We start from the raw sequence: 461,373 nt of genomic DNA, 5'->3' as shown, positions 1-461,373 counted from the left end.
AGGGCAGCTGGGTCAGTAAGCTTAGCTCGCAGCGATCTTTACCAAACTCATTAAGCCCAATATGCAATCCCTGCTGGTAGAGCTTGTCTAAATTTTTCATTTGGTTAGCGCTACAAAAGCGCAGCTCGGCTTCACTGAACAACAGGCAGAGTTTATCTTTATTCGTCAGTTGACCGACCCAATGACTAAGCCCCTCAAAGTGTTTATCATCCAGCAACAAACTTGAGCAATTGAGTAAACTCATAATGTCGCTCTGGTGTTGATTAAAGCCATATTTGAGCAGTTTGAGCTCTACCTTAGCGAGCTCGTAATTATCACTGGCAAAACGCTTAAGTTGTTCAAAACTGGTACTCCCGAGCACTGGGTGCTCGCCATAAGCATCGAGTAATTGCGCGTGAGGCTGCTGCTGGTCGAAGTTTACGATGTCGCTAGCACGAAAATGGGTGTGCAAATCCATTAGGTGATGACGTTGATGTGGCTCTTGCTGATCGTTGCCATAGCCTAGCAGCGGGTGATAAAACTCAAAGCGGCCTTTGCCAGTTTGTTTGGCATAATACATGGCGGCATCGGCATCACGAATGATTTCATCGGTATGGCTGTAGTCGCGTTTACTGTAAGTAATGCCAATACTGGCACCGCTTTGAATACAAATCCCTTGGTTGCAGAAGGGTTGCTGCATCACTGCAATAATGCGCTTGGCAACATCCTCGGCTTGTTGACGCTCGTTGAGTTGGGTGAGCAGAATAACAAATTCGTCGCCACCAAGGCGGGCGATCAAATCATGATCGCGAATACATTGTTTAAGCTTATCCGCCACTTCAATGAGGAATTGGTCGCCACACTGATGACCCAGCTTATCATTGATATCTTTAAACTTATCCAGGTCGATGAACAATACGGCAAAGTCTTTTTCAGGAAAGCGCTGATATTGCCCCAACGTGCGCTCAAGCTGAGATAAGAACAAACTGCGATTGGGTAACCCTGTTAGTGAATCATGATGAGCATCATGATAAAGCTGCTGCTCTATTTTACGGCGCTCGTCAATTTGTAGCTGTAAATGTAAGTTGGCTTGACGTAGCTCCCGCGTTTTTTCAGCCACACGTAACTCTAATTCTTGGTGGCTCTGTCGCAGCGCTTGCTGCGATAAATGGTTTTGCAGCACGTTGGCAATTTGGTTGGAGACGTAAGCGATGAGCTCAACATCCTCTTGCACGAAGTCGTACTTGTTGTTGTATGCCTGGCAAACAATGAGTCCAATCACTCCTTGCGCTGTTTTTAGGGGAGCTCCTAGCCAGCTAGTACAGCGACAGCTTGGGTCTAATTTACCTTGGCGCTCAATGATGCCCTCGGCAATCAACTGCTCGCTGCGAGCCCTATCTATTAATTGGCACTGCTTGGATGTTAGTACTAACTCACTAAAGCCTTTTGCAAAGGGTCGCGGACCAAAGTCTTCGCTGCACTCATCGACGGCGTAAGGGAAGGTAAGCCAATTATTGTCTTTATCATACAGCGCAATATAAAGGTTTTCCGCATAGGTGATGGACTTCATGATCTGGTGAACATGGTAGTAGACATCATCAATATTGATCGACTGGCTCGCCAGTTCCGATATTTGGAATAACGTTTGCTGTCGTTCTAAAGCTTTTTTACGTTGGCTAATTTCGTCATTAAGCGCTTGGTTGCTAAGCGTTAATGCTTGAGTACGTTGCTTTACTTGGCTTTCAAGTAATTCGCGCTTTTTCACCCGCTCAATGGCCGTTGCTAGATACAGCGCGATGACCTCAAATAGCTCAATTTGCTCTTGGCTATAGCCTTGTTTGGCATCATAGCTTTGCGACACCATGACACCAATCACATCGGTATCTTGATAAATAGGCACACCAAGCCAATGTTCGGCTTGCGCCCCTAAAATTTTGAACTTGCCTTGTTGCTGCGCTGCCGTCATGGTTTCACGAGTGAAGTAGGCGGTTGCCCGTGAACGAAATACGTAGCCAGTCACACCTTGCTCAAAATGCTGATCGGTGACTAAGGGAGTTTGTATTCCGTCTTTCTGATCAACGAAGTAGGAGAGCTCAAGTAGTCCTGTATCTGGGTTACGCAGGACCACATAAAAATTTTTACTCGGTACGTAATCGGCTAGCAGACGTTGAATTGCAGGGTAGAAAGAGCACAGCTCAGGAATGGTACTGGCTTGTTCTGACAGTAAAATAAGGGCATGTTGGAGGTGGTGTTGCTGCTTGTATTTTTGCAGCAACGCCTTCAGGCGTTTATTCTTTTTCTGGAGCTTATTGAGCTCCTGCGGGGACCACTCATCCACTGAACGTGCCATTTGTTATTTTTGTTTATTTATTAACCGCCAAATATTCCATCTTTTTTGGTTCAGGTCAAGGAGTATCGACCTCTATACTAGGAACGAAAAAGGGAGGCCATTGCCTCCCTTTTTTAACTTTTAACAAGTCGTTGTTACTGCTTAACCATAAAGTCGATAGCAGCTTGGATTTCCTCATCCGAACAATCCATACAAGTACCGCGCGGAGGCATTGCATTGAAACCATTAATCGCGTGATCAAGCAATGTATCCATGCCTTTTGCTAGGCGAGGTTCCCAGTCAGCTGCTGTTTTTGGAGCGCCGAGTGCACCTGAACCATGACATGCGAAACAGGCCGCTTGATATACTTGTTCACCACTGCGAGGGCCGCTTGGCGCCGCATCGGCAGCAGCAGTTTCACCGGCAAGGTAAACATCACCAACAGGTTGCAGGCGCTTTTTGATAGCTTCCTCGGTGAGTGAGTTGTCGTAAGGTTGCGCGTAAACAGCAGTGGATAACAGTAACAGTGCAGCTGATAGTTTCTTCATGTTTCTTTGCTCATTCGGGTGCTAACGGTCTATACGACCTGGTGACGAAATATCGGCAAATTATAACCGCAGCGAGCGATTTATAAAATGCCTAGATTTCATTAATGCGTTAAAAAGTAGCCATTTTATGCGCTAGCGCAAAATATTGTCGCCGTTGCACATCGCGTTAAACCCAGCTCAACAGCTTATTCACGGCTTTTTCGATACCGCTGGCTGCTTCTTTGACGGAGCCCGCAAGCATGTAGGCAGGCGTGGAAACAACCTTCGCTTTTTCATCAGCGACGATGTCATCAACGGCACAGTCCACATGCTCGGCGCCAAGTGCATTCATCGCTGAGGCAGTATCGTTGTCGTTACCTATGGTCGCTTTTGTGCCTTGTGGGTAGATGTGCGCAATCATTGCTGGCGCGATACACAAATAAGCCGCTGGCTTGCCTTGTTCGGCAAAGCTTTTACAGACCCGCTCTACCTCTGAATTTAATGAGCTATCGGCACCTTTTAGAGCGAAGTCGCATAAATTTTTTGCGGCGCCAAAGCCTCCGGGCAAAATAAGGGCGTCGTAGTCGCTAACATTAAGCTCTTTGAGATCAAGAATCTCCCCTCGGGCAATACGCGCCGCTTCTTCCAATACATTGCGTGTTTGCTGCTGCTCTTCCCCAGTTAAGTGATTAATCACATGGTGCTGGTCTATATTGGGGGCAAAACATTGATACTGCGCGCCCGCTTGCTCAAGATAAAGTAAAGTCAGTACTGATTCATGAATTTCGGCGCCATCAAAGACCCCACAGCCACTTAAAATTATCGCCACATTCGCCATTGTTTTGCTCCTTGATCAGATGAAAGATAATATTCTCTGCCCTAGTAAGGTAACGATCCTAGGTAGCTCCCGTCAACGCTGATTTATGCTCAGCTCTCATGCCACTAAGAGAAAAAAGTTATAAAGGATCACTAGGATCTTTGATCCTTTATGCTAGAATGCGTAGCTGGTTATCGAAAAGGACGTTGTACACGCATTCTTAGCGCCCCTTAGAAAGCCACTTTCCACATCGGATAAATAAAATAAAAAAGAAAACCGAATTACGCAGTCTTTTCTTTTTCTAACTAAAACAATGAGTTACAAACCTATCTGGATTCGAAAAATGGACCTGGAGGGTAAGTCATGATTTTTATCTACAAAGTTATCCACAGGTTTTTAGTTCATTACTTTTACTCTATTTACAGCGCTTAACAGCAATTGCAACTCGTTTTCTTAAGCGCCTTATGGCATCCTTGCGTTATTAAAAAACTGACATGTTTGAGTGTTGAAAAATGGCGCAGATCGCAGAAAATCCGCTTATCCTCGTTGATGGTTCCTCTTATTTATTCCGTGCATATCATGCGCCACCACACCTAACTAATTCTAAAGGGGAAGCTACGGGGGCTATTTATGGCGTAGTCAACATGCTGAAAAGCCTGGTCAAGCAGTATGACCCTACGCACATGGTGGTGATTTTTGATGCCAAAGGGAAAACCTTTCGCAACGATATGTACACTGAGTACAAGGCTAATCGCCCACCCATGCCGGATGACTTACGTACTCAGATAGAGCCGTTGCATAATATTATTCGTGCGATGGGTTTTCCTTTGATTAGTATTGAAGGTGTGGAAGCGGATGATGTGATTGGCACCTATGCACGTATTGCCAGTGAGCAGCAGCGTCACGTTTTGATATCCACAGGCGATAAAGATATGGCGCAGTTGGTCAACGAACACGTGACCTTGATTAATACCATGACGGGCAGTATTTCCGATCCCGATAGTGTAAAAGAAAAGTTCGGCGTGGGGCCCGATCGTATCATCGATTATTTAGCCTTGATGGGTGATAAAGTCGACAATATCCCAGGTGTAGAGGGATGTGGTCCTAAAACCGCAGTTAAGTGGCTCGAGAAGTACGGCTCTCTCGATGAAGTGATTGCCCATGCCGATGAGGTAAAGGGCAAAATAGGCGACAAATTGCGCAATGCCGTGGAGCACCTGCCACTGAGCTATGAATTAGCAACGATCAAGCTTGATGTTGAACTCGACAGCGATTTGGAGCAGCTAAAACTGCAGCAACCTGATACCGATGCCCTGATTGAGCTATATGGTGAGTGTGAATTCCGTCGTTGGTTGGCTGAAGTGCTGGATAAAGGCAGCAACACCGACACCCATCTTGATGCCCCCACCGATACTCAAGAAGTGCCAACCCGTGATGCTCATTACGAAACCATTTTAACCGAGCAGCAGCTGGATACTTGGGTGGATAAGCTTAATCAAGCTGAGCTCATTGCCTTTGATACCGAAACCACAAGCGTGAACTACATGGAAGCGCAGCTAGTCGGTATGAGCTTTGCTGTGACGGTTGGAGAAGCCGCTTATTTGCCGCTTACCCATGACTATCCTGGAGCACCGGAGCAACTGCCTCTTGACCTTGTATTGGCAAAAATTGGACCGATTTTGGCCGACGCTAACAAGGCGAAAGTAGGACAAAACCTTAAATACGATAAAAGTGTACTAGCCAATGCTGGTATCGAGTTTAATGGTATTGCCTTCGATACCATGCTCGAGTCTTATGTCTTTAATAGCGTTGGTACTCGCCATGACATGGATTCCCTCGCGCTGAAATACTTGGGCCATAAAACCATTAGCTTTGAGGATATTGCCGGCAAGGGTAAAAAGCAGCTGACCTTCAATCAGATTGAGTTAGAAAAGGCCGCTCCTTATGCTGCCGAAGATGCTGATATTACCCTGCGTTTGCACCAGCATTTGTGGCCAAAAGTTGAGGCGGATAGCAGTTTAAAAACCGTGTTTAGCGATATAGAACTGCCTTTAGTTAATGTGCTCTCTGATATTGAACGCACTGGCGTTGCCATTGATTCAACGATGCTAGCAAAGCACTCGCAGCGCCTTGGTGAGCGTTTGCAGGAGTTGGAAAAAGAAGCCTTCGACATAGCTGGCGAGGAGTTTAATCTAGGCTCGCCAAAACAGCTACAGGCGATTTTGTTTGAGAAGCTAGAACTGCCGGTGATCAAAAAGACTCCTAAGGGAGCTCCTTCAACCGCAGAAGAAGTCTTGCAAGAGTTGGCGCATGATTATCCGCTGCCTAAAGTCATTATTGAGCACCGAGGGCTGGCTAAACTGAAGTCAACTTACACCGACAAGCTACCGCTGATGGTGAACGAGAAAACTCAACGTGTGCACACCTCTTATCATCAAGCGGTGACCGCCACCGGACGTTTAAGCTCGACCGATCCTAACCTGCAGAATATTCCCATTCGTTCAGAAGAAGGTCGCCGCATCCGTGAGGCCTTTGTTGCCGCCTCTGGCTATAAAATTGTCGCTGCCGATTACAGTCAGATAGAGCTGCGCATCATGGCCCATCTTTCACAGGATAAGGGCCTGCTCAGCGCCTTCGCTGACGGCTTAGATGTGCACAGTGCCACTGCCAGCGAGGTTTTCTCTGTGCCATTGGAGGAAGTGACTAATGATATGCGCCGTAAAGCCAAAGCCGTTAACTTTGGTTTGATTTATGGTATGTCGGCATTTGGCCTCTCGCGGCAGCTCGATATTCCGCGCCATGAGGCCCAGCATTATATGGATAAATACTTTGAACGCTTCCCTGGCGTTTTAGAATATATGGAACGCACTCGCGAAGGAGCCGCAGATAAAGGCTATGTCGAAACGCTATTTGGTCGCCGTTTACATTTACCGGAGATCAATGCTCGCAATGGAGCACGGCGTAAGGCCGCAGAGCGGGCCGCAATTAATGCACCGATGCAGGGAACTGCTGCGGATATTATCAAAAAAGCGATGATCACCGTACACCAATGGGTGCAACAACAACCACAAGGCACGGTCAAACTATTGATGCAGGTACACGATGAGTTGGTGTTTGAAATTGCTGAGCAACATGTTGATGCCTACACCAAAGAAATCTGCAATCTTATGGCCAAAGCCGCTAGTTTAGATGTGCCGTTAATCGCCGAGGCGGATAGCGGAGATAATTGGCAGCAGGCACACTAGCATCAAGCAGCTTGAGTACTTTGTGCTCAAGCTGCACTTAGTTAAAACCCTGTAAAAGAGTATAAGAAATAGTTTTATTTGGTTTATATAGGATTAAATAAGCGCTGTTGCGCGCGCTTTGCGTTTATTTCTCGATATTGATTTGCTACAGTCCGCGCGTCCTCATCCTGTAGGACATCCTGTTGATGATGTGCCACTCGCTTTGCGATGGTACAGCGTATTGATAGCTTCTCCCCAGATTGCTATACCGGCTTACCGTTTTGGTAGGCCGGCTTTTTCTACTCCTTCTCTGTTATGTTTTTTATTCTCTTTCCTAGCATTTTGCTGGCTGATCCCTTACTCATTTTTTTAAGTATCCCTGAGTAGTTAGTTCACCTGTAGATACTTTATTGCTAGCATGGTGATAATCATTCTTATCGAAGGAAAGCGTAATGTTTAATAGTTTTGTTCGTTCTTTAATGTGTGGAGCGCTGCTTGTTGGCAGTACCAGTGCATTAGCTGCGTGGCAGGTAGATAATAATCACAGCCGCGTAAATTTTGTCTCAGTAAAGAATAACGCTATTGCGGAGAACCACTTCTTCAAAGACGTTTCAGGCAGCGTTGATGAGAGCGGCATGTTTAAGCTAGCGATCGATCTCAACAGTGTTGAGACGCAGATCCCGATTCGCAACGAGCGCATGCAGAAATTTCTTTTTAACACCGTCGAGTTTCCCGCGATGGAAGTTACTGCGAATGTCAGTGAATTAATCGCACAAGCGAAAGATACCGGCGTGGCTCAAGGAAATGTTCAAGCACAGCTCGCGTTACACGGTAAAACTAAAGCTCAGCAAATAGCTGTGAGCGTGGTGGCAAGTCGTGCCGGTGACCTGGTGGTTAGTTCTATGATGCCAGTATTAGTAAGTCCTGCTGACTTTGCGTTGCAATCGGGGATCGACAAGTTGAAGTCATTAGCCGGGTTAGACTCTATAACTCGCGCCGTTCCTGTCTCTTTTGTACTGACCTTAAATGAGCAGTAATGAGCAAGCGCTAGCGGCTCTGTCGCAGCAACTTGAGGGGCAAATTGCGCCTTTAGATCAATGGTCGCCGCAGCAATGCGGCACCATCGACATTCATATTACTGCAGATGGTCGTTGGTTCCATCACGGCACCGAAATTAAACGTGCTCGTTTAGTTAAGTTGTTTGCTTCGGTGTTGTGGCGTGAGCAAGGGCAGTACTATCTAAAAACCCCTGTTGAACAGATGGCTATCAGGGTGGACGATGCGCCGCTATTAGTTGTTGACTGGCGTCTAGCTACAGCGCAAAACGCAGCGCATCCAGCGGTTATTTGTATCGATAATATTGGCCGTGAATTTGTGCTCGGCGCACAGCATCCGCTGCTTATACATGCCGATCCGCAAGGGCAGAAGCTGCCTTATCTGCAGCTGCCTTATGGGGTGCAAGCGAAATTAGCGCGTACGGTGTATTATGCGTGGGCCGAGCAGCTCGCTCAGCCCCAGGGTGAGGAGTTTATAATCTATTCGGCAGGAGAGTCGTTTTCACTCGGCGGCTGAGTGACAACAGGCCCTAAAAACCACTCATCTAGCTGCTTTCTTAACTCATTCAAGCCGGTACCTTTAAGCGACGAGAATGCGTGTACAGTGATGTTGTCTGCTACCTCAGCAAGCTCGCGGCGCACCTTTAGCACCTCAGACTTACGTTTGCCTTGCTTGAACTTATCAGCCTTAGTCAGTAGCGCCAACACAGGAATGTCGCTGGAGCTGGCCCACTCGATAAGTTGACGGTCGAGATCTTTTAGGGGATGACGTATGTCCATCAACACTACTAAGCCTTTTAGACTCTCGCGCTTTTGTAAATACTCACCTAAAGAGCGTTGCCATTTTAGTTTCATCTCCATTGGCACTTTGGCAAAACCATATCCAGGTAAGTCAATTAGCCGCTGATCCTCTTGTAACGCAAAAGTATTGATCAATTGTGTGCGTCCAGGCGTTTTACTAGTACGAGCGAGTTTTTGTTCGGTCAGCGTATTTAGTGAACTGGATTTCCCGGCATTGGAGCGCCCTGCAAACGCGATCTCAATACCTGTATCCTCCGGTAATTTACTGATATCCGGGGCACTTGTTATAAACTTAGCTTGCGTATAATCAACGCGGGATTTGGCCACATGAACTCCTCAGTGAGGCACCAAAATTAGATTAACCGCTAGTTTATATCAGAAAGCGGCTAAGCTAAAGGTGCAAGCAATGGGTCAGGAAAGCTCGGCAAAACTATGCGCTGAGACAAATTTTCCTTAAAACCCCGCATTTTATAAGCTTAATGTGGGCAGAAAACGTGCCAGAGAAATTTTTATCGTGTAGAATAGAGCCATTGCATCGAAAAGATTGTAAACGAATACAGGGTCCGAAACAGAGAATTTACCATGAAGAAATTAGCACTATCCTTAACTATGTTAGTTGGTGTGTTGAGTGCAAACAACGCAGCAGCATTTGATGGCGACGCCAGCGCAGGTAAAGACAAATCGGCGACATGTGCTGCGTGTCATGGCGCTGATGGTAACGCGCCTGTCACCATGTACCCTAAGATCGCAGGTCAGCACGCTGAATATCTATATAAGCAGCTTAAAGAATTTAAATTAGGCATGACCTCTGGGGGCGAAGAAGGTCGCGCGGATCCAGTCATGGGTGGCATGGCAATGCCTTTGAGCGATCAAGATATGAAAGACTTGTCTGCTTATTTTGCCTCGCTCAATATGTCTGAGGGCACAACCCCTGAAGATGTTGTCGAGCAGGGCGAAATGCTTTACAAAGCAGGTGACGCTGAACGTGGGATTCCTGCTTGTGCTGCGTGCCATGGTCCTCGTGGTAACGGTACATCTTTAGCTGGATTCCCAAAAATCTCGTTCCAGCATGCGGAATACCTTAAGGCGCAGCTAGAGAAATTCCGTGATGGTGCACGTGCAAATGACCACAATGGCATGATGCGTGACATCGCTAAGAAATTGACCGATGAAGATATCGAGGTCTTATCAAAGTACCTAGGTGGTCTGCACTAATATTCAGCCTCGTCCAAATGGATGGGGTTTTGAAAAGTGACTAAGAAAGCAGCATTAGCTGCTTTTTTTGTGCATGTTAATTAAGTTGACGATATCTCCACCTGCTTGTGAGACATTGACCATATGTGAATGTAATCTATTGCTCATTTTAAATCACTAAATAAACCTTAACTTAATGAAATTAAAAAAATTACCTATTTTGGTACGGCAACAAAACTACAAAAAATAGTTAAACCAGTTGTAACTAAGTTATGAATCAGTAAATTAGTTGCTGTCGCAACAAACAATAACAACAGGGAAATTCGTAACGGAATCGCGGCAAGTTTGTGCGCTAGGGGAGCATCGAAAGATGCACAACCAAGGAAGAATAACAAAGAGTTAGGAAGACCGAGAAAAATAAAACACCACACGGAAGATAATAAAAACAATACGGAAAGTGATAACAAAAATAATAAAATAAGACTTAAAATCAAGTCGAAGGGAGAAGTGTCCAAATTCATTTTGGCGCTCGAGTTGCGAGGCGGTAGAGGTTAGCTCTACCGCCTTTTTATTTGTCCTGTTACAATAGTCGCTATGAAAGCGAATACCTGCCCGCTGTGTCAAAGCTCAAACCCAAATCACTACTACCGCGACAAAGTACGCGACTACTGGCAATGCCAGCGTTGTGCATTGGTGTTTGTGGCGGCGTGTCAATACGTAACGGCAGCACAAGAGAAGGCCATCTATGATCATCATGAGAATGACCTTGATGACCCAGGGTACCGTCGTTTCCTAAGCAGGGTCTTTAATCCGTTGCAGCAGCGTTTAGTTGCTCGAAGTAAAGGCTTAGATTTTGGCTGTGGGCCAGCGCCCTTACTCGCTGCTATGTTGCAAGAGCAAGAACATACAGTGGCATTGTATGATCTCTATTACTACCCTGATCAATGTGTACTTAATGATCGTTATGACTTTATATGCAGCACCGAAGTAATAGAGCATTTGGCCGAGCCTCATATTGTCCTTGGACAATGGTACGAATTATTACGCCCAGGGGGCACTTTAGCTTTGATGACCAAGTTAGTTATCAATGCTGAGCGTTTTGCCACCTGGCACTATAAAAATGATCCAACACACATTGCCTTTTATAGCAAAGCTACCTTTGCTTATATCGCCGAGCAGTTTGGATTTAATGTGGAATTTATTGCGGCTGATGTGATCTTCTTAACACGGCCGCGCGATAGAGATTAACTATGACGAGAAAGAAAAAGTCCCGCAAGGTCATCAACAACGGCACTGCGCGTTTAAGTAAAGATAAGCTCAGAGAGCTGCGAGCGATGAAAGAGCAGCGCAGCAAGAAAAAGAAAAAAGGTGCCGAGCCCGGTAACCGTAATTCACAACTTTTAAAAGTTGAGGGTAGCGAGAGCAGTGAGAGCGGCAAAACAGATAAGCGGGTGGGCAGCAAAAAGCCTGTGAGCTTAACACCACAGGCACCTAAACAGAGCAAGCCTGAGTCTAAACCTCGGCGCAATCTTCAACCACAAGCGACTCTGCGCCAAGCGCATGAGCCAGAACTGAGTCCGCAACAAGAGTTGGCACAGATTGAAGCGGATGAGCGCCTGCTAGCGCTTATTGAGCGTCACGATCAGGGCGAAGTTTTAACAGGCAAAGATGCAAAATATTTCAATGCCAAAGTCGCACGTCATGAGCAACTATGCGAGATATTGGGCATTGATGATGAAGACTATGCGGATGACGAAGATCTGCTTGATAGTTATATGAATGATTCTTTGGCGGATGAGTGGTTAGACGAAGAGGATAAAAAATGAATTCCATGTGGATCATTGCCATCGTAATTGGGGCGCTGATCATTGCTGGGTTGGCTTTTTACGCAGGGCGTTTGATTTGGCAAGTGAAGGAGCAAAATCAGGCGATTGCAGCTAAACGAGCAGAGCTCGCCGAAAAGCGCTTAGCCCGTAATGCAAAATTGAGTGATAGTATCCACCTGCTCGCGAAAGCGATGAAAGAAGGTCAATGTGAATACTCGGAAGGGTGTTTACGAGTGTGGGTGCTTATGAGCCAGTACAGCTTCGATCAAGAGCGCGACTTGCAGGCGCACTATCCGGGTGTCTATGCCATGTACGATGCGGTCAAGGACTTACCTACTCATGAGGCACGTAAAAAATATTCGAAGAAGGAAATCTTCAAGCAAGACAGTGCGCGTTGGCGTAAAGAAAAAGAGTTGGAAGCGGATATTCTTGAGGATGCAGAAAAAATCCTCACTGAATTTACAGCTGACCCCAACAGTAAGCATGTGTTTATGTAAGAAAAGCCGCTGTACAGCGGCTTTTTTATCACTTCTAGATTACTCGCGAAAAGCGTTGTTGGTTGAGTTTTTGTTGTAAGTATTGATCAAAACACATACAGATAATGCGAATGAAGAGAATGCCTTTTGCAGTTACGCGAATATGCTGCTCACTAACGCTAAGCATGTCATCATTAATAAACCCCTGTAACTGCGCTAGCTCGTTGGCAAAATGCGCTTTAAAGTTTATATCGTATTGATTTGAGAATGCGTCCATATCTAGCTCAAAGTGGCAAATAAGCTGCTTTATTATCGCCGCGCGAATCTGGTCTTCATCGTTGAGTGTCAGTGCTTTACAAGCACTCAGAGTATGATGTTCTAACGCTTGGTAATACAGCTTCAACTCTTTGTGGTTTTGAATAATGTGATTGCCCAGTTGCGAAATGGCGGACACGCCTAAACCCAGTAGGGGAAGGTCGCCGCCGAGAGTGTATCCTTGAAAGTTCCGGTGCAGATGACCTTGGCGCTGAGCGACAGCCAGTTCATCATCCGGCTTGGCAAAGTGGTCCATACCAATGAATTGGTATCCAGCCGCGAGCATGGCGGAGAGGGTTTCTTTAAACATCGTCAGCTTGGCTTGGGCGCTGGGCAAATCGGCGTCTTTAATTTTGCGCTGCGCGGCAAAACGCTCTGGCAGATGGGCATAATTAAATACCGAGACGCGATCCGGGCCAATATCAATCAGTCTGGCAATGGAGCGCGCAAAGGAAGCCGTTGATTGTTTCGGTAATCCGTAGATCATATCAACATTGACCGAGGTAAAGCCTACCGCTTGCGCGCGACGAACCAGTTGTTCTACATCCTGTGCGCACTGTGGTCGATTAACGGCGTTTTGTACCTCATCATTGAAGTCTTGAACACCAAAAGAAATACGATTAAAACCGAGCGCCTTAAGCTCATCAATGCGCTCTAGCGGTAAAGCGCGGGGATCAACTTCAATGCTGCGTTCACTGTCGCTGGCAATATTAAAGTGTTCATTAATGAGTGCCATTAAGCGGTGCATCTGTGCGCTATCTAAAAAAGTTGGCGTGCCGCCGCCCAAGTGCAGCTGTTTAACTTTTAAGTGGCGGCTATGCTCACTTAATAGCGCCATTTCCTGGCCTAGATAATCCAGGTATAAATCCGCTTTATGTTGGTGGCGGGTGACAATTTTATTGCAGCCGCAGTAATAGCAAAGTTGGTGACAGAAGGGGATATGAATATACAACGATAATTCATCGCCCTGACACTGATTTAGTGCGTTTATTAGCGTATTGCCATCAGCCCCATCAGTTAATTGTAAAGCCGTAGGATAAGAGGTATATCTCGGGCCAGAAACGTTGTATTTGTTTATTAGCTCATTGTGCCATTGTACTTGTGCTATCACGACGCTCTCTCACATAGGTGGAAGTGCGGCTAGTTTACTTAACGTGCACAGCGGTGCTTTGATCTACAGCAATTGAGCGTGAACTATTCCAAAGTCGGGGTATTGCGTGCCAGTTCAACCAGTAGAGCATGGGCACTATCGCCGGTCATTTCATACGGATTAAACTCACTTTTGCCGCTAAAGCGCATGGTGGTTTCGCGAATAATGCTTGAAGCGGGGATATAACCCATACTCCAACGGCCAAAATTACGTTCAGTGATCTCACCATAGCTCAGCAGCAGTATATCTTGATGCCGTGCATCGCTTAGTATGCGCTGGTACAAAGCATTCACTCTGGCTCTTGAGCCTTCTAAACACTGTAAAAAGTATTCATGGTTGAAACAGAGTAATCCTGATATATCGTTACTTCGGTTGTTGCTGCGCGAGTGCTCTAAAATTTGTGCCACATCGTCAGTGCTGAGAGAATCACTGACACGGGAAGCGTAAACTAAACGAACTAAAAACATAGCAAGTTGAATTCCTTGGTGTTGTACTGTGCAAAGTGTAGATGGCGCTGAGTTAATTTGGGAGAAAATATGACAAAAAAAATCGTGATTATTGGAGCCGGTTGGCTTGGTGAAGCGCTGGCACAGCGCTGTTTATCGTCAGGGTGGCAGGTACAAGCAACGCACCGTCGTCGTGGAGAGCAAAGTCACGAACGTCAATTTGTTATTAACGAGCGTGGTGAACTTGAGCATGACCTCGATTTAACCGATGCGTTTTGGCTATGTGCAATGACTCCGGGGAGTCGAAACCCCAATAGCAACTACCTACAAAGCCTCGAGGCGGCGCTGGCGCTCTATCAAACATTGCATGGCCGAGGGTTCGTATTGTGCTCAAGCTCGGGTATCTACCCTCAACAGAGTGGCGACTACAAAGAAAGCAGTGAATTGACGCTAGGCAGTGAACGTCAGCAGCGTTTGTTTGCTGCCGAACAGCGCGTGTTACAACAGGGGGGGCGGGCACTGCGTCTAGGAGGTCTTATAGGCCCGAAGCGGGAACCGGGGCGTTTTGTTAGTGGTAAAGCGCTATCATCACATGGCGATGACGTGGTGAACATGGTGCACCGTGACGATGTGATTGACGGCATTTTGCAGCTACTGTCGCACTATGAGCAAACGCAAAGCGTTTACAATTTGGTTCATCCTCAGCACCCTACGAAACAGCAATATTACCGTGATCACTGTCAGCGTTTGGGCAATGAGCCTCCGACCTTTACCAATCAGAGGCCCATTAAACGGCGTATCGATGGAAGCGCCATCGAACAACTAGGGTTTAGTTATCAGCAACCCATTTAAGCCGACGGCAACACCCCGTCAATCAGAGCACATAGTGCGCGCTCTTTGAGCAATTGATTAGCGCGCTCAATATCGGGGGCGAAATACCGGTCCTTGTCATAGTAAGCGACGTGCTCTCGCAAAGTGGCCTTGGCTTGCTCAACACTGGCGGCCGCTTTTAGCGGAGCGCGAAAATCAAGCCCTTGCGCACTAGCTAAATACTCTACTGCGAGTACACCGCGAGAATTCTCCGCCATATCTTGCAGTCGTCGCGCAGCAAAGGTGGCCATCGACACATGATCTTCTTGGTTGGCCGAGGTGGGTAGGCTATCGACCGATGCTGGGTGAGCTAAGGATTTATTCTCCGAGGCCAAAGCTGCTGCGGTGACTTGGGCTATCATAAAACCCGAATTTACGCCGCCGTTTTCCACCAAAAATGGCGGTAGTTTAGATAAGTTCGAATCTATAAGTAGGGCGATGCGGCGCTCAGACAGCGCGCTGATTTCGCTGATCGCTAAGGCGAGATTGTCCGCTGCCATGGCAATGGGCTCGGCATGAAAGTTGCCCCCGGAAATGATTTCACCTTGCTCAGCAAAGACCAGCGGGTTATCGGTGACGCCATTGGCCTCGACTAGAATGACTTCACTGGCTTGGCGAATTTGCGTTAAGCAGGCCCCTAGTACTTGTGGCTGGCAGCGTAAGCAGTAAGGGTCTTGCACTTTTTCACAGTCGATATGAGCGCGGCTAATGGCTGATTCTTTATCTAGCAGTTGCCGAAAAACTTGGGCGCTGTCGATTTGCCCTTGTTGGCCTCGGGCGAGGTGAATACGCTCGTCAAAAGGTGCCCGTGAGCCCATTGCCGCCTCAATGCTCATGGCGCCGATAACCGCACTTTGTGCCCATAAATCTTCGCCCTGAAATAGTCCCTCTAAGGCTAATGCCGTCGACGCTTGGGTGCCGTTGAGTAGTGCCAAGCCTTCTTTCGCGGCAAGGGTGATGGGGGTTAGGTTAGCTTTGGCGAAGGCTTGCGCTGCTGGCAAGATATCACCTTGATAGCGCACTTCTCCTTCTCCTAATAGCGGTAGGCACATATGTGCTAAGGGCGCTAAGTCTCCGGATGCGCCCACTGAGCCCTTAATGGGAATGCACGGGTAAATACCAGCATTAACTTGGGCAATTAAGAGATCGATAACACATTGCCGCACCCCGGAAAAACCGCGTGATAACGAGTTGATTTTCAACAACATCATTAAGCGAACTGTACTATCTTGCATCAACTCACCAATACCGGCGGCATGTGAGAGCACAATAGAGCGCTGCAGCAGCTCTAATTCCGGCTCAGCAATTTTGGTGTTCGCAAGTAAGCCAAAGCCAGTATTAATACCATAAACGGTTCGCTTATCCTTAATCACTTGTTGCACGCAGGCGGCGCTTGCGGCGATAGCGCTCAAAGCACTCTCGTCTAAGGTGATATTGATAGGTTGTTGCTGCGCTTGGCGCAAAGTGGCTAAATCGAGCTGACCAGGGTGCAGGTGAACATTAATCATGGCGTTGCTCCTTATTGACCATAGGTAAATCTAAGCCTTGCTCGGTAGCGCAGTCTATGGCGATATCGTAGCCGGCATCAGCATGGCGCATCACTCCGGTAGCGGGGTCGTTCCACAGCACTTTCCCCAGTTTGTCGTGTGCTTCATCGCTGCCATCGGCAACAATGACTACCCCAGCATGTTGGCTAAAGCCCATGCCTACGCCACCACCATGGTGTAGTGACACCCAAGTGGCGCCGCCAGCGGTGTTCAGTAACGCGTTTAATAACGGCCAATCCGATACCGCATCTGAGCCATCGCGCATTGCTTCTGTTTCTCGGTTAGGGCTTGCAACTGAGCCAGAATCAAGGTGATCGCGGCCAATGACAACCGGGGCTTTTAGTTCACCGTTTTTAACCATGGTGTTAAAGGCTTGCGCTAAGCGGGCGCGATCTTTGAGCCCTACCCAACAAATACGAGCCGGCAGACCTTGGAATTGAATGCGCTCTCGAGCCATATCAAGCCAATTATGCAGATGCGGGTCATCGGCAATAAGTTCTTTCACCTTGGCATCGGTTTTATAAATGTCTTCTGGATCGCCCGATAAAGCCACCCAGCGGAAGGGACCAATACCTTGGCAAAAGAGAGGGCGAATATAAGCAGGCACAAAACCAGGGAAATCGAAGGCGTTATTGACGCCCATATCTTGTGCCATTTGGCGAATATTGTTGCCATAATCTGTGGCAGCGGCGCCTGCGTGTTGCATAGCCAGCATGGCACGTACCTGCACCGCCATGGATTGCTTCGCTTCGCGTACCACCCGCTCTGGGTCTTGCTGGCGCAGCTCATGAGCTTGCTCCAGAGTCCATCCCTGTGGCAAATAGCCATTTAATGGATCATGAGCGGAGGTTTGGTCGGTGACCACATCGGGTGTAACTTGACGCTCAACCAGCTCGCTGTAAACATCGGCGGCGTTACCTAATAACCCCACTGAGATTGCTTCACCTTGAGCGCAGGCGCTGTTAATCATTGCTAAGGCTTCGTCTAAGCTACTGGCTTGTTTATCCAGGTAGCGGGTTTTTAGACGAAACTCAATTCGGCTTGGGTCACACTCAACGACTAAGGCACTAAAGCCTGCCATGGTTGCTGCTAACGGCTGGGCTCCGCCCATGCCTCCTAGGCCGCCGGTGAGGATCCAACGGCCCTTTGCTTGACCTTCAAAATGCTGTTTGGCCATTGCCACAAAGGTTTCATAGGTTCCTTGCACTATGCCCTGAGAGCCAATATAAATCCATGAGCCAGCAGTCATTTGTCCGTACATCATCAGACCTTGTTTATCGAGCTCGTTAAAGTGCTCCCAATTAGCCCAATGAGGCACCAAATTTGAATTCGCGATGAGCACTCGGGGAGCATTGCTGTGGGTTGTAAAAACGCCAACAGGCTTTCCTGATTGCACCAATAAGGTTTGGTCGTCCTCAAGGCGGTCTAGGGTGCGAATGATCTCATCAAAACAAGGCCAGTCACGAGCTGCGCGGCCTATCCCGCCGTACACAACCAGTGCTTCAGGGTGCTCGGCAACCTCTGGGTCGAGGTTATTCATTAGCATGCGTTTAGCAGCTTCAGTTTGCCAGCTTTTAGCGGCGATTTTATCACCGTGCGGGGCGCGAATAACGCGGCTATTATCTAATCTGTGTGTTGTCATAATGTCACCTGTTGATAGGTTGTATATACAATTGGTTTTTATAAAATTTTTTAACTGCGTTTAGTGAATGTTAAATGGCCACCCAAGCGATATTTGCTGCCCGGAGATACAAGCCTAGCGAAGCTAACAATGCCTCTTTGTGACCAGGTACGACGGATCACTTGTAAGCAAGGCTCTTCGTTATAGAGGTTTAACCACGTACACATTTGTTGGTTTGGAGTAATAGCCTCGACCGTATGTCGGGCCTCGGTCAGAGGGGCAACTTGAGACAAATACTCATGTGGCGTCAGGGTATGAAAATCCTGCTGTAGGTAGTTAGGTGCCAGCTCCGGGTTAACAAAGCGTTCTTCTACTTGCAGGGGCGCATCGTTTTCAAAGTGCACTAATACTGAGTGATACACCTGCTCGCCGGGCTCCACGCCTAGCGCAATAGCGATGGGGGCAACGGCATCAATGGACTCTAGGGTTACCGGCGCACAACTGTAACTGTGGTTACGTTCACGCACCTCATCGGCGATGTTACGGATCTCCAACAGTGATGACTGTGATTTAAAACTGGCAACGAAGCTCCCTAAGCCTTGAGTGCGAGTGAGTATGCCGGCATCGGTAAGCTCACTTAGAGCACGGCGTGCGGTCATGCGGCTGACTGCAAACTGCTGCGCAAGCTGGTTTTCTGATGGCACACGTTGGAACTCTTGCCATTGTCCGCTGCGGATCTGGGTTAAAATATGATCTTTAATTTGATGATACTTAGCTGACGACATGGGGGCTCCTAATCAATACCATCGCGGCACTTTGCACTGCCTTGGTTATTATGTAAACATGGCATAAATATCTTGTATATACAAGCTTAGCAAATTACTCATTAGGAGCACGTCTAATGCACGCGGATCACATTATAGTAGATGTAAATATCGCCACTATGGAGCCTCAAGGTGATGACCTTTATGGTGTTATCGAGCAAGGAGCCGTGGTCATGGGTGAGGGGGTTATTCAATGGCTTGGGCCGATGAGTGAGCTCCCAGAACTGGATTTATTAAGTATTCCTGTGACCTCGGCAAAAGGGGCGTGGGTGACTCCAGGGCTCATCGATTGCCATACTCACTTGGTGTTTGCCGGTAATCGTGCACGAGAATTTGAGCGCCGTTTACAAGGAGAAAGTTACCAAGCTATTGCTGAGCAAGGGGGAGGGATTGCGACCACCGTGAGCGCAACCCGCGCGGCAGAGCCGGAACAGTTGTACGTTAGCGCCAAACAGCGCCTTGATGCGCTCTACGCTGAAGGAGTGACCACAGTAGAGACAAAATCAGGGTATGGTTTAAACCTAGCTGCTGAGCTAAAACTGCTGGAGGTCGCCAAGTTACTTGATAGCCATCATCCAGTATCAATTCAGAGCACATTTTTAGGTGCCCATGCATTGCCGAAAGAGTATCAAGGTGACAGTGATGGTTATATCGACCTGGTATGTGAGCAGATGCTCCCTGAAGTGGCGGCCAAGAAACTGGCCAGTGCGGTAGATGTTTTTTGTGAGCATGTTGGTTTTTCCCATGCGCAAACGGAGCGGGTACTTAAGGCGGCGCAGGATTTAGGCTTCAAACTTAAGCTCCATGCCGAGCAGCTCTCTAATATGGGCGGTACTGCCTTGGCTGCGAAATATCAAGCGTTATCGAGTGACCATCTTGAATACCTTGACGAACAAGGGGTTAAGGCAATGGCACAAAGCGGTATGGTTGCGGTGTTGCTCCCGGGGGCGTTCTATTACCTTAGAGAGAGTCAGTATCCACCGATAGAGTTGTTGCACCGTTATAATGTGCCTATCGCGATTGCCACTGATTTTAATCCCGGCACATCCCCGTTGTGCTCATTGCAGCTAATGATGAATATGGCCTGTACTTTGTTTCGACTAACACCAGCGCAAGCATTACAAGGCGTGACATGTCATGCGGCACGAGCGTTAGGGCTTGCAGATAGAGGTACGCTTGCATCAGGGATGCGTGCCGATGTGGCGTTGTGGGACATTGAACACCCCGCACAATTAAGTTACGAATTTGGAACCAAGCCCTTGAAACAACTGTGGATTCAGGGAGTGTTAAGCAAAACTTTCTGATCATGGGCGGCTAAATTATAAGCGGCTATACTTGGCTTATTAACAAGCGTCAGCCGCGTCAACAATAACGATAATAATCATGATCACCAGCATTCATTTGAGCGCCTTTATTAGCGGACTGTTTATGATGGCGCTAATCGTCAGCGTAGTTCTCGTCAGTGAGCGCCGTGATGGCTTAAGTGCGATGTTCTACTCAATCGCTGGGCTGGCCTATATCAGTGGCTATTGGCAAGTCGCCAGCGTCATTTTGTTAGGCGCTTATGGCGTTCGTTGTTGGCTTGTATACCGGCATCAAAATAAACGATTACTGCTTGGCAAGGGTGGGTTAGTGCTATTGCAGAGCTTGCTGATAGCAACGCACCTCTCTTTTGAGCTGCACAGCGCTTGGTTATGCATCGTCCCTTTGTTGTTGCAGCTTAGCGCTTATATGGAGCTGAGCTTTAGTGAGCCGGAAGTTGCATCCAACCAACAAGCTAATACACTTGATAACCACTCTCTCCCTATTATTTCTTGGCCGCAAGCGTTAGCGCAATATCAAGATTGGAGCGCTAATAATCGCGCTGATATCGCCTTGATCTTAGTGCAAATAGAAGGCTATGAGCCTCTTAACCGTCAGCTCGGGCAAGAATTCGCTGAGCTATTATTGATGCAAGCTTTAACGCGGATGAATCAAGTCATCGACCACCCGCAAGTGTTAAATCTCAATGTGCCGCGACGACAAGTGCAACAGAGCGCGCAACTTTTCCAAGTTGCTCCGCTGTGTTACGGCACAGTGGTGGTCTTTGACCAAGAGCGACACGTACATGAGCAAGTTGCTCAGCAGCTAGCCGATGCCGCTCAGCGGCCGTTCAATTCTCAGCAAGGTATCGTCGAGCTAAAACCGCATATCGCTATCGTACAAGGGGCGAGTTCAGCATCAAGCCTTGATGACATGTTGCAGTGCGCGTTTAAAACGCGTGACTTTTATCCCGAGCAACGCATTAGTCATTACAGCGCTGAGCTAGAACAGCAGGTGCAAGCCCACGAAGTACAACTGAAAGAGTTAGAAAAGGTCGATTTTGAGCAAGACTTTGTGCTTTATTTTCAGCCTGTAATTGGATTGCCCAAACAAGAGCTCTTGTATGTAGAATTATTACTACGATGGCAGCACCCAGAAAAAGGGTTATTAAAAGCCGAAGAATTTATTGCTGATCTGCGCGCCGTCGGACGTGGTTATAAGTTGGCATTTCATGTGCTTGAGCGTGCAGCGGAAATGGCCTTGGCATTAAAAATGGACGGGCAGCCGACCCCGATAAGCATTAACTTGTATGGTGAAGAAGTCTTGCACGATGAGTTTGTTGATTTTGCTGAGCGTATGGTACGAGAGCATAATCTTGCTCATGGCGATTTAATTGTTGAATGTCCTCTGCCAGTGCTTATGTCGTTGGATAATCGCGCTTTATCATTGTTAACTCGGTTACACCAGGTGGGGGTTCACGTCTGTTTGGATGGCCTTGGCGAAACGCCGCTATTTTTAGCGAAATTGCCGAAGCTTAAGCTAAGTTACGTCAAAGTAGACCCCGCATTGACCGAAGATGTTGATTACACCAGCGCCAACAAAGCGCTACTCAATGGCCTTATTGACATGCATCGCCACCTAAAGGCGCAAGTGATTTGCCAAGGTATTGAAACCGAAGCCCAGCTTAGCTATATCAAAGAGTTCAATGTGCAAGGCGCGCAAGGGTTCATTTTTACCCAGCCTTTACCATTAGAAGGGTTATTAGGGTGGGGGCGACAGTGGCGTCACCAACAATCTTTCAGCTAGCGTTGGTATCTTGCACGTAAAAAAGCAATAACTAAGGCAGTGAGAATTTGCCCAGCGGCATTCGCACCAGCGTCATAACCATTAGGGTCTTGCTCTGGAGCCGCTTCGCACAAATGAATGTACGCCAGCGCCGAAGTGCGCGCAGCGCAAAAGACATATTGCTCAGCTTCGCTAAGGCTTACACCTCGGTGATTAAACGCACTGGCTGGCGCGCAGGTAATGGCATCGACATCCAACTCTATGGCCAGTGGGCTATTAAGAGTAAAGCTGTGTAGGGCGCTATTCACCGACTCTGCTATTGATGTGGTCGTGGCTACTTTAAGAGCATGATAACTGGTATAGCTGGCGTGATGTTCATGCAGTGCGGCTAATATATCTTGGTTATTTTTCTGTTCATCCAGAGCGATAACATGGTAGCCCTGTAAATATCCCCGGCGTGCAGCGTAGTGAAAACCATTGCCACTGTGGCGTCCCTCAAGTGCACGAAAATCACCGTGTGGGTCTAGATTGAGCGCATTGATGGCGCAGCCGAAATGCTTGCTGCTTGCGCTCAGTAACGGGTAACAATTATTGTGACCGCCACCTATCACTATCGGGGTTAGTCCGGCCGCTAGAATAGCTGCCACTACAGGCTCGACTAACTGATCTATATTCTCACACAAAGCCCGTAGGCGCACCGTGTCGTCTGGATTAAGATTGTCCAAAGCTTGGCTTTGCAGCTGCAGCGCTTGGCAGTCTATTTCTCCTAGCAGGAGAGTGTCTTGTACGGGGGTAAATTCATTGACAGGAAGGTTTAAAAACTTTGATAAAAAAGCGCGAAAACCTTGTTGAGCACCGCCTTTACCTAAGTTTGCCCGAGGGCCTATATCTTCTGGAATACCGAGAATAACGTAACGTATGCCAAAGGCATAAGCATCTTTGAGGGCTTGACTGAACTCCAAACGCGTATCGAGCAAGGCCATCGCCTGCCACACACGCTGTTCGCCGGAGCGAGCAGCCACTATGCCTTGTAAGCTCTGCTCATCATAAATAGTGACTGCATGGTTCATATAGTGGATTAATCCTCTAATACATCAAGCTCTTCGTCTTCGATGTACTCCAGCTCTAGCTCCTCGGCGGACAATATAATGCCGGTACTATCGGCATAAATATAATCATCTTCGTAGAAAGAGACCCCGGCAAAGTTAACTGGAATTCCTTCTTCACCCGGAGCGAGATTGTCTGCGCCCACAGGAATTGAGGCAATCGCTTGGATGCCTAGCTCCAGTTCTTCAAGCTCATCAACATGGCGTACCGCACCATATACGATGATCCCTTCCCAATTATTCTCGACGGCTAGTTCTGCAAGCTCTATGTCTACCAGCGCGCGGCGAGTAGAACCGCCACCATCAACAAGCAGCACACAGTCAGTACCATCTTGTTGCAGTACCTCACGCAGCAGTTGGCTACTCTCAAAACATTTCACCGTTCTTATACGGCCGCAAAATGCACTTTGACCACCAAAGTTAATAAACATGGGTTCAAGCACATCAACTACATCGGCAAAATGGTCGCAAAGTTCAGAAGTACTGTATTCCATTGGGCTCTCCTACGGGCACTTTTGCATCAAGTATACCTAGGTTATGGGGCTTAGCAAGCGAAGCGCAAGGTCATCGTGAGACGACATATTAGTGTCTAAAAAACGTCATGTAATTGTTATTTTCGCTCACTATAGTCAAAGTAAGTCAGCTAGTTAGGTGAAAGCGAATGATCTTATCGCACATAGATCGCATAGACAGGGCACTGTTTAAGGTGATATTTCGCCCGCGTTACCGACGCTGGTTACATCACTGCATTCGCATGACATCACGTTCAGGAGACGGCATTTTATATGGGGCCTTTGCTCTTTACCTAGTGGCATTTAGTACCGCGCAGCAACAGACGTTAGTGATGGTACTGCTGGTGGCTTACCTAATAGAGAGACCAGTGTACTACGCTACGAAAAACCTGTTTCAGCGTGTAAGGCCCTGTGATGGCGTGATAAGCCATGCGCATATTCGCCCAAGCGACAAATTTAGCTTGCCTTCAGGGCACAGCGCAGCAGCGTGGGTATTTGCTACTGTAGTCAGCCACTTCTATCCACCACTAGCTATATTTCTTTATACGTGGGCAAGCTTGGTAGCGTTATCGCGGGTGTTGCTCGGGGTGCATTATCCCCTTGATGTAGTCATCGGCTCGTTGATGGGTTACGGCTGTGCACTTTTAGCACTTATTATTACAGGGACTTTATGAGAATTCTTTATGGCGTTCAGGGCACAGGGAATGGCCACACCACACGCGCTCGGGTCATGGCCAAGGCATTTGCCAAGGCAGGTATTGAAGTGGATTACTTATTTTCTGGGCGTAGCAAAGCTGACTATTTTGATATGCAGGAGTTTGCCGACTTTCAGACGCGAACAGGGCTTACCTTTGTCACCGAGCGGGGGCGAGTCAATGGTTTTAAAACGGTTAAACAAGCGAAAATACGAGAATTTATCAGTGATATTCGTGAACTCAACTTACGCCATTATGATTTAATCTTTAATGACTTTGAGCCTGTTACCGCGTGGGCTGGGCGTCGGCAAAAAATTCCTGTCATTGGCATGAGCCATCAAGCTGCATTTTTATCACCTCACGTACCAGTGACTGGCGATAACCTCTTTACCAAAGCAATGATCCGCAACTTCGCTCCAGCGGATGTTTATCTCGGAGTGCATTGGCAGCCTTTTGACGACTCTATTATTCCCCCGTTTATTGAGCATGGCACAGCGGTTGATAGTGAGTATGTTGATAACAAGGTATTGGTGTACCTGCCTTTTGAGGAGCTGGAGGAGGTCATACATTATCTCAAAGATTTCCCTGGCAAAGAGTTTTACTGTTATCACCCACACGCGCAAGACCAGTCACTTGCTCATATTCATTTGCGCCGCCCGTCTCGGGCAAACTTCCTGCGTGATTTGGCAAGTGCGAGCGGAGTTATAGCCAATGCCGGTTTTGAACTTGCCAGTGAAGCGCTTACATTGGGTAAGAAGCTCTTGCTTAAACCTCTGAACGGTCAATTCGAGCAATACTCAAATGCGTTGACGTTGCAGCAAATGCAGCGGGCGCAAGTGATGCACTATCTTGACCAAGATGCGCTCGAAGATTGGGTCAATATTGCGACCCACTCTCGGATTAACTATCCTCAAGATCCTGCGCCTTTGGTCGATTGGTTAGTACAGGGGCAGTGGCATCAGCGTAAAGGCTTAAATGAGCAGTTGTGGCACAACGTGTTGTAATTTTTGTTGGTTCTGGTCGCTTGATTAAGATATAACTGCCTTGATTTTAAGAAAAATCGACAAATTTTTTGCGACATATCATATATGACGGCTAAAATTTGAAGATAATGGCGCTGCAGTTACTTAGAAGGTCAAAACCATGAACTTTATGAAAAAGCTCACGATTAAACGTCGTTTACAGTTAAATGGCGCAGTCGTAGCAACAGCTTTGCTGGTGTTATTCGCTGTAATTATCTATGAAGCCCGCATAATGGGGTTACTTAATTCCACACTGGAAAATGCTGAAGAGCTCAATGTTCATGAGCTTACCTTACGTAAGCATGAGAAAAACTTTCTATTTTACAAGCAAGAACAATCATTGGATGAGTTCGCCAGTGAATATCAAGCGCTTGAAGCGCGGATAGCAAAACTGCGCGAGCAGTTTGTGACCCTCGATGGTGATACTCAGCTGATTGATAATTTCGCCTCACAGGCGCAGCAGTATCGTGATGACTTTAACAACGTCGAGGCTTTACAGCGCGAAATCGGCTTGCACCCGAAAGATGCACTTTACGGCGCTCTACGCAGCGCCGTACATGAAGTCGAAACCCTTCTTAAAGAGCGACAAAACTTTGAAATGCTGGCGCTGATGTTACAACTTCGCCGGGCTGAAAAAGATTTTATGTTGCGCCTTGATGTGAAGTATCTAGGGAAGTTTGACACCCATTTCAGCGCGCTGAAAAACAAAGTGCAAAGCGCGGGGTTTGATGCGCCTTATCGCACCAAGTTAATCACCCTCCTTGATGACTATCGCAGTAAATTTAAAAGCTTGGTTGATGCGCAACAACGCTTGGGCGTTGATTTAGAGTCTGGCGCGCTGGGGCAATTACGCCAGTCTGTTGAGCAAAGTGACAAGTATGCTCGCCAAGTGCTGGGCGCCACGAAAGAGATGATAGAGCAAGAGATGCGAGTGACTCAGATCACCGCTCTGACAATTTTAGTGATTGCTGCAATCTTGGTGGCGGCGCTGCTGACAATGACCAGTCGCGCTATTATTCAGCCAATTGATAGAGCGGTCAGTGCTATTACCCGTATTCGTGAGACCAATGATTTAAGTATTCAAATTGACACCCATGGCAATGACGAAATTGCTACGCTGACCAGTAATATCAATAACCTCACCGCCGGTTTTAGAGGGCTGATTTTTGATGTGAATAACGCCCTAGCGACATTGAACGCCGCAACAGAAGACTTAGCTAGCACCACCGCATCAACCAGTACTGGCGTACAAGAGCAGTTGCAAGAAGCTGATATGGTGGCCACAGCGGCTACCGAGATGCAGGCAACCATTCATGACATCTCTGGCAACACAGAGGAAGCTGCGAAACGAGCGCAAACAACTAATGAAAGTGCTTCTCAAGGGCGTCAGGAAGTGGATGCCACCGTATCTCGTATTGCCCAGCTCTCTGACTCGCTTGGTAATGCCTCTGGGGTGGTTGGTGATTTAGAAAAAGATGCTGACACCATTGGTTCGGTACTGGATGTTATTCGCGGTATCGCTGAGCAAACCAACCTCTTAGCGTTGAACGCTGCCATAGAAGCTGCACGGGCAGGTGAGCAAGGCCGTGGCTTTGCGGTGGTTGCGGATGAAGTACGTTCATTGGCGCAACGCACACAAGACTCCACACAAGAGATAGAAAATATTATTTCCGGCCTGCAACAGCGGACCCAACAAGTTGTGAGTATTATGCAACAGTGTCGCGACCAAGGAGGTGAGAGTGCAGAGCAAGCTTCTCGTGCTGGCGACTTACTGAGCTCAATTACCCAAGAAATTGAAACCATAATGGAAATGAGTACGCAAATCGCGGTGGCCATTGAACAGCAATCACAGGTTGCCTCTGAAGTGAATCAAAACGTGGTGCGTATTCGTGATATTGCTGAGCAGGCCAGCGGCCATGCAAGTAATAATGCCCATACCAGTGAGGAAGTAGCAGAGCAGGCTCGGGTGTTGCACGATGCCGTGGCTAAATACAAGGTTTAGAAAAAGCCGAAGACAGTAACATAATAAAAGGGGGCGAGAGCCCCCTTTTCTTTACTCACCCACCCTAGGTGGTGATGGCAATGCACTTAGCTTAAGGCGTCACCTTAATCGCAATACTTGCATCACGCTGGGCATTCGCAGCTTTAAGTCGCGCCAAATAACTCTGCCAGAGATTATCTTTGTTGCTGGTCAGTTCGGCTAAGTAGCGAAAGCTGTATAAGCCACTGAGATGGCCATCATCAAAAATTAAGCGCACGGCATAGTGGCCAACAGGTTCGATTTTGTTGATACCAACGTCCCGTTTGTTGGTAACGAGGTTTGGCTCGCTTTGATGGTGGCCTTGTACTTCGGCAGAAGGGGAGTGTACACGCAGGAATTCAGCACTGAGCTCGGCGCTATCGCCATTGTCAAAGTGAATGTCTAAGGTTTTTGAACGCTGATGATAGTGTAAGGTTGTTATCAACATAAACCAGCCTCAGTAAAAAGGGCTTGGGTGGAGTTGCCCAAGCCCATGCCGTTATAAAATAAAGCGGCTTAGGTCTTCGTCTTGCACCAAGTTACCCAAGTGCTGATTGACGTACTCGCCGTCAATGGTAAGACGTGAGCCTGCCTTATCGGAAGCATCGAAGGATATTTCTTCCATCAATCGCTCCATGACTGTGTGTAGTCGACGAGCACCAATATTTTCTGTTTTTTCATTCACTTGCCATGCTGCTTGAGCAATGCTGTCAATGGCATCATCAGTGAACTCGATGGTGACTTCTTCGGTATTCATAAGCGCGATTTGTTGCTCCGTTAACGAAGCATGCGGCTCAGTCAAAATGCGCTTAAAGTCATCGGCGCTGAGGGCGTCCAACTCAACTCGGATCGGTAAACGGCCTTGTAGTTCAGGGATTAAATCTGAGGGTTTGGCCATTTGGAACGCGCCAGAAGCAATAAATAGAATATGGTCAGTTTTCACCATACCGTGCTTGGTGCTCACACTTGAACCTTCGATAAGCGGCAGCAGGTCACGTTGTACTCCTTCACGGCTTACATCTGGGCCATTTGCTTCACCGCGCTTACAAATTTTGTCTACTTCATCCAAAAACACAATACCGTGTTGCTCAACAGCTTCAATAGCGAGCTCTTTAACATCTTCGGGGTTAACCAGTTTGGCGGCTTCTTCCTCAACAAGTAGTTTAAAGGCTTCTTTAATCTTCAACTTGCGCTTTTTGGTTTTGCCGCCGGACATGTTTTGGAACATGCTCTGTAGCTGGTTGGTCATTTCTTCCATGCCGGGCGGTGACATGATTTCAACATTAGGCGCTTGCTCAGCAACATCGATTTCAATTTCTTTATCATCGAGCTGACCTTCACGTAATTTCTTACGGAAACTTTGGCGGGTACTGCTATTTTCACTCGGTTGTGACTCGCCCCAGGTGTCTTTAGCTGGTGGCAGTAATGCGTCTAAAATACGCTCTTCTGCAGCTTCCTCAGCACGGAAGTGGTGTTTCTTCGCCTGCTGCTCACGAACCATCTTAATGGCAATGTCGACGAGATCGCGGATAATAGTCTCTACTTCTTTGCCAACATAGCCAACTTCAGTGAACTTAGTCGCTTCTACTTTCAAAAAAGGAGCATTAGCAAGTTTGGCTAATCGGCGTGCTATTTCAGTTTTACCCACACCGGTTGGGCCGATCATAAGGATATTTTTCGGTGTTACTTCCGGGCGCAGGCTCTCGTCGAGCTGCATACGGCGCCAACGGTTACGCAGGGCGATAGCCACCGCTTTTTTAGCATTGCTCTGACCAATAATGTGTTGATCAAGCTCGTGAACGATTTCTCTGGGAGTCATAGCTGACATGGCAGCTCCTTTTACAATTCTTCGATAGTTTGGTGGTTGTTGGTAAATACGCAGATATCGCCAGCGATTTTTAAGCTGCGTTCAACGATTTCACGCGCACCAAGCTCGGTGTTTTCTAGTAATGCAATTGCGGCTGATTGGGCAAAGTTGCCGCCGCTACCAATCGCAATTAGGTCATGTTCAGGCTGTACCACATCGCCATTACCAGTAATAATCAGTGAGGTGGTTTCATCAGCAACAGCAAGAATGGCTTCGAGTCGCCTTAAGGCTCTGTCACTGCGCCAATCTTTGGCCATCTCTACAGCGGCTTTGGTTAAATGCCCTTGGTGCATCTCTAATTTACTTTCAAAACGCTCAAAAAGGGTAAACGCATCGGCTGTACCGCCTGCAAACCCGGCGATCACTTTACCGTTGAAAAGACGACGCACTTTACGCGCGTTGCCCTTCATTACCGTGTTGCCGAGCGAAACTTGGCCATCGCCGCCAATAACAACCTTGCCTTCACGGCGTACAGAAACGATTGTGGTCATGTGTGTCCTTATACCCAGTCTGGGTGTTTGTAACTGTCTAATAGCGAGGAAATATGGGCATGAAAAAGGGATTTCAAGGTAAACTTGCAATCCCTTTATGTGATTTGCTGTGCCTGCTTGGTTATTTACATGGCGATAACGGCTTTCGCTTTGGCTAATTCCACAACCAGATGCCACAGCCCATGATTTTTGCCTGACGCTTAAGCTTGTTCTTATCGCTCTCTGCGCCGCGCTTGGTCGGATAGGGGCCTAACCGTACTCTAAACCAGACGCCATTGCTGCCTTCAGTGCGCCTGATTTCTGATACTAGCCCGACAAAGGCTATTTTGGCCTTGAGCGTTTCCGCCTGTGCATAGGTTCTAAATGACCCGCATTGCATTTGATAAGGGCCTTTTTGCTCAATTTCTTTGACCTCAACCTCTATCTCGGCTTGCTTTATTTCGTTGATGAATTCGGGCGTTTGCGGTTTTTTAATTTCTGGCTTGGAGGCGCTTGGTTTCTGCTTAACTTGCTCAACAGCCTCAGGATCAGCATTGGTTTTTATATACCAGAGGCCGTAAGCGAACCCGGCGAGTAACAAAATGGCCAAAGCAATAAGCACAAGCGGCAGAGGCTTTTTTGCTGGGGCTTTTTTGCTCTTACCACGCTGAGGTCGTTTGCGATTTATATAGTCGTGCTGCGCCATAATTGTTTTTGTGTTCTCTTTACATCATGTCTATGGGATCAACGTCCAAATTCCAGCGTACTTTTTGCGCCAGCTTATTACTACCGAGGTAGTTCATTAGTTGCGCCAAAAAGCCGTGTAGCGCGCCTCTATCTTGCCCTTGAATATGCAATTGATAACGGTATTTGCCAGCGACTCGTTCGAGCGGTGCGGGAATCGGACCCAGCAATTGTATCTTAGGCACGGGGGCTGCGGGAACTAAATCCGATAAAAAGCGCAACAGTAGCGATAAATCATGCGCTTCCGCCCTTAGCAGGGCTAAGTGCGAAAACGGTGGCATTTCTGTTTCATGGCGCTCTTGCAAAGCATAACGGGCAAAGTGTTGGTAACCATTATTGACTAAATCTTGCAATAGTGGGTGCTCTGGGAAGTGAGTTTGCAGTAACACGGTGCCTGGTTCGCCACTGCGCCCTGCGCGTCCTGCTACTTGAGTCACTAGTTGTGCTAAGTGTTCGGTGGCACGGAAATCACATGAGTATAACCCGGCGTCGACATCAAGAATAATGACTAGGCTGACATCGGCAAAGTGGTGGCCTTTGGCTAGCATTTGTGTGCCCACCAATAGGCGCGCGCCGCCGCGATTGATGGCAGCCAGTTCTTCCTCCAAACTGCCTTTACGTCGTGTTGAATCTCGGTCGATACGGCTGATGGGTGTGTCGGGAAATTGCTCGCTTAGTGCTTCTTGCAATTGTTCGGTGCCCAGCCCCACCGGGTTTATTTGTGTGCTACCACAATCCGGGCATTGCATGGGCGGTGCACTTTGCTCGCCACAATGATGGCACACCAGACGACGCATGGCCTTGTGGTAGGTCGCGCTGGTGCTACAACGCGAGCAATCGCTGAGCCAGCCGCACTCATGGCAAATGAGCGAAGGGGAAAAGCCGCGACGATTCAAAAACACCATCACTTGCTTTTGTCTCGCCAGCTCACGCTTGATATAGGCAAGGGCGCTATGGCTGAGTCCAGCCTCAAGGTGTTGACCTTTAATGTCTATGAGTTCAAATTGATTGTCACTGCTGGTTTGTGCCCGTTGAGTGAGACTGAGCAATTGGTACTTATCGGACAACGCACGGTTGAGTGTTTCCAGGGCAGGGGTCGCGCTGCCTAGAACTAAGGGAATGTTTTGCTGTTGCGCACGATAAGCGGCCAAATCACGAGCGTGATAGCGTAGGGTGTCTTGCTGTTTGAATGAGGCGTCGTGCTCCTCATCGACAATAATCATGCCTAGGCGTAAAAACGGCATAAAAATCGCCGAACGTGTGCCGATCACTATGGCACAGCTACCTTTTTGGCAGAACCGCCAGGTTTGCAAACGTTCATTATCTGTCAACGCTGAGTGCCAAAGCATAATTGGCGTATTGGGGAAGCGGCGGCGAAAGCGGTTTACCGTCTGTGGTGTTAGGCCTATTTCAGGGACCAAAACTAAGGCTTGTTTGCCCTGTTGCAAAACCGCCTCTAAGCACTGCAGATACACCTCGGTTTTGCCGCTGCCTGTGACCCCCTCAAGTAAAAAAGCGGCAAAGCCAGGGGATTGGTTAATGGCAGTGCAGGCGATGGCTTGTTCGCTGTTTAACCTTGGTTTGTTGGCCACCTGCAATGGCTGCTCGCGCCATTGACTATCAAATTCAACTGCTTGGGTTATTAGTTCTTTATTAATGAGGGCATCAATGGTGGCTTTGGAGTAGCCCAGAGCTTTAATTTCCGTGGTGGGCGATTTCCCTGATTCAGCCAGCTGCTTAAGCAAGGCTTGTTGCTTTTTCGCCCGCAGTGTCGGCTGCTGTTGCCCTTGCTCGGTGAGTTGCAGGTAATTAATGCTGGTTTTATCAATATCCGCGCCTTCACGCAGCGCTTTTGGCAAAGCGGTAAAGACGGTTTCACCTAATGGATAATGATAATAGCGAGCAGTAAATTGCAATAATTGTAGGTGACTGTCATCAATAATGGCAGTGCTATCGAGCACGGCCTTAACGGCTTTGACTTTCTCTTCCGGCATCTCTGTGCTGGCTTTTACCTTTAATACCATACCGGTCAGGACACGCGAACCAAAAGGAACACTGACCCTCACCCCTACAGTCACGGCGCGAGAGCACAACTCGGTGGGCAATAAATAGTCGAAGCTACGGTGTAAGGGCACCTTAAGTGCTACTTCAACGTAGCACGGGGTCGCGTTGCTACTGTGGCTGTTGGAATCGCGAGATGATGGCAACAAAAATCAGGCCCCAAGAACTAGAATATAGCGCTAATGTACTAAATTCATGGCGCAGTGAATAGCCGCAATTAAAGCTTGAACATTAATCAGGAGTAAAATAAAATACGCGGCCTTAAGGGTGCTGAGCGGGTTATATCCATGCTTTGGCACATTGAAACTAACGCGTATGGTGCCAAACTTCGGGTTTGGAGAGCGATACGGCCTATTTAGAGGTAACCCCCATGAAAGAAGGTATCCACCCTAAGTACGAAGCAATCAACGCAACGTGCTCTTGTGGCAACAAATTCCAGACAAGCTCTACCCTGTGTAAAGACATTCACCTAGACGTATGTTCAGAGTGTCACCCTTTCTACACTGGTAAGCAAAAGATCCTTGATACAGGTGGTCGTGTAGATCGCTTCAATAAGCGCTTCGGTGCGCTTAGCAGCAAGAAGTAATCTTTGCTTGTCGAGAAAAGCACCTTCGGGTGCTTTTTTTGTGTCTATGATTTTAATCCATCCCCATTATTCATACTAGTCATTTCACCTTAAGCTCTAGCTCATTTAAAGTGACAAAAAAGCACAATAATGACGCTAAAGTTCACTAAAATTCACTTACTTTGTTATTAGCGAACAATAAGATTCGTTATCCGATCGGTATTCTTTTTAGTTATATTAAGTTATTCGGATATAGCATTATGCATGGCTTTAGGTGGTTTTTTATGCATGCATAAGTCCCTATAGTGCATGGAATATCAAAATTTACACATAAAGCTTTAGATAATGTGCATGAATTTGGGCTTAAAACCCTTTAATTTCGTACAACAGGATAGACCTGATATTGCTTGAATATATTTAGAAAAGCGGTATGGTTTGCCTTAACTAGCTGAACTCTCACATACATTTCTAGCAGGATACTCGTTCATGTCTGACTTTCGTGAAAAAGCCCTCGATTACCACGCTAACCCCGTTCCAGGAAAAATTAGCATTGAACTCACCAAAAGCGCCGAGACCGTTAACGATCTCGCTTTAGCCTACAGCCCAGGTGTTGCAGAGCCGGTGCGTGAAATCGCTGCCGATGCTAACAATGCTTATAAATACACGGCCAAAGGCAATATGGTTGCTGTGATCTCTAATGGCAGTGCCATTTTAGGGTTGGGTAACTTAGGGCCGTTAGCGTCTAAGCCGGTCATGGAAGGCAAGGCACTACTGTTTAAGCGTTTTGCTAATCTTGACTCCATCGATATCGAGGTGAAGCATCGCACCACGGAAGACTTTATTAACACTGTAGAAAATATTGCCGATACCTTTGGCGGTATTAACCTCGAAGATATTAAAGCTCCAGAGTGCTTCGAAATCGAGCAAGCGCTCATTGAACGCTGTAATGTGCCAGTATTTCATGATGATCAACACGGCACTGCTATCGTCACTGCCGCAGGCATGCTAAACGCTTTAGAAATTCAAGGTAAAGATATTCGTGATGCTCTGATCGTGTGTTTGGGGGCTGGCGCAGCGGCAGTTGCATGTATGGAGTTGCTTATTAAGTGTGGCGCTCAGCGCGAGCATATTTACATGCTTGACCGTAAAGGGGTGATCCACACGCGTCGTGATGACTTAAATGAATATAAGCAATTATTTGCTAACAACACCGATAAGCGTACCTTGCAAGACGTTATTGCTGATGCCGATGTGTTCGTTGGTGTTTCTGGCCCAGATTTGCTCGCAGCTGAAGACCTTAAATTGATGGCCGACAAGCCGGTCATTTTTGCCTGTTCTAACCCAGACCCAGAAATTAAGCCGGATGTGGCACACAGTGCGCGCAAAGACTTAATTATGGCCACTGGGCGCTCTGACTACCCGAACCAAGTGAATAACGTACTGTGTTTCCCATTTATTTTCCGTGGTGCACTGGACGTGCGTGCCACCGCTATCAATGATGAGATGAAAATTGCCGCTGTAGAGGCTATTCGCAGTATCGCCAAGGAGCCAGTACCTGAGTCAGTGTTAACGGCATCTGGAGTGAGCGAGTTAGAGTTTGGCGCGCAATACATTATTCCCAAGCCTATGGATCCACGATTATTGCCACGCGTAGCGAAAGCCGTGGCGCAGGCGGCTGTGGACTCAGGTGTTGCGCAAATTGATATGCCAGCGAATTATATGGCTGAGTAATCACTTTACTACTCAGCGCTAGAAAAAAGAAAACCCAAGCTCAATGCTTGGGTTTTTTTATGGCTTGCAAAGAGTAATAGCTTCACTAACGACTTTTCATACAGGCCAACTTGCGACATGTATGCATAACACTATGCTTACTCCAGCAAAGGGGCCTAATGCTCAGGGGTTAGTTAAACTTGCTTATCTTTGTTAGTCCTCTCCGATAACAGGCACTTCCACACCCATTTCTTCCATAATTTTTCTCACCTCTTCAGGTACCTTCTCCGGGTTGTCTTTACGGAGATCTTCGTCATTTGGCAGCGGCTGGCCAGTAAAGGCATGTAGAAATGCTTCACACAGCAACTCACTGTTGGTGGCATGACGAAGATTATTCACCTGGCGGCGAGTACGTTCATCGGTTAATACTTTTAAAACATTGAGCGGGATGGAAACGGTAATTTTCTTTACCTGTTGGGCTTTTTTTCCATGCTCCGCATAAGGGTGAATGTATTCACCATTCCACTTGGCCATAATTTGCGTCTTATTTTTGGTCACTTAGGCATCAATAAGGACGAAATTTTATCGCGTTGGTAAGGATAGTCAAATATTCATAAATTAGCTATTTAGACGTATAAATGTTTTGACTTCTAAATTGTGTTAATTTAACCTTTTGGACGTCTAAACATCCATTTTCTTGATTGGGGGCAAATATGTCACAACTAAAAAAAGACACCATCGCCGTGCGCCATGGTATTGATGCTGATAAGCACCATGGTGCGGTGGTGCCACCCATTCATTTATCGACCACCTATTCCTTTGCCGATTTTGATAGCAAACGCGAATATGATTATGGTCGTAGTGGTAATCCCAATCGGGATATTTTGGCGCAGACCTTAGCGCAACTAGAAGGGGGAGAGCACGGAATTATCACCGCGACAGGTATGGCCGCAGTGCATCTAGTGACGCAGCTACTGACACCCAATGACACCCTAGTGATCCCCCATGATTGTTATGGCGGCAGTTATCGCTTATTTACCTCTTTAGCCAAACGGGGGTTGCTCAAGGTTGAGGTTATCGATTTCACTCAATCAAACTGTTACCAACGCTTAGTGGCCGCCAAACCCAAACTGGTGTGGATTGAAACGCCCAGTAATCCCATTTTGCGACTCACGGATATCCGCGCAGTGTGCGATGCCGCGCAGAGCATCGGTGCGCTGGTTGCAGCCGACAACACGTTTTTATCTCCCGCCTTACAGAACCCATTGTTATTGGGTTGTGATGTGGTGGTGCACTCGACCACTAAATATATCAATGGTCACTCCGATGTGGTCGGTGGTGCGGTGATCACCAAAACCAAAGAGTTGGGTGAAGAGCTGGCATGGTGGGCTAATAATATTGGCATTACCGGCGCCGCTTTCGATAGCTATCTCACCCTGCGTGGTTTGCGTACCTTAAAAGTGCGCCTTAAGCAGCATGAAGAAAATGCCTTGGCGATTGCTCAATACCTTGAACAGCATCCTAGTGTGCAGTCTGTTTACTATCCAGGGTTGAGTTCGCACCCACAACACGACTTGGCGAAGGCGCAGCAACAGGGCTTTGGAGGTATGGTGAGCTTTGATATTAAAGGTCAGCTGCAAGACAGTGCAAAATTCCTCACCTCAGTACAGCAGTTTACCTTAGCGGAGTCGTTGGGCGGGGTGGAAAGCCTTATTTGTCACCCGGCGACCATGACTCACGCGGGCATGGATAAAGCCGCACGACTTGAGGCTGGGGTCGGCGACACGCTTATCCGGATTTCTGTAGGTATTGAAGATAAGCAAGATCTTATCGATGACTTAGAAGCCGCTTTTAACGCGTTAGCAAGCAAATAAGAGGATACTATGACTCAGGTTGTACATAAGTTTGGTGGTTCGAGTCTCAGCAACGCGGCGCGTTACCATGCGGTCGCCAATATTGTTATCGGCAACAGCCAACTCGGTGACGTGGTGGTGGTCTCTGCGGCGGGGAAAACCACGGATACGCTAGTGAAGTTGTGGCAGGCCTATCAACAGCACGATAGCCATGGCTATCATGATGTCTTGCAGTTGCTACGCACCCATCAGCATGAGCTTATTGATGAGCTATTAGCAGCGCACCAAGCCCACGCTCTGCAATCACAGCTTAATAGTGAGCTTCAGCGCATAGCTGAGCAATTGCAGACAAACACCTTAGATGAGGCGTCCTTATTAGCCCATGGTGAACTGTGGTCGGCCCGCTTGCTCGCGACCTATTTGCAGCAATTAGGCTATGCTGCGCAAGATCTTGATGCGCGGCAGCTACTGTGTGTGCACCAAGGGCAACTACTGCATTTGGACAATGAAAAGCTCTGCGAGCGCCATATTGCCGGGGATAAAATCAACGTTGTAACGGGGTTTATTGCCGCCGATAGCAACCAGCAAACAGTCACCTTGGGACGCAATGGCAGTGACTACAGCGCCACCTTATTGGCCCGTTATGTCAACGCCAAACAAGTTTGTATATGGACCGATACGCAGGGAGTTTTCAGCACCGACCCACGCAAAGTAGCCGATGCCTTAAAGTATCAAAAAATTTGTCGTAGCCAAGCCAACCGCCTGGCCCAGTTAGGTAATCCGGTATTGCATGCGAAAACGCTGTCGCCTTTGCAAGGTAGCGCCATCAAGCTATCGGTGCGCAGCTCCTATGACAGCGATGACAGTGGCACTGAGATTGTCCGCGAAGGTTACTGTAAGCATAAACGTTTTTTGACCACCATAGAGGGCGTTGACCTATATCGTGTGTCGAGCCTTAAAGTGGATGAACTGGCAACCTTAAGCCAGCTTATACAGCACACCATAGGCCACTTTCAGCAGCAGGGGGTAGACTTTTTGATTGTACCCAGCGCCCATAGCACTCTTATCTCCCGTGAGCTGGGAGAGCGTGGACAACTCGTTGAGTCAAACCTCAATGGGTGCGCCTTAGTCAGCCCAAACCAGTATACTCAGCAGGGCTACCAGGAAATGCTGGCATGCTTAGAGCAACTTAACTTAACTATCCGCTTTAGCCACTGTGATCAAGACTACGCCTTGGTACTGACCGATCAAATCATTGATGCCGATAGTTTAGGGAAGGTACATCGCACTTTAATTGGTGCACACCAGCAAATTGCCGTGATTGTCGCCGGCCTTGGAAATGTGGGCAGTGTGTTTTTACAACAGTTTACGCAGCAGTTAGCGCGTTTAGAGCAGCACTTTGAGGTAAAACTGGTTGGTCTACTGCGAAGTCGCAGCATGTTGTTTGACCCCTGTGGATTAGACCCGCAGAACTGGCAAGGTCAATGGTTAGAACAAGCGGTTCCCTACCAAAGCGAGCAGTTGTGCGAACGCCTCAATGAGCTTGATTACGAACACAAGGTGGTCATTGATATAACCGCCAGTGAGTCATTCAGTGGTTTATACCCTGATTTTGTGCGTGCTAACTGTCATTTGATCAGTGCCAACAAGTATGCCGGAACAGCGCCACATAGCTGGTATCAGTCGTTACGTAACGAGCTGGCAGAGCGCAATCTCAAATGGCGTTATAACACCAGTGTTGGCGCTGGGCTACCCATTAACTTTGCATTAGCCGATTTGCAGCGCAGTGGCGATGAGATCACCCGTATTCAAGGTGTGTTTTCTGGGACGCTATCATGGCTATGCAGTCACTATGATGGCAGCCAAGCTTTTTCTGAGCTGCTTTTTGCGGCGCAAAAGTTAGGCTTTACCGAGCCCGATCCGCGTGAAGATTTATCCGGCCGAGATGTACAACGTAAGCTGTTGATCCTCGCACGCGAGTTGGGTTTGCAGTTGGACATTGACGATATTGAGCTAAGCCCGCTGATGCCAGAGTCTTTAGCACAAGGGAGCTGGCAAGATTTTCTGGATAACATTGCCTTACTTGATGACTTTGTTGGCACCCACGCACAGCAGGCGCAAAAAGAGCAAAAGGTACTGAGGTACAACGCTGACTTACGCATTGTTGATGGCAAGGTAAAAGCCCAAGTGGGTCTTGTTGCAGTGGCACAATCCAACCCGTTAGCGGGATTAAGTCCCGGCGACAATATCTTTGTCATCAACAGTCGCTGGTATGCGCAGAATGCCTTGGTTATTCAAGGCCCTGGTGCAGGGAAAGAGGTCACCGCTGCAGGTGTCCACTCAGATCTCTACTGGCTTATTGAGAGTCTTAGTTAATGCGGTAACAGGGTAATAAAAAAGCCAAGCATTATTGCTTGGCTTTTTTATTTAGAAGAGTTCGTCTTCAGTGGGCAGCTCAGGTTCATCCTGCCCTTGAGTTTCGAAGATCACCGGCGGCGCTTTTTCCACATACTTAGTGGGGGCAGTCCCTTTTATAAAGTATTCAAAGCGGCTGGTGTGGTCGTTTTGATGACTTAATAATCCTGATTTTAGATCAATGCGTACTGATTCCAGTCCTTCGGGTGGCTCGATAGGGGCCGCAGGCTCATCTTCAAGGGCCACACGCATGTAATCAATCCAAGCCGGTTGCGCTGTTTTTGCACCAGATTCGGCACCAAAGGTTTGTCCTTTCCCTAAGTTGTTGTTGTAACTGGTACGTCCTAGCGGATTACCTGGGTTATCGAAGCCAACCCATACTGTGGTCATAACATTGGCGTTAAAGCCACTAAACCAGGTATCGACCGAGTTGTTGGTGGTGCCGGTTTTACCTGATAAATCACGGCGCTTTAACCGCGTCGCGCGCCAGCCAGTGCCATTCCAGCCGGTGCCATGCTTCCAGCTGCCACCGCCCCAAATTGCACTGGTCATCGCATCGGCAATTAAGAAGGCATTCTGTTTAGAAATAACCCGAGGTGCGCATTGCGGTAACTGGGTATCAGTAGTCTCTGTGCTGTCAGTGTCGTCGGGGGTACCCTCACTGGCGCCGCTGGGCTCAAGCATTGCCAACTCTGCAAACATTTCATTACTGCGCTTTTGCTCTTCAGAGCAGGCCTTATAGGGGCGAGCTTGCATTAGCACTTCGCCTTCGGCGCTTTGTATTTCGGTAATAAAGTAAGGCTCAACTAAATGCCCACCATTTGCGAAAGCGCTCATACCGCGAGCTAATTCTAAAGGTGTTAATGAAGCACTCCCCAGCGCCAGAGTTTCATTGCGCGGAATATCTTCATCATGAAAGCCAAACTTGAGTAAGTGTTCAGCGGCAGGGTCTACACCTACGCCGCGCAGCAACCTGACTGAAACCACGTTTTTTGACTGCGCTAAGGCACGTCTAACACGGATCGGGCCGACATATTTAGCTGGGCTGTTCTTGGGTCGCCAAGCAACACCTTGGCTTTTATCCCAGTGGTTTATCGGCGCATCGTTAATAATGGTTGCTAAGGAGTAACCGTGCTCTAACGCCGCTGAGTAAATGAAGGGCTTGATGTTAGAGCCAACTTGGCGCTTTGCCTGAACCGCTCGATTGTACTGGCTTTGTTCAAAGCTGTAGCCACCGACAATCGCCTTTATGCGGCCATCTTTAGGGTCAATAGAGACCAATGCACTGGATGCTTCGGGAACTTGTGCTAACAGCGGGTGGCCATCATTGTCGAAACGATACCAAATCTGTGCGCCTGCAGAGAGAATATCGGCCGCACTCTTCGGAGCGTAACTTTGACGAGACTGAGTAATAAATTTGCGCGCCCATTTTAATCCGTCCCACTCTATGGTGAACCGTTCACCTAATTCATTAAGTACTTCAACGGATTGTTCGTCCACACTCATCACCACTGCACCATGTAAGTCGGCGAGTGGGTTAAGGCCCTGTAAGTGGGCAATTAACTGTGGTTCGTCAAGAGGAGCTTCGGTTTCGTTATCCCATAGTACGGCCTCGGGGCCGCGATAACCATGGCGCATATCGTAAGCATATAGATTATCACGCAATGCTTGCTGAGCAGCTTGCTGCACTTTTGACTCTACCGAGGTGTAAACTCGCATACCTGAATTATAGGCTTGCTCCTCGCCATACTGAGCAACCAACTCGGCGCGCACCATCTCAGAAATATAAGGTGCATAAAGCTCTATCTCGGCGCCGTGGAAACGGGCGGTAATTGGTTTGTTAGTTGCCTCATCAAACTCAGCCTGAGTGATATAGCCCTCATCTAACATCCGGCCTAACACGACGTTACGACGATTTTTAGCACGCTCAGGGTTGCGGATAGGGTTAAGTGCAGAAGGCGCCTTAGGTAGGCCTGCAATCATAGCCATTTGCGCTAAATCAAGCTCTTGTAGAGGCTTTCCATAGTACACTTGTGCTGCAGCACCGATGCCAAAGGCACGATTACCAAGCTCAATTTTGTTGAGATAGAGCTCGAAGATTTCGTCTTTGGTTAATAATTGCTCAATATGCAATGCGATAAATATTTCTTTCACTTTTCGGATGTATGCTTTTTCCCGAGTAAGAAAGAAGTTTCGTGCCAGCTGCATGGTGATGGTACTTGCGCCTTGGCGCTTTTCACCGGTCGAGATAAGAACGATTGCACTACGGACAATACCGATAGGGTCGATACCGTAGTGATCGTAGAAACGATTATCTTCAGTGGCCAGGAATGCATTCAGCATAGGCTGAGGTACTTCGCTGATTTTTACGGGAATTCGCCGTTTTTCACCAAACTGGTTGATAAGTTTTCCATCTCGGGTAAATACTTGCATTGGAGTCTGCAATTTTACGTCCTTTAGCACCGCCACACTGGGGATGTCAGATCTGACGTAAAGGTACAGCCCAGCTAGTACGATGCAGCCCAAGAGGACACATATGCAAAGGATTTGTAAAAATTTTTTGAATATTTTCACGGATATTTCCCTGTTTGGACTCCCAATTGAGCGAAGAGATTGGTAGTATATCTTGATTGAATAGTGAATAAAATTTTTTCATCGATAATTTATAAGTCTATTATAATTATAAAAAAAGGTTTCACGTTGCTCTTATGTTAAATCGACTTCTTAAAAAGTCTGTGCCTGCTATGGTCGGTATAGATATTGGCTCGCACTCTGTAAAAGCGGTGTTATTAACACAGCATGAGCAGGGTTATCGCCTTGATGCTGTTGCTATAGAGCCCATGCCTAAAGGGGCTATGGCCGAGCGTAACATTCAAGACATTGAGGCGATTGGACGAGTTATTGCAAAACTTAGACGGCGCATTCCAAAGTCTGTTAGCCATGCCATTGTTGCAGTTTCTGGTCAAACAGTGATCACTAAGATGATCTACATGGATGTGTCTCTGAGTGACTCTGAACTAGAGTCACAAATCGAAATTGAGGCTGACAGCTTAATTCCTTATCCACTTGATGAAGTCAGTATCGACTTTGAAAAGTTGGAAATAAATGAAGCTGATCCATCCAAGGTTAATGTTTTACTCTCTGCTGCGCGCACCGAGAGTGTTGAAGCTCGTTCCGGCGCCGTTGAGGCCGGTGGCTTTGATACTAAGGTGGTTGATGTTGAAACGTACGCGTTATCACGCAGCTTGGATGTGAGCTATGCTGCACTGCCAGAAGATGCGAAAGATAAAGTTGTGGCGCTTGTGGATATCGGCGCGGTGATGACGCTAGTGAGTGTGGTGCAAAAGGGTGAAACCATCTACACCCGAGACCAAGTCTTCGGTGGCGAGCAGTACACTAACACTATTGTCTCCTACTACAATAAAAACTTTGACGAAGCTGAGCGCGCCAAGTGCACCAGCGATTTGCCGCCAAACTACACGTTTGAGGTACTTGCGCCGTTCCAGACCTCATTGCTACAGCAAGTGCGTCGGGCCGTGCAGATGTTCCTTACGACCAGCGGGAAAGACCAAGTGGATTACATTGTTCTCTCTGGTGGAACGGCAATGATCGAAGGATTAGATAGACTATTAATCGACGAGTTAGGGATCCACACTGTTGTCGTTGACCCATTTGCGAGCATGGAGATTGGTTCCAAAGTGGACCAAGAGCTAATGCAAAAGCATAAGGCACAGTTCGCTGTTGCTGCGGGTCTTGCATTGAGGAGTTTCTCAGCATGCCACATATAAATTTATTGCCCTGGCGTGAGGCCGCGCGTAAAGAAGCACAACAGCGTTTTGTAACTATTCTAGTTGTTGTCTTAGTCGCCGCTTTTGCGTCAATGTTTGCTTTAAGTTCATTCTACAGCGCACTCAAAGATGGGCAGAACGTTCGTAACAACTTCCTGAGCCGGGAAATTCAGATCTTAGATAGGCGCATCGCAGAAATTCGTGAGCTAGATAAGAAGAAAGAAAGCTTGCAACAGCGCATGCGTCTAATTGAAGAGCTGCAAAGTAACCGAAACCTCGGTACCCAAATAATGGATGAAGTGGCGAAAATTGTACCTTCAGGTGTTTACTTCACGACCTTAGAGCGTCGCGGCGATGCGATTCAAGTAACGGGTAAAAGTGAGTCAAACAACCGTTTATCGACTATGATCCGTCAGGTAGAGAGTTCATACCTGCTTGAAAATGCCTCATTGCAAGGCATTGTAGCCGGTGAAGAGCAGTCACGATTACTTAGCGATTTCAATATGCAATTCAATGTGAAGTCTTTCGATGAAATTGGCGAGGCACAAGAATGAGTATAGATCTTAAATCCCTCAACGATATCGATTGGAATGAGCTGGAACTCGATAATATCGGGGATTGGCCGGTAGCCGTAAAAGCAATTGTTTGTGTGATTGCTGCAGCATTGGTGTTGTTTTTCAGCTATAAACTATTGGTTGCTGACGAAATAACCTCTTACGAGCAAGCTCAGCAAAAAGAGTCTGAGTTACGCAGCACTTACCGTACTAAGTACGCCGTGGCAAGTAGATTAGAAATCTACAAGCAACAAATGCAGGAAATGGAAGAAAAGTTCTCGCAGTTGTTGAAGAAGCTACCAACGTCGAACGAAACCCCAGGGTTACTTGATGACCTTTCTTATGTAGGGACAACAAGTGGCCTGACCTTCGTAAAAATAGGTTGGCTTCCCGAGATTAAGAAAGAGTTCTACACCGAGCTTCCGATCAAAATCGAAGTAGAGGGAAGTTATCACGAGTTTGGCGAGTTTGTTGGCAAAGTGGCTCAGCTACCTCGTATTATCAGCTTGCACGACTTTGAAATTGAAGCGACGGGTGATGACCAGCTGGTATTCAGTGTGGTTGCTAAAACTTATCGCTATGAGGGGGCAGAATAATGAAAAAACTCCTCACAATTACCACCGTGGCGGTGTTATTGAGCGGTTGTTTTGATGATACAACCGAACAACGCGAATTTATTAACCGGGTAAAAGCCAGCACTCAACCTAATGTTGAGCCTATCCCCGAAGTCGCGCAGTTTGAACACTTTGCGTATGATGCTTCGAGCTTGCGTAGCCCGTTTGTGGCACCGCGCCCGGAAGTTATTCAAGATAAATTGATACAAGTGCAAAACTGTTTGCACCCCGATCCACAGCGTAAAAAGGAACCGCTGGAGCGTTATCCGTTGGATAACTTATCAATGAAGGGAACTTTAGGCTCAGGTGAGCAAACGTGGGCGTTAGTGAAAGCGTCGGATGCAACATTGCACCGTGTATCACGCGGCAACTATGTTGGCTTGTATCACGGTAAAGTGACACAAGTACGCAGTAACTATATAGAATTATTAGAGTTAATCCCTGATGGAGCAGGATGTTGGAAAGAACGCCTGACCAAGCTAGAGATGTTGGAGGCAGGCGATGATTCCAGTTCATAAAAATCAAGGTAAAAGCACAATGCAAAAACACGGATTCAATATGAATCGTATTTACTCTTTGGTACTCGCTTTTGCGACCCTATTTATGTCGAGTTTTGCGACCGCAGTACCGCTGTTGTACGACGTTCGCTATAACCCTTTGCTGGAAGGTGAAACTGAGATCGAGTTCGTTTTTGACGAAGAGATCTACATCGAACCGCAGATTCAGGTATTCAGTGAGCCAGCGCGAATTGAACTGTTTTTTGACGAAGCCGATTATGAACAGAGCCTTGAAGAGGTCTTAATCAATAAGGCGGGTGTTGAAAAAGTCACCAGTGAGTTCGTAAACGACGGCTTTAAAGTGACGGTTTATCTTGATCACTTAAAGATTTATCAAACCCGTATCGACAAAAACCTGTTCTACTTGCACGTTTCTGACAACCCTACGCAAGATGCTGCACAAACAATTGCAGAAGAAGATGAAGGCACAAGCTACATCAACCGTATCCAAGCGTTAGATTTTCGTCGTGGCGAAAAAGGCGAAGCTCGGGTGCTGGTATTCTTGCAAGAGAATATGGCGGCTATCGACGTAAGAGAGCAAGCGGGTAAGATTGTTGTTGAATTCCATAATACGGACATTATCGATGATCTGTTGTATCAACTCGATGTTATGGACTTTGGTACTGTCGTGAGCATGATTGAAACCTTCAAAGATGGTTCCAACAGTCGTATCGTTATCGATACCACAGATGCCTTTGATTACAACTATCAGCAGCTAGACAACATCTTTACTATCACTGTTGAAAAAGATGAGTCGAAGCGTAGCTTCTTGGGTAATGGTAAAGAATACCAAGGCCGCCCAATGTCTTTGAACTTCCAGGACATCTCAATTCGAGCAGTATTGCAAATTATCGCTGACTATAACGGCTTTAACCTTGTTGTTAGTGACTCAGTAGCAGGTAACATTACTCTTCGTTTAGATGGTGTACCTTGGGACCAAGCGTTAGACATTGTGCTGCGAGTTAAAGGCTTAGATAAGCGTATGGATGGTTCCATTTTAATGGTTGCACCGACCGAAGAACTTGCAGCACGAGAAGCAAAAGAGCTTAAGGCCAAACAGCAAGTTGAAGACTTGGAGCCGCTTTACAGTGAGTATATTCAGCTTAACTATGCTAAGGCGCAGACCTTTGCAGACCTACTGAAAACGGATGTAAACAGCATTATTTCTCAGCGTGGTAGTGTGTCTGTTGATGAACGTACCAATACGTTGCTTATCAAAGATACGGCGAAAAGTATTGAAAACGTGCGTCGTATGATTGAAAACCTCGATGTGCCAGTTAAGCAGGTTGTGATTGAGTCGCGCATGGTCACCGTTCGTGACAATGTTCAAGAAGACTTAGGTATTCGTTGGGGTTTCAGTGACCAGCAAGACAGTGACGGTATTTCTGGTAATCTTGATGGTGCCAATGCTATTGCTAACGGTCAGCGCCCAAGTATTGGCGACCGTTTAAATGTTAACTTGCCTATCGCTAACCCTGCGGGAAGCATTGGTATGCATGTAGCGAAGTTAGCAGATGGCACCTTGATCGACCTCGAGCTCACAGCGCTAGAGCAAGAGAACAAAGGTGAAATCATTGCTAGCCCGCGAATCACAACGGCTAACCAGAAAAAGGCACGAATTGAACAAGGTACCGAAATTCCTTATGTTCAGGCCGCCTCAAGTGGTGCCACTACCGTAACCTTCAAAAAAGCGGTGTTGAGCTTAGAAGTGACGCCTCATATCACGCCAGATAACAAAGTGATTCTCGATCTTGCTATTACCCAGGATACACGAGGCGACACTGTAGACACGCCAACTGGCCCTGCGACAGCAATCGATACACAACGTATTGAGACGCAGGTGTTAGTAGAAAATGGTCAAACAGTGGTGCTTGGTGGTATTTACCAGCAGCAAATTATTAACTCTGCTAGTAAAGTACCTTTGTTGGGTGACATTCCTTACCTAGGTTACTTATTCCGCTCAACCAGTGAGCGTAATGAGAAACGAGAGCTACTTATCTTTGTTACTCCGAAGATCATGGTAGAAGACTCGATTTAAGCACGAGTTAGATAGCAAAAAGCCACTTCGTTTGAAGTGGCTTTTTTGTGTGCGTTGATAACGAAAATGCGAGTTAAGTAACCCGATAATAGGCGCTCACGTTTTTACATGTATTCGAATACCTTAACGACGCGCTCCACGCCTGAAATATTGCGAGCGATATTGACCGCTTTGTTTGCTTCCACGTCTGCTACCAGCCCCATTAAAAAGACCTCACCGTTTTCCGTGACTACTTTAATATTGTTGCCACTGACATCCTCAGCTGCCAGCAACTGGGTTTTTACCTTAGATGTTAGCCAGGTATCGTGGCTTTGTGTGGTGATGCTGGTAGGAGAGCCAATACGTAATTGGTTATGAAGCTTTCGCGTGCCATCGATGCGCTCTGCTGCGCGTTGTACAGTGGTTTTATACTGTTCACTCGGCACTTGCCCTAGCAGTAATACAATACCGTTATAGCTGACGACAGACACGTTGGCATTGGCATTTTCGCCTAACGCCTCTTTAATCGCCATGGTGGTTTTTATTTCAATATTATTGTCATCTATCTGACTGCCTATAGTACGGCGGTCGTTGGCTGCTGTGACTGCGCCAGCGGTGCCGGCCACTACGGCTGCGGCGCAGCCTTGCAAGAGCACAGTACCAACTAAAATAGCTATAAGGTTCTTATTCATTAGCTTTCTTCCTGTGGGAATAAGGTCATATCAACAAGTTCTGTCAAACAGTGTATGTTGACCAAATGAGATTCCAAAATACGGCTTGGACGCTTAGCTGGTACGCGAATCTCGACGTCACTTGCACTGAGCAGTCCCGCCAGCTCGCCGCCATCATCGCCGACTAACACGATAACGGTCATGTCTTTAGTCAAAGCGGCTTCTACGGCGCTGACGACATTCTTTTCATTGCCATTAATAGCAATGGCAAGTAATAAATCCCCTTGCTCGCCGAGCGCCTTAATCTGCCTAGCAAAGATATCGCGGCTGGGTTGTGATGAGCCAGCCGGGCTTAAATTCAGTGCATGCGATGACAGCGATACCGCAGGTAAACACGGGCGCTCGGTCTCAAAATGGTTCACCAACAGAGCAGCAAAATGGTCGCTGAGCATATGGCAACTAGCAGCGCCACAACATAATAATTTGCGGCCGTTAATCAATGTCTGTGCAATACTCAACGAAGCGGTTTCAAGCACGCTAGGTAAAACTTCCCCTGCGGCAATTTGCGCCTGAATGCTTTCGGTAAAAAGTGCTTTAACTTGTTCCTGCATTTATAATACGTTCTTTATCCAGTGAAACTCTGGCTCTTTCTCACCTTGTATTGCGACAAAATCAGCACGCAATACGCAGCCTGCTAAGCCCTTTTGTTGCACATAGTGTGCAATGGTTCTTTGTAGTCGCTGTTGTTTGGTGTGGCTAAGCGCATGCAGAGCCCCGCCATAACTACTGTGGCGACGAAACTTTACTTCAACAAATACCCACACTTGACCTTCTTTCATTATCAGGTCCAGTTCGCCATAGCGACAATGGTAATTGCGCGCCACCGGCTTCAGCCCTTGCTGAGTTAGGTATTTCTGTGCCAGCAACTCAAAGTGCTGGCCTTTTTCTCGGCTATTGCGCCACGCTTTCGGGAGCCATGACATTACTCGATTCCTCAAATTGCTTCTTCATGAAAAGCGGTGTGGGATCGAGGTGCTCAAGACTCACTTTGTTAATGCTTCTTGACTGATAGCGTGCCCACGCTAGATGGCGAACAATCTCGCCGTTACTTATTACACTTAGCTCTCCAGTAAGACCGGTTTGGCTTTTTCCTGGCAGCATACTGAGCTGTCGCAATTGCGGGATCAGTGAAATCGCATCATAGCCCATGGCAAATAGACGCTGCTCAATGTCGGCAACGTCAGGCCAGAGGCTATCAAAGCGTTCTCTGAGCTGCCGAGTATTCAGGTTAGCTAACCCCTTTGTCGGTAGCATCCACGGTAACTCAGTGAAGTATAAGCCATTTAAATCACGTTTATCGGTGCTATCAATGCGCGTGCTGTGGCTTTTGGAGCTTGCATACAGGGGAATGCGCTCAACAAAGGTGCTCACGTTTACATCAAGATAGGGCTTTAATAGTCGAGTTTGCGTGGCATTAGCGAGTAGATAAACCACATCTATGTCGCGACGAGAACGGGTTTCACTCTTTACGTTGCGCTTAAAAATGCCCTCGATGGCGTCTATGCGTGCTTCGCTATCGTCGACTTCAAGTAACTCAGTGATGACTTTTTCCATTTCTTTATTGTCATCGAATAACCCCACAAGTGGTGGCTGCTCATTGTAACGTTGCCACTGACTGCTAAAGTGCTCACTCAATCTTTGTCCTGAGCGCTCATTTGGGGCCAAGATCAGCGGCTTTTCAAAGCCTTTAGCCATAAAGTGTGCTAAGGCCTGATCTAATTCGTGCTCCGGGGCTAGAGCAAAATAATAATGCTGTAAAGACTGGCGTTCGATGTCGCTGCGGTTCAGGTATATGCTGGGTATTCCCTCTAGCAAGTTGTGCTGTTCAAAGCGGTTAATGTTGCTTTTCAGTAATGGCCCTACGGCGAAATCGATTTGCTTGTCATTGAGCTGCTGCGTTAGTTGCTGATTTTCTAAATTTGCATCAATGAAATAAATGTCTTCGAATTGATAGTTATCTAGGGCCGCCAATACACCTGACTTCACGGCTTCACCTAGGCCCTTATTAGCGCCACTTAAAGGTAAAATAACGGCTAATTTAGTGGCGTTATAGGGCTCAACTTTCATCAGCTCAGCCACTTTTTCGTCTAGAGCAAAGCTCGCGGGGTGTCCTGGATAGCGGCGTTGCCAGTTATTGGAAGCTTGGTGTAACTCAACTGGAGAGCCCAAATAAAGTTGTTTTATTTTAGCAAGTTGTACCCAGCCTTTAGCGATAGCTGAGCCGGAGTCATACTTTGTTAGCTGTTGCGGGCTCAAAGATTGTAAAGACCGCCACAAAATGGGGTTTAACTGTGATGCTTCTATTTGATAGCGGTTTGCGGTTTCTGAAGCACGTAATAAAAATGGTGCGCTTTGTTGAGGCATTTGCATTCGCATGTAGGCGGTGCCTTGCACTAACTGATGCCAGTAGAAATGCTCTGGCGTTTGCAATTGCGATTGCACTGAGCGTGAGGTGTGCAAAGCACGTTGTGGTTCGCCCATTTGCGCTTGCGCGTAAGACTTTAATAACACCGCTTGAATTTGTTGCTCAGGGTGGCTGCGTAACAGGGTGTCGCTGGCTTGCAATAGTAGCGACCAATTTTGCTCATTAATAGCCTGATTTTGAGTGCGGTTAAGTAACTGTACGCGAGTGGCGCCTTCGCTATTTTGAGCTTGTTGGTATAACTGCTGTGCACTGAGTGTCTGAATCGGCTCAGGCTCACTCACGTTAGTTGTAAGATTTTCACTTTCTTGTGGCTTTTGTGTTGTGCTGCAGGCCGATAAGCCTGACAATAACAGCATAAAAGCAATCGATTTGAGTCGCACAGTCTTTGTATTCCAATTGGCCTTAGTGTGATTCGCTTATCTTACTGACTGATGCAGGAGAGCTCAATGTCCAATGCGGATATTTCAACCGACCCCCAAGACCAAGGTACCTTGTTTATTGTTGCCACACCCATTGGTAACTTGGATGACATCAGCCAGCGTGCTATCAAAACCCTAAGTGACGTCGACTTAATCGCTGCTGAAGACACGCGCCACACTGCCAAGCTGCTGTCGCACCTGGGACTCAGTAAGCGTACCTTTGCCTTGCATGATCATAATGAAAAACAAAAGGCACAGCAGGTACTCACTTGGCTACAACAAGGGCAAAACGTAGCGCTGGTGAGCGACGCCGGAACACCACTGATAAGCGATCCTGGTTATGCCTTAGTGAGTTTATGCCGTGAACAAGGGGCTCAAGTAACCCCAATTCCCGGCGCATGCGCAGCTATTGCGGCGCTGAGTTGCTCCGGATTACCCACCGATCAATTCCAATTTATTGGTTTTGCTCCAGCAAAATCCAAAGCCAGACAAAGCTTTTTCAGTGACGCGTATAACTCAGGCATGACCAGCATCATTTACGAAAGTACGCACCGTATTATGGCGAGCTTAGAGGATTTAAGTGCCGCGCTAGGAGAGCAAGCTCAAGTCGTGCTTGCTAAAGAGTTAACGAAAAGCTTCGAGACCTTCTTCAGTGGTACGGTCACTGAGTTACAACAGTTTTTACAGCAGGACCCTGCGCGACAAAAGGGTGAAATCGTGTTGATGCTGCCAGGGAAACCGAATAAGGCCAGCGCCGTAAGTGAAGAGGCACTGCGTTTGATTGCCTTACTGGAAGAGCACATGCCACTGAAGCAAGCTTGCGGTGTGGCTGCTGACTATCTCGGACAAAAGAAAAATGCACTGTATAAGGCCGTGATAGCGCAAAAGCAATAAAGTGCTGGGCAAATCACTTGGCATGCGTATAATGGCGCCCCTGAGTCAGCCGGATAATCGCTGCCTGTGACGAAAATGATCAGGGGGAGGAAAGTCCGGGCTCCACAGGGCAGGGTGCCAGCTAACGGCTGGGGGGCGTGAGCCTACGACAAGTGCAGCAGAGAGAAAACCGCCTAAGTCCTTCGGGACCGGTAAGGGTGAAAGGGTGCGGTAAGAGCGCACCGGGCCACTGGTAACAGTTGGTTGCAAGGTAAACTCCACCCGGAGCAAGACCAAATAGGGTTCCTTATGGTGTGGCCCACATCGGAACCGGGTAGGTTGCTTGAGCCATAGAGCAATTTATGGCCTAGACGAATGATTATCGATCTCCTTCGGGAGAGAACAGAACCCGGCTTATAGGCTGTCTCAGAAGCTTTAGTAACCGCTTGATTTGCTTATGTAGATCAAGCGGTTTTCTAAAATTCTTCTTCATCACATCGCAAATCCATGTACCCACTGGTACACGGTTTTCAACTTCAAAACGCTAATCACAGCGAAACATCTGCATCTCAAAAATATCCTAAGGTATTGATTTAGGTAGCTTTGCTTGCCTGATAGCATTCTCGCTAAGAGTTTGATTTTTCAAGCTTAACACTCGATTTCAACGGTACATGGTTTGGTACACGGCACTTGAAATCGGTATTTGTTAGTGGGGTGTATATGCGAGCTGTAGCTGGTTGCCAATATTTATATCGCCGTAAGGCTACGTACTACCTTAGGGTCAAAATACCTAAGCGCCTAGGCGTAAGGGAAATACGGCTGTGCCTTAGGACACATAAACTTGAGGTGGCCTTGGTATTGATGCAGCGCCTTAAGCCATTCATTTCACAGCTAAAGGGGCTTGTCATTCGGTCTAGGGCGTTAGACACTAGCTCTATAAGCCAGCAGCTCGACCAATTGAAAACCGCCATGCAAAAGCAGTTAACCATAGCCGATATAGACCCAATAATAGCCAAACTGGAACAAGGTTTCAGTGATGGTGGTCATGCCATTAATGCCTTAGGCGATAAATCGATACTGGAATTGGATGGTCGATTCAAGGAGTTGTTCGTTCATATGGCGGATACTGATTCCAATGAAGAGCGGGTTAATCGCTTCGCTGAGGTGCTGAAAGGCTTGTCGGACGACGAGAGATGGTCCTTCCTAGCATCCATGTCCTCGGTTATGAAGGTGTTCTCTGGGATGAAGGACAAACCGTCCGAAGGCGAGGGGATACCACAACAGGCCAATGAACTGTTGGCCGAACATGGTTTTGCCATTGAGCCAAATAGCCTACCTTACCGCGTACTTTTGAGTAAGCTTAAGGCCAGTAATGCCATACGGGATGAGTTATTGGCATCCATTTTCAATGAAGACTTCCTAGGAGAGCGAGAAGTCCAAGGCTTATTAACCAAAGCCCCCGAACCTATGGTGGTTGCGCCTATGGTTGAGGTGGATGATGAGCCAAAGGGCCCACTGTTTTCTGAAGTGTATGCCGAATTCCTTGAGTTTAAGATTAAGAAGGAAAAGCTGACCGAGAAAATACAGAAGGATTATGAACGATTCCACACGGTATGGCAGATATTGATGGATGACAGGCCTATCGAACAGTACAAGCCTAAGGATATAGGACGATTCATTGACAGGTGCTTTGAACTGCCCCGCATGAATATCGCGCCATACAATAAAATGAGCTGGCAAGAACGGGTGGAGTGTGAAGTGCCCGAGGATGATTTGATTTCGCCTAAGTCCGTCCAAGGCTATTACAAATGGACGCAGTCGGTGTTTGCATATGCCAAGAAAGACACGGTGGATCTTATTAGTGTATCACCTTGTTCCATCAAGCGAGACTTTACCACCAATATCCGAGGTGCCTTCTCTGATACAGAGCTAAAGCAGTTTTTAAATGCCGCTAAGGAAGAACGAAAAACATGGAAGAAGTGGATTATTCAGCTTGGCATATACACTGGGGCACGCCTCGGTGAGCTGGTTCAGTTAAGGAAGTCGGATATTCGGTATGATGAGGAAACCCAGCGCCATTACATACTGATCACCGATGAACATAAAGACCAGAAATTAAAGACGGATAATGCCAAACGTAAGATCCCGATGCATAACGAATTGATTACTAGTGGCTTTCTTGATTATGTAGCGACATGTGAGCAGGAGGTATTTGATGAGTTGGATAAGTCGGTAAGGGTAACAGGTTGGATGCCTAGGCTAATGGAATCCATCGGTGTGCCAACTTTCAATGAATTAGGCCATAAGCGATCATTCCACAGTTTCCGCCACACCTTTATTACCAAGCTGATGAATGACGGTGTGCCAGTTAACAACCTTCAACAGGTGGTGGGCCATGAAATCAGTTCCTTTGGTATCACCAGCAACTATACCCATAAGGCGACCAGTATTAAGAATTTGGTTGAGGTGGTGGATGCGTTTAGTATCGGGAGCTAGGAGGCGAAAATAAAAAGCCATTGTCGTAGTTGAGAATGGCTTCCCCTGAGACGTCTTTCAAGTTACTCCGATAGTCAGCAGAGAGAGAATAGCGGACGCTCACTATCTTGCTAGTCTTGGTAGTGCTTTTTTAATGCCAGTAAGAATGTTGTTCCAGCCAATACGTTCTTTCCAAAGCTTGCTACAACTATTACTCTGTAGCAGTCAATACGATTGGTTTTATATAACTCTAACGTATGCGTAGTTGCCACACCGTTGTCGTAATCTGTAATTTCAATAACTCTAAGAAGTTCAGGAATATGTTGAACTGATACATCACCACCTTCTCATTGTGCTGAGGCAGTATTTACTTTACTGTATGATTTAAGATAACTTTTTTAAGTCTTACTAGTTCGTCTATACATGCTTGGTCTCCTACGTTACAAGGTCTCGCTAATAAGTTTTAAACGCAAAGGAAATATTGGGCATTGAAAATATTTTATTCGTGGCAAAGTGATTTAGAATCGAAGCACAATAGAAACTTCATTAAGGACTGCCTTGAAAGAGCCGTAAAAAAGCTGAATAAAGAGTTGGAATTAGATGAAGCCGTTAGGTTAGATCAAGATACGAAGGGTGTTGCAGGCACACCTGATATTGCGAATACAATATTTGGAAAAATACAGGAGAGCGCTGTTTTTATAGGTGATGTTAGCTTTATAGCTGGTAACGAAGGCGAAAAGCTATGTTCAAACCCCAATGTTATGATTGAACTGGGGTATGCCTTAAGCAACTTAACTGATCTATGTGTTGTTAATGTCATGAATACGGCATATGGAAAGGCTGAAGGAAATCTTCCGTTCGATCTAAATCACAAGCGATGGCCTATTCAGTACGAATTGAACGCTGATAATTATGATAACAAAAGTGAAGTCAGGGAGTCTTTGGTTAACGATCTGTATCGTGCCATAAAGCCGATATTGGCAGTCAGAGAACAGGGTGTTCAGCTGGAACCACTGATTGAAAATCCATCATTAGAGAATATTAGGCACCATATTCTGGCCGCTCATTCAAAACATGATTGGCAGGCTCAATCAATAGGATTACGAACAACTGCTATATATTCAAGTAATGTGAATTTGCGCGTCGAAGTCAACTACACAGATGAGGGAACCCAGTGTGATGACTTCAAAGAGGACTGGGCAAATGTTTTCATAAAGCCTCAAGCTACTGGGTATTGGTGTGACATCTATTTTGGTCAAAGTCACATTGATCGAACTATTCTTGTTTCTGTTGATGAAGGACGAGCTTTACTCCCCTTGCCGAGAAAACTAAATGCAAGCGGGAAGTTACGTGTAGTTGATCCCTACGAGTATCGGATAGCTGAGCTGTTTGACTCTCAAGAAACGCTATACAGATATTTCTCCCAAGCGGGGTTAGGGATTGGTGAGTAAGCATTTAACAAACGCATTAATGAATGGACGTCTTAATCTTATGAGGTGTAGATGAGCGATATAATACTCCTATCAAGCAATGATTACAGAAATGATAGTGAGTTAAAGAGTTTATTAACAGTTCCATATTCTATGCTAGATGCTGCTCACCCTAGACTGACAAAAGAGCAGAGAAGGCGAGTCTTAAAAGAAAAGTACCATAAAAAATTGATTTCAGATGGGCTGGAAACCGGACTCTTAGAACTTAATCACAATGGGGAGTTAATCTATCGTTCAAAGCAGAGTGAGTCAGTTTTTAAAGGCTTTGTGTTTGAAGCCTTATTGGTAAGACTTTGTAATGACAATATGGAAACAATAGGTAAGGCCGCTTATCAGTGGTGTACGGAGAGGCAAAGAGTAAGAAGTGAGACGTTAAATAAAATCAAAGCCTTTGGGAGAGGGTTTATCACTACAAGGCAGAGCTTACCCCAATTATATAACATAACACATAAGTTTGATGTCCAATTCTATTATATGAATGAACAGCGCTCTGAGCCAGAAGTGGAAACTATTGTTAATACAAAAATTGAAGCAGGCATACAAGTCAAAGCAATTACATGTAATGAGCAAAGTGAAATTATAGATAAGATATTAAATAATACCTATGCTCATGTTTTGACTTGTTTGCGACATAACAATGGGGTTCATAGCTATAACGAATGCATGCGTTTGATTAGGGATATGTATTCAAGAGGCAAAATTGATCGTATGCAAAGAGTTTATCTGGAGAGTAGGATTTACTGTCCAGAACAGCTTTCTATTAGACAGTCGTGGATTGATGATTACAGTGAATATGTTTCTGATTGGTACCATGGCTATTCACAACCTGATGGCCCCATATCAGATGCTCAAGGTAGTGAAATTAAAGGATATAAAAACGAGAACTCTATTTTAGTTCCTGTTTAAGGTTGTATCGCCGCTTATAACAAGTTGCTGCACTCGGCTCGCTGCGCTCCCATTTTCCTGAGAGCAAAGCGTTCACCGTCCGCTCCAGCATAAAGCTGACATAGGCTTGCATTATTTGAACGAAAATAATACTGCAAATGGCGGTGCAAATACAGGCTGGTTCAACTATGTGCCATACTAGCTTATGCCCTAGGTTGCAGTGTCAATTTTCATTGGTGGTGCTCTTAGATGTGCCAAGGCCAAACGATAGGCCTTGGCTGGAGGAGGGTTAGGCTTTATTGATTGGCAGGCTGACGGATACCATTTCAATGGCCTTATCCAGTTCACCATTGGCGGTGGCATCGATCACGGTCTGAATCACCACCGGTAGGTGTTCTTTATCACCAACTTCAATCGCATGATTTCCCTTCGATAGCTCCAATGGTTTATTGGCGAATCTCACCTCCAGATAATACTTACCGCCTTTGGCATAGAACCAAGGGCTCACCTTCTTGGCGACTTTCACCTTTTCCTGTTGGCCTGTATCTTCATTCTTCTGCCACTTTTCCTTGTAACAGGTGTAGATTTCACCGTTAACCAGTGCCGTTGCCATTTCCAATTGGGTTTGAAGGCGGTTGATTAGCTTGTCACGACGCTTGGCCTCGGGTGTGGTGCTTTTCTCTGGGCGAGAAACGGCCTTGAGCGTACTCAATATTGATTTAGTCATGGTATTTACCTTTTGGTTGGTGGTTATTTTACAAAGCCAATTGGCCTTGTGGTTTGCTTGTGATTGGATTCAGTAATGAGAATGTCTAAGCAGTCTTGGGCGGATAGCTTAGTCGTCGAAAGTTGTTGTCTGCGTTTGATAATCGCAAAATCGCCGACAGCGATATTTTTAAGATTTGCGAGCTGCTGAAGCTGTGAATCTGTTATCTGAGAGCGTCCACACGCTTCTCTGAAGAGCCGTTTTAGCTGTTCTGATGTCAGATATTCAAATGCTAATTTAAAGTCAAAGCGACGCATTACAGCGCGATCGAGATGCTTATCAAAGTTCGTTGCAGCGAAGAGAGGTAACTCGAAGCAGTCGATTTGAGTCAGTAGCTCGTTAACTTGCTGTATTTCAAAATTTTGAGAAGCACCAGACCTATCGGCCAACAGGCTATCCACTTCATCAATAAATAGGGCTGCTCCTTGCTCTGTGGCATTGGCGAACAGGTTGGCTATGTTCTTCTCAGAACCGCCAACATACTTATCGAGGACGTCACTACAACGGATGGTGATAAGTTCTTGATTGGTTGTTTTGGCTAGGTGGTTGGCTAGAGCAGACTTGCCTGTACCACTTGGCCCTGTGAATAAGGCACGTACACCACTATGTTGTTTCATGGCGCGTTCAATATCCACCAAGGCTTTATTGCCTCCTTTGATATTTAGGTTATCGAGTGAAAACGCCATTTGTGGTTTGTAGGTGGCTGTAGTTGTTTTAAAGCCACAGGCTTGGTGGACTTCGGTAATTAGGCTGTCTACCAAGGCTTCAGCCTGCTTACCTTGGTGGCCTATGGTATGGCATACGAAGGCGGCATTGGCGATATTGGCTGGGGTAACATTGTCCTTGGTGGCAAGCTGTGCTTTGAATGGCTTACTTAACCTTAGGCCTTTGGTGGTTTTGGCGATAATGCCTTCCATCACTCGGTTGTCAGGCACGAAAACGTGTTTTACAAAATTGAACCGCCTAAGCACACTGGCAGGGATGTCTTCCACCGAATTGACCACCCAAATGCACGGCACCGTGTTGGCTTCGAGCATGGCATGTAGGTTATCTTTGCCGCCGGATGCTCGGTGGTTGAAGACCTGTTGGACAAGTATGTCCTCGGCCTCATCCAACATGAGTAGCGACTTCTCATCATGGCTGACGATACGTTGTATCAGTTGGTGGTGCTGAAGCCTAAGATTAGAGCTAAGTTTCTCTTGTTCATAATCGACTTCTCGCTGTTGGACGTTATCACCCAAGGCTTTAATGGCGATAAGCGAAGCGCCTAAGGTGTCAGCCAACAAGCGGCACAGGGTTGATTTGCCTGTGCCAGGTTCACCCCACAGAAGTAGGTTGACCCCTTGAATGGAGTGGTTTAACGCGATATCAAGGAAGGCGATTAAATCCTCTAACTCAAGGTGTTCAAAGTCACTTAAGCCTAAGGTTGATGGTGGTTGTATCTGTACCAATGGCTCAATTAACTCGGTGTAGCTTGTCACCTTTTCACCCACTAACTTTTCCACCAAGGCATGAGGGATACCCGATTGGTCTAGTTGAAGATACTGTGAACCTCGGACAAGGCCTGTTTCCACCAAGGCTAGGTTGATGTTAATCAGTGCCTCTTCAGTGATTCCAACCATATGAGAAAACATTGAGTTAATGTGTATATCCGAAGGCAAACAGCAATGTATCCATTCATAGAGGCCGCCGTTTACCTTTAGCACCGCCATGAGCTTAATCACTTTCCAGCTATTGGCTGGTAGTTGTAATCCGTGCTCAAAGACGCGGCAGTTGTGGCCTAGATCGCAACCCTTGGTGACAGTTAGCCGCTGCTGTAAGTGCTGGGTGAGGTTGTCGAAGTCCTCTGTTTGCCCCGTGAACTTAAAGGAGGTGCCACAGATACTTTTTATGGTGGCGCCTTTGACCGCTATTAAGTCAGTCGAGTCAATAAAGCCAGAAGTTATCGCCCGATATGTATAGCCTGTGGCGTAGGACTGATACATATTAGAGGGCAGCAGCTTATTATATGAGCGAGTCATGAAATCCCCATAAATCAATGCGTTGAAGTTGTTGCATAGATTTTACGGGGATTGTGTTTTGGCCTGTAGGGTGTACCTTGGCCGGAGGTAGGCGACGAAATTTCTTAGTTGAGATTATTCGTCGGGTTGATAGCTACAGATGATTTCGGCAAGCTCATCTTCTTCACAGTAGAAATAGGCCGTAGGCACGTTAAGCACTATCGCTATACTTTTTACCATACTAAAATCGGGCGCATGAACCCCTTTTTCATACTGGTTCATGCGGGCACTTGCCGAACCTTCATCAATACCAGCTTCGATACCTAGCTTCTCTTGAGTGTATTTTGCTTTCTCCCTTGCTTCCTTTAACCGCTTGGGGAACGGGCTTTTGGACATATTCAGTATCTCTTTGATTCTTTATAACTCATCTAAGAGATTCTTAGTTTTTCCATTGACTTATTTACTAAGGAGTACTTAGTATCTGTTTGAGCTAAGTATTCCTTAGTTAAAGCAACTGTTTATTAATTCCATTGAGGGAACCTAATATGAGCGCCAAATGGAAAGCCATCGCATTAGTTACTTTATCCACCACTGCACTTAGTGCCCAAGCCACAACAATTAACTGTAGTCACCTAGAAAAAAGCTCTTACATTGATCCAAAGGCATATCAACCTAATCGGATCAGAAGTCCATTCGGAAGTTGGTCGACAGGGTTGGTTGATGGAATTGAGAAAAGGTTTCAGGAGTGCCTGACCGAATACACGAAAAAGCACGGTGCTGAGGGCTTCAAAACACAAAAGCTGGTGAAACAACAAGCCTACTTTGAGACCGTTAAGGCAGAGATAAAGGCTAATATTCAAGTCCGCCAATTTGCCAATGAGTACAAGGGAAAAGGTGGCAAGTTGATGGATAATTTAGAGCGCACCTTGAACCAATATGGTATCCAGTATGATAGTGGTAATGGCTTTAGAAACAAAAAGCTACCAATCGAGCGTGACAGCATTTCTTCAATAGCCGCTACAGGGCTTGGCAACAAGCAACCTCAGGCGTTGACCGAGGGAGCAATTGAAGATATTCGTGAGCAAATATCACAACTGTCAGAGTGGGAAAAGGCAGTAACTCCCTTGACGCAATCGGGCAATGTGGACATGAAGGATATGCTGACTTACAGCGACAGGGAGCTGCTTCCTAAAACCTCAAACGTATCTCAGCAGTTTAACAGCTACTTAAAGGATACGCGTTACGAGCCTTATTTGGCTGTATTCAATCAATATGCAACAAAGCTGAACAAACAAATTAACCCCTTTATCGACCAACACGCCAAGGGCCAGCTTGATTTACAGACCATAATGCAATCACCGAACTGGCGCGCACAGCTCCCCAATGAATTCGAACTGGAATCGATCTTAGAAGCCTTAATGCGAAGTGGCGAGATGCTCGAAAATCGAGGGCTACCAGCTGAGAATATCAACCAGGTGAAGGCTATTTTAGCTGAAGCTCAGTCTACTAAAACCAAGTTCCTAGCTGCACATAAGTCTATTCAGCAAGCTGAAAAGGAAAACAACCGCCAGATAATGCGAGCTGAAGAACGAGCGAAGGAAAATAGCAGGCAATACGCTGTTGCAGCGCAATCGAGTGAAGCGGCCCAAAGCCTTCGAGACCTTGGATATCCTGATGCGATGTTCTCGTTTGGGCAGTATGGCAACCCGATAGACAGCACATATGCTGTAGTGCATTGCCTGTCTAGTCACTTTGGTGGGCATGAAGTCGAAAAAAATGGTAAGGCAATCGAGATATCGTTTGGCAAAAAAGGGCTGTTCAGCTTGGATACCCAGTATGTGTTGAGACTGAGCTTTGTAACCGCCTACGGAACTCAACAATATGTCATCGTTGATACGGCCGAGCCTAACAACCCTGCAACTCAAGATGGTATGAGCAAAATCATCGGCCTAGCCCAGAGAATAAAGAGCTGCGGCTCTTCATCAGGCATCAGCCTGATTAATTAAGATAAATTTTAAAGCGGGAAAGTGGATATATGAGTTCTTATATAACAGGAGTCGAACGTGGGTTATAAATCATCTTTAAGAACAGTCGAATTCGGGTTGATTGCTTTAGCTTTCGGTATTGGGTGCTTCTATATGGGCGGCGTATTTTTTATGAGCGACCCAACGCCTTTACCCAGTGTGATTAAGCGTTTCTTATCGCGTCATCAGGAATTCATAGAGACGGCTGAATTGCTCGTGATGATTACAGGAGACTTGATTGTGATTTTTGGGGCATTTCTGATCGACTTTGGATTTAAGTTCCTATTCTCTAAAAAATACAAAGAAGCGTTTATAAGCGTCTCTGGCACGGGGTTATCAATCCCAAATTTTCTTACAGGTGAGCAAGTCACCATTCCTAGTAGTGCAGTGATAGGGATAGACGAATTTAATAAGAACATTCACATTCGTTATTGGGCTGAAAAAGAAGAGTGTTCAATTGGCTTTCCTCTTTTTCTTCTGAAAGAGCCGGAAGGTTTTATTCGTGCATCCAAAGAGTTGAACTTAGAGCAGGCTAAGGCGGATAGGAAAACGGAGTCTCAAAATCAGGATTTGTACACAGTGGTATTTGGAAAAGACAATGCCGTTAAAGATCGCTTAGCAAGTCAGCTAACGCTTATCGCGAAGCTAGTTAAACGGCCATTGGATGTGATTCAACAAGAATACTCAGATGGGTCAGTGGTGATTCGAAAATCGCTTTCCAAAGAGAAATCAGTAAAGCTGAAAGCGGGACTCAAGAAGTATCAGATAGATGCAAGTATCGTTGCCGAAGGCCGTGACAGTCAGGAAGCTACGGAACCTGTAATAAAGCCTCGGCTGCTAACAGCCCCAAGTTTCCCTGTTGTTGTTACGCTTGGCATTATTCCTGGTGGCTTGGTGTTGTGGCTTTTAATCAATCGTTTTTTGCGCAGCCAACACGGGCGTAAAGCGGCCTTGCAGCCTATAGCACTGTTTGTTGCTGTTGTGGTGGAAATGCTGGTCTATGAAACAGTTGAAGGTGGTACAACCGATATAGTGATTGGTTTAATTATGTTGTCGTCTTTCATCTTTATTTCTTTCAGTGTAAAACGCACGCTCGAAAGTGAGTTTGGAAGAAAGCTAAGCACAATCAAGACAATTCTGTTTAGCTTAATTTACGTGAATTACAAAACGAACCAGTTTATTGCTGAAGAACAGGCGCGGAGCTAAGGCTGCTGAGCTTGCTGTAAGTAGGAAGTGTGAGCATTGGCGGCAAGTAAATCACTATATTTACCACCTATTCCGGCTTCTGGTATTAGGAACGGTGAAAAGGAAGAGTTGAGACTCTCAACTCTTCAATTTGCGCTAGTATGATGGGTAACTGGTAAATAACTCTAATACTTACATGTACATATGATTAAACCTCTCCTTGTACTTGCTTGTGTGTCTAACGCTTAGCTTCTTAAGGGGAACCATTGTAGAGATGCTACCTACCTGCTTTAACCACTCAGATTTGATGGCATTCATTTTAATTACCGGTACTAGGTATGGCTTAATTGCTTGCCTGATCTTCGCTCTTTCATATTTGTCATGCTTTCTTAAAAATGGTGTCAGCCCCATCGCTTGTATAGCCATTAATTCATAGCGCCCTAAACAACCATTGCGCTTAATTTTGCTTAAGCTGTATGACTTTATGCTATTAAACTTGTTCAAGTAGTCATGGTCGGAAATAAACTTATTCAGCGGTGTTTTTAGCTTACCAAGCCTTAATTCCGCTCTGGTAGATTCATCTGGTTGAAATTTAAAGCCAAAGTTCTTTTCCTTAGCCTTTCTATCGTATACGGCCAGTTCTTGCATCCTGTTTTTAGGCTGAAAATAGATAAGTTCAATATCGCCGTCACTGTTAAAATAGATGCCAGCCTTGCGTGAGAGAAGCTTATCAAACAGCAATTTAGACAGCGGTATATCACTACCCAATGCGATGTGTACATTTGTAACCGTAAGTTGGTCCCAGTAATAAAGATAAAGTTCTGGTGTCAGGATGTGCTCCAAAAAAAGCCTCGCACAGTACCATTGTGACTTGGAGTACTTGTGTCCTTTAAGTTCAATAGTTAGAAACCTTCGGCTTGAAGAGCTCGGGCTACATTTTACGACCAGATGCGGTGTTTCTATGTTACTACCTGAGTGGTTAAATTCTTCCTCAAACAACGGCAATCGAATAAAGCGCTCGTATCCGGCTTTTGGGTATAGTATTTGGGTCAGCTCAGCTGTTGTTTTATTCGCTATTCGGCAGGCCAAGTCTTCAATATTTAGCCTTATTAGTTCTTGATGCTCTTCATCTCTTACGTCCAGTGTTAACCGCATATAATCTACTTTGCATGATTTAATAAATGTGTTCATCGTAACGACCTCTTAAAAGTGGGGGGAGTAGGCGCATATGCGCCTTATTGGCTACTTGCTTTCAAGCTGCTTGATGGCTTTTCTTACTTCTCGAACAGCATCTTTACAGTCATGCTTTTTTAAGAGATCGCGGCATATCAACAACGTAGACTTTTTAGGAATTGCGTCAGAAATAGCTGAGCAGACACGTTTCGCAAAGTGTCGGTTTTCTTTGTTGTTGAGAGCTTCGTTGAACTGTTTCCGAAGTTTTAGCTGTTCCGAATTCAACGGGCATTTAGGCGTTTGTGTATTAGTGTTGGTTTGTTCATTATCCTCCTGTTCCTTTTGAGCTGAAAAATTCAGCTCCTTCAAGTACTTCTCAACCCGTTTACGAGTCAAATGGCTGCCTTTTAGTTCGGACACTTCCAGCTCAGACAGAGCGTGCTCGTATACAGTTTTGCGATCTTGCTCGGTCAGATTTTTCATAGGGAGTAAAGCGTACGTGCTGAACTTTCCAATATTTTCTTCACCACACATATCTACTGTAATAAGGGCTGTATGAAGATCATTATTGATACTGTCATAGCTCCGATTGAACTTTTCCTGATTAGCTTTGGCCCAATCCTTAAAGCTGTTATATTCCAGTTCCTTATATGCCTCTGCCTTCCAAAAATCATATACAGGTCTCTGGATTGCTTTTGTGGCATTTATTATTGCGAGTGAGAGTTTGGTAGCATGCTTTTGAGATGCTGATTTACGCTTTGATGGTGTTGTTTTCTTTTTGCAACTAGCCATGGTTTCGTTCCTATTTTTTAGGTTGATTTAATTTTCATAGTCATTATCAACCGAGTGTTTAGGAGCCTTATTCCTCGACTTTTTAATTAATTTAGATGGAGTCAAAAGTTGCTCTATACCAATACCTGTAAGGGTTGTAGAGTTTTCGCTTGTGTGAAATTAAAAGTAGGTTGAGGTCAGATGAATAAGTTGGCAACATTAAATGAACGAAACCCTTAGCTCATAAGGGGTGTGGCAAATAGTAAAATAATTAGGTTGGGGGAATGAAAATCCATGACGGATGTTATTGCGATAGGATCGGAGGCATTTCCATTAAAGCTTACTGCCCATGGTGGTAGTGAGTACTCAAAAAATAGCTTGATAAACTCAGGCGATTTCTCGACTCACAGGGCTAACTTGAATGAGAAACACATGAAATTGCCCCATGAGAAAGGAACATTCCTGAACTTTTACAAACTTAAGCAAGATGAGCCTTTATCGTTCGTTACAAACGTTATTTCGAATCCACACCTGAGTGTTTTAGAGATAAAGTTAGCCCTGTATTTGTATGACCTTTTCCAATTCGAAATGCCAGAGGGTGGGGTATTTCTTTTAGATAAGGGGTTGAATGCTGATAATGTTGGCAAGTTTGTTGGTACTGACGACTTCCTTTATCACAGCTTCCCCTCAGAATCTCAGCCAATGTTCGACCTAGGTGAGGCAGTTCACTTTCAAAATGTTATGAAGGACTTGCACTTAGAATATTCAGAAGCCGAAGTTCGACATGCAGTTTTGAATTTACATAATTTCTCATATATCACGGTAACAGAAATTGGATGGGGAAATATTCAGGCCAGAGCTGCCAGAAATATCACCAACCTCCCTAAAGAAAATAGGATTTACGGTCTAGTAATACAGCTTTTTCCAATGATGGATGAGAAGGATATTAGCAGTTATTGGAAACCGAAAGAGAGAGGTTAGGCTTGGTTCAATGCTTTATAAACAGTAGCCCTAGCACAGCCTAGGGCTTTTGCTATCTGCATCTTGTTCATCCCATCAGCGTACATCTGCCTGATGCGCTCGTGCAGTTCCTTGTTAATTCCTTTGCCTTTGTACTTACCGTTAGCTTTAGCAATAGCTATACCTTCACGTTGGCGCTCAAGTATCATAGACCGTTCGAATTGGTAGATTGCAGCTAGTAGTGTAACCATCAATTCTTGAACCGGATTGTTGGTGCCAGCAAAATCAAGGTGTTCTTTGTAGAATTTCAAACTAATACCTTGTTCGGTGAATAGACGGACTAACCTAAGTAGGTCTTCGGTATTACGTGCCATGCGGCTTATGTCATGGCAGTGAACTACATCACCCTCACGAGCATATTCAATTAACTGCTTGAGGGCTGGCCTGTTAGTGTCTTTGCCGCTGCACTTGTCAACGAAGGTCTTATCAAGCTTAATGTCGATTAATTGGCGAGCTGTGTTTTGATCAACTGAGCTCACACGAATGTATCCGATTTGTTTAGTCATAGTAGAAGTGCCTGTTTTAAGTCTATGACTTTAATGGTAACTGGCTACTATAGATTCCGAAATGGCTTAAAATAACCGCTCGTAGGCGAGAAACTGAACGGCTATTTTGAGTGTACTTAAAGTGGACGGTTATCTAGGAATTTCTCTTATATCTATAATTTATCAATTTGGACAAAAAACCTAAATATATAAATAGGTTATAGATTACGGCGCTATGAACATCAGGTGGAGTGCGGTACTCGTTACGCGTAAGGGCTAGCCAGCTTATAAGGATAAAGCTAGCTAGCAATCTGATTACTGCCTTACTTTTTCGGGTAAAAAGCTTTGGAATACAGGCTGAAATAGGATACGTGAAATCCTAGTCTTAAAGTCTAAGCCTTTTAATCACGTTTAGCTTATCGAAAATCATTTTTAACCCTTATTCGAGGTTTTTCGAACGCAAAGTATCTAACCAGAGCATTAATAAAAATCTTAGTTTTCCTTCGGCTATATGCACTTTGGCCATCGTATCTCTCAAATAATCTCTCAAGTCCGCGGGCCAGGACAATAACGACAAACTTAATTTCTAGGTAAGCCACGTAAACCATAACAGGGACAAAAAGAAAAATCATAATGAGTTCTTTCCAAGAAGCTTTACCGTAGAATTCAAAAACTGTTTCGAGGCTTGCCCCACCTTTTATAGATAGGGTTACTATGCCTGCACATAACATTAGAAACATCGCCAATACTCTGGGTTTCGATTCGTTTGAAAATATATGCTCAAGAATATCTTTCGCACTGAAGCTACTGAATCCTCTGTATTTTTCACGTAAAGATACTGAGCTTTCAATTTTTTCAGCCAATTCTAAATACTCGAATTGATTGTGTGGAAGATGCTTATGTAGCCACATTTTCTCCAGTTTCCACAGTTTATCTTCTTCGGTATCTAAAATGGATTGAGCTCGTTGGCGAGTCAAGCTGTCTTTTTTGAATGTCACCTTAAACCAGCTAAATGTCGTAATAGCCGCAATGGCTAAAAACACAATCATTCGAACAGATTTACTGGCATCGGGAAACCCAAAATATGCTTCTGGATTGGTAATCCCAACGAACCAAAAAATGGAGAAACAAGATAAAAGCATTGAAATCATAACAAACCATGTTAACCAAGATTTATATGAAAAGACCCCCCGGTATGATTCAAATGTTTTGTAATAGTCATTGATCGTTGTATGTACATTTCTCATCATCACTCACCTAAGATCTTGCTTACCATCGGTTTCATTTCCAGCCCAAACAACATGCCCATTTCGCAGAAAGAAATGACTTTTGCACCCCACTTGCCTCCATATAGAAGGCGTTAGTGTTGGATACTTTCCATTTTTATGAATCTGCCAAGCAGGTCTGTGGTTTGTAAGAAGGTTTAGATGGATTTTGCTTTCGCAGCCACACGGGCACAACATCACGGCATAGATGAAAAATTCATTTTCACCTATGACATATAACACTCGACTTCTGATAACATCTGGCTCTTCATTCGCATATTTAAAAGTGTATGCGCTGGAGAAAATAGCCCTGAAAAATTGGAAGAAGTCCCTAATTACCCGCTTCATTATGCAACCTCCTTGCTTACACTAAACTCCGGCATATCCAGAATAAGCGGCTTATCACCTAGACCCAATATTGTTTTTGCACCGGCCCCCTCACTAAATAGGTTTTCTGCTTTCGCTAGCCGAAAGTCATTTACCAGACAAAACTGCTGCTCTGCGAACTTTTCATTCGAATCATGTCTATAAACGTGAACTCGCGCCAAAAACTCTAACACAGCAAAGGAAGAGGTATATGTATTTACGGGAATGATGGCAGGACTGTTCTCTGGAACGCCTTTTATATACCCTTCACTTAACTTTTTCCTGTACTCGTTCGGTGAAATCCTTCTAAGTGCTTCCGATTCAAGAGTCTGAGGTAATACGGAGCGACGTGAGAGATGATCTGATAAACCAGGCTGAAAATAGCCTACTTTACCGCAGATATTAGTCACACCTCCTTCACCATCTGCGACGAGTGAAATTCCTATATCTATCATCGGAATCAAATAGTAGTTGCACACACGGTTTAATAAGCATCGAGCTTCAGCAGAATCAACGCATCCGAAAATAAAGTCACAGCTCGCTATACTCGTTACCACGTTGGGGTCAAAAATAGATAATGCATGAGCTGTTACAAATGTACCCAATCCCATTTCGACAACAGCCTTTTTGAGTACATCAACCTTGTAGCTCTTCTTGTCCGCGTCCTCTCGTTTAGCATTGGTAATTCTATTAAGATTTTTTTCCTCAACAACATCCGGGTCAACAAGTACTAACTCACCAACACCTAGCCGACTTAGTTGCTCTATAATTGGTGACCCAGTTCCTGAGGTGCCTATAACAGCAACTTTAAGTCTTTTAAGAGTATCTCGCGTCTGCCTCCCAAAGACTTGAATATTCCTTAACTCGAAATCCTCGGCTATCTTGAGGTCTTCGCCGTCCTTATACGAAATAGATAGCTCGTTTGAAATAAGAGATATTTTGGAAACAAACTCAAACTGACCGTTTTCGTCAACTACGCGTGCTATCACTTTATTTTTGGGCAACAATATAGCGCTGAGATTAGGTAGCCCGTTACCTAGCCAGTTATATATTGAAGGGAATAACTCGGCATCAGAAGTATCATCAAACTTCGAGAATTCATCATACCCCTCTGGATGACTGTGAACTTTAATAACCGCCCAGTTGTTATTCTCAGCTTCATTCAAAATATGCTGAAGGGCTGTTGTTTTCCATACAACCCTGTCTTTCTCTCTTAATACACAATCTTCGAAAGGTATAGGTATAACCTTATGAGCCAACAAAATAGTCCTTTTTGAAGTAACATGGCTCCCACAAAGAATGAATGCTACGGCTTCTTTCCCGTCGCCTGGAAAAAGGTGGTTGTTTAATTCTGCTAATGTAGGCGAAGAAATTTTTAATTCGACGTTCATGACCGCTCCCCTCATCGCTTACTAAATTCTTTAATGAACCAGCTATTCATATACGCAATATGCGTTTCTATAGAGTCAAGCCCAGGGCGCCATGGATTTGAGGCTGTTCTGTGCCTTGACCATCTCTGCCATGTTTTGCCATCAAAGTTATCTTGTGTTGTGCAATTGATTTGCTTACCGTCTAAACGCTGAAGGGTTGGATAGAAATACGCCATATCGATCTGTGTCATCGGGTAACTGGGAGGTATCTGAAAATATACGTCCGTTTTATCGACCGTATACCCTTCAACAATCGGGTAGTCATAGATAACAACTCGCTTGATGTTTCGCTCTATAACCGTTTCCCAGGAGAGGCCTAAAGAGTCCAAATACATGGTATCGTTTTCAGAGAGTTGAAACTGACGCCTCGTATTTTGTAATCCTTCAGTCTGTTCGCAGGGAATTGTCATAAACCGCTCAACACCAGGCGCAGTAAAGTCAACTTTGTCTTCTGGCTCAATCATCTCTGTACGCCCCCCTGCAAACTTTTGATAGAGGGCTCTCTCAGCTGTATTCGAATAGCCTGCAAGCGCAAGGATTTCTTTTCCAAAAAGCCGTGGGGCATCAACAACAAATTTGTCTTTGTCGACTTTGATCTTATATTTTTGTTTATGGCCTGGCCCGTGGGGATTACAAGCACAGTCTTCAAGATCAGGTGCCGACTCGTCGCTATCTAACTTTTCAACCGCCAGAAATGCAATTTCATGAGAAATAATAAGCTGTTCTTCATCATCCAGTAGATAATCAGGCATATTATCCAAAGCTAGGTATAGGGCAACATTGCCTAGTTGAGCATCCTCTTTTATCTGCTGACCAGACAACTTAGCTCTGTCTAAGCTCCCTCGTTCCTTTCCATTGATGCTAAATGAAATAGGCCTTAATAGTTTATGGTTTTCAGGAAGGTTTGAATTCCCAGAGACAAACTTTTCCGCTCCCTTTATTAATACCAAGTCACTTTTACTAACAGGTATATCGATTTCACCTTCTTGCTCAAGATAAAGTTGTTCACCTTCTACAACAGAAAGTAACTCATAAATTTTTACGCCTTTATATAGGCCAGCTTCTAGTCTTGTATTGCTCATAAAGATCACCATTCTATTTGTTTGTGCTAAAGAAATGGCAAATAAAAGGGAGTGCTATTGACTACCATTAACTAGGCGATACATACTATCGGTGCGAACGGGTATATATGTATACCTGGATAATGGGCAAGCAGATAGCTTGCCTTTTATTTACCCAAATTAAATCTGGTTAAATTTATTGAGTTTAACCAGGTGTTGCAATAATTGATCACACCTCTGGTTAAGTCAAGGGTTTTTAACCAGAGTTGATACTATTTTTTTATTGGGGAATAAACGAACTCAATGCCGCCCGATGCTGCTACTTTTTCTATACGTAGAATATAGCCATCTTGAGCTAGCTTTTTGAGCTTTGAGCTGGCATTAGGGACTGAGATATCGAAATGCATAGAGATATCAGAAGCAGTAGTTTCTTTTCTACCAAGAACATAACTCAAGATAGAAGCCATACTTGAAGTTAACTGAGGGCCTAATGCTTTATATTGATCACCGAACCAAACTGTTAACGGTTGTTTCTTAAACAATGCAGCATAATGCCAATTATCTAATAAATCACTATCTTCTGGATCAACACCGACTAGGTATACTCCTTTCTCGCCACTGAACTGGCGGGCGATAGAAACAACACTTTCTCTGGGGAAAGAGGCATCCGATCTTGTAATTCCATCCAAAGAAATTTCAACCAAATTCGACTCTGGGTGGCTTTGTATTAGTTCCAAGAGTTTCTGATATACTTCTTTACCCTCCCGATTTCCATGCACATCGGAACGAGCTGTCAGATCTCTAAGTTTTATAGGGAGTGTATTCTGGTTCATAGTGCGCTATTTAAGCAGAACATTTTGAATTAATCAAGCTCGAAGTCGAAACAAATGTGAGTTCCGGGAAGCTTAGGTAAGTTAGACACCTCTTTGGAAATCGAAATACTTCCACTTTCTAACCTCAGAGTTACGGACATAGACTCTTGTCTAATGTTTAAAGTTGCACCGTGTTCTCTCATTCCTTTACTACTTTTTAGTAAGCCTAACCCTCGACCATCATCCGGTGTCTGGTTTAACCTACTTAGCCCTCCATCCGAGAAAGCTTTAGCAATTAGCTCCGCATCTGAGTAATTTGAAACATCAAACCCCAAATCTTTGCTTTTCTCAAGAGCAGGCCTCAGTGTACTAGCAATCCCGAGCCCCGCATCAGATATTACAATTTGAATATGTGGTCTACTACTATTAGCACCGTATAATTGAAGCCCTGCAATACCATCTAGTTCAGAGCTGCTATGCTCGACAACATTATTACACAATTCAGAGAACACATTGTAGGCAGCGCCCTCAAACTCTTTTCTGGAAAGAGCAACAAATTTTGACGTTAATGCATCAGGAATCGACTCATCAAAGTCTTCAACATTTATGCTATCAAGCTCAAGTAAAGAAGCTGCATTTCCCCGACATACATCTGCCATAGACGTTTCCGGTTTCGTTGGTGTAACAGCGATTGATTTACGTAAATGAATAAAGAACCCAGCTCTGTCTAAGTAAGAAAAAGCTTTCCCTGTCTCGCAAAACCTTAACTCGACTAGCTTTCCTTCTAAAGCTAAGCAATTAGCCAAGTATAAAATGCGCGCCCCAGCATCTAGCATAACGGCACATTCTTCAGGGAAAACAATAAGTACACCTTTAATACTTTCCCGAAATGGACACCCACACTTTTCCAAGCTTTTTTCAAATGAATTAGCAGTTACCCAAGTATTGCGTAATTCAAGCACTACGTAGCTATGGTTTATAACGTGCCATCCAAATTTAGGGTCCTGAATGTATTTTTCTTCACCGTGAAGGTACTTATTTACTTTTGTTTTATCTAGCTCTAAGTCCTTGGCGATTCTTTTGGCCCTTCGCCCGGGATATTTCTTCAAATATTCATCTAAGACTTTTTCCAATTCTGTTTTCCTGAGCGATAATTATGCTTATAACAAGGTTTTTATTGGGGCTCTTGGAGCTAATTTCAACTCATCAAAATGGTGTATTTTGGTAGTTACAACTTTCACTTGAAGAATGACTCTACACTGAAGCACTTAGAGTGTATGGAAAACGTCTTCAAGTATCTCTAAACCGCTCTAAAGGACGAGCCCATGAGAAGTACATAGTTGCCTTACCGGTTGACTCAGAAATTTTAGTAACCGCTTGATCTTTCAAGCGGTTTGCTAAAATTCCAAACATCTTCATATAAATCCGTGTACCAAAGGTACATGGTTTGGTACACACCTAAAAAATTCCCAACCATCTGAAACCACATTGTTTTTAGTCTATCCAGATTGTCATTGGACGATTCAGTTAACTTATAGGCTGACTCAAACAATTCCATGCCCGCTTGAATCATCAAGCGTTTTTTGGAACCTTTCCTAAGTAATATTTAACTCTTTCAGCCATGTTGGCGGACAGAGGTACACCTTGTGGCGCGCAGGGTTCTTTATTAGCAACTAACTGATAGTGCTTTACCTGAAGCTGCCAATTGCATCAGAACTTGATGGTTTGCCCATACACAGGTATCTCTGCCTCTATCCCATGATCGCAGCGCAATTTTTCTTTAAGTGTGGCTAAGGCACCGGGCTCACCATGCACTAATGCGAGTTGTAATGGCAGCTGAAAATGTCCAATCCAATCACTCAATTCCTGTTGCCCTGCATGCGCGGAAAACCCACCTAAGGTTTCAACATTGGCTTTGACAGCGAATTGTTCACCGAACATCCTGATATGTTCTGCCCCTTCAACCAGCCTACGCCCCAAGGTGCCTTGGGCCTGATAGCCGACAAAAATAAGGGTGTTACGACTCTCCCAGATACGGTGCTTAAAGTGGTGAGTGATGCGCCCACCCGTGCACATACCGCTGCCAGCGATGATCAGTGCGCCATTGGTGATCTTGTTGATTGACATCGACTCTTCTGGCGACACCATAAGGTGCAACGTGCTGAGAAAGCGCTTGAGTAAGGTTTGTTCGCCGGTACATAGCGCTTTTACGCCCTCACAATCCAAGGTTGGCAGCCATTGGTCATAAATCTGAGTGACCTCTATGGCCATTGGACTGTCTAAAAATATGTGCCAATCGTCAAGCTCCCCAGCGAGCTGTAACTTACCCAAATAAAGTAATAGCTCTTGTGTTCGTCCTACGGCAAAGGCTGGGATCATGACATTACCGCCTTTAGTGTATGCGCGGTGCAAAATATCTTTAAACTGAGCTAAGGTATCGCCTTGAGTGCGGTGTTCACGGTCGCCATAGGTGCCTTCCATGACCACTAAGTCGGCCCGCGTCAAGCATGTAGGATCCTTCATCAACAAGGTATCTTTATTGCCTAGATCTCCAGAAAAAATTAAGGTTTTTTGACGGCTATGCTCATCAAATTTCAATTCTACAACCGCTGAGCCGAGTATGTGGCCTGCGTCGTAGAAACACACAGAGGCGTTGTCGGCTAATTTTCTCTGCTGTTGATAGGCAGTGGGTTTTAATAGAGCGAGCACATGCAGGACATCAGCTTTAGTGTATTGTGGCGTCAATTCACACTGACCTTTTCGTTTGAGCTTACGATTCTCGCGCATTAAGTCGTTCTCATACAGGCTAAGTGCATCAAACAACATAATTGGCAGCAACTGTGCGGTTGCCTCAGTGCAATAGATATCACCGTTAAAACCATCATGAACCAATAACGGCAAACGTCCACAATGATCTAAGTGGGCATGAGATAAAATAACTGCATCCAGGGAATAGGGATTGAAAGGAAATTGCTCACGTACCGCCTCCGTTTTTGCTTTCATTCCTTGGTGTAGGCCACAGTCTAGTAGTACCGCGCCAAGCGCTGGAGACGAAACCAAGTGACATGAGCCGGTCACTTCTTGTGCCGCACCGTAAAAGCTAATTTCAGCCATGCATATCCCCCCTCACACCCATGCTAGCGACAACCGTTATTACTGTACTATCAGTGTAGTGAGTAAAACTGACGAGGGTAAGAATTTATTCAAACCTCGCTTTAAGCTAGCGATGATTGGTCAATCGCCGTTGCAACACTTGAGCGAGGTCATTCAATCAGTATGCTAAAAATTAGCATCTAGCACGCTAATATTTCCGGTTACTCTATCCATAAACGCACACTACACTGAACCTATGTCGTTTCATAACGCGAGTTATCAGCGTAAGTCTAAAGGTGCACCATGAATGTTATTAAAGTACTCAATGCCCAGCCTGCTGAAGATGGGGCGGGCGTTAAGATCCGCCGCGTACCAGGTTTCGACGGTCGTTATCTAGATCCCTTTTTAATGCTTGATGAGCTTAAATCAGACCATAGTGACGATTACATGGCAGGGTTTCCCGCGCATCCCCATCGCGGCATTGAAACGTTTACTTATCTTATTAAAGGTGGTTTTGAACATCGCGATCATCTTGGCAACCGTAAAGCTGTTCGCGCCGGTGATGTGCAATGGATGAGTACAGGTAAAGGAGTCATCCATAGTGAAATGCCCCTAGCTGATAGTGAAGGCCTGCACGGTTTTCAGATTTGGCTCAATATGGATGCCAAAGACAAAATGAATGCGCCACAATATCAGGACTCAGCGCAAAGTGGCTTGCCGCAAATAAGTAGCCAAGGAGTGCATTTAAAAGCCTTGGCAGGAGCTTGGACTCTTAACGCTGAACAAGTGCAGTCACCTCTGAGCAACCTAGCTTGCAACGGCGCCATTGCTGATATCAACATCGAATCAAAGGCGCAACTAGAGATGCCGGCGATGGGCTGTGAGCGGGTGCTAGCCTATATACACACTGGTTCAATTACTGCTGCAGGGCAAAGGTATCAGGCGGGACAGTTGCTGGTGCTTGATGGCGACAGTGCCATCATTGCAACCACGGATAAACCCAGTGGGTTACTACTGCTGCGGGGCGAACCGTTGCACCAACCGATCGCACACATGGGTCCATTCGTTATGAATACACCAGCCCAGTTACAGGATGCTATCCGCGATTATCAAAACGGGCAATTCGGACAATTATCACAATAGGAGGCTACCTTTATGGGTTTACTCGTGAATGGAAAGTGGCAAGACAAGTGGTACGACACTGATAGTAGCAAAGGTGAATTTCAGCGAGAAAGTGCTCAGTTACGTAACTGGGTCACCGCTGATGGCAGTGCTGGACCAAGTGGCCGGGAAGGGTTTAAAGCGCAGAAGGGGCGTTATCATTTATATGTGAGTTTAGCCTGTCCATGGGCGCATCGAACGCTTATTTTCCGCACCTTAAAAGGCCTTGAAGACTATATTGATGTGTCGGTAGTGAGCCCAGATATGCTGTCGCAAGGATGGACTTTCGATCAAGCTAAGGGTAGCTCGGGTGATTCATTATTTGGCTACCACTATATGCATCAGTTGTACACGCGCAATAATCCTACATACAGCGGTCGTGTCACTGTTCCTGTGCTGTGGGATAAGCAACAAAACTGTATCGTGAGTAATGAATCAGCGGAAATTATCCGGATGTTTAATGAGGCCTTCAACCATCTGACTGGCAACACGCTGGACTTTTATCCTGAGCACTTACGCAAGGATATCGACGCGATTAACGAGCTGGTTTACCACGGTATCAATAACGGCGTATATCGAACGGGGTTTGCCACTACACAGCAAGCCTACGAACAGGCCTTTGATACGCTATTCAGCGCTCTGGAAAAAGTAGAAAGAAGACTGGCAGGTCAGCGTTATCTGGTGGGCAGCGAGCTCACTGAAGCAGATTGGCGGTTATTCACGACCTTGATACGGTTCGATGCCGTTTACTTTGGCCACTTTAAGTGTAATAAGCGCACCATAGAGAGCTATGATAATTTAGCGAATTATTTGCGTGACTTATACCAAATTAAGGGCGTGGCTGAAACACTCAACATGGCACACATTAAACGTCATTATTACTTTAGTCACACCATGATTAATCCTACTCAAGTAGTGCCTAAAGGGCCCGTTTTAGATTTTAGCCGCCCGCACAACCGTCGTTTTATGGGCTAAATTAAAAGCTGAGCCAGTCGCAACCATTTTAAAGAAGGGCGGCTGGTTAGCAGCTCTGTAAGACTGCCAGCAGAAAATGCCGTAGCCACACCTTTGGGGTGGCTCATCAACTTACCACCTTGGTAATGTAACTGCTGTTTGTCCAAAGCGATAAGCTGCTTACGAATCTGCCCTTGCTCGGCCAGTAAATCAGCATATTCAGTCTGTTTTTCCAGGATCAGACGGGTCAGCATCGGTTTGCTCCTGTGAAGATGAAGGTTTCTTGCTTACTGCGATGGTGCGTTCAAAACTCACTTGCGCCAAGGCAAGCTTCATTTGCCGGATTAGCCACCACAGCAGAAGTAGTTGCGCTGCTAATGAACCACAGATACTCAAAGCAATCGATTGAGTTAACCAGTACAGCACCGTGGCGGCGGCGCCTACAACGGTTAACCAAATTACCAATGCGGTCATAGCAATGGCGACAATCAAACCCAAAGTTAATAACAGCGCTTTGGCACTGATTTTAGCTTCAGTGGCAGCAAGCTCAAAGATGCACTGTATTTGTTCACCCCAGCGCTGCGCGTAATCTTGAAATAATTGAGCAACCCGCGTCAAAGACGCAGATTGCTCATCATGCTGCTCGTTCTCAGCAGCCGAGTCATGATGCTCTTCAGCCATGATTATTTACGGCGAATAAGAGCGGTAACGGCCATGCCTGCCGCGAATGCCAGTCCCGCACATAGCAATGGATTTTCTTGCGCAAAGCGGCGACTGCGACTCACAGAGCTTTTCAAACTCGCTTCTAGCGCTTCGCGTTTCTCGTGTAGAGTCTCGGCAGACTCACTGGCATGTTTGCGTACATAGTCTTCCGCCGTGGCCGCTTTCTGAGCCACTTGGTCTACCGCAGCGTGGGCGGCTTTAGAGGCGCTTTCAGTAGTTGGAGCTGTGGGTGTGTGAGCTGAATTGCTTTGCGTTTGTTCAGCAGTCTTAGTATTAGCATTTGCCATGGTGTATCTCCTTTGATCTGACAGTTCACTGTTTTTAACGCAACTCTCATTCCAAGTATTAGAAGTCAACAAAATCAGCAGCTTAATAACATACGCAGATAAAATTGAGAGGGTAAGACTAAATACTTACGCACTCAGGCAGTAAAATTTACAAAGCGAAGATCACGGTATCACATGGAATGAATAAAAAATGAACATTTATTCCCTAGGTAAAAGTATGATCCACATTTTCCCACCGAATTCATAGACTTCCTTAAAACCCGCATATTATCTAGCTTTGCAAGAGGTTGTTGGATTTTTCATTGCTTGACAAAAAGGCTTGTCAAGCCCTAGACTGTAGTTCAGTGGGAAAATGTGGGTTTTAGTGGATCAATGTGGATCTGCACTATTACCGAAAACCAAAACAGCAACACTTGGACGGCATTTTATTTATGTTTCGCGGCGCCAGCACACTCAGCCTTGATGACAAGGGCCGATTTGCGATACCAACAAAGTATCGAAATCAGCTGCTTGCGGATAATGGCGGCGAAATTATCTGTACTATCAATTTAAGTGATCCCTGTTTATTGCTGTATCCCCTGAGTGAATGGCAAGTCATCGAACAACGCTTAGCGAGTTTGTCGAACATTAAGCCCAGAGCGAAGCGTATGCAGCGCTTGCTGCTAGGGAACGCGATGGATTATCAAGTTGATAAAAATGGCCGTGTGCTATTAGCTCCTCATCTACGCGACTATGCGCAACTAGGTAAGAAAATCGTACTCGTGGGGCAACTGAATAAGTTTGAAATTTGGGATGAGGCGCGCTGGCAGCAGCAAATGCAAGATGACATTGCTATCGAACTAGGACAAGAATTTGAACAGGATGAAGATCTCGCTGATTTTTCATTCTAACTCTAAAAGGCGCGAACACACGCATGAGCGAAGACTTTCAACATATATCCGTGTTAATGACGGAGACAATAGAGGCTCTGGCCATTAAACCTGATGGTATTTATATCGACGGGACTTTTGGCCGTGGTGGGCACTCTGGCGAAATACTCGCTCGTCTTGGTGAGCAGGGGCGCTTGCAAGCCATCGATCAAGACCCGAGTGCTATCGCTGCGGCACAACGCTTTGCTAATGACTCGCGTTTTAATATTGCCCACAGTCGTTTCTCTCATCTTGATGAAGTCGCCGAAGCACAGGGACTTACCGGCAAGGTCGATGGTATTTTGCTCGACATTGGCGTGTCCTCACCTCAGCTAGATGATGCCGGACGTGGCTTTAGCTTTATGAAAGACGGCCCCTTAGATATGCGTATGGACCCCTCTCAAGGGCGAAGTGCTGCGCAGTGGCTGGCAGAAGCAGAGTTAGAGGACATGGTTTTCGTGTTTAAAAAGTACGGTGAGGAAAAGTTTGCTCGGCGTATCGCAACCAAAATAATCGAGACTCGCGCCCACACTGACATTAATTCAACCGCGCAATTAGCCAAGCTGATTGATGAGGCGGTGCCTGTTAAAGACAAACATAAGCACCCAGCAACGCGCACATTCCAAGCTATTCGCATTTATATCAATAGTGAGTTAGAGGAAATTCAGACGGCATTACAAGCTGCTCTGAAAGTATTGAAACCGGGTGGGCGATTAGTGGTGATTTCTTTCCACTCCTTAGAGGATCGCATTGTAAAACAGTTTATTAAAAAGCAGAGCAAGGGAGAGGCAATGCCTAGAGGTCTGCCGTTAACCGATGAGCAATTAAAACAACAGTTAACGCTCAAGGCAGTAGGCAAAGCCATTAAGCCGAGCGAGGAAGAAATCGCTCGCAACAGCCGTGCGCGCAGCTCCGTCCTTCGTGTAGCTGAGAGATTGGGATGAGCCAACAACAACTAAATCGCCATCCAAATCTCTTGTTAGAGATCTTGCGGGGACTATTTGACAATAAGATCACATTGGGGCTGCTTTTTCTTATTCTTATCAGTGCCTTGGCTATAGTACAAGTCACTCATTTGTCGCGAGCAAAATTGATCGCTCAAGACCGCTTATTACAAGAGCGGGACGAATTAGATTTGAACTGGCGTTACTTATTAGTTGAAGAAGAGTTTTATTCTCAACATGCCCGCATCGAGCAAATAGCGAAAGAGCAGTTGGATATGAAGCGCCCCACCAGTGAAGACGAGGAAGTGGTAATAGTCCCATGAGAGCTGCAAAGCGTAAAAACAATGGTAACAACCTTATCACCTGGCGGTTTATGCTGGTCTGCGGTGCTGTGCTTATGGTGTTTGTCACCTTAGTTGCACGTGCCGCTTATTTGCAAGTGATAGAGCCGGATAAAGCGCGTAGCGAGAACGCCAAACGCACCGTGCGAGTAGAGAAGCTTCAAGTGCAGCGCGGTATGATTTTTGACCGTCAAGGCAAAGAGTTGGCGGTCAGCGTACCTGTTGTGAGTGTTTACGCTGACCCTAAGGCGATTGATAAGTACCTGCGCAAGAAGGTAGTGAGTCATACCAAAAAGCAGGGCCAAGACCCGCAAGATGTCTTGGACAGACCCGTCCACTTAAAAGATTTAAAACAAGCCTTCTATAAACAAGATATGCGCTGGCGTGAACTGGCCGATGTATTGCGGTTAGGACGTGCCCATGTCGATAAGCGCCTTACCGGTGATAAAGACCGCCGCTTCGTCTATTTAAAACGCCAAGTAACCCCAGCGGTTGCCAATTATATTGATGAACTCAACCTGCCAGGCGTGCATCTGCTAGACGAGTCTAAACGTTATTATCCAGCGGGAGAGATCACCGCTCATGTATTGGGATTTACCAATATTGATGGTCATGGCATCGAAGGCATTGAAAAACTCTATGATGAAGCACTCACGGGCACTGAAGGACGACGTACTATTCGTAAGGATGCGCGTGGCCGCGAAGTGGCGGTGCTTGACGAACGTCAGCGCGTGGAGCCAGAAAATATCGAGCTATCCATCGACCAACGTATTCAAGTTATTGCATATAAGGCGTTGAAATCAGCCGTGCTCACCTATAAAGCAACATCAGGTTCGGCTATGGTGGTGGATGTAAAAACCGGCGAAATTCTAGCCATGGTTAACAGTCCCTCGTTCAACCCCAATAATTTAGAAGATGCAGCGCCACATAAGCGCCGCAACCGCGCTATTACCGATTTATTTGAGCCGGGTTCAACCATCAAACCTTTGTCAGTGTTAGCTGGTTTAGATTATGGAAATATTCAGGCGAACGACACCATAGACACTTACCCAGGGTGGATGCGTGTGGGTGGTAGTCTAGTGCAAGATACCCATAATCGGGGTGAAATGTCACTGCGAGAAATACTCAAAGTATCAAGCAATATGGGGGTGGCGAAGATCACCCAAGATCTCCCTAAAGACTATTTTGTCGGTTTATTTGAGCGTGTTGGTTTTGGCAGTGATACCGGCACTGGCATGGTGGGCGAAAGCAGTGGCTTATTCTACCCTAATCGCCGCTGGTCAGATTTCGAAATCGCGACCTTATCCTTTGGTTATGCCATTTCTGTTAGTACCGCGCAGCTCGCGCGCTTTTATGCCACCTTGGGTTCGGGCGGTATTTCTCGGCCACTGACGATTTTAAAACAACCACAACCTTTGCAAGGTGAACGCGTCTTTAAAGAAAAAGACGTGAATGCGGTAGTTGAGATGATGGAAAGCGTCTTTGAAAAAGGCGGCACGGCCTCGAAAGTGAAAGTGGATGGTTATCGTGTAGCGGCTAAAACAGGAACTTCTAAAAAAGCGGTTGCGGGTGGCTATGGCGATGAATACGTGGGATATTTTGCCGGCCTTGGTCCGGTCAGTGATCCGCGATTAGCGGTTGTGGTGATGGTTAACGAACCCGGCGGCGATGTTTATTATGGCGGTGCTACAGCCGGCCCTGTATTTGCTGAGATCATGTCCAATGCGCTGCGTATTTTGAATGTAGCACCTGATTTAGAGCCCGTCGCTAACCTTGCAGAAGAAGGAGGTGGAGATGCGTAATCTTCGCGAAGTACTCGCACCTTGGGGCATAGATACCGACATTGAGTTGGTCAATGAGTTACAGCTCGATAGCCGCCGCGTCAATCGCGGCGATGTCTTTGTAGCTATTAAAGGCCATCAACTGGATGGCGGACAATTTGCTAAACAAGCCATTGCCGCAGGAGCGAATGCGGTTATTGCCGACAGCCGCTGTCAACTTAACAGTGATGATGAGCGCATTATTGTCGTGGATGAGCTTAGTCTGCGTCTTTCGCAGTTGGCGGCGCAATTTTACGGCGAGCCAAGTAATGCCTTTGATCTGGTTGGCGTAACTGGCACCAATGGGAAATCGTCTACCACCTCATTTATCGCTACTTTAGCGCAGTACTGTGAGCGCAGCAGTGCCATAATCGGCACGTTGGGCTGGGGCGATGCCCAGCAGATGAATGCGCTGAGCAATACCACGCCGAGCAGTGTTGAGCTGCAACAGATTTTCGCCAAGTTAAAACAACAACAAAAACAGTTAGTGGCAATGGAAGTCTCTTCGCATGGCCTTATTCAAGGCCGTGTTGCCAATAGCCATTTTCGCGCCGCTGTATTTACCAACTTGTCTCGCGATCACTTAGATTACCACGGCGATATGCAGAGTTACGCTGATGCCAAGCTGATCCTCATGCGTGATTGTAATGCGAAAATGGTGGTGCTTAACCAAGACGATGCGGTTGCTCAGGGGTGGCTAGAAAAATATCCATTTGATGACTTGGTTGTATACGGCCGTAAAACCTTACCCCCTGAGCTCGGTCGCTATGTGTATTTTAGCGATATTCAGTTTTTACCTAGCGGTTTACGCGCGCAGATCAGCAGCAGTTGGGGAGAAGGGCAAATAGAGCTGCCACTGTTCGGTGAGTTTAACCTTTATAATGTGTGCGCCGCACTGGCAACATTGCTTGGCCTAGGTTATCCGCTGCCTGAGTTACTAGCTGGCTGTAAAACTTTGATGCCTATCGCTGGGCGTATGCAAGCGTATAGTGCACCGCAGCAGCCAACCTGTGTGGTGGATTATGCCCATACCCCAGATGCTTTAGAGCTCGCATTACAAGCCTTGCGTCAACACGCACCTGGTAAAGTGACCTGTGTGTTTGGTTGTGGCGGTGACCGCGATAAAGGTAAGCGGCCATTAATGGCCAAGGCGGCACAAAAGTATGCTGACCGTGTTGTGGTGACCAGCGATAATCCACGCAGCGAAGACCCACACACCATACTCGATGATATTAAAAGCGGTTTCAGTGCCAATATTGAAGCTCATTATGAAGTGGACAGAGCGAAAGCAATCGCCTTGGCGATTACACAAGCGGGCAGTGAGGACATTGTGCTCATCGCCGGCAAAGGCCATGAAGACTATCAAATCATTGGCGAGCAGACACTCGCGTTTTGCGACCGCACTGTGGTGCAGCAGTTATTGCATCAACAAGGAGGTAAATAATGATTGCCATGGATTTAAACTGGCTTAGCGACACCTTAGGATGTGCCTACCAGGGCGAGAATTGTGCTGTCGAAAATATTAATACTGATACGCGTAGCTTATGTGCAGGGGAAGTGTTTTTAGCACTTAAAGGGCCGAATTTTGACGGCCATCAGTTTATTGATGTGGCCGAGCAGCAAGGGACCGTTGCGCTCATTGTTGAACACCCAGTAGATAGTACCTTACCACAACTGATTGTGGCTGATACACGGTTAGCTTTAGGGCAAATCGGTGCTGCGGTAAAAGCCCAAGTCGCCCCTAAAACCATCGCTATCACAGGGAGCGTGGGTAAAACTACAGTGAAAGAAATGTGTGCGGCAATATTGGCACAAAAAGGGGAAGTGCTGGCGACAAAAGGCAACTTTAACAACGATATTGGTGTGCCATTAACCTTAATGCGTCTAGCGCCAAAACATCAGTACGCCGTTATTGAGTTGGGCGCGAATCACCTCGGCGAAATTGCCTACACCACATCATTAACTAAACCCGATGTGGCTGTAGTGTGTAATGTTGCTGAGGCACACCTTGAGGGCTTTGGCTCGTTACAAGGAGTGGCCACCGCGAAAGGCGAAATCTTTTCTGGTCTCGGCGAGCATGGTGTAGCAGTCATTAATGCTGATAGCGAATTTAAACAGCAGTGGCTAGACGATTTGGGCTCACGCAAAGTGAAGCAGTTTTCCATGAGTCAGCAACTGGATGTATGGGCAGAAGATATTCATCTTGATGCTTTAGCCCGGGCGTCATTTACGCTGTGTAACAACAAAGAGAAAGTCGCTGTTGAGCTTGCTATTCCCGGTAAACATAATGTCACCAATGTCTTGATTGCTGCAGCATTAACGACCAGTGTCGGCTGCTCCTTACAAGAGGTTGCCAGCGGTCTTAAGACCATGCATCAAGCCCATGGCCGCGTTAATCTGATTGAGGTATCAAGTCAGCTCACAGTCATTGATGATAGTTACAATGCCAACGTCAAATCGGTGCAAGCCGCGATTGACCTACTCGCTGACGTGCAAGGCCACCGTGTACTGGCTTTGGGTGATATGAATGAGCTCGGTGAAGATGCCCGTGATTATCATCAACAAGTGGGTGAGTATGCAAAACAACGCGGTATTGAAGCCGTTTATTCTCTGGGCGTATTGAGCCGTTACGCCAGTGATGTCTATGAACAAGCCGAACGCCACTTTTCTGGGCGTGATCAACTCCTTGAGCAAATGCTTAAAGACTTACGACAGACACAACAAAAAACAACGGTAGTCGTGAAAGGATCGCGCAGTTCACGCATGGAGCTTTTAGTGGAAGATTTAGTGGCGCATGGCAAGCAGTTAGCCAGCGAGGGAGAGAAGTAATGTTAGTGTGGCTGGCTGAATACCTGACCCAATTTTATAGTGGATTTAATGTCTTTTCATATTTGACGTTGCGAGCCATTTTAGGAATTTTAACGGCGTTGTTGATGTCGTTGTACTTTGGGCCGAAATTGATCGTGGCGCTCCAGCGTATGCAAATCGGTCAAACCGTGCGTGATGACGGACCACAATCTCATCTAAGTAAATCCGGCACACCCACCATGGGTGGACTACTCATTCTGGGCGCTATTTTTACCAGCACTTTGCTGTGGGCCGATTTAAGCAATAAATATGTGTGGGCAACGTTGTTTGTCATTGGCTCGTTGGGGATCGTTGGGTTTATTGATGATTACCGTAAAGTGATTCGCAAAGACCCTAAAGGGTTAATCGCTAAGTGGAAGTATTTTTGGCAATCAGTTATTGCCTTAGCCGTCGCGTTTGCGCTCTATGCCAGCTCTCAGCAAGCAGCGGAAACCGCGCTGATAGTGCCGTTTTTCAAAGAGGTGATGCCTCAGCTAGGACTGTTCTACATTGTAATGACCTACTTCGTTTTAGTCGGTACATCTAATGCGGTCAACCTTACCGATGGCCTTGATGGGTTAGCCATCGTACCGACTATTTTGGTCGCCTCAGCGTTGGCAATCATCGCTTATGTTACCGGTCATGCGAACTTTTCCAGCTACCTGCATATCCCTCATTTACCGCTGACCAGTGAGTTGGTGGTGGTGTGCACCGCCATTGTTGGTGCTGGGTTAGGCTTTTTATGGTTCAACACCTATCCAGCTCAAGTCTTTATGGGCGATGTTGGTTCCTTGGCGCTAGGCGGAGCACTGGGCATTATTGCCGTGTTGGTACGCCAAGAGTTGGTATTGGTAATTATGGGCGGGGTCTTTGTGATGGAGGCGTTGTCAGTGATCTTACAGGTGGGCTCCTACAAGCTGCGCGGTGAGCGTATTTTCCGTATGGCCCCCATTCATCACCACTATGAATTAAAAGGTTGGCCAGAACCGCGCGTCATCGTGCGCTTTTGGATAATTTCCATTGTATTAGTTTTGGCCGGTTTGGCGACATTGAAGATTAGGTAATGAGCTATTTAGACACGCTTAAAAATAAACGTATCGCGGTGCTCGGACTGGGTATATCTGGTCTGGGCACGGTGCGTTTTCTGCATGCTCATAATCTTCACCCTGTGCTTATTGATTCCCGTCAGCAGGTACCAACACAATTGTGGCTCGACTCTCACGTGCCGCACTTAGAACGTCGCTTTGGCGAGTTTGACAAAGCCGAACTGACGCAGTTTGATGTCATTATTATCGCCCCAGGCATCGCTCTCAGTACACCACAAGTGCGCCAAGCAATTGCCGAAGGTGTTGAAGTGATCGGCGATGTCGAGCTTTTTGCTCGTCTTAATAACAAACCTGTGCTTGCAGTGACAGGTTCAAATGGTAAGTCCACGGTGGTTTCGCTGTTAGCTAAAGTGCTCGAGTGCGGCGGCTTACAGGTGGGCTTAGGTGGCAACATTGGCACCGCAGTACTTGATTTGCTAGCGCAAGATATGGATGCGTATGTGTTAGAGCTGTCGAGCTTTCAGTTAGAGACAACAACCAGCTTAGCCGCGAAGTCAGCATGCATCTTGAATTTGTGTGAAGATCATCTTGACCGCTACGCAGGCATGGCTGATTACATCCGCGCCAAGCAGCGTATTTATCAAGATTGTCAGTTAGCTGTGTACAATCGTGGTGACACAGATACCTACCCAGAGCATGCATCACAACAGCTGAGCTTTGCGTTGCATGATGCTGACTACCATATCATGCAACATCAGGGCGAGAGCTATTTCGCATACCGTAACTCGCCTTTATTGCCTTGCCGTAAAACGGTGTTACCGGGCAGCCATAACCAACTCAATGTGCTTGCAGTGATGGCGTTGTGTCATGATTTTCACTTTGATATCGGTGTGTTTGAGCGTGCATTGTCAGAATTCAAAGGCTTAGACCACCGCTGTCAGTATGTTACTACCTTAAATGATGTGCGTTATTTCAACGACTCAAAAGCCACCAATGTCGGAGCTACATTGGCTGCAATTAAAGGCTTAGCCGCTGAGCCCGGGCGATTGATTTTACTTGCTGGTGGTGATGCCAAAGGCGCGGATCTGACACCACTGAGAGAAACTTTGGCCGAACAAGTCGCTGAACTCATCTGCTTCGGTAAAGACGGTGATGCCATTGCCGCGCTCAAACCAGGCAGTCATCGCGTTAGTGGCATGGGTGAAGCGGTGCAAAAGGCAAAAGCCTGCGCGCAGGCTGGCGATATTGTGTTGCTTGCACCGGCTTGCGCCAGTTTAGATATGTACAGCAATTACATGGCCCGGGGTAATGACTTTATTCAACAGGTGTTGGAGGGGTCATCATGAGTTGGGAAAAGATTAAAGACTTATTCCATCTAAAACCTTCAGGGCAACTTTATGATGTGCCACTTATCTACGCGTTGCTATGTCTCATTGGCGTAGGCTTTGTAATGGTGACCAGCGCCTCGATGCCGGAAGCGGAGCGCCTGTACGATAACCCTTACCATATCATGATCCGCCAAGCTGTGTTTGTGGCCTTAGGCTTTGTGCTATTTATTGTCGCCATTAGCGTAAAGATGCAATGGTGGAAAGTGGCCAACCCTTATTTGCTGCTGTTAGGTTTAGGTTTATTAGTACTGGTATTAATTGTCGGCAATGAAATCAATGGATCGAAGCGATGGATCCCCATGGGGCCGATTAATATCCAAGCTTCTGAAGTAGCGAAGTTATTCTTTTTTAGCTACTTAGCTGGCTACCTCGTGCGAAAACGCGACGAAGTACAGGAGAACTTAAAAGGCTTTGTTAAGCCCATTAGTGTGTTCATTGTCTACGCCGGATTGATTTTGTTGCAGCCGGATTTAGGCACCGTGGTGGTGATGTTTGTCACCACGGTCGGGCTACTTTTCCTTGCCGGCGCGAAACTATGGCAGTTTTTCGCGCTTATGCTCTCTGGCATAGGTTTAGTCATCGCTCTTATTGTTTTTGAGCCATACCGCTGGGCTCGTGTGGTGGGTTTCTTGGAGCCGTGGGAAGATCCCTTTGGCAAAGGTTATCAACTGGTTCAGTCGTTGATGGCCTATGGGCAGGGTGGATGGCTAGGCCAAGGGCTAGGCAACAGCGTGCAAAAACTGCAATACATGCCACACGCTCACAATGACTTTATATTCGCCGTGGTAGCGGAAGAATTAGGCTTTATAGGTGTATTAACCATTCTCGTACTGTTGGGAACCTTGGTATTTCGCGCTCTGCTTATCGGCCAGCGCGCCCTCAAAGCGAATAAGGAATACGAGGGTTATTTAGCTTTAGGAATTGGTATTTGGTTTGCTTTTCAAAGCATGGTGAACGTTGGTGCCAGCGCCGGAATTTTGCCAACCAAAGGCCTTACCTTACCCTTTATCTCGTACGGGGGGTCTAGTTTTTTAGTGATGGCCATTGCGGCGGGCGTGTTACTGCGAGTGGATTTTGAAACGAAAATGGCTACTAAGCAAGCAACACCGCGTGGTAATCGCCGAAGTGTCAGTGGCTCAACTTCAGCAGTTCAGGGGGCAGCATGAGTAAACGTATGGTAGTGGCTGCAGGTGGAACTGGTGGACATATCTTTCCGGGCATTGCCGTAGCCCAATACTTAATAGCGCGCGATTGGCAGGTATCTTGGGTCGGAACCGACGACCGCATGGAAGCCGAAGTAGTCCCTAAACACGGCATCGAGATTGATTTTATCGATGTTCAAGGCGTGCGTGGGAATGGCTTAATGCGACTGTTCAAAGCGCCACTGATGATTTTGAAAGCGTTTTTTAAAGCGCGTCATATTCTCAAGCAGCGTCGCCCTAATGTGGTGCTGACTATGGGCGGCTATGTAACTGGCCCCGTTGGTTTGGCGGCAAAAAGTTTAGGCATCCCTTTAATTATCCATGAGCAAAATGCGGTCGCTGGTATGAGCAATAAACTGCTCGCTAAAATTGCCACACAAACGCTTGGGGCCTTCCCCGGGGCTTTAGCCAATGATGATTTCAAAGTGCTGGGTAATCCGGTGCGCCAGTCATTGATGCATATTGAACCTAAGCAGGTTGGCTCACCAGTTAACATGTTAGTCGTGGGCGGCTCTTTGGGAGCGAAAGTGTTGAATGACGTGCTGCCTGGTGCTTTTGCTGAGCTTACCCAGAGTTATCCTCTTGCCGTGTGGCACCAAACCGGTAAGGCGCGCTCAGCGCATGTACAGCAGCAATATGATGAGCTAGGGCTTGAAGCGAAAGTAACTGAATTTATTGATGATATGGACGCAGCATTGGTATGGGCTGATGTGATTGTTTGTCGCGCTGGAGCGCTGACAGTCAGTGAAGTTGCAGCCGCTGGGCGGATGGCGCTGTTTGTGCCGTTTCCACATGCTGTGGATGACCATCAAACCGCCAATGCAGAGTATTTGGTGCAAGGTGAAGCAGCATTATGTATGCAACAGAGCGACTTTAATCACAGCTCTGTACAACAGCTGTTGATGCCATATTTGCAGCAACCAGAATTAATGACCGAGATGGGCAAGCGCGCGAAAGCGCTCGCCAAGCTCGATGCAACCGCACAGGTTGCCAAACAATGTGAGCAGTATAGTTAATGACACAGGCAATGAGCACAGCCCCAAAATTGGGCAAGCAACAAGATAACGGCCAACGACCAGCGATGCGCCGCGTTGAGACAATTCACTTTATTGGCATAGGCGGTGCTGGTATGGGCGGTATCGCCGAAGTGCTGGCTTACGAAGGATATCGTATTACCGGTTCGGATATAGCCCAAAGTGCAATGACTGAGCGGCTGATTAAAGTCGGCGCAGAAGTGTTTATTGGGCACGACCAAAACAATGTTAAAGATGCGTCGGTAGTGGTGGTTTCCAGTGCTATTGATGAGCAAAACCCTGAAATTATCGCTGCTCGAAGTGCCCGTATTCCGATTGTGCGTCGCGCTGAGATGCTCGCTGAGTTGATGCGTTTTCGCCATGGTATTGCCATTGCTGGTACTCATGGCAAAACTACCACGACGAGCTTAGTAGCCAGTATTTTTGCTGAGGCCAAGCTCGACCCCACCTTTATAATCGGCGGCTTACTCAATAGTGCCGGCAGTAACGCAAAGGTCGGTGACAGTCGTTATTTAATTGCCGAAGCCGATGAAAGTGACGCTTCATTTTTACACTTGCAGCCGATGGTATCGGTGATCACCAATGTGGAAGAAGATCACATGGATACCTATGATGGCAGCCTCGAAAAAATGAAAGACACCTATGTGGATTTCATACACAACTTGCCATTTTATGGTCTTGCCGTGGTGTGTATTGATTCTGAAGTCGCTAAAGAGCTGATTCCCCGCTTTTCTCGTCAGGTGACAACCTATGGCGAACACTGTGATGCTGACTATCGGCTCACTGACTTTAGCCAAAATGCCAGTACCTGCTCGTTCACGGTACTGTCAAAACAGGGTGAGCGTCTCGACGTGACCTTAAATATGCCCGGCAAACACAATGCCTTAAACGCCACCGCCGCGATTGCTGTAGCAAAGGATGAAGGCATTAGTGATAGCGCTATTCTCAGTGCGCTGCAGAAGTTTGAGGGCATCGGTCGTCGTTTCCAGCATTATGGTGAGTTCACTAACGAGCGTGGCAAAGTCATGCTTATTGACGATTATGGCCACCACCCGAGTGAAGTCGCAGCCACTATTAAAGCGGCGCGTGACGGCTGGTCGCAAAAACGCTTGGTGATGATTTACCAACCACACCGTTATAGCCGTACCCGCGATTTGTACGAAGATTTTGTTAAGGTATTGAGTGATGTCGATCAGCTGATTTTGCTCGATGTTTATGCTGCCGGTGAAGAGCCTATTGTGGGTGCTGATTCTAAGAGTTTGTGTCGCAGTTTGCGCCAGCGTGGTAAAGAGCCATTGCATGTGGCTGATCACAACGAGTTGGCCCGTGTTCTGGCGACCACCTTGGCTGATGATGACTTAGTGATCACTCAAGGAGCAGGCAATATTGGTCAGCTAGTGAAGAAGCTGGCGGCCACTGAGCTACAAATAAACCAACTTGAGCAGGTGTCGTCATGAGTCGAGATTTCGGTAAGGTAGCTGTTCTACTTGGGGGCTCGTCGGCTGAGCGCGAAGTATCGCTAAAATCAGGTAATGCAGTGCACAACGCGCTTGTCCAAGCGGGTGTTGATGCTCACCAGTTTGACCCCGCACATCAACCTCTACACGAACTCATGCAAGGCCAATTCGCACGGGTGTTTATTGCCCTGCATGGTCGCGGCGGGGAAGATGGCACCTTACAAGGCGCTCTGGAATTTATGGGCTTGCCTTACACCGGGTCGGGAGTATTGGGTTCTGCGTTGGCTATGGATAAGGTGCGCTGCAAACACTTATTCCAGGTAGCGGGACTGCGTACCTCTCCTTATGTTGTGGTCGATAAAAACAGTGCCTACGACAGCCAGGCGATAATGGCACAGCTTGGTCACGTGATGGTTAAGCCGTCTCATGAAGGGTCTAGTATTGGTATGGCTGAAGCGCATACCGCACAGCAGCTAAAGCAAGCATTGCAAGACGCTTTTCAGTTTGATGATCAAGTGCTGGTGGAGCAATGGTTAAGTGGCCGCGAATTTACTGTGTCGATTTTGGCTGATAAGGCCTTACCTGTGATTGAAATGCGCACTCCCAGTGGCTTTTACGACTACCAAGCCAAATATCAATCCAGCACCACTGAATACTTTTGCCCTGCTGATATCAGTGCTGAGCAAACAGCACAGTTACAAGAGATGGCGCTTCATGCATTTAATCTTGTTGGTGCCAAAGGATGGGGACGGGTTGATGCGATGCAAGGTGATGACGGCGAGTTTTATTTGCTAGAAGTGAATACCGTGCCAGGGATGACAGAGAAATCTCTAGTACCCATGGCGGCCAAAGCGCAAGGTATTGAATTTTCAGAGTTAGTACAACGCATTTTGGAGCAGACCCTGTAAATGAGTGAACTGAGAGAGAAGCTTACCAACTTAAAAGAGCGTACCAACTGGTCGCTACTCTTTGGTGTGAGTTTCTTTCTGTTGGTGCTATTTGTGGTGATTAAACTGACCTTTAATTTCTCCGATTGGTTGGTCCAAGATAAAGACGCGCGACTCAAGCAACTGCAGGTACTGGGTGAGCCACATTACACCGAAGAGCGAGATATTATTACCGCCATTAAGCAAGCCGATCTGGATAGCTTTTTTGAGCTTGATGTAAAGCATGTTCAGCAATTAGTGACTGAACTGCCCTGGGTAGCCAGCGCCTCGGTGCGCAAGCAATGGCCAGACACTTTGCAGGTGTATGTGGTTGAACATCATCCCGTTGCTTATTGGAACGATGACATGCTGCTCAATACTAAAGGGCAGGTTTTTTCTGCCCCCACCAACAAGGTGAATACTCAACTGCCTAGCCTATTTGGCCCCGAGGGCAGCGAAGGAGAGGCGTGGCAAACGTTTGTACGCTTTAAAGAGTTGTTTGCTGTCAATGGCCTTAACCTTACGAGCTTGGCGCTTTCGGAGCGCTTTGCCTGGCAATTATGGTTAGATAACGGCATTCGTTTGAACTTAGGGCGTGAAGAGAAAGCTAAGCGGGTGCAGCGATTTATTGATGTCTATCCACACTTGAAAAAACGTCAAGATGTGCGAGTAGATGTTGTCGATTTACGATATGATACCGGCCTTGCGGTGCAGTTTAAGCCGCTGGATGTAACGGAAGAAGAACAAAAGAGTAAGGCATGACCAAGTCAGTAGAACGTAACCTTGTGATCGGTTTAGATGTGGGCACTGCAAAAGTAGTTGCCACCGTCGGTGAGATCACCGATGACAATAAGCTCAGCATAGTCGGCGTCGGCCGCCAGGTTTCGCATGGCATGGATAAAGGGGGGGTGAACGATCTCAACCTTGTTTCCGAGTCTATTCGTCGTGCCATCGATGAAGCTGAGCTCATGGCTGATTGCCGTATCAGCTCAGTGTATTTAGGTATTTCTGGTAAGCATATTCAATGTCAGAATGAAACCGGTGTTGTGGCGATTAATAACACCGAGGTCACCGACGAGGACATCGATAACGTCATTCATATTGCCCGTTCAGTGCCTATTTCTGCGGAGCGCAAAATGTTGCATGCATTGCCGCAGGAATACAGCATTGATATGCAAGAAGGCATTAAAAACCCGTTAGGTATGAGCGGTGTGCGTATGGAAGCTAAGGCGCATATTATTACTTGCTCAAATGACATGGCCAAAAACATTGAGAAATGTGTTGAGCGCTGTGGCTTACAAGTCGATCAGCTTATCTTTAATGCCCTTGCATCATGCTACTCAGTACTCACTGATGATGAGAAAGAACTGGGTGTTGCGGTGTTAGATATCGGTGGTGGCACCATGGATATCACTATCTACATTAATGGCGCGCTACGCCACTCCGCAGTGATCCCTGTCGCTGGAAACCAGGTGACTGGTGATATCGCGAAAATTTTCCGTACGCCAATTTCGCATGCGGAAGCGATTAAAGTGCAACACGCCTGCGCAAGCAGCCAAATGGCCAGCAACGAAGAGCAAATCGAGGTACCTAGCGTAGGCGGTCGCCCAGCACGCATTATGTCGCGCCACACCTTATCAGAGGTAGTGGAGCCGCGTTTTAGAGAGTTATTTGAACTGGCGCTCGAAGAAATTCGGCGCTCAGGCTTAGAAGATCAAATTGCCGCAGGATTGGTTATTACCGGCGGTAGTTCGAAGATGGCCGGTGCCCTGGAAGTGGCTGAAGACATTTTCCAGATGCCGGTACGTATCGGCAGTCCGATAGGGATAAGCGGATTGACCGACTATGTAAACGATCCCTCATTTGCAACCGCTGTAGGTTTGTTACAATATGGTCGGACCATGCAGTCGATCAACGCAACAAAAGCGAAAGCAGACGAGGGTAACTGGTGGAACCGAATCACGAAGTGGTTCCAAGGCGAGTTTTAGTGCTCAAGTCGGAGAGTTAACATGTTTGATATGATGGAAGAACACAGCGAAGAAGCTGTTATCAAAGTAATAGGTGTCGGTGGCGGCGGTGGTAACGCCGTTGAACACATGGTGCAACAGCACATCGAAGGGGTAAAATTTATTACCGCGAACACCGATGCGCAAGCACTGCGTAAATCATCAGCTGACGTTACGGTTCAGCTAGGTACGCAGATCACCTCAGGTTTAGGTGCTGGTGCCAATCCAGATATTGGTAAGAAAAGCGCCGAAGAAGATGCAGAAACCATTAAAAGCGCACTAGAAGGCGCTGATATGGTATTTATCGCAGCCGGTATGGGCGGCGGTACGGGCACGGGTGCAGCCCCAGTGGTGGCGCGTTTAGCTAAAGAGCTCGGTATTCTAACTGTAGCTGTGGTTACCCGCCCGTTTGATTTTGAAGGCAAGAAGCGTGCAGCAGCAGCGGAACATGGCATCGGTGAATTGGCGGAAATTGTTGATTCATTGATTACTATTCCAAATAACAAACTGCTCAAAGTACTCGGTAAAGGCACAACCTTATTGGACGCTTTCGCTAAGGCAAATGACGTACTTTATGGTGCGGTACAAGGTATTGCCGAGCTGATCACCCGCGCTGGATTGATCAACGTCGACTTTGCTGACGTACGTACGGTGATGTCAGCCATGGGGACGGCGATGATGGGCTCAGCCTCAGCATCAGGTCCTGACCGAGCACAAGAAGCTGCCGAAGCGGCGATTTCAAGCCCGCTCCTTGAAGATGTGGATCTAACGGGTGCAAAAGGCATCTTGGTCAACATTACTGCCGGTATGGACTTATCAATCGAAGAATTCGAAATCGTTGGTAATCACGTTAAAGCCTTGGCATCTGAAAATGCCACCGTGGTGGTCGGTACCGCAATTGATATGGAAATGAGCGATGAACTGCGCGTAACCGTTGTTGCAACGGGTCTCGGTGGTGATCGTCGTCCACAGTTCGGTGTTGTCGACAATGGTTTCAAGCGAGCTTCAGGCTCAGATGTAACTTCTAGCACGAGCAACAACCAGAGCACGTCTATGTTTGTGCCAAGTTTTGCTTCGCAGGGAACTCAAAGCGCTAGCGAAGAGTCCAAGCCGGTAGAAGAGCAGCCTAAAGTCGATAATAGCAGTGCAAGCCCAGCGGCAACGCCGAGCCAAGAAAGCCACAAAGGCAGCGGCAATAGCGCTGGCAGCAAGAAACAAGAAGACGGTGGCGATTACTTCGACATCCCAGCGTTCTTGCGTAAGCAGGCTGATTAGTACAGAAAATAAACTGATTTGTTAACAGCAGCGATGTGTGGTAGAATCCGCCGTCTGACTTTAGTTTAAAGAGTGAGCGAAAGCCTATGATTAAACAGCGTACGATTGCAGAAGTAGTCAAAGCCACGGGTGTTGGGCTTCACAAAGGTGAGAAGGTTTCCTTAACTCTCCGACCTGCGAGCGCAAATACTGGGATAGTATTTCGTCGCGTGGACCTTGATCCGGTTGTGGATTTCGAGACAACCCCGGAAGCGGTGGGTGATACGCAATTATGTACCTGTTTGACAAACAAAGACGGCGTTCGTTTATCGACTACTGAACACCTTATCGCTGCGGTTGCGGCGTTAGGTATCGACAACTTAATTGTTGAGTTAGATAGTGCAGAGGTACCTATTATGGACGGCAGTGCGTTGCCGTTCATCTATCTACTACAAAAAGGCGGGTTAGCCGAGCAAAATGTTGCTAAGCGCTTTATTCGCGTGAAAGAAAAGGTACGCGTTGAAGAGGGCGACAAGTGGGCCGAGATTGAGCCTTATGATGGTTTCCATATCGACTTTGAAATTGCTTTCGACCACCCAGCTATCAATGAAAGCCGTCAGCGTATCGGTCTTGATATTACGGCGCAAAACTTCATTGAACAAATCAGCCGCGCGCGTACTTTCGGATTTATGAAAGACATCGAATACATGCATGCCAATAACCTAGCCCTTGGCGGTAGTATGGATAATGCGGTGGTATTGGATGATTTTAAAGTATTGAATCCGAATGGCTTGCGTTATGACGATGAGTTTGTAAAACATAAGATCCTCGATTGTGTGGGTGATATGTTTATGACTGGTCACAACATTCTCGGTAAGCTGAGAGCTTATAAATCAGGGCATGACCTGAATAATAAGTTACTGCGTAAGATTATGGCTACCGAGTCCGCATGGGAATGGGCAACATTCGAAGACACCGTATCGATGCCTGCTCCGGCACTTGAGCTGCAAACAGCTTAAAAAATACTGATAAAAAAATGACGCCGTTGAGCGTCATTTTTTTTGTCTGCCGTGTAGCGCCAAGCGCCGTAATTTCTCCTGTAACGAGGGAGGAGCATTCTCGGCCACATGTTCCAAATACTCAGCGCTTTGCTCGCTCATGGCCCGCTTCTTCGTCGCGGTTGCTTTGTTGCTGCCGGTCTGCGACTGAGGAGTTAAACGTCTCGCGGCATCGGGAGAGGTTTGAATTTTTACTTGGCAAAGTTGCGCCAAGCCTTGTTGGCGAAAGGCGGAAAGGATATCCATCTTTACGTAATTGAGTTTTAACGCAATGGTGGCACTTTGTGCTTCAATGATGAGCGCATCATCACGAATATTAGCAACACGACATTTCTTCGCTAGATTCTCACCGATCACTTCACGCAGCACGGTCTGTTGCTGGCTGAGCTGTTGGCTTTTAGCGCTATAGCCGGCAATACGTGACCCCATACGCGGGCTCAACTGGCCCAAAACTTCGTCAAGTTGTTTGGGTGCATACCTATCTTTCGCCATAAATCTAAGGTGCCTCTTGAATTCGCCTAAATCGTCACCACCTCTAGAGAATGCTTGAGCCCTGAGAATCACTTCTTTATTGCAAGCGGTGGGCAGCCAGTCATTCGGATGATTGCAAAGATCTCTATGAACGCTATGATAGGCCAGCGATAATACCAATGCCATTAATTTCTAATGCTGTAAACTACTGCGGCCAACAGGATAAATGGAATTGGTATTATTAGGTGCTGCAATTCATTGAGTTTGTTATGATGTCGCTCAAAAGTACACCGCTCAAGCAGTCACATTTTAGTTTGTCCACGCCAAGTGCTTCTAATGTCACGCTGGTGCTGTATAAATGGATGATATTAAGTAAGCAAGTGACTCGGGTTTGACCCAGAGCGCTTAATGCAGATGAGAATGTAACGGTTAAATCATGATCACTAAATTATTTACCAAGGTTTTTGGTAGCCGCAATGACCGCACAATAAAAAACCTACGCAAAACGGTCGCTTTAATAAATGCGTTAGAGAGCCAACTAGAGTCGCTCAGTGATGACGAGTTAAAGGCGAAAACCGCCGAGTTTCGCGAACGTTACGATAATGGCACCAGTCTAGATGACCTTCTTCCAGAAGCCTTTGCTGTTGTGCGTGAGGCTTCTAAGCGTGTTTATGGCATGCGCCACTTCGACGTGCAGCTAATTGGCGGCATGGTATTACACCAGGGCCGTATCGCAGAAATGCGTACCGGTGAAGGTAAAACCCTGACGGCAACGTTGCCAGCCTACTTAAATGGCTTGACCGGCAAAGGTGTGCACGTTATTACCGTGAATGATTACCTTGCTAAGCGAGACGCGGAAACCAACCGCCCGCTGTTCGAGTTTTTAGGTTTATCGGTTGGCTGTAACGTGCCTGGCATGATGCCGATGCAGAAAAAAGAAGCCTACAGTGCAGATATTACCTACGGTACTAACAATGAGTTTGGTTTCGACTATTTGCGCGACAACATGGCTTTCAGCATTGATGAGCGTGTGCAACGACCACTTAACTTCGCTGTTGTCGATGAAGTGGATTCAATCCTTATTGACGAGGCGCGTACCCCGCTGATTATTTCTGGCCCGGCAGAGGATAGCTCAGAGCTATATACGCAAATCAATAAGATTGTGCCTGAGCTCGAACTGCAAGAAAAAGAAGACGAAGAGGGTGTTGAAGGCGATGGTGATTTCACTATCGACGAAAAAGGCAAGCAAGTTCACTTGACCGAGCGCGGCCAAGTTAAAGTTGAAGAACTGCTAACGCAACGGGGTCTAATCGAAGAAGGTGACTCGTTGTACTCAGCTGGTAGCATCACCCTACTGAGCCATGTTTATGCGGCTCTTAGAGCTCATAAGCTGTATCAGAAAGATGTTGATTACGTGGTCAAAGACAATGAGGTTATTATTGTTGATGAACACACCGGTCGTACTATGGAAGGGCGTCGCTGGTCTGAGGGATTACACCAAGCGGTTGAGGCCAAAGAAGGGGTGAAAATCCAAAACGAGAACCAGACGCTGGCATCGATCACCTTTCAGAACTACTTCCGCATTTATGAAACCTTGGCCGGTATGACGGGTACCGCTGATACCGAAGCGTTCGAATTCCAACAAATTTATGGCCTAGATACGGTTGTTATCCCTACCAACAAACCGATGATCCGCGACGATCGTGCTGATTTGGTTTACCTGACGCAAGACGAAAAGTACGAAGCTATCTTAGCAGATATTAAAGACTGCCAAGAGCGCGGCCAACCGGTACTCGTGGGGACAATTTCAATTGAGAGTTCTGAGTATCTGTCGCAATATTTGCGTAAAGAGAAAATTCAGCACAATGTATTGAATGCCAAATTCCACGCTCAAGAAGCCGACATCGTTGCTGATGCAGGTCTGCCTGGCACAGTAACAATTGCGACTAACATGGCCGGTCGTGGTACCGATATCGTGCTCGGTGGTAACTGGCAAAGTGATATCGATAAGCTTGATAACCCAAGTGAAGAGCAAATCGCCGACATCAAGGCTAAGTGGCAAGAGCGCCATGATGCCGTTATCGCTGCCGGTGGCTTGCATATTATTGGTACTGAGCGCCATGAATCTCGCCGTATCGATAACCAGCTACGTGGTCGTTCTGGTCGTCAGGGGGATGCGGGTTCAAGCCGTTTCTACCTATCAATGGAAGATGCACTGATGCGTATCTTTGCCGGCGAACGCATGACTAACATGATGCGCAAGCTGGGTATGCAGCGTGGCGAAGCTATCGAGCATCCATGGGTTAACCGTGCTATTGAAAATGCGCAGCGTAAAGTTGAGGCCCGTAACTTTGATATTCGTAAGCAACTACTTGAGTACGATGATGTGGCTAATGACCAACGTCGCGTCGTTTACGCTCAGCGTAACGAGTTGCTTGAAGAAGGGGATATCTCTGAGACTATTACCGCTATCCGCCATGACGTGGTTAATGGTGTGATTGATCAATACATTCCGCCGCAATCATTGGCAGAAATGTGGGATGTGTCTGGTCTAGAAGAGCGTCTAAAAGCCGACTTCCTGCTCGAGTTACCTATTCAGCAGTGGCTGGCCGACGATAACAAGCTGTTTGAAGAAAAACTGCGTGATCGTATTGTTGATGAGGCGGCCAACGCTTATAAAGCGAAAGAAGAAATGGTCGGCGCACAAGTGCTTCGTCAATTTGAAAAAGCGGTTATGCTGCAAAGCCTGGATCAGCACTGGAAAGATCACCTTGCCGCGATGGACCACTTACGCCAAGGCATTCATTTACGTGGCTACGCGCAGAAGAATCCGAAGCAAGAATATAAGCGTGAATCGTTTGAGTTGTTCTCTGCTATGTTAGAGAACCTCAAGATTGATGTAGTTAATATTCTAAGCAAGGTACAAGTGCGTGCCGAAGAAGACGTAGAGAAAGTCGAAGAGCAGCACCGTAAATCGGAAGAGGTTCCTCGTCAGTATCAACATGCTGATGCTGAGCAAGTCGGTGGCGATGCGCCGCAGGCAGCTGTGGCTTCTCGTAGTGAGCCAAAGGTGGGCCGTAACTCTCCCTGTCCTTGTGGTTCAGGTAAAAAGTATAAGCAGTGCTGTGGCAAGTTAAGCTAATAGCACAGTTAAAATAATGGTTTAAAAAGCGGCATATTGCCGCTTTTTGTTTATGGAGTTGTACTATGAAGCAGGTTGACGTTGCCGTAGGTATTATTAAACGCGAATCGCAAACCTATATTTGTAAGCGCCCAGAAGATAAGCACCAGGGCGGGCTGTGGGAATTTCCTGGGGGCAAAATTGAAGCGGGTGAATCAGTTGCCCAAGCACTGAGCCGGGAACTGCACGAGGAAGTGGCAATCCGTGTGCATAGCACCGAAGAGTTTATGCGCATCGAGCATGACTACGGCGATAAGCATGTGTGTCTGCATATTCATATCGTCGCCGACTTCAGTGGCGAACCACATGGTGCCGAAGGGCAGCAAGGGGCTTGGGTGGATATCGCAGCCTTAAACGACTACGCCTTTCCTGAGGCGAATGTAGCGATTATCAACAAGCTACTGGAACAGTCATAAATTGTTACAAACTGCGCCTGTGTTTAGCAAATGTTCAGGTTAATATGGCGTAGTCGGAATAATAACTCTATTAATCTAATCGGGACAACAACATGTATAAAGTAACCTTAGTTGCTGCGGCTACGGCCTTAGCATTAGGTTTGACTGGTTGCAGTGAGCAGCCAACACAGTCAAGCAGTAACAATCAACAAGCAGAAACAGTTGCAAAACAAGAAACAAAAAAATCGCAGCAGCTGGGTTCAGGTATTGAGCTTGAAAATATCGATAGTAACGTGCGTGCACAAGATGACTTCTACTATCACGTTAACGGCAAGTGGCTTGAGCGCACCGAGATTCCCGGTGATAAATCTAACTACGGCTCATTCACCGCTTTATATGATCAGTCGCAAGCAGCGCTTAAAGAAGTGATTGAAGCAGCAGCTAAAAATAGCGACGCTAAAGCGGGCAGTGATGAGCAAAAGCTGGGCGCATTTTATACCAGCTACATGAATACTGATGCGCTTGAGGAAAAAGGCATTACGCCATTAAAGCCGTACTTAGAGAACATTGCCGCCGTGAGCGATAAGTCAGAGTTAGTATCGCTGATGGCCGACATCCGCATTCAAGGTGGTACCACGCCATTTGCTTGGTATGTTAACAATGATGCCAAAAACTCCAGCCAATATGCGCTTTATGTATCGCAATCAGGTCTGGGCCTGCCAGATCGTGATTATTACCTAAAAGATGAAGAAAAGTTCGCCACTATTCGTGATGAATATATTACTTACATCACTGATATGCTGACTAAAGCGGGTGTTGAAGATGCTCAGCAAGCGGCCCAGGACATCGTTGCATTAGAGAGTAAGCTTGCCAAAGCCCAGTGGAGCCGAGTGCAAAGCCGTGATGCGACCAAATCATATAATAAGATGACGGTAGCCGAGGCCAGTGAATTAACGGGTGAATTCGACTTTGCGCAGTTCTTAGCGCAATCGGATATCGACAGCAAAGAAGTGATCATTCGCCAACCGTCTTACTTTGAGGACTTTGGCAGCATCTTCGCAGAAACTGAGCTGGATACTTGGCAGGATTACCTGACTTTCCACTTCGTGAGCAACTATGCCGATGAGCTAAGTAAAGACTTTGTCGATCGTAAATTCGCTTTCTACAGCACCACATTACGCGGCGTAGAAGAGCAAAAACCGCGTTGGAAAAAGGCGGTGGACTCTGCCAATGCCGTGTTAGGCGAGATGCTCGGTAAGGTCTATGTCAAAGACAACTTCCCGCCAGAAGCGAAAGCGCGTATGGAGGAGCTGGTAGAGAACCTGATCAAAGGCTTTGACCAAGCGATTGACGGCCTAGAGTGGATGAGCGCTGAAACCAAAGTGGCCGCCAAAGAAAAACTAAATAAATTCACACCGAAAATCGGTTACCCAGATAAGTGGAAAGATTACTCGGCACTGGAAATTAAAGCAGATGACCTAGCGGGTAACTTTATTCGCTACAGCGAGTGGGCGTATAACGAAATGCGCGAGAAACTAGGTAAGCCGGTTGATCGTTCTGAGTGGCATATGACGCCACAGACCGTTAATGCCTATTACAACCCAGTGAATAACGAAATTGTGTTCCCAGCAGCTATTTTACAACCGCCATTTTTCAACCTAGAAGCGGATGACGCCGTCAACTACGGTGCGATTGGTGCGGTGATCGGCCACGAACTAGGCCATGGCTTTGATGACCAAGGTGCTAAGTATGATGGTGACGGAAACCTACGTAACTGGTGGAGTGAGCAGGACTTAGCGCAGTTTGAACAGCGCGGTAAGAAATTAGTGGAGCAGTTTAACGGCTTCGCTCCGTTTGAAGATGCCAGCGTCAACGGCGAGCTAACACTGGGCGAAAACATTGGTGACCTAGGCGGCCTAACCGTGGCCTACAAGGCTTATCAGCTGTCATTAAATGGCCAACCAGCGCCAGAGTTGGATGGTTTCACCGGTGAGCAGCGTTTCTTCATGGGCTGGGCACAAATTTGGCGTCGTAAGTATCGTGATGAAGAGCTACGCAACCGTTTGATGACTGACCCTCACGCCCCAAGTCACTACCGTGTGATTGGTGTATTGCCAAACATGCCTGAATTCTACGAGGCCTTTGACGTCAAAGAAGGGGATGAGATGTACATCAAACCCGAAGATCGCGTTAAGATTTGGTAATTTCCATTAATCGCTACAAGGCCCAGCAATTGCTGGGCTTTTTTATGTTGGCGACCGCAAAGACATTGCTTCACTGTCGATTTATCACTAAGTTAATTAGGCGACTAAAAAAACAACAGAGTAGAGTATGAAGCGAATAACATTAGGACTATGCGCAGCAGGGATTTCGCTCAGTGTATTATCTGGGGTGGCCCAGGCTTATGATCGTATTACCGGCCATAGCTTTGCCAGCCGTTCGGAAGTGATTGCAACGCAAGGAATGGCAGCAACTTCCCAACCGCTGGCGACACAGGTGGCCTTAGATATTCTCAAACAAGGCGGTAATGCTATTGATGCTGCGATTGCTGCCAATGCCACGCTTGGCCTAGTCGAGCCCACAGGGTGCGGAGTCGGCGGCGACTTATTTGCCATTGTGTATTCAGCTGAGGATGACAAACTTTATGGTTTGAATGCCTCAGGGCGATCGCCCCAAGGCTTGAGTTTCGATGAACTAAAGAAACTCACCGCTGAGGAAGGTAAAATCCCCAGCTATGGGCCTTTACCGGTTTCTGTGCCCGGTGCTGTCGATGGCTGGTTTGAGCTGCATAAAAAGTTTGGCTCGCTAAGCATGGCAAAAATTCTAAAGCCGAGCATTGAGTATGCAGAAAACGGCTTTCCGGTCAGTGAATTGATTGCCTATTACATGCAGCGCAGTGTGTCAGCGCGGGCTCAATATCCGGGTTTCCAAGAAGTCTTCATGGCTGATGGTGAAATGCCGAAAAAAGGCGAAATATTTAAAAACCCGGCATTGGCTAATACCTATAAACAGCTAGCCATGGGCGGGCGTGATGCGTTTTATAAGGGCAAAATTGCCAAAGAAATAGACCGTTACATGCAAGCCCACGGCGGCTATCTGCGCTATGAAGATTTAGCGAACCATACTAGCGAATGGGTCGAGCCGGTGGCCAGCACCTATCGTGGTCATACGTTGTGGGAATTGCCGCCGAATGGTCAGGGGATCGCGGCACAGCAAATCCTTAATATTCTTGAAGACTATGATATTTCCGCCATGGGCTTTGATAGTGCGCAGTATATTCATACTTTTGTTGAGGCGAAGAAGTTAGCCTTTGCCGATCGCGCTAAATATTATGCCGACCCTGCGTTTAATGACATTCCTGTGCAACGGCTGATCTCTAAAGACTATGCCGACGAGCGACGCAAGTTGATTGACCCCAATAAAGCGGCGAAGCGTGATCAAGCCGGACCGGTAGAAGGGGATACCATTTACCTCACGACCGCAGACAAAGACGGTAACATGGTGTCGCTCATTCAAAGTAATTATCGCGGTATGGGCTCAGGCATGACCCCCGAAAAGCTGGGCTTTGTACTGCAAAACCGAGGAGAGTTATTCTCGTTACAGCCCGGGCATTTTAATCAGTACCAACCCGGCAAGCGTCCGTTCCATACCATTATTCCTGCCTTTGTGACCAAAGATGGCGAACCGTACATGAGTTATGGGGTGATGGGAGGAGCAACACAGCCACAAATGCACGCGCAAATCCTCATCAATATGATTGATTTTGGTATGAACTTGCAAGAAGCGGGCGATGCGCCTCGGATCTTACATACAGGCTCCAGCCAGCCTACTGATGAAGTGATGACCGACGGCGGCTATGTATCACTCGAAACTGGCTTTAGTATGGAAACGCAGCGTCAGCTAATGAAAAAAGGTCATACCCTGCAAGGCGCGGTGGGGCCATTCGGAGGCTATCAAGCGATTATGCGTGACCCGGAAAACGGAGTTTATTACGGCGCCTCTGAAACCAGAAAAGACGGTCATGCGGCGGGCTATTAATACCCTAGCAGGCAGATTGTATTAATTGATAAAGGCGGCTTCGGCCGCCTTTGTGTTTTATCAGCGGATGTAAATAGTCGATAAATGATAGCGCTGTCATTATGAATTTTATATGATGGTCGATAATCAGCCAAAAAAACAATAACACCAACAAGGGAAGGAATGAGTCACCATGTTTAGAAAACGCCTTATCGCCGCCTTAATGCTCCCCATTGCGGCTCAGGCTCAGCTGAGCCAAGAGCAAGTTAACCAGTTTGCTGCGAATACCGAGTTTATGTTCGCGGTAGAAGACAACTTCCACAACAAAGACAGCAGCTTTCTTGGCAGCATTACCCTGACTAACCGCTCCGATGTGGCGCTGCCGGCAGGCCAGGGAGATTGGCAAATCTACTTGCATAACGTGCGCAAAATGAAGGAGCAAAGCGTTAAAGGGCTGCGTATTGAGCATGTTAATGGCGACTTACATCGATTAATCCCCACCAGTGACTTTGCCGGTTTAGCCAGTGGTGAAACCCTAGTAATCCCATTTGAAGCCAGTGTATGGATAGTCGCTTACAGTGACTTTATGCCCCGTGCCTTTGTTGTTGCTAAGGATACTAAGCCTGCCATTTTTGCTAATACCGACAGCGAGGACTTTAGTGACTTCGTTATCCCTTTTAGTGAGCCCAAGCAGCTCCGCCGTTACAACAACCCCGAAGATAAAACCATCTTGGTTGATGCAAAGGTGCGTTTTGAGCGTAACCAAGGTTTAACCAAGGTCGATGCTGAGCAAGCAGTTAAACGGATTATTCCTAGGCCACAAGAGGTGGATTATCATCGTGGCAGTGCGGTGTTAGACGAGAGCTGGAGTATCAGCTTTGCCGGGCAGTTAAGCTCAGAAGTTGCGCTCTTCACTGCGGATCTTAAAGCCAAATATGGCTTGAACCTCAGCGCTCAGGCCGATCACCTCAATACTGGCGAAGATAAAGTTATTAAGCTCAGCGTGGATGCTCAAGTAGGTGAGCCCGAAGGGTATTACTTGGAAATTGATGACGACATTATCCGCATCGTCGGCCACGATAATGCCGGTGCTTTTTATGGCATGCAGAGTTTGTTGGCGTTGTTACCAGCGACCGGTGCGGCAACACTACCTAACCTTGAAGTGCGCGATAACCCCCGTTATGGCTGGCGTGGCATGCACTACGACAATGGCCGTAATTATCACGGTAAGGCAGCGATGTTCAAGCTCGTAGAGCAAATGGCGCGCTATAAAATGAACCGCTTACACTGGCACTTTTCCGAAGATGAGGGATGGCGCTTAGAAATTCCTGGTTTACCCGAGCTTACTGAAATTGGCGCGTATCGTTGTTTCGACCTACAAGAAAATCGCTGTTTGCTTACGCAGTTGGGCACGGGGCCATTTAAGTCAGGTTCTGGCAATGGCTACTTAAGTCGCGCCGACTTTATCGAGCTATTGCAGTTTGCCAAAGCCCGCCATATTGAGATCATCCCAGAAATTGAGGGGCCCGGCCATGCTCGTGCCTCTATTAAAGCGATGGAAGCTCGTTATCGTCGTCTTAAGCAGCAGGCAGAGCAATATGCTCAAGGCTCTTTAACTAACCCACAACCCGATACTCAAGAATTTAGTCAGGTTGATTTAAGTGCCGCCACCCGCTATCTGCTCAGTGACCCAAAAGACACGTCCAGCTATATCACGGTGCAAAATTACACCGATAACTCAATGAATGTGTGCTTGGACTCAACCTATGCGTTTATGGATAAGGTCACTTATGAGTTACAGCAAATGTACCGTGAAGCGGGGACTAAACTTCGCTACTTGCACATCGGCGGTGATGAAGTTGGAGCTGGCTCTTGGATTGGCTCTCCCGCATGCCAAGCGCTATTTGCCGAAGCCAACAATGGGGTGGCCGGAGTGGCTGATTTAAAACCCTACTTTACTCAGCGGGTGGCGCAGTTGCTGCATAAGCGCGGCATTGCCCCTGGGGTGTGGGAAGACGGCATTATGTACGACAAGGTCAACCCGTTTAACCGCGATGAATACCCCAACGAGGTGTTCTTTACCAACGCCTGGGACAATATTTGGGAATGGGGCGTCGCCGATCGTGCCTATCGCTTGGCTAACGCCGGTTATCAAGTGATCCTCTCCCATGGCACACACTTATATTTTGACCACCCTTATGAAGCGCACCCACAAGAGCGCGGATATTACTGGGCAACGCGCTACACCGATACCGAGAAAGTGTTTGGTTATATGCCTGACGACCTTTATGCCAATGCTGATTATACCCGCGCCCGCGATAAAATAGATAACCTCGAAGCCTTGGTGGGACGACCAATGCCAGCCTTGGAAAAGCCAGAAAATGTGTTGGGAATGCAAGGGCAGGTATGGTCTGAAACGATTCGTACCGAAGAACAAGTCTTAGCTATGGTTTTCCCCCGTATGCTTGCGGTCGCTGAGCGTGCATGGCACAAAGCGAAGTGGGAAGGAGAGCAACCCGATTCTCGCGCACGCCAGCAGGATTGGCAGCGCTTTGCCAGTGCCTTAGCAATAAAGGAGCTGTACAAGCTCGATCGTGATGGCATTACCTTGCACTTACCGGTGCCTGGCGGTGTGATCGAGCAGGGTAAGTTGGTGGCTAATAGCGCCTATCCTGGGCTAAGTATCGAATACAGCCTAGATAACGGCAGTACTTGGCAGCCTTATAAGCAGTCGGTCACTGTCAGTGCGAACGCTGAGGTGTTACTGCGCTCACGGGTGAATAATCAAATCAGTCGCACCACTAGCGTGCGTTAATCACCGCATACATAAAAAGGCATGGCTGTGAGGCGATGCCTTTTTTGTATCTCTCCACTCATTGCATATAGACAGCGCAAAGCGCCGGTTAATAACCTTTGTAACCCGGCATAATTAAGCCAACTCTTTGTTATATGGCCCTTTATCAGGCTGATAAAATTCTTGCTGGTAAAATAAACGCTTTTGACGTACAGTTTATGGCAGCGCTGTCATTTTTGTGAACTAGGCGTTAGTTTTATCCTAACGTGCTGTGAAAAAAGCGCGGCTATAACAATAATATTTATATTCGGTGAGCTTGTGCGCTTACTTATATGCTGGCTTTGAAGTCAGCTTCCATCGAAACGGTAGAGATAACTATATGATCTGCTTAGTTTTGGTGTTATCTATATCGACAACGAGAAGAGTTTATGGAAGCAACAGTGTCAACAACTAAAAAGCAAAGCAACTTTGTGCCTATGGCCATTGTCGCAACCCTGTTTTTTATTCTAGGGTTCGCAACATGGCTCAATGGCTCATTGATGCCTTACCTCCAACAAATTTTGAAGCTGACGCCGTTTCAGGCCTCGCTTATTCTATTTTCTTTCTATATTGCGGTTACTTTTACGGCTGTGCCCTCAGCACTAGTGATTAAGAAAATCGGCTATAAAAATGGCATGGCACTGGGTATGGCAACTATGATGGTCGCGGGGTTCTTATACATTCCGGCCGCCAAAACCCAAGTGTTTGCATTGTTCTTATTTGCCCAATTGGTGATGGGGATAGGGCAAACCTTGCTGCAAACAGCCGTTAACCCTTATGTCGTGCGCATTGGCCCTGAAGAGTCAGCGGCAGCACGTGTAAGTATTATGGGCATTTTAAATAAAGGTGCAGGGGTGTTTGCGCCTATGGTGTTTACCGCACTGATTATTAGCAACTTTACCGGTTTAGTGGGCAAAGAGCTCAGCCAAGATGATATTGATGCCATGGCTAACAGCTTAGTATGGCCTTATGTGGGCATGGCACTGTTTATCGGTGCGTTGGCGTTAGCTGTTAAATATTCTCCGCTGCCTGAGTTGGTCGATGATGAAGAGCAAGCAGGTGGTAAGGGTCAGGTTAAAGCCGCATTAGCGCACCCGAACTTGGCTCTGGGCGTGATGGCCCTGTTCTTGTACGTCGCAGTTGAGGTGATCGCCGGTGATACTATTGGCTCTTATGCACTCGCTCTCGGCGTGGAAAACTACGGGGTCATGACCTCTTACACTATGGTGTGCATGGTGGCGGGTTATATTCTTGGGATTATTCTTATTCCGCGCGTTATTTCCCAGCAAGCCGCACTCAGTGGCTCAGCAATTCTCGGCTTTGCCTTGGTGATTGGTGTTACCACAGTGAGTCGCGACTCTACGGTGTTAGCGCAAGCATTGTTAGTGCCTTTTGGTGGGCCTGCACTACCAGACACGGTACTGATGCTCGCTTTGTGTGGTCTAGCTAACGCTGTGGTATGGCCAGCAATTTGGCCACTGGCATTATCGGGCTTAGGCAAACTGACTAGCGTCGGCTCAGGCCTATTAGTGATGGGGATTGCTGGTGGGGCGTTCGGCCCAGTGTTTTTGAGTTTAGCGACCGGTTCAACGATTTCCGCAGAAGGACAGCAAAATGCGTATTGGGTGATGTTACCTAGCTATGTATTCTTCCTGTTCTATGCCCTCAAAGGTCACAAGATGACCTCTTGGAAGTAACTAATTTCTATTCCATTAGAAATATTCCCGTGTGTGAATGCCAGCCATGTGCTGGCATTTTTTATATTGGTAGGCTCGGCGTTACAGTAGCAACGTTCTTAGCTGGCACAGCGACTTTACTTCATATGTTGGGGTCATATGCTCAGGGGCCTGTTTCTCATGGCGATTTAGCCAGCAAGTATCAATGCCCGCATTGATGCCGCCAACAATGTCCGATTCCAGTGTATCGCCAACCATCAGTATCTGCTCTTTTGGTGGGTGGCCCATTAGCGCGAAGGCATGGTCAAATACCGCCATATGAGGTTTGGCATAGCCGACTTGCTCAGAAATAACCAACCACTCAAAAGCGCCTTTTAAGCCGGTTTTTTCTAATCGTGCGCTTTGTAGTTCAGTAAAACCGTTGGTGATAATGCCCAGCTTCGCTTTACCTTGTAGCGCGTTAAGCAGCTCGATTGCACCGGGCAGGGGTTGGCAAATTTCTGCCATCGCTTCCATAAAGCGTAAGTTTAGCTCTCGAGCACTCACGCCTAGGCGCTCGGACCAGTGCTCGAAACGGCGTTCCTGTAACTGCTGCGCAGTGATGGTGTTGTCCTGATATGCCACCCATAATGGCCGATTTACGGCTTCGAAGGTGCGGTAATCAGCGTCAGCAAAGTCCACTTCATAGCGGGCAAACATGTGTGTTAAGCCCGCTTTAGCATCAAAGTGGAACAGGGTTTCATCGGCATCAAAAAGAATCCAAGGGTAGCGCATAATTAACGTGTACTCGCAAATAACTCACTGTGATTAAAAGGTGCCATTGCCAGTAACAAGGCCTGTTGGTAACTGCTTTGACGGGTGGCGTGGCCTTGGGTTAACAAGCCAATAGCACCGCCTTGCTGTTTAATATTCTTGGTTGCAAAAGCTTCATCCATCACATTGCCAAGCTCTTGGCCTTGCTCTAGTTTTTGGTATAAGTGCTTTGGCAGCGGCAAATTGCAGCTACGTCCGACACTGTGCTCGTCGCCATGAGCGATAACCACAAAGGCAAAAGTGGCCGCCCCGTAGTCGAACTGCGCGGCGCCGCCTTCCATAGCCATGTAATAATCACCTTGATAATGCGCTTGGCAATAACGAATGCGGTTGTGCGCACCAAGCAGGGTTTGCGCCTCACCTAAAGGTTGATCGGCAACTCCTGAGGGAGCGTCCACACCTTGGCAAATAATGTCTCTATCCGGGAAATAGGTGGCAAGGGCGGCTTTGGCGGCATTGATCTTTACTGGGTTTTTAGAGCCCACAATCAGCGTAATGGGTTTGTCGCTGTGGCATTCAAGCATGTGTCGTCCTTATTGTGCTGTTTGCCCAAAGTGTAGCATGCTCAATTGGCATTAAATATCAGTAGTGACTCTCCAGCTTCCAAACGGGCTTGATATTCATTTTGTTGCCACCCCAGAGTGGCTAATACTTGGCTTTCAATGCTGGACCAATTATTGATGCTACGAAAGCGTTTGTGGGTATGAGCAATGTTTTCTGCCACCTTTAAAATCGCGTAGTACAAGCGCTCTTCTTCACTGCTTTGGTGTTCATCTAAAAAGTCTAAATCATGATGGCGAAGCACGGTATTGCACAGCACTTTCGGTAAATGCCAAGAATGGGCCATGTAAAAACCAAGGATGGCGTGATTACAGGGATAGCGTTTATCTTCAAGCTGAGTCAACGATGCATGGACGTTGTCGTTGGCTTCGTTTAGTACGTTCACGTAATCAGGATAATTCATCGCCATCACGGGAATGCCGATATCATGAAATAACCCCAATGTTTGTAAATTATCAGCAGGCAAGCTTCGCGTTAAGCTTTGGCCGATGTAAACGCATAAGCGTGAGATCTCGGTTGAGGTATCCCAAAACCGCGCCAGGGAAATACAGCACCCTTGTTGCCGAAATACTTGTTTGAGCAAATAGCGCGAGACAATATGGCTAATAGTATTGAGGCCTAAGAGAATCACCGCGTAGTTAATATCGGTGATTTCCTTTTCTTTACCAAAATTGGGTGAATTTACCACGCGAAGCACGGTAGCTGACATCGCCACGTCGGTGGCAATAAGCTCACTAACAACATCAATACTGGGATCGTTGCGGTTTAACTCCGCTTGCAGCTGCTCTAATGCGGCGGGCTTAACAGGCAGCTTAAATCCAGCTTCTAGCTGTGACAGTAATGTTTCGTCAATACCTTGCATTGCCTCTCCCAAAGTTAGTTGGCGCGCATCAAAAAAAGGATGCACCCGTGCTGAGCCTCTAGGGTTTAGTTGTTATACACCAAGTACAGTCACTATCACGCCTAAGTTTAGCGTAAATTCACGGTCGTGACCCGAAAAGTCGTGCACTTGCAACGTGTTATCACCACAGTGGTGTAGGGAGTAGGGCAGTGAGCAAAGGAAGTGGTGCACTGCAGGGCAGCGCACCAAGAACATTCGATAAGGGTTTAGAACTGATAGCGCACTGAGGCTTTAAAGTTGCGTGGCGCGCCGTAGCGGTATTGATCGTAGAAACCTATTTGATTGTAGTAGCGTTTATCAAAGAGATTATCGAGGTTAATGCTGAGCGTAAGGTGCTCAGAAACAGCATAACGAGCCATGATATTGGCGATACCGTAGCCACCTTGACCTACTTCTACTGGGCCGGTCACTGGGTTGGAAACTTCATCAAAGGTTTCGCTTTGCCAGTTAATGCCACCACCGAGGGTTAAGCCAGCTAGGGCGCCAGAAAAATCATAGGTAGAAAAGACTTTAATCTGATCTTCTGGGTTGGTTGAGTTTAATATCTCGCCTTCTGGTGTTTCGCCCTCGGCATGAGTATAACCCAGATACACTTGCCAATTTTCGGTGATAGCACCGTTAAGTTCGAGCTCTACGCCTTTAGTGCGGGTGCCGTCAATGCCTTTATAAATACGCTGCGTGGTGCCTGGAATGGTCTCGCCAGTGTATTCACCAACATTATCTTGGTCGATTTGAAAGGCTGAAAAAGCAACATCGAGCTTGTCGTTAAACAAGGTGGCTTTAATACCCAACTCGAGGTTTTCTCCTTGCACTGGGTCGAGATATTGGCCTTGTTCGCCAATTAAGCTTTGTGGTGAGAAAATATCAGCGCTGTTGGCATAAACAACCCAGTTATCGGTGAGCGCGTAAGACAACCCTAAATAGTAAGTGAGTTCGTCGTTTAGTGAGTAATCATGCGCCCGGCCGAAATTATCGGTATCGGTTTGCCATTGATTTAAGCGCACACCGCTAATTACCGACAATGATGCCGTTGGTTTCAACTGTGCAGCCACATAGGCTGACTGTTGCTCGGTCTCACCATACGAGCCGTAAGCGGCGGTGTCAGCCCACTGCGGCGCAGGGAATGCATAATCATCTTGGCGAAAATCACCGACCTGGGTTGGAGCGTTGATTGCTGGGTAGTAAGGCGTGGCAAATTCTTGCTTTTGCTGATTCCAACCCACAAGCAGCTGATGCGATTGGCCTAGCCAGTCAAACTGGCCCAGTAGCTCGATATCGCCTGTGTGCTGCGTTCGTTCGGCGTCAATAAAGTTAACTGAGCCGGGGACCATGCCCTCATTGCTTTCCCGATCGGGGTTTCCGCGTACCCACCAGACATCGTACTCTAAGTCGTTATCGCCATATATATAGCTGGCTGAGAGTTGCCAATGTGAATTGAAGTGATGCTCAAACGTCACCACCGAATTAAGCGCTTGGGTTTTTGATGATGACCAAGGTTGTGCCGTTGAGGTGCCACGGTCGTACTGCGTGCGACTACCATCACTATAAAATATCGGCATCCCTCCAGACATGGTTCCTTCTGGGTCGGTGTATTGATAGTCCGCACTTACTCGTAATAAGCTAGCGCGACCAATATCGGTTTCAACTGCGCCGTATAAAGTGGTTTGGCTCTGTGCAAAGCGCGATTGGAAAGATTCACGGTCGCTGTAGGCAGCAACAACTCGACCACGAACTCCCCCTTGTTGGCTCAGTGCTCCAGAGGCATCAACGGTTGCTCGTTGATAGTCCCATGAGCCCAGTGAAGCAGAGACATTAACCTGAGCGACCTCGGTTGGGCGTTTGCGGATAAGGTTGATAGCTGCAGAAGGGTTACCGGCTCCTAACATTAATCCAGTGGCACCGCGTACCACATCAACGCGTTCATAAATTGCTGTATCGGTTAAGTTATCTCCGTAGTTGAAGCGGGTGTCGTAGGTGGTTGCAATACCATCGTATAAAATACTGTTGACGCCAATACCGCGCGCTCGAATGGAAAACTTGCCATTATCCGCCTCGCGAATACTGATCCCGGTGACAGCACCAATCGCCTCGACAGGGCTGGTCAGCTGTTGGTCTTGCATACGCTGCTGGTTAATAGCAATGGCAGATTGTGGGGTATCAAGGTGGTTCAAATCCAGCCCGGTGGCCGAATTTAAAGACTCAACGCGATAGTCTCTGTTATTGAGCTTTTGTCCGGTTACCGTGAGAACCTCGATATGACGGGTATCGTCTTTAGCGCTGGCTAAGGCGCAATTGATGGAGCTGAACGAAAGTAAAAGACTTAAAAAAGGTAGGGAAAATCTAAAAGAGCACATAAAATAAATCCGTTATTTTGATGAATAAAGAAGCGCTTACAGGATTGTGAAACTGCTAGACGCTTTGGAACTGAATTAGATACGCGAGCCATTATAAAGAAAGGTGAATAAATGTAAATCATTATCATTTAATGTTTTACCATGACGCCGGAGGATAAATGAAAGTATTTCTAAGTGTTAGTTGCGCCCTGTTGTGTGCTTTGTTGATGGTAACACCCCTGCAAGCCCAGCAGGTGCAGCAAGGAGCGATGAGCGGCGAGCAGTTGCTAAGCGATTACCCCGCTTTTCAACAGCATTACCAAGACTACCAACCCACAGAGCAAGACTTACAAGCAATGGCTAAGTTAGCTGGTAAGGAGTTAGTGGTGTTGTTAGGCACCTGGTGTCACGACAGTGAGCGGGAAGTCCCTAAACTGCTTAAATTGCTAAAGCACAGCGAAGTTGAGCTCGCCCAGGTGTCGTTCGTTGCCGTGGACTACCAAAAGCAGGATAAGGCGGGTGTGGCTCAACGTTTTAATCTTAAGTACACACCCACGTTTATTGTTCTAGATGAGGGGCAAGAAATTCACCGTGTGGTTGAAAAGCCCAAAAAATCGCTAGCAGCCGACCTTACGCGGTTTTAAGTCATTGCGCAGTGAGCTGCTGAGCAAGCTCACTAAGGCGCGAAAATGCCTGCTCTCGAGATTGCTGGTGGCGCTCATCAGCAAATTCTTGTCCTTGTATTTGCACATCAATAAAGCGCTCTACACCTAGATAATGCGCCACCGTTTTCAGATGCGGCACTAAGTGGTTCATGGCGGCTTTATGCTCACCAGACGCAAGGCCATACTCGCCACATGGCCGAGAGGCGTTTTGCGATTACAGCGAGTTTGCAACGTTTACCGGTTTACGGGAGATGGAGCTATTGCAATTGTCTTGGTCGCAGGTGTTTATGTAGGACAAGCTATACCTTCTGAAAGACACCAATAATGGTGAGACGTTGAATTCCCTATGACTACTAAACTAGTTGAAACCTTTGAACGCCGTAAAAAATACAAGGTATCGCCTCATGTGTTTGGTAAAGTAACGAGCAGAGGCTGGTTAACTGGACCTAAAAAACGCTTGCTAAACCACTTAACCGATCAAAGTGATGTAGCTGCTGGGTATACAATATTAACAGCTGAGGAGCTCAGGGAGCCGGCAGAAGATGTTGTAAATAGGAGACAAGTACTTTCAAACGGTTCGCCTGATTGTGACACGTATGATCTTATAGCAAACTTGAGAACTGCTATTAGCAAATTTGGAAAAGAGGGTAAATTAATGTTGTTGTCTGAACTTATTTAGGCGCTTTTCTAAGTGTTGTAACACCCAGAAAAGCATGGTCTCCGACCTTAGAAGCTAATCGTTGCATGCAGGCCCCAAATAACACCAACTGTTAAAATAAGTGTGAGGGCTGCCTTAAGAATTCTAATATATTGTTTTTTTCGGAAAACCTGATTCTCGATTATGTAGTTTCTTTCAACCCATGCAATTAGGCCTTCGGTATTCAATGTATTTTCTATTTCCCTATCTACAAGCTTTTTGTACAAGAAACTACCGCAAATTAGGGTTAAGATGACAGCGCTTAGTTGCGTTATTAGACCACCTGGAGCATCGATCTTGTTTGTATCTGAGTAGTTAATAAACCCTTTTACGATAACAAGCCATATGATGCTGATCAGAGAAAGTACCCAAGCGACATACACTCGATATTTAGAGCGTATGTCTCCTTCACTTCGGTCTTTTTTCTCTCGCTTTCCTGATTGGACGGAAAAAGAGCTAGATAAAGAATTTAAATACTCTTTCTCTCTTGTATATGTGCTTTCATCTATGTACCTAGCTGACTTTAGAGAAGCGCATAGCGAGTTCATATAGGAAATTATACCTTGCTCTTCGCCAAAAGCTTTTTGTCCACCGCTAGAGTATGTTCGCTTTATACTAGTTAGCTCTCGTTTAAGTTGACCAAGAAGTTTTAAGGCTACTTGCCGCTTGTGGCTTGAAGTTGAATTCCCAAGAGGAACGATAGTTGTTAATGAGTCCTCTTCTATGTAGTGGTGCTTGTGTGAATGAAGAGAGTACTTGATGTAATAAAACGCTTGTCTTAGAGTTAAGTACTTTTTTTCATCACTTAGTGTGGTAGAAGAATTGGTTAGTTTTAATTTGGTGAATCCATGGGGGTCGACTTGAAAGCATATTTCATAAAAGTGAGATGAAATATGTTTTTTGAAGTCACTTTCTAGTGAACTTTTTACGCCGAGGAAGTGGGTATTTAACTGCTGTTGTAGCTTTTCCCAAGCTTCGCTACTTAACTTACTATTTATCTTATCCTGAAAGGATTTGGCTTGATGAATGTGTTCAAACCAAGGTAATTCACTTTTGCCTTCACTGGTGAGTTCAGGCTCTTCAGACAATGGGTAAATAAACAACTTGCCACTAAGAATACGATTATCTAAATTTTCTGACTCATTAGTTTCCCCAACGACGACTATCCTGAACTCTCCGTCGAAGTCAGGGGTATTGGTATCTTTCCAGTCTAATTTGGATTGGAGAATTATCCTACGGGAATGGTGGTCATATTGTTTTCTATGGCCGAAGTTAACTCTGGTAGTTTTGTTGTCTCGTAATTTTTTTGTGGTGAAGCTACCTGAAATACCCGGAGCCATTAGTCCGTAATCTAAGTGGCCGTTAATACAGGGGATCCAGCCAATATGAGTGAACTCCATTCTTTTTTCTCCAAATACAAAAAAGCCCACTTTTAGTGAGCTTTCTAGTCAATTATTTTTACTTATTTTTATATGAGGCGCTTATACCATACGGCAGAAGGTTTCTGGTCAGCTACCAGTTCACCATTGCTTTTGTTCACGTACATGCCATGCGACAAAGTTGAACCAGAAGGGGTAACTCCGGCTTTGTCGAGCTTATCTTCAACTGCTTTCATTTTGTTTCTCTGGCGCTCATCTGCAACTATAGAAAAAACTTGGTTCAAAGTGAGTGTTAAACCAACCAGAGCAATCAGAATATAGAGAATATACATAGTTTATCCTTATCATTGTTCACTACTAAAATTAGTCGGAACTACTGACTAGAGCAATAAATGAACCAACAAAAGCCCACAAAAATCCACTTTCGCGCTCTAGGGAGCGTATGCTACCAGCATATTGAGTAAGAAATCAACATTGATGTTCTTTTTTTGAACTGTATACGATGTGGTTATGAAGGCAAAATTAAGGACAGTTTCGTTTATTGTTTTTTCGAATATAAGTTTAGGGAGCTCTGCGTTAAGTTGGTGGAAGGGCTCATATCTATTGGGGGGCAGCAAAGAATAATAATCAAAAGTACGATACTATCCATAGGGGGTTAGAGGTTTTTCGTTGCCTTTAGACGCTTAATCTCGAACTCACCAAGCAATTGCCTTCCCTTATCTGAGTCGCGGAATATAAGAATATCATCACGCTCGACTCTAATTCTGTAATCCAAGATTTTATTGCTCTTGATAACTCGTCCTCTGAAAGCTGCGAGCGGTAGCCGGATACCAATTCTTTCGCGTAGGTTATCAAGTTTAATTTTGTGTGATGGTTGCTTGCCGCAGCGTTTACGGCAGATTTCGTATAGGCGGCGCTCAAATGGTGTTTTCAATTGGAAGTAGGCATCATCAAGTGTTAGTACATCGTTACTATTGATGGATTCCATAATCCAGTCAGGTAAGGTTATTTGCCAATAACTAAGTCCGTCGCCTTCAATTAACCTAAAGTGGTCAATGAGGCCCATAGTTTCCAAAAAGCGCTTTCCATTGAATTTATGATCAGTGGTAATCTGTGTGCCAGCTAATCGATGAAGCGCTTTTTCAAGTTGCTTGTACTCTTTGCCAGATGTTCCACGCTTTGTTGCTTTGAGTAAGTCATAGCTATTGAAGCTGACAGTGTTGCTAACTGGTAAATCCGCATTTTTTGATGCCATGACATGGCTTAAGCAGAAAACCAGAATCTCTTTGTCTTTGATTGTTGCACGCCCCAATACGCTTGGGATAACTTTTATCTTTACTCCCTTGTACTCAAACTCCATTGCACCTTTTGATTTACCATCAAGTGCAAAAACAGGCCAAACCATAGAAAACATGTCTGATTTGAGGCTAACTCGTCCCATTGAACACTTCATACTACACATCGCCACAAAGTACTTTACTGGCGTGGTTGCGAGTCTAACCAGGTATGGAAGTCTTCAACGGGAAAAAGAAGGCGCCCACCGATTTTTATATGTGGAGGTAAAGGGTAATTCCCATGGCCTTGTTTATTCTTCGAGATCTGATTGAACAGAAACTGTTTGCTGATAAAAAGAAATTCAGCGATTTCTTCTGAACGATAAAAAAACTTATTCATGAAAAATGCCCTTGTTTAATAACCTTTGGCATTGAAGGTAAATGGTTAACTCCAAGCCTTTACTGTTAGCTCAAGGGAAGTGTAAATAGGTAGAGACCAAAAAATCTTTGAAAAACCCCGGTGACTTTAAAGGGGTTTTCGTTTCACAGTTTTGAGGGGGGTCATATTTAGCTATTTATAGCATACTGAATAGCTCGTTTATCATACCGGACTTGAATGATAATTATACTGCCTCCATATACTTAGAACACCCAACATTTTGGCTTATAAAAGGAATCAGCCTTATGGACTACCATTATTATCCTGTACTAAGAATTCAAAGAGGTGAGTGTGATGCCATCTCCAAGCTACCAATTGATGTAGCTGGGGGGGTCAATCCTATATGGGAAATTCCGCCAATTCCAAAGCTCTCGAGAAAAGATGGTGGGGGAGATAAATACTCAGTAGAAGAGCATATCCGACTTTGCTTGGAAAAGCTTATACCTGCAATGTCGGGAGATCGGGTCCTGAGGTTAGATGCCATCATGTTTGATCAGTATATCGTTACTGAAGATGGAGAAGAGCTACATTCTTTAGACTGTATCGCAGCACTTGCTAAAGAAGCTAACATAAACTTTGTACCGGTAGTCACCTTAGAGTCAAGCCGAGACTACATTGAGGCGGCGAACCGCCATTCAGGCCATGGTATTTGTTTAAGGCTAGATGTAAGCAACTTAAACTCAGATGCTATTGTTGAAGCATGTGAAGAGCTATATGAGTGTATTTCCACAGTGTTTGAGGATACAGATCTATTACTAGATATAAAAACTGTATCGTTCGAGAACAAAGGTGCATTGAAAGAGCGCTTGGTGTTGGCCCTTATGCAGTTGAATGGTCTAACGGCATGGAGATCTTTATCAATGGCTTCCACTTCTTATCTGGCTTCGATGTCGGGTATTGAAAAAGATAAAGTAATCACAAGGCCAATGCTTGAGTTTGAGCTATGGAAAGAACTCATGCGAATTGCAGGCTTACCACGGCTACCAGCGTATGGTGATTACGCACTTGCGCCGGCGGAGTTAGATTATTCAACGCCAGTAGAGTTTATGAATCCCGCAGCTACAATTCGATATTCAGATGAGAATCATTGGATCTTCGTAAAAGGTGAGCAAGTAAAAGGAAAAGGGGGGATTAAAGGACCTGGCTGGGGACAAACACAGCGCCTATGCCAAATTCTCGTGGAGAGCCCTTTTTATAAACAATATGGTCCAGAATTTAGCCCCGGAGATCGCTATATTGCAGATAGGGCGACAAATGACGTTCGTTGTGGTGCGGGCTTTACTTGGAAGGATGTGGGAATTAATCATCATGCTTCAGTGATCGCTAGGTATCTCTCCAATCTGAACGCGCTCTGAGAGTTGAACGAACAAAATCCTTAAGCTGGTCAAGAGGCATTTCTTTTGCCAGCTTTTCCCAAAGTACCCAGCGCGGCCTGGATTTAACTCCTTTGGTTATTCCACACATAGCCAAACCGTCCAATATTTCCTCATGCCAGAGAAGTTGTGATAAAGCCCATGGATCAACATATTTATTTGTTTTCTCTCTACGCGCAGTGCTGATATGTATTGCGCCTCGTTGACCTTGAGCAACTACTTTCACTCCCCACCAACTGGGAATTATTTCCATAGCTTCTTGGAGATGATTATCAGCAACGACAAGAGTCATTTTGTCCATGACTGAGGAAAAGTGCTCTACTTGTGCTGGTAACCTATTTAAATTGTCTTTCGCACTTTTTAGTTCAAAGCCATGTAGCACACCATTTACAACCGCGATATCTACTCGGGCACTGCCTTGACGTACGCCCAACTCATCAACAATTAAAGTTGTGCCATCATTGCGATACTTCTTAAGCAGTTTTTTATGAACGGCCTGTCGTACATCAATCTCATTCATAGGCGGGGTTGAAAAATAAAAAGGATGATATGTGGAATAACGATAATGTCAACTTAGTACCGAGTTTTGATCTTATCATCTATTCGTCCGTGTAGTTTTAACTCCATCGAGGTTGATGGAAAGAAATTTTAAAAGCATCAATAAGCTGATAATCAACCGTCCCATAATTTTTAGCTCCTTTGAATATTATGTGAAAGCTTTTTAAAAACAGGCTAGTAGTTATTTTCATTCTGGCAGCAAAGATTATTAGAATCTATGTCTGAAGCTGACCTTTCCCCTGAATTAGTACCATTCATTCGATGAGATAATTCATATTAAGCGGCCCGTTTAGCAAACTCAACTGGCGATAAATAATTCAGCGAACTGTGTGGTCGAACATGATTATAATGTTCTCGCCATAAATCAATTTCATACCTTGCTTCTTCCATCGTCCTGAACCAGTGCTGGTTTAAACACTCATTTCTGAATTTACCATTTAAGCTTTCAACAAAAGCGTTTTGAGTTGGCTTCCCGGGCTGGATAAAGCTGAGTTTTACTTTGGTTTCTTTTGACCAGAAGAACATGGCTTTACTCGTAAACTCTGTGCCGTTATCAAACACTATTGAATTGGGTGCTCCTCGTGCTTCTATCATCTCAGATAAAAATCGAGCAACTTGTTTGCCACTCATTGAAACACAGACAAGCTGCCCGACCATTTCTCGTGAATATCCATCAACCACATTCAGCGTTCTGAAGCGACGGCCATTGGCTAGCTGATCTGAAACAAAGTCCATAGACCAACGCTGGTTCGGCTTTGATGGTACTTCCAAAGGAAGTCTTGGCCGTTGTACTTTCTTCCGCTTTTTGGTGCGAACTTGGAGCCCTTCTTCCGTATAAATACGATATGTCTGCTTTTTATTGCTCACTAAGCCCTCAGCCTTTAAGAGGCCGTGAAGCATCAAATAACCATAGCGAGGGTATTCAGTAGCTAAGCGCTTTAATCGCTCTCTTATTGTGTTGTCTGCCTTCGCTCTTGGACAATATCGAAATGCGGTTCGGCTAACTCCTGATAGTTGGCATGCAGCCCGCTCACTGAGGTTAAATAGCTCGATGAGGTGGCTAGCGATCCGTTTCTTATCCGAAGGCTTCACCACTTTTTTGAGAGCACATCCTTCATACCTTCAACTTCAAGCATCTTTTCAGCCAACAAACGCTTGAGCTTATTGTTCTCTGATTCAAGCTCTTTTAAACGCTTGGCTTCATTTACTTCTAGGCCTGCATATTTACTGCGCCGGTTATAAAAAGTGCCTGTCGATATTCCCATCTCTCGGCAAATATCATCAACTTTAGCGCCAGCTTCATGTTGTTTGATTGCTCGAATAATTTGTTCTTAGGTGTAACGTTTTTTCATTTTGAGATCTCCATTGTCTCCAGTTTATTGGAAATCTCATCAAAGTCATGGTGTTAATTTTGGGGGAAAGGTCACAGACTCTGACTGTGTGTTTATCTTCAAAGGTGATGAGAAAATTCTTGAAGGAGGGTTAATTCGCTTTTCACACAGGTATTTAGCCGTTTACGATGGGAAAAGAGCACACTTAATTCCAAATGACGGTTTGCGCATTGTGAAACTCAGCCAAGAAAATAACTATACTGCAAAGTAGCACAGAGGTAGCACCGAAGGGATTCGGTTATCAGTTAATAACGTGGAAGAGTAGGAAAAATGGTGGCCCCACCTGGACTCGAACCAGGGACCTAACGATTATGAGTCGTGCGCTCTAACCAACTGAGCTATAGGGCCATTTCGTATTGTAAGTGCTCATTAAATTCATCCATGAAGCGGTATCCTGTCGGCTTCCTGCCTCCACCTCATCAATCTGCGAAGCGATGCTTCGGTCTTGATTCGCCCAACAGAGCTATAGGGCCATTTTGCGTGCCACTGATAAAGGTATCAGTATCCTGACAAGCGCCGAGCAGTATAAAAACTTTTGTGGGCCTTGTCACTAGCTGCAGGGTGATTATTTTGCCGCTCGAAATCAATCGCTTACTAATTAACCTAAGGATGTAGCTTGAGCTGTAACCTCGTAAACGACTTGCTCTGGACTTTTGAGATGATGGGTGAGTGCGCGCTACTTATAAAAAGCCGATTTAGGGTTTGCAGGCACAAAAAAAGCCGACGTAGGTCGGCTTTGGCTTTGCTTAACATTTAGCTCTATAGGCCAAGTTTCTTCTCTAAATAGTGGATATTAGTGCCACCATTTTTGAAGTTCTCGTCCGATAAAATCAGTTTATGAAGCTCGGTATTGGTTTTAATGCCGTCGATAACCAACTCGTTGAGTGCGTTGCGCGAGCGAGCAATGGCAACGTCACGGTTCTCACCGTAACAAATAAGCTTACCAATCATTGAGTCATAATGTGGCGGTACAGTGTAGTCCGCATAAATGTGGCTATCCCAGCGAATTCCCAAACCACCGGCTGGGTGGAAGCGGGTGATCTTACCCGGAGACGGGATAAAGGTTTTTGGGTCTTCCGCATTAATACGGCACTCAATTGCGTGACCACGGATTTGCACATCTTCCTGAGTAATTGATAATGGCTGACCAGCAGCAATTTTTAACTGCTCTTTGATTAGGTCAATACCTGTTACCATTTCTGTTACAGGATGCTCGACCTGAATACGGGTATTCATCTCGATAAAGTAGAACTCACCGTTTTCATATAGGAATTCGAAGGTGCCCGCGCCGCGATAACCAATTTCGATACACGCGCGAGTACAGCGATCGCCAATGTACTTACGCATTTCTGCGGTGATACCCGGTGCCGGTGCTTCTTCAACGACTTTTTGGTGGCGGCGTTGCATTGAGCAATCACGCTCACCTAGGTGAATTGCGTTGCCTTGGCCGTCTGCCAATACTTGCACTTCGATATGGCGTGGGTTTTCTAGGAACTTCTCCATATAAACCATGCCGTTACCAAAGAATTGCTTGGCTTCTTGCTGAGTAAGGGCGATGGAGTCGACCAGCTCTTTCTCGCTGCGTACTACGCGCATACCACGGCCACCGCCGCCGCCAGCGGCTTTGATGATCACTGGGTAACCGATGCGCTTAGCAATTTGCATATTACGTTCGGTGTCGTTAGTGAGCGGACCATCAGAACCGGGTACACAAGGAACGCCGGCTTTACGCATCGCTTCAATGGCCGATACTTTGTCACCCATAAGACGAATGGTGTCGCCTTTAGGACCAATAAATACAAAGCCACTTTGCTCAACTTGGTCGGCAAAATCAGCGTTTTCCGATAGGAAACCATAACCTGGGTGAATAGCGACTGCATCGGTGACTTCCGCCGCAGCAATAATGCGGGGGATATCTAAGTAGCTTTCGGTAGCAGGTGGCTTACCAATACAAATAGTTTCATCTGCAAGGAGCACGTGTTTCAGGTCACGGTCGGCGGTAGAATGCACGGCAACCGTTTTTATACCTAGCTCTTTACAGGCGCGCAGAACACGAAGTGCAATTTCACCTCGGTTTGCGATAACAACTTTATCTAACATAGTTAGTGCCTTGTTTGAGTTGCGCGATTATTCGATGATGAAAAGAGGTTGGTCGAACTCAACAGGCTCGCCATTCTCAACCAAGATTGCTTTAACCGTACCGGCTTTATCAGCTTCAATCTGGTTCATCATCTTCATCGCTTCAACGATGCACAAAGTGTCGCCTACGTTAACTTTACTACCTACCTCAACATAAGCAGCGGCTTCTGGTGAAGAGGCCGCGTAGAATGTACCAACCATAGGTGAAGTTACTTCATGGCCGCTAGGGCGAGCAGGTGCATCGCTTGCTGCTGGTGCGTCACTGGCTGGAGCAGCCGCTGGGGCTGCAGGAGCAGGAGCCGCTTGTGGCGCCAAGGCGTAATGCTGTGGCATCGCAGGAGCTTGGCTATGACGGTTAATACGTACCGACTCTTCACCTTCGGTGATCTCAAGCTCAGCAATGCCAGACTCTTCAACTAGTTCAATTAATTTCTTTATTTTGCGAATGTCCATGAAAAACCCGCCTGTTAGTTAGTTTTTAATTCGAATTCTGCAACCGGTTGACCGCTGCTTGAAGCGCGAAGTGGTAACCCATTGCACCAAAACCGCAGATAACCCCTTGTGCCACGTCAGAAAAGTAAGAGTGGTGACGGAAGGGTTCGCGTTGATGAATGTTGCTGAGGTGAACTTCAAAGAAGGGAATATCAACACTGAGTAGAGCATCACGCAGAGCCACACTGGTGTGGGTGAATGCGGCAGGGTTTATAATAATGCTATCAAATTGCTGCCACGCGTCGTGAATGTGCTCTATTAATGCTGCTTCGCTGTTACTTTGAAAGTGCGCCAGCTCAACATTTAAGGCCGCTGCTGCATCATTTAGTTCACCGGTGATCTGCGCCAGTGTTTTTACGCCATATTTATCCGGCTCACGCTTACCTAACATGTTTAGGTTAGGACCGTTAATAACTAAAATCTTAAACTTTGCAGCCATAATGCGACTAAAATCCTTTATCGTGTGAGTTTTAAGTGATTGTACAAATAATAGTATTTAACTTAAGGGCAAAAGTAGCAAATAGCAAACTTTTCTCACGTTTGCCGACTATTATAGAGAGTTCGACGTAAATAGCAGCAAAATACTGGTCTAATGACCTTGTTAACCAGGTTTGGCTAGGTGGGGTTTACTAGTGTGGGGAAAATGAGCAGGGTGATGAGGCTCACCCTGCATTAATCAGTAAAAAGGATTACTGTGCTGCGTCACGTACTGCTTGTAGGTGGGAAGCAAATTCATCTGCCCCCATAAAACCGGTGACTCTCAGCTCAGGTAATTCTTCGTTGCTGTTATCAAAAAACAAAATACTTGGTAGACCAAAAACGGTGTAGTGCTCCATTAATTCAATGGTGGTGTCATTACTTTCGGTGAGGTCGACCTGTACTAAGGTGAAATGCTCAAACTGCTGTTGCACGTTGTCTTTCGGGAATGTGTACTTCTCAAACTCTTTACATGCCACACACCACTCGGCATAGAGATCAACCATCACCAAGCCATCGGTTTGAGCAATCAAGGTTTCCAGTTCTGCTAAATTAGCTACATGTACAAATTCACCATGGTTTTCGTTAGAGGAAACTGTCGCAGCCGTGCTGTTACTCTGTGGCTTAGGCCAAATGTAGTTTTGTACCAGCATTAAGCCACCAACAAACAGCAGCATGGCAAAACCCCATAGAGTCGTTTTTCCTTTCCCTTGGTTTTGCCCGCTTTGCCAATAATGTAAGTAGATAGCGGTAGCAATTGCCAACAAGCCGGCCATTAGCAGGATCACCTCGAAAGGTAAAATACGCTCTAATAAGATAAGTGGCACAAACAACATTAAGAAGCCAAACAAGGTTTTTACTTGCTCCATCCAGCCACCGGCCTTGGGGAGTAATTTCCCGCCCGAGGTGCCTAATAGCAGCAGCGGTAGGCCCATACCTAGGCTTAAGGCATACAAGGTCAAGCCACCAACCACAAAATCGCCGCTTTGAGCCACATAAAGTAGCGCTGCAGAAAGTGGTGCAGTGGTGCACGGCGAGGCAATCAGACCGCTGAGCACGCCCATCAAGAATACGCCGGTGTAGTTTCCGCCTTTTTGCTTATTACTGACTTCTGTGAGGCGGCTCATCAAACTTTGAGGTAAACGAATCTCGTACAGCCCAAACATCGATAGCGCCAGCAATACAAACAGCAAACTAAAGCTGATTAAGACATAGGGGTGCTGTAAATAGCCTTGAATATGCCCGCCGAAATAGGCAACCACTAAACCTAGTAACGCGTAGGTCACGGCCATGCCCTGCACATAAACAAACGACAGGCTAAAGGCTTTTTTCGTAGAGAGGTTTTTCTGCCCAGCGATTAAGCTAGAAAGAATCGGGAACATGGGGAACACGCAAGGTGTAAACGCCAGGCCGATACCGACAACAAAAAAGAATACTAAATTAGTGACCAAGCTTTGGCTGGCTAAACGCTCAGTGAGTGATTGTTCACCCTCATCACTGGTGGCTTTGTTAACCGGGGCCTCGGTGGTTGGCGCAGCATTAGTCGCCGTGCTGGCAGCAAGGGCCGTAAGCGGAATTTCCACCACTTCAGGGGGGTAGCAAAGGCCTGCTTCGGCGCAGCCCTGATAGCGTACTTTGACACTGGCATTATCACCCACATCACTGAGTTTGGAAATAATACTCACACTATCAAAATAGACCTCAGTGCGACCGAAAAACTCGTCTTCAATCATGTCCCCTTGGGGAAGGTCACTGGGTGGAGTGATGGTGGCGCCCTTACCGACGAACTCTAACTTGTGTTTGTAGAGATAATAACCTGGCTCAATATCCCACCCTACAAATAAAGTGTCGCCTTGTTGGTCAAAGTCGAGCTTAAATGCCTGCTCAACGGGGAGAAAAGTGCTTTTAGAGGGCTCTAATAAGCTATTTAAAACGGAGTTGTTCGCCCAACTTAGCGAGCTAAACGCTAAGGTGAGCAAAAACAGCACATAACGCATTAATTTAATACCTCATCCATCCAATTAAAATACGCCAGGTTTCCGGTGGCCACATCAACAACCTGAATTTCAGGCACTTCATAACTATGTAGCTGTTTAATGGTTTGGATCACCTGGTTCATTTTCTCAGACTTGGTTTTAATTAGCAGTTTGGTCTCGTTTTCGCTGGCCACTTCTCCTTGCCACATGTAGATTGACTCTACTTCGGGAAGAATGTTGACACAGGCGGCGAGTTTTAACTGCACCAATTGTTCTGCCATCGCGCGTGCTTCTTGTTTATTTGCACAAGTTGTAAAGATAAGCCGGTAGTGAGTAGTCATACTGAACCTTTTTGTGAGTCCCGTTTCTAACCCCCATACTAGCTGATAGCAAGGGCAAAGCCCATAGAGCGACAACAGATGACTTGAAATCTGACCTTATCAACCTCAATTCTATTTCATCGACTTTTATGAGAGCCGTTATGTTCAGAGCACTTTTTTTACTATTTATCATTGTTCCAATCATCGAAATCGCGCTATTGATTCAATTAAGCGAGGTGATTGGCGGTGTTGCCACCATTGCCTTAATTATCGTTACCGCGATTTTGGGCGCTAAGCTGGTGAAGCAACAAGGCGTTGGCGCAATGCGTGAGGCGCAGGTGCAAATGGCACAAGGGCAAATGCCGGCAAAACAAATGTTTACTGGTATCTGTGTCATCATTGCTGGCGTTCTGTTGTTGACGCCCGGTATAGTGACCGACGTATTCGGCTTCTTATTACTGACGCCAGCAGTGCGCAATAAAATGGCCGCAACCTTTGCTTCTCAGGCGCAAGTGCGCATGAGCCAAGGTATGGGGCAAAGCACCTTCAGTGCTGAATTTCACAGCCATCAACAGCATCAACACAGTGAGCGTCGCGAAGAGCACACCACTATCGAAGGTGAATATGAACGAAAAGAGTAAAAAATTTTAATTTTTACTCTTGGGTTTTAAAACCTCGACCCCCATTAGATATGGCAACTAAATTTTAATGACTTTTCTGTAGTTGTTCAGAAACTGTTAGGAGAAACAAACAAATGAACATTCGTCCTTTACATGATCGCGTGATCGTTAAGCGTCTAGAAGAAGAAACCAAGTCTGCTGGCGGTATCGTGCTGACTGGTTCTGCGGCTGAAAAATCATCGCGAGGTGAAGTAGTGGCAGTAGGTAACGGCCGAGTATTGGATAGCGGCGAAGTACGCGCATTGGAAGTAAAAGCGGGCGACACTGTGTTGTTCGGCTCTTACGTTGAGAAGACTGAAAAAATCGACGGTCAAGAGTACCTAATTATGCGTGAAGACAACATCCTAGGTATCGTGAGCTAACTCACCCCTTGATGTTGACACACTTGGTTTAAACAGAATTTAGAGGAAAGAAACAATGGCAGCAAAAGAAGTACGTTTTGCAAATGACGCCCGCACTAAAATGCTTAAAGGCGTAAATGTATTAGCAGATGCAGTAAAAGTAACTTTAGGTCCTAAAGGCCGTAACGTTGTTCTAGATAAGTCTTTTGGCTCACCCACAATCACTAAAGATGGTGTTTCTGTAGCGAAAGAAATTGAGCTTGAAGACAAGTTCGAGAACATGGGCGCGCAGATGGTTAAAGAAGTAGCCTCAAAAGCGAATGACGCCGCCGGTGACGGTACCACTACTGCAACCGTACTAGCACAGTCAATTGTTAACGAAGGCCTTAAAGCTGTTGCTGCGGGTATGAACCCAATGGACCTTAAGCGCGGTATCGACAAAGCTGTTATCGCCGCAGTCGAAGAGCTGAAAAACCTTTCTGTGCCTTGTGCAGATAACAAAGCCATTGCTCAGGTGGGTACTATCTCAGCCAACTCTGACAAAGAAATTGGTGAAATCATTGCTGAAGCAATGGAAAAAGTAGGCCGTGAGTCTGGTGTTATCACTGTTGAAGAAGGTCAATCACTACAGAATGAGCTGGATGTTGTTGAAGGTATGCAGTTCGACCGTGGTTACCTTTCTCCTTACTTCATCAACAACTCAGAAAAAGGTGTTGTTGAACTAGATAACCCACACATCCTATTGGTTGACAAAAAAGTATCAAACATCCGTGAGCTTCTACCTACCCTAGAAGCGGTAGCGAAAACTAGCAAGCCATTGCTGATTGTTGCTGAAGACCTAGAAGGTGAGGCATTGGCAACACTGGTTGTTAACAACATGCGTGGCATCGTTAAAGTAGCGGCGGTTAAAGCGCCTGGTTTTGGTGACCGTCGTAAAGCGATGCTACAAGACATCGCCATCCTAACCGGTGGTACAGTGATTTCTGAAGAAATCGGTCTTGAGCTTGAAAAAGCGACACTAGAAGACTTAGGTACAGCGAAGCGCATAGTAATCACCAAAGATGACACCACCATTATTGATGGTGCTGGTGAGCAAGAAGCGATTGATGGCCGTGTGGGTCAAATCAAAGCGCAAATCGAAGAAGCGACGTCTGACTACGATAAAGAGAAACTACAAGAGCGCATGGCGAAACTAGCTGGCGGTGTTGCGGTAATCAAAGTCGGCGCTGCGACCGAAGTTGAAATGAAAGAGAAGAAAGACCGCGTAGAAGATGCGTTACACGCAACGCGTGCTGCGGTTGAAGAGGGTGTTGTACCTGGTGGTGGTGTAGCGCTGGTTCGTGTGGCAACTAAGATTGCTTCACTTACCGCTGACAACGAAGACCAAAATCATGGTATCAATGTAGCCCTACGCGCTATGGAAGCGCCACTTCGCCAAATCGTTTCTAACGCTGGTGATGAAGCATCAGTGGTTGTGAACGCAGTCAAAGGCGGCGAAGGTAACTATGGTTACAACGCGGCAACAGGCGAGTACAGCGACATGCTAGAGATGGGTATCCTTGACCCAACGAAAGTAACACGCTCTGCATTGCAGTTCGCAGCTTCGGTAGCCGGTCTCATGATCACCACAGAAGCGATGGTTGCTGAACTACCTAAAGAAGACGCACCAGCTGCACCAGATATGGGTGGCATGGGCGGAATGGGTGGCATGGGCGGCATGATGTAAGCCAGTCTGCCGGATTTTATTAATTTAAAATCAATTCGTTACATTTCGTCGTAGACGTTAATGTAGACAATAAAGAGGGTGCCTGTTGGAGACGACGGCATCCTTTTTTTATTAAAAGGAGTTCAAATGAGCTTTTCCGAGCGAAACGGTTTAACTAAAACCCAACTGGTCCAAAAGGAGTCCATAGACGAAAACCTTAGGGTAGACCTTTGGAATGCCATCTACCTGTCTTTTTGGGGGCAGTTTAGCTCTGGCAACTCCGTATCTGACTCTACAGGCCTTGCTAATGTTACCTTGTCTAACATGGATAAGTTGAGTCAAAAGGCCTTCGCTTTTTTCAAAATCCCAATTAACCAACGTCCTAACAATTGGACTAAGTGCCTAAATTTTATCGAAGCAGAATTTAATAAGCTCGACTGGAACCGGGTTTATGATTTTGTCGAACTTCTTTTGCCGTACCAGTTTAATGATGCAGATTCTTTCGCTGACCTAGTGAATAAAGCATTGGAAACAAATAACGCGGCATATCGAGTGATAGATGGGCGTGTTACCAGCGTAGTGTCCGAACACGAAATTCAAGAAGTGGAGAAAATACTTGGATCACATTCTCCGTTAGCCGGGGGGGCGCAAGAGCACATCAGAATGGCGTTAAAAAAGCTATCTGATAGGGAAGCGCCTGATTATCGAAACAGCATCAAGGAATCGATTTCAGCTGTTGAATCAATCGCCAAGAAGCTTGCTCCTGGCGAAAAAACTCTTGGTTCTGCTTTAAACACCATAGGAAGACGTGAGGGGCTGCATCCAGCTTTGAAAAATGGGTTTAGCAGTATTTACGGGTATACCAACGATGAGGCCGGGATAAGACATGCGCTTGAAGATTCATCTAATGTTGGCGAGGCTGAGGCGCGACTGATGTTCATAATGTGTGCGGCATTTTGTAACTATTTAATCTATACAGCTCCACCTGCAACAAGTTAGTAGGGACCCGCAACAAAAGAAAGGTCGTCGGTTTTCCCTTGCAGAAATGAAACGACGCGGCGCGAATTACCCTCGAGATACACTCCAGGAAGGACCCGCTTTACGGTCGCTACGTCGTTCTGTGCGGCTTTCTCAGTCGAGATACCATGTCATAAAGCGATTCCCTTCGGTCGTGCTTGTCGGCGGCGTGGTGAAGCGCTCTGTGACAGTTGGGGCATAGAGCTACCGCGTTATCGGTCGTGTCCGGCCCATTGTCTGCGAGACGCACGACATGATGCACTTCGAGATACGGCGAGCCGTCGTCTTTTACGAAAGGAGAGGAGCAGCCACAAGACTCGCACTCGTCGCCAGCTTCGTTAAGTACCCAGGCTACAACCGACGGGTCTCGTTTGTAGGACGTGGAGGTAGTCTCGCTTTTAGACGGGGTTTTGTTGCCAGAAGGAGGCGAGGGGGGCTGCTTCTTACGGAGCGCTTCTACCTGCGTATTGAACGTCGCAACGTCGGTTGGCGCGCTCTTCTCGACTTCTGCCAGTAAGAGTTCTATCTCCCTGGTTACGTTCGCTCCGACGTTTCTCGCGGGTCGCAACCCTTTGATCCACTCTCGACCTTGCTGAGCCAATACGTGTGAGATGTTCTGCATCCTGAATTCGAAAGACTTCTCGGTCCTGTCGAAACGCTCTGCAAGACGTCGATAGACCTCCTTCTTTATGAACGGTTCACCAGCGGTCTGCTTGTCTCTCATTTCGACGTACGCTTCGACGGACGCTTTCAACTCCTCCTGAGTCCAGTTATTAGTTGACGTTTCGAGCGTCGATGACCTTGAACCTGCTCGGACGAGGATGCATTCTCCAGTCTCGTCGTCGTACTTCTCAATTTGCCATTCGTTTGGATCTAACATTCGAGTCGCCGCTCTTGATTTCCCTTCGGCTCCGACATCACGACCTAAAATCATCGCCCTTATCGTCCATCCACCAAGGTTGGCCACTCTGAATGCGGAGTCCATGGCCATTGCACGACGTCTTCTATTGGAGTCTGGGTCGTTGGACGCGATACGACTCATATTGAGACGTTGCACCAATCGGCCATCTTCGACGTGGGTCTCGTCGAACCAAAGATTAACGAGGAGTAGCTTTTTCTCGAAGTCTCGATAACACCACTCATAGCAAAACTTCGGGTTACTCGCTGGGGTTTCGCAAGGTGACCCATCTGAGTTTGTTAGCCAACCGCTCGTATCTATGCCAACCTCGGCAACGAGATCAATTATCCGTGGTGACTCACTCGGGCGTATCGATTCCAAGTCCATTCTTGTTTTTGCTCCAATCGTTTTTGTTTATCGTACGACTAACCTCGCTCCATCTTCAACAATTCTTCGACAGTCTTAAACGAGCCGTACTCGCACCATTCGGTCACTTTGTTCAATGAGGCTTGCATCGCAAGTCGATCTGCGAGTTCGTTGCCCTCAGTTCCGTTATGAGCTGCGACATGCTTCACCTGAATTTTGCCTTCCATAGGTCTCGATAGGGCCAAGCACTCTCGCACCAAGTCGGCATTCTTGACGGGCTCCTTCTTAGACGTCAGCCACCCGTTTTTCTCCCAGCCAGAAGCCCACACGAATACAGCTTTAAGTGAGTAGTCGGAGTCACTTAGTATCTCTACGGGGAGATCCCTCTCGACGTACTCAATGGCAATTTTAAAGGCTTCACGGAGAGCGATTAGTTCGGCATTAAAAATCCTCTTCTTCTATAGGTGGCGTCCAGCTACTCTTGACGGTTATACCGAGGTCGTACAGTTTGTTGAGTCGTTTAACAGCAGCTCGGACTGCCTCTGGATTGTTCATTGCGTAGGGCTCTAGGTACTTGATGACTCGAGATTTAACTATTGTGTCGTCGTCCACCTCTGCAACGGCCTTGCGTGTATTGACGTAGGTAACACTGGGGTAGCCCTGGTCGTCAGTTGGAACTCGGCTTTTACCATCTGCGGTCTTATGTACCTTTTTCTTCTGAGCGACCCATTGCTCAATTTGTGTTTGAATATCGTCTGGGTCATACGGAGGTGCTATCCCAGCTTCTTCGATCAACGTTCTCGCAGCCCTGCGGATTTTATCGATTTGGCTTTCGGATAATGCTGTCTCCCGGACCATCTCTTTGATCGGCTTCCATTCTGCCTGTGGAGTATGAACCAGTGAAAAAAGTAGCCGTTGAGTTCTCTCACCTTTTTCAAGGCCAACTCCGTGCTTTGTGTTAACAGTGTGGCTTGCCCTGAGGTGGTGCAGAAGGTCTCCGTCTCGAACTAATACCGGAACTTTGCGAGCATTGGAATCGGGCTCATTAAACGGTGGTTCAAACCCCTCGTGCTCGAGGTAGGCCCTGTAGCGGTGGTGTCCATCAATGATGTAGTACAAGCCGTCGTCTTCAAAAACTTCAATCGGATCGAGCGTCGAGCCCGTGTCGAGAATCACTTTAAACTTTTCGACGCTATCCTCGAGGCTCTTCTCGACGACTTCGCGCTGCAAAGCTTTTATTGAACGTGGGGATCTAACTTGGAGTCTGGAGTCCTCTCGGAGCAGGCCGAGGGACACTTCTAACTGTTTGCTTCTCATTCCTTTTATTGCCCTAAAGATAGGTCGACACATATCCGTACGTCTCAGTGTTTGGGGCAAGGGGGGATCTCCCCAAAGCCTTGATTAAATTGGCTTATAGACCCTTCTGTGAGGCGTTCAAACGTGCAAAAAAGTACGTCTTTTGTCGACCATGATTTGCTTCGAATCGAAAAATGGGGTCTTAGATCAGGATCTCAACTCTTTGATTATTTTAAAAACGGACGTCTTACCAACTCCGCTTTGCCGTATTATTTCGGCTGGTTTCAATCCGCTTCGGTACAGGCGTCGGACTAGTTCCTTTTTCTCGTTGGCCAAAGGGGCTCCACCCTTGTAGACCCCCTTAGCCTTCGCCTTAGCGATTCCCTCAAGTTGACGCTCTTTACGGAGATTTGTCTCGAACTCGGCGAAAACCCCGAGCATATCGAGGAACGCTTTTCCCGCAGCGGTACTAGTGTCGATCGGCTGCTCTGTAGCTTCGAGATAAATGCCTCGGCCTTTAAGGTCGTGAACGATGTCTTGTAGGTCTTTCATCGAGCGAGCGAGTCTGTCGATTCGAGTAACAACCAACGTATCACCCTCTCGAAGTATCTCAAGAACCCGAGCGAGCTCATTGCGTCCATTTCTCGAAGTCCCCGAGACTAGCTCCTCATAAACACGATCGCATTTCGCCGCCTCGAGGGCTTCTCGTTGAACGCTGGTGGATTGGTCTAATGTGGATACTCGGGCATAGCCATATCGGTGAGAAGGCATTCGGACTCCTTAAAACAGTTCGCACAGGATCATAGAGGTTCGCATCCTATGATTAAGTTCATGGAGATACAACCCTGTACGAACACCATTTAAGTTCGCCTTAGCGGTTCGCCCAGCGTATACCTTATTGAACTCTTCGCAGGCGCACGTAAGACATTTCGTATAAGGATGGGTCGTTTTGTAAGACATGTCTTACACCAAGGATGAAATATAACGAATAATGGTGAATTCAACTGACAATCTATTGTTATTGACTTTTTTTTGAACTAACGTAGGATACGAGCGCCCAAAATAAGGGTGTGTTAAAACGGAGGGTTCCATGAAGTATGCATATAAGCAGCCTCGCGAAATACGAGAACTGGACGAAGAGCATATTAGAGCAGTCATGAAGGCTCTTGAAGGGATCTCAATTTCCGAGATACAAGAGATGTCGCGAGATACTTCTAAAAATAAGTCGTCGAAAAGCAAGCTTAACGGTTTGTATCGAGACGCTTTCATGAAGGTTTTGTCTTTAAGAGAAACTAAAATCGCATAAGGCTTCTCGCTGAGCAGTACAGGGATGAGATGAAGTCAGCTAAGAAAAACTGGGTTTTTGAGTGTCTTGTGGAGGGCGATAACGATTTGGTCGGCCTCGTCGCCTACGCGTTTTACAAAAAATCCAAACATGATCTTGCGACCCAACTCCGCAAAAATAATACTCCTGAAGAAGAAATACAAGAACAAGTCCAGAGTCACCACGATTCCGTTGTCCGCAGCCAACAGATTCTGGACGGCTTTAGAAACCAAGCCAAAACACTTCTTACAGTCGTACATAGTAACATCGCCAATGATGTAACAACACGATTGGAAAGAGAACACGCTCGAAAAGTCGATGAGCTGGAAAAGAAGAAGAAAAAGGCTTTCGATGATGCCGTTCGACAACTAAAAAATTCTGCCAAAACGTACGAACAAGCGTCATGGTGGAGGCGCTCCGCCAAATGGTTATGGAACGGCTTTTCGGGAGTATTCGCCGCCGTTATAACAACGGTTATCGTTGGGGGTATACTGTTCAGTATTGCGACAGAGGACGAAAAGAAGCAGATGACCGAAAAAACCGTTAAGAGCGTTGTAGAACAGTTAAGCGGCAACTAACTAATTTTCTACCACCGGATGAACTTAACCGCTTGCATATAAGCATCATAAAGCTGCTTGAGCTCATACCCCTTAGAATAATAACCATAAATCATCGTATTGCCCCGTTTGTGCCCAAGAATAGCCGCCGCTTTTAACTCATCGACTTCCGCTTGCTGCATAGCCGTCGCGAACATAACGCGAAAAGAATGAAAGCACTTTGCGCTATCAGTTGATATATGTTCCGTCTTAATTCGGGAGAACCAACGGCTAGCATCTTTGTCGTCGATACCAAATAAGCGTTCCTCGTGTGGTAACTTTTTTGAAAAAGCTTTTAGGCGTTTTCCGAGCTCATCAGTAAGAGGAACCAAACGAGTTGCCGCCGAGGTTTTTCCTTTATTGATAAAAATTGCGGTTATGCCTTCTTGTTGAATTACACGTTCCGGAGTAAGATTACATAATTCCGAAATACGACACCCAGTAAAAACTCCTAGCTCTAAAAGTAGGCGCATTTTTGGGTCATCGACTGCAATGTTGGTCCTTATCCATGCCATTTCTTCGATGGTGAACGGCTGATACTGGTTGTGACCTTCGGAACCCACAACCTTGTGACCGTCAAATGGACACTCACCTGAAACTTCCCCTAAACTTTTGCAATAGGTCCAAATAGAACGAAGTCGGCTTATATTACCGAGAATCGTAGTTTTAGCTTTGGTAGTCTGTAATACCTCGATAAAGTCGTGCACTTGACGGTTCGTAATATCGGCTATTTGAACATCAAACACGTTTAAATACGCAAGGAAATCGGAAACGGTCTTTTTCATTTTGGCTACCGTCTCTGGGGTCTTGGCCTTCTTAAATTTGCGATTCCAGACTTCGAGTCCTTCTTTTAGTGTTATTCCGTATTTGTGCCGCTGATCATGATAGCCATTAACCGTTGTGAACGCGTCGAGAGCCGCCACGTCACCTTTAGAGTGCATTTCTCTGGGGTCCAATGGTAGGTCCCATTCTTCGGGGTTACGCTCCTTATCCTCGGAGAACGTCTTAACGAGTTCTAGGAACCTGTGTCGGTCTGGATTGTAGGCGTTAAACTTTTGTTCCTCCAGCTTGCCGTTCAGTATATCGCGTTTAGCTCGAGCCTCGCGTATGTCACCTGTGTGTAAGCTCTCCGAAATCATAGTTTCACCGTTAAATCGCGCCATCAGGGCCCGGGGAACACGCCTTTGATACCACCAAATGTTCCCTCTTAGCTTTAAGTATTGGTTCTCTCGCTTCGCCATGTAGTCCGTCATGTAGCCAACAATGTAGACAATAATATTACCACCAGGCCACATTTAGCGGCAATCCTGGACGCGACTGCATTTTGGGTCGGCATGATGTAATCATCCCTCAAGCTATCTCACTTTATAAAACCCAGCTTCGGCTGGGTTTTTTTATGGCTGCTGAATTTCATCCCAAACTAGGCCCTGACAGCAATATTCTTCTGACGTACTGAGAGAAAGCTGAAGGCGGCAACAATTATTGGCTTAGTAACTCCTATTGTTTGGGCGCTCAAGGAGTAGCGAACGTTAGACTCAAGCAATAAACAGTCGCTGCTGCTAAATGAGATATTCGACGAGGCAAACTGTAAAACTCAGAGGGGTTAGTTGCTGGGCGTTGACTCGATTGGGTACACAGGCTACAAATAGTTATTAATGATTACTAATTGTTACGAACTTGGCGGTGTTTTAGTAATCAAACAACACAACAAGCGGTCTATAATAGATAGACGTACGCAATTGGAGAGTATGATGAAATCACTGAGCTACAGTTTGGCAATCGCGGCATTAGTTACATCCCTTAGTAGCTATGCTGGCGAAGCAAAAATCAAATGGCATGACTTAGACGATTACACCGATGCGCGTCCAGCTAATGAAGTAAAAGGACCGTTTCATAAGCGACTGGTTAAAAACTTTAATAAGCACTTTAATAGAGAAGCAGAAAATCTGCCTGAAGGGTATGTGTTTAACGCTGAGATCACCAACCTCGATTTGGCCGGCGATGTGCGCTTTGGGATGAATGAGATCCGCGTGATTAAACCTATTTACATGCCTAAGATTAACTTTACTTACTCGGTCACCGATGCCGAGGGTAAGGTGGTCAGTGAAGGGGAAGCGGACTTAAAAGACATGCAGTTTATGGATCGCATTCGCTCACCTCGAGCCAACGAAGCCAACTATTATGATTTTCGCTTGATAAGCTCGTGGTTTGAGAAAACCTTGTTGCCTGAGCTGGGTATCGAGCCGAAGAAAGCCTATCGCTAACGACTAGCACTATTCAATTAAGGCAAAGTTAGGCGCCCAATGGGCGCTTTTTCTTTTTGATCTTAACTTGATCTTTTTTATTTCAGAATGTACATTCTTAAAAACGCTAAGCAGAGAACAACCTATGGCACGAACCAGAGAATTTGATGTAAGTGAAGCCCTGCGCAAAGCAACGATTATGTTTTGGCGCCAAGGTTACCGCGATACATCAATGGAGCAGTTGGTTAAAGCAACAGGTGTGAGTAGGTATGGTTTTTACCAAGAGTTTGGTAACAAGAAAGAACTGTTCAAACGGTGTTTGCAAGAGTATTCCCTCAGCAAAATTAGCCCAGGGCTGAAGCGTATAGCGCAAAGTGATGGTGAGCTTGAAGACCTACGCTGTTTTTTCTCCATGTACAGCGAGAACATTGCTGAGCATGGCGCTAATGGCTGTCTTATTTGCAATACAGCTACCGAGATTGGTGAAACAGATATGGATGTGAACAGCATTGTGCGTGATATTTATGCCAAGCTGACCGCACAGTTTCAGCATTTTATTGAGCGAGCTCAAGCACGTAGCGAGGTACGCCAGGAGCTCAGTGCATTTGATTTAAGCGTGTGCTTACTCGGTGTGTTGCAAGGCGTAGCAGTGATGGCTCGCAGTGATTTTCATCGTGACACATTACGGCAATATTTGACGACTATATTCGACATGATGGCTGAACCTGAATAAGGTACTGTGCTATTATGAAAATAAAGAGCCTCACTTGAGGCGTTATTTTTTACTATTATCAGAATGTGTGTTCTGTTATAAGGAGTGATAATGAACCACTTTATTAGCAACTTAGCCCTGCGGTGGGGGCAGTGCGTGACACGCTACCCTTGGCTATTGCTTATTGTCAGTGTGCTGATTTGCATCGCACTGGCAATAGGGGCTAAAGGGCTCACTTTCTCGAACGACTACCGGGCATTTTTCAGCCCCGAGAACCCAGAGCTCGTTGCCTTTGAGAACTTCCAAGACAAATACAGTAAAAATGACAACATTCTGATCGTCGTGCACGACGAGCAAAGCCAAGGGTTAACGCCTAATCATGCGAAGGTGGTGGAGCAGCTCACCGAACAGGCGTGGAAAACCCCTTTTGCGAGTCGTGTCGACTCTATCACTAATTTCCAACATACCTATGCTGAGCAAGACGACCTTATCGTCGCCGATCTGATCAAAAATGCCGAGCAATTATCTTGGCCAGCATTGCAAGAAAAAGCACGCATAGCCCTTGATGAACCGCTACTGGCCAACCGCTTAATTGCCAACAATGGCCGCACCTCGGGTATTAATATTACCGTGCAATATCCAGGGAAGTCTTTGGCGGAAGTGCCAAAAGCGGTGAATTATGTGCGCGATTTAGTGGCGCAAATGAAGCAGCAGCACCCTGAGCTTACCTTTGCTATTAGTGGCATCTCTATGCTCAACAACGCCTTTAGTGAAGCTGGGCAAACCGATGCGCAAACCCTCACGCCGATTATGTACCTAGTGCTCATAGTGGTGATGTATATGAGCCTGCGCAGTATTCCCGGTACCATTGCTGCGGTGGGTGTAGTGATCCTTGCCAGCGCTGCGGCCATGGGCCTAACTGGCTATATCGGTATAGAGCTTACGCCTATCTCCATCACCGCACCGACCATTATTCTCACCTTGGCCATTGCCGATAGCATCCATGTGCTGTTGTCTTACGCTAGCGCGCGAAGAGAGGGCATGGACAAGCTCGCTGCAATTAAAGAGAGCTTACGGGTCAATTTTGTTGCCGTGTCCATTACCAGTATCACCACCATCGTTGGTTTTTTAACCTTAAATATGTCTGATGCGCCGCCATTTGCTGATTTAGGGAATATCACCGCCATGGGTATCGCCGCTGCTTGGTTGCTGTCACTGGTATTCCTGCCTTGTTTACTGGCTATTTTGCCGGATAAGAAAACCTATAAGAAAAAGCGCAACGGGCTGAATGTGTGGTTAGGGCGCTTTGGTAATCAGGTCGCGAAAAAGTATCGAATGATTATTGCTGCGACAGTGCTACTGAGCATTGGCTGTGGCTTGGCTATTCCGCAAATTGAGCTCAATGACGAGTTCGTAAACTACTTTGATCAGCGCGTTGAGTTTCGTCGCGACACCGACTTCACCATGGAGCACTTAACAGGCATTTATGTAGTGGAGTTTGACATTCAAAGTGGTGAAAGTGGCGGCGTCAGTAAACCCGAGTATCAGCAGGGACTGGCAGAGTTCACCACATGGTTACGTCAACAGCCAGAAGTAGTCCATGTGTATAGCTACACCGACATCATTAAACGCTTAAATAAGAATATGCATCAGGATAACGAGGCGCTGTATCGCTTGCCTGATAATCGTCAGTTGGCGGCGCAGTATCTGTTGCTGTACGAGATGTCACTGCCCTTTGGCCTCGATTTAACTGACCGCGTCAGTATGGATAAATCGGCTTCACGGTTAAGCCTGACGCTGGATAACCTGTCTACTGCAGAAATTCAGGCCTTTATTGAGCGCGCTGAAGGCTGGCTGCAAAGCAACACACCAGCGCCGATGCATGCCAAAGCCACTGGCGCTACGGTGATGTTTTCACATATTTTCCAACGTAACGCACAAAGCATGCTCAGTGGTAATGCCATTGCCATTATCGCGATTTGCCTGATTATGATCCTTACCTTACGTAGCCTTAAGTACGGCTTCTTAAGCTTGATCCCCAATACCATTCCGATGTTGTTCACCTTTGGTGTATGGGCACTGTTAGTGGGGCAAGTGGGGGTTGCGGCGGCCACAGTGACCTCCACTTCGTTAGGGATCATTGTCGATAACACCGTGCACTTCCTCAGCAAGTACCTAAGAGCTCGGCGAGAGCGCGGCCTCACACCGCAAGCGGCCATCGAATATGCGTTTACCACTGTCGGAGAGGCCATCTTCGTGACCACCTTAATTTTAGCGGGCGGCTTTATGGTGCTGGCTTACTCCACCTTTATGATCAACGCGCAAATGGGCATGTTAACGGCACTGGCCATTGTTATGGCGCTGATCATTGATTTCTTATTACTCCCGGCGCTGCTCATGCTTGTTGCACGCCCGTCTACCTCATCTCAACCGAGTCTTTCAGCTATTAAGGAGAACCCGCATGAAGCCATTAATTCCTAGTGCTTTTGCCGTGCTATCGGCAGTCACCTTTATCACGCCAGTTTGGGCTGCAACTGCTTCCAGCGATGCGCAACAACGAGGCTATGAAATCGCGGCACAAAGTGACCGCTCCGATCGCGGCTTTGGCGTCAGTCGCGTCGATGTCATGATGCACCTTGAAGACGCCAGCGGGCGTAAATCGAGCCGCAGCTTAAGCATGCTCACCAAAGAAGTGGCCGACGAAGATAAAGGCGATAAAAGCCTGATTGTCTTTAACTCCCCGGCCGATGTACAAGACACCAAGCTGTTATCGCATGCGCAAATACTGGAGCCAGACGATCAATGGCTTTATCTTCCAGCGCTAAAACGCGTAAAGCGCATTTCCTCGGCGAATAAATCGGGCCCCTTTGTGGGCAGTGAGTTTGCTTTTGAAGATTTTACCGCCCAAGAGCTCAATAAGTACGAATATCGCTATATTGATGAGCAGCAATGCGGTGAGTTCACCTGTGCGGTGGTCGACCGTATCCCCAAGTATGAAAATTCTGGCTATACCCGCCAGCGCGCCTTAATTGACTTAAGCCATTACCAGGTGCGCAAAATCGACTTTTATGACCGTAAAGAAGCCCATCTTAAAACCCTGACCTTGTCTGATTATCAGCACTATCAAGACAAATTCTGGCGACCACAAACTATGCATATGGAAAACCATCAAAGCGGTAAAAAAACCACCTTGGTGTTCTCTGATTACGATTTCTCTGTGCGCTTAAGTAATCGCGATTTTGTTAAATCGTCATTGAAGTAAGGATGTAGTGATGTTCAGGAAGTGGTGGCTATTGCTCTGTGTGTTTGCGCCTTGCGTGTATGGTCAATGGCAAATAACGCCTGCGGTAGAGCTCGGCGCCCGGCAATACAATGGCGATAGCGCTCGGGCTCAGCAAACGCATAACTTTGCTTGGGACCCAAGGCTATGGCTCGAGCTTGATTACCGCTCCCGCGCCTCGGGTATACAAGCGCATATAAAGCCGGTGGTGACTGTGGCCGCGACCAATAGCGCCCTGCCTGAATGGGATTTACAAGAGGCTTACCTACAGAAAACCTTCTATAACTGGCAGCTAAGCGCCGGTATGAACACGGTGTTTTGGGGCGTCGCCGAGTCTCGTCATTTGGTGGATATTGTTAATCAACGTATTCCTGCGCGTAACTTTGAAGGCGAAGAGAAGCTTGGTGAACTATTAGTGCAGGTTGACTACTTTACCGAAAACGGCACCTTATCGCTGTTATCTATGCCTTGGTTTCGCCCCCGCGATTATAGCCAACCCGATGAGCGCTTTTCATTGCCAGTGGCCATTAGCCAAGAGCGCTTTGTCGGTTTATCTGAGCACACTCGGGGATCACTGGCGCTACGTTATGCCACGGTGCTCGATGATTGGGATGTCGGTGCTTATTTCTTCCACGGTTTAGATAAAACCCCAGCCTTTGAAATCACCGAGCAAGGCCAAGGGCAAGCTATTTACAGCGCCTTGGAGCAATGGGGCCTTGATGCGCAATACACCAGTGAGCGCTGGCTCGGTAAGCTCGAAGCGGTGCACCGCAATCATGATTACGGTGGTAGTAGCTGGGCTTACACCCTAGGGGGGGAATATTACTTTTATGGGGTGGCGGGCAGCAGTAAAGATCTCAGTCTGTTGTTGGAGCTGCACCGCGACACCGACGCCGAGGCTCGGGAAAATCAAATATATCGTAATAGCAGCTTTGTAGGCTCTCGCCTCGCTTGGAACGACACCGATGCCACCACCTTGTTATTGGGAGCCCTTATCGATAATGGCGGCGATTCCATCGCCATTAAGGGTGAATTCGAAACCCGTATTCATAGTCAGTTGAGTCTTGATATTGAGGCCCGGATGTTTGTTGAACAACAGCCACAGCAGCCGCTTTACCTCTACCGAGATGATGACTTTATAGAAGTAAGATTGACCTATTACCTGTAAGGAGCATGTATGGTAAGTCAGTATAGTGATGTTGTGATCATCGGTGGTTCAATGGCTGGTGGTTGCTTAGCACGACAATTAAAACTAAAACACCCCGAGCTATCGGTCACCGTGTTAGAGCGCAAAAAGTCATTTAATTCTTGGGTCGGGGAATCAACCCTAGAATCGTTTTGGGATTACGCCGCCAGTGATCTGCAACTGGGCTTTTACTTAGACACCAACCATTTGTACAAACATGGTTTGCGATTTTTCTTCGACAGCGTCGACCGTGATCTCAATGTTGAGGAAATGAGTGAGCTCGGGCGCACCTGGTATCACGGTATTCCGGCGCACCAAATTGATCGCGCTAAGTTTGATAACGACCTAGTGCGCTTTAACCGAGATATTGGTGTGGACGTTTTACTGGGTGAGACGGTCAGCGATATCGAACTCGATGGCGAGCATGGTCACAGCGTGAAAACCGCAGACAAATCCTTTCGCTGTCGTTATTTAGTCGATGCCGCCGGGTTTGCTGCGCCGCTGGGTAAAAAGCTGGATTTAATCGAGTCGCAAGATCATCGCCATTCTGTGAGCTCAGCTTGGGCGCGCTTTAAGTTCACCACGCCACTCGATAGCCTGGGTAGTGAACAGTGGCGTGCACGTACCAACTTTACCACCCGCGCATTAGCGACCAACCACTTTATGTATAAAGGGTATTGGTTATGGCTCATTCCATTGGATGAGCACACTGTCAGTATCGGTGTAACCGCTAAAAACACCGACGTCAGCTTAAATGTGAAAACCAGTGACGACTTCGTGGAATTTTTACGCTCGCATAAATGTATGCAGGAAATTCTCGGTAGCCACTTCGAATTGCAGGATTACAAAGCCATGAAGCGGCTATCACGGCGGGCCAAGCAGTCGTTCTCAACCGATCGTTGGTTTCTCACCGGCATGTCATCGGCCTTTTTAGACCCCTTGTTGTCGCCGGGCTCGGCCTATTTAACCGATGCCAACCGTATGATTGGTGAACTTATAGAGGCGGATTTAGCTGGTAACGAGGCCATGTTTGCAGGCAAAACCAAGGCCTTCAATGCCTACCTCTTAGGCTGGTTTGAGAGCTTTATGCTGCACATTACCGGGAACTACCACGGCAGCTACGAGGTGCACCGCACGCATTTTGAAGCCTTATTAATGCATTGGTTCGGCTTTATTTTACCGTCGTCCATGGCACGCCAATTTGGCTATTGCCCGAGCATGAGTGAAATGAGCCAAGAGCAGTTGAATGAAAAAGCGCTGGCCATGGTGCAAGGGGCGGCGATTTCCCGCATTCATGAACTTAAAGATGAGTTTATCCAGCTGATCCAAGGCCAAGAGCATCGTCTTAATCGCGGTCACTTCTTTGATATTGAGCTCACCAAGTGCCGCATGAAACACGCTCATAGCCGGGGCGTCATGTTAGACGAGATGGCCATAGCCGAACTTGATAAGGCCTTATTGGAAGTCACTTATTTAGGGTTCTTACGCAGTCTGTGTGAAATTCAGCGTATGGACTTTGATGAAGAAAAAATGCCGCTAGTGGTCGAGGCAGCAATTAATGACAAGCTATCGCTTACCCACGCGATGGAATTATTTAAACACTGATACTGACAGAACAAAGAGCACAAAAATGGAAAATTTAGCAAACAACAACAGGGTTAATGCACATACGGCGGATGCCACTGCGCGGGCTATTTTAGAACTCATTTTTGCCCAGCGGCGGCTGCTACCGATTGAGCAAGAAGTGGCGTTTGACGAGCAAATAGCCGGTCATTATGAAAAGGTGTTGGACTTTGTTCATCGCCAGCAACCCATCAATATGGTGCTGCCAGCCTTTCCGGCAAAATCACCCAATCGCAACAAAACCTTGGGCTATCTGCCAGATAAAGGAGAGTTTTTTGCATTTGAGCGGCTGGTGCAATTATGTCAGCAAATTGAAGAGGTTTATGAGCCAGGTGCAAAAGTAACGATCTGCTCAGATGGGCGCGTTTTCGCCGATATTATCCATGTCAGCGACGCCCATGTCAGTGAGTATGTAAACGGCCTACGTCGTTTTGCCAATCAACATTATCCGGATTATTTCGACTTCTTTAACCTCGAAGATGTATATGACAAGGTCAATGACTTTGCGGTATTGCGTGAGGAGTTGATGATTGAATACGGTGAAACACTCAAATCTTTGCGTCAGCGCATTAAAACAGAGAAAGAAGCCAGCACCATGTACAAGGGCATTACCCGTTTCATGTTAGAAGATTTCTCGGGTATCGAAAAGTTTTCTCAACATAGCCGCACAGCGCTGCAAAAGGTTGCTAAAACCGCAGCTTACCGTGTTATTCAGCGCAGTAATGCGTGGGGGCGGTTGTTGAAACAGGAGTTGCCTCAGGCGCTGCGATTATCGATTCACCCGCAGTATTTGGTTTCTGAGAAAATCGGTATCTCACTGGTATCGCAAAACGACGTGTGGACCACGCCTTGGCACTCGGTACTCGTTAAAGACGGCGACGAGCATAGTTTGATGCCTCGGGAGCAAGCCGAGCAGCTGGGTTGTGTCTTAGTGTTCATTAATGGTCAAGCCAGCCACTATGAGCGTATGCATAGAGAGCCACAGTTATGATCAGCGAACAGGTCTCACCGGCGTGCTTTACGATTGACGCACGAGAAAGCGGTGCGAAGAAACTAGCACATTTAAACATTGCTGAACTTGAGCAAGTGATCTTGAACCAAGGTATGGTGCTGCTGCGTGGCTTTGACCCCAGCAGCGATGAGCAAATGGTGGCCTTTGCGAAAAAGCTGGGGCCGCTGCTGGCGTGGGATTTTGGTTATGTGTTGGACTTAAAAATAAACCAACAGCCGCAAAATCATATTTTTAGTCAAGGAAAGGTTGAGCTGCATTGGGATGGTGCCTTTGCAGGGGCGACGCCACGATTTAACTTCTTTCAGTGTCTACAAAGTAGTGCCATGAGTGGTGGCGGTGAAACCACCTTTGTGAATACCTGTCGGTTGCTTGAGAGCTGTTCATCCCAGCAGTTACAGCAGTATCAAGATAAGGTGATCCGCTATTTTGCTGAGAAAAAGGCGCATTATGGTGGGGCTATTGAGGAGCCATTGATTAGCCCGCATCCAACGACTAAACGTCAGCGAATGCGCTTTATTGAACCCTTTAATGAGGATAATATGGCCGTTAATCCAGTGGAGACCCAAGTGCAGGGCATGTCCTCGTCGCAAGGTGACGCTTTTTTGCGAGAGCTGATAGCTCACCTATATGACAGCGATAGCTTCTACGCCCATCAGTGGACACAAGGCGATTACTTGCTGGTGGATAACCATGCCATGTTGCATGGTCGCCACCGCTTTCAAGGTGAAGGGCTAACACGACACCTTAAGCGTGTTCATATTTTGTAACGAGCAACCAATAACGATGAAAAGAGCTTATCTTTACCCCACTTTACTGACGCTATTTTTTATAGCGTGGAGTTCAGCATTTGCGACGCAGTTTAGTGTCACTGATGTTGTGCATAACTGGGGAACATCGTTGACTATGGTATTAGGATCCTTTGTCGCAGGTGCGACGCCCTTAGGTGGCGGAGCTGTTGCTTTTCCGGTCTTCACTAAGTTATTCGGGTTTGAAGCACACAGCGCAAAGGTCTTCTCATTGGCGATTCAGTCTGTGGGAATGACCTTTGCCACCATTTTTTTTGTTTCTCGCGGGATCCGCATATATTGGTCACTGCTGGCGCGATTAATGCCCTTTGCTTTATTGGGTTTAGCGTGTGGGTTTTCATTATCGGTTGACGGTGAACCACTTAAGATCATCTTTAGTTTCTTGCTATTGGCTTGTAGTTACTTATTGATGCAGCGCTGTGATACCCGGTTGCTGCAGTGGCGAAACAGCTGGTCGCTGTACCTTATCGCTACACTGGGCGGGTTACTCTCGGCATATATTGGCGCCGGAGCCGATACCTTGCTGTTTTTCTACCTGGTATTGCGGCAAAAGTTCGACGCCAAAGCACTGATCCCAACCACAGTGTGTTTTATGGCGATACTTTCTGTGACTGGCAGTGTACTGCTCATTTTACAAGGGCAGCTAAACGGCGCCCATGTGGCCTTTGAACCGTGGTTTTTCGCAGCTCCCGTGGTCGCCATAGGCGCACCGCTAGGAGGGTATGTAATGAGTAAAATTAACGAAAAGTACGTATTACGCTTTATTTATGCGTTGATATTCATTGAAGTGTGCTCAACGGTGGTGATATTACAATTTTCGCTGGTATTGAAGGTGCTATTGGTGGCGGCAACGCTCGCGGTGGTTGTACTTGCATTGCGCCAACGCGGGGGCATACTCCGCGAGCGGTGGGTGAAGGCAAAAGGCGCTTAACGCGCCGCGAGCAATGTTTCGACCTCTCCAAGGCGGGTGATGATTTTATCCGGATTAGCATCGGCAATATCCAACCCGTGGTTGTAGCCATAATTAACGCAGATCACCGGGCAGCCGGCGTTTCTGGCGGTTGCCACATCATTTTTTGAATCTCCCACATACACGCCTTCGCTAATATCAAGACTGAGATTATTTAAGGCACTAAACAGCATGGCTGGGTCTGGCTTGCGCTGGGGCAGAGTGTCACCACAGACAATGGCATCAAAGTAATCGGCAATGCCCAATGCATTTACCAGAGCATGAGTGTGGCTTTCATTTTTATTAGTGACAAGTAATAACTTTAACCCTTGCTGCTGCAGTGCTTGCAGAGTCGCTTTGGCATCAACATATAAAGTCGAGGAATCGGTCACACATTGGTTGTAAGCCGCACTGACTTTAGCCGCCGCCGCGCTAACATCAATATGCGTGGCACCCACTTTTGCTAAGGCGCGCTCGGTGGCTTTATCAATACCGTTGCCTATCCAAGTTTGCACGTCGTCCACGGTGACTTGACCGACTTGGTAATGCTCCAGCGTGGTATTAATGGCGGCGCAGATATCGGCAGCGGTATTGACTAAAGTGCCGTCTAAATCAAAGCCAACCCAAGTCAGCGAGTGAGGTAATTGCATTTTAACATCCTTGTTTTAAACAGGACTTTACTGGTCTTTAAAAGTCGCCAGCAAAGTGAGTATATGTTGCAGTTTAACCACGGTTTGTTTCAACTTTTGTTCATCAAGTTGCTCGGTTTGGGAAAGAGCCTCGACATCGGCGGCCACGTCCAATACATAGGGTTTAAAGCGCTTTGCTTCAAAGTCGAATCCCGCGTCGCGATTGAACAGGGCTTGAAACTTACCATGGCCTTCTTTTTGTAGCTGATCCAGTTTTTGATCGGCGTCTAAGGCCTGACGATAGGCGAGTTTAAGGTTTTCGTTTAACTTTTCGATAATTGCGTGCATTTTTTTCTAAAGCTTTAGAGCAGATGGCCGATATGGTACGTGGATTCATTTAAAATGTCAGGTAAGCGTTATGAATATATCAGGAAGTTCACTTCCCGCCATGAGCACAGCCGATCAAGGCGCCGAGGTTTATAGCGCGGCCCTTGCTAAAAAACGACAGCAAGCCGATGGCCAGGCTGCATTGGCGTTGATTGAGTCAGCAGGTAATGTGACCAAAGCAGCGCAGAGCCCAGCCGCCTCGACTACGGCAACCTTGGGTAATAACATTAATATCCACGTGTAATAGCAAGGCAGCGCGTCGTAAATGAACCCCAAGCAACCCGCGTTAAGCGGGTTTTTTTTATGGCTCTAAATGCAGATCAATGGGGGTTTTACTGCGTTCGCCACCGACCTCACGCACCAACTTTGGCACTAAAAAGCCAGGTAGTTCGCTAAGTACTTCTGCCATGATAGTGCGGGCTTCATCATCGCTTACCTCAAAATGTGCGGCGCCTTGCACTTTGTCTAATTGATGCAGGTAGTAGGGGAGTATCCCGGCGGCAAATAAGCGCTCACTTAAGGCGATTTGCGCAGACGCATTGGCATTGACCTCTTTCAATAGCACCGCTTGATTCAACTGCGTTACTCCCGCTTGGGTCAGCTTTTTACAGGCGCGGCTAAAAACCTCATCGACCTCGTTTGCATGATTAATATGGTGCACAAAGACTATTTGTAAGGGCGATTGGGCAAAACGCTGACATAACTGCTCGGTAATGCGTGCCGGGATGGTCACTGGCAAGCGCGAGTGAATGCGTAAACGCTTAATGTTGGGGAGTTGCTCTAGCTTATCTAAAAACCATGCCAGTGCTTCGTCTTTTGCCATGAGCGGGTCGCCACCGCTGAGGATCACTTCATTGATCTCTGGATGATTACCAATGTAGGTTAGTTTATCGGCCAAAGCGGCTTTATTGAGTTGGTTATCTTGGTACGGGAAATGACGACGAAAACAATATCGGCAGTTGATTGCGCACGCGGTTTTAAACATCAACAAGACACGGGAGCGGTATTTGTGTAATAAACCCGGCTCGTTGTTATCTTGTTCTTGCAACGGGTCGACACTGTACTGCGAGTGTTGCTGAAACTCTTGTCGTCGTGGCAGCACTTGTAATAACAAGGGATCGCGGGCGTCACCCTTGGCCATTTTGGCGATAAAGGGGCGCGGTACTCGTAGATTAAATAAGCTTTTAGCCTCACTATCCGGTTGATACGCATCGGGGGGTAAATCCAACATACTCAGCAGTTCTTCGGGGCGAGTGACTACATCGGCTAATTCTTTTTGCCAGTTTTTATGCAAATTTACTTCGATTCTTTGTATCATTGACGGATTAATTACTCGAAAAACGGTTATTAGAGGACAAGATGGCGAATTATAGCACCAACGAATTCAAGGGTGGCCTAAAATTTATGTTGGATGGCGAGCCTTGCAGCATCCTAGAAAACGAAGTGGTTAAGCCGGGTAAAGGCCAGGCATTTAACCGCGTTCGTATCCGCAAACTGATCTCAGGTAAGGTATTAGAGAAAACCTTTAAGTCAGGCGAAAGTGTGGAAGCGGCTGATGTAATGGATACCGACCTAGCTTATCTATACACAGATGGCGAATTCTGGCACTTCATGAACAACGAAACCTTTGAGCAAATCGCTGCTGATGAAAAAGCTGTAGGCGACAACGTAAAATGGCTTGTAGAAAACGATGTGTGCACCATTACTTTATGGGACGGCAACCCGATTGCTGTAACGCCACCCAACTTCGTTGAACTTGAAGTAACTGAAACCGATCCAGGCCTAAAAGGCGACACCGCTGGTACTGGTGGCAAGCCTGCTACTTTAAGTACCGGTGCCGTGGTACGTGTTCCTTTGTTCATCCAAATTGGTGAAGTGATCAAGGTTGATACCCGCTCAGCTGAGTACGTGGGTCGCGTAAAATAAGCACCTTATACGTGTATATCCCAGCCCGGGCAGCCGCGCTGGGATTTTTTATGGGAGATTTTTGTGATGTGGCAGCCCAGTGCCGATATTCATACTTTGCAGCAGCGCGCTAAGCTCATTCAGCAGATTAGGCAGTTCTTTTATCAACGTGATGTGATGGAGGTGGATACTCCGTCACTAAGCAAGGCGTCAGTGACTGATGAACACTTACATAGCTTTGCCACACAGTTTGTGGGCCAAGGTTATGCCGAGGGCTTGCCACTGTATTTACAAACCTCTCCCGAATATGCGATGAAGCGCCTTCTTGCAGCAGGCAGTGGGGCTATTTTCCAAATCTGTAAAGCCTTTCGTAACGAGGAAAATGGTCGTCATCACAATCCCGAGTTCACTATGCTTGAGTGGTATCGTCCAGGCTTTGATGAGTTTGATCTTATGGCTGAGATTGACGAATTGATGCAACAGCTACTGGATTGTGAAAAAGCCCAATATATAAGCTATCAGCAGGTGTTTATACAGGTGCTGGGTGTGGATCCGTTAACGGCAAGTTTGCGTGAATTAAAGCAGCTTGCAAGCACTCATGGCTTTGCCGATATCGCCGCAAATGAAGAAGAGGCTGACACCTTATTACAGCTGCTATTTTGCATGGTGATAGAGCCAACGATTGGCCAGCAACAGCCGTGTTTTGTGTATCATTTTCCGGCCTCGCAAGCGGCACTAGCGCGTCTTCATGAGCAAGACCCGCGCGTTGCCGGGCGTTTTGAGCTGTATTACCAAGGGCAAGAGCTCGCTAATGGCTTTAATGAGCTGACCGACGCCAATGAACAGCGCCAGCGCTTTGCCAATGACAACAACAAACGTATTGCTAAAGGGCTTGAGCCCGTAGCCTTGGATGAAAACTTGTTAGCAGCATTGGATGCCGGCCTACCACAATGTGCCGGAGTCGCCCTCGGGGTGGATCGTCTCGTGATGATTGCCTGTGGCAAAAAGCATATTCGCGAAGTGCTTAGTTTCGACATCGAACGCGCCTAACCTCAAATTGTTGTAGGCGAGGCTTCAGCCGTGCAGAACAGATTTAGTGTAGGTAAGGCTTTTAGCCTTACAAAACAAGTTTCTCGTAGACAAGGCTTCAGCCTTGCAAAGCATGAGATTGGGCTAAAGCCCAACCTACAGATTCAGGGCAGGTGTGTTGTAGGCAAGGCTTTAGCCTTGCAAAGCTCGTGATTGGGCTAAAGCCCAACCTACAGGTTCAGGGTCGATGTGTTGTAGGCAAGGCTTCAGCCTTGCAAAGCACGCGATTGGGTTAAAGCCTAACCCACAATTTCAGGCAGGTGTGTTGTAGGCAAGGCTTTAGCCTTGCAAAGCTCGGGATTGGACCAAGCCCAACCCACAGGTTCCGCCAGATGTGTTGTAGGCAAGGCTTCAGCCTTGCAAAGCACGAGATTGGGCTAAAGCCCAACCTACAAAGTTTTACTGGTTTGTTGTAGGCAAGGCTTCAGCCTTGCAAAGCTCGTGATTGGGCTAAAGCCCAACCCACAGGTTCAGGGTCGGTGTGTTGTAGGCAAGGCTCTAGCCTTGCAAAGCTCGGGATTGGGCTAAAGCCCAACCCACAGGTTCAGGAAGATGTATTGTAGGCAAGGCTTTAGCCTTGCAACCTATAAATAAACCGAATTCCAGTACGGATATAATCGCACACTAGAGACAATCCCTTTTCGCAATGGGTTGGCAACGATGTACCTGGCTATGTGAATGCGCTGCTCATCCTCACGCAAAGCGTGGTCATAAAACCCGCTTTGCCAAACTTTACCGCGACGCTGTAATTGACGATTAACCATGGCTGCGGTGCAACCTTTTAGGTGCCGTATACAAGCGCTAAGATCGCTATGGTGCAGCAACACAAGCCCATGGAAGTGGTCTGGCATTAAGACCCAGGTTAACCATTGGCAGCCGCAAGCCTGCTCATTCGTTGTAATCGTGGTGCAAAATAGCTGTGCTAGTTTCGCAGAGGCAAAAAATGGTGTGCGTTTGTAACAACAAAAAGTAATAAAATACTCGCGGTGAATTTGCGAATAACGTCCTTTTAATAAATCACTATAAGGCATATTCAGCTCCTTTGAATATGGTGGACATTCAATTATAGCTCGAGAGTTACAAGGTTGCCTGTGTTGGGATGAAGGTGCTATTGGGCTAAAGCCCAACCTACAGGTTCAGGATCGGTGTGTTGTAGGCAAGGTTTCAGCCTTGCAAAGCTAAGGATTGGGCTAAAGCCCAACCTACAAGTTCAGGGTCGGTGTGTTGTAGGCAAGGCTCTAGCCTTGCAAAACGCGTGATTGGGCTAAAGCCCAACCTACAGTTTCAGGGTAGGTGTGTTGTAGGCAAGGCTTCAGCCTTGCAAAGCACGGGATTGGGCTAAAGCCCAACCCACAGGTTCAGAAAGATGTGTTGTAGGCAAGGCTTTAGCCTTGCAAGCTATTGGGCACAATATTGGCGTAATACGGAATAAAAACGGGCTGATAGCTGTTTGATTTAAATAAGGAATAAAAATAAGAAAGAGAAAAATGGGGCGACTGATGGGACTTGAACCCACGACAACCGGAATCACAATCCAGGGCTCTACCAACTGAGCTACAGCCGCCACAAAGGGGATACATCACCTCGTGATGTGTGGCGCGCATGATACATAGTTTCCGCCACCTTGTGAAGTGTAAATTTAAGATAATTATTCGTTCGCTGCAAATTTGTTCAGTGAACACAATGAAAGCCGCTTAACCACGGAGTATTACAGCACAAAAAGCATATGCTAGGCTTATTGTTGCTTGAGTTGCACTAATGTTCAGTTGGCGTTTAGGTTCGGCTTGAGAAAATAATAGATTAGGTACTTTACGGCGCATAGGTACAAAGCATAAAGTTGTAAGGTGTCATGGGCTATCAGCATATAATTAGGAGCGCTAATGGAAGCAATAACAAACTGGCTGTCGGAAAACTCCGGACTGCTCACTCACTACGCCATTCAATTTGTTTTGGCACTGATTGTCTTTTTGGTCGGTATGCGCCTTGCTAAGTGGTGTAGCAAGCTGACTGAAAAAGGTTTTGCCAAGCGTAAAGTAGACAAAGCGGTTGGCTCATTCTGTGGCAACATTATTTATGCCTTGGTGTTCATCGCCACTATTTTAATGGCGCTATCACAAGTCGGTGTTGAGACCACTTCCTTTATTGCTATTCTAGGTGCGGCGGGCTTGGCCGTAGGTCTGGCATTGCAAGGGTCGCTTTCTAATTTTGCCTCGGGTGTGCTGATCATTATTTTGCGTCCATTTAAATCAGGTGACTACATCGAAGCAGGCGGTAAAGCAGGAAGCGTTCGTAAAATTGAAATCTTCTCTACTGAGCTAAATACACCAGATAATAAAATTATCGTGATGCCTAATTCATCGATTATGTCTGGCGCCATCGTAAACTACTCACGTGAGAAAACGCGTCGTATCGACTTGGTTATTGGCGTGAGCTACGATGCCGACCTTAAAAAGACCAAAGAAGTTTTAAAATCAGTGCTTGATGCTGAATCAAGGCTGTTAAAAGAGCCAGCATACACGGTGGCCGTGAACGAACTGGCTGATTCAAGTGTGAACTTTGTGGTTCGCCCTTGGGTAAACACCGTTGACTATTGGCCAACGTATTTTGATTTGATGGAAAACATCAAAATTGCTTTAGATGACAACGACATCGGTATTCCATATCCTCAAATGGATGTGCATTTACATAAAACCAGCGAATAAACTAGGGGAACCGCGCTGACATGAAATTGAAGTATTTATCTGTTCTCGTTGCTGCAGGCGTAGCAACGAGCGCTGTGGCTAGCGAAAAAAAGACTTGGGAAGCCAACGCTGAGCTAGGTGCCATTATCACCAGTGGTAATACCGAAACAACTACATTCAAGGGCGCTTTAAACGTAAAGCACAACCTTGAAAACTGGAATAACGAGTACAAGCTCGACGGCATCTATAAAGAAGACGAAGTCGAGAAAGACAACGGTACTAAAGTAACTGAGCGCACTAACGAAAAGTATTTTGCATCGGCGCAGGGTAACTACAAGCTCAACGAGGAAAACGCGCACTTATTCGTGTATGGCTCCTATTTAAGTGACTACTTTGGCGCTTACCGCCAAGAAGCGGTGGTCTCTGGCGGTTACGGTTTGCGTTTGCTCGATACCGACACCATGGTGCTCAATGCGGAAATTGGTCCGGGTTATAAGTATTTCCAATACCCAGACGATAGCACTGAAGTAGGCGATGACGGTGAGTTACTGGCTGACGAGTGGGAAGGTGAAGTTATCGCCCTAGCAAAGGCTGATTACACCTGGCAAATCTCCGAGGGTGCCAAATTTACTCAGCTAGTTGCGATGGAATACGGTAGTACCAACACTAAAACCCGTTCAGAAACAGCGCTATTAACTAAAATTAATGGCTCTTTGCAAATGAAGGTGGGCTTTAACGTCACTCATAACTCCGATGTTGCGGATGACAAAGAAAACACTGACACCGAAACCGCGTTAACCTTGGTGTATAACTTTTAACAAATCAAGTAACGCGAGATAACAACGGAAGACCACCATCTTCCGTTTTTTTTCGCTCAAAATTCCGGTAATATGCCGCGGTTGTCTTCTATTTTTCTATTCTCGGGAAGGGATGTTGTGAAGTTCTTAAAACTTTTACTAATAACGCTTATATTAGCATCGTCGTCGTCATCGCTCGCGCAAACAGCGCAGCCTACTCAGGCGCAGATGGAACAATTCAAAAAGTTACCTAAAGCGCAACAAGAGGCGCTGGCAAAGAAGTACGGTGTTGACCTGAAAGCTTTGCAAAGCCAAAGTGGTGAAGAGGAAGGTAATAGCGAAGAGTTTCCCAGTGTATTTCCTCGAACGGATGAAGACAAAGATAAGAAAAACCGTTTCGGTGAAGAAGACGAAGAACTGACCGAAGAGGAAAAGTTCAAACCAAAAGAAGATGAATTGGAGCCATTTGGTTACGAACTTTTTGCTGGTGAACCCACCTCCTTTATGCCTTCAGAGAATGCATTAGTTCCAGACACTTATCTTGTTGGCCCAGGTGATACGTTCAATATTTCTTTTTACGGAAAAGAAAGCACTAACGAAGAAGTCACCGTCGACAGAGAGGGCCGCCTTACTATTCCTAAGCTTGCGCCTATTAGCGTGGCTGGTATGCAGTTTGTCGAAGTAAAAGAATTAGTAAAAACTAAAGTTGAGCAAGAAATCATTGGCGCGCAAGCGTTTGTGTCTATGGGGCGTTTACGCAGTATGCGTGTACTCGTGCTAGGCGAGGCACATAAGCCGGGTGCTTACACGGTGCCTTCACTGGCTTCTATTACTCACGCACTGTTTGTCAGTGGTGGAGTCACTGAAATTGGTTCTCTTCGTAACATTCAGCTAAAACGAGCAGGGAAAAAAGTGACCACGTTAGACCTATACGATTTACTGGTCAGTGGCGACAGTTCGAATGACGCCATATTAAAGCCCGGTGATGTTGTATTTATTCCTCCTGTGGGAAAACAGGTTGCTGTTAGTGGACAGGTGCGCCGTCCTGCCATTTTTGAACTGAAAGATGGGGAAACAGCACGAGACCTCATAACTATGGCTGGTGGTTTGAAGGCTGATGCATTCCCTAAAAAAACCTTAGTAGAACGTTTTAAAGGCAACAGCTTTAAAACGGTTATTCAATTAGATTTAAGTGAATCTACAAATGATTATCAGCCAAAAGATGGCGATAAAATTAAGGTTCCTGAATCAAGTAATGAGCTAGAAAATGCCGTTACGCTCATGGGGGCCGTAACTTACCCTGGCAACTATGCATGGAAAAAAGGCGACAAAGTTACCCGTTTAATTGGTTCTTTGAAATCAGATCTGCTGCCTATTGCTGATTACGAATACGGATTAATCGTACGTGAGAAAAATATCAAGGGTGACATTGCCATCCATCAATTCTCACCTGCAAAAGCGCTTGAATCAGATCAGCGCCACAATCTTGAACTTAAGCCTCGAGATGTAATCGTTATCTTCAGCCGCTATCAAACCAAAGAGGATGAAAAGCGCGTACTTTCCTCCATGGCTTTGACTAAAGAGCAGCTTGAATTACAAGATAAGATGGAGTTATGGCAAGAGTATGAGAATAAGCAGTTTTATGATTTCATCGGTTTAGGTAACACGCTCGACAAAGAGCTTGCAGCGGCGGTTGCAAAGCAAGAAGAAGACAAAATAGATAGCCTAACCGCACTACTTCAAGGGCAGCAAAAAGAGATTCCAGAAGAGGACTACTCGGTATTTAGTCGAGAGCTGCTGTTGCGACCGATTATTTTAAAACTGAATCAACAGGCTTCTTATAATGACCAAGTAGCCATGTTTGGCATCAATGGAGAAGTACACTTTCCTGGTGTGTATCCTCTGCCTGTCAATGCAACGATGAAAACAGCCATTGCGGCTGCAGGTGGGTTAAAAGAGTCTGCATATCTGCAGCGAGCAGAGATAACGCGATTTGTAAAAGGTGAACAGGCCACGGTTGAACATGTTGATGTGAGTTTGTATGCAGCGCTCAATGGCGAAGAAACTTACCAAATTAACAGTAAAGACTCAGTTAATATTTTTCCAACACCTAACTGGCAAGATGACATCAGCGTACGCTTAGTTGGTGAAGTTAAATTTCCGGGCGTTTACACTATTAAGCGCGGCGAAACCCTGAATGATGTGTTAGGTCGTGCTGGCGGTTTTACCGAACACGCATTTCCTGAGGGTGCTATCTTCACCCGAGAGGCAATCCGCCTTCAAGAGCAACAACAGTTACGTAAGCTCTCAGAAGACTTACGTCGTGAAATGGCTTCACGTAGCTTCCAGAGCTCAGTCACTGACACATCGTTAAGTTATGAAGATATGGATAATTTATTGAAAGATTTGTCTGATGTTGATGCCCTTGGCCGCTTAGTTATTGATTTGCAGGCTATTGCAGATAACCGCTCCACCTTAGAAATGCGTGATAAAGATACCTTGTATATTCCAAGTGAGCGCAACACAGTGAGTGTGATTGGTGAAGTAAATGTTTCAACTTCTCACCTTTATCAGCCTGATGTGAGCGTAGAAGATTACATTAAGCGTAGCGGTGGTTTAAAACAGCGTGCAGATGACGAGAGAATTTATATCATCAAAGCGAACGGCGCAGTAGAGGTTCCGGAGCAAAGTAGCTGGTTCGCTGCTAATCGTTCTACTCAGTTAGAGCCAGGTGATACTATTGTTGTGCCTCTTAATGCCGAATACATAGATACACTCACGTTGTGGAGCACTGCGACACAGATCTTGTATCAAGTAGGTGTAGCCGTAGCAGCAATTGGTGCGCTGTAATATTGGACGAGGCAATCACAATATGTGGTTGCCTCTTTGAGGTTTAAAATATGGCTAGTCGCTTAAAAAACCTTATAAAGCGAGTTATTAACGCGGTGCAAAGCTGCGTTATACCCCTTTGTGCTCAGTCCGCCACGCTTTCAGCACTTTACTATTTTATCTTCAATCGTGGCTTTCAGTATGAGCAACAGGCAGTTTTAAAAGGGCAACTTCTATATCATCAACAAAAAGGTATTTTGGGCCGCTCTAGCCCACTTTTGAGAAGAAATATTCACCGCCTTGAGAAAGGGCTAGTAATGCGCCCCCGCAAACCCGTGTTTGCACTTGATTACTTAGTGCAAACTTTGGATGCGTATATTCTCGCACTACAGACAGCAGAAATGGATGAGTCGGAAATGCAGTGGGCCGAAGCCATTCTAAAGGAGTACTTTAGCGCTACAGATTCAAACCACCCAGCTATCGCTACGCAGAAAAAGCGCTTTGAGCAAGGTTTTACCGTTTCTAAAGCTTGTTTAGAGAAAGTGCCCTATCAAAGTGAGCAGCGTAAGGCGCACCGTGTGAAGTATGAAGAACTATTGGCATTAACACAGTCTCGACGCTCTACCCGATGGTTTGAGCAAACTAAGGTCGATAGAGCTCTCATAGAGCAAGCTATGACTGTCGCTCTGCAGGCACCAAGCGCCTGTAATCGTCAACCGTTTGAGTTTTATGTTATTGAAAACGAGTCATTAAAGCGTAAAGTTGCACAACTGCCGGGTGGAACTGCTGGTTTCGCAGATAATATAGCTAATTTGATAGCTGTAGTAGGTGATCTTTCTTATTATCCTCTTGAGCGTGACAGACACGTTATTTACATAGATTCTGCCTTGGCAAGTATGCAATTTATGTTAGCTCTTGAAACTCTTGGGCTTGCGTCTTGTCCTATCAATTGGCCTGAATTACACAAACAGGATAAAAAGGTGTCGGCTTTACTTGGATTGCCGCAACATAAACGAGTCGTTATGTTTATTGCCTTTGGCTATGCACAGGCTAGCGGCATGATTCCCTACTCAGATAAAAAGTCAGCAGAGCATGTGATTACTTACTTGTGATGTTAATAAAAAGAGTAATAAGCAACGCACTTGTCCTATATCGACACAAAATTGGTCGCTTGATATACTGCAGCGATAATGTTTTTACGGAGTTTGTTATGAGAAAACAAAAGGGTTTCAGCTTAATGGAGCTGATGATTGTATTAATTATTTTGGGCCTTTTGGGTTCTTTGGTTGCGCCAAAACTTTTCTCAAAAGTAGGCTCGTCAAAACAAAAAACAGCTGTCGCTCAAATGCAGATGTTTGAAACCGCTATTGACACTTATCGCCTTGATGTGGGGCGCGTGCCGCAAAGCCTTCAAGAGTTAAGACAAAGTGATGTTCCAGGTTGGGATGGACCATATCTTCCTAAAGCCATCCCGCTCGACCCATGGGGTAAAGAGTACGTTTATAATACACCTGGTGAAAATGGTATGCCTTACAGCATTATGAGTTATGGTTTAGATGGTCAGCCTGGCGGCGAGGATGAAAACGCGGACGTAATCCACAAATGATTCATTTGAACAAGCTACTTGTTGAGCAGTTTAATGTCAGCCAAGCGGACCTAGACAAAGCACTATCATACCAGTCGCGCTACGATGGTCGTGTCGAAAAAATCTTGGTAAATATGGGATGTTTAACTGAGGAAGAGCTTGCGCCTTTATATAGCGAGTTACTGGGTTATCCACTTTTCGATGAAGCTCAATTCCCCCAATGGCAAGTATCTGAGTCAGTGCCTTTTAGAGTCAATCAAGAGCTTAAAGCTTTGGATTGTCTATTGGTATCGGCAACAGAGACACAGTGGCAAATAGCTTGTTTAGACCCTTTAGACTTATCTTTAGCTGAATACCTTAACAATCACCCAGTGGAATTATCGCTAAGTGTTGCCACAGAGGCTCAGTTACAAACGTTCTTTTATGAAATAGAGAGTCAAACAAGCGACAGTTTAGATGACGACGAGTTAACAGGCGATGAAGAAGCTCGTTTAAGAGAGCTCGCGTCAGAAGCGCCTACAGTTAACTTATTAAACTCCCTTATTACCAAAGCGCTGGCGCGAAACGCGTCAGATATGCACCTGGAGCCTCACAAAGGGCGTTTTAGAGTCCGTTATCGCATTGATGGTGTGCTGCATGAAGTTGATACGCTAGCGCCAAAAATGCAATTACCAATCACAACGCGATTGAAAATTTTATCGGGGATGGACATCGCTGAGAAACGACGTCCTCAAGACGGTAAAATAGAACTTCGGATTGCAAACCAAGAGCTTGATATCAGGGTGTCCGCCTTACCACTCAATGAGGGTGAAAGCATTGTACTTCGCTTTCTGCGCAAGGATTCAATCCGTTACGACATGTCTGTGTTGGGACTTTCTCAAGATACTCAGGGCTTTATTCAGCAAGACCTTGCCAAAACTACCGGGGTTATATTGCTTACAGGGCCGACTGGTTCGGGTAAAACAACAACGCTTTATACTTTTTTAAATGAGCTGAACAACGAGGATGTTAAAATCATCACTCTTGAAGACCCTGTGGAGTACCAACTCGAAGGCGTTAACCAAGTTCAAGTTAACCCTGAAATTGGTTTCGATTTTGCTGCTGGGTTGCGCTCAATCGTGCGTCAAGATCCTGATATTATTATGGTTGGTGAGATTCGTGATGCTGAAACTGCGAGAATTGCATTACAATCCGCTCTTACCGGGCATTTAGTGTTTAGTACAGTGCATACCAACGATGCTGCAAGTGCCTACACGCGATTACTTGATTTAGGAGTTGAAGAGTTCTTACTCAATGCTGCATTAGTATCCGTAGTAGCACAGCGCTTAGCGCGACGTTTGTGTTCGCATTGCGCTCAGCCGCATCAAGACCCCAAAGCATTACTAGATAAATACCCTTTAAAAGATATTGCTGAAAAAGCCGGTATTTCAGAGTTAAAATTGATGCAGGCAAATGGCTGTGACCACTGTAATGGGACCGGTTTTAAAGGGCGTATAGCGGTGAATGAATATTTACGCTGTGACGATACAATAAAAACAATTCCTAAAAATGACCAGTTTATTCAAAAGGCACAGCAGCATAATAGCGATCTTGCGCGGCGAAACCTATTTGAGGACGGTCTATTTAAAGTGATCAATGGGGTGACAACCATTGATGAAGTGTTACGAGTCGCCGGCTAATGGAGTTTGAATATCACGCCATAGATAGTCATGGTGCGCGGCATCAGGGCACTCTCTCAGCCGCTAACAAAAATGAGGCGCAAAAGCAGCTTGTGAGTCAAGGGCTCACTCCAATAAAGTTAACGCCTATATCTTCAGGTTTTGATTTCAAGCAGCTTTTCTCACAAAGAGTGAACTTAGATCAGCTTGAATTTTTTACCAGTGAGCTTGCGTTGTTGCTAGAAAGCGGAGTGCGTGTTGATAAAGGAATTGAGATAATTCGTCAATCAAACGCCCACCCCGCGTTGAGCAGACTTTTAAGTCAAATTGCATCAGACCTTAAACGGGGCGCCTCATTAAGCGAAGCTTTTGCAAAACATGAAGCTTTATTTGGCCCGCTGTACATCAGCTTGCTGAAAATTGGTGAAACCTCGGGAAATTTACCTGAGGTGCTAGCTAGGCTCTCTGCCGATCTTAAATTCCAAAAGGATCTGAAATCTCAGATCTCGCAAGCCCTTACGTACCCTTCAGTTATTTTCTTCGTTTGTGTTATGGCAGTGTATTTTGTACTGACATTTATCGTGCCCAAAATGTCGGGGATCTTCACCGACCTGAGTCAAGCGCCTTGGTACACGCAAATGATAATCAACGTTAGTAATACCTTTGTCGATTACCAGAACTTAATTGTATTAGGGGTTATTGCGCTAATAGTTTTTGGTGTTTATGCGTTTAAGCGCCCCGAGGTAAAAAACTGGGCTTATGTAAAAGCTTCCCGGTTGCCTGGAGTGGGGGGGGTCATCCTCACCGCAGAACGAATCCGGTTCGCGCAATCCATGGCAATGATGCTAGAGGCAGGGCTACAACTAGATACAACACTAGCGCTCACAGCCGACACCCTCAAGCATGAAGAGTTGCGCCGCGATGCGAAGCAAGCACTGAAGCAGCTAAAGTCGGGTAAACAACTTAGTCAAGTGTTAGGGCAAACACGCATCTTTCCTGATTTTTTCCTATCCATAATCAAGGTGGGTGAAGAAACAGGGCGGTTACCTCGAGTGTTTACAGAAGTAGCCACCCGTAGCAAGGCTGATCTAGAGCATGTTATAAAGCGCCTAACAACCATGCTGGAGCCGATAATGTTGATTTTTATGGGGGGCTTTGTGGGGGGCATAGTCATTACGATGCTAATGAGTATGGTGTCAATTAATGATGTACCGTTCTAAAGTAGTTGGCTTTTCCCTCATTGAACTTATGGTCGTCATGGCCATTATGGCAGTGGTTATGGGGCTCACAGGAGGTTTAGTTAGCAAAAGTATCGACCAGCAAGAGCGGCTAGTTGAGGTCGAAAAAGTTCGTCAAATATTTCGCAGGTTAGGTCAAAAGGCTTATTTTTCAGGGCAGCAAGCAAGTGTTCGCCTGCAAGAGAATAGCATGCGCATTAGTGGTCCTGTTCAGGAAGATATTCGATTTGAACATTTAACCTTTGTTGCGAATGATTATGTGGTGAACACAAATACGCACGTGCAACCTCAGCAGTTTGGTGTTATTCAAGGCGAACACATCAAACGTTATAATTTGTTATCTCTGTTTGAGCCATATAATGACAACAAGTAGAGGGTTTACATTAATCGAAGTGCTGATTGCTGCAATTATTTTATTTTCAGCGATAGCATTAACTGCTCAGGTATACTCAGCAAGTACCTTATCTGCTCAAAAAGCGGCACGGACAGCGGAAATATATCAGTTTGCTGGAGTGGCGGTGGATCAGGTTAAACAGCAACTTAGAATGAACCCTCAAGCGCAGAACGCAGCCAGCAATGTCTCGGGTGAACTCGAGATAGGAGGAGTTCGTTTCCTTTGGCGAGCTCAATTAGTTAACAAGCTAGCACCACAAAGAGACTATGATGAAGCTTTCGATCCTCCAGAGAGGTTTTGGTTGTATCAAGTTGATCTTGAGGCTGAGCAACGTGGTTCTATTGGACGTTTTCAAGTAGTCGTATGGTAAGAAATAATAACGCCGGTTTCTCACTAATAGAGCTGATGATCGCTACCACCTTGTTATCAGTGGTAATGTTTAGCGGTTACTTCGCTTACAGTATGTACACAGAGCGATGGCAAAAGCGCACTGATACTTTCTGGGAGCTAAGTCAAAATGCGATGGCAACAGATATGATAAATAGAGCTTTACATTCTACAGCACCATTTATCGTTGCTGAAAACGCAGATCCAACTAAACCCCTAATGTTGTTTCAAGGGACACAGTCTCAGCTTACTTTTGTTTCTAACAGCCCCATCGGAAGCAGCGGTATAGCGCTTATTAATCTTCGCTTTCATCCAGAGACTCAAGTACTAAGTTATCGCGAAATCCCTTTAGACAAAGACATCTACACGACTTGGCCTTTAAAGGGGGTGAGTTGGTCTCAGCCAATACAGCTATTAGTAGGGTTAGATAGCTTCCAAGTAGATTACTATGGCTTTGAGAATCTAGCGCAGATGATAGAGCATGACGATCCTTCAGAGCTCACCTCTGAACCCATAAAGCCACAATGGTACGATGCACATAATCCCTTGGAACGCAGGGTTTTGCCACAGACGGTCAGGTTAACCTGGGAGCAAGAAGGTCAGCGTACCCAGCTACATTTTGAACTGCCTCGCGACTCAAGTGCAAGGTTATTTGCTTATATGAGGGTGGGTGCTTAGCATGAAGCAGCAGGGGATCGCGTTAGTACAGGTATTGATAATAAGTATCGTGCTGGCAACACTAGCACTATTTATTCAAACCACAGTACAACAACAGGTAGCAAGTGCCGCTCAAGTAAAAAATGCATTTGCTTTGAAGTTAGAACTTGAGCAAGCGCAAACAGACTTATTTGTAACCCTTCTCACTGAAAATATGTACCGCACAGCGCAGAGTGACAACCCAATTGTGAAGCGTTGGAATTTTTATTCCGAGCCTTTTAAATTATCAGATAATGTCACTGTTTCCATTCAAGATAAAGCATCACTGATCAATCTAAATTTTACTCCAGATGGGTTGTTTTCGCGTGCGCTTGAGCGCCTTGGAGTATCAGAAATTAATCGACGAAAAATTCAAGACTCTCTAGAAGATTGGAAAGATGAAGACGACTTAAAGCGTCTATATGGGCAAGAGAAGTCAGATATATCACCACGTAAGTTTGGCGTTCCTAGAAATGCTTACTTACAATCCGAGCAGGAGCTGCGTTATGTCGCTGGGGCGAATGAGATTCCTCCTGAGATACTAGAGCGTTATTTCACCACCGAGCTGATCACGTACTTTAACCCACGTAATGCACCTGAGTATTTATTGCAAATATTTACAAATGATGACAAGCTAGCTCGCCGTATCGCTGCGGAGCGAAAATCTCGACCGCTAACAACGAGTGAGTTTACTAAAGTTTCAGGAATTAATACTTCCGAGTACATTAGTTTTGCCACCAGTGGTCGTCTAAGGATAGAATTGAAAGCGCAATCTCAGGGGATCTCGCTTACAAAAAAGTTTGATGTGCGCTTTCAGCCTCGGCACCCCTATCGTGCAGTAATCATAACCAATAGTAGATGGAATCAAGGGTGAAAGTAGCTCACTTATTACAGTCTTCTTTTATTAGTAACAAGCTGGCTAAGTTGCTGTGTTATTTCAGTGAGCAGCCATGCAGTTTAGACGGTACCTTTTCACCATTGAATGAGGTAAAGCCCGTTGTTATTCTTGCCAAAAAACACTATCGCATTACCGAGCACCAATACCCGGCAACCAGTTTAGAAGACGCCAAGTCAATTGTTAAACTTCACAAAGAGCAACTTAATGGGCCTGTACAGGTGTCACTTGTAAAAAGTGCCTCAATTGACGGTTACAAGGCGACAGTTGTGAGTATCAACCCGCAGGTCCTCCCCCTGTTGCAGCGAGCTAAAGTTCTCATTCCGGAAACAAGGTTACTAGAGCGAGCGTTACCTTCTCCAAGCCTATACACATTAGAGACCCCCGCAGGCGAGCTTTATGTCAGTAATACCGAAAGCTTCAATAGCTCCTATGCAAATACGCTGCTGCCCACTGCTGAGCGCTTTGCACTAAGTGTGGGTATGAACAGCAGTGTCGAAGCACAAACAACAAGCCAACAGCAATTTGCGCAGTTGTTAACCGATGCATTATCGCAGCTCACATTCGCGCAGCTTTATCGTGTTATGATTATTCAAACAGGTGACACTGCGAATAAAACGGTTTTGCATGCACTGTATCTTGGACCCTTGCTCTGTGTCACCTTGTATTTAGGCCTCACCGTGGGCTGGCAGCTAATACAAATACACCTACACGAAACATCAGCTCAGGATAACCAAGCTCAGGCGAATACGGTGCTGCAGCAAAAGCGTGAGTTAGACCGTTATAATAGTGATATAGCGTTATTCAATGAACATGTAGCAAAAGCGCCATTGGTGCACCCTTACTGGCGTATACTTGATACCGCAATTGAGCAAAAAATGGTTATTCGCTATTTGCGCAAACCGCAAAATGTCATTTATATCCAAGGCAGCGCGCCCAATGCCACGGCTGTGCTCAGTGCTATTACTGCGCACCCTCTGGTGCAAGCTGCAAGCTTTGACGGCTCGATTCGTAACACAGGTCAAGGCGATAACTTTACCTTAGCCGTTACGCCGAAAGCGGAGGCTGAGCTGTGAAAGCACAACTTAATCAATATAAGCATTACCTTATCGTTATTGCTGCGTTGCTTGTCGCTACGTATGTGAGTGACCCGTTATGGCAATATCATCAGCAGTTGGCGCAAGAAGCACAGCTATCTGAGCGCCGTGCAAATAAGATAGCTGCGCTGTTAGATAATAGAGAACAGCTAGAGCAGCAGCTTGAAAGTGCAAAAGCTGCTCGCCAGCAGTTACTCCCTTATGTATATCATGGTAAACCACTTAGCGAGGTTAAACTTGATGTGCAAAAAAGTGTGCAAGCCGTTTTAAAAGCGTCACAATGCACTTTGGAAACGCTCAACTGGGAAGAACCTAACGAAGTAACGCCAAGGTTAAAGCAGCTACGCTTTACGGTAAACCTCAAAGGCGCGCCCCTATGCTTAGTGGCTATGACTCGAGGAATTGAAACGTTAATGCCAATTGTCCGTTATCAAGGCTATAGCTATGGTGGTAATAACTGGCAAGGAAAGCCAAATGAACGGGTGAATTCAGAAGCACGGTTAAGTACTTGGTACTTTGAGGAGGCGCTATGAAGCTCCTCGCAGCTATATTAAGTGCGCTCAGTGTGGCTACATTGGCTATCCCTTATTGGTTTAACAGTAATGAAGAAAGCGCCAATGATAAAGACTTAATGAGTGCTTTAGCGCTTGTAAAGCCACATACACCAGCAAAGAGCAAGAACAACTTAGAGCAGCGCTGGTTGGCTAACCAGCAGCAAGTAGAGCAACAAAAGCAGCAACAACAGCGCCAAGAGCAGCAACAGCAAAAACAAAAAGAGCAGGCTCACAGTGTGCTTTTTGAAGGTAAAGCACTGCGGTTATTCGGCATATTCAAACAGGCCGAGGGTTACTTTGTGTTAATCAAAACATCCGAAGGTAACTTGGTCAAAGTGGGTAAAGAGCAAGATATTGAACCCGGTATTTGGCTCAAGGCCATTTCCCAGCGCAGCGTTACCCTGGCAAGTGAACAAAGTGAGAAAGAATTTGAATTATTTAAACGGCGTAGCAATGAGACATCGAATTAAGCCCTGTGCGCTGCTTATTACCAGCGCCTTATTTATCAATGGTTGTGCATCCTTGGTCAATCCCAATGCGGGCAATCAGCCAGATACCGTCAGTGTAGAGCGTTCTTATTTAGAACGAGAAAAGAGAGAAACGAGCTCCGATACAGTAGCTGCAGTTGAACAGGATGAAAGTAGCTCCGAGTTAGTGCGACTAAAAAACCTAAAGGATACAGAGCAGGCATTAAAGCTGGAGATCGACCTCTCAAAGCGCTTTGGCGAAAAAAAGCAATACCAGCTCTCGGTTAATGCCTTACCCTTAAACGAGTTTATCCACTATACTTTAGGAGATCTTTTAGGAATTTCTTACCTAGTCGAGCCCAGCATTAAGGCTAAAAACAACCCAGTTACTTTGGAGTTAAAGGAAGCAATTTCTGCACAGAGAGTGTTTCAGTTGACTCAAGAGGTATTAGCTCAAAATGGTGCTAGCTTATCTTTAAGTGATGACATTTTTTATATTTATCCGCAAAGTAAAAAGAATAAATCCGAGTATGCTTTTGGTTTTGGTAGAAGCGTAGAATCGGTACCTCAGGTCAGTAGTGAAATAATTCAATTAGTGCCGCTAGAGTATGGGGTTTCAAGTGGTCTTAATGTGACGTTAAGAAGTTTGCTTGATGCTAAGCTGCATGTTGATTCAACCCAGAATATGGTAATCGTTGAAGGTAAAAGAACAGAGGTCCAACGAGCTATCAACATTATCCAGATGGTTGACAGCAAAGCCTTATATGACAAAGCTATGGCGATGATGAGCTTTAAGTATATTGCTACTGAAACTTTTGTGGAAAAGGCTCAACAGCTTTTAGAGCAAGAGGGTTATAGTGCAAAAAGTGGTGGTACTAATGCGCCGGTAGTTAATTTTATACCGATCGAGCACTTAGGCAAGCTGGTTGTTTTTTCTAATTCTGATAAGTTGATAGATCGGCTGGAGTATTGGCAAAAGCAATTAGATAAACCGGCAACCGGCTCTGAACAAAGCTTTTATATTTATCATCCACGCTACGCGCGAGCTTCTGATCTCGGTCAGTCACTGGCTCCTCTGTTAAGTGGTCAAAGCTTTTTTGGTGACTCACAAAGTACCCGCGAACAAAGCGAACAGCCCAGCGCCGTTGCCAGCGATAATCAAAATCGCGGCCAACAAAAAGCAACACAAACCATTCAGGGCGATGGTATTCGCCTGGTGGTGGATGAACGTGCCAACGCCCTTATTTTTTACTCTACCGGGCAGTACTACCAAGAGCTGCAACCCATTATTAAGCAGCTCGATATCATGCCTAAACAAGTCATGATGGAAGTAGTGATTGCGGAAGTAAAACTTACAGGCAGTTATGCCAAAGGTGTGGAGTACGCCATTAAAAGCGGTGCCAGCACAAGTGATCGCCAAGAAACATTCAGCTTTGATAACGAGGGCGGCTTTAGCTACTCCATTGTTGGCTTACCAGGCAACATTAATATTAATTTAAACCAAACGGATGGCCTGGTGAATGTGTTATCACGGCCTACTTTACTTGTGCGCGACGGTGTTGCTGCCAATATTAGCGTAGGTGATGATATTCCGACTATAGGCAGTACCACCACCGACCCAATCAGCGGTGATAGACAAACCACTGAAATCCAGTACCGTAAAACCGGGGTGGACTTAACCGTAACGCCAACAATAAACGCACAGGGCACAGTCATTATGACCATTGCCCAAAACATCTCCAGTGTTAATGATGGCCAAGGCGCCGGCGGCAACCCGGCTATATTCGAGCGTACCTTAAGTACTGAGGTGGTCGCCGGGGATGGACAAACTGTGATGCTTGGGGGGCTTATTAGCGAAACCTCAACGAACGGTTCAAACTCGGTGCCGGGACTGGGAGATATTCCGGTACTAGGGCATCTATTTAGAAGCGACAGTGGCAGTAGCGATAAAACCGAGTTAGTGGTACTGGTTACACCTAAAATTGTAAAAGATTTGCAAGATTGGCAGCGGGTGAAACAAAGCTTTATTCAAGGCTTGGAAAATCTTAAGTTTTAGCTTGAATTTAGCCCAAGAACGGGCTAGTTTAGCGAAGCAGAAAGTAACAGAGGGTTGAGTTTGTAAATGCCTTTACAAACCACTGTTACTCCTTTGTGACTTTGAACTATTACAATAAAACTGTCATATTAAGGTTTTAAGGTGAGATGCATAGCATTTCTGCTTAATTAACAGTGAATAATAAGTTGGCTGAAATCGCGTAAAATCTCGGCAAGATTACAATGTTTGCCTTGACATAACCCGCACTTAGCCTTAAATTTGCAATGATTCGGCAAAACTCCAGCCGATAAAAGAAGTAAATCTTGGTATATTGATTCATTACAATGTGCCAGTTTCATGAAACTAGGAGAATGGAAATAATGAAACTATTCAAAAAAGCGCTAGTAGCTACAGCTATCGTGGGTGCATTTGGCGCTCAAGCTGCAACAGTTAGCCAAGTGGCTGGTTCTGAAATTGAACTATCAGCTGAAGGTATTGCAGCAGGTAACACAGCTGATAACAACACTTTGAAATTTAATGTTGTTGTAACAGAAAACCACCCTTCAACAGCTAAAATCACTTTGACTTTTGATGGCTCTGTAGATTTAGACGACCTAGCAGCAGCAGCTGGTGGTGCAGTTACTAATAATCCAGCAGACGGTGAAGGTGTTTCTGGTGACATTACATTTGGTTATGGTACAGGTGGTTTCACATTCGATAATGTACAAATCGATACCACAACCGAAGGCGAGCACACTATCTCTTTCGTTGTTGCCACTGGTAACCCACTAACTGCTGATTCGTCATTCACTATCGAGCTAGGCGGTAACAAAGTAGATCTATCAGGTGCATCTACTCTATCTTACCAATCAGAAACAGCAGCTGGCGACGAAATTGAAACTGGTACCGGTGTACTAGCAAAAGAAGTAAACCAGCTTTCTTTCGCTGTTAAAACAGAGCTTGATGCAGTAATCAACCGTACTGACAACACTGTTTACACTGATACTACAGAAACAGATAGCCTAGTAGTTACTGTAACAAATGACGAGTCGCTACTAGCTGCTCTAGCAGCACCAACCTACTCTCTAAAGCTAGAAGGTAACTTTGAAGGCGTAGTAGCTGCAGCCGGTGCTGGTGATGAAGCGGTAGTTGACACTGTTGGTGGTGCTGGTCAAACGATCGCAACTATCAATGGCGACGAAGATGAAATCACTATCCCACTTGCAAACACTGATGCAAACACTGATGGTACAGATTCAGATGTAACTGTTGCATTTGATCATGCTGGTACTGCTATCCCAGTAACTGGCGATGTTGATGTAACATTTAGTGTTTCTTCAGCTGACCTTTCTAGCGACCTTGTTTACTTAGGTGAAGGTGGTGAGTGGAAGCTTGATGCAACTGTTATCAACATTCCTTACTTCCCAGTTGGTTTTGAAGGTCTTGACACTTCAGTTCATTTTGCTAACGAGTCAAACAAAGCTGCTGACGTAATCATCACTGCAATCGATGATTCTGGTAACGAGTACACTTCTGAAGCATCTACTCTAGAGCTAGATGCTGGTACAGTTACTAAGTACCGTCAGGACCAGCTTCAGTCTTGGTTGAAAGACGAAGACGGTAACCCAGTAGCTGACAAAACTAAGCTAAGCGTTACTTTCAACATCGACGCTGATGACGGCGACGTAAATGCTTACGCATTCAGCAATGCGAAAGCAGCTGGCGCACGTCAGTCTCTAGTGACTTCACAGCAAAAAGGTAAGTAATTAGCTTTTGCTAATTGATACTTTTAAAAGCCCAGCATATGCTGGGCTTTTTTATGGCTGAAATTCAGGAGAGGTAATGCGATTAGCGTCAATGATTTTATGTGCCAGTGCACTGCTGGCAAGCAGCGAAGGCTTTGCAAGTAATAGTGAGCACTGCGCTATTACTATCGCCTTTAAAGGCCAAGCCCAAAGCCGCAGTCAGCAAGCTCAGTTAAGCCCTAAGGTGACATTGGAGCTCAAACAATGGGTGGATACTCACTCAGTTAAAGGAGTGAAAGTCGCCAGCAATGTGATCTGCCAACATTTAGATGGGCAAGCTTATACCGGCAGCCAGCAAGAGTGGCAAGCATTTATTGACCGGGGGATTAAAGGGTTACTAAAAGCAGGTTTTAAGGATATGCAGTTTACCCGGGTGGGCAGTGATGCTGAGCTCTATCAGGGACCACATAAAAGCTTAGAGTATATATATCGCGGCACTAAAGATGACAACCGCCAACATATTTACAACTTAGCCGTATTAAATAAAGCAACCAATGAATTGGTCACGCTATCGGTTAGCGGCAATGAAGCCGCTAATGAAAGCGTGTATCAAGAGTTTAAGCGTTTGGTTGACTCCTTCAGCTTTTAATTCGAAAAAGGCAGCCAAGCGCTGCCTTTAATCTTGACTACCGTTAAGTACCTCAAGAACTTGTCGCCACATAGCCTCGCTTTGCTGTTTATATTGCTCGGCATTGGCCGTTAACTGGGCTTGAGTGAGAGCGGGTGGGTGAGTTAACAGCCCAAGTTGTTGGCGAATGTAATCTGGTGTTTTATTGGGGGCTAATAAGTACTCGCTACAGCCATATTCAGCAAAAAGCTCTTGATACTTGTGACTCCACCCGGTTGCTAAGCAAGGGACTCCTTGGCTGAGTGCACTGACGCAACCGTGGAATCGGGAACAGATAACAGCGCGTGCATCGCCGATATGGCGCTTAACGGCTATGGCTGAGTTGGGAGTAATCACCTCGACGTTACCTATTTGCTTAGCCAGTTGCTGGCACAATGCTTTATCTTCACGGCCACTATGGTTAAGCACTGCCACCTCTTCACCCATGCCAACCAAGGCGCTACCAAGTTTGCTTAATAAGGGTTGATAGGTGGCTTGCCAACGTGTATCGCTATTTTTTTCACTGAGCATTTTACTATTCGGGATAATTAAGAACCGTCCCTTGGTGGTTGCTTCGCTTGTGTCAGCGGCGAGTAAATTAGTGAAATCAGGTGCGAGGAATAAGTGTTGGGCATCTTTTCCGACAAGCTGTTGCACATAACCAAGGGAAGTATGCTCGCGTGCGAAAATTAACCGGGCCTGGCTAAATGCTTGTTTAGCGGCATGCTGGTTTTTCTTACGAGTAAATGGCCCGAGGGATTGCGGCAAAAAAATATAGGGAATTCCACGGCGCTTAAGACGCGTGCATTCTTTAGCTGTTTGCGCTAATACGATATCATTGCCCTGATCGCCATAGCTAAGCCCAGATGCGTCGAGCACTGCATCAAGGTCGGCTTCATATACCGTGTTATGGTGTTGGCGTAAATAGTGCCGAACAACTGCTGGAATGAGTGAAGAGAGCGAGTTCAGATCGAACAGTCTCTTTCTTATATGTCGGCGCACAAGGTAGCCTTGTGCTTGTATTTGTTTAGCACTGGCGTTGTTTGATGGGGCGATGGCGATTTTTGCATTAGGTAGATGCTGTGCCAGCGTTTTTTTTACTGCAGCAAGCATCAACTCGGCGCCTTTGTTGGTGAATTGCACACCTTTTACTTCGATGATCATGTCATTAAGAATACGATTCGGTAGGTGAGTGCAGATTACTAGAGATAGGCAGCCCTAAGCAAGATTAGGGGCTTAGCTGAGTGAAATAATATGGATAATACTAATTGAGCCACTTCAGTGCGTTAAAAAATAGCTTAACACTCATATTCGACCGGTTCTTTTTGATGGCTTTAACGTTTACCAGCAATGTTGTCATCGCACGGATAGGGGGCGTTGAGTTATTTGGCCAATACAGCATGTTACTAGCTTATGTAACGCTGTTCTCGCCTTTATGTATCTTTGGTCTCAATAATATTGCTACCCATGCCTTTTTGAAATACCCGGCGCGCAGTCATCTTTATATGCGTGCCGCAATTCGCATACGCTTGTTTGGGGCGCTACTTTCTGTGCTGATAGGCACCGTGCTGAGTCTTTTTTTATTTCCTGAGTATTCACTCATAGTGATCGCCCTGTTGGCGGCGCAGGCCTTTACCTGCGCATATGTGATCGAATTTTATTTTATTGCTAAGGAGCAGGCAAAAGTTCCTGCAAGAACTCGGCTTGTGGTGCTCTCGCTGCTAAGCGCTGTGAAAATAGCGGCCGTTTTTATATTTGCAGATGTATGGTTACTGCTAGCTATTACCGCCGTAGAGTTTGTTGCGGTGGCCAGTGTTTTTTACTGGTTATACGCCAAAGAGCGAAAAGAGCATCGTTTAGTGCCTCGCGATCGCAAGGTGCCAAAAAAGCTCTATGTGGTTTTTCTGTCACGCTCAAAATGGTTACTACTTAGTGGCCTTGCAGCCATAATTTACCTAAAAATTGATCAAGTTATGCTAGGGCTGATGGGGGATGAAACCAGCGTTGCTTTGTATGCTGCTGCGATTAAGCTATCAGAGTTTTGGTTTGTATTGCCTGTTTTAGCTGTAAATGGTTTGTCCAGTTTGATTTTCAGGGCTAAAAAGCGCGGAGAAGAGCACTTTAATCAACTATTGCAGCGTATTTTAGGGCTCTTTTTTGTGTTGAGTGTCGCTATTGTACTAATAACCGTGATAAGCAGTGATTTATTAATTGAATTACTTTTTGGTGAGCAGTTTGCGCTTTCAGCGAGCATTTTACAAATCCATATTATCTCGGTATTTTTTGTCTTTATTAGGGCAGTCTTCTCAAAATGGCTTATTTACAAAAACTTGTTAGCCTTTAGCCTTGCAAGTCATTTGCTTGGCGCTGTTACCAATGTGCTGCTCAATCTCTATTTGATCCCCCACTATGGTGCGTTAGGAGCTGCTTGGGCAACCGTGTTAGCCTATGCTGTATCCGGTTACTTTGCGCTGTGGTTCTTTTCTGATACTCGACCTTTCGCCAAGCTTGCCTTTGTAAGTCTTATTGGTGCTCCTTCGAGCTTGAAAATGGTAATTAAGAAAAAGCATTTCAATGATTAAAAAATATTTAAAAAAAGCCCTTATAAAAGGCATTCACAGCTGTGGATATGATGCCCAGTTTCAGAAAATAGCGACAACTGGTAGAACAGATAGCAAAGGAATGGCCTTTTTACACGTCCCTAAAAGTGGTGGATTAACGATCGATAGGGCGCTACGTTCCGCGTTTGCTTCTGCTGGGTCGATGCGTATAGACCGTAATGCGGTCATTCGCTCTTCTATGGTGGGCTACGCAAAGCAACTAGATGGTTCTTTGGATGAAGGCGCAAAGTTCAGTGATTATCACGCCTCGCAACTTCCCGTGTTAATGTCTTACAGTATGTATCGTGCGACCCCTTTTATCAGTGGGCACTTGGCAGTCAATGCACGACTTCTTGAAGAATATGATTCATCTTATGACTTTATCACTGTGCTGAGAGAGCCAGTCGCACGATTTAAGTCTAACTATATATTTAACAGGTTAACTAACCAGTTACCTGTTATGCACCCTGTGGCCAACAATGATACTGACAACCTGATTTCAGAAGCGCGTGCCATATTAGAGCATCGAAGAGGGTGGCAGCTAGCGAATACCAGCACCATGTGCTTAACCGGTCGCTACCCTAAAGATAAAGCTGACGCGCAGGCGATGCGTGACGAAGTTTTACACAACAGTGACCGATTTAGTGTGATAGGGTTTTTGGATGATTTACCTGGCTTTTCGAAATTACTGTGTGAGCAGTACGGTAAAGAAATAACGTTCGAGTCCCGTAATCAAACGCAAGACCTGGCGAGCCCAAAAAATCAAAAAGTGATTGATGTTTTAAAAGACTTTTTTAGTAACCAAAATGTTATCAATCAGGTCACGGAGCTGTGCTCTGTAGAGCGTGAAAACTATGAAAGAATCTTGTCAAAGAGACGAACCTGAAGATTTGTGCTTGCTTAAATGTTATATTATGTAATGTTTTGATGGGTAGATTGTAACTAAGTACCTTGGTTCTGCGCTAGATATCGAGGTGTAGCCCTATTTTACGGTTTTTATTTTACCAAGCTTAGCCTATAATTACCGCGCATTCTGGCGTGTGCTTTGGTATGTCTGCCTGAAAATGCTTTTTCTCGTTTTTTTATAGCAGGGTTAATACATCTTAAGGGTCGTTACTTCGTGATAGCTAGTACGTTAGGGATTTTTTTAGGCTCCTTTTTGAGTTTGTTTTTTTTCAGGAAAGTAGCTGTTTTTATTAACCTTGTTGATGAACCGAATGCGCGTAAACACCATAACGGGGCGGTACCTCTTGTGGGTGGCTTGTCTGTATTCGTTGTGGTTTTCTCTTTTCTGTGGGTCTTTCCTAATACCATCACTTCATCTTATTTATACCTAGGCTGTGCCGGTATTTTGCTGCTTGTAGGCGTGCTAGATGATTTGTTAGATATTAGTTTTAAATTTAGGCTCGCACTACAGCTTGTTATCTCGGCACTCATGATGCTGCTTGGCGGGCTCGTTTTATCTAACGCTGGCTATTTGGTTGGCCCTTTCTCGCTGGAATTATCCTATTTTGGCTATGTAATGACCGCCATCGTTGTCGTTGGCGCTATCAACGCATTTAATATGGTCGATGGCATCGACGGTCTGCTAGGAGCGCTCTCGACTATTACATTTTCAGCGATGGGTGTGCTGTTTTATATTAATTCGCAACAAGAACTAACGACTTTCTGTTTAGTCATTGTTGCCGCTACCATACCTTATATCATTATGAACTTGGGAATTCCGCTGGGTCAAAGATTTAAAATATTTATGGGCGATGCGGGCAGCACTGTTATAGGGTTTACTGTTGTGTGGCTTTTATTAGAGGGCTCCCAGGAGCCTGCTATGCCGGCTTTTTCACCCGTTATAGCTTTGTGGCTAGCGGCGGTGCCCATTATCGATGCGGTTGCGACAATTGCTCGGAGAGTGAAAAAAGGAAGCTCGCCTTTTAAACCTGACCGAGAGCATTTACATCATATCTTAATGCGGTTAGGATTCTCAGCTCGCCAGGCTCTGGTAATCATATGCTTAAGTGCTCTCTTTTTTGCCACATTGGGAGTGCTAGCTCATGTATTTCAGTGGCCACAGTATCTGATGTTTTGGTCTTTTGTGCTCATTGCTCTGGCTTATTATTATGTGATGTCCAAAATATGGAGAATCACTGTTAAGCTCAGGCGTTTTTTTGGCATTTCCAAGACCAGCTCTAAAGCAGTGCGCTAGAGAATTTATTAACTATGAACAACAACCCCCCTATGCCGATAGAAATTGCGGGCGTAAAAGTTATTCCGTTTACCAACAAAGAGCAGCTAATGAGCTGCGTATTTGACCTTAGGGGAAACGTCGTTCCTGGAATGGCTGTAGCCGTTAATCCAGAGAAAGTTATCAAGGCCATGGATGACGCTGAAACTCTTAATATTATTAACTCTGCCACGATTCAGTATGCAGATGGTATTGGCGTAGTTAAAGCGTTAGAGCAAAAAACCAAGGCAAAGCTAGAGCGCATCGCAGGGTGTGAGCTTTGGCTAGACATATTAAAGCGCTCTGTTTCCCACCGCTCAAAGGTATTGCTTATTGGTGCTAAGCAATCCGTTATTGATGATTGTGAAGCTAAGCTTAAAGCATGTGAGGTGAATATTGTTGCGGCCCAAAATGGTTACTTCAACGATATTGATACGGTAATTGAGTTAGTGAAAGGGACGCAACCTGATATCGTCATTGTTGCCCAGGGTTCTCCGAAGCAAGAAAAGTTAATTAATCAACTTCGTACATATTGGCCGCATGCTTTCTATATGGGAGTTGGGGGAAGCTTTGATGTATTAGCTGGTGCGGTACAGCGGGCTCCAAAAACATGGCAAAAATTAAATCTAGAATGGCTCTATAGGGTAGTAAAGGAGCCTAAGCGTATATTTCGCCAGGCTAACCTTTTCAGGTTTTTATTACTTTACATAACGAGAAAGTTGTAGTCAGAAGTGAGAATTTTATGGAAGCGAATAAAGTGAATAGCGACGAAATCAAGCTGAGGGACTTAGCGGTTATCTTATGGGACCATAAGGTATTCATCGTGCTTTTCACTGCGGTGTGCTCAATAGCAGCTGTAGCTTACGCGATCAGTAAGCCAAATGTGTACACAGCTCATGGTTTGTATATGCCCAAATCAGAGGGAAGTACAGGTAGCTTGTCCAAGCTTGCAGGACAGTTTGGTGGTTTAGCGAGTTTAGCTGGAGTCTCTTTGGGGTCTGGCTCATCAGATAAAACCGAAGTTGCTCTGGAGTTAATTGAATCGAGAGCGTTTCTACAAAGTGTGATTGATAAGTATGAATTATTACCTGAGCTTTTAGCTGTACAAGGGTGGGATAGAGAAGCCGATACGCTGATTTATGATGCTGAACTATATGATGCTCAAAGTAAAAAGTGGGTGAGAGAAGCTCCTCCAGGGAAAGGCGTGATACCTACTCCGTGGGAGGGGTATGAAACCTTAAAAGAGAGTATCAACGTCGAGTTTGATCCAAAAAAAGGGGTCGTTAAGCTTTCTGTTACTTACTTCTCACCGGAACTTGCAGCAAAGCTGCTTAATATTATTGTTGCTGAGTTAAATAGCTTTTGGCAGCAGCGACAAATAACCGAAACACAAAAATACATCGATGCCTTAGCTGAGCAGGCTCAAAAAACTCAACTCGCAGAATTGAAAGAAGTATTTTACGAGCTGATAGCAGAGCAGACAAAAACAAACTTGCTTTCCAAAGTGTCTGACGAGGCGATGTTTGAAACTGTTGCTGCAGCCGTTGTTCCTGAAGAAAAGTCAGCCCCTAGTCGTGCTCTAATATGTGTTGTCGCGTTTATCTTTAGTGGCTCCATCGCTTCTATTGTGGCACTGTTCTACGGCCTTGCGAGTCGCAGAGAAAAGATTTACGGCTAAAATGTTTTACTCAAGAGCCGTTGCCAGTTACAAATTATTGTGGCACCAAATAGCTGCGTGGATGATTTGCCTCTTTTTAGCAGCTGATATGGCTTCTGGCTTTTCTATCATTTATTTAGGAGTTGATCTTAAGATCTCTCTTATTTACAAAGTGCCTCTCTTTGCGCTCATTTTGGTGTTAATTGCCAGTTATGAGCCGAGACAATTTCTCACGCTGGTTAGCTTCATCCTTTTTTCATTCATTGGCCCTTTAGTTCAGTTTTTTGATTATGCCCGAGCTGACTTTTTGCTCTTTGACTTTGCTACTTTGGTAAAGGTGTACACCCCTATAGCCGTTGTTCTATGGCTACGCATATTAGTGAATGTGGATTCGGCGTTTGCAAAGACAATAATAGAGAAAATTATCTGGACTTCATTTTTGTTGTTGAGTGTAAACTTTGTTTTAGGGGCGCTGGGGATTGGTAAAAGTACATATGAGTCGAGTGGCGAGGATGGAGCCGGAAGTACAGGATTGATCATAGCAGGAAACGAACTTGGAGGTGCTTTTTTAGTCACTTTTTGTTTTGTTTTGCATAAAGTGTGGAATGATCGCAAGTATTTCCAATATTTGTTGTTGAGCCTTTTTACGGTCGCTTGTGGGTTCATCGTTTCAACCAAAACCACGATGCTAGCTTCGCTACTTATCGTATTGCTTGTTCCTATCTTTAATGAGCGAGATAGGTTTTATTCAATTACCCGGTTAAAGTTATACATACTGGTGCCTTTCATTCTTTTGATTTCAATCCTCGTATACCTCGTGTTTGACATACTGCAAGCCATTGGTTTGTACGATAGGATTATGTGGTTTTATGAAAAGCGGGGCTTATTGGGTATCCTGTTATCAGGCAGGGATGAAATGATTGCTGATAAAATGGACATAGTGGTTAATCAAAGCGTGCTTTTCGAACAAATATTTGGCCAAGGCCAAGCTATTTCCTTAAAGGATAAATTGGGAAGTGCTGCGACAGAAGTTGACTCTTTTGACTTGTTTAACCTTTATGGGATTTTCACACTCATTCTTATTGGCACCTTCTACCTATACCACCTTATCAAGTCTCACAGCTTGCTGTTGACTAAGTCGTTTTATGGTCCGTACATATTTTTAACTAGCCTTATTTTGTTCTCTTTATCGCAGCTTAGCGGTCATATATGGAACTCGGGCACTGTTGGGTTATTACTCGGCTGTATGATCGGACTAATATATGTTGAGAGAAGTAATGAAAGTTATTGTATTAACAGGTAGATACCCTTCAACCGACAATCCTTATGCGCATATGTTTGTGCATACTCGAAATATAGAGTACGTGCGACAAGGGCACTCTGTAAGGGTGCTTGTGCCTTCGGAAAAGTCACACAAATACATGATAGACGGAGTCAATGTTGAGATGGCACCTTCCTCAGATTTGCGCAAGGAGTTAGCCAGCGCAGACAGAGTGATGGTTCATTTATTGCTTCATCGGTTTAGTCAAGCCCTTGATGCAGCGCCTCTATACAGTGAGTTACTAGAGAATAATATACCCACTGTATTTTTCATACATGGTGTTGAAACCCAAACAATATGGGGTAGTCGCCGAGATGATATTAAATGGCACTCACCTTTTAGTCTGGCAAGGTGGGCATATAGAGATTGCTTTCTCATCAATAAAATGCGCAAGACACTAGCTTTGTTTAATGAGCCTCAAGTTAGAGTGAAGTTTGTTACGCCGTCGAAGTGGATGATGCATGAAGCGATTGGCCACACTAATGTCAATATTGAGGCCAAGACATCAGTGATTCCAAATGGTATTGATACATCTAAGTTTGCTTTCGAAGATCATTGGCATAATAGGCACTCGTTGTTAAGCATTCGTCCTCTCTACTTAAAAGGTAAGTATGCGGTCGACCTAATGATAGAGTCTACGGCTATCTTACGAGGTAAAGTGCATTCAACTTTATATGGGGCAGGTCCTGAAGAGGCTAGCATAATCAATGAGCTCCAAGCTCGTGATCTGACAAATAGCTTTACCCTGGTAAATAAATTTATCAATAGTAAAGATATTCCTAGTATACATAGTGAACATGGTATTTATTTGGCTGTCACCAGAATGGACGCTCAAGGCGTATCCATGTGTGAGGCTATGTCCTCAGGAATGCCTACAGTGTCATTTGATACCTGTGCCATTCCTGAATTTATAACTCACAACCATTCAGGCCTGCTTGCTCCAGCCTACGACTGCGATGTTTATGCTCATAATGTAAGTGAACTTATTGAGAGTCGAAGCCTATTTGACAAAATAGCGCAAAACGGAAGAAAGAGAATGGAGGCGATAGATATAGAAAACACTTGCCGAGAAGAACTAACGATTAGGCTTTAACCATGATTAACTTCTCAATTTGCACGCCTGTATATAATCGAGCAGATCTAATTGTCAGAGCTTTCGAATCTCTAAAAAAGAATGTCAGTAGTTCCATAAACTTTGAATGGATTATCGTAGATGACGGGAGCTCAGATAATATCAAGGAAGTTGTTAACCAGTTTTTGTTATCTAGCCCATTTGAGATCAGCTTTATCGCCAAAGAAAATGGTGGCAAACACACTTGTATGAATGTTTTCTTTGAGCGGGCAGCCGGTGAGTTATTCTTTATTCTAGATTCAGATGATGCATTGCCAGAGCAATGCTTGCAACGAGTTTGGAATACTTGGGAGAAACATCGCAAAGATACTAGCTTAGCCGGGGTCATTGGGTTGTGTGCCGGATTTGATGGGCAGGTGATGGGGAGCTTATTCCCTGAGTCGCCAATGAGGACAACCATTTTAGAAAGCATACATTGTTTGAAAATGGCGGGTGATCGCGCCGATTTCGTTCGTTCAGATTTACTGAAACAACATAGATTTCCTTGCTATGCTGACGAGAAATTTATGCCTGAAGCCGTTGTTATGCTTTTGCCAGAAATCGACCATCAGTACTTGTGTGTCAACGATACATTCAAGCTTATTGAGTATCAAGAAGGCGGATTGAGTGATACATACAATGCACTGGCTCAAAACAATCCCAGAGGAATGCTTCAGCGGTTTTTGGTCATTTTGAGAGAGCCAGCTTTATTGGCCCGTATCGGCGCTATTGGTAGGCTGAAAATGTATACTAATTATTTTAGGTATAAGTTGCACTGTTCAGGAAAAGAGCATTCAGAGCCAGCGCCTCTTTACTATAAACTTGAGGCTATGTGTGCCTCTGTTTTAGCATTAGGACTATTCGTAATTGATAAAATTAAGCGAGGCAAGCGCCCTTGAATACATTGTTATGGGGGTACCTATCTCGCTTTAGCAGCATAGCTAGTAGCTTGATAATCATGCCTTTTGCATTGTCTTATTTTAGCAATGATGTGTTTTCAGTATGGATGATCTTCGTTACTTTCTATGGGCTAATCGTTGTCTTCGACTTTGGTCTTAGCGCAACTTTCGCTCGACAGCTGAATTATATACTTTCAGGAGCTCAGCGCCTTGAGGTTAAAGGCACTTCACAACATGTAGACGAAAAAAACATTAACTCTCAGTTGTTTACTGGCGTAATTGATGCGAGTAAATACACATTTTTTTTATTGGGCTGCTTGTGCTCTATATTTTTCGTACTTTTTTACTTCGCTTATTTGACAGGAATAGAAGAGAAGCTTGGAGCGTCTTTATGGTTAGAGTGGAGCATCTACTGCTTAGCAATCGTAATAAGCTTATTTTCTTTGCAATATAACGCTATTTTTTTTGGTACTTACAACGTAACGTCCATATACCGTGTTTGTACTATCTCTAACCTAATCTTTTTTTCTGTAGCTATTTTACTGATATACCAAGGGGGTGGGCTGCTTTCTATTGCTGTCGCTAGACTCGTCGCAGCTATTGTGTACCTTCTTCATTCTATAGTTGAAGTTAAAAATTATAATATGCTTCGTTTTTATCAAACTAATCTAAAGGGTAGGATTAAAAGCGCGCGTGAGACACTATTTACACTGTTACCCAATGTATCTAGGCTTGGCTTAGTATCGTTAGGTAATTATTTATCAGCCAAAGCAACCGTGTTTCTGACAGCATCTTTCTTACCATTGGCTCTTTCTGCAAGCTATTCCTTTGTGCTTAATATTTTTACAACCATTAGTTCGGTTAGCTTATTATATATGACTATCCATACTCCAAAGCTAAATAGCCTAATGCAGCGCCGTGATATGACTAGAATTAGAGTGCTGCAATCAAAAGTGAGACTCGTGTCTTTAGGGTGTATGGTAGCAGCAGGGAGCTTGTTCTTTGCGATAGGGGATTACTTGCTAGCCCTTTTAGAGTCAGACACTCAGTTATTAATGCTTGCACCAATGCTGGCTTTATTTTTAGTTTACCTTTTAGATACTAATAAACAGTTGGCACAAAATTTATTGATGACTGGCAATCATGTCGACTTTGCGCTTGCCTCAATCACCGCAGGAGTTGGGGTGGTGTTCGTGACATGGGCTGCTCTGGCTGTGGGTTTCGAGAGTGTTTACACACCCATAGTGGCTATTCTACTCGTACAAGGTGTGTTTAATTTTTGGTATTGGCCACTGCAGGAACGTAAGTTGACTAAAAGTACATAGTATTACCTTTTTAAATACTGACCGGCCCAATATCTTAGTTTGTCGGTAAAGTGGCCACTCTTTCTGTGTTTCATTAGCAAAGCTAAGCTATACCTTTGCTTTAGTCGTCTGATTTTCATGAATTCTTGGTTCTGAATATTTTTATCATTCATTAAGTGCCCATGTTTTGATGCAAATTGCTCATAGCCCCTGACACTTTTTGGATTTCCTGTCATGCGTTGGGCGGGGTTTGTATCATTTATAATATAAGTGGGCTCTGCAATTCTAAAAGCCTCACCATAAGCGATAATTAGCCGTGTCCATAGGTCATAGTCTTGACAGGCTACGAAGGTTTCATCAAATCCTCCAACCTCTATCACACGGCTTTTTTCGACTAGGATTTGTGTGGTTGCCTCGTTATACGATAACTGAGCTTCCAGTGTTATTGGGCCGGGCTTTTTATCGATTACCCGTGTTTTGTGCCCATAGTCCCAAATCATTGCACTAGATATGAATGAGTACTCGGGTTTATAAGCTGCTAAGAGCAGAGATATTCTATTCGGGAGCATGTAATCATCGTCATCTAAGCCAGTAATAAACATACCTTCAGCGACATTTATAGCTTGATTGCGAGCATAACAGGCGCCGTTAGAAGTGTTGTTGCTGATCACTTTAACTTTTATAGTTTTGGATGACTTTAAGGCTGTAAGGTATTCTTTCGTACCATCAGTTGAACCATCATCACAAACGACAAGTTCTAAATTGGGGTATGTCTGCTTCTCGACGCTGAGAACTGCACGTTTAAGAAGTTCAAGACGGTTCTTGGTTGGCATATAAATACTCACCAAGGGTGAATGACTATCTTGTTGACTCATCTCTTTCCCATAAACTTTGCTTATTTGTTTTTAATTGCCAAGTGGCGATGGATTTGGCTAGTAACTTTATGGCGTAAAGAACTCCTTTATTAATAAAAGATTTAGAGGTGATATAACTTTTAGGGGCAACTAAGTTAGGGTATTTTTCTGCTAACTCATAATTACCTCTACAGATTCGAGTCTGTACTTTTAACATATCTTTAAATGTTCTTGGGCATTCAAAACGATAAGACAGGGAGGAAATGATCTTGTAATTATTCTTGCCTACACAACGCTGTATGTAGCTATCATCAGCGATGATAGTTGGAAGGGGAAATAACGCATTTGCACTAGACTCGCTTAAGGCTATTACATTTGCGATTCTATGCCTTCGGTTATAGGTTGAACTTGAAGCTGCTTCATAAAAACGGCGTACAAGCCAAGTGCTTTGTTTATACGCAAAATTAGCTTTCGGGGATGCAGCCTCTAGGTTAAGGTTTTTAAGCGTCGTTGCTAACTTAGTTATCGTTTTTCCTTCAACCCTGATATCAGCATCTAATAAAATAACTGTCCCTGAAAGGGCACACACTTCATAACCTGCGTTGAGGGCTGAAATTTTGCACCCTTTTTCTATCTCGATATTTCTAAAGGTGACTTTGTGTTGGGTAGCGTTTGCGCGTTTGGTGTAGCTCTCTATCTTTTCAAACGAGCGATCCAAGCATCCGTTACAAACAGTCACAATTGTTGCGCATAGCTCACCGTCGCTGAGTAAGGCATCTAAAGTATGGCAAATTACTTTTTCTTCATTGTATACCGGTATTATTATGGTGAGATGGTCAGCGGGCATGCTCAGCCTAGTAAGTATTCAGAAATTTCACGCCCAGCACTGAAGCTTGGCTTTTTATACGGAGTTGGTTCAAAGTCTTTAAGCTTTGAAACTTGCGACTCTAGATCTTCTATGCGCCAGCACACAAGGGCATATTTATTATCTTGTAAAAAGTGTAATAAGTCCTTTTGGTGACTATCAACACGATCTGTATTATATACTACTAACAATGTCTTACCTTGTTCTAGCATGCTGTATACACTTCCAGCCCCAGCGTGGCAAATAACGAACTCAGACTCGTCAATGTATTGTTGTATGTGGGTTGAGAACTTAAAAAAACTAAAGTTTTTTGGTTTGTATACACCGTTAGATATTTGCCCTAAAAATGTAATATCTTGGGCAGTATTTAATTGCGCAATAGAATCCAGCTGTTTGAACAATGAGTCAAACCTCGTATTTCCTACGGTGACTAACACTTTCATAACCTGCCCGAGTATGTCGCTTTTGGATACTTCGCTAGCATAGTTTCGTTTTGCACATAAAACCTATTTGCGATTTTATACATGAAAATTCCAGTAGCCGAAGCGCTATAAAACCTAGACCAAGATTCCAAATAAACCACTTTTTTTCTACAAAGCCGAAACAAAATTGAAGGAATGACGGCCATTCCCGGGCCTGTGGAGACTAGCCCTACAATATTATGTCTACGCAGTAGGCGAAGGGTTTGGATAAGCGTTACAAAAGCTGTATAGGTTAGCTGAAAAGGAGCCTTCCAAAAATGAAATTTATCTCTCGGTTCAGGACAGCGAAGGTGTTCTAACGACCCAAGTTCATCATTAACATCAGCAATTGATACAAAGTCGAACTCTTTATGTTGTTTTAAACTTTCTAGTAATCGCTTCATTTGCTCTTTGTGGCCACCACGCCCGTATATTATGAGCAGCGTCTGTTGTTCTTTCGGAATCATTTATCGCGTCAACCCTGATTAGAGGTCGCTAGTGTATTCAATTTAAGTCTTAATTGACAGCCTCAAGTAACAACTTAACCTATGGTTATTCGACAGAAGTGGCTTGCGATACTGTAGATTCTACCTCCCTCTAAGGGGTATAATGATGTGATGTATTTAAGGCAAGTTTTGTTTGAGGAAGTGAGTGCAATTTAACCGAATATCAGTTGTAGGCCTTGGCTATATAGGTCTACCCACCGCTGCAGTGATCGCTTCTCGAGGTTTAGAGGTGATTGGGGTCGATGTTAACCAACATGCGGTTGACACCATCAACGCCGGCGATGTGCACATAGTAGAACCTGATCTGGATATTGTGGTGAAAAGTGCAGTGCAAGCAGGGAGGCTCCGCGCAACAATACAGGCTGAGCCTGCAGATGCATTTATGGTAGCTGTGCCTACTCCTTTTAAGGATGGCCATGAAGCTGACTTGAGCTATATTGAGGCGGCAGCAAAGTCCATCGCGCCAGTGTTAGAAAAAGGCAACTTGGTTGTGCTTGAGTCTACCTCTCCAGTTGGTGCTACCGAAGCGCTATCTGAGTGGTTAAGCGAATACCGACCTGACTTGAGTTTTCCTCAGCAAGCAGGTGATAACGCTGATATAAAAGTTGCGCATTGTCCTGAACGTGTCTTGCCTGGTCATGTTTTACGTGAGCTTGTTGAGAATGACCGTGTTATAGGCGGTATGTCAGACGCTTGTTCCCAGGCCGCTGTATCCCTATACGCAACCTTTGTAAAAGGGGAGTGCTTACTGACTAATGCTCGCACTGCAGAAATGGCTAAACTCACAGAAAACTCATTCCGTGACGTTAACATCGCCTTTGCAAACGAATTATCCATTATTTGTGATAAGTTGAAAATCGATGTTTGGGAGCTTATAAATCTAGCTAACCGCCACCCCAGAGTTAATATTCTAAACCCTGGCCCGGGGGTAGGGGGGCATTGTATTGCCGTTGACCCATGGTTTATTGTCAGTTCTGCGCCTGAACAAGCGAAGCTTATACGCACTGCGCGGGAAGTGAACGATAGCAAACCTGTTTATGTATTAGAGCAAATAAAAGCAGCAGCAGAGCAATTTAAAAAACCCGTAGTGGCATGTCTAGGGATTGCCTTTAAGGCAGATATTGATGATTTACGCGAGAGCCCTGCGCTTGATATTACTAAGCAGTTGTGTGCCTGTGAAGCAGAGGTTTTAGTCGTAGAGCCGAATATTGAAGAGTTGCCTGCACAATTAAGTGAACTAGGGGCAAAATTAGTGAGTTTAGAAAATGCACTAGAGCAAGCAAATACGTTAGCTGTTTTAGTCGACCATAAAGAATTTAAATCGATAGACCCTAACGTAGTTGCACGTAAGGTAATCGTTGATAGTCGAGGCATCTTCTAACTATTATTGTTGAATAGCTCTGCGAGATTATATTTACAGCCCGCCAACCGGTGGGCTGCGCTATTTTAAGTTGGAACAAATTAATGAAAGTGTTAACAGTCTTTGGAACGCGCCCTGAAGCGATCAAAATGGCCCCATTAGTAAAAGCCCTAGAGCAAAATAATGATATCGACGCCCGAGTGTGTGTGACAGCCCAGCATCGTGAGATGTTAGATCAAGTGTTGGATTTATTTGCTATTCGTCCAGATTACGACTTAGATATTATGAAGCCAGGGCAAGACTTGTTTGATGTTACTGCCAAGATCCTTCTAGGGTTGCGTGATGTGTTAGATGATTTCGAGCCTGACTGGGTTTTAGTTCATGGCGATACCACAACGACCTTGGCGGCGTCTTTGGGCGCGTTTTATAAGCAAGTTAAAGTGGCTCATGTTGAGGCAGGGCTGCGGACTCACGATTTATATAGCCCTTGGCCTGAGGAGGCTAACCGCACATTAACGGGCTCTCTTAGTGCATTACATTTTGCACCGACCCAGGCTTCTGCAGATAACTTGCTTCGCGAGCATGTTGCTGACACTGACATCGTTATTACCGGTAATACCGTTATTGACGCTTTGCTGAAAGTTAAAAGTGAGGTGCTTACGAACCCTGAAACAAAAGCGCAGATGCAGAAAAAGTTCGGAGAGTTAACAGCAAAACCTTATGTGCTAGTGACAGGACATCGCCGTGAGAGCTTTGGCGGGGGTTTTGAGCGGATATGTGAGTCAATAGCGCATTTAGCAAATAAATACCCGGAACACAACTTTATCTATCCCGTTCACTTAAACCCTAATGTGCAGGAACCGGTAAATCGCCTTTTAAATGGTTTAGATAATGTGAAGTTAATTGAGCCTCAGGACTATCTACCCTTTGTTTATTTGATGGATAACTGCCAAATTATTTTGACCGACTCGGGTGGCGTACAAGAAGAAGCCCCTTCTTTGGGGAAACCTGTATTAGTGATGCGTGATACCACAGAACGACCTGAAGCTGTTGCTGCTGGAACCGTAAAGCTAGTTGGTACAGATATTAATAAAATCATTGATGCGGTAAGTGAGTTACTCGATGACACGAGTGTTTATGAAACCATGAGTCGAGCTCATAATCCGTATGGTGATGGATTGGCTTGCTCACGAATTGTTACTGCTTTGCTAGCGAGATAGTATGAAAGTAACTGTTGTCGGAACTGGTTATGTTGGGCTGTCCATAGCTATGCTATTAGCCCAGCACCACCAGGTCATAGCGCTGGACATAGATGAGGCCAGGGTCGATAAACTCAATAGAGGTGAAAGCCCAATTATTGACCCAGACATCCCTGAGTACTTGTTCACAAATAAGTCTCGGTTTAAAGCGTTAACCGAGCCACTAGAGGCTTATCAAGAGGCTGAGTTTATCGTCATTGCTACGCCCACCGATTACGATCCACAAACTAATTACTTTAATACTCAGTCTGTAGAGGATGTCCTTAAACAGGTTGAGCTATGTAATCCAAGTGCGACCGTGATTATAAAGTCGACCGTTCCGGTTGGGTTTACTGAACAAATGAGAGCTCGGTTTACCCACCTACGCATTATTTTCTCTCCTGAGTTTTTAAGAGAAGGTAAAGCGTTACAGGACAACCTATACCCTTCAAGAATAATAGTCGGAGGACATTGCGAGAGCGCCAATGACTTTGCTCAACTCCTTTCCGCATCTGCTCTTATCGACAATGTGCCAGTACTTTTTACAAAAAGCACCGAAGCTGAAGCAATCAAATTATTTGCTAACACATACCTTGCTATGCGAGTCGCTTACTTTAATGAGCTAGACACTTACGCTGAAAAGCATGGTTTAGATTCCAAGCAAATTATTGAAGGTGTAGGCCTTGATCCGCGCATCGGCGACCATTATAACAACCCTTCGTTCGGATACGGCGGGTATTGCCTTCCCAAAGATACAAAACAATTACTGGCTAATTACGAGGACGTACCTAACAACCTAATTTCAGCAATCGTTGAAGCCAATCGCACTCGCAAGGACTTTATTGCTGAACAAGTATTGGCAAGAAGCCCACGAGTTGTTGGCGTATATCGATTAGTTATGAAGTCAGGCTCTGATAATTTTAGAGCTTCAGCAATACAAGGTGTTATGAAGCGAATTAAGGCTAAAGGAATAGAAGTGATCGTTTACGAGCCTCAACTCAATACTTCGTCTTTTTTCAATTCCCGCGTATACAGAGATTTGAATGCTTTTAAAAGTGACTCAGATGTGATTATCTCTAACCGTATGGTCGAGAGCCTTATGGATGTGCAAGATAAGGTTTATACTCGAGACTTATTTGGCAGTGATTAATCGTTAAGGACGTTAACTATATGAAAGCCGTTATCCCCGTTGCGGGCTTGGGCACCCGCATGCTTCCCGCGACCAAAGCTATCCCTAAAGAAATGCTTCCTCTTGTTGATAAGCCGCTTATTCAATACGTTGTCAATGAGTGTGTGCGAGCGGGGATCAAAGAAATTATTTTAGTGACACACTCATCGAAAAACTCGGTGGAAAATCACTTTGATACTAGCTTTGAACTGGAAGTGACCTTGGAGAAACGGGTTAAACGCCAATTGCTCGATGAAGTACGCTCTATTTGCCCCGACGACGTTACCATTATTGGCGTACGCCAGGGTGAGGCCAAAGGCTTAGGGCATGCCATTATGTGTGCTGAGCCAGTCGTGGGTGATGCGCCTTTTACTGTTATTCTTCCGGATGTCATCTTAGACGAATACAGTGCCGACCAAACCAGTGAAAACTTAGCGGCAATGATTGCCCGTTTTAAGGATACGCAAACCAGTCAAATTATGCTTGAGGCCGTAGCGCAACAAGACGTTAGTAAGTACGGTATTGCTGATATTAATGGCGAGCAAATTGAACCTGGTCAGAGTGCAGTCATCAAGTCTATGGTAGAAAAGCCTAAAGTCGAAGACGCACCGTCTAATCTCGCAGTTGTAGGTCGCTATGTACTGTCTCACAATATTTGGCCATTGCTAAGAAAGACACCTATTGGTGCCGGTGGTGAAATACAATTGACCGACGCCATTGATATGCTGATAGCTCAAGAGGCGGTCGAGGCATTTCGCATGAGTGGCATTTCTCATGACTGCGGCGACAAGTTGGGATATTTGAAGGCGTTTGTACGCTATGCCCAGCAACACCCTGAGTTAGGTGCGGACTTCTCGGAACACCTCAAGAGTATTTAAAGCGAAGGAGTTAAAATGGCAATTTTAGTGACAGGTGGTGCCGGCTACATTGGTTCTCACACCGTGTTGGAACTGCTAAATCAAGGAAGTGAGGTGGTGGTTTTTGATAACCTGAGTAACGCCTCCAGAGAGTCGCTACGTCGCGTTGAAGCGCTCGCCGACAAGCCTGTCACCTTTGTGAAAGGTGATGTGTGTGATAAAGGCGCACTTGATAGCGTATTTCAGAACCATGATATTGATAGCGTTGTGCACTTCGCGGGTTTGAAAGCCGTGGGTGAATCTGTTGCTAAGCCTACGCTGTATTACCAAAATAACGTACAAGGTTCATTGACGTTAATTTCGGCCATGCGCGATGCCGGTGTGTTTTCTTTAGTGTTCAGCTCATCGGCGACCGTTTATGGTGACCCTAAGACTTTGCCCATTAAGGAATCTGCACCCGTGGGAGGGACGACCAACCCATACGGCACGTCAAAGTTAATGGTTGAACAAATCATGCAGGATGTGGCGCAATCGGATGAGCGTTGGCGGTTCGCTATTTTACGTTATTTTAATCCGGTGGGTGCGCACCATAGTGGGCAAATAGGCGAAGACCCCAATGGTATCCCAAATAATTTATTGCCCTATATTTCTCAAGTGGCGGTAGGTAAGCTCAAGCAATTGGCAGTTTTTGGTGATGACTACAACACCAAAGATGGCACCGGAGTGCGTGATTATATCCATGTCGTTGATCTTGCTATTGGTCACCTAAAAGCTTTGGATTGGCTTAGCCTGCATAGCGGTGTGCACATTTATAACTTGGGCACAGGTAATGGCTACTCGGTTCTGGAAATGGTGAAAGCCTTTGAGCAAGCCGCCGATAAAGCCGTGCCATACGAAATTGCACCACGGCGCGATGGTGATATTGCTGCCTGTTACGCCAGCGCTCAAAAAGCCGCTGATGAGCTTGGCTGGCATGCACAGCGAGGTATTGAGCAGATGATGCAAGATACGTGGCGCTGGCAAAGCAAAAACCCGGATGGGTATCAAGATTAATAAAAAAGGAGCGTTTAGCTCCTTTTTTATCGACACCTACAACCAGTGTGTGGTTTTTTGTAGGCAAGGCTTTAGCCTTGCACAGGTATTAGGTGTAGCTAGACAGTCAGGCTAAAGCCCGACCTACAACGGATGTATAGTTTAGTTGTTGTAGGCAAGGCTTCAGCCTTGCACAGGTATCAGGTGTAGCTAGACAGTCAGGCTAAAGCCCGACCTACAACAGATGTGTGGTTTGGTTGTTGTAGGCAAGGCTTCAGCCTTGCGCAGGTGAGAGGTGTAGCTAAACAGTCAGGCTAAAGCCTGACCCACAACCGGTGTGTAGCTTGGGTGTTGTAGGCAAGGCTTCAGCCTTGCACAGGTATTAGGTGTAGCTAGATAGTCAGGCTAAAGCCCGACCTACAACAGATGTGTGGTTTGGTTGTTGTAGGCAAGGCTTCAGCCTTGCACAGGTATTAGGTGTAGCTAGATAGTCAGGCTAAAGCCCGACCTACAACAGATGTGTGGTTTTTTGTAGGCAAGGCTTCAGCCTTGCACAGGTATTAGGTGTAGCTAGACAGTCAGGCTAAAGCCCGACCCACAATCGATTGTAGTTTGTTGTAGGCAAGGCTTCAGCCTTGCACAGGTATCAGGTGTATCCAGACAGTCAGGCTAAAGCCCGACCTACAACGGATGTATAGTTTAGTTGTTGTAGGCAAGGCTTTTAGCCTTGCACAGGTATCAGATGTAGCTAGATAGTCAGGCTAAAGCCTGACCCACAACCGGTGTGTAGCTTGGTTGTTGTAGGCAAGGCTTTAGCCTTGCACAGGTATCAGATGTATCCAGATAGTCAGGCTAAAGCGTGACCTACAACCAGTGTGTAGCTTTGCTGTTGTAGGCAAGGCTTCAGCCTTGCTCAGGTATCAGGTGTATCCAGACAGTCAGGCTAAAGCCCGACCTACAACCGATTGTAGTTTGTTGTAGGCAAGGCTTCAGCCTTGCTCAGGTATCAGGTGTAGCTAGACAGCCAGGCTAAAGCCTGACCCACAACGGGTGTGTGATTTGGTTGTTGTAGGCAAGGCTTCAGCCTTGCACAGGTATCAGATGTATCCAGATAGTCAGGCTAAAGCCTGACCTACAACGGGTGTGTAGCTTGGTTGTTGTAGGCAAGGCTTTTAGCCTTGCGCAGGTATTAGGTGTATTTAGATAGTCAGGCTTAAACCTGACCTACAACAGATGTGTGTTTTTTGTAGGCAAGGCTTTAGCCTTGCATAGGTATTAGGTGGCTATTTCTACCTTGGTTTGCTGCGCAAGCTTACTTCTGAGCTGCTCTGCTAACGCTTGTTTGGCCTCATTATCGCCATGAACAATTTTAATATGCTGAGGTTTTTTACGCATGCCGGTAACAAAGCGTATCAGCCCAGCCTGATCGGCGTGTGCACTGTAACCACTGATGGTGTGGATATGCGCATTGATATCAATGCGTTGGTCATTTAGTTCAACATAGCCTCCTCGCGGGCCATATTTTTGAATAGCTCGCCCTGGCGTGCCTGCACCTTGGTAGCCAACAAAAATGACATCGGTCGTGGGCTCTGGTAAAAACTCAACGAGGTAGTTAACTATACGCCCGCCACTGCACATGCCGCTAGCAGCAATGACAATTGCGGGCTTTTGTCTTTGCTTAAGGTATTGTAGTAGCTGCACATGCTGTTGGTGAGTATCTATTGTCACTATGTTATCGAAATCGAGAGGGTGGCGACCTTTAGCAACTCTTGCTTTGGCTTCTTTATCCCATAATGACTTAAAGCGCCGATACTCTCGGGTGAAATTTGCTGCCATGGGAGAGTCAATAATCACTTCGATATCTTGCCAGAAAGAGTGCTTTTTAGCGCTGTGTATAATCTGTTCAAGCTCGTATAGTAATTCCTGTGTGCGGCCAATGCTAAAGGCTGGAATAAGCACCACGCCGTTATCTGACACCGCGCGTTCAATCACGGCTTTAAGTTGCTGTGTACGTTGTTTACGGCCATGATGGAGGCTATCGCCATAGGTGGACTCAATAACCAAAGTATCGGCCTTGTAGGGCGCTTTCGGCGCTGGTAGTAACGGAGTGTAAGGGGCTCCAAGATCGCCCGAGAACACCACGCGATGGCGGGTCTCGTTATGCGGCAAATCAATTTCCACATAGGCTGAACCAAGAATATGGCCCGCGCGTTGCAGTCGAAAGCGACAATCGGTGTTGGGTAAATCATACCAGTGCTTAAAATCAACGCTCACCAGTTGGCGTTTAAGCAAACGAATACAGGTGGCCACTAACTCTTGCTCTTGAGTGACACCAAGTTTGAGCGCATCTTCAATGACCAAAGGCAGTAATGCCGATGTCGCCTGTGAAGCATAAATAGGGCCTGTGAATCCCGCTGCAAGTAAATAAGGGAGGCGGCCGACATGATCAATATGACAGTGCGTGATGATAACCGCAGTCACGGCACTTATATCAAAGTCGATGGCCAAACTTGGCTTGGCCTCGGCACCCTGAAACAACCCACAATCTACAAGCACCGAGAGCGCCTTACTCACCTGAAGTTCATGGCAAGAGCCAGTAACACCGTTTACCGCACCATGATGGCGTATTTGCACCTCATCCATTGCTGATCATATCGCTTTTATTCGCTGCTTATGCCTTCACTGTAGCACTTAAGTGCCGAGAACATCAGCCCTTCGAGATGCAAGGTTTTAGGTTTCAAATTTTTGCGTTTGTTGCTCTAATTGCTCAGTGAGTGCACGCATGCTTTCGCTGGCCACATGCGCCTGTTTTGATACCTGCGCTGTGTTCGTGGCGGTATCAGAGATCACCACCACGCGATTAGCAGTATCTTCACCTGCCCCGAGCTGCTCTCTCGCGGCACTGGCTATTTCTTGGCTCATACCGGCTAGGGTACTCAACGACTGGGCGATATGCGCTAACTCGGTGCGCACCCGTTGCGATTTACTCACGGTTTGTTCACTGGTCTCAATGCTCATTTGTACCGACTGTTTAGCCTCGCTGGTGGCACTTTGTAGATTAGTAATCATACTGTGGATTTCTTCGGTGCTACTTTGGGTGCGCTGCGCGAGTTGCCTAACTTCATCCGCGACCACTGCAAAACCTCGGCCTTGCTCGCCCGCGCGAGCAGCTTCAATGGCCGCATTCAGCGCCAGTAGGTTTGTTTGTTCGGCAATACCTTGAATAACCCCGAGCACATTGGCGATATTATTGACTTCGTCATCGAGTAGCTGAATATTATTACCAGCGCTGTCAATTTGTTTCTCTAAAAGGGAAATGGTTTCAACAGCCTCCTCTGTTAACGCGTTAGCAGCTTGGCCTTGCTGCTCAGCTTCGCCAACGGCATAAGCTGATTGCTCGGCAAGGTCGACCACACTTTGCGCTGAGGCCGTAAGCTGGGTAATCGCTGAGGCCACAATGGCAGTGTCTTGCTGTAATGATTGCGTTAAGCGCTCCAGCTCAACCGAGCGTTTGTCTGAGTCCACACTTTGCTGCTGTAAGGTGTCTGCGACTTCTTTTATGCCTGTTACCACTCCCTGCAATCCTTGTTGCATGTAGGCCATGCTACCGATAATGCTATCTTTGTTGTGCTCTTGATGGGCGATAGTATTGTTCAAACGCCCACGTGATACTTGCGTTACGATATCTTTTACTGAGCTTAATTCAGCGCCTAAGGCATTGGTCAGTGCTAAACCAAACTTAGCTAAGGCGAGGGTGAGTAATACCGCGATGATAAGCGATAAACCGAGTAACCAGCTGGCGGTGCTCCAGTAACGCTGATCGACTTCTTTGTAGCTGATGCCGGTACCAATATACCAACCCCAACGAGGCGTTTTTTGTACAACTGAGGTTAAATCAACGACTTCACCATCGCGCTCAGAAGTCCAGTGGTAGGTGATGATTTCACCCGTTTTGCTACCAACTAAGCGCTCCACCATGGCACCAATGCTGTTGCCTTGGGCATCTTTGAAGTCATTAAAGCAGGTACCGTGCAATTGCGGATCATGCGGTGCGGCAACAAAGTTGAGATCGCTGCTGACTACATACACATACTCAGAGTCATGGTAAGTATTATTTTGTAGTATGGTGCTGGCGTAAGCTTGTGCTTGCGCGTCACTAAGCTCACCCTGAGCCGCTAAGGTTTCGAGCTCCTCAACCACATTGACGGTGCTTTTCATCAGTTGATTAATACGGGCAATATTGTCGTTTTCACTGGCATGACGCAAGGCTTGCAAACCTAGCAAAGCGACGGCAATAAGGGCAATAAATAGGGTGACAGCAAAAGCAATAATTTTGCTTCGTAAAGAGAACGTTGCGAACACAGCAAGCTCCAAGTCGATAAGCGGTTTGTTACACTTATCACTTTTTCAGCGGCTTTTTAAGGCAAAAGCCGCAAAAATAGACTTTTTTCTGTTGAATTTTTTTGAGTGTATGTTTGGTAGGTACGCTCAACAAAGGTTTACTTCATCTTCGCTTAATGCTCGGTACTCCCCTGGGGCAAGTGAGTCATCAAGAGTAACACCGGCTATGGCCTCTCGGTGCAGGGCGACCACCTCATTGCCAACGGCGGCTAGCATGCGCTTCACCTGATGATATTTACCCTCAACAATATGCAATCGAATTTGATAGGGGGCTAATACCTCAACTTTGGCTGGGCGAGTGAGTTCACGTTCGCCATGTAGCTGCACTCCTTGTTCAAGTTCATGCGCCGCGTGTTCGGTAATAGGTTGCCCTAACTCCACCACGTAGGTCTTGTATTTTTGCTTCTTTGGGCTAGTTATTTGATGTGTCCACTGACCATCGTTACTCAGCAGCACTAGGCCAGTGGTATCGATATCCAAACGTCCAGCAACATGCAATTCCTGCAAGTTGGGCTCATCCATTAAATCGAGCACCGTAGCATGTAAATCGTCACTATTAGCACATACATAGCCTTCGGGCTTATTAAGCATAAAGTAGCGCTTGCCCAAATAATGTAACTGTTCACCGTCTAGAGTAACAACGGTGTTTTCATCGATAGCGGTGTTTTGCTGTGTGGTCATCTCACCACCTACACATACCCGCTTGGCTTTGATCACGGCCTTGGTTTTGGTACGTGGTAACTGGGTAACGTGGCTAATGAACTTATCTAAACGGCAAGGAAACTTCATTGGGTCGGGGCTTTAATTTCGCTACAATGGCGCGAGTATAGCTTATGCGTCTCAGCGAAAACAGCCACCGTGAATAAAATCCTCTCACAGTACCAACAGCAAATTGATGCGCAAATACTTGCCGTTGATGATGCGCAACAACGGGCGGTCGAGGAGCTTGCGCGTTTAGCGCAGGAACTTGAGCAGCGCTCATCGTCTCATTGCTTTTGGCGTCGCCCTAAAGTCACGACCGGAGTATATTTATATGGCCCGGTAGGGCGGGGAAAATCAATGCTAATGGACTTATTCTTCCAGCATCTCAATAGTGATAAAAAGCAACGCTTACACTTCCATCACTTTATGGCTTTTGTGCATCAACGCCTGAGGCAGTTGCAGGGGGTGAAGAATCCTATGCGCCAGTTGGCAAAAGAGTATGCCAGAAGTACCGATGTGCTGTGTTTTGATGAGTTTTTCGTCAGCGATATCGGTGACGCCATGATTATGGCCAGGCTATTCGAGGCTTTGTTTGCCCAAGGTATGGTCTTGGTAGCAACCAGTAATTGCCATCCGCAGCAGTTGTATCGCAATGGGTTACAGCGAGCGCGCTTTGAACCTACCATCGCCTTACTCGAGGCGCATTGCCATGTCTGTGATGTCAGCGGTGAGCAAGATTATCGGCTGCAAGGGTTTGCTGGCTTTCGTTACTATCTCGCCTATGGCCCAGATGTGTTGAATGGGCTGTTTAAGCAGCAACAACGCTGTTCTATTGAGCCCTGTATACGAGAGATAAATCGACGAAGCATGCATTTTATGGCCTATGCCAGCGATGCGGCCATGATTGATTTCTTTGCCTTGTGTGGTGATGGCCGCGCCAGTGCAGATTATATGGAGCTGGCCCAGCAACTGCAGGTGCTTTATGTGGACAAAGTCCCAGCTATGGGAGTCGCGATGCACAGCGCACATGTAGCCCAAGGCACAGAAGATGGTTACATCCGCGATCAGGTCCCACAGCGCCAGGCTCAGTATGACGACGAAGCGCGGCGCTTTATTGCTTTGGTTGATGAATTTTATGATAACCATAAGTTGCTAGTTATCACTGCAGAGGTGGAGCTGGAGTCACTTTATCAAGGAGAGCGTTTAGCTTTTGAGTTTGCGCGTACCCAGTCGCGCTTAATTGAAATGCAACGTTGGTCTTTACCAAGCCATTAATGTTGTAGGCAGGCTTTTAGCCTTGCGCGGGTGTGAGCCCGGTTTACATTGTCAGGCTAAAGCCTGACCCACAACGGGTGTGTAGTTGGTTGTTGTCGGCAAGGCCTTTAGCCTTGCGCGGGTGTGAGGTTGATTTTGATTGTCAGGCTAAAGCCTGACCTACAACGGGTGTGTAGTTGGTTGTTGTCGGCAAGGCTTGTAGCCTTGCACAGCTGTTAGATTGATTTTGATTGTCAGGCTAAAGCCCGACCTACAATGGGTGTGTAGTTTGTTGTTGTAGGCAAGGCTTTTAGCCTTGCTCAGGTGTGAGGGCGGTTTCCATTGTCAGGCTAAAGCCTGATCTACAACGGGTGTGAAGTCGATTTCGGTTGTCAGGCTCAAGCCTGACCCACAACGGGTGTGTAGTTTGTTGTAGGGAGGGCTTTTAGCCTTGCGCAGCTGTTAGGTTGATGTCGATTGTCGGGCTAAAGCCTGACCTACAACGGGTGTGTAGTTTGTTGTAGGCAAGGCTTTTAGCCTTGCGCAGCTGTTAGATTGATGTCGGTTGTCAGGCTGAAGCCTGACCTACAACGGGTGTGTAGTTGATTGTTGTAGGCAAGGCTTTAGCCTTGCGCAGCTGTTAGATTGATGTCGATTGTCAGGCCAAAGCCTGATCTACAACGGATGTGTAGTTTGTTGTTGTAGGCAAGGCTTTTAGCCTTGCGCAGCTGTTAGATTGATGTCGGTTGTCAGGCTAAAGCCTGACCCACAACCAGTGTGTGGTTTAGTTTTTGTAGGCAAGGCTTGTAGCCTTGCGCGGGTGTGAGGTCGGTTTCGATTGTCAGGCTAAAGCCCGACCTACAACGGGTGTGTAGTTGGTTGTTGTCGGCAAGGCCTTTAGCCTTGCGCAGGTGTGAGGCCGGTTTCCATTGTCAGGCTAAAGCCCGACCTACAACCAAATTTTCTGTAGCTCTTGCCACTGCTTATCAAATTGACCACTGGGTTTAATCGTGAAATTAGAGCGTACAAACTGGTTCATTTTCCCTTCAACAAACGCTAGGAAAAGGTTTGCTAAGGTTCCCTCGTCACTTGCAAAGGCCTTACCCTCACGCAATTTACGTTCACGTAAAACCTGTTTGAACTGGGTTTCTAGCTTTTCAAATAGACTCTGAATGCGTTCACGTAATCGTTCGTTTTCGCCTTGCAGTGCATCACCAGTGAGAATTCGAGTAATCCCAGGGTTCTTTTCTGCAAACGCTAACAGTAGCATCAAAATGTTGTAGACACGGCTTTGCGTTTCTTTCTCGTTCTCTAAGATTAAGTTAATGCGAGACAGCAAGGTGTCTTCAATAAACTCAATTAATCCCTCGAACATACGCGCTTTGCTAGGAAAGTGGCGATAGAGGGCTGCTTCTGAAACGCCTACTTCGGCGGCCAATTTGGCGGTAGTGATACGCTGACCGGGACTAGTTTCCAGCATTTGCGCGAGTGATTGTAAAATCTGCTCTTTACGGTTAGTGCGACGTGAGGCAGCCATGGCGTTCCTTTTTAACAACTTTGGTGGTCACTGACCTTTATTATGAACGCCATATTAATGCTTTGTGAGGTCCCTTTCCAGTCTTTTGCGACCTTTACACTAACTTTGTAGCAATTGCTTCGATGACAGTAAGTGCTAACTTATCTTTTTTCATAAGCGCAATGCTTTGTGTGCTGTCATGACTAAATAAGGTCAGGGCATTATTATCGCTGTTAAACCCTTGCCCTTGTACCGAAACATCATTAGCGCAAATCATATCTAGTTTTTTATTCTTTAATTTACCCTGTGCATAGGTGGCGACATCTTGTGTTTCCGCAGCAAAACCAACAGTAAACGGCCTATTCTCAGACAGCGCAGCAACATCAGCAATAATATCCGGGTTTTTCACTAGTGTGAGGGTGAGTTCATCGCCTTGCTTTTTCATTTTCTGCTCGGCGATATCAGCAGCACGATAATCGGCTACGGCAGCGCAGCCAATGAAAATATCGGAGCTTGGCGCCAAAGCGAGTGCTTGTTGGTGCATTTGTTGTGCGCTTTGTACATCAATGCGCGTGACTCCGACAGGCGTTGGTAAATTAACCGGGCCGGAAATCAGATTCACTGTTGCTCCCATTGCCACCCCCGCAGCGGCTAAGGCATAGCCCATTTTACCTGAGCTATGGTTAGAGATGTAACGCACAGGGTCGAGTGCTTCACGGGTGGGACCGGCGGTGATGGTGAGGGTTTTCCCCGCTAATAACGGCTGTACTGTAGGGGCACACACTAACTCAACAAGCTCGTTGGGCTCGAGCATACGCCCGGCTCCTACATCACCACAGGCTTGCTCGCCCGCACCTGGGCCCCAAATGGCAATGTCTCGCTGTGCTAAGGTGGCTAAGTTCGCTTGCGTTGCCGCATGAGCATACATTTGCTGGTTCATGGCGGGAGCGATAGCAACTTTAGCTGGAGTGGCCAGCAACAAAGTAGTGAGCAGGTCATCGGCAATACCGGCCGCCATTTTGGCAATGATATTGGCTGTCGCAGGGGCAACGAGAATCAAGTCGGCCCATTTAGCAAACTCAATATGGCCCATCGCTGCTTCGGCCTGAGGATCGAGCAGTGAATCAGAAACAACTTCTCCTGATACCGCTTGCATCGTGAGCGGGGTGATAAAATGTTTAGCGCTGTCAGTTATAACCACTTTGACCTCACAACCGCGTTCTTTCAGCCGTCGGGTTAGCTCTGCACATTTGTATGCGGCGATGCCGCCACTGATCCCAAGGACCACCTTTTTATTTTGCATAACAATAGACAATATCGCTTGTGTGACAGCTTAGAAGATACCAGATGTGCCGCTATTGCACTATAGTTGAGAAAGGTTCATAAGCGCAAAAGCCAAGGAATGCCCATGCGACTCACTGACTTACCAGCCCAGCAACGGCCTAGGGAGAAATTACTTACTCAGGGTGCCGGGGCACTGAGTGATGCCGAATTACTCGCTATCTTTTTTAGAACGGGCATTGCCGGTTGCAATGCTATTGACCTAGCCCAACAGATACTCAGCCAAAGCCAAGGGTTGCATACTTTGTTGGCTGCTGAACATGACCATTTCTGCCGTTTTAAAGGTATGGGCACTGCTAAGTATACGCAATTGCAGGCGGCAATTGAGTTGGCGCGGCGATATTTACAAACAAGTTTGGAACGAGCGCTCAGCTTTGACTCACCACAAGCGGTGCAAGATTATCTCAAGTTAGAATTAAAAGGGCTGCAACGGGAAGTCTTTTTAGTGTTGTTTGTTGATGCCCAACACCGTTTAATAAGCACAGAAACGTTGTTTCAAGGCACCATAGATGCAGCGTCGGTATACCCCAGAGAAGTGGTTAAAGCAGCACTCAAGCATAATGCCGCTGCCGTTATTTTTGCGCATAATCATCCCAGCGGTATCGCCGAGCCGAGCCAGGCCGATGAAGTCATTACCCGCAAGCTAATACAAGCTCTTGGTTTGGTGGATATTCGTGTGCTCGATCATTTAGTGATAGGTGGTTGCCACGCGGTCTCTTTTGCCGAGCGTGGCCTACTGTAGCTATTTGTGCAATTTAAATGCAGTTTTTGCTTTCCCTTTGCTGCGTTGATCTTTATAATTAGCCGCTATCAAATTTACATATGAGCTGATTCTGAGATCAGGTTTCTTGATCTTTGCCTGTCTATGCTGTATAAAGAGCGCCCTTCGATTTATCCCGGGGCAGTATACAAAAAGGCCGTAAGGGAAAATTAAGCTCGAGCGAAGTTATTGGAGATAAATAGACATGTCTAAAGTCTGTCAAGTTACAGGTAAGCGCCCAGTGGTAGGTAACCACCGCTCACACGCGCGCAACGCGACTAAGCGTCGTTTCCTACCTAACCTACAAACTCACCGTTTTTGGGTTGAAAGCGAAAAACGCTTTGTATCACTACGTACTACTACTAAAGGTATGCGTATCATCGACAAAAAAGGCATCGACGCGGTACTGACTGATATCCGTGCTCGCGGCGAAAAAGTTTAAGGAGCCTGAGTCATGCGCGATAAGATTCGTCTAGTTTCAACTGCCGGTACTGGTTTTTTCTACACTACCGACAAAAACAAGCGTAACATGCCTGAAAAAATGGAAATCAAAAAATACGATCCTAAAGCTCGTAAGCACGTGATTTTCAAAGAAGCAAAAATCAAGTAATCTGATTTTAAGCGTACGCTTCCAAATTTGAAAACCCGACTTTATGTCGGGTTTTTTGTTGGCTGTAATTGTGGATTCTTGGTCGGTGGGTTTTGCTGTGCATCTTTCACCATCGACATTTTTGGTGGCTGCAGAGCAACAACCTTCTCACCACTGGCTGGTGGATTCTCCATTTGCGCGGTAATAATGCGAACCACTTTTTCGTTACCAATAATAAACAGCGGAATCGCTTCGCTATTTACTTCTTGATATTGTTGCCAGTCAAATTCATCACTTAATCGAGTCGCACTGACCTTACCGCCTTTGGCTATCAGGCTACTGAGCTTGGCATAAGAACCATTCTCGCCAAATAGAATTTGTCGAGAGAGGAAAGTAGCACTGTCTTTATTGGCTTTCGCGTGGTTTTGTGATGATTTGAGTGAGAATACTCGGTTTTCGCTAAATAAGTGGCTAAAGTATTGCACCCCTAATGCGTTGTGATGGCGGTTAGGTGAAAGTGCCAACACCTTACTGATGCTTGTTAGTGGCAGATACCGCTCGGCATGTTCCGATTGCGGATTACCATAATAGCAGGGCAAACCATCCATACGGGCCATTTTACAGTTTTCCCATGCCGGATCGGAGAGGTGCACATCGATATCTTGCTCTTTTAGGCCACAGGCTATAGCTCTGGCAACGTGGTTCGCACCAATGATGAGTAAGGTCGAGGGAGCAGGTTGGCGGACCCCGAGCATTTTGGCTAACGGGATGGCGGTGAGGCTATTTAAAACCACAGTGACAATTATCACCGTGAAGATTAAGGGCACCATTTTATTGGCATCCACAATACCGGCATCGGCCATACTGAGCGCAAACACCGAGCCGACAGCGGCGGCAACAATACCGCGAGGCGCAATCCATGCCAGTATCAGCCGTGATTTGACGGGCAAGTCACTGCCATAAGTAGAAATTAAAATATTCAGTGGTCGAGCGACAAACAGCACAATGGCCAAAAAGATAAAGACTTGTGCATCCAGAGCCAGTAAATCTTCAAGCTTGAGGCGTGCTGCCAGCAAAATAAACAAGCTAGAGATAAGAATCATCGACAGGTCTTCTTTAAATTCAAGCACCGAGTCAATTTCCAAATCGTCTTGGTTCGCAAGCCAAATACCAAATACCGTCACCGCTAGCAACCCAGACTCATGACTGAGATGGTTCGAGACGGTAAAGCTGATAAGCACTAGCGCAAGAATACCAAACTTATGCAGCTCATAAGGGAGCCATTCGCGACGAATCAATTGCGTTGTTAACCATCCTGCGGCAGCACCGAGCGAAAAGCCCACACTCAGCGTGGTGACCAATGCCCCTAAGGTGTGACTAAACACATCGCTTTGCCCCACTAACATCACCGCCTCGAACACTAACACAGCGAAGAGCGCACCGATGGGGTCAATCACAATACCTTCCCAGCGCAGCACTCGGTCAATGTCTTGAGTGGGGCGCATGGCGTTAAGTAGGGGCGCGATAACCGTGGGCCCGGTAACGACCAATACTGCGCCTAGCACTGCTGCAACACGCCAATCGAGCTCAAGCAACCAATAAGCACTTAAGCTGACGACTAGGCAGGTTATGAGCATGCCAATGGAGCACAGGTTGCGCACCACCTTACCAATGCCCTTTAGCTCCCTAAAGTGGAGCGTGAGCGCGCCCTCAAAAAGAATAATCGCCACCGATAAGGACACCACTGGAAACAGTAAGTCGCCAAGGAGTTCGTCGGGCTCGAGTAACGAGGTGGTTGGCCCAAGTAATAAGCCAGTGAGTAAAAGAAATAAAATAGCGGGAACACGGAAGGCCCAGGCGAGCCATTGCGCAATAACACTACATAAAGCAATTCCTGCAATATAAATTGCTGACATAAAGACCCTTATTATCTGTCCATGAAAACTCAGTATGAGATAAGCAGAGCGTGATGACAACGTTTTGCTACATCAGTCAAACACGCATAACTACCCACCTTTTAACGTGAGATATAGCGAAGCTGATTACTCTTTAAGTAAAAAAGAGCCTTAGATCACTAAAAATTCATAATAGGTCAAAATTTTATGTATTCATCGCTAGAGTGCATTTTTACGCGCTTAGGGGCTATTTCAATGCGCTATAAATAGCATGAATACTGGCTATGACTAAGTTTTGACCTTGATTTTTATATCTAAATCCGCATAATAACGTTCGTAGACAAATTATTAGAGTGCTAATTAATTGTGGTTTTTAGCCAGCCTCGTCGTACGCAACCGCTGTTATCACAGCGTAAACCACAACTGTTAGTGCTTTCCTTTTAATTGGTTTTGGAACAGCTTGATGCCTGTGCTTGTTAGCGTTGGGTAGGTAAAGCCGTAAGCAAAATTTAGCGTCGCCCCAGTTGTTATATCGCGACGCTTTTTATTGCCCAAAACTAAAGTCCACCTAGGGTGGCCAAACAGGATAAGGAATGCATTTTTATACATATCTCTCTCTCGCATTGTATTTTTTAGCCATGCTTGGCATTGGCTTGTTCGCTTATCGCAACTCCACAAGTGATATTTCTGGCTACATTCTAGGTGGCCGTCAAGTGAGCCCTCATGTGACTGCCTTGTCTGCAGGAGCATCGGATATGAGTGGTTGGATGCTAATGGGCTTGCCAGGAGCCATGTTCTTAACTGGTTTCGACACCGTGTGGATTGCACTGGGCTTGGTTTTAGGTGCACTGGCCAATTATTTATTAGTTGCACCGCGTCTGCGGGTGTACACAGAAATGGCCGATGATGCACTGACGCTACCGGACTTCTTCGATAAGCGTTTTAATATGAGCAAAGGGCCGATTCGCGTGATTTCAGCGGCAGTGATCATCTTGTTCTTTACGCTCTATACCTCGGCAGGGTTAGTTGCAGGCGGGAAGCTGTTTGAATCGGCATTCGGTTTAAGCTACCACCTTGGCTTAATCATTACCGTTTCGGTGGTTGTGGCCTACACTTTATTAGGTGGCTTTTTAGCCGTGAGCATGACCGACTTTGTCCAAGGCTGCATTATGTTTGTGGCATTAATACTCGTGCCGATTGTGGCTTACATGCAGTTTAATGGCAGTGCCGATATGCTTAATTTTGCGCAGCAATCAATTCCAAGTTTTAGCGAATCTTGGCAGAGCATCACCTTGCTGGGCATAGTATCAAGCTTGGCTTGGGGATTAGGTTATTTTGGCCAGCCTCATATCATTGTGCGCTTTATGGCGATTCGCTCGGTAAAAGATATTAAAACGGCGCGTAATATTGGTATGAGCTGGATGACAGTCACCATTTTAGGTTCGCTAGGAACAGGCTTAGTTGGGGTTGCTTATGCCAACAAATTTGGTTTGCAAGTGGCTGACCCAGAGACAATTTTCGTTATTTTTTCGGAAATTTTGTTCCACCCTCTGATTAGCGGCTTTTTACTCGCCGCGATTTTAGCGGCGATCATGAGCACCATCTCATCACAGCTGTTGGTGTCATCAAGCTCGCTGACCGAGGACGTATACCGTGCTTTTTCAAAAACTGAGGTAGAGCAAAAAACCTTAGTAAAAATCGGCCGGATAGGGGTTTTCGCCGTGGCACTCGTTGCTACCTTACTGGCACTGGACAAATCTAATAGCATTTTGTCATTGGTCAGTAATGCCTGGGCTGGTTTCGGTGCCGCATTTGGCCCATTAGTATTATTTAGCCTGTGTTGGTCGAAAATAACCCACCAAGGCGCGCTCGCTGGAATCGTTGTCGGCGCAGCAACTGTTTTATTCTGGATATTTGCACCAGTGCTTAGTGACGGGGGCACGCTAAGCAGTGTTATTTACGAAATTGTTCCCGGATTTATCGCAAGTTCACTTGCAATCGTTGTGGTGAGTAAGCTTTCTCAGGCACCGTCAGCCGAGGTGAAAGAAACTTTTCATGCAACTGAGCAAAAACTTGAGCAACTTAGCTAAAGCTAGTAAGGAAAGTAATCGCAATGCAAAATTTTAAATGGCAACGCATCGTACTCAAAGTAGGCAGTGCCTTAATTGCACCCGAGCAAAATGGCTGTAGTTCACGCTATTTACTCACCATAGCTCAGTTTATTGTTCGTTGCCGCGCCCAAGGTATTGAAGTTATTTTGGTGTCATCAGGCTCTGTGGCTGCGGGCTCACACTTATTCCCAGAGGATAAGCCGCGCTCTGTAGCACTTAAAAAAGCAATGGCAGCCGCTGGGCAAATGGAGATGATGGCAACATGGGATCGCTTTTTTGATTTCCCATCAGCACAGATTCTGCTAACGCACGGTGATTTACGTGACCGTGAGCGTTACACCAGTGTACGCGACACCATTTTTACCTTGCTTGATCACGGTGTTCTACCTGTCATCAACGAAAATGACACGGTGACTACTGATGATTTGAAAGTAGGTGATAACGACAACTTATCAGCTATGGTAGCAGCGGCTGCTGATGCCGACGCATTAATGATTTTCTCAGATGTGGATGGCCTTTATGACAAGAATCCTAACTTGCATACCGACGCTGTGCTGTTACCTGAGATCAGTGAAATTGATGAATCTATTTACGCCATGGCTGGGTGTGCTACCAGTGCTGTAGGCACCGGCGGCATGAAAACCAAAATCGAGGCGGCAGAAAAAGCCACTTCCCATGGTATTACTACATTTATTCTAAATGGCTTTAAAGAGCAGACCTTTAACTTGTTGTTAGAAGGTAAAAACCCGGGCACTATCTTCTTGCCGTATGAAAAACCAATGCAAGAGGCAGTCCATTGGCGTACACATACCGCCAGTGAGCAGGGTGAGGTGATTGTTGAAGGTGACTTCAGCGAGCCATTAGATGAAAACGCCGAGCAGATTAACCCGCAAGGCATTATCGAGGTTCGGGGCGAGTTCTCCGTTGGCGACACTATTTTGGTGCGCAGCGACGACGGCACTAAGCTGGCTAAGGCACGAGCAAACTACAGTAGCTGTTTGCTGAACTTTATTGCCGAGAATGAAACCAGTGAGTTTAGCGATGAAGCACAAGATTCCATCGGCCCGATTATTTCAGACGAAGACATTGCAGTATTGGAGAAATCATGAGTTTAGTTAAGGATATTTCAGCTCAAGCAGCAAAAGCCGCTAAGGTGCTTGCTCTGCTTGATACAGAGAGTAAAAACAACGTACTTAAAGAAATGGCTGAGGCACTGCGTGCCAATAAAGAGCATATTAAGGCGGAAAACGAATCAGATCTTGCCAATGCGCGAGACAACAACTTAGCTGCAGCCATGGTCGACCGTTTGACGCTGACCGATGAGCGTATTGAAGATATGGCCGTGGGCATTGAAACCATTGCCGATCTCGATGACCCAGTAGGTCAGTTGCGTTCATTGGGTGAGCGCCCCAATGGTATCAAAATCAATAAAATGCGAGTGCCTCTTGGGGTGATTTGCATGATTTATGAAGCCCGTCCAAACGTAACAGCGGATGCTGGCGCACTGTGCTTCAAATCAGGTAATGCGGTTATTTTGCGTGGTGGTAAAGAGGCTTTAGCGTCAAGTAAAGCCATTGCCAGTGTACTGCACAGTGTGCTTGAGAAACACAACTTGCCGACGGCGCTTATCTCAGTGATCCCTGATCCAGACCGTGGCCTGTTGATGGATCTTATGCAGCAGCGTGACACCATTGACTTGATTATTCCTCGCGGCGGCGAAGGGCTGATTAATTTTGTGACTGAAAACAGTACCGTACCGGTTATTCAGCACTTTAAAGGGGTGTGTCACCTGTATGTTGATAAAGATGCAGACCTTGATGTGGCGATGAACCTGTTGCTGAACGGTAAGACTCAGCGTACCGGTGTGTGTAACGCGCTAGAGGGCTTAGTTGTGCACCAAGAGGTGGCAGAGGCGTTTTTAGCTCGTGCGGCAAAAGAGCTTGAAGCAAAAGGTGTGCGTGTTAATGCTGATGCTCAAGCAGCGAAATTCTTCAGCAATGCGAATGTCATTGGCGATGATGAATTTGGTGAAGAGTACCTTGATCTTGAAATCGCGGTACGTATCGTTGCTGACTTTGATGCAGCCGTGGCGCATATTGATCGCTTTGGTAGCTTCCACACCGAAGTTATTTGTACCAAAGACGAGCAAACTGCCAACTTGTTCCAGCGCAGTGTTGATGCGTCAGTCGTGATGGTAAATGCCTCCTCACGTTTCTCTGATGGTTCGCAGCTAGGTCTAGGCGCTGAAATCGGCATCGCAACCACTAAGTTGCACGCTTACGGGCCTATGGGCCTAGAGTCATTGACCACAGAAAAATACTTAGTGAATGGTGAAGGACAAATTCGTAGCTAATCACGACTAAGATTTAAAAAGCCCAGCTTAGTGCTGGGCTTTTTTGTGCTCTAAAGGTTATTTTACGAAGCGCTCTAGCTCGCTTTGAGTGGTGCGGGTTAGGTGCTCTGAGCGTGCGCATTGCTCTGCGGCTTGGTCTATTTGCGCTTTTGCGTCTTCACCTAAGGTTTTAATTTGCTCCACCGATTGCTGAGTATTGGCCTGGGTTTGCTCCAGTTCATGCACTGCTGCGACAATATCCTGCAATTGTTGTTGGTTTTTCTCAAAGTCTTGCACTAGTTCACTAAAGCCTGAAGCCGTGTTACCGATTGCTTGTTCAGCGCTTGAAGAGTGCTCAATAAGTTGCTCTGACTCTTGGTTAGTATCGCTTACCAGAGTGCCCATTTTATTAATAAAGTCGCTAATTTGCTGGGTCGCATCACTGACTTTAAGTGATAGTGAGCGAACCTCATCAGCAACGACAGCAAAGCCTCTGCCTGCTTCACCGGCGCGAGCAGCTTCAATGGCTGCATTAAGGGCGAGCAGGTTAGTTTGATCGGCAAACCCTTCGACCATTTGCAAAATACTGCGAATGTTCTCTGAGTTTTCTTTCAAGCCTGCAACGGTGTCGGCAAATCGCCCTAATAGCTGCGTGATCTTATGAATTTGCGATACCAATTGGCTAAGCTCTTCAGATGAAGTGCGTACAAAGGTGAGGTTCTCACTGTTGTCACTGAACACTGCATCCGTATTGGCGACGATTTGCTCTAGGCTATGCGTGACTTGCGTGGTGCTCGCTGCAATCTCACTACTAAATTGTAATTGTCGAGCTCCCAATTCAGCTGTGTTTTGCATGGATAAATTGACCTGCTGATTGCTATCAGCAGCTTGGGCTGCACCTTCATAGGTGGTATTTAAAAGGGCGCTTAGATGGTGTACAAACTTATTATATTGCTCTGATAAGTCACGAAATTCATCATACGTGAATTGGGGTAATCGCGCATTTAAGTTGGCATCTTGTTGATTGACTTGCTCTAACGTATCGCGCATCGCTTGCACTGGGCGCACGATTAAATGGCGCATATAGAACACCGTAAAAATAAAACCACCGACGACTAATAGCGAGATCACCGCAAACAGCGCCAAACCTTGTTCTTGAGCGCTCAGTTCGCGATACAGCCAAACTAAAGTAAGTAACTGTAAAGCAAACAAAAAGCTAAGGTTGCCAACAATCTTACGAGTTAGCGTATAAAAAAATGTTTCTTCAATATAATTGTACATGCGCATAAACCAACTCATTGATGAGGGCTCCGTTTGCCTGAGTAGACGTCAATGTATACATGCTCAGTATTGTATAAAGCAAAAGATTTTCAAGTGTTTAGCGATGAAGTAAGCGCCTAGCTAGGCATCATTCGCTAAAATCATCTTAGTATTGCATGGGTAATTGGTGAAAATGCCATCAACTCCCAGTGCTCGCATATCAAGAATATCTTCTTTCTTATCTACAGTATAAGCATAGACCTCGAGCCCGCGCTGTTTCGCATCGGCGACAAACTCGTGGTTTACGAAGTTTTTGTCTAAGTGCAAGCTATACGCATGCAAGCGTTGAGCAAACTCAGCGTAGTTGAGCGGGATAGAGGAAGTCAGCGCCCCAATTTTCACCCAAGGTAGATGTTGCTTCAACCATACGAGTTGATGGTGATCAAAAGAAGAGACAATAAGCTGCTCTCGCTGTAATAAACCCTGTTGTACATTGTGCTCTAGGGTAGCAACGAACTTATCGAGTGAGAATGTGTGTTTAAGTTCTAGGTTTAGTAAGGTCTTATTCCCTATCCAGTCGATCATGTCTTGCAGCCCCGGCACGCGCTGTCCTTGGCCGGCATCATAACGTTGAATTTCTGCTAAAGGGGTTTTATTGACCTTGCCTTGACCTGAGGTGGTTCTATCAAGCCAGGTATCATGAATGATGACATAGTCATCAAGACAGCTTTGTAGGTCGACTTCTATACCATCGACGCCCACAGAAAGGGCACTTTCTATGGCGATTTGCGTATTTTCCGGGTAGTTACCGCTGGCACCGCGATGAGCAAATACTTTCATTTCTTATCAGTCCGTCTAGCAGGGTCATTGCTATCTTTGTTGATGGCAATCAATTTATCAAGGGCATTTATCGCGATTGTCGAGATACTGACCAAGTCTCAAAAAATGCTGCACTGACAACCAGCATACCGCCTATCAGCGTGGCGATGTCTGGACGCTCTTGCAATAAAATAAAGGCCAAAATGGTGGCATAGAGGGGCTGTAAGCAAGAGATAAGCCCAGCCGTTGTTGCACTGAGTTGGCGCAACGAGGCGGCAAACAATGCATGGGGAGTGGCTGTAAATACAATGGCGACCAAAAACAGCAGAGCAATATCACGCTGCGTAACGGCCATGGGGGGAACCTCAACAAAGGCACATAGCATTAGACTGGCGACCAAGGTTTGATAAAACATGGTTTGCGGGCCGCCATAGTGGTTGAAGTACTGGCGCTGCAAAATATTACGAAGGGCAAAGCATAATGCAGAAAACACCCCGGTCGCTATGCCCAAAGTGACATCATTTCCCAGTGTTGCTTCTGGTATGAGTAAGTAAATTCCGACACTGACGGCAATGGCACTGATCATATCCTTAAGCTTGGGCAAAGCGCGATGAAAAAGCGGTTCAATCATAACGGTTAGAACCGGATAACTAAAAAACGCGATAATGCCGATGGTGATCCCGGCAAGCTGCATTCCAGCAAAATAGGTTACCCAGTGCACGCCAACGATGGCACCGAGTGCCAGTGCTATTAGATAGTCTTTGGTGCTTCTTAGGGCGATGGGCTGGCGCATTGCACCGAGCATGATAACTAAGGCAAAGGCTGCGATTGCGGTGCGATATACGGTGATATCTAACGCTGGCAGGTGAATTAACTTGGCGAATAAGGCGGTGCCACCAAACAGTAGAACCGCTGTATGCAAAAAGAATAAGCTTTGTTTGTGAGAGCTCATAGCGCGTCAAAGGCTGTTTTTTTGCCAGCATACCATGAGCTATATAACAAAGCAGGTGCTGACAAATGTCATCTGCTATTGATGACAAAGGTGACTGCGCAGCGGATGGTAAATAAGCAATGATAAAGATGTCCAAACAACAGGAGAGACATCATGAAAATAACCATTATCGCTTTGGCACTTATCAGCGCCGTGACCACTTCGACCTTTGCCAGCTCAACCGATGTGCAACACATTGAGCAAGCAGCAGCCACTCTAGATATACAAGAGCTACGCTTACATAGTCAATCAGCTCAGGGTTACGAGCAAGGCTTGGCCTATTACCGCTTGAGTATGAGTCAGTACTTGCAAGCACAACAGCAGGCGGCGCAGCAAAGCCTGGAGATGGCGCAGCAGAGCTTAGAACAACTTCTCGCTGAGCCTTTGTCAGATACCGAATTAGGCGAGGCCAAAGCTTTGCTGGCCCAAGTGTATGGCTTCAAAATCACCTTTAACCCTCTCAAAGGGGCGTACTACGGGCCTAAAGCTGGTAAGTTATTATCCCAAGCAGAGCGTCTTGCACCTAATAGTCCGCGTGTACACCTTATAAAAGGTGTTAGTGCTTATAACACCCCGTCCATGTTTGGCGGTTCAAAACAACAGGCCTTGCGTGATTTTAATAAAGCAGTGTTATTGTTCTCTCAGCAACAGGACACTCGCTATGGGTGGGGAGAGGCAGAAACCTACACATGGCGTGGGCTAACACAAAAGGAGCTTGGCCATGGCGAGCAAGCCTTAGCCGACTGGCAGCAGGCGCTGCAAGTGAACCCTGATTATGGCTGGGCGAAAATGCTTATCGCTAAAAATCAGTAGATTATGAGCACAAGCCCATCAGCGCGGTGGTATTGATAACCACCGCCGCTTGTTATTTACTAGCTCATACAGCGTCATGGTCGCTCTATGAGTTAAAGGCCACAGGAAAACCGTTATATGCTTTACTCCTACACTATCGCACAAAACCAGAAGCCTTTTTGGAACTGGATGCCACTTATTTTCTCAAGTTTTTACTTTTTACCTTTAATCATGGCGAGCGATTATTTTTCGTCGGCACAGATCGCGTTAGCCATCGTCGCTTACATTGTTTTTGTCGGGCTGTATGGCTTCGCTCTTCGGGTTAAAGGGAGCAAGCTCGTTGCCTGTGTGATTGCCATGCTGGTGCTGTGTATTGCAGCAACGGCTATCACCCCTGGAAGCCAGGCATTATTTGGTTTTATCGCGTTTTTATGTGGTTTTCACTTTATTGGCTGGCAAGGGAAAGCTGCGTTAGTGATTATTTTACTGGGCGCGACCCTAAGTGGCGTGGTCTTTGCCCCGGCGCAGCTCGGTTATTACTTGCTTCCGGCGGTGGTAGTCAGTATTGGTATTTTCTTTTTTGGTGTCTTTGAGCGCCGCGAGCGTCAGCATGCACGAGCTAAAGCACGTAGCGAGCAACAAATTGAGCATATTGGCGCGGTGGCTGAGCGTGAGCGCATCGCTCGCGATCTCCATGACTTACTAGGGCATTCGCTATCAAGTATTGCCTTAAAATCAGAGCTCGCGCAAAAAATGCTTGATGCCAAAGAAAGTGAGCGAGCCAGCGTCGAGATCAACGAGGTAAGTCAGTTGGCTCGAGACTTACTCAGCGAAGTGCGCCAGGCGGTGGCGGGGATGAAGCAAATGGGCCTGGGTGGAGTGTTAGAAACCATTACTAAAAATTTGCAAAGCCAGAACATTCAATGCCATGTTGGGCCAGCGCCACGCTTGCCGAGCACGATTGAGAGTGCACTGTGCTTTATCTGCAAAGAAGCGGCAACCAATGTTATACGCCATAGCAAGGCGACTCACTTTGGGGTTGAGTTCAAAGAGACTGATAGCTATTGGCAAGCGAGTATGTTCGATAATGGCAAAGAAACGAACGTCTCTTTTGGCAACGGACTTAAGGGCATTCAAACACGCTGTGAGCAGTTAGGTGGTGAACTCGACATCAACACTGAGCAAGGCGTGCGTTTAACATGCACATTTTTAAAATAAGGGGGCGGCGATGATACGCGTTGTTGTTATAGAGGATCAGGCGCTAGTGCGTAATGCCATTGTTGCTTTACTAAATTTAGACCCTTTTATTGAAGTGGTTGGTGAAGCCAGTGACGGCCAATCAGCGCTCACATTATTGACTGAAGTACGGGCTGATTTACTACTCAGCGATATTGAAATGCCCAATATGAGTGGCTTGGAGCTGGCCGAGCAAGTCACCCATGAAGGTATACAAATCGTGATTATGACAACATTTTCTAAATCTGGTTATATTCGCCGCGCACTGGATGCGGGTGTACGCGGATTTATTCTCAAAGAAGCGTCCAGTGATTATCTAATCGATGCATTAAAGAAAGTCCATCAAGGGCAAAAAGTTATCGACCCAGAGTTGGCATTGTTAGCGCTGGAGGATAATAACCCGCTAAGTCGTAAAGAAAGTGCCGCACTTAAGCTCACCGAAGAAGGGCTAAAAACCAGTGATATCTCCGCGCAGCTCTATTTAAGCGAAGGCACGGTACGCAATTATCTCAGTGAAGCGATTAGTAAGTTAAATGCCTCCAATCGCAGTGATGCAGCGCGTATCGCCAGACAAAAAGGATGGTTGTAAATAATAACACTTACGGCTGTCTGGCCAGTGGGCTTGGATGCCAGACTATAAAAGTAATAAAAAGAAAGGAAATGGTGGAGCTAAGCAGGGTGAGAAACGCTCCAAAAAAGCACTGCTTTTTTAGTTTTGAACGCGAGGTAAGGACACCGAGCCGGGGGATGGGCTTGGATGCCAGACTAAGAAAATAATAAAACAAGAAGGAAATGGTGGAGCTAAGCAGGGTGAAAAACGCTCGAAAAAAGCACTGCTTTTTTAGTTTTGAACGCGAGGTAAGGATACCGAGCCGGGGGATGGGCTTGGATGCCAGACTATAAAAATAATAAAAAAGAAAGGAAATGGTGGAGCTAAGCAGGGTGAAAAACGCTCGAAAAAAGCACTGCTTTTTTAGTTTTGAACGCGAGGTAAGGATACCGAGCCGGGGGATAGGCTTGGATGCCAGACTATAAAAATAATAAAAAAGAAAGGAAATGGTGGAGCTAAGCAGGATCGAACTGCTGACCTCCTGCGTGCAAGGCAGGCGCTCTCCCAGCTGAGCTATAGCCCCACTAAAAAGTGGCTTGTCCGTTAGGACGTTTGGTATTTTATTAATTTTACTTTCAAGGTCAAGTACCGCATCAAAAAAATCACGCAAACCTAAACATTATCTTTATCTGATGCACGCACTAAGGTGCGGGCTGTCGCTTCGTGACAATACGCTCCCCAAAGCGCGGGGGCTTTGATACAGTAGGGAAAGTTAATAATAAGAATGTCTTTATCATGTATAAATTAATCACGGTGGCCTTGTTTTATTGCGCTTTAACGGCCTGCTCATCATCTTATGATGAACCCGAATATGAGGTGCAGTCACAGCAGTTTTACGGCAAAACCACAGAGCAAGGGCAGAAAATATTTGCCTATGTTATTACTGTCAAAGCCAGCCGCAGAGAAATGCTCGACCCGGATGAAGCCATCACTCGCCGTGAGTTTGAACGTTATGCTGAAAAAGAGTACTTCGAAGAATCGCGGGTGCTGAAGCTGCAACTTGAAGATCAAGGTGCCGCAGCCCTAAAAAAAGAGCTCGATGAGCGCCAGTATTGCCCCGGTGACTATGAAATAACACAAGTGCTATGGCGCGATTTAAGTGTGCAGTTGCGCGGTGAGTGCCTGTAATGAGTCGTGCTATTGCAGCGCTGGAGGCGCTTTTTACGGCTTTGGATATCACTTGTGAGAAGCTCTCTCACCCGCCCTTAGCTACGGCACAAGCGGCCGACAACATTGCCTTAGAGCGCCCCGGAGTGAGGCTAAAAAATCTATTTTTACGAGACAACTATGGCCGCCGGCATTTTTTACTGATCACCGCCCATGACGCGCAGGTGGATCTCAAAGCGCTTTCTACAGCGCAGCAAGTATCGCGTCTTGGCTTTGCATCGAATGAGCGGTTAGAGCGTTATTTAGGCGTACACCCCGGGTGTGTATCAATGTTGGCATTGATGAATGACCCTGAAAATCAGGTCGAATTATGGCTAGATGAGGCCATTTGGCAGAACACTCCACCTGGTACGCTTTATCACTGCCATCCTTTTGACAATCGTTATACTTGGCTGGTGGCCAAGCAGGACTTACTGCGTCTGTTCAGGCATTGGCAGCATCAAGTGCAGGTTTTGTCGGTTCCCAAACGTTGTGGCACGGCGATGAGTAAGTAGCCACATAGACACACAAGTAGTAAACACCCTAAAAAAGCACGCTCACCGTAGGCTTGATACAACAACCCGGGAACAAACGAGCCCAGTGCGCCGCCGCTGTAGTAAAAAGACACATACACTCCATTGGTGAGGCTGGCGCTGGCGCTGCTGAGGCGGTTTACTAGCGGAGCCGCGGTGGCATGAATAATAAACATCGATGCACAAAAACAGGTAAAGGCAACGAGGAAAGCCGGCAAACTATGCCAAAACATCAGCGCAATGGTGGCGCTGTAGCCTAAAAATACCGTGGCCAATAAACTGAAAATATTCGCACAGCGTTTTTGCAAATAGGGAGTAACAAAGGTCGTTAACGCTCCTAATAGGTAACCGCTATAAACTAAACCAATATTTTTGGTATTGGTCATGGCGTAGGTACTGCGCAAAATAAAGGGCAAATAATTCAACAGCGCTGCAAAACAGAAAAACATACAAAAAACACTGGCGTAAAGCGTAAGTATGCGCGTATTTAACAGTGCGCTAAGGTTACCCCGCAGTGGTGTATGGGCTTGGCGTATGGGCGCCCGATGGGCGCGAATGCATGCAGCGAGTGCCAACAATAACAGTGAATTAAGCCAAAAAAAGCTTTGCCAGCTGAGATACTCAGCGAATCCAGCTGCTAAGGCGCGACCTAAAAAGCCACCAGCGATGGTACTGCCAATATAACCGCTCATTTTTTTGCTCACTTCAGCGCCTTGGTAGCGTATCGCAATACTGGCCGTCATCGCGGTGAGTGCGGCGGGCAGTGCCAAACCTTGAATTAATCGCAGCGCTTGCAACTGCCAAAATTGCTCGGTGAGTGGTATCAAGGCGTTGGTTAAGGCGAGCGTGACCATCACTACTTGGAGCACCCGGTATAAGTTGCGGCGATTGAGAATGACCCCATAAAGTAAAGGAGCAATGGCCAAAGGGGCCATGGTCAGGGTCATGAGCGAGCCAGCAGTGGCCGGGGATACTTGATAATGCTGTGCGAACAGCGCCAAAAGGGGTTGTACGGCGTAAAGAATAAAAAAAGTAAAGACCGAGCAGGTCAGTAACAACCAATAAGACATAAACCCAAGTACATAAAATGAGTAGCTGCAGCATCAGTGTATCATAAGTTCAGGGGCAAACCTTGGCTTGCGCTTAGTCAAAGTTTCTCGCAATCACTTCTGTTACTGTCATTTCCGAAAATGATGAGTAAAATAACCTTATTCAGTTCGTATTTTACAAGTGATAGTTATGGGGTCATTACAAGATCAGCTTCTTAAAGCCGGGCTAACCAACGAGCACAAAGCTAAACTGGCCAAGTCGGAAAAGCGTAAAGCACAAAAGAAAAAGAAGAAAAAAGGCGCCACTAGCGACCAAAGTGATTTGCAAAAGCACATTGAGCAAACCAAACAAGCGCAGCAAGAAAAAGCTAATCAGCTAAATGAGCAGCGCCAACAGGAGCTTAAAGAGCGAGAGCAGGTTGCACGGGTAAAACAAATTCTTGAACATCACAATCAAGATGAGATTCGCGGTGAGCTTACTTTCAACTTCACCTACGACAATAAAATTAAAGAAATTGATGTTAATGCACAAACCCAGCAGGCGCTGGCAAAAGGGCGCTTAGCCATTTGCGTATTAGAAGGCCAGTTTTATGTGCTGCAAGATGAGCCAGCCCGTAAAATAGCCGAGGTCGATGAAAAATATATTGTTTTCCATGTGGAAAATGAGGACGACCAAAAAGACGAGGACGATCCGTACGCAGACTACGAAGTACCTGATGATCTAATCTGGTAGTCAAAGGCGACGGCACGAGCACAGTAGTCGGTGGCACTCAGTGTAGGTTAATTCTTAGTTGCTAGGTTTAAGAACATGGGTCTACACTCATTGTTAACATTTTATCTACCGTCAACATAAGAGTAACTACTATGAAAAAACTAACAAAAGTCCTTGTGGGAACTGGTGCCTTAGCATTATCGGCATTAACTATGAATGTTCATGCTGCCGATGGCAAAGCGCTCTACACCGAGAAAAACTGCCACACTTGCCACGGCGCTGATGGTAAAGCACCGATCATGCCTTTGTATCCTAAACTAGCAGGGCAGAACAAAGAGTATATGGTAGCGCAAATGAAAGATATTAAGTCTGGCAAGCGCAACAATGGCATGTCGGCAGCGATGAAAGCCATGGTAATGAACATCAGTGATGCGGAGTTTGAAGCCATTGCCGAATACCTTGCCAACGTAAAATAAGGTCATTATTTTAAAAAAGCCATCGTAGGTTTGCCTGCGGTGGCTTTTTTTATTGAATGACACCCTAGAAGTGTTTAGACTTCTATACATCTATTTTAAGTGGAGTAACTCATGAGTGTGATCCCGACATTACCCCCGTTAAGCGTACGCGATAAGGTCAGTGATCTGGAGTGGCGTTTACGCGTTGATTTGGCGGCGTGTTATCGCTTGGTTGAGCATATGCGTTGGGGCGATTTAATTTACACCCATATGTCGGCGCGTATTCCCGGCACTGATGAGTACTTGGTGAATGCATTTGGCTTGAGCTTCGATGAGGTGACTGCCTCTAATTTAGTGAAGGTGAATCTGCAAGGCGATATTCTTGACGACACGCCCCATCAAATAAACCCAGCGGGTTTCACTATTCATAGCGCCATTCACGAAGTACGCGATGATGCCCACTGTGTAATCCACTTGCATACCAAAGAAACCATCGCTGTAGCCAGTGTTAAGGGTGGCCTGCAGCCTTACAGCCAGCACTCTATGTTCTCATTGCCATCATTGTCGTACCACGAATACGAGGGGTTGGCAGTGAATGACGAGGAAAAGCAGCGCTTACAACAAGACTTAGGCACTACTAACCATATGTTGTTAGTGAATCATGGCGGGTTAACCGTCGGGCCAACGGTGGGCGATGCCTTTATGCGTTTCTATGACTTGCAGCGGGCGTGTGAAATTCAAGTAGCCATTCAAAGTATGAATCAGCCACCTACGCCTGTGCCTCAGGCTATTATCGATAATATTTATAATCAAGCGAATGTGGTCCACAGCGGCAGCACCGGCGGGCAAAAAGCGTGGCCAGCTATGCTTCGTAAAGCATATCGTCTTGACCCTAGCTTTGCTGAATAACAAGGATAAGCCATGAAAGTAAATCGTGTAGAAATATTTGATATTCACTGCCCAGAGCGCCCAGCTTGGACACCCGTATTTGTGCGTATTCACACCGATGAGGGGATCAGTGGTGTAGGTGAAGCAGGCTTGGCTTATGACTTGGGGCACAGCGCTGCAGCAGCGATGATTAAAGAAATGGCGGATGCATTTTTAATCGGTCATGACCCATTCCAAACGGAACTGTTATGGTCGCGGATGCTGCGTGAGAGTTTTTGGGGGCTCGGTGGTGGGCCGGTGGTCTACGCCGCCATGAGTGCGATAGATACCGCGCTTTGGGATATCAAGGGTAAAGCTTTGGGCTTACCTGTATACCAATTATTGGGCGGCAAGGTGAATGATGAACTGCGTACTTATGCGTCGCAGTTACAGTTTGACTGGGACAGCGAATTTAAGGCCTTAGTGCAGCCGCAAGAGTATGCTGAAGCCGCACTTAAGGCGGTGGCGCAAGGCTACGATGCTGTGAAAGTAGACCCAATTCAATACGATAAACAAGGGAACACTTACTACGATCGCACTAAGATCATCGACCGTGGCGAGATGAAACTGTACCGCGCGCGGATGCAAGCTATTCGCGAAGCGGTGGGGGACGAGGTGGATATTATTTTTGAATGTCATAGCCTGCCCGGAGCAACATCGGCAATTCAGATTGGTGAAATCGCTGAAGAATTCGATTGTATGTACTACGAAGAGCCGGTGAATTACCTCAACCATTCTTTGCATGCAAAGGTGGCAGACAAAGTCGCCGTGCCCATCGCCGGTGGTGAGCGTTTATATAACCGCTGGGGTGTACGCCCTTATCTTGAAGATCAAAGTATTGACGTACTGCAACCGGATATTGGTTTGTGCGGTGGCTTTACCGAGACTAAAAAAGTCTGTGACTATGCCGATATCTTCGATGTGCGTATTCAAGCGCATGTGTGTGGCGGGCCAGTGGCTACGGCGGCGTCCTTGCATCTAGAAAGTGCGATTCCGAACTTTTTAATTCACGAGCACCACACCTATGCCATTAAAAAGTGGAACCGTGAGCTGTGTATTCAAGACCCGCAGCCAGTGAATGGCAAGTTTAAGGTCAGTGAAGCGCCAGGCATTGGCATTGAGCTTAATGATGAGGTCGTGATGCGCTCATCAAGAGTTGAAGTGAAGTAGCTTCACTGGATACAAAAAAGGCCAGCCTATGCGCTGGCCTTTTTTGTTTTTACTGGCATTGCAGCTGTGGCGCCGCGACTAGGGTGTCGCTATTAAGGTGATGGATATAACACTGGTCTTCATCGCGCATAAGCATAAAGCGATCGGGCATGGTGATTTGTTTGCCCATGATAGGGTTGCCTTGGCTATCGACCACATTGGGATGGCTTAGTACCAATGAGCTTTGCTGAGTGAACACGCCGCCACTGAGGCGCACCTTATCAGCGTCAAGGATGCGACTGATAATCTCAGCGACTTGCTCGTCTGCGGCATTGACCAGTAGGGTTTGCTTGAGCTGAGAGTCGCTGGTGCTATTGCAACCGGTACAGGTGATAAACAGCATTGACGCCAACAGGGTTGTGATTTTTTTAAGAGTCATAGCCGTTAGTCCTTTATCACTGGCGTCATTATCCGGTTGTTTTGCAACTTGCTGTGCGTGCGGTTGTCGCCGATGGCGGCTGCTCCTGAATTAGCCGCAGCATTGCTAACAGCATAACCTTTTAAGCCAGCTAAAGTGCTTGCTGCAGGGCAGTTACCGGTTGCGCGGTAGCTAAGAGCTGCACTGAGTAAGGCCTCATTACGATCGCCGAGTAAATGATTAAAGTCATCGGCTACAGCGCAGCCTTGTACAAGCACTGGCGCGCGCTCGGTATTAGTAATATTCTGCGGCGCAAAGCCATCGGCATATTCACCAAACCCTTTGTCATTGACGCCAGTAAATTGAATGGTGAAAAAGGTGGTGTCGCAATTATCGGTAGGGTAAAAGCCATAAGGCTTGCCACAGGTGCCATCGCCAATGAGCACCACCTCAAAGTTACGGCTATCGGGGATACCCCGTAAGCCGTTAATTAACGCTTCGCTGGCGGAGCATGTATTGCCGGTGGTGAGCACAAATACACGGTCCAAATTAAGACTTGGCAAGGCTGTGCCCGCACTGATCCCGGAGTCGGGATCGAAGCCAATGTATTCGTCAATAAAAGGAAAGGGGGTTAAGGGATCGCCAGTTACCGGGTTTGTGTCTGGGTTTTTATCATTAAAAATAGTTTGCTCGAATATCACCCCATTGGTGTTATTGCTACCTGCAATCATATACCCAAGTTGAGCCGCCATGGCGAGAAAGCCACCACCGTTGTAGCGCATATCAACCACCAAGTCAGAAATATTGGCGCTGGCGAGTTGATTAACCGCATCAACCAGCTGACGCTCGGCAGGTGCATTGTGATCATTAAACTGCATATAACCAACATTGCCAGTGCCGGTACTGAGTGTGCCCACCTTCATTACTGGGTCTTGGATGAATTGCGCCGAATCTAAGGTAATACGCTGTTGCTGGTTGGAGCCGCGTAGGGTGAAGGTAAACTGTGTTTCAACTCCTGTTTGCGTGGGGAATAAGGCGGCGTTAATGGCGTCGACATTGTCGCTATTGACAACATCCACGCCATTTACAGCGGCGATTTGCCAACCTCGCTCAATGCCTTGGGTGCTCGCATCAGTATTCGGCTCGCTGTAGGTCACCACGACCTCGCGCGGAGGAGTCGCCTTGACAACGCGAAAGTTAAAACCATAGCCTAACACACTGCCACTTTGCTGTTGTTGCTCCCATTCATCGGTGGGCAGGCTAAAGTGAAAGTTATCTTTGGGCGCACCGGACGCGGTGACGTCATTCGTTTTCAGTACATTGAAGTAGTCAATGACATCGGTGATGGACGCGGGATCGCGGTCTTCAATTTCATCGTACCAAAGGTAAGTTTCATTACTCCATGAGCGCAGCCAGTACTTTTGGTCTAGCGCAGCGCATTGGCCTTTAAATTGTTCGGAGTCAGCAAAAACACCGGCTACCCAACCTGTATCGGGGCTAGGGCCTGGGGATGTAGTATCGTCACTGCCACCCCCACAGCCATTTAAGGTAGCTATGATAGCGGCACATAAAGCCGTTCGAAAAGAATGTTTAATGATCATGGAGTTTCGCCTTAGTGTTAGCCTGTAAGTAACTTTATATCAAAGCGTGTAAGACTGTAAAAAGAAAGTTAACTCTTATGATTTATATCGCTTTCTTTTAGTTAAAGCAGTGCATTATACGTTGCTTTGCATTAGCATTAGCGCGATAGTTAATACCCACTACGGATGTGGCTAAGAATAAGCGTAAGGTGTAATAGGTGAGAGCAAAACAAGTCTTTGCGATGGCTATGGTTTTAGCGTTGAGCGGTTGTGCATCAACTGACGAGCAGCTAGCGGATGCAGCGAAGTACCATGACTGGCAGCTTATGTCCGTTGACGGTCAAGATGTGCGCCATCATCAAGCCTCACTCAGCTTTATTGATGCTTTGCAGCTAAATGGCTTTTCCGGTTGCAATGACTTCTTTGCCGCCAGCAATATTCGCGAGCAACGCTTAGAAGTCACTAATCTGGGAATGACCTATAAACAATGTAACGCCGCATTGACAGGCACAGAGCAAGCACTATTGGCGACGTTGAAGTCAGCGCCGATTGTGCGCCTTGGCGAGCGTCAAATGACGCTGAGCGGCGAGCATGTGCTCACCTTCAAGCGCACCACACCTTAAGCGATTAGCGTTTCCAGTTCTTTGGCAACAAAAGGGCGACCTTTGGCATTCACCGCCGTCCCTATTACTTTGGCCTGTAGGGCCACTTTGTCATCAGCACTGCGATAAACATTTTGCACAAACGCAAATTTTAAGCGGCTTTCGCGCACAACCTCTACGGTAACGTAGAAATGATCCCCCGGCATAAGCGATGCCTTGTAATCCAGCTCGCTACGCAGCACCACCAAGTTAATTTTATCTCTCGCAAGCGCAGCAAAATCAACCCCTTGAGCGAGTAAAAACTCGTGACGAGCATGCTCTAAGTAGTTGAAATAAACACTGTTGTTAACAATTCCTTGAATATCACATTCGTAATCGCGTACTTTCATATCAATACGAAAGGTCATAATCTCAATTCCTATATTTTTATTTGGCGCTGATGCTAGTATGGGGATTACAGTACATCAAGGCGTAAATGAATATGAGTGAAATCGCTATTGTAACCGGTGGTAGTAAAGGAATTGGTCTGGCCATTGTCGAAAAGTTATTAGCGCAAGGGTATCGTGTCTATAACTTGGATATTGTCACGTCGGAGCAAGGCGAGTATCGCCATTGTGATATGCGCGATGTGCCTAGTGTAAAAGCGATCATTGCAGAGATATGCGAGCGTGAGCAAGGGGTTGATGTGTTGGTATGCAATGCGGGAATTCATCGCAGCGCCACCATAGAGCAGACCGATGAAGCGCTGCTGGATGAAGTCATCGCGCTCAACATAAAAGGTGCTTATGCGGCGACCCAAGCCGTGCTGCCCAGTATGCGCAGCGCTAATAAAGGGGCGATTGTTTATATTTCTTCTGACCAAGCACTGGTGGGTAAGCGCAACTCCTTCGCCTACAGCCTATCGAAATCTGCATTGGCTTCGATGGCGAAAACCACAGCACTGGATTACGCCGAGTTTGGCATTCGGGCCAATGCGGTGTGTCCAGGTACCATAGAAACGCCGTTGTTCCACAATGCCATCGACAACTACTGCCAGCGCAGTGGCGCTAACAAAGAAGAAGTGGTGGCGCAGGAGTCAGCGATGCAGCCGTTGGGGCGACTCGGGCAAGCCCATGAAGTGGCGAGCCTAGTGGCATTTTTAGCCAGCGATGAAGCTGGGTTTATCACCGGATCACTGCAGGTGATCGACGGTGGTTACACGGCCCAGTAAATGTCGCAGCGCCTGTTTGACCCTCATGTGCACTTGTTTGACCTTAGCCGGGGTGACTATCACTGGTTAAGGCGCAAAGGACCGCCATTTTGGCCGCAAAAACAGGCTATTACGCGCAATTTTAAGCAACAGGATTTGCACCTCAAGGAGCCGTTGCAACACAGCGGCGCGGTGCATATTGAAGCCGGTTTTGACAATGCTGAACCCGCTCGAGAGCTACAGTGGTTGGCTGCCACGGGATTTACTGGGGCCGCCATTAGTCATGCCGGGATTGACCTGGCCCCTGCTGATTTTGCTGAGGCATTAGCTAAGTTACAACACCCCCTATTGCGTGGTATTCGTGATATCACCGAAGGCGCAGATGGAGCGCGATTACTTAACCCCCATTGCATCGACAACGCCGCGCTGTTAGCTGAGCAAGGGCTTATTTTTGAGGCGCAATTTACACTTGCTGATAGCCAATTGTGTAAACGTCTTATTGAGTTGGCCATTGCTGTGCCGACTATCAACATAGTCATTAATCATTGTGGCTTGGTGAGTGTGGATGGGTGGTCATTATGGCAAGACAACCTAGCGTTATTGCGCAGCTGTGACAACATCTTGATCAAATGCAGTGGCTGGGAAATGTTGTATCCACATAAGTCAGTGCAGTGGCAGCAGCAGGTTATTAGGTGTTGTATTAACGCGCTGGGCGCTGAGCGAGTGATGCTCGCCAGTAACTTTCCCCTGTGTTTAATGCAGCAAAGTTACCATCAGGTGTGGCAGGGGTACGCCGATATGGTGTTGCCGCAAAAGCACAAACTTATGCATGATAATGCTTGGCAGCTTTATCGCCAGCCATAAAAAAGCCTCTCATTGAGAGGCTTTAGTCAACAAGGTAGGGGATGAGCCTACTCGTTTAGAAGCTGTATTGGGCTCCAAGATAGACAAACCGGCCGACACCACCGCCATATTCACTATCAAAGTTGCCGACGCCATGCTCGACATTATCGCCTGTGTAAGGAATAAACGGGCCTTGGTCGTCAAAAATATTATTTACCCCAGCAAATAGGCGCACGTCCTGATCCCCTTGCAATGCGAGGTTATAAGAAAGCGAGATATCATGGGTGATATAAGAGGGGTAATATAAATATTTTGGCTGCTCTGGGTTTTCGACACAGCTATCATCGCCGGCGGCACAACTTGCGGCATTCTCGGCAAAGAGTTCGCGCATGTCTTCAACGCGGTCATGGCTATCAACGATGTCGCTTTTATACTTGGTGGTCCAACGTACTCGTAAGTCTTCATAAGACCAAGTGAGTGAAGCGCGAGCTTTGTCGGTGAAAATGCCAGAATCTAGCCCACCATCGTAGCGATTGACCACGGTGCCGTCGTTACCTTCATAGGTAATGCTGTACTCGGTGACGTGGTTCCAATCGAGCTTTAAGCGCAGACTACCGTACTCGGGCAAGTCGTAACGGTAGTTGATGGCAATGTCATAGCCCCGAGTACGGGTTTCGCTAAGGTTAAATACACGCTGCAAAATTTGTGTGATTTGACCATCACTGTCACGGGTAATGTCACCACAGAAACTATTATTTTCACCAAAGGGCACCGAGGCTGAGGCATAACACTCTTGGAGAATATCTTCATTGCCAATTTGTTCGATGGAGTCACTGATTTGGATATCATAATAATCGAACGACATGCCTAAATTAGGAGCGAAATCGGGCTGAATGGTTAACCCTAACGTGTAGGTGTCGGCGGTTTCTTCTTTGAGTAGTTCGTTACCGGTGTTAGGTGAGTAGCCGCTGTTTTCATCTTCAAACACGCCTTCGTTTGCAATCGCTTGGGCTATTCCCGCTTCTTGGCGACAGGCATCATGACCAAGCTCTGTAGAAGTTGCTGTTACGCCATCACAGATATCGCTGAAGCTATCAAAGTCACCGCGTGGTGGCGACATTAGCTCAGTAATGTTCGGAGCTCGTTGTGCTCGAGAGTAGTTGGCACGAACCATATAACCTGAGGCTGGCACCCAGCTAAACCCTGCGCGGTAACTCGCCATGGTATCTATGCCTTCTGGGCTATAGTTGGCAATGCGTAGCGAGGTTTCTAAATCCAGAGATTTCGCCAAGGTTGTGTCTTTTAGCAAGGGGATGGAGGCCTCAGCAAAGGCTTCATAAATATCCATATCACCTGAGAAGGTCGGCACTACGTTAAAGGTTACGCCGCCATATCGCTGTTCCTTATTGGTGATCACATCTTGGGTATCGCGGCGGTACTCAAAGCCAAAAGCAGTCGCCACTGGGCCAGCGGGCATCTCGAATAGATCGCCCGTCATATAGCCTTGCACGTTAAGCTGAGTAATATCTGTGGTGATCACGGGAGTGGCCCGGATCCAATCTGCCATCTCTGGTGTAATCGAACCAATACCGAAAATATTCAGCGGTACACAGCCCTCGGCTCGTGCATCGGCATCTTTACATTGCACCGTGCCATCAGCCAGACGCTCAGAGGCGAGGGCTTGGCGTACACGCACGGTATTTAGCTCATTAAGGCGCTTTTGTTTTTGCTCAAAGGTGCCATAGCCTATTGAGACATCCCAGTCCCACTCATCATTAAAGGCCGTGCCTTTTAAGCCTGCCCAGCTACGAATCGTTTCTCGGCTGTTATCTGTGGTCACCGGGCCGACTTCGGCAAAGCGGCGGTCCCAGTTGATACGGCCTTTCGCATTATCGCGAATTTCATCGGGCAAGAAGGGGTTATCAAGCTCAATATACCCTGGGCTAATTTCACCTGCAGCGCCCGTTAATGGGTCGAGAATAAGAGCATCTGCGCCTTCGTATTCGTCCTCTGGCGATTTCACATTGCGGGAACCGGTTTTGCTGTATTGCACTTGCGCATAGCCGCGAACACTGTCATTCAAATCGTAATCAAATTTAAAGGCGGCAGCGAAGCGATCATTGGGGACCTTAATCTTATCGAACATCTCAAAGTTGATACCATCGCGCTCTTCATTCCAGCCACTTTGTAAGCCATCTGCGGTGTAATAGTAGCCTCCGTCAGCGGCATCTAACCCTTCTTCGAATACCCCGCCATAGGTACCATCGCTGCGCTCTCGCCAATCGGCTTGGGTGATATCACGCATACATTGGTCACCATCGATGGTGTTCATGGCATTACACATTTTACTGGCGAGGTAATCATAACTGGCCTCAATAGCTGCTCGGTCACGGTCCTCCCAATTAATGCCAAATTGACGATCCCATGTGGCGCTAAAAAAGCCGTAGCCTTGGCCATCAGCAAAGGTAAAGCCATGCTCGGCATCTAGGGTAAACTCGTCACCCCCGCCTTCGGGGGTGGTGCCGCCGCGCACTTTAATTTCGCTGCCGACTTTATCTGTTTGGGTGATGATGTTAACCACCCCGGCAATGGCATCAGAGCCGTAGACGGCTGAAGCACCACCGGAAATGACTTCAACACGTTGCACCATACCGGAGGGGATGGTGCCAAGGCTGATATAGTTGCCGCTGTAGCTGTTGGAGACAACGCGACGGCCATCGATCAGGGTTAAGGTGCGGTCAGTGCCTAAGTCTCGTAGGTTTATGGTGGATAACCCGGTATTTTGTACACTAGATTGGCTGTTGGTGTTACTGAATGATTCACTGATCGCGGGTATTTGATCGACTAATATCTCAGATAATGAGCCAAGCCCAGTGTCGTTTAGTTCGTCTTTACCGACGCTGACAATGGGTGAAGGCGTGTCAAAATTGGTACGACGTAGTCGTGACCCAGTGACGATGATTTTCTCAACTTCTTCTGGCTGTTCAACGGTGGCGGGCGCGGCGTTATTTTGTCGCGCTATTTGTTGCTCGTTAGCCACTGCATAGCTGCTAAAACAGGCGCTAATTGCTGCCGCGACTAGACACTTTTTGAGTGGGGTTTTGGAGTAAGACACGATTGTTCCCTTTATTATTATATTCGAGGTGCTGCCGCAGCGTTTTAAACCAATAACTGGGGGGAAATCAGTTTGCCTGCGCGGCAGCGATGGGTCTTTAATTATGTGTAATATTACAGTGGTTAATTACATGTAACCGTTGTAATTTGATTGCTGACAACTAGCAAACAAGGGAGCCTCTTTTATCAACCTTTTTTATATCTATTAAATATCTATTCCTTAAAAATCATATGTTTAATTTTATTCCTCGACCCTTTATCGCAAACGGCTTGGTTAACTAAAGTGAATCACTGTAGACTGCAAAAGTGGATATGTTGGCTTTTTGGGTTGTATAGAATTAGTGCAGTTTGGCAAGGAATTTTTAATAGGTGCGTGTCATATAGATGTAAGCCGTTGCATTATTACATGTGGGCAGAATAGTCATGCATTGCAGCCCAAATTCATGGAATTATTATGCTATCTAGCTGAGCGCTATCCTGAGCCTGTCAGTCGCGACGAGTTAATTGCGCATATTTGGCAAGGCAACGCCTATGTAGGCAAAAAAGCACTCACTAATGCTATCTGGCACCTGCGTAGTGCTTTTAAACAATGCGATGCGCAGCATGAATACATTGAAACATTGCGCAAAACGGGTTATCGCTTATGTATTTCGCCGCAGGCACAAGAGCCTAAGCAAGCACAGACAAAACCGCTTAAACGCTCGTTCGCTTTGATTTTCTTGGGGGTTATGGCTCTGTCTGCGATCATTTTTCTCTGGTGGCCGCAACCGGCAGCCAAAATAGCGCAGCCGAGTAGCACTAAAATCACCGATGAGTTAGGGCGTGAACTCTTCCCCAGTGTATCACCCGATGGTCAATGGCTGTTGTACTCGTGGCGCCGCCTTGGCCAACCCACCAACCTTTACAAACAAAGCTTATTAGCACCGGAACAAAGTGTACAGGCAATTACGCAAAGCCCGTATCGTGAAAGTCGTGGGGTATTTAGCGCTGATATGCATTCATTATTTTACTACCGTAAGGGTAAAGATATCGGCTGCCAAGTGGTGCAACATTCTTTGCTTAATAACAAGGTGCAGATACTGGATCAGTGTTTAAGTAAAGGCAGTGCTGATGTTGCTATCTCGAAAGATGGTCACACATTAGCGTATATCGGCTTGAGTGCCGATGGTACTACTAACATTGCTTATTTGCGTGATTTGCGCACCGGTAGCAAACGGCCTTTGAGCTGCATCCATGAGCCTTGCCAGTTTCGTGATGAAGCATTAGCTTTATCGCCGGATGCCTCGCAGGTGGTGGTTAGCCGCAACTATGACTCAGGCCATGAAGAGTTAGTCTTGATCAATGCCACCAGCGGCGAGCAACAGCAACTTACATCAGGCTTTCTCGATGTGCGTGGTGTGGCATGGCATCCTTTATTATCTCGGCTTACATTTTCTGTTATTGAACAAGGGCGTCGTCAAGGTTATCACTTGCATTTGCCCAGTGGGCAGTTACAAGCCCTCGATTTGCCTGGCTTTAGCTATCCGCATTATGGGCCAGATGGTGCCTTGTATTACCACCGTTGGCGCATTCCTAAATCGATAGTGAGATTAAGTCTAAACGCTGATGTGGCCTCAACTCCTTTCCCCTTGCTGCTAGGTGAGCACAGTGTGCGCTACCCCGCATACAGCGAACAAGCCAAAAAAATAGTGTTTGTCTCCAATGAGTCAGGCTTTGATGAGCTATGGAGTGCCGATGTCGACGGCAGCAATCGCCGCCAACTCACGCATTTGCAGATGACCGCAGAGGACCCGAGCTGGTCTCATGATGGCCGCTATATTGCTTTTAATGCCTTCAGTGAACACAGTAATCATTTGTATATCTATGATATGCACAGTGGCCGCGCTCAGCAGCTAGAGGTGTCGCTTAATTATTTTGGGCGTCCTACGTGGTCTCTAGACAACCATCACCTTTATGTTTCTGACCAGAAGCAACTTTATAGTATTGATTTGAACACCCTGAGCGTGCAGGCGCTGACTCAAGATGGCGGCGCTTATGCAATGGCGATGGATGAGCAGACCTTGATATACGCCAAACCTCAAGGTAAGCGATTGTACTTACTTAACTTAAGCGATGGCACTTCGGCACCGCTGACCGAGGAGGTGCTCTTGTCGGGCGCCTACGGATGGCATTATCACAATGAAAAGGTGTACTTCTTTAAAGTTAATCGCGCCGATTATCGTATTAGTCGCTATGATATGGCCACGAATAAGGTGACCGATGTGATCAGGGTGCAAGAGCGCGGCTTCTCTCGTAATTTGGGAATGAGCTTTGTGCCGCACAAGAACTGGCTGCTGTACAGTGCCTATAAAGACCCGCAAATAGACATTATGGTATATCGCTAACGGCCAAAGGTGAGGCGAGAATCGAACACTCGCTTCACCTGTCTTGGTCCGTATTACCCTTTACAGTATATATCTGGCTCAAGATCACGCACATCGACGCTGAGACAATCTGATTCGCGACAATAAGTGCGCAGACACTCTAATAAGTGATTGCTGAGTTGCTGTTTCTGCATGGGCGAGCGTCCCGCCATAATGTAAGCACAGATGTGAATGAAGCCTTCTTTGTTTTCGCCAAGTTGATAATGGCGATAGGCGATGGCCCGCGTCTTAATCGCATCTAATTCAAAAAGGCCACTGGAAAAGGTGGCTTGGTGTACTTTTTCTACCAGTACCTGGGGGAGTACAGGCAAATCTTCTGAGTGTTCTACAACAATGTGTGGCATGGCTGAACTCGTTAAAATCGCATACTAAATGCCAAGCTGGTATTGAATTGGTTTAGCACATCTCCATCAAAATGCCAGAGGCATTGATCATTTGGATCATTGCTAATGGTGCAATTAAAGTCGCTGTCATTATTAATAATGGTCGCTAACCAGCGCACCTCGAACATAAGCTGAGCGTTGTCGGTGACATGATAGCCAGCGCCAGTGAATAACCCGGTAGCAAAGTAGGTATCGCTGCTTAACCATTCGGGGTCGACATTCGCGGCGCCAATTTGGGCCCCAAAGTAACCCGTTGTCGAGCTCGCTAGGGGATACTCTACGGCACTTTGAAACATATAGTGTTGAATATTTACTTGGCGCTCATTATTCCCTTGAATATCGCTCTTGTTGGCTGAGTAATAAAAGCCATAGCGGGCATCGGTAATGGTCCTATCGATACTAAAAGCAAAGTGATTGGCATCTTCAAGGTCGATATCGGCGCCTTCTTTGGTTTCTAAACTTTGACTAAATGATTGACCGCCATAAAGGGTCACGGCTACATCGGCGGCAGCAACGCTGCTAAATAGGGTCGTGGCTAACAACAACGAGCGTGTGATCATAAGGGCTCTCCTTGAGCGTTAGTGTGACATCGATAGCTGAGCCATATCGCTGATGGCTATCATTTTTTACCCAAGTTGATATGCTTGCAGTTAACGACATAAGTTGCAATAAAAAATTACATGTTAAGTTGGTTGAAACCCTCGCCGTTACTGACCGAGAGCGAACAGCAATGGCTGCTTGATGCCTTTTTATGGGCCTTCGAACACTTTGATGCGGATTACTTTCGCAATCACAGTCGCTTGGTGCAGCCCAGTAATGAATTTTTCCAGGGTCAAAGTAGCAGTACAGAGCAAATGGCGGCGCAAGTGTTTGCCCAAGTCAAAGCGCACAGTGGCTTGCAAAATTGGCCTATTCAATTACTCGGTCCAGGGCAGATGCCAGAGCAGCAATTTCCGCTGATGCGTTTCAGTGGTACTTTACGAGGCGAGCAAGCGCACTGTGTTGAGCACAGTCATGCGATCTTTGTGTCTTATAACCCGCAGCAAATTAATCAACCTCAAGACTTAATCGCCAGTTATGCACAAGCATTTGCACGCATTATGATTTATCAGCGTGGGGTATTGCCACCAGGTGGCGAAGCCATGATAGGTGCCGCTACAGAGGTGGTGGCCAGTTTCTTTGGCTTTGGCGTGATGCTTAGCAACACCGTCTATCAGTTCCGTGGCGGCTGTGGCAAGTGTTACAACCCCTACGCTAATCGCGCCAGTGAGCTTTCTGAGCAGCAACATGTGTTTTTACTGGCGTTATTTTGTTTTATCAAAGGGGAAAAGCAAGGCACTGCACACTTGAAAGGACACTTGCGCAGTTATTATAAAAAAGCGCATAAGATTATCAGCACACTGGCCAATCATAGTCCGAACCCGATGTTGCTATCCTTGCTGAGCAAGGAGCAAGTATGAGTTATTGGCCGGAATTTTTAGCGATTGCCAGTGCCCACTTCTTTGCCGTTGCCAGTCCCGGTCCTGACTTTGCCGTAGTACTGCGTCAAAGTGTGCGTTTTGGTCGCGATAATGCACTTATTACCAGCGCTGGGGTGGGCGCGGGTATTCTCGTACACATTATTTACTGCCTCGTAGGTGTGGCATTACTTATCTCGCAGGCACCTGATTTATTTAATTTACTTAAATACATGGCAGCCGCCTATTTGGCATACATGGGTATTCAGGCTTTACGTCACGCGAAACCGGGGCAAGTTGAGCAAGTTCACCCTACTACCACGCAGCCTACAGAGTCATTTATAGTGGCCTTTCGCCGTGGTTTTTTAACCAATGCGTTAAACCCCAAGGCAACGCTGTTTTTTTTATCGTTATTTACCCTAGTGATCTCAATCGACACGCCCAAATGGGTGCAACTTGGCTACGGGCTCTATATGGCACTGGCGACTTGGGCGTGGTTTTCTTTTTTATCCATTATGCTGACACGAGCACGAGTGCGCACATTCTTCCTTGCTAAGGGGTTTTGGTTTGACCGTGCCATCGGCGTAGTACTTCTACTATTAGCGACACAAGTGGTGCTTTTATGACACAGTTTTATTTTGCCTTTGGCTCAAATATGTCACTTCACCGTATTCGCGCTCGCCTGCCAGGGGCTGAGCGCATTGGCGTAGCAGAACTCAAAGGCCACCGTCTTGATTTTGATATGCTCAGTCTGGATGGTTCTGGAAAATGTACGATTCATCCCAGTGACGATGAATCCGTGTATGGGGTTGTGTGGCAATTAAGTGATCACGAACAAGGTATTTTGCACGATATCGAAGGGCCGCGTTATGACATTGAAACTCGCACGGTCACTCTTATCGACAGCAATGAACACGTGCAGGTGTTTTGCTACATTGCCAATACCTTAGATAAAGTTGCGCTGCCGTTTGATTGGTATGTTCAGCATGTGTATTACGGCGCCCGTGAAGCTCAGCTACCGGAGCATTATGTGAACGCTATTAAAACCAGGGCCAGCGTAGAGGATTTAAATCGCGAACGGCATTTACGGGAAACACAGATGTATAACAAGGAACAAAAATGAAACTGAAAACATTGTTAGCTTCGAGTGCGCTATTCGCCGCTCTGCACCTACCTAATTCGGCCTCGGCAGCGCTTGATAAAGATAAAATAACCGCCGCTATTGAGCACTCTATGGCCCGATTTGATGTGCCGGGTATGGCTGTGGCTGTCGTCGAAGATGGCGAAATGGTGTATGCCCAGGGTTTTGGTGTGCGCCATATTCAAAGCCAAGAGCCAGTGACTAGCGAGACCTTGTTTGGCATTGCCTCCAATACCAAAGCTTTTACCAGTGCGGCGCTCGCAATGCTGGTAGATGAAGGCAAGTTGGACTGGGATGATAAGGTGCAGACACATCTGCCGGAGTTTCGTTTGCACGATCCGTATGCATCGGCGCATATGACTATTCGCGACCTGTTGAGTCACCGTAGCGGATTGGGGCTTGGGCAGGGTGACTTAATGATTTGGCCAGACACCAATAAATCGGTGGCGGATATTCTCGCCGGGCTAAAGCATTTAAAACCAAAGTCGAGCTTTCGTAGTCAATATGCCTACAACAACTTAATGTTCGTTACCGCCGGTGAAGTGGTGGCGCGAGTCAGTGGTATGAGTTGGCAGGATTATATTGAACAGAAGATTCTCACACCGCTTGAGATGACCCGCTCACGCGCCGGTTTCTCGCGTATTGCACCAGACAATACTAACTATGCTACCGGGCACATTCCTTTAGATGGCAAGCTGCATCCGTTTTTTGTCAACTACCTTGAAGACTTCCGTGGTGCTGGCGCCATAGCTTCCAATGTTGAAGAGATGAGCTCGTGGTTAAATACTCAGCTCAATGGCGGCACAATGGCTAATGGCGAGCAACTTTTCAGTGAAAAGCAGCAACGTGAGATGTGGTTACCGCATATTAACCGCGCCGTGTCGAAAAAAGCTTTTGCCGACTCGCGCCGTCAATTCAGTGGCTATGGTTTAGGGTGGTCGATTGTTGACTATCACGGTTACAAGCGTGTTGGCCATGGTGGCGGCATTCTTGGCATGGTCTCTCAGGTTTCTTTGATCCCTGAAGAAAAGCTCGGTGTTGTGGTGTTATCAAACCAGCAGGCGTTTTCGGCTTTATCAGCGGTGACCGAGGAAATTTTTGAGCAAGCGCTGGAGCTAGAAGATAAAGACTGGGTCGAAATTTACGCTGAACAGCACTTTAGCCGCAAGGAAAAAGCTTATGCTTCAGCTAAACCAGCCATGGTGGAAGATTACCAACAGGCATTGCCTAATCATTATTATACCGGCACTTTGCACGATGCTTGGTACGGCGATGTGATTATCGAAGAAGTAAGCGGCACGTTGCGTATCGATTTTACCCATACTAAAAGCTTAAAAGGGCAGCTCAAGCATCACAGTGGCAACACCTTTATCGTTAAGTGGGACGAGCCATTGCTTGAAGCCGATGCTTTTATCGAATTTACCATGGGCAGCGATAATACGTTAAAGTCAGCCTCTATGCGTGCGGTGGCACCGCAGGTGACAGACTTTAGCTTCGACTTCCGTAATTTAGATTTACGAGCCACAGAGCAGTAAAACCGTGATAACAAGGCACCTAAGGGTGCCTTGTTCATTATAAGACTAAAGGAGAAAAGCGCATTGATGCGAGCTTGTTTACTATATAGGCTCCATGTAATTGCCTAAACCGCTTATGTCTCGAATCGCTGTTATTACTCACCCCGCATGTCGCCGCCACGAAATGGGCAGTGAACATCCTGAGTCACCGGAGCGCCTTGATGTTATCTCAGATCGTTTACTTGCTAGCAGCCTAGACTTAGAAGTGCGGCAGCTGCAAGCACGTGGGGCGCAACGTCAAGATTACCTGCGTGTTCACAGTGAGCGCTTAGTGCATGAGGTAGAGCAGCGCATACCTGATATTGGCTACGCCGATTTAGATGGCGATACGCGTCTATGTCCACAAACCCTTCATGCTATTGAGCGAGCAGTCGGCGCTGGACTCACAGCGGTAGACGAAATTCTCGCCGGGCATATCGATGCTGGTTTTTGTGCGGTGCGTCCACCAGGGCATCATGCCAGTGAAGATCGCAGCGCCGGGTTTTGTATTTTCAATAATCTGGCAATCGCTGTACGCTATGCGCAGTCACTGGGTATTGAACGTATAGCGGTATTGGATATTGATGTTCACCATGGTGATGGTACCCAGAGTATTTTTAGCGACGACGATGCGGTGTTGTTGTGCTCGCTGTTCCAACGCCCTTTATACCCAGACCCCGAACTCATCGCGCGCGATAACCTAGTGCAATCACCACTGCCGCCTGCCAGTGATGGCCAAGCATTGCGCGAAGTGGTTGCGCAGCAGTGGCTGCCAAGGCTGCAAGAATTTAAACCCCAGCTTATCTTCGTCTCTGCGGGCTTTGATGCGCATTTAGAAGATGATATGTCGGCGCTGAAATTTGTCGAGCAAGACTATGGCTGGTTTAGTCAATGCATTAGTGAGTTTGCACAAAGTCATGACGTGAAAGGGGTGGTGTCTTTTTTAGAAGGGGGTTATCACCTCTCTGCTTTATCTCGCAGCGTTGAGCATTATCTACGAGGCCAGCTGGGTTAATCGACGAACTTCCACACTTGGCTTTCATCACCAAGTCTTAGCTTGCTAACACAACATTCGCCTTCGCCAATCAGGTAGGCTTTTAACGCCTGCTGTAACATCGGCCACTGGCGCTCAATGCGCTGCCCGGATACATCAAAATACTGCTGGTGAGCATCAACAATAAACAGCACCTGAGCACTGTTGCAAAGGTGTGCCAGTTCGCTGGCGCTATCACAACGGGTTAGGTGAGCGGCTTCAACGGCGAGTACGGGAAAGTGAAAGTTGGTCATTTTTTGTTTTATGTCAAATTGTGCAATGCAGTGATTGTCTAGTATAGCCATGTTACAACTTCTAGGAATGGCTATGCAACTGAGCACTCGTGACTACAAAGTAAAAGACGCCAAGCTATCGGCGTTGCACTTTTGTATGCCTCACCAGCCAGCCATTGCTGTTATCAAACTCATGCGCACCCACAATGTCAGTGCGATTGCCATTCGTGAGAAAAATAAGGTGATCGGGATTTGGACCGAGTCGGATTGTGTTCGTGCGCAAGCGCACAATGGTGATGTTTTACGCCAACCCATTCGTACCTTAATGTCGACTCCAGTGCATACGATTAGTGATGATAGTGCGCTTAATGACGCCGCCAATAAATGTGCAACCTTGGCGATTCGTCACTTAATTGTGATCGCTGACGACGATACCCCCTTAGGGCTGTTGTCATTGGCTGATATTGTCGGCAATCAGGGGTTGGATCATTACCTTAATCTAAAATTGATTGGCGATCATTTTGATCACCGTGTGCCCAAAGTGCAAGGCAGCGACAATGCTCGGGTCGTAGCCCAACACATGGCGAAATCGAATACCCATGCGGTGCTGGTGGAGCAGCAACAACACGTGGGTATTATTACCGCCACGGATGTGCTGGAAATGATGCTCGCGGCACAGGGGCAATGCTGTTGGCCCTTTGCCAGTAAAGAACTGGTCACTGTAAGTTGTGAAGATACCTTGCTGCATGCTTATCGGTTATTGCATCAACATGGTATTCGTCATTTGCTTGTCACAGCGAGCAAAGATTCGCAGCGAGTAAAGGGGGTGCTCACCCTCAAGCATATCAATACCGAAATTGAGTCTGCTTATTTAAGTGAATTGGAAGCGGTATTGGCTGAGCGCGATTGTGCGTTGCAGGCCTCGCAAAAAGATTTGTATTTAGCGAATAAAATTATTGCCGCTTCTCTAGATGGCATCATGATCACCGATGCTCAGGGAACGATTCTACAAGTTAACCCTGCTTTTACTCGACTAACCGGTTATAGCGCTGAAGAAGTGCTAGGCAAGACCCCGCGAATATTGAGCTCTGGCACTCATGACCGCAGTTTTTACCAGGCGATGTGGCAGAGTTTATCGCAGCAAGGGGTATGGCAAGGCGAGATTTGTAATCGCCGTAAAGACGGCGACACCTATGTCGAATGGCTCACCATCATTGAGATTAAAGATAAGCAAGACAGCGATTTAGTCTATGCGGGGATCTTTACCGATATAACTGAGCGCAAAGCATCGGAGCGCAAAATCACAAAGCTTGCTTATTTTGATGACCTGACCGGGCTGCCGAATCGACGCTTGTTTAAAGACCGGCTCAGTGTCGCCCTCGCGCACGGTCAGCGGCAACATCAGCGCTTAGCCATTATGTTTATCGACTTAGACCACTTTAAAGGCGTCAATGACAGCCTTGGTCACAGTGTTGGCGATGAGCTGCTAAAGCAAGTGGCGAAGCGATTACAACGCTGTGTGCGCAGTGGCGATACCCTAGCACGTTTGGGGGGCGATGAGTTTACCTTACTGCTTAACGAGGTGGCGGATATCGATGAAGTGATCGCCTGTGCAGAGAAAGTGTTGGCTCAATTTAAGCCCTCCTTTTCGTTGGCAGGCCAAGCCATCACCATTACTACATCAATAGGTATTGCTATTTACCCTGATGATGGTGAGAGCATGGAAACCTTGCTAAAGCATGCTGATGTTGCGATGTACCGCTCTAAAGACTTAGGTAGAAACTCTTATCAGCTGTTTAAAGCGACCATGAATGCCCGCTCTTTGGAGCGCCTAACCATGAGCAGTCGAATTAAACAGGCGCTGGTCAATGATGAGTTTGAATTGTTTTTACAGCCTATTGTCGATTGCCAAACAACGCAGTTGTGTGGTGCTGAGGCTTTACTTCGATGGCAAGACCCGCAACTGGGCATGGTGGCACCGGGGCAGTTCATTCCACTGGCCGAGGAGCTCGGATTGATCATTGATATTGATAAATGGGTGATCACTCGAAGCTGCGCGCTGCTTGCCCAGTGGCAACAGCACACACACTTTAGTGGCACTTTATCAATTAACTTGTCAGCGGCGCACTTATGTCACCATGATTTAGTCGATACCGTGACAGCGGCTATTAATGAGCATGGAGTGAGTGCCGAGCAACTGGAAATTGAAATTACCGAAAGTAGCTTCATTAGCTCATTTAGCCAAGCACGGGAAGTATTGTTAGCGCTCAAATTACTAGGAGTAAAAGTGGCTTTGGATGACTTCGGCACCGGCTATTCGGCGCTTAGTTATTTGACCAAGTTACCGATTGATAAGCTGAAGGTTGATTCTAGCTTTATTGCTAAAGTGCCGGATGAATACGGCAATAGCGAAATTGTCAGTGCCATTATTGCCATGGCCTCTAGTCTGAACTTGCTGGTGGTTGCCGAAGGGGTGGAGAAGCCTTGCCAACACCAGTTTTTACAAGGCTTAGCCTGTGACTACGTGCAAGGTTTTTTACTTGGCGAACCTTGCAGTATCACAGACTTTAATAATCGCTATGTTTATCCGTGCGCTACTTCTACTTCGTAAGCGCCAAATTTGCGAATATTAATTACACCCGTATCTAAAATTAAGTACTGGCCTTTAATTCCTTGTAGTACACCACTGACCTGAGGGTTCTTATCAAAATTAAAGGAACTGACTTTGCTCGGATAATCTTGTACTGGGTAGTTAATTTCTACCACTTCTTCGTCGAGCAGTTCCACTGCGGTGGCTCCAAAGAGCTCAGCCAGCTCATCTAACTTGTGCTGAATTTGCGGCACTAACTCATCGCGCGCCGCTTTCAAGTCAACATCGACGCTCGTGCCCTTTAGCATATTGCGCCAATTAGTTTTATCGGCAATAAAATCAGCGAGAGCAACCTCGACTAAGCCAGACTGTAGGCGGGTTTGCACCTTAAAAATAGGCAGCGCAGCGGTCGCACCTTGATCTATCCAGCGAGTGGGGATTTGTGTATGGCGAGTAATACCCACTTTAAGCCCTGAGGTGTTAGCCAAGTAGACATAGTGCGGGATCATACAGTTTTCCTCACCCCACTGTGGCTCGCGGCAGGTGCCTTGGTCATAGTGGCAGGTCTCCGGCTTCATAATACACATGTCGCAGCTAGCGAGCTTGCGCATACATACGAAGCAGTGACCTTGTGAGTAGCTCTTCTTGGTTTTTTTGCCGCAGTTTTTACAAAAGATATTGCCGGTGTGAGTTAAGGTAATGGGCTGACCCATTAGCTCATTCAATGACAGCAGTTCGTCACCGACAGGTAGCTGGTAATGTACGCCGTCGCTATCACTTAGCGCGGCTTTCATTTTATTTAGTGTGCCTAGCATTTAACGCCCCAATGTTAAAAGTCAGCGCGTATGGTAGCAAACCTAGGCTAGACTGTCGTTGCTCCATTGCTTTTGCTGCTGCAGCCATGCGTTGTAATCAGCAATATTCATGGGTTTAGCATACAAATAGCCTTGTGCCGTATCCGCACCATAATGGCGTAGCAAGTGAGCGATTTCTTGCGTTTCAACGCCCTCAGCAGTGACCTTTAAACCTAGGTTATGGGCCATCATAATGGTCGTGTTTACAATCGCTTGATGGTGTTGAGAATGCGCCAATGACATAACAAAGTATTTATCAATTTTAAGCTCCGCGAAGGCGTATTTAACGAGATACTCGAGCGATGAGTAGCCAGTACCATAATCATCTAACACGACCTTGACCCCCAACTCAGCAAGCCTAGCAATAAGGGCTTTAAGCGCTTCTGGATCATCAACAAGGGCAGACTCTGTCAGTTCCAGTTTCAGCTGTGTCGGGGCCACCCCATGCTCATTAAAGATATCAGCAAGCTTGTGGGTAAAATCTGCAATATAAATGTCTCGGGCACTGAGGTTGACAGATATACGCTGCCCTTGCCACAGCGCTCCTTGCGCAGCGATATCTCTGCAGGCGCAATTAAGAATCCACAGGGTCAGCTGATTGATCAACCCCGTTTGCTCTGCCAAATGAATAATATCTTCAACGGTAAAATCACGGCTTTGTTGCTGGGGCCAGCGCAGCAGCGCCTCTGCGCCGCATACCTGCAGAGTTTGCAGATTAAGCTGCGGCTGGTAATAAAGAGACAATTCATTGCTGTGCATGGCTTGCTGCAGTGCAGTGGCGCGTTGTAACTGGCTGACATCGCTGTTGTCATCCACTGAGAAAATACGATGCCGGCCAGCAGGGGCTTTTTGTACGCACTGGCAAGCATGCTCTATCAGCTGTTTAAAAGACTGTGAGCTTTGCTCAGCAGCGATGGTAGCAAGAATGTAACTAGGTTTAAGGCGTAAATCGGCCACGCTCAACTCGGCCTGTAACTGGCCAAGCAAGTGCGGCAGTCGCTGATGCTCGAGTGTTGCCGCAGGCTCTGTGCTGAGCACTGCTAAGCAGCCGTTGTTAAGCTCAGCCACAGTTTCTTTACTGCTTGGGTGAATGCGATAACAGCCAAGCGCCTTAGCTTGTTCACTGAGCGTTGCTGCAATACTTTTTAGCAGTTGCGAGCTATTTTCGATGCCAATGGTATTCTTTAGGTTTTGAAAGTTCGCCATATGCACTATACAGAGTGTGAAACTGCGACGTTGATTTTGTAGTTGCGCAATACGGCGCATCAACGTGGTGTAGGTTAGTAAGCCACTGTGGCTATTATGAATGGCATAATACAGTGATTTCTTACGTTGATAGCGTACTCTATCCGCCAGTGCTAGGGCCATCAGGGTAATTTCAATTAAGCTGCCGAATAAAAAAGCATGACGGGTTAGATAACTGTATTCAATAACACCGGTCAATTCTAACGGCTGGATGGCGGCGGCACATAACAACGGAAACCACGAAAGCACGTAATATTTAGCCCACCGAAAACCACTGATAAGCTTTTTGAAAATTAGCCAGAAGCAAATGATGTACAGCCCCGGCATGGTCATAAAAAATATCGGTGCGCTATAAAATTCCGGTAAGAACAGGCTGAGCGCGCACAACAACAGCAAAAGCTGCAAATAACTTATCGCCACGCGATACGGCTTGCCTCGGTCTTTGTGATAACGCAAAAACATAACGCAAAACCCCAGCGTGGTAATGGCAATGGCGTAGTTAAATAAAATGACTTGGTGGTGAAACCATTGCTGCCATGACGTGGGCCATAAATAAAAGCCATAGCCGAGCACGATGCCGAGCAAGGTCATCACCGCAAGAATATAGCCCACATAGAGCAAATACACGCGATCGCGAATGCTGAAGTATAGAATCAAGTTATACAGCGCGGTCATTAATAACACGCCAACATATACGCTCCACAACGAGAAAGTACTGCGGCTAAGCTCAAAAAAGGTCTGTTCGGAGTAAAGGTTGACTGGGGTTTTGCTTATGCCTGTGGTGTGTATACCAATAACCAGAGTATGTTGTTGTTGCGCCTGCAAAGTAAATGCATAGTGGGGCAGGGCATATTCAAGCTGGCTTAAATCGCGGCGGTGGTCGCCCAATTGCACGCTATGTTGCACTTGGCCTGCTTCATCAAGGTGATACACGAGCAAATTATCGACCATGGGGTTATCAAAGCGGGCAACAAGCGAGCTTGGCTCAGTTTGTTTATTGGTAATCGTTAAACGTAGCCAATATTGCTGTGTACCAAATTGCCAAGGAACCTGTTGCCATGACCCAGCAGTGAAGTCATCAAAATGCTTTTCATGAAGCGCTGAAAATGTGACCGCTTGCGGAAGCACCATAAAACTCGGCTCAACTGTTAACCCTGGTTCATTGCCCAGGCTGTGGGGTGAAGACTGAGTAATATTGGCGGCTAACACACCGGCGATAAGCACTAGAGTGGCGAGCAAACAAGCAGCAAGTACGTTAAATAAATCCAGCCGTGGCAACAAAATGCAATACTTTCTTCTAGTTTAGATGGTCAAAGTGTAGCAAAGCACAGAAAAATGGACGGATTAACGCCTAGTTACTTTGCGGTACCAGGAGTTTAGCTAGATGCAAAGGTAGAGGTGTTTACACTGGGCTACGATAATGCTTGATACTAGTTACAGTGAAGTAAGTGAATAGGGAAGCGCCTAGTGAGGAGACAATCAAACTGGCGAAGAATGCGGCCATTTTAAATCTCTTCGATGTAAGTATAACCTGCCACTGTAGAAATCATACGCTTATCATTGCTGTCTTAATTAAGAGGTAATAGTTTTCTTTACTGCACACGAATTCAGATAACATGTGCACCATTCATGATTAAAGGGTGACAGACGACAAACTGCTTGTTGGTGGTATTCTATCGTCACCAAATAAAAAGAAGTGCTTATCATGAGTTGAAAGAAGTTGAACGTCGGGCAACGATGTCATATCGAAGCATACTTGCGCGAGGTTTTTTGGCTATAGGAAGGTTGGCAAGCAGTGGAACGTTAACCACAGTACGATTAGCCGTGAAGTGAGAAGCAACTCGTTTTGTTGTACCTGTTGTAATCCCTAAGTCGCTCACGGTAATGTAGTGAAATGAAAGTGCTTGACCGCGAAATATGGCGTATCCACTGTGAGTTTACCTCACGTTGAGTTCGGGTTGAATCACAAATGAGGTCCAGAGCAAATCGCGGGAGTCAGTAAAATCATTGTGAACCTGTCAGCCATGAATGGGTTTGTGCAGCGTGACAAATTGGGCGGTGGCAATCTGTATAAGCGAATGCGATGTGGCCACCGTAAGGGTAGCCGAGCAAAGCGCGTTGTAACTCCAAACCGGGTTGGTATTGAACACCGACCAGCGGTTGGTGATAAGAAGGAAAGGTTTGGCGACTGGGAAGATGATACCGTGTTGTGAAAAAGTAGCGCAGGTGCCAACGTCAGCTTGGTTAAGCGCAAAAGTAATTTGTATCTAATACGTAAAGTATCAGCGAAAATGACGGCCGGTGTAGGGCAGATGGTGGTTGGCATGCTATGGCGTTCCCGCAGCCATGTCAGCACGGTTACTGCTGATAACGGTGCGGACTTCTCTGCTCGCTAGAGGGTTGCAGATATGGTTTAAGTAGATATTTACTTCGCCAACTCATATTAATCGTAGGAGAGAGGATTGAACGAGAATTTCAACAATTTGCTACGTCAATATATCCGCAAAGGCACAGAATTAAGCACGTTAAGCGAGAAGCAAATATCGAGCGAGCATTAAACGCTGTAGGTAGGGAGTGCTTAGCTAGGTTACAATCAGATTATCTTTGTACTCAATAAATTACGTAGTGCGGGCTAGTTTAGCGAGTGGTGCACTGCGGGGTTAAATTTGCGTTCATACCTTTTCTTAAATCACTTGATAAGAACTATTTAGTTACTTGAATGTAATTTAGATAGTGAGAAGTGGGCTGCACTTAATTTAGTAGGTTTTGACAATGGATTTATTGAAGCTCTTATTATCCGTAATGTGAGGAACGATAATTAAAGAAGTTTAAGAAAGTGGTGCTTACAAAGAGTGCTATTGAAAGCTCTGAGCTATTTAGAGTACGCGAGATCAGTTTGCAATAAGTCATAACTAATGCGGAAAGTAGCTTATATAAAATAAATAAAAAAGTAACGTTAAAAGGTCTTGCTTGATGAAGGGGTGATTTTAATTTGTATGCTTTGTTTTTTTTGATACTAATAGTTAGACATTTCGCTGTTTTTAGGGTTACAATTTTTTTGTTATTTTAAATTCTTTTATTTTTGCGTTTTTAAGGAGAGGTGGATGGCTTGGAAGTTAGATTTAAGATTTATAGCAATGGTTTTTTTTGTAATCCCTATGGCTGTACTTGCAGGGGATTATGATCCAAAACCGTACGAAGGTATTTATAACGGAACGAAGCCTGGCTGGTATGGATTAAACTATATCAGGCTCCCTGAGTATGACTTAATGGATGATTTGAGTGGCTACAGCTCCACTATGTATTACTATGAAGAAATTGATGGTTATGTTATCTATTCCCATCGGAATCCTGCGTGCAAAGGAAATATTAGTTCACACCGTTGCAGAAAGGGAATGGTTAGATTTAAAAGAAGTTTATATTCACCAGGAAAAACACGTGAACATGAATTTGCATTTAGTTTCAAGCCTGGAACGGATTTCCCAGATTTCGCAATAATTTTCCAAGATTGGGTTGACTTAGACGGAGATCCGAGTACGGGGCATAGACCAATTACAACTTTGAAACTACGTAAGTGTAGTGATAATAAGTATTATTTGCAGCATTATGATAATTCATGGCAATTAAATGAGTTAACGCAGCCTACTATACCAGATAATACATGTGGTGAACCAAATAGCTTAAGGACAGATACGTTGCATGGCAGCATGGAAGTTGATACTTGGCAAAGTAGTGGTTCTTCTGTTGGAAATTATTACATTAAGATCGTTACTAGAGATGATAATTATGGGCCGCAACCATCTGTTGAAGTGTATGTAAATGGTTCGTTATTCTCCACCGCCCGTTACAAGACAACTTACCCTGAAAGGGAGCATGTGATCATGGAGGGTCTGTATTGGAATAAAGGTTATAATTCAGAGCATAATCCTGATAAGTCTTTACGATTAGTTATTTGGGGGTTTGATTATAGTGAGTACTAACTCCTCTACTTTATGAGAGTATTTCTTGTTTTTTTAACAATAAAATAAGGTTTATATTTTATTTGTTGGTTATCTTGTTTGGTGTTGTAATGATTGGTTTGTAATTTTTTTATTTTAAAGTTAAATTAAGCCCCGTTTTGGCGGGGTTTTTGCTTTTTTTTATGTATTGATTGGTTCGTTTTTTAGTGGTCTGTGTTATTTAAAGTGTCTGGTATAGCTTTGTTTTTGTTCTTTATGTTATGATGTTGGGTAGCTTTTATCCTGAATTATTATCACTTATTTAATGGAATATTTAATACTAAGCGGCCCGTTTAGCGAGCTCAACGGGCGATAAATGATTCAGCAAGCTGTGTGGTCGAACACGGCTATAGTGGTCTCGCCATAAATCGACTTCATACCTTGATTCTTACATTGTTATGAATTAGTGCTGGTTTAAGCACTCGTTTCTGAACTTTTGTCGCCTAAGCTTTCAACAAAAGCGTTTTGAGTTGGCTTCCTTGGCTGATAAAGCTGGGCTTTACGTTAGTTTCTCTTGACCAAAAGAACATAGTTTTACCCGTAAAGTCTATGCCGTTATCACGCACTATTGAAGTAGTGCACCTCGCACTTCGAGTGTCTCTGATAAAAGTCGAGTAACCTGTTTATCACTCATTGAAACACACCAGTTACCCAACCAATTCTCGTGAATCATCATCAACTACATGGCCTGAAGCGTCACCCATTGGCTAGTAGCTGATCTGAAACAAAGTCAATATACCTATGTCGGTCCGGCTTTGACGGTACTTTCAAGAGAGTCTTGGCCGTTGTTTTTTGGGCGAATTTGGAGCCTTTCTTCCGTTATATACAAGATATGTCTGCTTCTACCCTCACCCTCACTAAGCCTTCTATTTTTAACAAGCCGTGAAGCATTAAATAGCTATAATGAGAGTATTCTAAGCAGTTTAGTTGTACCTTTAATGCGTTTTTTGTCTTCGCCCTTGGACTATACCGTGCGGTTCGACAAACCGCTGATAGTTGGCATGCGGCTCTTTCACTGAGGTTAAATAGCTCTAAGAGGTGGTAAGAGATCCGTCTCTTATAAGAAGGCTTAACCATGATTTGAGAGCACACCCTTCATATTTTCAACTTCAAACATCTTTTCAGTCAATAAATGCTTGGCTTTATTTACGTTAAGAGTCGTATATTTACTGCGCCCGTTGTAAAAAGTGCCTGTCGATATACCCACCTTCGGCAAATGTGATCAACTTTAGCGCCAGCTTCATGTTGTTTGACTTTTCGGATAATTTGTTCTTGGGTTAAAGTTTTTCATTGTGAGACCTCTATTGTCTCCAGTTTATTGGAAATCTCATCAAAGTCATTGATGTGAATTTTTTTGGGGAAGGTCAAGTGAGTGTGCACTTTTAATTGATTATCTGTCTCTGACAGAGACCTTTATGATTAGGTGAGGTAAGTCGTATGATGATCGCTGGGGTTGAGTAGAAGTGTGATTTGCAAAGTTTCGATGTTGCCTAAAAGCCCTCTATAGGATTAAATCAAGCTAGAAAAAGTGTCATAAAAAAGCGAGGCATTTAGCCTCGCTTGATATGTACGGTTATTAGCTCTTAACCCTGTTTTGAACGAATGTTCTCGGAACGAAGGTTCTCGTTGGATTAAGTACGCTCGCGACGAATGGCGTGGTGAGCGATATCGGTGCGGTATTCAACACCGTCCCAGTTAATCTCTTTCACCAACTCATACGCACGTTGTTGCGCCGCTGTTACGGTATCGCCTAGCGCTGTCGCACACAGCACCCGACCCCCGGCAGTGACGATGTCTTCACCTTGCTGCTTGGTGCCTGCATGGAAGACTTTTTCGCCCTGTGGGTAATTTACCTTTAGCCCGGAGATAGCATCACCTTTAGGGTAAGAACCTGGATACCCTTTCGCTGCCAGCACCACGCCAACGGCGGCGCGCGGGTCGAAGTTAATTTCTGTGCGATCCAGTTCTTGACGATTCGCAGCTTCAATCAACGACACAAGGTCTGATTGCAGACGCAACATAATCGGTTGCGTTTCTGGGTCGCCAAAGCGGCAGTTGTATTCAATGACCTTAGGCGTGCCATCGGCGGCAATCATCAGCCCTGCATACAAAAAGCCGGTATATGGATGACCCTCTGCTGCCATACCTGCTACGGTCGGGTTGATCACTTCATCCATAATGCGGTTGTGAATTTCTTCACTGACCACGGGGGCTGGAGAGTAGGCTCCCATGCCACCGGTGTTCGGGCCTTTATCACCGTCATAGGCACGCTTATGGTCTTGGCTGGTGGCAAAAGGTAGTACGTTTTTACCGTCAACCATAACGATAAACGAGGCTTCCTCGCCTTCTAAGAACTCCTCGATAACCACGCGGCTACCTGCTTCACCAAAGGCATTGCCTGCGAGCATATCGCGTACAGCAGCCTCAGCTTCGGCTTCGGTCATCGCCACAATAACGCCTTTACCTGCAGCCAAACCATCGGCTTTGACCACGATGGGAGCGCCTTGCTCTTTGATGTAAGCAAGTGCAGGCTCGATTTGCTCAAAGGTCTTGTAGAACGCCGTTGGGATATCGTGGCGTGCTAAAAAGTCTTTAGTGAATGACTTAGAGCCTTCCAGTTGGGCGGCGCCTTGTGTCGGTCCGAAAATAGCCAAGCCTTGTTCGCGAAAGGCATCGACCACACCAATCACTAGCGGTGCCTCAGGGCCGACAATGGTCAGTTCAACCTGGTTTTCTTTGACGAAAGCGATAAGCGCATCGATGTCTTCGACACCAATGGCGACGTTTTCTAGTTTTGGCTCTAGAGCGGTGCCAGCATTACCTGGCGCGACAAATACTTTTTCTACTTTGCTTGATTGAGCGGCCTTAAACGCAAGTGCGTGTTCGCGGCCGCCACTGCCAATGACAAGTACATTCATGGCGTAAAAATCCTATTGCGGTTTGATGAATTTCAGCGTCATCCGATCGCTTTCACCAATCGCCTCATATTTAGCGCGGTCTTCATCGCCTAGCGCTAAACGCGGTGGCAATGTCCACACGCCACGAGGGTGGTCGGCAAAATCATTCGGGTTTGCATTGATTTCACTTTTCGCAGCGAGTTCAAATCCGGCCTGTTTAGCCAGCTCAATCACCCAACTTTCTTTAACATAGCCTGAGCGTTTCGCTTTACCTGCATCGCGGCTTTCGGGTAAGCGGTGATCAACCACACCGAGTACGCCACCGGGCTTTAAGGCTGCATAAAAGGCTTTAAAGGCATCTTTAACGCCTTGTTCGTCTTTTTGCATATACCAGTTGTGCAGGTTTCTGAACGTCAGCACCATGTCGGCGCTTCCCTCAGGAGCGATGCTATGATGTGTGCCAGGCGCAAACTCACTGAGTTTAACGTCGCTGTAGGCACTGTCGCTGGCAAGTTTATCTTGGAAACGGGTCAGTGAGCGTTGGTAATACTCAACATCGCTATCAGCAGGGAAGTGGGCGGCGTAAAAGGTGCCTTCACCTTTCATCGCAGGGGCGATAATATCGCTGTACCAGCCGCCACCAGGCCAGATCTCAACTACCGTCATCGACGGTTCGAAGCCAAAAAACGCCAAGGTTTCCACCGGGTGGCGATATTGGTCGCGACTTTTTGCTTGCTCGCTACGCAAATCGTTTTGCGCGGCATCGGTGAGTGCTTCGGTGCCACTGGTTGCAGCACAAGCACTTAAAGAGACAGCTAAAGCAGCGCTGAGCGCGGTTTTCAAGCCTAGTTTCATAATCTAATCCTTGCTGTTGTTTTTGGTATTTAGTGCCAACATAACAGATTGATTTGAATAGTCTACGAAAACACGCCAGTACAAATTATGCACTGGCGTGGTTAGCGGTTTTAGTGGCGGAAGTGGCGCATGCCGGTGAATACCATGGCCATGCCTGCTTCGTCTGCAGCGGCGATAACTTCTTCATCGCGCATTGAGCCACCGGGCTGAATCACGGCAGTGATACCAGCCGCTGCTGCGGCGTCGATGCCATCACGGAACGGGAAGAAGGCATCAGAGGCCATGACCGAGCCTTCAACCACAAGGTTTTCGTCAGCAGCCTTAATACCGGCGATTTTCGCCGAGTAAACGCGGCTCATTTGTCCGGCACCCACACCAATGGTCATGCCGTCTTTGGCGTATACGATGGCGTTCGATTTCACAAACTTAGCGACCTTCCAGCAGAACATCAAATCGTTTAGTTCTTGCTCGGTAGGTTGGCGCTTAGACACGACTTTTAGCTCTTCTTTGGCCACCATGCCTTGATCGCGGTCTTGCACTAAAACACCGCCATTAACGCGCTTAATATCCACAGCGGTGGTTTTATCTTGCCACTGGCCACACTCTAGTAGGCGTACATTTTGTTTTGCCGAAACGATTTGCGCTGCTTCTTCGCTGATACTAGGCGCAATAATCACTTCCACAAACTGGCGCGCGACGATGGCTTCTGCGGTATCACCATCAAGTTCACGGTTAAAGGCAATAATGCCGCCGAAAGCGGAAGTTGGGTCGGTTTTAAAGGCGCGGTCATAGGCGCTAAGGATGTTTTCACCGACCGATACGCCACATGGGTTGGCGTGTTTCACGATCACACACGCTGGCGCATCGAATTCTTTTACGCACTCAAGGGCTGCGTCGGTATCAGCAATGTTGTTGTATGATAGCGCCTTGCCTTGTAGCTGCTTAGCGGTGGCCACAGAGGCTTCGCTAAGATCATTTTCAACGTAAAACGCCGCATCTTGGTGCGAGTTTTCACCATAGCGCATGTCCTGCTTTTTGGTGAATTGCATGTTGAAAGTGCGCGGAAATTTAGTCTCAGCCGCCGCTTCCTCGGTGTAATCTGGCACCATTTTACCGAAGTAGTTGGCGATCATGCCATCGTACTGAGCGGTGTGCTCAAAAGCCGCTATAGCTAAATCAAAACGTGTGGCATGGGTGGTTGAACCTTGGTTGGCTTTCATTTCGTCAATTACGCGTGTGTAATCACCCGCATTTACTACGATGGTCACGTCTTTGTGATTTTTCGCTGCCGCGCGTACCATAGTTGGGCCGCCGATATCGATATTCTCAACGGCGTCTTCAAGGCTGCAATCCGCTTTGGCAACGGTTTGTGCAAAAGGATATAGGTTCACTACAACCATATCGATGGCATCGATGTTGTTGTCGCTCATCACCCCTTCATCTTGGCCGCGACGCGCTAATATGCCGCCGTGGATTTTCGGGTGTAGGGTTTTTACGCGACCGTCCATAATTTCTGGATGACCGGTGTGGTCAGATACTTCAGTGACCTTAATGCCGTTGTCAGCAAGCAGCTTGCAGGTGCCACCGGTAGAAAGAATGTCAACGCCTTGAGCGGCTAATTCGCGAGCGAATTCAACGATACCCGTTTTGTCAGACACACTGATAAGTGCGCGACGAATTGGACGATGTGTATCCATGGTTGTTTTGATTACCTCAATGAGTGAAAGCTTGCCTAGGCTTACGCCTTGGGGTTAGGCAAGGGGACTTGCTTAGAATCCCTTATTTTAAACAATGATGGTGCTTTTGTATAACACCAGACCAGGTGTAGCGCTGGTCATTTTCGCGTATGGACGAAAATAAAAAAGCACCCGAAGGTGCTTTTAGGTGCAGCTTAGCGCTGCGTATTCATTAGTTCATGCCGTACTTTTTCAGCTTCTTGCGTAAAGTACCACGGTTGATACCTAGCAAGATGGCCGCACGCGTTTGGTTGCCACGTGTGTAAGTCATTACTTCTTCTAGAAGCGGTGCTTCTAGTTCAGAAAGAACAAGCTCGTATACATCTTGTACGTCCTGACCGTTAAGCTGCTTTAAGTAGTGGTGAACAGCTTTTTTAACAGCGTCGCGAAGAGGCTGTGGTTTCTCTTGTGACTGAACGTGAGCGTTAGTAATAAAAGGAGAAGTCACATTTTGTTCAAACATCGTTGTATTGTCTCTTTCTTTCTGGATTAGCAATAAGTTTCAAAGTACTCATTAAGCGCTTCCACCTGCTGTTGAGGTGTTTCTAGCGCATTGAATACTCGCCTAAACTGACCGTTTTCGTCATGAGCGTGCAAATACCATCCAACATGCTTGCGAGCAATCCGCGCCCCCATGGGCTCACCGTAAAATTGATGCAGATTAGTTAAATGCTCCATCAATATGCTGCGTACTTCGCCTAATTCAGGCGGCGCTAGCAGCGTTCCGGTTTTTAAATAATGATCGATTTCCCGGAAAATCCAGGGGCGACCTTGGGCGGCTCGGCCAACCATGATGGCATCTGCGCCCGTATACTCTAAAACCTGTTGTGCCTTATGTGGCGATGTAATATCACCATTAGCCACCACAGGAATTGACACTGAGCGTTTCACGGCTCTAATCGTGTCGTATTCAGCATTGCCTTTATACATGCACGCACGAGTGCGTCCATGGACGGCAAGTGACTGAATACCATTGTGCTCAGCGATAGCTGCAATCTCGACGCCGTTGCGATTATCCACATCCCAGCCAGTTCGGATTTTCAATGTGACGGGCACATCCACCGCATTAACCACCGCTTTAACGATGGCTTCGACCAACTCTGGATATTGCAGCAACGCAGAGCCTGCAAGCTTTTTATTCACTTTTTTTGCCGGGCAGCCCATATTGATATCTATGATCTGCGCGCCATTGGAAACGTTAAATTGTGCGGCTTGCGCCATAAGTTCAGGGTCGGCACCGGCAATTTGCACGGAACGAATACCTGACTCACCACTGTGATCCATACGGCCCATGGATTTAGCTGTACGCCAAACCTTTGGGTTGGAAGACAACATCTCGGAGACCGCGAGGCCTGCACCTAATCGACGACAGAGTTGTCGAAAAGGGCGGTCGGTTATCCCAGCCATGGGAGCGACCATTAAGTTGTTTTCTAACTGGTACGGACCAATTTGCACAGCGACTCAATTCACCTCGTTTCAAGGGGCGCTAAGTTTACGGTTTTTTGCGCCAAAATCAAAGGCTATAAATTGAACAAAAGTGCTTTTTTTTTAAACTTTTCGTATTGACATTTGGTAACGAGCTGAGGGAGTGATTTTTTTGTTTGTTTTATGAACACAGGCCCGTGAAAGCTTACTCTGCGGGGTGTTGATGATGCGTAAAAAGTGTAAAAAAGTCGCGCAGGGACAATTGTCCGCTGCGCAAATAGTGTCAGCTATGGTTACTTTTTAACCCCGCTGATGCGCACCCAATCCCCTTCTTGTTCGATAGGGGCGAGGTTTACTTGCTGGTCATAATGACTGGCTACCGATTGCGCTTGCTCAGCCAGCACTCCAGATAGAGCAATGTCACCGCCGGATTTTAGCAAGCTTAGAATCACTTCATTAAGTTCACGCAAGGGCTGGGCAAGAATATTAGCAACCACCACATCAGCTTCAAGATGAGGTTGGTTTTGTGGCAAATACACCTCTAGCTGTTCAGCAACACCATTACGTGCGGCGTTGTCTTGACTGGCATCGAGGGCTTGCTGGTCGATATCTATACCGATAACGCGGGCAGCACCTAACTTGATGGCCGCAATCCCCAAAATACCGGAACCACAGCCAAAATCGACCACAGTTTTGCCGCTTAAATCGAGGCCTTCTAACCACTTTAAGCATAGCGCGGTAGTAGCATGGGTGCCGGTGCCAAAGGCCAGACCTGGGTCGAGCATAACATTAACCGCACTGGGGTCTGGCACATCGAGCCAGCTTGGGCAAATCCACAAACGCTCGCCAAAGCGGATAGGGTGGAAGTTTTTCATCCACTCTCGTTCCCAATCTTTGTCTTCAAGTTGCTCAATTTTATAATGAAATTGCTCTTTCAGCTCAGGCTGTACTTTTAGGTAGTCAACCACGGCTTGCATATCGTGGTTGGCCTCAAACAGGCCAATCACAGTGGTTTCTGCCCAGTATTTTACTTCCCCGGGCTGGGGTTCAAAAATAGGCGTGTCTTTAGTGTCCATGAAGGTCACCGATGGACAACCGATGTCCATAAGGTGATCACTAATGGCATCAGCCGTTGACTCGGTGGCACGAATGCGGATTTGGATCCAAGCCATTGTAAATCCTCGTTAAAAAAGGCCGCTAAAAAGCGGCCTTGATGTAGTGTGTAAGACGCGGCTTATTTGCTGGCGTCTAAGAAACTCTTCAGCAGGTCAGAGCGCGATGGATGGCGTAACTTACGCAGTGCCTTCGCTTCGATTTGACGGATACGCTCTCGAGTAACGTCAAACTGCTTACCCACTTCCTCTAGGGTGTGGTCGGTATTCATGTCGATACCAAAACGCATACGTAGTACTTTTGCTTCGCGGGCTGTCAGGCCTGCCAGTACTTCGTGAGTCGCGCCTTTAAGGCTTTCCATGGTCGCTGAATCGATTGGCGAATCAATGGTGGTATCCTCAATGAAATCACCTAAGTGCGAATCTTCATCGTCACCGATAGGCGTCTCCATTGAAATCGGCTCTTTAGCGATTTTTAATACCTTACGAATCTTATCTTCAGGCATTAGCATGCGCTCAGCCAGTTCTTCAGGGTTTGGCTCGCGGCCCATTTCCTGAAGCATCTGACGCGAGATACGATTGAGCTTATTAATGGTCTCAATCATATGTACCGGAATACGAATAGTACGCGCTTGGTCAGCAATCGAGCGAGTGATTGCCTGACGGATCCACCAAGTTGCATAAGTTGAGAACTTATAACCACGGCGATATTCAAATTTATCTACTGCTTTCATCAAGCCGATATTACCTTCTTGGATCAGATCCAAGAACTGCAGACCTCGGTTGGTGTATTTCTTGGCAATTGAAATAACCAGACGTAAGTTTGCCTCAACCATCTCTTTTTTCGCACGGCGAGCTTTCGCCTCACCAATGCTCATACGACGGTTGATGTCTTTAATACGCTCAATGGATAAACCGGTGCTTTGCTCAATCTGTTTTAGCTTATTGATGCAACGTTCAATTTCCGGTTTTAGCTCGCTTAATTTCGCTGAGTAGCTCTCGCCTTTAGCGATTTCGGCATCTAGCCAAGAGGCATCTGTTTCGTTATTAGCAAAATGCTTAACGAACGTTTTCTTTGGCATTTTAGCAACTTGTACCGCTTGCTTCATGATGATGCGTTCTTGCACACGCACTTTATCCATCATTGCACGCATGTTGTTAACCATGCGATCAAATTGCTTCGGTACTAGTTTGAAGGTACGAAATAGCTCGCCGATCTCGATAATCGCGGCTTTAGCATCGGGATGCGAACGGCCTTTTTGCTCGAAAATCTCGCGTGCGCCAGTGTACAAGGCACGAAGCTTTTCAAAGTGCTCGCGCGCTTCTTCCGGATCTGGGCCGTTATCGGTTTCTTCTTCATCATCGTCATCGCTGTCAGCATCATCGTCTTCGTCATCGAGCTCTTCTTCGCTCAATTCAGAACCAATGTGTGTGGCAGAGATTTGTGTTTCGTCCTCGTTGGGATCGAAAAAGCCAGTGATGATGTCGCTCAAGCGAATTTCTTCGGCTTCGAACATGTCCCACTGTTCAAGTAGGTGCGAGATAGCCTCTGGATATTCAGCAACAGAAATCTGTACTTGGTTGATGCCTTCCTCAATACGCTTGGCGATATCAATTTCGCCCTCACGAGTAAGTAGCTCAACCGTCCCCATTTCACGCATATACATGCGCACAGGGTCCGTAGTACGACCGATCTCTTTTTCTACCGTTGCCAGGGCTGCAGCCGCAGCCTCTGCTGCGTCCTCATCCGTGGTCGTTTCAGCCATCATTAATTCATCGGCATCAGGGGCAGACTCGCTGACCTTAATACCCATGTCATTAATCATGCTGATAATGTCTTCGACCTGATCCGAGTCAATGATGTCTTGTGGAAGGTGATCGTTCACTTCCGCGAATGTAAGATAACCTTGCTCTTTACCTTTCTGAATCAGAAGTTTTAGTTGTGACTGAGGAGTTGGATCCATAGAGATTTGCTCTTCCACCCTGATAAGTTGATACAACAGGCGTCAGCTTAAGAACCTAAGCTGGGAGCCCCAAGCCGGTTTGACGCAGTGAATTGCGTATTATAACAGACCGAGTTTTTTCTGGCTAGCTTTCGAGCACTTCACTGCCTTTTAGTGCTTGCGTCAGTAGCGCGTATTCACGTCGTTCTTCAAAGCTTAAACCTTGCGTCTTGTCCTTTATTAATAAGGTCTCGAGGCGATGATTTAAACACTGATCTTCAATGAATTTGACCGTTTGTTGGAAATGAGGTTCCAAAACCTCGTCTTTTATTTGGTGTGGCCACGCCGCAAGCTTAGTCAATGCGCCGTATTCAGGGCGTTCACGGTAACTTTCTAACAACTGTGCGGTAGTAATTTGTGGGTTGTCTAAACATTGCTTTTGAATGGCTAAAAACAATTCCAAACCCGGTAAACCTAAACTGGCAAGCTCTGGCATGTACTCAACCGTAGGTGCCAATTGCGGGTGTTGCACCATGAGCGCGATGGCGGTGCGCATGGGCGTCATTTTAAATTGGCTCTCAACCCGTTTTTGTTGTTTTGGGGTTTTGAGCTTGGCGTTGAGTTGTTCTCGAGTGCGACCAATAAACCGTGCTAAACGTTCTAATAGGCTTTCTTGGTAAAACTCACTGGGAATTTTTTCAATCAGTGGTAAGGCTTCACTTAGTAACTTGGCTTTGCCTGCATCCTGAGTAAGATCTATATGTTCGCTCAAACGAGCAAAAAACACCTCGATAAAATCTTTGGCGTCATCCAAGCGTTGTTCAAAGGCCGCTTTGCCTTCTTGCTGTACCAATGAATCGGGGTCTTCGCCGTCCGGCAAAAACACGAACTTCAGAGCTTTGCCGTCCTTTAAATAGGGAAGGGCGTTTTCAAGCGCGCGCCAAGCCGCGTCGCGACCCGCGCGGTCGCCATCATAACAACAAATAACTTTGTCGGTGGCCCGCAGCAGTAACTGCATGTGTTCGGCGGTGGTCGCAGTGCCCAAGGCGGCAACGGCATATTTAATATCATGCTCAGCCAAGGCCACCACATCCATATAGCCTTCAACAATGAGTAACTGCTCAAGCTTTTTGTGCGCTTGCTTAGCCTCATAAAAACCGTACAGCTCAAAACCTTTATGGAATACCCGGGTCTCTGGTGAGTTAAGGTATTTAGGGCCGTTGTCATCGCTGCCCATGATACGTCCGCCAAAGGCAATGACCCGACCGCGACGGTCGCGGATGGGAAACATCAGTCGGTCACGGAAGAAATCAAAGGTGCGGCCATTGTCTTTTTGGGTGGCCAGTTTAAGCTCGATCAATTGTTGCTTTTGCTTGGGATTTTTCCCCAGTGTTTGGCACAAGGCTTCCCACTCACTCGGGGCATAGCCAATTTGATAGTCTTTGACCGTTTGGCCGCTAAGGCCGCGTCCTTTGAGGTAATCAATCACCAACTGTGAATTAGCATGATGGCGCAGTTGCTGCTGATAATATCGTGCTGCTTGCTCCATTAGTTCATAGTCTGAGCGCTTTTGTTCTTGACTGACAGGAGGGCGCTCTGGGTTATTATGCCCTTGCTCTCTTGGCACTTCGAGGTGCAATAAACTAGCGAGTTCTTCGATGGCATCAACAAAATCGAGTTTATCGTATTCCATGACAAAGCTAATGGCGTTGCCATTGGCGCCACAACCAAAGCAGTGATAAAACTGTTTATCTTGAGAGACGGTAAACGACGGTGTTTTTTCGTTATGGAAAGGGCAACAGGCTTGGTAGTCTTTGCCTGCTTTTTTAAGATTAACGCGCGCGTCTATTAACTCTACAATATCGGTGCGAGCTAAAAGATCATCGATAAATTGTCGTGGGATCTTGCCTGCCATTGCTAACACCTAATTGGGAATAGAGAATCTCAGTAGTATATCAATCGCCACGAAGAAATGGAGCTGTCGCAGTGACTTTATTTTTCAATCGTGCACAAACGAAGAAACCGAGCACAAGGCTCGGTTTGCTTGAATTTGCTTTCGCAATCTAGGCGCTGAGTCGCTGTTTAATAAGGCCTGATAATTTGCCCATATCGGCACGGCCTTCAGCTTGACTCTTAATTACGCCCATCACTTTACCCATGTCTTGCATGCCTTGGGCACCGGTGTCGGCGATGGCGTTATCAATCAGTTGATTGATTTCATCCTCGTTCAGTGGTTTTGGAAGAAACTCTTCTAAAACCGCAATTTCGGCAGCTTCCACATCAGCGAGATCGTCACGACCGGCGTCTTTATACTGAGTATAAGAATCACGGCGTTGCTTAACGAGCTTAACGATAACCGAGGTAATCGCGGCTTCGTCTAAGGTAATGCGCTCGTCGATCTCACGCTGTTTAATGGCTGCTAATACTGAACGCACAGCACCAAGGCGCATTTTGTCCTTGGCACGCATCGCGTCTTTTTGTGCATCTTTTAAGGTAACTAAAAGACTCATGACATCAAGACCGAGAAGCGATTAGTATAAACGAACGCGACGTGCGTTTTCGCGAGAAAGCTTTTTCATGTGACGCTTAACAGCAGCCGCTTTTTTACGCTTACGCGCAGCGGTTGGCTTTTCATAGTGCTCGCGACGACGAACTTCTGAAAGGATACCTGCTTTTTCACATGAACGCTTGAAGCGGCGTAGAGCTACGTCAAACGGCTCGTTTTCTCTTACTTTAACTACTGGCATTAAAAATTCACCTACCTAACTAAATGAGCTTCACTCATCTGATCAAATTATGATCAAGTGGTTCAAAAATGGTGCGGCATTGTAATCCGACTTACCCCCGTGTGTAAAGAATAAATATCACAATACTGGTAAAATTGCAGCAACCAAGTAGAATATGCGGCCTTATCCATGCCACCTAAGCCCATGTAGGAGACTCACATTGCGCATTTTGGGAATAGAATCTTCCTGTGACGAGACCGGGATTGCTATTTATGACGATGAACAAGGTTTGCTTGCGCATCAATTATATAGCCAAGTGAAAATGCATGCCGATTATGGCGGCGTGGTGCCTGAATTAGCATCGCGCGATCATGTGCGTAAGACATTGCCTTTAATTGAAGCTGCGTTTGCCGAAGCAAAATGTGGCCCTGAGGATTTAGATGGCGTGGCCTATACCGCAGGCCCAGGCCTTGTCGGGGCCTTATTAGTAGGCTCATCCATTGCACGCTCCTTAGCCTATGGGTGGCAGCTCCCTACTGTGGCGGTTCACCATATGGAAGGGCATTTGCTGGCACCGATGTTGGAAGAGCGAGTTCCAGAGTTTCCTTTTGTGGCTCTGTTGGTATCCGGAGGGCATACGCTGTTGGTAAAGGTTAGCAATATCGGTGAATACCAAGTGCTTGGTGAGTCGGTGGATGATGCTGCCGGTGAAGCCTTCGATAAAACCGCAAAGTTACTTGGGTTAGATTATCCTGGCGGACCCTTATTGGCGAAGTTGGCAGAGCAAGGCACGCCGGGGCGCTTTAAGTTTCCCCGACCAATGACCGACAGACCTGGTTTGGATTTTAGCTTTAGCGGGTTGAAGACCTCTGCGGCGAATACCATTCGTAATGAAGGAGACGACTCACAAACGAAGGCTGATATTGCCCATGCTTTTCAAACAGCGGTGATCGATACCTTGGCGATTAAGTGTAAGCGAGCACTTAAGCAAACCGGTATAAAACGTTTGGTGATCGCCGGTGGAGTCAGTGCCAATACTTATTTACGTGAACAGTTGGCGAAGGTAATGCAAGGCATGCAAGGTGAAGTGTACTATCCGCGCCCAGCTTTTTGTACAGATAATGGTGCGATGATCGCCTACGCCGGCATGCAGCGCCTAAAAGCAGGGCAAACTGGTGATGTGAGCACGCAAGTTATGCCGCGCTGGCCAATAGATAGTTTACCGAGCATTGCTTAAGGGTCGTGTGCGCATGTTCAATCCATGCGCGCAGCCTTAGATGAGGCATTGTTAATTCATTCTTTTGTACCAGTATAAGTGCCGCTTATGCTGGTAATGTCGTAAAAAATTCACCTAACTTTCTTAAATTTGACCAAAGCTGCAAGACTTTCTAAGGTGATTGCTATAAAGTGAGCGCAATTAAATTGAACTGCTTTAAGCAACCCGTCACCGCCTTAAAGCCAATGCATTTAGGTATGTCATGAGTGATAAGCGTTTTGCCGTCGCATCAGAGCAGAGCTTGATGCGCGTCTTTACGGTGCCAGAGGCACCGGACTCAACGCTCAGTAAAATAGAAGCCGAGATTTCTAGTAATCTAGCTGGCTTTTTAAATGAGAACATTGCTGCGGTTGAAAAACCGCTGCATGAAATCGAGCGCGACTTTGAATCAGCTCAGGTTCCCGAAGAGCCGATGTTTGTCAGTGCCCATGCTCAGGACATCATGGAAAAGCTGGTAGCGCATTCCGTGCATACCGCTGCCCCGAGCTTTATTGGTCATATGACCTCGGCGTTGCCTCATTTTGTGCTGCCACTGTCCAAACTCATGGTGGGTCTTAACCAAAACCTGGTAAAGATCGAAACCTCCAAAGCTTTTACTCCTTTAGAGCGCCAAGTGGTCGGCATGCTGCATCATATGGCGTATGGTCGCGAGCAAAAGTTTTACGACAAGTGGATGCATAGCGCCAAAACCTCGCTCGGTGCGTTTTGCTCCGGGGGCACGGTGGCGAACATTACCGCCTTGTGGATAGCGCGCAATTGCTTGCTTAAGGCCGAAGGTGATTTTAAAGGCATTGGCGCCCAAGGATTGGTGTCGGCGATGTTCCACTACGGCTACAAAGGTTTGGCGGTATTGGTTTCCGAGCGAGGCCATTATTCCCTTGGTAAGGCCGCCGATGTGCTCGGTATTGGCCGCGATAACTTTATCGCGATTCCTACCGATGAAGATAATAAAGTCGATGTTGCGGCGATGCGCAAAGAGGCACGTGCCCTCGAAGCCCAAGGCATCAAAGTGATGGCCTTGGTGGGAGTCGCTGGGACCACCGAAACCGGCAATATCGACCCGTTGAATGACATGGCTGATCTGGCCGAGGAGCTAGGCTGTCACTTCCATGTCGATGCGGCTTGGGGTGGAGCCACCTTGTTATCGAATAATCACCGTCATCTGCTCAGTGGCATTGAGCGTGCAGACTCCATCACCATTGATGCGCACAAACAAATGTATGTGCCTATGGGCGCGGGAATCGTGTTATTTAAAGACCCCAGCGCGACCGACGCCATAGAGCACCACGCTGAATATATACTGCGTAAAGGTTCAAAAGATTTAGGCAGTCATACTTTAGAGGGTAGCCGCCCGGGAATGGCGATGTTGGTGCATGCCTGCTTACGTATTATCGGTCGTAAAGGCTATGAGATGCTGATCGATAAAAGCTTAGAGAAAGCGCGCTTTTTCGCTGATTTAATTAAATCGGAAGCGGATTTTGAACTGATCTCCGAGCCTGAACTGTGCTTATTAACCTACCGTTATGTGCCAGAGAAAATAAAGGCACGGTTGCAGCAGGCGGATGAGCAAACCAAGCTGGATATTTACGCCGCATTGAATCGTTTCACCGCTAGCATGCAAAAGCGCCAGCGTGAGGCGGGGCGTTCATTTGTATCGCGTACCCGGTTGACTCCAGCTGCCTACGGTTATCAGCCTACGGTGGTATTTCGTGTGGTATTGGCGAACCCACTCACATCGAAAGCGATACTTAAGGACATTCTTGCAGAGCAGCGTGAATTAGCCGCCTCAGATCCGATGTACAAAAAGTACTTGTCTAAGTACCTTTAATCCTGCCTTAAACTACAAGCCCTGACAGAAGGTGAGTAAGTCGCGAATGAGTGGCTTACGCACCGTATCGTGCTCACACAAAAGCTCATGCTTAGCCCCTTGGTAGGTTTTTAATACAGCTTGGCGTTGACCATGAATAAAGTCGTTATAAGGACTTGGGTCAACCACGGTATCGCATTGTGCTGCAGCGACAAATAACGGCACAGGACATTGGCAGGTCCGTAGCTTCTTGATAGCGGCAAAAGCGGCGTTAAGCCAGGCGTAAGTCACCCCCCCTAATTGCATATCGCTGTGCTGCTCATATAGCTGGCGAAAACGTGTATACCGGGCTTCACTATGGGTCAGTTCATTTTCTGCAAAGGGGATATTACGATAAGGGCCGTGTCCAGGGACATAACGCCCGCCTTGGCCGACTAAAGTCATTAGCCATGCCCACAGGCGTGCTTGCCAAGCTTTGATATTACCGGTATCCAGTTGCAGCATCGGAGCGCTTAAAAACGCGCCGCTGAACGAATGGCGGTGGTGACAAAGATAATCTAAGGCGATTGCTCCCCCCATGGAGTGGCCAAGGAGTATTTTTTTCCCTTGCCAGTGACGTTCAACCACCTCGTTGACGAATTGCGCAAGGTCTTGGCTGTAATCATCAAAGTGCCCTACATACCCTTTGTGGCTATCTTCAAGATGGCGATAAGAGCGCCCTTGACCTTGATGATCAACAATAAACACGGCAATGTTATTACGCGCAAACTCCCACAGCAGTTCTTGATATTTCTGTGCCGCTTCAATGCGCCCTGAGCTGATCACTAACGCAAAGTCAGCTTGGTAGGGTAAATGATAGGCGTAAAATAACTTACCTTGGCGTGTGTCCACAAAGCCCTTTTGCATATCTTGCTGCCAAAATTGCGCGATGGCGTCATCATTTTTATGCAGTAGTGCTTCGCTGGAGTAGAACATTCAGTATCAGGTCGTAGGGAGTTTTATGGTCGCTACTAAACCACCTTGAGGATTATTTTGCAATACAAGTTCCCCATTGTGGGCCTCTATAGCCTTGTTGGCAATCGCTAAGCCTAAACCGGTGCCACCACTGTCGCGGCTGCGCGCAGAGCCAACGCGGTAAAAGGGTTCCTTGAGATGGGCAAGCTCATGCTCAGCAACGCCAGGACCATCGTCGCTAATAGACAGTAGCATTATCGTGTCTATCCACTGCAAGCTCACTTCAATATGCTGATTGGCATATTTGATTGCGTTACGCAGTAAGTTATCGCAGGCACTGGCTACCACTTGGGGGTCAATGTTGAGGAAATGGCTATCACTGAGCTCAGCAAGAGAGAGCTGCTTATGCTCAGAGTCGGCCTCGAACTTGGCGTCGGCAAACACTGGAGCCAGTAACTCACGCACACTGATGCGCTGGCGCACAATACTTTGTTGACGATTTTCTAGCCGTGAGAGCATCAAAATACGGGCAATAAGAGTATCAAGCTGCTTGGCTTCTTTTTCTATGCGCTGCAGTTGTAATAAGGTTGCGCTATCGGCACTGTCTTGGGCTAATGCACAGGCGAGCGAGAGTCGCGTTAATGGCGAGCGTAGCTCATGAGAAATATCACCCAACAACGAACGTTGACTATTCACAAGGGTTTCTAGACGCGCCGCCATGGCATTGAACTCGTCGGTGAGAACGCCAAGCTCATCATGGCGCACGTTACTCGGCGCACGACTTTGTAAATTACCTGCGGCGATGTCTTTCGCGGCGCTTCGTAGCGCATTGACCGGTGTGATCAAGGTACGGGTAAACAGCAAACTCAACAATAAAGAGGCACCCAAAGCCACAACTACTTTAAGCCAAGTAGGCATGAGTTTGAGCCGCAATAACCAAGGTAGCTTGCGCCCGGGGCGCAGCTCATACAGCTGATATTGCCCGTCCGGTAGGGTGATCAGCAAAGGGCCTAATGCTTGAAAGTGCTCGTGGAAAATCATTTGTGGAGCCATGCTCTGGCGAAAATTAAGCTCATTGAGGCCAATGTCGTGGGGTGGGGTGAAGTTCTGTAGCGCTTTATCTTGGTCAACAGAATACAGATAAAGCTGCTTTCTTTTGGCAAAGCGGCCATGGTTGATGAGCTGCTCAGCGCTGATATCGTGTTTATTAGCACTGCGCTCAATGGCATGCCCTAAGCGCTTTAAGTAGTGCGCATCGCCACCGCGTAAAGGCTCATAAGACAGTTCACTGAAGCTCATCGAGCTTAGCCCGGCAAGCAACGCGAAGGTCGCGGCTAGGGTGAGCCAAAACCACAAGAATATTTTCACATAGAGTTTGCTAAACAATGGCCGCATTTACGCATCTCCCACCAAGACGTAACCGGCACCGCGTAGCGTGCGAATACGCTCGGCCTCAATGTGTTCGGCTATTTTCTTGCGCAAGTTACTGACATGCATGTCAATAGAGCGGTCATATGGCGCTAAGCGGCGGCCCAACACTTGTTCACTTATTTGCTCTTTACTGATCACGGTGCCCGGTTGTTGTAGTAATAAGTGCAAAATAGCAAACTCAGTGCCGGTGAGTGCCAAAGGCTGTGTATTGGCGCTGACGCTGCGGCTATGCATACACATATCCAGACCGGCAAACTGTAAGTCCTGACGAGGCTTAGTGGCATTGATATGCTCGATGCGTCGAGTAATGGCCTTGACGCGGGCGAGCAGCTCTCGGTGGTTGAAAGGCTTGGGGATATAGTCATCGGCACCGAGCTCGAGGCCAAAAATACGATCAAAATCATCGCCTTTGGCGGTCAGCATGATGACTGGCATCAGCGATTGAGCTCTGAGCCTTTTTAAGACCTCGAAGCCATCTAACTCTGGCAGCATGACATCCAGTAATAACAGATCAAAATTGCCAGTTTCGGCAAGCTCCAAGCCTGTTTTTCCATCATGCGCACAGGTCACTTGGAAATGCTGGCTCTGTAGGTATTCGCTGAGCATTTGCGCCAGTTCAGTATCATCGTCGGTTAGTAAAATATGCATGTCATTCCCAGTACGTATACAGCGACAACGCTATACTACCTTATCCCTTGCCAGCAGTGTGAATCCTTTACATAACCTTTACACCGCCCTGACAGTGCTTTGCGTTGACGGCGCTATGCTAGGCACTGTGAATTGTTTTCAATCAGGACAAACAAGGAGTCCACAATGAAACTAGGTAAGAGTATTAGCGCGACGTTGTTTTCTTTAGCCTTGGCATCCAGCGCCGTGTTTGCTGGTCAAGGCGGTCACCACAACCATGGTGAGCGTGGTATGTTTAACAAACGTATGGCCAATTATTTACAGCTTAGCGAGCAGCAACAGAGCCAAATCGACGCTATTTTAGATGCGCAAAAGCAACTGCAGCCGCAGCGAGGCCAGCGTGGTGACATGAAACAGCAGCTAAATGCCTTAACGCACACCAATGCGAGCTTCGATGAGCAGGCTGCGCGAGCGTTAATCCAAGAGCAGCAAGCTAAACAGCTTGAACGTAAGATTGCACGGTTACACACCCAGCATCAAATATGGAACTTACTCACCGAGCAGCAGCAACAAAAGTTGCAGGAGCTCAAGGAAAAGCTTCAGTCGCGCGGCCATCATAAGCGTGGTCATTAAAATTTTATGTCAGTGCACGTAAACGGCCCATTGGGTCGTTTTTTTGTGCGGACATTTTCAGTGACTTGGGCTTAAGTGCTAGTAAGCGATAGCAAATTTTGCTATCAATAATAACGTTGAGCTATGACTCGATAGCTTACTAAAGTATAAATGCTTAAAGTTGATCAGGTATCTCGTGGTTTTCTCTCTCCCCTGGGCCACGGAAATAACCTTTATCGATGCTGTATTAGGGTAGGGCCCAAGTTTACGGAGCGAACACAATACAGCGGCTTCGCGTATTAAAGGACTAAGTTGTTGGAAAAACAGAAGTGGTACAAAAATCCAGAAATGCTCATTGCGCTGACCGCGCTTTTTATTGGCTTAATTACGGCCTTTATCTCTATTTATTCTGCGTACATAGATCGCGCCTACGCGAAAGCTTCTGTGTGGCCAAAAGTAGAGGTTTTCAGAAGCAAAGGAAAGGATCGCTTTAGTTATGGCGTGGCGAATAGAGGCACGGGCCCGGCCATTATTAAGTATGTAAAAGTCAGTATCGGTAAGCGGTATTTGCAGCGGTGGTCGGATTTACCTGAGTTCGACTCCATTTACCAATCCCATATCAGTTCAACCACGCTTCCTGCAGGCGAAATGATAAAGCCCTTGGTATACAAAGGGGAGGCTGTAGAAAATATCTTAAAGATAGATAAACGCCTCGAAATTGAGCTGTGTTACTGCTCAATTTATGACGACTGTTGGGTGGTGAGTCGCTCGCTTCAAGCCCGTCCTGTAGAGCAGTGTGAGGTAAACTCTAAGCAGGCTTTTTTACAATAACGACTGATGTGTAAAAGTAGTGGAATACGGTGCTTCAGTGCACGGCACAGTTACAGTTGTCTATCTGAGTATCACCACTAGGCGTGTGCGATAGACAAAAAGATAGACAAAAAAATACGCGGCCGTTGAAGGCCGCGCTGACGGAATAATTTCCAGCTTCCTGCCGGGATTGGAGCAAGTCCAATGTTCCTTTACTCACCGTAGTGAGCGCTACAAATCGCTTTGTAGGTTCATCCTTGTCCACTTCCTGTATAAACCTGTGATACACATCCAAGTCAGTCGCATGTGGTTCGCATTATGACTGCTATGATTGTTTAGCTCATCCTGTACTTCCTGTGATATGTACATCCTGCACATAATCCTCAGTGGAGCTATCACTGACAAATCCTTCGCTGTCCTTATTCACATTTCCTTTGTGAGCTGCGTTCACTCGCCTGTCCTATACTCAACCTTGAGTATCACGTCCGGTGTGCTCGGCATCCTGCCTATTTTTTCCTTTGCTGTCCTTAAAGTAGCAACTCCTTTGCGTTATGCATCCTGCATCTGTCCATATTGGCATCTTGCCGTTTCCCTTGACTATCCTTAGAATAACAATTCCCTTGTGTTATGCGTCCTGCACCTGTCCTTCTATGGCATCTTGCCAAATCCTACCGTCCTGTCTGCGTGTCCGTTGCGTTACGCGTCCTGCGCCTGTCCTTGAACTTCCGGTCCGTCCTTTGAGGTTGGCTTTCCTTAACTTTATCGCCCATATGCCCTTACAAGCGATGGAGACAGTATAAGGATGAATTAGGTACAGGTCAGGTAGTGGTAACAAAAACTGATTTAGTAAAATAAACGAAATAATTTAAAATCTATTAATTATCAGTGTTTTGTGTATTTTTGCGTGCTGTTCTTTATCGCAAATGACGCAATAACCTGATGCTATGTGAGATATATCTCACAGTAATTCGGGCAAAGATGGAAGTTGTTCAGCTGGTGTTTATATTGTGATGATGGTGCTGTACTTTTGCGGTGCAAAAGATATGATGCGCTTGAGAATTATTTTTATCTATTGGAGGCTTTATGAAAAAAGCATTGGCTTTGGGCTTGGCATCGTTACTCACTACGTTAACAGCCGCTCCCACCTTGGCGCAAGACAGCGTCAATATTTACTCGTTTCGTCAGCCTTTTCTTATTGAGCCCATACTAGAGAAGTTTACAGCACAAACGGGAATAGAGACCAACGTGGTGTTTGCGAAAAAAGGGCTTATTGAGCGCTTAAAGCGTGAAGGCAAGCATACTCGCGCTGATTTAGTACTTACCTCTAATTTTAGTGCCTTAATGCAACTAGACGATATGGAGCTAACGCAAAGCATTAATAGCGACGCGGTGGCCGACAATATTCCTGCTAGCTTCCGCGACCCCAATGGGCAATGGGTGGCATTAACCAAACGGGTGCGCAATGTCTACTCGTCAAAAGAACGTGTGGGCCAGTTAAGCAGCGTGCGCTATGAAGACCTGGGGAGCGAGCAATTTGCAGGTAAGGTGTGCATGCGCTCAGGCAAGCACCCTTATAACTTGGCGTTGGTCGCATCTATGATTGCCCATCATGGCGAAGCGCAAACCAAGCAGTGGTTAACCGCGTTAAAGCAGAACCTTGCCCGTAAACCGCAGGGCAATGATCGAGCGCAGGTTAAGGCCGTAAAAGAAGGGCTGTGCGATGTGGCCATCGGTAACAGCTATTACTTTGGAAAAATGATGCAAGACGAGCAACAACGTACTTGGGCTGATGCCGTTTATATTAACTTTCCTAACCAACAAGACCGAGGAGCACACGTTAATGTCTCCGGCGTTGCCTTAACAAAGTATGCTAAAAACAAGGATAACGCCTTGAAACTGATCGAGTTTATGACCGACAATACAGCGCAAAATATGTATGCCTCTGTGAATATGGAATACCCAGTGAAAAAGGGTGTGCCATTGTCTGAGTTAGTTGCCTCTTGGGGTGACTTTAAAGAGGACTCTCTGCCTTTATCGGAAATCAGTAAACATCGTCAAACGGCGTTGAAGCTGCTCGATGAGGTAAAATTCGACCTTTAATTACTGGGTATTGATGCGCTTTAAATTCTCGCTGTCATCGTGGCAGCTTATTGCGTGGACGACAGGCTTAGGCCTGTCGTTACCGTTAGCTTTCCTTATTTTTGAGTCCTTGCAAAGTGATCCCAACGTGTTTAACCACCTCTGGGATACGGTGCTGTGGGATTATACCCGTAATACCTTAGTGTTGATCCTCGGTGTAGCGCTACTGAGTTGCTTGATTGCGTTGCCTTTAGGGTGGCTGGTCGCCTGCTGCGACTTTCCGGGGCGAAAACACTTTGAATGGGCTTTGATGCTGCCCTTAGCCATGCCTACCTATCTTATTGCCTATGTTTATACCGACTTACTGGATTATGCTGGTCCGGTGCAAATCCAGTTACGGCAGTGGTTTGGTTGGCAGTCGCCGGATGATTACTGGTTTTTTGATATTCGTACGCTCGGTGGCGCAATTGTGATGATTGCGTTAGTGCTGTACCCCTACTTATTCTTAATTTTTAAAACCGCGCTGAAGGAGCAGTCTCATAAGCTGGTTCAAGCCGCCCATATTATGGGACACGGCCCAGTTGCAGGCTTTTTTAAAGTCAGTCTTCCTTTAGCTCGAGGGGCGATTGTCGCCGCTATAACCTTAATTAGCATGGAGGCGATGGCGGATTTTGCCACCGTCAATTACTTTGCCGTAAGCACCCTAACGACAGCGGTGTACGATACTTGGTTTGGGTATTATTCATTAACCGCCGCTGCGAAAATCTCAGGGATCATGCTGCTCATTTTGTTTTTGGCTATCATTATTGAGCGTTATTCGCGCCGCAACCGCGCCGTGTTTGAGCGCCAAACCCAGCTAAGCGGTGAGCCTCTTTATACTCTCAAAGGAGCTAAAGCGTTGGCAGCTACAGGCTTTGCCTTAGTTATTTTGGCGCTTGCTTTCGCTATTCCGACGGCGGTGCTGGTTAGCTACGCGTTTAATTATTTTGACCAAGCGTGGAATGATGAGTTTTTCCTCTATGCTTGGCAAAGCCTAAAAATTGCCACTATGGTCAGCATCCTCGCCATTACCCTGAGTATTCTTGTGGTGTACTACCAGCGCTTGAGTACAGCACGATATGCACTGTGGCCTGGGCGCTTAGCCAGCACTGGATACGCCTTACCTGGCACCGTTTTAGCCATTGCGGTGCTGTTACCTCTGACTAGTTTAGAAATCGGCATTAATGATTGGCTCGCCCAGTATGACTATCAACCAGGGTTATTCTTAAGCGGTACTATATTTGCCATCGTGTTTGGTTACTTGGTGCGATTTTACGCCATTGCCCATGGCGCCATAGAATCAAGCTTTAGCCGCATTAGCCCGAGCTTGGATATGGCCAGCCACTCCATGGGCCGCAATGAGCGACAAACCTTACTTGGCGTGCATATTCCCATTCTGAAACGCGGTATCTTAACCGCTGCCTTATTAGTGTTTATCGAGTGCATGAAAGAGTTGCCAGCAGCATTACTGTTGCGGCCATTTAACTTTGAAACATTGGCGACCCATGTGTTTCAGTATGTTAGCGATGAGCAATTAGAGCTGGCTTCAGTGTCGGCACTATTTATTGTATTAGTGGGGCTACTGCCCTTGTATTTTATTAACCGCTCAATGGAGCATTCTCGGTCATGACAGCGCAACTAGAATTAGACAACATTAGTTTCGAATACGCTGAGCGGGCGGTGGTCAACAATTTAAGCCTGACTTTAGCAGACGATGAGATTTTGTGTTTGCTAGGCGCCAGCGGTTGCGGCAAAACGACCACACTAAAAGCCATTGCTGGGCTTATACGCCCGCACCGAGGGGTGATCCGCTTAGGGAAAGAGGTACTGTGTAGTGACCAGCATTGCGTGCCCCCACAGCACCGCAACATGGGCATGATGTTTCAGGATTACGCGCTGTTTCCACACTTAACCGTGGCGCAAAACATAGCCTTTGGTTTAAAGGGCATGAGCAAAGCAAACAAACAGCAGCGGGTCGCCGAAATGCTCGCACTGGTGCATCTAGATGAGTGTGGAGGGCGTTATCCACACCAGCTTTCAGGCGGCCAACAGCAACGTGTTGCCATAGCTAGAGCGCTGGCATACAAACCTAGCCTATTGCTGCTTGATGAGCCGTTTTCGAATATTGACCATCAGGTGCGTTTTCAACTAATCGCTGACATTCGCCGCATTATTAAAGACCAGCGCGTCTCTGCTATTTTTGTGACCCACTCCAAAGAAGAAGCATTTGCCTTTGCCGACACATTAGCGGTCATGCACAACGGACAAATTGCGCAGCAAGGCACGGCGAAACAATTATTCCAGCACCCTAACTCTAAAGTCGTGGCAGAGTTCTTAGGCACGGGTGTGTATATTGATGCCACTATCGTTGATGCCGAGCATGTACAAACGCCCTTTGGTATTGTGCGCTCTTTACAGCCTTTGCCATCATCGGGGAAGGGGCAAGCGTATGTTCGTCCTCACGATATGCAATTGATTGGTGATGAACACGGTGAAGTGACGTTACTATCACAGCGTTTTGTCGGCACAGAATACGTTTATCGCGTCAGCGTGTTTGCTCAAGAAGTTGAAATTCCTGCTAAAGCTGAACAAGAGTTTTTGCCGAGTCAGAAGCTATCGCTTACAATTACCCCACACTCTGTGAATTTCTTCGCTGATTAAGCGCGAATTCATAGCCTATATGTAGCCGCGCGGGCGGCTTAGCGCCGGTAATAGGCGCTGCTAACAATAACAACGAAAGGAATGGTAACTTAATGCCCAGAGCGCAATCCGGTGTGTGCGCGCAGGCCAATTTGCACGGCTTGCACTTGTTTCTCAATGTCCTTGATGGCCATGATCACGCAGTTAAAAGTAAGCTCGCACAGTTAGTGGACCTGCAAAGCGAATACGATGATCGCTTCTCTGAGGCCATGGTTTCCAGCTTTGTCGCCATAGGTGCGCAGTACTGGCCGCATTTTCATCCCGATGCCATGCCTGCAGAATTAGCGAGCTTTCCGAGTATCCCCAACCGTGACCACCACGTGCTAGCACAGCCGTTCGATTTGTTTATACAAATTCGCTCGGACCGGGAAGATGTCAATCATCTATTTGGCCAGCGAGTATTGAAGCTGTTAGGCAGTGATGTGGAGCTTGTCGAGGAGATCACCTGTTATCGCTTTTTAGACGGGCGTGATTTTAATGGCTTTCTTTACGCTCCAGATACGCCTCATGGGCGGCAAAAGAATCTCACGGCCCTCATTAATGACCCCGGCAATGATTTTGTAAAAGGCAGTTATGTGCACGTCCAGCGCTTTACCCACAACCTCAATGCCTGGCAAACGCTCAGTACTGAAGAACAAGAGTTGGTGATTGGCCGTACTCGTCTGGATGCCGAGCTGCTAATGCCGATTAATGCCAACAGTCACGCGGCGCGCTCAGAGTTGAAAGATGAAAAAGGCGAGCCGCTGTTACTGCACCAGGGCATGCCTTTTGGCACCATGACCAAGCAAGGCTTGCTGTCGGTGACCTGCGCCGCCAGTGGCGACGCGTTTACGCAAATGCTGAAAAGTCAGCTAGGGGATCATCATCATTATGATGCTTGGCTGGACTTTACCCAAGCCGACATGGGCTCAGCGTTTTTTGCCCCCTCGGTGGATTTTCTAAAGTCGTTGGCTACACGTTCTCAAACAGCTTACGCACCCGCTCCAGAGTAATATCAATTTCAGAGACTTTGGCGGGGGCAATAAAGATGGTGTCATCCCCGGCAATGGTTCCCAGCACGCCATCGGCCTTACCGAGAGAATCGAGCAAGCGCGCGATTAATTGTGCTGCACCCGGGCTGGTGGTGATGATGATCATCATCTCATTGTGAACTATATCCAGCACTAATTGGCGTAGTGGCGACTTCGCAGTGGGAACGGCTAATTCTGCGGGTAAGCAATAGACCATTTCTTGTTTGGCGTTGCGTGTACGCACCGCACCAAACTTGCTGAGCATGCGCGAAACTTTGCTTTGGCTGATGTTATCGAAGCCTTGTTCTTTTAAGGCATCAACAATCTCTCCTTGTGAGCCGAAATTTTCTTCTTTTAGGAGGGCTTTAAAGGCTTTTACCAAGGCTTCTTGTTTTTCTTGCGCGTGCATAATAATGGTCTTTGTAGCTTAAAGTCTTATCATTCTACCCAAGAACCGGGGTTATTTCATCCAAGGCACTGAGGTTTACAGTGAAGTTTACGACTATGGTCGAGATTATCGTCAAAATAACGCGGATAAATTTGTCTTTATCGGCGCTTTTCATTATCTTTAAGGCCACCAAAAGGTCAGATGACCCAAATCTTGATAACCCAATCTCGTTATTTTACGGAGAATTAAAATGAAAGTTGCCGTTTTAGGTGCTGCCGGTGGTATCGGTCAAGCGCTCTCTTTGCTACTAAAAAATAGCCTTCCTGCTGGTTCTGAGCTTGCTCTATACGACGTAGCCCCTGTGGTTCCTGGTGTTGCAGTTGACCTATCACACATCCCAACTGCGGTTGATGTAAAGGGCTTCGGTAAAGAAGACTTAGACGCAGCACTAAACGGTTGTGACATTGTTTTAATCCCAGCGGGTATGCCGCGTAAGCCGGGCATGGACCGCGCTGATTTGTTCAATGTAAACGCCAGCATTGTCCAGACGCTAGCCGAAGGCATTGTTAAAAACTGCCCGAAAGCCATGGTCGGTGTTATCACTAACCCAGTCAATGGCACAGTGCCAATCGTGGCTGAAGTATTCAAAAAAGCGGGCACTTATGACCCTGCACGCGTATTTGGTGTAACCACACTTGACGTGATCCGTGCAGAAACTTTCATTGCTGAGCTAAAAGGCCTGAACGTGAACGACGTGAAAGTGCCAGTAATTGGTGGTCACTCAGGGACGACTATTCTACCTCTACTGTCTCAAGTAGAAGGTGCGAGCTTCTCTGATGAGGAAGTTGCTGCGCTAACTAAGCGTATCCAAAACGCCGGTACCGAAGTTGTTGAAGCAAAAGCCGGTGGCGGTAGCGCTACACTTTCTATGGGCGCAGCTGCAGCGCGCTTCTGCTTGTCACTAGTCAAAGGCATGCAAGGTGAAGATGTTGTTGAATACGCCTATGTTGAAGGCAATGGTGAAGACGCACAGTTCTTCGCTCAGCCAGTACGTCTTGGTAAAAATGGTGTCGAAGAGTTGCTTTCTTACGGTGAACTAAGCGCCTTTGAACAACAAGCCAAAGAAGACATGCTAGGCACCTTGAATAAAGATATTCAAGAAGGCATCGACTTCATGAATAAGTAATAGCCGCTATGGCCGTTACTTCATGATATTGGTTAATAGCGATATCATGCTAAAAGCCCCTATAGTTCTGCTATAGGGGCTTTTTTGTGCATCTATTTCCTTTTCTTTTACTGGTCTGACCATTTGTCGCTAAGCGTAAATTACTTTAATTTGCGCGCATATCCACCATAATTGGCTGAATAAAAATTGATGTGAACTGGGTCAATTTTGACAGCTTGCGGTGAATTTGATACCTTAACCGCACTTTTTGGTATGACCAATTTACCCAAAGCATAAATCAACGATGTCATTGAAAGTAAAAGCAGCGAAATTATCGGACGTGATCTTGGCCCAGCTTGAGAATATGATTCTTGAGGGATCGCTGGCACCAGGGGAAAAGCTTCCGCCTGAGCGTGAGCTGGCTAAGCAGTTTGAAGTATCACGCCCATCGCTGCGTGAGGCAATTCAAAAACTCGAAGCCAAGGGGTTGGTTACGCGCCGCCAAGGCGGTGGCACCTTTGTAAAGAATCAATTGGAAGAGGGCTTAAGTGATCCACTGTTTGAGTTGATCAGTAAGCACCCAGAGTCGCAGTTTGATTTGCTTGAGTTTCGCCACGCCCTCGAAGGTATCGCCGCCTATTATGCGGCATTGCGCGGGACTCAAAATGACTTTGTAAAGGTAAAGCATAGCTTTGAAAAAATAGCGCAAGTAAGTGATGACCTGAGTGCCAAAGCGAAAGCTATTAATGCTTTTCACTTTTGTATCGCTGAAGCGTCTCATAACGTGGTGTTACTGCACTTGGTGCGTGGCATGCAAGCTTTACTAGAGCAAAACGTACTGCAAAACTTGCAGGTATTGATGAAGAAAACCGCCGTGTCGCAGCAATTAGCGCAGCACCGCAAAGTGTTGATGGACGCCGTCATTGAAGGCCGCCCAGAAGAGGCACGCTTGGCCAGTAATGCGCACTTAGCCTTTATCGAAGAAGCCTTACTGGAAGCAACGAAAGAGCATTCGCGTATTGAGCGCTCTTTGCGACGTACCAGAGCACAATAAATTCGCTGTGAGCCTCAGTTGAGCATCGCGCTTAAGCTGGGGCTTTTTGGCATTTTAAATTCGTATTTTAAACATAAGGAAAACTCCATATGTCTGAAGTCAATAACGTTGACGTAGACGCACTCGAAACCCAGGAATGGCTACAAGCCCTTGAGTCGGTTGTGCGTGAAGAGGGCGTTGAGCGAGCTCAATACATCCTTGAACAAGTGCTAGAGCAAGCACGTCTTGATGGCGTAGATATGCCAACTGGCACTACCACAAACTACGTCAATACCATCCCCGCTGACCAAGAGCCAGCGTACCCAGGTGATGTGAACGTTGAGCGTCGTATCCGCTCTATCATTCGCTGGAATGCGATTATGATTGTTCTGCGTGCCTCGAAAAAGGATCTTGACTTGGGTGGACACATGGCGTCTTTCCAATCATCAGCGGCATTTTATGAAGTTTGCTTCAACCACTTCTTCCGCGCGCCAAATGAGCAAGACGGTGGTGATTTGGTGTATTACCAAGGTCACATTTCACCGGGTATTTATGCACGTGCCTTCGTCGAAGGGCGCCTGAGCGCAGAGCAGCTTGATAATTTCCGTCAAGAAGTAGATGGAAAAGGGTTACCTTCATACCCACACCCTAAGTTGATGCCTGAGTTTTGGCAGTTCCCAACTGTGTCTATGGGTCTAGGCCCTATCGCTTCAATCTATCAAGCTCGCTTCCTCAAGTATCTTGAAGGTCGTGGCCTGAAAGACACCAGCAACCAACGCGTTTATGCCTTCCTAGGTGATGGTGAAATGGATGAGCCAGAATCACGGGGCGCAATTTCCTTTGCCGCTCGTGAAGGTCTGGACAACTTATGCTACCTAATTAACTGTAACCTGCAGCGTCTAGATGGCCCAGTTATGGGTAATGGCAAGATTATCCAAGAGCTTGAAGGCCTGTTCAAAGGGGCTGGTTGGAACGTCATCAAAGTCGTGTGGGGCAGTGGCTGGGATAAATTACTGGCTAAAGACACCACCGGTAAATTGCTACAGCTGATGAACGAAACGGTTGACGGCGATTACCAAACCTATAAGTCAAAAGACGGTGCTTATGTGCGCGAGCACTTCTTCGGTCGTTACCCAGAAACAGCAGCTCTTGTTGCCGATATGACCGACGACGAAATCTTTGCCTTAAAGCGCGGTGGTCACGAGCCATCGAAGCTATTCGCAGCCTTTAAATCGGCGCAAGATACCAAGGGCCGTCCTACGGTGATCTTAGCGAAAACCGTTAAAGGTTATGGTATGGGCGATGCCGCCGAAGGTAAAAACATTGCTCACCAAGTGAAGAAAATGGACATGACCCACGTGGCTCACTTACGTAAGCGCCTAGGGTTAGAAGATCTTGTTTCCGAAGATGAGCTTAAAGACTTACCGTACCTGACCTTAGAAGAAGGCTCAAAAGAGTACGAGTATATGCACGCCCGTCGTAAAGAGTTGCATGGTTACACGCCAACGCGTTTGCCTAATTTCAGCGAACAGTTGCAGTTGCCACAGATGGATGCGTTCAAGCAATTACTTGAAGAGCAAAAGCGTGATATTTCCACCACCATGGCATTTGTGCGTACTCTTAATGTATTGCTAAAAGACAAAGGCATTGGCAAAAACATTGTGCCAATTATTGCCGATGAGGCACGTACTTTCGGTATGGAAGGCTTGTTCCGTCAAATTGGTATTTATAATCCACGGGGCCAAAATTACAGCCCAGAAGATCGTGATATCGTTGCTTACTATAAAGAAGATCAAAAAGGTCAGGTGTTGCAAGAAGGTATTAACGAGCTCGGTGCGATGTCCTCATGGGTTGCTGCAGCGACCTCATACAGCACTAACGACCTACCGATGATCCCGTTCTACATCTACTACTCGATGTTTGGTTTCCAACGTGTGGGTGATATGGCGTGGATGGCCGGTGACCAACAAGCGCGTGGTTTCTTACTCGGTGCCACCGCAGGGCGAACAACGCTTAACGGTGAAGGGTTGCAGCACGAAGATGGCCACAGCCATATTCTTGCGAACACCGTGCCGAACTGTATTTCTTATGACCCAACCTTCGGCTATGAAGTCGCGGTTATCGTTCAAGATGGTATTCGCCGTATGTATGGTGAAGACCAAGAAAATATCTACTACTACCTGACGTTGATGAACGAAAACTATCATCAGCCAGCCATGCCAGAAGGTGCGGAAGAAGGGATCCGTAGGGGTATTTATAAGCTTGAAAGCTACAAAGGCAACAAGGGCAAAGTACAGCTATTAAGCTCGGGTACGATCATGAACGAAGTGCGCAAAGCAGCGCAAATTCTAAGTGATGACTACGGCGTTAGCTCAGATATATTCTCGGTAACCTCGTTTAATGAGATCACCCGTGATGGTCAAGAAGCCGACCGCTATAACATGCTGCACCCAGAGGCAGAGGCGAAAGTGCCGTATCTGCAAACTGTATTAGGTGAAGAGCCTGCGATTGCGGCTACCGACTACATGAAGAACTACGCCGAACAAATTCGTGCTTTCATCCCGGCTGAGTCATATCGCGTACTGGGTACCGATGGCTATGGCCGCTCCGACAGCCGCGAGAATCTGCGCCGCCACTTCGAGGTGAATGCAGGTTACGTGGTGGTTGCTGCACTAACAGAATTAGCGAAACGTGGCGATGTAGAAAAATCTGTGATTGCAGAAGCAATCAAGAAGTTCGACATTGATGCCGACAAGATTAACCCGCTGCACGCTTAAGGGGTTTGCAAATGAGCATTGAAATTAACGTACCTGATATTGGTGGCGATGAAGTTGAAGTCACCGAAGTGCTTGTCTCGGTAGGCGACAAGGTTGAAGTTGAGCAATCTTTGATTACCGTAGAAGGTGATAAAGCCTCTATGGAAGTACCTGCCAGCGAAGCGGGCGTAGTAAAAGAGATCAAAGTGAAAGAGGGCGATACCGTCTCTACTGGCACTTTGATTATGATTTTCGAAGGCGAGCAAGGCAATGCCGATGCCGAGCAAAGCGAGGCGGCAGACAGCAGTGAGGACAACAGCGGTGCTAGCAATGAAGCCGGCGCCGAGGTGGAAATTACTGTGCCTGATATTGGTGATGACGAAGTTGAAGTCACCGAAATTATGGTCAGTGTTGGTGATAGCGTTGAAGAAGAACAATCAATTCTTAACGTTGAAGGCGATAAAGCTTCTATGGAAGTGCCTGCGCCACAAGCCGGTAAAGTTAAAGAAATCAAAATCAATGTCGGCGACACCGTAAAGACAGGGTCGCTGGTATTTATCTTTGAAACCGCAGGCGGTGGCGGTGCCGAGAGCCCAAGCTCGAGCGATAGCGACAAGCCAGAAGCGAAAGCAGACAAAGACAGCGGCAGTGTTGAAGTTAAAGAAGTGACGGTGCCGGATATTGGCGGCGACGAAGTTGAAGTGACCGAAGTGATGGTCCGTGCCGGCGACACCGTTGATGAAGAGCAGTCGATTCTTAACGTTGAAGGCGATAAAGCTTCTATGGAAGTGCCTGCTCCTTTTGCCGGCAAAGTAAAAGAAGTGAAAGTTGCCGTGGGCGATACCGTGAAAACGGGCAGCTTAATCTTTACCTTTGAGGTGCAAGGCAATGCCCCTGCACAGCAACAGGCTCCGGCTAAGCAACAATCAACAACGGCAAGCGACGCGCAACCGCAAGAGCAAAAGGCCAGTGGCCCAGCGCCGGCGAAGCGTGAAGACTTCGTTGAAAATGCTGATTATGCCCATGCTTCACCGGTAGTGCGCCGTTTGGCCCGTGAGTTTGGTATTAACCTAGCGAAAGTCAAAGGCACAGGCCGTAAAAACCGGGTGTTAAAAGAAGACGTGCAAAACTATGTGAAAGACTTAGTGAAGCAAGTTGAATCCGGTAGTGCAGGTAAAGGCGGCAGCGGTGCCGGTGTCGACTTGATCCCATGGCCAAAAGTCGACTTCAGCAAGTTTGGTGAAGTCGAAGAGAAGAAGCTATCGCGTATTCAAAAGCTATCTGGTGCTAACTTACACCGTAACTGGGTACATATTCCTCATGTAACCCAATACGATGAAGCTGATATCACCAGCTTAGAGACATTCCGTAAAGAGCAAAACGCGCTAGCTGAGAAGAAAAAGCTGGGCGTTAAAATCACCCCATTGGTGTTTGTGATGAAAGCGGCGGCCAAGGCGTTGGAAGAATTCCCAACCTTTAACTCGTCACTTTCAGAAGACGGCGAGAGCTTGATTCTGAAAAAGTATGTACACATCGGCATTGCGGTTGATACCCCTAATGGTCTCGTTGTTCCTGTGGTTCGTGATGTCAACAAAAAAGGCATTATGGAGTTATCACGCGAGCTTATGGATATCTCCAAAAAGGCCCGCGATGGTAAGCTAACCTCGGCCGATATGCAGGGCGGTTGTTTCACCATCTCTAGCCTCGGTGGCATCGGCGGCACTGCGTTTACGCCTATCGTCAATGCGCCTGAGGTGGCTATTTTGGGTGTCTCTAAGTCAGACTTTAAACCGAAGTGGAATGGCAAAGAGTTTGAGCCGCGCTTAATGGTGCCGCTAAGCTGCTCTTACGACCACCGTGTTATTGACGGTGCGCTGGCAGCACGCTTTACTGTGACTCTGGCAAATTACCTAAGCGATATTCGCCACTTGGTAATGTAAGCCATACAGATAATGAACTTTAATCCCAGTAATCGGTTTTTACTGGGATTTTTTTAAATTGCAATGATACAATCTTTGCACAATTTTTGTGAGCGATGGCATGTTGACAGCAAACCGTGTCATTGCTTCCCGTTCGGACAAAATAAGGTAATAGCATGAGCAACGAAATCAAAACACAAGTCGTTGTACTAGGCGGTGGTCCTGGTGGTTACTCTGCGGCATTCCGTGCTGCGGATTTAGATTTGGAAGTGACCCTCGTTGAGTCACGCGCGACCCTAGGTGGTGTGTGCTTGAATGTCGGTTGTATCCCTTCAAAAGCACTTCTACACGTTGCTAAAGTGATTGATGACGCGAGCGAAATGGCGTCACACGGTGTTTCTTTTGGCAAGCCTGAAATTGACCTAGACAAGATCCGCGATTGGAAGGACTCTGTTATTGGTCAGCTAACTGGCGGCCTAGACGGCATGGCAAAAATGCGTAAAGTGAAAGTCGTGAGCGGCTACGGTAAATTCACTGGCAGCAACACCATTGACGTAGAAGGCGATGACGGCAAAACCACCATCACTTTTGATAATGCTATTATCGCGGCTGGTTCACAGCCGGTGAACCTACCTTTCATTCCAGAAGACGAGCGTGTTATTGACTCGACTGGTGCGCTTGAGCTTAAAGACGTACCAGAAAAACTATTGGTACTAGGTGGTGGTATTATCGGTCTTGAAATGGGCACTGTATACCGCGCTCTTGGCTCACAAATCGACGTTGTTGAATTTGCTGATCAGCTAGTTCCGGCTGCGGACAAAGACGTTATCAAGATTTACCAAAAGTACGTTAAAGACAAGTTCAACGTTATGCTATCGACTAAGGTAACCGGTGTTGAAGCGAAAGACGACGGTCTATACGTTACTTTTGAAGGCAAAAATGCGCCGGCGGAGCCTGTGCGTTACGACAAAGTATTAGTTGCTGTTGGTCGTACACCAAATGGTAAGTTGGTTGATGCCGACAAAGCCGGTGTTAACGTTGATGAGCGCGGCTTTATCAACACCGATAAGCAAATGAAGACCAATGTTGAGCATATCTATGCCATTGGTGACATCGTTGGCCAGCCTATGCTTGCTCACAAAGCTGTTCATGAAGGCCATGTTGCCGCTGAAGTAATTTCTGGCAAGAAGCACTATTTTGATCCTAAGTGCATTCCTTCAATTGCCTACACAGACCCTGAAATTGCATGGGTTGGTGTCACTGAGAAAGAAGCAAAAGAGCAGGGGCTGAATATTGAAACAGCGGTATTCCCATGGGCTGCTTCAGGTCGTGCGATTGCTTCATCACGCACCGAAGGTCAAACTAAACTTATCTTCGATAAAGACACAGATCGTCTTATCGGTGGTGCAATGATCGGTATCAACGCTGGCGAAATGCTGGGTGAGATTGGTCTAGGTGTGGAAATGGGCGCCGATGCCGAAGACATCGCTTTAACCATCCACGCGCACCCAACGCTTAATGAGTCAATCGGCCTCGCGGCTGAAATTTTCGAAGGGTCAATCACTGACCTACCGAACAAAAAGGCTGCGAAAAAGAAGAAGTAAGCTTCTTCAACTGAATTTAAAAACCCGGCTTAGTGCCGGGTTTTTTTATGTTTGCATATGACCAGAGCGCGGTTGCTACCATCACTACCTATACATTAGCGGCACTCGCGGGTGTAGCTTGGTTTTATCAGCTCCTTGGTCATGGTTTTTATTACCTTACACCAGCGTTCGGTGGCCTTTGCTTGGTGCTTTTTCGCCATTGGCCCTTGGGTCAGTGCCGCTTTATGCGCCGCCAGCGCCGTGTAGTGGTAGGCGGCAACGTTGAACTGCGCTTGAGTTGCAAATGCGAGGTTTATACTTTCGACATTCTCCAGTGTGTCATCAATAAAGGCGATATTACGAATTTGCTTATCGGGTGATAGCGTGTCGTTGTACTGGTTCACAAAGCACAGTAGGTTTTTGCCTTTATCTTGGCCTGCCAAATACATCACTCCTTGGCGATAAGAAATGCGACGTTGGCTGTCACTATCACAGGATGAGTAGGGGCTGGCTTTACTAGCAAGTCCTGCAAACTTGGGCGCATAGGTGGCAAAAAAGCTCAGTAAATCGCCGCCACTTGGTAGTGTTAAGTCGGTAAACTGGTCTTCTGTAGCAGAAATCGTTTGATTACCACGTGCCGTCTCAACCATTAGCCTCACCCCTTGACTGCTTAACCTTGCCAATATGGCGGGGACGTTATCTCGAGTGTAAACCATGGTGTTAAGCGCAAATAATAGGTCAGAGGCTTCAATAAGCTCCAGACTTGTGTCGGCGACACGCGGAGCTGATTGTGCAGTGACTAACTCACTTTGCCACGCATACCAAGCGGCCCCACCGAGGTACTGGCACTCACTCGGGGATTGGTCATCAGCGCAGGCGATCATCGTCAGCGTATCGTCGTTATCCATCACTACCAGAGTGTTTTCTGGCTCCCCCCACTGCATTACTTGCTGCTCTAGCGTAGCAAACGAATCGGTGGTTAAAATGCTCTTTGCTGACTCAGCATACACATGGGTGCTCAGAGTCATGGTGGCGATGCCTGTAAGTAAGGCATAGTAAGTCAAAGATAAAAAGTGCATGGCATTAAGCTCCTGCTAAATCGTCGAGTATGTGGCCAGCACCTTGAAATGCCAAGGCGGCGATCGTCAATGTGGGGTTACCAGTACCAATGGTTGGAAACACACCGCTTCCCACCATATACAGGTTAGCATGGTCCCATGATTGTTGGCGGTGGTTAAGCACCGAGGTCGCTGGGTCATCACCCATGCGATAGGTGCCAACGATATGCCCTGCGCCATAAAACTTAAAATTATGTAAGGTGCCACTGTCATCCTGGTATTGGAATTTTGTCGCCGAGGCATCCTCGGCATTACTGAGGTTGGGCTCGCCGGGGTCTTGAGTATATTCGGTGGCGCCTAATTGGGTGAACAGCTCTGTGGTAATTTGTTTCGCCGAAACAAACGCCTTACGCTCGTAATCGGATGCCAAGCGGTAGGTGACCTTGGGTCTTGGCAAGCCAAGGTTGTCCTTCAGCGTCGAAGATAGCTCGACTCGGTTATTGGCATCGGGGAGTTGCTCAATTAGGTAACCTAAACGCAGTTGGCGAGTGTAAGCCTGATTCAAGGTATGCACCAGTTGTTGACCGAACAACTTACTATTCGCTGGTAAGTTATCATCTAAGCGTAGCTCTTGTCCTTGTTGATTCACCGAGTTGCCGTTCAACTGACTATTGTTTTGCCCAAATATGAAATCAGCGAGCGTCGTGCCGGGATCATTAGCAGCCCATTGCCAGCCCTCGTTACCAATCTCGATGCGATAAGCTGAGCGCTGTTTACGAAAGTCCCCATCGCGCAGCGATTCAATGCCACCTGTGGAAAGTGGACCGCGATACGGGTAAATTGGCTTCTCCGCTAGTCCCCAGCCTAAATACATAATATGGTCCATGAGGTTGCGGCCCACCTGATCGCTGCTGTTAGCAACCCCGTTTTCGAAGCCAGGGTTTTTATTCGACATAAGCAGTAGTTTCGGAGTTTCAATAGCGTGCGCGGCAAGCACAAAGCGTTTGCCAGTGACCGAACCCTGACCTGTAGCAATGCCGTTAGCATGGGTATAGCTGATGTAATCAATGGCGCATACCTGTTGGGTCGTGCTATCGAGCTGGATATTGCTTGCCACATGTTGATAGCGGATCTCAACGTTGCCGGTTTGCAGTGCTCGAGCCAAGGTCACGGTGGCATCATATTTAGCCTGAATAGGGCAAATAGGTATGCAGTTGGTGTTGCCGGCGCATTGGCGGCGCTCACCGGGGCGAGAGTTTCGTCCCTGTGGCGTTGGCGATACATAGACTTCATTGCCCTCATATTTCATGCCCAAGGTGGCATGCTCGTAGACTCTGTCTTGTAGGGCAGGGACGATCCCCGGCATGGGGAAATCATAATGAGCACCGTAGGTGCCGCTGGGGTCGACGCCAAACTGCTCATACAGGCGTTGCATCCGCTGTTTGTCGCCAGCGACGTTTATCTCTTGGTCCGCTTTTTCATAAAACGGCACTAAGTCCTGATAAAACTGCTCACCACCGGGCCAATCAACCCCTTGGCCATACAAGGTTTTAAGCTCAAAATCTTGTGGTAACAAGCGCAAGCAGGTGCCTAACCAATGCCATGTGGTACCGCCACCGATGCGTTCGTAGGAGCTGGCAAAAGCAAACTTAGCATTTAAACTCGTGCCGCTGACATTGGCATCTTGCGGTGGATAATCAAAGTAACATTGTGTCGGTTTACGCCAAGCATCCACTTGTAATACTGTGTATCTTGGTGTGTTTTCGGTACTGGGATCGGGTAAGCCAAGAGGGTTGTTTGGGCTATTTGCCACTGCATTCTGTGTTGCCGGTGGATACGGGCTTTCGGGTGTTTTCGCGGCAGCTTTAAAAAAAGTATCCATATATTTGGAGCGATCAGCCGGCACTGCAGGCCCAGCCTCTAAAATAAGTACTTTTTTACCTGCTTTGCCAAGCTCGTAGGCAACAATGGCACCTGCGATTCCTGCGCCGACAATCACCACATCATATTCGGTTTTGCTATTCATCATGTTACTCCTTATTGCTCGCTGCTGTGGCCGGTAAAGTCACTTAATGTGGCGCTGGGTTTCTCCGCCCAATAGCCGTAACGTTCATTCGAATCGCCCATAGGGTGGGCTTGCATGACCTGCCACACTAGCCCTGCAGAGTAAGCTTTACTTGACACTATGGTGAAGTCGGTACGACTATTGTCCTTTGGGACACTGGGCCAGGCCCCCATATACCAAAGGTAAATCAGTTGCCGGCAGGCCATGGTGAAGTCAGCGCCGTTGCGCTCGCTGAGCATGGCCTCACCAATTTTTTGATCTGACAAGGGCGGTTGAACGCTTTTTAGGTCGCTGTAAGTGGCGAGAATTTTGCTGCTTAAGCCGTTACTTTGCTCATCAACCTTTTCTTGCCACAGCGGCAGGTACTCTGATTTGATATCAATAGGGTCGATTTGCGGCGCGAGTTTGCTCTCGGCAAAGCCTGTTAAAACGGCACTCAAGCCGATGAAATTATCCATTTTACTCATTACTTTTCTCCTTTGGCTTGTGCACGTTGTAGTAGGTAGGTGAAATCAGCAAAGCGGCCATTGGTCATGGCGGCATTGTTGTGACAGCCAATACAGCTTGATGACGTTTGTTTAACCTCGCCTTGTATGTAAGTCTCCAAGGTGGTATTGGCAAGAAAGCTGGGGGCTGGGACGCCAGTTGGGTCCGTTTTACTGTTAGCGTCTGTGGGCCATTGAGTGCTCACTAGCTCATAGTTTACCCAAACGCTTTCGGCAAAGGCGTGCTTAAGTTGGGCATGATAATTCTGGTTCAGCTTGTTGGTCGCCTCGTCAATTGCAATTACGCGTTCGACCTGCGAGGGCTGCGTATGGGGTGTGCTTGGATCCCAAGGGCGTGGCGGCGGAGTATTCACCGCAGTGCAATCATCGCAGTTGGGCTGATAATAGTTGTAGCTCTGCTTAGTTGCCGGCTGGCCTTGCGTGGGCGCATTATTAACATGCTCGAAGGTAGACCAAATCCATTGTGGATTGCCTTCTACTTTTGTGGCGATATGAAAGCCAACTAAACCAACTCGCTGCAATTGGCACGCAGCTTGAACTCCCTGGTTTTCGTCGGGGTTGTTATACACATAGGCATCTACGGTATAAAAACGGCTGCGGTCATCGCCCGGGCCCATCACTTTCCAAGCGGCCTTTATCATAATAGCGCCGTCTTTATCCTTACTAGTATCGGTAAACGGGAAGTCAGCGTCGCCTTTGAATTTATGTTGCCCTTGCTGGTTATAGAGTTCGTTATCAACGATGTAATCGAACATCTTTTTATTGGTGAGAATTTCAAAGCGAGTGTACTGGCCATTTTGATCTATCAGTGGCCCGGTTTGAAACGGCTCACCGCTTTCATCAAGCACATTCGGAGTTTTACCCACTTGCGACAGCACTAAGGCATTATTAGGTGCATCGCACTGAGTTGGCGGCGGGTTGTGCTCTTTCCAGCTGGGCGGTTTGGCGCCGTTAGCTAAAAATATATCGCGACTTTCCTTGTAGTGCTGCCATACCACAGCGTTGCCGTGTTGGCCTATGGTTTTGCTGGTATCCGGCAGACCGTCTGCGTTTGCAGGCCAATTCAGAGCAATAAAGGACTGCCAAGAAAATACATCAAAGTCATGCTGTAACGATTGCAACGTGACCGGCTCGGTGACCCTGATGTCTTTGGGTAAATGGGGGGTTAACTGTTGTGTGGGTGTTGTTTGCGCATGGCCGTTAGCAAACGTACTGAGTGCGCCAACAGTGGCAACAGCAATGAGGGGTAGCCTCATATTCAGCTCCTTGAATCAATAGGGTAATGACGGTTAACACGCACTTAGTGCCTGTTAGGTGTACTAACCAATGTAGATTCAAACGCTGGGACTTCACATTACAGTGGGTTACACCGCTAATTGATAATGGACAACGGGCCAGTCCCCCAGTGGATCATGGTGTACATACTGGCGCTGAAAGCGCATGCCTAGGCGCTTCATGACGGCGATGGAACCGAGGTTTTCGGCCATCGCAATGGCGCTGAAGTAACGTATTTCTGGTTGCTGTTCAGCAAGACCATGGAGCACCGCATGAGCCGCTTCAGTGGCGTAGCCTTGGCCCCATGCTGAGTGTTTAAAGCGCCAACCGAGCTCAATATCGTGCCATTTTGGTGCGTCACTGAAAAAATCGAAAGGGCGCACGAGTATCCAGCCGAGATAGGCATCATCTGCGATACGGTTGACTTGCCAAATGCCCCAGCCCTTTGCAGGATTAAGGTAGGCGCGAAGGCGAGGCACAAACACTTCGTTGATGCTTGCTCTGGAGGTGGGCGTTCCGCCATTAATGTAACGCATCACCTTGGGGTCTTGGTCTAGTTCGTACAATAGCTCGGCGTCGCTCAGATCCATAAGGCGAAAGCGTAATCGCGCGCTGTTGGTTAGGTTTACCATGTTCTTACATCCTTAATTCGCTTACAATAAGCGGCTATCGTCGACCTGAGGTATGTGGTGACTAATTCTGTATTAAAACTTCGTGCGCAGCAAATTGCTGATGCCAAACGCGAATACAAAGCCCGAGGCAGTAAGCTCAGCCGTTGTGAACATTGCTTGTTAGCGCAGTCATTATGTATTTGTGCCGGGGTTGAAACGGTGCCTTGTGATGTGGCCGTGTGTTTGTTGATGTATCATAACGAGAGTTTTAAACCCTCCAATACCGGTCGGCTCATTGCCGATATCGTGCCGCAGAACTTTGCTTTTCGCTGGGATAGAACCGATCCAGACCCTGCCTTATTAGCGCTATTAGAAGATAGTCGTTACCAGCCGTGGGTGGTTTTTCCGGAGCAAGGCGTTGAACCGCAACGAGTCTGTACTGAAGTGCAGCGTATTGAGGGCAAAACGCCTTTGTTTATTTTCCTTGATGGCACCTGGCGTGAGGCGAAAAAGATGATGCGTAAATCTCCTTATTTAGATGGTTTTCCGGTGCTATCCATTGCCCCAGAGCAGGTGTCGGACTATCGCTTACGTATTGCCCCACATGAGCACCAGTTAGGGACAGCCGAAGTGGCTATTATGGTTTTAGAGTTAGCTGAGCAGCACCAAGCAGCAACCAAGCTCGCCGAGCATTTTATTGACTTTCGCAACGCTTATCTTAAAGGTAAACGTTCTAAGGTTTAGCCCCCGCAGATATTCATTTAATGGCCTGATTTTGCTAGACTCGGTGTTCCTTTTTTAATCCACTAGGGATGCCAAGCTGCGCATGAATGCACGTCTATGTTTGCTGGCCTGTGCCGTGGCTCAAAGTTTGAGTCTCAGTGCACACGCTGATGAAAGTGATATTGAAAAAATCATTGTAACGGGTGACTTTAAAAGCGAATCAATCCAAGAGCTTAGCGCTAGCGCAAGCTTGTTCTCCGAGGCCGATATTGCCTCCCGCGAAGCCAAATATTTAGATGAGCTACTTAACCAAGCTGCTAATGTGAATTTTACTGCCGGCGCGTCGCGCGGTAAGTTTGTGCAAATTCGTGGTATCGGCTTGCGTTCGCAGTTTGTTGACCCTGTTAACCCATCGGTTGGAGTGGTGATTGATGGTATTAATTACTCCGGCCTCGGTGGCGCCGCAATGCTGTTTGATGTTGACCAAGTAGAGATTTATCGAGGCCCACAAGGCACGCGCTTTGGCGCCGATGCGCTCGCGGGGATGATCCACATGGAAAGCGCTGAGCCAACCTTGGAGCCCAGTGTGAAGGTGAAGCTCGGCGCGGGTAACTACAATGCCTGGGATGCCGGTATTGCTGCAGGCACCGGGTTTGGTGAAAAAAGCAGTGTGCGCGCGAGCTTCTATCAAAATAAGTCAGACGGCTATGTTGATAACCAGTACCTTGATAGCAACAGTCAAAATATTGATGAGCAAGTCGCCCGCATAAAGCTGCACTCGCAAATTACTGAGCATTGGCGTACGGAGCTCGTTGCTCATTATATGGATATTGATAACGGCTATGATGCGTTCACCTTAGATAATTCCCGTATCAGTGTGGCCGATGAGCCAGGTAAAGATACTCAAGAGAGTGTTGCTGTGGGGCTGAGCAACATCTACAGCGGCTTTAACTTTGCCGATGTGCAATTTAACTTAACCGGTTTAGACGCTGACCTTTTATATAGTTACGATGAAGATTGGGTGTGTAATGACCCCGAGCAGCCAGCGTTGTGCTTAGAGGGCTTGCATCCTTACGCTTACAGCTCCACTGATAGTTATCAACGTGACCGTCAAGATTACACCGCAGAGCTACAACTTAGCGGTAAAGCAGGGAATTGGGTCACTGGGCTATATTACCAATCTCGTGATGTTGACTTATTGCGTCAGTACACCTGGAATGCCGGTGATTTCACATCGACCTATGACAGTGAAAATATTGCCTTATATGGGCAAATAGAAACGCCTATCAGCGACAAAACGCGATTGGTCACGGGACTTCGCGTAGAGCGCAATGAGGGCCAATACAGTGACTCAGCTGCGGTCGTCGAGAACGTGGACGACACCATGGTCGGTGCAAAAGTGGCGCTTGAATATCAAGTAGTGCCGAGAACGATGATTTATACCAGTATCAGCCGAGGCTACAAAGCCGGTGGTATCAATGCCGAAGCCATCGCCAAGGCCAATGACGAAGGGTTAAGCCAAGATGCTGACTTTTTCTTAAACCATCGCACTTTCGACCCAGAGTACTTGTGGAATGCTGAGTTCGGCGTGAAGGGCAGCTCAGCCGATAAGCGCCTTAATTTACGCATCACCGCGTTTTACATGTATCGCGATAATATCCAGCTAAAAGCCTGGAAAACCGAAGACCAGCAGTTCGCAGGCTACTTTGATAACGGCAACAGCGGCGAAAACTACGGCCTTGAAATTGAAGGTGAGTATGCTGTTTCTAAGCGCTTAACCTTAACGGGCAGTGTCGGTGCACTGGACAGTGAAATCGATGGTTTTGTTACCGCTGAGGGCGTTGATCAAAGTGACCGCGATCAAGCGCAAGCGCCCCATTATCAGTATGCATTGAATGCCCGTTTTGACATCACCGACGCGCTATTCGTGAATTTAGGGGTAGAAGGCAAAGACGAATACTATTTCTCAAATAGCCATAATTCAAAGTCGCCGAGCTACAACCTTGTTAATGCCAGTGTTGGCTACCAAGCCGAATATTGGGGAGTGAACTTCTGGGTGCGCAATGCCCTAGATAAAGACTACTACAATCGCGGCTTTAAATTCGGCAATAACCCGGTGAATGGTTACATCGCGCAAACTTATGTGCAATATGCCGAGCCAAGAGTTGCAGGCGTCAGCTTTAACTACGGTTTTTAGAGAGCAATAAAAAACGCGAGCTTAGGCTCGCGTTTTTTCTATTATGCTTGATAGTTCAAGCGCCGGTCACGACATTACTTCAGTAATGACTCTGTTAATACCGGGCGAATCTCTTTTACAATAGCTTTAGCGAGTTTTGGTGAACCGCAGATCACATTACCGCTTTTCTCGTGGTTAGCCCCGCCAGCAAAATCCATCACCAAACCACCGGCTTCTTTTACCAATAGTTGACCTGCAGCGGTATCCCAAGGTTTCAAACCAATCTCAAAGAAGCCATCAACACGGCCTGCCGCCACATACGCCATATCTAACGCGGCAGAGCCCGCGCGACGAATATCGGCAGTGTATACAAATAGCGATTTAAACGCTTCCATGTATGCATCCATGTGATGCTTTTGCTTAAATGGGAAGCCTGTGGCTAGCACTGTGCCAGAAAGCTCTTTAGCGTTACTAACACGAATACGCTTGCTATTAAGTTGCGCGCCTTGACCTCGACTTGCAGTGAAAAGCTCACCACGGATAGGATCATAGACAACGGCCTGTTCGATACGGCCTTTGACCTTTAAGGCAATAGAGACGCAGAAGTGCGGGATATCTTTAATGAAGTTAGTGGTGCCATCGAGGGGATCGATCACCCAAAGGTAGTCAGCATCAGTGCCATTATGTTGGCCTAACTCTTCCCCTATAATACTGTGGTTAGGGTAAGATTTTAAGATGGTTTCGCGAATAACGGCTTCCGCCTCTTTATCAACGCTGGTTACAAAGTCGTTGCTGCCTTTTTGGCTGGCTTCTACTTTTGATAAATCTTCACAGGCGCGCAAAATCACCTTGCTTGCGTTTCGCGCAGCGCGAATCGCAATGTTTAACATCGGATGCATAGCATTACCTTTGGGTTGTAAAAGAACAATATTTCGAGCCGGCGTATTCTAGCGGTTTTTCAACTAAAGTAAATACGCGAGTAAAAATAACCTGATGATTTTTTGTGCAGTGCTGTTTTGCTTATAAAAATTTTTCAGCGGCTCTCTACCTAGGGTTATGATAAACTACGGCGTATTGTAATTTACTAAAGAATAAACACCGTACTATGGCACTTGAGAACATTCGCATCGTTTTGGTTAACACCTCGCATTCAGGTAATATTGGCTCGGCGGCTCGAGCAATGAAAACCATGGGTTTTAGTAACCTTTATCTTGTTGACCCAGCCTGTGAAATTGATAGTCATGCCAGCGCACTCGCAGCTGGTGCTACGGATGTTTTAGGGCAGGCTCAGGTGGTCGATACGCTAGAGCAAGCACTTGAAGGCTGTGTATTGGCCATAGGCACTAGCGCCCGTTCTCGCACTTTGAGCTGGCCGATGGTAGACCCTCGTCAATGCGGTGAAAAACTTGTTAAAGAGGGCGAGAGCAGCCCTGTGGCATTGGTTTTTGGTCGTGAAAACAGCGGCCTAACCAATGAAGAGTTGCAGCTATGTAATTTCCATGTCTGTATTCCGGCGAACCCAGACTACAGCTCATTGAACCTAGCCATGGCGGTACAAACTCTGTGTTATGAGACGCGCATGCAGTTTTTAGATACCCAAGAGCAAGCGGTCGAACAAGACGACAACGAGTACCCCACCAACGAACAAATGCAGCGCTTCTATGAACACTTGCAAAGTACCTTTAGCAACACCGGATTTATCATCAAACAGCACCCTGGTCAGGTGATGACAAAACTAAAACGTTTGTTTAACCGTGCCCGCCCAGAGCAACAAGAGCTCAATATTCTGCGCGGTATGCTGACTTCAGTAGATAAACAGCAAAACAACCAGGACTGATACTCAGAAACGTCACTAGAGCGCCACTATGAAGGGGCGCTCATGATCCCTCTATACACTGCAGGACACTGCAGGTTAATACTTGACTATTTTACTCAGGTAATTACAATGACAGTCAATACCCGAGTATTTTACTCAAGTACTTCCAGTAAATACTTGACTCTAATACTCAGGTAATTAAAATTCACACTCTTGAAGAGTATGGGGGCGATATGAAGTTAACATCCAAAGGCAGATATGCGGTTACCGCGATGCTCGATGTTGCGCTGCACACCGATGCAGGGCCCGTTCCCCTTGCCGATATTTCACAGCGGCAGGAAATCTCATTATCTTATCTTGAACAATTATTCGCTCGCCTACGTAAGCAAGGGTTAGTGACCTCAGTGCGCGGTCCAGGCGGCGGTTATTTACTAGGTAAAGAAGCCGGTGCTATTTCGGTCGGCGATGTTATCAGTGCGGTTAATGAGTCGGTGGATGCCACTCGTTGTCATGGCGCTGATGGTGGGTGTCAAAGCGGCATGCGCTGTTTAACCCACACTTTGTGGTCTGACTTAAGTCAGCGCATAGAAGAGTTTTTACATGGTATTAGTTTATCTGAGTTAGTCAGCAAATCTGACATTAAAGAAGTGGCCCATCGCCAAGATAAACAGCTCAATGATGCCATTAGCAAGTTAGAAAATATTCAAGTCAGCTGTCAACTGTAAGCAACTAGGTTGCCGTAAGCGGAGAAAGTAATGAAGTTACCGATTTATTTAGATTATGCAGCAACAACGCCGGTGGACCCGCGCGTTGCCGAAGAAATGATGCAATGCCTGACAATGGAAGGTAATTTTGGTAACCCCGCATCGCGTTCACACCGCTTCGGTTGGCAAGCGGAAGAAGCGGTCGATCAGGCGCGTCATGACATCGCCGATTTAATCAACGCCGATGCTCGTGAAATTGTATTTACTTCAGGTGCAACTGAATCGAATAACCTAGCTATTAAAGGCGCCGCTAACTTTTATAAGAAAAAAGGTAAGCACGTGATAACCGTGCGTACCGAGCACAAAGCGGTGATCGATACCTGCCGTGAGCTTGAGCGTCAGGGCTTTGAAGTAACTTATATGGACGTTGAAGAAAACGGCCTACTTGATTTGAAAAAGCTGGAAGCAGCAATGCGTGACGACACCATTTTGGTGAGCGTGATGCACGTTAATAACGAACTCGGTGTCATTCAAGACATCGCCACCATCGGTGAGATGTGTCGCGAACGTAAAATTATGTTCCATGTCGACGCCGCCCAAAGCGCCGGTAAGGTGAAAATTGACTTACAAGAGTTGAAAGTCGACTTCATGTCATTTTCAGGCCACAAAGTATATGGCCCTAAAGGCATTGGTGCATTATATGTACGCCGTAAGCCACGTGCGCGTTTAGAAGCACAAATGCACGGTGGTGGTCATGAGCGTGGTATGCGTTCGGGCACGCTGGCAACGCATCAAATCGTTGGTATGGGCGCAGCATTTCGTTATGCCAAACAAGATTTTGATAAAGACCATGCACACATCAGTGCCCTACGTCAGCGTTTAATTGACGGCATTATGAACGACATGGACGAAGTGTATTTTAATGGTGCACCGGAGCAATCGGTTCCTGGTATTACCAACATTAGCTTCAACTTTGTTGAGGGTGAGTCGCTGTTAATGGCAGTGAAAGACATTGCCGTATCTTCTGGCTCAGCCTGTACATCAGCAAGCTTGGAGCCGTCTTACGTGCTGCGTGCACTAGGTCGTAACGATGAGCTAGCACACAGCTCGATTCGCTTCAGTATTGGTCGTTTCACCACTGAAGAGGAAATCGATTACACCGTAAAACTTATTAAAGAGTCCATTGGCCGCTTGCGTGAAATGTCTCCGTTGTGGGAGATGCACCAAGAAGGGATTGATTTAGAATCGGTAGAATGGGCACATCATTAAGCCTTGGCGAATGACAAGGTAGCGAGGTAAAAGTTATGGCATACAGTGATAAAGTAATTGATCATGTTGAAAACCCACGTAACGTGGGCGTTCTAGACAAAAACGATCCCAGCGTTGCAACCGGTATGGTCGGTGCACCTGCGTGTGGTGACGTTATGAAGCTGCAAATCAAGGTATCTGATACAGGTGTCATTGAAGACGCTAAGTTCAAAACCTATGGCTGTGGTAGTGCAATCGCATCATCATCGCTGGTCACCGAATGGGTGAAAGGTAAAACCTTAGATGAAGCGGCAACTATCAAAAATACCGATATCAGTGCAGAGCTAGAGTTACCACCAGTGAAAATTCACTGTTCAATCCTAGCGGAAGATGCAATCCAAGCAGCAATCAAAGATTACAAGAGCAAGCAAGACAAATAAGGCGGCAGTATATGGCAATCACCTTAACAGACTCAGCAGCAGACCGAGTTAAATCCTTCCTCGCAAACCGTGGCAAGGGCATAGGTTTGCGTGTGGGGATCAAAACCACCGGCTGTTCGGGGCTTGCCTATGTGCTAGAGTTTGTCGACGAGCTCAGCGAAGGAGATCAAACCTTCGAAGACAAGGGTGTAACCCTGATCATTGATGCAAAAAGCCTGGTGTATATTGATGGCACTGAATTGGACTTCACCAAAGAAGGGTTGAATGAAGGGTTTAAGTTTAATAACCCGAACCAAAGTGGTGAATGTGGCTGCGGCGAGAGCTTCACTGTTTAATAACCAGCAGTGAGTACGCCCAAGCGGTGTGCATCGCACGTTTTTAAGCCCTACCCGATGTAGGGCTTTTCATTATAGGGTTTAACCAATGCGTTATTTTGAACTATTTTCTATTCCAGTCAGCTTTACGGTTGATTTAACCTTAATTAATGAGCGCTATTTAGAGTTGCAACGTGCTGCTCACCCAGACAGACACAGTGGTGGCAGTGAGCGAGATAAACTCGTCGCCGTGCAAAAAACAGCGGAAATCAATGATGCGTTGCAAACGCTTAAGCACCCAGTAAAGCGCGCAGAGTATATGCTGGCTGAGCTTGGGGTGGACCTACGCGGTGAACAACAGACGCTGCAAGACCCTGAATTTTTGATGCAGCAAATGGAGCTGCGTGAAGAGCTTGAAGAATTGCAATCAGCCAGCGATCCGGATGCGGCCATCGCTGAGTTTGAAAAGCACATTGCTGCCTTAGATAAGCAATACAGCAATGAACTCGCGACGCTGTTAGCGAGCGACGATTCAGCACAATGGCACAAGGCTGCAGATGACGTGCGCAAACTGAAGTTTGTCTACAAGTTACGAGACGAACTAGAACGCATTGAAGATGAGTTATTTGATTAGCGCATTAAACGAAAAGGTTTTTTAGATTACATGGCATTATTGCAAATCGCTGAGCCGGGGCAAAGCGCGGCACCACATGAACACAAACTCGCTGTGGGAATTGATTTAGGCACCACCAACTCGCTTGTTGCCACGGTGCAAAGCGGTGAGGCAAAAACCTTAGCTAATGAGCAAGGTGAGGCTATTTTACCCTCTGTCGTGCGTTATTTAGAGCAAGACGTGGTCGTCGGCACTGACGCGCAGCAGCACGCTGCAGATGACCCTCATAATACGCTGATCTCGGTTAAGCGCTTTTTAGGTAAAGCCCAAGCGGAAATCGAGGCCAGTTACGGCCAGCTGCCGTATCAGTTCACTGATACCAATAACAGCCTGCACATTCACACTCGTCAAGGCGATGTTAGCCCAGTACAAGCTTCCAGTGAGATTCTCAAAGCATTGCGTAACCGCGCCGAGCAAAGCTTCGGCGGTGAGGACATCACCGGGGCGGTGATCACCGTGCCTGCCTATTTTGATGATGCCCAGCGCCAAAGCACCAAAGATGCGGCTCAATTAGCAGGGCTAAAAGTGTTGCGCTTACTGAATGAACCAACCGCAGCAGCGGTGGCATACGGTTTAGATTCGGGCCAAGAAGGGGTGATTGCCGTTTATGATCTCGGTGGCGGTACCTTCGATATCTCTATTTTGCGCTTAAACAAAGGCGTGTTTGAAGTGCTGGCAACCGGTGGCGACTCCGCTCTGGGCGGCGATGACTTTGATTCTTTGCTAGTGGATTACTTTAAGCAGCAAACCAGCGTTACGCAATTAACGGCCAATACCTTACGGTTATTTATCAATAAAGCCAAAGCCTGTAAGGAAGCACTGACAAGCTATGGCAAAGTGAATGTGGTATTGGAATTTGATGGTCAATCTTACACCGTTACCGTGACCCGCGAACAGTTTGCCGAGCTGGCACAGCCGCTGGTTAAGAAAACCTTACGCAGCTGTCGCCGGGCGTTAAAAGATGCCCAGATCAGCAACGAAGAAGTGCTCGAAGTGGTGATGGTCGGTGGCTCGACTCGAATGCCAATAGTACGTGAGCAAGTGGCCGAGTTTTTTGCCAAACAGCCATTAACCAGCATTGACCCAGATCGTGTTGTTGCTGTCGGCGCTGCGATTCAAGCCGATATTTTAGTCGGTAATAAGCCTGACTCTGATATGTTATTGCTTGATGTGTTGCCGCTGTCTTTAGGGTTAGAAACCATGGGTGGCTTGGTGGAGAAAATCATTCCCCGCAATACCACAATTCCGGTTGCACGGGCGCAAGAGTTCACCACTTTTAAAGATGGGCAAACAGCCATGTCGTTGCATGTTTTGCAGGGCGAGCGAGAGTTGGTTGACGATTGTCGTTCTCTGGCGAAATTTAGCTTAAAAGGGATCCCGCCAATGGCCGCCGGTGCAGCGCATATTCGGGTTACCTTTAATGTTGATGCTGATGGCTTACTCAGTGTGACGGCGATGGAAAAATCCACCGGTGTGCAAGCAGAGATTCAGGTAAAACCTTCTTATGGTCTATCTGATGATCAGGTTGCCGAGATGCTTACATCGTCAATGAGCAACGCTAAAGAGGACATGCAAGCGCGTATGCTTAAAGAGCAGCAAGTAGAGGCGCTACGGGTTGTTGAGGCACTAGAAGCTTCATTGGCAACCGACAGTCACTTGCTTGATGAGCAAGAGTTGAATGCGCTGCGAGCAGCCATGGCGGAGCTCACGGAAGTTAGCAGTCAGGCCGATGAGCCACAGCAAATTAAACAAGCAATTGAGAAAGTTGATGCGGCCAGCAGCGAGTTTGCTGCGCGTCGTATGGATGCATCCATTAAAAAGGCTCTTACGGGCCAGTCAGTAGACGAGGTATAAGCAATGCCACAAATTATCTTTTTACCCCATGATGAATTATGCCCCGATGGCGCGGCTTTAGAGGCAAAAGAGGGCGAAACAGTCCTTGATGTGGCACTGAAAAATGGCATCAGTATTCCCCATGCTTGCGAAAAATCTTGTGCCTGCACTACCTGTCACGTGGTGATCCGCGAAGGGTTTGATTCTTTAGAAGAAAGTGATGAGCTTGAAGATGACATGCTTGATAAAGCCTGGGGACTTGAGGCCGAATCACGCCTTGGGTGCCAAGCCAAAATTCATGACGAAGACTTAGTGGTTGAAATTCCCAAATACAACCTCAACATCGTTAATGAAGAGCATTAATTTGGTTCGAACTTAATTTATGCAAAAAGCCGCTGTAATTTATCTTCAGCGGCTTTTTTGTTTTGGAGGCGCGTTATGGATTCAGCTTGGATATTTCAACACTCATTTATTGATGGGCAATGGCTAAAAGGAGAGGGGGAGTTTGCCGTAACTAACCCCGCCGATGGGAGCGAGATAGTGCGTGCCTCAAGGGTGAGCCCTTCTCAGGTAGAGCAGGCAATAACGAGTGCACAACGTGCTTTTAAAGATCTCAAAACAACCACTGCTGAGCAGCGCAGCGAAGTACTCTACCGTTGGTATGAGTTGATTATGAAGCATCAACACAGCCTTGCTGAGCTGATGACGCTGGAGCAGGGTAAGCCGTTAGCCGAATCGCAAGGTGAGGTTGCGTATGGTGCCGGGTTTGTAAAATGGTTTGCTGAACAAGCCAAACGTAGCTACGGTGAAACTATTCCAGCTAGCAAGCCTGAGCATCGTATTAGTGTCATTAAGCAAGGCGTTGGTGTAGTTGCTGGCATTACCCCGTGGAACTTTCCCATTGCCATGATCACTCGTAAGGTTGCACCTGCTTATGCGGCGGGCTGTAGCTTTGTGCTTAAGCCCTCAGAACACACACCATTGTGTGCCTTAGCTCTGGCTCACTTGGCGCACCAAGCGGGTTTCACCCAGGGCGCCTTTAATGTTCTGCTTAGTGATGATGCTAAAGCGGTAGGAGAGCAACTCACCATCAGTGAAGTGGTACGTAAATTCACCTTTACTGGCTCAACCCAGGTCGGCAGCCAGCTGCTAAAACAATGCGCGAGTACCATTAAGCGCACTTCTATGGAGCTGGGGGGCAACGCACCTTTACTGGTGTTCGCCAGTGCCGACTTAGATAAAGCGGCTGATGGTATCATTGCCAGTAAGTTTCGCAATGCTGGGCAGACCTGCGTCTGCGTTAATCGTGTTTTAGCTGACGAACGCATTGCCGACAAGTTGCTTGCTAAGTTACAGCAGCGAGTGGCCAAATTAAAGGTGGGGCCTGGCACCGAAGAGGGTGTTGATATTGGCCCGCTTATTTACCCACAAGCCAAAACTAACGTGAATGAGCTTATCGACTCGGCGCTGCAAGAAGGCGCGACCTTAGTGGGCGAGCGCCAAAGCCTTGAAGGAAATTTTGTGGCGCCAGTGTTATTGAGTAATGTTACCAGTGAGATGCGTATCAGTCGTGAGGAAATTTTTGGCCCAGTGCTCACGGTTGCCACTTTTAAAGATGAACAACAGGCACTACAACAGGCCAATGACACTCCCTACGGCTTAGCTGCGTATTTTTACAGTCAAGATGTAGCCCAGATACACCGGGTCGCAGAGACGCTTGAATATGGCATGGTAGGTATCAATGAAGGACTCATTTCTAATCCAGTGGCCCCCTTTGGCGGGGTGAAACAGTCTGGTCTTGGCCGTGAAGGGGGACACCAAGGGTTAGAAGAGTACCTCGAAGAGAAGTATTTGTGTCTCAACCTTGATTAACAGCTTAAGTGGGGGCGCGTGCAAACGCGTCTCATCTGGATTCCCTCCCAACTATTTGCTCAACTCCCTCAGTTATCTGTACACTCTACCTTTTGTCGTAGTAATTGGACGAATATGAGTGCAGCAACGCTAAGTTTAGTTATTCTTGCTGGCGGCTTAGGTAGTCGTTTTGGTGGCGCCAAGCAGGTGGCGGTATTGCCGGGTTTGCAAAAGACCATAATGCAATTGAGTATTGAAGACGCTTATCAGGCGGGAGTGCGCCATGTGGTATTGGTCATAAATCAACAAGTGCGGGCGACGCTGTGCGAGCATATATTACCGCAATTACCAAAGGACATGAGTGTTGACTTGGTCGAGCAACATATCAGTGATGTACCAGCGGCTTATGCTCACTTAGTACATGAGCGCAACAAGCCTTGGGGGACTGGCCATGCTTTGCTATGTGCGAGAGACAAGGTGAGGGATAAAGCCATCGTGATCACCGCCGATGACTATTATGGTAAGCACGCCTATCAGCAAATGGTGGCACACTTTGAGCACAGTGAGCACTGGGCCTGTGTTGCTTACCCGGTGGCGAGTACCTGTAGTGAGCAGGGCGGCGTGAATCGGGGGATCTGTCAGCTTAACAGCCATAATCAACTTCAACGTGTTGATGAAGTGCTTAATATTCAAAACGTTGATGACGAGCTTGTCGGCTATAATGATAAGGATGAAAGGTTACAAATTGATTCAGGAGCGCTCGCGTCAATGACCTTTTGGGGTGTAGGGCGAGCATTATTTGATGTGTTAGCGGATAATTTCGAGCGCTTTTTGGCGCGCACTGACAACGGTGTCAAAAAAGAGTATTATCTTCCCGATCAAATACAATATTGCATTGACCATCATTTGGCGACCGTTGATGTTTACCCTGCCACACAGCCCTGGCTCGGCATGACTTATAAAGATGAACTCGCTGTAATCGCAAAAAAAATAAAACAGCTCAAGGGATTAAGCAATGAGCGAAGCGGCACTCAAGATTGAACCTATGAATACAGACTCTCATGCGCAATTATTGGCGCACCAGTTCGGCTTTGAGCCGACCCAGCTTAGTTTAAATCCCATTGGCAATGGTCACATTAATACCACCATGTTACTGAAACATGCTCACGGCGCGGTCGTGGTACAGCGCCTCAATACCGATGTGTTTCCTAAGCCTGATAAGCTGGTCGCGAATGCCCGTAAAATCGAACAGCACTTACTTAAAAAGCATCATAAACAACAATACCAGCTTGATATTATTAAACATGTAGCCACTACAGATCAGCGCTACCTACTCGATATCAACGGTGAGAAATGGCGTGCATTGGAGTTTATCGGTGGTAGTTACAGCGAGGAAGTGGTGCGCTCACCAAGCCAAGCGAAGGTCGCGGCGAATGCGTTCGGTCAATTTGCCGCAGCGCTTGAGGATTTCGACGCCGAGCAGCTTTATCCGGTGATTAAGGACTTTCATAACTTAGCAATGCGCTTGGACATGCTCGAGCAAGCGGTGCAAGCGGATAGCCAAGGGCGTGTAGCAAAGGTGGGTGAGCAATTAGCCTTTTGCCAACAGCAAACTCATCTTGTGCACCAACTGGCAGAACTTGTGACCTGTGTTCCAGTGCGCCCATGTCATAACGACACCAAGATAAATAACATGCTCTTTAGCAACAAAACCGATCAGGCCAAGGCGGTCATTGACCTTGATACCTGTATGCCAGGTTATTGGTTATTTGATTTCGGTGATATGGTCCGTACCTTTTGCTCGCCTGAACCCGAAGACAGTACCGAGCTTAGTAATGTGCGGGTGCGTAAAGATATATTTGCCGCTATTGTTGAGGGTTATATTGAGCCATTAAAAGGGCTGATCACGGTACAGGAAAAACGCAGTTTTTGGCTCGGTGCGCAAGTGATGCCATTTATGATTGGTGTACGCTTTTTAACTGATTATATTAATGGCGATAAGTACTTTGCCACTAAGTACCCCGAGCATAATTTGGACAGAGCAAACAATCAGTTTGCCTTGTACCGCGATCTCATCAATAACACTGACACACTAAAACCACTGATCGATCACGCTTAGTCTTTTGCTGTCGTCGCGTTATCTCAGCTGACGACAGCTCCAACCAGCGCGTTATTCATCCTGTTCCTTTTGCCTAGCCAATCGCTTTGCGATAGCGTGCTAGTGACGCATTTACCAAGGAATAGATTATGAAGCAGTTTAATCGACGCGATTTCATTAAGGCCGCAGGCGCGGGTGCCGCTGGGGCGGCAACCGCCTCTTTGGCTGGCTGTGCCAGTTCACAACAAGCAGTGACGCCTGCACGCCAAGGCAGCTCAGTGATCGGTTTGGTGGCACCTAAAATGGAGGTTGTTCGGGTCGGCTTTATCGGCGTTGGTCAACGAGGCTACGGCCATGTAAAGCGCATGAGTGCCATTGCAGGCACCGAAATCAAAGCTATCTGCGATACCCACCAAGAAGTGCTGGAGCGCAGCGTTGAGTTCGTTGTTAATAACGGTCAACCCAAGCCCACTGCCTACGGCGATAGTGACTATGCTTATCGCGATATGCTCGCACGTGATGACATTGATATTGTTATTATTTCCACGCCCTGGCAATGGCATGCGCCGATGGCTATCGATACCATGACAAGCGGCAAGCACGCGTTTGTTGAAGTGCCACTGGCGTTGACTGTAGAAGAAATGTGGGAGCTGGTGGATACCGCTGAGCGCACGCAAATGAACTGTATGATGATGGAAAACGTCAATTACGGTCGCGATGAGCTTATGGTGTTAAATATGGTGCGCCAGGGCGTATTTGGTGAGTTACTCCATGGTGAAGCTGCGTACATTCATGAGCTGCGTTGGCAAATGAAAGAGATCACCCATAAGACCGGCTCTTGGCGTACTGCATGGCACACCAAACGTAATGGTAACTTGTATCCAACACATGGTTTAGGTCCGGTGTCGCAATACATGAATATCAATCGTGGCGATCGTTTCGATTACCTCACCTCCATGAGCTCCCCAGCATTAGGACGTGCTGCGTATGCACAGCGCGAATTTCCCCCCGAACACTCGCGTAATCAAATGGAATTCATAGCTGGCGATATGAATACCACGCTGATAAAAACCGTTAAAGGGCGCAGTATTATGGTTCAGCACGATACCACTACTCCTCGCCCTTATAGTCGTCATAATCTTATCCAAGGAACCAACGGCGTGTTTGCCGGCTTCCCTAATCGCATCGCTCTGGAGCAAGGAGGCGACAAAAGCTTCCATGAGTGGGAGTACGACATGCAGCCATGGTATGACAAATACGATCATCCCTTATGGCAAAAAATGGGTGCACAAGCAGAGCATAATGGTGGCCATGGGGGGATGGATTTCTTGATGTTTTGGCGCATGATCTACTGTCTGCGCAATGGTGAGCCATTGGATCAAGATGTATACGATGGCGCCGCTTGGTCAGTGATCTCTCCCTTATCTGCGCAGTCGGTGGCTAATCGCAGTGAGTCCTTGAGTATTCCTGACTTTACTCGTGGTGCCTGGAAAAGCGCCACGCCATTGGGGATAGTTGGCGCTTAACCAATCTTTAACCTCGATAGCTTGATACTGAGTCTGTGTCGGGGGAGTCTATCGAGCAATGGCTGTTTTTGGTTGCGGTGATAAGCAAGCTGATACAACAAAAGTGTCCGATTGCGGACGCATATGTGTCCACAGACGGACAGCTTTGCTGCGAATAAAACGCGTGATAAGTATATAAGTTATTGATAATTATGTATTTAAATTTTTGGCACGGACCTTGATATTCCTACAGTAAGCGCATCAATAGATGCTTTAATTAAACTGAAAAAGGAATACAACTATGAAATTCGCACGTATCGCACTTATCACTACTGTAATGACATTGAGCTTTTCTACTCAAGCGGCCAGTCTAGCCGAAGAGGTGGAATTAGCCGTTAAACAAGCGGCTGAGCAAGCACTTGAAAACTTTGTACAAGCGCAACGTGAAGCACTGCGAGCGAGTGTCTCTAATTTGCTAGAGCAAGCACTTGATGATGATGTGAATACCGCAGAGAAAAGCAATACATCTGCGCCTCGGTCGTAATTTATGTGTTGCCGTAGTGGGCAGATTGTTCGGTTAAGCGTACATACTTATCGGCAAGCTGCTCCACACTCTCTTTGTGTGCAGGGTCTGGTTTTATGCAATCAATAGGGCATACTTGCACGCAGGTTGGTTGATCATAGTGACCAACACATTCAGTGCATTTACTCGCCTCGATTTGATAGATTTCTTCGCCCATAAAAATAGCGCCATTAGGGCACTCGGGCTCACACATATCGCAGTTAATACACTTATCGTTGATTAATAAAGCCATCACGACTCCCCTTGTTTCAGCGCGGACGCGATAGTACAAAAAACGTGGTTCAAGCACAGCCTTTTAGTGATCGTTTTACTACTTTGCTTGATCTAAAACAAAGTGCGATAGCAGCGCATAATCACTCCTTTTTGCACTTTTTTGGTGCGCTTACTCTTCGCTTATTTACTAACCTTATGAAAAGGCCGCCTTTTACAATTTGGCCTAAGTCCTGCAAATTACCTTCATAGTTACAATCGAACCTTGTGTGAGCACGGCATGGATATTGAAAAATTTATATCAGCGCAACAGTTGCAGTCGAGTTATAAATTGCAAATTCAGCACCACTTCATGCCGCTGGCGCAGCAATTAGCAAATAGTAAGCAACCTGGACAGGCGTTGTTTATCACCATAAATGGTGCGCAAGGGTCGGGTAAAAGCACCTTAGCAGCGTTCTTGGCGCAAGCACTACAACAGCGCTTTGCTTTGCATACCTGCGCGTGCTCTATAGATGATTTCTACTTCCCAAGAGCGGTACGTGAACAGTTAGCGCAGTCAGTGCACCCGCTGTTTGCCACCCGAGGTGTGCCGGGCACCCATGATATTGCACTGCTCAATAAAGTGATCGCACGAATTCAAGACGGAGCTCGTGGTATCCGAGTACCGCGATTCAATAAAGCCACCGATGACCGCGAGCCGTTAGAGAATTGGCTTTATTTTGAGCGCCCCATTGATGTGTTTATTCTTGAAGGCTGGTGTGTTGGTGCGCAGCCACAAAGCCCGTGTGAGCTTAACGTCGCGGTTAATAGCCTAGAGCAGAACCAAGATCCAGATGGCCGCTGGCGGCGTTGTGTGAATTCACGTTTGGCCAATGAGTATCAAGCGGTTTTCAACGCTGCCGATATTCGCATCATGTTGAAAGCGCCCAGCTTTGATACTGTGCAAGCGTGGCGTTGGCAGCAAGAGCAGCAGCTTATTGCCCGCCATGGAGCCAGTGAGCACACACTCGACGAGCAAGGAGTAAAATCCTTTATTAGCTATTTTGAGCGCTTAACCCGCCATTGTTTAGCTCACTTACCCGCGCACTGTGATGTAGTTTATCACCTTGATAACACACGACACATTTACCAATGCGATAATAAACTAGCCACTCAGGGGTCGGCATTTCCGGTGGTCTTTACCGATTTGGATGGCACTTTATTAGATCATCACAGCTATCAGTGTGATGAGGCGAAGCCCTTACTCAATGCTTTGAGTCAGGCGCAGGTGCCAGTGATCGTTAATTCCAGTAAAACAGCGGCGGAAATCCATGCGCTGTGCCAGGCTTTACACCTAGACTTGCCCTTTATTTGCGAAAATGGCGCCGCTCTGTACGTGCCCAAAGGGCACTTTATTACACCACCTAAAGCTGCTCAGCAGTGCGATAACTATTGGATCATGCCCTTTGCCCCGCCTTTAGTGACCTTACAACAGTGCATTTCTGCTTTGGCAGAACAATTCGGTGACAGCTTTCGTTCTTTTAGTCAATTATCGTCTAAGCGCTTAAGTGCATTAACTGGCCTCACTGGAGAGACATTAACACAAGCGCAAACACGCCATTACAGCGATCCGCTTTACTGGCAAGGTAGTGACGAGGTGTTACAGCAATTCACGCTGGCGGCGCAGAAATTAGGATGTGAAGTGTTGCGCGGTGGGCGCTTTGTGCACCTGAGTCTGGGAGTGAACAAGGGCAAAGCGCTGCACTATGTGATGCAAATGCTGGCACCGCAATATAGTTGCCCACTGCACAGCATCGCCCTGGGCGACAGCCATAATGATGTGGCAATGCTAGAGGCGGCAGACACTGCGATAGTTATTGCGAACAGCGAAAACACAGCCCCGATTTTAAAAAAACGCAGCGCGTTATTCAGTGTTCATGCCGGGCCGCGAGGTTGGCAGGAAACGCTCAGTAGTTTAGCGCTGATCAAAGAGCAACTAGCAGCAGATGAGGTGCGTAACCATGGCTGATTTTCATCAAAATGGCATTGTCACAACACTCCACAATATTTCTCAGCGTTCGGTCGCTGAACTTGAAGGGGAGTTGGTGCAATTTGCCCAAGAACGGCCCATGGGTCTTATTCTGCCATCGCTTTTTTCCGAACTCGAAGGCCCCGCGTTAGGAAACATAGTGAATCACCTGCAACAAGTGCCTTATCTCGATGAAATCATCATAGGCCTGGACCGAGCTGACGAGCAACAGTACCGTCATGCGCTGACATTTTTCGACAAATTGCCGCAAAAACACCGGGTACTATGGAATGATGGCCCGCGTTTACGTGCCTTGGATAGTGAGCTACAGGCCCTTGGTGTGGCCCCTAAGGAGTTAGGGAAGGGGCGTAATGTGTGGTATTGCATGGGCTATACCCTTGCAGCATCAAAAGTTGAATCTATCGCTTTGCATGATTGCGACATTCTTACCTATGACCGTGCACTGCTGGCTCGGCTTATCTATCCAGTGGCCCACCCACGCTTTAACTATGAGTTCTGTAAGGGCTTTTATGCCCGTACTGCGGCAGGAAAAATCAATGGCCGAGTCTCGCGTTTATTGGTGACGCCACTGCTGCGCTCATTCAAAACGGTTTTAGGTAGCACCGATTACCTCGAGTACATGGACTCATTTCGCTACCCCTTAGCGGGAGAATTTTCGTTTCGCCGAGATGTGCTCAATGATATTCGTATCCCCAGTGATTGGGGTTTAGAGATTGGCGTGCTTTCGGAGATGTACCGCAACTACGCTCACAACCGTTTATGTCAAGTCGATATTGCCCAGACCTATGACCACAAACACCAAGATCTTTCCTTGGAAGATAGAAACGCTGGGCTATCAAAAATGTCGGTGGATATTACCAAAGCATTATTTCGCAAGCTTGCCACCCAAGGGGAAACCTTTACCACCGAAACCATTCGCTCACTGAAAGCAACTTACTACCGCATTGCCTTGGATTTTGTCGAAACCTATCATAATGATGCGCTTATGAATGGTTTAAGCCTCGATATTCACCAAGAAGAGAAGGCGGTGGAGATGTTCGCGCAAAATATTATGCACGCCGGGCAACATTTTTTAGAGCATCCGATGGAAGCGCCTTTCGTACCCAGCTGGAACCGCGTGGTGTCGGCGATGCCTGACGTGTTTGCCCGTTTACGTGAAGCGGTTGAGCTTGATAATCAGCAGTTCAGCGCACACATACGCAAGGCGGGGTAGTATGACTTCTCGCCAGCGCCAGTTTGAGCAACGTGTCACCCACCATTTAGCGATCATTTACGCCGGTATTCTTGATGATGCGCAATGTCAGGATCTCGCGGCACAATTGCTTGAACTGATGCTTAAAGGGGATGTGGTTCGCCAGCCCACACCCCATAAAAGTCGCTGGGATGAACGGGATGCAGTGTTGATTTGTTATGGCGACTCGGTGAATAAAACTCAGGCTCATGAACCCCATACGCTGCCCACTGAACCGCCTTTGTATACACTGAAAAAATTTCTCGATACCTACACCGAAGGCGCCATTAACTCGGTGCATATTTTGCCGTTTTACCCTTATTCGTCAGACGAGGGGTTTGCGGTGATGAATTACGTGCAAGTCAATGAGGCCCTTGGCAGTTGGCAGCATATAAACGATATCAGCAAAGATTACCGGCTGATGGCCGATTTAGTGATCAATCATTGTTCTAGTAAGAGTCTGTGGTTTAGTAACTTTATTGCTAACGTTGCCCCCGGAAAGGGCTACTTTAAAACGGCCAATGTCAGTGACAATCTAGACGACGTGGTGCGTCCACGCACATCTGAGCTACTCAATAAGGTGCGCACAGCAGCGGGTGAGCAACATGTGTGGTGCACTTTTAGTCATGATCAAGTGGACTTTGACTTCGCCAACCCACAGGTGTTGCGAGAGTTTGTGGCGATTATCCGCTTTTATCTCGACAACGGGGTACGTTTATTTCGCCTCGATGCGGTGGCCTTTTTGTGGAAAGTCCCCGGAACTTCCTGCATTAACTTGCCGCAAACACATGAAGTGGTGCGTCTGCTTCGCACTTTGATAGAACATGTGCAGCCACAGGCCATTATCATTACTGAAACCAATATTCCCAATGAGCAAAACCTCTCTTATTTTGGTAATGCCAATGAAGCCCATTGCATTTATAACTTCTCTTTACCTCCTTTGTTATTACACACCCTGACGACCGGTGACTGCACAGCACTGAAAAAGTGGATGATGCGCATGCCCCCCGCCCAAGATGGTACGGCCTATTTTAACTTTATAGCCTCCCATGACGGCATTGGCCTGCGCCCAGCAGAGGGCCTGTTAGATACCGTGCAAATTAATGCTCTGGTGGCCTGTATGCAGCGCTTTGGTGCCAAGGTGAGTTGGCGCACACAAAATGACGGTACGTTAGCGCCTTATGAAATCAACATCGCGTTGTTTGATGCCTTACAGGGAGCGCAGCAGGGGCCAGATAACTTTGCTGTGGCGCGATTTCTATGTGCTCATGCCATTATGTTGGCACTGGAGGGAATTCCCGGTGTGTATATTCACTCGCTCACGGGAACCGAAAACGACTATGAGCGTTTTAATAACACCCAGCATAATCGTGCCATTAATCGCCATCGTTGGCACTGGCATGACTTAGAGGCCAAATTGGCCGATCCACATAGCCATCACCAAAAGGTGCATCGTGGTATGTTGAATTTGCTTAAGATACGCGGGAAGCAAAAAGCTTTTCACCCCAATGCAACGCAGTTTACTTTGCACCTTGGCCAAGAAATTTTCGGCTTTTGGCGGCAAAGCGCCGACCGCCAACAAAGTATTTTTTGTCTGTTTAACATTAGCAACCAGCCACAAACCTTGTCACTGGAAGATTTAAACTTGGTGAACACCCAGCCGTGGTGCGATTTGCTCAGTGACATTGTCTATAAAGACATGAGCACATGCTTGAGCATGCGCCCTTATCAAGCTATATGGCTTACGAACACGACGACTTAAACGGGTTGCGTGTATCTTGACCACTTTCTAAGTTACGCATCAAAATGGCGTGTTCAAGGTCGATATCCTCGGGGATGGGAATACGCACTTGATGGCCAGAGCCTTTTGCATCACTAATACGCTCGCCCTTGGTGTTTTCCATGTGTTGTAAGTTAAAATGCACGTTGCCTTTAGGTGTCATTAACTCCAATGAGTGGCCGGTACAAAATTTATTTTTGACGTCTATTTCCGCCAAGCCATTTGCGGTTCGACCAAGCACCTCACCAACGAACTGCTGTGAATCAGAAATAGAGTGGCCATAGTCATAATTTTGATACTCTTGGTGCGCATGGCGTTTTAAAAAGCCTTCGGTATAGCCTCGGTGGGCGAGATGCTCGAGACTGCGCAGTAAGTTGGCGTCGAATGGCTTGCCAGCGACGGCGTCATCAATGGCTTGGCGGTACACCTGAGCCGTGCGTGCAACGTAATAGAACGACTTAGTACGGCCTTCTATTTTAAGACTATGAACGCCCATACGCGTCAGCGCATCCACATACTGCACGGCGCGCAGGTCTTTGGAGTTCATGATGTAGGTGCCGTGTTCATCCTCAAATGCTGGCATATACTCCCCCGGGCGGCCTTGCTCTTCAAGCATAAATACCTCATTGGTAGGCGCACCCAACCCAAGTGTTGGGTCCACCTTATGCACCACATCACCGGTCGGCGTTTCGGTGGCCGGTTGCACATCGTAGCTCCAGCGACAGGCATTCGTGCAGGTACCTTGGTTGGGGTCGCGTTTGTTGATGTAGCCACTGAGTAAGCAGCGCCCGGAATACGCCATGCATAACGCGCCATGGACAAACACTTCTAATTCGGTGTTAGGACACAGTTCGCGGATCTCTGCAATCTCTTGCAGTGATAACTCGCGCGATAGAATCACCCGCTCAACTCCCTGTTTGGCCCAAAACAGCACGCTGGCATAATTCACGGCGTTGGCTTGAACACTCAAGTGAATGGGCATATCAGGCCATTTTTCTCTCACCAACATAATAAGCCCCGGGTCAGACATGATCAGGGCATCGGGCTTCATGGCGATAACCGGCTCTATATCGCGCAAATAGGTTTTTATTTTGGCGTTGTGCGGCGCAATATTAGAAACCACATAAAGTTTTTTATTTTGCTGGTGGGCCTCATTTATACCAAGCTCGAGGTTAGCGAGGTTAAACTCGTTGTTTCGAACTCGCAAACTATAGCGAGGCTGTCCCGCATAGACGGCATCCGCGCCATAGGCAAAGGCGTAGCGCATATTTTTTAAACTACCCGCAGGGCTGAGCAGCTCTGGTGAAAATACAGACATAATGATTCCTTAACTGAGTCCAGGTCAGTGAAAAAATAGCTCGGCAGTGTAGCGGTGAGGGCGCTAGGATGGTTTGATATGGATCAGCTTTTGCTATTGCGTCAGCGTGGTAAGCACAGTAGGGCGGTAGAGCACATCATCACCGAAACGGGGTTGTCATCGCCCTGACTTGTTTATTCACTAAGCTCACGGGCGTAACAATGTAGTAGGATTTTCACGCTAAAGCGCGTATAATTCGCGCCCGGTAAAGTTTAACACTTAAAATTTAACGTTATTTGGAGCAAAACATGGCTTTAGAGCGCACTTTCTCTATCGTTAAGCCTGATGCGGTAGCTAAAAACCACATCGGTGCAATCTACAACCGTTTCGAAACTGCAGGTCTTAAGATCGTTGCATCAAAAATGGTTCACCTATCACAAGAGCAAGCTGAAGGCTTCTACGCTGAACACAAAGAGCGTCCTTTCTTCGGTGCCCTTGTTTCTTTCATGACTTCTGGCCCAGTAATGGTGCAAGTTCTTGAAGGTGAAGATGCAATCCGTAAAAACCGCGAAATCATGGGTGCGACTAACCCTGCGGAAGCGGCTGCTGGCACACTACGTGCTGACTACGCAGAAAGCATCGACGAAAACGCAGTACACGGTTCTGACGCGCCAGAGTCTGCGGCTCGCGAAATCGCTTACTTCTTCGCTGAAGAAGAAATCTGTCCTCGTACTCGTTAATTTCGAGCTACGACAACAGTCGCGGGAAGGGCTTTCGGGCCCTTTTCTTGTCCTTGTAATTCCTTAGTTTATTGGCACTGCAGCCAGTGTGCTAAGGAATTGCTATAATGGTTAAATTGTGTACAATTTGCCACCTTCGTTTTATCCGTCACCTGATAGAGGTTTGTTCATGGCCACGACTGAGAAAAAAATCAATTTACTCGATTTTAATCGCCAAGGAATGCGCGAGTATTTCGCATCCATTGGTGAAAAGCCGTTCCGCGCCGATCAGGTGATGAAGTGGATTTACCATTTTGGCATCGACAATTTCGACGACATGACCAATCTCAATAAAAAACTCAAAGCGCGACTGAGTGCTGAGTGTGAGATTCGCGCTCCGGAAATTTCGGTAAAGCAGCCATCCAGCGATGGCACTATCAAATATGCCTTGCTACTCGATGGTGGCCAAGAGGTAGAAACCGTTTGGATCCCGGAAAAAGATCGCGCCACCTTGTGCGTATCGTCGCAAGTGGGTTGTGCATTGGAATGTACTTTCTGCTCGACTGCACAACAGGGCTTTAACCGTAACCTCAAGGTTTCTGAAATCATCGGTCAGGTATGGCGTGTAGCCCGTGATATCGGTCTGCACGGTGACAGCACCCGTCGTCCTATCACCAATGTGGTGATGATGGGCATGGGAGAGCCACTGCTGAATTTGAAAAACGTGGTTCCGGCGATGGAATTGATGATGGATGATTGGGCGTTTGGTTTATCGAAGCGTCGCGTTACCTTGAGTACTTCAGGTGTGGTTCCAGCGCTTGATTTGTTAAAAGAGCAAATAGACGTGGCCTTGGCTATCTCCTTACACGCTCCGAATAACGAATTGCGTGATGAGCTAGTGCCGATTAATAAAAAGTACCCTATTGAAGAGTTTTTAGCGGCGTGTCGCCGTTATATTGACGGTTCAAAAGCGAATAAAGACATCACCATTGAGTATGTGATGCTGCAAGAAGTCAATGACAGCACCGATCATGCCCATGAATTAGTGAAAGTACTTAAAGGCACGCCATCGAAGGTTAACTTGATTCCTTTTAACCCTTTCCCTGGTAATGATTACGGGCGCTCAAGCAACAGTCGTATCGACCGCTTCTCTAAGGTACTGCAAGGGGCCGGTATTACCACCATCGTGCGTCGTACCCGAGGCGATGATATCGACGCCGCATGTGGTCAGCTGGTGGGTGATGTGGTCGATAGAACCAAACGTTTGGCCAAGAGAAAAGAGCGAGAAAAGAGCGCTATCGCTATAAATGTGGCTCAATAACAGAAAATATCGCCCTTTTGTTAAAAAATAGATGAAACAAAAGGGCTTTTCGGTAATATAGGTGCAATAACGGAATTAACGAGGCGACGCCATGCGCAAGCTTTTAGTGACCAGTGTCAGTTTACTCGCCTTAGGCGGGTGTGTAACCGAAAGCACCTATGTGGGCAGCGACCGGCCTGTAGTAGAAAAACGAATAAATAATGTCGACGCCGCGCGTACGCGCATTTCTTTAGCCCTCAACTATCTCTCGCAGGGCAACAGCACACAGGCGAAATATAACCTCGAACGCGCAGCTAAGTTTGCACCAGAGCTTCCTGAAGTACATTACTCGATGGCTTACTACTATCAACGAGTCGGTGAGCATCAGCGTGCCCAAGATGCTTACGAACGTGCAATTGAGCTCGAGCCGAATGATCCAAACACCTTGAATAATTATGGGGTGTTTTTATGTGATATTGGCGATTATGAAGGCGCGGTTGACAAGTTTATGTCAGCAATTGAAATTCCAAGCTATTTACGGGTGGCGGAAAGCTACGAAAACTTAGCTTTGTGCGCACTCGAATTTGATAAATTTGATGCCGCTGAGTCCTACCTTGAAGAAGCGTTGAATCACAGTTCTTTACGTGCTTCCAGCCTCATTAATTTAGCTGCAGTGCACTATGCTAAAAGCGATTTTTATAAAGCACAGCAGGTGCTCCAGCGTTATGAGCGCACTGGACGAGTTTCATCGCGGTCATTGTTACTTGGTTATTTGATTCAAGATCGTATGGGTCATGTGGAAGATGCGCGTAAATTAGCAGAAACCATCGAGCTGACGTACCCGTCCTCGATTGAAGCGCGTATTGTCCGCGAGCAGCGCTATAGCGCCAGTGAGTTTGAACAGTTGCGAGAGCAGTATCGCAAACACCAACTTTCTGAGTTGCAAGGGGTGATGCAAGATGACCGCATCGTTGCTAAGCCAAAAATCAAGGTGATGAAGAAGAAGTCGAGCACCTCGACAACACCTACCACAGCGCCGGTAGTCATCACTTCACCAGCGCAGCAACAGGCCGCAACCAGCAGTGCCGAGCAGACTCAAGAAATGGTCGACAGTGCTCATGAAAATAGCGACCTAGTTGCAAATGACGATACAGCAACCACAAATGACAAGGTAGAAGCAGCAAATACTGAGGTGGATACAGCCGCAGAAGCTGTTAAAGCACAAACCTCAGATACTGAAGCGACTCAAACCGAACAAAGTGCTACCGAGCAGGTTAATGCAGACTCTCAGGACATTGCGGTGGTCACGACCACCGATACCAGTGACGAGACAACGACCCCGAATCCAGAGCCGTCAGCTGCGCAATCTGCAGCACAGCCGAGTGACGATAATAGCGATGGCGAGCAGAGCGCACCGCAACAGCCTGCTGAAGCGCCGCAAGCAAGCGCCGAAATTGATGAACAATCAACGTCACCGGCCGATTTGCCAGAGCATGACTCCGCTGCACAAGATGAGCCTGCAACCACAGCCGTCACCGATGAGGTCGACACGGTTGCTGAGCAACAAAATGCTGAATTAGCGACCCAAAGCGAAGGGGCTGACAGTGCATCTGACGTAGTGGCCGAAAGCAATGACGGCGCCGAGCCGTCATCTTTACCCATCGATGAGCAAGCAATGGCACAGGTGAGTGATGCCCCTGCACAGAATGCGGGCGATGACACTACGCCTGTAGACAGTACGCAAGCGTCCGATGCACAGGCCTTAGCCAGTGAAGATGTGGTGGTACAGCAAAGTAATACTGAGCTCAGTGAAGGGGTCAGCGAGTTTATCGCTCAAGGCGCACAGGTCGACAGTGATGACCCATTGGCGCTGCCTTATCACGTAATGAAAAAAGGGGAGACCTTATTCAGTGTTTCTGCACGCTATAATATTCGCTTAAGCACATTGCGTGAATGGAATAACCTTAAGAGCGCAGATCACGTGCTCAGTGGTAGTAAAATTTACTTAAAAGAGCCGAACATTTATCATACTGTGCAAGAAGGAGATACGCTGTTTAATATCTCCACTCAGTATAACATTCTTCTGCAACGACTAATGGAATGGAATCAGCTAGATGAGGGCGCTCGCCTAGTACCCGGCGAGAAACTGTATTTAGTTGATCCTCAAAACTATTAAATATGAGCGAAAATAGTGAAATAACAGAGGAAAGTGCTCCATTAGAAATAGGGAAATATTTAGTACAAGCGAGGGAGCAACACAGGTTAAGCCAAGAACAAATGGCGAAAAGGCTAAACCTGACAGTGCAAAAGCTTGATGATTTAGAGCATGACCGCCTCGAAAAGCTCGGCCCGCCGATCTTTGTTAAAGGCTATGTGAAGGCTTACTGCAAAGTGGTAGGCCTAGATCATAAAGAATTGCTTGAGGGTTATGACCCACAAGATGACAGTGAACAAATCGCGGCCATGCAAAGCTTCTCGCGAAGAACTGAAAAAGAAGCCCATGACAGCCGCTTGATGCTGGTAAGCTATATTATCCTGGCTATCATCTTGGGCTCTTCCGCTATTTGGTGGTGGCAAAATAGTGATGACCCGCTGAGTTTGTCTACCCCAGAGTCCAGCACTGTGAGCTCGAACCCAATATCCAGTGAGGGGCCTGAAAACGCTGAGCAACAGCCAGTGCAACCAGGTGGCGAAATCCAAGAACAAAGTCAACAAACACCTGCTCCCGAAGCACAACAATCAGCGACGACGCTGAGCGCGCAAGAGCCACTGTCTGACACTGCGACAGAAGAGCGTGAAGAGACTGCTGATGCAGCACCTACAGCAAATACTGCAGTGCAAAGCGAGCCCTTAAAAAGTGGTCAGCAGCGTGTATATATGCGTTTTAGCGGTGAGTGTTGGGTGGCGGTAGAAGATGCTGATGGTAAGCGCCTAGTTTACGATATAAAAAATGCAGGACAAGAGCTTGAACTCATTGGCAAAGCGCCTTTTGCTGTCACGCTTGGCAAACACGATGTTGTTGATATCGAATTAAATGGTGAAGCGGTTGATATTTCACAGTTTCCGAAAAACCGCCTCGCTAAATTTTCATTACCGTTAACAGAGTAAGTAGTATGTTTTCAGAGTCACCGATCAAACGCCGCAAATCGACGCGTATTTATGTAGGTGATGTGCCTATTGGCGACGGCGCGCCAATTGCGGTGCAGTCCATGACCAATACCGACACCATGGACGTCGATGCCACAGTCAAGCAAATTCAAGCTATTGAGCAAGCAGGCGCAGACTTGGTGCGTGTCTCAGTGCCCACTATGGCGGCGGCTGAGGCGTTTAAAAGCATTAAAGAACAAGTGGATATTCCGTTAGTTACGGATATCCACTTTGACTATCGTATCGCGCTTAAAGTGGCTGAGTACGGCGCTGATTGCCTACGTATTAATCCCGGGAATATCGGTAATGAAGAGCGAATTCGAGCAGTCGTCGATGCCGCTGGTGAACGTAATATTCCGATTCGTATCGGTGTTAATGGCGGTTCACTAGAGCGTGACTTACAAGAGAAGTACGGCGAGCCAACGCCTGAAGCTCTGCTTGAGTCGGCGATGCGTCATGTGGAAATTTTACAGCGTCTCAACTTCGACCAGTTTAAAGTGTCCGTCAAAGCCTCCGATGTATTTTTGGCTGTCGGCGCATACCGATTGTTAGCACAAGAAATTGATCAGCCGTTGCATTTAGGGATCACCGAAGCAGGTGGTTTTCGTTCTGGCTCGGTGAAGTCAGCAGTCGGTTTAGGCATGCTCCTAGCCGAGGGGATTGGTGATACTTTACGGGTGTCGTTGGCGGCCGATCCTGTGCAAGAAATTAAAGTCGGCTTTGACATCCTTAAATCGTTGCGTATACGTTCGCGCGGTATTAACTTTATTGCCTGCCCAAGCTGTTCGCGTCAAGAGTTTGATGTGGTCTCCACCATGAACCAGCTTGAAGAGCGCCTCGAAGACGTGGTCAAGCCGATGACCGTTTCTGTGATCGGCTGCGTAGTCAATGGCCCGGGTGAAGCCTTGGTCAGTGATATTGGCTTAGCCGGGGCAAATCGCCGTTCAGGCCTGTATATCAACGGTCAGCGACAAAAGCTGCGTATCGATAACGATAACATTGTCGATCAACTTGAAGAGCAAGTGCGCGATTACCTCGCTAAACAAGAACAACAAACGCCAATCGACGTTAAATTAGTTGATTAAGCCTTGCTCTGCTACTTGGTGGTAGCGGCGCAAAAGGCTATAATGGCGCGCTTAATTTATCGACGCTTTGACATCGGCGCTTGAGCGCCTAAACAGAATTTTTGGGATTATCAGTGGCAAAACAAATTCAAGCAGTCCGTGGGATGAATGACATCCTACCGGGTGATACACAAGTTTGGCAGAAAGTGGAAGATACCTTGCGCCAGTGTGTGGCCTCTTTCGGTTATCAAGAAATCCGCTTCCCGATCGTTGAATCAACCGATCTTTTCAAGCGCTCTATTGGCGAAGTGACTGATATCGTAGAAAAGGAAATGTATACCTTTGCCGATCGTAACGGTGATAGCCTCACCTTACGTCCTGAGGGCACAGCGGTGTGTGTGCGTGCCGGGAACCAAAATGGTTTACTGTATAATCAAGAACAGCGCCTGTGGTATATGGGGCCTATGTTCCGCCATGAGCGCCCTCAAAAAGGTCGTTATCGCCAATTTCATCAGTTCGGTTTGGAAGTGTTTGGTATTGCCAGTGCTGATATTGATGCCGAAGTGATCATGCTTACTGCGCAGCTTTGGCAGCAATTTGGTATTAGCGAGCATGTGCGCCTCGAGCTTAATTCGTTGGGCTCCAATGAAGCGCGTGCACAATATCGTGATGCGCTTATTGCTTACCTAGCGCAGCACGAAGACAAGCTCGATGAAGATTCAAAGCGTCGTATGCACTCCAACCCACTGCGAGTGCTTGATAGTAAAAACCCTGATGTACAAGCCGTTCTGGCCGACGCACCTAAGTTATCTGAGCACTTAGATGATGAATCTAAAGCACATTTTGCAGATTTATGTGAACGTTTAGACGCAGCGGGTATCGAATATCAGGTTAACGAAAAACTCGTGCGTGGTCTTGATTACTACAACCGCACTGTGTTTGAGTGGGTGACTGATAGTTTGGGTGCCCAAGGCACAGTTTGTGCGGGCGGCCGTTACGATGGCTTAGTTGAGCAACTTGGTGGTAAAGCGACGCCTGCTGTTGGCTTTGCCATGGGTATGGAACGTTTGGTGTTGTTGTTGCAAGCATTAGATAGCGTCGGCGACATTCGCCGTGACGCCGATGTATACGTTGCAGCAATGGGTGACAGAGCCAGTATTCAAGCCCCCGTTATTGCTGCCCAGTTACGTGCGCAAGTGCCAGGTTTACGAGTGCTAGTACATGCCGGTGGTGGTAACTTTAAAAAACAATTAAAACGAGCCGATAAGAGCGGTGCTGAAGTAGCGCTGATCCTCGGTGAAGACGAACTTGAGCAGGGAGTGGTGACAGTGAAATACCTGCGTGAAGAAAAACCACAAGCAACCCACTCCTTGAATGAAATTACCCAGCTATTGGCTGAGATGATTTAGACCTGAGTCTACGAGGTAATAATGGAAATTTATTCAACAGAAGAACAACAAGCAGAAGCGATTAAGCGCTTTTTCAAAGAAAATGGTATTACGCTAGGCCTAGGTATTGTTATCGGTCTAGGTGGCTTATATGGCTGGAAAGCCTATAACCAAAACCAGTTAAGCAGCGCCGAGCAAGCATCTGATGCCTTTAACAAGGTGATTGAAGGTGCTGGGTCACAAGACAGTGATGTAGTTGCTAAAAGTGATGCCTTTATTGAGCAGTACAATGGCTCGAGCTATGCCGTGCTGGCGGCTTTCGTTGCAGCGAAAGAAGCGGTTGATAATGACGACTTAGCTCTGGCTGCTGAGAAGCTAACGTGGGCACAAAAAAATGCTGGCAAAGCAGAATTGCAAGCGATTGCTACCACGCGCTTAGCGCGTATTCAACTAGCTCAGAAAGACTATGATGCGGCACTGGCAACGCTTGATACGCAGTTACCTGAAAGCTATAAGGCCAATGTTGCCGAGCTCAAGGGTGATATTTACCTAGCTCAAGGCGATAAAGCACAAGCGCGGGCGTCGTACCAAGCGGCAGCAGACAATGGCGGTTTAGAGAGTAACCCTTTACTACAAGTGAAGTTAGACGATTTAGCCGAGCAGACTCCAGCAGCTTAAGGAGTGGGTAGTATGAAAAAGTTAACCCTGGCAGGCTTAGCACTGTGTATGGCGTCGCTCACCGGTTGCTCTTCCAGTGATGAAGATGAGTTGGTGTTACCAGAGATTGCCAACCAGTTTGAAACGCAAGTGTTGTGGCAAGAAACTGTGGGAGATGGTGTAGAGCATTATTTTTCTCGTTTACAGCCCGCTGTTTATAAAGACCGCGTCTTTGTTGCCTCGCGTTTTGGTGAAGTACAAGCATTGTCATTAACTGATGGCGACGTCTTGTGGGAGAACGATGTGCGCGCAGACGCCTCGTTTTGGCCATGGGAAAGCACAGACAGCGCCAAACTCTCAGGTGGTATCTTGCAAGCCTATGGCAAGCTATTTATCGGCTCGGAGCATGGCCAAGTGGTTGCTCTTGACCGAGAAACTGGTGAGGTCATTTGGCGTAAAAGTGTTCCTGGTGAAGCGCTATCAAAGCCCGCCGCCGGAGATGGCCTGGTTTACGTTAACTTAGGCTCGGGTAAGTTACTGGCGTTACATCCTGATAGCGGGGAAGAGCGCTGGCGCTATGAGCAAGAAGTGCCGCCGTTGACCTTGCGTGGCCTAAGTGCTCCCACTGTCGCGAATGGCGGAGTCTTAGTGGGTGAAGAGACGGGTAAGTTATCCGTGCTTATTTCTGACAGTGGATTTGCCGCGTGGCAGGCAGATATTGCCCAGCCTAAAGGTGCTTCTGAGTTCGAACGTTTAGTCGACGTTGACACTGAGCCCAAAGTAAGCGGCTCTATGGTGTACACCTTAGCTTATAACGGCAACTTAGCTGCCGTTGATATTCGCTCTGGTAACGTGGTCTGGAAGCGTGAATACAGCAGCTACCGCGAATTCAGTATTGTTGGTACTACGATTTATGTGGTCGATTCTGATGGTGTTATCTATGCTTTAGATAAGAGTTCGGGGATCGAACGCTGGTCACAGCCAGCACTGCGTGGCTGGTATATCACAGGCCCTGCAGTACTAGGTGATTACCTCGCTGTGGGTGACCAAGAAGGTAACTTGCACTGGCTAGACCGCAACAGCGGTGAGTTAGTCGCTCGTCACGAGTTTGATGGCTCAGGGTTTTACGTTGAACCTGTGGTTGCTGATGATCGCTTGATCATTGTCACGCGCGATGGCGAAGTAAGCGCCGTTAAAGCGCCGTAAGTTAGATTAATTGGGCTTTGCCCTAAAATAGGCTTCGCCTTCAGGCCAATTGGTCATGGCGGAGCTTTTTTGTTGTTTAAGAGGTATATTATGCTTCCTGTGATCGCCTTAGTGGGGCGACCTAATGTTGGTAAGTCGACATTGTTTAACCGCTTAACTCGCACTCGAGATGCGCTCGTTGCTGATTTTCCCGGGCTCACTCGTGATCGTAAATATGGTCAAGCGAGCTATGATGGCTATGACTTTATTGTGGTCGACACCGGTGGTATCGATGGCTCTGAAGAGGGCATAGAAACAGAAATGGCGGAGCAATCGTTGTTGGCGATTGATGAAGCCGATGTGGTGCTGTTTTTAGTCGATGCTCGAGCTGGCATGACGGTGGCTGATCAGGCCATTGCCCACCACCTGCGTAAGCAGGAAAAAAAGGTGTTCTTGGTAGCAAATAAAACCGACGGCATCGATGCTGATTCCAACTGTGCGGAGTTTTATCAGTTAGCCCTCGGTGAGGTATACCAGATTGCAGCTGCCCACGGTCGTGGTATAGCTGGGCTACTTACTACAGCATTGCACCCGGTTATCGAAGAGCTCAGCGCATTAGAGGCTGGCACTGAGGAAGAAGCCTTTGCTGCGTTTGATCACGACGGTGAGCTGAGCGACGAAGCTCAGCAAGAGCTGGAGAATCAAGCCATAAAGTTGGCTATTATTGGTCGCCCTAATGTTGGTAAGTCAACACTCACTAACCGTATCCTTGGCGAGGAAAGGGTGATTGTTTATGATATGCCAGGTACCACACGAGACTCCATTTATATACCTATGACTCGCAATGAGCGCGAGTATGTGTTGATAGACACTGCCGGTGTTCGAAAGCGCAAGAAAGTCAGTGATGTGGTTGAGAAGTTTTCGGTGATTAAAACGCTCAAGGCCATAGAAGATGCGAACGTCGTGCTGTTGGTGATTGATGCGCGCACAGGCATTTCCGATCAAGACCTAAGCTTGCTTGGTTTTGCCCTCAATGCCGGACGCTCCTTGGTATTGGCGGTAAATAAATGGGACGGACTGGATACCGATGTCAAAGACCGTATTAAGTCTGAGTTAGACCGCCGTCTTGGCTTTGTTGACTTTGCGCGTATTCACTTTATCTCAGCGCTGCACGGCACTGGGGTAGGGCATTTATTTGAGTCGGTGGAAGAAGCCTTTGATAGCGCTACTAAACGAATTAGCACGGCGATGTTACGGCGGATCATGGATATGGCACAGGCGGATCACCAACCACCTTTGGTGCGTGGTCGTCGAGTGAAGTTAAAGTATGCGCACGCCGGTGGCTATAACCCACCGCGTATCGTTATTCATGGTAACCAAGTGCATGAGTTGCCGGATAGCTATAAGCGTTACTTAATGAACTATTATCGCAAAGCCCTAGACATCATGGGGACGCCGATCAAAATTGAATTCCGTGAAGGGGATAACCCTTATGCGGGACGCAGTAATAAAATGACCTTATCACAGCGACGGAAGCTGAAAAAAATCAGCCAAGAGTCTAAAGGTAAGTAATGAAAGCGGCGCAATTAGAGCGCCGTTTTTGTTTATTTTATACGCCCTTAGCGCTATTCTTAAGCTATTGTTCAGAAATAAAACGAGTGGCTATGAAGTGCGTAGGGACGACTATCTTCGTTGATAATGTCGAAGAAGTGCTGGATTTTTATTACCAAGCTTTTGGTTTATCGACACACTACATTGACGAGCAAGGCACTTACGGCGAACTAGCCTGCGGGATCGCCAAAATCGCCTTTGCCAGCCATCCATTTGCGCAATCACGCTTTCGCCAAGAATATATCCGTACTCAGCCAAAGCAACCGGCACTGGGCTTTGAGTTGAGTTTATGCTGCGATAATGTTGCCCAGAGCTTTGCTAAAGCGGTGGCCGCTGGGGCTGAACCACTGTCGCCACCGGCAACTCATCAAGGGCTCACCTACGCCTATGTGCGCACCCTGGAGGGGACTTTAGTTGTGCTCAGCAATGAGCCATAAAAAAGCCGCTCTAGGCGGCTTGTTTGGTTATTGAATTTCGCCGAGCTTTTCGGCTTGCTCTTTACAGCGGTTGTAGATTTCTTGGCACTGGGCCACGCACACGGTGTTGGTCATACTCTCTTCAACGGTGCTGTTGCTACAGTTGGTTTCACACTGAAAATTTTGCTGCGCACACTGGTTAAGCTCAGGGTTTTCCACACTATTCTGACAGCCACTTAGAGCGGCGACTAAAGCTAACGCGAAAATCGCTTTCATGGTATTCATCCCTTTTATTTTTCTGTTACTTAGCTGCAGTCTAGCGTTAAATTATCGATAAGTCTCACTTTATCCAAATAGGCGGCCACTAATAACACCAGCTCAGAGTCTTTGGCAGTCGCTGCTGTCAGTCGATTGCGCTCAGCCACATTAAAGTAATCGATACGCAGTCCTTGTTGTTCTATGCGGGCGATAGCTTGATGCTCCAAGTCGGCAAAGTCGTTATTACCGGCCTGTATTTGTTCTTTGACCCATTGCAAGGTAGTGAACAAGGTGCTCGCTTGCTGCTTTTGCGCTTCATTAAGATAGTTATTCCGAGAGCTTAGTGCTAAACCATTCACATCTCGTTGGGTTGGCACACCGATGACCTCTATAGGCATGGACAGGTCGCGCACCATGGTTTTTATAACTTGTAGCTGCTGAAAGTCTTTCTCGCCAAAACAGGCGAAGTCAGGCTGTACTAAATTGAAAAGCTTAGTGACCACGGTGGCAACACCGCGAAAGTGTCCTGGGCGGGCACCGCCGCAATAACCCAATGACACGCCAGGGACGTCAACATAGCTTTGACTTTCTAAGCCATTGGGGTAGATGGTTTGTACCGTGGGAGTAAATAAGTAATCGGCACCGCGCTCACTCAACCCCTGTTGATCAGCTTTTAAGGTACGCGGGTACGCATCTAAATCCTCATTGGCACCAAATTGCATGGGATTAACAAAAATACTGACGACCACCTTATCTGCTAACGTTTTCGCTTTATCAACAAGTGAGTAGTGCCCCTCATGTAAGTTGCCCATAGTTGGAACAAAGGCGATGCTCAACCCCGCTTGGCGCCAAGACTTAATTTGGCTGCGTAGTGAGCGAATTTCGCTGGTAGTCTGCATAGCTATCTTCGTCTAATTGAATTCATGGTCAGGGCCAGGAAAGGCACCACTTTTTACATCTTCACAAAACTTCTGCACCGCCGCAGGCATGTTACCGGTTTCGGCAAGAAAGTTTTTCGAGAATTTGGGAATATACCCTGCGGAAATACCGACTAAATCATGCATAACCAGAATCTGTCCATCGGTCTGGTTGCCTGCGCCAATGCCTATAGTGGGAATATTCACCGCATCGGTGATGGCTTTGGCTAAGGCACTAGGTATGCATTCAAGTACCAAAAGCTGCGCTCCAGCTTGCTCTAACGCCTGCGCATCGGCAATCATTTTCTGCGCCTGCGCTTGGTCACGGCCTTGAATTTTAAAGCCGCCAAACACATGGACCGATTGCGGCGTTAGTCCCAAATGTCCACAGACCGGCACGCCTTGCTGAGTGAGAGCTCGGATACTGTCATGCAGCCACTCACCGCCTTCCACCTTAACCATGTTGGCACCGGCACGCATCAGCTTGGCAGCATTCTCGCAGCTTGCAGCAACAGTGTTGTAAGTCATAAATGGCATATCAGCGATGACAAACAAATCGCGGCTGCCAGCGCGAACGCAACGCGTGTGATATGCAATATCCTCTATGCTGACTGCGAGCGTATCATCACTGCCTTGCAGCACCATGCCGAGGGAGTCACCGACCAATACGGCATCAACGCCATTGTCGGCAAAAAGTTTGGCAAAACTGGCATCATAGGCTGTAAGCGAGGTTATTTTTTCACCTGCTTGTTTTTTCTTTGCCAGAGTAGAAACTGAGATCTTCGCCATATGCTGTCCTTATTAGAGTTGTTCTAAGCCATTGCGTGGGGTATTGGCCACGAGGCGTTGCAGCGAGCTGCCATCTGGTAGTTGTAAATCAGGAGCTAGCTCATGAAGTGGGTAGAGCACAAATTCACGCTCTTTCATACCGTAATGTGGCACTGTGAGGCGGGCATCATCAATGCATTGCTCACCAAATAAGAGGATATCGATATCTAAAGTCCGTGGCCCCCAGCGCTCGGCCTTGCGTATCCGACCGAGTCGTTGTTCAATCGCTTGAGTGGCATCGAGCAGTTGGTGTGCGCCTAAGGTGCATTGCATTGCGAGCACCGCATTCACATAGTCGGGCTGATCTTGCGGCCCCATAGGTTTACTGGCGTACAGCGCCGAGCAGCGGTGTGCTGTGGTGCCCGGCAGAGCCTTGAGTTCAGTAATGGCATGGTGTAATTGGGCGATAGGGTCGCCTTGGTTTGCACCTAATCCTAAGTACACCTGAGTCATTATTGTGACTCACCCTTAGGTTTATTGCGGTTGCGTGAGCCGCCGCTACGACGACGCCGGCGTGGGCGGTTATTGCCTCCTAGGGCTTTGACCATCATCTTTTGACCGTTTACATCAGCATTAAGGTAGGCACTCCACCAATCAGCCAGCTCTTTTAGGTCTTCTTGACCGCTATCTACCAGTAGCAACATAAAGTCGTAAGCGGCTTTAAAGCGTGGCTGCTGGCTCAGGCGATAGGCACGTTGGCCACCGCGTTTATCAAAGCGGTGCTGAATGTGCCAAATGTCTCGTGCTCCTAGTGTGAAGCGCTTTGGCACTGCCACATGTTGGGCGTTTTCCGATAAAATTTGGTTCATGGCCGCAGCCAAGGCTTCAAAATGTGGCAATTGATCGCGTTGCATCAACAACTGACAACGCTCTAACAGCGGGAACCACAGCAGTGCGGCAAAAATAAACGCCGGGGTGACTTTCTTGTCGCCGTTAATCCGCACATCGGTATTGGCAAACATCTGCGCTATAAAACGCTCTTCTTGGCCACCTGGGTTGGCATCAAGCAGCTTGTCTAATGCGGGAAATAAATACTTAAACAACCCATATTGGCGCAAAGCATGGAAATTAGCTTCGGCTTTGCCGCCCAAAAACAACTTCAAACACTCTTCAAACAAACGAGCCGGCGGGATATGGGCAAGTAAGTCAGCCAATTCAGTAATGGGTTTTGCTGTAGCGCTGCTAATGCTCATGTCTAATTTGGTGGCAAAGCGAATGGCACGCAACATACGCACAGGGTCTTCACGGTAGCGTGTTTCTGGGTCGCCGATGAGCTCTATGCGGCGGCCTTTAATGGCAGCAACGCCATTAGCATAATCATAAATGCAGAAATCTTTAATTGAGTAATACAGCGCATTGATAGTGAAATCACGGCGCTCGGCGTCCTCGTCGATAGTGCCGTATACATTGTCACGGAGCAGTTGACCGTGTTCAGATGACTGACTGACGTTATTTTTTGAGTCTTGCGCCTCGTGGTGACCACGCATGGTCGCCACTTCAATGATCTCGCGGCCAAATACGATGTGCGCGAGACGAAAGCGACGACCAATTAAACGACAGTTGCGAAACAGTTTCTTAACCTGCTCTGGCGTCGCATTGGTCACCACATCAAAGTCTTTAGGTTGCAGACCCAGCAGCAAATCGCGCACACAACCACCGACCAAGTAGGCTTCAAAGCCACCATCTTTGAGTCGGTATAATACTTTTAACGCGTTAGGGCTAAACTGGCTGCGCGAAATCCCGTGCTCACTGCGGGGGATAATCACCGGCTCATCGAGTGTCCCTACGGTTGCTGAGTGGGTGTCAATGTGCTCTTTTGCGGACAATGCTTGTCGGCAAAAATGAAACAATTTGGAAATGATAATCGCTCTCCTAGGCTGCATTTATGGCGATTTTAGAAGTGGCTTATAATATACCAGCGCGGCGGAAAAATTAAGCGAGGGAGCAAAAAATCCCGGCTTTATAGGGTGGTTAATTCGGTGTTGCCTGCTTCGTTTTCACTTACTTGCACTTCTAAGGCCTGACGTAGCTGTATCTTAGGGTATTGGCTAACGGCCCAGTCGACAATGGTTGTAGCGCGCTCGTGGATCAGTTCAGGGTCCGGCTGAAAGCCTAAAAAGCGCAATGCATCCAGTAGCGCCGGTTGCGGATGTGCACGTTCGATGGCTGGCGCGTAATTTTGCTTCGACAGTTTAAACCCTGGGCTGGCCACGGCTAACGGCAGATGCATATAGCTTGGCGGGGTTGCCCCTAGTTCAGTAAATAAGCCGATTTGCCGTGCGCTGGGGATAAGTAAGTCGGCACCACGGACCACATCGGTAATGCCTTGGTCAATATCATCGACAACCACGACCAGTTGATATGCAAACAAGCCGTCTCGACGCTTAATAATGTAGTCTTCGCGCGCTTGTTGCGCCGCGATGCTCACCTCGCCCTGCAAGCGGTCTTCAAAGCGCTCGATAATCTGGTTTTGAACTAATCTGAGGGCATATTCATCACCGCTCACCGTCAAGTTGCGGCAGCGATTATCATAGACGCCACCCATGGCTTTAATTTGTTTGCGAGTGCATTGACAGCGGTAAATTAAACCTCGGTCATAAAGTTCATCGGTGATTGCTTGATAGCGTTCTAAACGTTGGCTTTGGTAAACGACGTCACCATGCCAATGCAGTGCATAGGCTTCGAGGGTTTTTAGAATGTCGGTATCAGCGCCGGCTTTGACGCGTGGAGTGTCAATATCTTCAATGCGAACGAGCCAGCGGCCATGATGACAGCGGGCATCTAGGTAGCTACCAAGAGCAGCTACCAGAGAGCCGAAATGCAGGGGACCGGATGGGGAAGGGGCAAAACGGCCAACGTAATGGCGCGCGGCAGGTGTGCTCGTGCCCAAACCCGTAGTTGTCATGGTTGATTAACCGCGACCGGCTTGCTTCTCTTTAATCTCAGCGAGTGATTTACAGTCCACACACAAATCTGCAGTTGGTCGCGCTTCTAAGCGGCGAATACCGATTTCAATACCACAAGATTCGCAATAACCAAACTCGTCTTCATCGATAAGTGTGAGGGTTTTTTCAATCTTTTTAATTAGCTTACGTTCGCGGTCACGAGTGCGAAGTTCCAAAGAGAACTCTTCCTCTTGCGCGGCACGATCGACTGGGTCTGGAAAGTTAGCCGCTTCATCCGCCATATGGGTCTTGGTGCGGTCAACTTCATTTCTCAGTTCGTTACGCCATGATTCCAGAATTTTGCGAAAGTGAGCACGTTGCTGCTCATTCATATACTCTTCGCCTGGCTGTTCTTGATACGGTTCTAACCCCGCCTGAGCGATTAACCCTAGTTTACGCTGCTCTGGCATAACACTCTCCTAAATCCTTAATATACAGTCCCCGGAAATAACCGGCGGCTATAAATAGCAGAATACCACCCCCTTAGCAAACACTTTTTTCTTAACCCGATGGCGACTGAATCCATCATGACTGGTAAAAAGGAACGATAAAGTGTGGCGTTTATTCTTTTCTTAATTCAGCTTTATATGGTGTCCTTAGCCACTATTTCAAGTTGTTTTTTGTAATAAGATAACGTTTTGGTGATTTGCCATACCAACGCTTGAAAGCTCGTTGTAACGCACTCTGCTCAGAAAAACCAAGTTTTGTTGCAATATCAATGGCTTTATAACCGGATTCAAAGAGCTGTAAAGCCAGACGCGCACGGGCTTCATCCAATAATTGCGAGAAGCTTGTTTGCTGCTGCGCCAGATGACGCTGCAATGTGCGTGTTGGCACAGCGCACAGTTGCGCCGCTTGCTCTACATTGAGCCGCTGTGGCAAATGCGCTACCAGTTGCTGTTTTACTTTTTCGCGTAAATCAAAGCGCGCATCCAGTTGTTGCTGAGCTTGATGCAGTAACAGCTGCTCTAGGGTGGTATCGGGCTGCTTGAGAGGTTGGCCAAGCAACACCCTTGCGATGGTCATGCTGTTAGTGCTGCTATTGAAGTACACTGGACATTTAAACACGTTTTCGTAAATACGCTGTTCCTTGGTGTTATTAGGTGGCGAGCGCATTAGGTGCACGGCAATCGGCGTCAGCTGCTCTGCTTGCAAAACATACATGCGAGCAAAGCTTAGCCAGCTAGCAAAAAGCTCATCAATTACGTAGTAACAGTGCGACTGCGTGGGCCCTAAATCCAAAGTTAGCGTTTGCGCTCGCTGATGAAAGGTGAGGCTTTGGGTGTGGCGCACCAATGGGTGAAATCGACGTCCGTAGTCAATGACCCGGTGTAAATCAGGGCTCACGGCAGCAAGATGACCAAGCACGCCCCAGCGCTCAAGGTCCAATTGCACGCCAAAGTATAAGCCGATATGTGCGCAATTGAGTTGCTGATGCGCCCAAAGCATTAGACGGTGGTAATGGCCAAGGTGAAAGCTTTCACTGGGCTGGTGTAGTGCCTGCTCATCGCAGCGCAGCTGGTGCAAGGCGTCGGCTCGTTTCAGCCCCTTTGTTTCTAAAAACAAAACCAAAGAGCGCAGTACTTGATGGCTGACAAAAGAGGGACTCATAGTGCTATTTGTTATTATTTTATTGTTCTTTATCCACGCTGCGCTAATTGGCGCGCAAAGTCAATTTTTGGCGTTATAGGTCAAGATTTACACCTGAGCTTAGGGCAAGGTGAAGCAGAGCAAGTAGAATAACAATAGAGAAGGACACCCTATGAAAACATCGTTTACGCCGCTATGCCTTGCCGTCATCAGCGCACTAACCTTAAATGGTTGCGGCTCTGACTCCGATGACAAGACCTCGCCTGTAGTCGAAACCCCGGACCCAGTGCAACCGGACCCTGAACCTAAACCTCTGGTGCTGTTTGATGACGATGGTACGTTAAACGCTGATATACGTTGGACCACTTACGGCGTTCCCCATATTAAAGCAGACAATGTGGAGAGCTTGGCATTTGGTAGTGGCTATGCCTATGCCAAAGACAACGCCTGTGTGTTGATGGACCAAATCGTCAAAGTACGAGGCCACCGTAGTCGTTACTTTGGCCCGGATGAAGTGCCTGGTAGCGGCGACTCCGCTCATTTGATTTCAGACTTTGGCTATAAGGCCTTGGGCGTTAATGACTATGCTGCAGAAAATTACGACCAGCTCGATGCGCAAAGTCGCGCCCATTATCAAGGCTTTGTTGCTGGGTTTAATAAGTATGTCAGTGACACCGGGGCTGCTAATCTGGCCCCCGAGTGCGCCTCACAACCTTGGGTGATCACGCTCACCCCTGAAGATATGCTGGCCTACTCTATGGCCACAGTGCAATTAGCCAGCTCTGCCAACTTTCTTGATTTAGCCTTTTATGCCAACCCTGGTGAGGGCGATGAATACCTACCAGTTATGGCCCAAAACGGGGCGGTGGCGCAGAGTTTTGCTGCCAATTTGAATGCCCGTACGAAAACCTTAAAGCTAGAAAAGAAGTATGAGCACTTGGGCTCGAACGGCTGGGGGTTAGGTAAAGATAAAATGGAAAATGGCATGGGTGGCTTGTTAGCGAACCCGCATTTTCCACATCGCGGTAACCTCAGGTTCTGGCAATCGCATTTGACCATTCCAGAATCACTCAATGTCATGGGCGGCAGCTTGCAGGGCATGCCGGGTGTGGTCAATATCGGCTTTAATGAGCATGTCGCTTGGACTCACACCTTCTCCAAGGCTCGGCATTTCATTATTTACCAGTTAGCGCTCAGTGACAATGACCGCCTAAGTTACACCTTAGATGGTGAGCCTATGGCCATTAACAGCAAAACCATCAATGTCGATGTTGCCATTGCACCAGGGCAGAGTATTACCTTGACGAAAGACTACTATTACTCACATCAAGGCTTGATGATCGAAACCCCAGCCGCGCAAGGATTAGGGTGGAGTGACAGTCATGCATTTACCATTAAAGATGCCAACGAATTTAATATGGATGTGGTAGGCTTTTGGTCGCGTATGAATGCCGCCAGTAGCTTGGACGACATGAAAGCAGCATTTGCCGAATTTGATGGCGTATCCTTTAACAATACTATGGCAGCGGACAAGCACGGCAATGCCTTTTTTATTGATGACTCCACCGTTCTAAAAGTAGGGGAAACCGCTAACTTGGCGCTGCGATTAGAGCCACAATTAGTGGCATTACGTGAGCAAACAGGGTTCGATTTAGTCCCTGGCGATACCTCATTATTTGCCGCTGATGGTGTGGTGCCTTATGCTGAGGCACCGAAGTTAGAGCGCAGCGATTATGTGCAAAATTCCAATGACAGTTATTGGCTTACCAACCCCGAGCAACCGCTGTCAGGATTTGCCGCGCAATATGGTGACGTGCAATACCCGCAATCACTGCGCACGCGCATGGGACTCAAGCTACTGCGTGAAGGCGGTGGCGAAGACGGCAAGTTCTCATTAGCTGAGCTCGAGCAAGCGTTAATAGGCAATGATATTTACCTTTATGACTTGGTCTTTCCGGAGCTTGTAAACCAATGTCAGGCTCAGGGCAGCGAGCCTATTAACCTTGATGGTCGGGCGGTTGACTTAAGTGATGCCTGCGCGCTGTTGGCTCAGTTTGACGGCAAGATGACCTTGCAGACCAAAGGCGCTGCGCTGATCCGTGAGTTTGCGCACTTATTTGACCCAGCAGTGCACTTGTTTGATAACTTCTCCAGCATCGATGCAGCAAATACTCCGAACACGTTGCGCCCCGATGGCTCAGCATTACAAACTCTGGCACATGCGGTACTAAATGTGACCGACAATGGTTTTGCCCTGGATGCGACCTTGGGTGAGTTGCAGTTCGTTGAAAAAACACTGGCCGGGGGCATGGCCTCAGGAGAAAAACTCCCCTGGGCGGGCCCTATGCATGTCGAAGGCGGCTTTAACGTATTTCGCTTTGACCGCCGTGGGCTTTCTGATTCGACGGTGATCCCTTATGTTAGCTACCCCGCGCTCAATGATGCGCTTAGCGGCGCACCACTGGCTTCCAATCTCAGTGCATCTGGTTACCCCATCAACTATGGTTCAAGCTGGATGTTTGTGATGAACTTTACCGAGAACGGCCCGGTTGCCAAAGGGTTGCTGACCATGTCTCAGAGCGCACACTCAGACTCACCACACTTCGACGACCAAAGCCGTTATTACTCGGAACAAGCCGCTTTGCGCCCGCTGTATTTTTCTGAGGGCGACATTAGCAACAACTTGATTGCCGAGATGAGTATTAGTCTTGAAAAGCCAAGCGCTGAGTGAGGGTGACCTCCTCGGCACTGATACGGGCTTTATAGGCTAACACTTCAACGCCGGCTTGCTGCGCTTGGCGCAGGAGGTCGGCGTAAACCGGATCAATATGGGTGGCGGCGCTGACTTGGTTGATGCCGCTGTGCAGCACAGCAAACAGTAACACCGCCCGCTTTCCTTGTTGGCGCATGGCGGTTAACTCGCGCAGGTGTTTTTGCCCACGTAGCGTTTGCGCGTCGGGGAAGTAACCCTGTCCTGAGTGTTCAAGTAAGGTCACTGATTTTACTTCGATATAGCAATCTGCTTTGTCGGCATCGCGCAACAGTATGTCGATACGGCTATTTTCTGCACCGTATTTTACTTCACTGTGTAGTTGTTCATAGCCTTGCAGTTCTTCGATCACATCGTTGTTGATGGCCTCAATAGCGACTTTATTAGCCACGGCGGTATTAACACAAATTAAATCCCCTTGGGCGTTACTACTGAGCTCCAAACTATGCGGGTATTTGCGTTTGGCGTTGTCGCTGGTGGAGTAATAGGCTTGCACGCCAGGCTCGGCACAACCGGTCATTTTACCGGTGTTAGCACAGTGCACGGTGAACTCATTACCATCTTCGTCGCGCAAATCCACTAAGAAACGTTTATAGCGCTTTAGCAGGGTGGCGCTTTGTAACGGGGCAGGAAATAACATTAATCTCACTTCGCTTTAGAACTGCATAGCCCTAGTGTAAACTGCGAGTAATTGTAATCACAGTCCAAGAGGACCCACATGAGTCAACAATTTTTAGTACACCTAAGTGAACAAGCTGCGCCTAGTCATTGGGGCGAATCTGCATCCGTGTCTTTCAATGAACAAGGTGCCACGGTGCACTTAAGTGAAGATGAAACCCTAAAAAACGTACAAAAGGCAGGCCGCGCCATAGCTAATCAAGGCGTAAAAGCGGTGCAGTTAAGCGGCGATACTTGGTGCACTGAAAGTCAGTGGGCATTCTACCAAGGTTTTGTTAGCCCTAAGGTACTCGATGGGGTGAGCTTTGTTGATAACGATCAAAGCGACATTAAGGAGCTGCAAGCGCTTAAGCAAGCAGCGACTTGGATGCGCCAGATGATCAACGGCACGGCAGAGGAAATTTACCCAGAAAGCCTGGCGGAAAAGGCGGGTGAGTTTATTCAGTCGCTGGCGCCTGAGCATGTCAGCTATCAAATTATCAAAGGCGAAGCACTAAAAGAGCAGCAGTGGATTGGTATTTACGAAGTCGGTCGCGGTAGTGAGCGCCCACCGGTGCTACTAGAGCTTGATTTTAACCCCACAGGTGATGATGCCGCTGAAGTGGCTTCTGCACTTGTTGGTAAAGGGATCACCTTTGATTCCGGTGGTTATTCAATCAAGCCGAGCGAAGGGATGCTGGGCATGAAGTGCGATATGGGCGGTGCAGCAACCGTCACCGCAGGCTTGGCCCTGGCAATTAGTCGTGGTTTAGACAAGCGAGTTAAATTATACCTTTGTTGTGCCGAGAACCTGATTTCAGGGCACGCATATAAACTTGGTGACATCCTTACCTATAAAAACGGCACCACAGTGGAGATTGTGAACACCGACGCCGAAGGCCGTCTAGTGCTAGCTGATGGTTTGATGGCCGCCAGTGAGTCTGGGGCGAAAACCATTATTAATGCAGCCACCTTAACGGGCGCAGCGTTAGTGGCTGTGGGTCAGGAATATAACGCCCTATTTGGCCTAGACAAAGACATGGTACGCGATGTTGAAGGCTTCGCTAAAGAAGAATTTGAAGGTGCATGGCCGTTGCCATTGGAGAAGTTCCACCAGAACAACTGTCCATCACCTTATGCTGACACCGCTAATAGTCGTCCACAAAAAGGTGGTGGTTTTGGTGGCGCTTCAAACGCCGCCGGATTCTTGTCTCGCTTTGTTCGTGATGAAGGCCAAGGCTGGGTGCATATCGATTTAGCCGCAGCGTTTCAAACATCCGCTACGGGCATGTGGGCAGCTGGGGCAACGACACAAGGCATGCGTACGGTTGCACGTACGCTACAAGAAAAGTCGTAACTTTAACAATTCGATAGAAAGCGGCCTTGCGCCGCTTTTTTTATGCCTAAAATTAACCTAAAGCTTGGAATCGTGGCCCTCATGGCGCATTAATAAAATGGTTAGATATATTTTGGTGGGGAGCGAGAGAATAAGCCCAATAGCAATACACATAGCGCCAAGCATATAGCTGTACATACCAAAATACTGACGGAATCCATCCACGACAAGCAGGCTATGACCACTCAAAATGAGCAACAGTCCCAATACTATGATGCATTTTAACAGGGTGAGTTGGGTGGTTTTTTGCATGGGGTAATCACTTTTAGTCACATTTTGCGACTATTATTTAAGCAAATGTAAATTTTTATTGGATTGATCTACCTCATACAAGGTATATTTCGTCCCAAAATAATAAATAATCATTAGACAGGTTCGCTGTGACACCGACAGTAAAAGCACAATCTCATGCAAGCGCGCGCTTACCTCATCTCAATACGTTTCCTAAGCTATTGATTGGCGGCCTGTTGTACTACGCTTTAGCGCAGTTCGGTATGACCTTTATGGCAACTCAGCCTGCTAATATTACCTTGATTTGGCTCAGTGTTGGTGTAGCGCTAGTGATGTATTTGCGATTGGGCAAGGCATCGGCCATTGTGGTTTTTATTGCAAGTTTCGCTGCTAATTATCCTGGTATGCAGGTGGCGGACATGGCCCATGGGGTAGTGCATACCAGTATCGCGGCTTTGATTGATACACTTGCGCCTTGGGTGATGGCGGAGCTTGTTAAACGCCATTTACAAAGTGGCTTAAGCCGCTTTCAAGACTTGGTCACCTTGGTTGTGCGAGTTTATCTGCTACCTATTGCGTTGTCTGTCGTGATGCTAACGGTCAACCTTATTTTAGGTGGGTATATTGGTAGCGAACTCTTTGCTCAGTATGTGCTGCAATTGCTGTTTTCCGACATTTTAGGTGCTTTGCTGGTCTACGCATTTTTTGATGCTTTTGTGAAGCAACAGCAATGGCCACTGCGTCAATCTGCGCTGGCATGTGTGGCGATTGTACTGGCTTTGGCGGCGATGCTCACAGCCAAACTCTGGCTCGGTGGCTTTATTTTTGCTGTTTTGCCTTGCGTACTGGTGATGATATTTGTCTGCGCCAGTGTCTTTGTTTATTCGGTATTGTTAGCCGTAGTGGCGGCGCTGGTGGTGCTTTTTGGTCATGACTTTGGCCCTTTTATTCAAGATACCCCCATGCAGTCATTGTTTATGCTGCAATCGTTTATCGTGACCCTTTCCATGTTGACCATAGGTGGGCGGCTATTGCAGTCGCAATTACTCAATGAGACCGATTCAAAACACTATTGGCAGCACCAAGCTCGGTTTGACGACTTGACGCAGTTAATGCAGCGAAATGCCTTTATGGATGCCGCTGAGCACAGCTTACGCTGCGGTGGGCTAAGCGGAAAGAGTAGCAGCATTGCGGTTGTCGATTTAGATTTATTTAAGAAGGTGAATGACCGCTTTGGTCATCAGGCTGGTGATGAAGTGTTGGAATGCGTGGCCTATTGCCTCACCAAGCAATTACGTGAGCATGACTTAGCCGCTCGCTTTGGTGGCGAAGAGTTTGTATTGTTACTCAGTGCCCACCTTGAGCAAGGCCGTGGCATTGTCGAGCGAATTCGCATCGCCATTAGTGAACTTACTTTTGATGACTACCCCGAACTCCGCGTGACGTGCAGCATCGGTGTTACTCACGTTAACCAAGGTGAAGATATCGGTTCTGCGCTCAGTCGTGCGGATGGAAGCCTCTACAAGGCAAAGCAGCAGGGTCGTAATCAAGTGTGTATTAATCACTAGGTGTATTCGCAGCGCAGTACAGGCCTAATTCGATGGCTTTAATGGTGGCTTGGGTGCGATCGCGCACTTCAAGTTTAGTTAATATCGTCGATACCGCGTTGCGAATAGTGCCTGGTGCTTTGTGTAATTTAGCGGCGATTTCTTTATTGGCATAGCCTGCACAAATAAGCTGTAAAATTTGCTGTTCGCGCGCTGTTAAGCCCTGTACTTGTGGCGTTACTACACTGCGCTGCTTAGCCATCACCGCCTCTTTTAATGCTTGTTGTAATACGCTACCGCCTTGCGAGAGTGCTTTGATCCCCGCAACTAACTCTTCCAGTGATGCATCCTTAAGCATGAACCCTTTGGCGTTGTGCTCAATAGCCCGGAACAAAATGTCGCTGTCGTTGAAGGTGGTTAGGATAAGGCAGGGCGGCGCGTGGTACTTCGCAAGTGCCTGTAGCACGCCTATGCCGTCTAATCGTGGCATGCGTACATCCAGTAGAATTACATCCGCATCCACGTTTCCCTGTTGATAACACTCTAAAAAGGCTTGGCCGTCCGCAGACTCACCACTGACATGGATGCGCTTATCGAGTGCCAGCAAACTCGCCAACCCTGCACGAACTAAGTGTTGGTCGTCAACTAGGTGAACTTTAATGGCTGTCGTTTGCATAGGGAAACTCCGCATTTAACACCATGCCTTTACTATTGGGGGTGAACGTAAACGTGCCGCCTAAGGTTTCAACGCGCTCCTTTAACCCTAACAGGCCATTGCCAGGTACTGGATTATGTAAGTGACCACCATTGTCACTTATCGTCAACCGCAGTGGGTTATGGTTATATAAATGTATATGTAGCTCCGTAGCAAGCGAATGCTTTAAAGCGTTGCTAATTCCCTCTTGAGCACAGCGCAGCACACATTGGGCATAATTAAGTTGTGCCAGCAGTGGGTGAGCTTGGTAGTGTACAACCACCGCAATGCGTGGCGTGTTTTCAGCTAACTGCATTAAGGTAGGCTGTAAATCAATCGGGCTGTGGTTGCGTTTGTCACTGACCACAGAGCGGACACTAGCAAGCGTTTGCCGAGCATGTTGATAACAGTGTTCAAGTTGTGGTTTAAGCGTATCCGAGGCGGTACGCCGAGCAATATCTAGCTGCATTATAAGGCTCGTTAATTGATGGCCTACATCATCATGCAGTTCACGCGCAAGATGTAAGCGCTCTTCACTTGCTCCAGCTTGGATTAATAAGGCTTGAGTGGTTTGTAATGAAGCATTACTAATTTGCAGTGCTTCTTTGGCTTGCTGTTCGGCCATTGTGCGTTGACTCACCACTAACGCGAATAAGCAAAAGGCGCTGGTAGAAAGCGTATTCAAAACAGGCCATGGGTGATGCCAATAAAATCGCTGTAGGAGTAAAAAGAGTAACGCGTTAACAGCAATGCTGAGGTAACAGTAACGCAGCGGCAAGTAATAAACTAAAATGGCGCTAAACATCACCATGTAGATGAGAATCAGTGTTGCGCTAGTGAGCAGTTGCAGGCCGATAATGCCCGCGCCAATAACAACGAGTAGTACATAGCGTACCGGGTAGCCGTAACTTTGCTCTTGCTCGTTTATGACCAGTAGTAAGCAAAACAACATGAGTGTGTGTATCACCACTTCTATGGTGGCTAATGCAGTAAACCCATGCTCAGTGTTGACCATGATGCGCGGTATGGCGATAACGGCCCAAGTTACGAGCACGACCACTAACCAAGATAACTGATAACGAAAGTATTTTTTCATTTCTTAACTATATCCACAGCACGCATCTAACACCAGCAGTGCAACGCATGTTGTGACAGATGTCATGCGCCAAAATGACGAGTGTGACTTACCGTGCCAGCATGGCGTTTGTACTCTAACACTGTTAATTGGCAACACAGTGAGAAGAGTTATGTATTGGTTACATCAAGGGGCGCTTTATATACATATTGTATTAGGATGCATTGCTTTAGTGTTATTTTGGCTGCCAGTGTGCGCAGCCAAAGGCTCCCGGCTGCACAATCAAAGTGGTAAGGTCTATGCGTATGTAATGTACGCAGTTGCAGGCAGTGGCCTTTTTTGCTGTGCACTAGTGCTATTAGACCCGTTGGGCGCGCGCAATATCGATACCTTGAGCACGGCAGAAGAGTTGCGCCGCTATCTTCAGGTTAACCATCGTATGGCATGGTTTTTAAGCATGTTATCAATATTGGTGTGGGTGTCGGTTTATCATGGCCGGCGAGTGTTGGTGGCCAAGGAGCAGCGTTCCTTATTACGCACGCCAGCTCACCTTGGGCTTATTGCAGCACTGGCTCTATGTGCTTGTTATACCTTTTACCTCGGGTGGCAACAGCAACAAGTGTTATTGCTGGCGTTTTCGGTGTTAGCCATGGTTATCGCAGTCACTATGGCGCATTATATTTACCGACCCTCTCTGCGGCCTCGTAGCTGGGTTATTGAGCACCTAAGCGCCATGTTAGGCTCCGGTATTGGTGTGTATACCGCTTTTGGTGCCTTTGGCGGACGCCGTCTATTTAATGCGGTATTAGGAAGTGATGCCCAGTTAATTGGTTGGCTGCTACCCACTTTGGTAGGTAGCGCGGGTTTGATGTACGCCGCTCAGCACTATCGTCGACGCTATGGTGTCTAGCTTGGCGCTCTTTATAAAGGCAGTTACACTGAGCGGCAAATAAAGAAAAAAGAGATAACGCCCATGAGCTTACCGGGAAAAATTGTATGTATTGGCCGTAATTATGTTGAGCATATTCACGAGTTGGGCAATGCTATTCCAGACCAGATGGTGGTATTTAACAAGCCTGGCAGTAGTCTTAGCCAGCATCTTTATGCTCAGCATCAAGGCGATAGATTACATTACGAAGCTGAGATCTGCTTGCGTATGACCGAGCAAGGTCTCACTCAAGCAGCGGTGGGCCTTGATTTAACTAAGCGCATGCTGCAAAGCCAACTCAAGCAAGCTGGACTGCCTTGGGAGCGTGCTAAAGCCTTTGACGGTGCCGTGGTGATGAGCGACTTCATTGATATTAGCGAAGCACAGATTTCGCAATTGGGTGTGCGTTTACTGATTGATGACAAGCAAGTACAGCACGGAGAAGTAAAGCATATGATGTATCCGCCTCTTATGGCGGTGCAAGAGCTGGCCACATTTATGGCTTTGCAGCAGGGCGATTGGCTGATGACTGGCACCCCTAAAGGCGTTGGTGAAGTACACGCAGGAGCTGAGTTTACGGCGCAGCTGCTGCTTTCCCAAGAGGTGATAGTGAGCCAGAGCTGGCGCGCAAGAGATAACTTGACTGTATAAATAAACAGTATTAGGCTTGTGCCACCAAGTCGGAATTACCGAGTTTATGTACAACAAGTCTTTACCCCCAACCTATTATCATGATCACTTCTTGGAGTTGCTGCATTTTTTCCAGCACCAAGGCTGGCATTTATGCGGTGCCCATGAACAACGCTTTATTGATGACTTTTTAGCCTTACCAAAAAATGCCCAGTGTGTGTTGGTGCGTGGCTTTAATCGCAAGTCTGATTTTCTTGAACAAAGCAGCTTGCATTATGACGAGATAGAGCAAGCGCCACTGGCGCTCGCCTTACTCAAGCGTCGAGGTTGGTTGCGTCATGTACACGAGGGGGAGTTTGAGCAATGGTTGGTGGCATTAACCAAAGCTGAGCTAGTCGCACTTTGTCGTGAACTGGGGCTGCCCGGGGTGGCGTTGTCTAAGCGTAAAGAGCAATGGTTGGGCTATTGCCAAACCCACGTGAGCTTTGCTAAAGCTTGCCACAGCCATGTATTTCTCAGTTATGTAGTCCATGCCTATAACCCGGTTTTAGCTTATTTATGTTTTATCTTTTTTGGTCGCCTACAAGCTGGGCTGGGTCATTTTTCGTTACGTGATTTAGGGATCATGCGCACCCAACAAGGCAAGGTAATCCCGCGCTTTGACACCTTAGAAGAGGCTAAAAGTGCATTCACTTATGCGCAATTACGGGCCCAGGTTAGCGAGTTGAGCGAGCAGCAGCTGATGCAGCATGGCGAGCAAGTAACGCAGCTACCAAGCGCTATTGGTGCGTTGGCAGAGCGCTACTCGCATGAGTATCTCTATCTTTTAGGTAAAGCCTTACTCGCGGAAGCGCCGCATCAAGATTTAGCATTATCAGTGCTAGCACACAGTGAGGATAATCGCGCCATTGAGTTGCTGCTGCGTCAGCGCTTTAAAAAAGGGCACAGGCAATGGGTTGAGCAGCGTTTATGCGCACTGATTGACGATCCGCCTAGCGATGAGGTGTTTGTATTCGCTGAGGATTTTTACGCTTTAAAATATCAAGGCAAACGCACCAGCGTACTGAGCGACCTGCTGGCTGAGAAAGAACCGTTGGCTATAGATGAGGCGTATCGCCATCAAGTCGAGCAGGGGGTGATAGATTTATATACCCAACGCGGCGAACAAGCGCTACATAGCGAAAATCAGCTGTGGCAACACTTATTTGCGCTCTGTTTTTGGCACTTACTGTTTGATGGCGAGCAGACTGGCAGGGGGAGTGAGTTTGATGTTTTTCCTGCAAGCTTACGTGACGGCCAGTTTTATCACTATTATCAGCAGCAAATACGTGAACTGTTCGCAGAACATAACAGTAAAGGGGCGTTAATCACTCACATCAGCGCGGCGGCCAGTCGTTATTACCATCAGCCCAATGCATTTATTCGTTGGCATGAAGAAGTATTAGCGCCATTGGTCGCACTCATCAATCATGCTCCCCTAAGCGCGGTTTATACGCAGCTGGAAACCATGGCGAAAGACTTCCGCAGCGCCAAGGATGGTTATCCAGATTTGATGGTGATCACATCTGGCAAAGTGCGTTTTGAGGAAATAAAAGCGCCGGGTGATAGCTTGCGGCGCAATCAGCTGGTGGCGTTAAAACAATTGCAGCGTGCAGGCTTTGATGTCAGTGTGCAAACTGTACGCTGGCAGGTGAACAGTGAACAGCCTTATGTGATTGTTGATATAGAAACCACTGGTGGGCGCCATCAAAGCCATCGGATCACCGAAGTTGCCGCTATCAAGGTGGTGGCTGGTAAGGAAGTTGCGCGTTGGCATTCGTTAGTTAACCCACAGCGTCACATACCGCGAGCAATTACCGAGCTTACCGGCATAGATAATGTGATGGTGGCCGACGCCCCTGTATTCGCAGAGTTGTCAGAATCGCTGTGGCAATTTATGCAAGGCTGTATTTTTGTCGCCCATAACGTTAACTTTGATTATGGCTTTTTGAAAGCAGAATTCGCTCGTACCGAACGCCACTTAAGTATGGCGAAGCTATGTACGGTGCGCTTGGGTCGCAGTTACTTGCCCGGACATGCATCATACTCGTTAGCACGTTTAAGTGCCGATTTAGATATTGTATTGTCGCGACATCACCGCGCCATGAGTGACGCAGAAGCAACGGTGGCAATTTTTAATTTAATACAACAACAAAGGCAAGAATAACAATGGAATTATCAATGTGGTTAGCGCTGGTAGGAATATGCTTAATGGGGGCGATGTCTCCCGGGCCTAGCTTGGCTGTGGTGCTGAAGCATTGTCTAGCCAGTGGCCGCACGGCGGGTATTATTACCGCATTGAGCCATGGTTTTGGTGTGGGTGTGTATGCCTTCATAGCGGTGTTAGGGTTGGGCGCACTTATTCATCAGTGGCCGATATTGTACACCGCGCTCATTTATGGAGGGGCGGCTTATCTCGTATACCTCGCTATTAACAGTTGGCGTAGTAGCGCAGGAAAGCTGACCATTGAGACAACCCGAGGGAGCTATAAAAAAGCCGCCACAGATGGCTTTGCTATCGCTTTTTTGAATCCTAAATTAGCTATTTTCTTTATCGCGTTATTTTCTCAATTTATCCCCGCAGAGCAAGTCAGTACCGTGCAAGGCGCTGTTATGGTGGCAACGCCTACCGTCATTGATGCGAGTTGGTATGTGATAGTGGCACTATTGTGTAGCCACGGTCGATTTTTACCTGTATTGGAGCGCAATCAAGTGTTGATCAATCGCTTACTCAGTGTTGCCTTTATGGGTCTTGCGTTGATGGTGGTTGCTCGTCAGTGGCTTTGAGCACGTGAGTTTTATAAACCGCATCAAAATCAGTGAAATAAGGGGCTAACCAAAAACGCTGTGACAGCACGTAATTGGTATTTTCCAACACGTCTTGGTTGAGCGCTTTGTTGATGGCCGAAATAGCTTGCTCAGCGAAGCCGTCTGCAGCGCTCGCGGAGCAGCCTACTGCGCCTCTGACTAAGTCTTGTGTGAGGTTGGTTTCTAAGGCGCGGATATTGCCGTATTTCTTAGCAAAATAGCGAGCCATATACGGGTAATCAAGGGTGTAGTCGATGATGTCATGTTGTAGCATTTCGGCAATTGCACCGCTTTCGCCATCGGCGCGATAACTCAATACCGCAGGGCGGGAGTGAGCCGTTTGTTGTAGCAACGTTTGCAGCTCGCCACTAAAACGTCGCGCAGCCACTTGGCCATAAGTAAAAGAGTCATCGGCAAACAAACTCGCCAAATTAATAGGCTTGCCATGGACTTGTGTGAGTTTATCGCGCTTGTCTACCGTAGTGATAAGTGTAAAGGGAGGATACACCGCTGTGGGGATACTGAGCCTTGCAGTATGTGTATCTTTATTTCGGTGGATCATACACGGGAAGCACACCTTTTCGCCTTCATTCATATAGCGGTGAATACGCTTTTGCGGCAATAGTAGCTTTTCATGTTCAATATTTGGCATATTGGTGATGAGCTGGTTTAGCAACTCATCACATAGCCCTGCAAAGGGATACTCTGTAGTACGAGGTAAATGGAAAGGCGGAGTCTTGCTTTGTAGCCAAATGATTTTCTCTACCGTTTGTGCCTTGGTACTCCAAGCTGTACATAAAACCAAAGTGGCAACAAGTAGTTGTCGTGGCTTAAGCATAGTCTCTCCCTGTGCGGTAATGGTATTTACAGTGTGCTCTAGGTGAGTATAGAAATTCACATGAGTCTCGCCAGTTTCTCTAAGGGGAAGACAAAGCGCGAGATCCATGTTGTGAAGTGCGGGAACTCATCTAGACTAAAAAGACGGGAGTCCATGAGGCATAATCACTAAAGGGACGATGACAGTGACATGGTTTGAGCGCTACGGGTTAATAGTCATGCTGGCCGTTCTCACTACCCTGTTTGCGGGGGTCGGTTATTACGCATACGTGTTGGTCCAAAGCAGCGAAGCAAGTAACGCCAAACAAACAATCAATAGCCAGCTAGCGATGCGAGTTGACGACGTACAGCAGCATTTCGAATACGGGCGCAGCCAAGTTCGATTTCTTGCTAATACTCCTCCTAATCGTGGCATTATCCGCGCCCTTGATAACCAAGGCTTTGATGAACAAGATAAAACATCGCTAAGTCAATGGCGTGACCGCCTCGCGACTATATTTCGCTCCTACATTCAAGAGCACGGAGATGTGCTGCAAATTCGCTATATTTTGGCTGATAAAAATTATTCCGAATTGGTTAGGGTGGAGCTCGTCGACGACGAAATAGTACGTACACCACAGTCCCAACTACAAGCTAAAGGGGGCAGAGACTATATATCCCATAGTATGCAGCTGCAAAGCCAGCAAACCTATGTCTCTGATATTAACCTGAATCACGAGTTTGGACGCGTGCAAGAGCCTTACCAGCCGACTTATCGCATCACGCAACTGATTCATGATGAGCAGGGCCAACCCCGGGCCATATTAGTCGTCAACTATGACGCTAATGTATTGATTAATTCGATAGCACAGGGGCTTGCTCAAGGCTTAGAGTTAATTGGTATCGGCGCTCAACAGCAGTTTTTTGCTCATCCTGATACACGCTGGCTATTTGCCAATGAATTCAATGCTACCTTCGTGCCCGCGCAGCAGCAATTTGTTCGCACCAATAAACAAGAGTTGGGAATGCCGGTGTACTTAGATAAGCTTTCTGCTCAACACGTTTATGCGCAACAGCAGTCGATAACCGTTGGCAGTCCACAAACACCTATCGCCCTAAGCCTTGCACTTTATCTCAGTAAGGAAAGTCTCGCCATGGCGATAGATAGGCGTTGGCAGGTGTGGCTGGGGGTCCTCATCATTCTCTATGTTATTTTGCTACTCAGTGCCCTAACGTATCACCATTTTGTTATTCGTCAGCTGACCTTGTCGCGCACGATTCGTGAGTACCACACCATTTTTCAACGCACCGCAATGCCTGTGCTGCTGTTAAATAGCAAAGGGGCTGTGTGCAGTGCTAATCCGGCGGCTGAGCAGTTATTTAATTCTGTAAATGGTTCGGAAAATCAGCACTTTGCCACATTGTTGGGCTTCGAAGAGCGGCAATGCAAGCAAATTCAAGCCGCTATCGATAAGCGTGAACACCTTGATATGGAATTGGGTATCAGTAAGGCTGATGGTGAAGAACGACAAGTCAATGTTAGCGTGCTACCTGTGTACGAGCAGAAGCAGCCAACCTCTTCTGCGGTGGCTGCATTGCTGCTTTATGATCATACTACTGAGTTTAATTTACGCCGACAATTGCAGAGTATGAATGCCTCTCTCGAGACTAAGGTAGCCGAACGCACAGAGCAACTTGAAGCGACGCGCAAGGAAGCGGAGCAAGCCAACGAAGCCAAAAGTCTATTTGTAGCCAATATGAGCCACGAGCTGCGCACCCCCATGAATGGCGTATTTGGCATGCTCAACCTGATCAAAAAAGAGCCGTTAAGCGAGCAACAAAACCATTATCTGCAATTAGCACAGGCCAGTGCTACGAATCTAACTGGGCTGATCAATAGTGTGCTTGATATCTCTAAAATCGAAGCAGGAAAGATGGAGCTTGAAGTACAAAGTGTCAATTTAGAAGTGGTGCTCAGTGAGTTACTGCAATCCAATTCCATTCGCCCAAAAGAGAAGGGGCTGTTGCTGTTATTAGATAGCAGTGGCTTGACTCAACCTACGTTTTTGGGAGACGTCACCCGTATTCGACAAATTTTTACCAACCTGCTTGGTAACGCCATTAAATTTACCGACAATGGTCATGTGTTAATCAAGGTGCAAAGTCGGCTACAAGAAGGTCAGTACCGTATTGATTTTGTTGTAGAAGATTCAGGTGTGGGTATTGAGCCAAGCAAGCTAAAAGATCTCTTTAACTCGTTTACGCAGGCGGATAACAGCATTACCCGCAAGTATGGCGGCACCGGACTAGGGTTAGCTATCACTAAACAACTTGTGCAGCTGATGGGGGGCGAGATCCGTGTTGAGAGTGAGCTTGGCAAAGGGTCGCGCTTTATCGGCCATATCATGTTAAGCAGTGCTGAAAACCGTGCGGTAATGGCTGAGCCTTTGGCTGGGTCTCGCGCAGTTATCATCGATGAAGTGGCCATACGTAAACAGGTGATCACTAATCATTTGCGTCAGTGGGGCGCAGAAGTAATCGACGCCGACTGGCATGATGTTGACGAACTCGCAGCTTCTGGTGATTTCCATCAGTTGTTATTGTTTGTCGACGCTACGAAACAAGGCCGAGAGGTGCAAGCGCATTTACATACTTTATTACATGCCCAGCACAGTGAAAAACTTAAAGTCATCGTCAATTGTAGTCAGTATCAAATGAATACGGCATTTGCTGAGCAATATGACAATGTTGAATGCCTCTTACCACCTATTTCTGCTGTGGTGTTGGCCCATATTTTGTTTTCAGCCGAAGGGGCGGAGCAGCCACTGTGTGATAGCCCACCGGTCACCGCACTCGACTTTCATTCGGTTTCAGGTGCAAAAGTGCTAGTGGTAGACGATAACGCTATTAACCAAGTGGTTGTGACCGGTGTCTTTAAAGATTTACCCATTACCCTAGTCAGTTGTGGGGATGGCAAACAAGCGTTAGATATTCTCAATGCTGATCCGCACTTTGACGTCATTTTAATGGATTGCCAAATGCCGGTGATGGATGGCTACAGCGCCAGTTTAGCGATTCGCCGAGGGGATGCGGGTGAGCATTACACCGGCATTGCGATTATCGCGATGACCGCCAACGCCATGGCAGGGGATCGCGAACGCTGCTTGCAAGCAGGTATGAGTGATTACATCACCAAACCTGTTGATGCTGATCAGCTGTTAGAGAAAGTGTATTACTGGCTCAGCGTAGCCAATGTGAAAAAGCGCACGCAAATAGATGTAAAATCAGAAAAGTAGCCCGTTACAGGCTACTTCCACATTAAAAGGGAGCGGGATAGGCTTTTAACACTGAGTCGATTTGCGCCAGTGCTTCGTCCTCAAGCTGGATATCAAATGCAGCAATGTTTTCCTCAAGTTGTGCCACAGTGGTTGCACCAATGATTGTGGAGGTAACCCCTTGCACTTGGTTACACCACGCCAGGGCCAATTGTGCCGCCGTCATGTTGTGCTCTTTCGCGATAGCCTGATATTTAGCAACGGCTTCTTGCGCAAGGTGAGTATCGCGGAACAAGCCGTTACGCTGGGCAATGGTCCAACGTGAGCCTTGTGGCCGAGCCCCTCCTAAGTACTTACCACTGAGCATGCCGCCCGCTAAAGGAGACCAAGGCAAATAAGCGATGTCCTCATGGTGACACTGCTCAAGCAGATAAGGCCAATCTTTGGCATGCACTAGACTGAACTCATTTTGCATCGATACCATGGCCGGTAGCGAATACTGCTTCGCTAGATCAAGGTACTGATTTAAGCCCCAAGGCGTTTCATTTGAAAGCCCGCAGTGGCGAATCTTACCGGCACGAACACACGCATCTAAGCCCTCTAAAATAGCGTGCATTTGCGCCCGCTGCGCGCTTTTATCTATTTGCTGCAAATCCACCATACCTGGCCACTGTTTACCAAAATGTGGCGAGGTGCGGTTAGGCCAATGAATTTGATAAAGATCGATATGGTCGCTCTGTAAACGTTGCAACGAGCCATCAACGGCACTGATGACTGACTCTTTGGTGATGTCACCGCCGTCACGGACCCAAGCTAGGCCATTCCCTGCCACTTTGGTGGCAATAACCACATCCTTACGTTTGTCGCTATGGCGGCTTAGCCAATCACCAATAATGGCTTCGGTTTTACCATAGGTTTCCGGCGTCGGGGGAACTGCATACATCTCTGCAGTATCAATAAAGTTAACGCCTTGAGCCAGTGCGTAGTTGAGTTGCTCATCGGCATCTTGCTGAGTGTTTTGCCTACCCCACGTCATACTCCCTAGACACACCCGCGATACGTTTAAACCACTGTGACCAAGTTTTGTATAGTGCATTGAGTTATCCTTTTTCATTCGCATGCAGGAATGTACGTAAGGTATCACTCAATGGTGCTTTTTGCGATGTCTTGAAATCGAACATCACCACTCGAGCTTGACCCTCGGTAACAATGGCTTGCTGGGCACAAGAAAATACCGTGTAGTGAGTCATAAAACCTGCTTCGGCAATCTCGCTAACGCTGACTCCAATGAGTAAGGTGTCGGGGAAGGTAACCGGGCGCTTGTATTTACAATAGTTGTCAGCCAGTACGGGGCCTATCTTCTCTGCCTCGAGGCGATCAAACAGCCCCGCTTGCGCAAAGAAATCAATACGCGCTATCTCAAAGTACTTAAAATACATACTGTTATTGACGTGTTGTAGCGCATCCATATCACCCCAAGCCACTTTAATTTCACAGGCGTGCGGAAAGCGTTCTAAAAACTGTTGTTTATCTGGCATGAGTAAATCCTTAGAGTTTTTACTCAGACTAGCACGACAGCTTGTGCAAACAAACAACAAGCGACAAGTGTTTTACTCGTAGTAATAGAACAGAGATTTGAGTAGTTTGATAAGCTTAATAAGTACTTTTGCTACTCAAGGGTGAGAGGTTGGTCGATGTATATTGCAGGAGCGATTGAATTTAGTTAAGGGTAATAAACAAGGCAGCAGGCTACTTTGAGCAGCCTGCCAGAGGTTATCAATAACTCAGCGTGTTAGCGCATAGTAACAAACTCTTCTGAGCCGGTGGGGTGAATGGCAACCACGGCATCAAAGTCGGCTTTGGTCGCGCCCATTTTCATTGCTACCGCAAAACCTTGGATCATCTCATCAACGGTGAAGCCAATACCATGTAAGCCGACCACTTTTTCGTCACTGCCAGCGCATACTAATTTCATTGCGCATGGTTGGCGGTGTTGGGTGACGGCGGTATACATTGCTGCAAACGTAGAGCTGTACACTTTGATATTTTCTTCGCCATATTGGTTGATGGCCTCTTGCTCGGTGAGACCAATAGTGCCGATAGGTGGGTGGCTAAATACCACGGTCGGAACTAGGTCATAATCCATTTTCGCATTAGGCATTTCTGGGTTGAAAAGGCGCTCAGAGAGTAAGCGGCCCGCTTTAACTGCAACCGGTGTGAGTTCAATGCCATTTTCGATAATGTCGCCAACGGCATAAACGTTTTTGGCGGTGGTATTTTGGTACTCATCGACCTTCACATAACCACTTTCGTTCACCTCTACACCCGCAGCAGCAACGTTAATAGCATCGGTGGTAGGCGTGCGGCCAATGGCCCAAATTACTTCATCGACATTTTGGCTGTGGCCATTTTCAAAGTGAATGGTGAGGCTGCCATCACTTTCTTTCACCACCTCTTTAGGCGAGCATTCGGTATGTAGGGTCGGCCCTTCTTTTTTCATGACCTCCACTAACGTCTCTACCAGCATGTTATCGAAATTGCGCAGTGGTGCATGACGGCGCACAAATAGGTGCGTTTCTGTGCCTAGGGCGTGAAGCACACCGGCAATTTCTACGGCAATGTAGCCAGCACCCACAACCGCAACGCGTTTAGGTTGCTCGGTGAGTTCAAAGAAGCCGTTCGAATCAATGCCATACTCAGCACCAGGAATATTTGGAATAATAGGGCGTCCGCCCACGGCAATAAGGATATGATCGGCACTGTAGTGCTCGCCATTCACCTCTACGGTATTGCTATCAACAAACTTAGCGAAACCATTAATCACGGTTACACCGTTGCTGGCTAAGTACTTGTTGTAGCCTTGGTGAATACGGCCAATATAGGCCTCACGGCTTTCTACCAGCTTACTCCAACTGAAACTCTTTAGTTCAACATCAAAACCATAATCTGGGGCGTATAGCTTAATTGCTTCTGCAACTTGGGCACCATGCCACATCGCTTTTTTAGGCACGCATCCTACATTCACACAAGTGCCACCTAAGTGAGTTGCTTCAATTAATGCGACGTTAGCACCACGCATGGCCGCTCTATTTGCCGAGCCAATGCCGCCACTACCACCGCCAATACAAATATAATCAAAATGTTGAGCCATAATTTTTTTATTCCTATGAACTGATGTTGTCATCACTATATTGCCATACCTTAGCAGAAATAAGGCGGTGGATCTGCACTTGCATTTTCCATCATCGCCCCAAGAATGTAGGTATTAAACGAATAATGAGAGATTACTATGACCAACCCGTTGATTGGCCTTGAGGGCTTACCGCCATTTTCAAAGATCAAACCCGAGCATGTGGTGCCAGCCGTGGAACACGGTATTGAGCAGTGCAAGAAAACCATTGAACAAGTGCTTGCTGGCAAAGACTTTACTTGGCAAGGGTTAGTGATGCCGCTGGAGGAAGCGGACGACAAGCTAAGCCGACTGTTTTCGCCCGTGTCGCATATGCACTCGGTGGTAAACTCTCAAGCTCTGCGTGAGGTGTATGACCAAGTATTACCTAAATTAAGTGAATACAGCACCTATGTGGGTCAGCACCAAGGGTTGTTTGATGCTTACACTGCTTTAGCGCAAAGCGATGAATACGCGCAGCTGTCAAGGGCACAACAAAAAGTTATTGATAATGCCTTACGAGACTTTAAGCTCTCTGGCATCGCGTTGAATGCCAGTGATAAAAAACGCTATGGCGAAATATCCAGTCGCTTAAGTGAGCTTGCCGCTAAGTTTGGTAATAATGTGATGGATGCGACACTGGCATGGCAAAAGCATATTACCGATGAGCAGCAACTCGCTGGCTTACCTGAATCAGCAAAGGCTTTGGCGGCGCAAACAGCGCAGAGCAAAGAGTTAGAAGGGTGGTTGTTTACACTGGATATTCCTTCTTACCTGCCGATTATGACCCATGCCGATAACCGTGAACTTCGCGAAGAGGCCTACACCGCGTTCGTTACTCGTGCGTCCGATCAGGGCCCCAATGCCGGTGAATACGACAACAGCGCTATAATGGATGAGGAATTGGCACTGCGTCATGAATTGGCGCAGTTATTGGGTTTTGAAAACTATGCGCAAATGTCGTTAGCCACTAAAATGGCAGACTCCACTGAGCAAGTGTTTGGCTTCTTAAATGACTTGGCGGAAAAGTCGAGACCACAAGCGCAAAAAGAGCTAGAGGAGCTGTGTGCCTATGCCAAAGAAAAACACGATATTGATCAGCTCGAAGCGTGGGACTATGCCTACTACAGTGAAAAGCTAAAGCAAGAAAAGTACGCCATCAGCGACGAACAATTACGCCCGTACTTCCCTGAAGATAAAGTCCTCAGTGGTCTATTTAAAACAGTTGAGCAACTGTTTGGTGTGCGTGTTGAAGAGCAGCAAGATATCGATACATATCATGACGATGTGCGTTTCTTCGCCATTTATGATGGTAATAACACGCTGCGCGGGCGTTTTTACCTTGATTTGTATGCCCGTGAGCACAAGCGCGGTGGTGCTTGGATGGACGACTGCATGGGCCGAAAAGTACGCTTAGGTGGGCAATTGCAAACCCCAGTCGCCTATTTAGTGTGTAACTTTAACCGCCCAATAGGGGATAAGCCGGCACTGTTTACCCATGATGAAGTGGTCACCTTGTTCCATGAATTTGGCCATGGTCTGCACCATATGTTGACTCAAGTGGATGCCGCTGCCGTTGCTGGTATAAACGGCGTGGCTTGGGATGCGGTGGAATTACCAAGCCAGTTCTTAGAAAACTGGTGCTATGAGAAAGAGGCACTTGCCTTTATCTCTGGCCACTATGAAAGTGGCGAGCCCTTACCGCAAGAGCTGCTATCAAAACTGCTCGCGGCAAAGAACTACCAATCCGCTATGCAGATGGTTCGCCAGCTCGAGTTTTCGTTATTTGATTTTCATATTCACGCCGATTACAACCCCACTGCGGGCAGTGAAATTCAAATCATACTCGATAAGGTGCGCCAGCAGGTGGCAGTTATTCAGCCGCCGAGTTTCAATCGCTTCCAGCATGGTTTTGCGCATATTTTTGCCGGCGGTTACAGCGCGGGTTATTATTCTTATAAGTGGGCAGAAGTGCTCTCGGCCGATGCCTTTTCTAAATTTGAAGAAGAGGGCATTTTTAATAGCGATACCGGTCGTGCTTTTTTAACCAATATCTTGGAAAAAGGCGGCTCTGAAGAGCCAGCGGTGCTATTTGAGCGTTTTCGTGGTCGTGCGCCAACCGTTGACGCATTGCTTAGGCACAGTGGCATTGCGGCTTAAGCCATACAACTGACAGCGCCTGCGGGCGCTGTTTGCTTTTCCTCCCCTATAAAACTCTCACTTTCTCTCGCAAAATCAGTCACTCATACTATGCTAATAGTAACTTTTCTAAGTATGCGAGTGGCCAATGGCGAAAATAGTGCTGACCATCGACGATGACAAAGTGATTCACCATCTAGTGGAAGAAGCGTTATCTGGGGTTGCTCAGGTGATCCACGCAAAAAACGGCGAACAAGGCATACGTCAAGCGCAAAAGCACCAGCCTGATATCATTTTGCTTGATGTTGAAATGCCCAAAATGGATGGTTATGCGGTATGTAAAGAACTTAAAAATAATGAGCTTACGCAAGGCATTCCCATACTATTTTTATCCGGTCGTGCAGATTTAGAAGAACGTATTCGCGGTTATAATGCCGGTGCTGATGACTACATCATTAAACCTTTTGCCAGTGACGAGCTGGCAGCGCGTATTGATGTCTTGTACCAATACAAACAGCGCTCTAAGGAGTTAGAACACGAAGTAAATCGGGCCCAAAGTACCGCTGAGATGGCCATGACCGACTCGGGAGATATGGGACGTGTTATGCGCTTTGTCAGTCAGTCGTTTGCTACTCATGACTTAGCGAGCTTATCGCGCAACTTTTTGGCGTTTTTTGAACCAATGCGGCTCGACGTCGTGGTGGCGTTTTGGCACGAGGATGAGCATCAGTTCTTTGCTAACCATGGCGCAGAGTGTCCGCTAGAGCAGGAGCTACTGTTGCAACAGCGCCACGGCGAGCGCTTCGTTGATTTTGACGACAACACCATTATCAATTACCCCAAAGTGTCATTATTAATAAAAAATATGCCCATTGATGACAGTGCGTTGTATGGGCGCTATAAAGATTTATTCCCACACTTATTAGAGGCCACGAACGCGAAGCTACAGGATATGGAAAACAGTGACCAAGCACTGCGCTGCGCAGCATTATTTGGTGAAGCGTTTATGGCGTTTGAAAGCCAGTTAATGAACAAGCTTGAGGCCCATGGTGAAAAAGAGTTATTGCGCCTAGTTGCCACTCAAGGCGCGCAGTTACAAAGTATTCGCAATGAGCTAATTCATTATATTGAGCAGTTCGCCCAACCCCCTTCAGAACAACAGTGCAGCAGTCAAACGGATGTTGAGCTGTTTTAGGCGGGAATTTAGTCCCTGCGAATAACGAACTTTTGTTATTATGGACGCCTTGGTGATTTCTTGGAGCGAGCTGTGCAAATCTATTGCCGAATTCCGCAGGCACAAGGCTATGTTGATACCCTAGCAACACGTTTTCAACTAGCAGAGTATAACGACAACGACACTTTTTATCTTCAGTACGATGAACACGGCTTATCTTTGGTGAAACGGGATGAGCCAAAACTCGCGCCTATTCGTGTTGATTTCGTCAGCGGCGGCGCTGCGCACCGTCGTAAATTCGGTGGCGGCAAAGGCCAAGCGATTGCCAAAGCAGTGGGGCTAAACAAAGGCGCAATTCCCCATGTTCTTGATGCCACCGCAGGGCTAGGAAGAGACGCTTTTGTGCTGGCATCGCTTGGATGCACAGTGACTCTATTTGAACGCCACCCTGTGGTTGCTGCATTACTTGCCGATGGTCTAGAGCGGGCTTACATGGATAGCGAAATTGGCCCTTGGATGCGTGAGCGTATGCGCTTAGAGCATGGCGCGTCGCAGCAGTTATTACCCATTGTCAGTAGTGAGCAGCCTGTTGATGTCGTGTACCTTGATCCTATGTTCCCGCACCGAGAAAAGTCGGCTTTGGTAAAAAAGGAGATGCGCGTATTTCAAACCTTAGTGGGGGATGATCAAGACGCGGATGCGTTATTAGCACCGGCTCTTTCATTAGCGACAAAACGGGTTGTGGTAAAGCGCCCTGACTACGCCCCGTTTTTAGAAGGTAAAACGCCTAGCACACAAATAAAAACCAAGAAAAACCGCTTTGATGTGTATGTGAATGCGGCCATGAAATAAACCAAGTCGGTGGCGCCTTCAATATCTCCTATATGTGTTTTTTAATACAACTGTCATAAATAAGTAATACGCTATCCCCACTTGCATTGGTGGGGTTTTTTATGCGTGTTTCTACTTTTACTCGTTTGGTAGCACTGTTGCTCTCAACAGCCAGTTTGGTGCTTGTTGCTGTACTGTGGTGGGCATCTAAAACCTTAGTCTCTTTGGAGCAACAAAACACCCACTATGGCGCTCTTAAAAATGACATTATCATCGGCTTATCGGGTGACATCGAAGACTACTTAAGTACTGGAGATGCGCAAAATCTGGTAGACGCCAAACAGCGTATCGAAACTATTCAAAATCAATACTTGCCCTCGTTGTCGGCGCAATTGCAGCGCCAGCTCAATACCCGTTTGCAAGTACTGCTCGGTGGCATTGACGGCGATTATCGCGCTCTGGGTAAGCTCTCTGGAAATGAAACCGCGTTATTAGATAACGCACTTCGGCAAATGGCGGGCTCGGCAACCTCGTTAATTAATTATGCCCAACAAGCACCGCAAGATAAGCGCGGCAGTGCCTCAAGGTACATTGAGTTGGCGGGAGATTATTACCAAGGCGTCCTTGATTTAAGTCTCGCAACTCAAGCGTTGTACCAAGGTTATAGCGCCGACAAGCAGGTAGCGGTTGAACAAGCGGTAAAGCAGTTGAATGCTTTAGCGGCAGAGATTGAAAATACCGAAAACCTCGGGGTGATGAGTGAGGTAGATGAAGACGAGTTGTTTTTTGGTGCTGAGCCTGAAGACCTCGCCGGCGATATCAAAGCGGAGATCCGCAGCTGGCCAAAACGTTATCCGCGCGATTTGCAAAGTACCATTGAACAAGGCCAAATTCACCAGCAGGGCATAATGCAACTGCGTACAGAAGTAAGCAGTGTCGTTGATGTGGTTATTGATGCTGAACAGCAGCTGCGCGCGGCTCAGAATGTTCTCAAGCAACGCCTTTTAGTGGTATTTGGCATTGCCATTGGTTTGTTATTTATTTTGGCTGCAGCGGTATATTGGTTGCAGCGCTCGCAAGTGCTGAACCCACTGCGCCAATTGCGAGACGGCTTCGCCACACTCATAGAAAGCAACGAACTTAACCCCATAGTAAGCAAAAATAGCGAAACGGAAGTAGGCGAAATTGCGGATTACTTTAACCAGCTTATAGAGCGCCAACGCAATGAAGTGCGTGAGCGCCAAGAGATGCTGCGCGTGATCAATGAGTTTATGAGTGACATGAGCGATAACCTGCAGCATATTCGCAGTGGTGCTGAGCAAACCTCAGCACATGCGTCGCACAGTCAAACCTTACTCGGTGAAGTGCAACGTATTGGCGATGATGTCAATGAGGTGAATAGCCAAGTGGCTGATAACGCCCAGCATACGCTGACCACCATGGCGCAAAGCTTAGGGTTCGCCGATGCTATGTTAGCGGCTTCGTCGACCACCGAGCAACGTATTGAGCAAGGCATGCAAAGTCTTAATCAGTTACTCGCTGGTGTTGAGGATGTCTCCAAGGTGTTGGATGTGATCAATACCATTGCCGAGCAAACCAATTTGCTAGCGCTTAATGCTGCTATCGAGTCGGCTCGTGCTGGTGAACATGGCCGAGGGTTTGCTGTCGTGGCCGATGAGGTGCGTAAACTGGCGCAGCAAACACAAGCTTCTTTGGGCGATATTCACGCCCAACTCAATAGTTTAAGTGCTAATTCGCAGCGCGTGTCACAACACATTGGCGAGTTGGCAACGCAAGCGCAAGCACAAACAGACAACGCCGAAGAGCTTAAGCGTAACGCCGAAGATATCTCTCAAAGCGCAGAGCATGCTAACCAAGTGGCGGCACAAGCAACCGACTATGCGCATCGCCAGCGTGATATGCTGATTGAATTCGAGCGCTCCATGCAAGATATGCAAACGCAAATTAGCGCATCGGATACCCGGGTTAAAGATATTCACCTGAGCCTGCAGCAACAAATGCAAAGTATTCGTGCTAGCCTAGGGCTTGATAATCAATCGGTTTAACCCCGTTTAAAAGAGGAAATAAATAATGATAGCCCAAGGTCAAGCGCTCCCTTCTGCCACTTTTTCTCTCCTTGATGAGCAAGGAATGACCAACCCCAGCACAGAGCAGCTTTTTGCTGGCAAAAAGGTTGTACTGTTTGCTGTGCCAGGCGCGTTTACCCCCACTTGCTCGGCTAAGCACCTTCCTGGCTTTATTGTTCATCAAGCGCAGTTTAGCAGCAAAGGTGTAGACAGCATCATCTGTTTATCGGTGAATGATGCCTTTGTCATGAAAGCTTGGGGTGAGCACCAAGGTGCGCAGGGGATCACCATGCTAGCTGATGGTGATGCCAGTTTTACCAAAGCCATTGGCTTGGACAAAGACACCGCTGGTTTTGGTGGCATACGCTCGAAACGTTATGCCATGGTGGTTGATGATGGGGTCGTGACGCAGTTATTTGTTGAGCAAGATAAACAATTTGGCGTTTCAAGTGCAGAGCAGGTTCTGGCGAATCTGTAAAACACGCGAGAATGTATAAAAAAGGGCCGCAATTGCGGCCCTTGGTGTTTTCGTAGGGTTGTTTACGGGTTGTACTGTGCGTTTAGCGTAACTCCAGAGAAGGTCTGGTACGCATTAATGCTAATGTGCCAAGTACCTGCTTGTGGGTTGCTGAAACTACAGCTTTCATTGTTTCCTGATTTATAAGGACGGCAATCGTAGCTGCTGCTTGTTGGTTGTGAGCCAAAGCGCACGAAAAGGTCACCGTCACCTGTGCCACCCGACATATCAATGTCTAGTGTGCTCATACCTGCAGGTACTTCTAGGGTGTAATGTTTCCATTGGCCAGAGCTTGCAGAGATGTCTGTAACGCTGCCGCCGCCACCTTCGCCAGTGCTGCCACCTGAGGTAGTTAGCTCACCTAGTAGGCTGGCATTGTTGTAGCTGCTATAACCACGTAGCATCACGTAGTAAGTGCCTGCTGCCGGGTTATCAATGCTACATACTTCGTTGTTACCACTTTCGTATGGACGACAGTCATAGCTTGAAGTTGTTGGGGCGCTACCTGCTTTCACATACATGTCGAGGTCACCGCTGCCACCGCTGGTGGTGAAGGTCACGTTCGACGCACCTGAAGGAACGGTCATTGTGAAGGTGGTTTCAGAACCTTGCGCACCACTTAGGCCTGTTTCTGCTTGGCCAGGAGTAAGCTCATTATCGCCACTTGGTGGTGGTGTCGTGATGCCACCAGCTTCGGCAACCGCTGCTGCTGCATCGATGATACCGGTACCGCAGTTATTACACGTTGCACCAAAAGACTTGGTGGTTGCTTTAAGAATATTTTCAATTTCATCTGGCGTAGCAGCAGGTTTTGCTTCTTTGATCAAGGCAGCAACACCGGCAACATGCGGCGCAGCCATTGAAGTGCCTTGAGAGTATGCGTAGTTGTCGCTACCCGGTGAAGTTGAACCGCTGTTTAGGGTTGAAAGAATCCCTTCAGGGTCGTTTGCAAAGCTTTGCGCACCACCAGGGGCTGCAACATCGATGTTGCTGCCGTAGTTTGAATAGTATGCACGACCACCGTCACGACCTACCGCAGCGACGTTGATAACGCCGTTACAGTTACCTGGGTTGTAGTTGGCAGAGTTGTCGTTATCGTTACCAGCAGCCACTACAATGGCTGTGCCGTTAGCGCGTGCTTGGTTAATCGCATTTTGCGTAGTTGAGCTACAAGAGCCTGAACCACCTAAGCTCATGTTGATAACATCAGCGGGGTTAGCGTTTGCAGGCACACCCGATACACTGCCACCAGACGCCCATACGATTGCATCAGCAATATCAGACGTTAAACCACCACATTTGCCAAGAACACGAACCGGAACAATGTTGGCGTCATAAGCAACACCCGTCACACCTTCACCATTATTGGCAACGGCTGCAACCGTTCCTGCCACGTGTGTACCGTGCCAACTAGAACCTTGCGCGCCATGAGTGTAGCCACATTCGTTTGCGGTGATTGCATCACCTGGATCGCGTGCATCATTGTCACGACCGCCGCCATCGTTAGCAACAAAGGTGTCGGAGATCATGTCATAACCAGCAAGAAGGTTAGCAGCTAAATCGGCATGTGGACGATAACCAGTATCAAGCACGGCCACAGTCACTCCCGCGCCTGTTGCGCTATCCCATGCACTAGGCAAGTTAATACCAGCTGTTTGCTCGAAGTAATGCCACTGATCGCTGTAGCGTGGATCGCTCGGCGTAGCAAATGGTTGTAGCATTTGGTCAATTTCAATGTATTCGATTTCACCGCTCGACGCCATACTTTGCATAAACTGCTGAGCTTCTTGGGCGCTTAACTTTTTGTCTGTACGAATAACGTGGTGGTCTTGCATGGCCATTTCACGCACGTATTGAGCGCGAGCTAGGCCTTTATTCTTAAAGTTGTTTACAAACTTTTGCGCACGAAGATTGGCATTTGCCGCTGTAGCAGGGCTGTTAACACCGAATTCAGGTACATTTTTGTATTTTATGATGAATTGAGTACCTAGGGACGATTGGCCTTGCAGTTTGGCTTGCGTTTGCGCCATGGTTGCTTGGGCTGGTACAGAAACTTCTTGAAGATCATTTGCTAAGGCTGAAGTGGTGCTTAGCGCCATTGGAATTGCCAAGGCTAAAACGGTTTTCTTGACGCTCAATGAGCGAGGGGTTTTTGTGGTTGTCATAAGGTATCCCTTTTGTTGAATTTTTACATTTGATCTGGATCAAATGAGGGGACAATCGTAAAGATACTGTGAACATTGTTAAAATAATATTTTGAAATAAAACTGGTACAAAAAGTTATATCAAGCCGTATAAGTGGGTAAAGTTGCTGTCGCTGAGTTGTATTCAGCTGTTATAATGCCGCTTTATGTTGATGTGGGTTTAAGTGATGCAACAAGTCGATGTACTGGTTATAGGCGCTGGCGCTGCGGGGCTTATGTGCGCTGCACAAGCAGGGTATCGTGGGCGCAATGTGGTGGTCGTCGACATGGGCAAAAAGCCCGGACGTAAGATTCTTATCAGCGGCGGCGGGCGTTGCAACTTTACCAACGAGCATGCCAGTCCTCATAACTATTTATGCAATAATCCCCACTTCGTTAAATCCTGTCTTAGTCGCTACACTCAGCATGATTTTGTCGACCTAGTCGAGCGCCATGGCCTGGCATATCACCATAAAACCTTGGGGCAGTTATTTTGCGATAACAGTGCGCAAGATATTGTCGATATCCTTATGACCGAATGTCAATGGGCGGGCGTTCATGTGCAGCTGCGCAGTGAAGTCATCAGTGTTGAAAAAGCACAGCAGGGCTATGTGGTCACCACCAGTACGCAAACCTATGCGTGTGAATCTCTGGTCGTAGCATCTGGCGGCCTAACCATGCCGAAACTAGGCGCGACGCCAATAGGCTATAAAATTGCTGAACAATTCGGCTTAAAGGTGTTACCGACTATGGCGGCCTTAGTGCCTTTTACATTGCACCAACACGATAAAGACCGCTTTGATGGACTCTCCGGGATTAGTGTGGAGTGTGAAGTGAGCAGTGAATGCAACACGCAGTTTCGAGAAAATATACTCTTTACCCATCGCGGTTTGTCGGGCCCCGCTATTTTACAAATAAGCTCGTTTTGGCGTGCCGGCCAAGCGGTGACTATTAACCTTTTACCCGATCTGAGTGTTGAGCAATGGTTAGATCAGCAGCGACAAGATAACCCGCAGAAGTCGCTAAAAAATGCCTTGGCCACCATCTTACCGAAGCGATTTGTGGAGATGTTACACGAGACGAATGCCATTGCTGATTGTAATGTAAACCAGTTAAGCCACAGCCAGATAAACGAGTTAGGCAACTACCTTCACCGCTGGCAGATTAAGCCCAACGGCACCGAAGGTTATCGCACCGCCGAAGTGACCTTAGGCGGGGTGGACACCGACGAGCTTAGCTCGAAAACCTTCGAAGCAAAGCAAAGCCCAGGGCTTTACTTTATCGGCGAAGTTACCGACGTCACCGGCTGGCTCGGCGGTTATAATTTCCAATATGCGTGGAGCTGCGGCTGGGCCTGCGGCCAGGCGTGTTGATAACTCTCACTCACGCCTCGCCGCTACACCCCAACCTTAAACGGGCCCTCACGTATGGGGTGGCGGGTTTTTTGCCCGGGCAAACACAATGCGCGGCGCATCCCATAGCGAGGGCAGTAAGATAATAGAGACTGGCACGGCGGTGACCACTATAAACGCTTGCAGTTTGTCGATACCGCCAGAGCCTATGATGATTAAAATACTGCCCATCAAGCCCATGGCTATCCCCCAAAATACTCGAATGGGCACGGCGGGGTGCTCTGAACGTGAGGTCGATACCGACAATACATAGGTCATCGAATCCCCCGTAGTGGCGACAAATGTCAGGGTTAGAATTAAAAACAGTAAAGACACTAACCCGCCTAGCGGCAAGGCCTGAGTGATGGCAATTAATGCTGCGGGAAGGTTAAAACCAGCAAACGCTTTGGAAATAGTATCGGCTTGTTCTAGTTCGAGGCTTAACCCGGTGCCACCGACGATGGTAAACCAGAACATGGTAATAAGCGGAGCCACGATACACAGCATAATAATAATGGCGCGAATAGAGCGGCCACGACTAATGCGCGCGATAAAAATGGCCATCATCGGGCCGTATCCTAAAAACCAGCCCCAAAAGAACACTGTCCACCAACCAAGCCAGCCGGCATCATTAAATAATCCTGCCTCGCCCCGGTATAAGGCCATATCAAAAAAGTGGCTTAAATGGGTGATAAGGCCGCTAAAAAAGCTCGTGAAAATAAATGAGGTGGCTCCCGCAACCAATATAAATGCCAGTAACACCAGCGCAAGTAACATGTTCAAACGACTGAGTATCTGAATGCCTTTGGTAACCCCAGAGACGGCCGACATCACGAAAATAAAAGTCAGCACGCCAATCACGCTTACTTGAGTGAGCGTAGTATCGGGAATGGCAAATAACGCATTTAAGCCATAGCTTACCTGTAAGCCTAAAAAGCCGATTGGCCCCACGGTACCGGCCACCACAGCCACAATGCACACGGCATCGGCGATAACGGCAATGGGCCCACTCAGGGCTTTTTCTTTAAATACCGGGTAGAGCAAAGTGCGTGGTGCTAAAGGCAAGCCTTTATCATAGTGATAATGCATCAGCATAATGGTGGTTAAACTACCGAGTATGGCCCAAGCCAGAAAGCCCCAATGCAAGTATGACTGGGCCAAAGCGTAGGGCACCGCCTCTGGGGTTGCCGCCGCGATGTGGTTAAATTGGGGCGGCATGGATAAAAAGTGAGCCATGGGCTCTCCAGCAGCCCAAAATACGCCACCGCCCGCGAGCAGGGTGCACATAATCATGGCTCCCCATTGGAATAACGAAAATTCCGGGGCGGCTAAGTTGCCAATACGCTGTTTGGCTGCGGGCAACATGGCAGTTGCGATGGCAATGATAAAGGTGGCTAATAACAACAACTGCCAGTACAAGCCAAAATACTTAGCCGACCAAGCAAAGCTGGCATCAACCCACTGCGATAGGGTCTTGAGGTCGAACAGGGCAAAAAGGCAAAAGCAGATGATGAATCCGGCGCTGAGTAAAAATAGAGGTGCGTCGACACCGAGGCGGTTGAGTTTAGTGCTGGTTAAATTGATTGTGCTTCCCCAATTACGCGTTTAGCAAAGGTTCATTGCCCTTTGTCACGCTTAGGTGGGTAACAAAAACCAATGGTGTATAGCCCTTATTATAACGTGGCACAGAAACATCATGCCAATGTTTGCTGCAATTGCTGTTGCGCTGTCTCGCTTTATGGCTATCGCAGCATAATGCTATTTAGCTCAAATAATGCTCGGCTTAGATTGCAGCTGCTATAGTGAAGGCGACGTAAAACCATAATAAAAAGGTAAATTTATGAAGCTAAACAGGATATTAGCAAGTGCTGCATGGGGCTGTGCAGTGTTTGCGGCCAGTGCCCATGCCACTGTGCTAATGCAACCCACGTCGGTGCCCGGTGGCGACTATCCCGCGCTACATCAAGGGCAATATGCAGCAAATATCACCCCAGCCAATGAGGTGCTTGGCTTTGACGTGGGTCAGCGCACCGCCACGCCAGCGCAAATTACTGAGCTGGTAAATAAGTGGGCCGAGCAAAGTGATAAAGCAAAAATCGTTGAGTACGCCCGCAGTTATGAAGGGCGCCCGTTGCATTATTTAATGATTAGCTCAGCAAAGAATCTGGCCAATATTGATGAAATTAAAGCGAATATTAGTAAACTCAGCGAACCGGACGCGCTCTCATCATCACAAATAGATACTCTCATTGATTCGACCCCAGGTACGGCATGGATGGCGTACAGTATCCATGGCAATGAATCTTCCGGTGCCGATGCTTCTTTAGCGCTTATTTACCAATTACTTGCCTCACAAGACTCAGAGATAGAATCGCTCCTAGATGATTTGGTGATACTGGTCGACCCATTAATGAACCCCGATGGTCGCGCCCGTTTTACTAAACGCCTGCAAGAAAGTCGCAGTGCCGCGCCTAACTTTGACACGCAATCACTGCTGCACAGCGGTTCATGGCCATTTGGACGGACTAACCATTATTACTTCGATCTCAATCGCGACTTTTACTTTGCCGTAAATCCAGAATCAAAGGGTCGTGTACAAGCCATCAATGAATGGTTTCCGCAACTGATGATCGATGGCCATGAAATGGGTGCCTTAGACACCTTTTTAATGGGCCCGCCGCGTGAACCGCTGAACGTGAATATTCCCACCAGTACGCGTAAATGGAGCAAGGTATTTGCCGGCGATCACGCCAGCGCTTTTGACGATAAAAACTGGCCTTATTACACCGGCGAGTGGTTTGAAAACCTCTACCCGGGTTATTCCAACTATGCCGAGTACAAAGGAACGGTACATATTCTATATGAACAAGCACGTACCGCAGAAGATGGCGTGCGCTTAAAAAATGGCAATGTGCGTAGTTACAAAGAGTCTGTTGATCATCAATATATTAGCTCTTTGGCTAACCTTAAGACCCTGCAACAGCACAGTAAAGCCATGTATCGTGACTTTGTCAGTAACCGCTTAGCGCATATTGACCCCGACGGAAAATATGGTGAGCGCAGCTTCGTTATTCTTCCAACCGATAATACCGCGCGCCTGCACAAGCTGATGGATGTCCTTGATTTACAGGGCATCGATTATTATGCAACCACTGAAGAGCTTAAGGTACGCAAGGCCAAAAACCACCTCGGGCAGGTGCGTGATGCGACCATCCCTAAGGGCGCTATTGTCATCCCCAATCGCCAGTATGATGCGCCGTTACTGGCAACCATCATGGAGTTTGACGCAGAGTTAAATGATGCGGTGCTATTGGAGGAGCGACAAAAGACCCTGCGTGATGGCAGCTCAATTATGTATGACACCACCGCGTGGAATGTATCGATGATGTTTGGTCTGCCGGCATTGGAAGTACCTGAGCACCTTGATGATGATCTCACCACCTATCAGCGCCCCAGCGAAGCCGGTGTACAACCTCGTGATAATGCCATTGCTTATATTGTTGATGGTGCCAGCGATGCCTCTGTGGCGTTTGCCGCGCGCTTACTTGAGCAAGGCGTAAAAGTGCGCGTATTGGCTAAGCCGGGTGTGTTTAACGACACCCGCTTCAACCGAGGCTCGGTGGTGGTCAATAATTATGATAACACCCTAGAGAGCGGCGAGCTGAGCACCTTATTGGATAAGGTAGCAAAGGAAGTCGGCGTATCTGCCATCGCCATAGACCAAGGTTTGGGTAAAGGAGACTTACCCGATATTGGCGGCGAAAACTTTAAGTTATTGAAAGCACCCAAAATAGCCTTTATTAGCCAAAATGGCATTGCTCCGGGCGATATTGGCTCGATGTGGCATATGCTTGATACCGAGCTTGGTATTCGTCATAGCCATTTAAGCCAAGAGATGCTCTCTTACAGCGATCTTCGTGGCTACAATGTCATCATTGTCCCTAGTCGTTGGTATGGTGAGTTATCGAAAAGCCACATTAGCGCTTTGGACAAGTGGGTTGCGCAGGGCGGCACCTTAATCGTTAATGGTAACTCGGCCGCGCAATTAGCCACAGCAGAAGACTTCTCGAAAGTGGCGCTGCTGAAGCAGAGCTTTGATAAGGCCGATGAGTATGACCTGGCGCTGATGCGCGAGTGGCAAGCCAAGCAACAGCGTATCGCCAATGCTGATTTGATTAATGCTCATAAGGTTTCTGCACAATTAAGTTTTCCTTGGGATAAAAGCGACGATGTGAAGCCTTTGAACAAGGAGCAGCTTGAGCGCTGGCATGATTGGAGTGCTGCATTTATGCCTTCTGGAGCGATAGTCGCTGGGCGCACAGATCAAAAACATTGGCTCAGCTATGGGGTTAATCAGCAGCTGCCGGTATTAGCTGGTGATGTGCCTTTGTTTATGGCCAAGCAAGGTGTTGATGCGGTAGTGCGCTACGGTGTGCTGCAAGAAAATAGTAAGGCCGAGCAGCGCATGATTGGCTGGGCGACCATTCCGCAAGGGCAAGACTTGTACGTGCGTATGAGTGGTTTGTTGTGGCCTGAAGCGGCGCAGCGAATGAGTAATGCCGCTTACCTTACGCGCGAGAAAAAGGGCAATGGCCAAGTGATCATGTTTGCCAATATGCCTAACTTCCGTGGTGCCACTAAAGGCACCGCACGGTTACTGCTCAATGCCATTGTCTACGGCCCTGGGCTAGGCACTGATGCGGTAATTCAACTTTAAACTGGGGTGTTTTTAACGAAGCCGAGTACTATGCTCGGCTTTTTTGTGCCCTGCAACTAGGATCAGATGTTATGCATTTTATAATAGTTACTTTGTATTAGTTTTTAAAATTTAATTAACAAAATAGTAGTAAAAAATAACCAGCTAAACTATTATCTCGTTAACGCAAGGTTCAGCTAGTGGATGGCGATAACCCATTTACGAGTGCATTGAATATGATAAATATTGACAGCTCCGTGCTACAAGATGTTGAGCGCGGCTTTAGCTTACCTCCCAAACCCGAGCTGCTCACCCAGCTACAGCATAGCCTTGAACAACCAGAGCCTGAGTTGCATGATATTGCTGAGCTCATTTCCCAAGATGTTGCCACCTCTGCGGCGGTGTTGAAAGTGATAAACTCTCCTTGCTATGGCTTGGCAAGGTCAATCACTGATATTCGCCAGGCGGTAATGTTTCTTGGTCTCGACAGTATTGCCACGTTAGTGACGGGGTTTTTACTAAAGCAAGCCTACTCACAACATCAGTGCTGCATCAAGTTAGAGCGGTTTTGGGACACCGCCACGGAAGTGGCTGATATGGCGGTGTTAATTGGCAAAAAGATTAAATCTAGAGTGCCCACCGAAAATCTACATATGCTCGGCTTATTCCATGATGCAGGGATCCCTGCTTTAGCCGTTCAGTATCCGGACTATATCAATGTGTTAGAGCAAGCGAACAGCGATCATAGCTGTAGTTTAGTGGCCTATGAAGAAGCGGCTTATCGTACTAATCATGCCGTTATTGGCTATTACTTGGCCAGTGCTTGGAACTTACCAAAAGACACCTGCCAGCTTATTTTACGCCACCATGATCACCATTTTTTTAATAGCTGCCAAGATGAAACTCTGCGTATGACTATGGCAACGTTGAAAATGGCGGAAAACTTCGTGCATTTACAGCGGCGGTTTTCACCGTCTCAGGATTGGCAGTACTTTGAGGCGTCGGCCTTAGCCGTGCTCGACCTAGAAAATGACGATTACCTCGATATTAAAGATGATGTCGAAGAGTACTTTATAGACAAGCAACTGTAACCTTTAAATACCTGGCTAAGCCGTTTTTTGTTGCTTGGCTTTGTGTCATAAAGGCTCTACACTTGGCCGCCTTAGTAACCCTGAGCGCGCTATTTTGTTCCACTCTTCTATCGGTATTTTCGACTCTGGCGTGGGTGGTCTTGCCATTGCCCAACAAGTGCGACAATTGCTGCCCCAGTATGATATTCACTATGTTGCGGACAGTGGCTTTATGCCCTATGGCGACAAAAGCCCCGAGCAAGTGATATCAAGGTGCTCGCGTATTACTTCTTACTTATGCGAGCATGGGGCCAGTGCGATTGTTTTGGCTTGCAATACTGCAACGATGGCAGCCATTGATACTTTGCGAGCACAATTCACGCTGCCTATTGTGGGTGTTGAGCCCGGCGTGAAACCGGCATTATCATTGAGCAAAACCAAGGTGGTTGGGGTGTTGGCAACGCCTAATACCGTGGCTTCGCCACGATTCATTCAATTGTGTCAACGCCAAAGCACGGCCTCGGGGCGTATTATTTTCCAACCTTGCCCTGAGCTGGCAGGTACCATAGAGCAATTGCAACTGAGTGGCAAAAAAGTGGAGCAACTGCTGCACAGCTACGCGCAGCCCTTGATTGACCAAGGCGCCGATGTTTTGGTGATGGGTTGCACGCACTATGCCTTTATTGCTCCTGTTTTGCGCAAGCTATATGGCCCACACATTGATGTGCTGACCACCGAGCAAGCGGTGGCTCTGCAACTGCAACGGTGCTTACCCAGCCAAGCAATCAATCCGGCCTCTAAAGTGGGGAAAACACGCTTCGCAACTTCCGCTTGCCCCGACTATTTTCATCATCAGCTGCGGTGTTTATGGCCGCAAAACGTCTCTACAGAGGTGATTTCACTGCCATTTTAAGCTGGCGCTCAGACTTGCCATTTTATTGCCATAATTGCCCTTCATTTTTCCTTTTTTGCTCCCCTTTGTTGCCACTGTGTCTTGTTTTAATAACTCCTAAGCAAGACAGCACAGTCACCAACCACTTTGTTGCTTGCAATACACCAACCAAATTAAGTATTGAAGGATGAAGACGATGAAAAAACAACTACTTGCAACTGCACTTATTTCGACCCTAATGGCTGCACCAGCGATGGCGAAAGAGAAAAAAGAAATGGCCTCAGAAACTGCATGGGGACTTGGCACGGGCGCAACCATTGGTGCCGTAGTCGGTGGCCCGATTGGCGCTTTCGCAGGCGCATTTATCGGCGGCATCATCGGCGAGAAAGAAGCTGCAGAGAACACCGTTGAATCACAACAAGTGATGCTCAGCCAATATAAAGACACTGACCAACAACTGCGTAGCACCTTAGACCGTAACCGTTCACTGACGGCGCAAATCGACGCATTAGAAAATGAACAAAACCGCTTAGAACAAGCGCGCATTGATAACTTACTGGCAATGACGGTGCAATTTCGCTCGGGTTCGTCGCGTATCGAGCCACATTTCGCCGAGCAGCTCGACCAGCTCGCTTTAATCCTTAAGCGTAAGCCAGAATTGAGTCTGAACTTGAACGGCTATGCCGATGTTCAGGGCGATGAAAGCGCAAACCTGAGTTTATCACAGCGTCGTGCTGATGCAGTGCAGGCTTACCTTGTGGACCAAGGCGTGAGTGGCGAACAACTCTATGCTCAAGGCTATGGTGAGCAGAAACTGGTCGATAACGGCAATGAATATGAAACTAACTTCTTCGATCGTCGCGTAACATTAACGGCCCGTGGTGCGACGCAAAGCCAAATGGCTAAAAACTAAGTTTGCCAATCATCACGAGGACCCGATTATGTTGAGTAGTCCTAGCAAAGTGCTCACAGCTCTCGCTGTGGGCCTTTTTTCTCTACTTCTATGTTCGCCAGCTTTAGCCAGTAATGATAGTCATGCAAACAATAAAGCGCAGCTGCGCTTAAGTGATGCGCATGGCGCCCATGTAGCGCCCGGCGTGTTACTGAATACGCAAGCAAAAATGCGTATTACTGGGTTAATTAACCATGTTGAGGTAACGCAAACTTTTATCAATCGTCACCCGTTTGCGGTCAATGCTCAGTATGTGTTTCCGTTGCCCAGTGAGAGTGCGGTACACGCCATGGTTATGACCGTGGGAGAGCGCAAAATTGTCGGTAAAATTGCGGAGAAACAAGCGGCACAGCGTCAGTATCAAGCGGCTAAACGTGCCGGTAAGCGTGCGGCTCTAGTAAACCAGCAACGTGCCAATATGTTTACCTCGCGACTGGCCAATCTTGGCCCCGGTGAGCAAGTGCGCATTACCTTGCAGTATCAAGAAATGGTGTCTTTACGCGATGCTCAGCTCAGCGTGCGTTTGCCGATGACCTTCACACCTCGTTATCACCCAAGGCAGTATCGTCTTGATGAGGCTGATAAGGTCGCAACGCTTAGCAGCCCTGAACTAGAAAAGACTGCAGGGGCGACCGCAGGGGCGACTGCAGGGGCGACTGCAGGGGCGACTGCAAGTGGGGCAGCAGAGTTAGCGTCAGGCTGGATGAGCCCGCGTTTTGTTAAACAAGCCATCGGTCAGCAGCCACTGACCAATACACAGCCGAAGTTGCAGCTGCAGGTAGATATCGATTTTGGCCTCGCACTGCACAGCATTCGAACCCCTCATTATAAGGCGGATATTCGCAACCCTAGCTTTGGTCGTTACCAGCTTTTAGTGAGTGACGAAAGTATGAACCGCGATTTTGTGCTGCGCGCCAAAGTGGAGCAAAGCGACAAAGCACGTGCCGCTTTCTTTAGGCAGACAGCGCAAAGTGGTGATTATGGGCTGTTAATGCTGCTCCCACCGAGCGGTGAATTTAGTGCTCAGCAGCGTTTAGCGCGAGAGCTCATTTTCGTGATTGACAGTTCCGGCTCAATGCATGGCAGCTCCATGCAGGCGGCAAAGCAGGCGCTGTTTTATGCGCTGGACAACATGAATGAAAATGACAGCTTTAATATCATCGACTTTGACTCTACGGCGCGTTTATTCCGGCCCAGTGCCGTGGCGGCTAATGAGTTTAACCGCAATGAGGCTGAGCGATTTGTTTATAACCTTGGCGCCGATGGTGGCACTGAAATAGCTGGTGCGCTGCATCATGCGCTAGACGCTAAGCAACATCCGGGGTTTGTTCGTCAGGTGGTGTTTTTGACCGACGGTAGCGTGAGTAATGAGCAAGCGCTCTTTGATTTGATCAAAGCGCGATTAGGCGATAGCCGTTTATTTACGGTGGGCATCGGCAGTGCGCCCAATAGCTACTTTATGCGCCGCGCTGCGCAAGTGGGTCGTGGTAGCTACACCTTTATTAGTGATGGCTCTGAGGTGCAAGCGCAAATGCAGGCATTGATAGCACGCCTTGCCAACCCTGCACTGAGAGACTTGCATCTCGCTGGGGCGCGCAGTGGTGAATTAGACTACTGGCCCAAACCCTTACCGGATCTTTATTTTGGCGAGCCGTTAATGGTGGCAATTAAGCTAGACAGTCAGCAGCAAGATATTCACATTAACGCCACGTCGCAACATGGTCCATTACGTCTGAGTATGCCAATGCATGAGAGTGCGCGTAATTATGAGCGTAGCGAAGCCATTGCGAGAGTCTGGGCGCGTCAACAAATAGCTTCACTGTTACTTTATAATGAACAGCAAGCGGTGCGTGAGCAAGTCTTGGAATTAGCGCTAAAGCATCAGCTGTTAAGCCCATTCACCGCCTTTATCGCGGTTGATGAAACACCAGCTAAAAGCCCGGCAATGCATGATGAGCAAGTGCCTAACCCTGTGGCCCAGGGGCAGCGTCTTATGCGCTTTGCGCAAACAGATGGTCAGTCATTGTGGCATGTACTACTGGGCATGGTGCTGATGGTGATTGCATCCGCTTGGCTTAAGGTGCGAGGTCAACATGCGTAAACAGAAGGGGCGTTACGCCCTTTATGGGGTGTTTGCATTGGGGTTGTTGCTCTTTACTCAAGGGGGCTATGTACAAGCCAAGGCATGGTTGGCTCAGCACCTTATTGAGCGGGCTTGGCAGCAAAGCTTGATACGCCAAGGCGCCGCTGTCGCGCCCTGGTATTACGCTGATACCCATGTGGTGGCAAAGCTCAGTGTGCCGGACTTAGCGCTTGAGCGCTATGTGCTGGCCGGAGCCAGCGGCCGAAATTTGGCGTTCGGCCCCGCTCATGCTTTGGCCTCGAGCCCATTAGGCAGTGATGGTAGCAGCGTGATCGCTGCGCATAATGATACCCACTTTGCTTTTTTACGCCATGTGCAGGTGGGCGACACACTGGTGTTGTCGCTCGCTGATGGTCGTCAATTAAGTTATCGCATTGAGCAAAAACAAGTGGTGCACCAGGAGCAGACCGCAGCGGCCAGTGCTCCCGGTTTGCATCTGGTGACGTGCTACCCTTTTAATTCGCCCGCCTCTGGCACGGATTTGCGCTTGTTGGTTTCTGCCTCATTGATTTCTTCCTCTTCCAAGTCAACGACAATCGCCTGATGTCGTTGGCTTATCATCACCCCAGCGAACACCACGGCAATGCTTAACCATTGTCCTAGGGTCAGTACCTCGCTGAGCACAATGGCAGAGAGCAACAGGGTAAAAATAGGGATCAAGTTTGAGTAGGCGGCAGCAGTGAGCACCGACACTTTACTGATGGCATAGTTATACATGCCATAGCCGCCAAGGGTTACAAAGGTGCCTAAATAGAGGATATGAGCAAAGGCAATGGGATCATGGTTCTGCGGCACTTCTACAAAAAGCAAAAATGGCGCAAAGAACAGCGAGCCTGCTAACCCTTGCAAAGCAATCAAGCTCAGCGGTGAGTAGCGCGCCGCGAGGTGTTTTACGCTCACAGTGTAATAAGCGGCGCAGAGCATCGCCAGTAGCTCCAGGGTGTTGCCAACAATGGGGTTGGGCGCATGCTCAGAGGCAGGAGAGAGCATAGTGAGCAAAATACTGCCACCGATACACAGCGTAAAGCCGACAATAATGGCGCGGCTGATACGCTCCTTGAGCATAAAGAACGCCAGTACAGCGACAATCAGCGGTAAACACGACACAATCACCCCTGCCTGTGATGCTGAGGTATGCTCCATAGCGTGGCCTTCGAATAGAAAATACAGGCAAGGCTCGGCTAAACTCATCGACACAAGGTACTTCCAGTCACCCTGGCGATAATCAAAACGCGTAATAAAACGCCACAGGCATAGGCTTACAGCTAGAGTGGTGAGCATACGCAAGAAAATAACCACGGCTGGGTCGTACACGCCAATGGCATACTTTAGCGAGATAAAAGAACTGCCCCATAAGAAGGTGGCAATAATTAAACATAAGCTTGCAGGCATAAACAAACGTGGGGTTAAGCAAAATTGCGGCGATGCTAGCACACTTGAATTAATTTAACTTGTTTGTGCGCCTAGTCCTAGGGTAATAATTAGTCATCATTTCCACAAAGTGAAGCAATTAAGTGCAAACTATTGTCGTTAAGTTGGGCACCAGCGTGCTGACCAATCATGGCCGAGGCCTAGATAAAGCGCACATGGTTGATTTAGTACGCCAGTGCGCGCAATTGAAGCAACAAGGCCATCGTATAATTATCGTCACCAGCGGGGCGATTGCAGCGGGGCGAGAATTATTGGGCCGCCAACCTGGTACTGAGACCTTGGCACAAAAGCAGATGTTAGCTGCGATAGGGCAAAGCCAGCTGCTGCATACCTGGCAAAGCCTATTTGCGCTTTATTCAATTGCCGTGGGGCAAATGTTACTGACACAAGCGGATTTAGAAAACCGCGAGCGCTACCTCAATGCTCGTGATGCGTTGCTAGCTATATTGCAAGAGGGAGCGGTGCCCATCATCAATGAGAACGATGCCGTCGCAACCACACAAATTAAAGTGGGCGATAATGATAACCTCTCCGCTAAGGTAGCCATATTAGCTCGCGCTGATACCTTGTTATTGCTAACTGATCAGCCTGGATTATTCACCGCCGATCCGCGCAGCCACCCCGATGCCGAGCTGATTGCGGAAATCCGCCATATTGATGATCAGGTAAAAGCGTTAGCAGGAGGTTCGGGCAGCACCGTGGGCACAGGGGGGATGGCTACTAAGCTGGAAGCTGCGAGTATCGCCCGTCACGGTGGTGTGGATGTGGTGATCAGTGCAGGACACGGCCAGAATGTCATTATAAATTGTTTGCAGCAGCAAACAGGCACTCGGGTATTGAGCTTAAAAGCACCTCGGCGCAGTCGCAAGCTGTGGTTGCTAGCAGGGCCGATGAGCAAAGCCAAGGTGGTGCTCGATGGCGGTGCGGCAGCAGCGATTGTAAAAGGTGGGGCCAGTGTACTTCTGGTTGGTATAACGCAATTAAAGGGGCCGTTTAGTCGTGGTGATGTCATCACTTTGTGTGACGAGCAAGGGCTTAACTTAGGCAAAGGCGTGGCGAGATATGACAGTGTGGCTGTGGCCCAATTGCTGGCTCATAAAGAGCAAACTATCGTCGAAACCTTGGGCTACAGTAATGGCGCTATGCTGGTGCATCGCGATGATTTTATCAATTTCACTGACAGTGTTTAGCCTGCACACAGTCATTGTGCACTGGGCACAGAACCCTTTTTGTTCGTCTACACTTAGGAGAATCAAGCAGCAAAACAAGCGCCTATGCAAAGTAACTCCTGTGGTCATCAATGGATCATTCGTCTAACGCAGCAACAAAGTGAACGTGCGTTGGATGCCGCGCTTATTGATATACTTAGCCAGGTGTTTGCCGATAACAACTTTGCTCTGTACATGAATAAACAATTTACTTCGCAGGGCCACATACGATGTAACTATTCAGGGGGCTTAGCAGCAATACTCAATGATGAACAAGCTCAGCAGTTAGTGGCAAAAATTGATGCTGAGCGCATGCGCATTAGTGGTAGCCAAGGACAATATGTGTACTTTCCTATCTACCATCTTGGTGCAGTGATAGGTTTTGTGCAAAGCAGCAGTGACTTCGCGCTGACGCATGATTCCCCCTTCGTGATCACTAATATTCTTAATATTTACGCCAACCAGCTGTATTTGCTGTATCGCTCGCGATTAGACCCACTCACTGAACTGCTTAACCGGCAAACTTTTGACTCACAAGTGATGGACATCATCAATGGCGACGGCTTCGCTGAGCGCCGTGACAATGAACTTGAGCGCCAATGGTATCTTGCCATGTTCGATATTGACCACTTTAAACGCGTTAATGATACCTACGGCCATGTGATTGGTGATGAAGTTATTATTCTCGTAGCGCGAATTTTAAAGCAGAGCTTTCGCAGTGAGGATTATGTGTTTCGCTATGGAGGCGAAGAGTTCGCCGTGCTATTGCTGTGCGATAATAAAGACCAAGCGATGCAAGTGTTAGAGCGACTGCGCGCAACTGTGGCAGATTTTACCTTTCCGCAGGTGAAAAGGTTGACTATTAGCACTGGTTTTTGTGCTTTTGATAACACCTCAATGGTCCCTGAGCTGGTGCATAAAGCCGACCTAGCTCTTTACAATGCGAAAAATAATGGCCGCAACCAAGTGGTCGATTTCCATAGCTTAAATATTCCTGATAATCCCAAGGGTGCAGGCGACGATGATCTAGACGACGATATGTTGGAGCTATTTTAACCACTTTCAGAGCGTGCTAAACTCTGCGCCGAATTTTTCTGTTTGAGAGTGCTTATGAAGTTTGTACGTTGGTTGCTAGGCCGTATTATTTTGTTCTTTAATTTTGTCTTTACTCCGCGCAGTAAAAAACGTCCTGCTGAAGCGCAGCAGCAGTTAGATGCGCAAACCGCGAATATGGCATTGTATCAGTTTCACGCCTGTCCTTTTTGTGTCAAAGTACGCCGCGCGATTAAGCGTAACGGCCTAAAAATACAAACGCGGGACGCTAAAAACAATGACATTTACCGCCAAGAGCTTGCTGAGCAAGGGGGCAAAGTAAAAGTGCCATGTTTACGTATTGAACAAGACCAGCAGGTGCGCTGGTTGTATGAATCATCCGACATTGTTGCCTACCTTGATGATTTAGCTGCTTAAGCAACCATTCTATTTATCGTTAACGCCGCAATTGCGGCGTTTTCCACTACGAAGTTTTGCCCCTTTGTGCTAGCATTTGCAGCAAATTTTTGTTGCTAATTGAAAGAGAAGCTAGCATGACTGACCACACCTGTGTTCGCACCCGTGTTGCCCCTTCACCTACGGGTGACCCGCACCTAGGCACTGCCTATATTGCCCTGTTTAACTACTGTTTTGCCAAGCAGCAAGGCGGTGAATTCGTATTGCGTATCGAAGACACTGACCAAGTGCGCAGTACCGCAGAATCAGAACAGGCGATCATGGACAGCCTACAATGGCTAGGCCTGCAATGGGATCATGGACCGGATGTCGGTGGTGAGTTTGGCCCATACCGTCAGTCAGAGCGCTCAGAGCTTTATAAAAAGTATGCGCACCAGCTCGTGGAGCAGGGCAAAGCTTTTTATTGTTTTGCCAGTGCCGAAGAGCTTGAGCAAATGCGTGAGCAGCAAATGGCCGAAGGCTTGCGTCCTAAGTACGATGGGCGTGGGTTACTTTTGAGCGAAGAAGAAATTCAAGCCAACCTGGATGCTGGTAAGCCTTATGTGATCCGCATGAAAATACCGGAGCAAGGCACCTTTACTTTCAATGACTATTTGCGTGGTGAGATTGAAATCCCATGGGAAAATGTCGATATGCAGGTGTTATTGAAGCAAGATGGTTTCCCTACTTACTTCTTAGCTAACGTGGTGGACGACCACCACATGCAGATTAGTCATATTTTCCGTGGTGAAGAGTGGATTAACTCGGCACCAAAGCTACTGAAACTATATGAAGATTTTGGTTGGCAAGCGCCGGTATTAGGGCATTTACCTTTGCTGCGTAACCCTGATAAGTCAAAGCTTTCAAAGCGCAAAAACCCAACGTCTATTAATTACTACAAGGAAATGGGCTTCCTTCCTGAGGCCGTATTGAATTACTTGGGTCGTATGGGTTGGTCGATGCCTGATGAGCGAGAAAAGTTTACCCTCGCTGAGATGATTGAACACTTTGATATGAAACGTGTTTCTTTGGGTGGTCCGGTATTCGATGTGGAAAAGCTAAAGTGGCTTAATGGCACTTGGTTGCGTGAAGAGTTTAGCGATGAGCAACTGATTACGCGTTTTGTCGACTGGAAATATAACGCTAATACGCTAAAGCGCATACTACCTGAAGCGAAAACCCGTATTGATACACTCTCTGACTTAGTCGACTTGGCCGGGCATTTTGTCGCCGGGATGCCTGAATATGACCCTGCGCTATTAACCGATGGTAAAGCGCCAGAAGATGTGGTGCGCCAAGCACTGCAGTTCTTTATTTGGGAGTTGGAAACACTGCGCACCTGGGAAAAGTCAGCGATCTTTGCTATTGCGAAAAAAGTGGCGACCTTCCATGAATTGAAGATCAAAGACTTTTTAGAGCCTATTTTTGTTGCTATTACGGGCAAGAAGTCATCTACATCGGTGATTGATGCGATGGAAATTCTTGGCTCTGATATGTCGCGAGCACGGTTGCGTGTAGCGCTAGGGCACATCGGTGTATCTAAGAAGCAAGCGAAGAAACTAGAAAAAGCCTACCGCGATTTTAATTAAGCATTGGCAAAAAGACAGCCGCAGCCTGTTATGCTGCGGCTTTTTTGTGCCTTTTTTCCATAAATTGCAACAGATTCGACCTCTCTATGCGTAAATTTTGTTACACTGCCGCAGTTTTTTTGAACTAAAGCAGAGCAGGTATGTTAGAGCAGTTTTATCAAGACTTTGGTACCCATGTGTGCATTTCTCGTGAGCAAGGCAGTCGATTTGCCAAAGCGGTCGCCGATGACTTCAACCCGTTACATGATGTCGAGGCGAAGAAATTTTGCGTGCCTGGGGATTTACTGTTCTCGGTGGTACTCGATAAATATGGAATTAATGAGCAAATGCACTTCACCTTCGCCAATATGGTCGATGAGGGTGTAAAGCTAAGCATGCCGCAAGGAGAAGCACAGTTCGATATTAAAGACGGCGACAAATGCTATCTAAGCGTGCAGCGTGAGGGCGAAAACAGCCAATGTAAAATCCTGACCAATGCGCTGATCAAAAACTATGTTGAATTCTCGGGAAAGGCCTTTCCCCATGTGGTTGTGCCACTGATGGCAAAGCAAGGTGTAATGATTAACCCTGCGCGGCCAATGATCATTTATGAATCAATGAGTATTCATATGGACACTCTAGCAGTAACAGCTCCTGAACTGCGCGAAGCCGAGCATGTATTTACCTACGAAGGTAAGCGCGGCAAGATTATTTTGCGCTTTGATTTACTGGCTCAGGGTGAAGTCGTGGGTCGTGGAGAAAAGCATATGCTGGTCTCGGGAATTCGTGAGTATTGTCAGGACACGGTGGATGAACTGATACGCGGCTATAACGAACGCAAAGCGGCATTGAAACCGTAATAAAGCACAGATAGAAAAGCGCCTCAAGGCGCTTTTTTTGTCTTTTTTCGCATCCAGTGACATTTGGCACAGGTCGAATGGGGTGTTGCTCTTTACAGTGGCATTTCAATCACATCACAGGATACGAACAATGAAAAAAGTATTGAACGCTGCCTGGTTCTTGTTAGTCGCCGTGCAGGCTCAGGCCGAGCAGTCTACTCAATGGCAGGTCACCCTCGGTGCTGGCGGAGCCATTATCACAACCCCTTGGGCTGGAATGGCAACACAACATCAGTCACTGCCGTTTGTAAGTGCTCAATATGGACGTTGGCGCTTTGGTGTTGACCAAGGGTTGGTGAGCTACCGCGTGTTGGATAGCCAAGTCGATATTGATATGGGTCTTAACTTTCGCGACCCCAGCTACGACAGTGTTTTGTTATATAAGAGCGACCTTTCTGACGACCCTGTATTCACCTCTTATGATGACCCTAATGGCGAGCTGGTCGCAACTATGGCGCTCAACTATCATGGCTTCTCGGCCCGTTTTGCCCAAGATATTAGCAATGAATCCAGTTCGCTGGCGGCAAACGTTTCCTACACGCTGTCTCCTTGGGAGTTGAGTGACAAGCTCCGGGTACACACAAGATTCGGAGTTCGGTTGCTCAGTGAAGATTATACCCAACACTTTTATGGTGTAAGTAAGGTGCAAGCTGCCCCACAGTATGGGCGCACGGAGTATCACTCCCAAGGCGCTATCAACCCTTTTGCACGTGTTGCCTTGAGTTATCAATTCGCACCGCAATGGCAGGCAGTAGCCGCTTACCGAAGCGAATTCTGGGACGATGAAATTTATCACAGCCCTTTAGTATCGACACATTATACGCACCAGTTAATGGTCTTTTTTACTTATCGGCTGCGTTAGTGCAGTGTTGCAACAGTTGCTGCCAAAAACGGCTACCTTTACGCCGAGCCAAACGAATGTTGTTTTCGGGAATACTTTCAGGGTCATCGTACTGTGCGAGTGCCTGCTCCATACTGTGTTCGCGAATAATATGTAAGGCCGGGTAGGGCGCGCGATTAGTGTAATTTGCGGCATCCTCCGGCTCGGCGTCAGCAAATACATAGTGCGGATGAAAGTGGGCTAATTGATAGGTGCCCTCAAAGCCCTGTGCAACTAATAAAGCATTAGCTAAATCTATCAGCTCGAGAAAATCATCAAAGTCGTTAAAACCCTTAGCAAAAATCACCAAGGTGGTTTCAATGTCGCTATCGTTATCAAGCACACGACACTGCTCTAGGGTGTCAAGCACCGCCTCATCAACGCTAACGGCATCACTGGGATGATAATGAATGCGTTGGCTTTCGACTTCTTTGCGAGCAAACGGGCAAAAGTTGTATTTAACAATGACCGCACTGACCCATTCACGCATGGCTGCAACACAGTTAGACATCAGTGTATTCCTCTATAATCGCCAATGTTTTCGCTATCGCCCCTTGGTTTTTCTTCACTACATTAAGACCTATCGCGCCCATTTGTTGGCGCTTATGAGGGTCATGGCTGAGTGCAATCAGTTGTGCTGCTAAGTTATCGGCTTGCACTTGCTGCGCACCGCCTTGGTTGATGAGCTCTGGGTAAACGTGGGCAAAGTTGAAAGTATGGGGGCCAGTTAAAACTGGAATGGCGTGGGCGCACGCTTCTAATGGATTGTGTCCGCCGCGCGCGATAAGACTGCCGCCGATAAAAGCGAGGTCAGCGCAGCCATAAAGCATGGTCAGCTCTCCTAGGGTATCTGCGAGCATGACGCTCTGCCCTTGGTAGTCGTTGTGACTACGACGACAAAAATCATAATTCTGCTGTTTAAGCACGGTGGCAACATTGTCAAATTGCTCCGGATGACGCGGGGCAATGATCAGTAAAGCCGAGGGCTGTTGCTTCAGTAATTCCTGATGTGCTTGAAGGAGTAATTCCGGCTCGCAAGGGTGAGTGGAGCCGGCAATCCAAACAAAGGGTTTATTGAACTTGTGACGCAATTGCTGAGCTTGTTGCTGGTGCTTTTCGCTGACGGTGATATCGAACTTGATGGAACCGGTAACATGCACTTTATGCTGGGCCAGACCCAGCTTTACAAATCGCTCGGCGTCATCATGATGGTGGCAGGCAAGCACATCAATATGGCGCATTATATCTCGAGTGAGGGGGGCTACTTTGGCATATCCGTTGGCGGATTTCGCCGACAGCCGCGCGTTAATAATCACGGTCGCTAAACCTGCTTGTTTCGCCTGCTTTAATAAGTTCGGCCACAGCTCGGTCTCTATTATAGACAGTACTTTTGCTTGTGTACGACGGATAAAGCGCCGTTGACACCAAGGCAAATCGAACGGTAAGTAGCAGCAGCTTAAACGTTCTTGGCTTATGGCGTCGGCGAATAAAGTGGTGATTTGCTCACGCCCGGTGGGGGTGTTGCAAGTAATGATTAAGCGGTACTTGGCACCGAGCAAGGCTTTTATCAGTGGTGCGCTGGCAAGCACTTCACCGACTGAGGCGCAATGCAAAATAATATCGCCAGTGGCCTGAGCGTAGCCAAAGCGCTCGCCAAAGTGTTGGCGATAACCAGGGTTCTTACGACCACGTAAACAATATAGGTATACCCAGGCTATGGGGATCAGTAGTACTAAAACAAGCGAATAAAGAAAACGGGCAAACACGATAAAGCCTAATTGTGAAATTCGACTAAAGTGTACCGCAGGCAATAGGGCAAGCCAAAGCTTGGCTGACAAAAACGTGCATTTATCAGTACTCTTTGGAATAATGCCGATAAACCCGTGAATGAGGACGCTTTATGGCTAATATTGACAACGCCGCCAACACTTACCTCGATAGCCTTGCGCGCCACCGCGCACTATTCGACACCATGGAACAATACCAATCGCAAGTATCGCAATTGTTGAGCGCCTGTCATCAGACACTAGCTGCTGGTGGTAAGGTGATCTGGTTCGGTAATGGTGGCAGCGCCGCAGATGCACAGCACCTCGCTGCAGAGTTTGTGGTGCGCTATAAAAAAGAGCGCGGGCCACTGGCATCCATTGCCCTGACAACGGATACTTCCATTTTAACCGCACACTCTAACGACTATCATTTTGATACTGTATTTGAGCGTCAAGTTCAGGCGTTGTGTAAACCACAGGATTTAGTGATTGGCCTGACGACTTCGGGAACCAGCGCTAACATCAATCTTGCGCTCCAAGCGGCCAACGACATCGGTGCTTATACCGTGGCTTTGACTGGCCGTGAAGGCGGCACCGTTAAAGATATTGCTAAACTTCCCATTATCATCAGCAATGATGAGACCGCGCGTATCCAAGAAGCCCACATGTTTATCGGCCACTGGTTGTGTGAAGCCCTAGATATGCTAGTGGCGGAGTAAGCAACATGGATTTAGGTCTGTTAAAACAGCTGCACAATGCCAAGGTCTTGGTGGTTGGGGATGTCATGCTTGACCGATACTGGCATGGTGACTCCGGGCGTATTTCCCCTGAAGCGCCGGTACCGGTGGTCAAAGTGAACCAGCTTGAAGACAAAGCCGGTGGCGCTGCCAATGTTGCCAAGAATATCGCGCGCCTTGATGGTCAGGTAGGCCTGCTAGGGCTTATTGGTGAGGATGAAAGTGGTCAAATTCTAGAGCGTATTCTTGCTGATGAACACATTGACTCACAGTTAGTCCATGCTGTGGAATTACCGACGATAGCCAAGCTCAGGGTGATTAGTCGACACCAGCAAGTGGTGCGCCTAGACCAAGAAGAACAGTTTTCTAAAGAGCATTCGCAGTTATTGTTGAATCGTTTAGAGCGTGTGGTGGGTGACTATGATTTCATTGTTTTCTCAGATTACAACAAAGGCTCATTGACGCTCATTGAGGCCATGATCCGGGTAGCCAAAGACGCGGGAAAAACCGTATTGGTAGATCCTAAGTCGCCGCAGTTAGGCTTATATCGTGGTGCTGACTACATCACGCCTAATTTAAATGAGTTTAAGCTCGCCGGTGGCGATGCCAGCAGCGAGCAGGCATTGACTGATACGGCGCGGGCATTAATAAAAGAGGCGGGAATTGGCGCGATGTTGCTGACTCGCTCAGAACAAGGTATGTCGTTGATTAGTGCCAGCGCTAAACACGACTATCCCGCACAAGTGCAAGAAGTGAGTGATGTCACAGGCGCTGGCGATACTGTAATCGCAACTTTAGCGGTGATGCTCGGGGCAGGAATGCCAGATTCTGATGCAGTAGAGCTGGCCAATTTAGCAGCGGGTATTGCTGTGAGTAAGCTAGGAGCGGCTACCGTGTCGCCTGAGGAGCTCAGTGCAAAACTAGGTCAGTACCTGCGTGCGAATGGCGAGCATTACCAAACGCCTTTTGAATCCGTAATCCAGCATATTGAGTTTGCGAAACAAAATGGTGAGAAAATTGTATTCACCAATGGTTGCTTCGATATCCTCCACGCCGGTCATGTGCGCTATTTGGCACAAGCGAAAGCCATGGGAGACAGGCTCGTTGTTGGCTTAAATACCGATGACTCCATTGCCCGGCTGAAAGGGCCTGAACGTCCTATCAATCCTTTAGCTGAGCGGGCCATGGTATTGAGTGCACTGAACTCTGTGGACTGGGTGATCCCTTTCGGCAAAGAGCACGAGGGCGACACGCCAGCAAAACTGATTGAGCAAATCAGCCCGGATATCTTAGTCAAGGGCGGAGACTACAAAGTAGAAGAAATTGCAGGGGCCGAACATGTGCTGCGCCATGGCGGCCATGTTGAAGTGCTGGAGTTTCTCGATGGTTGCTCAACTTCCAACGTGATAGAGCGAATTAAAAAAGGACAGTAAAAAAGGAGCTACGGCTCCTTTTTTGATGAGTCAGGTTTAAAAGTTGTATTCAAACTTTAGGTATGCGCTGGTGTCTGTTTCTGAGCCCTCAACGGTATCATTGTTAGCAACAACGCCACCCACAGTGAAGCGTCCTTTCATCGCTAAAAAGCGATAGCGAGCTTCCAGCTGCTGGCTATCAATCGGTGTTTTGGTAATGCTATGACCAAGGTCAGGGTTGTTGGGGTAACGATCGCTGTTGTCACTGTTAAAGTCGATTTGGCGCAACTTGACTTGCCAGTCATGACCATTACTTTGTTGGCCTAAAACAGTAAATACCCAAGATTGCGTGTCGTTATCGTAAGCCGAGCCAATAGTCCGTCCTTGATAACGATAGCCGGATAGATAAATAGAGTGCTCATAATAGCAGTTTTCAATATCCGGTGCCTCGGCGGCACAGCTGACGCCAGTATCGATATATTCCAGGTTAAAAGTCAGGTTTTGCGCGAATGCATATGCGCTGGTTTGGGCGCCAAAGACATAAGCTCTGTCTGCCGGTTTAAAGTAACTGCTTGCATCTTCTCCAATTGTGCTGACATACAAGGCATAAGGCTGAGAAAAAAGCGTGTCTGACCAACGCACATCGAGCCCCGCAAGTTGGTTACCGAGTTTGGTCTCCTGCTCAGAGGTACAGCTGTCAGCGCCGTTTGCACATTCGGTTTTACCTAAGATCATATCAACAAAGTCTCCTAAGGAGCTTGGCTGACCCTCACCTGCCCATTGCGCTGACCACGATAAAGCGACTTCAAGTTGTTGTAGCGGGCGGAAATTAACGCGGGTGCTCCATAGCATCGCATCAGGCTCGACCCGTGTTGACTCAAGTTGCGCCATCTGTGCGGTAAATGACCAAGGACCAATCCAACTTAGCCACGGCGTCTCAAACGCGGTGGCCTTTTCACGGCTCACACTAATCGCTGTTAGCGGCTTGGCGTTGGTGGACATAATCAAGCTGTTATCAATACCCGGCCCCCAAAACTGCTCAACCGCACCGGCACGAAATATCCAGTTTCCTAAACGATAAGCGATATAACTGTGGTCCAAAGTCGTGTCATCACATTGCTCGAGTGCTTGCTCATTGGCCACGATATCCGCTTGGCCTTTATCTTTGACATAACAATTACGTCCGTCTTCGCGGTGATTAACTGCCAGTTTTGCCGCAAAGTTCTCTCCCAAGTAGCTGTAACTTGCAAGCATTTCTGTTTGCTGAGAGTGGCTCATCCCAAAACTGGTGACTGCACGGGGATCGGTGGCTTTAAAGCTATGCACTTGAAAGTTGTGAGGTTGGCCATTTTCGGATTCAAAGCGGTGACGTACACGCAGTGCCGCATCTTGAAGCTCAGCACTTAATGACGCAACCGGTGCCGCGCGCAACTCGTCGATAAAGCTATTCCACATAAGTGGAAATGTGGTTACCGGGGCTGAGATTACACCGGCATCGGCAAGGCGTTGGATATCTGCACGAAGACCATAATCATCAGGCTTAACCCAAGGCTCAGCAAAAACTGAAGAACTAACTAAACACAAAAAAGTGCATAATGAAGAAGTAGAGAAGCGCACGTTATTAGTCCCTAATACAAAACGAGCGAGTAGTCTACCAAGCTAATAGTGAGTTTGCAGCAGTTGAAATGCGCTTTGATAATTTATTAAATATTCAATACAGCGACCGTGAGGGTATCGAAAACTACATCAACCCCCTATATAATGAGGCGATTAACGCAAGCCAGAATGTGGAGTAAATGGAACATTCCGAGCGCATTAGCCCAATAGCACCAACAAGTGTAAAACGGCTGCTATTCATTCCGGTCTCATCCACTGAAGGTATCGGCGAATATATACGTTCTCTAACCCTAGCCCTGAGTTTAAAGCAGCGCTACGCGGATGCTATTGATGTGCATTTTGCTCTTAATCAGCACACCAAGTACGCCAGTACCTGTCCCTTCAATACCACCTTACTGGCGCAGTCGCCGACAAAAGAAAATACGCGTGTGTGTGCGTTAATCCAAGATTATAAGCCCGATGTCGTGATTTTTGATTGTGCTGGAAGAGCATCGCAGATGCGCAGTGCCCGTGCAGCGGGAGCCCAGGTTGTGTTTATTTCTCAGCACGCTAAAAAGCGCGCAAAAGGGCTCAAGCTAAATCGCGTTGATTGTATTGATAAGCACTGGGTGGTGCAGCCAGACTTTTGCATCGAACCACTAAGTTGGTTGGAACGCCTTAAAATTCGCTGTTTCAACTTAGTTGAGCCAATCAACATAGGCCCTTACTTTGCGCTCCCTGATGCTCAATCAACACGACAAGCAATGGCCGATAGAGGGGTTCAAGCGGGTCAATACGTTGTTGTTAACGCCGGCTCAGGCGGGCACCTGAGTGAGCAAGGAGTCTGTGCCGATGTATTTTATAAGGCTGCACAAGAGTTAAGTGAGCGCTTAAATATCCCGACGGTGGTCGTATTTGGGGCTAATTACCCTGACGCTTTGCCAGTATCGAGCGACCCCTTGGTGCATGTTGTCGGTGGCTTGAGTAATGCTGAGTTTATTGCTTTACTGGCTAATGCCAAGATGGGTCTGCTGAGTGCCGGCGATGCTTTATTACAAGCGATTGCTTTGCAGCTCCCTTGTGTTGCCGCGCCCGTTTCTAAAGATCAGCCTAAGCGCCTAGCAATGTGCTCTGCACAGGGGTTAGTGCATGCTGCGCCGTTAAACCGTAACACGCTGACTGCACAAGCGGTAGCACTGCTCAATGATGAACAGCAGTGGGCAAGCATACAAAACGCTTTGCAGGGGCGTGCGCAATTGCATAGCCAAGATTTCATTGCCAAGCAATTTCAAGAGTTGTTGGCGTTATAGAGCGTTTAGGGTATCGAGGTAAGCTTGCTCTAAGCGTTGCCAATGGTGTTCTTGCCAATGAAAACTGGGCTGTCGAGCGGCTTCTTTAGCGAAACTACGTTGCAAGCGGGCGATATTCTGCTGCTGCCATTGTTGCTTGGGAATGCGCAGCTCGCCACGATCAAAATCGATAACATGGGCCTGGTTGTCAGCGCCAAACAAAATATTATTAATATTTAAATCGGCATGATACACCCCGGCTTGATGGAAGCGAGCCAGGGTGGTGCCGATATGGCTTATCAGCGTATCTTCTAGGGGCGCGGAAACTAGCTTTTCACACAAACTTTGCGCCCCTGGTAGTGCCCGGGTGATAATGTCGCCTCGGTAAATTAAGCCGTTGCGGCGAATCATGGCAGCTATGGGTTCAACTACAGGCAGGCCTTGTTCATGAAGTTGGCAGGTGAGGGCGAACTCTTTGTATACTCGGGTGTTGGCTAAACCAGTATAAAAATACTGATCGCTCAGCACCTTACCAATCAATCCGCCGCGCCAATAGTGGCGAAGCACTGCCCGTAAACCCTGATGTTCGAAAAAATAGGTGGTTGCTCGGCCGCTTTTTTGTGCATAGACCTTATTTTGCTTTAACCAAAACGTCGGCTCGAACCAATGTTCCTGCACAGATTGCGCCGGGTATTTGTACGTTAATAGCGTGTGCTTGGAAGAAAGTGGGCGAGTATGCATGAGTGTTACAAGGCAAACAAAATAATGGCGCTAGTGTAGCTGCTTTTGGAGTCAGGTTAAACCGCTTCACGCTTGCATTGCGCTGGGGTTGCTTTACCATTTGCGAAGATTAATTGCTATTAGGAAATACCGCGTGCCACTAGAGTCTGTGCAATCCATTTGTATCCTTCGTTTGTCTGCGATTGGCGATGTGTGTCATGCCGTCAGTGCCGTGCAAGCTATTCAAAAAGTGCATCCTAATGCCAAGATTACCTGGGTGATTGGCAAGGTTGAAGCCATGCTATTGCAAGGGTTACCGGGGGTCGAGCTGGTGGTGTTTGATAAAAAGCAGGGAAGGGCAGCTTTTAAAGCTTTAAAGCAACGCTTTAAAGGCCAGCGCTTTGACGTGTTATTGAACATGCAAGTGGCTTTTAGAGCGGGCTTGGTTAGCCGTTGTATTCCTGCGAGGGTGAAATTCGGCTTCGATAAAGCACGTTCAAAAGAACTGCACAGCTTATTCATTAATAAACGCATCGACGCTAAGAGTGAACCTCATGTGCTCGAAGGCTTTATGCAATTTGCCGAGCAATTAGGGGTGCAAGATTTTACCCCACACTGGCAGTTGCCCTTGAGCGGGGCAGATAAAGCCAAAGCCATTGAGCTGGTGGGCGACAATGGCGATCCGTTATTGGTGATAAGCCCTGCGGCAAGTAAAGCGGAGCGTAATTGGCTACCTGAACGTTATGCTGCTGTTGCCAGGTATGCGGCGAGTAAAGGTTTCAAGGTGGCACTCACCGGCGGTCCGACCGACATGGAGCGCGCTTTAGCCGCTGATATTATCAGCCAGTGCGATTTTGAGGTGAATAACTTGGTGGGCCAAACCTCGCTTAAAGAGCTGACCTGCGTGTTGGCTTTGGCCACTGTGGTACTGGCTCCCGATACCGGTCCGGCGCATATGGCAACGACCCAAGGCACACCCGTTATTGGCCTATATGCGCACTCAAACCCGAAGCGAACCGGGCCCTACCTATCGCAGCAGTACGTAGTGGAAAGCTATTTTGACGCGGTTAAAGAACAGCATGGTAAGCCTGCTGAGCAGTTACCTTGGGGCACGCGGGTTAAAGGTGAGCTAATGCATCGCATTAGTGTTGAAGCTGTGACCGCGATGTTTGATAAAGTTGTACACGAGCACCGATTATGAGCAATAGAGCCGTTTTTTTAGACCGCGATGGCGTTATTAATGTCGACCATGCCTATGTCCACAAACCCGAAGATTTTGAGTTTATTGCGGGCGTGTTTGCCGCCTGTCGCAGTTTTCAACAGCGTGGCTATCGACTGATAATTGTCACGAATCAATCGGGTATTGCCCGTGGCTATTACAGCGAACAACAATTTGCTGAACTTACTACCTGGATGAAAGAGCAGTTTTTACAGCACGATGTGCGCATTGATGAGGTGTATTACTGTCCTCATCACCCCACTAAGGGGATAGGCGACTACCGCCAGCAGTGTGGCTGTCGTAAGCCTGAACCGGGCATGTTGCAACGCGGCATTGCTGCGTTTAACCTCGACCCCGAGCACTGTGTCATGGTCGGTGACAAACATGGCGATATCCAAGCTGCACAGCGCTGTGGCATTGGCACTAAAGTGTTGGTGCGTAGCGGCCAAAAGTTTGACCAAAAGGCGCAAAGTGATGCCGATTACACCTGCGACGCGCTCGCTGATGTGCCTGCACTGCTGTGAGGGAATCTTTACATCCGGGATGGGTTACCACGCTGTGCTGTGGTCCAACCGCGTGTACAAACAATGCAATTGTACGTGTAACCTTTTACAATACCCCTAACTTTGTTTAACAAGCGAACCTACCCACGTCTTTGACGTAGCATGGGTCCCCCGTTCAAGTATTGGAGAAATCTATGAGAGCCTCTGCGTTTTATACTCAACTGCAAGCGCAAATCGAGCAAGTCAAAGCCGATGGCCTATACAAAAGCGAGCGCATTATTACCTCGCAGCAACAGGCTGAAATTGACGTTGCCAGCGGCGATAAAGTGATTAACTTTTGTGCTAATAACTACCTTGGTTTAGCGAATCATCCAGAGCTTATTAAAGCAGCGCAACAAGGCTTGAACGACCATGGTTTCGGTGTTGCTTCCGTGCGTTTTATCTGTGGTACGCAAGACATTCACAAAACCCTTGAAAGCAAAATCAGTGACTTTTTACAAACCGAAGACACCATTCTTTACTCTTCTTGTTTTGACGCCAATGCGGGTCTTTTTGAGACCATTCTTGGCCCTGAAGACGCCATTATTTCCGATGCGCTAAACCATGCCTCAATTATCGACGGTGTGCGTCTATGTAAAGCAAAGCGTTTCCGCTATGCCAACAATGATATGGCCGACCTTGAGCAGCAACTGATTGCCGCTGATGAAGCAGGCGCTAAAACCAAGCTGATCGCCACTGACGGCGTGTTCTCAATGGATGGCGTGATTTGTAACCTTGAAGCGCTGTGTGATTTAGCTGATAAGTACGATGCCCTCGTTATGGTCGATGACTCTCATGCTGTAGGCTTTGTTGGTGAAAACGGCCGTGGTACGCCTGAGTACTGTGGCGTGTTAGACCGTGTCGATATTATCACTGGTACCCTAGGTAAGGCGTTAGGCGGCGCATCAGGCGGTTATACCTCAGGTAAGAAAGAAATCGTTGAGTGGCTACGCCAACGCTCACGTCCTTATTTGTTCTCGAACTCGCTGGCACCATCCATAGTGACTGCGTCAATAAAAGTGCTGGATATGCTGGCTGATGGCAAAGAGTTGCGCGATACTTTATGGTCCAATGCGGCTTACTTCCGCGAGCAAATGGAAGCGGCGGGTTTCACTTGTGCTGGTAAAGATCATGCCATTATTCCGGTGATGCTAGGAGATGCCAAGCTCGCTGGGCAAATGGCCGATAAACTACTGGCTGAAGGCATTTATGTCACTGGGTTCTCATTCCCTGTGGTGCCAAAAGGGCAGGCGCGTATTCGTACCCAAATCTCTGCTGCACACAGCAAAGCGCAACTCGACAAAGCCATTGATGCCTTTATTCGTATCGGCAAAGAGTTGGGCGTAATTTAGGAGCGCAGTGATGAAAGCATTATCAAAATTAAAGGCTGAAACCGGGATTTGGATGACTGATGCGCCAAAACCGGAAGTGGGCCATAACGATTTATTGATTAAAATTCGTAAAACCGCTATTTGCGGCACCGATGTGCATATCTACAACTGGGATGAGTGGGCGCAAAACACCATTCCGGTGCCTATGGTGGTAGGTCATGAGTATGTCGGTGAGGTTGTCGATATGGGCCAGGAAGTACGAGGCTTTGAAGTCGGCGACCGGGTTTCTGGTGAAGGTCATATTACCTGTGGTCATTGTCGTAATTGTCGTGCCGGGCGTGTACATTTGTGTCGTAATACCACAGGTGTGGGCGTTAACCGTGAAGGCAGCTTTGCGGAATACTTGGTTATTCCGGCGTTCAATGCCTTTAAGATCCCCGATAACATCTCCGATGAGCTGGCCTCTATTTTTGACCCGTTTGGCAACGCTGTACACACTGCTTTGTCGTTCGATTTGGTCGGTGAAGATGTATTAATCACCGGCGCTGGCCCGATTGGTATTATGGCTGCAGCTGTAGCTAAGCACGTTGGCGCACGCAATGTGGTGATCACCGACATCAACGAGTACCGCCTTGATTTGGCCCGTAAGATGGGCGCCACACGGGCCGTTAACGTCAGTGAAGAAAAGCTCGAAGACGTGATGACAGAGTTAGGGATGACAGAGGGCTTTGATGTTGGCTTAGAGATGTCAGGGGTGCCGGTGGCATTCAACTCTATGCTTGATAACATGAACCACGGCGGCAAGATAGCCATGCTGGGTATTCCGCCCTCAGATATGGCTGTAGACTGGAACCAAGTTATTTTCAAAGGCTTGGTAATCAAGGGTATTTATGGCCGTGAGATGTTTGAAACCTGGTACAAAATGGCCAGCTTGATTCAGTCAGGTCTTGATATTTCCCCTGTGATCACTCATCAATTCAATATCGATGACTTTCAGCAAGGTTTCGACACGATGTTGTCGGGGCAGTCAGGTAAAGTTATCCTCGATTGGCAATAAGTAGCCTATGAAGGCGGCTAAGCCGCCTTTTCAGTGTTTAGTAAAATTGGAGTCCCATGGCTTTTAAACATATCTCGGTGTCGCAGACACATGAATTACTAAACGACGATAATGTCGTTATTGCTGATATACGTGACCCGAACAGTTTCGCAAGCGGCCATATTCCTGGTTCCGAGCATTTGAGTAATAGTAATATCGGTGAGTTCATGCTGCATAAGGAGTATGAGCAACCTATTATTATTGTGTGTTACCACGGTATTAGCTCGCAAGGCGCTGCTGGTTACTTAGCTGAGCAAGGGTTTGATGACGTATACAGTATGGATGGCGGCTTTGACGCCTGGGCGAAGCAATTTCCACAGTCGGTTGAAAAATGATTGAACTAGGGAGCACCAATAACGTGCGTGCTGCTCAAGGGTTTATTGATTACTTGAGTACTCAAGGGCTGCATGGCGAGCTCAAACCTGCACAGCAGGGGCATGTAATTATTGCTGTTGATCCGGAGCATTTTCATGCTGTTCAGCCGTTATGGAATGAGTTTAAAGCAGAGCCGAATCATCCGCGATACAGTGATGCCGCTTGGCAAAGTGGGCGTACAGATTCAGGCTTGGTTTACAGCGGCAATAAGCTTAATTTGTGGCAACGCTTCAACGGGCTAAGTTTATTGGTTAAAAGCGTCAGTATTATCAGTGTGATTATCTATGCGCTGTTTTTATTGGGCCAGTTTAGCCATATATTCCCACTGTTACAGTTTAAAGCATCGCAGCCGCTCTCTTGGATAACGCCAGCAGTCGTTCATTTCTCTGCAATTCATTTGATATTTAATGTGCTGTGGTGGTTGACGTTAGGGCCTGCTATCGAACGCCAGACATCGAAACTCACTTTATTGAGTGTATTTTTACTTGGCTCTTTGGCCAGCGCGTGGGCGCAATATACTATGGTCGGCCCTAATTTCGGTGGTCTCTCAGGTGTTGTGTATGCGCAGGTAGGGTTTTGTTGGATTTATCCTTTGCTAGCGAAAACTAAACCGATGATGACCAAGGCGATGATTGGTTTTCTGTTACTGTGGCTAGTTTTTGGTTTTACCGATACTTTCTTTATGCCTATGGCCAACTGGGCGCATTTAGGCGGTTTAGTCAGCGGTATCGTGTTAGCGCTAGTGATGGCCTTTGGAAGTAATAAAAAAGCGGCTTAAACCGCTTTTTTATTACTCGTGATGTTAGTGATAAAGGTATTTGGTAAACAGTACATCGCGAATAATATCTTTACCGGTTTCCTGCTTTAGTAAGGTTTTTAGCCGTTCGATGCATTTCTGTCTTATCTCTTCGCGGCCCGTTAAACTTTTGATTTTATCCTCTGGCTCTTGCGATAAGATTTCAACAATGGCGTCACGCAGCAGTGGCATGTGATGTTCAACCACTGAAATATTGCCAACATCTTCTAACATCAGATCGACAGTCACTCGCACATAGCCGAGCTTCTTACTTGATTGGCTGATGTAGTTCGCGACGATATCAGGCTCAAAGCCATAATAACCAACATCTCCCGCCGCCTTTGCGGGGCTGAACATGAGCAGAGTAAAGGCACTGACAAGTAATAGTTTGAGCGCTCGAGGCATAATAATTAGTGTGCTAGTTTTCATCAAGTTATCCATATTTTAGCGCGCTTAGCGATTTATCGTCCAGATTTATTAGTAAAGGGGTTACTGTGCTCTGTGAGAGCTTTTGCCATTAGTGTAGCAGTGGTATGATCGAAGCAATAGTCGAATCAAGGTAGTATGTTTTGCCTGCACACCCTATACCTCTTCGCGCGCAGTGGATAAGCATCGAGCACGCTAAGGTGACTGACACACTAGCCGATTGGCTACTGGAGTCTGGCTCGCTAACGAAGCGTTTAAAGTCACAGTGCCAACAATTTGCGGTGGAAGTTCTAAGTGAAAAAGTGGTAGCCAGTCGCTTTTGCGACCACGCTATTTTCAAGCCCCCCGGTACGAATGTGCGTGTGCGTGAAGTGTTGCTGTTTTGCGATAATGAACCTATGGTCTATGCGCAAACTTGGCTTCCTGAACAGCAGTCGCAGCAAGGGGTTGATTTAGCCCATTTGGGAAATAATCCATTGGGCGAAGTGATTTTCCAAGACCCGCAAATCCAACGAGTAGGTATGGAGGTGGCTGATTTCGCTCACAATCAGAGTCTGGCTGAGCTTACACACTCGTTAAAGCTGCCTGGTGGGCCGCTATGGGGACGCCGTAGTTGCTTCAGTTTAACGAACCAACAAATAATGGTGTGCGAGATATTTTTACCCGGAGCCTATCCTTACCTATGAAACTAGCACCACTTAAGGCGATGCATTGGCCTTACTATAAGCAATTGATGCGTATTGATAAGCCTATCGGCACCTTGCTACTGCTGTGGCCCACTTTTTGGGCTTTGTGGCTTGCTGGTGCAGATTGGCCGCCGGTGAGTCTCGCGGTAATTTTTGCCTTGGGGGTGTTCGTTATGCGTAGCGCAGGGTGCGTGATCAATGACTTTGCCGATCGTAATGTTGATGGTGCGGTGCAGCGGACTCAACAACGCCCTCTGGCAGCAGGAATCGTGAGTGCCGGTGAGGCGCTGAGCTTATTCGCTTTGCTGGTGGTTATGGCTTTTGCGCTAGTGCTATTACTTAACTGGCAGACGATATTACTGTCATTTGGGGCGCTTGCCTTGGCTGCGTGTTATCCCTTTATGAAACGTTATACCCATTTACCCCAAGTGGTGTTAGGAGCTGCGTTTAGCTGGGCAATTCCAATGGCTTACATGGCTACTATCGAAGCGCTGCCGATACATGCATGGTTACTGTTTTTTGCCAATGTAGTGTGGACTGTCGCGTATGACACCTTGTATGCGATGGTGGATAGGGATGATGATGTCAAAATAGGTATCAAATCCACCGCTATTTTATTTGGTCGTTACGACCTTCTGGCGGTGGCTTTATTGGATGTCACCTTTATTGCACTGTTGGCCTATATCGGCTTGGATATGCAACTTTTTTGGCCATTTTGGCTTGGTCTCAGCATTGCGACTATGTTGTTGGTGCGACAGCTTTACTTGTGTCGCCACCGAGAGCGAGCCGCGTGTTTCAATGCATTTTTGAATAACCACTATGTCGGCCTAGCCATTTTTATGGGCATTGCCGTTAGCTTGCTTTAATTCGGCGGGTCAACAAAGCCGGCGACAGAATTATTCTTGCGAAACCAGCCAGCGATAGAGAAGCGCGACTGCTTTGCTGGCAATACCTCATGCATAAATAGCTCACTTTCAAACACAACCAGTGTGCCACAGCGGGGAGCTACGCGCCGGGCAACTAATTTGGAGCGCGGTTGATAGATCACTAACTCGCCTCCCTCATCAGGGGTGTTTAGGTAGCAAACCGTAGTAAATACACGGTTCGAGCGCCCCTTAAAAGCATCGTAATGCTTTTTATAGAAGTCCCCAGGCTGATAGTGGGCAAAGTGGCATTCATAATCGAACAGGCCAAGGAAAAAATGTCGGTTAATGTGCAGGCGCAATGCCTCCATTAAAGCTATGTAGTCTTGCTCTGCTTGTGAGTGTCCGCTAAACCACAAAGTTTTGTCTTTTCTTATTTGCTCGTTATGTTGAAACTCTTGGCGGCGGCCAATTCCAGCTGGTGAAAAGGCATCGTATTGTTGTTGCGCTGTATTCAGGAGCTGGCTGGTTAAAGAGCTCGGTAATGCCTGTTCAATCACAGCATAACCGTGCTGATGCACATCATCGATGATCTGTGCAAATAATGGTTCTTGATTCACATGCGGAAATTCAAGTCAAAAGGTGGCTTAGTATACCCTTGAAATGACAAAGCACTACTGTTTATTGGTGTAAATGTGGGCACATTGATAGATGAGCCTCGCCTTGGCTGCTATTTTTTTAATGGCTTGCCACTTAAGGAGGAGTAGTAATACTCGCCCAAGTTTGAGCGAGTAGGTAGGTGTTTATTTAGAAGCTGCGAAGAGTTAAGCACTCAAGTGTCGAGCGCTGGCAACTTGTTCAATCACATCTAATAATTGAATAATGTGTTGTTGCTGCTCCACTTGCTCTTGGGTTTTGACGATTAAACGTGAGTGCGCTTCATCACTGGCTTGCAGACATATAAGGTCATCGTGGTTGTTGATGGCATTTGTATGTTCAATGCCGCCAATGGCAATGCTTTGCCCGTTGGTCACCGCGTTAATCACCTCTTCTAGGCTACCTAAACGCAGGCCATTGCCCTTGCGCAGTACGTCGGCAGCCTCTTTTATCATGCTTTGCACATGTTGGCTTTGCGAAAAACAACCAAACAGCGGGTAGGCATCAAGGTCATGTAAGGTGACGCTGGCTTTATGTGCTAGAGGGTGGTTGCGACTTGCAAAGAGTACGAGCTGATCCGGTAGATGGATATCGCTCCCACCGAGGCAGGCGTTTTCTTCACTGACAAAAATATCAATTTCGCCTCGTTTCAGACGAGAATGTAGCTCTTGCTGATCTTGTAGCTGCATCTCGATTTTCACTTCAGGGTGCTGTGCCATAAACTGACCGCAAGACATGGGCACAATGGAGCTTGCTGAGCTGGTATAGCCAATTACAACACGGTTTTCACTTTTGCCACTGAGTTTGTCGAGTAATTGTTTGGTACGTGCATATTCATCTAGGGTATTTTGGCAAAAACGTAAAAAAACTTCGCCTTCCTTCGTTAATATGACTGAGCGTGTAGAGCGTGATACTAGTTGATGACCAACTTCCTCTTCCAAAGTTTGAATGCTTCGTGTTAATGCGGAGGTACTAATGTTGGTTTTTTCTGCCGCTTGGCGAAAATGGCGCAAAGAGCCAAGGGCGAGGAATTGTTTAAGTTGTTCGAATCTCACTTTTAATTCCTTTTAAGTAAGTTATTAGGTGTATGGATTGGGGTTAATCCTCCTCAATACTAGTACATTGTACCTGAAATAAAAAGATGTCTTTTGTAACAAATTTTTCAAGTTCATCGTGGGGTTAATTAATAATAATCATCAGTCAGGGTAGCGGTTTTTTATAGCAATGAATTCATCAATATTTTTGATCATTAATTCGACTAAAGTCGGGTCGAAATGGTGCCCTTTTTGTTGTTCTATAAAGTCTATTATATCCTCCATAGGCCAAGCCTTTTTATAACAGCGTTCGCTCCCTAGTGCGTCAAATACGTCTGCCAGAGCCGTAATTCTGCCAACAATGTGAATGGCCTCTTTGGCAAGGCCTTTAGGGTATCCAGAGCCATCCCATTTTTCATGGTGTTGGCCGGCGATTATTGCACCACATTGTAAAATTTCGTTACTGGATCTGTGGAGTATTTCGTAACCCACTTGTGCATGTTGTTGCATTATTTCCCATTCTTGATCATTGAGCTTTCCAGGCTTATTTAAAATATGATCCGGGATGCTTATTTTGCCAATATCATGTAACGGCGATGCCAGTTTAAGTACTTCAGCTTGATAATCACTTAAGCCATAAAGTGTTGCCAATAGATAACTGTAATTAGCCACCCTTTTTACATGAGAACCGGTCTCTTTCGAGCGTTTTTCCACGGCTTCACCGAGAATATACGACAGCTCTTTTTGCGACTCTCTTACCGTTTCCCGTAATTTTAAGTTGTTGTAAGCCAGCGCCACGTTATTGGCGAAAAACTCTAGTAATTGGTGTTCATGAGTATTCAAGTGGGCGCCGCGATCTACATATAGCATGGTCTCCATGCCATTTTGACCTGGGAAGTAACCGACATAGTTACTATCATTTTTTATTGAACGTTTGCGCTGGTGAGCACTGTGGAAATCTTGGCGCACATTGTGTGGCAGTTTACTAATGTCTGACTCGGGAGGGTGTCCTGAAGCCGCGAGCAATTTAAACTCAGTATCTTCTTGGTTGCTGCTGTAGGTCACCGCAGCACAGTATAGCTCGGCATCTTCTAGGCCCAGTATATGGGAAATGTTATTGAGCACCACGGACGCAAATTGGTGGATGCTGTCACACTTGAGAAACACCGTAGAGGCGTTGATGATGCGTTCTAACCCTTGTTTCTGGCGGTTAATTAGTTGAATATCGCGATATCCGCGCAGCGCCGAATAAACCAACGTTTTGAGTTTTATAGCGGTAAGCTCAGTTTTATTTTTGTAATCGTTAATGTCGTAGTCGCGGATAATCGACTCTTCGGGAGCTTCTCCTGGTTGCCCTGTGCGTAAAATAAGACGGATATCATGGTTATCAATTTGCTCGCGAATATGCTTTATAAGCATCAATCCGGCGTGATTGGTTTCCATAACTACATCGACTAGCGCGACAGCGAAAGTGCTATCTTGTTCCAGCAATTCGATAGCTTCTTGTGCTGAATAGACGTGTGTTAATTCTACATAGCGATGTTCGAACTCAAAGTTAGAGAGCACTAACCGAGTGACATGGTGAATATCTTGGTCGTCATCAACAACAAGTACACGCCAAGGCGGTAAACTAGTTTCTGTTGTTTGTGTTTCTGCGTCATCGACTTCGGAAAAAAGATACTCACTCACACTGGGTTCCACCATTTCAGGTCAATGTAACCTGAGTATAGGTGAGATTTATTTCTCTGGTGAGTGAGAATGTTTTCCTATGCTTTCTAATTCAATGGCAATCGCATCACAGGAAATATGTATTTCGTAAAGAGAGGTGAGCAAAGAGACCATGAGTGCCACTAAGCTTATGCCAAATAAGGCCGTGCCTAGAGGGGTAAACTCAACAAATAACGCAAACATCGCTAGGGTACACAGTAAAAAAGACGCCACCCCCCAAAATTGCATACTGCGGATAAGTCGAATTCGCTTCTTTAAGTTTAATATTTGCTCAATCACGAAGGGCCGGATTTGCTCGCCTTCGCGGGCATTAAGTTCGCGGATCAGTTGTGCCAGTACGAGAAAACGATTGGTATAGGCTAACAGGAGAAGAGAAATCGCTGGAAAAAGCAGTGCAGGGGTGGTTAATGTCATCATTTTTTCCAATTTTTATGTGTATAATTAGGGAATGTTAACTATGGGCTAGACATTTTTACAAATAACGGGCTTAATGTTAACAATTTGCCGCTCGCCAATTCAAAAGCTAAGGCAAAAGACAAGATTAATCAAGAATATGCGTATGCGTAGAGGGCTCGTGTCGGTGATACGGTGCCGCACGTTGATGCAAAGGGGGAGAGATGGCTATCAACAGTGGTGAATACCATCACAATGAAGTAACGGATAAATTAGCAAGTGACTTCGCACAACGTTGTGCTGATTTGTTCAATGTTGAGCCAGAGCAGTTAAATCAAGCCTTGGCGGCTTCATCCAGTGATCAACAAGTAAATCAACTTGCCGCGCAATTAAGTCAGCAGCTGAGCATTGCTCTCGTTGCAGCGCAGCTGGGTCGTGGTGGAGATAGCGCAGAGCTAGACGAATTGCGTAATGAGCTTAGTGCTATTAAAGAGCGCTATGCCAAACAGAATCGTCAGTTACTAGAAGCGCAGCAGGAAAATGCGCAGTATGCCGATGAGCATGTTCAGCTAAAGCAAAAACAACATGAACTGGCGGCATTGAAGCATCGTTTAACGGAGCTTGAGAGCGATAATTACAATTCGCAAAGTGAGCGCCAAGAGTTACTGGATGCCGTAACAGCGTTGCGAGAGGAAAAAACACGGTTGGAGCAAGACAACCAATCGTTGAAGCAGGCGCTTGAGAGCCAACGTCAAAGCAATATGGCGTGGCAAGAAAAACTGCAAGAAGTGTCTTCGCAACAGCAAGGTAACGAGCAGCTCGAACAGCAGCTCACTGATCTGCAAAAAGAAAATGAAGCTGTTGCAGAGCAACTGGCTCACTACGAACAGCTTGTTAGCCGTCAGAATCAGCAACTCTCGGAGCTGTCTGAAAAGCTGAATGAAACAGAGCAGCAAGGTGAAAATCACCAGCTTACTGTTGAGCGCTTACAGCAACTAGGTGAGCAGCTACGTGAACAGCTCAGCGAGGAACAAGCTGCGGTTGCTCAACATAAGGAAGAAAATCAGCAACTCATTGAGCGTTTAGAGCGCCAAGATGCGAGTAGCGGCGATATGGCTCAGCAAATTGAGCAGTCGCAGCAGAAAATCGAGCAACTTACGGCACAGCTGGGCACCATTGATGAGTTGAAGCAGCAAATGCAAGCGCAAAGCGAGCAGCATGAGCAAGCTCTGCAAGAACAAGCGCAACAGCAACAAGCTCAATTTGAACAGCAGCAGCAACAGTGGCAAGCGCGGTTAGAGGAATTAGAGCAGGGCTTAGCTGAGAAGCAATCGCAAACCGAAGAGCTGGATCAACAGAAGCAATCGCTTGCTGAAGAGCTTGAGCAACATAAAGTACGTTGTGAGCAAGAAGAGCAAGAAATAGAAGAGTTGAAGAAGCAAATTCAAGAGCTGACCAACCGCCATCGCGATGAGCGAGAGCGTAATGAAAGCTTGCGTTCACGTATTGATAATGATTCACGACAAGCTCGCCAAGCTTTTGATAGCTTACGTTCTGAACACATCGAACTCAAAGATGAGCTAGAGCAAGCACAAGAGAAAATGATGGAATACAAACTGAAATTTGACTACGCCCAGAAGCAGCTGCAAAGCGATTCGTAGTGGATTTCAAGTGGGTTAAGGTCTTCGACGCTGAGCACGGCGTCGAGGCCAATATCATTAAAGGTCGCCTACAACATGCTGGTATAGAAAGTCGTTTGACCGGCGAGGCTCTGCAAGGGGCCTTGGGAGAGATCCCTTTCATAGAGGCTGGCGTTGGTGTGTGGGTGTACGATATAAAACTGTCCGCCGCCCAACAAATCTTGTTAGAATATCGACAATCGAAAACATCCGCGCAGAAGTGGCAATGCCACCATTGTCAGCAGTGGAACCCTGCAAGCTTTGATCTGTGTTGGTCCTGCATGAAAGAAAAACATGAACAAGCCCAATAACTTTCAGCGTATTCGTGAGTTGAATACGGTGCAAAAAGCTGCGTTAGCGGCAGCCTTAATGGAACGTATGCTTCCTAACTACTCGCTATTCAGTGATGCACTTGAATTTGGAGATCCCGCAGTACTCAAAAATGCACTCGCTTTATGTTGGGAAAAAATTCTTTTACCAAAAAGTAAGATTAGTATCGAGAAGTTAGTCGAGAAAGTTGAGCCAAATGTGCCAGAAGTGTCTGATTTTGATGTCTTTGGTGTATATCCAGCTATCGATGCGGCAACCGCGCTGCTAACGCTTTTGCATGGGATTCAAAGCAAGGATGAGCAAGAGTACGTCAACGTATGCAAGATTGCTCAAGGTACAGTAGCACGATTGATTGAGTATCAGTTTGAGCTGGACGAGCAACCTTATCAAGCCAAAGATGTAAACCAACACCCATTAATGGAATACGAGGTTGGGGTGCTAAGTGAGTTAATTGACTTTGTCTCGGCCTTGAATCGCATTGATAAAGACAATGTTAAAGCCTTGCGCCATCTTGCTGTAGAGGATGGGCACACTAACATTGGTGTAGAAATTTAGCCCAACGCCACATATCACATGCGCTGGTATAAGCGTCCCCAAGCTTGCCCAGCGCGTTTTTCCTTTCGCAACTGCCAGTTATCAGGAGCAGTGAAGTCGGCGTTATTCGCCTCCACTTCCACATACACTAAAGCATCGTCAGCTAGCCAACCATTTTCTTCCAAGGCTTGGGCACATTTATAGGCGAGTCCCTTATTAAAAGGTGGGTCAATAAAAGCAATATCATAAGCCGCACTGCTTGGTTGAGCTAACAGAGATAACGCATCCCCTTGTTGTACACTCACGTTTAGCATGTCAAGGAGTGCTGCGTTATCGCGTAGTTGCTGTGCTGCTTTAGGCTCCAACTCAAACAGAGTCACTTGTTTGGCAAATCGCGATTGGGCTTCAAACCCTAGGCTGCCGGCACCTGCAAAGCAATCTAATACCTGGGCATCACGAATATCCATCATGAGCCAATTAAAAACGGTTTCTTTTACGCGATCTGTGGTTGGTCTTAGGCCTTCAATATCATGTACTGGTAACTTTCTGCCTCTATGTTGACCACCAATAATGCGTATTTGCCCTGTTTTTGTTGTGCGTTTATGTGCGGGTTTTGCGGCTTTTCTATTGATGGGCATGCATTTACTCACTATATGCTTTTTCCACAGGCTGGGAAAATGGTAATATAACGCGCAATTATAAATAATATTTGTGGCTAACGACAGCTGCTTTAAAAGGCGAGTGCATCGCCATGACTGGAAATATGGTTTCATACAATGGCTAAAAAAAGTAAGTTTCTGTCCTGGTTTGGATTAGGTAAAAAAGAAGAGCAAGCAAAACAAGAAGAACAGGAACGCCTTGCAAAAGAGCAGGCTGAGCGTGAAGAGCAGGAGCGCTTAGCGAAAGAACAAGCAGAACGTGAAGAGCAGGAGCGTTTAGCGAAAGAACAAGCCGAGCGTGAAGAGCAAGAGCGCTTAGCGAAAGAACAGGCAGAACGTGAACAGCAGGAACGTTTAGCGAAAGAGCAGGCAGAACGTGAACAGCAGGAGCGCTTAGCTAAAGAACAAGCAGAACGTGAACAGCAGGAGCGCCTAGCTAAAGAACAAGCCGAGCGTGAAGAGCAGGAACGTTTAGCTAAAGAACAAGCAGAACGTGAACAGCAGGAGCGCCTAGCTAAAGAACAAGCCGAGCGTGAACAGCAGGAGCGCTTAGCTAAAGAACAAGCTGAACGTGAAGAGCAGGAGCGTTTAGCTAAAGAACAGGCAGAACGCGAACAGCAAGAGCGCTTAGCGAAAGAGCAGGCAGAACGTGAACAGCAGGAACGCTTAGCTAAAGAGCAAGCAGAGCGTGAACAGCAGGAGCGTTTAGCGAAAGAACAGGCAGAACGTGAAGAGCAAGAACGTTTAGCGAAAGAACAAGCAGAACGTGAACAGCAGGAGCGCTTAGCTAAAGAACAAGCTGAACGTGAAGAGCAGGAGCGTTTAGCTAAAGAACAGGCAGAACGCGAACAGCAAGAGCGCTTAGCGAAAGAGCAGGCAGAACGTGAACATCAGGAACGCTTAGCTAAAGAGCAAGCAGAGCGTGAACAGCAGGAGCGTTTAGCGAAAGAACAGGCAGAACGTGAAGAGCAAGAACGTTTAGCGAAAGAACAAGCAGAACGTGAAGAGCAAGAACGCCTCGCCCAAGAGCAGGCAGAAAAAGCGGCCGTAGCTGAGAAAAAGCCAGGATTCTTCTCACGACTCAAAAAAGGGCTATTAAAAACCAAGTCAAACATCGGCTCCGGCTTTGCGTCTATATTTAGCGGCAAAAAAATTGACGATGAATTATTCGAAGAGCTAGAAACACAATTACTAACAGCCGATGTCGGTGTTGATACCACCGTGAAGTTGATTGATAGCCTTACCGATGCAGCAGATCGCAAGCAGCTCAAAGATGGCGAGGCTTTATATGAGCTACTGAAGCAAGAGATGGCAACAATGTTAGCAAGTGCTGAGCAGCCATTAAACCTTGAGGGCAAAGATGGACCGTTTGTCATACTTATGGTCGGTGTTAATGGTGTCGGTAAAACCACCACCATAGGTAAGCTTGCTAAACAGTATCAACAACAAGGGAAGTCGGTAATGCTTGCCGCAGGCGATACCTTCCGTGCAGCAGCGGTAGAACAACTGCAGGTGTGGGGAGAGCGCAATGATATTCCCGTTATCGCGCAGCATACCGGAGCTGATAGCGCTTCTGTGGTCTTTGATGCTTTCCAAGCTGCAAAAGCGCGCAACGTTGATGTGCTGATTGCTGACACCGCCGGGCGCTTGCAAAATAAAGATAATCTAATGCAAGAGCTTGAAAAAATAGCGCGAGTGATGAAAAAAATAGACCCTGAAGCACCCCATGAAGTGATGTTGACCATTGATGCGGGAACAGGTCAAAATGCGATAAGCCAAGTAAAGCTATTTGATCAGGCCGTTGGTTTGACCGGTATCACTTTGACTAAACTAGATGGCACGGCGAAAGGGGGAGTCATATTCGCCATAGCCGATCAGTTTAAAACACCTATTCGCTATATTGGTGTGGGTGAAAGCATCGATGACTTGCGCACTTTCAAAAGTGATGACTTTATAGAGGCGCTGTTTAGCAACGAACAATAATTACCCTAACATTGGGAAATAATAACAATGATAAAGTTCCAAGAGGTCAGTAAAACCTACCCGGGGGGGCATCGAGCCTTAGAGAAAATCAGCTTTCATATCGAAAAAGGAGAGTTGGCTTTTCTCACCGGGCACAGTGGCGCTGGTAAGAGTACGCTGCTTAAGCTTATTAGCTTAATGGAGCGCCCTTCAGCTGGTAAAGTCGCCATTAATGGCGTAGACCTCGCTGCTATCAAAGCAAAGCAAATTCCATTTGTGCGCCGCGATATAGGTATTATTTTTCAAAATCATCGACTTCTTGAACGTTACTCCGTGTTTGATAATGTCGCGTTACCGCTGATTATTGAAGGGGCACATCGCAAGCAATTAGAAAAGCGTGTCTATGCTGCGCTGGATAAAGTGGGGCTCAGTGATAAAGCCCGCTGTAATCCAACAACTCTCTCTGGGGGTGAACAACAACGGGTGGGCATAGCCCGCGCAATCGTTAACTCCCCACCTTTGCTGCTCGCGGATGAGCCCACAGGTAACTTAGACCCAGAGTTATCGATGGAAATTCTGCAATTATTTGAAGACTTCAACCGCCATGGTACTTCTGTGCTTATCGCCACTCACGATCTTGGTTTAATAGCGCGGATGAAATATCGTAGCCTGACGCTTAAAGAAGGCCGTCTGCTCAGTGATCCACTGGCTCAGGAGGCGCTCTCATGAGTCTATTATTTAAAGGCCGGGAAACTGATTATCAGCGCAAAGGCCACTCGCCCGTTGCACGCATGTACTTCGGTATTATTAATACGATTCGTCAAGGGGTGCAGAGCTTAGGAGAGATGTGGCGTACACCAACTGCATCAATGATGACAATCCTTGTACTGGGACTAAGCTTAACCTTACCTTCTACTTTGTACTTGGTCGTTAAAAATGTACAGAAAGTCAGTAGTGGCTTTGATAATGCAGCGGAGATTTCCTTATTTGTTAAAGAGCAAATGTCGGAGCAACAAACGCAAAGTTTGGTAAAACGTTTGGCGCTCTATAAAGAAGTTGAAGAAGTGCGCTTTATTAGCAAGCGCCAAGCGCTAGAAGAGTTTAAACAGGTCTCTGGCTTTGCTAATGCGTTAGATTATTTGGATGACAACCCTTTGCCTGATGTGGTGCTGGTCACTCCGGGTGAACGCTACCGTAATGCAGATGCTGCTAATGCGCTACTAGATAAATTACAACAAGAGCGAGAGGTCGACTTTGGCAAGTTAGATATCGAGTGGCTGGAGCGTCTAAATGCAATTTTGAATCTTCTTAAGGAAAGCGTGATCACTATTGCCCTATTATTACTCACTTCTGTCATTCTTATTATTGGCAACACCATTCGCTTGTCTATTATTGATAAGCGCAGTGAAATTCAAGTAATGAAGTTAGTTGGTGCTACCAACGGCTTTATTCAAGCTCCATTCTTATGGACAGGCATCTGGTATGGCATTATTGGCGGCTTTGTGGCGCTAATTTGCAACCTGCTGATGATGTGGTGGTTAGAGTCGGCCGTTGTGCAAGTGACCGGAATATACCAGTCGAACTTCATTCTAGAAGGGCTCGATGCGAACGAATTCCTCATTCTTATTGGCTTAGCGGTGATCTTGGGCTTTAGTGGTTCGTACTTATCTGTGCGTCGATATATCAAGGAAATTGAACCGGATAAAGTTTAATGGGCTGGCACCGCTTGTAAGCACGGTTGTTTCATCAAGCGATGCTCATAGCTTTGCTTGTGGCAAGTGCGTAAGGCGGTGCTATAGTTCACTTCTAATTCAGGCCTTCTTTGCTAGGTTGAATTTAAAAGTTGTTGTTATTCTTTTGTCATCTTTGTGAGTTACAATTGAATCTCTCAACTTATTTTCCTTTTTTATCATTAAGTTAGAGCGCATTAAGAAGGTTTGTAGAACTTCTTGATATGCATAAGGTCAAAGGTTACAATGCGATTAGCACTCTCGGTTAAAGAGTGCTAAATTAAATGGACAGATTGATCACCCGAGGTGAAAAATGAGCACGAATTTAAATGCAATGGCATTAACGGTTGGCCAACAAAGCGCGAGCATCGAAGGATATTTGCAGGCTGTTAGCACCATCCCAATGCTCGAGGCCGAGGAAGAACGTCGGTTAGCGACTCGATTACAGCAAGAAGGCGATCTAGAGGCTGCAAAGCAGCTGATCATGTCGCATCTGCGTTTTGTCGCCCATATTGCCAAAAGTTACAGCGGTTATGGTTTGCCACAATCAGACCTAATCCAAGAGGGTAACATTGGCCTTATGAAAGCAGTTAAACGTTTCGATCCCAGTGTGGGAGTGCGTTTGGTGTCTTTTGCCGTACACTGGATCAAAGCTGAAATCCATGAATATGTGTTAAAGAACTGGCGTATCGTAAAAGTTGCGACCACTAAAGCGCAGCGTAAACTGTTCTTTAATCTACGCAAAAATAAAAAGCGCCTAGGTTGGTTCAACCAAGAAGAGGTGGCCACAGTGGCCAGCGAGCTAGGCGTTAGTGAAAAAGAAGTACGTGAGATGGAATCACGTATGAGCGGCCAAGATATGGGCTTCGATTTAAGTGCAGACGAAGATGATAGCAGTGTTGGGCAAAGCTATTCGCCAGTGCAATACTTAACTGACAACGCTTCGGATTTAGCCGAAAGTGTAGAGCAGGAGCAATGGCAAGAGCAATCTCATGCACGCTTATTCTCAGCACTGAAAACGCTGGACGATCGTTCGCAGGATATCGTTACATCGCGTTGGCTTGCAGATGAGAAAGCGACACTACAAGAGTTGGCACAAAAATATGAAGTGTCAGCAGAGCGTGTACGCCAGCTAGAAAAAACGGCGATGAAAAAGCTGCAAAATGCGATGGCATAAGTAGTTATACCGTGCTCAAAAAAGGCCAGCTTAGCTGGCCTTTTTCGATCTAAGTAATCTTTTATCAAAGCACTACTTATAGTGTGTTTTCACTTGCACCTATTAATGGTCGCGTTTGACTGCGATATTCGCTAAGGCAACAAGCGCCTCTTTCTCTGCGCTTTCAGGCAAAAAATCCAATGCCGAAATGGCTTTGTCGGCTTCTTGTTGAGCGCGCTGCATAGTGAAATCAAGCGCTTTGGTTTGTGTTAATGTCGCCAAGATATCACCGAGGTAATCTAAGCCATTTCCTTGCTCTATTGCTTCGCGTATTTGTTGTTTCTGCGCCGCTTCGCCATGTTGCATAGCATAAATTAATGGTAACGTCGGTTTACCCTCAGCTAAGTCATCACCAATATTTTTGCCCAGCGTGTGGGCGTCGGCGCTGTAATCCAACACATCATCAACGAGCTGGAAAGCCGTACCGAGGTGCATACCGTACAAGCGCATTGCCTCTTCAACGTTTGCGTCTTGCTCGGTGATCACTGCTGCTAATTGAGTGGCTGCTTCGAACAGTTTAGCGGTCTTCGAATAGATGACCTGCATATAGCTTTGTTCGGTGGTATCTGGGTCGTTACAGTTCATTAGCTGTAGAACTTCGCCCTCGGCGATAACATTGGTGGCATCGGCCAAGATATCCATGATCCGCATTTGCCCTAACCCGACCATGAGCTGAAAAGAGCGGGTGTAGATAAAATCCCCCACAAGCACGCTGGCTGCGTTACCAAATTCGGCATTAGCGGTAGGCTCGCCGCGACGTAAGTCAGATTCATCTACCACGTCATCATGTAATAAGGTCGCCGTATGGATAAACTCAACGATAGTCGCTAGGGTGACATGTTTATCGCCTTGGTAACCTAAGGCCCGGGCTGCGAGCAGCGCTAACATGGGACGTACGCGTTTGCCGCCACTATTTACTATGTATAAACCAAGCTGGTTAACCAGTGCGACGTCAGATTGCATCTGCGCATGTATTAACTGATTGACGCTGTTCATATCGTCAGCGATAAGCGTCTGGATAGCTTTTATATCCATTTAACTCCGTGCCCACTGTCGGTTGTTCAAGGAAATGCGCGATGAATTGTACATGAATTTTTGCCATTGCTCGACACTTTCCCAGCAAAGCATCATTTTTATAAGCTTTAGCAGTAAAAATAAGCCAAAGCTAAAAAAAGTGATTAAAAACTGCTTAATCTGCTTGGCAACGGGCTAAAAACAGATAGAATAAGGAAAATTTTTTTCATGTCCTCATCGACGCCATTTTTTCAAGTTTTTATTGAAAAAACAGCTTGTCAAGCCGGGCGTTTTAGCGTAGACTTCGCGCCCTATTGAAGAATATTTAGTTGCGTCGATTTGAGGGCGCACAGACGGAGTTAATTATGTACGCGGTTTTCCAAAGTGGTGGTAAACAGCACCGTGTGACTGAAGGTCAAACAATTCGTCTAGAGAAACTAGACGTAGAAACTGGTGCAGCGGTTGAATTTGACACAGTACTTTTAGTTGCTGATGGTGAGAAAATCGAGATCGGTACCCCGTTCGTAAACGGTGGTAAAGTAACAGCTGAGGTTGTTTCTCACGGTCGTGGCGAGAAAGTGAAGATTGTTAAGTTTAGACGTCGTAAGCACTCTCGCAAGCAGATGGGCCATCGTCAATGGTTCACTGAAGTTAAAATCACTGGCATTAGCGCTTAATTTAGAGGTACAGAAAGATGGCACATAAGAAGGCAGCTGGTAGTACTCGTAACGGTCGTGATTCAGAAAGTAAACGTCTAGGTGTTAAGCGCTTTGGCGGTGAATCAGTTCTTGCGGGTAACATCATCGTACGTCAACGTGGTACTCGTTTCCACGCGGGTTCAAACGTAGGCATGGGTAAAGACCACACACTATTTGCAACATCAAATGGTAAAGTTCAATTCGAACAAAAAGGTCCCCTAGGTCGCAAATACGTAAGCATCGTTGCTGAATAATCAGTAACCCAGCTTACAGAAAAACCCCGCTTTTGCGGGGTTTTTTGTTTTCAATACATATAAACTTGTATAATACAGGTATTCAATCGCAGATCCGCTAAGTGAAAAATCATGAAATTTGTTGATGAAGTCGAAATCCGTGCAGAAGCTGGCGACGGCGGCAGCGGCGTGGTGTCATTCCGACGCGAAAAATATGTCCCAGACGGCGGCCCTGATGGTGGCGACGGCGGTGATGGTGGCAGTGTCTACTTAGAAGCAGACGAAAACCTTAACACCTTAATTGATTACCAATTCGAGCGTTTTCATCGGGCCCAACGTGGTACCAATGGCCAAAGCCGAAATTGTACAGGTAAAAAAGGTGAAGACCTTACCTTAAAAGTGCCCGTCGGCACGCGAGTCACCGATGTTGATACGCAAGAGGGGTTAGGGGATTTAACCAAGCATGGACAGAAACTACTGGTAGCAAAAGGTGGGTTTCATGGCCTTGGTAACACGCGCTTTAAATCAAGTACCAACCGTGCACCACGTCAAAAGACCCTGGGAACACCTGGCGAAGTACGTAATCTCAAGCTTGAATTGATGTTGCTTGCTGATGTGGGATTGTTAGGTTTACCTAATGCCGGTAAGTCGACCTTTATTCGCAGCGTTTCTGCAGCCAAGCCGAAAGTGGCTGATTATCCATTTACGACCTTGATACCCAACCTCGGTGTAGTACGCCCGGCCTCTGGGCAGTCATTTGTTATTGCTGATATTCCAGGGCTTATCGAAGGGGCGTCTGATGGTGCCGGTTTAGGGATACGCTTTTTGAAACACTTAGAGCGTTGCCGAGTGTTATTACACATCATCGATGTGTTGCCTGTTGACGGCTCAGACCCTTTAGATAATGCGTTTGCCATTATTAATGAGCTACACCAATACAGCCCTAAGTTGGCTGACAAGCCGCGCTGGTTAGTCTTTAATAAAATTGATTTACTCGATGAAAGCGAAGTAGATGAGGTATGTAACCGCATCGCTAATGAGCTGGGTGTCGAGCATGATATTTATAAAATCTCAGCGGCGAGCGGCTTGAACACCCAAGTGTTATGCCAAGATATTATGCAACTTCTTGAGTCCATGCCGAAAGAAAAATTCGCGCAAGAGCAGGAACAAGAAGAAGTTGAGTTTAAGTGGGACACCTACCACCGTCATGCCACTAAAGACAGTGATGACGATGATTGGGACGATTGGGATGATGACGACTACGATGTTGAGATCATTTACGAACGTTAACAACTGTTATGAAGGGCGCACTTGCGCCCTTTTGTATATAGGATATCTGTAGTGAAAATATCGATGATTGCGGCCATGGCCAAAGACCGCATAATTGGCAAAGACAACGATATGCCATGGCATCTTCCAGCCGATTTAAAGCATTTTAAGCAAGTGACCTTAGGTAAGCCCGTTATTATGGGCCGTAAGACGCTAGAGTCTATTGGGCGAGCGCTTCCAGGACGACGTAATATTGTCATCACCCGCAACTCAGACTATGCTTTTGAAGGAGCCGAAGTGGTTACGTCGGTGCAACAAGCGCTAGCGCAAGTTGAGGATGTTGAAGAGGTAATGGTCATCGGTGGCGGGCATATCTATGAGCAGCTTTTACCCTTAGCCTCATCCTTATATCTGACCTTTATCGATTTGCAAGTAGAAGGCGACACTCGTTTCCCTGATTATGAGCAAGTTGGCCGGTGGCGCTGTGTAGAGCGGGTTAGCCATAGTAAAGATGCGACGAATCCACATAACTACGAGTTTGTTACACTTAATAAAGAAGTGTGAGTTGATTGATAAAATTAGTGCTTGTTGGTAAACTATTAGTCTACTTTGTAAGAAAAAAGTATTAAAGGGTGCTACAAATGAAATTAATGTCAACGCTTATCGCTACTGCCGTATTAGCTGGAAGTGCGCTGTATACCACTCCTGCAAGTGCGAATGATCGCCTAGCTATTAGTATCTGTGAGTATATTGCTGCAGATGATAAAAACCGTTTACGTAAGACGCTGCGCTCAGCACGCCTTAAGATTCGTGATATCAGCGATGCTGTAAAGTGTAATGGCAACAACCTAGTCCGTCACGCAGTTGCGAGCAACGCAGTTGACACCGGCGAGTACATCATTAAAAGCTTACCGAAAAGTTCACTAGAAGATGGCGCCGATTTAAATTGGGCAACAAGCAATCACGCAGGTTCACCGCTGATCGCAGCCATTAAGGACCGTGCCGGTCTTTAAGCACCGTCTACAAAAAAGAAACCATGGCCAAGTCCATGGTTTTTTTTTGCCTATAATTGGCGATAGCCATTCAGTTCTCTTCCTATACTGAGATAAAATAGCAGTTACGACAACGTTTCAGGAAATCAATATGGCAGTTCATGTAATCAATCATCCTCTTGTTCAACATAAACTAGGTTTAATGCGCGAACACGGCATTAGTACCAAAAGTTTTCGTGAGTTAGCATCGGAAGTGGGTACATTACTCACGTATGAGGCCACTCAAAACTTAGAGTTAGAAGATAAAACCATTGATGGATGGCAAGGGAGTGAATTGTCAGTGCAAAGCATCAAAGGTAAAAAAATTACCGTAGTGCCTATTTTACGCGCTGGTTTGGGGATGCTAGAGGGGGTGATGCACCTGATCCCTGCAGCGAAAGTAAGTGTTGTTGGCCTTGAGCGCAATGAAGAAACTTTAGAGCCGGTGCCTTACTTTGAAAAGCTGGTCGGCAATATTGACGAGCGCCTGAGCCTAGTTATCGATCCAATGTTGGCCACCGGTGGTTCAATGATTGCGACCTTAGATATGTTGAAAAAAGCAGGCTGTACACAAATTAAAGTGATCGTGCTAGTCGCTGCCCCAGAGGGGATAGAAAAGACACTCGCGGCACACCCAGATATTGATATTTATACTGCATCAGTTGATAACCATCTCAATGAAAAAGGATACATTGTGCCAGGGCTTGGAGACGCCGGAGACAAGATTTTTGGTACCGTTTAATGACGCCTTTATTTGCACCTAAAACCATCCTCACCGGCGCGCAAATGTTGTTTGTCGCCTTTGGCGCCTTGGTTCTAGTTCCTTTATTAACAGGCCTTGATGCGAACGTCGCATTGTTTAGTGCCGGGGCTGGCACATTGGCATTTCAGCTTATTACTCGCGGGCAAGTTCCGGTATTTCTGGCTTCGTCCTTTGCTTTTATCGCACCTATCATTGCCTGTAACCAATTGTATGGCAGTGCCGCTACCATGGGCGCGTTAATGGCTGCAGGTGTCGCCTACATGCTACTGAGCGTACTTGTTCGCTTGAAAGGCACAGACATGCTGCACCGCGTGCTACCACCGGTGGTTGTCGGCCCGGTGATCATGGTCATAGGTTTAGCGCTGGCACCTGTGGCTGTGAATATGGCCATGGGCAAAAGTGGTGATGGCAGCGCCCAATTAGTAGCCTATGATCATGCAATGTGGATATCCATGGCGGCTCTGGTGGCAACGCTGGTTTTTGCTGTGTTTGGCAAAGGAGTGTGGCGTTTAGTGCCTATTTTAGCTGGGGTTGTTGTTGGCTATGCCTTGTCATTGGCCTTTGGCGTAGTCGATTTTGCGGTGATCAACAATGCCCAATGGCTCGCTGTGCCCGCATTCAGCGCGCCAGAATTTAAGTGGCAGGCTGTGGCGTTTATGATCCCCGTGGCCATTGCGCCTGCTATTGAACATATTGGCGATATGATGGCTATTAGTCAGGTTACCGGTAAAGATTACCTAAAAAAACCGGGCTTACACCGCACACTGATGGGAGATGGCGTCGCGACGAGCCTAGCTACCAGTATTGGCGGACCGCCCAATACTACTTATTCAGAGGTCACAGGTGCAGTGATGCTGACCAAGAACTTCAATCCCAAGGTTATGACGTGGACCGCAGTTATCGCGATTTTGCTGGCGTTTATAGGCAAAATGGGGGCGGGTTTGCAAACTATTCCGGTCCCAGTAATGGGGGGCATTATGATTTTGTTGTTTGGCTCCATCGCTGTGGTTGGATTAAAAACGTTATTAAAGGCTGATTTAGATGTGAGTGAACCACGCAACTTAGTGATTATTGCACTTATTTTGGTGTTGGGTATTGGCGGTATGCAAATAGGTGGTAATGAATTTGCCCTGCAAGGCGTTAGCTTGTGCGCCATATTTGGCATCGTGCTCAATCTTGTTTTACCCAGTAAAAAGCAATCGCCAGTGCAAGGCTAGAGCATTTATTCTGAAAATGCGATAGAATTTGCCGCCACACGTTATCGTTTGGTGGCGGCACACTAAGCACAGTGTTCAACTTCAGCCACCACAAACTAGGGGCAACTTATGTCAGATAAGCTTTATATTACCGCACAGCAACTATTGGAAGATTCGTTTCGTGTCGCTGCGCAAGTCTATAAGGACGGCTTCCGTCCAGATTTTATTATTGGTATTTGGCGCGGTGGTGCTCCTATTGGGATTGCTGTACAAGAGTTTTATGATTATAAAGGGATAGAGACCGATCATATCGCCGTTCGTACCTCTTCTTACTATGGTATTGGTAAGCAATCGAAAGAGATCAAAGTACACGGTTTGCATTACATCATTGAAAATGCCAATGCGGGTGATTCACTCCTTATTGTGGATGATGTTTTCGACTCAGGACGCAGTATTTTTGCATTAAAAGAAAAGTTAGCAGAATTGATGCGTTTGAACCTGCCTAAAGATATTCGCGTAGCTTGCCCATACTATAAGCCGAAAAATACCAAAGTCCCTATGAAGCCTGACTATTACATCCATGAATCGGATGAGTGGCTGGTATTCCCTCATGAACTTTCAGGGTTAACCCCCGAGGAATTGATTGAAGGTAAATCGGATTTAGCCAACATTAAAGACTTATTAGTCGATTAAAAAAAGCAGCGTAAGCTGCTTTTTTTATCCCATTTTTACAACCCAAGTGGGCAGGCTGGTGCTCTGATCTCACTTATGTGAAGCTTTCTACAAACTCCTCTAAAGCTGAAACATCAATTGTTTGTAAGCCTTCTTTACTGCGCACAATAAGCCCTTTATCAACCAGCTCGGTAACCACGCGTCGATAAGCCCGCTCCGTGGTAGCAAAGCGCTCAGCCTCGGCGCTCACAGTGGGATAGGCGCGTAACAAGGTCGGGTTGTTGTTTTGTGCCCGCATTAAGCAATCTTTGGCAATATTATAGCTTAGCGGCAGTAACAGTTTATCAAGGTTAACCTTTTGGTTTTCCTGAAACTTCGCGGCTATAGTTTGCGCTGTGTACAAGCTCAGTTGGGGGTTCTCTAACAATACTTGGCGCCAATGCTTGAGCTCGATAAGGTTATAACTTACATCGCTAAAGCAGGTTACGGTATAGATACAGGGCTGATTGTTAAGCGCTTCTATTTCCCCAATCAGGGTGTTGTTGCAATCAAGTTGACCTAAGAGCAAACGTCGCCCATTGCCGACATCGTAGCTAAAAGACACGGTACCGCTGCGCACCAGTACCAGCTTTTTAAGCGGTTGATCTTGGTGTAATAGCACTTCCTTTTTTTGCTGCTGGTAGCGATTGCCAGTGAAATGAAGTAGCTGCTCTACCAAGTCGGTAGAAAAATGATATTGAAACATAGTCAAAACTCGTTGGGACAATTGTCCTTTTTGTTACACCAATATGTCGCTACGATGAAAATGTAGCGTTTTTTATGCCAATTTACGCACAGAGACTGAGTCCGTCATAGGTTTAATCATTCCCGTGTTTACTTATTCGTTTTTACTCAGTGGTGTGAATTGGCTTTTTTATCTTATTCTCGCGATGTTGCCGACAATGGCTTATAACAAGCGAGGTTTATGCTAACTTAAAGCAGAGGAGAGAACAAATGACCTGGGAATATTTAGGCTATGTCGCTTCTGCTTTATTAGTCACGTCACTGGCGATGAGCGATGTCGTGAAACTGCGTTGGTTTAATCTCGCCGGCTGTATCGCGTTCACTGCCTATGGGGTCGCCATTGCGGCGTGGCCAGTGGCACTGACCAACGCCTTACTCTCTGTTGTTAACATCTATCACTTGCACAAATTAGCCCAGGCTAAACGTCAAAGCGCAGGCTGACGCTGGTAGCGACGCTGGCCTGCCAACCAAGTTTCTAACACCTTGGTTTGCCATACCTGTTGCACCGGGGCATGAATAATGTCGGTGTCGACAAGGATAAAATCTGCCCACTTGCCTTTTTCCAAACTGCCAACCTTAAACTCTTGGAAGGCGCTGTAGGCAGCGTCTAGTGTGAATGCTCGCAAAGCTTGCTCGCGCGTGAGCAATTCTTTAGGGCGCCAACCGTGCTCAGGTAAGCCTTGATGGTCTTGGCGTGTGATAGCGCTATAAAGACCATGGAAAGGGTTCGCAAGCTCCACGGGAAAGTCTGAACCCGCTGCCACACGAGAGCCTTGCTCTAGGAATGTACGCCACGCATAAGCGCCTGCTAGTTGTGAGTCGCTCAAGCGTTGCTCGGCCATATGCATGTCAGAGGTGGCATGAACCGGCTGCATAGAAGGAATAATCTTAAGTGCTTTAAAGCGCGGGATATCATCGGTATCAACAATTTGCGCATGCTCAATACGGTTACGTAGCAAAATACCACCTGTGCGTTTAAAGACATTCTCGTATGCGTTAAGCACTATTTGGTTCGCTCTGTCGCCTATAGCGTGGGTATGAGCGGAGAAACCATGCTTAAAGCATAAACTGAAAATATCCTCGAGCTGTTGTTGGTCCTCAAGCATCAGGCCTCGATGCCCCTTTCTGTCAGCATAGTCTTGCAGTAGGGCGGCGCCACGAGAGCCTAGCGCGCCATCTGCGTACACTTTCACACTGCGAATGGCCAACATGTCTTCATTATCATCGACTTTACCAGCTTTGAGCATGGTCTCGAGCTTAGCATCGGTGGCCCCAAGCATAGCGTAAATGCGCAGCGGAAGGTTGTTGTCTTTGGCGCGTTGTTTATACAGTTGCCACGTATCAAAATCGATGCCGGCATCATGGGCGCTGGTAATACCTAAGCTTAATAAATGTTGACCGGCTTTATCTAAGGCTGTGGCGAGAGCTTTCTCGCTGCGCTTGGGAATGTGTGCTGTGATCAACTGCTCTGCTTTATCTATAAACACGCCGCTCGGATTCCCTTGAGCAGTGCGTATTATCTCACCTCCGGCTGGGCTTGTTACCTCACTATCAAGACCTGCTAACTCCATGGCTTTGGAGTTGACCCAAATAGCATGACCATCTACGCGACTTAATACCACGGGTCTGTCGCTTACGAACTTGTCTAAATCTGCGGCACTGGCGAAGGTTTTTCCAGGCCAAAGTTCCTGGTTCCAGCCACGACCTATAATCCATGGCTGTTCAGACTGTGCGGCGAACGCTTGAAGACGCTTTCCCACCTCTGCAACCGAGGTTGCACCGCGTAAATCAAGCTGCATTAGGTTTTGCCCTAAGCCAATGATATGACCGTGTGCATCGATAAGGCCAGGAAGTAGCACCTTACCTTGGCCGTCGATGCGCTTTGCATCTGGGTAGCTTTTACTAAGTTGTGCTTTGCCGCGATTGATCACTCGGCCATCTTTAATCACTAAGGTTGCAAAGGTCTCAAGCTCGCCTTTTTGAGTGGGTGTATAGCCTTTTATGTTATGAATAACCGTGGTTTGTGCCAATACTGTGCAAGGTATAGAGCACATCATTAATAGTGCAACGAGTTTGTTTTTCATCATTTTTATCCTCTGTTAGCAGCTTTGTGAATGTAGCAAATTTATACGCAAGGGAACAGCCAGGAAGGGGAGGATAATTAAGCAGCAACAAAAAGGGCCGCTAAAGCGGCCCTTATCATCAGCACTTGGCTGTTTAAACCTTAAAGCGGTCTACAGACTGGCGCAGCTCTTCAGCGAGCTTGGCCACTTCAGTACTTGATTCTGAAGTTTGGTCGGCCCCTTGAGCTGTCTGCTCAGCGATAGAAACAATTTGTTCCAAGCGCTCACTTATTTCTTGCGACACTTGCTGTTGCTCCATCGCTGCCGATGAGATTTGCTCGCTCACATCGTGTGCGGTGGCAACAGCGTGAGTGATTGAGTCTAGTGCAGTGGTCGCATGCTCACTTTGCTCAACACAGGACTCGGCTTGTTGACGGCCTTTCGACATCGCTTCTACAGCAGCTTGAGCTCCGGTTTGTAGCGATTCAATCATGTTTTGAATCTCTTGCGTCGATTCTTGTGTCTTACTTGCCAACGAGCGTACTTCGTCAGCTACAACGGCAAAGCCTCGCCCTTGTTCGCCTGCTCGTGCGGCTTCGATTGCAGCATTCAATGCTAGGAGGTTAGTTTGCTCGGCAATGCCACGAATAACATCCAAGATACCGCCAATTGATGCGCTGTCTTGATGCAGCTGATTAATAACCTGTGAGGCGTTATCAACTTCAATAGCCAACTGTTCGATAGTCTCTTTGTTTTGGTTAGAGATCCCTTTAACACGGCTAGCTTCGCTGTCGGCATTCTTAATCTCGCTTAATGCTTGTTGAGCACTGTCGTTCACTGCCTGAGAAGTACTACTCATTTCGGTTGTGGCAGTCGCGGCTTGCTCTACCTGAGCGCGCTGCGATTGAATTGCGTGGCTTGACTCAGAGGTAATGGTCGACGTCTGCTCTGATGCCGCAGCAAGTTGCGTAGAACGCGAGATGATGCCTTGAATCAAAGCTCGCAAGCTGTCAATTAGGGTATTACAACTGCGTGCCAGCTCACCAAATTCATCTTGTGCACTGTCGTCTAAGCGTTGCGTCATATCTCCCGAGGCAACAATATTAAGCACGCTGTTTACTTCACTCAATGGTTTAGTAATACGGCTTACGGTGAAGTAAGCAACAATCACTGCGATGATGGTGGCTATGATCATGCCCAACCAAGTCCACAGGTTAGCGGCACTGACATCGGCACGTACACCTTCTTGTTGCTTGAAGGCAAGGTTATTTACTTGCTTCACTAAGGTGGTCAGGTTTTTGATCGCCTGCTCAGTGGTTACTTCTGAGTTTTCAAGATTAACCGTGGTTTTATCTAAGGTGTTAAGTAATTCCAACTTGTTTGCGGCAAGTGAACTTGAGCCTTTAACTGCATCGCTAATGGTACTCACATAGGTATTTAAATCACTGTACAGAGACGCATCTTTAGCGCTTACAGCTTCTTCAATCAGCCCCATTGATCGTTCAAGCTCGTCCATATAAAACAGTTGGTCGTTCTTAATAATTTCCAGCGTTTGCTTATTCTTAACAGACAGAATGTCGTTGCCTGTGGTGGCAATCGCGGTGAGGTTGTTTTCCAATTGCGTAACTGCCTGGTAAGCACGAGGTGAATCTTCTTCTAGACCGTCTAAGTCAGAAATATCAAGAACCACAGAAATGGCATCTTCTGCGTTTAAGTCGATATCATCAAACTGGCTGCGCAGTGTATTGCGAAGCGCCAGCGCTTTCGCTTTATTGCTAAACAGCTGAGTGACTTGATTCTCAAACTGGGTATAAGTTTTTTCTACGGTTTGCGCGAGCTGTTTTAATTCTGGCTCATTAGCAACCACATCCATAAGGTTCGCCATGGACTTATCAAAGCGCTTTTGCTCTTTATTGTAAGCTTGTTTTAGCTCGGCAAGAGACTTTTCATCTTCGCTATTGTAGGCGCCCAGTGCAGCTTTACTCATGAGCACAAATTCAACTTGTAGCTCAGAGCTTTTATCTAAAGCAGGTAAAGAAAGTTGGTTAACACTTTGCGTCGAGCTATCAATATTCGCAATGCGAACAAGAGAGTTGCCACCTATAACCAAAAGGAGAAGGGTGATAAAGATAAATCCACCCCAGATACGTTGACTCACAGTAAGCTTCATAGATGTTCCTAACTACATAAAATATCTTAACTTATCGGCAGTATTAAGGATAAATTAAGGTAACTATTGCTAAAATGTAACAACTTTTTGCGTTTTTATCAGCTTATTGCGATAAAAATTCGCATTGCTTTACAACTTTTTTCTTACTCTGCAAGTCCATCAGAGTCATGCCGCCACCCCAAACACATCCTGTGTCCAAAGCATGTACATTATCTCGCCCGGTTTTGCCTTCTAGTGCCGCCCAATGCCCAAATACAATGTCAAAATCATCATGCTGACGATGGCTGTGAGCAAACCAAGGTACAAGCTGATCATCACACCCTGGTTTACCTTTTTCTTTTAGGTTTAAAGCACCGCTGGGTTCCACAAAGCGCATGCGGGTGAAACTATTGATAGTATAGACAAACTTTTCCATTTCGCTGAGAGAATCGCACCATTTTACAGGTCTGTTTTGGTACATGTGCGCGAAATAATGGGCTGCGTCTTTTCCTTGATAACAGCGCTGCGCTTGTTGCGCTTGCTCAAGAGCTTGCGCAAGTGACCAATGTGGAGACAAACCAGCATGGCATACCAGAGTGTTTAGCGGTGCTAACCAAAGAGCCAAGGGTTGGTTACGTAAAAACGCGAGTAGGGAATCAAAATCATCGGCGGCAAATAAAGGGGCGAGTTTATCTTTTGGGTTGGGTTCTTTATTTAATGCTGCACAAGCCAGTAGGTGTAAATCGTGATTACCTAAGGTGACACTCACACTGCCTTGCAATTGCACAAGTCGGCGCAGACATGACAGCGAGTCGGGGCCGCGCGCAACGATATCACCCACACAATAGAGATGATCTTGGCTGGGGTTGAAATCAACACGCCGCAATAGTGCATCAAATTCATGATAACAGCCTTGCAGATCACCTATTGCGTATAACGCCATGAGCTTAGTGTAAAATGTTGGGGCAGTTTAGGCGGAAAACATCAATGGGCGCCTGGAACTCATTGCCAAACTCGCTGCGCATCACGTAGTAGCCTTGCATGGTGCCTACGGGTGTTTCCAACACAGCGCCACTGGTATAACTGTAACTTTCACCCGGGCCGATGGTTGGCTGCTCGCCAACCACGCCTTCACCTTCTACCTCGACTTCTTTGCCATTGGCGTCGGTGATAAGCCAATAACGACTGACGAGCTTAGCGCTACTCAGGCTGTGATTCTTTATCGTGATGTTATAAGCAAATACGTATTTGTCTTGCTCTGGCTCCGATTGACCCTCAACGTAGAAGGTCTCGACATTCACTTTAATCGCTGAATCTGTACTACTGCTTGTTGTCATATAACCAATTCGCAATCTCAATAAATTGTTGTAAACTCAGGCTTTCTGCTCGCAAACTTGGATCGATACCTAGGCCTTTTAGCTGCGATTCATCCAATAAATTGCTCAAGCTATTTCTCAGTGTTTTACGGCGCTGATTAAACGCTTCTAAACACACGGTATTAAGTAACTTAGTATCTTTAGCGCTGCGTTGTGCTTTGTCTTTCGGCACTAAGCGCACCACGGCCGAATCCACCTTAGGTGCCGGTTTAAAGCAATTAGGCGGCACTTCAATAACAGGAATGGCATGGCAGTAATATTGTGTCATTACGCTCAAACGGCCAAAGGCTTTGCTACCTGGACCTGCGACCATACGATTGACCACCTCTTTTTGCAGCATAAAGTGCATATGCTCCACCTCATCAACAAAGTTGAATAGGTGGAATAGCAGAGGTGTTGAAACATTGTAAGGCAGATTACCAAATATTTTTAATTTGGCGTCGTTGCGTAGCAGCGAGGAAAAATCGAATTTCATCGCATCGCCTTGATGTACCGTTAGCTTCGGTGCCATAAAAGGGTGGTGAATCAGGCGCTCGGCTAAGTCTTTATCAAGCTCAACCACGTTAAGGTGGTCGGTCAACTCGCACACCGGTTCGGTGATTGCGCCCAAACCTGGACCAATCTCGACTAGGTTATCGCCCGGACGCGGGTCGATAGCGGTGACTATTTTATCAATGACGGTTTCGTCATGAAGAAAGTTTTGCCCGAATCGCTTTCGAGCATAGTGGCCTAGGTGTAATTTATCTGTCATTGTCTCTTAGCTTTTTTGCTCGCCATTTTGATTGCTTCATTTAAAGCAACGCGAAAACTGCCAGCGTCTGCTTGGCCACTCGCAGCTAAGTCAAGGGCAGTGCCGTGATCGACTGAGGTGCGAATAAAAGGAAGGCCAAGGGTGATATTTACGGAATTTCCAAAACCCTTATATTTTAACACAGGCAACCCCTGATCGTGATACATCGCTAGTACTGCATCCGCCTCATTGAGGTATTTATCTTGGAAAAGGGTGTCTGCAGGAAGGGGGCCCACTAAGTTCATACCCTGTTGATTTAGCGCTTCCAAGGTCGGAGTGATCACTTCAATTTCTTCACGGCCAAGGTGCCCGCCTTCGCCAGCGTGTGGGTTTAAACCACAGACTAAAATGCGCGGTTTGGCAATTGCGAATTTAGTACGTAAATCGTGCTCAAGAATACCAATTACCTTTTTTAAGCGATCTTCTGTAATGGCTTTGGCTACATAGGCCAGCGGGATATGCGTGGTGACTAACGCAACTCGCAGTCCTTGTGTTGCTAACAGCATCACGACATCCGGAGTATTTGATTGTTGTGCAAAATATTCGGTGTGCCCGCTAAAAGAAATTCCCGCTTTATTAATGATACCTTTGTGAACTGGGCCTGTAACGATGGCATCGAACGTGCCATCCATGTTTTTCTCACAGGCGATACGCAGAGTATCAAGCACATATTCGCCATTTTTCTCATCAAGTTCACCAGCCACCACAGGCGTTGCTAAATCGACTTGATGGATATACAACTCACCCGCTTCGCTCGGCTGGGCAGGAGCTTGCTCATCAAAAGGCGTTAACCGTAGCGGCAGACCCAGGGCTTTGGCTCGTTGTTGCAATAGCTTAGCATCAGCAATAGCGACCAGTTGTGCGGGCCACTGCTGCTGTGCTAATTCAAGCAATAAGTCCGGGCCTATGCCAGCCGGCTCCCCCGGAGTAATGGCGATACGTAAGGTCATAACCATTAATCCTCTGCGAAGATCTCAATGTGCGCTTGCTCGCGAATCTCCTGCTGGAACGCAAAGCTCTCTTCTTTGAACTTACGATTATATAGCAGCTGCTGAGCACGGTTTTTCTTCGCTAAATCGGTTTTATCGGCGACGCGTTTATCTAACAGTTGCACGATGTGCCAGCCGAAAGTGGAACGGAACGGTTCACTGATCTCGCCTTTTTCTAGCGACATTAACGTATCGCGAAACGCAGGCACATAGGTAGTAGGGTCGGTCCAATCGTACTCACCACCTTTAAGTGCTGAGCCCGGGTCTTCAGAGTACTCTTTTGCTAATTCGGCAAAGTCAGCATCACCGGCACGCAAGTCTTTGACAAAGCCTTCAAGCATTGAGCGTGCTTTCTCTTCACTCAATATAATTGAGGGCTTGAGAAGAATGTGACGTGAGCGCATCTCGACAGTTTCGACGACTTGGCGGCCACGCACGTCTTGTACTTTAATGATGTGAAAGCCCGCGCCACTGCGCAGTGGGCCAACAATTGTGTCTTTTTTCTTACCTTTCACTGCCTCGGCAAATAATGAAGGCATTTCATTGGTGCTCATCCACCCTAGCTGTCCACCTTCGAGCGCCTTAGAGCCACTGGATGAGGCGATTGCGATACGCTTAAACTCTCGGCCTTCTTCAAGTAATTCAATTACTTTAGCTGCACGGTCTTGCGCACTGGCAATTTCCTCTGGCGTTGCAGAGCTGGGAATATCGATAAGAATGTGGCCAATATCGTATTCCTCACTGTTGCCGCCTTGCTGCTCCATAATTTGCAAAAGGTTTTCAATCTCTTGCAAGCTAATGTAGATACGACGATCAACGTTAGCGCGCAATACCTGCTGAGTGGTGATCTCTTTACGAATATCTTCACGGAATTGGGCGAAGCTTTCACCGGATGCTTCCACAGAGCGACGCATGTCGGCAATCGTACCGCCTTGGTCTTTTGCCATGGTTGCAAGAGTTTGATCAAGCTGGCCATCGGAGATTTCTAACCCCATACGGTCGGCCATTTGCATCAGTAAGGTTTGATTGACGAGTCGCTCAATAGCTTGCACACGTAAGGCACTGTCAGTGGGAAGATCTTGACCACTTTCTTTGGCTTGTGCTTTTACTCGGTTAACAATGGCGTCCACTTCACTTTCAAGGATCACCCCTTCGTTAACGATACCCACGACTTGGTCAATAAGTTGTTCTTGTGCTTGTACACCCTGAGATAACCCTAGGGCGAATAAAGTTGTTGCTAAAAAACGTCTGAATTTCATACTTTTTATTGCTTTAATTGGTAAGGAAATAGGGGCGACGGTAGCCAAAAATGCCTTCTCTAAGTAACTTTTGTGCATCATAACTGCTCTTGCCTCCAAGTCCTTTAAGGACAAATTTGATGCCGATCCCCGAGTCGAAGATGGCTTGCTCTTGGTTTATGCTTTGGTTTAAGTCCGTTTCTATTTGTCTGCGGCCAGTGATCTGCACTGCCCAACAACATGACTCATACTGTAAACCACTGAACACTTCGATGCTACGACCGGTTTCAATATCACGGTGGTAGCTGGCCACGAATTGCCAGTTATCGTCAATTGGGACACTGGTAAACATACCTATTTGCTCAATTGTATTCCCTGAGACATCGTTTGCATAGCGATGGTTCAACTGCACCAACTCATTATCGTCGCCCTTATAATCTAGGGTCACATGGGATTGGATTATTTGTTTGCCATCGGTGTCGTACTGAATGCCGCCAGAGAGATACCAACGACGGTGCCAGTGCCACATGGCTTCACCGGCGAATAACGCGTTGTAATTGTTTTCGCCGGCAAAGTCTTGCTCTGTGGGTTTAGCAGAATCAGAGAGATAAAATATTTGCCCGACACTGAGGTTAAATAATTCCTCATTTTGTTTATCAAAGATACGCGTTGTCGCCCCAAGGGTAATTTGGTTAGCCGCAGCGATGCGGTCTACACCGGAGAAACGACGATCGCGGAACAGGCCATAAAAGTCGTCTTGGAGTTTGGTGGTATCAAACAGGCCAATGTTATTTTGGTCTTTATTGGGGGTGTACAAATATTGAATTTGTGGTTCCAGGGTTTGAATACCATCTTCGACGAGTAAACTGGTGTCGCGCTCGAAGTTAAGTTGGCTGTATAGGCGAACTTTCGGTAGGGTTCTGTTTACCGTTTGCTCATACTGCGTCCCTTCAAGATTACCTTGCTGGTCATAATAAGTGTGCAGCACACTGAACTCGGAGAGAAATGACCACGCATAACGCTCTTCACTAAAACGCAGTTGCGGTTCTATGTGCACTCGTGTGGCTTCATCAATAGTTCGTGTGCTGTTACGGAAATGGCTCAACTCGCCGCTTACTGTGGCGTCAAACCAACCCAGTTTATAGGCATTTGTCTGAGTAAAACCGATGCGAGGCAAGGTTGTGTAGGACTCAAGATGGTCGCCGAGGACTTCATAATCTTGCAATTGTATATCGGTGCGCCAACGCTCACCCAAATGGGTAAGAATCCCCGTACGGGCTAAGTGGGTGTCGGTTTTATTGGCGTAATTAGAATTCAGGTCGGTGAGGTAGTTATCGTCACTCACATTAGTAATATCTACGCCTGCACGCCAGACATCACTAAAGTAGCTCTGCTGCTGCCAGTGGAATAAATAACGGTTTCCAAGCTCGCGCTCACTTTTATCTGAATCCAAGTATTCGAGCCCTAGCAAGCCTTGGCTGCTCGGGGTTAAATAGCGAAACTCAGACTGCAGCTGAATGCCTTTTTTGGACATATAGCGCGGCGTTAATGTGAGATCGTAATTAGGAGCCAAGTTGATGTAGTAAGGAGTGATAGTCTCCACGCCAAATCGGTTTGAGCTGGAAATCTGTGGCGCTAAAAACCCTGTTTTGCGTTTATCATCAATAGGAAAGGTAAAATAGGGCAGATACAACACCGGAGTATCATAAATTTTCAGCGTGGCACCGTAGGTCTCGCCCCAACCTTCTTTTTGCGAAAGAATGATTTTATCGGCGCTGATTGCCCAAGTTTCGCTATCGACTGGGCAGGTTGTGAAGCTGGCATTACTCAGCTCTAAGGCGTCCTCATTAACCTGCAATTGTTCAGCGCCACCACGGCCTTGCTGTTGAGTGAGCTGATAATCGGCACCAAGAAGGCTGATATTAGAGTCGTTTAAGCTTGCATTTAAGCCGCGACTGGTGATTTTAGAGACTCCGTCTCGGTAAGTTAGCGGCCCAGTCGCATTTAATAAGCCTTGTTGTTTGTCAATCAGTGCCGACTGCGCTTGCAAGCTCATGGTGCGCGTATTGATGTTGACGTTGCCGTCAAACTGAGCACTATCTTGGCCTATTAATTCAACATCGTCGGAAACAATTTCTACTAGACCCAAGGGTAAGTTAGGGGCTTGCCAAGGCGCAGGGCGTGAAGCAGCTAAGCAGTGCGCTACCTTAATATTTTGTGATAACTGTTTTTTATCGGTATCTGTGTGCTCTTGCGCCGAAGCGGTGTCGGCCGCAAGCTCTGCTGTGCGCGCAAAAACGGCGCCTGCGCTGGCACCATACAGGGCGAGAATAACCATGCCCCACAATTTATTCATCGACTTCCCTTAAACTTAATGTTGCTTGCCAAGTGCACTGGAAATAAGCATGACATAATAAAGCAATTTTTCCGTAATTACATCCGCTGACAAAGCGATGTCAGCGGATAAGGGTTAAAAATTGTTAGCGATAAAAGCGCTAGGGTATACAACTAGCTGCGCTACTGGGTCATGCTTTCGCTTGTTAGTTCGATGATTTTTCGTCACTATGTGGTGCACATTGGTTTTCAGAGGTATTTAGGTGATGTGGGGCAAGCTTCTTGGTGCCTGCTTTGGCTTTATGTTTGGTAAGTTTCTTGGCGCCTTATTGGGGCTGTTCGTTGGGCATATGTTCGACAGAAGCTTAAAGCAGGACTTTGACCGTGCTGGCGGTTTTCGTGGCTTTTTTAACCACGAAGATGTATCTCAGCGCCAAGCCTTATTTTTCTCTAGTTGCTTTGCTGTCATGGGGCACATTGCGAAATCCAACGGTCGCGTCAACGAGATGCACATTCGTGCAGCCACTCAGTTTATGGATGAAATGGGCTTAAGTGGTGAAGACAAGCGCGAAGCTCAGCATGCATTTCGCGCGGGTAAAGAGGCTGATTTCTCCATGAATGCGACGCTGCGAGAGTTCCGCGAGCATTTTGCCGGGCGCTTCGATATGTTGCAGTTATTTTTGGAAATCCAAATTCAGATGGCCTTCAGTGATGGTCACTTAGCCGAGCAAGAAAAAGCGCTGTTGGAGCAGGTCGCCAAAGGGCTGGGTGTCAGTAAAACCCATTTTAACTTTATCCTCAAACGCTACCAAGCCGAATTTGCTTTTCGCCAACAGCAGCAACGCTTTTCTCAGCAACAACAGCAGCATCATCAAGGGCGTACATCAAGTACCAGCGATGCGGGTATGAATCGTCGTCAGGCGTTGGATATTCTTGGTTTGGAAGAGGGAGCGGATGCGCGCACTGTTAAAAAGGCCTACCGCAAGTTGATGGCGCAGCACCACCCTGATAAGTTAGTCTCTCAGGGCCTTCCTGAGCATATGATGAAGTTAGCGCAAAAGAAAAGTCAGGATATCCAAGCGGCATATGAGTACCTAAAGGCTTAGAATAAGCGCCGCAGAAAACCGTCGATTTCCGTTGCTAGGCGGTGTATTTGCTGCTGCTCACTAAGCTCAGCGAACAATGTACGTTGGCGGTAATCAAATTTTCTGTTTTTCTCTGCCCAGAGTCGTCGCTGTGGCCGTTGCTGTGTGGCCCAGCTATGATCAAAAGGGGTGTACACATCGAGCACCGCAGGGGGCATCACTGATAAATTGGCGCTAATGTGGTGGTGGCGCGCAGGGACCGGCAAGTAGGCGCCCACAGCAATAAACGCGTTAATATCCACCTGTAGATTATCGACAAAGTACTCACTGAGTAAGCCAGCGCTGCGCCCAGCAGCGAACACACTAACCGCTTTGCCTTGCTCCTGTGCCCGCTCTAGCAGACTAACAAGTTGTGCGCTTAAGCGCTGTTGTTCTTTATCCAACAGTTCAGAGGAGATGGCTTGTTGATAGCCTGGGACATAACTGGGTTGCGGCTGCTCGGTTTCGTCAGCAGGTTGTGGAGGCGGCTCCTGAGATTGCTGCGTTTGCTCTTGTTGCTGCTCTTCGCTAGCGTCTTGCTGGGCAGCTTCGCTCTGTTGCTCATCGTCATGTGTTGCTGGGCGGTTAACTAAGAGGTAGCTGCTGTAGCCACGCTCACTGAGCAGTGCCCGTAAAAATATAAAACCACGTTGATTACCATAGGGGTCGTCGATGCTCGGGATCATAAGCACGACACCGCGATGCTCTGACGCCATATGTGGGCGAAACACCACACTAAACTCTTCTCCTTTGGCGAGCAGCGTTTGTGTCTCATCGAGGCTAGCTAGGTAATGCCTATCGAGGGTCGGGCTGGCATTGGCTGGCCATTGCACGAGCAACCCTATTAATATCAGTATCAATCGCAGCACAGACGTTAAACACCCTCTATTATTTTATATCTACATAGCTATCGGCCAACGCCATAAAAAGTTTAGAACGGACACGAAGCGGTGAACTCCATCATCTCTTCGTTACTAGGATGGCGAAGCTGTAGCCAAGTGGCGTGTAGTTGTAGCCTATCTGCTCGCGCTTTGGCGCGTTCATGGGCGTAAAGTCTATCGCCGAGGATCACATGTCCTAGGCTAAGCATATGTACACGTAACTGATGACTGCGCCCGGTGATCGGGGTGAGTTCAACGCGAGTGGCGTCCTGCTCATAATCAAGCACCTGATAATGCGTGAGTGAAGGTTTCCCTCGGTCATGATCGACCATTTGCTTTGGCCGGTTTGGCCAGTCGCAAATAAGGGGCAAATCGACGCTACCACTTTGCTGTTTTAGATGACCCTCAACCCGAGCAAGATAACGCTTGGCCGTTTGCCGCTCTTGGAATTGCATACTTAGATGACGGTGTGCGGCTTTATTTAATGCCAGACAAATAACCCCGGAGGTAGCCATATCTAGGCGGTGCACAATTTTGGCGCTAGGAAAAACAAGGTTAGCGCGGCGGATCACACAATCTGCATGCTTGGGGTCTTTACCGGGAACGCTGAGTAAACCACTGGGTTTATCCAGTACTAATAAGTCATCATCTTGGTAAAGAATGCGCAGATAAGGAGTGCGCGGTGGATTATAGTGTAACAGCATGGCCAGCCCCGTTAGATAAGGCCGGCCATTTTAAAGAAATGCTTAGTGGCTGACAACGATTAAGCGAATGGCATCGAGTTTAACCTTGGCTTTGTCGATGTAATCATCCATTTGCTGCTTGTTATCACGATAATAACTGAGCTCCTCGTCACGAATATTCGGATTGATTTCTTTCAGGTTTTGTAAGCGAGTCAGCTCTGTATCCAGAGCCTGATGCATGCTCTGTTTGGCCTGCTCACGTAGTTGCTCCATGTGCACCTGCGCCTGCTCATTACCTTGCTCAATCAGCGGGTGAATGGCACTTTGTAATGCGTTCACAAGCTTCGAAGCCGTTTGTCTGCCAACGGCATTTAATTGCTGATTAAAGGTATCAAAGGCAACATTGGCGCTGAGGTCGTTACCGCCTTTATCCAGTAGTAGTCGTATGGGGGTTGGCGGTAAATAGCGGCCTAATTGTAATGATTTCGGAGCCATGGCTTCGGCGATGTAGACCAATTCAACAAAGAAGGTGCCGGCCGGCAGTTTTTTGTTTTTAAACAGCGCCACCGAAGCGGTGCCAAAATCGTCATCACAGATCATCTCCATTGCCCCTTCGACCATGGGGTGATCCCAACTGATAAAGTGCAAATCTTCTTGCGCAAGCGCCGTGTCTCTATCAAAAGTGACACTGATGCCTTCTTCTTTTAAGCAGGGGAAGGTGGCACCAAGCATGTGCTCCGTGGGTTTGAGGATAATGCTATTTTCGCCTTTGTCCTCTTGGTTTACACCCCAAATATCAAACACATTGATCATGTAGCTGGGCAGCTCAAAGCTGTGGTCTAAGGCATTGATATCCTGCACTAGGTGCTCAGACTGACCTTGGCCGCTGGAGTGCAGCTCTAATAACCGGTCACGTCCTGATTCCATTTGCGCTTTGAGCGCTAGATAACGCGCATGAACGCGCTGTACCAGTGCTTGCAGCGGTTCATCTTGGTAGCTGCCATCAGCCAGTAACTCGATGAGCTCATCGCCAAACTCTTGATTGAGAATATGCCCAGTGCTGGCAGTGTGTTCAAAGGCATTCAGGCCATGGTGATACCACTGCAGCAGGGTGTCTTGCGCAGTGTGTTGAAAATAAGGCACGTGAATTTTAATGTCTTCGCTTTGGCCGATACGATCTAAGCGGCCAATGCGCTGCTCTAAAAGGTCTGGGTTGAGCGGCAAGTCGAACAGCACGAGGTGGTGAGCGAACTGGAAGTTGCGCCCCTCGGAGCCAATCTCAGAACAAATAAGGACCTGAGCACTGTCTTCAATGTCGGCAAAGAATGCGGCGGCGCGGTCACGTTCAATAATGCTCATGCCTTCATGGAACAGTGCGGCCTTGATCCCCTCGCGTTCACGCAGTGCTTGCTCAAGGCTTAACGCGGTTTCGGCTTTAGCACAAATCACCAACATCTTTTGCGGCTTATTGGCGTTAAGGGTGTCGATAAGCCACTGTACCCGAGGGTCGAATTGTGTCCAGCTGCTGTCTTGACCCTCGAATTCTTGGAACATTTTCTCTGGGAACAGCGCGCGCATGGCGTTGAGCTCAGCCGGCCCTGAGCTGCCTAAACTGCCCATTACGTTCATCGCCGTTTGGTATTGCGACGGCATTGCCATTGGGTAGGTGTGCAAAATACGCTCGGGGTAGCCGCTTATGCCACTGCGGCTGTTACGGAATAAAATGCGCCCTGTGCCATGACGGTCCAGAAGCTGCTCTAGCATGCTGGCTTTCGCTTGCTCATCGCCCTTAGCAATACCGGCAAGTAGTGCTTGCGCTTCGCTACCTAGCAGGTTGGTAAGTACTTGCTGTTGTTCAGTGCTCAGAGCTTGTTCTTGGAGTACGCTATTGGCTGCGTCAGCAATGTCTTGATAATGTGACTCTTGGGCAACAAAGGCGTCGTAGTCATAGAACCTGTCAGGGTCGAGCAGTTTCAAACGGGCAAAGTGACTTTGGTGGCCAAGTTGATCTGGGGTGGCGGTAAGCAAAATAAGACCGGCAATATCGCGACTGAGCTCTTCAATGCGCTGATACTCGGTGCTGGGTTTATCCACCGACCAGCTTAGGTGATGCGCTTCATCAACCACCATAAGGTCCCAATCCGCCAAGGTTGCTTGTTCAAACCAGCGTTTTTTCTTGGTTAGGAATTCTAAGCTAGTGAGCACCAACTGTTCGGTCTCAAGCACATTGGGGCTGTCGGCATAGGCTTCGGCGCAGCGCTCTTCATCAAAAATGGCAAACTGTAAGTTAAAGCGGCGCAGCATTTCTACTAGCCATTGATGTTGTAAATTCTCCGGCACGACTATGAGCACGCGCGCAGCGCGGCCGGTAAGCAACTGTTGGTGCAAAATCATACCGGCTTCAATGGTTTTACCTAAACCCACTTCATCGCTGAGTAACACGCGCGGGGCAAAACGTTGTCCCACCTCACGGGCAATATGCAATTGGTGCTCAATAAGGCTAGCGCGTTGCCCAATTAACCCTTTTAGTGGTGACTGCGCGCGCTGGTAGCGATGTTGCCACGTGTTGTAGCGCAGCGTGTAACGGTCGAAACGGTCTACTTGACCAGCAAAAAGCCTGTCTTGAGGCTTATTAAACTTAATAAAATGATCGAGAAAAGTTTCTTTGAGTTCCACCGGTTCGTCATTATCAAGACGTTTGCCTACGTAGGTATATAAGCCATCGCTTTGTGTTACTTCGCTGACCTCAAGTTCCCATTCATCAGCACTGCGAATAGTATCGCCAGGATTGAACTTTACACGGGTAACGGGGGCTTCACTTTGTGCATAGACCCGGTTTTCCCCGCTTGCAGGAAAAAGAATGCTTACTTGGCGTCCTTCCAATGCAACTACGGTACCTAATCCTAAATCGGACTCGGTATCACTGATCCAACGTTGACCTAAGGAAAAATTCATTACTTGCTCGACTCGACTTTGATTTACCTAGGCTTGAGCGCGTTGGCCCAAGCAAAAAAAGGCGGCTATATTAGCGTGCTCTTGATTGATTATCACCACAAAACGCAGAAAAGTTTCTACGCTTGTGTGTTTTATATACAGCAGCAAAAGAAGGGCATTTTTGCAAACAAAAAAGTGTGATTTTCATCGTCTTTTTTACTGTCATAAAAGCGTCTTTTGTAATTCATAGACTAAACTTGAAGTATGCCGTTACTGATTCAGGCTGTTTATTGAGCTGCGGCGGCATACATACAATAAAAGACAAATAGGAACGCGCTATGGACCAAGACCGCCACGCTACCAGTAGTAAAATGTATGTGCTCGACACCAACGTATTACTCCACGACCCCCTTGCTTTCCTCTCTTTCCAAGAACACGATGTAATTGTTCCAATGACTGTCCTCGAAGAGCTCGACCACATAAAAGACCGCAAACGTGATGTGAGTCGCGATGCACGAGTAGCTATTCGTGCACTCGATGAAGTATTGCGCGATGCCACCCCAGAGCAAATGTTGCAGGGGGTGCTATTGCCCAGTAATAAACGTGCACCAGAAGCGCCTCGGGGTAAGCTCATTATTGTTAATGATCACTTATTTGCAGATAGCATCTCTGGGCTGCCCGGGGATGAAAACGATCACCGCATCATTAACTGCGCGGTGTATCTGCAAAAGCAGTACAGCGACGCCAAAGTGGTGCTAGTGACCAAAGATATCAACATGCGTCTTAAAGCCAAAGGTGCGGGTCTGCATTATGTTGAAGATTACCGTACAGACCAACTGATTGATGACATTACACTACTGACCTCAGGGTATAAAAAAATAGAGGGTGATTTCTGGCAGCATGTTGGGGAGTGTGAAACCGAGCAGCAAGGGCGCGATGCGCTTCATCACGTTGCCAGAGAGTTGGTACCTGATGTCTTTGCCAATGAATATTTGCTTGATGACAGTGGCCATTTCGCGGCTCGTGTAGTTGGCTATGATGAAGCACATATAACCCTAAAAGACCTAGGAGTCGAACGGCTTTTAGCGCGCAGCGCCTGGGGCATTAAACCAAAAAATATTTACCAAGGCATGGCCATGGATGCCTTGCTCGACCCAGATATCGAACTGGTGTTACTCACAGGCCCGGCAGGGTGCGGCAAAACGATTTTAGCCTTAGCGGCCGCCCTTGAAATGATCATCGAAAAAGGTATATACGACAAACTAATTGTGACCCGCAACACCCCTGAAATAGCGGAGTCTATAGGTTTTTTGCCAGGCACAGAGGAAGAAAAAATGGCGCCTTGGCTGGCAGCGATCACTGATTCTTTGGAGGTGTTGCACAAAGGCGATGAGAACCCGATTTCCAGTCGCAACTATATTATGGAAAAAGCCAATATTCAGTTTAAATCGGTGAACTTCATGCGTGGGCGTAGTATCCAAAATGCCGTGGTATTGCTTGATGAGAGCCAGAATTTAACAGCCTCACAGTTGAAAACGATTATCACGCGCTGCGGGGCGGGCACTAAATTGATTTGTTCGGGGAATCTGGCGCAAATAGACAGTAACTATCTGACCCCAGTGACATCGGGTTTGACCTATATCGTTGAGCGCTTTAAGCATTTTGAGGGCAGTGCCACCGTAAATCTAAACGGTGTGGTGCGCAGTCGCCTTGCTTCATTTGCTGAAGAAAACCTCTAAGCATACAAGCTAATTCACTGTGTATGTGGCTAATTTCTGCCATATATTCAGTGAATTGTTAGGTATTTATGTCTAAACTGGGTAAATACGTTAAATAGCGGGTAAATTGCAGCCAAATTCATTCTTTTGTATTGGTTCTGCAAGCAGTTAAGACAAACTAGGGCAAATAAATGAGGTCAGCACGTATTCTTGTTGTCGATGATGACGAGTTAAATCGGGTGGTTTTGGAGAAAACGCTGAGCCCCAAGCACAAAGTGTTTGGTGTCGAAAGTGCTGAGGCCATGTTTGAGTGGTTAGCGACTAACAGTGTTGATCTGATCTTGCTGGACATCGTCATGCCCGGTATGGATGGTTACGAAGCGCTGCGTAAGCTTAAGCATGATGAGCGCACACAGCCTATTCCTGTCATTATCATTTCCGCCAATGATTCTCTCGTTGATGAAGCTAAAGGCCTTGAGCTCGGAGCCATGGACTACATAACCAAACCCTTTGGTAGTGCCATAGTGCGAGCGCGCGTTAAAAACCAGCTGACTATCAAGCAAAAGAACGACCTGTTAGAGATGCTGGCCAGTATCGATGGCTTAACCGAAATCCCCAATCGCCGTTATTTTGATGAACAGCTCTCGCGGGAGTGGCGGCGTAGTGTCCGCGCTGGGCTGCCGTTGTCTGTGGTGCTCATTGATATTGACTTTTTTAAACGCTACAACGATCACTATGGCCACCAACGCGGTGATGAGTGTTTGAAGAAAGTGGCTTCAACCTTGGTGGCCAATTGTCAACGTGGTAGTGACTTCGTCGCTCGCTATGGCGGTGAAGAATTTGCTGCTGTGCTGCCAGGGAGTGAAGAGGGGACAGCCATGGCGTTGGCACAAAAGCTAAAACGCGTTATAGAAGAGCTTAACGTGGCGCATATAGACTCGCCTGTTGCTGACCATGTCACTATCAGTATGGGGGTATCTACCTATCCTGGCTTTGGTGATGCGCAATCGGAATCACAGCTTATTGAGCGCGCTGACAAGGGTCTTTATAAAGCGAAGCAACAAGGGCGTAACACCATTGTATTTTTCGCATAAAAAAAGCCACCCTGTGGGTGGCTGAACGTTTATAGCTTATTGATAAGCGCTTGGTAGGCGCTGTCACCTACACTGACTAAGGCGCCGTCAGCAAAAACCAAAGGAGTGCATTCGTCCTTTGAGATTTTGCCATCAGACTTTTTACTTTGCGTGGCGTAAAATAACACTTGGTAGTTGTCTTGTTGATGACGGAACGATTCACTGAAATCTGGCGTTCCCAAAGAATTTTTCACCTGCGCAAACCCGGTACCTAGCTGCAAGTCAGCAATGTATGTGCGGTTGTCTTTTTGTTGCTGCTGCCAATCACTGCCAGCCCAACGAGCATCAGCATCGCCATCATTCACTGAAACAACACAGCCTCCCAGTAAAGGAAGGGCGACTAAAGCGGCAATAAGTGTTTTTTTCATTGTTATATCCGTTATTAAGTATTGTTAACACCTAGGTAAGATAACAAATTTAATGCCAATATTTATTTGTCTTTATTATCATTAGGTTATTAAATTATCAAGGTGTCTCTTAGGCCTAGAAACCCATAGTTTAGTGAATCTAACTAACCTGATTGCGGATTTCACCATTGGCAAACCCAATAATATTTTTCGCCAATTGTTCAATGAGGCGGTCGCGGGCTTGACGAGAGGCCCAAGCAATGTGTGGCGTTAACAATAAGTTATGGCCTTGATATGCAATTAATGGATTATCTGCGGTGGCAGGCTCACGTGTAAGCACATCTAACGCCGCACCGGCTATATCACCTTGCTCTAGGGCCGCAACGAGCGCTTGTTCATCAATAATAGGGCCACGAGCTGTATTGATGAGCACTGCACTTGGTTTCATTAAAGCGAATGCGTCGGCGTTAAATAGTTGCTGAGTCTGTGGCGTTAAAGGGCTATGAATAGAGACCACATCAGCGTTTTGCAGTGCTTGTTCAAAGCTAACCCGTCCTTCTCGTACTGGCTGTCCTTTACGCTCCGCAACAATGACCTTCATAGCGAAGGCTTCTGCAACGCGCGCCACCGCCTGACCTAACTCGCCATAGCCGATGATAGCAAGGGTTTTATCGGCAAGCTCCTCAATGGCATAATCCAAGCGACAAAACATATCACTTTGTTGCCACGCACCGTGATGGCAGTCATTAATGTAGCGATGAATGTTACCTAATAAGGCGTTGAGTAGGGCGAAGGTGTGCTGCACCACCGAGGCGGTAGAGTAGCCAGCAACATTACATACTGTGATGCCTTGCTTGGCAGCGGCTTGTAAGTCGATATTGTTGGTGCCGGTGGCAGCAACGCAAATCAATTTAAGCTTGGGTAGCGATTGCATGTGCTCAGCATTTATCACTACTTTGTTGCTAATAATAACCTCGGCATCTTGGCAACGAGTAACAACGGACTGCGGCTCAGTTAGCTCGTAAGAATGAAAGTCTCCGAGTTGCTCCAGTGGGGCTAAGCTATTGTCACCTAAAGTTTTTGCATCAAGTAGTACTATGTTCATAACTCTCTTCTCTCGTTTCGCCAGTAAGACAAAGTAGGCGTTAAAATACGGTGGTTTAGCACTAGTCTTTCATGGTGACTTAGCGGACGCAAAAAAATATTGACCTTGGAGTTAACACTAAGGTCTACAATCAGTGACAGTTAAATAACTGCGAGAAAAACTAATGCGAATTTCAGAGTTAGCAAAAAAGGTGGACATGAGTCCCGATACGCTTCGTTACTACGAACAGCAAGGGCTATTACAGCCGCCTAATCGCACTGCAGCAGGATACCGGGATTATACGCACGCCCATTTAGCGCAATTAAACTTTATTCGTCGTGCTAAAGACGTCGGCTTTAGTTTGCAAGAAATCTCTGAGTTATTGAAGATTAACTTTGAGAAACAGCAGCATAGCTGTCATGAAGTGAAGCAACTCACGCTGCGAAAAAAGGCACTTGTGGCAGAGCGTATCGCTGAGTTGCAACGCTTTTATGCCTCTCTTTCACAATTAGCCGAGCAGTGTTGTGGCACAGAATTACCGGCAGAGCATTGTTCAATTTTGACCGCATTGGAGGACGTTGATGGACTTACTAACTAATTTTTGGCAACTGTTTGTGCTATCTGCACCTTGGCTGATGCTGGGGCTGTTTTTAGCTGGGCTCATCAATGTATATCTTCCTGCTAACTTTTTGCAACGCCACCTTGGTAAAGAAGGCTTTTGGACAACTGTGAAAGCGGCTTTTATTGGCGCTCCCATGCCATTATGTTCTTGTGGCGTGATCCCTGCAGCCGTTGGGCTCAGACGGGCAGGGGCATCGAAAAGTGCGACTACGTCCTTTTTAGTCTCCACGCCTGAAACTGGTGTCGACTCAGTGTCTGTATCCTACGTCTTACTGGGCCCTTTTATGGCTATTATTCGTCCTATTGCCGCAATTACCAGTGCCATTACCGCGGGTGTGCTAGTAGGTAAAGAGTCTAAGCCCGAGGCAACCCCAACACAGCTATCGTCGCCGAGTTGCTGCGCCGAAAAAACGCCACAGCCGAGCACTTCATGTTGCACCAATAAGCAACAAGCGCCAGCATCCCAAGCTCCCACGCAGGCACAACAGGCTGATAATACAGCGCCGGCCTCATGCTGCAGTAGCCGCCCTAAAGCTACAAAAGAGCCCCGTTTCATGGCTAAGTTTAAGCAAACGGTGCACTTTAGTACCACGAAACTGTTAAACGATACCGCCATGTGGTTAATGATTGGTCTGTTTTTCGCGGCGTTAGTGCAAACTTATGTGCCCGCTTCTTACTTGAGCCAGTGGGGCAGCGGATTATTGGCGATGACGGTGATGGTGCTTATCAGTATTCCAATGTACATTTGTGCCACGGCATCTACGCCAGTTGCCGCTGGACTGCTCATTGCTGGAGTATCGCCAGGCGCGGTATTGGTATTTATGCTAGCAGGACCTGCGACTAACATTGCCACGCTCGGTGTTGTTGGTAAGGAGTTAGGCAAGCGCGCGATTGTTGCCTACCTCAGTGCTGTCATTGGTGTAGCCTTAGCATTTGGGTATTTAACGGATTGGCTGGTGGTACGGTTCGACTTTGCAGTGAGCCCTTTAGTTGGGCATCAGCACGAGCTTATGGCACCGTGGTTATCGCAAAGCTTAGCCGTGATTTTACTGCTGTTGTTATTACGCTTGGTATGGCTTAAGTTGCGCGCATGGCAAGCACCTGCGCAGCACCATGATAATGCATAAAGGGTTGTATCCCTTACTGGTAAGAGTTGATAAACTTAGCGAATACGTAAATGGCGCGATACAATAAGCGCCGTTTTTTTGCCTGTGGTAATAAGGTGTAATCGTGGATAAGTATGCAGACATAAGACCCTATAATGACGACGAAGTAGCAGATGCTGTTGCCCGGTTGGTAGCAGATAATGACTTTGTTGATTTGATAGCGAAGCATAATTTGCCCGGTTGGCTTGCCGGTATGCGCTTTCTATCTCGCCCGCTGGTGCGTGCGAGCCTGAAACGTAAATGGGGCCAAGTAAACTCAGTGCGCCAAGTCCAGCTTGAAGTTGTGCATTATCTTGAGCGCATCATCCACAACACCACCTCAGAGGTCACCTATTCAGGGCTAGACAAGCTCGATAAAAACCAAGCATATCTGTTTATCTCCAATCACCGTGATATCGTGCTTGATCCCGCGTTGGTTAATTTTGGCTTGCACCAACATGATATGAATACCGTGCGTATTGCCATTGGTGATAATCTGCTACAGATCCCATACATCACTGAGCTGATGCGCTTAAACAAAAGTTTTATTGTAAAACGCTCGGCAAAAGCACCGAAAGAAATGCTTAAAGCGTTATCACAGCTCTCAGCCTATATTTATGACTCGTTGCAGGATGGCCACAGTATTTGGATAGCCCAGCGCGAAGGGCGTACCAAAGACGGTTTTGATCAAACCGATCCGGCGTTATTAAAAATGTTGCAATTGAATGGGCGCAAGCAAAAGAAAGAGTTTGCTGAGTATGTACGCGAGCTAAAAATTGTGCCGGTGTCCATTTCTTATCAATATGAACCGTGTGCGATATCCAAAGCGAAGGAGCTCTATCATAAAAAGCACCACGGCGAGTATATAAAATCTGCCGGTGAGGATATCAGTAGTATAGTGGAGGGCTTTACGACCAATAAAGGCCATGTCCACCTCGCTTTTGGTCAACCGGTGCAAAGTGGCTGTGATACCCCAGAGGATCTTGCAAAAACCATCGATAAGCAGATTGTTGAATCTTTTTATTTGCACCCAGGCAATTACATTGCCGCTAAGCACGGTGATGCGGTTGTTGATTCCGAGTCCGTCGATGTGAAAGAGTTTGATGAGCGTATGCGTGCGATTCCCGAAGAGCTACGCGATCTCGTTACGGCCCTGTATGCGCGCCCAGTACTGCGCAAGGAAGAAATGGATACCTAGGCTGGTAATTCAGAGTCTTTGGCATTAACGTTATACCTAGGGTTGGTTTTTAATACACACCAAGGGTAACAAAGGCTAGGGTAGTCGATGCGCTCGGCGTTATGCGCTGCAAGTAGCATTGAACCTTGGCCTAATCACACTGGGTAGAGCGTACATGCAGCAGCTGGAAATCTTTTCTATTGATAGCCCCTGCAAAGGGGTATGTCAGGTCAATAACCGAGGTTATTGCCTAGGCTGCTTTCGTTCTCGTGATGAGCGTTTTATGTGGAACCAACTCAGTGATGAGCAAAAACGTCACGTTAACCTACTTTGTCATCAGCGCTATAAGCGAGCAATGCAGCGCAAGCAACAACAGGGTGACATCAACACACCTGATACGGGGCAGGGAGAGCTTGATTTATAAGCCGTGCTTTTGTTTTAGGTAGTCAACAACGCCATTTTGTTTAAGGGTGTTTAACACTGCGAGTAAGTCAGGGATCAACGCCTCATGGCGTTTATGCACATAGTGGTAGCTGTAGTAATCATTAAGATGCTGGCGATGATAGCTGGGGTTGCTATGGCTGTCGAAAGCCTGCTTGAGGTGAAAGTCTAAGATGGCAATGCCATCAACTTGTCGTTGAGCTAAGAGGTTTAATTGCGCCGAGACGCTTTTTAGGCTTAGCCGCCGGCCTTGGTAATTTTGGCTGTCGAGGTATTGTTCGGCTACCGGGTAACCGCTACGCAGCACCACGCTATTAAGATCGTTCAGTTGGCACTCGGCGCAGCGCGTAAGCATGATCAACTCAAACTTAAACAATGGAAAATCAACGCGAACCAAATTAGCGTAACGAGATTCAATTGCAGCAATGCGCCCTAATTGCCCGTCTAAAGTTCCTTCGTCGGCAGCGCGTAATGCTTGTGGCTGGTCAAACTCTATCAACTCAAGCTGATATCCAAGCTGATCATAGGCTAAATCCATAAGTTCAATAACATAGCGAGCTTGTGGTGTATCAACAGGCTTGTTAAAGGTCATGTTAGACGATGCATAGGCGCCAACAGACGCACTCAGCAGCCATAGCGAAGTAACATAGAGGATGGTGCGTTGTAACAAGGTTGAGTTAAGCATGCTATACCATAGTTTATGCGTGGCACTTCCTTGTTTCGCAATTGGGCTTACTCCGTTACCCATGTAAAATACGCGTTAAATTTCGCCACCATTCTAGGGAAGTTAGTTAGGTTTTTCTAGCACTTGTCGCAACTAAGCAACAAACTATCTACTTTTGCCATAGGTCGGATTTGGTATAGTATAGTCAGGATATGAACACCAACCTGAGTGTAACTGCGATGAGTTTCAATTTGTGCCTACTGCCTCGCGAAGAAAAGTACCGTATTCAGCTAGACTACGAGGCCTCATTTTGGGCTTACCAAATAGTGCGCGGTAAAAATGCCCGCGACAAAGTTTACGAGGCGATTAATATTCGTCCTGTCTCTGAGCAAAATTATCTCAAGCAACAGTTTGAACATTATTTGGCATTGATGAGTGCATCGCGATGAGCGACGTTGATGTGCAGCGCCTTGCTGACATCGCCACCCCATTAGTTAACAAGTTTTATCAGGCTTATGGGGCTCGAGGTCGTGCCTCTAAGGCAGACCAGGTTTGGGTAGCCAGAGCCGATAGTGGCATCATTGGTGCAGCACGGTTGCTGCACTTGTCGGAGAACTTGCTACTCGTTGGCGTGTTTATTGCCCCACAGTGGCGGCAAAACGGGGTTGCTCGGGAGTTAATCAGTACTGTGTGCCAACACCAAAAGCAGCCCATTTTTAGTTTTATTTATGCTCATTTAGCCGCTTTTTACCTCAGCTTAGGGTTTCAGCCCGAGCCCGATTTGCCCGACGAATTACAACAGCGATTTAATGCCTATCAGCGCCAAGGACGCGATATCTTGGCATATTGCCTGAATCGAGGAAACCATGCTTAGAGCTTTGCTAGTGTGTTGCTGCTTCTTAGCGTGTGCAGTGAGTGCCAAAGTACAACGACTGTCGCCGAATGAAGGGCTGTCGCAAAGCTATGTCAGTAATATGTTGATCGATAAATACGGCTATTTGTGGTTGGGCACCGAAAGCGGTTTGAATCGCTACGATGGTTATCAGGTCATTGCTGTTGCCGGAGACAACGGCGAGCTTGATGAGGCGATGATCGACGCTCTCTATCAAGACCAACAAGGTCATATTTGGATAGCCTCATTACTCGCTGGGTTACATCGTTTTGACCCTGATACCGGGCGCACCGAGCAAGTGCTGGGGCCGCCACAGAGCGACGACGTTACGTTCGCTAAAGCGGTATTTACTATGCTGGCTATTGGCCCCAATGAGCTTTGGCTTGGTCGTGGTGAGGATGTGGCGAGCCTGAATATAGAGACCGGCGAAGTTACCTCATTGTTCACGCTGGAGAGTAAAGATGAGCGCTCTTTAGTAAGGCAGATGTTTAAATTCGGCGAGCAGGTCTATGTCGGTACTAGCTCGGGTGCCTATATCTATGATTTGCAGACTAAGAAAGTCCGTTCTTTGGCACACCTTCCCGCAGGCATTAGTGGGATTCACCGTAATAATGTGAAGTCTTTCGCGGTGATAGACGCTGAACATTTGTTGGTTGGCACGGTAAAAGGTCTGTATCAGCTTGATATTAACGCCGATGGTTCGCTCGCCGCTGATGCACATTCGCCTGCTAGCGAAATGTTAATAGCTGACTTGAACATATGGCAAATGCAGGTGTTAGGCGAAGACACCGTACTGTTAGCCACTGATAAAGGCTTATTTGAATTTAATATTTCCACCCGAGCTCTGCGTAAACGTCGCCAACTTATCGACAGCGAGTACAGTTTGTCAGACGCCAGTATTATCGCTATGCAAGAGACGCCGCAAGGGGATTTGTGGGTGGGAACCAAAAGTGATGGCGCCTTCTTTTTACCGAAAAAGCATTTTCAATTTGATAATCTAACAGCACAGAATTTACGTGGCGAGGGCCTGTCGCACCACAATATTTGGGCATCCACTGTGGTCGATAATACCCTTTATTTGGGGACTCACAATGGCCTTACTATTGTCGATACACAGCACAATAGCAGCCAAATTTTGTACAAAAACCATTTGAGCGATCAGCTTGATAATGCCTTTAGTATTTACAGGCTCATTCCTTTTGCTGATCAGTTACTGTTAAATACTACACGAGGCTTATTCTATTTCGATATTGATAGTACTGAGCTACATCGTGTTATTGCTACCAACAATGATCAGCAACAGTATTTGCAAGGCTGGTTACATGGCCTATACAAAACCCCAGATAACCGCGTATATGGAGTGAACCAAGACCAAGGATTCTTCTATTTCGACTTAGATACGAAAGTGCTCACGCCGCTGCACGGCGACCTTGATGAGTTTGACCCCTTCCTTGCGCTCGGCTTCAACAAACCACTGCCTGATAAGCCGAACCAACCCTTATTTTACAGTGGTGGTCAGTTGTTACGCCTTGATAGCGAGCAGCAAAAATTACAGCTGCTCTACGAAGTACCTCAGTCCCATGAAAACTTGGCGGTGAATCTCAACAGCTATGTCGTCGACCATCAAAATGTTTTGTGGCTATCGTTTTCTAACTTTGGACTAGTGGCGCTGGATGCGCGCACATTCGAGCTGATTAAACGCATCGATTTACAGAAACTAGGGCTGGGGACCTTAATGTATGATTTGGTGCTGGATGAGCATGGCATGATTTGGATGAGTAGCCACAAAGGTGTTTGGCGTTTTAATCCATTGACTGAGCACTTTCAGCAATATACCACCGAAGAAGGGTTGGCCACGAATGAGTTTAATGGCGGCTCTTTTAGCCGTTTTGATGATGGTCGAGTGGTGTATGGTTCCGTTAAAGGCGCAACACTTTTTTACCCACAGCAGAACCAGCCGCAGCGAGCGTTACTTAAGCGCGTCAATATTACTTCCGCGCAGCTCGCCTATCGGGAGTTAGATAAACAACTTAGCCCGTTAGAGCAAGTGCATCTAGAGCATGATGATATCGGCTTAGAGGTGTCTTTTGCGGCAATGATATACAACTATCAAGACCGTATTATTTTTCAATATCAGCTTGGCGACAGTCCCAAAGCACATACCAAAGATAATAACCGGGTGGTATTTTCAAAGCTTAACCCAGGTTTGCATACTCTCAAGGTGTGGGCACAGGACCCATTCACAGGCGAATTTACTGATCCCGCGCAGCTGCAAATCAAGGTCGATTATCCGCCTTGGAGCTCACCTTTTTACCTGACTTTATATGTACTGCTGGGGGCGACCCTGGTGGGCTTGTGGCTGTACCGCCGTAATCAGATTCAGCGCATGATTATTGCTGCCCACAATGAGAGCAAAGAATCAGAAGCTCGGCTGAAACTCGCCTTGGACGGCAGTCATTCTGGGGTATGGGATTGGCGACAAGAGGGGAGCCAAATATACCAACCGCGTCTGCGCGAGGAACTGGGTTATGACTACGATAGCTGCCACTTAGATGATTATCTGGCACTTATTCATCCTGATGAGCGGCAAAAATTCCGTATTGAGTGGTTAGAGTTCTTGTCCACAGATAAGGGTTACTTCAACTGTGTGTATCGCCTGCGTCACAGCAACGGTTTATGGCGCTGGTATAAGGACTTTGGCAAAGTCATGGCGTGGCAAGACGATTTGCCTATGCAAGTTGCTGGTACCTATACCAATATGACCCGGGAGTTGGTATTTGAAGAAAATGCACGGCTATTTGGTGCAGCGTTTGAGCAAACCAGTGATTGGGTGATTATTCTTGATCATAAATTGCGTATCCGTGCCACTAACCAAGCGTTACGGGAGCACTTTAACTATTCACCAAGTACACGCTCAAGTCGACACCTCACTCTTGGGTTGAGCAAAAATACCCGTATTAACTACTTACGTATCTTGAATGACCTCAATGTGGGTGAGCATTATCAGAGTGAGGAAGTTGTCATTATTAAAAATGGTGAGCAGGTACCGGTACTATTGAAAATGAGTGCGGTGGCAGATGCTGAGCACCACCTCACCAGCTATATCATTATCCTTACCGATATCAGCGCGCCTAAAAACGCTCTCGCCAGTAAGCGTGAGCATGCCCATTACGATAGTTTAACGGGCTTGCCTAATCGGGCTCTTTTTATGGACCGAGTGGAACATGCGCTGGAGCAATCAGCGCGGCAACAAAACCAGTGTGCATTAGTGCTGATTAATATTGCCAATCTTAATAAAATCAATAGTGCGCGTGGCTTCGAAAGTGGTGATCAGCTGTTACTTAGCCTCGCTTATAGGCTACAGCGTACGGTGCGTTCGCAAGACAGTCTAGGGCGTGTGAGTGGCGATGAGTTTGCATTGCTGTTGGAGAATATGGACGATGTCGAGCATATCGTCACTGTGTGTAAAAAAGTACGCGATGTATTAACTCAGCCGTTCAAGCAGCGGGTAATGGAACCGCTGGTTGAGGTTAGCCTTGGGATCGCGCTTTTCCCACAAGACGCGCAACGCAGTGACGAGTTATTAAAGTGTGCTGATTTGGCGATGTATCAGGCAAAGCGTCTAACCGGGAGCCACTGTCAGTTCTTTAAGCCGGAAATGAACGCTTATGTGCAACGGCGTATAGACACCGAAAAAGCAGTGGCATCTGCTTACGAGCAGTGTGAGTTCGTCAATCAGTATCAAGCTATTTTTGCATCGCAGAATCAGCAAGTTATCGGCTTTGAGGTGTTATTACGCTGGCAAAAGCAGCAGCAATTACTTGCTCCTGACGAATTTTTAGTTCATGTGCGCAAGCCCGAACTATGGTCTAAGTTATTTTTACAAACCCTAGAGCGAGCGATACTAGAGAGTCAGCTTTGGTTGCGCCAGCGTCACGATTTGACTATAAACATGAACCTGTCCGGGCGCGAGTTTAGCCAACCTGGGTGTACCGGCGATATTACTCACCTGCTGCGTAGTTTTAACTTTCCCCTCGCGCAGCTGATGTTGGAGATACATGTGAATGATTGGCTGCAGTTAGACGAGCAAGCCAAACAAGCATTGCAAATGCTTCAGCAAGAGGGTGTAAAAATAGCTCTGCAGGTCAATCGTGGTGATGACTTTTGTGTCCCTGAACTGTGTGGTGATACGCTCAGCGCAGTGAAGTTGGGTCCGCAGTTAGTTGCTGAAATTTGTATGGATATGTCGGTGCAAGCTAAAGTCACTCGTTTTCTCAAGGTGGTTAACGCCTTGGAGTTGACCGTGATTGCCGTTGGCGTGGAAACTGAGCGCCAAGCACAGCTGATGCGCGACATCGGCTGTGCCGCGATACAAGGATTTCACATGCAGCGCCCAGCCTTGGGCGACAGCATTGCTAGTTTGCTTAAGTAACCGCAGCTAATTTAGGTGATGCCCACAATGTGGGCAAAAGCGCTTTAAAGGATGTTTTTCCCGTACTTGTTGCTCTATTTGCGCGCACTCTTTCTTGCTCAGACCCAGCTCTACTCTTAATTCATCGAGATGTTCACGATCATCAACACAAATCACTCCGTCTTCCATCAGTTGGTAAGCTGTTTCGCTGTATCTATCACGACGTTGGCGCAGTTGGTCGGAGAAGCTAGATGCCAATAAACCAGTGGGAATGGCCACCATCCCCATACTTAAAATGGTAATGATGCCACCGAATACCTTGCCTAACCCGGTGATCGGCACGACATCGCCATACCCTACGGTCGTCAGGGTGATCAATGCCCACCACATGGCCTTGGGAATAGAGCCAAACTTATCGGGTTGGACATCATGTTCCAATAAGTAAATGCCACTGGCGGCGACGATTAAAATCACCGCCATAATAGAGAAGGCCGCAAACAAAGAGCCACTTTCTTCTCGAATGGTTTGCAGCAGCAACTGCATGGCCCGCGAGTAGCGTGTGAGTTTGAAGATACGCAGCAGTCGTAAAACCCGCAAAAAGCGCAAGTCGAAGGACACAAAGAACACCAGTAGAGAGGGCAGAATAGCCAACAAATCGATAATCGCCATGGGCGAGCAAAGGTAGCGCAGGCGCCGTTGCGTATCACTCAAAGTGCTGTTCTCAAAGCGCTCCAAATCAACACTGGTCCACAACCGAGCTAAATACTCAAGGGTAAAAATGCTCACCGATATAAGCTCAAAATAAGCGAAAAAGCCAATGTGCTGTTTAGCAACACTGGGCACCGACTCAATAACAATAGCAATGACATTGGCGAGGATCAGTGCCACTAAAATAGCGTCAAAGGCGTAGCCGTAATGGCGCACCCGGCCCCGAGATTCAAATACTTGTGCTAAGGTGTTTCTTATTCTTATCATCGTTTCTCATGCATTATTCAGCGGCAAGATCATCTCTATCGTGCCTTCTTCAAAGTCGCGACGCACGGTAAATCCGAGCTTGCGTGCCAACTCAATCATCCCGGTGTTCTCCCACAAGGTGGTCCCTTGAACGCTGGCAACTCCTTGCTCTTTACAGTAATCAATGGCCGCTTGTAGAAGCAGCCGGCCTAGGCCCAAACCTTGATACTGCGAGCCTATGACAATGGCAAATTCCGCTATGGCATTATCTGGGTCCATAAGTACCCGTGATACACCTAAAGTGCAGTCTTTAGCATGGTGTTTACGGGTGACAATAAACGCCATTTCTCTGTCGTAGTCTATCTGAGTCATTTTCGCTAATTGTTCATGGCTAAAATGGGGCATTTCGCCAAAAAAACGGCGATAACGATCCTCTTTCGACAAAGATTCATCAAACTCACGGTGTGCTTGCTCGTCTTCGGGGCGGATAGGGCGCAGTAAGGCTTGAGAGCCATCTTTGAGTGTCACCGAGCGTTCCCATTCTTTAGGATAGGGACGAATGGCCAAGCGTTTACGATGTGCTAGGCGTTGGTAGTGACTGATTTCAATACAAGCATCAAGCACCAAAAACTGGCCTTGGGTGGCAAGCAGTGGGTTTAGCTCCAAGTGATGAATATCCGGTTGATCGATTATCAGTTGTGACACCCGAGTGAGCAGTGCACAGAGTCGATACTTATCTACTTTTTCTGGTAGCGTCCGCTCCTTGAGTACGCCCTTATCTTGGGCGCTGGCAATCAGGTACTTGGCCAAATTCATGTTTAACGGCGGCAGAGCGACTGCCGCTTGTGAAAAATCAAGGGCGCTCCCGGCTTCACCTAGCAGGATCACTGGCCCAAATTGGGGATCGGTTTTAATGGCAATGCGCAGCTCATGAGTACCGGCGCGCGGCACCATAGGTTGGATGGAAAAGCCATGAATATTTGCCTGTGGGTAGGTTTGCTTGATACGCAGCAAGATAGCAAACGCGGCTTGCTCAACCTCATGTGCATCATTGAGGTTGAGCAGTACGCCTCCGACCTCAGATTTGCTAGCAATGTCAGGGCTAATCAGCTTTAACACCACCGGAAAGCCACATTCGCTGGCCACCTCAGCAGCTTCGCTGGGAGTGGTGGCGATATGGGTAGTCACCGTATCAATACCATAATAGGCCAACAAGGGCGCCGCTTGGTGGGTACTGAGGTAGGTTTCACCGCGACTTAAATGAGCATCAATAGCACTTTGGGTATCTTGGGCGTTAATTGCTAACTCATCAACGATGGATTCAGGGGTTTGCGTTAAGTGCTTTTGGTTACGGCGATAGTTAATTAGGTGCATATATGCGCCCACTGCGCCCTCTGGTGTGCGGTAGGTGGGAATGCCCCCTTGAGCGCATATCTTGCGCGCTTCATAGGCGGCATTTTCACCCATAAAATTGGTCATCACAAAAGGACGACGACGGCTATCGACTTGGGCCACGGTATCGACAATGATTTTCGCATACTCGGTACTCGGCGCCAGTGCAGAAGGAGTGTGAATAATTAATAAGTTCTCCACTTCTTTGGCTTCGAGCAATATTTTCAAGGCTTGTTGGTAGCGTCCCGGGTCGGAGTCGCCGAAAATATCCACCGGGTTAGCGGCTGCTTCTGATTGTGGGATCACCGCATTGAGCGCCGCCAAGGTCTCGTCACTGAGCTCACAGAGTTTACCGGAGCTCTGCAGCAGGCTGTCCACAGCCATTACCGCCGGGCCGCCGCCATTGGTAAGAATACACAGCGGTTCGACTTTAAGCAGTTTAGGGTGCAGCGCCAGAGTTTGCGTGGCGGCAAATAGCTCGCGTAAATCAGCAACTCTGAGCATACCGGCGCGCTGAATAAGAGCATCGTATACCGCATCTGAGCTAGTGTTGCCGCCGGTGTGAGCGAAAGCAGCTTGGGCGCCGGCCTCGGTACGTCCGGTTTTGATAACAATCACCGGTTTACTAAAGGCAGCAGCACGCGCCGCAGAAATAAAGCCACGAATGTCTTTGAGGTTATCAATGTAAAGTAATACCGCTTTAGTGCGCGCGTCGCGACCGAGAAAATCAAGTAGCTCGCCAAAATCGATATCGAGGCAATCCCCGACAGAGACAAAGTAAGAAAAGCCAATATCTTTGTGTTCGGCCCAGTCTAAAATGGTTGAGCACACCGCTGCCGATTGGGAGATAAAAGCGAGCCTCCCCGGACGGGTGACAGTGTGTGAAAAGCTGGCGTTAACGCCTAAATGGGGGATCATCAACCCCAAGCAATTGGGCCCCAGTAAATTCATTCCCAGCGCCTTACAATGCTGCGTGAGGCTGTGTTTTTGCTCGCTGCTAAGCCCGGCGGCGATAACAATAACGTTGCGGCATTGGCGCGCGGCTAATTCACTAAGTAAGCCCGCAATGGTCTGTTTATTGGTGCAGATCACCGCGAGACTGGGTGTTTGTGGCAGACTGGCAATATCGACATAGGCCAGTACCCCATGTACCGCTTCATATTTCGGTGTGACTGGCATTATGGGGCCATTGAAGCCCCCTTGTAGCAAGTTACGCATCACGATGTAACCAGGGCGCGAAGGGTTATTAGAGGCGCCAATAACGGCAATCGATTGGGGGTTGAAGAACTGACTAATGCGTTTTACGCTCATAGCTCACTCTTTTTGGTACACTGATCACTGAAATATACTCTCACACTTGCTGCAAAAGGAAAGCACCAATGCACAAAAGTATAACGCACATCAATATATTACCGGCATTTTTGTTGGCTTTGGGGCTGGCCTCAATTGGTTTTTTGCTACACAGCGCCATAGTGCAATTTAAAGCCATGGACAGAACGGTCACGGTTAAAGGTTTGGCCGAGCAGCAAGTGCCTGCAGATACCGCCATTTGGCCCATTGCCTTTACCGAGGCGGGGGATAAACTTGATGATGTGATGGCGGCGGTGGAGAAAAAGCAAGCTGCTGTGGTGGCCTTTTTAAAACTGCATGGTTTCAGTGATGAAGAAATATCCCTCGGCCAGATCGCGGTGGTAGACAAGAAAGCTCAGCAATATGGTCCAGAGCAAGTGGGGTTAAGGTACTTGGTGACAGCGAATATGTCGGTGTACAGCCAAGACCCCGAGAAAGTTCGTCATGCGAGCAGTCAGATAAGCGAACTGGCAAAACAAGGAATTGCTGTCAGTGGCGATAGCTACAGCAATCGTATTGAGTATTTATTCACGAGCTTGAATGACTTAAAACCGCAGATGATTGAACAGGCAACTCATAACGCCCGTGAAGTGGCGACTAAATTTGCCCATGATTCGCAATCAACGCTCGGCAAAATTAAGTCGGCGCGCCAAGGCCAATTTAGCATTAGCAGCCGCGATTCCAACTCGCCGCATTTAAAAAAGGTCAGGGTGGTGAGCACCATTGAGTATTACTTGGTGGATTAGCCCCAAGACAGCGGGCTTTAGTGCGAACATAAAAAAGCCGTAACAAACTTTTTGCTTGTTACGGCTACTGTTTCTCTTGCCTTATGCCTGCTTGCTAGCGACCCAGTCGGCAACCATTTCTTCAAGTAGGTTCAGTGGTACTGGGCCATTTTTAAGCACGATATTGTGGTATTCACGAATATCGAATTTATCACCTAGCGCCTTTTTAGCTTGCTCACGCAGCTCAACGATTTTCAGCATACCAATCTTATAAGCGGTGGCTTGTGATGGCATAACGATATGACGCTCTACCATTTTCACTGCGTCCGAAGTTGCATTAGGGGTGTTATTGACGTAGTAGTCGATACCCTGTTGACGCGTCCAACGTTTAGCATGGATACCGGTATCTACAACCAAACGACATGCGCGCCAAAGTTCCATCGCTAAACGGCCAAAGTCAGAGTAAGGGTCTTGATACAGCCCCATTTCTTTTGGCAGCAGCTCTGAGTAAAGTCCCCAGCCTTCGGTGTAAGCGGTAAAACGCCCGTATTTACGGAAGTTAGGCACGCCTTCGAGCTCTTGGGCAATGGCGATTTGCATGTGGTGGCCTGGGATCCCCTCGTGATAAGCCAAGGCTTCCAATTGGTAGGTGGGCATGGCTTCCATGTCATACAAGTTAGCGTAGTAGACACCTGGGCGTGAGCCATCTGGAGCCGGCTGTTGATAGAAGGCTTTACCCGCTGACTTTTCGCGGAATGCTTCAACACGTTTTACTTTTAGTCCGGCTTCAGGTTTTACTAAGAACAGCTCATCGAGGCGTCCCTTCATATCATCAATCACACGGATAGCTTCATTTAGGTATGCTTCGCGACCGGCTTCGGTATCGGGGTAATAGAACTGCTCATCGGTTTTCATAAACTCCATGAACGCTTTTAAATCGCCCTCGAAGCCGACTTTTTCTTTGATGGCGCGCATTTCATCATGAATACGCTGTACTTCCGCAAGACCGATGGCGTGGATTTGTTCCGCGCTTAAATCGGTGGTGGTGGTGCGCTCCAGCATGGTGTTATAAAAGGCTTTACCATCAGGGAACTTCCAAGCACCGTCACGGTTATCGGCGCGTTTTTCAAGCTGTTGTAGGTAGCTGATTAAGCCGTTATATGCTGGCTTGACTGAGACTTGTAGCGCTTCGGTGGCTTCGGCAATTAAGGCGCTCTTATCGCCATTGTCGATATCTAGCTTGTCGACTTTGCGTTTAAAGTCGGCCAATAAGGTAGAGTCTTTATCACCACCGAAGGGGGCACCTTTTATGATGTTTTGACTGGCTTCAATGACGTGTGGGAATACAAATTTCGGGGCAATGATGCCTTTTTCTGCGCGAGTTTGTAAATTGGTTTGTAGCTGTGTAAATAGCTTAGGCACCCCATTTAAACGAGCAATGTAGGCTTTGGCATCCTCAACACTGCTGATTTGGTGTTGGTTGATAAGGAACGCCGCCACCATAGAGTGGGTGCCAAACATTTGGTTAACTGGGTAGTTATGGTAGCGCCATTGGTAATCAGCGATGCTTTGCTCTAAGTTTTGTTGCATTAGGTCATAGCTGATCTGGGTATTCGCATCGAGCTTAGCGCGATCTATGGTCGCCAGCGTGGCGAGATCTTTTTTCGCTAACGCTAAATCTTCTTTAGCGCGTGCTTCGCTTTCATCGTCCCACTTGTCATAGTCTTTTTTAATGCCCATGTAGGTTTGGTACACAGGGCTGCGCATCACATTACGGTTAAAGACCTCTTCGAAAAATGCATTGGCCTTTGCTACTTCCGATTGCACCACTTGCTGCTGTACTGGCGCACTGTTAGCAGTGCTGTTATTTGCTGGGGTGCCTTGGCAACCAGCCAGTAGTGCGGCACTGACAGTGGCCGCGATTAGAGTGAGCTTACGCATAGTTAGATACCTATTTCACTTGTTGTTTTAATATTGCACATAGCGCCAAGTATCACAGTCGTTAGGCTAAATGCAGGACTGCGCTATTGGCTGCTATATCGCTAAAATGGATTCAGTGTATACCCTTGTTGTTGTAATTGTGCATGGGCGGTCATGGCAGAAAGGGCCATGCGGACCCCAGGCAACAACTGCTTAGCATTGATGTTGTTGTGCTTTGCCGATTGGCCGCACACATACACTTGGGTATTATTTGCGAGCAGTTGGCGAATTAACGAAGCGTTGGCATTATCAGCGGCAAATCGCGCTTGGTATTCACTGCTCTTGAGTACATCTTGGGTCGCATCGCCATGAACTACCAGTGCCAATGCTATATTTTTTGGATTCACGCCATGGGCCACATGCATGTTTATAAATCGGGCTAATGAGTTGATGTGGTTATTTTGCTCACCAACCGGTGCCCCAGAGGCCACGTCAAAGGCAATTTTAAAGTGCACGTCTTGGCCAATAGGGTCACTGTCGGGCACCGGATAAAAGAGCCCAAAGTCTTTAATGACCGGCTCATTAGTGGCGCTGTGCGCCGTACCAGCCAACAGTGTTACTAGCAAAAACACCCACCTCATTGTGCTTATCCTTCTGTGTTTGTGGCTACTTTATAAGCCGAAGTTTAATCGTCAACAAAGAGCGCAAGTAACTCATTAAGGTAACGATGACCCTGAGCTGTGACTGTTAGTTGGGTATTATCTAATGCGATTAACCCTAGTTGCTGCGCTCGTTGCAGCTGCGGCTCAATATGCGATAACGCCAAGCCGGTCAGCTGGGCAAATTCAGCGATAGGGCAAGACTCCATTAACCGCAAGCGATTCATCATAAACTCAAATGGCCGCTCTTGTTCGCTGACTGACCAGTCGCGATACAAATATGGCTTGGTTAAATCCATATAGCCGCGCGGGTGCTTGACCTTCTCGGTGCGCACGATCTGCCCATCAGGCTTGGTTATTTTGCCATGAGCGCCACAGCCTATGCCTAAATAATCGCCGAATCGCCAATAATTTAAGTTGTGTTGGCACTGATGTCCCGGCTTTGCGTAGCCGGAAATTTCATACTGCTGGTAGCCCGCTTCGGCCAACAGTGCTTGCCCCCTTTCTTGGATTTGCCATAAGGTGTCGTCCTCTGGCAGGGTCGGGGGCTTGGAGTAAAATTGCGTGTTAGGCTCAATAGTAAGCTGATACCAAGAAATATGCGGGGGTTGCAGCGCGATGATTTGTGTTAAGTCTGCCAATGCATCATCAATAGACTGGCCAGGGAGGCCGTGCATCAAATCGAGGTTAAAGCTGCGAAGGCCAACATCATGGGCTTGTTTTGCCGCATTGATGGCTTCTTCTTGGCTATGAATGCGGCCCAAGGCTTTCAGCTTATCTTGTTGCATTGATTGCACCCCGATAGAGATGCGATTGACCCCGGCTTGAACATACTCACTGAAACGCCCCGCCTCAACTGTGCCTGGGTTTGCCTCCAAGGTCACTTCGGCATTTTCCTGTAGGGGAATGAGCGCTCTTACACCGTCAAGTAATTGTTGCATAGCCTGACCGGAGAGCAAGCTTGGCGTACCACCGCCAATGAAAATACTGTGAATAGGGCGTCCGCAGGCGAGCGGCGCGTCATTGCGCAGGTCGCCAAGCAGATGCTGCACATATTCTTGCTCAGGGATTTGTTGGCCTTTTTGCGCATGGCTATTGAAGTCGCAATAAGGGCATTTTTGGACACACCATGGGATGTGAATATATAAGCTCAAAGGTGGAAGGTGTTGCACTGCTTAGCCTTTTAACGCGCTGAGTAAGTGGCGTAATGCTTGTCCACGATGGCTCAGACGATTTTTTTCTTCCTTGCTTAGCTCGGCGCTGGTTTTTTCCAAACCGTTTACTTTGAATACCGGGTCATAGCCAAAACCTTGGGCACCGCTGCGCGCTGAGGTGATTTCTCCTTCCCAAGTGGCCTGGCAGATTAATGGCAATGGGTCGTGTTGGTGGCGTACCAGCACTAACACACAGCAAAAGCGGGCACTGCGTTGGTTTTTACCTTGCATGGCCGCGAGTAATTTATCTATGTTGTCATCATCGTTGGCATTGGCCCCAGCATAGCGAGCGCTATACACGCCGGGAGCACCATCAAGGGCATCAACAATCAACCCGGAGTCATCGGCGATTGCAGGCAGACCCGTTTCGGCACTGGCGTGGCGAGCCTTAATAATGGCGTTTTCAACGAAGGTAGTGCCAGTTTCTTCAGCATCGCTTACCTGGAACTCACTTTGTGGTCTTATTTCAATATTTAGCTCGCTTAACAGCGCACTGAGCTCAGCAACTTTGCCTTTGTTACCTGTGGCTAGCACCCAAGTGGTCATGCATTCTCTCTTAGTGTTCGTACAATTTTTGATGGAAACGCAGCACTTCAACTGTGTTTCCTTGCGTTAAGGTTATTTCAAAGCGATAAACTTCTTCGTTATCAAAGCGCATTTGGGCTATGTAATAGATGCTCTCGCCTTCTTTAATTTCTTTAAAGGTTAATTGTTCTGTTTGACCAATGAGGTTTTTGGCGCTGCCTTGAATGTCGACGGCTTGGGCTTGGTTATTTTGTAATACCGAAATATTGATTAGAGCTCTATCGCCAGCCCGTTCTAAGTCATAGTTACGCGCAACTTCTGCGGGAACGGATGTTGAGGGAAAGGCAATATAGTGTACTTGCCAGTGACCCAAGTTTTTAAATTGGCCCCCTTGAACTTCGGCTTGCTCGCCATAGCTGGGGGAGATGCTGAGTATGCATAACAGCAATGCAGTGAACAGGGTTTTCATAATATGACTCCTGTGGTTAGGCGTTGGCCTTAGCTCGACCAACGCACTCTTTACCCTTAAGTGTACCAGAGAACAGCAAAGCCGGGGCTTGCTGCGAGTTCAGGTTAGCCGATAAAGTCCATAAACAAAATTTGTAAGAACTGTAAGGTGATAATCAAGACAAGGATAGAAAGATCCAAGCCACCAAGGGGTGGGATCACCTTGCGTATCGGTCTTAGCATGGGTTCAGTAAGTTGATGGAAAATCGCTTCTATGGGATTGTAACCTTGGCTGACCCAGCTCAAAATGGCGCGAATAATGAGTACCCAGAACAGTAAGTTAAGACCTTCTTTAACTACCGTTAGAGCGCCGGAGATAAGCACCGTAGGGGCACTCCAGCCGCCGTGGAACATCATCAGAAGCACACTGACCTTGGCAAAGGCAACAATGAATGCCAGCACCAGTGAAGCGATATCCAAACCGCCAAAACCGGGGATGATTTTACGTAATGGGTTCACTGCAAAACTGGTGGCCTTCACCACAAATTGACTCAGCGGATTATAGAAATCCGCTCGCACAGCCTGCAGCCAAAAGCGCAACAGCACCACCATTAAAAATAGATCGAATACGATCCCAACAAGAAATTGCATGGCATTCATGAGCTTAGTCTCTTCGCAAGTTAAATTTCTTTTTCCATCTCTTGGGCACGGGCAATACAGGCATCCATGGCTCCGGCAACAGTCTGTACTAGGCCTTGATCTTTTAGGTGCTCAACGGCAGCGTGGGTGGTACCGCCTTTAGAGGTGACGTTAGCGCGCAGTTGCGAAATGCTAATATCGTCCTGCGACAAGGCCATCTCCGCTGCACCCAAAGCTGTTTGTTGTACTAGTGCTCGAGCTTGTTGCTCATCAAAGCCTAGTGCCTTAGCTTTTTCTTCAATGGCTTCCATAAACAAGAAGAAGTATGCAGGTGAAGAGCCAGTAACGGCAATAATGTTGTTAATTTGCGCTTCTTCATCAACCCATACAGCGATACCGGTGCATTCAAATACACTTTGAATAAAGTCGCGTTCTTGCTCGTTGATACCTTCGGCATACAGGCCTGATACACCACGGCCCAATAATGAAGGCGTGTTCGGCATGCAGCGCACCATTTTCACTGGTTGGCCGAGCATTTCTTGTAAGCGCGCAACAGTAATGCCCGCCGCCACGGAAATAAACACTTTGCCGTTAAAATCAACACCAGCATCAATAAAACTTTGCGCTAAATCCGCCATCATTTGTGGCTTAACCGACAACACGATGACATCGGCCTTTTTAATCGCTTCAACGTTATCCGAGGTGGTTTGTACACCAAAGTCAGCGGCGACCTTCGCGAGTTTTTCCTGATTACGGTTGGTAGCAATAATGCGCTCTTTCGCAAAACCGTTTTTCACCATGCCGCCAATAATGGCGTAGCTCATGTTTCCAGTACCAATAAACGCGATGGTTTTTTGTGACATATAAACCTCAACTTGTTGTGTTATTAGAATATACGATTCAACGTCCTAGCTGCGCTCTCCAAATATAGCAGTGCCCACTCGGACCATGGTTGAACCGGCTGCGATGGCCGCATCCACATCAGCACTCATGCCCATGGACAAGGTATCTAGCTGTGGATATTGGGTCTGTAGTTTATCAAAGCAAGCCTTTAATTTCTCGAAAGATTGCAGTTGCGCATCGAAACTGTCGGTTTTTGCTGGGATTGCCATTAATCCACGCAGGTGCAGCTGTCGACTATTGTCAACGAGTTCAGCCAACTGCGGCAATTGTGCTACTGAACAGCCAGACTTATTGTCGTCGTTATCAATATTCACTTGAATGAGAATATTGAGCGGTTTCATATTCGTGGGGCGCTGCTCATTTAAACGCCGAGCAATTTTTTCCCTATCAACGCTTTGCACCCAGTGGAAGTGCTCGGCAATCGCTTTGGTTTTATTACTCTGAATGGGGCCTATAAAATGCCATACTATTGTCTTATGGTCGTTAAGTGCCTGCACCTTCTCAACACCTTCTTGGACATAGGATTCAGCAAATTCTCGGTGACCATGATCAAAAGCCGCTAAAATATCTTCTAAGGGTTTTTTCTTAGAAACGGCGATTAAAGTGATGTCTTTTTCATCGCGATTGCATTTTTTTGCCGCCGTAGCGATTCGGGCGTAGGCGGCATCGAGTCGTTCTGCTATTGTAACCATAAAGTTATCAGTTAGTTGTGGAGTCCTGTTATGGATATTACTGAATTATTGGCCTTTAGTGTGCAACACAAGGCCTCGGATTTACACCTTTCAGCCGGTGTATCGCCGATGATTCGTGTCGACGGCGACGTGCGCCGTATTAACATTCCCGTGCTTGAGGCCAAGGAAGTCAGCGGCCTTGTCTACGACATTATGAACGATAAACAGCGCAAAGAATACGAAGAAAACCTAGAAGTGGATTTCTCGTTCGAGGTTCCTGACTTAGCGCGTTTTCGTGTTAACGCCTTTAATTCTAACCGAGGCCCAGCAGCGGTGTTTCGTACCATCCCCAATGAGGTGCTGACCTTGGATGATTTGGGCGCGCCGGAGATATTTAAAACCATCTCGGAAAACCCCCGTGGTCTGGTATTGGTGACTGGGCCAACAGGTTCTGGTAAATCAACCACCTTGGCGGCGATGATTGATTACATCAATAAATCACGCCACGACCATATCCTCACCATTGAGGACCCGATAGAATTCGTACACCAAAACAAGCTAAGCTTGATTAACCAGCGGGAAGTTCACCGTGATACGCACAGCTTTAACAATGCCTTGCGCAGTGCGTTGCGTGAAGACCCCGACGTTATCTTGGTCGGTGAGCTGCGGGACTTAGAAACCATTCGCCTAGCGATGACCGCAGCAGAAACAGGTCACTTAGTGTTTGGCACCTTGCACACCACCTCAGCACCAAAGACCATTGACCGTATCATCGACGTCTTCCCCGGTGAAGAAAAAGACATGGTACGTTCGATGCTTTCAGAATCACTGCGCGCGGTTATCTCGCAAACACTGTTGAAAAAAGTGTCGGGCGGGCGAATTGCGGCGCATGAGATTATGATAGGTATCCCAGCGATACGAAACCTTATTCGTGAAGATAAAATTGCGCAGATGTACTCGTCGATTCAAACTGGCGCTGCACATGGTATGCAGACCATGGACCAGTGCTTACAAAACTTGCTAAACCGTGGCCTTATCAGCACACAGGCAGCGCAGGCGAAAGCCCATGATAAGACCCAATTCGGCATGTCGGGTCAGTAGTAGGATTAACACCATGATACAACCTTTAGCGCATTATTTGCAGAAGATGATCGCCTTGCAGGCATCGGATTTATTTGTTTCTACGCATTTGCCGGTGAGTGCCAAAGTGAATGGCGAGCTCACCCCCCTTGATGACTATGTGCTCAGTGATGATGAGGCATTGACCTTGGTAGAGTCGGCAATGTCCGATAAACAAATCAATGAGTTTCATAACTCTAAAGAATGTAACTTTGCCATTGCCACCGATGAGGGACGTTTCCGTATCTCGGCATTTTGGCAACGTGATCAGGCGGGGATGGTTATTCGTCGCATCGTTACCACCATACCCGACGTTAATGAACTCGGTCTGCCTTCAGTGCTTACCGATGTGATCATGAAAAAACGTGGTCTAGTGCTGTTCGTCGGTGGTACCGGCACCGGTAAGTCGACCTCATTGGCGGCGCTACTGGGTTATCGTAACCGCAACCAAAAAGGCCATATCCTTACCATTGAGGATCCAATTGAATTCGTACACGAGCATAACAAAAGTATCATTACCCAACGTGAGGTTGGACTTGATACCGAGAGTTTTGAGGCTGCACTGAAGAGCTCGCTGCGTCAGGCCCCGGATGTAATTCTCATTGGTGAGATCCGCTCGCAAGAAACCATGGAATATGCGTTAAGCTTCGCTGAGACTGGCCACCTGTGTGTTGCTACCTTGCACGCCAACAACGCCAACCAAGCCATTGACCGTATTATGCACTTGGTGCCTAAGGAAAAGCACGACAAGCTCAAATATGATTTGGCCCTTAACTTGCGCGCTATTATTGCTCAGCAGCTGATCCCTACTACAGATGGTAATGGTCGTGTGGCAGCGATTGAGGTGTTACTAAACTCACCGATGATTGCCGAGCTGATCAAAAAAGGCGAAATCGGCTCCATCAAAGAGGTGATGGCCAAGTCCAAAGAAATGGGCATGCAAACCTTCGACCAAGCGCTGTTTGATCTGTACAAGCAAAACCTCATCAACTACGCCGATGCACTGCACCACGCTGACTCACCGAACGATCTTCGTTTGATGATTAAGCTTCGTAACAACGAACAACAAGGTGCAGGCTTCCTACAAGGGGTAACGGTGGACGGCCTTGGCGACGATAGCGATAGCTAAACGCTCAAGCGTAAAAAGTATCAGGGCGTTTTTTTACGCGCTGATACTCACCGTGCTACTGCCTGCTCAGGGCAGAGAGCAAAGCATTGACATCTATTTGCGTGATGATGTTTATACCGATTATGTAGCTTTTCTGGCTGGGCGCTCGCCCTTAGCCGTCAGCGACTTTAGCGGTAAGCGTGTGCGTCGGGATGTGGTCGATATGATAGTGGCGCAGCAAGCGCTGCGTCTAGGCGGCTTCGAGTACACTTTTAACTACCGTGTCGGCAAGATTAATTTTCGTAATACGCGGTTGCTGGAACAAGGTAAATTATTAATTAGCTTTGATACCTATTGGCGTGCTGATGCGCTGATACTCAGCGAGGCGGTTTTTGTCAGCGATGCAGTGATCCGTCAAGGTGAGTATTATGCGGGTATTTATAGTCACCCAGATAACACGCGGGTGCAGAGTATAACATCGCTGGCCGATATGACCGCACTCACCGCTGTATCTACGCCGCGCTGGCGCAGTGATTGGCGCACCTTGCAGGCACTGCCGTTGAAACGCATGATTAAGGAAGATGAATGGTTATCGCAAGCGCGCATGGTGTCGATGCAGTGGGTCGACTTTATGTTGATGCCACTGATGCCTCAGTATAATAACCATTACCAACTGGATAACATATCACTGAAGGCGCATCCGCACTTTGTTGTGCAAATAAAAGACAGTCGCCACTTTGTAGTGTCTCGTAATCACCCCCAAGGTCAGCAGGCCTTTAAAGCACTCCAAAAAGGACTGGCTAAGCTACGCGAGCAGGGCCGAATTCGAGCAGCTTACGAGCAAGCGGGGTTTATTCCTGATTTAACGCAGATGGCAGTGCTTAATAGCCCCCTTGAGCGGCAAAAAAGCTCTCCAGAATAAGCACCGCAGAGGCATTATCAATATTGCCTTTACTTAGGTTTCGATAGCCGCCCTCGGCGAATAGCTGCTCCTTGGCGGCGGCCGTGGTTAGTCGTTCATCTTGGGTTTGTACTGGCAACCCCGTTTGATTGTGCAGGCGATTGGCAAACTTATGTGCCCGGCGCGTGAGCTCTTGCTCGCTGCCATCCATATTCAGTGGTAAACCTACCACTAACAAGTCTGGCTGCCATTCATCGACCAGCGTGCGAACATCATCCCAATTAGGAATACCATCACGAGCCTTGATAGCGCGCAGGCCATTAGCAGTACCTGTTAACTCCTGGCCGATGGCGGCGCCAATACTCTTGGTACCAAAATCAAAGCCCATTACACTGCGCTGGCCCATTTTAGAACTTGAGGACTCACTCATGCGTGACCCGCCTCCAAACTAAGCTTATTAGCATCAATACCCATAAGTTCTAAGGCTTTATGCCAGCGCTCGTTGATGGGGGTATTGAAAATAACCTCGGGGTCGGCTTCCATAATTAGCCACGAGTTTTCCAACAGCTCTTGCTCTAACTGACCCTCAGACCAACCGGCATAACCTAAGGTGATGATAAATTGCTCCGGCGCATCCTTGGTGGTGAGACTCGCAAGCACGTCTTTGGAGGTGGTGATCATTATCTCGGAGCTTAAACTTTGCGATGACGCGTAGCCCGGCTTGGGCGTGTGCAATACAAAGCCTCGGTCAGTTTTCACCGGTCCACCAGCAAACACCTGGCGCCCAGCGGCTTGTTGGTTTTTATCGTTGTCGATGTCTATTTTGTCTAATAACTCACCCACCGTGACATCAATAGGTTGGTTAATCACCAAACCCATGGCACCTTCGTCGTTATGCTCGCAAATATAGGCCACTGCGTGTTTGAAAAATGGCTCTTGTAACGAGGGCATGGCGACCAAAAAGTGGTTGGTTAATGACTGCATAGACATCTCCACGATTAAGAGGTTGTTAAATTGCGCTCAAGCGCGTCAAAAAACAATGCGGTGACAGAAAAGTTGCTCTCAGCCTCTATTTCTTTAACGCATGTTGGCGCGGTAACGTTCACTTCAGTGAGTTTGTCACCAATAATATCCAGACCCACAAATAATAGTCCCTTGGCTTTTAGCGTTGGCGCCAGTGTCTCAGCGATACGGCGCTCATCATCGGTAAGAGGGCGCACCTCACCGCGACCACCAGCGGCGAGATTGCCTCGCGTTTCGCCTTTTTGAGGAATACGCGCTAAGCAGTAGGGAACTACTTCGCCATCAACGACTAAGACTCGTTTGTCGCCGTCTTTAATGGCAGGAATATAGTTTTGGATCATAGCATAACGCTTGCCATGCTCAGTCAGGGTCTCGATGATCACACCGATGTTGGCGTCGTCTTCTTTGACTCGAAAAATAGAGGCGCCGCCCATGCCATCGAGTGGCTTCATAATGATGTCACCATGTTCAGCCAAGAAGGCGCGGATCTGCTTCGCCGAGCGGGTCACTAAGGTGTCTGGCGTAAATTCGCTAAACCAGGCGGTATAAAGCTTTTCGTTGGCATCACGCAGACTTTGCGGCTTATTAACGACTAAGGCGCCAGCCAGTTCTGCGCGCTCTAAGATATAGGTGGCGTAGATGTATTCGGTATCAAAAGGTGGGTCTTTGCGCATTAAAATAATATCGAGATCGCCTAAAGCAATGTCCTGTTGCGGCGCTAAGTCATACCACTTTTCGGCATTATCAAACACATGAGCGCGAGCAGCGTGAGCAAAAGCTTCACCTTGGCGCAGAAACAGATCGTCCATTTCCATATAATACAATTCATAGCCGCGCTTTTCGGCTTCCAGCATCATTGCAAAGCCGGTGTCTTTTTTAATATTAAACCCAGAAATTGGGTCGCTGATAATGCCCAGTTTAATTGCCATTGCTCTACTCGTTTAATCAATCTAATTATTTTATGGGGTTGGCGCGCAGTAAATTCAATTCGCTAAATCACCAAACTGCATCTGTAACGCACTTAAGACCGTTAAAGCCGCCGTTTCTGTGCGCAAGACGCGTGGACCTATGCGAATATCCATAAAGCCATGCTCATGACTGCTGTGGATCTCTGCATCGGTAAAGCCGCCTTCAGGGCCAACTAAAAAGCGCACACCCGCACTTGGCGCCGGCATAGTCTTAATACTGTGCTGCGCGCGAGGATGTAACGTAAGCTTAGTGGCGTCGCTCGGCTGGGTTAGCCATTGCTCAAGACCGATTGGCGGGTGAATGGTGGTAATACGATTACGACCACATTGCTCGGCTGCGGCGATAGCGATTTTCTGCCACTGTTGATGCTTCTTTGCTAAGCGTTCGCCATTGAGCTTAACCCCACAGCGCTCACTAAATAGCGGGGTAATTTCGCTCACCCCGAGCTCCACCGACTTTTGAATAGTAAAGTCCATCTTATCGCCACGGGAGATCACTTGCCCAAGATGGATAGCAAGGGGAGATTCACATTCACTATCGATAAACTCTATACAGCGAACGGTCACGTATTTTTTGCTGCTATCAACGATTTCACAGTGATATTCACCGCCGTGGCCGTTAAACAGCCGCAGTTGATCGCCAACTTGCATGCGCAACACACGGCCTACGTGCCCAGCTGCATCATCACTTAAATTAAAGTCTGTACCTAAAGCGCCTATGGTCGGCTCGAAAATATGCGGAATTCTCATTACGCTGTCCATCATCAGGATTTTGCGACAGTCTAAACTAGTCGCCTAAATGCGCAAGTATATCAGGATCCTGATTACAGCTGAGGTGATTTTGGTGATAGGGCGTAGTCAGTGGTGTAAGGTGGTAATCAGCGCCTTGCTTATTAATTAATAACCGATTTTCATGTAACGAATCAATGACCCATTTAAAGGAATTGCTAGCACTTTCATAGGCGCAGGCAAACACCAGCACGCCAGCAACGCTATGGTGTCGCGAGGCGTAACTTGATAATTCAGCTACACTGATTTCGTTATCAAAGTCACAATAACAATAATCCTTTACCTGCTGGTCAAACATAAGCTTAACCATATGACGGGTGTTCGCTCCAGCAACTATCACTCCGTGCGCATAGGGATTGGCGCAAAAGGCTCGGCTCAACAGTGGATCGCTGTCGATGAGTAAATAGTTGCTAAGATCCTTATCCATTCATTCTCTCCGTTGCCACTAGGCGAAAAACTGAATCAGCAAATAGCCCATGGCACAGTATACAGAAAACACCACAGCAGCAATGCCAACATTGTCTTGGTGATCAACCTCAACCCCGGTGTCGACACGATAAAGTACGATCAACAACACGGCGCGAGCCATGGCATTGACCAATAACCACATCAGACCGCAGTGCACAGCCAATGTAAAGACATTTTCTACCATCTTGCCGCTGTAGTAATTGGCGCTGGCTAGACCTGCGTAAAGGGCCAGGGCCATACCTACAGATTTGCCTGCGTAACGAATACCGATTGAGGTATTTTCCAAGTTAAAGTTACTTTGCAGCGATGCGCCTTGGTTTACCTTAGCAAAGCGAGCTTCGCGCACTTTGCTATCTAGGGCAAATAAGCCCTGCAAAAATAAGAAGTTTACAAACACCACAAGCAAAGAATACATGCTGTTAGTTTGAGACCAACTGACCAAACCTATAACCACAATGCTATTTCCTAATAACATTCCCGAGTCGACTAGGGCGGCGCACACGTTCTGCTTTAAAATAGCCTTCTCTTCATTAAAACGACTGAGAATCCATTTTCGATGAATAGCTTGACCAACTTTTGTAAAAAGTAGCATCAGTATTAGCAAAAGCGGCACTTTCCACGGCTCTTCGCGCATCACCGTCAGTGAAAAGTCATCCACTAGGTAGCCGATAATCAGCACTAACGAGAGCAGATAACTGGCATAGCTAATTCCCAGCGCAAAGTTATCACGCTGGGCGAGCTCTTCTTTTAAGGCCTGCCGCGCTCTGACTTGGGTGTAAATACGCAGTGCAAACAGCACCGCAGCAATAGCTACGAAGCTAATAGCAAAGGTATATAAGGACTCGTTTGACAAAGAAAAATACGTCATACTGGCAGCCGAAAAGGAACTTTGTTTTCATTCTAGTACGGTTGGCCCTAACTTAAAAGAGAGCGGTATCTATGACTGCACCTTCTGGTTTTAATTCGCAATTACAGCAACTTGGTAAAGATCGCTATGAACAGATATATGGCGACACGGAAATAGATAACGATTTGTTGCAACTGCTAGCGCTTAGCGACTTTGCCTACGATGTACTCAGTACCCATAAACAGTGGGGAGCGTGGCTTGTTGACCCCGAGCAACAGCAGTGTCGTGCGGTGCCGGATCCTTTGCCACAGCAGTTAGGTGATGTGTCAGAAACTCAGGCATTAACCATGTTGCGTCGTTACCGCCAGCAGTATTGGCTAAAGGTTGCTTATCTCGATTTGGTATGCGGCAACGACATCGCTGACTCCATGGCTTATGTGTCTGCTTTAAGTGATACGCTGATAGACGCAGCCAATCGATGGGCCTTCGCTCAGGTAGCCAAAGTTAATGGCGCGCCTGTGGACGAACACGGCCACCCGATCGCCATGATGATTTTAGGTATGGGCAAGTTGGGCGGAAAGGAGCTTAATTACTCGTCCGATATCGACCTTATCTTCACTTACCCCCTTAACACCCCCACCCAAGGCGGGCGGCGCAGTATTGAAGCGCAGGTGTTTTACACTAAGGTGGCGCAAAAAGTGATTGCTGCCTTAGACCAACATACCGTAGATGGGCGAGTTTTCCGCGTCGATATGCGTCTGCGTCCCTTTGGGGACAGTGGTCCTTTAGTTATGAGCTTTTCGGCTATGGAGGCGTACTATCAAGAGCAAGGCCGAGAGTGGGAGCGTTACGCTATGCTCAAAGGCCGACTCATTCACGCGCCATGTAACTATGTGCATGAGTTTAACGAGATGCTAAGACCGTTCGTTTATCGCCGATATATTGATTTCTCAGTGATTGAGTCATTGCGCAAAATGAAATCACTGATTGCCCAAGAGGTGCGCCGTAAAGGCTTACAAGACAATATTAAGTTGGGCGCTGGTGGTATTCGAGAAGTGGAATTTATTGTTCAGGCACTGCAGCTGATCAGAGGAGGTCGAGAGCCGCAACTACAAACTCAAAGCTTAGCTAAAGCGTTGACTGCACTGACAGAGCTCGGGGTTTTTACTGACGAGCAACAGCAGCAACTATGGCAAGACTATGCGTTGCTGCGCCAGATAGAACAATATCTGCAAGCCTTTAATGATGAGCAGACCCAGCAATTACCGCAGTCACAACGTGATTGGCTGCGATTAAATACATTGCTCAATCAAGCTAACGAAGAACACAGTCGTGCAGTTATTGAGGCGGCGATGGGGCGCATACGCGATGAGTTTGAACAAGTCATTGGCTTTGAGCCAGAGCAGGGTGATGACTTGGATGACAGCTATACCCTGGCGTGGGAGCATAACGATACCGAGGCCCTCAGTGATGTGATTGCCAATGCCCAGCAGCGTATGAGCTGGCAGGGACCCCTGAATCACTTTCATGAGCGCGTAAGCAAACAGCCTATAGGTAAACGTGGCAGAGACACACTGGATAAATTAATGCCCCATGTGTTGCAACAGCTGCAGCATGCTCACGCATGTGGTGAGGTCGTGGCCTTGGTCACCAATGTGCTCGATAAAATTATGTCGCGCACCGCCTATTTAGAGTTACTACTTGAAAACCCAGGGGCTCTCCAGCAATTAGTACGCTTGTGTGCGCACAGTCGTTGGATTGGCGAACATATTGCTCATTATCCGATTCTGTTGGATGAGCTTATTGACCCTGCGGAGCTTTACAATCCTTTCCCTTTGAATGCCTATAGTAACGAGATCCGCCAGTATTTTTTACGCATTGATGAGCATGACTTAGAAATGCAGATGGAGGCGCTCAGGCAGTTTAAGCAAACCCAGCAATTACGTATCGCTGCGGCGGATGCGACCGGTGCGTTGCCAGTAATGAAGGTCAGCGACCACCTCAGCGCGTTAGCAGAGGCGATTATAGAGCAAGCAGTTAACCTTGCCTGGCAGCAAATGGTGGCGCGCTTTGGCAAAGTCCCCGGCACCGATGAGCAACATAAAGGCTTTGCCGTAATCGCCTACGGTAAGGCGGGCGGATTGGAGTTAGGTTATGACTCTGACCTCGATTTAGTTTTTGTTCACAACCACGATGGCGACAGCAGCACCGACGGTGATAAGTCGATTTCCGCACGGCAGTTTTATTTAAAACTAGCGCAGCGCTTGATGCACCTGTTTAACACGCGCACCAGCTCCGGCATTTTATATGAACTCGATACCCGCTTGCGCCCTGAAGGGTCATCAGGCTTGTTAGCCATCAATATCGAGAGCTTTCTTCACTACCAGCAAACTCAAGCTTGGACTTGGGAGCATCAGGCCTTGGTGCGTGCCCGCATGGTCTATGGAATAAGCGCGCTACGCCAACGATTTAGTGAAATCCGTATAGAGATATTAGCGCAAGCGCGGCAGATAGCACCGCTTCGCGACGACGTGACCGCCATGCGAGAAAAAATGCGGCGGCATTTAAACCGAGAAAACGAGTTTATGCTTGATTTGAAGCAGGGTGTTGGTGGGATGACCGATATTGAATTCATCACTCAATTTTTGGTTTTGGCCCATGCGCACCACCATCCAGCATTACTCGAGTATTCAGATAATATCCGCATTTTAGAAGCGGCGGCGCACTGTGGCTGTATCAGCGAACGTCAGACACAGCAGCTTATACACGCTTATTGCCATTATCGGGGCTTATATCATGTACTGAGTTTACGCAATCAAGAGAAAATGGTTGCCAAAATAGAGCTGCAAGATGAAATTGCCTCGGTCAGCCAAATCTGGGAGCAACTTTTTGCTGCTCCCAAATGAGGGGCATTAAGCGCGAGACATCTTTTTACAGTTTTCGCGAATATAAGGTGAGGGGCGCTCGGTGATCACGGCCGCGCGCTCGCGGTGGCAATAGAAGGTCTGTACCTCGTATTCAAAATCACTGTCAATCGCTTTGCCTACTTGGTAGAGCGTTGATACAAAAGTGTCGTCTACGCGAAAAGGGTGCTTCACTACGTAGTCTTTATTTAAGTACCAGTAAAAGGCGATACCTTCTTCCTTGGCGAAGTCAGACATCACCTTGCGCAGTGTAGCCCCAGCGGCAAAGCGACGACTTTTAACTTGCCCTTGCCAGCGAATATCGGTGGGTTGCACCACACCGACACGTTGCTCCAGCATGCGCGTGATGTCGTCTTTAGGCTCGCCCAGCTCGATAACATACTTTTCACGCTCAGTGGCATTGCGTACGGTGTTTTTGATGTTAGCGTAAAATTGTGACAACCCCTTGGCGGCTGGGTTGCTGTCTTCCCTTACTTGAAATACAGGGCCATCGCCGAGTAAAAAATAGGCGGCGGCTAAAATAAGAATAAAAGCCAGTGATAAATGTTTAATCCAAAACCACATAGCTACTCCTGATGATGTTGTTATTGTTAAGCATAGTTGGTCATTGTTGTTATTGACTAGCGATAATAAGACGGTGCATGCTCGTCAGGGCGCGTCTTAAAGCGCCGGTGTAGCCACATATATTGCTCAGGTGCATTATTAATGGCTTGCTCCATACGCTGGTTTACTTGCGTGACATCATGCACATCATCGCCACTGGGGAAGTTCTCTAGCGGAGGTTGCACCGCGAGGTGATATTTTCCCTGTGCGTCTCGGCGAGTCATAATGCTCAGTGTTCGGCAATGGCGACTATTTGCAAATAATAGTGTACCTGTGGTGGTTGCTGCCTCTTTAACGGCAAAAAAAGGTGCAAAAACACTGCGATTGCGGCCATAATCTTGGTCCGGCAGGTAGTAGCAAAACTTTTTATCTTTTAGAGCTTTAAGTAAAGACTTAACATCACGCTTTCCAACCAAATACTCGTTCGAACGCAAACGTCCCTTGGCGGTAAAGTAATCCATTAAGGCATTGTTATGAGGGCGATAAAAAGCTACGCCTTGGCGCTCTAATCCCATTACGCGAGAGGCCATTTCTAAATGCAGAATATGAGGCACCAATAACAGCACACCTTTACCGTCTTTATTGGCTTGATCTACATGCTCTAATCCGGTGATGGACCCCATCACTCGTTTTACTCGCCATGCAGGCCACCACCATGCCATGGCACTTTCAAAAATGGCCATGCCGGTGTTTTCCATATTCTTGAGCACCAACTCGGCGCGCTCGGCTTCTGTTAACTCTGGGTAGCATAAGGCAATGTTGACTTCAGCAATTTTTCGGCGTTTTTTTACAAACCGATGCACTAAACGACCTAATGCACGCCCTAAGGCTAATTGCCAGGATTGTGGTAGCCAGCTAAGGGTGTAAAGTAAAAAAATGGAGAGCCAGCTTGGCCAATACTTGGGGGTTAAGAAGGCAAGTTGGAAAGTTGCTTTGTTGACCACTGTAGTTGTTATTCACCGTTGTAGATGGCGGACAGTATACGTTATTCATATAACAAAGCCAGTGCTGGGCACTGGCTTTATCTTGACGCCTTAGCTTTGTGGCTTCAGGCCTTGGTTTATTGCCTGTAGGTCCTCAGCGGTAAGCGTGCCCGCAGCTTGTTTCAGTGCCAGAGTCGATACCACATAGCGGTAACGCACATCGGCTAAGTTACGTTTGGCATTGTAAAGGTTCTGGGTGCTAATCAATACATCAACAATGGTCCGCGTACCAACCTCAAAACCAGCTTCCGTGGCCTGTAAGGCGCTTTCTGCGGAAACCACAGCTTGCTCCAATGCTCTGTAGGTAGCGATATCAGACACCACTTGGTTATAAGAGGTAATCGTGGTTCGCGTTACCCCGCGCAGGGTCGCTTCTAAGTCTTCACTGGCAACAACATAAAGGGCACGTGCTTGGTCAGTTGAAGCCACTGTTGCTCCACCAGAGTAAAGCGGAAGTTCGAAGTTTAAGCCCACTGACGCTGTGTCGCCACGCGGAACATGGTCATTAACAACGGTTTGGCCCATGATAGTACGCTCACTATCAACTAATGAATCGCCGTAGGCTGCATTGAGGGTCAACTTCGGATAGTGACCTGTTTGCGCCAAATCGATTTGTTGTTTGGCGATATCAACCGATGCTTTAGCAACTTGCAACTCTAAGTTGTTCGCTTTGGCCAGAGTAACAAAATCCTCGGTGGCTTTATTCGGCTTCACCGTAGAGAAAGTTTCAGTATCAAGCTGGTCGAGTTTGGCGTGGTACTTACCGGTGATTTCACGGAGTTTTTCGCGCGCTGTTTCAACATCGTTTTTAGCGACGATTTCGCGAGCGACTGAGTTATCGAATTGCGCTTGCGCTTCGTGTACATCGGTAATGGCAGTTAGGCCTACCGCGAAACGCTGCTTGGTTTGCTCGAGCTGGCGTTCGATAGCGCGTTTTTCTGCTTGCACAAATTCTAAGGTATCAATGGCAGCTAATACTTCAAAATAGCCCTGTGCGACACGCACAATCAGCGCTTGTTGCGCTTGGTCGTATACGGTCTTTTGTTGCAGAGCTTGCTTCTCGGCAATATCCAATGAGCGCCATGCGTTAAGGTCGAATATGGCTTGGCTTAAGCCAATCTCACGAGAAAAGGTATCGCGCTCGCTGTCAACCTTGACCAGTTGTAGCAAGTCGTCATCAAACTCGTAGCTATCACTTTCTGATTTAGTGTAGCCCATGCTGAAACCAAGCTGAGGCAACAACGCGCTCAGTGCACGGTCTGTGTTATGCTCTTGTGCTTCGGCGTTAGCTTTAGCTTTTAAAACAACGGGATCGTTCTCAAGTGCAATTTCGTACACCTGCATTAGGTCTTCAGCATGACTGTAAGTGCTAAAGCTGCAGCTTAATGCAATCAGCGTGGTCAGTAGTGTCTTTTTCATTATCAGTACAGTCCTTAGAATATTCAGCGAATTAGGAGCATGTTATCGTGTTTCTCGCGATTTGCGAAAAGCAAAAACGTAAATTGACTGCGCTTAAGTGTAACAGAATATAATTTTCTCGGAAGGGTAAACGCGACCGTTGACTTATAAACTTTTTGGCCAAGTGGGGTTGTGAGTATAAAATGAATAAAATCAATCAGTTCGATAAAGGCGACGTGACCATAGAGAGCACCGAAGAAGTGTTTAAAGGTTTTTTCAAAATCGATAAGTACCGTTTCAAACACGCATTATTTGCCGGTGGCACCAGTGCAATCATTGAGCGTGAAATATTTGAACGCGGTCATGCTGTGGCCGTGTTGCCTTATGATCCAGCAACGCGCTCGGTGTTACTCGTTGAGCAAATTCGCATAGGCGCCTTGGCAACCAAAGACAACCCCTGGCTATTAGAATGTATTGCTGGCATGGCTGATGGCAGTGAAGATTACCCGGCGGTAGTGCGTAAAGAAGCGCAAGAAGAAGCGGGTTTGGAATTGCAGCAATTGGACTTCATGCTGTCATACCTTTCGAGCCCCGGCGGGACAACAGAGCGGTTGTATTTGTATTTAGCGCAAACTGATTTATCAGGAATCGGTGGCACGGTACACGGACTGGATGATGAAGGTGAAGATATTAAAGTACATGTGATGGCTGTTGATGAGGCAATGGCGCGCCTAAACAACGGGGAAATTGATAACGCCGCAACAGTGATTAGTCTACAATGGTTAGCACTCAATGAGCAGCGAATTCAACAGCAATGGGGCGCTGAGTGACAGTACAAAGAAAAGCAGGGTACATTCAATCCCTGCCTAAATACCTCACTTTGTGTGAGCGCAACTATGCCAACGTGATGCGCATTTTGCCAAGCGCTGGCACAACGGGCGCATCGCAGCTACTCACTATCGCCAACGAGCAATATGAGGTTGTGATTGAGCAGGCTGCCAAATACACCACTGATATTTGTATTACTCAAGTGCAAGGAGCGGTGGAGGGCCTATTCACACCGCCAATGAATGTTCGCATTTATCACGATGCCAAGGTCGCAGAGGTAGTGCATCCAAACTACCATACGCGAATTAAGCCATCTTATGGTTACCCGAACCCGAAAATGCATCATAAAGACGAAAAATACCAAGTTAATGCGTTTTTGCATGACTGGTTGAGTTTTTGTATGTCACATGGCGAAGCGGTTTTAGATTGGGATTGTAACAGTGGCTTGGTTTGAATCCCCTTATTTTTGCCCTGCCAGTACTGAGCTAAACTTCGCGCATTTTACCGATGCGCATTTATTTGCGCAGCCGCAAGAGCAGTACTTTGGTGTGCGTACAGCGCAGCATTTACAACAAACGCTGGCGGCCATGGCCGCTGAGGCATTTGATTTTGTGGTTTTCGGTGGCGATCTTACCCAAGACCACAGCCCTGAATCTTATCAACTGTTTGCTGAGCTGGTGGCCAACAGTGCGCTACAGTGCCCGGTATTTTGGGTGCCGGGAAACCATGACGAGCTTAGCCAGCTCAGTGCCATAACTGGAGGGCAAATTCGTCCTGAAAAACGCATTGAGCATGCTTGTGGCCAAGTTTTACTGATTAATAGTAAGGGGGATACACCGGCAGGGTGGGTGGCAGAGAATCATTTGGCTGAGCTTGGTGATGCCATTGATACAGCCGCTCCTCAGCAGGTGTTTATTACCCATCACCACCCATTGCCTATTCACGGTTATTTAGATAAGCATATTCTCGAAAATGGTGATGCGTTATTGCAATGCATCGAGACGCGTAGTCGCAGCGCAACCGTGCTACATGGCCATACACATCATGATTACCACCATGATTACCAAGGTGTTGAGGTGTTCGGCACCCCCGCCACCTCGGTGCAATTTGTAAAAAATGCAGTGAGTTGGCAGCAAGAAAATCTCGGCCCAGGGTATCGTCGCGTGCGTCTCGTGGCCAATAAAGCGCCCATCACAGAGGTCAAATGGCTCGCAAATTAATTTATATTCATGGCTTCAATAGTTCCGAGCGCTCCCACAAAGCAGTGCAGCTTGGTGAGCACTTACGT

416 protein-coding genes, 3 tRNA genes, 1 other RNA gene and 1 pseudogene (2 of these 421 cut by a window edge) are annotated in these 461,373 nt (G+C 47.1%); 246 read left to right on the top strand and 175 right to left on the bottom strand.

Features of this window, described 5'->3' with window-relative positions:
• The 3 genes from MHM95_RS10205 to elbB form a co-directional block, all read right to left on the bottom strand.
• A protein-coding gene (locus MHM95_RS10205; protein WP_022946625.1) for a diguanylate cyclase crosses the window boundary here: on the bottom strand, positions 1–2,329 show its 5' portion. It extends 236 nt beyond the left edge of the window; only the first 2,329 of its 2,565 coding nucleotides appear in the window; the start codon lies at positions 2,327–2,329; the stop codon falls past the left edge of the window.
• A 134-nt stretch (positions 2,330–2,463) separates the two neighbouring features.
• Positions 2,464–2,856, bottom strand: a complete 393-nt coding sequence (locus tag MHM95_RS10200; RefSeq protein ID WP_022946626.1) for a cytochrome c5 family protein — start codon at positions 2,854–2,856, stop codon at positions 2,464–2,466.
• A gap of 166 nt (positions 2,857–3,022) precedes the next feature.
• Positions 3,023–3,673 carry an isoprenoid biosynthesis glyoxalase ElbB gene (gene elbB / locus MHM95_RS10195; RefSeq protein ID WP_022946627.1) on the bottom strand — a complete coding sequence of 217 codons (651 nt, stop codon included), beginning with the start codon at positions 3,671–3,673 and terminating at the stop codon, positions 3,023–3,025.
• Between the two features lie 491 nt (positions 3,674–4,164).
• Between elbB and polA the strand changes: the two genes are divergently transcribed.
• The 3 genes from polA (at position 4,165) to MHM95_RS10180 (ending at position 8,448) form a co-directional block, all read left to right on the top strand.
• Positions 4,165–6,897 carry a DNA polymerase I gene (gene polA, locus MHM95_RS10190; protein WP_239385207.1) on the top strand — a complete coding sequence of 911 codons (2,733 nt, stop codon included), beginning with the start codon at positions 4,165–4,167 and terminating at the stop codon, positions 6,895–6,897.
• A gap of 431 nt (positions 6,898–7,328) precedes the next feature.
• The gene (locus tag MHM95_RS10185; protein WP_239385206.1) at positions 7,329–7,913 is read left to right on the top strand and encodes a YceI family protein; all 585 of its coding nucleotides are present in this window, start codon (positions 7,329–7,331) and stop codon (positions 7,911–7,913) included.
• A complete protein-coding gene (locus tag MHM95_RS10180) occupies positions 7,903–8,448 on the top strand; it encodes a DUF1285 domain-containing protein (protein ID WP_239385205.1) in 546 nt (181 codons plus the stop codon). The genes MHM95_RS10185 and MHM95_RS10180 overlap by 11 nt, the downstream gene beginning before the upstream one ends.
• Here the strand turns inward: MHM95_RS10180 and yihA are convergent.
• On the bottom strand, positions 8,412–9,059 hold the full coding sequence (gene yihA / locus MHM95_RS10175) for a ribosome biogenesis GTP-binding protein YihA/YsxC (RefSeq protein ID WP_022946631.1): 648 nt from the start codon (positions 9,057–9,059) through the stop codon (positions 8,412–8,414). The genes MHM95_RS10180 and yihA overlap by 37 nt on opposite strands.
• 255 nt (positions 9,060–9,314) lie before the next feature.
• Between yihA and MHM95_RS10170 the strand changes: the two genes are divergently transcribed.
• The 4 genes from MHM95_RS10170 (at position 9,315) to MHM95_RS10155 (ending at position 12,249) form a co-directional block, all read left to right on the top strand.
• Positions 9,315–9,947, top strand: coding sequence for a c-type cytochrome (locus MHM95_RS10170; RefSeq protein WP_022946632.1), 633 nt, complete (start codon positions 9,315–9,317; stop codon positions 9,945–9,947).
• A 573-nt stretch (positions 9,948–10,520) separates the two neighbouring features.
• Positions 10,521–11,174: a class I SAM-dependent methyltransferase gene (locus MHM95_RS10165; RefSeq protein WP_239385204.1), complete on the top strand. Its 654-nt coding sequence runs from the start codon at positions 10,521–10,523 to the stop codon at positions 11,172–11,174.
• Between the two features lie 2 nt (positions 11,175–11,176).
• Positions 11,177–11,752, top strand: coding sequence for a Der GTPase-activating protein YihI (gene yihI / locus MHM95_RS10160; protein WP_239385203.1), 576 nt, complete (start codon positions 11,177–11,179; stop codon positions 11,750–11,752).
• Positions 11,749–12,249, top strand: coding sequence for a DUF2489 domain-containing protein (locus tag MHM95_RS10155; protein WP_138588641.1), 501 nt, complete (start codon positions 11,749–11,751; stop codon positions 12,247–12,249). Before yihI ends, MHM95_RS10155 begins: the two co-directional genes overlap by 4 nt.
• 34 nt (positions 12,250–12,283) lie before the next feature.
• Here MHM95_RS10155 and hemN read toward each other — a convergent pair whose 3' ends face one another.
• Entirely contained in the window at positions 12,284–13,654 is a 1,371-nt protein-coding gene (gene hemN / locus MHM95_RS10150; protein ID WP_239385202.1) for an oxygen-independent coproporphyrinogen III oxidase, read from the bottom strand.
• Between the two features lie 83 nt (positions 13,655–13,737).
• On the bottom strand, positions 13,738–14,160 hold the full coding sequence (locus tag MHM95_RS10145; RefSeq protein ID WP_239385201.1) for a BLUF domain-containing protein: 423 nt from the start codon (positions 14,158–14,160) through the stop codon (positions 13,738–13,740).
• Positions 14,161–14,229: 69 nt separating this feature from the next.
• Here MHM95_RS10145 and MHM95_RS10140 point away from each other — a divergent pair, with 69 nt between their 5' ends.
• Entirely contained in the window at positions 14,230–14,991 is a 762-nt protein-coding gene (locus tag MHM95_RS10140) for an NADP-binding protein (RefSeq protein ID WP_239385200.1), read from the top strand.
• On the opposite strand, the gene hutH is transcribed toward MHM95_RS10140, so the two are convergent.
• From hutH to hutC, 3 genes are read right to left on the bottom strand one after another with little or no spacing between them, the layout of a single operon-like run.
• On the bottom strand, positions 14,988–16,517 hold the full coding sequence (hutH, locus tag MHM95_RS10135; protein ID WP_239385199.1) for a histidine ammonia-lyase: 1,530 nt from the start codon (positions 16,515–16,517) through the stop codon (positions 14,988–14,990). The two genes, MHM95_RS10140 and hutH, sit on opposite strands and share 4 nt — an antisense overlap.
• Positions 16,510–18,198 (bottom strand): urocanate hydratase, encoded by a 1,689-nt coding sequence (gene hutU / locus MHM95_RS10130; RefSeq protein WP_239385198.1) that lies wholly within the window; start codon positions 18,196–18,198, stop codon positions 16,510–16,512. The genes hutH and hutU overlap by 8 nt, the downstream gene beginning before the upstream one ends.
• A gap of 50 nt (positions 18,199–18,248) precedes the next feature.
• Positions 18,249–18,962, bottom strand: a complete 714-nt coding sequence (gene hutC / locus MHM95_RS10125) for a histidine utilization repressor (RefSeq protein WP_045980439.1) — start codon at positions 18,960–18,962, stop codon at positions 18,249–18,251.
• Between the two features lie 116 nt (positions 18,963–19,078).
• Between hutC and hutI the strand changes: the two genes are divergently transcribed.
• Both hutI and MHM95_RS10115 read left to right on the top strand, forming a co-directional pair.
• Entirely contained in the window at positions 19,079–20,305 is a 1,227-nt protein-coding gene (hutI, locus tag MHM95_RS10120) for an imidazolonepropionase (protein WP_239385197.1), read from the top strand.
• A 79-nt stretch (positions 20,306–20,384) separates the two neighbouring features.
• The gene (locus MHM95_RS10115; protein ID WP_235419183.1) at positions 20,385–22,109 is read left to right on the top strand and encodes an EAL domain-containing protein; all 1,725 of its coding nucleotides are present in this window, start codon (positions 20,385–20,387) and stop codon (positions 22,107–22,109) included.
• Here the strand turns inward: MHM95_RS10115 and MHM95_RS10110 are convergent.
• Positions 22,106–23,158 carry a formimidoylglutamase gene (locus tag MHM95_RS10110; RefSeq protein WP_022946644.1) on the bottom strand — a complete coding sequence of 351 codons (1,053 nt, stop codon included), beginning with the start codon at positions 23,156–23,158 and terminating at the stop codon, positions 22,106–22,108. The two genes, MHM95_RS10115 and MHM95_RS10110, sit on opposite strands and share 4 nt — an antisense overlap.
• An 8-nt stretch (positions 23,159–23,166) precedes the next feature.
• Complete coding sequence (gene rraA / locus MHM95_RS10105; RefSeq protein WP_022946645.1) at positions 23,167–23,688, bottom strand: ribonuclease E activity regulator RraA; 522 nt, start codon at positions 23,686–23,688, stop codon at positions 23,167–23,169.
• Positions 23,689–23,855: 167 nt separating this feature from the next.
• On the opposite strand from rraA, the gene MHM95_RS10100 reads away from it, so the two are divergent.
• From MHM95_RS10100 to MHM95_RS10090, 3 genes are all read left to right on the top strand, one after another.
• Positions 23,856–24,380, top strand: a complete 525-nt coding sequence (locus tag MHM95_RS10100) for a phosphatase PAP2 family protein (protein ID WP_239385196.1) — start codon at positions 23,856–23,858, stop codon at positions 24,378–24,380.
• A complete protein-coding gene (locus MHM95_RS10095; protein WP_022946647.1) occupies positions 24,377–25,405 on the top strand; it encodes an MJ1255/VC2487 family glycosyltransferase in 1,029 nt (342 codons plus the stop codon). The genes MHM95_RS10100 and MHM95_RS10095 overlap by 4 nt, the downstream gene beginning before the upstream one ends.
• 139 nt (positions 25,406–25,544) lie before the next feature.
• Positions 25,545–27,425, top strand: a complete 1,881-nt coding sequence (locus MHM95_RS10090; protein ID WP_239385195.1) for a methyl-accepting chemotaxis protein — start codon at positions 25,545–25,547, stop codon at positions 27,423–27,425.
• A 91-nt stretch (positions 27,426–27,516) separates the two neighbouring features.
• Here the strand turns inward: MHM95_RS10090 and MHM95_RS10085 are convergent, their stop codons facing one another.
• The 5 genes from MHM95_RS10085 to priA form a co-directional block, all read right to left on the bottom strand.
• Positions 27,517–27,891 carry a DUF971 domain-containing protein gene (locus tag MHM95_RS10085; RefSeq protein ID WP_022946649.1) on the bottom strand — a complete coding sequence of 125 codons (375 nt, stop codon included), beginning with the start codon at positions 27,889–27,891 and terminating at the stop codon, positions 27,517–27,519.
• 51 nt (positions 27,892–27,942) lie between these two features.
• Entirely contained in the window at positions 27,943–29,271 is a 1,329-nt protein-coding gene (gene hslU / locus MHM95_RS10080; RefSeq protein ID WP_022946650.1) for an HslU--HslV peptidase ATPase subunit, read from the bottom strand.
• Positions 29,272–29,282: 11 nt separating this feature from the next.
• The gene (hslV, locus tag MHM95_RS10075; RefSeq protein WP_022946651.1) at positions 29,283–29,801 is read right to left on the bottom strand and encodes an ATP-dependent protease subunit HslV; all 519 of its coding nucleotides are present in this window, start codon (positions 29,799–29,801) and stop codon (positions 29,283–29,285) included.
• A gap of 154 nt (positions 29,802–29,955) precedes the next feature.
• Positions 29,956–30,486, bottom strand: coding sequence for an SPOR domain-containing protein (locus tag MHM95_RS10070; RefSeq protein ID WP_239385194.1), 531 nt, complete (start codon positions 30,484–30,486; stop codon positions 29,956–29,958).
• 19 nt (positions 30,487–30,505) lie between these two features.
• Positions 30,506–32,731, bottom strand: a complete 2,226-nt coding sequence (gene priA, locus MHM95_RS10065) for a primosomal protein N' (RefSeq protein WP_275441953.1) — start codon at positions 32,729–32,731, stop codon at positions 30,506–30,508.
• 224 nt (positions 32,732–32,955) lie between these two features.
• On the opposite strand from priA, the gene rpmE reads away from it, so the two are divergent.
• Both rpmE and MHM95_RS10055 read left to right on the top strand, forming a co-directional pair.
• A complete protein-coding gene (gene rpmE, locus MHM95_RS10060; RefSeq protein WP_081604468.1) occupies positions 32,956–33,171 on the top strand; it encodes a 50S ribosomal protein L31 in 216 nt (71 codons plus the stop codon).
• A gap of 465 nt (positions 33,172–33,636) precedes the next feature.
• Positions 33,637–34,881 (top strand): malic enzyme-like NAD(P)-binding protein, encoded by a 1,245-nt coding sequence (locus tag MHM95_RS10055; RefSeq protein ID WP_239385192.1) that lies wholly within the window; start codon positions 33,637–33,639, stop codon positions 34,879–34,881.
• Between the two features lie 192 nt (positions 34,882–35,073).
• Here MHM95_RS10055 and metJ read toward each other — a convergent pair whose 3' ends face one another.
• A complete protein-coding gene (gene metJ / locus MHM95_RS10050; protein ID WP_022946657.1) occupies positions 35,074–35,394 on the bottom strand; it encodes a met regulon transcriptional regulator MetJ in 321 nt (106 codons plus the stop codon).
• A 179-nt stretch (positions 35,395–35,573) separates the two neighbouring features.
• Between metJ and metB the strand changes: the two genes are divergently transcribed.
• The gene (metB, locus tag MHM95_RS10045; RefSeq protein ID WP_239385191.1) at positions 35,574–36,734 is read left to right on the top strand and encodes a cystathionine gamma-synthase; all 1,161 of its coding nucleotides are present in this window, start codon (positions 35,574–35,576) and stop codon (positions 36,732–36,734) included.
• Between the two features lie 9 nt (positions 36,735–36,743).
• Complete coding sequence (metL, locus tag MHM95_RS10040) at positions 36,744–39,089, top strand: bifunctional aspartate kinase/homoserine dehydrogenase II (protein WP_053910169.1); 2,346 nt, start codon at positions 36,744–36,746, stop codon at positions 39,087–39,089.
• A 51-nt stretch (positions 39,090–39,140) separates the two neighbouring features.
• Here metL and MHM95_RS10035 read toward each other — a convergent pair whose 3' ends face one another.
• Positions 39,141–41,702: a PBP1A family penicillin-binding protein gene (locus MHM95_RS10035; RefSeq protein ID WP_239385190.1), complete on the bottom strand. Its 2,562-nt coding sequence runs from the start codon at positions 41,700–41,702 to the stop codon at positions 39,141–39,143.
• Positions 41,703–41,836: 134 nt separating this feature from the next.
• Here MHM95_RS10035 and MHM95_RS10030 point away from each other — a divergent pair, with 134 nt between their 5' ends.
• Genes MHM95_RS10030 through MHM95_RS10010 form a run of 5 tightly spaced genes read left to right on the top strand, consistent with a single transcriptional unit; the run spans position 41,837 to position 46,679 of the window.
• The gene (locus tag MHM95_RS10030) at positions 41,837–42,916 is read left to right on the top strand and encodes a pilus assembly protein PilM (RefSeq protein ID WP_022946666.1); all 1,080 of its coding nucleotides are present in this window, start codon (positions 41,837–41,839) and stop codon (positions 42,914–42,916) included.
• Positions 42,904–43,470, top strand: a complete 567-nt coding sequence (locus MHM95_RS10025; RefSeq protein WP_022946665.1) for a PilN domain-containing protein — start codon at positions 42,904–42,906, stop codon at positions 43,468–43,470. Before MHM95_RS10030 ends, MHM95_RS10025 begins: the two co-directional genes overlap by 13 nt.
• Entirely contained in the window at positions 43,467–44,066 is a 600-nt protein-coding gene (gene pilO / locus MHM95_RS10020) for a type 4a pilus biogenesis protein PilO (protein WP_045980430.1), read from the top strand. The genes MHM95_RS10025 and pilO overlap by 4 nt, the downstream gene beginning before the upstream one ends.
• A complete protein-coding gene (locus MHM95_RS10015; protein ID WP_022946663.1) occupies positions 44,066–44,602 on the top strand; it encodes a pilus assembly protein PilP in 537 nt (178 codons plus the stop codon). Before pilO ends, MHM95_RS10015 begins: the two co-directional genes overlap by 1 nt.
• Positions 44,586–46,679, top strand: a complete 2,094-nt coding sequence (locus MHM95_RS10010) for a type IV pilus secretin PilQ family protein (RefSeq protein ID WP_022946662.1) — start codon at positions 44,586–44,588, stop codon at positions 46,677–46,679. Before MHM95_RS10015 ends, MHM95_RS10010 begins: the two co-directional genes overlap by 17 nt.
• Before the next feature lie 104 nt (positions 46,680–46,783).
• On the opposite strand, the gene dolP is transcribed toward MHM95_RS10010, so the two are convergent.
• Genes dolP through MHM95_RS09990 form a run of 4 tightly spaced genes read right to left on the bottom strand, consistent with a single transcriptional unit; the run spans position 46,784 to position 50,170 of the window.
• The gene (dolP, locus tag MHM95_RS10005) at positions 46,784–47,350 is read right to left on the bottom strand and encodes a division/outer membrane stress-associated lipid-binding lipoprotein (protein ID WP_045980429.1); all 567 of its coding nucleotides are present in this window, start codon (positions 47,348–47,350) and stop codon (positions 46,784–46,786) included.
• Positions 47,350–47,940, bottom strand: a complete 591-nt coding sequence (locus tag MHM95_RS10000) for an SIS domain-containing protein (protein WP_022946091.1) — start codon at positions 47,938–47,940, stop codon at positions 47,350–47,352. Before MHM95_RS10000 ends, dolP begins: the two co-directional genes overlap by 1 nt.
• Positions 47,941–48,312, bottom strand: coding sequence for a YraN family protein (locus MHM95_RS09995; protein ID WP_239385189.1), 372 nt, complete (start codon positions 48,310–48,312; stop codon positions 47,941–47,943).
• Positions 48,281–50,170 carry a penicillin-binding protein activator gene (locus MHM95_RS09990; RefSeq protein ID WP_239385188.1) on the bottom strand — a complete coding sequence of 630 codons (1,890 nt, stop codon included), beginning with the start codon at positions 50,168–50,170 and terminating at the stop codon, positions 48,281–48,283. Before MHM95_RS09990 ends, MHM95_RS09995 begins: the two co-directional genes overlap by 32 nt.
• A 90-nt stretch (positions 50,171–50,260) precedes the next feature.
• On the opposite strand from MHM95_RS09990, the gene rsmI reads away from it, so the two are divergent.
• The 5 genes from rsmI (at position 50,261) to MHM95_RS09965 (ending at position 55,977) form a co-directional block, all read left to right on the top strand.
• Positions 50,261–51,127 (top strand): 16S rRNA (cytidine(1402)-2'-O)-methyltransferase, encoded by an 867-nt coding sequence (rsmI, locus tag MHM95_RS09985; protein ID WP_022946088.1) that lies wholly within the window; start codon positions 50,261–50,263, stop codon positions 51,125–51,127.
• A 41-nt stretch (positions 51,128–51,168) separates the two neighbouring features.
• Positions 51,169–51,539, top strand: an RNA gene (gene rnpB / locus MHM95_RS09980) — RNase P RNA component class A.
• Positions 51,540–51,826: 287 nt separating this feature from the next.
• Entirely contained in the window at positions 51,827–53,602 is a 1,776-nt protein-coding gene (locus tag MHM95_RS09975; RefSeq protein WP_239385187.1) for a site-specific integrase, read from the top strand.
• A gap of 467 nt (positions 53,603–54,069) precedes the next feature.
• Positions 54,070–55,032: a hypothetical protein gene (locus MHM95_RS09970; RefSeq protein ID WP_239385186.1), complete on the top strand. Its 963-nt coding sequence runs from the start codon at positions 54,070–54,072 to the stop codon at positions 55,030–55,032.
• A gap of 51 nt (positions 55,033–55,083) precedes the next feature.
• Entirely contained in the window at positions 55,084–55,977 is an 894-nt protein-coding gene (locus MHM95_RS09965) for a hypothetical protein (RefSeq protein WP_239385185.1), read from the top strand.
• A gap of 268 nt (positions 55,978–56,245) precedes the next feature.
• On the opposite strand, the gene MHM95_RS09960 is transcribed toward MHM95_RS09965, so the two are convergent.
• The 3 genes from MHM95_RS09960 to MHM95_RS09950 form a co-directional block, all read right to left on the bottom strand.
• Entirely contained in the window at positions 56,246–56,683 is a 438-nt protein-coding gene (locus MHM95_RS09960) for a DUF6641 family protein (protein WP_239385184.1), read from the bottom strand.
• Between the two features lie 23 nt (positions 56,684–56,706).
• On the bottom strand, positions 56,707–58,743 hold the full coding sequence (locus tag MHM95_RS09955) for an ATP-binding protein (RefSeq protein WP_239385183.1): 2,037 nt from the start codon (positions 58,741–58,743) through the stop codon (positions 56,707–56,709).
• Positions 58,744–58,857: 114 nt separating this feature from the next.
• Positions 58,858–59,118: a helix-turn-helix transcriptional regulator gene (locus tag MHM95_RS09950; protein WP_239385182.1), complete on the bottom strand. Its 261-nt coding sequence runs from the start codon at positions 59,116–59,118 to the stop codon at positions 58,858–58,860.
• A 149-nt stretch (positions 59,119–59,267) separates the two neighbouring features.
• Between MHM95_RS09950 and MHM95_RS09945 the strand changes: the two genes are divergently transcribed.
• Both MHM95_RS09945 and MHM95_RS09940 read left to right on the top strand, forming a co-directional pair.
• Complete coding sequence (locus MHM95_RS09945) at positions 59,268–60,728, top strand: hypothetical protein (protein ID WP_239385181.1); 1,461 nt, start codon at positions 59,268–59,270, stop codon at positions 60,726–60,728.
• 57 nt (positions 60,729–60,785) lie between these two features.
• Complete coding sequence (locus MHM95_RS09940) at positions 60,786–61,952, top strand: hypothetical protein (RefSeq protein WP_239385180.1); 1,167 nt, start codon at positions 60,786–60,788, stop codon at positions 61,950–61,952.
• Positions 61,953–62,123: 171 nt separating this feature from the next.
• Here the strand turns inward: MHM95_RS09940 and MHM95_RS09935 are convergent, their stop codons facing one another.
• On the bottom strand, positions 62,124–63,122 hold the full coding sequence (locus MHM95_RS09935) for a hypothetical protein (RefSeq protein ID WP_239385179.1): 999 nt from the start codon (positions 63,120–63,122) through the stop codon (positions 62,124–62,126).
• A gap of 51 nt (positions 63,123–63,173) precedes the next feature.
• A complete protein-coding gene (locus MHM95_RS09930) occupies positions 63,174–63,896 on the bottom strand; it encodes a hypothetical protein (RefSeq protein ID WP_239385178.1) in 723 nt (240 codons plus the stop codon).
• Positions 63,897–64,169: 273 nt separating this feature from the next.
• On the opposite strand from MHM95_RS09930, the gene MHM95_RS09925 reads away from it, so the two are divergent.
• On the top strand, positions 64,170–64,856 hold the full coding sequence (locus tag MHM95_RS09925) for a hypothetical protein (RefSeq protein WP_239385177.1): 687 nt from the start codon (positions 64,170–64,172) through the stop codon (positions 64,854–64,856).
• Here MHM95_RS09925 and MHM95_RS09920 read toward each other — a convergent pair.
• The 7 genes from MHM95_RS09920 to MHM95_RS09890 form a co-directional block, all read right to left on the bottom strand.
• Positions 64,853–65,401, bottom strand: coding sequence for a recombinase family protein (locus MHM95_RS09920; RefSeq protein WP_239385176.1), 549 nt, complete (start codon positions 65,399–65,401; stop codon positions 64,853–64,855). The two genes, MHM95_RS09925 and MHM95_RS09920, sit on opposite strands and share 4 nt — an antisense overlap.
• Before the next feature lie 395 nt (positions 65,402–65,796).
• Positions 65,797–66,630 carry a hypothetical protein gene (locus MHM95_RS09915; protein ID WP_239385175.1) on the bottom strand — a complete coding sequence of 278 codons (834 nt, stop codon included), beginning with the start codon at positions 66,628–66,630 and terminating at the stop codon, positions 65,797–65,799.
• A gap of 362 nt (positions 66,631–66,992) precedes the next feature.
• Positions 66,993–68,402, bottom strand: a complete 1,410-nt coding sequence (locus MHM95_RS09910; RefSeq protein WP_239385174.1) for a ThiF family adenylyltransferase — start codon at positions 68,400–68,402, stop codon at positions 66,993–66,995.
• Positions 68,403–68,413: 11 nt separating this feature from the next.
• On the bottom strand, positions 68,414–69,523 hold the full coding sequence (locus MHM95_RS09905) for a multiubiquitin domain-containing protein (protein ID WP_239385173.1): 1,110 nt from the start codon (positions 69,521–69,523) through the stop codon (positions 68,414–68,416).
• A 251-nt stretch (positions 69,524–69,774) separates the two neighbouring features.
• Positions 69,775–70,335 (bottom strand): helix-turn-helix domain-containing protein, encoded by a 561-nt coding sequence (locus MHM95_RS09900; protein ID WP_239385172.1) that lies wholly within the window; start codon positions 70,333–70,335, stop codon positions 69,775–69,777.
• A 29-nt stretch (positions 70,336–70,364) separates the two neighbouring features.
• Positions 70,365–71,447 carry an ATP-binding protein gene (locus MHM95_RS09895; protein WP_239385171.1) on the bottom strand — a complete coding sequence of 361 codons (1,083 nt, stop codon included), beginning with the start codon at positions 71,445–71,447 and terminating at the stop codon, positions 70,365–70,367.
• Positions 71,448–72,024: 577 nt separating this feature from the next.
• The gene (locus MHM95_RS09890; protein WP_239385170.1) at positions 72,025–73,428 is read right to left on the bottom strand and encodes an MBL fold metallo-hydrolase; all 1,404 of its coding nucleotides are present in this window, start codon (positions 73,426–73,428) and stop codon (positions 72,025–72,027) included.
• Between the two features lie 282 nt (positions 73,429–73,710).
• On the opposite strand from MHM95_RS09890, the gene MHM95_RS09885 reads away from it, so the two are divergent.
• Both MHM95_RS09885 and MHM95_RS09880 read left to right on the top strand, forming a co-directional pair.
• Complete coding sequence (locus MHM95_RS09885) at positions 73,711–74,550, top strand: pirin family protein (RefSeq protein WP_239385169.1); 840 nt, start codon at positions 73,711–73,713, stop codon at positions 74,548–74,550.
• 12 nt (positions 74,551–74,562) lie between these two features.
• Positions 74,563–75,543: a glutathione S-transferase family protein gene (locus tag MHM95_RS09880; RefSeq protein ID WP_239385168.1), complete on the top strand. Its 981-nt coding sequence runs from the start codon at positions 74,563–74,565 to the stop codon at positions 75,541–75,543.
• On the opposite strand, the gene MHM95_RS09875 is transcribed toward MHM95_RS09880, so the two are convergent.
• The 3 genes from MHM95_RS09875 to MHM95_RS09865 are packed head-to-tail and all read right to left on the bottom strand — an operon-like array spanning position 75,540 to position 76,532.
• The gene (locus tag MHM95_RS09875; RefSeq protein ID WP_239385167.1) at positions 75,540–75,776 is read right to left on the bottom strand and encodes a hypothetical protein; all 237 of its coding nucleotides are present in this window, start codon (positions 75,774–75,776) and stop codon (positions 75,540–75,542) included. The genes MHM95_RS09880 and MHM95_RS09875 overlap by 4 nt on opposite strands.
• On the bottom strand, positions 75,742–76,203 hold the full coding sequence (locus tag MHM95_RS09870) for a hypothetical protein (RefSeq protein WP_239385166.1): 462 nt from the start codon (positions 76,201–76,203) through the stop codon (positions 75,742–75,744). Before MHM95_RS09870 ends, MHM95_RS09875 begins: the two co-directional genes overlap by 35 nt.
• Positions 76,204–76,205: 2 nt before the next feature.
• A complete protein-coding gene (locus MHM95_RS09865) occupies positions 76,206–76,532 on the bottom strand; it encodes a hypothetical protein (protein WP_022946081.1) in 327 nt (108 codons plus the stop codon).
• Between the two features lie 431 nt (positions 76,533–76,963).
• On the opposite strand from MHM95_RS09865, the gene mraZ reads away from it, so the two are divergent.
• The 16 genes from mraZ to lpxC all read left to right on the top strand — a co-directional run bounded on the left by mraZ (position 76,964) and on the right by lpxC (position 94,724).
• On the top strand, positions 76,964–77,422 hold the full coding sequence (gene mraZ, locus MHM95_RS09860; protein ID WP_045980475.1) for a division/cell wall cluster transcriptional repressor MraZ: 459 nt from the start codon (positions 76,964–76,966) through the stop codon (positions 77,420–77,422).
• A gap of 23 nt (positions 77,423–77,445) precedes the next feature.
• Positions 77,446–78,384 carry a 16S rRNA (cytosine(1402)-N(4))-methyltransferase RsmH gene (gene rsmH / locus MHM95_RS09855; RefSeq protein WP_239385165.1) on the top strand — a complete coding sequence of 313 codons (939 nt, stop codon included), beginning with the start codon at positions 77,446–77,448 and terminating at the stop codon, positions 78,382–78,384.
• Positions 78,381–78,707, top strand: coding sequence for a cell division protein FtsL (ftsL, locus tag MHM95_RS09850; RefSeq protein WP_022946078.1), 327 nt, complete (start codon positions 78,381–78,383; stop codon positions 78,705–78,707). The genes rsmH and ftsL overlap by 4 nt, the downstream gene beginning before the upstream one ends.
• Entirely contained in the window at positions 78,704–80,527 is a 1,824-nt protein-coding gene (locus tag MHM95_RS09845; RefSeq protein WP_239385164.1) for a penicillin-binding transpeptidase domain-containing protein, read from the top strand. Before ftsL ends, MHM95_RS09845 begins: the two co-directional genes overlap by 4 nt.
• The gene (murE, locus tag MHM95_RS09840) at positions 80,520–81,989 is read left to right on the top strand and encodes a UDP-N-acetylmuramoyl-L-alanyl-D-glutamate--2,6-diaminopimelate ligase (RefSeq protein WP_239385163.1); all 1,470 of its coding nucleotides are present in this window, start codon (positions 80,520–80,522) and stop codon (positions 81,987–81,989) included. The genes MHM95_RS09845 and murE overlap by 8 nt, the downstream gene beginning before the upstream one ends.
• Positions 81,989–83,374 (top strand): UDP-N-acetylmuramoyl-tripeptide--D-alanyl-D-alanine ligase, encoded by a 1,386-nt coding sequence (gene murF / locus MHM95_RS09835; protein WP_239385162.1) that lies wholly within the window; start codon positions 81,989–81,991, stop codon positions 83,372–83,374. Before murE ends, murF begins: the two co-directional genes overlap by 1 nt.
• The gene (gene mraY / locus MHM95_RS09830; protein ID WP_239385161.1) at positions 83,374–84,456 is read left to right on the top strand and encodes a phospho-N-acetylmuramoyl-pentapeptide-transferase; all 1,083 of its coding nucleotides are present in this window, start codon (positions 83,374–83,376) and stop codon (positions 84,454–84,456) included. The genes murF and mraY overlap by 1 nt, the downstream gene beginning before the upstream one ends.
• A complete protein-coding gene (gene murD / locus MHM95_RS09825) occupies positions 84,456–85,784 on the top strand; it encodes a UDP-N-acetylmuramoyl-L-alanine--D-glutamate ligase (protein WP_239385160.1) in 1,329 nt (442 codons plus the stop codon). The genes mraY and murD overlap by 1 nt, the downstream gene beginning before the upstream one ends.
• The gene (gene ftsW / locus MHM95_RS09820) at positions 85,778–86,992 is read left to right on the top strand and encodes a cell division protein FtsW (RefSeq protein WP_045980422.1); all 1,215 of its coding nucleotides are present in this window, start codon (positions 85,778–85,780) and stop codon (positions 86,990–86,992) included. The genes murD and ftsW overlap by 7 nt, the downstream gene beginning before the upstream one ends.
• Positions 86,989–88,044, top strand: coding sequence for an undecaprenyldiphospho-muramoylpentapeptide beta-N-acetylglucosaminyltransferase (murG, locus tag MHM95_RS09815; protein ID WP_235419201.1), 1,056 nt, complete (start codon positions 86,989–86,991; stop codon positions 88,042–88,044). Before ftsW ends, murG begins: the two co-directional genes overlap by 4 nt.
• 11 nt (positions 88,045–88,055) lie before the next feature.
• Entirely contained in the window at positions 88,056–89,519 is a 1,464-nt protein-coding gene (gene murC / locus MHM95_RS09810; RefSeq protein WP_040643288.1) for a UDP-N-acetylmuramate--L-alanine ligase, read from the top strand.
• Positions 89,516–90,427 carry a D-alanine--D-alanine ligase gene (locus MHM95_RS09805; RefSeq protein ID WP_045980420.1) on the top strand — a complete coding sequence of 304 codons (912 nt, stop codon included), beginning with the start codon at positions 89,516–89,518 and terminating at the stop codon, positions 90,425–90,427. The genes murC and MHM95_RS09805 overlap by 4 nt, the downstream gene beginning before the upstream one ends.
• Complete coding sequence (locus tag MHM95_RS09800) at positions 90,428–91,207, top strand: cell division protein FtsQ/DivIB (RefSeq protein WP_022946068.1); 780 nt, start codon at positions 90,428–90,430, stop codon at positions 91,205–91,207.
• On the top strand, positions 91,204–92,433 hold the full coding sequence (ftsA, locus tag MHM95_RS09795) for a cell division protein FtsA (protein WP_022946067.1): 1,230 nt from the start codon (positions 91,204–91,206) through the stop codon (positions 92,431–92,433). The genes MHM95_RS09800 and ftsA overlap by 4 nt, the downstream gene beginning before the upstream one ends.
• A gap of 21 nt (positions 92,434–92,454) precedes the next feature.
• A complete protein-coding gene (ftsZ, locus tag MHM95_RS09790; RefSeq protein WP_022946066.1) occupies positions 92,455–93,726 on the top strand; it encodes a cell division protein FtsZ in 1,272 nt (423 codons plus the stop codon).
• 86 nt (positions 93,727–93,812) lie between these two features.
• Positions 93,813–94,724: a UDP-3-O-acyl-N-acetylglucosamine deacetylase gene (lpxC, locus tag MHM95_RS09785; RefSeq protein WP_239385159.1), complete on the top strand. Its 912-nt coding sequence runs from the start codon at positions 93,813–93,815 to the stop codon at positions 94,722–94,724.
• Positions 94,725–94,757: 33 nt separating this feature from the next.
• Here the strand turns inward: lpxC and MHM95_RS09780 are convergent, their stop codons facing one another.
• Positions 94,758–95,255 (bottom strand): DciA family protein, encoded by a 498-nt coding sequence (locus MHM95_RS09780; protein WP_022946064.1) that lies wholly within the window; start codon positions 95,253–95,255, stop codon positions 94,758–94,760.
• A 415-nt stretch (positions 95,256–95,670) separates the two neighbouring features.
• On the opposite strand from MHM95_RS09780, the gene secA reads away from it, so the two are divergent.
• The 6 genes from secA to MHM95_RS09750 all read left to right on the top strand — a co-directional run bounded on the left by secA (position 95,671) and on the right by MHM95_RS09750 (position 107,357).
• Positions 95,671–98,376, top strand: coding sequence for a preprotein translocase subunit SecA (secA, locus tag MHM95_RS09775; RefSeq protein WP_239385158.1), 2,706 nt, complete (start codon positions 95,671–95,673; stop codon positions 98,374–98,376).
• A gap of 65 nt (positions 98,377–98,441) precedes the next feature.
• Positions 98,442–98,831: an 8-oxo-dGTP diphosphatase MutT gene (mutT, locus tag MHM95_RS09770; protein ID WP_130148129.1), complete on the top strand. Its 390-nt coding sequence runs from the start codon at positions 98,442–98,444 to the stop codon at positions 98,829–98,831.
• A gap of 92 nt (positions 98,832–98,923) precedes the next feature.
• On the top strand, positions 98,924–101,014 hold the full coding sequence (locus tag MHM95_RS09765; RefSeq protein ID WP_022946061.1) for a M13 family metallopeptidase: 2,091 nt from the start codon (positions 98,924–98,926) through the stop codon (positions 101,012–101,014).
• Positions 101,015–101,141: 127 nt separating this feature from the next.
• The gene (ggt, locus tag MHM95_RS09760) at positions 101,142–102,848 is read left to right on the top strand and encodes a gamma-glutamyltransferase (protein WP_239385157.1); all 1,707 of its coding nucleotides are present in this window, start codon (positions 101,142–101,144) and stop codon (positions 102,846–102,848) included.
• A 172-nt stretch (positions 102,849–103,020) separates the two neighbouring features.
• The gene (locus MHM95_RS09755) at positions 103,021–105,642 is read left to right on the top strand and encodes a family 20 glycosylhydrolase (protein ID WP_239385156.1); all 2,622 of its coding nucleotides are present in this window, start codon (positions 103,021–103,023) and stop codon (positions 105,640–105,642) included.
• 407 nt (positions 105,643–106,049) lie between these two features.
• Positions 106,050–107,357 carry a sugar MFS transporter gene (locus MHM95_RS09750; RefSeq protein WP_239385155.1) on the top strand — a complete coding sequence of 436 codons (1,308 nt, stop codon included), beginning with the start codon at positions 106,050–106,052 and terminating at the stop codon, positions 107,355–107,357.
• 81 nt (positions 107,358–107,438) lie between these two features.
• Here MHM95_RS09750 and yjjG read toward each other — a convergent pair whose 3' ends face one another.
• The 4 genes from yjjG to MHM95_RS09730 form a co-directional block, all read right to left on the bottom strand.
• A complete protein-coding gene (gene yjjG, locus MHM95_RS09745; RefSeq protein ID WP_152440168.1) occupies positions 107,439–108,110 on the bottom strand; it encodes a pyrimidine 5'-nucleotidase in 672 nt (223 codons plus the stop codon).
• A gap of 2 nt (positions 108,111–108,112) precedes the next feature.
• On the bottom strand, positions 108,113–108,673 hold the full coding sequence (yjjX, locus tag MHM95_RS09740) for an inosine/xanthosine triphosphatase (protein ID WP_138508601.1): 561 nt from the start codon (positions 108,671–108,673) through the stop codon (positions 108,113–108,115).
• 41 nt (positions 108,674–108,714) lie between these two features.
• Complete coding sequence (locus MHM95_RS09735; RefSeq protein WP_022946054.1) at positions 108,715–109,572, bottom strand: HDOD domain-containing protein; 858 nt, start codon at positions 109,570–109,572, stop codon at positions 108,715–108,717.
• Positions 109,573–109,817: 245 nt separating this feature from the next.
• Positions 109,818–111,965: a TonB-dependent siderophore receptor gene (locus MHM95_RS09730; protein ID WP_239385154.1), complete on the bottom strand. Its 2,148-nt coding sequence runs from the start codon at positions 111,963–111,965 to the stop codon at positions 109,818–109,820.
• Between the two features lie 158 nt (positions 111,966–112,123).
• Here MHM95_RS09730 and MHM95_RS09725 point away from each other — a divergent pair, with 158 nt between their 5' ends.
• The gene (locus MHM95_RS09725; protein ID WP_239385153.1) at positions 112,124–112,588 is read left to right on the top strand and encodes a thioredoxin domain-containing protein; all 465 of its coding nucleotides are present in this window, start codon (positions 112,124–112,126) and stop codon (positions 112,586–112,588) included.
• A 1-nt stretch (position 112,589) separates the two neighbouring features.
• Here MHM95_RS09725 and MHM95_RS09720 read toward each other — a convergent pair whose 3' ends face one another.
• Positions 112,590–112,760: a hypothetical protein gene (locus MHM95_RS09720; RefSeq protein WP_152440171.1), complete on the bottom strand. Its 171-nt coding sequence runs from the start codon at positions 112,758–112,760 to the stop codon at positions 112,590–112,592.
• A 195-nt stretch (positions 112,761–112,955) separates the two neighbouring features.
• On the opposite strand from MHM95_RS09720, the gene MHM95_RS09715 reads away from it, so the two are divergent.
• The gene (locus MHM95_RS09715; RefSeq protein ID WP_152440172.1) at positions 112,956–113,288 is read left to right on the top strand and encodes a hypothetical protein; all 333 of its coding nucleotides are present in this window, start codon (positions 112,956–112,958) and stop codon (positions 113,286–113,288) included.
• A 47-nt stretch (positions 113,289–113,335) separates the two neighbouring features.
• On the opposite strand, the gene MHM95_RS09710 is transcribed toward MHM95_RS09715, so the two are convergent.
• From MHM95_RS09710 to MHM95_RS09700, 3 genes are all read right to left on the bottom strand, one after another.
• Positions 113,336–114,706 carry a hypothetical protein gene (locus MHM95_RS09710; RefSeq protein ID WP_152440173.1) on the bottom strand — a complete coding sequence of 457 codons (1,371 nt, stop codon included), beginning with the start codon at positions 114,704–114,706 and terminating at the stop codon, positions 113,336–113,338.
• 68 nt (positions 114,707–114,774) lie between these two features.
• Positions 114,775–115,017 carry a hypothetical protein gene (locus MHM95_RS09705; RefSeq protein ID WP_152440174.1) on the bottom strand — a complete coding sequence of 81 codons (243 nt, stop codon included), beginning with the start codon at positions 115,015–115,017 and terminating at the stop codon, positions 114,775–114,777.
• A 323-nt stretch (positions 115,018–115,340) separates the two neighbouring features.
• Positions 115,341–116,126, bottom strand: coding sequence for a replication initiator protein A (locus MHM95_RS09700; RefSeq protein ID WP_239385152.1), 786 nt, complete (start codon positions 116,124–116,126; stop codon positions 115,341–115,343).
• 517 nt (positions 116,127–116,643) lie between these two features.
• On the opposite strand from MHM95_RS09700, the gene MHM95_RS09690 reads away from it, so the two are divergent.
• Positions 116,644–117,753 carry a beta family protein gene (locus MHM95_RS09690; RefSeq protein ID WP_152440176.1) on the top strand — a complete coding sequence of 370 codons (1,110 nt, stop codon included), beginning with the start codon at positions 116,644–116,646 and terminating at the stop codon, positions 117,751–117,753.
• Here the strand turns inward: MHM95_RS09690 and MHM95_RS09685 are convergent.
• From MHM95_RS09685 to cutA, 8 genes are all read right to left on the bottom strand, one after another.
• Positions 117,722–118,291 (bottom strand): sce7726 family protein, encoded by a 570-nt coding sequence (locus MHM95_RS09685; RefSeq protein WP_152440177.1) that lies wholly within the window; start codon positions 118,289–118,291, stop codon positions 117,722–117,724. The two genes, MHM95_RS09690 and MHM95_RS09685, sit on opposite strands and share 32 nt — an antisense overlap.
• A 314-nt stretch (positions 118,292–118,605) precedes the next feature.
• A protein-coding gene (locus MHM95_RS09680) for an IS3 family transposase (RefSeq protein ID WP_239385236.1) occupies positions 118,606–119,654 on the bottom strand; the annotation gives its coding sequence in 2 pieces (ribosomal slippage) (positions 118,606–119,432 and positions 119,432–119,654; 1,050 coding nt in all).
• A 337-nt stretch (positions 119,655–119,991) separates the two neighbouring features.
• Positions 119,992–120,068 (bottom strand) — tRNA-Ile (locus MHM95_RS09675).
• A 411-nt stretch (positions 120,069–120,479) separates the two neighbouring features.
• Positions 120,480–121,820 carry an acetyl-CoA carboxylase biotin carboxylase subunit gene (gene accC, locus MHM95_RS09670; RefSeq protein ID WP_022946050.1) on the bottom strand — a complete coding sequence of 447 codons (1,341 nt, stop codon included), beginning with the start codon at positions 121,818–121,820 and terminating at the stop codon, positions 120,480–120,482.
• Positions 121,821–121,847: 27 nt separating this feature from the next.
• On the bottom strand, positions 121,848–122,312 hold the full coding sequence (gene accB, locus MHM95_RS09665; RefSeq protein ID WP_045980407.1) for an acetyl-CoA carboxylase biotin carboxyl carrier protein: 465 nt from the start codon (positions 122,310–122,312) through the stop codon (positions 121,848–121,850).
• A gap of 25 nt (positions 122,313–122,337) precedes the next feature.
• Positions 122,338–122,790, bottom strand: a complete 453-nt coding sequence (gene aroQ / locus MHM95_RS09660; protein ID WP_045980406.1) for a type II 3-dehydroquinate dehydratase — start codon at positions 122,788–122,790, stop codon at positions 122,338–122,340.
• A 250-nt stretch (positions 122,791–123,040) separates the two neighbouring features.
• Positions 123,041–124,825, bottom strand: coding sequence for a protein-disulfide reductase DsbD (locus MHM95_RS09655; protein ID WP_239385151.1), 1,785 nt, complete (start codon positions 124,823–124,825; stop codon positions 123,041–123,043).
• Complete coding sequence (gene cutA / locus MHM95_RS09650; RefSeq protein ID WP_022945974.1) at positions 124,825–125,145, bottom strand: divalent-cation tolerance protein CutA; 321 nt, start codon at positions 125,143–125,145, stop codon at positions 124,825–124,827. Before cutA ends, MHM95_RS09655 begins: the two co-directional genes overlap by 1 nt.
• A gap of 140 nt (positions 125,146–125,285) precedes the next feature.
• Between cutA and MHM95_RS09645 the strand changes: the two genes are divergently transcribed.
• From MHM95_RS09645 to MHM95_RS09630, 4 genes are all read left to right on the top strand, one after another.
• Positions 125,286–125,765: an FxsA family protein gene (locus MHM95_RS09645; protein ID WP_022945975.1), complete on the top strand. Its 480-nt coding sequence runs from the start codon at positions 125,286–125,288 to the stop codon at positions 125,763–125,765.
• Between the two features lie 113 nt (positions 125,766–125,878).
• Positions 125,879–126,166, top strand: a complete 288-nt coding sequence (locus tag MHM95_RS09640) for a co-chaperone GroES (protein WP_022945976.1) — start codon at positions 125,879–125,881, stop codon at positions 126,164–126,166.
• A gap of 55 nt (positions 126,167–126,221) precedes the next feature.
• Positions 126,222–127,871, top strand: a complete 1,650-nt coding sequence (gene groL, locus MHM95_RS09635) for a chaperonin GroEL (protein WP_239385150.1) — start codon at positions 126,222–126,224, stop codon at positions 127,869–127,871.
• 126 nt (positions 127,872–127,997) lie between these two features.
• Positions 127,998–128,849 (top strand): hypothetical protein, encoded by an 852-nt coding sequence (locus tag MHM95_RS09630; protein ID WP_239385149.1) that lies wholly within the window; start codon positions 127,998–128,000, stop codon positions 128,847–128,849.
• Between the two features lie 109 nt (positions 128,850–128,958).
• On the opposite strand, the gene MHM95_RS09625 is transcribed toward MHM95_RS09630, so the two are convergent.
• From MHM95_RS09625 to MHM95_RS09615, 3 genes are all read right to left on the bottom strand, one after another.
• Entirely contained in the window at positions 128,959–129,747 is a 789-nt protein-coding gene (locus MHM95_RS09625; protein WP_239385148.1) for an HNH endonuclease signature motif containing protein, read from the bottom strand.
• Between the two features lie 825 nt (positions 129,748–130,572).
• Complete coding sequence (locus MHM95_RS09620; RefSeq protein WP_239385147.1) at positions 130,573–131,448, bottom strand: ParB/RepB/Spo0J family partition protein; 876 nt, start codon at positions 131,446–131,448, stop codon at positions 130,573–130,575.
• Positions 131,449–131,634: 186 nt separating this feature from the next.
• A complete protein-coding gene (locus MHM95_RS09615; protein ID WP_239385146.1) occupies positions 131,635–132,198 on the bottom strand; it encodes a recombinase family protein in 564 nt (187 codons plus the stop codon).
• Positions 132,199–132,517: 319 nt separating this feature from the next.
• On the opposite strand from MHM95_RS09615, the gene MHM95_RS09610 reads away from it, so the two are divergent.
• Complete coding sequence (locus MHM95_RS09610) at positions 132,518–132,733, top strand: hypothetical protein (RefSeq protein ID WP_239385145.1); 216 nt, start codon at positions 132,518–132,520, stop codon at positions 132,731–132,733.
• A gap of 29 nt (positions 132,734–132,762) precedes the next feature.
• On the top strand, positions 132,763–133,329 hold the full coding sequence (locus MHM95_RS09605; protein ID WP_239385144.1) for a hypothetical protein: 567 nt from the start codon (positions 132,763–132,765) through the stop codon (positions 133,327–133,329).
• Positions 133,330–133,337: 8 nt separating this feature from the next.
• Here the strand turns inward: MHM95_RS09605 and MHM95_RS09600 are convergent, their stop codons facing one another.
• Positions 133,338–134,642: a tyrosine-type recombinase/integrase gene (locus tag MHM95_RS09600; protein WP_239385143.1), complete on the bottom strand. Its 1,305-nt coding sequence runs from the start codon at positions 134,640–134,642 to the stop codon at positions 133,338–133,340.
• Between the two features lie 453 nt (positions 134,643–135,095).
• Between MHM95_RS09600 and MHM95_RS09595 the strand changes: the two genes are divergently transcribed.
• The 9 genes from MHM95_RS09595 to MHM95_RS09555 all read left to right on the top strand — a co-directional run bounded on the left by MHM95_RS09595 (position 135,096) and on the right by MHM95_RS09555 (position 145,140).
• Positions 135,096–135,611: a DUF3016 domain-containing protein gene (locus MHM95_RS09595; RefSeq protein ID WP_239385142.1), complete on the top strand. Its 516-nt coding sequence runs from the start codon at positions 135,096–135,098 to the stop codon at positions 135,609–135,611.
• A gap of 124 nt (positions 135,612–135,735) precedes the next feature.
• A complete protein-coding gene (locus tag MHM95_RS09590) occupies positions 135,736–136,323 on the top strand; it encodes a TetR/AcrR family transcriptional regulator (protein WP_022945979.1) in 588 nt (195 codons plus the stop codon).
• Positions 136,324–136,413: 90 nt separating this feature from the next.
• Entirely contained in the window at positions 136,414–138,783 is a 2,370-nt protein-coding gene (locus tag MHM95_RS09585) for an MMPL family transporter (protein ID WP_239385141.1), read from the top strand.
• Positions 138,764–139,564: an outer membrane lipoprotein-sorting protein gene (locus MHM95_RS09580; RefSeq protein WP_239385140.1), complete on the top strand. Its 801-nt coding sequence runs from the start codon at positions 138,764–138,766 to the stop codon at positions 139,562–139,564. Before MHM95_RS09585 ends, MHM95_RS09580 begins: the two co-directional genes overlap by 20 nt.
• Before the next feature lie 10 nt (positions 139,565–139,574).
• Complete coding sequence (locus MHM95_RS09575) at positions 139,575–140,750, top strand: hypothetical protein (protein WP_239385139.1); 1,176 nt, start codon at positions 139,575–139,577, stop codon at positions 140,748–140,750.
• A gap of 9 nt (positions 140,751–140,759) precedes the next feature.
• A complete protein-coding gene (locus MHM95_RS09570) occupies positions 140,760–142,373 on the top strand; it encodes an NAD(P)/FAD-dependent oxidoreductase (RefSeq protein WP_239385138.1) in 1,614 nt (537 codons plus the stop codon).
• A 25-nt stretch (positions 142,374–142,398) separates the two neighbouring features.
• Positions 142,399–143,382 (top strand): isocyanide synthase family protein, encoded by a 984-nt coding sequence (locus MHM95_RS09565; RefSeq protein WP_239385137.1) that lies wholly within the window; start codon positions 142,399–142,401, stop codon positions 143,380–143,382.
• Positions 143,379–144,170 carry a TauD/TfdA family dioxygenase gene (locus MHM95_RS09560; protein WP_239385136.1) on the top strand — a complete coding sequence of 264 codons (792 nt, stop codon included), beginning with the start codon at positions 143,379–143,381 and terminating at the stop codon, positions 144,168–144,170. The genes MHM95_RS09565 and MHM95_RS09560 overlap by 4 nt, the downstream gene beginning before the upstream one ends.
• 16 nt (positions 144,171–144,186) lie before the next feature.
• Entirely contained in the window at positions 144,187–145,140 is a 954-nt protein-coding gene (locus MHM95_RS09555) for a sulfite exporter TauE/SafE family protein (RefSeq protein ID WP_239385135.1), read from the top strand.
• Here MHM95_RS09555 and gph read toward each other — a convergent pair.
• On the bottom strand, positions 145,137–145,808 hold the full coding sequence (gene gph / locus MHM95_RS09550) for a phosphoglycolate phosphatase (protein WP_239385134.1): 672 nt from the start codon (positions 145,806–145,808) through the stop codon (positions 145,137–145,139). The genes MHM95_RS09555 and gph overlap by 4 nt on opposite strands.
• 27 nt (positions 145,809–145,835) lie before the next feature.
• On the bottom strand, positions 145,836–146,135 hold the full coding sequence (locus tag MHM95_RS09545; protein WP_138548593.1) for a prephenate dehydrogenase: 300 nt from the start codon (positions 146,133–146,135) through the stop codon (positions 145,836–145,838).
• 70 nt (positions 146,136–146,205) lie between these two features.
• Here MHM95_RS09545 and MHM95_RS09540 point away from each other — a divergent pair, with 70 nt between their 5' ends.
• Positions 146,206–146,418 (top strand): hypothetical protein, encoded by a 213-nt coding sequence (locus tag MHM95_RS09540; protein ID WP_022945987.1) that lies wholly within the window; start codon positions 146,206–146,208, stop codon positions 146,416–146,418.
• Positions 146,419–146,475: 57 nt separating this feature from the next.
• Here the strand turns inward: MHM95_RS09540 and epmB are convergent, their stop codons facing one another.
• On the bottom strand, positions 146,476–147,492 hold the full coding sequence (epmB, locus tag MHM95_RS09535) for an EF-P beta-lysylation protein EpmB (RefSeq protein ID WP_239385133.1): 1,017 nt from the start codon (positions 147,490–147,492) through the stop codon (positions 146,476–146,478).
• A 41-nt stretch (positions 147,493–147,533) separates the two neighbouring features.
• On the opposite strand from epmB, the gene efp reads away from it, so the two are divergent.
• Together efp and epmA are read left to right on the top strand one after the other, a co-directional pair.
• The gene (gene efp / locus MHM95_RS09530) at positions 147,534–148,100 is read left to right on the top strand and encodes an elongation factor P (RefSeq protein WP_022945989.1); all 567 of its coding nucleotides are present in this window, start codon (positions 147,534–147,536) and stop codon (positions 148,098–148,100) included.
• 66 nt (positions 148,101–148,166) lie between these two features.
• Positions 148,167–149,129 (top strand): elongation factor P--(R)-beta-lysine ligase, encoded by a 963-nt coding sequence (gene epmA, locus MHM95_RS09525; RefSeq protein WP_239385235.1) that lies wholly within the window; start codon positions 148,167–148,169, stop codon positions 149,127–149,129.
• A gap of 623 nt (positions 149,130–149,752) precedes the next feature.
• Here epmA and MHM95_RS09520 read toward each other — a convergent pair.
• Positions 149,753–150,199: a transposase gene (locus tag MHM95_RS09520; RefSeq protein ID WP_045980393.1), complete on the bottom strand. Its 447-nt coding sequence runs from the start codon at positions 150,197–150,199 to the stop codon at positions 149,753–149,755.
• Positions 150,200–150,656: 457 nt separating this feature from the next.
• Positions 150,657–150,732 (bottom strand) — tRNA-His (locus MHM95_RS09515).
• Between the two features lie 316 nt (positions 150,733–151,048).
• Between MHM95_RS09515 and MHM95_RS09510 the strand changes: the two genes are divergently transcribed.
• The 17 genes from MHM95_RS09510 (at position 151,049) to MHM95_RS09430 (ending at position 168,875) form a co-directional block, all read left to right on the top strand.
• The gene (locus tag MHM95_RS09510; protein ID WP_022945993.1) at positions 151,049–151,870 is read left to right on the top strand and encodes a mechanosensitive ion channel domain-containing protein; all 822 of its coding nucleotides are present in this window, start codon (positions 151,049–151,051) and stop codon (positions 151,868–151,870) included.
• A 20-nt stretch (positions 151,871–151,890) separates the two neighbouring features.
• Positions 151,891–152,667 (top strand): DUF481 domain-containing protein, encoded by a 777-nt coding sequence (locus tag MHM95_RS09505; RefSeq protein ID WP_022945994.1) that lies wholly within the window; start codon positions 151,891–151,893, stop codon positions 152,665–152,667.
• A gap of 207 nt (positions 152,668–152,874) precedes the next feature.
• A complete protein-coding gene (locus tag MHM95_RS09500) occupies positions 152,875–155,496 on the top strand; it encodes an SLBB domain-containing protein (protein WP_239385234.1) in 2,622 nt (873 codons plus the stop codon).
• Between the two features lie 296 nt (positions 155,497–155,792).
• On the top strand, positions 155,793–156,587 hold the full coding sequence (locus MHM95_RS09495; RefSeq protein WP_239385132.1) for a nitroreductase family protein: 795 nt from the start codon (positions 155,793–155,795) through the stop codon (positions 156,585–156,587).
• Between the two features lie 98 nt (positions 156,588–156,685).
• Entirely contained in the window at positions 156,686–157,081 is a 396-nt protein-coding gene (gspG, locus tag MHM95_RS09490; protein WP_239385131.1) for a type II secretion system major pseudopilin GspG, read from the top strand.
• Entirely contained in the window at positions 157,078–158,739 is a 1,662-nt protein-coding gene (locus tag MHM95_RS09485) for a GspE/PulE family protein (RefSeq protein WP_239385130.1), read from the top strand. The genes gspG and MHM95_RS09485 overlap by 4 nt, the downstream gene beginning before the upstream one ends.
• Positions 158,739–159,938 carry a type II secretion system F family protein gene (locus tag MHM95_RS09480; RefSeq protein ID WP_275441940.1) on the top strand — a complete coding sequence of 400 codons (1,200 nt, stop codon included), beginning with the start codon at positions 158,739–158,741 and terminating at the stop codon, positions 159,936–159,938. The genes MHM95_RS09485 and MHM95_RS09480 overlap by 1 nt, the downstream gene beginning before the upstream one ends.
• The gene (locus MHM95_RS09475) at positions 159,925–160,329 is read left to right on the top strand and encodes a type II secretion system protein (protein WP_239385128.1); all 405 of its coding nucleotides are present in this window, start codon (positions 159,925–159,927) and stop codon (positions 160,327–160,329) included. The genes MHM95_RS09480 and MHM95_RS09475 overlap by 14 nt, the downstream gene beginning before the upstream one ends.
• Positions 160,316–160,720, top strand: a complete 405-nt coding sequence (locus MHM95_RS09470; protein WP_239385127.1) for a prepilin-type N-terminal cleavage/methylation domain-containing protein — start codon at positions 160,316–160,318, stop codon at positions 160,718–160,720. The genes MHM95_RS09475 and MHM95_RS09470 overlap by 14 nt, the downstream gene beginning before the upstream one ends.
• Entirely contained in the window at positions 160,714–161,415 is a 702-nt protein-coding gene (locus MHM95_RS09465) for a prepilin-type N-terminal cleavage/methylation domain-containing protein (protein ID WP_239385126.1), read from the top strand. The genes MHM95_RS09470 and MHM95_RS09465 overlap by 7 nt, the downstream gene beginning before the upstream one ends.
• Before the next feature lies 1 nt (position 161,416).
• Positions 161,417–162,307, top strand: coding sequence for a type II secretion system protein GspK (locus MHM95_RS09460; protein ID WP_239385125.1), 891 nt, complete (start codon positions 161,417–161,419; stop codon positions 162,305–162,307).
• Complete coding sequence (locus tag MHM95_RS09455) at positions 162,304–163,404, top strand: hypothetical protein (protein WP_239385124.1); 1,101 nt, start codon at positions 162,304–162,306, stop codon at positions 163,402–163,404. Before MHM95_RS09460 ends, MHM95_RS09455 begins: the two co-directional genes overlap by 4 nt.
• Entirely contained in the window at positions 163,401–163,958 is a 558-nt protein-coding gene (locus tag MHM95_RS09450; RefSeq protein WP_239385123.1) for a hypothetical protein, read from the top strand. Before MHM95_RS09455 ends, MHM95_RS09450 begins: the two co-directional genes overlap by 4 nt.
• Positions 163,955–164,449 (top strand): hypothetical protein, encoded by a 495-nt coding sequence (locus MHM95_RS09445; protein ID WP_239385122.1) that lies wholly within the window; start codon positions 163,955–163,957, stop codon positions 164,447–164,449. Before MHM95_RS09450 ends, MHM95_RS09445 begins: the two co-directional genes overlap by 4 nt.
• On the top strand, positions 164,433–166,502 hold the full coding sequence (locus MHM95_RS09440) for a secretin N-terminal domain-containing protein (RefSeq protein ID WP_239385121.1): 2,070 nt from the start codon (positions 164,433–164,435) through the stop codon (positions 166,500–166,502). The genes MHM95_RS09445 and MHM95_RS09440 overlap by 17 nt, the downstream gene beginning before the upstream one ends.
• A 359-nt stretch (positions 166,503–166,861) precedes the next feature.
• On the top strand, positions 166,862–168,247 hold the full coding sequence (locus MHM95_RS09435; protein ID WP_239385120.1) for a hypothetical protein: 1,386 nt from the start codon (positions 166,862–166,864) through the stop codon (positions 168,245–168,247).
• Between the two features lie 76 nt (positions 168,248–168,323).
• Positions 168,324–168,875 (top strand): hypothetical protein, encoded by a 552-nt coding sequence (locus MHM95_RS09430; protein WP_239385119.1) that lies wholly within the window; start codon positions 168,324–168,326, stop codon positions 168,873–168,875.
• A 27-nt stretch (positions 168,876–168,902) separates the two neighbouring features.
• Here the strand turns inward: MHM95_RS09430 and MHM95_RS09425 are convergent, their stop codons facing one another.
• Positions 168,903–170,057, bottom strand: a complete 1,155-nt coding sequence (locus MHM95_RS09425; RefSeq protein WP_239385118.1) for a polysaccharide pyruvyl transferase family protein — start codon at positions 170,055–170,057, stop codon at positions 168,903–168,905.
• Between the two features lie 104 nt (positions 170,058–170,161).
• Here MHM95_RS09425 and MHM95_RS09420 point away from each other — a divergent pair, with 104 nt between their 5' ends.
• The 9 genes from MHM95_RS09420 to MHM95_RS09380 all read left to right on the top strand — a co-directional run bounded on the left by MHM95_RS09420 (position 170,162) and on the right by MHM95_RS09380 (position 180,024).
• On the top strand, positions 170,162–171,475 hold the full coding sequence (locus tag MHM95_RS09420; protein WP_275441939.1) for a flippase: 1,314 nt from the start codon (positions 170,162–170,164) through the stop codon (positions 171,473–171,475).
• Positions 171,476–171,575: 100 nt separating this feature from the next.
• Positions 171,576–172,379, top strand: coding sequence for a hypothetical protein (locus MHM95_RS09415; RefSeq protein WP_239385116.1), 804 nt, complete (start codon positions 171,576–171,578; stop codon positions 172,377–172,379).
• A 234-nt stretch (positions 172,380–172,613) separates the two neighbouring features.
• Positions 172,614–173,693 (top strand): UDP-N-acetylglucosamine--undecaprenyl-phosphate N-acetylglucosaminephosphotransferase, encoded by a 1,080-nt coding sequence (gene wecA / locus MHM95_RS09410; RefSeq protein WP_239385115.1) that lies wholly within the window; start codon positions 172,614–172,616, stop codon positions 173,691–173,693.
• Positions 173,694–173,725: 32 nt separating this feature from the next.
• Positions 173,726–174,436 carry a WecB/TagA/CpsF family glycosyltransferase gene (locus MHM95_RS09405; RefSeq protein WP_239385114.1) on the top strand — a complete coding sequence of 237 codons (711 nt, stop codon included), beginning with the start codon at positions 173,726–173,728 and terminating at the stop codon, positions 174,434–174,436.
• A gap of 17 nt (positions 174,437–174,453) precedes the next feature.
• A complete protein-coding gene (locus MHM95_RS09400) occupies positions 174,454–175,389 on the top strand; it encodes a Wzz/FepE/Etk N-terminal domain-containing protein (protein ID WP_239385113.1) in 936 nt (311 codons plus the stop codon).
• Between the two features lie 88 nt (positions 175,390–175,477).
• On the top strand, positions 175,478–176,671 hold the full coding sequence (locus MHM95_RS09395) for a hypothetical protein (protein WP_239385112.1): 1,194 nt from the start codon (positions 175,478–175,480) through the stop codon (positions 176,669–176,671).
• Entirely contained in the window at positions 176,646–177,782 is a 1,137-nt protein-coding gene (locus tag MHM95_RS09390; protein WP_239385111.1) for a glycosyltransferase family 4 protein, read from the top strand. The genes MHM95_RS09395 and MHM95_RS09390 overlap by 26 nt, the downstream gene beginning before the upstream one ends.
• A gap of 2 nt (positions 177,783–177,784) precedes the next feature.
• Entirely contained in the window at positions 177,785–178,699 is a 915-nt protein-coding gene (locus MHM95_RS09385) for a glycosyltransferase family A protein (protein WP_239385110.1), read from the top strand.
• 59 nt (positions 178,700–178,758) lie between these two features.
• On the top strand, positions 178,759–180,024 hold the full coding sequence (locus tag MHM95_RS09380) for a hypothetical protein (protein WP_239385109.1): 1,266 nt from the start codon (positions 178,759–178,761) through the stop codon (positions 180,022–180,024).
• Between the two features lie 2 nt (positions 180,025–180,026).
• On the opposite strand, the gene MHM95_RS09375 is transcribed toward MHM95_RS09380, so the two are convergent.
• The 4 genes from MHM95_RS09375 to pssD are packed head-to-tail and all read right to left on the bottom strand — an operon-like array spanning position 180,027 to position 182,650.
• Positions 180,027–180,878: a glycosyltransferase gene (locus MHM95_RS09375; RefSeq protein WP_239385108.1), complete on the bottom strand. Its 852-nt coding sequence runs from the start codon at positions 180,876–180,878 to the stop codon at positions 180,027–180,029.
• Entirely contained in the window at positions 180,862–181,704 is an 843-nt protein-coding gene (locus MHM95_RS09370; RefSeq protein ID WP_239385107.1) for a glycosyltransferase family A protein, read from the bottom strand. Before MHM95_RS09370 ends, MHM95_RS09375 begins: the two co-directional genes overlap by 17 nt.
• A gap of 2 nt (positions 181,705–181,706) precedes the next feature.
• Positions 181,707–182,165: a PssE/Cps14G family polysaccharide biosynthesis glycosyltransferase gene (gene pssE, locus MHM95_RS09365; RefSeq protein ID WP_239385106.1), complete on the bottom strand. Its 459-nt coding sequence runs from the start codon at positions 182,163–182,165 to the stop codon at positions 181,707–181,709.
• Positions 182,162–182,650, bottom strand: coding sequence for a PssD/Cps14F family polysaccharide biosynthesis glycosyltransferase (gene pssD / locus MHM95_RS09360; RefSeq protein ID WP_239385105.1), 489 nt, complete (start codon positions 182,648–182,650; stop codon positions 182,162–182,164). Before pssD ends, pssE begins: the two co-directional genes overlap by 4 nt.
• Before the next feature lie 184 nt (positions 182,651–182,834).
• Here pssD and wecC point away from each other — a divergent pair, with 184 nt between their 5' ends.
• From wecC to galE, 5 genes are all read left to right on the top strand, one after another.
• A complete protein-coding gene (wecC, locus tag MHM95_RS09355) occupies positions 182,835–184,070 on the top strand; it encodes a UDP-N-acetyl-D-mannosamine dehydrogenase (RefSeq protein ID WP_239385104.1) in 1,236 nt (411 codons plus the stop codon).
• An 83-nt stretch (positions 184,071–184,153) separates the two neighbouring features.
• Positions 184,154–185,269 carry a UDP-N-acetylglucosamine 2-epimerase (non-hydrolyzing) gene (gene wecB / locus MHM95_RS09350; RefSeq protein ID WP_239385103.1) on the top strand — a complete coding sequence of 372 codons (1,116 nt, stop codon included), beginning with the start codon at positions 184,154–184,156 and terminating at the stop codon, positions 185,267–185,269.
• Position 185,270: 1 nt separating this feature from the next.
• A complete protein-coding gene (locus tag MHM95_RS09345) occupies positions 185,271–186,437 on the top strand; it encodes a nucleotide sugar dehydrogenase (RefSeq protein WP_239385102.1) in 1,167 nt (388 codons plus the stop codon).
• A 20-nt stretch (positions 186,438–186,457) separates the two neighbouring features.
• Positions 186,458–187,333 (top strand): UTP--glucose-1-phosphate uridylyltransferase GalU, encoded by an 876-nt coding sequence (galU, locus tag MHM95_RS09340; protein WP_053910081.1) that lies wholly within the window; start codon positions 186,458–186,460, stop codon positions 187,331–187,333.
• A 15-nt stretch (positions 187,334–187,348) separates the two neighbouring features.
• Positions 187,349–188,365 carry a UDP-glucose 4-epimerase GalE gene (galE, locus tag MHM95_RS09335; protein ID WP_239385101.1) on the top strand — a complete coding sequence of 339 codons (1,017 nt, stop codon included), beginning with the start codon at positions 187,349–187,351 and terminating at the stop codon, positions 188,363–188,365.
• Between the two features lie 1,254 nt (positions 188,366–189,619).
• Here galE and MHM95_RS09330 read toward each other — a convergent pair.
• The 3 genes from MHM95_RS09330 to rsuA all read right to left on the bottom strand — a co-directional run bounded on the left by MHM95_RS09330 (position 189,620) and on the right by rsuA (position 193,534).
• Positions 189,620–190,978, bottom strand: a complete 1,359-nt coding sequence (locus MHM95_RS09330; RefSeq protein WP_239385233.1) for an MBL fold metallo-hydrolase — start codon at positions 190,976–190,978, stop codon at positions 189,620–189,622.
• A 96-nt stretch (positions 190,979–191,074) separates the two neighbouring features.
• Complete coding sequence (locus tag MHM95_RS09325; RefSeq protein WP_239385100.1) at positions 191,075–192,706, bottom strand: methyl-accepting chemotaxis protein; 1,632 nt, start codon at positions 192,704–192,706, stop codon at positions 191,075–191,077.
• A gap of 126 nt (positions 192,707–192,832) precedes the next feature.
• On the bottom strand, positions 192,833–193,534 hold the full coding sequence (rsuA, locus tag MHM95_RS09320) for a 16S rRNA pseudouridine(516) synthase RsuA (protein ID WP_239385099.1): 702 nt from the start codon (positions 193,532–193,534) through the stop codon (positions 192,833–192,835).
• Between the two features lie 69 nt (positions 193,535–193,603).
• Between rsuA and zapE the strand changes: the two genes are divergently transcribed.
• The gene (zapE, locus tag MHM95_RS09315; RefSeq protein ID WP_239385098.1) at positions 193,604–194,722 is read left to right on the top strand and encodes a cell division protein ZapE; all 1,119 of its coding nucleotides are present in this window, start codon (positions 193,604–193,606) and stop codon (positions 194,720–194,722) included.
• A 928-nt stretch (positions 194,723–195,650) separates the two neighbouring features.
• Here the strand turns inward: zapE and slmA are convergent.
• Positions 195,651–196,238: a nucleoid occlusion factor SlmA gene (slmA, locus tag MHM95_RS09310; protein WP_022946032.1), complete on the bottom strand. Its 588-nt coding sequence runs from the start codon at positions 196,236–196,238 to the stop codon at positions 195,651–195,653.
• Positions 196,239–196,332: 94 nt separating this feature from the next.
• Positions 196,333–197,520, bottom strand: coding sequence for a bifunctional phosphopantothenoylcysteine decarboxylase/phosphopantothenate--cysteine ligase CoaBC (coaBC, locus tag MHM95_RS09305; protein WP_239385097.1), 1,188 nt, complete (start codon positions 197,518–197,520; stop codon positions 196,333–196,335).
• Positions 197,521–197,625: 105 nt separating this feature from the next.
• Here coaBC and radC point away from each other — a divergent pair, with 105 nt between their 5' ends.
• The 3 genes from radC (at position 197,626) to rpmG (ending at position 198,928) form a co-directional block, all read left to right on the top strand.
• Positions 197,626–198,300, top strand: coding sequence for a DNA repair protein RadC (radC, locus tag MHM95_RS09300; RefSeq protein ID WP_022946034.1), 675 nt, complete (start codon positions 197,626–197,628; stop codon positions 198,298–198,300).
• Between the two features lie 223 nt (positions 198,301–198,523).
• Positions 198,524–198,760, top strand: coding sequence for a 50S ribosomal protein L28 (gene rpmB / locus MHM95_RS09295; RefSeq protein ID WP_022946035.1), 237 nt, complete (start codon positions 198,524–198,526; stop codon positions 198,758–198,760).
• A 12-nt stretch (positions 198,761–198,772) separates the two neighbouring features.
• Positions 198,773–198,928: a 50S ribosomal protein L33 gene (rpmG, locus tag MHM95_RS09290; protein ID WP_022946036.1), complete on the top strand. Its 156-nt coding sequence runs from the start codon at positions 198,773–198,775 to the stop codon at positions 198,926–198,928.
• Positions 198,929–198,969: 41 nt separating this feature from the next.
• Here rpmG and MHM95_RS09285 read toward each other — a convergent pair whose 3' ends face one another.
• Positions 198,970–200,823, bottom strand: a complete 1,854-nt coding sequence (locus tag MHM95_RS09285; protein WP_022946037.1) for a sodium:proton antiporter — start codon at positions 200,821–200,823, stop codon at positions 198,970–198,972.
• A gap of 572 nt (positions 200,824–201,395) precedes the next feature.
• On the opposite strand from MHM95_RS09285, the gene putP reads away from it, so the two are divergent.
• The 3 genes from putP to MHM95_RS09270 are packed head-to-tail and all read left to right on the top strand — an operon-like array spanning position 201,396 to position 205,266.
• Positions 201,396–202,892 (top strand): sodium/proline symporter PutP, encoded by a 1,497-nt coding sequence (gene putP / locus MHM95_RS09280; protein WP_045980355.1) that lies wholly within the window; start codon positions 201,396–201,398, stop codon positions 202,890–202,892.
• A 23-nt stretch (positions 202,893–202,915) separates the two neighbouring features.
• Positions 202,916–204,022 carry a glutamate 5-kinase gene (proB, locus tag MHM95_RS09275; protein ID WP_022946039.1) on the top strand — a complete coding sequence of 369 codons (1,107 nt, stop codon included), beginning with the start codon at positions 202,916–202,918 and terminating at the stop codon, positions 204,020–204,022.
• Positions 204,019–205,266 carry a glutamate-5-semialdehyde dehydrogenase gene (locus MHM95_RS09270; RefSeq protein ID WP_022946040.1) on the top strand — a complete coding sequence of 416 codons (1,248 nt, stop codon included), beginning with the start codon at positions 204,019–204,021 and terminating at the stop codon, positions 205,264–205,266. Before proB (MHM95_RS09275) ends, MHM95_RS09270 begins: the two co-directional genes overlap by 4 nt.
• 57 nt (positions 205,267–205,323) lie before the next feature.
• Here the strand turns inward: MHM95_RS09270 and MHM95_RS09265 are convergent, their stop codons facing one another.
• From MHM95_RS09265 to MHM95_RS09255, 3 genes are all read right to left on the bottom strand, one after another.
• Positions 205,324–206,544: a methyl-accepting chemotaxis protein gene (locus tag MHM95_RS09265; protein ID WP_172972691.1), complete on the bottom strand. Its 1,221-nt coding sequence runs from the start codon at positions 206,542–206,544 to the stop codon at positions 205,324–205,326.
• Between the two features lie 102 nt (positions 206,545–206,646).
• Positions 206,647–207,345: a glycerophosphodiester phosphodiesterase family protein gene (locus tag MHM95_RS09260; protein ID WP_239385096.1), complete on the bottom strand. Its 699-nt coding sequence runs from the start codon at positions 207,343–207,345 to the stop codon at positions 206,647–206,649.
• Positions 207,346–207,412: 67 nt separating this feature from the next.
• Positions 207,413–208,276 (bottom strand): DMT family transporter, encoded by an 864-nt coding sequence (locus tag MHM95_RS09255; RefSeq protein WP_022946043.1) that lies wholly within the window; start codon positions 208,274–208,276, stop codon positions 207,413–207,415.
• A gap of 153 nt (positions 208,277–208,429) precedes the next feature.
• Between MHM95_RS09255 and MHM95_RS09250 the strand changes: the two genes are divergently transcribed.
• From MHM95_RS09250 to MHM95_RS09240, 3 genes are all read left to right on the top strand, one after another.
• Positions 208,430–209,128: a tetratricopeptide repeat protein gene (locus MHM95_RS09250; protein WP_045980353.1), complete on the top strand. Its 699-nt coding sequence runs from the start codon at positions 208,430–208,432 to the stop codon at positions 209,126–209,128.
• Between the two features lie 117 nt (positions 209,129–209,245).
• On the top strand, positions 209,246–210,325 hold the full coding sequence (locus tag MHM95_RS09245) for a sensor histidine kinase (protein ID WP_239385095.1): 1,080 nt from the start codon (positions 209,246–209,248) through the stop codon (positions 210,323–210,325).
• A 10-nt stretch (positions 210,326–210,335) separates the two neighbouring features.
• The gene (locus tag MHM95_RS09240; RefSeq protein ID WP_239385094.1) at positions 210,336–210,932 is read left to right on the top strand and encodes a response regulator transcription factor; all 597 of its coding nucleotides are present in this window, start codon (positions 210,336–210,338) and stop codon (positions 210,930–210,932) included.
• A gap of 468 nt (positions 210,933–211,400) precedes the next feature.
• On the opposite strand, the gene MHM95_RS09235 is transcribed toward MHM95_RS09240, so the two are convergent.
• Positions 211,401–211,476 (bottom strand) — tRNA-Ala (locus tag MHM95_RS09235).
• A gap of 212 nt (positions 211,477–211,688) precedes the next feature.
• Between MHM95_RS09235 and MHM95_RS09230 the strand changes: the two genes are divergently transcribed.
• Both MHM95_RS09230 and MHM95_RS09225 read left to right on the top strand, forming a co-directional pair.
• A complete protein-coding gene (locus tag MHM95_RS09230) occupies positions 211,689–212,081 on the top strand; it encodes a hypothetical protein (protein WP_239385093.1) in 393 nt (130 codons plus the stop codon).
• A complete protein-coding gene (locus MHM95_RS09225) occupies positions 212,081–212,614 on the top strand; it encodes a prolyl-tRNA synthetase associated domain-containing protein (protein ID WP_239385092.1) in 534 nt (177 codons plus the stop codon). The genes MHM95_RS09230 and MHM95_RS09225 overlap by 1 nt, the downstream gene beginning before the upstream one ends.
• Here MHM95_RS09225 and MHM95_RS09220 read toward each other — a convergent pair.
• Positions 212,560–213,702 (bottom strand): MFS transporter, encoded by a 1,143-nt coding sequence (locus MHM95_RS09220; RefSeq protein ID WP_239385091.1) that lies wholly within the window; start codon positions 213,700–213,702, stop codon positions 212,560–212,562. The two genes, MHM95_RS09225 and MHM95_RS09220, sit on opposite strands and share 55 nt — an antisense overlap.
• A 169-nt stretch (positions 213,703–213,871) precedes the next feature.
• Between MHM95_RS09220 and MHM95_RS09215 the strand changes: the two genes are divergently transcribed.
• The 4 genes from MHM95_RS09215 to MHM95_RS09200 all read left to right on the top strand — a co-directional run bounded on the left by MHM95_RS09215 (position 213,872) and on the right by MHM95_RS09200 (position 216,945).
• Positions 213,872–214,414: a DUF2058 domain-containing protein gene (locus tag MHM95_RS09215; protein WP_022945908.1), complete on the top strand. Its 543-nt coding sequence runs from the start codon at positions 213,872–213,874 to the stop codon at positions 214,412–214,414.
• Positions 214,415–214,545: 131 nt separating this feature from the next.
• The gene (locus MHM95_RS09210; RefSeq protein WP_045980550.1) at positions 214,546–214,869 is read left to right on the top strand and encodes a cytochrome c; all 324 of its coding nucleotides are present in this window, start codon (positions 214,546–214,548) and stop codon (positions 214,867–214,869) included.
• A gap of 120 nt (positions 214,870–214,989) precedes the next feature.
• On the top strand, positions 214,990–215,757 hold the full coding sequence (locus MHM95_RS09205) for a class II aldolase/adducin family protein (RefSeq protein ID WP_239385232.1): 768 nt from the start codon (positions 214,990–214,992) through the stop codon (positions 215,755–215,757).
• A gap of 12 nt (positions 215,758–215,769) precedes the next feature.
• Complete coding sequence (locus MHM95_RS09200; RefSeq protein WP_022945905.1) at positions 215,770–216,945, top strand: mandelate racemase/muconate lactonizing enzyme family protein; 1,176 nt, start codon at positions 215,770–215,772, stop codon at positions 216,943–216,945.
• A gap of 49 nt (positions 216,946–216,994) precedes the next feature.
• Here MHM95_RS09200 and MHM95_RS09195 read toward each other — a convergent pair whose 3' ends face one another.
• Entirely contained in the window at positions 216,995–217,363 is a 369-nt protein-coding gene (locus MHM95_RS09195) for a hypothetical protein (protein ID WP_022945904.1), read from the bottom strand.
• Between the two features lie 5 nt (positions 217,364–217,368).
• Positions 217,369–218,943, bottom strand: a complete 1,575-nt coding sequence (locus tag MHM95_RS09190) for a S41 family peptidase (protein ID WP_239385090.1) — start codon at positions 218,941–218,943, stop codon at positions 217,369–217,371.
• A 197-nt stretch (positions 218,944–219,140) separates the two neighbouring features.
• Between MHM95_RS09190 and MHM95_RS09185 the strand changes: the two genes are divergently transcribed.
• Positions 219,141–219,545 (top strand): META domain-containing protein, encoded by a 405-nt coding sequence (locus MHM95_RS09185; protein ID WP_022945902.1) that lies wholly within the window; start codon positions 219,141–219,143, stop codon positions 219,543–219,545.
• On the opposite strand, the gene MHM95_RS09180 is transcribed toward MHM95_RS09185, so the two are convergent.
• Complete coding sequence (locus tag MHM95_RS09180; RefSeq protein WP_022945901.1) at positions 219,542–219,931, bottom strand: acyl-CoA thioesterase; 390 nt, start codon at positions 219,929–219,931, stop codon at positions 219,542–219,544. The genes MHM95_RS09185 and MHM95_RS09180 overlap by 4 nt on opposite strands.
• Positions 219,932–220,005: 74 nt before the next feature.
• Between MHM95_RS09180 and MHM95_RS09175 the strand changes: the two genes are divergently transcribed.
• Together MHM95_RS09175 and MHM95_RS09170 are read left to right on the top strand one after the other, a co-directional pair.
• The gene (locus tag MHM95_RS09175; protein WP_045980555.1) at positions 220,006–220,734 is read left to right on the top strand and encodes an SDR family NAD(P)-dependent oxidoreductase; all 729 of its coding nucleotides are present in this window, start codon (positions 220,006–220,008) and stop codon (positions 220,732–220,734) included.
• Positions 220,735–221,577, top strand: a complete 843-nt coding sequence (locus MHM95_RS09170) for an amidohydrolase family protein (protein WP_239385089.1) — start codon at positions 220,735–220,737, stop codon at positions 221,575–221,577.
• 55 nt (positions 221,578–221,632) lie between these two features.
• On the opposite strand, the gene MHM95_RS09165 is transcribed toward MHM95_RS09170, so the two are convergent.
• Positions 221,633–224,671 (bottom strand): TonB-dependent receptor, encoded by a 3,039-nt coding sequence (locus MHM95_RS09165; RefSeq protein WP_239385088.1) that lies wholly within the window; start codon positions 224,669–224,671, stop codon positions 221,633–221,635.
• A 340-nt stretch (positions 224,672–225,011) separates the two neighbouring features.
• On the opposite strand from MHM95_RS09165, the gene MHM95_RS09160 reads away from it, so the two are divergent.
• Entirely contained in the window at positions 225,012–227,054 is a 2,043-nt protein-coding gene (locus MHM95_RS09160) for a winged helix-turn-helix domain-containing protein (protein WP_343224301.1), read from the top strand.
• Between the two features lie 53 nt (positions 227,055–227,107).
• Here the strand turns inward: MHM95_RS09160 and MHM95_RS09155 are convergent, their stop codons facing one another.
• Both MHM95_RS09155 and MHM95_RS09150 read right to left on the bottom strand, forming a co-directional pair.
• Positions 227,108–227,437 (bottom strand): 5-carboxymethyl-2-hydroxymuconate Delta-isomerase, encoded by a 330-nt coding sequence (locus tag MHM95_RS09155; RefSeq protein WP_022945896.1) that lies wholly within the window; start codon positions 227,435–227,437, stop codon positions 227,108–227,110.
• An 11-nt stretch (positions 227,438–227,448) separates the two neighbouring features.
• Positions 227,449–228,036 carry an outer membrane beta-barrel protein gene (locus MHM95_RS09150; protein ID WP_022945895.1) on the bottom strand — a complete coding sequence of 196 codons (588 nt, stop codon included), beginning with the start codon at positions 228,034–228,036 and terminating at the stop codon, positions 227,449–227,451.
• A 120-nt stretch (positions 228,037–228,156) separates the two neighbouring features.
• On the opposite strand from MHM95_RS09150, the gene MHM95_RS09145 reads away from it, so the two are divergent.
• From MHM95_RS09145 to MHM95_RS09125, 5 genes are all read left to right on the top strand, one after another.
• Positions 228,157–228,936 (top strand): hypothetical protein, encoded by a 780-nt coding sequence (locus tag MHM95_RS09145; protein ID WP_053910058.1) that lies wholly within the window; start codon positions 228,157–228,159, stop codon positions 228,934–228,936.
• Entirely contained in the window at positions 228,933–229,559 is a 627-nt protein-coding gene (locus MHM95_RS09140) for a LysE family transporter (protein ID WP_022945893.1), read from the top strand. The genes MHM95_RS09145 and MHM95_RS09140 overlap by 4 nt, the downstream gene beginning before the upstream one ends.
• Positions 229,556–230,056 (top strand): gamma-glutamylcyclotransferase family protein, encoded by a 501-nt coding sequence (locus MHM95_RS09135; protein WP_022945892.1) that lies wholly within the window; start codon positions 229,556–229,558, stop codon positions 230,054–230,056. Before MHM95_RS09140 ends, MHM95_RS09135 begins: the two co-directional genes overlap by 4 nt.
• Positions 230,053–231,609 carry a serine hydrolase gene (locus MHM95_RS09130; protein ID WP_239385086.1) on the top strand — a complete coding sequence of 519 codons (1,557 nt, stop codon included), beginning with the start codon at positions 230,053–230,055 and terminating at the stop codon, positions 231,607–231,609. Before MHM95_RS09135 ends, MHM95_RS09130 begins: the two co-directional genes overlap by 4 nt.
• Before the next feature lie 115 nt (positions 231,610–231,724).
• Positions 231,725–232,642 carry a histone deacetylase family protein gene (locus MHM95_RS09125; protein WP_239385085.1) on the top strand — a complete coding sequence of 306 codons (918 nt, stop codon included), beginning with the start codon at positions 231,725–231,727 and terminating at the stop codon, positions 232,640–232,642.
• Here the strand turns inward: MHM95_RS09125 and MHM95_RS09120 are convergent.
• Positions 232,639–232,965, bottom strand: a complete 327-nt coding sequence (locus tag MHM95_RS09120) for a hypothetical protein (RefSeq protein ID WP_053910054.1) — start codon at positions 232,963–232,965, stop codon at positions 232,639–232,641. The genes MHM95_RS09125 and MHM95_RS09120 overlap by 4 nt on opposite strands.
• Before the next feature lie 22 nt (positions 232,966–232,987).
• Here MHM95_RS09120 and MHM95_RS09115 point away from each other — a divergent pair, with 22 nt between their 5' ends.
• Positions 232,988–235,504: an EAL domain-containing protein gene (locus tag MHM95_RS09115; protein ID WP_239385084.1), complete on the top strand. Its 2,517-nt coding sequence runs from the start codon at positions 232,988–232,990 to the stop codon at positions 235,502–235,504.
• On the opposite strand, the gene MHM95_RS09110 is transcribed toward MHM95_RS09115, so the two are convergent.
• Together MHM95_RS09110 and MHM95_RS09105 are read right to left on the bottom strand one after the other, a co-directional pair.
• Positions 235,477–236,298 (bottom strand): DUF2797 domain-containing protein, encoded by an 822-nt coding sequence (locus MHM95_RS09110; RefSeq protein WP_022946777.1) that lies wholly within the window; start codon positions 236,296–236,298, stop codon positions 235,477–235,479. The genes MHM95_RS09115 and MHM95_RS09110 overlap by 28 nt on opposite strands.
• Before the next feature lie 42 nt (positions 236,299–236,340).
• Positions 236,341–238,863, bottom strand: coding sequence for an EAL domain-containing protein (locus MHM95_RS09105; protein WP_239385083.1), 2,523 nt, complete (start codon positions 238,861–238,863; stop codon positions 236,341–236,343).
• 1,823 nt (positions 238,864–240,686) lie between these two features.
• Between MHM95_RS09105 and MHM95_RS09100 the strand changes: the two genes are divergently transcribed.
• Positions 240,687–241,562 carry a hypothetical protein gene (locus MHM95_RS09100; protein ID WP_239385082.1) on the top strand — a complete coding sequence of 292 codons (876 nt, stop codon included), beginning with the start codon at positions 240,687–240,689 and terminating at the stop codon, positions 241,560–241,562.
• 298 nt (positions 241,563–241,860) lie between these two features.
• Here MHM95_RS09100 and MHM95_RS09095 read toward each other — a convergent pair.
• The 11 genes and pseudogenes from MHM95_RS09095 to rpsU all read right to left on the bottom strand — a co-directional run bounded on the left by MHM95_RS09095 (position 241,861) and on the right by rpsU (position 254,295).
• Positions 241,861–242,846, bottom strand: a pseudogene (locus MHM95_RS09095) (integrase core domain-containing protein).
• Positions 242,847–243,211: 365 nt separating this feature from the next.
• Positions 243,212–244,498, bottom strand: a complete 1,287-nt coding sequence (purD, locus tag MHM95_RS09090) for a phosphoribosylamine--glycine ligase (RefSeq protein ID WP_130148753.1) — start codon at positions 244,496–244,498, stop codon at positions 243,212–243,214.
• 12 nt (positions 244,499–244,510) lie between these two features.
• A complete protein-coding gene (locus MHM95_RS09085) occupies positions 244,511–245,332 on the bottom strand; it encodes a class I SAM-dependent methyltransferase (RefSeq protein WP_045980566.1) in 822 nt (273 codons plus the stop codon).
• 110 nt (positions 245,333–245,442) lie between these two features.
• Positions 245,443–247,029 (bottom strand): bifunctional phosphoribosylaminoimidazolecarboxamide formyltransferase/IMP cyclohydrolase, encoded by a 1,587-nt coding sequence (gene purH / locus MHM95_RS09080; protein WP_022945340.1) that lies wholly within the window; start codon positions 247,027–247,029, stop codon positions 245,443–245,445.
• A 211-nt stretch (positions 247,030–247,240) separates the two neighbouring features.
• On the bottom strand, positions 247,241–247,531 hold the full coding sequence (fis, locus tag MHM95_RS09075) for a DNA-binding transcriptional regulator Fis (RefSeq protein ID WP_010374122.1): 291 nt from the start codon (positions 247,529–247,531) through the stop codon (positions 247,241–247,243).
• 26 nt (positions 247,532–247,557) lie between these two features.
• Positions 247,558–248,523 (bottom strand): tRNA dihydrouridine synthase DusB, encoded by a 966-nt coding sequence (dusB, locus tag MHM95_RS09070; RefSeq protein ID WP_045980568.1) that lies wholly within the window; start codon positions 248,521–248,523, stop codon positions 247,558–247,560.
• 263 nt (positions 248,524–248,786) lie between these two features.
• Positions 248,787–249,665, bottom strand: a complete 879-nt coding sequence (prmA, locus tag MHM95_RS09065; protein ID WP_152440233.1) for a 50S ribosomal protein L11 methyltransferase — start codon at positions 249,663–249,665, stop codon at positions 248,787–248,789.
• A 62-nt stretch (positions 249,666–249,727) separates the two neighbouring features.
• Entirely contained in the window at positions 249,728–251,569 is a 1,842-nt protein-coding gene (gene rpoD, locus MHM95_RS09060; RefSeq protein WP_022945343.1) for an RNA polymerase sigma factor RpoD, read from the bottom strand.
• Positions 251,570–251,693: 124 nt separating this feature from the next.
• Positions 251,694–253,463 (bottom strand): DNA primase, encoded by a 1,770-nt coding sequence (gene dnaG / locus MHM95_RS09055; RefSeq protein ID WP_239385081.1) that lies wholly within the window; start codon positions 253,461–253,463, stop codon positions 251,694–251,696.
• Positions 253,464–253,611: 148 nt separating this feature from the next.
• Positions 253,612–254,058, bottom strand: coding sequence for a GatB/YqeY domain-containing protein (locus MHM95_RS09050; RefSeq protein ID WP_022945345.1), 447 nt, complete (start codon positions 254,056–254,058; stop codon positions 253,612–253,614).
• A 21-nt stretch (positions 254,059–254,079) separates the two neighbouring features.
• A complete protein-coding gene (gene rpsU / locus MHM95_RS09045; RefSeq protein WP_022945346.1) occupies positions 254,080–254,295 on the bottom strand; it encodes a 30S ribosomal protein S21 in 216 nt (71 codons plus the stop codon).
• 199 nt (positions 254,296–254,494) lie between these two features.
• On the opposite strand from rpsU, the gene tsaD reads away from it, so the two are divergent.
• On the top strand, positions 254,495–255,511 hold the full coding sequence (gene tsaD, locus MHM95_RS09040) for a tRNA (adenosine(37)-N6)-threonylcarbamoyltransferase complex transferase subunit TsaD (RefSeq protein WP_022945347.1): 1,017 nt from the start codon (positions 254,495–254,497) through the stop codon (positions 255,509–255,511).
• A gap of 241 nt (positions 255,512–255,752) precedes the next feature.
• Positions 255,753–257,378, top strand: coding sequence for a pyridoxal-dependent aspartate 1-decarboxylase PanP (gene panP / locus MHM95_RS09035; protein ID WP_022945348.1), 1,626 nt, complete (start codon positions 255,753–255,755; stop codon positions 257,376–257,378).
• A 12-nt stretch (positions 257,379–257,390) separates the two neighbouring features.
• On the opposite strand, the gene MHM95_RS09030 is transcribed toward panP, so the two are convergent.
• Genes MHM95_RS09030 through MHM95_RS09020 form a run of 3 tightly spaced genes read right to left on the bottom strand, consistent with a single transcriptional unit; the run spans position 257,391 to position 260,390 of the window.
• Entirely contained in the window at positions 257,391–258,332 is a 942-nt protein-coding gene (locus MHM95_RS09030; protein WP_022945349.1) for an alpha/beta fold hydrolase, read from the bottom strand.
• Positions 258,333–258,338: 6 nt separating this feature from the next.
• Complete coding sequence (locus MHM95_RS09025; RefSeq protein WP_239385080.1) at positions 258,339–259,706, bottom strand: ATP-binding protein; 1,368 nt, start codon at positions 259,704–259,706, stop codon at positions 258,339–258,341.
• On the bottom strand, positions 259,707–260,390 hold the full coding sequence (locus MHM95_RS09020; protein WP_045980572.1) for a response regulator transcription factor: 684 nt from the start codon (positions 260,388–260,390) through the stop codon (positions 259,707–259,709).
• A gap of 165 nt (positions 260,391–260,555) precedes the next feature.
• Here MHM95_RS09020 and MHM95_RS09015 point away from each other — a divergent pair, with 165 nt between their 5' ends.
• The 6 genes from MHM95_RS09015 to MHM95_RS08990 all read left to right on the top strand — a co-directional run bounded on the left by MHM95_RS09015 (position 260,556) and on the right by MHM95_RS08990 (position 267,601).
• On the top strand, positions 260,556–261,002 hold the full coding sequence (locus MHM95_RS09015; RefSeq protein ID WP_239385079.1) for a Spy/CpxP family protein refolding chaperone: 447 nt from the start codon (positions 260,556–260,558) through the stop codon (positions 261,000–261,002).
• 294 nt (positions 261,003–261,296) lie between these two features.
• On the top strand, positions 261,297–261,812 hold the full coding sequence (locus MHM95_RS09010) for a hypothetical protein (protein ID WP_130148741.1): 516 nt from the start codon (positions 261,297–261,299) through the stop codon (positions 261,810–261,812).
• Positions 261,813–262,874: 1,062 nt separating this feature from the next.
• Entirely contained in the window at positions 262,875–263,891 is a 1,017-nt protein-coding gene (locus MHM95_RS09005; protein WP_022945354.1) for a Fe(3+) ABC transporter substrate-binding protein, read from the top strand.
• A 13-nt stretch (positions 263,892–263,904) separates the two neighbouring features.
• Positions 263,905–265,539, top strand: coding sequence for an iron ABC transporter permease (locus MHM95_RS09000; protein WP_045980575.1), 1,635 nt, complete (start codon positions 263,905–263,907; stop codon positions 265,537–265,539).
• The gene (locus MHM95_RS08995) at positions 265,536–266,570 is read left to right on the top strand and encodes an ABC transporter ATP-binding protein (protein WP_239385078.1); all 1,035 of its coding nucleotides are present in this window, start codon (positions 265,536–265,538) and stop codon (positions 266,568–266,570) included. The genes MHM95_RS09000 and MHM95_RS08995 overlap by 4 nt, the downstream gene beginning before the upstream one ends.
• A 92-nt stretch (positions 266,571–266,662) precedes the next feature.
• Positions 266,663–267,601, top strand: a complete 939-nt coding sequence (locus tag MHM95_RS08990) for a Dyp-type peroxidase (RefSeq protein WP_239385077.1) — start codon at positions 266,663–266,665, stop codon at positions 267,599–267,601.
• Here the strand turns inward: MHM95_RS08990 and argR are convergent.
• Positions 267,561–268,028, bottom strand: a complete 468-nt coding sequence (gene argR / locus MHM95_RS08985) for a transcriptional regulator ArgR (protein ID WP_022945358.1) — start codon at positions 268,026–268,028, stop codon at positions 267,561–267,563. The genes MHM95_RS08990 and argR overlap by 41 nt on opposite strands.
• Positions 268,029–268,257: 229 nt before the next feature.
• On the opposite strand from argR, the gene mdh reads away from it, so the two are divergent.
• From mdh to lpdA, 5 genes are all read left to right on the top strand, one after another.
• The gene (gene mdh, locus MHM95_RS08980) at positions 268,258–269,193 is read left to right on the top strand and encodes a malate dehydrogenase (protein WP_022945360.1); all 936 of its coding nucleotides are present in this window, start codon (positions 268,258–268,260) and stop codon (positions 269,191–269,193) included.
• A gap of 283 nt (positions 269,194–269,476) precedes the next feature.
• Positions 269,477–270,226 carry a pyruvate dehydrogenase complex transcriptional repressor PdhR gene (gene pdhR / locus MHM95_RS08975; RefSeq protein ID WP_022945361.1) on the top strand — a complete coding sequence of 250 codons (750 nt, stop codon included), beginning with the start codon at positions 269,477–269,479 and terminating at the stop codon, positions 270,224–270,226.
• A gap of 89 nt (positions 270,227–270,315) precedes the next feature.
• A complete protein-coding gene (aceE, locus tag MHM95_RS08970; RefSeq protein WP_239385076.1) occupies positions 270,316–272,982 on the top strand; it encodes a pyruvate dehydrogenase (acetyl-transferring), homodimeric type in 2,667 nt (888 codons plus the stop codon).
• Positions 272,983–272,993: 11 nt separating this feature from the next.
• Positions 272,994–274,901 carry a pyruvate dehydrogenase complex dihydrolipoyllysine-residue acetyltransferase gene (aceF, locus tag MHM95_RS08965; RefSeq protein ID WP_239385075.1) on the top strand — a complete coding sequence of 636 codons (1,908 nt, stop codon included), beginning with the start codon at positions 272,994–272,996 and terminating at the stop codon, positions 274,899–274,901.
• Positions 274,902–275,056: 155 nt separating this feature from the next.
• A complete protein-coding gene (lpdA, locus tag MHM95_RS08960; protein ID WP_239385074.1) occupies positions 275,057–276,484 on the top strand; it encodes a dihydrolipoyl dehydrogenase in 1,428 nt (475 codons plus the stop codon).
• A gap of 95 nt (positions 276,485–276,579) precedes the next feature.
• On the opposite strand, the gene MHM95_RS08955 is transcribed toward lpdA, so the two are convergent.
• The 5 genes from MHM95_RS08955 to MHM95_RS08935 all read right to left on the bottom strand — a co-directional run bounded on the left by MHM95_RS08955 (position 276,580) and on the right by MHM95_RS08935 (position 281,999).
• Positions 276,580–277,542, bottom strand: coding sequence for a DUF2608 domain-containing protein (locus tag MHM95_RS08955; RefSeq protein ID WP_239385073.1), 963 nt, complete (start codon positions 277,540–277,542; stop codon positions 276,580–276,582).
• 4 nt (positions 277,543–277,546) lie between these two features.
• Positions 277,547–279,550, bottom strand: a complete 2,004-nt coding sequence (locus tag MHM95_RS08950) for a GMC family oxidoreductase (RefSeq protein ID WP_239385072.1) — start codon at positions 279,548–279,550, stop codon at positions 277,547–277,549.
• Positions 279,551–279,558: 8 nt separating this feature from the next.
• Positions 279,559–280,053 carry a hypothetical protein gene (locus tag MHM95_RS08945; RefSeq protein WP_045980583.1) on the bottom strand — a complete coding sequence of 165 codons (495 nt, stop codon included), beginning with the start codon at positions 280,051–280,053 and terminating at the stop codon, positions 279,559–279,561.
• Complete coding sequence (locus MHM95_RS08940) at positions 280,053–281,348, bottom strand: hypothetical protein (RefSeq protein WP_239385071.1); 1,296 nt, start codon at positions 281,346–281,348, stop codon at positions 280,053–280,055. Before MHM95_RS08940 ends, MHM95_RS08945 begins: the two co-directional genes overlap by 1 nt.
• 108 nt (positions 281,349–281,456) lie before the next feature.
• Positions 281,457–281,999, bottom strand: a complete 543-nt coding sequence (locus MHM95_RS08935; RefSeq protein WP_239385070.1) for a GNAT family N-acetyltransferase — start codon at positions 281,997–281,999, stop codon at positions 281,457–281,459.
• A gap of 57 nt (positions 282,000–282,056) precedes the next feature.
• Here MHM95_RS08935 and MHM95_RS08930 point away from each other — a divergent pair, with 57 nt between their 5' ends.
• On the top strand, positions 282,057–282,722 hold the full coding sequence (locus MHM95_RS08930; protein WP_343224299.1) for a tRNA-uridine aminocarboxypropyltransferase: 666 nt from the start codon (positions 282,057–282,059) through the stop codon (positions 282,720–282,722).
• Positions 282,723–282,804: 82 nt separating this feature from the next.
• Complete coding sequence (locus MHM95_RS08925) at positions 282,805–284,898, top strand: TonB-dependent receptor (protein ID WP_152440245.1); 2,094 nt, start codon at positions 282,805–282,807, stop codon at positions 284,896–284,898.
• Positions 284,899–284,972: 74 nt separating this feature from the next.
• Here the strand turns inward: MHM95_RS08925 and suhB are convergent, their stop codons facing one another.
• On the bottom strand, positions 284,973–285,776 hold the full coding sequence (suhB, locus tag MHM95_RS08920; RefSeq protein WP_022945497.1) for an inositol-1-monophosphatase: 804 nt from the start codon (positions 285,774–285,776) through the stop codon (positions 284,973–284,975).
• Between the two features lie 206 nt (positions 285,777–285,982).
• Between suhB and trmJ the strand changes: the two genes are divergently transcribed.
• The 13 genes from trmJ (at position 285,983) to MHM95_RS08855 (ending at position 297,903) form a co-directional block, all read left to right on the top strand.
• Positions 285,983–286,714: a tRNA (cytosine(32)/uridine(32)-2'-O)-methyltransferase TrmJ gene (gene trmJ / locus MHM95_RS08915; protein WP_022945496.1), complete on the top strand. Its 732-nt coding sequence runs from the start codon at positions 285,983–285,985 to the stop codon at positions 286,712–286,714.
• Between the two features lie 212 nt (positions 286,715–286,926).
• Complete coding sequence (gene iscR / locus MHM95_RS08910; RefSeq protein WP_239385068.1) at positions 286,927–287,418, top strand: Fe-S cluster assembly transcriptional regulator IscR; 492 nt, start codon at positions 286,927–286,929, stop codon at positions 287,416–287,418.
• Positions 287,419–287,448: 30 nt separating this feature from the next.
• Positions 287,449–288,666 carry an IscS subfamily cysteine desulfurase gene (locus MHM95_RS08905; RefSeq protein WP_045980587.1) on the top strand — a complete coding sequence of 406 codons (1,218 nt, stop codon included), beginning with the start codon at positions 287,449–287,451 and terminating at the stop codon, positions 288,664–288,666.
• 35 nt (positions 288,667–288,701) lie between these two features.
• Positions 288,702–289,085 (top strand): Fe-S cluster assembly scaffold IscU, encoded by a 384-nt coding sequence (gene iscU, locus MHM95_RS08900; RefSeq protein ID WP_022943774.1) that lies wholly within the window; start codon positions 288,702–288,704, stop codon positions 289,083–289,085.
• A gap of 11 nt (positions 289,086–289,096) precedes the next feature.
• Entirely contained in the window at positions 289,097–289,420 is a 324-nt protein-coding gene (gene iscA / locus MHM95_RS08895; RefSeq protein WP_022943775.1) for an iron-sulfur cluster assembly protein IscA, read from the top strand.
• An 88-nt stretch (positions 289,421–289,508) separates the two neighbouring features.
• Complete coding sequence (hscB, locus tag MHM95_RS08890) at positions 289,509–290,033, top strand: co-chaperone HscB (protein ID WP_022943776.1); 525 nt, start codon at positions 289,509–289,511, stop codon at positions 290,031–290,033.
• A 30-nt stretch (positions 290,034–290,063) separates the two neighbouring features.
• Entirely contained in the window at positions 290,064–291,926 is a 1,863-nt protein-coding gene (gene hscA, locus MHM95_RS08885; protein ID WP_239385067.1) for a Fe-S protein assembly chaperone HscA, read from the top strand.
• 3 nt (positions 291,927–291,929) lie between these two features.
• A complete protein-coding gene (fdx, locus tag MHM95_RS08880) occupies positions 291,930–292,268 on the top strand; it encodes an ISC system 2Fe-2S type ferredoxin (protein WP_022943778.1) in 339 nt (112 codons plus the stop codon).
• A 75-nt stretch (positions 292,269–292,343) separates the two neighbouring features.
• Positions 292,344–293,777 carry an NAD-dependent succinate-semialdehyde dehydrogenase gene (locus MHM95_RS08875; RefSeq protein ID WP_239385066.1) on the top strand — a complete coding sequence of 478 codons (1,434 nt, stop codon included), beginning with the start codon at positions 292,344–292,346 and terminating at the stop codon, positions 293,775–293,777.
• Between the two features lie 114 nt (positions 293,778–293,891).
• The gene (locus tag MHM95_RS08870; protein WP_239385065.1) at positions 293,892–294,797 is read left to right on the top strand and encodes a sugar phosphate nucleotidyltransferase; all 906 of its coding nucleotides are present in this window, start codon (positions 293,892–293,894) and stop codon (positions 294,795–294,797) included.
• Between the two features lie 4 nt (positions 294,798–294,801).
• Complete coding sequence (locus tag MHM95_RS08865; protein ID WP_239385231.1) at positions 294,802–295,875, top strand: aminoglycoside phosphotransferase family protein; 1,074 nt, start codon at positions 294,802–294,804, stop codon at positions 295,873–295,875.
• Between the two features lie 128 nt (positions 295,876–296,003).
• The gene (locus MHM95_RS08860) at positions 296,004–297,380 is read left to right on the top strand and encodes a Gfo/Idh/MocA family oxidoreductase (RefSeq protein ID WP_239385064.1); all 1,377 of its coding nucleotides are present in this window, start codon (positions 296,004–296,006) and stop codon (positions 297,378–297,380) included.
• 280 nt (positions 297,381–297,660) lie between these two features.
• Positions 297,661–297,903, top strand: coding sequence for a hypothetical protein (locus tag MHM95_RS08855; RefSeq protein WP_045979701.1), 243 nt, complete (start codon positions 297,661–297,663; stop codon positions 297,901–297,903).
• Between the two features lies 1 nt (position 297,904).
• On the opposite strand, the gene MHM95_RS08850 is transcribed toward MHM95_RS08855, so the two are convergent.
• Positions 297,905–298,174, bottom strand: coding sequence for a YfhL family 4Fe-4S dicluster ferredoxin (locus tag MHM95_RS08850; RefSeq protein ID WP_239385063.1), 270 nt, complete (start codon positions 298,172–298,174; stop codon positions 297,905–297,907).
• 258 nt (positions 298,175–298,432) lie between these two features.
• Between MHM95_RS08850 and MHM95_RS08845 the strand changes: the two genes are divergently transcribed.
• From MHM95_RS08845 to MHM95_RS08835, 3 genes are read left to right on the top strand one after another with little or no spacing between them, the layout of a single operon-like run.
• On the top strand, positions 298,433–300,160 hold the full coding sequence (locus tag MHM95_RS08845; protein WP_239385062.1) for an HAD-IIB family hydrolase: 1,728 nt from the start codon (positions 298,433–298,435) through the stop codon (positions 300,158–300,160).
• Positions 300,153–301,394, top strand: coding sequence for a glycosyl transferase (locus MHM95_RS08840; RefSeq protein WP_138509406.1), 1,242 nt, complete (start codon positions 300,153–300,155; stop codon positions 301,392–301,394). Before MHM95_RS08845 ends, MHM95_RS08840 begins: the two co-directional genes overlap by 8 nt.
• Position 301,395: 1 nt before the next feature.
• On the top strand, positions 301,396–303,174 hold the full coding sequence (locus MHM95_RS08835) for a sugar phosphorylase (protein WP_239385061.1): 1,779 nt from the start codon (positions 301,396–301,398) through the stop codon (positions 303,172–303,174).
• Here MHM95_RS08835 and yegQ read toward each other — a convergent pair.
• Positions 303,155–304,510, bottom strand: a complete 1,356-nt coding sequence (gene yegQ / locus MHM95_RS08830; protein ID WP_022943788.1) for a tRNA 5-hydroxyuridine modification protein YegQ — start codon at positions 304,508–304,510, stop codon at positions 303,155–303,157. The genes MHM95_RS08835 and yegQ overlap by 20 nt on opposite strands.
• A 287-nt stretch (positions 304,511–304,797) precedes the next feature.
• Here yegQ and ndk point away from each other — a divergent pair, with 287 nt between their 5' ends.
• The 10 genes from ndk (at position 304,798) to MHM95_RS08780 (ending at position 315,997) form a co-directional block, all read left to right on the top strand.
• Positions 304,798–305,229, top strand: coding sequence for a nucleoside-diphosphate kinase (ndk, locus tag MHM95_RS08825; RefSeq protein ID WP_130148693.1), 432 nt, complete (start codon positions 304,798–304,800; stop codon positions 305,227–305,229).
• Between the two features lie 169 nt (positions 305,230–305,398).
• The gene (locus MHM95_RS08820) at positions 305,399–306,529 is read left to right on the top strand and encodes a bifunctional tRNA (adenosine(37)-C2)-methyltransferase TrmG/ribosomal RNA large subunit methyltransferase RlmN (protein ID WP_022943790.1); all 1,131 of its coding nucleotides are present in this window, start codon (positions 305,399–305,401) and stop codon (positions 306,527–306,529) included.
• A 91-nt stretch (positions 306,530–306,620) separates the two neighbouring features.
• Positions 306,621–308,684 carry a type IV pilus biogenesis/stability protein PilW gene (pilW, locus tag MHM95_RS08815; protein WP_239385060.1) on the top strand — a complete coding sequence of 688 codons (2,064 nt, stop codon included), beginning with the start codon at positions 306,621–306,623 and terminating at the stop codon, positions 308,682–308,684.
• A gap of 2 nt (positions 308,685–308,686) precedes the next feature.
• The gene (locus MHM95_RS08810; RefSeq protein ID WP_239385059.1) at positions 308,687–309,616 is read left to right on the top strand and encodes a RodZ domain-containing protein; all 930 of its coding nucleotides are present in this window, start codon (positions 308,687–308,689) and stop codon (positions 309,614–309,616) included.
• A 5-nt stretch (positions 309,617–309,621) separates the two neighbouring features.
• Entirely contained in the window at positions 309,622–310,740 is a 1,119-nt protein-coding gene (gene ispG / locus MHM95_RS08805) for a flavodoxin-dependent (E)-4-hydroxy-3-methylbut-2-enyl-diphosphate synthase (protein ID WP_239385058.1), read from the top strand.
• Between the two features lie 113 nt (positions 310,741–310,853).
• Positions 310,854–312,128, top strand: a complete 1,275-nt coding sequence (hisS, locus tag MHM95_RS08800) for a histidine--tRNA ligase (protein ID WP_239385057.1) — start codon at positions 310,854–310,856, stop codon at positions 312,126–312,128.
• A gap of 21 nt (positions 312,129–312,149) precedes the next feature.
• On the top strand, positions 312,150–312,785 hold the full coding sequence (locus MHM95_RS08795) for a tetratricopeptide repeat protein (protein ID WP_022944278.1): 636 nt from the start codon (positions 312,150–312,152) through the stop codon (positions 312,783–312,785).
• Between the two features lie 12 nt (positions 312,786–312,797).
• A complete protein-coding gene (bamB, locus tag MHM95_RS08790; RefSeq protein ID WP_022944277.1) occupies positions 312,798–313,970 on the top strand; it encodes an outer membrane protein assembly factor BamB in 1,173 nt (390 codons plus the stop codon).
• Positions 313,971–314,060: 90 nt separating this feature from the next.
• The gene (der, locus tag MHM95_RS08785) at positions 314,061–315,521 is read left to right on the top strand and encodes a ribosome biogenesis GTPase Der (RefSeq protein WP_022944276.1); all 1,461 of its coding nucleotides are present in this window, start codon (positions 314,061–314,063) and stop codon (positions 315,519–315,521) included.
• Positions 315,522–315,613: 92 nt separating this feature from the next.
• A complete protein-coding gene (locus MHM95_RS08780) occupies positions 315,614–315,997 on the top strand; it encodes a VOC family protein (protein ID WP_239385230.1) in 384 nt (127 codons plus the stop codon).
• Positions 315,998–316,024: 27 nt separating this feature from the next.
• Here MHM95_RS08780 and MHM95_RS08775 read toward each other — a convergent pair whose 3' ends face one another.
• The 8 genes from MHM95_RS08775 to MHM95_RS08740 all read right to left on the bottom strand — a co-directional run bounded on the left by MHM95_RS08775 (position 316,025) and on the right by MHM95_RS08740 (position 322,535).
• Complete coding sequence (locus MHM95_RS08775; protein WP_026111017.1) at positions 316,025–316,261, bottom strand: hypothetical protein; 237 nt, start codon at positions 316,259–316,261, stop codon at positions 316,025–316,027.
• Positions 316,262–316,281: 20 nt separating this feature from the next.
• Positions 316,282–317,133, bottom strand: a complete 852-nt coding sequence (gene panC, locus MHM95_RS08770; protein WP_045979689.1) for a pantoate--beta-alanine ligase — start codon at positions 317,131–317,133, stop codon at positions 316,282–316,284.
• Positions 317,134–317,145: 12 nt separating this feature from the next.
• The gene (gene panB, locus MHM95_RS08765) at positions 317,146–317,940 is read right to left on the bottom strand and encodes a 3-methyl-2-oxobutanoate hydroxymethyltransferase (RefSeq protein ID WP_053910018.1); all 795 of its coding nucleotides are present in this window, start codon (positions 317,938–317,940) and stop codon (positions 317,146–317,148) included.
• A gap of 12 nt (positions 317,941–317,952) precedes the next feature.
• Positions 317,953–318,432, bottom strand: coding sequence for a 2-amino-4-hydroxy-6-hydroxymethyldihydropteridine diphosphokinase (gene folK, locus MHM95_RS08760; protein ID WP_239385056.1), 480 nt, complete (start codon positions 318,430–318,432; stop codon positions 317,953–317,955).
• The gene (pcnB, locus tag MHM95_RS08755) at positions 318,432–319,742 is read right to left on the bottom strand and encodes a polynucleotide adenylyltransferase PcnB (RefSeq protein ID WP_239385229.1); all 1,311 of its coding nucleotides are present in this window, start codon (positions 319,740–319,742) and stop codon (positions 318,432–318,434) included. Before pcnB ends, folK begins: the two co-directional genes overlap by 1 nt.
• Positions 319,743–319,939: 197 nt before the next feature.
• Entirely contained in the window at positions 319,940–320,884 is a 945-nt protein-coding gene (gene gluQRS / locus MHM95_RS08750; RefSeq protein WP_239385055.1) for a tRNA glutamyl-Q(34) synthetase GluQRS, read from the bottom strand.
• Between the two features lie 6 nt (positions 320,885–320,890).
• The gene (dksA, locus tag MHM95_RS08745) at positions 320,891–321,334 is read right to left on the bottom strand and encodes an RNA polymerase-binding protein DksA (RefSeq protein WP_022944268.1); all 444 of its coding nucleotides are present in this window, start codon (positions 321,332–321,334) and stop codon (positions 320,891–320,893) included.
• Positions 321,335–321,527: 193 nt separating this feature from the next.
• Complete coding sequence (locus MHM95_RS08740) at positions 321,528–322,535, bottom strand: AraC family transcriptional regulator (RefSeq protein ID WP_239385054.1); 1,008 nt, start codon at positions 322,533–322,535, stop codon at positions 321,528–321,530.
• 151 nt (positions 322,536–322,686) lie between these two features.
• Between MHM95_RS08740 and MHM95_RS08735 the strand changes: the two genes are divergently transcribed.
• On the top strand, positions 322,687–325,245 hold the full coding sequence (locus MHM95_RS08735; protein ID WP_239385053.1) for a penicillin acylase family protein: 2,559 nt from the start codon (positions 322,687–322,689) through the stop codon (positions 325,243–325,245).
• Here the strand turns inward: MHM95_RS08735 and sfsA are convergent.
• Positions 325,217–325,924: a DNA/RNA nuclease SfsA gene (gene sfsA / locus MHM95_RS08730; protein WP_235419287.1), complete on the bottom strand. Its 708-nt coding sequence runs from the start codon at positions 325,922–325,924 to the stop codon at positions 325,217–325,219. The genes MHM95_RS08735 and sfsA overlap by 29 nt on opposite strands.
• A gap of 78 nt (positions 325,925–326,002) precedes the next feature.
• On the opposite strand from sfsA, the gene pepB reads away from it, so the two are divergent.
• The gene (gene pepB / locus MHM95_RS08725; RefSeq protein WP_022944264.1) at positions 326,003–327,298 is read left to right on the top strand and encodes an aminopeptidase PepB; all 1,296 of its coding nucleotides are present in this window, start codon (positions 326,003–326,005) and stop codon (positions 327,296–327,298) included.
• 57 nt (positions 327,299–327,355) lie between these two features.
• On the opposite strand, the gene MHM95_RS08720 is transcribed toward pepB, so the two are convergent.
• The gene (locus MHM95_RS08720) at positions 327,356–327,589 is read right to left on the bottom strand and encodes a hypothetical protein (RefSeq protein WP_045979681.1); all 234 of its coding nucleotides are present in this window, start codon (positions 327,587–327,589) and stop codon (positions 327,356–327,358) included.
• A gap of 128 nt (positions 327,590–327,717) precedes the next feature.
• Here MHM95_RS08720 and MHM95_RS08715 point away from each other — a divergent pair, with 128 nt between their 5' ends.
• The gene (locus MHM95_RS08715; protein WP_239385052.1) at positions 327,718–329,136 is read left to right on the top strand and encodes a diguanylate cyclase; all 1,419 of its coding nucleotides are present in this window, start codon (positions 327,718–327,720) and stop codon (positions 329,134–329,136) included.
• Here MHM95_RS08715 and MHM95_RS08710 read toward each other — a convergent pair.
• Together MHM95_RS08710 and MHM95_RS08705 are read right to left on the bottom strand one after the other, a co-directional pair.
• The gene (locus MHM95_RS08710; protein WP_239385051.1) at positions 329,126–329,791 is read right to left on the bottom strand and encodes a response regulator transcription factor; all 666 of its coding nucleotides are present in this window, start codon (positions 329,789–329,791) and stop codon (positions 329,126–329,128) included. The two genes, MHM95_RS08715 and MHM95_RS08710, sit on opposite strands and share 11 nt — an antisense overlap.
• A complete protein-coding gene (locus tag MHM95_RS08705; RefSeq protein WP_239385050.1) occupies positions 329,772–330,905 on the bottom strand; it encodes a histidine kinase in 1,134 nt (377 codons plus the stop codon). Before MHM95_RS08705 ends, MHM95_RS08710 begins: the two co-directional genes overlap by 20 nt.
• 151 nt (positions 330,906–331,056) lie before the next feature.
• On the opposite strand from MHM95_RS08705, the gene MHM95_RS08700 reads away from it, so the two are divergent.
• The 4 genes from MHM95_RS08700 to MHM95_RS08685 all read left to right on the top strand — a co-directional run bounded on the left by MHM95_RS08700 (position 331,057) and on the right by MHM95_RS08685 (position 335,268).
• Positions 331,057–331,794 carry a hypothetical protein gene (locus MHM95_RS08700; RefSeq protein WP_239385049.1) on the top strand — a complete coding sequence of 246 codons (738 nt, stop codon included), beginning with the start codon at positions 331,057–331,059 and terminating at the stop codon, positions 331,792–331,794.
• Between the two features lie 63 nt (positions 331,795–331,857).
• On the top strand, positions 331,858–332,463 hold the full coding sequence (locus MHM95_RS08695) for a fumarylacetoacetate hydrolase family protein (protein WP_239385048.1): 606 nt from the start codon (positions 331,858–331,860) through the stop codon (positions 332,461–332,463).
• A 46-nt stretch (positions 332,464–332,509) separates the two neighbouring features.
• Positions 332,510–334,648 (top strand): exonuclease domain-containing protein, encoded by a 2,139-nt coding sequence (locus tag MHM95_RS08690; protein WP_239385047.1) that lies wholly within the window; start codon positions 332,510–332,512, stop codon positions 334,646–334,648.
• Positions 334,649–334,650: 2 nt separating this feature from the next.
• Positions 334,651–335,268: a LysE family translocator gene (locus MHM95_RS08685; RefSeq protein WP_239385046.1), complete on the top strand. Its 618-nt coding sequence runs from the start codon at positions 334,651–334,653 to the stop codon at positions 335,266–335,268.
• Here the strand turns inward: MHM95_RS08685 and MHM95_RS08680 are convergent.
• Positions 335,225–336,127: an ABC transporter substrate-binding protein gene (locus tag MHM95_RS08680; RefSeq protein ID WP_239348337.1), complete on the bottom strand. Its 903-nt coding sequence runs from the start codon at positions 336,125–336,127 to the stop codon at positions 335,225–335,227. The two genes, MHM95_RS08685 and MHM95_RS08680, sit on opposite strands and share 44 nt — an antisense overlap.
• Positions 336,128–336,311: 184 nt before the next feature.
• Here MHM95_RS08680 and MHM95_RS18875 point away from each other — a divergent pair, with 184 nt between their 5' ends.
• Positions 336,312–339,401, top strand: a complete 3,090-nt coding sequence (locus MHM95_RS18875; protein WP_235419296.1) for an ATP-binding protein — start codon at positions 336,312–336,314, stop codon at positions 339,399–339,401.
• A gap of 22 nt (positions 339,402–339,423) precedes the next feature.
• Here MHM95_RS18875 and MHM95_RS08670 read toward each other — a convergent pair whose 3' ends face one another.
• The 3 genes from MHM95_RS08670 to gorA all read right to left on the bottom strand — a co-directional run bounded on the left by MHM95_RS08670 (position 339,424) and on the right by gorA (position 342,531).
• Positions 339,424–340,476, bottom strand: coding sequence for an aldo/keto reductase (locus MHM95_RS08670; protein ID WP_045979671.1), 1,053 nt, complete (start codon positions 340,474–340,476; stop codon positions 339,424–339,426).
• 4 nt (positions 340,477–340,480) lie between these two features.
• A complete protein-coding gene (locus tag MHM95_RS08665; RefSeq protein WP_022944255.1) occupies positions 340,481–340,918 on the bottom strand; it encodes a thioesterase family protein in 438 nt (145 codons plus the stop codon).
• A gap of 254 nt (positions 340,919–341,172) precedes the next feature.
• Positions 341,173–342,531 carry a glutathione-disulfide reductase gene (gorA, locus tag MHM95_RS08660; protein ID WP_022944254.1) on the bottom strand — a complete coding sequence of 453 codons (1,359 nt, stop codon included), beginning with the start codon at positions 342,529–342,531 and terminating at the stop codon, positions 341,173–341,175.
• Positions 342,532–342,669: 138 nt separating this feature from the next.
• Here gorA and prlC point away from each other — a divergent pair, with 138 nt between their 5' ends.
• The 5 genes from prlC (at position 342,670) to MHM95_RS08635 (ending at position 349,258) form a co-directional block, all read left to right on the top strand.
• Positions 342,670–344,709 (top strand): oligopeptidase A, encoded by a 2,040-nt coding sequence (gene prlC, locus MHM95_RS08655; protein WP_235419297.1) that lies wholly within the window; start codon positions 342,670–342,672, stop codon positions 344,707–344,709.
• 127 nt (positions 344,710–344,836) lie between these two features.
• Positions 344,837–345,883 (top strand): response regulator, encoded by a 1,047-nt coding sequence (locus MHM95_RS08650; RefSeq protein WP_045979654.1) that lies wholly within the window; start codon positions 344,837–344,839, stop codon positions 345,881–345,883.
• A gap of 72 nt (positions 345,884–345,955) precedes the next feature.
• Positions 345,956–346,714: a class I SAM-dependent methyltransferase gene (locus tag MHM95_RS08645; RefSeq protein WP_130148631.1), complete on the top strand. Its 759-nt coding sequence runs from the start codon at positions 345,956–345,958 to the stop codon at positions 346,712–346,714.
• A 101-nt stretch (positions 346,715–346,815) separates the two neighbouring features.
• Positions 346,816–348,759, top strand: a complete 1,944-nt coding sequence (locus MHM95_RS08640; RefSeq protein WP_235419298.1) for a methyl-accepting chemotaxis protein — start codon at positions 346,816–346,818, stop codon at positions 348,757–348,759.
• A gap of 25 nt (positions 348,760–348,784) precedes the next feature.
• Positions 348,785–349,258: a peroxiredoxin gene (locus tag MHM95_RS08635; protein WP_045979651.1), complete on the top strand. Its 474-nt coding sequence runs from the start codon at positions 348,785–348,787 to the stop codon at positions 349,256–349,258.
• Between the two features lie 62 nt (positions 349,259–349,320).
• On the opposite strand, the gene MHM95_RS08630 is transcribed toward MHM95_RS08635, so the two are convergent.
• The gene (locus MHM95_RS08630; RefSeq protein WP_239385045.1) at positions 349,321–351,462 is read right to left on the bottom strand and encodes a S8 family peptidase; all 2,142 of its coding nucleotides are present in this window, start codon (positions 351,460–351,462) and stop codon (positions 349,321–349,323) included.
• Positions 351,463–351,668: 206 nt separating this feature from the next.
• On the opposite strand from MHM95_RS08630, the gene MHM95_RS08625 reads away from it, so the two are divergent.
• A complete protein-coding gene (locus MHM95_RS08625) occupies positions 351,669–352,853 on the top strand; it encodes an NAD(P)/FAD-dependent oxidoreductase (RefSeq protein WP_239385044.1) in 1,185 nt (394 codons plus the stop codon).
• A gap of 48 nt (positions 352,854–352,901) precedes the next feature.
• Here the strand turns inward: MHM95_RS08625 and MHM95_RS08620 are convergent, their stop codons facing one another.
• The gene (locus MHM95_RS08620) at positions 352,902–354,455 is read right to left on the bottom strand and encodes a BCCT family transporter (RefSeq protein ID WP_343224300.1); all 1,554 of its coding nucleotides are present in this window, start codon (positions 354,453–354,455) and stop codon (positions 352,902–352,904) included.
• 256 nt (positions 354,456–354,711) lie between these two features.
• Here MHM95_RS08620 and MHM95_RS08615 point away from each other — a divergent pair, with 256 nt between their 5' ends.
• The 6 genes from MHM95_RS08615 to MHM95_RS08590 all read left to right on the top strand — a co-directional run bounded on the left by MHM95_RS08615 (position 354,712) and on the right by MHM95_RS08590 (position 363,168).
• On the top strand, positions 354,712–357,588 hold the full coding sequence (locus MHM95_RS08615) for a M14 family metallopeptidase (RefSeq protein WP_239385043.1): 2,877 nt from the start codon (positions 354,712–354,714) through the stop codon (positions 357,586–357,588).
• Between the two features lie 215 nt (positions 357,589–357,803).
• Positions 357,804–358,658, top strand: a complete 855-nt coding sequence (locus MHM95_RS08610; protein WP_239385042.1) for an HDOD domain-containing protein — start codon at positions 357,804–357,806, stop codon at positions 358,656–358,658.
• A 34-nt stretch (positions 358,659–358,692) separates the two neighbouring features.
• On the top strand, positions 358,693–359,550 hold the full coding sequence (gene murI / locus MHM95_RS08605; RefSeq protein ID WP_239385041.1) for a glutamate racemase: 858 nt from the start codon (positions 358,693–358,695) through the stop codon (positions 359,548–359,550).
• Positions 359,551–359,725: 175 nt separating this feature from the next.
• Entirely contained in the window at positions 359,726–360,442 is a 717-nt protein-coding gene (gene pdsO / locus MHM95_RS08600) for a sortase-associated OmpA-like protein PdsO (RefSeq protein ID WP_022946505.1), read from the top strand.
• A gap of 28 nt (positions 360,443–360,470) precedes the next feature.
• On the top strand, positions 360,471–362,582 hold the full coding sequence (locus MHM95_RS08595) for a marine proteobacterial sortase target protein (RefSeq protein ID WP_239385040.1): 2,112 nt from the start codon (positions 360,471–360,473) through the stop codon (positions 362,580–362,582).
• The gene (locus MHM95_RS08590) at positions 362,575–363,168 is read left to right on the top strand and encodes a class GN sortase (RefSeq protein WP_151173179.1); all 594 of its coding nucleotides are present in this window, start codon (positions 362,575–362,577) and stop codon (positions 363,166–363,168) included. Before MHM95_RS08595 ends, MHM95_RS08590 begins: the two co-directional genes overlap by 8 nt.
• On the opposite strand, the gene MHM95_RS08585 is transcribed toward MHM95_RS08590, so the two are convergent.
• Positions 363,072–364,016 carry a DMT family transporter gene (locus MHM95_RS08585; RefSeq protein WP_045979711.1) on the bottom strand — a complete coding sequence of 315 codons (945 nt, stop codon included), beginning with the start codon at positions 364,014–364,016 and terminating at the stop codon, positions 363,072–363,074. The genes MHM95_RS08590 and MHM95_RS08585 overlap by 97 nt on opposite strands.
• A 122-nt stretch (positions 364,017–364,138) precedes the next feature.
• Here MHM95_RS08585 and proB (MHM95_RS08580) point away from each other — a divergent pair, with 122 nt between their 5' ends.
• From proB (MHM95_RS08580) to MHM95_RS08555, 6 genes are all read left to right on the top strand, one after another.
• Positions 364,139–365,245, top strand: coding sequence for a glutamate 5-kinase (gene proB, locus MHM95_RS08580; RefSeq protein ID WP_239385039.1), 1,107 nt, complete (start codon positions 364,139–364,141; stop codon positions 365,243–365,245).
• Positions 365,246–365,329: 84 nt separating this feature from the next.
• A complete protein-coding gene (locus MHM95_RS08575; protein ID WP_239385038.1) occupies positions 365,330–366,319 on the top strand; it encodes a GGDEF domain-containing protein in 990 nt (329 codons plus the stop codon).
• Positions 366,320–366,373: 54 nt separating this feature from the next.
• Positions 366,374–366,733 (top strand): glutaredoxin, encoded by a 360-nt coding sequence (locus tag MHM95_RS08570; protein WP_235419314.1) that lies wholly within the window; start codon positions 366,374–366,376, stop codon positions 366,731–366,733.
• Positions 366,734–366,849: 116 nt separating this feature from the next.
• On the top strand, positions 366,850–368,340 hold the full coding sequence (gene gltX / locus MHM95_RS08565; RefSeq protein WP_022946499.1) for a glutamate--tRNA ligase: 1,491 nt from the start codon (positions 366,850–366,852) through the stop codon (positions 368,338–368,340).
• A gap of 140 nt (positions 368,341–368,480) precedes the next feature.
• Entirely contained in the window at positions 368,481–369,179 is a 699-nt protein-coding gene (locus tag MHM95_RS08560; RefSeq protein ID WP_235419316.1) for a DUF3581 family protein, read from the top strand.
• A 130-nt stretch (positions 369,180–369,309) separates the two neighbouring features.
• Complete coding sequence (locus MHM95_RS08555; RefSeq protein WP_235419317.1) at positions 369,310–370,080, top strand: MipA/OmpV family protein; 771 nt, start codon at positions 369,310–369,312, stop codon at positions 370,078–370,080.
• Here the strand turns inward: MHM95_RS08555 and MHM95_RS08550 are convergent.
• Positions 370,061–370,609 (bottom strand): DUF1415 domain-containing protein, encoded by a 549-nt coding sequence (locus MHM95_RS08550; protein ID WP_022946496.1) that lies wholly within the window; start codon positions 370,607–370,609, stop codon positions 370,061–370,063. The genes MHM95_RS08555 and MHM95_RS08550 overlap by 20 nt on opposite strands.
• A complete protein-coding gene (waaA, locus tag MHM95_RS08545) occupies positions 370,602–371,864 on the bottom strand; it encodes a lipid IV(A) 3-deoxy-D-manno-octulosonic acid transferase (RefSeq protein ID WP_239385227.1) in 1,263 nt (420 codons plus the stop codon). The genes MHM95_RS08550 and waaA overlap by 8 nt, the downstream gene beginning before the upstream one ends.
• A 134-nt stretch (positions 371,865–371,998) precedes the next feature.
• Between waaA and MHM95_RS08540 the strand changes: the two genes are divergently transcribed.
• Together MHM95_RS08540 and hldE are read left to right on the top strand one after the other, a co-directional pair.
• Positions 371,999–372,583, top strand: a complete 585-nt coding sequence (locus MHM95_RS08540; RefSeq protein ID WP_239385037.1) for an SIS domain-containing protein — start codon at positions 371,999–372,001, stop codon at positions 372,581–372,583.
• Between the two features lie 5 nt (positions 372,584–372,588).
• Positions 372,589–374,034: a bifunctional D-glycero-beta-D-manno-heptose-7-phosphate kinase/D-glycero-beta-D-manno-heptose 1-phosphate adenylyltransferase HldE gene (gene hldE, locus MHM95_RS08535; protein WP_022946493.1), complete on the top strand. Its 1,446-nt coding sequence runs from the start codon at positions 372,589–372,591 to the stop codon at positions 374,032–374,034.
• A 36-nt stretch (positions 374,035–374,070) separates the two neighbouring features.
• Here hldE and MHM95_RS08530 read toward each other — a convergent pair whose 3' ends face one another.
• On the bottom strand, positions 374,071–375,597 hold the full coding sequence (locus MHM95_RS08530; RefSeq protein WP_239385036.1) for a capsule assembly Wzi family protein: 1,527 nt from the start codon (positions 375,595–375,597) through the stop codon (positions 374,071–374,073).
• 212 nt (positions 375,598–375,809) lie between these two features.
• On the opposite strand from MHM95_RS08530, the gene MHM95_RS08525 reads away from it, so the two are divergent.
• A complete protein-coding gene (locus tag MHM95_RS08525; RefSeq protein ID WP_235419321.1) occupies positions 375,810–376,919 on the top strand; it encodes a glycosyltransferase family 1 protein in 1,110 nt (369 codons plus the stop codon).
• Here the strand turns inward: MHM95_RS08525 and MHM95_RS08520 are convergent.
• Positions 376,914–377,639 (bottom strand): 3-deoxy-D-manno-octulosonic acid kinase, encoded by a 726-nt coding sequence (locus tag MHM95_RS08520; protein ID WP_235419322.1) that lies wholly within the window; start codon positions 377,637–377,639, stop codon positions 376,914–376,916. The genes MHM95_RS08525 and MHM95_RS08520 overlap by 6 nt on opposite strands.
• Positions 377,640–377,772: 133 nt before the next feature.
• Between MHM95_RS08520 and MHM95_RS08515 the strand changes: the two genes are divergently transcribed.
• The 6 genes from MHM95_RS08515 to glpG all read left to right on the top strand — a co-directional run bounded on the left by MHM95_RS08515 (position 377,773) and on the right by glpG (position 382,959).
• Positions 377,773–378,819 carry a glycosyltransferase family 9 protein gene (locus MHM95_RS08515; RefSeq protein WP_235419323.1) on the top strand — a complete coding sequence of 349 codons (1,047 nt, stop codon included), beginning with the start codon at positions 377,773–377,775 and terminating at the stop codon, positions 378,817–378,819.
• Positions 378,816–379,361: a D-glycero-beta-D-manno-heptose 1,7-bisphosphate 7-phosphatase gene (gene gmhB, locus MHM95_RS08510; RefSeq protein ID WP_235419324.1), complete on the top strand. Its 546-nt coding sequence runs from the start codon at positions 378,816–378,818 to the stop codon at positions 379,359–379,361. Before MHM95_RS08515 ends, gmhB begins: the two co-directional genes overlap by 4 nt.
• 173 nt (positions 379,362–379,534) lie before the next feature.
• Positions 379,535–380,731, top strand: a complete 1,197-nt coding sequence (locus MHM95_RS08505; protein ID WP_022946487.1) for a glycine C-acetyltransferase — start codon at positions 379,535–379,537, stop codon at positions 380,729–380,731.
• A 10-nt stretch (positions 380,732–380,741) separates the two neighbouring features.
• Positions 380,742–381,767: an L-threonine 3-dehydrogenase gene (tdh, locus tag MHM95_RS08500; protein WP_022946486.1), complete on the top strand. Its 1,026-nt coding sequence runs from the start codon at positions 380,742–380,744 to the stop codon at positions 381,765–381,767.
• Positions 381,768–381,823: 56 nt separating this feature from the next.
• Complete coding sequence (gene glpE / locus MHM95_RS08495; protein WP_022946485.1) at positions 381,824–382,141, top strand: thiosulfate sulfurtransferase GlpE; 318 nt, start codon at positions 381,824–381,826, stop codon at positions 382,139–382,141.
• The gene (gene glpG / locus MHM95_RS08490; protein WP_239385035.1) at positions 382,138–382,959 is read left to right on the top strand and encodes a rhomboid family intramembrane serine protease GlpG; all 822 of its coding nucleotides are present in this window, start codon (positions 382,138–382,140) and stop codon (positions 382,957–382,959) included. Before glpE ends, glpG begins: the two co-directional genes overlap by 4 nt.
• Positions 382,960–382,983: 24 nt before the next feature.
• Here the strand turns inward: glpG and MHM95_RS08485 are convergent, their stop codons facing one another.
• On the bottom strand, positions 382,984–383,334 hold the full coding sequence (locus MHM95_RS08485; RefSeq protein WP_231658170.1) for a flagellar basal body-associated protein FliL: 351 nt from the start codon (positions 383,332–383,334) through the stop codon (positions 382,984–382,986).
• Between the two features lie 212 nt (positions 383,335–383,546).
• On the opposite strand from MHM95_RS08485, the gene MHM95_RS08480 reads away from it, so the two are divergent.
• Positions 383,547–384,089, top strand: a complete 543-nt coding sequence (locus MHM95_RS08480; protein ID WP_275441931.1) for a chorismate lyase — start codon at positions 383,547–383,549, stop codon at positions 384,087–384,089.
• Positions 384,086–384,955 carry a 4-hydroxybenzoate octaprenyltransferase gene (ubiA, locus tag MHM95_RS08475; protein WP_239385033.1) on the top strand — a complete coding sequence of 290 codons (870 nt, stop codon included), beginning with the start codon at positions 384,086–384,088 and terminating at the stop codon, positions 384,953–384,955. The genes MHM95_RS08480 and ubiA overlap by 4 nt, the downstream gene beginning before the upstream one ends.
• On the opposite strand, the gene MHM95_RS08470 is transcribed toward ubiA, so the two are convergent.
• The 4 genes from MHM95_RS08470 to MHM95_RS08455 form a co-directional block, all read right to left on the bottom strand.
• The gene (locus tag MHM95_RS08470; protein ID WP_152440304.1) at positions 384,952–385,572 is read right to left on the bottom strand and encodes a 2OG-Fe(II) oxygenase; all 621 of its coding nucleotides are present in this window, start codon (positions 385,570–385,572) and stop codon (positions 384,952–384,954) included. The two genes, ubiA and MHM95_RS08470, sit on opposite strands and share 4 nt — an antisense overlap.
• Before the next feature lie 204 nt (positions 385,573–385,776).
• A complete protein-coding gene (locus tag MHM95_RS08465) occupies positions 385,777–386,664 on the bottom strand; it encodes a LysR family transcriptional regulator (RefSeq protein WP_239385032.1) in 888 nt (295 codons plus the stop codon).
• A gap of 141 nt (positions 386,665–386,805) precedes the next feature.
• Positions 386,806–388,332 (bottom strand): DUF3369 domain-containing protein, encoded by a 1,527-nt coding sequence (locus MHM95_RS08460; RefSeq protein WP_130148577.1) that lies wholly within the window; start codon positions 388,330–388,332, stop codon positions 386,806–386,808.
• Positions 388,333–388,380: 48 nt separating this feature from the next.
• Positions 388,381–388,785, bottom strand: coding sequence for a DUF2721 domain-containing protein (locus MHM95_RS08455; RefSeq protein ID WP_022946477.1), 405 nt, complete (start codon positions 388,783–388,785; stop codon positions 388,381–388,383).
• Positions 388,786–388,988: 203 nt separating this feature from the next.
• On the opposite strand from MHM95_RS08455, the gene MHM95_RS08450 reads away from it, so the two are divergent.
• The 3 genes from MHM95_RS08450 to MHM95_RS08440 are packed head-to-tail and all read left to right on the top strand — an operon-like array spanning position 388,989 to position 391,328.
• A complete protein-coding gene (locus MHM95_RS08450) occupies positions 388,989–390,425 on the top strand; it encodes a hypothetical protein (protein WP_130148573.1) in 1,437 nt (478 codons plus the stop codon).
• Positions 390,425–390,754, top strand: coding sequence for a DUF2007 domain-containing protein (locus MHM95_RS08445; RefSeq protein WP_022946475.1), 330 nt, complete (start codon positions 390,425–390,427; stop codon positions 390,752–390,754). Before MHM95_RS08450 ends, MHM95_RS08445 begins: the two co-directional genes overlap by 1 nt.
• The gene (locus tag MHM95_RS08440; protein WP_022946474.1) at positions 390,738–391,328 is read left to right on the top strand and encodes a YjaG family protein; all 591 of its coding nucleotides are present in this window, start codon (positions 390,738–390,740) and stop codon (positions 391,326–391,328) included. The genes MHM95_RS08445 and MHM95_RS08440 overlap by 17 nt, the downstream gene beginning before the upstream one ends.
• A 14-nt stretch (positions 391,329–391,342) precedes the next feature.
• Here MHM95_RS08440 and rsmD read toward each other — a convergent pair whose 3' ends face one another.
• The gene (gene rsmD, locus MHM95_RS08435) at positions 391,343–391,945 is read right to left on the bottom strand and encodes a 16S rRNA (guanine(966)-N(2))-methyltransferase RsmD (protein ID WP_239385031.1); all 603 of its coding nucleotides are present in this window, start codon (positions 391,943–391,945) and stop codon (positions 391,343–391,345) included.
• A 138-nt stretch (positions 391,946–392,083) separates the two neighbouring features.
• On the opposite strand from rsmD, the gene ftsY reads away from it, so the two are divergent.
• The 4 genes from ftsY to rpoH all read left to right on the top strand — a co-directional run bounded on the left by ftsY (position 392,084) and on the right by rpoH (position 396,835).
• Entirely contained in the window at positions 392,084–393,949 is a 1,866-nt protein-coding gene (ftsY, locus tag MHM95_RS08430) for a signal recognition particle-docking protein FtsY (RefSeq protein WP_239385030.1), read from the top strand.
• Between the two features lie 27 nt (positions 393,950–393,976).
• The gene (gene ftsE, locus MHM95_RS08425; RefSeq protein ID WP_022946369.1) at positions 393,977–394,657 is read left to right on the top strand and encodes a cell division ATP-binding protein FtsE; all 681 of its coding nucleotides are present in this window, start codon (positions 393,977–393,979) and stop codon (positions 394,655–394,657) included.
• On the top strand, positions 394,654–395,640 hold the full coding sequence (gene ftsX / locus MHM95_RS08420; RefSeq protein WP_022946368.1) for a permease-like cell division protein FtsX: 987 nt from the start codon (positions 394,654–394,656) through the stop codon (positions 395,638–395,640). The genes ftsE and ftsX overlap by 4 nt, the downstream gene beginning before the upstream one ends.
• Before the next feature lie 331 nt (positions 395,641–395,971).
• Positions 395,972–396,835, top strand: a complete 864-nt coding sequence (gene rpoH, locus MHM95_RS08415) for an RNA polymerase sigma factor RpoH (RefSeq protein WP_022946367.1) — start codon at positions 395,972–395,974, stop codon at positions 396,833–396,835.
• Positions 396,836–396,937: 102 nt separating this feature from the next.
• Here the strand turns inward: rpoH and ispB are convergent, their stop codons facing one another.
• Complete coding sequence (ispB, locus tag MHM95_RS08410) at positions 396,938–397,909, bottom strand: octaprenyl diphosphate synthase (protein ID WP_045979626.1); 972 nt, start codon at positions 397,907–397,909, stop codon at positions 396,938–396,940.
• A gap of 344 nt (positions 397,910–398,253) precedes the next feature.
• Between ispB and rplU the strand changes: the two genes are divergently transcribed.
• From rplU to MHM95_RS08370, 8 genes are all read left to right on the top strand, one after another.
• Entirely contained in the window at positions 398,254–398,565 is a 312-nt protein-coding gene (gene rplU / locus MHM95_RS08405) for a 50S ribosomal protein L21 (RefSeq protein WP_022946364.1), read from the top strand.
• 17 nt (positions 398,566–398,582) lie between these two features.
• Positions 398,583–398,840: a 50S ribosomal protein L27 gene (rpmA, locus tag MHM95_RS08400; protein ID WP_022946363.1), complete on the top strand. Its 258-nt coding sequence runs from the start codon at positions 398,583–398,585 to the stop codon at positions 398,838–398,840.
• Positions 398,841–398,951: 111 nt separating this feature from the next.
• Positions 398,952–400,109, top strand: coding sequence for an Obg family GTPase CgtA (cgtA, locus tag MHM95_RS08395; protein WP_239385029.1), 1,158 nt, complete (start codon positions 398,952–398,954; stop codon positions 400,107–400,109).
• 51 nt (positions 400,110–400,160) lie between these two features.
• Positions 400,161–400,652 (top strand): type 3 dihydrofolate reductase, encoded by a 492-nt coding sequence (gene folA, locus MHM95_RS08390; RefSeq protein ID WP_239385028.1) that lies wholly within the window; start codon positions 400,161–400,163, stop codon positions 400,650–400,652.
• Between the two features lie 77 nt (positions 400,653–400,729).
• On the top strand, positions 400,730–401,101 hold the full coding sequence (locus MHM95_RS08385) for a DUF3718 domain-containing protein (RefSeq protein ID WP_022946360.1): 372 nt from the start codon (positions 400,730–400,732) through the stop codon (positions 401,099–401,101).
• 130 nt (positions 401,102–401,231) lie between these two features.
• Positions 401,232–401,861 (top strand): uracil phosphoribosyltransferase, encoded by a 630-nt coding sequence (upp, locus tag MHM95_RS08380; RefSeq protein WP_022946359.1) that lies wholly within the window; start codon positions 401,232–401,234, stop codon positions 401,859–401,861.
• A complete protein-coding gene (locus tag MHM95_RS08375) occupies positions 401,861–403,099 on the top strand; it encodes a uracil-xanthine permease family protein (RefSeq protein WP_239385027.1) in 1,239 nt (412 codons plus the stop codon). Before upp ends, MHM95_RS08375 begins: the two co-directional genes overlap by 1 nt.
• Before the next feature lie 108 nt (positions 403,100–403,207).
• The gene (locus tag MHM95_RS08370) at positions 403,208–403,771 is read left to right on the top strand and encodes a phosphoribosyltransferase family protein (RefSeq protein ID WP_022946357.1); all 564 of its coding nucleotides are present in this window, start codon (positions 403,208–403,210) and stop codon (positions 403,769–403,771) included.
• 73 nt (positions 403,772–403,844) lie between these two features.
• On the opposite strand, the gene MHM95_RS08365 is transcribed toward MHM95_RS08370, so the two are convergent.
• Positions 403,845–404,495 carry a Crp/Fnr family transcriptional regulator gene (locus MHM95_RS08365; protein ID WP_022946356.1) on the bottom strand — a complete coding sequence of 217 codons (651 nt, stop codon included), beginning with the start codon at positions 404,493–404,495 and terminating at the stop codon, positions 403,845–403,847.
• Between the two features lie 248 nt (positions 404,496–404,743).
• On the opposite strand from MHM95_RS08365, the gene MHM95_RS08360 reads away from it, so the two are divergent.
• Positions 404,744–404,974 (top strand): YgjV family protein, encoded by a 231-nt coding sequence (locus MHM95_RS08360; protein ID WP_045979623.1) that lies wholly within the window; start codon positions 404,744–404,746, stop codon positions 404,972–404,974.
• Here the strand turns inward: MHM95_RS08360 and MHM95_RS08355 are convergent.
• From MHM95_RS08355 to lptD, 8 genes are all read right to left on the bottom strand, one after another.
• Positions 404,959–406,620, bottom strand: a complete 1,662-nt coding sequence (locus tag MHM95_RS08355) for an amidohydrolase (protein ID WP_239385026.1) — start codon at positions 406,618–406,620, stop codon at positions 404,959–404,961. The two genes, MHM95_RS08360 and MHM95_RS08355, sit on opposite strands and share 16 nt — an antisense overlap.
• A 130-nt stretch (positions 406,621–406,750) precedes the next feature.
• A complete protein-coding gene (locus MHM95_RS08350; protein WP_239385025.1) occupies positions 406,751–408,766 on the bottom strand; it encodes a methyl-accepting chemotaxis protein in 2,016 nt (671 codons plus the stop codon).
• Positions 408,767–408,869: 103 nt separating this feature from the next.
• The gene (locus tag MHM95_RS08345) at positions 408,870–409,688 is read right to left on the bottom strand and encodes a symmetrical bis(5'-nucleosyl)-tetraphosphatase (RefSeq protein WP_239385024.1); all 819 of its coding nucleotides are present in this window, start codon (positions 409,686–409,688) and stop codon (positions 408,870–408,872) included.
• 4 nt (positions 409,689–409,692) lie between these two features.
• A complete protein-coding gene (apaG, locus tag MHM95_RS08340; protein ID WP_022946351.1) occupies positions 409,693–410,082 on the bottom strand; it encodes a Co2+/Mg2+ efflux protein ApaG in 390 nt (129 codons plus the stop codon).
• On the bottom strand, positions 410,066–410,872 hold the full coding sequence (gene rsmA / locus MHM95_RS08335) for a 16S rRNA (adenine(1518)-N(6)/adenine(1519)-N(6))-dimethyltransferase RsmA (RefSeq protein WP_022946350.1): 807 nt from the start codon (positions 410,870–410,872) through the stop codon (positions 410,066–410,068). Before rsmA ends, apaG begins: the two co-directional genes overlap by 17 nt.
• The gene (pdxA, locus tag MHM95_RS08330) at positions 410,869–411,861 is read right to left on the bottom strand and encodes a 4-hydroxythreonine-4-phosphate dehydrogenase PdxA (protein WP_130148555.1); all 993 of its coding nucleotides are present in this window, start codon (positions 411,859–411,861) and stop codon (positions 410,869–410,871) included. The genes rsmA and pdxA overlap by 4 nt, the downstream gene beginning before the upstream one ends.
• 5 nt (positions 411,862–411,866) lie before the next feature.
• On the bottom strand, positions 411,867–413,159 hold the full coding sequence (gene surA, locus MHM95_RS08325; RefSeq protein ID WP_022946348.1) for a peptidylprolyl isomerase SurA: 1,293 nt from the start codon (positions 413,157–413,159) through the stop codon (positions 411,867–411,869).
• Between the two features lie 13 nt (positions 413,160–413,172).
• Positions 413,173–415,494 carry an LPS assembly protein LptD gene (lptD, locus tag MHM95_RS08320; protein ID WP_239385023.1) on the bottom strand — a complete coding sequence of 774 codons (2,322 nt, stop codon included), beginning with the start codon at positions 415,492–415,494 and terminating at the stop codon, positions 413,173–413,175.
• Positions 415,495–415,738: 244 nt separating this feature from the next.
• Between lptD and djlA the strand changes: the two genes are divergently transcribed.
• Entirely contained in the window at positions 415,739–416,578 is an 840-nt protein-coding gene (gene djlA / locus MHM95_RS08315; protein ID WP_045979617.1) for a co-chaperone DjlA, read from the top strand.
• Here the strand turns inward: djlA and MHM95_RS08310 are convergent.
• The 3 genes from MHM95_RS08310 to rapA form a co-directional block, all read right to left on the bottom strand.
• Positions 416,575–417,429: a DUF3530 family protein gene (locus tag MHM95_RS08310; RefSeq protein ID WP_239385022.1), complete on the bottom strand. Its 855-nt coding sequence runs from the start codon at positions 417,427–417,429 to the stop codon at positions 416,575–416,577. The two genes, djlA and MHM95_RS08310, sit on opposite strands and share 4 nt — an antisense overlap.
• 98 nt (positions 417,430–417,527) lie before the next feature.
• Complete coding sequence (gene rluA / locus MHM95_RS08305; RefSeq protein ID WP_239385021.1) at positions 417,528–418,181, bottom strand: bifunctional tRNA pseudouridine(32) synthase/23S rRNA pseudouridine(746) synthase RluA; 654 nt, start codon at positions 418,179–418,181, stop codon at positions 417,528–417,530.
• Between the two features lie 42 nt (positions 418,182–418,223).
• Positions 418,224–421,115, bottom strand: a complete 2,892-nt coding sequence (rapA, locus tag MHM95_RS08300; RefSeq protein WP_239385020.1) for an RNA polymerase-associated protein RapA — start codon at positions 421,113–421,115, stop codon at positions 418,224–418,226.
• Between the two features lie 317 nt (positions 421,116–421,432).
• Between rapA and MHM95_RS08295 the strand changes: the two genes are divergently transcribed.
• Both MHM95_RS08295 and MHM95_RS08290 read left to right on the top strand, forming a co-directional pair.
• The gene (locus MHM95_RS08295; RefSeq protein WP_239385019.1) at positions 421,433–422,833 is read left to right on the top strand and encodes a PhoH family protein; all 1,401 of its coding nucleotides are present in this window, start codon (positions 421,433–421,435) and stop codon (positions 422,831–422,833) included.
• Positions 422,834–423,003: 170 nt separating this feature from the next.
• Positions 423,004–423,906 (top strand): diguanylate cyclase, encoded by a 903-nt coding sequence (locus tag MHM95_RS08290; RefSeq protein ID WP_045979587.1) that lies wholly within the window; start codon positions 423,004–423,006, stop codon positions 423,904–423,906.
• 29 nt (positions 423,907–423,935) lie between these two features.
• On the opposite strand, the gene MHM95_RS08285 is transcribed toward MHM95_RS08290, so the two are convergent.
• The gene (locus MHM95_RS08285) at positions 423,936–424,313 is read right to left on the bottom strand and encodes a DUF3192 domain-containing protein (protein ID WP_022946339.1); all 378 of its coding nucleotides are present in this window, start codon (positions 424,311–424,313) and stop codon (positions 423,936–423,938) included.
• Positions 424,314–424,452: 139 nt separating this feature from the next.
• Entirely contained in the window at positions 424,453–425,397 is a 945-nt protein-coding gene (locus tag MHM95_RS08280) for a D-2-hydroxyacid dehydrogenase (RefSeq protein WP_138590321.1), read from the bottom strand.
• Positions 425,398–425,560: 163 nt separating this feature from the next.
• Here MHM95_RS08280 and zntR point away from each other — a divergent pair, with 163 nt between their 5' ends.
• The 4 genes from zntR to MHM95_RS08260 all read left to right on the top strand — a co-directional run bounded on the left by zntR (position 425,561) and on the right by MHM95_RS08260 (position 428,743).
• Complete coding sequence (gene zntR / locus MHM95_RS08275; RefSeq protein ID WP_045979585.1) at positions 425,561–425,974, top strand: Zn(2+)-responsive transcriptional regulator; 414 nt, start codon at positions 425,561–425,563, stop codon at positions 425,972–425,974.
• Positions 425,958–427,124 carry an SO_0444 family Cu/Zn efflux transporter gene (locus MHM95_RS08270; RefSeq protein ID WP_239385018.1) on the top strand — a complete coding sequence of 389 codons (1,167 nt, stop codon included), beginning with the start codon at positions 425,958–425,960 and terminating at the stop codon, positions 427,122–427,124. Before zntR ends, MHM95_RS08270 begins: the two co-directional genes overlap by 17 nt.
• A 103-nt stretch (positions 427,125–427,227) precedes the next feature.
• Complete coding sequence (locus tag MHM95_RS08265; RefSeq protein WP_022946335.1) at positions 427,228–428,340, top strand: 1-acyl-sn-glycerol-3-phosphate acyltransferase; 1,113 nt, start codon at positions 427,228–427,230, stop codon at positions 428,338–428,340.
• 154 nt (positions 428,341–428,494) lie between these two features.
• Positions 428,495–428,743 carry a DUF1289 domain-containing protein gene (locus MHM95_RS08260; protein ID WP_151173155.1) on the top strand — a complete coding sequence of 83 codons (249 nt, stop codon included), beginning with the start codon at positions 428,495–428,497 and terminating at the stop codon, positions 428,741–428,743.
• On the opposite strand, the gene MHM95_RS08255 is transcribed toward MHM95_RS08260, so the two are convergent.
• Positions 428,738–429,445: a transporter substrate-binding domain-containing protein gene (locus MHM95_RS08255; RefSeq protein ID WP_239385017.1), complete on the bottom strand. Its 708-nt coding sequence runs from the start codon at positions 429,443–429,445 to the stop codon at positions 428,738–428,740. The genes MHM95_RS08260 and MHM95_RS08255 overlap by 6 nt on opposite strands.
• Positions 429,446–429,663: 218 nt before the next feature.
• On the opposite strand from MHM95_RS08255, the gene MHM95_RS08250 reads away from it, so the two are divergent.
• From MHM95_RS08250 to MHM95_RS18870, 3 genes are read left to right on the top strand one after another with little or no spacing between them, the layout of a single operon-like run.
• Positions 429,664–429,873 carry a DUF3283 family protein gene (locus MHM95_RS08250; protein ID WP_026111308.1) on the top strand — a complete coding sequence of 70 codons (210 nt, stop codon included), beginning with the start codon at positions 429,664–429,666 and terminating at the stop codon, positions 429,871–429,873.
• Positions 429,870–430,298 (top strand): GNAT family N-acetyltransferase, encoded by a 429-nt coding sequence (locus tag MHM95_RS08245; protein WP_239385016.1) that lies wholly within the window; start codon positions 429,870–429,872, stop codon positions 430,296–430,298. Before MHM95_RS08250 ends, MHM95_RS08245 begins: the two co-directional genes overlap by 4 nt.
• A 37-nt stretch (positions 430,299–430,335) precedes the next feature.
• The gene (locus MHM95_RS18870) at positions 430,336–434,748 is read left to right on the top strand and encodes an EAL domain-containing protein (RefSeq protein WP_239385015.1); all 4,413 of its coding nucleotides are present in this window, start codon (positions 430,336–430,338) and stop codon (positions 434,746–434,748) included.
• A 6-nt stretch (positions 434,749–434,754) separates the two neighbouring features.
• Here MHM95_RS18870 and MHM95_RS08235 read toward each other — a convergent pair whose 3' ends face one another.
• Entirely contained in the window at positions 434,755–435,702 is a 948-nt protein-coding gene (locus MHM95_RS08235) for an ion transporter (protein ID WP_239385014.1), read from the bottom strand.
• 6 nt (positions 435,703–435,708) lie between these two features.
• On the bottom strand, positions 435,709–438,384 hold the full coding sequence (locus tag MHM95_RS08230; protein ID WP_239385013.1) for a bifunctional acetate--CoA ligase family protein/GNAT family N-acetyltransferase: 2,676 nt from the start codon (positions 438,382–438,384) through the stop codon (positions 435,709–435,711).
• Positions 438,385–438,452: 68 nt separating this feature from the next.
• Here MHM95_RS08230 and MHM95_RS08225 point away from each other — a divergent pair, with 68 nt between their 5' ends.
• Complete coding sequence (locus tag MHM95_RS08225) at positions 438,453–439,169, top strand: SIMPL domain-containing protein (RefSeq protein WP_239385012.1); 717 nt, start codon at positions 438,453–438,455, stop codon at positions 439,167–439,169.
• An 81-nt stretch (positions 439,170–439,250) separates the two neighbouring features.
• Here MHM95_RS08225 and MHM95_RS08220 read toward each other — a convergent pair whose 3' ends face one another.
• The 8 genes from MHM95_RS08220 to MHM95_RS08185 form a co-directional block, all read right to left on the bottom strand.
• Complete coding sequence (locus MHM95_RS08220; protein ID WP_239385011.1) at positions 439,251–441,089, bottom strand: DUF885 domain-containing protein; 1,839 nt, start codon at positions 441,087–441,089, stop codon at positions 439,251–439,253.
• Between the two features lie 101 nt (positions 441,090–441,190).
• Positions 441,191–441,709 carry a DsrE family protein gene (locus tag MHM95_RS08215; protein WP_239385010.1) on the bottom strand — a complete coding sequence of 173 codons (519 nt, stop codon included), beginning with the start codon at positions 441,707–441,709 and terminating at the stop codon, positions 441,191–441,193.
• Between the two features lie 44 nt (positions 441,710–441,753).
• On the bottom strand, positions 441,754–442,899 hold the full coding sequence (gene hemW, locus MHM95_RS08210) for a radical SAM family heme chaperone HemW (protein WP_045979574.1): 1,146 nt from the start codon (positions 442,897–442,899) through the stop codon (positions 441,754–441,756).
• Between the two features lie 3 nt (positions 442,900–442,902).
• Complete coding sequence (locus tag MHM95_RS08205) at positions 442,903–443,487, bottom strand: XTP/dITP diphosphatase (RefSeq protein WP_239385009.1); 585 nt, start codon at positions 443,485–443,487, stop codon at positions 442,903–442,905.
• A gap of 10 nt (positions 443,488–443,497) precedes the next feature.
• Positions 443,498–443,935 carry a DUF4426 domain-containing protein gene (locus tag MHM95_RS08200; protein WP_053910609.1) on the bottom strand — a complete coding sequence of 146 codons (438 nt, stop codon included), beginning with the start codon at positions 443,933–443,935 and terminating at the stop codon, positions 443,498–443,500.
• Between the two features lie 104 nt (positions 443,936–444,039).
• Positions 444,040–444,573: a YggT family protein gene (locus MHM95_RS08195; RefSeq protein WP_239385008.1), complete on the bottom strand. Its 534-nt coding sequence runs from the start codon at positions 444,571–444,573 to the stop codon at positions 444,040–444,042.
• A 20-nt stretch (positions 444,574–444,593) separates the two neighbouring features.
• Complete coding sequence (gene proC, locus MHM95_RS08190; protein WP_239385007.1) at positions 444,594–445,415, bottom strand: pyrroline-5-carboxylate reductase; 822 nt, start codon at positions 445,413–445,415, stop codon at positions 444,594–444,596.
• A 45-nt stretch (positions 445,416–445,460) separates the two neighbouring features.
• Positions 445,461–446,147, bottom strand: coding sequence for a YggS family pyridoxal phosphate-dependent enzyme (locus MHM95_RS08185; protein WP_045979572.1), 687 nt, complete (start codon positions 446,145–446,147; stop codon positions 445,461–445,463).
• A gap of 30 nt (positions 446,148–446,177) precedes the next feature.
• Here MHM95_RS08185 and MHM95_RS08180 point away from each other — a divergent pair, with 30 nt between their 5' ends.
• The 3 genes from MHM95_RS08180 to MHM95_RS08170 are packed head-to-tail and all read left to right on the top strand — an operon-like array spanning position 446,178 to position 449,275.
• On the top strand, positions 446,178–447,227 hold the full coding sequence (locus MHM95_RS08180; protein ID WP_022946317.1) for a type IV pilus twitching motility protein PilT: 1,050 nt from the start codon (positions 446,178–446,180) through the stop codon (positions 447,225–447,227).
• A gap of 13 nt (positions 447,228–447,240) precedes the next feature.
• On the top strand, positions 447,241–448,374 hold the full coding sequence (locus MHM95_RS08175) for a PilT/PilU family type 4a pilus ATPase (RefSeq protein WP_022946316.1): 1,134 nt from the start codon (positions 447,241–447,243) through the stop codon (positions 448,372–448,374).
• Complete coding sequence (locus MHM95_RS08170; protein WP_238319663.1) at positions 448,352–449,275, top strand: hypothetical protein; 924 nt, start codon at positions 448,352–448,354, stop codon at positions 449,273–449,275. Before MHM95_RS08175 ends, MHM95_RS08170 begins: the two co-directional genes overlap by 23 nt.
• On the opposite strand, the gene ruvX is transcribed toward MHM95_RS08170, so the two are convergent.
• Genes ruvX through MHM95_RS08140 form a run of 6 tightly spaced genes read right to left on the bottom strand, consistent with a single transcriptional unit; the run spans position 449,235 to position 453,370 of the window.
• Entirely contained in the window at positions 449,235–449,684 is a 450-nt protein-coding gene (gene ruvX, locus MHM95_RS08165) for a Holliday junction resolvase RuvX (RefSeq protein ID WP_239385006.1), read from the bottom strand. The genes MHM95_RS08170 and ruvX overlap by 41 nt on opposite strands.
• Positions 449,681–450,238: a YqgE/AlgH family protein gene (locus tag MHM95_RS08160; RefSeq protein ID WP_239385005.1), complete on the bottom strand. Its 558-nt coding sequence runs from the start codon at positions 450,236–450,238 to the stop codon at positions 449,681–449,683. The genes ruvX and MHM95_RS08160 overlap by 4 nt, the downstream gene beginning before the upstream one ends.
• Positions 450,239–450,252: 14 nt before the next feature.
• A complete protein-coding gene (gshB, locus tag MHM95_RS08155; protein WP_045979570.1) occupies positions 450,253–451,206 on the bottom strand; it encodes a glutathione synthase in 954 nt (317 codons plus the stop codon).
• Positions 451,207–451,260: 54 nt separating this feature from the next.
• A complete protein-coding gene (gene rsmE / locus MHM95_RS08150) occupies positions 451,261–451,995 on the bottom strand; it encodes a 16S rRNA (uracil(1498)-N(3))-methyltransferase (RefSeq protein WP_239385004.1) in 735 nt (244 codons plus the stop codon).
• A 37-nt stretch (positions 451,996–452,032) separates the two neighbouring features.
• Positions 452,033–452,461, bottom strand: a complete 429-nt coding sequence (locus tag MHM95_RS08145; RefSeq protein ID WP_022946310.1) for a hypothetical protein — start codon at positions 452,459–452,461, stop codon at positions 452,033–452,035.
• Positions 452,462–452,479: 18 nt separating this feature from the next.
• Entirely contained in the window at positions 452,480–453,370 is an 891-nt protein-coding gene (locus MHM95_RS08140) for a hypothetical protein (RefSeq protein WP_022946309.1), read from the bottom strand.
• Between the two features lie 71 nt (positions 453,371–453,441).
• On the opposite strand from MHM95_RS08140, the gene glnE reads away from it, so the two are divergent.
• The gene (glnE, locus tag MHM95_RS08135; protein ID WP_239385003.1) at positions 453,442–456,255 is read left to right on the top strand and encodes a bifunctional [glutamate--ammonia ligase]-adenylyl-L-tyrosine phosphorylase/[glutamate--ammonia-ligase] adenylyltransferase; all 2,814 of its coding nucleotides are present in this window, start codon (positions 453,442–453,444) and stop codon (positions 456,253–456,255) included.
• A gap of 6 nt (positions 456,256–456,261) precedes the next feature.
• Here glnE and MHM95_RS08130 read toward each other — a convergent pair whose 3' ends face one another.
• The 3 genes from MHM95_RS08130 to tolC form a co-directional block, all read right to left on the bottom strand.
• Positions 456,262–456,837: a TcpQ domain-containing protein gene (locus MHM95_RS08130; RefSeq protein WP_022946307.1), complete on the bottom strand. Its 576-nt coding sequence runs from the start codon at positions 456,835–456,837 to the stop codon at positions 456,262–456,264.
• Between the two features lie 56 nt (positions 456,838–456,893).
• Complete coding sequence (gene lpxL, locus MHM95_RS08125; RefSeq protein ID WP_138508506.1) at positions 456,894–457,820, bottom strand: LpxL/LpxP family Kdo(2)-lipid IV(A) lauroyl/palmitoleoyl acyltransferase; 927 nt, start codon at positions 457,818–457,820, stop codon at positions 456,894–456,896.
• Positions 457,821–457,910: 90 nt separating this feature from the next.
• On the bottom strand, positions 457,911–459,278 hold the full coding sequence (gene tolC / locus MHM95_RS08120) for an outer membrane channel protein TolC (RefSeq protein WP_022946305.1): 1,368 nt from the start codon (positions 459,276–459,278) through the stop codon (positions 457,911–457,913).
• A 182-nt stretch (positions 459,279–459,460) separates the two neighbouring features.
• Between tolC and MHM95_RS08115 the strand changes: the two genes are divergently transcribed.
• From MHM95_RS08115 to MHM95_RS08100, 4 genes are all read left to right on the top strand, one after another.
• Positions 459,461–460,087, top strand: coding sequence for an NUDIX domain-containing protein (locus tag MHM95_RS08115; protein WP_239385002.1), 627 nt, complete (start codon positions 459,461–459,463; stop codon positions 460,085–460,087).
• Positions 460,088–460,164: 77 nt separating this feature from the next.
• Positions 460,165–460,539, top strand: coding sequence for a DUF1249 domain-containing protein (locus tag MHM95_RS08110; protein WP_081604455.1), 375 nt, complete (start codon positions 460,165–460,167; stop codon positions 460,537–460,539).
• Positions 460,526–461,305: a metallophosphoesterase gene (locus tag MHM95_RS08105; RefSeq protein ID WP_239385001.1), complete on the top strand. Its 780-nt coding sequence runs from the start codon at positions 460,526–460,528 to the stop codon at positions 461,303–461,305. Before MHM95_RS08110 ends, MHM95_RS08105 begins: the two co-directional genes overlap by 14 nt.
• Positions 461,290–461,373 carry the beginning of a YqiA/YcfP family alpha/beta fold hydrolase gene (locus MHM95_RS08100; protein WP_045979562.1) on the top strand. Its footprint extends 501 nt past the window's final position, so only the first 84 of its 585 coding nucleotides appear in the window; it begins with the start codon at positions 461,290–461,292; the stop codon falls past the right edge of the window. Before MHM95_RS08105 ends, MHM95_RS08100 begins: the two co-directional genes overlap by 16 nt.

It is taken from the genome of Pseudoalteromonas sp. CnMc7-15 (assembly GCF_022347925.1).
Lineage (GTDB): Bacteria > Pseudomonadota > Gammaproteobacteria > Enterobacterales > Alteromonadaceae > Pseudoalteromonas > Pseudoalteromonas ruthenica.
Note: the sequence above shows the minus strand (reverse complement) of the source record. Positions and strands in the feature narration are given on the sequence as shown.

Excerpts from the sequence above, each read along its gene's own strand:
- mraY (WP_239385161.1), top strand. The coding sequence starts at position 83,374 with ATGTTAGTGTGGCTGGCTGAATACCTGACCCAATTTTATAGTGGATTT.
- sfsA (WP_235419287.1), bottom strand. The coding sequence starts at position 325,924 with ATGTTATTTCCTGCCCCGTTACAAAGCGCCACCCTGCTAAAGCGCTAT.
- MHM95_RS08610 (WP_239385042.1), top strand. The coding sequence starts at position 357,804 with ATGATAAATATTGACAGCTCCGTGCTACAAGATGTTGAGCGCGGCTTT.
- MHM95_RS08230 (WP_239385013.1), bottom strand. The coding sequence starts at position 438,384 with ATGAGCGTAAAACGCATTAGTCAGTTCTTCAACCCCCAATCGATTGCC.
- gltX (WP_022946499.1), top strand. The coding sequence starts at position 366,850 with ATGACTGACCACACCTGTGTTCGCACCCGTGTTGCCCCTTCACCTACG.
- MHM95_RS09890 (WP_239385170.1), bottom strand. The coding sequence starts at position 73,428 with ATGGCTGAAATTAGCTTTTACGGTGCGGCACAAGAAGTGACCGGCTCA.
- MHM95_RS09990 (WP_239385188.1), bottom strand. The coding sequence starts at position 50,170 with ATGCTGTTATTGTCAGGCTTATCGGCCTGCAGCACAACACAAAAGCCA.
- MHM95_RS09145 (WP_053910058.1), top strand. The coding sequence starts at position 228,157 with ATGTTAAGTTGGTTGAAACCCTCGCCGTTACTGACCGAGAGCGAACAG.
- MHM95_RS08215 (WP_239385010.1), bottom strand. The coding sequence starts at position 441,709 with ATGAGGTGGGTGTTTTTGCTAGTAACACTGTTGGCTGGTACGGCGCAC.
- MHM95_RS09935 (WP_239385179.1), bottom strand. The coding sequence starts at position 63,122 with ATGAACACATTTATTAAATCATGCAAAGTAGATTATATGCGGTTAACA.
- MHM95_RS08185 (WP_045979572.1), bottom strand. The coding sequence starts at position 446,147 with ATGGTTACAATAGCAGAACGACTCGATGCCGCCTACGCCCGAATCGCT.
- ftsZ (WP_022946066.1), top strand. The coding sequence starts at position 92,455 with ATGTTTGATATGATGGAAGAACACAGCGAAGAAGCTGTTATCAAAGTA.
- MHM95_RS08550 (WP_022946496.1), bottom strand. The coding sequence starts at position 370,609 with ATGTCTAACTGTGTTGCAGCCATGCGTGAATGGGTCAGTGCGGTCATT.
- MHM95_RS08255 (WP_239385017.1), bottom strand. The coding sequence starts at position 429,445 with ATGCTTAACTCAACCTTGTTACAACGCACCATCCTCTATGTTACTTCG.
- MHM95_RS08115 (WP_239385002.1), top strand. The coding sequence starts at position 459,461 with ATGAATAAAATCAATCAGTTCGATAAAGGCGACGTGACCATAGAGAGC.
- MHM95_RS09560 (WP_239385136.1), top strand. The coding sequence starts at position 143,379 with ATGATCAGCGAACAGGTCTCACCGGCGTGCTTTACGATTGACGCACGA.
- MHM95_RS08450 (WP_130148573.1), top strand. The coding sequence starts at position 388,989 with ATGGCTATCAACAGTGGTGAATACCATCACAATGAAGTAACGGATAAA.
- MHM95_RS09645 (WP_022945975.1), top strand. The coding sequence starts at position 125,286 with ATGTTCAGAGCACTTTTTTTACTATTTATCATTGTTCCAATCATCGAA.
- hscB (WP_022943776.1), top strand. The coding sequence starts at position 289,509 with ATGCGTTATTTTGAACTATTTTCTATTCCAGTCAGCTTTACGGTTGAT.
- apaG (WP_022946351.1), bottom strand. The coding sequence starts at position 410,082 with ATGACAACAAGCAGTAGTACAGATTCAGCGATTAAAGTGAATGTCGAG.
- MHM95_RS09975 (WP_239385187.1), top strand. The coding sequence starts at position 51,827 with ATGCGAGCTGTAGCTGGTTGCCAATATTTATATCGCCGTAAGGCTACG.
- rpsU (WP_022945346.1), bottom strand. The coding sequence starts at position 254,295 with ATGCCAGTAGTTAAAGTAAGAGAAAACGAGCCGTTTGACGTAGCTCTA.
- MHM95_RS09485 (WP_239385130.1), top strand. The coding sequence starts at position 157,078 with ATGATTCATTTGAACAAGCTACTTGTTGAGCAGTTTAATGTCAGCCAA.
- MHM95_RS08875 (WP_239385066.1), top strand. The coding sequence starts at position 292,344 with ATGGATTCAGCTTGGATATTTCAACACTCATTTATTGATGGGCAATGG.
- prlC (WP_235419297.1), top strand. The coding sequence starts at position 342,670 with ATGACCAACCCGTTGATTGGCCTTGAGGGCTTACCGCCATTTTCAAAG.
- MHM95_RS09230 (WP_239385093.1), top strand. The coding sequence starts at position 211,689 with ATGTATAAATTAATCACGGTGGCCTTGTTTTATTGCGCTTTAACGGCC.
- MHM95_RS08570 (WP_235419314.1), top strand. The coding sequence starts at position 366,374 with ATGAAGTTTGTACGTTGGTTGCTAGGCCGTATTATTTTGTTCTTTAAT.
- MHM95_RS08640 (WP_235419298.1), top strand. The coding sequence starts at position 346,816 with ATGCGTGTTTCTACTTTTACTCGTTTGGTAGCACTGTTGCTCTCAACA.
- panP (WP_022945348.1), top strand. The coding sequence starts at position 255,753 with ATGAGTGATAAGCGTTTTGCCGTCGCATCAGAGCAGAGCTTGATGCGC.
- MHM95_RS08200 (WP_053910609.1), bottom strand. The coding sequence starts at position 443,935 with ATGAAAACCCTGTTCACTGCATTGCTGTTATGCATACTCAGCATCTCC.
- MHM95_RS10055 (WP_239385192.1), top strand. The coding sequence starts at position 33,637 with ATGTCTGACTTTCGTGAAAAAGCCCTCGATTACCACGCTAACCCCGTT.
- MHM95_RS09965 (WP_239385185.1), top strand. The coding sequence starts at position 55,084 with ATGAGCGATATAATACTCCTATCAAGCAATGATTACAGAAATGATAGT.
- MHM95_RS08525 (WP_235419321.1), top strand. The coding sequence starts at position 375,810 with ATGGAACATTCCGAGCGCATTAGCCCAATAGCACCAACAAGTGTAAAA.
- dnaG (WP_239385081.1), bottom strand. The coding sequence starts at position 253,463 with ATGGCAGGCAAGATCCCACGACAATTTATCGATGATCTTTTAGCTCGC.
- mutT (WP_130148129.1), top strand. The coding sequence starts at position 98,442 with ATGAAGCAGGTTGACGTTGCCGTAGGTATTATTAAACGCGAATCGCAA.
- MHM95_RS08925 (WP_152440245.1), top strand. The coding sequence starts at position 282,805 with ATGAATGCACGTCTATGTTTGCTGGCCTGTGCCGTGGCTCAAAGTTTG.
- rsmI (WP_022946088.1), top strand. The coding sequence starts at position 50,261 with ATGTCCAATGCGGATATTTCAACCGACCCCCAAGACCAAGGTACCTTG.
- murD (WP_239385160.1), top strand. The coding sequence starts at position 84,456 with ATGAGCTATTTAGACACGCTTAAAAATAAACGTATCGCGGTGCTCGGA.
- ftsY (WP_239385030.1), top strand. The coding sequence starts at position 392,084 with ATGGCTAAAAAAAGTAAGTTTCTGTCCTGGTTTGGATTAGGTAAAAAA.
- MHM95_RS08945 (WP_045980583.1), bottom strand. The coding sequence starts at position 280,053 with ATGAGTAAAATGGATAATTTCATCGGCTTGAGTGCCGTTTTAACAGGC.
- MHM95_RS08850 (WP_239385063.1), bottom strand. The coding sequence starts at position 298,174 with ATGGCTTTATTAATCAACGATAAGTGTATTAACTGCGATATGTGTGAG.
- MHM95_RS09765 (WP_022946061.1), top strand. The coding sequence starts at position 98,924 with ATGTATAAAGTAACCTTAGTTGCTGCGGCTACGGCCTTAGCATTAGGT.
- upp (WP_022946359.1), top strand. The coding sequence starts at position 401,232 with ATGGCAGTTCATGTAATCAATCATCCTCTTGTTCAACATAAACTAGGT.
- pdxA (WP_130148555.1), bottom strand. The coding sequence starts at position 411,861 with ATGACCTTACGTATCGCCATTACTCCGGGGGAGCCGGCTGGCATAGGC.
- fis (WP_010374122.1), bottom strand. The coding sequence starts at position 247,531 with ATGTTTGAACAAAATGTGACTTCTCCTTTTATTACTAACGCTCACGTT.
- MHM95_RS10110 (WP_022946644.1), bottom strand. The coding sequence starts at position 23,158 with ATGAACCATGCAGTCACTATTTATGATGAGCAGAGCTTACAAGGCATA.
- panB (WP_053910018.1), bottom strand. The coding sequence starts at position 317,940 with ATGGCGAAGATCTCAGTTTCTACTCTGGCAAAGAAAAAACAAGCAGGT.
- MHM95_RS10090 (WP_239385195.1), top strand. The coding sequence starts at position 25,545 with ATGAACTTTATGAAAAAGCTCACGATTAAACGTCGTTTACAGTTAAAT.
- MHM95_RS09435 (WP_239385120.1), top strand. The coding sequence starts at position 166,862 with ATGAAACTATTCAAAAAAGCGCTAGTAGCTACAGCTATCGTGGGTGCA.
- tolC (WP_022946305.1), bottom strand. The coding sequence starts at position 459,278 with ATGAAAAAGACACTACTGACCACGCTGATTGCATTAAGCTGCAGCTTT.
- MHM95_RS09470 (WP_239385127.1), top strand. The coding sequence starts at position 160,316 with ATGACAACAAGTAGAGGGTTTACATTAATCGAAGTGCTGATTGCTGCA.
- MHM95_RS08245 (WP_239385016.1), top strand. The coding sequence starts at position 429,870 with ATGAGCGACGTTGATGTGCAGCGCCTTGCTGACATCGCCACCCCATTA.
- MHM95_RS08845 (WP_239385062.1), top strand. The coding sequence starts at position 298,433 with ATGGATATTGAAAAATTTATATCAGCGCAACAGTTGCAGTCGAGTTAT.
- aceE (WP_239385076.1), top strand. The coding sequence starts at position 270,316 with ATGTCTGAAGTCAATAACGTTGACGTAGACGCACTCGAAACCCAGGAA.
- MHM95_RS09960 (WP_239385184.1), bottom strand. The coding sequence starts at position 56,683 with ATGACTAAATCAATATTGAGTACGCTCAAGGCCGTTTCTCGCCCAGAG.
- MHM95_RS09800 (WP_022946068.1), top strand. The coding sequence starts at position 90,428 with ATGAGTGAACTGAGAGAGAAGCTTACCAACTTAAAAGAGCGTACCAAC.
- putP (WP_045980355.1), top strand. The coding sequence starts at position 201,396 with ATGCATTTTTATACATATCTCTCTCTCGCATTGTATTTTTTAGCCATG.
- MHM95_RS09260 (WP_239385096.1), bottom strand. The coding sequence starts at position 207,345 with ATGAAAGTATTTGCTCATCGCGGTGCCAGCGGTAACTACCCGGAAAAT.
- hutC (WP_045980439.1), bottom strand. The coding sequence starts at position 18,962 with ATGTCGTCAGCTAAGTATCATCAAATTAAAGATCATATTTTAACCCAG.
- dolP (WP_045980429.1), bottom strand. The coding sequence starts at position 47,350 with ATGAATAAGAACCTTATAGCTATTTTAGTTGGTACTGTGCTCTTGCAA.
- MHM95_RS08700 (WP_239385049.1), top strand. The coding sequence starts at position 331,057 with ATGTATTGGTTACATCAAGGGGCGCTTTATATACATATTGTATTAGGA.
- MHM95_RS08710 (WP_239385051.1), bottom strand. The coding sequence starts at position 329,791 with ATGCAAACGACAGCCATTAAAGTTCACCTAGTTGACGACCAACACTTA.
- MHM95_RS08455 (WP_022946477.1), bottom strand. The coding sequence starts at position 388,785 with ATGACATTAACCACCCCTGCACTGCTTTTTCCAGCGATTTCTCTTCTC.
- MHM95_RS09400 (WP_239385113.1), top strand. The coding sequence starts at position 174,454 with ATGGAAGCGAATAAAGTGAATAGCGACGAAATCAAGCTGAGGGACTTA.
- MHM95_RS09875 (WP_239385167.1), bottom strand. The coding sequence starts at position 75,776 with ATGCTGACCCGTCTGATCCTGGAAAAACAGACTGAATATGCTGATTTA.
- trmJ (WP_022945496.1), top strand. The coding sequence starts at position 285,983 with ATGGCACTTGAGAACATTCGCATCGTTTTGGTTAACACCTCGCATTCA.
- MHM95_RS08365 (WP_022946356.1), bottom strand. The coding sequence starts at position 404,495 with ATGTTTCAATATCATTTTTCTACCGACTTGGTAGAGCAGCTACTTCAT.
- MHM95_RS10015 (WP_022946663.1), top strand. The coding sequence starts at position 44,066 with ATGAAAAAACTCCTCACAATTACCACCGTGGCGGTGTTATTGAGCGGT.
- murF (WP_239385162.1), top strand. The coding sequence starts at position 81,989 with ATGATTGCCATGGATTTAAACTGGCTTAGCGACACCTTAGGATGTGCC.
- MHM95_RS08775 (WP_026111017.1), bottom strand. The coding sequence starts at position 316,261 with ATGAATACCATGAAAGCGATTTTCGCGTTAGCTTTAGTCGCCGCTCTA.
- MHM95_RS08855 (WP_045979701.1), top strand. The coding sequence starts at position 297,661 with ATGAAATTCGCACGTATCGCACTTATCACTACTGTAATGACATTGAGC.
- MHM95_RS09480 (WP_275441940.1), top strand. The coding sequence starts at position 158,739 with ATGGAGTTTGAATATCACGCCATAGATAGTCATGGTGCGCGGCATCAG.
- rpoD (WP_022945343.1), bottom strand. The coding sequence starts at position 251,569 with ATGGATCCAACTCCTCAGTCACAACTAAAACTTCTGATTCAGAAAGGT.
- MHM95_RS08780 (WP_239385230.1), top strand. The coding sequence starts at position 315,614 with ATGAAGTGCGTAGGGACGACTATCTTCGTTGATAATGTCGAAGAAGTG.
- gluQRS (WP_239385055.1), bottom strand. The coding sequence starts at position 320,884 with ATGACAACTACGGGTTTGGGCACGAGCACACCTGCCGCGCGCCATTAC.
- djlA (WP_045979617.1), top strand. The coding sequence starts at position 415,739 with ATGTGGGGCAAGCTTCTTGGTGCCTGCTTTGGCTTTATGTTTGGTAAG.
- ndk (WP_130148693.1), top strand. The coding sequence starts at position 304,798 with ATGGCTTTAGAGCGCACTTTCTCTATCGTTAAGCCTGATGCGGTAGCT.
- MHM95_RS09655 (WP_239385151.1), bottom strand. The coding sequence starts at position 124,825 with ATGCGTTATGTGCTGTTTTTGCTCACCTTAGCGTTTAGCTCGCTAAGT.
- MHM95_RS09915 (WP_239385175.1), bottom strand. The coding sequence starts at position 66,630 with ATGATGAGAAATGTACATACAACGATCAATGACTATTACAAAACATTT.
- MHM95_RS09270 (WP_022946040.1), top strand. The coding sequence starts at position 204,019 with ATGAGTTTAGTTAAGGATATTTCAGCTCAAGCAGCAAAAGCCGCTAAG.
- MHM95_RS09085 (WP_045980566.1), bottom strand. The coding sequence starts at position 245,332 with ATGAAACTAGGCTTGAAAACCGCGCTCAGCGCTGCTTTAGCTGTCTCT.
- MHM95_RS08235 (WP_239385014.1), bottom strand. The coding sequence starts at position 435,702 with ATGATAAGAATAAGAAACACCTTAGCACAAGTATTTGAATCTCGGGGC.
- MHM95_RS09345 (WP_239385102.1), top strand. The coding sequence starts at position 185,271 with ATGAAAGTAACTGTTGTCGGAACTGGTTATGTTGGGCTGTCCATAGCT.
- pssE (WP_239385106.1), bottom strand. The coding sequence starts at position 182,165 with ATGAAAGTGTTAGTCACCGTAGGAAATACGAGGTTTGACTCATTGTTC.
- yjjX (WP_138508601.1), bottom strand. The coding sequence starts at position 108,673 with ATGCTTGAATGCCACAGCGACAAACCCATTACGCTGATTGTGGGCTCT.
- MHM95_RS08250 (WP_026111308.1), top strand. The coding sequence starts at position 429,664 with ATGAGTTTCAATTTGTGCCTACTGCCTCGCGAAGAAAAGTACCGTATT.
- MHM95_RS09175 (WP_045980555.1), top strand. The coding sequence starts at position 220,006 with ATGAGTGAAATCGCTATTGTAACCGGTGGTAGTAAAGGAATTGGTCTG.
- accB (WP_045980407.1), bottom strand. The coding sequence starts at position 122,312 with ATGGACATTCGCAAAATAAAGAAATTAATTGAACTAGTTGAAGAGTCT.
- MHM95_RS09930 (WP_239385178.1), bottom strand. The coding sequence starts at position 63,896 with ATGGCTAGTTGCAAAAAGAAAACAACACCATCAAAGCGTAAATCAGCA.
- MHM95_RS08355 (WP_239385026.1), bottom strand. The coding sequence starts at position 406,620 with ATGATGAAAAACAAACTCGTTGCACTATTAATGATGTGCTCTATACCT.
- MHM95_RS08670 (WP_045979671.1), bottom strand. The coding sequence starts at position 340,476 with ATGCACTATACAAAACTTGGTCACAGTGGTTTAAACGTATCGCGGGTG.
- MHM95_RS08585 (WP_045979711.1), bottom strand. The coding sequence starts at position 364,016 with ATGCCTGCAAGCTTATGTTTAATTATTGCCACCTTCTTATGGGGCAGT.
- MHM95_RS08740 (WP_239385054.1), bottom strand. The coding sequence starts at position 322,535 with ATGAGTCCCTCTTTTGTCAGCCATCAAGTACTGCGCTCTTTGGTTTTG.
- MHM95_RS08595 (WP_239385040.1), top strand. The coding sequence starts at position 360,471 with ATGTTGAGTAGTCCTAGCAAAGTGCTCACAGCTCTCGCTGTGGGCCTT.
- MHM95_RS09180 (WP_022945901.1), bottom strand. The coding sequence starts at position 219,931 with ATGACCTTTCGTATTGATATGAAAGTACGCGATTACGAATGTGATATT.
- cgtA (WP_239385029.1), top strand. The coding sequence starts at position 398,952 with ATGAAATTTGTTGATGAAGTCGAAATCCGTGCAGAAGCTGGCGACGGC.
- MHM95_RS08860 (WP_239385064.1), top strand. The coding sequence starts at position 296,004 with ATGAAGCAGTTTAATCGACGCGATTTCATTAAGGCCGCAGGCGCGGGT.
- efp (WP_022945989.1), top strand. The coding sequence starts at position 147,534 with ATGGCGAATTATAGCACCAACGAATTCAAGGGTGGCCTAAAATTTATG.
- MHM95_RS09610 (WP_239385145.1), top strand. The coding sequence starts at position 132,518 with ATGAAGTATGCATATAAGCAGCCTCGCGAAATACGAGAACTGGACGAA.
- MHM95_RS08575 (WP_239385038.1), top strand. The coding sequence starts at position 365,330 with ATGCAAAGTAACTCCTGTGGTCATCAATGGATCATTCGTCTAACGCAG.
- MHM95_RS08990 (WP_239385077.1), top strand. The coding sequence starts at position 266,663 with ATGCCCAGAGCGCAATCCGGTGTGTGCGCGCAGGCCAATTTGCACGGC.
- suhB (WP_022945497.1), bottom strand. The coding sequence starts at position 285,776 with ATGCATCCGATGTTAAACATTGCGATTCGCGCTGCGCGAAACGCAAGC.
- iscA (WP_022943775.1), top strand. The coding sequence starts at position 289,097 with ATGGCAATCACCTTAACAGACTCAGCAGCAGACCGAGTTAAATCCTTC.
- hutH (WP_239385199.1), bottom strand. The coding sequence starts at position 16,517 with ATGATTAATGTTCACCTGCACCCTGGTCAGCTCGATTTAGCCACTTTG.
- MHM95_RS09945 (WP_239385181.1), top strand. The coding sequence starts at position 59,268 with ATGAGCGCCAAATGGAAAGCCATCGCATTAGTTACTTTATCCACCACT.
- MHM95_RS09220 (WP_239385091.1), bottom strand. The coding sequence starts at position 213,702 with ATGTCTTATTGGTTGTTACTGACCTGCTCGGTCTTTACTTTTTTTATT.
- MHM95_RS09110 (WP_022946777.1), bottom strand. The coding sequence starts at position 236,298 with ATGCTAGGCACACTAAATAAAATGAAAGCCGCGCTAAGTGATAGCGAC.
- MHM95_RS08195 (WP_239385008.1), bottom strand. The coding sequence starts at position 444,573 with ATGAATGCCATGCAATTTCTTGTTGGGATCGTATTCGATCTATTTTTA.
- MHM95_RS08735 (WP_239385053.1), top strand. The coding sequence starts at position 322,687 with ATGAAAACATCGTTTACGCCGCTATGCCTTGCCGTCATCAGCGCACTA.
- MHM95_RS08385 (WP_022946360.1), top strand. The coding sequence starts at position 400,730 with ATGAAATTAATGTCAACGCTTATCGCTACTGCCGTATTAGCTGGAAGT.
- glpE (WP_022946485.1), top strand. The coding sequence starts at position 381,824 with ATGGCTTTTAAACATATCTCGGTGTCGCAGACACATGAATTACTAAAC.
- MHM95_RS09135 (WP_022945892.1), top strand. The coding sequence starts at position 229,556 with ATGACACAGTTTTATTTTGCCTTTGGCTCAAATATGTCACTTCACCGT.
- MHM95_RS08840 (WP_138509406.1), top strand. The coding sequence starts at position 300,153 with ATGGCTGATTTTCATCAAAATGGCATTGTCACAACACTCCACAATATT.
- MHM95_RS08995 (WP_239385078.1), top strand. The coding sequence starts at position 265,536 with ATGACAGCGCAACTAGAATTAGACAACATTAGTTTCGAATACGCTGAG.
- MHM95_RS09140 (WP_022945893.1), top strand. The coding sequence starts at position 228,933 with ATGAGTTATTGGCCGGAATTTTTAGCGATTGCCAGTGCCCACTTCTTT.
- MHM95_RS09430 (WP_239385119.1), top strand. The coding sequence starts at position 168,324 with ATGCGATTAGCGTCAATGATTTTATGTGCCAGTGCACTGCTGGCAAGC.
- MHM95_RS09730 (WP_239385154.1), bottom strand. The coding sequence starts at position 111,965 with ATGTGCTCTTTTAGATTTTCCCTACCTTTTTTAAGTCTTTTACTTTCG.
- accC (WP_022946050.1), bottom strand. The coding sequence starts at position 121,820 with ATGTTAGATAAAGTTGTTATCGCAAACCGAGGTGAAATTGCACTTCGT.
- tdh (WP_022946486.1), top strand. The coding sequence starts at position 380,742 with ATGAAAGCATTATCAAAATTAAAGGCTGAAACCGGGATTTGGATGACT.
- rsuA (WP_239385099.1), bottom strand. The coding sequence starts at position 193,534 with ATGAAGTTTCCTTGCCGTTTAGATAAGTTCATTAGCCACGTTACCCAG.
- epmA (WP_239385235.1), top strand. The coding sequence starts at position 148,167 with ATGTGGCAGCCCAGTGCCGATATTCATACTTTGCAGCAGCGCGCTAAG.
- ftsX (WP_022946368.1), top strand. The coding sequence starts at position 394,654 with ATGAGTCTATTATTTAAAGGCCGGGAAACTGATTATCAGCGCAAAGGC.
- MHM95_RS09005 (WP_022945354.1), top strand. The coding sequence starts at position 262,875 with ATGAAAAAAGCATTGGCTTTGGGCTTGGCATCGTTACTCACTACGTTA.
- metL (WP_053910169.1), top strand. The coding sequence starts at position 36,744 with ATGACTCAGGTTGTACATAAGTTTGGTGGTTCGAGTCTCAGCAACGCG.
- MHM95_RS09030 (WP_022945349.1), bottom strand. The coding sequence starts at position 258,332 with ATGTTCTACTCCAGCGAAGCACTACTGCATAAAAATGATGACGCCATC.
- MHM95_RS08130 (WP_022946307.1), bottom strand. The coding sequence starts at position 456,837 with ATGTGGTTTTGGATTAAACATTTATCACTGGCTTTTATTCTTATTTTA.
- MHM95_RS09605 (WP_239385144.1), top strand. The coding sequence starts at position 132,763 with ATGAAGTCAGCTAAGAAAAACTGGGTTTTTGAGTGTCTTGTGGAGGGC.
- MHM95_RS09195 (WP_022945904.1), bottom strand. The coding sequence starts at position 217,363 with ATGACTCTTAAAAAAATCACAACCCTGTTGGCGTCAATGCTGTTTATC.
- MHM95_RS08260 (WP_151173155.1), top strand. The coding sequence starts at position 428,495 with ATGCAGCAGCTGGAAATCTTTTCTATTGATAGCCCCTGCAAAGGGGTA.
- MHM95_RS09540 (WP_022945987.1), top strand. The coding sequence starts at position 146,206 with ATGAATATATCAGGAAGTTCACTTCCCGCCATGAGCACAGCCGATCAA.
- MHM95_RS09500 (WP_239385234.1), top strand. The coding sequence starts at position 152,875 with ATGGAACAATTCAAAAAGTTACCTAAAGCGCAACAAGAGGCGCTGGCA.
- MHM95_RS09805 (WP_045980420.1), top strand. The coding sequence starts at position 89,516 with ATGAGTCGAGATTTCGGTAAGGTAGCTGTTCTACTTGGGGGCTCGTCG.
- ruvX (WP_239385006.1), bottom strand. The coding sequence starts at position 449,684 with ATGAGTGAGTCCTCAAGTTCTAAAATGGGCCAGCGCAGTGTAATGGGC.
- hslV (WP_022946651.1), bottom strand. The coding sequence starts at position 29,801 with ATGACCACAATCGTTTCTGTACGCCGTGAAGGCAAGGTTGTTATTGGC.
- glnE (WP_239385003.1), top strand. The coding sequence starts at position 453,442 with ATGACTGCACCTTCTGGTTTTAATTCGCAATTACAGCAACTTGGTAAA.
- MHM95_RS08950 (WP_239385072.1), bottom strand. The coding sequence starts at position 279,550 with ATGATGAATAGCAAAACCGAATATGATGTGGTGATTGTCGGCGCAGGA.
- MHM95_RS09385 (WP_239385110.1), top strand. The coding sequence starts at position 177,785 with ATGATTAACTTCTCAATTTGCACGCCTGTATATAATCGAGCAGATCTA.
- MHM95_RS10000 (WP_022946091.1), bottom strand. The coding sequence starts at position 47,940 with ATGCAGGAACAAGTTAAAGCACTTTTTACCGAAAGCATTCAGGCGCAA.
- lpdA (WP_239385074.1), top strand. The coding sequence starts at position 275,057 with ATGAGCAACGAAATCAAAACACAAGTCGTTGTACTAGGCGGTGGTCCT.
- MHM95_RS09415 (WP_239385116.1), top strand. The coding sequence starts at position 171,576 with ATGGCCTTTTTACACGTCCCTAAAAGTGGTGGATTAACGATCGATAGG.
- MHM95_RS09425 (WP_239385118.1), bottom strand. The coding sequence starts at position 170,057 with ATGATCATCGAAGTAAAAGGTGTGCAATTCACCAACAAAGGCGCCGAG.
- prmA (WP_152440233.1), bottom strand. The coding sequence starts at position 249,665 with ATGGCTTGGATCCAAATCCGCATTCGTGCCACCGAGTCAACGGCTGAT.
- MHM95_RS08180 (WP_022946317.1), top strand. The coding sequence starts at position 446,178 with ATGGATATTACTGAATTATTGGCCTTTAGTGTGCAACACAAGGCCTCG.
- MHM95_RS08370 (WP_022946357.1), top strand. The coding sequence starts at position 403,208 with ATGTCAGATAAGCTTTATATTACCGCACAGCAACTATTGGAAGATTCG.
- MHM95_RS09595 (WP_239385142.1), top strand. The coding sequence starts at position 135,096 with ATGATGAAATCACTGAGCTACAGTTTGGCAATCGCGGCATTAGTTACA.
- MHM95_RS09465 (WP_239385126.1), top strand. The coding sequence starts at position 160,714 with ATGGTAAGAAATAATAACGCCGGTTTCTCACTAATAGAGCTGATGATC.
- MHM95_RS09510 (WP_022945993.1), top strand. The coding sequence starts at position 151,049 with ATGGAAGCAATAACAAACTGGCTGTCGGAAAACTCCGGACTGCTCACT.
- rapA (WP_239385020.1), bottom strand. The coding sequence starts at position 421,115 with ATGAATTTTTCCTTAGGTCAACGTTGGATCAGTGATACCGAGTCCGAT.
- MHM95_RS09720 (WP_152440171.1), bottom strand. The coding sequence starts at position 112,760 with ATGAACCACTTAGTGCCGCATCTGAAAACGGTGGCGCATTATCTAGGT.
- MHM95_RS08350 (WP_239385025.1), bottom strand. The coding sequence starts at position 408,766 with ATGAAGCTTACTGTGAGTCAACGTATCTGGGGTGGATTTATCTTTATC.
- rsmH (WP_239385165.1), top strand. The coding sequence starts at position 77,446 with ATGAGCGAAGACTTTCAACATATATCCGTGTTAATGACGGAGACAATA.
- MHM95_RS09580 (WP_239385140.1), top strand. The coding sequence starts at position 138,764 with ATGAAGCCATTAATTCCTAGTGCTTTTGCCGTGCTATCGGCAGTCACC.
- rsmD (WP_239385031.1), bottom strand. The coding sequence starts at position 391,945 with ATGCCCATCAATAGAAAAGCCGCAAAACCCGCACATAAACGCACAACA.
- MHM95_RS09780 (WP_022946064.1), bottom strand. The coding sequence starts at position 95,255 with ATGGCGAAAGATAGGTATGCACCCAAACAACTTGACGAAGTTTTGGGC.
- MHM95_RS08440 (WP_022946474.1), top strand. The coding sequence starts at position 390,738 with ATGAACAAGCCCAATAACTTTCAGCGTATTCGTGAGTTGAATACGGTG.
- MHM95_RS09880 (WP_239385168.1), top strand. The coding sequence starts at position 74,563 with ATGGGTTTACTCGTGAATGGAAAGTGGCAAGACAAGTGGTACGACACT.
- MHM95_RS10145 (WP_239385201.1), bottom strand. The coding sequence starts at position 14,160 with ATGTTTTTAGTTCGTTTAGTTTACGCTTCCCGTGTCAGTGATTCTCTC.
- argR (WP_022945358.1), bottom strand. The coding sequence starts at position 268,028 with ATGCACGCGCAAGAAAAACAAGAAGCCTTGGTAAAAGCCTTTAAAGCC.
- purD (WP_130148753.1), bottom strand. The coding sequence starts at position 244,498 with ATGAATGTACTTGTCATTGGCAGTGGCGGCCGCGAACACGCACTTGCG.
- MHM95_RS09395 (WP_239385112.1), top strand. The coding sequence starts at position 175,478 with ATGGCTTCTGGCTTTTCTATCATTTATTTAGGAGTTGATCTTAAGATC.
- gspG (WP_239385131.1), top strand. The coding sequence starts at position 156,686 with ATGAGAAAACAAAAGGGTTTCAGCTTAATGGAGCTGATGATTGTATTA.
- MHM95_RS08295 (WP_239385019.1), top strand. The coding sequence starts at position 421,433 with ATGGACCAAGACCGCCACGCTACCAGTAGTAAAATGTATGTGCTCGAC.
- MHM95_RS08905 (WP_045980587.1), top strand. The coding sequence starts at position 287,449 with ATGAAGTTACCGATTTATTTAGATTATGCAGCAACAACGCCGGTGGAC.
- MHM95_RS09245 (WP_239385095.1), top strand. The coding sequence starts at position 209,246 with ATGCTTTACTCCTACACTATCGCACAAAACCAGAAGCCTTTTTGGAAC.
- MHM95_RS09710 (WP_152440173.1), bottom strand. The coding sequence starts at position 114,706 with ATGGAGTTCACTCATATTGGCTGGATCCCCTGTATTAACGGCCACTTA.
- proB (WP_022946039.1), top strand. The coding sequence starts at position 202,916 with ATGCAAAATTTTAAATGGCAACGCATCGTACTCAAAGTAGGCAGTGCC.
- MHM95_RS09215 (WP_022945908.1), top strand. The coding sequence starts at position 213,872 with ATGGGGTCATTACAAGATCAGCTTCTTAAAGCCGGGCTAACCAACGAG.
- surA (WP_022946348.1), bottom strand. The coding sequence starts at position 413,159 with ATGAAATTCAGACGTTTTTTAGCAACAACTTTATTCGCCCTAGGGTTA.
- slmA (WP_022946032.1), bottom strand. The coding sequence starts at position 196,238 with ATGGCTGCCTCACGTCGCACTAACCGTAAAGAGCAGATTTTACAATCA.
- rsmE (WP_239385004.1), bottom strand. The coding sequence starts at position 451,995 with ATGAGAATTCCGCATATTTTCGAGCCGACCATAGGCGCTTTAGGTACA.
- MHM95_RS08160 (WP_239385005.1), bottom strand. The coding sequence starts at position 450,238 with ATGCAGTCATTAACCAACCACTTTTTGGTCGCCATGCCCTCGTTACAA.
- MHM95_RS09380 (WP_239385109.1), top strand. The coding sequence starts at position 178,759 with ATGCCTTTTGCATTGTCTTATTTTAGCAATGATGTGTTTTCAGTATGG.
- MHM95_RS08685 (WP_239385046.1), top strand. The coding sequence starts at position 334,651 with ATGGAATTATCAATGTGGTTAGCGCTGGTAGGAATATGCTTAATGGGG.
- MHM95_RS08870 (WP_239385065.1), top strand. The coding sequence starts at position 293,892 with ATGAGTGCAGCAACGCTAAGTTTAGTTATTCTTGCTGGCGGCTTAGGT.
- MHM95_RS08690 (WP_239385047.1), top strand. The coding sequence starts at position 332,510 with ATGTACAACAAGTCTTTACCCCCAACCTATTATCATGATCACTTCTTG.
- MHM95_RS08650 (WP_045979654.1), top strand. The coding sequence starts at position 344,837 with ATGGCGAAAATAGTGCTGACCATCGACGATGACAAAGTGATTCACCAT.
- MHM95_RS09170 (WP_239385089.1), top strand. The coding sequence starts at position 220,735 with ATGTCGCAGCGCCTGTTTGACCCTCATGTGCACTTGTTTGACCTTAGC.
- MHM95_RS09750 (WP_239385155.1), top strand. The coding sequence starts at position 106,050 with ATGGAAGCAACAGTGTCAACAACTAAAAAGCAAAGCAACTTTGTGCCT.
- MHM95_RS08590 (WP_151173179.1), top strand. The coding sequence starts at position 362,575 with ATGCGTAAACAGAAGGGGCGTTACGCCCTTTATGGGGTGTTTGCATTG.
- MHM95_RS08820 (WP_022943790.1), top strand. The coding sequence starts at position 305,399 with ATGGCCACGACTGAGAAAAAAATCAATTTACTCGATTTTAATCGCCAA.
- rpmE (WP_081604468.1), top strand. The coding sequence starts at position 32,956 with ATGAAAGAAGGTATCCACCCTAAGTACGAAGCAATCAACGCAACGTGC.
- MHM95_RS10165 (WP_239385204.1), top strand. The coding sequence starts at position 10,521 with ATGAAAGCGAATACCTGCCCGCTGTGTCAAAGCTCAAACCCAAATCAC.
- MHM95_RS09130 (WP_239385086.1), top strand. The coding sequence starts at position 230,053 with ATGAAACTGAAAACATTGTTAGCTTCGAGTGCGCTATTCGCCGCTCTG.
- MHM95_RS09690 (WP_152440176.1), top strand. The coding sequence starts at position 116,644 with ATGGACTACCATTATTATCCTGTACTAAGAATTCAAAGAGGTGAGTGT.
- MHM95_RS08705 (WP_239385050.1), bottom strand. The coding sequence starts at position 330,905 with ATGAAAAAATACTTTCGTTATCAGTTATCTTGGTTAGTGGTCGTGCTC.
- MHM95_RS08175 (WP_022946316.1), top strand. The coding sequence starts at position 447,241 with ATGATACAACCTTTAGCGCATTATTTGCAGAAGATGATCGCCTTGCAG.
- MHM95_RS09460 (WP_239385125.1), top strand. The coding sequence starts at position 161,417 with ATGAAGCAGCAGGGGATCGCGTTAGTACAGGTATTGATAATAAGTATC.
- MHM95_RS09685 (WP_152440177.1), bottom strand. The coding sequence starts at position 118,291 with ATGAATGAGATTGATGTACGACAGGCCGTTCATAAAAAACTGCTTAAG.
- ftsL (WP_022946078.1), top strand. The coding sequence starts at position 78,381 with ATGAGCCAACAACAACTAAATCGCCATCCAAATCTCTTGTTAGAGATC.
- secA (WP_239385158.1), top strand. The coding sequence starts at position 95,671 with ATGATCACTAAATTATTTACCAAGGTTTTTGGTAGCCGCAATGACCGC.
- MHM95_RS09390 (WP_239385111.1), top strand. The coding sequence starts at position 176,646 with ATGAAAGTTATTGTATTAACAGGTAGATACCCTTCAACCGACAATCCT.
- MHM95_RS09565 (WP_239385137.1), top strand. The coding sequence starts at position 142,399 with ATGGAAAATTTAGCAAACAACAACAGGGTTAATGCACATACGGCGGAT.
- glpG (WP_239385035.1), top strand. The coding sequence starts at position 382,138 with ATGATTGAACTAGGGAGCACCAATAACGTGCGTGCTGCTCAAGGGTTT.
- MHM95_RS08835 (WP_239385061.1), top strand. The coding sequence starts at position 301,396 with ATGACTTCTCGCCAGCGCCAGTTTGAGCAACGTGTCACCCACCATTTA.
- rpoH (WP_022946367.1), top strand. The coding sequence starts at position 395,972 with ATGAGCACGAATTTAAATGCAATGGCATTAACGGTTGGCCAACAAAGC.
- der (WP_022944276.1), top strand. The coding sequence starts at position 314,061 with ATGCTTCCTGTGATCGCCTTAGTGGGGCGACCTAATGTTGGTAAGTCG.
- epmB (WP_239385133.1), bottom strand. The coding sequence starts at position 147,492 with ATGATACAAAGAATCGAAGTAAATTTGCATAAAAACTGGCAAAAAGAA.
- MHM95_RS09000 (WP_045980575.1), top strand. The coding sequence starts at position 263,905 with ATGCGCTTTAAATTCTCGCTGTCATCGTGGCAGCTTATTGCGTGGACG.
- gorA (WP_022944254.1), bottom strand. The coding sequence starts at position 342,531 with ATGGCTCAACATTTTGATTATATTTGTATTGGCGGTGGTAGTGGCGGC.
- pilO (WP_045980430.1), top strand. The coding sequence starts at position 43,467 with ATGAGTATAGATCTTAAATCCCTCAACGATATCGATTGGAATGAGCTG.
- gmhB (WP_235419324.1), top strand. The coding sequence starts at position 378,816 with ATGAGCAATAGAGCCGTTTTTTTAGACCGCGATGGCGTTATTAATGTC.
- MHM95_RS09190 (WP_239385090.1), bottom strand. The coding sequence starts at position 218,943 with ATGATCATTAAACATTCTTTTCGAACGGCTTTATGTGCCGCTATCATA.
- MHM95_RS08635 (WP_045979651.1), top strand. The coding sequence starts at position 348,785 with ATGATAGCCCAAGGTCAAGCGCTCCCTTCTGCCACTTTTTCTCTCCTT.
- MHM95_RS09640 (WP_022945976.1), top strand. The coding sequence starts at position 125,879 with ATGAACATTCGTCCTTTACATGATCGCGTGATCGTTAAGCGTCTAGAA.
- MHM95_RS08560 (WP_235419316.1), top strand. The coding sequence starts at position 368,481 with ATGTTAGAGCAGTTTTATCAAGACTTTGGTACCCATGTGTGCATTTCT.
- pssD (WP_239385105.1), bottom strand. The coding sequence starts at position 182,650 with ATGATTCCGAAAGAACAACAGACGCTGCTCATAATATACGGGCGTGGT.
- MHM95_RS08110 (WP_081604455.1), top strand. The coding sequence starts at position 460,165 with ATGCGCATTTTGCCAAGCGCTGGCACAACGGGCGCATCGCAGCTACTC.
- hutI (WP_239385197.1), top strand. The coding sequence starts at position 19,079 with ATGCACGCGGATCACATTATAGTAGATGTAAATATCGCCACTATGGAG.
- MHM95_RS10030 (WP_022946666.1), top strand. The coding sequence starts at position 41,837 with ATGTTAAATCGACTTCTTAAAAAGTCTGTGCCTGCTATGGTCGGTATA.
- MHM95_RS10100 (WP_239385196.1), top strand. The coding sequence starts at position 23,856 with ATGATCTTATCGCACATAGATCGCATAGACAGGGCACTGTTTAAGGTG.
- ggt (WP_239385157.1), top strand. The coding sequence starts at position 101,142 with ATGAAGCGAATAACATTAGGACTATGCGCAGCAGGGATTTCGCTCAGT.
- rpmB (WP_022946035.1), top strand. The coding sequence starts at position 198,524 with ATGTCTAAAGTCTGTCAAGTTACAGGTAAGCGCCCAGTGGTAGGTAAC.
- MHM95_RS09575 (WP_239385139.1), top strand. The coding sequence starts at position 139,575 with ATGTTCAGGAAGTGGTGGCTATTGCTCTGTGTGTTTGCGCCTTGCGTG.
- MHM95_RS09545 (WP_138548593.1), bottom strand. The coding sequence starts at position 146,135 with ATGCACGCAATTATCGAAAAGTTAAACGAAAACCTTAAACTCGCCTAT.
- rpmA (WP_022946363.1), top strand. The coding sequence starts at position 398,583 with ATGGCACATAAGAAGGCAGCTGGTAGTACTCGTAACGGTCGTGATTCA.
- MHM95_RS10025 (WP_022946665.1), top strand. The coding sequence starts at position 42,904 with ATGCCACATATAAATTTATTGCCCTGGCGTGAGGCCGCGCGTAAAGAA.
- MHM95_RS10180 (WP_239385205.1), top strand. The coding sequence starts at position 7,903 with ATGAGCAGTAATGAGCAAGCGCTAGCGGCTCTGTCGCAGCAACTTGAG.
- MHM95_RS09285 (WP_022946037.1), bottom strand. The coding sequence starts at position 200,823 with ATGTCAGCAATTTATATTGCAGGAATTGCTTTATGTAGTGTTATTGCG.
- gshB (WP_045979570.1), bottom strand. The coding sequence starts at position 451,206 with ATGGCAATTAAACTGGGCATTATCAGCGACCCAATTTCTGGGTTTAAT.
- lpxC (WP_239385159.1), top strand. The coding sequence starts at position 93,813 with ATGATTAAACAGCGTACGATTGCAGAAGTAGTCAAAGCCACGGGTGTT.
- MHM95_RS09700 (WP_239385152.1), bottom strand. The coding sequence starts at position 116,126 with ATGGGACGAGTTAGCCTCAAATCAGACATGTTTTCTATGGTTTGGCCT.
- MHM95_RS10115 (WP_235419183.1), top strand. The coding sequence starts at position 20,385 with ATGATCACCAGCATTCATTTGAGCGCCTTTATTAGCGGACTGTTTATG.
- ftsA (WP_022946067.1), top strand. The coding sequence starts at position 91,204 with ATGACCAAGTCAGTAGAACGTAACCTTGTGATCGGTTTAGATGTGGGC.
- MHM95_RS09440 (WP_239385121.1), top strand. The coding sequence starts at position 164,433 with ATGAGACATCGAATTAAGCCCTGTGCGCTGCTTATTACCAGCGCCTTA.
- MHM95_RS09225 (WP_239385092.1), top strand. The coding sequence starts at position 212,081 with ATGAGTCGTGCTATTGCAGCGCTGGAGGCGCTTTTTACGGCTTTGGAT.
- rraA (WP_022946645.1), bottom strand. The coding sequence starts at position 23,688 with ATGGAATACAGTACTTCTGAACTTTGCGACCATTTTGCCGATGTAGTT.
- MHM95_RS10085 (WP_022946649.1), bottom strand. The coding sequence starts at position 27,891 with ATGTTGATAACAACCTTACACTATCATCAGCGTTCAAAAACCTTAGAC.
- MHM95_RS09570 (WP_239385138.1), top strand. The coding sequence starts at position 140,760 with ATGGTAAGTCAGTATAGTGATGTTGTGATCATCGGTGGTTCAATGGCT.
- MHM95_RS09625 (WP_239385148.1), bottom strand. The coding sequence starts at position 129,747 with ATGTTAGATCCAAACGAATGGCAAATTGAGAAGTACGACGACGAGACT.
- MHM95_RS09585 (WP_239385141.1), top strand. The coding sequence starts at position 136,414 with ATGAACCACTTTATTAGCAACTTAGCCCTGCGGTGGGGGCAGTGCGTG.
- zntR (WP_045979585.1), top strand. The coding sequence starts at position 425,561 with ATGCGAATTTCAGAGTTAGCAAAAAAGGTGGACATGAGTCCCGATACG.
- wecB (WP_239385103.1), top strand. The coding sequence starts at position 184,154 with ATGAAAGTGTTAACAGTCTTTGGAACGCGCCCTGAAGCGATCAAAATG.
- MHM95_RS09735 (WP_022946054.1), bottom strand. The coding sequence starts at position 109,572 with ATGCAAGGTATTGACGAAACATTACTGTCACAGCTAGAAGCTGGATTT.
- MHM95_RS09100 (WP_239385082.1), top strand. The coding sequence starts at position 240,687 with ATGGCTTGGAAGTTAGATTTAAGATTTATAGCAATGGTTTTTTTTGTA.
- polA (WP_239385207.1), top strand. The coding sequence starts at position 4,165 with ATGGCGCAGATCGCAGAAAATCCGCTTATCCTCGTTGATGGTTCCTCT.
- MHM95_RS09240 (WP_239385094.1), top strand. The coding sequence starts at position 210,336 with ATGATACGCGTTGTTGTTATAGAGGATCAGGCGCTAGTGCGTAATGCC.
- MHM95_RS10010 (WP_022946662.1), top strand. The coding sequence starts at position 44,586 with ATGATTCCAGTTCATAAAAATCAAGGTAAAAGCACAATGCAAAAACAC.
- MHM95_RS09150 (WP_022945895.1), bottom strand. The coding sequence starts at position 228,036 with ATGATCACACGCTCGTTGTTGTTAGCCACGACCCTATTTAGCAGCGTT.
- MHM95_RS09015 (WP_239385079.1), top strand. The coding sequence starts at position 260,556 with ATGAAACTAGGTAAGAGTATTAGCGCGACGTTGTTTTCTTTAGCCTTG.
- rpmG (WP_022946036.1), top strand. The coding sequence starts at position 198,773 with ATGCGCGATAAGATTCGTCTAGTTTCAACTGCCGGTACTGGTTTTTTC.
- MHM95_RS09600 (WP_239385143.1), bottom strand. The coding sequence starts at position 134,642 with ATGTGGCCTGGTGGTAATATTATTGTCTACATTGTTGGCTACATGACG.
- MHM95_RS08360 (WP_045979623.1), top strand. The coding sequence starts at position 404,744 with ATGACCTGGGAATATTTAGGCTATGTCGCTTCTGCTTTATTAGTCACG.
- MHM95_RS09375 (WP_239385108.1), bottom strand. The coding sequence starts at position 180,878 with ATGAGTCAACAAGATAGTCATTCACCCTTGGTGAGTATTTATATGCCA.
- gph (WP_239385134.1), bottom strand. The coding sequence starts at position 145,808 with ATGCAATTACCTCACTCGCTGACTTGGGTTGGCTTTGATTTAGACGGC.
- rluA (WP_239385021.1), bottom strand. The coding sequence starts at position 418,181 with ATGCTGTTACACTATAATCCACCGCGCACTCCTTATCTGCGCATTCTT.
- MHM95_RS09155 (WP_022945896.1), bottom strand. The coding sequence starts at position 227,437 with ATGCCACACATTGTTGTAGAACACTCAGAAGATTTGCCTGTACTCCCC.
- MHM95_RS10070 (WP_239385194.1), bottom strand. The coding sequence starts at position 30,486 with ATGGCGCAGCACGACTATATAAATCGCAAACGACCTCAGCGTGGTAAG.
- MHM95_RS10185 (WP_239385206.1), top strand. The coding sequence starts at position 7,329 with ATGTTTAATAGTTTTGTTCGTTCTTTAATGTGTGGAGCGCTGCTTGTT.
- bamB (WP_022944277.1), top strand. The coding sequence starts at position 312,798 with ATGAAAAAGTTAACCCTGGCAGGCTTAGCACTGTGTATGGCGTCGCTC.
- MHM95_RS09870 (WP_239385166.1), bottom strand. The coding sequence starts at position 76,203 with ATGGCTGAAGAGCATCATGACTCGGCTGCTGAGAACGAGCAGCATGAT.
- yihI (WP_239385203.1), top strand. The coding sequence starts at position 11,177 with ATGACGAGAAAGAAAAAGTCCCGCAAGGTCATCAACAACGGCACTGCG.
- MHM95_RS08955 (WP_239385073.1), bottom strand. The coding sequence starts at position 277,542 with ATGCACTTTTTATCTTTGACTTACTATGCCTTACTTACAGGCATCGCC.
- MHM95_RS08615 (WP_239385043.1), top strand. The coding sequence starts at position 354,712 with ATGAAGCTAAACAGGATATTAGCAAGTGCTGCATGGGGCTGTGCAGTG.
- MHM95_RS09925 (WP_239385177.1), top strand. The coding sequence starts at position 64,170 with ATGACGGATGTTATTGCGATAGGATCGGAGGCATTTCCATTAAAGCTT.
- iscU (WP_022943774.1), top strand. The coding sequence starts at position 288,702 with ATGGCATACAGTGATAAAGTAATTGATCATGTTGAAAACCCACGTAAC.
- galU (WP_053910081.1), top strand. The coding sequence starts at position 186,458 with ATGAAAGCCGTTATCCCCGTTGCGGGCTTGGGCACCCGCATGCTTCCC.
- MHM95_RS09250 (WP_045980353.1), top strand. The coding sequence starts at position 208,430 with ATGAAAATAACCATTATCGCTTTGGCACTTATCAGCGCCGTGACCACT.
- groL (WP_239385150.1), top strand. The coding sequence starts at position 126,222 with ATGGCAGCAAAAGAAGTACGTTTTGCAAATGACGCCCGCACTAAAATG.
- MHM95_RS09125 (WP_239385085.1), top strand. The coding sequence starts at position 231,725 with ATGTCTCGAATCGCTGTTATTACTCACCCCGCATGTCGCCGCCACGAA.
- MHM95_RS09445 (WP_239385122.1), top strand. The coding sequence starts at position 163,955 with ATGAAGCTCCTCGCAGCTATATTAAGTGCGCTCAGTGTGGCTACATTG.
- MHM95_RS10170 (WP_022946632.1), top strand. The coding sequence starts at position 9,315 with ATGAAGAAATTAGCACTATCCTTAACTATGTTAGTTGGTGTGTTGAGT.
- MHM95_RS08290 (WP_045979587.1), top strand. The coding sequence starts at position 423,004 with ATGAGGTCAGCACGTATTCTTGTTGTCGATGATGACGAGTTAAATCGG.
- MHM95_RS09590 (WP_022945979.1), top strand. The coding sequence starts at position 135,736 with ATGGCACGAACCAGAGAATTTGATGTAAGTGAAGCCCTGCGCAAAGCA.
- metJ (WP_022946657.1), bottom strand. The coding sequence starts at position 35,394 with ATGGCCAAGTGGAATGGTGAATACATTCACCCTTATGCGGAGCATGGA.
- MHM95_RS08280 (WP_138590321.1), bottom strand. The coding sequence starts at position 425,397 with ATGAACATAGTACTACTTGATGCAAAAACTTTAGGTGACAATAGCTTA.
- MHM95_RS08145 (WP_022946310.1), bottom strand. The coding sequence starts at position 452,461 with ATGGATAAGGATCTTAGCAACTATTTACTCATCGACAGCGATCCACTG.
- MHM95_RS09025 (WP_239385080.1), bottom strand. The coding sequence starts at position 259,706 with ATGCGGCCATTGTTTAGCAAACTCTATGTGAAAATATTCTTGTGGTTT.
- MHM95_RS08695 (WP_239385048.1), top strand. The coding sequence starts at position 331,858 with ATGAGCTTACCGGGAAAAATTGTATGTATTGGCCGTAATTATGTTGAG.
- MHM95_RS08485 (WP_231658170.1), bottom strand. The coding sequence starts at position 383,334 with ATGTTCAGCCCCGCAAAGGCGGCGGGAGATGTTGGTTATTATGGCTTT.
- MHM95_RS09505 (WP_022945994.1), top strand. The coding sequence starts at position 151,891 with ATGAAATTGAAGTATTTATCTGTTCTCGTTGCTGCAGGCGTAGCAACG.
- MHM95_RS08555 (WP_235419317.1), top strand. The coding sequence starts at position 369,310 with ATGAAAAAAGTATTGAACGCTGCCTGGTTCTTGTTAGTCGCCGTGCAG.
- MHM95_RS08940 (WP_239385071.1), bottom strand. The coding sequence starts at position 281,348 with ATGAGGCTACCCCTCATTGCTGTTGCCACTGTTGGCGCACTCAGTACG.
- MHM95_RS09920 (WP_239385176.1), bottom strand. The coding sequence starts at position 65,401 with ATGACTAAACAAATCGGATACATTCGTGTGAGCTCAGTTGATCAAAAC.
- MHM95_RS09725 (WP_239385153.1), top strand. The coding sequence starts at position 112,124 with ATGAAAGTATTTCTAAGTGTTAGTTGCGCCCTGTTGTGTGCTTTGTTG.
- MHM95_RS08220 (WP_239385011.1), bottom strand. The coding sequence starts at position 441,089 with ATGCGTAAGCTCACTCTAATCGCGGCCACTGTCAGTGCCGCACTACTG.
- MHM95_RS08935 (WP_239385070.1), bottom strand. The coding sequence starts at position 281,999 with ATGGTAAACCTAACCAACAGCGCGCGATTACGCTTTCGCCTTATGGAT.
- MHM95_RS09715 (WP_152440172.1), top strand. The coding sequence starts at position 112,956 with ATGACTACTAAACTAGTTGAAACCTTTGAACGCCGTAAAAAATACAAG.
- MHM95_RS09120 (WP_053910054.1), bottom strand. The coding sequence starts at position 232,965 with ATGGCTATACTAGACAATCACTGCATTGCACAATTTGACATAAAACAA.
- MHM95_RS08225 (WP_239385012.1), top strand. The coding sequence starts at position 438,453 with ATGCACAAAAGTATAACGCACATCAATATATTACCGGCATTTTTGTTG.
- MHM95_RS08140 (WP_022946309.1), bottom strand. The coding sequence starts at position 453,370 with ATGACGTATTTTTCTTTGTCAAACGAGTCCTTATATACCTTTGCTATT.
- MHM95_RS08810 (WP_239385059.1), top strand. The coding sequence starts at position 308,687 with ATGAGCGAAAATAGTGAAATAACAGAGGAAAGTGCTCCATTAGAAATA.
- ftsE (WP_022946369.1), top strand. The coding sequence starts at position 393,977 with ATGATAAAGTTCCAAGAGGTCAGTAAAACCTACCCGGGGGGGCATCGA.
- MHM95_RS08630 (WP_239385045.1), bottom strand. The coding sequence starts at position 351,462 with ATGACAACCACAAAAACCCCTCGCTCATTGAGCGTCAAGAAAACCGTT.
- aceF (WP_239385075.1), top strand. The coding sequence starts at position 272,994 with ATGAGCATTGAAATTAACGTACCTGATATTGGTGGCGATGAAGTTGAA.
- MHM95_RS08795 (WP_022944278.1), top strand. The coding sequence starts at position 312,150 with ATGGAAATTTATTCAACAGAAGAACAACAAGCAGAAGCGATTAAGCGC.
- MHM95_RS09200 (WP_022945905.1), top strand. The coding sequence starts at position 215,770 with ATGAAAGTAAATCGTGTAGAAATATTTGATATTCACTGCCCAGAGCGC.
- proC (WP_239385007.1), bottom strand. The coding sequence starts at position 445,415 with ATGTCACAAAAAACCATCGCGTTTATTGGTACTGGAAACATGAGCTAC.
- MHM95_RS09405 (WP_239385114.1), top strand. The coding sequence starts at position 173,726 with ATGCCGATAGAAATTGCGGGCGTAAAAGTTATTCCGTTTACCAACAAA.
- MHM95_RS08205 (WP_239385009.1), bottom strand. The coding sequence starts at position 443,487 with ATGACCACTTGGGTGCTAGCCACAGGTAACAAAGGCAAAGTTGCTGAG.
- yegQ (WP_022943788.1), bottom strand. The coding sequence starts at position 304,510 with ATGTCTGTATTTTCACCAGAGCTGCTCAGCCCTGCGGGTAGTTTAAAA.
- elbB (WP_022946627.1), bottom strand. The coding sequence starts at position 3,673 with ATGGCGAATGTGGCGATAATTTTAAGTGGCTGTGGGGTCTTTGATGGC.
- MHM95_RS08520 (WP_235419322.1), bottom strand. The coding sequence starts at position 377,639 with ATGCATACTCGCCCACTTTCTTCCAAGCACACGCTATTAACGTACAAA.
- MHM95_RS09555 (WP_239385135.1), top strand. The coding sequence starts at position 144,187 with ATGAAAAGAGCTTATCTTTACCCCACTTTACTGACGCTATTTTTTATA.
- MHM95_RS08285 (WP_022946339.1), bottom strand. The coding sequence starts at position 424,313 with ATGAAAAAAACACTTATTGCCGCTTTAGTCGCCCTTCCTTTACTGGGA.
- MHM95_RS09905 (WP_239385173.1), bottom strand. The coding sequence starts at position 69,523 with ATGAGCAATACAAGACTAGAAGCTGGCCTATATAAAGGCGTAAAAATT.
- fdx (WP_022943778.1), top strand. The coding sequence starts at position 291,930 with ATGCCACAAATTATCTTTTTACCCCATGATGAATTATGCCCCGATGGC.
- MHM95_RS08625 (WP_239385044.1), top strand. The coding sequence starts at position 351,669 with ATGCAACAAGTCGATGTACTGGTTATAGGCGCTGGCGCTGCGGGGCTT.
- pdsO (WP_022946505.1), top strand. The coding sequence starts at position 359,726 with ATGAAAAAACAACTACTTGCAACTGCACTTATTTCGACCCTAATGGCT.
- MHM95_RS09520 (WP_045980393.1), bottom strand. The coding sequence starts at position 150,199 with ATGCCTTATAGTGATTTATTAAAAGGACGTTATTCGCAAATTCACCGC.
- rsmA (WP_022946350.1), bottom strand. The coding sequence starts at position 410,872 with ATGACAGATAAATTACACCTAGGCCACTATGCTCGAAAGCGATTCGGG.
- hscA (WP_239385067.1), top strand. The coding sequence starts at position 290,064 with ATGGCATTATTGCAAATCGCTGAGCCGGGGCAAAGCGCGGCACCACAT.
- MHM95_RS09885 (WP_239385169.1), top strand. The coding sequence starts at position 73,711 with ATGAATGTTATTAAAGTACTCAATGCCCAGCCTGCTGAAGATGGGGCG.
- mdh (WP_022945360.1), top strand. The coding sequence starts at position 268,258 with ATGAAAGTTGCCGTTTTAGGTGCTGCCGGTGGTATCGGTCAAGCGCTC.
- folK (WP_239385056.1), bottom strand. The coding sequence starts at position 318,432 with ATGACTCAGGTGTACTTAGGATTAGGTGCAAACCAAGGCGACCCTATC.
- MHM95_RS08680 (WP_239348337.1), bottom strand. The coding sequence starts at position 336,127 with ATGCTTAAGCCACGACAACTACTTGTTGCCACTTTGGTTTTATGTACA.
- hslU (WP_022946650.1), bottom strand. The coding sequence starts at position 29,271 with ATGTCAGCTATGACTCCCAGAGAAATCGTTCACGAGCTTGATCAACAC.
- MHM95_RS10200 (WP_022946626.1), bottom strand. The coding sequence starts at position 2,856 with ATGAAGAAACTATCAGCTGCACTGTTACTGTTATCCACTGCTGTTTAC.
- purH (WP_022945340.1), bottom strand. The coding sequence starts at position 247,029 with ATGGATACACATCGTCCAATTCGTCGCGCACTTATCAGTGTGTCTGAC.
- MHM95_RS10140 (WP_239385200.1), top strand. The coding sequence starts at position 14,230 with ATGACAAAAAAAATCGTGATTATTGGAGCCGGTTGGCTTGGTGAAGCG.
- iscR (WP_239385068.1), top strand. The coding sequence starts at position 286,927 with ATGAAGTTAACATCCAAAGGCAGATATGCGGTTACCGCGATGCTCGAT.
- MHM95_RS09265 (WP_172972691.1), bottom strand. The coding sequence starts at position 206,544 with ATGAGTTGGTTTATGCGCATGTACAATTATATTGAAGAAACATTTTTT.
- ispG (WP_239385058.1), top strand. The coding sequence starts at position 309,622 with ATGTTTTCAGAGTCACCGATCAAACGCCGCAAATCGACGCGTATTTAT.
- pepB (WP_022944264.1), top strand. The coding sequence starts at position 326,003 with ATGAGTCAACAATTTTTAGTACACCTAAGTGAACAAGCTGCGCCTAGT.
- MHM95_RS09995 (WP_239385189.1), bottom strand. The coding sequence starts at position 48,312 with ATGTCATGGCTCCCGAAAGCGTGGCGCAATAGCCGAGAAAAAGGCCAG.
- pilW (WP_239385060.1), top strand. The coding sequence starts at position 306,621 with ATGCGCAAGCTTTTAGTGACCAGTGTCAGTTTACTCGCCTTAGGCGGG.
- murG (WP_235419201.1), top strand. The coding sequence starts at position 86,989 with ATGAGTAAACGTATGGTAGTGGCTGCAGGTGGAACTGGTGGACATATC.
- MHM95_RS09865 (WP_022946081.1), bottom strand. The coding sequence starts at position 76,532 with ATGGCAAATGCTAATACTAAGACTGCTGAACAAACGCAAAGCAATTCA.
- MHM95_RS09955 (WP_239385183.1), bottom strand. The coding sequence starts at position 58,743 with ATGACTCGCTCATATAATAAGCTGCTGCCCTCTAATATGTATCAGTCC.
- MHM95_RS09845 (WP_239385164.1), top strand. The coding sequence starts at position 78,704 with ATGAGAGCTGCAAAGCGTAAAAACAATGGTAACAACCTTATCACCTGG.
- MHM95_RS08345 (WP_239385024.1), bottom strand. The coding sequence starts at position 409,688 with ATGGCGTTATACGCAATAGGTGATCTGCAAGGCTGTTATCATGAATTT.
- galE (WP_239385101.1), top strand. The coding sequence starts at position 187,349 with ATGGCAATTTTAGTGACAGGTGGTGCCGGCTACATTGGTTCTCACACC.
- murE (WP_239385163.1), top strand. The coding sequence starts at position 80,520 with ATGCGTAATCTTCGCGAAGTACTCGCACCTTGGGGCATAGATACCGAC.
- MHM95_RS09615 (WP_239385146.1), bottom strand. The coding sequence starts at position 132,198 with ATGCCTTCTCACCGATATGGCTATGCCCGAGTATCCACATTAGACCAA.
- MHM95_RS08865 (WP_239385231.1), top strand. The coding sequence starts at position 294,802 with ATGAATACAGACTCTCATGCGCAATTATTGGCGCACCAGTTCGGCTTT.
- MHM95_RS09475 (WP_239385128.1), top strand. The coding sequence starts at position 159,925 with ATGTACCGTTCTAAAGTAGTTGGCTTTTCCCTCATTGAACTTATGGTC.
- MHM95_RS09755 (WP_239385156.1), top strand. The coding sequence starts at position 103,021 with ATGTTTAGAAAACGCCTTATCGCCGCCTTAATGCTCCCCATTGCGGCT.
- mraZ (WP_045980475.1), top strand. The coding sequence starts at position 76,964 with ATGTTTCGCGGCGCCAGCACACTCAGCCTTGATGACAAGGGCCGATTT.
- MHM95_RS09630 (WP_239385149.1), top strand. The coding sequence starts at position 127,998 with ATGAGCTTTTCCGAGCGAAACGGTTTAACTAAAACCCAACTGGTCCAA.
- MHM95_RS09900 (WP_239385172.1), bottom strand. The coding sequence starts at position 70,335 with ATGAACCAGAATACACTCCCTATAAAACTTAGAGATCTGACAGCTCGT.
- dksA (WP_022944268.1), bottom strand. The coding sequence starts at position 321,334 with ATGCCAGAGCAGCGTAAACTAGGGTTAATCGCTCAGGCGGGGTTAGAA.
- MHM95_RS08720 (WP_045979681.1), bottom strand. The coding sequence starts at position 327,589 with ATGCAAAAAACCACCCAACTCACCCTGTTAAAATGCATCATAGTATTG.
- MHM95_RS09950 (WP_239385182.1), bottom strand. The coding sequence starts at position 59,118 with ATGTCCAAAAGCCCGTTCCCCAAGCGGTTAAAGGAAGCAAGGGAGAAA.
- MHM95_RS09115 (WP_239385084.1), top strand. The coding sequence starts at position 232,988 with ATGCAACTGAGCACTCGTGACTACAAAGTAAAAGACGCCAAGCTATCG.
- pdhR (WP_022945361.1), top strand. The coding sequence starts at position 269,477 with ATGTCATTGAAAGTAAAAGCAGCGAAATTATCGGACGTGATCTTGGCC.
- radC (WP_022946034.1), top strand. The coding sequence starts at position 197,626 with ATGCGACTCACTGACTTACCAGCCCAGCAACGGCCTAGGGAGAAATTA.
- MHM95_RS09620 (WP_239385147.1), bottom strand. The coding sequence starts at position 131,448 with ATGAGAAGCAAACAGTTAGAAGTGTCCCTCGGCCTGCTCCGAGAGGAC.
- murC (WP_040643288.1), top strand. The coding sequence starts at position 88,056 with ATGAGCACAGCCCCAAAATTGGGCAAGCAACAAGATAACGGCCAACGA.
- coaBC (WP_239385097.1), bottom strand. The coding sequence starts at position 197,520 with ATGCAAAATAAAAAGGTGGTCCTTGGGATCAGTGGCGGCATCGCCGCA.
- MHM95_RS08665 (WP_022944255.1), bottom strand. The coding sequence starts at position 340,918 with ATGCCAGATAAACAACAGTTTTTAGAACGCTTTCCGCACGCCTGTGAA.
- yjjG (WP_152440168.1), bottom strand. The coding sequence starts at position 108,110 with ATGCGCTACCCTTGGATTCTTTTTGATGCCGATGAAACCCTGTTCCAC.
- MHM95_RS09210 (WP_045980550.1), top strand. The coding sequence starts at position 214,546 with ATGAAAAAACTAACAAAAGTCCTTGTGGGAACTGGTGCCTTAGCATTA.
- cutA (WP_022945974.1), bottom strand. The coding sequence starts at position 125,145 with ATGACTACTCACTACCGGCTTATCTTTACAACTTGTGCAAATAAACAA.
- MHM95_RS08270 (WP_239385018.1), top strand. The coding sequence starts at position 425,958 with ATGGACTTACTAACTAATTTTTGGCAACTGTTTGTGCTATCTGCACCT.
- MHM95_RS09910 (WP_239385174.1), bottom strand. The coding sequence starts at position 68,402 with ATGAACGTCGAATTAAAAATTTCTTCGCCTACATTAGCAGAATTAAAC.
- MHM95_RS09050 (WP_022945345.1), bottom strand. The coding sequence starts at position 254,058 with ATGAGTCTTTTAGTTACCTTAAAAGATGCACAAAAAGACGCGATGCGT.
- MHM95_RS09495 (WP_239385132.1), top strand. The coding sequence starts at position 155,793 with ATGCGCCCCCGCAAACCCGTGTTTGCACTTGATTACTTAGTGCAAACT.
- rplU (WP_022946364.1), top strand. The coding sequence starts at position 398,254 with ATGTACGCGGTTTTCCAAAGTGGTGGTAAACAGCACCGTGTGACTGAA.
- MHM95_RS10155 (WP_138588641.1), top strand. The coding sequence starts at position 11,749 with ATGAATTCCATGTGGATCATTGCCATCGTAATTGGGGCGCTGATCATT.
- MHM95_RS08505 (WP_022946487.1), top strand. The coding sequence starts at position 379,535 with ATGAGAGCCTCTGCGTTTTATACTCAACTGCAAGCGCAAATCGAGCAA.
- MHM95_RS08375 (WP_239385027.1), top strand. The coding sequence starts at position 401,861 with ATGACGCCTTTATTTGCACCTAAAACCATCCTCACCGGCGCGCAAATG.
- metB (WP_239385191.1), top strand. The coding sequence starts at position 35,574 with ATGTCACAACTAAAAAAAGACACCATCGCCGTGCGCCATGGTATTGAT.
- ispB (WP_045979626.1), bottom strand. The coding sequence starts at position 397,909 with ATGGATATAAAAGCTATCCAGACGCTTATCGCTGACGATATGAACAGC.
- MHM95_RS09020 (WP_045980572.1), bottom strand. The coding sequence starts at position 260,390 with ATGCATATTTTACTAACCGACGATGATACTGAACTGGCGCAAATGCTC.
- MHM95_RS09705 (WP_152440174.1), bottom strand. The coding sequence starts at position 115,017 with ATGTATATTCTCTATATTCTGATTGCTCTGGTTGGTTTAACACTCACT.
- MHM95_RS09370 (WP_239385107.1), bottom strand. The coding sequence starts at position 181,704 with ATGCCCGCTGACCATCTCACCATAATAATACCGGTATACAATGAAGAA.
- MHM95_RS09255 (WP_022946043.1), bottom strand. The coding sequence starts at position 208,276 with ATGAGCTCTCACAAACAAAGCTTATTCTTTTTGCATACAGCGGTTCTA.
- ubiA (WP_239385033.1), top strand. The coding sequence starts at position 384,086 with ATGAAACTAGCACCACTTAAGGCGATGCATTGGCCTTACTATAAGCAA.
- lptD (WP_239385023.1), bottom strand. The coding sequence starts at position 415,494 with ATGAATAAATTGTGGGGCATGGTTATTCTCGCCCTGTATGGTGCCAGC.
- aroQ (WP_045980406.1), bottom strand. The coding sequence starts at position 122,790 with ATGGCTGCAAAGTTTAAGATTTTAGTTATTAACGGTCCTAACCTAAAC.
- MHM95_RS08540 (WP_239385037.1), top strand. The coding sequence starts at position 371,999 with ATGGCTAATATTGACAACGCCGCCAACACTTACCTCGATAGCCTTGCG.
- hldE (WP_022946493.1), top strand. The coding sequence starts at position 372,589 with ATGGATTTAGGTCTGTTAAAACAGCTGCACAATGCCAAGGTCTTGGTG.
- panC (WP_045979689.1), bottom strand. The coding sequence starts at position 317,133 with ATGCAGACTACCAGCGAAATTCGCTCACTACGCAGCCAAATTAAGTCT.
- hutU (WP_239385198.1), bottom strand. The coding sequence starts at position 18,198 with ATGACAACACACAGATTAGATAATAGCCGCGTTATTCGCGCCCCGCAC.
- MHM95_RS10095 (WP_022946647.1), top strand. The coding sequence starts at position 24,377 with ATGAGAATTCTTTATGGCGTTCAGGGCACAGGGAATGGCCACACCACA.